Source organism: Streptacidiphilus sp. PAMC 29251, from assembly GCF_054208735.2.
Genome location: NZ_CM135725.2, coordinates 9170081 through 9619370 on the forward strand (window position 1 = coordinate 9170081; position 449290 = coordinate 9619370).

At 71.5% G+C, this 449290-nt stretch carries 403 protein-coding genes, 1 tRNA gene, 36 pseudogenes and 1 riboswitch (2 of these 441 cut by a window edge); of the genes and pseudogenes, 229 read left to right on the forward strand and 211 right to left on the reverse strand.

The window, feature by feature from the left end:
* The 5 genes from eboE to ACXKR8_RS43810 all read right to left on the reverse strand — a co-directional run.
* Nucleotides 1-882 carry the 5' portion of a metabolite traffic protein EboE gene (eboE, locus tag ACXKR8_RS43790; protein WP_458270099.1) on the reverse strand. It extends 303 nt beyond the left edge of the window, so 882 of the gene's 1185 nt are visible here — the first part of the coding sequence; it begins with the start codon at nt 880-882; its stop codon lies beyond the left edge, outside the window.
* 16 nt (nt 883-898) lie between these two features.
* Nucleotides 899-1753 carry a TatD family hydrolase gene (locus ACXKR8_RS43795; RefSeq protein ID WP_458270100.1) on the reverse strand — a complete coding sequence of 285 codons (855 nt, stop codon included), beginning with the start codon at nt 1751-1753 and terminating at the stop codon, nt 899-901.
* 78 nt (nt 1754-1831) lie between these two features.
* A complete protein-coding gene (locus ACXKR8_RS43800) occupies nt 1832-3385 on the reverse strand; it encodes an EboA domain-containing protein (RefSeq protein ID WP_462100098.1) in 1554 nt (517 codons plus the stop codon).
* Nucleotides 3382-4302 (reverse strand): SCO3242 family prenyltransferase, encoded by a 921-nt coding sequence (locus tag ACXKR8_RS43805; protein ID WP_458270101.1) that lies wholly within the window; start codon nt 4300-4302, stop codon nt 3382-3384. The genes ACXKR8_RS43800 and ACXKR8_RS43805 overlap by 4 nt, the downstream gene beginning before the upstream one ends.
* Complete coding sequence (locus tag ACXKR8_RS43810; protein ID WP_458270102.1) at nt 4299-5540, reverse strand: inositol-3-phosphate synthase; 1242 nt, start codon at nt 5538-5540, stop codon at nt 4299-4301. The genes ACXKR8_RS43805 and ACXKR8_RS43810 overlap by 4 nt, the downstream gene beginning before the upstream one ends.
* Before the next feature lie 318 nt (nt 5541-5858).
* Between ACXKR8_RS43810 and ACXKR8_RS43815 the strand changes: the two genes are divergently transcribed.
* The 7 genes and pseudogenes from ACXKR8_RS43815 to ACXKR8_RS43845 all read left to right on the forward strand — a co-directional run bounded on the left by ACXKR8_RS43815 (nt 5859) and on the right by ACXKR8_RS43845 (nt 14885).
* Nucleotides 5859-7115: an ROK family transcriptional regulator gene (locus tag ACXKR8_RS43815; protein ID WP_458275234.1), complete on the forward strand. Its 1257-nt coding sequence runs from the start codon at nt 5859-5861 to the stop codon at nt 7113-7115.
* A gap of 223 nt (nt 7116-7338) precedes the next feature.
* Nucleotides 7339-8562 carry a ThuA domain-containing protein gene (locus tag ACXKR8_RS43820; protein WP_458270103.1) on the forward strand — a complete coding sequence of 408 codons (1224 nt, stop codon included), beginning with the start codon at nt 7339-7341 and terminating at the stop codon, nt 8560-8562.
* Nucleotides 8563-8714: 152 nt separating this feature from the next.
* A pseudogene (locus ACXKR8_RS43825) lies at nt 8715-11554 on the forward strand (PQQ-dependent sugar dehydrogenase).
* Between the two features lie 112 nt (nt 11555-11666).
* Complete coding sequence (locus ACXKR8_RS43830; RefSeq protein WP_458270105.1) at nt 11667-12320, forward strand: hypothetical protein; 654 nt, start codon at nt 11667-11669, stop codon at nt 12318-12320.
* A gap of 31 nt (nt 12321-12351) precedes the next feature.
* Nucleotides 12352-13056 (forward strand): YbhB/YbcL family Raf kinase inhibitor-like protein, encoded by a 705-nt coding sequence (locus ACXKR8_RS43835; RefSeq protein ID WP_458270106.1) that lies wholly within the window; start codon nt 12352-12354, stop codon nt 13054-13056.
* A gap of 157 nt (nt 13057-13213) precedes the next feature.
* The gene (locus ACXKR8_RS43840) at nt 13214-14152 is read left to right on the forward strand and encodes a catalase (protein WP_458270107.1); all 939 of its coding nucleotides are present in this window, start codon (nt 13214-13216) and stop codon (nt 14150-14152) included.
* A gap of 55 nt (nt 14153-14207) precedes the next feature.
* Entirely contained in the window at nt 14208-14885 is a 678-nt protein-coding gene (locus ACXKR8_RS43845) for a DUF4291 domain-containing protein (protein ID WP_458270108.1), read from the forward strand.
* Here the strand turns inward: ACXKR8_RS43845 and ACXKR8_RS43850 are convergent.
* From ACXKR8_RS43850 to ACXKR8_RS43910, 13 genes and pseudogenes are all read right to left on the reverse strand, one after another.
* On the reverse strand, nt 14842-15621 hold the full coding sequence (locus ACXKR8_RS43850) for a class I SAM-dependent methyltransferase (protein WP_458270109.1): 780 nt from the start codon (nt 15619-15621) through the stop codon (nt 14842-14844). The two genes, ACXKR8_RS43845 and ACXKR8_RS43850, sit on opposite strands and share 44 nt — an antisense overlap.
* 31 nt (nt 15622-15652) lie before the next feature.
* Nucleotides 15653-16819, reverse strand: a complete 1167-nt coding sequence (locus ACXKR8_RS43855) for a serine hydrolase domain-containing protein (protein WP_458270110.1) — start codon at nt 16817-16819, stop codon at nt 15653-15655.
* Nucleotides 16820-16979: 160 nt separating this feature from the next.
* Nucleotides 16980-17522 (reverse strand): GNAT family N-acetyltransferase, encoded by a 543-nt coding sequence (locus ACXKR8_RS43860; protein WP_458270111.1) that lies wholly within the window; start codon nt 17520-17522, stop codon nt 16980-16982.
* Nucleotides 17523-17664: 142 nt separating this feature from the next.
* On the reverse strand, nt 17665-18858 hold the full coding sequence (locus ACXKR8_RS43865; protein ID WP_458270112.1) for a serine hydrolase domain-containing protein: 1194 nt from the start codon (nt 18856-18858) through the stop codon (nt 17665-17667).
* Nucleotides 18855-19352 (reverse strand): oligopeptide/dipeptide ABC transporter ATP-binding protein, encoded by a 498-nt coding sequence (locus ACXKR8_RS43870; RefSeq protein ID WP_462100725.1) that lies wholly within the window; start codon nt 19350-19352, stop codon nt 18855-18857. The genes ACXKR8_RS43865 and ACXKR8_RS43870 overlap by 4 nt, the downstream gene beginning before the upstream one ends.
* A 136-nt stretch (nt 19353-19488) precedes the next feature.
* A pseudogene (locus tag ACXKR8_RS43875) lies at nt 19489-19959 on the reverse strand (ATP-binding cassette domain-containing protein); the annotation flags it as partial.
* Nucleotides 19956-21947: a dipeptide/oligopeptide/nickel ABC transporter permease/ATP-binding protein gene (locus tag ACXKR8_RS43880; RefSeq protein ID WP_458270114.1), complete on the reverse strand. Its 1992-nt coding sequence runs from the start codon at nt 21945-21947 to the stop codon at nt 19956-19958. The pseudogene ACXKR8_RS43875 and the gene ACXKR8_RS43880, both read right to left, overlap by 4 nt.
* The gene (locus tag ACXKR8_RS43885) at nt 21944-22888 is read right to left on the reverse strand and encodes an ABC transporter permease (protein ID WP_458270115.1); all 945 of its coding nucleotides are present in this window, start codon (nt 22886-22888) and stop codon (nt 21944-21946) included. The genes ACXKR8_RS43880 and ACXKR8_RS43885 overlap by 4 nt, the downstream gene beginning before the upstream one ends.
* A gap of 45 nt (nt 22889-22933) precedes the next feature.
* Nucleotides 22934-23347: a hypothetical protein gene (locus ACXKR8_RS43890; protein ID WP_462100099.1), complete on the reverse strand. Its 414-nt coding sequence runs from the start codon at nt 23345-23347 to the stop codon at nt 22934-22936.
* A complete protein-coding gene (locus ACXKR8_RS43895) occupies nt 23347-24468 on the reverse strand; it encodes an ABC transporter substrate-binding protein (RefSeq protein ID WP_462100100.1) in 1122 nt (373 codons plus the stop codon). Before ACXKR8_RS43895 ends, ACXKR8_RS43890 begins: the two co-directional genes overlap by 1 nt.
* A gap of 158 nt (nt 24469-24626) precedes the next feature.
* The gene (locus ACXKR8_RS43900; RefSeq protein ID WP_458270117.1) at nt 24627-25331 is read right to left on the reverse strand and encodes a response regulator; all 705 of its coding nucleotides are present in this window, start codon (nt 25329-25331) and stop codon (nt 24627-24629) included.
* Nucleotides 25328-26530 (reverse strand): sensor histidine kinase, encoded by a 1203-nt coding sequence (locus ACXKR8_RS43905; protein WP_458270118.1) that lies wholly within the window; start codon nt 26528-26530, stop codon nt 25328-25330. The genes ACXKR8_RS43900 and ACXKR8_RS43905 overlap by 4 nt, the downstream gene beginning before the upstream one ends.
* Before the next feature lie 127 nt (nt 26531-26657).
* Nucleotides 26658-27176, reverse strand: a complete 519-nt coding sequence (locus tag ACXKR8_RS43910; protein WP_458270119.1) for a hypothetical protein — start codon at nt 27174-27176, stop codon at nt 26658-26660.
* Nucleotides 27177-27466: 290 nt separating this feature from the next.
* Here ACXKR8_RS43910 and ACXKR8_RS43915 point away from each other — a divergent pair, with 290 nt between their 5' ends.
* On the forward strand, nt 27467-28012 hold the full coding sequence (locus ACXKR8_RS43915) for a hypothetical protein (RefSeq protein ID WP_458270120.1): 546 nt from the start codon (nt 27467-27469) through the stop codon (nt 28010-28012).
* A gap of 44 nt (nt 28013-28056) precedes the next feature.
* On the opposite strand, the gene ACXKR8_RS43920 is transcribed toward ACXKR8_RS43915, so the two are convergent.
* On the reverse strand, nt 28057-28842 hold the full coding sequence (locus ACXKR8_RS43920) for an inositol monophosphatase family protein (protein ID WP_458270121.1): 786 nt from the start codon (nt 28840-28842) through the stop codon (nt 28057-28059).
* Between the two features lie 71 nt (nt 28843-28913).
* Here ACXKR8_RS43920 and ACXKR8_RS43925 point away from each other — a divergent pair, with 71 nt between their 5' ends.
* A complete protein-coding gene (locus tag ACXKR8_RS43925) occupies nt 28914-29894 on the forward strand; it encodes an Lrp/AsnC family transcriptional regulator (protein WP_458270122.1) in 981 nt (326 codons plus the stop codon).
* Nucleotides 29895-30031: 137 nt separating this feature from the next.
* Complete coding sequence (locus ACXKR8_RS43930; RefSeq protein WP_458270123.1) at nt 30032-30340, forward strand: hypothetical protein; 309 nt, start codon at nt 30032-30034, stop codon at nt 30338-30340.
* Between the two features lie 87 nt (nt 30341-30427).
* Here the strand turns inward: ACXKR8_RS43930 and ACXKR8_RS43935 are convergent, their stop codons facing one another.
* The 7 genes from ACXKR8_RS43935 to ACXKR8_RS43965 form a co-directional block, all read right to left on the reverse strand.
* A complete protein-coding gene (locus ACXKR8_RS43935; protein ID WP_458270124.1) occupies nt 30428-30835 on the reverse strand; it encodes a cupredoxin domain-containing protein in 408 nt (135 codons plus the stop codon).
* Between the two features lie 20 nt (nt 30836-30855).
* Nucleotides 30856-31533 carry a hypothetical protein gene (locus tag ACXKR8_RS43940; RefSeq protein WP_458270125.1) on the reverse strand — a complete coding sequence of 226 codons (678 nt, stop codon included), beginning with the start codon at nt 31531-31533 and terminating at the stop codon, nt 30856-30858.
* Nucleotides 31534-31587: 54 nt separating this feature from the next.
* Nucleotides 31588-32298 carry a class F sortase gene (locus tag ACXKR8_RS43945; protein WP_458270126.1) on the reverse strand — a complete coding sequence of 237 codons (711 nt, stop codon included), beginning with the start codon at nt 32296-32298 and terminating at the stop codon, nt 31588-31590.
* Between the two features lie 6 nt (nt 32299-32304).
* Nucleotides 32305-33114, reverse strand: a complete 810-nt coding sequence (locus ACXKR8_RS43950) for a hypothetical protein (protein WP_458270127.1) — start codon at nt 33112-33114, stop codon at nt 32305-32307.
* Between the two features lie 205 nt (nt 33115-33319).
* On the reverse strand, nt 33320-34666 hold the full coding sequence (locus ACXKR8_RS43955) for a PP2C family protein-serine/threonine phosphatase (protein ID WP_458270128.1): 1347 nt from the start codon (nt 34664-34666) through the stop codon (nt 33320-33322).
* A 62-nt stretch (nt 34667-34728) separates the two neighbouring features.
* Nucleotides 34729-35418 (reverse strand): CBS domain-containing protein, encoded by a 690-nt coding sequence (locus ACXKR8_RS43960; RefSeq protein WP_458270129.1) that lies wholly within the window; start codon nt 35416-35418, stop codon nt 34729-34731.
* 191 nt (nt 35419-35609) lie between these two features.
* Nucleotides 35610-36353, reverse strand: a complete 744-nt coding sequence (locus tag ACXKR8_RS43965) for a beta-phosphoglucomutase family hydrolase (RefSeq protein ID WP_458270130.1) — start codon at nt 36351-36353, stop codon at nt 35610-35612.
* Between the two features lie 116 nt (nt 36354-36469).
* Here ACXKR8_RS43965 and ACXKR8_RS43970 point away from each other — a divergent pair, with 116 nt between their 5' ends.
* Nucleotides 36470-36904 carry a VOC family protein gene (locus ACXKR8_RS43970; protein ID WP_458270131.1) on the forward strand — a complete coding sequence of 145 codons (435 nt, stop codon included), beginning with the start codon at nt 36470-36472 and terminating at the stop codon, nt 36902-36904.
* 90 nt (nt 36905-36994) lie between these two features.
* Here ACXKR8_RS43970 and ACXKR8_RS43975 read toward each other — a convergent pair whose 3' ends face one another.
* The gene (locus ACXKR8_RS43975; RefSeq protein ID WP_458270132.1) at nt 36995-39343 is read right to left on the reverse strand and encodes a glycoside hydrolase family 65 protein; all 2349 of its coding nucleotides are present in this window, start codon (nt 39341-39343) and stop codon (nt 36995-36997) included.
* 189 nt (nt 39344-39532) lie between these two features.
* On the opposite strand from ACXKR8_RS43975, the gene ACXKR8_RS43980 reads away from it, so the two are divergent.
* Both ACXKR8_RS43980 and ACXKR8_RS43985 read left to right on the forward strand, forming a co-directional pair.
* Nucleotides 39533-39997 (forward strand): DUF5994 family protein, encoded by a 465-nt coding sequence (locus tag ACXKR8_RS43980; protein ID WP_458270133.1) that lies wholly within the window; start codon nt 39533-39535, stop codon nt 39995-39997.
* Between the two features lie 156 nt (nt 39998-40153).
* The gene (locus ACXKR8_RS43985; protein ID WP_458270134.1) at nt 40154-41089 is read left to right on the forward strand and encodes a universal stress protein; all 936 of its coding nucleotides are present in this window, start codon (nt 40154-40156) and stop codon (nt 41087-41089) included.
* Between the two features lie 68 nt (nt 41090-41157).
* On the opposite strand, the gene ACXKR8_RS43990 is transcribed toward ACXKR8_RS43985, so the two are convergent.
* Nucleotides 41158-41502, reverse strand: coding sequence for an STAS domain-containing protein (locus ACXKR8_RS43990; RefSeq protein WP_458270135.1), 345 nt, complete (start codon nt 41500-41502; stop codon nt 41158-41160).
* Between the two features lie 235 nt (nt 41503-41737).
* Here ACXKR8_RS43990 and ACXKR8_RS43995 point away from each other — a divergent pair.
* Nucleotides 41738-43156: pseudogene (locus tag ACXKR8_RS43995) on the forward strand (sugar porter family MFS transporter).
* A gap of 7 nt (nt 43157-43163) precedes the next feature.
* Here ACXKR8_RS43995 and ACXKR8_RS44000 read toward each other — a convergent pair.
* Both ACXKR8_RS44000 and ACXKR8_RS44005 read right to left on the reverse strand, forming a co-directional pair.
* Nucleotides 43164-43880, reverse strand: coding sequence for a GAF and ANTAR domain-containing protein (locus ACXKR8_RS44000; protein ID WP_458270136.1), 717 nt, complete (start codon nt 43878-43880; stop codon nt 43164-43166).
* Nucleotides 43881-43917: 37 nt separating this feature from the next.
* The gene (locus ACXKR8_RS44005; protein WP_458270137.1) at nt 43918-44673 is read right to left on the reverse strand and encodes an ANTAR domain-containing protein; all 756 of its coding nucleotides are present in this window, start codon (nt 44671-44673) and stop codon (nt 43918-43920) included.
* 252 nt (nt 44674-44925) lie between these two features.
* On the opposite strand from ACXKR8_RS44005, the gene ACXKR8_RS44010 reads away from it, so the two are divergent.
* A complete protein-coding gene (locus tag ACXKR8_RS44010) occupies nt 44926-45543 on the forward strand; it encodes a hypothetical protein (RefSeq protein ID WP_458270138.1) in 618 nt (205 codons plus the stop codon).
* 231 nt (nt 45544-45774) lie between these two features.
* On the forward strand, nt 45775-47004 hold the full coding sequence (locus ACXKR8_RS44015) for an SLC13 family permease (RefSeq protein ID WP_458275236.1): 1230 nt from the start codon (nt 45775-45777) through the stop codon (nt 47002-47004).
* Nucleotides 47005-47062: 58 nt separating this feature from the next.
* Here the strand turns inward: ACXKR8_RS44015 and ACXKR8_RS44020 are convergent, their stop codons facing one another.
* Nucleotides 47063-47497 (reverse strand): nuclear transport factor 2 family protein, encoded by a 435-nt coding sequence (locus tag ACXKR8_RS44020; RefSeq protein WP_458270139.1) that lies wholly within the window; start codon nt 47495-47497, stop codon nt 47063-47065.
* A 213-nt stretch (nt 47498-47710) separates the two neighbouring features.
* Here ACXKR8_RS44020 and ACXKR8_RS44025 point away from each other — a divergent pair, with 213 nt between their 5' ends.
* From ACXKR8_RS44025 to ACXKR8_RS44040, 4 genes are all read left to right on the forward strand, one after another.
* Nucleotides 47711-48922, forward strand: coding sequence for a cation:proton antiporter (locus ACXKR8_RS44025; RefSeq protein WP_458270140.1), 1212 nt, complete (start codon nt 47711-47713; stop codon nt 48920-48922).
* 26 nt (nt 48923-48948) lie between these two features.
* Nucleotides 48949-49476, forward strand: coding sequence for a hypothetical protein (locus ACXKR8_RS44030; RefSeq protein WP_458270141.1), 528 nt, complete (start codon nt 48949-48951; stop codon nt 49474-49476).
* Between the two features lie 73 nt (nt 49477-49549).
* Nucleotides 49550-50188: a winged helix-turn-helix domain-containing protein gene (locus ACXKR8_RS44035; RefSeq protein WP_458270142.1), complete on the forward strand. Its 639-nt coding sequence runs from the start codon at nt 49550-49552 to the stop codon at nt 50186-50188.
* Entirely contained in the window at nt 50185-50670 is a 486-nt protein-coding gene (locus ACXKR8_RS44040; protein ID WP_458270143.1) for a hypothetical protein, read from the forward strand. The genes ACXKR8_RS44035 and ACXKR8_RS44040 overlap by 4 nt, the downstream gene beginning before the upstream one ends.
* A gap of 47 nt (nt 50671-50717) precedes the next feature.
* Here the strand turns inward: ACXKR8_RS44040 and ACXKR8_RS44045 are convergent, their stop codons facing one another.
* The 3 genes from ACXKR8_RS44045 to ACXKR8_RS44055 form a co-directional block, all read right to left on the reverse strand.
* On the reverse strand, nt 50718-51149 hold the full coding sequence (locus ACXKR8_RS44045; RefSeq protein ID WP_462100101.1) for a hypothetical protein: 432 nt from the start codon (nt 51147-51149) through the stop codon (nt 50718-50720).
* 193 nt (nt 51150-51342) lie between these two features.
* On the reverse strand, nt 51343-52590 hold the full coding sequence (locus ACXKR8_RS44050) for a ricin-type beta-trefoil lectin domain protein (protein ID WP_458270145.1): 1248 nt from the start codon (nt 52588-52590) through the stop codon (nt 51343-51345).
* Between the two features lie 141 nt (nt 52591-52731).
* Nucleotides 52732-53394, reverse strand: a complete 663-nt coding sequence (locus ACXKR8_RS44055) for a hypothetical protein (RefSeq protein ID WP_458270146.1) — start codon at nt 53392-53394, stop codon at nt 52732-52734.
* Nucleotides 53395-53629: 235 nt separating this feature from the next.
* Between ACXKR8_RS44055 and ACXKR8_RS44060 the strand changes: the two genes are divergently transcribed.
* The 10 genes from ACXKR8_RS44060 to ACXKR8_RS44105 all read left to right on the forward strand — a co-directional run bounded on the left by ACXKR8_RS44060 (nt 53630) and on the right by ACXKR8_RS44105 (nt 62994).
* A complete protein-coding gene (locus tag ACXKR8_RS44060) occupies nt 53630-54505 on the forward strand; it encodes an AAC(3) family N-acetyltransferase (protein ID WP_458270147.1) in 876 nt (291 codons plus the stop codon).
* A gap of 227 nt (nt 54506-54732) precedes the next feature.
* Nucleotides 54733-55668: an alpha/beta hydrolase gene (locus ACXKR8_RS44065; protein WP_458270148.1), complete on the forward strand. Its 936-nt coding sequence runs from the start codon at nt 54733-54735 to the stop codon at nt 55666-55668.
* A gap of 91 nt (nt 55669-55759) precedes the next feature.
* Nucleotides 55760-56611: a hypothetical protein gene (locus ACXKR8_RS44070; RefSeq protein WP_462100102.1), complete on the forward strand. Its 852-nt coding sequence runs from the start codon at nt 55760-55762 to the stop codon at nt 56609-56611.
* Nucleotides 56556-57125 (forward strand): hypothetical protein, encoded by a 570-nt coding sequence (locus ACXKR8_RS44075; protein ID WP_462100103.1) that lies wholly within the window; start codon nt 56556-56558, stop codon nt 57123-57125. Before ACXKR8_RS44070 ends, ACXKR8_RS44075 begins: the two co-directional genes overlap by 56 nt.
* 450 nt (nt 57126-57575) lie before the next feature.
* Nucleotides 57576-58283 (forward strand): 3-oxoacyl-[acyl-carrier-protein] synthase III C-terminal domain-containing protein, encoded by a 708-nt coding sequence (locus ACXKR8_RS44080; RefSeq protein WP_462100104.1) that lies wholly within the window; start codon nt 57576-57578, stop codon nt 58281-58283.
* A gap of 61 nt (nt 58284-58344) precedes the next feature.
* Nucleotides 58345-58650 (forward strand): phosphopantetheine-binding protein, encoded by a 306-nt coding sequence (locus ACXKR8_RS44085; protein WP_458270151.1) that lies wholly within the window; start codon nt 58345-58347, stop codon nt 58648-58650.
* Between the two features lie 4 nt (nt 58651-58654).
* Nucleotides 58655-59461, forward strand: a complete 807-nt coding sequence (locus ACXKR8_RS44090) for a hypothetical protein (RefSeq protein WP_458270152.1) — start codon at nt 58655-58657, stop codon at nt 59459-59461.
* Between the two features lie 11 nt (nt 59462-59472).
* Nucleotides 59473-60198, forward strand: a complete 726-nt coding sequence (locus ACXKR8_RS44095) for a 4'-phosphopantetheinyl transferase family protein (protein ID WP_458270153.1) — start codon at nt 59473-59475, stop codon at nt 60196-60198.
* A 78-nt stretch (nt 60199-60276) separates the two neighbouring features.
* The gene (locus ACXKR8_RS44100; protein WP_458270154.1) at nt 60277-61173 is read left to right on the forward strand and encodes a class-II aminoacyl-tRNA synthetase family protein; all 897 of its coding nucleotides are present in this window, start codon (nt 60277-60279) and stop codon (nt 61171-61173) included.
* Nucleotides 61174-61278: 105 nt separating this feature from the next.
* Nucleotides 61279-62994 carry a condensation domain-containing protein gene (locus tag ACXKR8_RS44105; RefSeq protein ID WP_458270155.1) on the forward strand — a complete coding sequence of 572 codons (1716 nt, stop codon included), beginning with the start codon at nt 61279-61281 and terminating at the stop codon, nt 62992-62994.
* Nucleotides 62995-63034: 40 nt separating this feature from the next.
* Here the strand turns inward: ACXKR8_RS44105 and ACXKR8_RS44110 are convergent, their stop codons facing one another.
* The 5 genes from ACXKR8_RS44110 to ACXKR8_RS44130 all read right to left on the reverse strand — a co-directional run bounded on the left by ACXKR8_RS44110 (nt 63035) and on the right by ACXKR8_RS44130 (nt 67246).
* A complete protein-coding gene (locus tag ACXKR8_RS44110; protein WP_458270156.1) occupies nt 63035-63787 on the reverse strand; it encodes a class I SAM-dependent methyltransferase in 753 nt (250 codons plus the stop codon).
* A gap of 72 nt (nt 63788-63859) precedes the next feature.
* Complete coding sequence (locus ACXKR8_RS44115) at nt 63860-64819, reverse strand: hypothetical protein (RefSeq protein ID WP_458270157.1); 960 nt, start codon at nt 64817-64819, stop codon at nt 63860-63862.
* 79 nt (nt 64820-64898) lie between these two features.
* Nucleotides 64899-65711, reverse strand: a complete 813-nt coding sequence (locus ACXKR8_RS44120; protein ID WP_458270158.1) for a dienelactone hydrolase family protein — start codon at nt 65709-65711, stop codon at nt 64899-64901.
* Between the two features lie 70 nt (nt 65712-65781).
* Entirely contained in the window at nt 65782-66615 is an 834-nt protein-coding gene (locus tag ACXKR8_RS44125) for an SAM-dependent methyltransferase (RefSeq protein ID WP_458270159.1), read from the reverse strand.
* Between the two features lie 64 nt (nt 66616-66679).
* The gene (locus tag ACXKR8_RS44130; RefSeq protein ID WP_458275237.1) at nt 66680-67246 is read right to left on the reverse strand and encodes an O-methyltransferase; all 567 of its coding nucleotides are present in this window, start codon (nt 67244-67246) and stop codon (nt 66680-66682) included.
* Nucleotides 67247-67336: 90 nt separating this feature from the next.
* On the opposite strand from ACXKR8_RS44130, the gene ACXKR8_RS44135 reads away from it, so the two are divergent.
* Nucleotides 67337-67747 (forward strand): hypothetical protein, encoded by a 411-nt coding sequence (locus ACXKR8_RS44135; RefSeq protein WP_458270160.1) that lies wholly within the window; start codon nt 67337-67339, stop codon nt 67745-67747.
* A gap of 3 nt (nt 67748-67750) precedes the next feature.
* Here ACXKR8_RS44135 and ACXKR8_RS44140 read toward each other — a convergent pair whose 3' ends face one another.
* Genes ACXKR8_RS44140 through ACXKR8_RS44150 form a run of 3 tightly spaced genes read right to left on the reverse strand, consistent with a single transcriptional unit; the run spans nt 67751 to nt 71039 of the window.
* On the reverse strand, nt 67751-68791 hold the full coding sequence (locus ACXKR8_RS44140; RefSeq protein WP_458270161.1) for a TolB-like translocation protein: 1041 nt from the start codon (nt 68789-68791) through the stop codon (nt 67751-67753).
* Complete coding sequence (locus ACXKR8_RS44145; protein WP_458270162.1) at nt 68788-70092, reverse strand: MFS transporter; 1305 nt, start codon at nt 70090-70092, stop codon at nt 68788-68790. The genes ACXKR8_RS44140 and ACXKR8_RS44145 overlap by 4 nt, the downstream gene beginning before the upstream one ends.
* A 59-nt stretch (nt 70093-70151) precedes the next feature.
* On the reverse strand, nt 70152-71039 hold the full coding sequence (locus tag ACXKR8_RS44150; RefSeq protein ID WP_458270163.1) for a glycosyltransferase family 2 protein: 888 nt from the start codon (nt 71037-71039) through the stop codon (nt 70152-70154).
* 502 nt (nt 71040-71541) lie between these two features.
* On the opposite strand from ACXKR8_RS44150, the gene ACXKR8_RS44155 reads away from it, so the two are divergent.
* The 8 genes from ACXKR8_RS44155 (at nt 71542) to ACXKR8_RS44190 (ending at nt 83126) form a co-directional block, all read left to right on the forward strand.
* Nucleotides 71542-72981, forward strand: coding sequence for a sugar transferase (locus ACXKR8_RS44155; RefSeq protein ID WP_458270164.1), 1440 nt, complete (start codon nt 71542-71544; stop codon nt 72979-72981).
* 78 nt (nt 72982-73059) lie between these two features.
* Entirely contained in the window at nt 73060-74118 is a 1059-nt protein-coding gene (locus tag ACXKR8_RS44160) for a Gfo/Idh/MocA family protein (protein ID WP_458270165.1), read from the forward strand.
* Between the two features lie 50 nt (nt 74119-74168).
* The gene (locus tag ACXKR8_RS44165; protein ID WP_458270166.1) at nt 74169-75170 is read left to right on the forward strand and encodes an NAD-dependent epimerase/dehydratase family protein; all 1002 of its coding nucleotides are present in this window, start codon (nt 74169-74171) and stop codon (nt 75168-75170) included.
* Entirely contained in the window at nt 75167-76330 is a 1164-nt protein-coding gene (locus tag ACXKR8_RS44170; protein ID WP_458270167.1) for a DegT/DnrJ/EryC1/StrS family aminotransferase, read from the forward strand. The genes ACXKR8_RS44165 and ACXKR8_RS44170 overlap by 4 nt, the downstream gene beginning before the upstream one ends.
* The gene (locus tag ACXKR8_RS44175; protein ID WP_458270168.1) at nt 76327-77058 is read left to right on the forward strand and encodes an acetyltransferase; all 732 of its coding nucleotides are present in this window, start codon (nt 76327-76329) and stop codon (nt 77056-77058) included. The genes ACXKR8_RS44170 and ACXKR8_RS44175 overlap by 4 nt, the downstream gene beginning before the upstream one ends.
* Nucleotides 77055-78170 (forward strand): DegT/DnrJ/EryC1/StrS family aminotransferase, encoded by a 1116-nt coding sequence (locus tag ACXKR8_RS44180; protein ID WP_458270169.1) that lies wholly within the window; start codon nt 77055-77057, stop codon nt 78168-78170. Before ACXKR8_RS44175 ends, ACXKR8_RS44180 begins: the two co-directional genes overlap by 4 nt.
* 114 nt (nt 78171-78284) lie before the next feature.
* Nucleotides 78285-81950 carry a DUF4082 domain-containing protein gene (locus ACXKR8_RS44185; protein WP_458275238.1) on the forward strand — a complete coding sequence of 1222 codons (3666 nt, stop codon included), beginning with the start codon at nt 78285-78287 and terminating at the stop codon, nt 81948-81950.
* 126 nt (nt 81951-82076) lie between these two features.
* On the forward strand, nt 82077-83126 hold the full coding sequence (locus ACXKR8_RS44190) for a glycosyltransferase family 2 protein (RefSeq protein ID WP_458270170.1): 1050 nt from the start codon (nt 82077-82079) through the stop codon (nt 83124-83126).
* Here ACXKR8_RS44190 and ACXKR8_RS44195 read toward each other — a convergent pair.
* Nucleotides 83045-83758 carry a hypothetical protein gene (locus ACXKR8_RS44195; protein WP_458270171.1) on the reverse strand — a complete coding sequence of 238 codons (714 nt, stop codon included), beginning with the start codon at nt 83756-83758 and terminating at the stop codon, nt 83045-83047. The genes ACXKR8_RS44190 and ACXKR8_RS44195 overlap by 82 nt on opposite strands.
* A gap of 101 nt (nt 83759-83859) precedes the next feature.
* On the opposite strand from ACXKR8_RS44195, the gene ACXKR8_RS44200 reads away from it, so the two are divergent.
* The 3 genes and pseudogenes from ACXKR8_RS44200 (at nt 83860) to ACXKR8_RS44210 (ending at nt 86838) form a co-directional block, all read left to right on the forward strand.
* Complete coding sequence (locus ACXKR8_RS44200) at nt 83860-85896, forward strand: O-antigen ligase family protein (protein ID WP_458270172.1); 2037 nt, start codon at nt 83860-83862, stop codon at nt 85894-85896.
* A pseudogene (locus tag ACXKR8_RS44205) lies at nt 85896-86210 on the forward strand (glycosyltransferase); the annotation flags it as partial. The gene ACXKR8_RS44200 and the pseudogene ACXKR8_RS44205, both read left to right, overlap by 1 nt.
* A 262-nt stretch (nt 86211-86472) precedes the next feature.
* Nucleotides 86473-86838 carry a glycosyltransferase family 2 protein gene (locus ACXKR8_RS44210; RefSeq protein WP_462100768.1) on the forward strand — a complete coding sequence of 122 codons (366 nt, stop codon included), beginning with the start codon at nt 86473-86475 and terminating at the stop codon, nt 86836-86838.
* Here ACXKR8_RS44210 and ACXKR8_RS44215 read toward each other — a convergent pair.
* Nucleotides 86801-87676, reverse strand: coding sequence for a helix-turn-helix transcriptional regulator (locus tag ACXKR8_RS44215; RefSeq protein WP_458270174.1), 876 nt, complete (start codon nt 87674-87676; stop codon nt 86801-86803). The two genes, ACXKR8_RS44210 and ACXKR8_RS44215, sit on opposite strands and share 38 nt — an antisense overlap.
* Nucleotides 87677-87796: 120 nt before the next feature.
* Between ACXKR8_RS44215 and ACXKR8_RS44220 the strand changes: the two genes are divergently transcribed.
* The 6 genes and pseudogenes from ACXKR8_RS44220 to ACXKR8_RS44245 all read left to right on the forward strand — a co-directional run bounded on the left by ACXKR8_RS44220 (nt 87797) and on the right by ACXKR8_RS44245 (nt 92091).
* The gene (locus tag ACXKR8_RS44220) at nt 87797-89230 is read left to right on the forward strand and encodes an aldehyde dehydrogenase family protein (protein ID WP_458270175.1); all 1434 of its coding nucleotides are present in this window, start codon (nt 87797-87799) and stop codon (nt 89228-89230) included.
* Nucleotides 89227-90222 (forward strand): annotated as a pseudogene (locus tag ACXKR8_RS44225) (MmgE/PrpD family protein); the annotation flags it as partial. The gene ACXKR8_RS44220 and the pseudogene ACXKR8_RS44225, both read left to right, overlap by 4 nt.
* Nucleotides 90223-90292: 70 nt before the next feature.
* Nucleotides 90293-90637: a hypothetical protein gene (locus ACXKR8_RS44230; protein ID WP_458275239.1), complete on the forward strand. Its 345-nt coding sequence runs from the start codon at nt 90293-90295 to the stop codon at nt 90635-90637.
* Nucleotides 90615-91166, forward strand: coding sequence for a carboxymuconolactone decarboxylase family protein (locus ACXKR8_RS44235; RefSeq protein ID WP_458270176.1), 552 nt, complete (start codon nt 90615-90617; stop codon nt 91164-91166). Before ACXKR8_RS44230 ends, ACXKR8_RS44235 begins: the two co-directional genes overlap by 23 nt.
* Nucleotides 91163-91597 carry an SDR family NAD(P)-dependent oxidoreductase gene (locus ACXKR8_RS44240; protein ID WP_458270177.1) on the forward strand — a complete coding sequence of 145 codons (435 nt, stop codon included), beginning with the start codon at nt 91163-91165 and terminating at the stop codon, nt 91595-91597. The genes ACXKR8_RS44235 and ACXKR8_RS44240 overlap by 4 nt, the downstream gene beginning before the upstream one ends.
* Complete coding sequence (locus tag ACXKR8_RS44245; RefSeq protein ID WP_458270178.1) at nt 91594-92091, forward strand: Rossmann-fold NAD(P)-binding domain-containing protein; 498 nt, start codon at nt 91594-91596, stop codon at nt 92089-92091. Before ACXKR8_RS44240 ends, ACXKR8_RS44245 begins: the two co-directional genes overlap by 4 nt.
* Before the next feature lie 15 nt (nt 92092-92106).
* Here ACXKR8_RS44245 and ACXKR8_RS44250 read toward each other — a convergent pair whose 3' ends face one another.
* From ACXKR8_RS44250 to ACXKR8_RS44305, 12 genes are all read right to left on the reverse strand, one after another.
* Complete coding sequence (locus ACXKR8_RS44250; protein WP_458270179.1) at nt 92107-92916, reverse strand: glycosyltransferase family 2 protein; 810 nt, start codon at nt 92914-92916, stop codon at nt 92107-92109.
* 45 nt (nt 92917-92961) lie between these two features.
* Nucleotides 92962-94038, reverse strand: coding sequence for a hypothetical protein (locus tag ACXKR8_RS44255; protein WP_458270180.1), 1077 nt, complete (start codon nt 94036-94038; stop codon nt 92962-92964).
* Between the two features lie 104 nt (nt 94039-94142).
* Nucleotides 94143-95702: a lipopolysaccharide biosynthesis protein gene (locus ACXKR8_RS44260; RefSeq protein ID WP_458270181.1), complete on the reverse strand. Its 1560-nt coding sequence runs from the start codon at nt 95700-95702 to the stop codon at nt 94143-94145.
* Nucleotides 95699-96571, reverse strand: a complete 873-nt coding sequence (locus tag ACXKR8_RS44265; protein WP_458270182.1) for a Wzz/FepE/Etk N-terminal domain-containing protein — start codon at nt 96569-96571, stop codon at nt 95699-95701. Before ACXKR8_RS44265 ends, ACXKR8_RS44260 begins: the two co-directional genes overlap by 4 nt.
* An 88-nt stretch (nt 96572-96659) precedes the next feature.
* Complete coding sequence (wecB, locus tag ACXKR8_RS44270) at nt 96660-97814, reverse strand: non-hydrolyzing UDP-N-acetylglucosamine 2-epimerase (RefSeq protein ID WP_458270183.1); 1155 nt, start codon at nt 97812-97814, stop codon at nt 96660-96662.
* A gap of 3 nt (nt 97815-97817) precedes the next feature.
* The gene (locus ACXKR8_RS44275) at nt 97818-99074 is read right to left on the reverse strand and encodes a nucleotide sugar dehydrogenase (protein ID WP_458270184.1); all 1257 of its coding nucleotides are present in this window, start codon (nt 99072-99074) and stop codon (nt 97818-97820) included.
* 2 nt (nt 99075-99076) lie between these two features.
* Complete coding sequence (locus ACXKR8_RS44280; RefSeq protein WP_458270185.1) at nt 99077-99862, reverse strand: WecB/TagA/CpsF family glycosyltransferase; 786 nt, start codon at nt 99860-99862, stop codon at nt 99077-99079.
* Nucleotides 99859-101094, reverse strand: coding sequence for a hypothetical protein (locus ACXKR8_RS44285; protein ID WP_458270186.1), 1236 nt, complete (start codon nt 101092-101094; stop codon nt 99859-99861). Before ACXKR8_RS44285 ends, ACXKR8_RS44280 begins: the two co-directional genes overlap by 4 nt.
* 375 nt (nt 101095-101469) lie before the next feature.
* A complete protein-coding gene (locus tag ACXKR8_RS44290) occupies nt 101470-102069 on the reverse strand; it encodes an acyltransferase (protein ID WP_458270187.1) in 600 nt (199 codons plus the stop codon).
* A gap of 96 nt (nt 102070-102165) precedes the next feature.
* Entirely contained in the window at nt 102166-103404 is a 1239-nt protein-coding gene (locus ACXKR8_RS44295; protein ID WP_458270188.1) for a ricin-type beta-trefoil lectin domain protein, read from the reverse strand.
* Between the two features lie 115 nt (nt 103405-103519).
* Entirely contained in the window at nt 103520-106102 is a 2583-nt protein-coding gene (locus tag ACXKR8_RS44300; RefSeq protein ID WP_458270189.1) for a DUF6493 family protein, read from the reverse strand.
* Nucleotides 106103-106166: 64 nt separating this feature from the next.
* Entirely contained in the window at nt 106167-107609 is a 1443-nt protein-coding gene (locus ACXKR8_RS44305; protein WP_458270190.1) for an SWIM zinc finger family protein, read from the reverse strand.
* Between the two features lie 196 nt (nt 107610-107805).
* Between ACXKR8_RS44305 and ACXKR8_RS44310 the strand changes: the two genes are divergently transcribed.
* Nucleotides 107806-109005, forward strand: a complete 1200-nt coding sequence (locus ACXKR8_RS44310; protein WP_458270191.1) for a glycoside hydrolase family 64 protein — start codon at nt 107806-107808, stop codon at nt 109003-109005.
* A gap of 56 nt (nt 109006-109061) precedes the next feature.
* Here ACXKR8_RS44310 and ACXKR8_RS44315 read toward each other — a convergent pair whose 3' ends face one another.
* The gene (locus ACXKR8_RS44315; RefSeq protein WP_458270192.1) at nt 109062-109559 is read right to left on the reverse strand and encodes an ArsR/SmtB family transcription factor; all 498 of its coding nucleotides are present in this window, start codon (nt 109557-109559) and stop codon (nt 109062-109064) included.
* Between the two features lie 80 nt (nt 109560-109639).
* On the opposite strand from ACXKR8_RS44315, the gene ACXKR8_RS44320 reads away from it, so the two are divergent.
* From ACXKR8_RS44320 to ACXKR8_RS44330, 3 genes are all read left to right on the forward strand, one after another.
* Nucleotides 109640-111004 (forward strand): MFS transporter, encoded by a 1365-nt coding sequence (locus tag ACXKR8_RS44320; protein WP_458270193.1) that lies wholly within the window; start codon nt 109640-109642, stop codon nt 111002-111004.
* Between the two features lie 59 nt (nt 111005-111063).
* Complete coding sequence (locus ACXKR8_RS44325) at nt 111064-111687, forward strand: DUF6518 family protein (RefSeq protein ID WP_458270194.1); 624 nt, start codon at nt 111064-111066, stop codon at nt 111685-111687.
* A 97-nt stretch (nt 111688-111784) separates the two neighbouring features.
* Nucleotides 111785-112240, forward strand: a complete 456-nt coding sequence (locus tag ACXKR8_RS44330; RefSeq protein WP_458270195.1) for a DUF5958 family protein — start codon at nt 111785-111787, stop codon at nt 112238-112240.
* Here the strand turns inward: ACXKR8_RS44330 and ACXKR8_RS44335 are convergent.
* Nucleotides 112219-112800: a transglutaminase-like domain-containing protein gene (locus ACXKR8_RS44335; protein ID WP_458270196.1), complete on the reverse strand. Its 582-nt coding sequence runs from the start codon at nt 112798-112800 to the stop codon at nt 112219-112221. The two genes, ACXKR8_RS44330 and ACXKR8_RS44335, sit on opposite strands and share 22 nt — an antisense overlap.
* A gap of 253 nt (nt 112801-113053) precedes the next feature.
* Between ACXKR8_RS44335 and ACXKR8_RS44340 the strand changes: the two genes are divergently transcribed.
* The 7 genes and pseudogenes from ACXKR8_RS44340 (at nt 113054) to ACXKR8_RS44370 (ending at nt 120423) form a co-directional block, all read left to right on the forward strand.
* Nucleotides 113054-113347, forward strand: a complete 294-nt coding sequence (locus ACXKR8_RS44340) for a hypothetical protein (protein WP_458270197.1) — start codon at nt 113054-113056, stop codon at nt 113345-113347.
* 22 nt (nt 113348-113369) lie between these two features.
* Nucleotides 113370-113981, forward strand: coding sequence for a WXG100 family type VII secretion target (locus ACXKR8_RS44345; RefSeq protein WP_458270198.1), 612 nt, complete (start codon nt 113370-113372; stop codon nt 113979-113981).
* Between the two features lie 60 nt (nt 113982-114041).
* Nucleotides 114042-115045: pseudogene (locus ACXKR8_RS44350) on the forward strand (IS5 family transposase).
* A 775-nt stretch (nt 115046-115820) separates the two neighbouring features.
* Nucleotides 115821-116915, forward strand: coding sequence for an ISAs1 family transposase (locus ACXKR8_RS44355; protein ID WP_458266617.1), 1095 nt, complete (start codon nt 115821-115823; stop codon nt 116913-116915).
* A 375-nt stretch (nt 116916-117290) separates the two neighbouring features.
* On the forward strand, nt 117291-118049 hold the full coding sequence (locus ACXKR8_RS44360) for a S8 family serine peptidase (RefSeq protein WP_458270199.1): 759 nt from the start codon (nt 117291-117293) through the stop codon (nt 118047-118049).
* 100 nt (nt 118050-118149) lie between these two features.
* Nucleotides 118150-119550: an IS1380 family transposase gene (locus tag ACXKR8_RS44365; RefSeq protein ID WP_458266600.1), complete on the forward strand. Its 1401-nt coding sequence runs from the start codon at nt 118150-118152 to the stop codon at nt 119548-119550.
* A gap of 177 nt (nt 119551-119727) precedes the next feature.
* Nucleotides 119728-120423, forward strand: coding sequence for a S8 family serine peptidase (locus ACXKR8_RS44370; protein WP_458270200.1), 696 nt, complete (start codon nt 119728-119730; stop codon nt 120421-120423).
* Nucleotides 120424-120452: 29 nt separating this feature from the next.
* On the opposite strand, the gene ACXKR8_RS44375 is transcribed toward ACXKR8_RS44370, so the two are convergent.
* Nucleotides 120453-120827 (reverse strand): MmcQ/YjbR family DNA-binding protein, encoded by a 375-nt coding sequence (locus ACXKR8_RS44375; protein WP_458270201.1) that lies wholly within the window; start codon nt 120825-120827, stop codon nt 120453-120455.
* Between the two features lie 67 nt (nt 120828-120894).
* On the opposite strand from ACXKR8_RS44375, the gene ACXKR8_RS44380 reads away from it, so the two are divergent.
* Nucleotides 120895-121533: a hypothetical protein gene (locus ACXKR8_RS44380; protein ID WP_458270202.1), complete on the forward strand. Its 639-nt coding sequence runs from the start codon at nt 120895-120897 to the stop codon at nt 121531-121533.
* 56 nt (nt 121534-121589) lie between these two features.
* Here the strand turns inward: ACXKR8_RS44380 and ACXKR8_RS44385 are convergent.
* Nucleotides 121590-123678: pseudogene (locus ACXKR8_RS44385) on the reverse strand (phosphocholine-specific phospholipase C).
* A gap of 272 nt (nt 123679-123950) precedes the next feature.
* Here ACXKR8_RS44385 and ACXKR8_RS44390 point away from each other — a divergent pair.
* The gene (locus tag ACXKR8_RS44390; RefSeq protein ID WP_458270204.1) at nt 123951-124403 is read left to right on the forward strand and encodes a nitroreductase/quinone reductase family protein; all 453 of its coding nucleotides are present in this window, start codon (nt 123951-123953) and stop codon (nt 124401-124403) included.
* Nucleotides 124404-124455: 52 nt separating this feature from the next.
* Here ACXKR8_RS44390 and ACXKR8_RS44395 read toward each other — a convergent pair whose 3' ends face one another.
* The 5 genes from ACXKR8_RS44395 to ACXKR8_RS44415 form a co-directional block, all read right to left on the reverse strand.
* A complete protein-coding gene (locus ACXKR8_RS44395) occupies nt 124456-126183 on the reverse strand; it encodes a cholesterol oxidase substrate-binding domain-containing protein (RefSeq protein WP_458270205.1) in 1728 nt (575 codons plus the stop codon).
* 245 nt (nt 126184-126428) lie between these two features.
* The gene (locus ACXKR8_RS44400) at nt 126429-126554 is read right to left on the reverse strand and encodes a hypothetical protein (protein WP_462100105.1); all 126 of its coding nucleotides are present in this window, start codon (nt 126552-126554) and stop codon (nt 126429-126431) included.
* Nucleotides 126542-128218, reverse strand: a complete 1677-nt coding sequence (locus ACXKR8_RS44405; RefSeq protein ID WP_462100106.1) for a serine/threonine-protein kinase — start codon at nt 128216-128218, stop codon at nt 126542-126544. Before ACXKR8_RS44405 ends, ACXKR8_RS44400 begins: the two co-directional genes overlap by 13 nt.
* A 91-nt stretch (nt 128219-128309) precedes the next feature.
* Nucleotides 128310-128876: a fibronectin type III-like domain-contianing protein gene (locus ACXKR8_RS44410; protein ID WP_462100726.1), complete on the reverse strand. Its 567-nt coding sequence runs from the start codon at nt 128874-128876 to the stop codon at nt 128310-128312.
* Nucleotides 128786-131566: a discoidin domain-containing protein gene (locus tag ACXKR8_RS44415; protein ID WP_462100107.1), complete on the reverse strand. Its 2781-nt coding sequence runs from the start codon at nt 131564-131566 to the stop codon at nt 128786-128788. The genes ACXKR8_RS44410 and ACXKR8_RS44415 overlap by 91 nt, the downstream gene beginning before the upstream one ends.
* Nucleotides 131567-131912: 346 nt before the next feature.
* On the opposite strand from ACXKR8_RS44415, the gene ACXKR8_RS44420 reads away from it, so the two are divergent.
* Nucleotides 131913-133433: an ankyrin repeat domain-containing protein gene (locus tag ACXKR8_RS44420; RefSeq protein WP_458270208.1), complete on the forward strand. Its 1521-nt coding sequence runs from the start codon at nt 131913-131915 to the stop codon at nt 133431-133433.
* Here ACXKR8_RS44420 and ACXKR8_RS44425 read toward each other — a convergent pair.
* The 7 genes and pseudogenes from ACXKR8_RS44425 to ACXKR8_RS44455 form a co-directional block, all read right to left on the reverse strand.
* The gene (locus tag ACXKR8_RS44425) at nt 133430-135643 is read right to left on the reverse strand and encodes an MMPL family transporter (RefSeq protein ID WP_458270209.1); all 2214 of its coding nucleotides are present in this window, start codon (nt 135641-135643) and stop codon (nt 133430-133432) included. The genes ACXKR8_RS44420 and ACXKR8_RS44425 overlap by 4 nt on opposite strands.
* A gap of 192 nt (nt 135644-135835) precedes the next feature.
* A pseudogene (locus tag ACXKR8_RS44430) lies at nt 135836-136665 on the reverse strand (TIGR02452 family protein).
* Nucleotides 136662-137681: a S66 peptidase family protein gene (locus ACXKR8_RS44435; RefSeq protein ID WP_458270211.1), complete on the reverse strand. Its 1020-nt coding sequence runs from the start codon at nt 137679-137681 to the stop codon at nt 136662-136664. The pseudogene ACXKR8_RS44430 and the gene ACXKR8_RS44435 overlap by 4 nt, the downstream one beginning before the upstream one ends.
* A gap of 92 nt (nt 137682-137773) precedes the next feature.
* The gene (locus tag ACXKR8_RS44440; protein ID WP_458270212.1) at nt 137774-139471 is read right to left on the reverse strand and encodes a glycoside hydrolase family 13 protein; all 1698 of its coding nucleotides are present in this window, start codon (nt 139469-139471) and stop codon (nt 137774-137776) included.
* Nucleotides 139472-139545: 74 nt separating this feature from the next.
* Nucleotides 139546-140403 carry a carbohydrate ABC transporter permease gene (locus ACXKR8_RS44445; RefSeq protein WP_458275240.1) on the reverse strand — a complete coding sequence of 286 codons (858 nt, stop codon included), beginning with the start codon at nt 140401-140403 and terminating at the stop codon, nt 139546-139548.
* Between the two features lie 163 nt (nt 140404-140566).
* Nucleotides 140567-141490, reverse strand: a complete 924-nt coding sequence (locus ACXKR8_RS44450; RefSeq protein WP_458270213.1) for a carbohydrate ABC transporter permease — start codon at nt 141488-141490, stop codon at nt 140567-140569.
* Between the two features lie 98 nt (nt 141491-141588).
* Nucleotides 141589-142923 carry an ABC transporter substrate-binding protein gene (locus tag ACXKR8_RS44455; RefSeq protein WP_458270214.1) on the reverse strand — a complete coding sequence of 445 codons (1335 nt, stop codon included), beginning with the start codon at nt 142921-142923 and terminating at the stop codon, nt 141589-141591.
* Nucleotides 142924-143551: 628 nt separating this feature from the next.
* On the opposite strand from ACXKR8_RS44455, the gene ACXKR8_RS44460 reads away from it, so the two are divergent.
* Together ACXKR8_RS44460 and ACXKR8_RS44465 are read left to right on the forward strand one after the other, a co-directional pair.
* Entirely contained in the window at nt 143552-146482 is a 2931-nt protein-coding gene (locus ACXKR8_RS44460) for a carbohydrate-binding protein (RefSeq protein ID WP_458270215.1), read from the forward strand.
* A gap of 152 nt (nt 146483-146634) precedes the next feature.
* Nucleotides 146635-147642: a LacI family DNA-binding transcriptional regulator gene (locus ACXKR8_RS44465; RefSeq protein ID WP_458270216.1), complete on the forward strand. Its 1008-nt coding sequence runs from the start codon at nt 146635-146637 to the stop codon at nt 147640-147642.
* Between the two features lie 55 nt (nt 147643-147697).
* Here ACXKR8_RS44465 and ACXKR8_RS44470 read toward each other — a convergent pair whose 3' ends face one another.
* On the reverse strand, nt 147698-148369 hold the full coding sequence (locus ACXKR8_RS44470) for a VanZ family protein (protein WP_458270217.1): 672 nt from the start codon (nt 148367-148369) through the stop codon (nt 147698-147700).
* A 128-nt stretch (nt 148370-148497) separates the two neighbouring features.
* A complete protein-coding gene (locus tag ACXKR8_RS44475; RefSeq protein WP_458270218.1) occupies nt 148498-149070 on the reverse strand; it encodes a PP2C family protein-serine/threonine phosphatase in 573 nt (190 codons plus the stop codon).
* A gap of 134 nt (nt 149071-149204) precedes the next feature.
* Between ACXKR8_RS44475 and ACXKR8_RS44480 the strand changes: the two genes are divergently transcribed.
* Both ACXKR8_RS44480 and ACXKR8_RS44485 read left to right on the forward strand, forming a co-directional pair.
* Complete coding sequence (locus ACXKR8_RS44480; RefSeq protein WP_458270219.1) at nt 149205-149390, forward strand: hypothetical protein; 186 nt, start codon at nt 149205-149207, stop codon at nt 149388-149390.
* Between the two features lie 321 nt (nt 149391-149711).
* Entirely contained in the window at nt 149712-149885 is a 174-nt protein-coding gene (locus ACXKR8_RS44485) for a hypothetical protein (RefSeq protein WP_458270220.1), read from the forward strand.
* On the opposite strand, the pseudogene ACXKR8_RS44490 reads toward ACXKR8_RS44485, so the two are convergent.
* A pseudogene (locus tag ACXKR8_RS44490) lies at nt 149843-150319 on the reverse strand (PAS domain-containing protein); the annotation flags it as partial. The gene ACXKR8_RS44485 and the pseudogene ACXKR8_RS44490 overlap by 43 nt on opposite strands.
* Nucleotides 150320-150373: 54 nt before the next feature.
* Between ACXKR8_RS44490 and ACXKR8_RS44495 the strand changes: the two are divergent.
* The gene (locus tag ACXKR8_RS44495; protein WP_458270221.1) at nt 150374-150703 is read left to right on the forward strand and encodes an STAS domain-containing protein; all 330 of its coding nucleotides are present in this window, start codon (nt 150374-150376) and stop codon (nt 150701-150703) included.
* Nucleotides 150704-150720: 17 nt separating this feature from the next.
* Here ACXKR8_RS44495 and ACXKR8_RS44500 read toward each other — a convergent pair whose 3' ends face one another.
* Complete coding sequence (locus tag ACXKR8_RS44500; protein WP_458270222.1) at nt 150721-151329, reverse strand: TetR/AcrR family transcriptional regulator; 609 nt, start codon at nt 151327-151329, stop codon at nt 150721-150723.
* A 79-nt stretch (nt 151330-151408) separates the two neighbouring features.
* Here ACXKR8_RS44500 and ACXKR8_RS44505 point away from each other — a divergent pair, with 79 nt between their 5' ends.
* On the forward strand, nt 151409-151828 hold the full coding sequence (locus tag ACXKR8_RS44505) for a DUF4345 domain-containing protein (RefSeq protein ID WP_458270223.1): 420 nt from the start codon (nt 151409-151411) through the stop codon (nt 151826-151828).
* Between the two features lie 128 nt (nt 151829-151956).
* Here the strand turns inward: ACXKR8_RS44505 and ACXKR8_RS44510 are convergent.
* Both ACXKR8_RS44510 and ACXKR8_RS44515 read right to left on the reverse strand, forming a co-directional pair.
* Nucleotides 151957-152220, reverse strand: a pseudogene (locus tag ACXKR8_RS44510) (carboxylating nicotinate-nucleotide diphosphorylase); the annotation flags it as partial.
* Nucleotides 152221-152488: 268 nt separating this feature from the next.
* Nucleotides 152489-152797, reverse strand: coding sequence for an EthD family reductase (locus ACXKR8_RS44515; RefSeq protein WP_458270224.1), 309 nt, complete (start codon nt 152795-152797; stop codon nt 152489-152491).
* 191 nt (nt 152798-152988) lie between these two features.
* Between ACXKR8_RS44515 and ACXKR8_RS44520 the strand changes: the two genes are divergently transcribed.
* Nucleotides 152989-153891 carry a LysR family transcriptional regulator gene (locus ACXKR8_RS44520; RefSeq protein WP_458270225.1) on the forward strand — a complete coding sequence of 301 codons (903 nt, stop codon included), beginning with the start codon at nt 152989-152991 and terminating at the stop codon, nt 153889-153891.
* A 136-nt stretch (nt 153892-154027) separates the two neighbouring features.
* Here ACXKR8_RS44520 and ACXKR8_RS44525 read toward each other — a convergent pair whose 3' ends face one another.
* Complete coding sequence (locus tag ACXKR8_RS44525) at nt 154028-155113, reverse strand: LacI family DNA-binding transcriptional regulator (protein ID WP_458270226.1); 1086 nt, start codon at nt 155111-155113, stop codon at nt 154028-154030.
* Between the two features lie 409 nt (nt 155114-155522).
* On the opposite strand from ACXKR8_RS44525, the gene ACXKR8_RS44530 reads away from it, so the two are divergent.
* Entirely contained in the window at nt 155523-156323 is an 801-nt protein-coding gene (locus ACXKR8_RS44530) for an HAD family acid phosphatase (protein WP_458270227.1), read from the forward strand.
* 71 nt (nt 156324-156394) lie between these two features.
* Here ACXKR8_RS44530 and ACXKR8_RS44535 read toward each other — a convergent pair whose 3' ends face one another.
* Nucleotides 156395-157876, reverse strand: coding sequence for an MFS transporter (locus ACXKR8_RS44535; protein WP_458270228.1), 1482 nt, complete (start codon nt 157874-157876; stop codon nt 156395-156397).
* Between the two features lie 145 nt (nt 157877-158021).
* Here ACXKR8_RS44535 and ACXKR8_RS44540 point away from each other — a divergent pair, with 145 nt between their 5' ends.
* On the forward strand, nt 158022-158825 hold the full coding sequence (locus ACXKR8_RS44540) for a TetR/AcrR family transcriptional regulator (protein ID WP_458270229.1): 804 nt from the start codon (nt 158022-158024) through the stop codon (nt 158823-158825).
* Here the strand turns inward: ACXKR8_RS44540 and ACXKR8_RS44545 are convergent.
* The 5 genes from ACXKR8_RS44545 to ACXKR8_RS44565 all read right to left on the reverse strand — a co-directional run bounded on the left by ACXKR8_RS44545 (nt 158792) and on the right by ACXKR8_RS44565 (nt 164157).
* Nucleotides 158792-159733: a cytochrome c oxidase assembly protein gene (locus ACXKR8_RS44545; RefSeq protein ID WP_458275241.1), complete on the reverse strand. Its 942-nt coding sequence runs from the start codon at nt 159731-159733 to the stop codon at nt 158792-158794. The genes ACXKR8_RS44540 and ACXKR8_RS44545 overlap by 34 nt on opposite strands.
* 88 nt (nt 159734-159821) lie before the next feature.
* Complete coding sequence (locus tag ACXKR8_RS44550) at nt 159822-160817, reverse strand: 2-hydroxyacid dehydrogenase (RefSeq protein WP_458270230.1); 996 nt, start codon at nt 160815-160817, stop codon at nt 159822-159824.
* Between the two features lie 67 nt (nt 160818-160884).
* Nucleotides 160885-161910, reverse strand: coding sequence for a 6-phosphofructokinase (locus ACXKR8_RS44555; protein WP_458270231.1), 1026 nt, complete (start codon nt 161908-161910; stop codon nt 160885-160887).
* A 229-nt stretch (nt 161911-162139) separates the two neighbouring features.
* A complete protein-coding gene (locus ACXKR8_RS44560) occupies nt 162140-162871 on the reverse strand; it encodes a type 1 glutamine amidotransferase (protein WP_458270232.1) in 732 nt (243 codons plus the stop codon).
* A gap of 17 nt (nt 162872-162888) precedes the next feature.
* On the reverse strand, nt 162889-164157 hold the full coding sequence (locus tag ACXKR8_RS44565) for a Mur ligase family protein (RefSeq protein WP_458270233.1): 1269 nt from the start codon (nt 164155-164157) through the stop codon (nt 162889-162891).
* A 92-nt stretch (nt 164158-164249) separates the two neighbouring features.
* Between ACXKR8_RS44565 and def the strand changes: the two genes are divergently transcribed.
* Entirely contained in the window at nt 164250-164801 is a 552-nt protein-coding gene (gene def, locus ACXKR8_RS44570) for a peptide deformylase (RefSeq protein WP_458270234.1), read from the forward strand.
* A 23-nt stretch (nt 164802-164824) separates the two neighbouring features.
* On the opposite strand, the gene ACXKR8_RS44575 is transcribed toward def, so the two are convergent.
* Complete coding sequence (locus tag ACXKR8_RS44575) at nt 164825-165457, reverse strand: TetR family transcriptional regulator (RefSeq protein WP_458270235.1); 633 nt, start codon at nt 165455-165457, stop codon at nt 164825-164827.
* 112 nt (nt 165458-165569) lie between these two features.
* On the opposite strand from ACXKR8_RS44575, the gene ACXKR8_RS44580 reads away from it, so the two are divergent.
* The 8 genes from ACXKR8_RS44580 to ACXKR8_RS44615 all read left to right on the forward strand — a co-directional run bounded on the left by ACXKR8_RS44580 (nt 165570) and on the right by ACXKR8_RS44615 (nt 173079).
* Entirely contained in the window at nt 165570-166826 is a 1257-nt protein-coding gene (locus tag ACXKR8_RS44580; RefSeq protein WP_458270236.1) for an acyl-CoA dehydrogenase family protein, read from the forward strand.
* Between the two features lie 229 nt (nt 166827-167055).
* A complete protein-coding gene (locus ACXKR8_RS44585; RefSeq protein WP_458270237.1) occupies nt 167056-168261 on the forward strand; it encodes an alanine--tRNA ligase-related protein in 1206 nt (401 codons plus the stop codon).
* A gap of 47 nt (nt 168262-168308) precedes the next feature.
* Entirely contained in the window at nt 168309-169226 is a 918-nt protein-coding gene (locus ACXKR8_RS44590) for a transglutaminase-like domain-containing protein (RefSeq protein ID WP_458270238.1), read from the forward strand.
* A gap of 4 nt (nt 169227-169230) precedes the next feature.
* Nucleotides 169231-169476 (forward strand): hypothetical protein, encoded by a 246-nt coding sequence (locus ACXKR8_RS44595; RefSeq protein ID WP_458270239.1) that lies wholly within the window; start codon nt 169231-169233, stop codon nt 169474-169476.
* Entirely contained in the window at nt 169476-169847 is a 372-nt protein-coding gene (locus tag ACXKR8_RS44600) for a toxin Doc (protein WP_458270240.1), read from the forward strand. The genes ACXKR8_RS44595 and ACXKR8_RS44600 overlap by 1 nt, the downstream gene beginning before the upstream one ends.
* 2 nt (nt 169848-169849) lie before the next feature.
* Complete coding sequence (locus ACXKR8_RS44605; RefSeq protein WP_458270241.1) at nt 169850-170629, forward strand: class I SAM-dependent methyltransferase; 780 nt, start codon at nt 169850-169852, stop codon at nt 170627-170629.
* 114 nt (nt 170630-170743) lie between these two features.
* A complete protein-coding gene (locus tag ACXKR8_RS44610; RefSeq protein ID WP_458270242.1) occupies nt 170744-172441 on the forward strand; it encodes a sensor histidine kinase in 1698 nt (565 codons plus the stop codon).
* A complete protein-coding gene (locus ACXKR8_RS44615) occupies nt 172432-173079 on the forward strand; it encodes a LuxR C-terminal-related transcriptional regulator (protein ID WP_458270243.1) in 648 nt (215 codons plus the stop codon). The genes ACXKR8_RS44610 and ACXKR8_RS44615 overlap by 10 nt, the downstream gene beginning before the upstream one ends.
* A gap of 32 nt (nt 173080-173111) precedes the next feature.
* Here the strand turns inward: ACXKR8_RS44615 and ACXKR8_RS44620 are convergent, their stop codons facing one another.
* From ACXKR8_RS44620 to ACXKR8_RS44630, 3 genes are all read right to left on the reverse strand, one after another.
* Nucleotides 173112-174314, reverse strand: coding sequence for an MBL fold metallo-hydrolase (locus tag ACXKR8_RS44620; protein ID WP_458270244.1), 1203 nt, complete (start codon nt 174312-174314; stop codon nt 173112-173114).
* 109 nt (nt 174315-174423) lie between these two features.
* Nucleotides 174424-174879, reverse strand: a complete 456-nt coding sequence (locus ACXKR8_RS44625) for a MaoC family dehydratase (RefSeq protein ID WP_458270245.1) — start codon at nt 174877-174879, stop codon at nt 174424-174426.
* Between the two features lie 89 nt (nt 174880-174968).
* Nucleotides 174969-175337 carry a pyridoxamine 5'-phosphate oxidase family protein gene (locus tag ACXKR8_RS44630; protein ID WP_458270246.1) on the reverse strand — a complete coding sequence of 123 codons (369 nt, stop codon included), beginning with the start codon at nt 175335-175337 and terminating at the stop codon, nt 174969-174971.
* Nucleotides 175338-175433: 96 nt separating this feature from the next.
* Between ACXKR8_RS44630 and ACXKR8_RS44635 the strand changes: the two genes are divergently transcribed.
* From ACXKR8_RS44635 to ACXKR8_RS44660, 6 genes are all read left to right on the forward strand, one after another.
* Nucleotides 175434-176231, forward strand: a complete 798-nt coding sequence (locus ACXKR8_RS44635; RefSeq protein WP_458270247.1) for a hypothetical protein — start codon at nt 175434-175436, stop codon at nt 176229-176231.
* Between the two features lie 187 nt (nt 176232-176418).
* A complete protein-coding gene (locus ACXKR8_RS44640) occupies nt 176419-176976 on the forward strand; it encodes a hypothetical protein (RefSeq protein WP_458270248.1) in 558 nt (185 codons plus the stop codon).
* On the forward strand, nt 176970-177944 hold the full coding sequence (locus ACXKR8_RS44645) for a hypothetical protein (RefSeq protein ID WP_458270249.1): 975 nt from the start codon (nt 176970-176972) through the stop codon (nt 177942-177944). Before ACXKR8_RS44640 ends, ACXKR8_RS44645 begins: the two co-directional genes overlap by 7 nt.
* Before the next feature lie 67 nt (nt 177945-178011).
* Entirely contained in the window at nt 178012-178719 is a 708-nt protein-coding gene (locus ACXKR8_RS44650) for an SAF domain-containing protein (protein ID WP_458270250.1), read from the forward strand.
* A complete protein-coding gene (locus tag ACXKR8_RS44655) occupies nt 178719-179804 on the forward strand; it encodes a CpaE-like family protein (RefSeq protein WP_458270251.1) in 1086 nt (361 codons plus the stop codon). Before ACXKR8_RS44650 ends, ACXKR8_RS44655 begins: the two co-directional genes overlap by 1 nt.
* Nucleotides 179794-181503, forward strand: a complete 1710-nt coding sequence (locus ACXKR8_RS44660; RefSeq protein ID WP_458270252.1) for a CpaF family protein — start codon at nt 179794-179796, stop codon at nt 181501-181503. Before ACXKR8_RS44655 ends, ACXKR8_RS44660 begins: the two co-directional genes overlap by 11 nt.
* 73 nt (nt 181504-181576) lie before the next feature.
* On the opposite strand, the gene ACXKR8_RS44665 is transcribed toward ACXKR8_RS44660, so the two are convergent.
* On the reverse strand, nt 181577-181789 hold the full coding sequence (locus tag ACXKR8_RS44665) for a hypothetical protein (protein ID WP_462100108.1): 213 nt from the start codon (nt 181787-181789) through the stop codon (nt 181577-181579).
* A 119-nt stretch (nt 181790-181908) separates the two neighbouring features.
* Between ACXKR8_RS44665 and ACXKR8_RS44670 the strand changes: the two genes are divergently transcribed.
* From ACXKR8_RS44670 to ACXKR8_RS44715, 10 genes and pseudogenes are all read left to right on the forward strand, one after another.
* Entirely contained in the window at nt 181909-182454 is a 546-nt protein-coding gene (locus ACXKR8_RS44670) for a type II secretion system F family protein (RefSeq protein WP_462100109.1), read from the forward strand.
* The gene (locus ACXKR8_RS44675) at nt 182451-183332 is read left to right on the forward strand and encodes a hypothetical protein (RefSeq protein WP_458270254.1); all 882 of its coding nucleotides are present in this window, start codon (nt 182451-182453) and stop codon (nt 183330-183332) included. The genes ACXKR8_RS44670 and ACXKR8_RS44675 overlap by 4 nt, the downstream gene beginning before the upstream one ends.
* A 2-nt stretch (nt 183333-183334) precedes the next feature.
* Entirely contained in the window at nt 183335-183610 is a 276-nt protein-coding gene (locus ACXKR8_RS44680; protein WP_458270255.1) for a hypothetical protein, read from the forward strand.
* On the forward strand, nt 183607-184011 hold the full coding sequence (locus ACXKR8_RS44685) for a TadE/TadG family type IV pilus assembly protein (RefSeq protein WP_458270256.1): 405 nt from the start codon (nt 183607-183609) through the stop codon (nt 184009-184011). Before ACXKR8_RS44680 ends, ACXKR8_RS44685 begins: the two co-directional genes overlap by 4 nt.
* A 56-nt stretch (nt 184012-184067) precedes the next feature.
* On the forward strand, nt 184068-184514 hold the full coding sequence (locus ACXKR8_RS44690) for a TadE/TadG family type IV pilus assembly protein (protein WP_462100110.1): 447 nt from the start codon (nt 184068-184070) through the stop codon (nt 184512-184514).
* A pseudogene (locus ACXKR8_RS44695) lies at nt 184511-184696 on the forward strand (pilus assembly protein TadG-related protein); the annotation flags it as partial. The gene ACXKR8_RS44690 and the pseudogene ACXKR8_RS44695, both read left to right, overlap by 4 nt.
* 142 nt (nt 184697-184838) lie before the next feature.
* Entirely contained in the window at nt 184839-184988 is a 150-nt protein-coding gene (locus tag ACXKR8_RS44700; protein WP_462100769.1) for a hypothetical protein, read from the forward strand.
* A 91-nt stretch (nt 184989-185079) separates the two neighbouring features.
* Nucleotides 185080-186723, forward strand: coding sequence for a LysM peptidoglycan-binding domain-containing protein (locus tag ACXKR8_RS44705; RefSeq protein WP_462100111.1), 1644 nt, complete (start codon nt 185080-185082; stop codon nt 186721-186723).
* Nucleotides 186724-188291: 1568 nt separating this feature from the next.
* The gene (locus tag ACXKR8_RS44710) at nt 188292-189539 is read left to right on the forward strand and encodes a hypothetical protein (protein ID WP_462100112.1); all 1248 of its coding nucleotides are present in this window, start codon (nt 188292-188294) and stop codon (nt 189537-189539) included.
* Nucleotides 189540-189570: 31 nt separating this feature from the next.
* Entirely contained in the window at nt 189571-189915 is a 345-nt protein-coding gene (locus ACXKR8_RS44715) for a hypothetical protein (protein ID WP_462100113.1), read from the forward strand.
* A 168-nt stretch (nt 189916-190083) separates the two neighbouring features.
* Here ACXKR8_RS44715 and ACXKR8_RS44720 read toward each other — a convergent pair whose 3' ends face one another.
* The 3 genes and pseudogenes from ACXKR8_RS44720 to ACXKR8_RS44730 form a co-directional block, all read right to left on the reverse strand.
* The gene (locus tag ACXKR8_RS44720; RefSeq protein ID WP_458270261.1) at nt 190084-190800 is read right to left on the reverse strand and encodes a Uma2 family endonuclease; all 717 of its coding nucleotides are present in this window, start codon (nt 190798-190800) and stop codon (nt 190084-190086) included.
* A 10-nt stretch (nt 190801-190810) separates the two neighbouring features.
* On the reverse strand, nt 190811-191125 hold the full coding sequence (locus tag ACXKR8_RS44725) for a hypothetical protein (protein WP_458270262.1): 315 nt from the start codon (nt 191123-191125) through the stop codon (nt 190811-190813).
* Nucleotides 191119-192661: pseudogene (locus ACXKR8_RS44730) on the reverse strand (SDR family NAD(P)-dependent oxidoreductase). Before ACXKR8_RS44730 ends, ACXKR8_RS44725 begins: the two are co-directional and overlap by 7 nt.
* A 119-nt stretch (nt 192662-192780) precedes the next feature.
* Here ACXKR8_RS44730 and ACXKR8_RS44735 point away from each other — a divergent pair.
* From ACXKR8_RS44735 to ACXKR8_RS44745, 3 genes are all read left to right on the forward strand, one after another.
* A complete protein-coding gene (locus tag ACXKR8_RS44735; protein ID WP_458270264.1) occupies nt 192781-193044 on the forward strand; it encodes a hypothetical protein in 264 nt (87 codons plus the stop codon).
* 114 nt (nt 193045-193158) lie between these two features.
* The gene (locus ACXKR8_RS44740; protein ID WP_458275242.1) at nt 193159-194169 is read left to right on the forward strand and encodes an NAD-dependent epimerase/dehydratase family protein; all 1011 of its coding nucleotides are present in this window, start codon (nt 193159-193161) and stop codon (nt 194167-194169) included.
* Nucleotides 194170-194211: 42 nt separating this feature from the next.
* Nucleotides 194212-194787: a Uma2 family endonuclease gene (locus ACXKR8_RS44745; protein ID WP_462100114.1), complete on the forward strand. Its 576-nt coding sequence runs from the start codon at nt 194212-194214 to the stop codon at nt 194785-194787.
* Between the two features lie 27 nt (nt 194788-194814).
* Here ACXKR8_RS44745 and ACXKR8_RS44750 read toward each other — a convergent pair whose 3' ends face one another.
* From ACXKR8_RS44750 to ACXKR8_RS44770, 5 genes and pseudogenes are all read right to left on the reverse strand, one after another.
* On the reverse strand, nt 194815-195270 hold the full coding sequence (locus ACXKR8_RS44750; protein ID WP_462100727.1) for an AMP-binding enzyme: 456 nt from the start codon (nt 195268-195270) through the stop codon (nt 194815-194817).
* 24 nt (nt 195271-195294) lie between these two features.
* Nucleotides 195295-196414 (reverse strand): annotated as a pseudogene (locus ACXKR8_RS44755) (AMP-binding protein); the annotation flags it as partial.
* A gap of 49 nt (nt 196415-196463) precedes the next feature.
* The gene (gene fabG / locus ACXKR8_RS44760; protein WP_458270267.1) at nt 196464-197222 is read right to left on the reverse strand and encodes a 3-oxoacyl-ACP reductase FabG; all 759 of its coding nucleotides are present in this window, start codon (nt 197220-197222) and stop codon (nt 196464-196466) included.
* A 33-nt stretch (nt 197223-197255) separates the two neighbouring features.
* Nucleotides 197256-198451 (reverse strand): annotated as a pseudogene (locus tag ACXKR8_RS44765) (acetyl-CoA C-acyltransferase).
* 30 nt (nt 198452-198481) lie between these two features.
* Entirely contained in the window at nt 198482-199645 is a 1164-nt protein-coding gene (locus ACXKR8_RS44770; RefSeq protein ID WP_458270268.1) for an acyl-CoA dehydrogenase family protein, read from the reverse strand.
* Nucleotides 199646-199824: 179 nt separating this feature from the next.
* On the opposite strand from ACXKR8_RS44770, the pseudogene ACXKR8_RS44775 reads away from it, so the two are divergent.
* A pseudogene (locus ACXKR8_RS44775) lies at nt 199825-200479 on the forward strand (TetR/AcrR family transcriptional regulator).
* Between the two features lie 92 nt (nt 200480-200571).
* Here the strand turns inward: ACXKR8_RS44775 and ACXKR8_RS44780 are convergent.
* From ACXKR8_RS44780 to ACXKR8_RS44800, 5 genes are all read right to left on the reverse strand, one after another.
* Complete coding sequence (locus tag ACXKR8_RS44780; protein WP_458270270.1) at nt 200572-201156, reverse strand: sugar phosphate isomerase family; 585 nt, start codon at nt 201154-201156, stop codon at nt 200572-200574.
* A gap of 1 nt (nt 201157) precedes the next feature.
* Nucleotides 201158-202072 carry a carbohydrate ABC transporter permease gene (locus ACXKR8_RS44785; RefSeq protein WP_458270271.1) on the reverse strand — a complete coding sequence of 305 codons (915 nt, stop codon included), beginning with the start codon at nt 202070-202072 and terminating at the stop codon, nt 201158-201160.
* Nucleotides 202069-203076: a carbohydrate ABC transporter permease gene (locus ACXKR8_RS44790; protein WP_458270272.1), complete on the reverse strand. Its 1008-nt coding sequence runs from the start codon at nt 203074-203076 to the stop codon at nt 202069-202071. The genes ACXKR8_RS44785 and ACXKR8_RS44790 overlap by 4 nt, the downstream gene beginning before the upstream one ends.
* Entirely contained in the window at nt 203073-204389 is a 1317-nt protein-coding gene (locus ACXKR8_RS44795; protein WP_458275243.1) for an ABC transporter substrate-binding protein, read from the reverse strand. The genes ACXKR8_RS44790 and ACXKR8_RS44795 overlap by 4 nt, the downstream gene beginning before the upstream one ends.
* Nucleotides 204390-204770: 381 nt before the next feature.
* A complete protein-coding gene (locus ACXKR8_RS44800; RefSeq protein ID WP_458275244.1) occupies nt 204771-205850 on the reverse strand; it encodes a nitric oxide synthase oxygenase in 1080 nt (359 codons plus the stop codon).
* Between the two features lie 258 nt (nt 205851-206108).
* Here ACXKR8_RS44800 and ACXKR8_RS44805 point away from each other — a divergent pair, with 258 nt between their 5' ends.
* Nucleotides 206109-206645 (forward strand): hypothetical protein, encoded by a 537-nt coding sequence (locus ACXKR8_RS44805; RefSeq protein WP_458270273.1) that lies wholly within the window; start codon nt 206109-206111, stop codon nt 206643-206645.
* Between the two features lie 17 nt (nt 206646-206662).
* On the opposite strand, the gene ACXKR8_RS44810 is transcribed toward ACXKR8_RS44805, so the two are convergent.
* Nucleotides 206663-207616 carry a hypothetical protein gene (locus ACXKR8_RS44810; protein ID WP_458270274.1) on the reverse strand — a complete coding sequence of 318 codons (954 nt, stop codon included), beginning with the start codon at nt 207614-207616 and terminating at the stop codon, nt 206663-206665.
* Nucleotides 207617-207776: 160 nt separating this feature from the next.
* Between ACXKR8_RS44810 and ACXKR8_RS44815 the strand changes: the two genes are divergently transcribed.
* Entirely contained in the window at nt 207777-208457 is a 681-nt protein-coding gene (locus ACXKR8_RS44815) for a DeoR/GlpR family DNA-binding transcription regulator (protein WP_462100115.1), read from the forward strand.
* An 88-nt stretch (nt 208458-208545) separates the two neighbouring features.
* Here ACXKR8_RS44815 and ACXKR8_RS44820 read toward each other — a convergent pair whose 3' ends face one another.
* The 10 genes and pseudogenes from ACXKR8_RS44820 to ACXKR8_RS44865 form a co-directional block, all read right to left on the reverse strand.
* On the reverse strand, nt 208546-210441 hold the full coding sequence (locus ACXKR8_RS44820) for a putative Ig domain-containing protein (RefSeq protein ID WP_462100728.1): 1896 nt from the start codon (nt 210439-210441) through the stop codon (nt 208546-208548).
* 15 nt (nt 210442-210456) lie between these two features.
* A pseudogene (locus ACXKR8_RS44825) lies at nt 210457-211423 on the reverse strand (discoidin domain-containing protein); the annotation flags it as partial.
* 313 nt (nt 211424-211736) lie between these two features.
* Nucleotides 211737-212589, reverse strand: a pseudogene (locus tag ACXKR8_RS44830) (class II fructose-bisphosphate aldolase).
* Nucleotides 212590-212613: 24 nt separating this feature from the next.
* The gene (locus tag ACXKR8_RS44835) at nt 212614-213510 is read right to left on the reverse strand and encodes a 1-phosphofructokinase family hexose kinase (protein ID WP_462100116.1); all 897 of its coding nucleotides are present in this window, start codon (nt 213508-213510) and stop codon (nt 212614-212616) included.
* Nucleotides 213507-214451 carry an SIS domain-containing protein gene (locus tag ACXKR8_RS44840; RefSeq protein ID WP_458270279.1) on the reverse strand — a complete coding sequence of 315 codons (945 nt, stop codon included), beginning with the start codon at nt 214449-214451 and terminating at the stop codon, nt 213507-213509. Before ACXKR8_RS44840 ends, ACXKR8_RS44835 begins: the two co-directional genes overlap by 4 nt.
* 156 nt (nt 214452-214607) lie before the next feature.
* Nucleotides 214608-215573, reverse strand: a complete 966-nt coding sequence (locus tag ACXKR8_RS44845; protein ID WP_458270280.1) for a serine hydrolase — start codon at nt 215571-215573, stop codon at nt 214608-214610.
* A gap of 144 nt (nt 215574-215717) precedes the next feature.
* The gene (locus tag ACXKR8_RS44850) at nt 215718-216356 is read right to left on the reverse strand and encodes a LysE family translocator (protein WP_458270281.1); all 639 of its coding nucleotides are present in this window, start codon (nt 216354-216356) and stop codon (nt 215718-215720) included.
* Between the two features lie 130 nt (nt 216357-216486).
* Nucleotides 216487-217113 (reverse strand): copper chaperone PCu(A)C, encoded by a 627-nt coding sequence (locus tag ACXKR8_RS44855; RefSeq protein ID WP_458270282.1) that lies wholly within the window; start codon nt 217111-217113, stop codon nt 216487-216489.
* A 6-nt stretch (nt 217114-217119) separates the two neighbouring features.
* Nucleotides 217120-217854, reverse strand: a complete 735-nt coding sequence (locus ACXKR8_RS44860) for a hypothetical protein (RefSeq protein ID WP_458270283.1) — start codon at nt 217852-217854, stop codon at nt 217120-217122.
* 187 nt (nt 217855-218041) lie between these two features.
* The gene (locus ACXKR8_RS44865; RefSeq protein ID WP_458270284.1) at nt 218042-219178 is read right to left on the reverse strand and encodes a cation diffusion facilitator family transporter; all 1137 of its coding nucleotides are present in this window, start codon (nt 219176-219178) and stop codon (nt 218042-218044) included.
* Nucleotides 219179-219332: 154 nt separating this feature from the next.
* Here ACXKR8_RS44865 and ACXKR8_RS44870 point away from each other — a divergent pair, with 154 nt between their 5' ends.
* Nucleotides 219333-220664, forward strand: a complete 1332-nt coding sequence (locus ACXKR8_RS44870) for a DUF6986 family protein (RefSeq protein ID WP_458270285.1) — start codon at nt 219333-219335, stop codon at nt 220662-220664.
* Between the two features lie 212 nt (nt 220665-220876).
* Nucleotides 220877-222282, forward strand: a pseudogene (locus tag ACXKR8_RS44875) (IMP dehydrogenase).
* 19 nt (nt 222283-222301) lie between these two features.
* Here the strand turns inward: ACXKR8_RS44875 and ACXKR8_RS44880 are convergent.
* Together ACXKR8_RS44880 and ACXKR8_RS44885 are read right to left on the reverse strand one after the other, a co-directional pair.
* Nucleotides 222302-223648 (reverse strand): NAD(P)/FAD-dependent oxidoreductase, encoded by a 1347-nt coding sequence (locus tag ACXKR8_RS44880; RefSeq protein WP_458270287.1) that lies wholly within the window; start codon nt 223646-223648, stop codon nt 222302-222304.
* A gap of 87 nt (nt 223649-223735) precedes the next feature.
* The gene (locus ACXKR8_RS44885; protein WP_458270288.1) at nt 223736-224095 is read right to left on the reverse strand and encodes a nuclear transport factor 2 family protein; all 360 of its coding nucleotides are present in this window, start codon (nt 224093-224095) and stop codon (nt 223736-223738) included.
* Between the two features lie 62 nt (nt 224096-224157).
* Here ACXKR8_RS44885 and ACXKR8_RS44890 point away from each other — a divergent pair, with 62 nt between their 5' ends.
* From ACXKR8_RS44890 to ACXKR8_RS44905, 4 genes and pseudogenes are all read left to right on the forward strand, one after another.
* The gene (locus tag ACXKR8_RS44890) at nt 224158-224820 is read left to right on the forward strand and encodes a YigZ family protein (RefSeq protein ID WP_458270289.1); all 663 of its coding nucleotides are present in this window, start codon (nt 224158-224160) and stop codon (nt 224818-224820) included.
* 231 nt (nt 224821-225051) lie between these two features.
* Nucleotides 225052-226074 (forward strand): glutamine synthetase, encoded by a 1023-nt coding sequence (glnII, locus tag ACXKR8_RS44895; protein ID WP_458270290.1) that lies wholly within the window; start codon nt 225052-225054, stop codon nt 226072-226074.
* 179 nt (nt 226075-226253) lie between these two features.
* Nucleotides 226254-227273 (forward strand): annotated as a pseudogene (locus tag ACXKR8_RS44900) (N,N-dimethylformamidase beta subunit family domain-containing protein); the annotation flags it as partial.
* A 98-nt stretch (nt 227274-227371) separates the two neighbouring features.
* Nucleotides 227372-227659 carry a N,N-dimethylformamidase beta subunit family domain-containing protein gene (locus ACXKR8_RS44905; protein WP_462100729.1) on the forward strand — a complete coding sequence of 96 codons (288 nt, stop codon included), beginning with the start codon at nt 227372-227374 and terminating at the stop codon, nt 227657-227659.
* Nucleotides 227660-227856: 197 nt separating this feature from the next.
* On the opposite strand, the gene ACXKR8_RS44910 is transcribed toward ACXKR8_RS44905, so the two are convergent.
* Complete coding sequence (locus ACXKR8_RS44910) at nt 227857-228411, reverse strand: YceI family protein (protein WP_458270292.1); 555 nt, start codon at nt 228409-228411, stop codon at nt 227857-227859.
* 83 nt (nt 228412-228494) lie between these two features.
* On the opposite strand from ACXKR8_RS44910, the gene ACXKR8_RS44915 reads away from it, so the two are divergent.
* Entirely contained in the window at nt 228495-228998 is a 504-nt protein-coding gene (locus tag ACXKR8_RS44915; RefSeq protein ID WP_458270293.1) for a MarR family winged helix-turn-helix transcriptional regulator, read from the forward strand.
* 18 nt (nt 228999-229016) lie between these two features.
* Here ACXKR8_RS44915 and ACXKR8_RS44920 read toward each other — a convergent pair.
* Both ACXKR8_RS44920 and ACXKR8_RS44925 read right to left on the reverse strand, forming a co-directional pair.
* Nucleotides 229017-229885 (reverse strand): annotated as a pseudogene (locus ACXKR8_RS44920) (ABC transporter permease).
* A pseudogene (locus ACXKR8_RS44925) lies at nt 229882-232612 on the reverse strand (alpha/beta fold hydrolase). The pseudogenes ACXKR8_RS44920 and ACXKR8_RS44925 overlap by 4 nt, the downstream one beginning before the upstream one ends.
* Nucleotides 232613-232995: 383 nt before the next feature.
* Here ACXKR8_RS44925 and ACXKR8_RS44930 point away from each other — a divergent pair.
* Complete coding sequence (locus ACXKR8_RS44930; RefSeq protein ID WP_458270296.1) at nt 232996-233769, forward strand: GntR family transcriptional regulator; 774 nt, start codon at nt 232996-232998, stop codon at nt 233767-233769.
* Between the two features lie 40 nt (nt 233770-233809).
* On the opposite strand, the gene ACXKR8_RS44935 is transcribed toward ACXKR8_RS44930, so the two are convergent.
* On the reverse strand, nt 233810-234037 hold the full coding sequence (locus ACXKR8_RS44935; protein WP_458270297.1) for a hypothetical protein: 228 nt from the start codon (nt 234035-234037) through the stop codon (nt 233810-233812).
* A gap of 426 nt (nt 234038-234463) precedes the next feature.
* Between ACXKR8_RS44935 and ACXKR8_RS44940 the strand changes: the two genes are divergently transcribed.
* Nucleotides 234464-235702, forward strand: coding sequence for a S53 family peptidase (locus ACXKR8_RS44940; RefSeq protein WP_458270298.1), 1239 nt, complete (start codon nt 234464-234466; stop codon nt 235700-235702).
* A gap of 81 nt (nt 235703-235783) precedes the next feature.
* Here ACXKR8_RS44940 and ACXKR8_RS44945 read toward each other — a convergent pair whose 3' ends face one another.
* Both ACXKR8_RS44945 and ACXKR8_RS44950 read right to left on the reverse strand, forming a co-directional pair.
* A complete protein-coding gene (locus ACXKR8_RS44945; protein WP_458270299.1) occupies nt 235784-236800 on the reverse strand; it encodes a LacI family DNA-binding transcriptional regulator in 1017 nt (338 codons plus the stop codon).
* 67 nt (nt 236801-236867) lie between these two features.
* Complete coding sequence (locus ACXKR8_RS44950; protein ID WP_458270300.1) at nt 236868-238946, reverse strand: glycoside hydrolase family 31 protein; 2079 nt, start codon at nt 238944-238946, stop codon at nt 236868-236870.
* 235 nt (nt 238947-239181) lie between these two features.
* On the opposite strand from ACXKR8_RS44950, the gene ACXKR8_RS44955 reads away from it, so the two are divergent.
* From ACXKR8_RS44955 to ACXKR8_RS44970, 4 genes are all read left to right on the forward strand, one after another.
* Nucleotides 239182-240438 carry a sugar ABC transporter substrate-binding protein gene (locus ACXKR8_RS44955; protein WP_458270301.1) on the forward strand — a complete coding sequence of 419 codons (1257 nt, stop codon included), beginning with the start codon at nt 239182-239184 and terminating at the stop codon, nt 240436-240438.
* Between the two features lie 28 nt (nt 240439-240466).
* A complete protein-coding gene (locus ACXKR8_RS44960) occupies nt 240467-241468 on the forward strand; it encodes a carbohydrate ABC transporter permease (protein ID WP_458270302.1) in 1002 nt (333 codons plus the stop codon).
* The gene (locus ACXKR8_RS44965) at nt 241465-242283 is read left to right on the forward strand and encodes a carbohydrate ABC transporter permease (protein WP_458270303.1); all 819 of its coding nucleotides are present in this window, start codon (nt 241465-241467) and stop codon (nt 242281-242283) included. The genes ACXKR8_RS44960 and ACXKR8_RS44965 overlap by 4 nt, the downstream gene beginning before the upstream one ends.
* A 64-nt stretch (nt 242284-242347) precedes the next feature.
* Nucleotides 242348-244588, forward strand: a complete 2241-nt coding sequence (locus ACXKR8_RS44970; RefSeq protein ID WP_458270304.1) for a hypothetical protein — start codon at nt 242348-242350, stop codon at nt 244586-244588.
* A 20-nt stretch (nt 244589-244608) separates the two neighbouring features.
* On the opposite strand, the pseudogene ACXKR8_RS44975 reads toward ACXKR8_RS44970, so the two are convergent.
* A pseudogene (locus ACXKR8_RS44975) lies at nt 244609-246490 on the reverse strand (flavin monoamine oxidase family protein).
* Between the two features lie 311 nt (nt 246491-246801).
* On the opposite strand from ACXKR8_RS44975, the gene ACXKR8_RS44980 reads away from it, so the two are divergent.
* On the forward strand, nt 246802-248016 hold the full coding sequence (locus ACXKR8_RS44980) for a phosphodiester glycosidase family protein (protein ID WP_458270306.1): 1215 nt from the start codon (nt 246802-246804) through the stop codon (nt 248014-248016).
* Between the two features lie 16 nt (nt 248017-248032).
* Here ACXKR8_RS44980 and ACXKR8_RS44985 read toward each other — a convergent pair whose 3' ends face one another.
* From ACXKR8_RS44985 to ACXKR8_RS44995, 3 genes are all read right to left on the reverse strand, one after another.
* Nucleotides 248033-248761 carry a class F sortase gene (locus ACXKR8_RS44985; protein ID WP_458270307.1) on the reverse strand — a complete coding sequence of 243 codons (729 nt, stop codon included), beginning with the start codon at nt 248759-248761 and terminating at the stop codon, nt 248033-248035.
* A 124-nt stretch (nt 248762-248885) separates the two neighbouring features.
* Entirely contained in the window at nt 248886-249326 is a 441-nt protein-coding gene (locus tag ACXKR8_RS44990; protein ID WP_458270308.1) for a hypothetical protein, read from the reverse strand.
* Nucleotides 249327-249568: 242 nt separating this feature from the next.
* On the reverse strand, nt 249569-250408 hold the full coding sequence (locus tag ACXKR8_RS44995; protein WP_458270309.1) for an alpha/beta hydrolase: 840 nt from the start codon (nt 250406-250408) through the stop codon (nt 249569-249571).
* A gap of 184 nt (nt 250409-250592) precedes the next feature.
* Between ACXKR8_RS44995 and ACXKR8_RS45000 the strand changes: the two genes are divergently transcribed.
* Nucleotides 250593-251861 (forward strand): PucR family transcriptional regulator, encoded by a 1269-nt coding sequence (locus ACXKR8_RS45000; protein ID WP_458270310.1) that lies wholly within the window; start codon nt 250593-250595, stop codon nt 251859-251861.
* 129 nt (nt 251862-251990) lie between these two features.
* Here the strand turns inward: ACXKR8_RS45000 and ACXKR8_RS45005 are convergent, their stop codons facing one another.
* Entirely contained in the window at nt 251991-252575 is a 585-nt protein-coding gene (locus ACXKR8_RS45005; RefSeq protein ID WP_458270311.1) for a hypothetical protein, read from the reverse strand.
* A gap of 201 nt (nt 252576-252776) precedes the next feature.
* Between ACXKR8_RS45005 and ACXKR8_RS45010 the strand changes: the two genes are divergently transcribed.
* From ACXKR8_RS45010 to ACXKR8_RS45020, 3 genes and pseudogenes are all read left to right on the forward strand, one after another.
* Nucleotides 252777-253508 (forward strand): winged helix-turn-helix domain-containing protein, encoded by a 732-nt coding sequence (locus ACXKR8_RS45010; protein ID WP_462100117.1) that lies wholly within the window; start codon nt 252777-252779, stop codon nt 253506-253508.
* A 106-nt stretch (nt 253509-253614) separates the two neighbouring features.
* A pseudogene (locus tag ACXKR8_RS45015) lies at nt 253615-255644 on the forward strand (MDR family MFS transporter).
* 9 nt (nt 255645-255653) lie between these two features.
* Nucleotides 255654-256426: pseudogene (locus tag ACXKR8_RS45020) on the forward strand (maltokinase N-terminal cap-like domain-containing protein).
* Here ACXKR8_RS45020 and ACXKR8_RS45025 read toward each other — a convergent pair.
* From ACXKR8_RS45025 to ACXKR8_RS45040, 4 genes are all read right to left on the reverse strand, one after another.
* Nucleotides 256356-256589, reverse strand: a complete 234-nt coding sequence (locus ACXKR8_RS45025) for a hypothetical protein (protein WP_458270315.1) — start codon at nt 256587-256589, stop codon at nt 256356-256358. The pseudogene ACXKR8_RS45020 and the gene ACXKR8_RS45025 sit on opposite strands and share 71 nt — an antisense overlap.
* Nucleotides 256590-256653: 64 nt before the next feature.
* Nucleotides 256654-257328, reverse strand: a complete 675-nt coding sequence (locus tag ACXKR8_RS45030; protein ID WP_458270316.1) for a hypothetical protein — start codon at nt 257326-257328, stop codon at nt 256654-256656.
* A 10-nt stretch (nt 257329-257338) separates the two neighbouring features.
* Nucleotides 257339-258007 carry a TMEM175 family protein gene (locus tag ACXKR8_RS45035; RefSeq protein ID WP_458270317.1) on the reverse strand — a complete coding sequence of 223 codons (669 nt, stop codon included), beginning with the start codon at nt 258005-258007 and terminating at the stop codon, nt 257339-257341.
* Nucleotides 258008-258050: 43 nt separating this feature from the next.
* Entirely contained in the window at nt 258051-258680 is a 630-nt protein-coding gene (locus ACXKR8_RS45040) for a TetR/AcrR family transcriptional regulator C-terminal domain-containing protein (protein WP_458270318.1), read from the reverse strand.
* 114 nt (nt 258681-258794) lie between these two features.
* Here ACXKR8_RS45040 and ACXKR8_RS45045 point away from each other — a divergent pair, with 114 nt between their 5' ends.
* Nucleotides 258795-260246, forward strand: a complete 1452-nt coding sequence (locus tag ACXKR8_RS45045) for an MFS transporter (protein WP_458270319.1) — start codon at nt 258795-258797, stop codon at nt 260244-260246.
* 20 nt (nt 260247-260266) lie between these two features.
* On the opposite strand, the gene ACXKR8_RS45050 is transcribed toward ACXKR8_RS45045, so the two are convergent.
* The 3 genes from ACXKR8_RS45050 to ACXKR8_RS45060 form a co-directional block, all read right to left on the reverse strand.
* On the reverse strand, nt 260267-261415 hold the full coding sequence (locus ACXKR8_RS45050) for a serine hydrolase domain-containing protein (RefSeq protein ID WP_458270320.1): 1149 nt from the start codon (nt 261413-261415) through the stop codon (nt 260267-260269).
* Between the two features lie 183 nt (nt 261416-261598).
* Nucleotides 261599-262210, reverse strand: coding sequence for a QsdR family transcriptional regulator (locus ACXKR8_RS45055; RefSeq protein WP_458270321.1), 612 nt, complete (start codon nt 262208-262210; stop codon nt 261599-261601).
* Nucleotides 262211-262220: 10 nt separating this feature from the next.
* Nucleotides 262221-263735 carry an aldehyde dehydrogenase family protein gene (locus ACXKR8_RS45060; protein ID WP_458270322.1) on the reverse strand — a complete coding sequence of 505 codons (1515 nt, stop codon included), beginning with the start codon at nt 263733-263735 and terminating at the stop codon, nt 262221-262223.
* A gap of 172 nt (nt 263736-263907) precedes the next feature.
* On the opposite strand from ACXKR8_RS45060, the gene ACXKR8_RS45065 reads away from it, so the two are divergent.
* The gene (locus ACXKR8_RS45065) at nt 263908-265443 is read left to right on the forward strand and encodes a flavin-containing monooxygenase (RefSeq protein WP_458270323.1); all 1536 of its coding nucleotides are present in this window, start codon (nt 263908-263910) and stop codon (nt 265441-265443) included.
* Between the two features lie 43 nt (nt 265444-265486).
* Here ACXKR8_RS45065 and ACXKR8_RS45070 read toward each other — a convergent pair.
* From ACXKR8_RS45070 to ACXKR8_RS45090, 5 genes and pseudogenes are all read right to left on the reverse strand, one after another.
* Nucleotides 265487-265587: pseudogene (locus ACXKR8_RS45070) on the reverse strand (MBL fold metallo-hydrolase); the annotation flags it as partial.
* 36 nt (nt 265588-265623) lie between these two features.
* Nucleotides 265624-266919: an ABC transporter substrate-binding protein gene (locus ACXKR8_RS45075; protein ID WP_458270324.1), complete on the reverse strand. Its 1296-nt coding sequence runs from the start codon at nt 266917-266919 to the stop codon at nt 265624-265626.
* Nucleotides 266916-268262: a hypothetical protein gene (locus ACXKR8_RS45080; RefSeq protein WP_458270325.1), complete on the reverse strand. Its 1347-nt coding sequence runs from the start codon at nt 268260-268262 to the stop codon at nt 266916-266918. The genes ACXKR8_RS45075 and ACXKR8_RS45080 overlap by 4 nt, the downstream gene beginning before the upstream one ends.
* 91 nt (nt 268263-268353) lie before the next feature.
* A complete protein-coding gene (locus ACXKR8_RS45085) occupies nt 268354-270714 on the reverse strand; it encodes an ATP-binding protein (protein ID WP_458270326.1) in 2361 nt (786 codons plus the stop codon).
* A 40-nt stretch (nt 270715-270754) separates the two neighbouring features.
* The gene (locus ACXKR8_RS45090; protein WP_462100118.1) at nt 270755-272011 is read right to left on the reverse strand and encodes a glycoside hydrolase family 16 protein; all 1257 of its coding nucleotides are present in this window, start codon (nt 272009-272011) and stop codon (nt 270755-270757) included.
* A gap of 14 nt (nt 272012-272025) precedes the next feature.
* Nucleotides 272026-272171: riboswitch (cyclic di-AMP (ydaO/yuaA leader) on the reverse strand.
* Nucleotides 272172-272391: 220 nt separating this feature from the next.
* Here ACXKR8_RS45090 and ACXKR8_RS45095 point away from each other — a divergent pair.
* The 3 genes from ACXKR8_RS45095 (at nt 272392) to ACXKR8_RS45105 (ending at nt 275999) form a co-directional block, all read left to right on the forward strand.
* A complete protein-coding gene (locus tag ACXKR8_RS45095) occupies nt 272392-273045 on the forward strand; it encodes a pyridoxamine 5'-phosphate oxidase family protein (protein WP_458270328.1) in 654 nt (217 codons plus the stop codon).
* A 261-nt stretch (nt 273046-273306) separates the two neighbouring features.
* A complete protein-coding gene (locus ACXKR8_RS45100; protein WP_458270329.1) occupies nt 273307-273894 on the forward strand; it encodes a transglycosylase SLT domain-containing protein in 588 nt (195 codons plus the stop codon).
* A gap of 245 nt (nt 273895-274139) precedes the next feature.
* A complete protein-coding gene (locus ACXKR8_RS45105) occupies nt 274140-275999 on the forward strand; it encodes an arabinofuranosidase catalytic domain-containing protein (protein WP_458270330.1) in 1860 nt (619 codons plus the stop codon).
* Nucleotides 276000-276079: 80 nt separating this feature from the next.
* On the opposite strand, the gene ACXKR8_RS45110 is transcribed toward ACXKR8_RS45105, so the two are convergent.
* On the reverse strand, nt 276080-277387 hold the full coding sequence (locus ACXKR8_RS45110) for a ricin-type beta-trefoil lectin domain protein (protein ID WP_458270331.1): 1308 nt from the start codon (nt 277385-277387) through the stop codon (nt 276080-276082).
* Between the two features lie 437 nt (nt 277388-277824).
* Nucleotides 277825-278133: a hypothetical protein gene (locus ACXKR8_RS45115; protein ID WP_458270332.1), complete on the reverse strand. Its 309-nt coding sequence runs from the start codon at nt 278131-278133 to the stop codon at nt 277825-277827.
* A gap of 129 nt (nt 278134-278262) precedes the next feature.
* Between ACXKR8_RS45115 and ACXKR8_RS45120 the strand changes: the two genes are divergently transcribed.
* The gene (locus tag ACXKR8_RS45120; protein ID WP_462100119.1) at nt 278263-278541 is read left to right on the forward strand and encodes a hypothetical protein; all 279 of its coding nucleotides are present in this window, start codon (nt 278263-278265) and stop codon (nt 278539-278541) included.
* 31 nt (nt 278542-278572) lie between these two features.
* Here ACXKR8_RS45120 and ACXKR8_RS45125 read toward each other — a convergent pair.
* Nucleotides 278573-279456 (reverse strand): annotated as a pseudogene (locus ACXKR8_RS45125) (RNA polymerase sigma factor SigF).
* Nucleotides 279457-279526: 70 nt separating this feature from the next.
* Nucleotides 279527-280423 (reverse strand): YihY/virulence factor BrkB family protein, encoded by an 897-nt coding sequence (locus tag ACXKR8_RS45130; protein WP_458270335.1) that lies wholly within the window; start codon nt 280421-280423, stop codon nt 279527-279529.
* A 122-nt stretch (nt 280424-280545) separates the two neighbouring features.
* Between ACXKR8_RS45130 and ACXKR8_RS45135 the strand changes: the two genes are divergently transcribed.
* From ACXKR8_RS45135 to ACXKR8_RS45155, 5 genes are all read left to right on the forward strand, one after another.
* The gene (locus ACXKR8_RS45135) at nt 280546-281316 is read left to right on the forward strand and encodes an MEDS domain-containing protein (protein ID WP_458270336.1); all 771 of its coding nucleotides are present in this window, start codon (nt 280546-280548) and stop codon (nt 281314-281316) included.
* Nucleotides 281313-282242, forward strand: a complete 930-nt coding sequence (locus ACXKR8_RS45140) for an anti-sigma factor RsbA family regulatory protein (protein WP_458270337.1) — start codon at nt 281313-281315, stop codon at nt 282240-282242. Before ACXKR8_RS45135 ends, ACXKR8_RS45140 begins: the two co-directional genes overlap by 4 nt.
* A gap of 351 nt (nt 282243-282593) precedes the next feature.
* The gene (locus ACXKR8_RS45145) at nt 282594-284222 is read left to right on the forward strand and encodes a PP2C family protein-serine/threonine phosphatase (RefSeq protein WP_458270338.1); all 1629 of its coding nucleotides are present in this window, start codon (nt 282594-282596) and stop codon (nt 284220-284222) included.
* A gap of 118 nt (nt 284223-284340) precedes the next feature.
* Nucleotides 284341-285375, forward strand: a complete 1035-nt coding sequence (locus ACXKR8_RS45150) for a cobalamin B12-binding domain-containing protein (RefSeq protein ID WP_458275245.1) — start codon at nt 284341-284343, stop codon at nt 285373-285375.
* On the forward strand, nt 285372-285746 hold the full coding sequence (locus ACXKR8_RS45155; RefSeq protein WP_458270339.1) for an STAS domain-containing protein: 375 nt from the start codon (nt 285372-285374) through the stop codon (nt 285744-285746). Before ACXKR8_RS45150 ends, ACXKR8_RS45155 begins: the two co-directional genes overlap by 4 nt.
* Nucleotides 285747-285751: 5 nt before the next feature.
* On the opposite strand, the gene ACXKR8_RS45160 is transcribed toward ACXKR8_RS45155, so the two are convergent.
* Nucleotides 285752-286312, reverse strand: coding sequence for an isochorismatase family protein (locus ACXKR8_RS45160; RefSeq protein ID WP_458270340.1), 561 nt, complete (start codon nt 286310-286312; stop codon nt 285752-285754).
* A 134-nt stretch (nt 286313-286446) separates the two neighbouring features.
* Between ACXKR8_RS45160 and ACXKR8_RS45165 the strand changes: the two genes are divergently transcribed.
* Both ACXKR8_RS45165 and ACXKR8_RS45170 read left to right on the forward strand, forming a co-directional pair.
* The gene (locus ACXKR8_RS45165) at nt 286447-287181 is read left to right on the forward strand and encodes a sugar phosphate isomerase/epimerase family protein (RefSeq protein WP_458270341.1); all 735 of its coding nucleotides are present in this window, start codon (nt 286447-286449) and stop codon (nt 287179-287181) included.
* Entirely contained in the window at nt 287178-288278 is a 1101-nt protein-coding gene (locus ACXKR8_RS45170) for a Gfo/Idh/MocA family protein (RefSeq protein WP_458270342.1), read from the forward strand. Before ACXKR8_RS45165 ends, ACXKR8_RS45170 begins: the two co-directional genes overlap by 4 nt.
* Nucleotides 288279-288344: 66 nt before the next feature.
* Here ACXKR8_RS45170 and ACXKR8_RS45175 read toward each other — a convergent pair whose 3' ends face one another.
* Nucleotides 288345-288674 carry a helix-turn-helix transcriptional regulator gene (locus ACXKR8_RS45175; protein WP_462100730.1) on the reverse strand — a complete coding sequence of 110 codons (330 nt, stop codon included), beginning with the start codon at nt 288672-288674 and terminating at the stop codon, nt 288345-288347.
* Nucleotides 288675-288806: 132 nt separating this feature from the next.
* A pseudogene (locus ACXKR8_RS45180) lies at nt 288807-289387 on the reverse strand (cupin domain-containing protein); the annotation flags it as partial.
* Between the two features lie 6 nt (nt 289388-289393).
* Between ACXKR8_RS45180 and ACXKR8_RS45185 the strand changes: the two are divergent.
* The 4 genes from ACXKR8_RS45185 to ACXKR8_RS45200 all read left to right on the forward strand — a co-directional run bounded on the left by ACXKR8_RS45185 (nt 289394) and on the right by ACXKR8_RS45200 (nt 292192).
* Complete coding sequence (locus ACXKR8_RS45185) at nt 289394-290242, forward strand: NmrA family NAD(P)-binding protein (RefSeq protein ID WP_458270344.1); 849 nt, start codon at nt 289394-289396, stop codon at nt 290240-290242.
* Nucleotides 290239-290505: a hypothetical protein gene (locus tag ACXKR8_RS45190; RefSeq protein ID WP_458270345.1), complete on the forward strand. Its 267-nt coding sequence runs from the start codon at nt 290239-290241 to the stop codon at nt 290503-290505. Before ACXKR8_RS45185 ends, ACXKR8_RS45190 begins: the two co-directional genes overlap by 4 nt.
* Nucleotides 290506-290649: 144 nt before the next feature.
* Nucleotides 290650-291972, forward strand: coding sequence for an IS4 family transposase (locus tag ACXKR8_RS45195; protein WP_458270346.1), 1323 nt, complete (start codon nt 290650-290652; stop codon nt 291970-291972).
* A gap of 46 nt (nt 291973-292018) precedes the next feature.
* The gene (locus ACXKR8_RS45200) at nt 292019-292192 is read left to right on the forward strand and encodes a nuclear transport factor 2 family protein (protein WP_458270347.1); all 174 of its coding nucleotides are present in this window, start codon (nt 292019-292021) and stop codon (nt 292190-292192) included.
* A 23-nt stretch (nt 292193-292215) separates the two neighbouring features.
* Here the strand turns inward: ACXKR8_RS45200 and ACXKR8_RS45205 are convergent, their stop codons facing one another.
* Nucleotides 292216-292824 carry a TetR/AcrR family transcriptional regulator gene (locus tag ACXKR8_RS45205; RefSeq protein ID WP_458270348.1) on the reverse strand — a complete coding sequence of 203 codons (609 nt, stop codon included), beginning with the start codon at nt 292822-292824 and terminating at the stop codon, nt 292216-292218.
* 154 nt (nt 292825-292978) lie between these two features.
* Between ACXKR8_RS45205 and ACXKR8_RS45210 the strand changes: the two genes are divergently transcribed.
* From ACXKR8_RS45210 to ACXKR8_RS45225, 4 genes are all read left to right on the forward strand, one after another.
* Nucleotides 292979-293875, forward strand: coding sequence for an alpha/beta fold hydrolase (locus ACXKR8_RS45210; RefSeq protein WP_458270349.1), 897 nt, complete (start codon nt 292979-292981; stop codon nt 293873-293875).
* A 183-nt stretch (nt 293876-294058) separates the two neighbouring features.
* Nucleotides 294059-295399 carry an alpha/beta hydrolase gene (locus ACXKR8_RS45215; protein WP_458270350.1) on the forward strand — a complete coding sequence of 447 codons (1341 nt, stop codon included), beginning with the start codon at nt 294059-294061 and terminating at the stop codon, nt 295397-295399.
* Entirely contained in the window at nt 295396-298020 is a 2625-nt protein-coding gene (locus ACXKR8_RS45220) for a bifunctional lysylphosphatidylglycerol flippase/synthetase MprF (RefSeq protein WP_458270351.1), read from the forward strand. The genes ACXKR8_RS45215 and ACXKR8_RS45220 overlap by 4 nt, the downstream gene beginning before the upstream one ends.
* A 43-nt stretch (nt 298021-298063) precedes the next feature.
* Nucleotides 298064-298405 carry an iron chaperone gene (locus ACXKR8_RS45225; protein ID WP_458270352.1) on the forward strand — a complete coding sequence of 114 codons (342 nt, stop codon included), beginning with the start codon at nt 298064-298066 and terminating at the stop codon, nt 298403-298405.
* A 24-nt stretch (nt 298406-298429) separates the two neighbouring features.
* Here ACXKR8_RS45225 and glgX read toward each other — a convergent pair whose 3' ends face one another.
* From glgX to ACXKR8_RS45250, 5 genes are all read right to left on the reverse strand, one after another.
* Nucleotides 298430-300541, reverse strand: a complete 2112-nt coding sequence (gene glgX, locus ACXKR8_RS45230) for a glycogen debranching protein GlgX (protein ID WP_458275246.1) — start codon at nt 300539-300541, stop codon at nt 298430-298432.
* A gap of 112 nt (nt 300542-300653) precedes the next feature.
* Nucleotides 300654-300767 (reverse strand): 1-acyl-sn-glycerol-3-phosphate acyltransferase, encoded by a 114-nt coding sequence (locus ACXKR8_RS45235; protein WP_458270353.1) that lies wholly within the window; start codon nt 300765-300767, stop codon nt 300654-300656.
* Between the two features lie 98 nt (nt 300768-300865).
* Nucleotides 300866-301060 carry a hypothetical protein gene (locus tag ACXKR8_RS45240; RefSeq protein WP_458270354.1) on the reverse strand — a complete coding sequence of 65 codons (195 nt, stop codon included), beginning with the start codon at nt 301058-301060 and terminating at the stop codon, nt 300866-300868.
* 11 nt (nt 301061-301071) lie between these two features.
* Nucleotides 301072-301377, reverse strand: coding sequence for a hypothetical protein (locus ACXKR8_RS45245; RefSeq protein ID WP_458270355.1), 306 nt, complete (start codon nt 301375-301377; stop codon nt 301072-301074).
* A gap of 73 nt (nt 301378-301450) precedes the next feature.
* Nucleotides 301451-302242: a TioE family transcriptional regulator gene (locus tag ACXKR8_RS45250; protein WP_458270356.1), complete on the reverse strand. Its 792-nt coding sequence runs from the start codon at nt 302240-302242 to the stop codon at nt 301451-301453.
* Nucleotides 302243-302300: 58 nt separating this feature from the next.
* Between ACXKR8_RS45250 and ACXKR8_RS45255 the strand changes: the two genes are divergently transcribed.
* The 4 genes from ACXKR8_RS45255 (at nt 302301) to ACXKR8_RS45270 (ending at nt 305910) form a co-directional block, all read left to right on the forward strand.
* A complete protein-coding gene (locus ACXKR8_RS45255; protein WP_458270357.1) occupies nt 302301-303509 on the forward strand; it encodes an erythromycin esterase family protein in 1209 nt (402 codons plus the stop codon).
* Between the two features lie 87 nt (nt 303510-303596).
* Nucleotides 303597-304718, forward strand: a complete 1122-nt coding sequence (locus tag ACXKR8_RS45260) for an IS630 family transposase (RefSeq protein WP_458270358.1) — start codon at nt 303597-303599, stop codon at nt 304716-304718.
* A gap of 152 nt (nt 304719-304870) precedes the next feature.
* A complete protein-coding gene (locus ACXKR8_RS45265; protein WP_458270359.1) occupies nt 304871-305224 on the forward strand; it encodes a VOC family protein in 354 nt (117 codons plus the stop codon).
* 35 nt (nt 305225-305259) lie between these two features.
* The gene (locus tag ACXKR8_RS45270) at nt 305260-305910 is read left to right on the forward strand and encodes a class I SAM-dependent methyltransferase (protein WP_458270360.1); all 651 of its coding nucleotides are present in this window, start codon (nt 305260-305262) and stop codon (nt 305908-305910) included.
* A 251-nt stretch (nt 305911-306161) separates the two neighbouring features.
* Here ACXKR8_RS45270 and ACXKR8_RS45275 read toward each other — a convergent pair whose 3' ends face one another.
* Nucleotides 306162-308783: a choice-of-anchor D domain-containing protein gene (locus ACXKR8_RS45275; protein WP_458270361.1), complete on the reverse strand. Its 2622-nt coding sequence runs from the start codon at nt 308781-308783 to the stop codon at nt 306162-306164.
* A gap of 475 nt (nt 308784-309258) precedes the next feature.
* Between ACXKR8_RS45275 and ACXKR8_RS45280 the strand changes: the two are divergent.
* A pseudogene (locus ACXKR8_RS45280) lies at nt 309259-309372 on the forward strand (IS5/IS1182 family transposase); the annotation flags it as partial.
* A 7-nt stretch (nt 309373-309379) separates the two neighbouring features.
* Here the strand turns inward: ACXKR8_RS45280 and ACXKR8_RS45285 are convergent.
* Nucleotides 309380-309579, reverse strand: a pseudogene (locus ACXKR8_RS45285) (diadenosine tetraphosphate hydrolase); the annotation flags it as partial.
* Between the two features lie 21 nt (nt 309580-309600).
* Nucleotides 309601-311352 carry an IclR family transcriptional regulator domain-containing protein gene (locus ACXKR8_RS45290; protein ID WP_458270362.1) on the reverse strand — a complete coding sequence of 584 codons (1752 nt, stop codon included), beginning with the start codon at nt 311350-311352 and terminating at the stop codon, nt 309601-309603.
* Between the two features lie 129 nt (nt 311353-311481).
* Between ACXKR8_RS45290 and ACXKR8_RS45295 the strand changes: the two genes are divergently transcribed.
* The 7 genes from ACXKR8_RS45295 to ACXKR8_RS45325 all read left to right on the forward strand — a co-directional run bounded on the left by ACXKR8_RS45295 (nt 311482) and on the right by ACXKR8_RS45325 (nt 318110).
* Nucleotides 311482-312237 (forward strand): CoA transferase subunit A, encoded by a 756-nt coding sequence (locus ACXKR8_RS45295; RefSeq protein ID WP_458270363.1) that lies wholly within the window; start codon nt 311482-311484, stop codon nt 312235-312237.
* Nucleotides 312237-312875: a CoA transferase subunit B gene (locus ACXKR8_RS45300; RefSeq protein ID WP_458270364.1), complete on the forward strand. Its 639-nt coding sequence runs from the start codon at nt 312237-312239 to the stop codon at nt 312873-312875. The genes ACXKR8_RS45295 and ACXKR8_RS45300 overlap by 1 nt, the downstream gene beginning before the upstream one ends.
* A gap of 68 nt (nt 312876-312943) precedes the next feature.
* Nucleotides 312944-313696, forward strand: coding sequence for a protocatechuate 3,4-dioxygenase subunit beta (pcaH, locus tag ACXKR8_RS45305; protein ID WP_458270365.1), 753 nt, complete (start codon nt 312944-312946; stop codon nt 313694-313696).
* Nucleotides 313693-314301, forward strand: coding sequence for a protocatechuate 3,4-dioxygenase subunit alpha (gene pcaG / locus ACXKR8_RS45310; RefSeq protein WP_458270366.1), 609 nt, complete (start codon nt 313693-313695; stop codon nt 314299-314301). Before pcaH ends, pcaG begins: the two co-directional genes overlap by 4 nt.
* Nucleotides 314288-315715 carry a 3-carboxy-cis,cis-muconate cycloisomerase gene (gene pcaB, locus ACXKR8_RS45315; RefSeq protein WP_458270367.1) on the forward strand — a complete coding sequence of 476 codons (1428 nt, stop codon included), beginning with the start codon at nt 314288-314290 and terminating at the stop codon, nt 315713-315715. The genes pcaG and pcaB overlap by 14 nt, the downstream gene beginning before the upstream one ends.
* The gene (pcaDC, locus tag ACXKR8_RS45320; protein WP_458270368.1) at nt 315712-316917 is read left to right on the forward strand and encodes a bifunctional 3-oxoadipate enol-lactonase/4-carboxymuconolactone decarboxylase PcaDC; all 1206 of its coding nucleotides are present in this window, start codon (nt 315712-315714) and stop codon (nt 316915-316917) included. Before pcaB ends, pcaDC begins: the two co-directional genes overlap by 4 nt.
* The gene (locus ACXKR8_RS45325) at nt 316917-318110 is read left to right on the forward strand and encodes a 4-hydroxybenzoate 3-monooxygenase (protein WP_458270369.1); all 1194 of its coding nucleotides are present in this window, start codon (nt 316917-316919) and stop codon (nt 318108-318110) included. Before pcaDC ends, ACXKR8_RS45325 begins: the two co-directional genes overlap by 1 nt.
* Here ACXKR8_RS45325 and ACXKR8_RS45330 read toward each other — a convergent pair.
* From ACXKR8_RS45330 to ACXKR8_RS45340, 3 genes are read right to left on the reverse strand one after another with little or no spacing between them, the layout of a single operon-like run.
* Nucleotides 318074-318622 (reverse strand): DUF4126 family protein, encoded by a 549-nt coding sequence (locus ACXKR8_RS45330; protein ID WP_458270370.1) that lies wholly within the window; start codon nt 318620-318622, stop codon nt 318074-318076. The two genes, ACXKR8_RS45325 and ACXKR8_RS45330, sit on opposite strands and share 37 nt — an antisense overlap.
* Before the next feature lies 1 nt (nt 318623).
* A complete protein-coding gene (locus ACXKR8_RS45335) occupies nt 318624-319088 on the reverse strand; it encodes a hypothetical protein (protein ID WP_458270371.1) in 465 nt (154 codons plus the stop codon).
* 52 nt (nt 319089-319140) lie between these two features.
* Entirely contained in the window at nt 319141-320253 is a 1113-nt protein-coding gene (locus ACXKR8_RS45340; RefSeq protein ID WP_458270372.1) for an ABC transporter substrate-binding protein, read from the reverse strand.
* Nucleotides 320254-320327: 74 nt separating this feature from the next.
* Between ACXKR8_RS45340 and ACXKR8_RS45345 the strand changes: the two genes are divergently transcribed.
* Nucleotides 320328-320927 carry a DinB family protein gene (locus ACXKR8_RS45345; RefSeq protein ID WP_458270373.1) on the forward strand — a complete coding sequence of 200 codons (600 nt, stop codon included), beginning with the start codon at nt 320328-320330 and terminating at the stop codon, nt 320925-320927.
* Nucleotides 320928-320941: 14 nt separating this feature from the next.
* Here ACXKR8_RS45345 and ACXKR8_RS45350 read toward each other — a convergent pair whose 3' ends face one another.
* Nucleotides 320942-321538, reverse strand: a complete 597-nt coding sequence (locus tag ACXKR8_RS45350; protein ID WP_458270374.1) for a DUF2231 domain-containing protein — start codon at nt 321536-321538, stop codon at nt 320942-320944.
* 225 nt (nt 321539-321763) lie between these two features.
* Between ACXKR8_RS45350 and ACXKR8_RS45355 the strand changes: the two are divergent.
* Nucleotides 321764-322314, forward strand: a pseudogene (locus tag ACXKR8_RS45355) (ferritin-like domain-containing protein).
* Here the strand turns inward: ACXKR8_RS45355 and ACXKR8_RS45360 are convergent.
* Complete coding sequence (locus tag ACXKR8_RS45360; RefSeq protein WP_458275247.1) at nt 322311-322553, reverse strand: DUF6328 family protein; 243 nt, start codon at nt 322551-322553, stop codon at nt 322311-322313. The pseudogene ACXKR8_RS45355 and the gene ACXKR8_RS45360 sit on opposite strands and share 4 nt — an antisense overlap.
* A 98-nt stretch (nt 322554-322651) precedes the next feature.
* Between ACXKR8_RS45360 and ACXKR8_RS45365 the strand changes: the two genes are divergently transcribed.
* The 7 genes from ACXKR8_RS45365 to ACXKR8_RS45395 all read left to right on the forward strand — a co-directional run bounded on the left by ACXKR8_RS45365 (nt 322652) and on the right by ACXKR8_RS45395 (nt 328665).
* Entirely contained in the window at nt 322652-323554 is a 903-nt protein-coding gene (locus tag ACXKR8_RS45365) for an ANTAR domain-containing protein (RefSeq protein ID WP_458270376.1), read from the forward strand.
* A 5-nt stretch (nt 323555-323559) separates the two neighbouring features.
* Nucleotides 323560-324309, forward strand: coding sequence for a GAF domain-containing protein (locus tag ACXKR8_RS45370; protein WP_458270377.1), 750 nt, complete (start codon nt 323560-323562; stop codon nt 324307-324309).
* 213 nt (nt 324310-324522) lie between these two features.
* Entirely contained in the window at nt 324523-325584 is a 1062-nt protein-coding gene (locus tag ACXKR8_RS45375; protein WP_458270378.1) for an acyl-CoA dehydrogenase family protein, read from the forward strand.
* On the forward strand, nt 325581-326396 hold the full coding sequence (locus ACXKR8_RS45380; RefSeq protein WP_458270379.1) for a PIG-L deacetylase family protein: 816 nt from the start codon (nt 325581-325583) through the stop codon (nt 326394-326396). Before ACXKR8_RS45375 ends, ACXKR8_RS45380 begins: the two co-directional genes overlap by 4 nt.
* Entirely contained in the window at nt 326393-327019 is a 627-nt protein-coding gene (locus ACXKR8_RS45385; RefSeq protein WP_458270380.1) for a methyltransferase domain-containing protein, read from the forward strand. Before ACXKR8_RS45380 ends, ACXKR8_RS45385 begins: the two co-directional genes overlap by 4 nt.
* Nucleotides 327016-327732, forward strand: a complete 717-nt coding sequence (locus tag ACXKR8_RS45390) for a glycosyltransferase family 2 protein (protein ID WP_458270381.1) — start codon at nt 327016-327018, stop codon at nt 327730-327732. The genes ACXKR8_RS45385 and ACXKR8_RS45390 overlap by 4 nt, the downstream gene beginning before the upstream one ends.
* A 156-nt stretch (nt 327733-327888) precedes the next feature.
* The gene (locus tag ACXKR8_RS45395; RefSeq protein WP_458270382.1) at nt 327889-328665 is read left to right on the forward strand and encodes an alpha/beta hydrolase family protein; all 777 of its coding nucleotides are present in this window, start codon (nt 327889-327891) and stop codon (nt 328663-328665) included.
* A gap of 33 nt (nt 328666-328698) precedes the next feature.
* Here ACXKR8_RS45395 and ACXKR8_RS45400 read toward each other — a convergent pair whose 3' ends face one another.
* Both ACXKR8_RS45400 and ACXKR8_RS45405 read right to left on the reverse strand, forming a co-directional pair.
* Entirely contained in the window at nt 328699-329805 is a 1107-nt protein-coding gene (locus tag ACXKR8_RS45400; RefSeq protein WP_458270383.1) for an AI-2E family transporter, read from the reverse strand.
* A gap of 91 nt (nt 329806-329896) precedes the next feature.
* Nucleotides 329897-330808 (reverse strand): RNA polymerase sigma factor SigF, encoded by a 912-nt coding sequence (locus ACXKR8_RS45405; RefSeq protein ID WP_458270384.1) that lies wholly within the window; start codon nt 330806-330808, stop codon nt 329897-329899.
* 233 nt (nt 330809-331041) lie between these two features.
* Between ACXKR8_RS45405 and ACXKR8_RS45410 the strand changes: the two genes are divergently transcribed.
* On the forward strand, nt 331042-332061 hold the full coding sequence (locus ACXKR8_RS45410) for an SDR family oxidoreductase (protein WP_458270385.1): 1020 nt from the start codon (nt 331042-331044) through the stop codon (nt 332059-332061).
* A 13-nt stretch (nt 332062-332074) separates the two neighbouring features.
* Here the strand turns inward: ACXKR8_RS45410 and ACXKR8_RS45415 are convergent, their stop codons facing one another.
* Nucleotides 332075-333193: an FAD-dependent oxidoreductase gene (locus ACXKR8_RS45415; RefSeq protein WP_458270386.1), complete on the reverse strand. Its 1119-nt coding sequence runs from the start codon at nt 333191-333193 to the stop codon at nt 332075-332077.
* A gap of 82 nt (nt 333194-333275) precedes the next feature.
* On the opposite strand from ACXKR8_RS45415, the gene ACXKR8_RS45420 reads away from it, so the two are divergent.
* The 3 genes from ACXKR8_RS45420 (at nt 333276) to asnB (ending at nt 337227) form a co-directional block, all read left to right on the forward strand.
* Nucleotides 333276-334043 carry a TetR/AcrR family transcriptional regulator gene (locus ACXKR8_RS45420; RefSeq protein WP_458270387.1) on the forward strand — a complete coding sequence of 256 codons (768 nt, stop codon included), beginning with the start codon at nt 333276-333278 and terminating at the stop codon, nt 334041-334043.
* Between the two features lie 49 nt (nt 334044-334092).
* Nucleotides 334093-335187, forward strand: coding sequence for a YihY/virulence factor BrkB family protein (locus ACXKR8_RS45425; protein WP_458270388.1), 1095 nt, complete (start codon nt 334093-334095; stop codon nt 335185-335187).
* A 189-nt stretch (nt 335188-335376) separates the two neighbouring features.
* Nucleotides 335377-337227 (forward strand): asparagine synthase (glutamine-hydrolyzing), encoded by a 1851-nt coding sequence (asnB, locus tag ACXKR8_RS45430; RefSeq protein WP_458270389.1) that lies wholly within the window; start codon nt 335377-335379, stop codon nt 337225-337227.
* Between the two features lie 72 nt (nt 337228-337299).
* Here asnB and ACXKR8_RS45435 read toward each other — a convergent pair whose 3' ends face one another.
* The 3 genes from ACXKR8_RS45435 to ACXKR8_RS45445 all read right to left on the reverse strand — a co-directional run bounded on the left by ACXKR8_RS45435 (nt 337300) and on the right by ACXKR8_RS45445 (nt 344285).
* Nucleotides 337300-337539 (reverse strand): hypothetical protein, encoded by a 240-nt coding sequence (locus tag ACXKR8_RS45435; protein ID WP_458270390.1) that lies wholly within the window; start codon nt 337537-337539, stop codon nt 337300-337302.
* A gap of 30 nt (nt 337540-337569) precedes the next feature.
* Entirely contained in the window at nt 337570-337926 is a 357-nt protein-coding gene (locus tag ACXKR8_RS45440) for an SsgA family sporulation/cell division regulator (RefSeq protein ID WP_458270391.1), read from the reverse strand.
* A 257-nt stretch (nt 337927-338183) separates the two neighbouring features.
* Nucleotides 338184-344285 carry a beta strand repeat-containing protein gene (locus tag ACXKR8_RS45445; RefSeq protein ID WP_458270392.1) on the reverse strand — a complete coding sequence of 2034 codons (6102 nt, stop codon included), beginning with the start codon at nt 344283-344285 and terminating at the stop codon, nt 338184-338186.
* A gap of 265 nt (nt 344286-344550) precedes the next feature.
* On the opposite strand from ACXKR8_RS45445, the gene araB reads away from it, so the two are divergent.
* The 9 genes from araB (at nt 344551) to ACXKR8_RS45490 (ending at nt 356766) form a co-directional block, all read left to right on the forward strand.
* Complete coding sequence (araB, locus tag ACXKR8_RS45450) at nt 344551-346245, forward strand: ribulokinase (RefSeq protein ID WP_458270393.1); 1695 nt, start codon at nt 344551-344553, stop codon at nt 346243-346245.
* Nucleotides 346242-347018 (forward strand): L-ribulose-5-phosphate 4-epimerase, encoded by a 777-nt coding sequence (locus ACXKR8_RS45455; RefSeq protein ID WP_458270394.1) that lies wholly within the window; start codon nt 346242-346244, stop codon nt 347016-347018. The genes araB and ACXKR8_RS45455 overlap by 4 nt, the downstream gene beginning before the upstream one ends.
* Nucleotides 347015-348517: an L-arabinose isomerase gene (gene araA, locus ACXKR8_RS45460; RefSeq protein ID WP_458270395.1), complete on the forward strand. Its 1503-nt coding sequence runs from the start codon at nt 347015-347017 to the stop codon at nt 348515-348517. Before ACXKR8_RS45455 ends, araA begins: the two co-directional genes overlap by 4 nt.
* Nucleotides 348518-348619: 102 nt before the next feature.
* Nucleotides 348620-349663 (forward strand): LacI family DNA-binding transcriptional regulator, encoded by a 1044-nt coding sequence (locus ACXKR8_RS45465; protein WP_458270396.1) that lies wholly within the window; start codon nt 348620-348622, stop codon nt 349661-349663.
* 113 nt (nt 349664-349776) lie between these two features.
* Nucleotides 349777-350916, forward strand: coding sequence for a substrate-binding domain-containing protein (locus ACXKR8_RS45470; RefSeq protein WP_458270397.1), 1140 nt, complete (start codon nt 349777-349779; stop codon nt 350914-350916).
* Between the two features lie 8 nt (nt 350917-350924).
* A complete protein-coding gene (locus tag ACXKR8_RS45475) occupies nt 350925-352526 on the forward strand; it encodes a sugar ABC transporter ATP-binding protein (RefSeq protein WP_458270398.1) in 1602 nt (533 codons plus the stop codon).
* Nucleotides 352523-353545, forward strand: a complete 1023-nt coding sequence (locus tag ACXKR8_RS45480; protein WP_458270399.1) for an ABC transporter permease — start codon at nt 352523-352525, stop codon at nt 353543-353545. The genes ACXKR8_RS45475 and ACXKR8_RS45480 overlap by 4 nt, the downstream gene beginning before the upstream one ends.
* Before the next feature lie 52 nt (nt 353546-353597).
* Nucleotides 353598-355145, forward strand: a complete 1548-nt coding sequence (locus ACXKR8_RS45485) for an alpha-L-arabinofuranosidase B (RefSeq protein ID WP_458270400.1) — start codon at nt 353598-353600, stop codon at nt 355143-355145.
* 247 nt (nt 355146-355392) lie between these two features.
* Nucleotides 355393-356766 carry a glycosyl hydrolase family 18 protein gene (locus ACXKR8_RS45490; RefSeq protein ID WP_458270401.1) on the forward strand — a complete coding sequence of 458 codons (1374 nt, stop codon included), beginning with the start codon at nt 355393-355395 and terminating at the stop codon, nt 356764-356766.
* 82 nt (nt 356767-356848) lie between these two features.
* On the opposite strand, the gene ACXKR8_RS45495 is transcribed toward ACXKR8_RS45490, so the two are convergent.
* Complete coding sequence (locus ACXKR8_RS45495) at nt 356849-358312, reverse strand: glycoside hydrolase family 76 protein (protein WP_458270402.1); 1464 nt, start codon at nt 358310-358312, stop codon at nt 356849-356851.
* A 127-nt stretch (nt 358313-358439) separates the two neighbouring features.
* On the opposite strand from ACXKR8_RS45495, the gene ACXKR8_RS45500 reads away from it, so the two are divergent.
* Both ACXKR8_RS45500 and ACXKR8_RS45505 read left to right on the forward strand, forming a co-directional pair.
* Nucleotides 358440-358967, forward strand: coding sequence for a P-loop NTPase family protein (locus ACXKR8_RS45500; RefSeq protein WP_458270403.1), 528 nt, complete (start codon nt 358440-358442; stop codon nt 358965-358967).
* 49 nt (nt 358968-359016) lie between these two features.
* On the forward strand, nt 359017-359856 hold the full coding sequence (locus ACXKR8_RS45505; protein WP_458270404.1) for an alpha/beta fold hydrolase: 840 nt from the start codon (nt 359017-359019) through the stop codon (nt 359854-359856).
* 19 nt (nt 359857-359875) lie between these two features.
* Here ACXKR8_RS45505 and ACXKR8_RS45510 read toward each other — a convergent pair whose 3' ends face one another.
* A complete protein-coding gene (locus ACXKR8_RS45510; RefSeq protein WP_458270405.1) occupies nt 359876-360058 on the reverse strand; it encodes a hypothetical protein in 183 nt (60 codons plus the stop codon).
* A gap of 57 nt (nt 360059-360115) precedes the next feature.
* Complete coding sequence (locus ACXKR8_RS45515) at nt 360116-361054, reverse strand: RNA polymerase sigma-70 factor (protein WP_458270406.1); 939 nt, start codon at nt 361052-361054, stop codon at nt 360116-360118.
* 176 nt (nt 361055-361230) lie between these two features.
* On the opposite strand from ACXKR8_RS45515, the gene ACXKR8_RS45520 reads away from it, so the two are divergent.
* The 5 genes from ACXKR8_RS45520 to ACXKR8_RS45540 all read left to right on the forward strand — a co-directional run bounded on the left by ACXKR8_RS45520 (nt 361231) and on the right by ACXKR8_RS45540 (nt 364174).
* Nucleotides 361231-361725: a carboxymuconolactone decarboxylase family protein gene (locus tag ACXKR8_RS45520; RefSeq protein WP_458270407.1), complete on the forward strand. Its 495-nt coding sequence runs from the start codon at nt 361231-361233 to the stop codon at nt 361723-361725.
* A 132-nt stretch (nt 361726-361857) separates the two neighbouring features.
* Complete coding sequence (locus ACXKR8_RS45525; RefSeq protein WP_458270408.1) at nt 361858-362331, forward strand: nuclear transport factor 2 family protein; 474 nt, start codon at nt 361858-361860, stop codon at nt 362329-362331.
* 90 nt (nt 362332-362421) lie between these two features.
* Complete coding sequence (locus ACXKR8_RS45530) at nt 362422-362844, forward strand: transposase (RefSeq protein WP_462100120.1); 423 nt, start codon at nt 362422-362424, stop codon at nt 362842-362844.
* A complete protein-coding gene (locus ACXKR8_RS45535; RefSeq protein ID WP_458274906.1) occupies nt 362841-363875 on the forward strand; it encodes an IS3 family transposase in 1035 nt (344 codons plus the stop codon). Before ACXKR8_RS45530 ends, ACXKR8_RS45535 begins: the two co-directional genes overlap by 4 nt.
* 122 nt (nt 363876-363997) lie before the next feature.
* Nucleotides 363998-364174 carry a hypothetical protein gene (locus tag ACXKR8_RS45540; protein ID WP_458270409.1) on the forward strand — a complete coding sequence of 59 codons (177 nt, stop codon included), beginning with the start codon at nt 363998-364000 and terminating at the stop codon, nt 364172-364174.
* Between the two features lie 235 nt (nt 364175-364409).
* Here the strand turns inward: ACXKR8_RS45540 and ACXKR8_RS45545 are convergent, their stop codons facing one another.
* Nucleotides 364410-365156, reverse strand: coding sequence for a hypothetical protein (locus tag ACXKR8_RS45545; RefSeq protein WP_458270410.1), 747 nt, complete (start codon nt 365154-365156; stop codon nt 364410-364412).
* A 495-nt stretch (nt 365157-365651) separates the two neighbouring features.
* On the opposite strand from ACXKR8_RS45545, the gene ACXKR8_RS45550 reads away from it, so the two are divergent.
* Together ACXKR8_RS45550 and ACXKR8_RS45555 are read left to right on the forward strand one after the other, a co-directional pair.
* Nucleotides 365652-366017 carry a hypothetical protein gene (locus tag ACXKR8_RS45550; protein WP_458270411.1) on the forward strand — a complete coding sequence of 122 codons (366 nt, stop codon included), beginning with the start codon at nt 365652-365654 and terminating at the stop codon, nt 366015-366017.
* Between the two features lie 159 nt (nt 366018-366176).
* Nucleotides 366177-366276: pseudogene (locus tag ACXKR8_RS45555) on the forward strand (IS5/IS1182 family transposase); the annotation flags it as partial.
* A 157-nt stretch (nt 366277-366433) separates the two neighbouring features.
* On the opposite strand, the gene ACXKR8_RS45560 reads toward ACXKR8_RS45555, so the two are convergent.
* The gene (locus ACXKR8_RS45560; protein WP_458270412.1) at nt 366434-366994 is read right to left on the reverse strand and encodes a TetR family transcriptional regulator; all 561 of its coding nucleotides are present in this window, start codon (nt 366992-366994) and stop codon (nt 366434-366436) included.
* Nucleotides 366995-367079: 85 nt separating this feature from the next.
* On the opposite strand from ACXKR8_RS45560, the gene ACXKR8_RS45565 reads away from it, so the two are divergent.
* The gene (locus ACXKR8_RS45565) at nt 367080-367928 is read left to right on the forward strand and encodes a patatin-like phospholipase family protein (protein ID WP_458270413.1); all 849 of its coding nucleotides are present in this window, start codon (nt 367080-367082) and stop codon (nt 367926-367928) included.
* A gap of 168 nt (nt 367929-368096) precedes the next feature.
* On the opposite strand, the gene ACXKR8_RS45570 is transcribed toward ACXKR8_RS45565, so the two are convergent.
* The 3 genes from ACXKR8_RS45570 to ACXKR8_RS45580 all read right to left on the reverse strand — a co-directional run bounded on the left by ACXKR8_RS45570 (nt 368097) and on the right by ACXKR8_RS45580 (nt 370118).
* A tRNA-Gln gene (locus tag ACXKR8_RS45570) sits at nt 368097-368169 on the reverse strand.
* Between the two features lie 35 nt (nt 368170-368204).
* A complete protein-coding gene (locus tag ACXKR8_RS45575; protein ID WP_458270414.1) occupies nt 368205-369593 on the reverse strand; it encodes a hypothetical protein in 1389 nt (462 codons plus the stop codon).
* 81 nt (nt 369594-369674) lie between these two features.
* Nucleotides 369675-370118, reverse strand: a complete 444-nt coding sequence (locus ACXKR8_RS45580) for a hypothetical protein (protein ID WP_458270415.1) — start codon at nt 370116-370118, stop codon at nt 369675-369677.
* Between the two features lie 139 nt (nt 370119-370257).
* On the opposite strand from ACXKR8_RS45580, the pseudogene ACXKR8_RS45585 reads away from it, so the two are divergent.
* Both ACXKR8_RS45585 and ACXKR8_RS45590 read left to right on the forward strand, forming a co-directional pair.
* Nucleotides 370258-370344, forward strand: a pseudogene (locus tag ACXKR8_RS45585) (SAM-dependent methyltransferase); the annotation flags it as partial.
* Between the two features lie 89 nt (nt 370345-370433).
* Complete coding sequence (locus ACXKR8_RS45590) at nt 370434-371072, forward strand: GNAT family N-acetyltransferase (RefSeq protein WP_462100121.1); 639 nt, start codon at nt 370434-370436, stop codon at nt 371070-371072.
* 13 nt (nt 371073-371085) lie between these two features.
* On the opposite strand, the gene ACXKR8_RS45595 is transcribed toward ACXKR8_RS45590, so the two are convergent.
* The 5 genes from ACXKR8_RS45595 to ACXKR8_RS45615 form a co-directional block, all read right to left on the reverse strand.
* Nucleotides 371086-371406, reverse strand: coding sequence for a hypothetical protein (locus ACXKR8_RS45595; RefSeq protein ID WP_462100122.1), 321 nt, complete (start codon nt 371404-371406; stop codon nt 371086-371088).
* The gene (locus ACXKR8_RS45600; protein ID WP_462100123.1) at nt 371384-372310 is read right to left on the reverse strand and encodes an MFS transporter; all 927 of its coding nucleotides are present in this window, start codon (nt 372308-372310) and stop codon (nt 371384-371386) included. The genes ACXKR8_RS45595 and ACXKR8_RS45600 overlap by 23 nt, the downstream gene beginning before the upstream one ends.
* Nucleotides 372307-372903: a winged helix-turn-helix domain-containing protein gene (locus ACXKR8_RS45605; RefSeq protein WP_458270418.1), complete on the reverse strand. Its 597-nt coding sequence runs from the start codon at nt 372901-372903 to the stop codon at nt 372307-372309. The genes ACXKR8_RS45600 and ACXKR8_RS45605 overlap by 4 nt, the downstream gene beginning before the upstream one ends.
* Nucleotides 372904-373291: 388 nt before the next feature.
* Nucleotides 373292-374494, reverse strand: coding sequence for a tetratricopeptide repeat protein (locus ACXKR8_RS45610; protein ID WP_458270419.1), 1203 nt, complete (start codon nt 374492-374494; stop codon nt 373292-373294).
* Between the two features lie 138 nt (nt 374495-374632).
* Nucleotides 374633-374836, reverse strand: coding sequence for a hypothetical protein (locus ACXKR8_RS45615; RefSeq protein ID WP_458270420.1), 204 nt, complete (start codon nt 374834-374836; stop codon nt 374633-374635).
* Nucleotides 374837-374855: 19 nt separating this feature from the next.
* Between ACXKR8_RS45615 and ACXKR8_RS45620 the strand changes: the two genes are divergently transcribed.
* Nucleotides 374856-375269: a thioredoxin family protein gene (locus ACXKR8_RS45620; protein WP_458270421.1), complete on the forward strand. Its 414-nt coding sequence runs from the start codon at nt 374856-374858 to the stop codon at nt 375267-375269.
* The gene (locus ACXKR8_RS45625) at nt 375266-375805 is read left to right on the forward strand and encodes a hypothetical protein (RefSeq protein ID WP_458270422.1); all 540 of its coding nucleotides are present in this window, start codon (nt 375266-375268) and stop codon (nt 375803-375805) included. The genes ACXKR8_RS45620 and ACXKR8_RS45625 overlap by 4 nt, the downstream gene beginning before the upstream one ends.
* A gap of 34 nt (nt 375806-375839) precedes the next feature.
* Here ACXKR8_RS45625 and gap read toward each other — a convergent pair whose 3' ends face one another.
* From gap to ACXKR8_RS45640, 3 genes are all read right to left on the reverse strand, one after another.
* On the reverse strand, nt 375840-376838 hold the full coding sequence (gene gap, locus ACXKR8_RS45630; protein ID WP_458270423.1) for a type I glyceraldehyde-3-phosphate dehydrogenase: 999 nt from the start codon (nt 376836-376838) through the stop codon (nt 375840-375842).
* 143 nt (nt 376839-376981) lie between these two features.
* A complete protein-coding gene (locus tag ACXKR8_RS45635) occupies nt 376982-377971 on the reverse strand; it encodes a GlxA family transcriptional regulator (RefSeq protein ID WP_462100124.1) in 990 nt (329 codons plus the stop codon).
* Between the two features lie 20 nt (nt 377972-377991).
* Nucleotides 377992-378891: an arginase family protein gene (locus ACXKR8_RS45640; protein ID WP_458270425.1), complete on the reverse strand. Its 900-nt coding sequence runs from the start codon at nt 378889-378891 to the stop codon at nt 377992-377994.
* A gap of 66 nt (nt 378892-378957) precedes the next feature.
* Between ACXKR8_RS45640 and ACXKR8_RS45645 the strand changes: the two genes are divergently transcribed.
* Nucleotides 378958-379368 carry a GNAT family N-acetyltransferase gene (locus ACXKR8_RS45645; protein WP_458270426.1) on the forward strand — a complete coding sequence of 137 codons (411 nt, stop codon included), beginning with the start codon at nt 378958-378960 and terminating at the stop codon, nt 379366-379368.
* A gap of 43 nt (nt 379369-379411) precedes the next feature.
* Here ACXKR8_RS45645 and ACXKR8_RS45650 read toward each other — a convergent pair whose 3' ends face one another.
* The gene (locus ACXKR8_RS45650; protein WP_458270427.1) at nt 379412-382234 is read right to left on the reverse strand and encodes an ATP-binding protein; all 2823 of its coding nucleotides are present in this window, start codon (nt 382232-382234) and stop codon (nt 379412-379414) included.
* A 186-nt stretch (nt 382235-382420) separates the two neighbouring features.
* Here ACXKR8_RS45650 and ACXKR8_RS45655 point away from each other — a divergent pair, with 186 nt between their 5' ends.
* The 5 genes from ACXKR8_RS45655 to ACXKR8_RS45675 all read left to right on the forward strand — a co-directional run bounded on the left by ACXKR8_RS45655 (nt 382421) and on the right by ACXKR8_RS45675 (nt 387281).
* On the forward strand, nt 382421-382984 hold the full coding sequence (locus ACXKR8_RS45655) for an RICIN domain-containing protein (protein ID WP_462100125.1): 564 nt from the start codon (nt 382421-382423) through the stop codon (nt 382982-382984).
* A 196-nt stretch (nt 382985-383180) separates the two neighbouring features.
* Nucleotides 383181-383699: a DUF3592 domain-containing protein gene (locus ACXKR8_RS45660; RefSeq protein WP_458270429.1), complete on the forward strand. Its 519-nt coding sequence runs from the start codon at nt 383181-383183 to the stop codon at nt 383697-383699.
* A 340-nt stretch (nt 383700-384039) separates the two neighbouring features.
* Nucleotides 384040-385740: a YVTN family beta-propeller repeat protein gene (locus ACXKR8_RS45665; protein WP_458270430.1), complete on the forward strand. Its 1701-nt coding sequence runs from the start codon at nt 384040-384042 to the stop codon at nt 385738-385740.
* 117 nt (nt 385741-385857) lie between these two features.
* Complete coding sequence (locus tag ACXKR8_RS45670) at nt 385858-386382, forward strand: RNA polymerase sigma factor (RefSeq protein WP_458270431.1); 525 nt, start codon at nt 385858-385860, stop codon at nt 386380-386382.
* Nucleotides 386379-387281 carry a hypothetical protein gene (locus ACXKR8_RS45675; RefSeq protein ID WP_458270432.1) on the forward strand — a complete coding sequence of 301 codons (903 nt, stop codon included), beginning with the start codon at nt 386379-386381 and terminating at the stop codon, nt 387279-387281. Before ACXKR8_RS45670 ends, ACXKR8_RS45675 begins: the two co-directional genes overlap by 4 nt.
* A gap of 45 nt (nt 387282-387326) precedes the next feature.
* On the opposite strand, the gene ACXKR8_RS45680 is transcribed toward ACXKR8_RS45675, so the two are convergent.
* Nucleotides 387327-387773, reverse strand: coding sequence for an anthrone oxygenase family protein (locus ACXKR8_RS45680; RefSeq protein WP_458270433.1), 447 nt, complete (start codon nt 387771-387773; stop codon nt 387327-387329).
* Nucleotides 387774-387864: 91 nt separating this feature from the next.
* Between ACXKR8_RS45680 and ACXKR8_RS45685 the strand changes: the two genes are divergently transcribed.
* A complete protein-coding gene (locus ACXKR8_RS45685; RefSeq protein WP_458270434.1) occupies nt 387865-388443 on the forward strand; it encodes a TetR/AcrR family transcriptional regulator in 579 nt (192 codons plus the stop codon).
* A gap of 77 nt (nt 388444-388520) precedes the next feature.
* On the opposite strand, the gene ligD is transcribed toward ACXKR8_RS45685, so the two are convergent.
* Both ligD and ACXKR8_RS45695 read right to left on the reverse strand, forming a co-directional pair.
* Nucleotides 388521-389468, reverse strand: a complete 948-nt coding sequence (gene ligD / locus ACXKR8_RS45690; RefSeq protein WP_458270435.1) for a non-homologous end-joining DNA ligase — start codon at nt 389466-389468, stop codon at nt 388521-388523.
* A 144-nt stretch (nt 389469-389612) separates the two neighbouring features.
* Nucleotides 389613-390152, reverse strand: a complete 540-nt coding sequence (locus ACXKR8_RS45695; RefSeq protein WP_458270436.1) for a hypothetical protein — start codon at nt 390150-390152, stop codon at nt 389613-389615.
* A gap of 606 nt (nt 390153-390758) precedes the next feature.
* Between ACXKR8_RS45695 and ACXKR8_RS45700 the strand changes: the two are divergent.
* Both ACXKR8_RS45700 and ACXKR8_RS45705 read left to right on the forward strand, forming a co-directional pair.
* Nucleotides 390759-392437: pseudogene (locus ACXKR8_RS45700) on the forward strand (hypothetical protein).
* Nucleotides 392438-392548: 111 nt separating this feature from the next.
* On the forward strand, nt 392549-393634 hold the full coding sequence (locus ACXKR8_RS45705; RefSeq protein ID WP_458270438.1) for a PP2C family protein-serine/threonine phosphatase: 1086 nt from the start codon (nt 392549-392551) through the stop codon (nt 393632-393634).
* 17 nt (nt 393635-393651) lie between these two features.
* Here the strand turns inward: ACXKR8_RS45705 and ACXKR8_RS45710 are convergent, their stop codons facing one another.
* Both ACXKR8_RS45710 and ACXKR8_RS45715 read right to left on the reverse strand, forming a co-directional pair.
* Nucleotides 393652-394632 (reverse strand): ABC transporter permease, encoded by a 981-nt coding sequence (locus tag ACXKR8_RS45710; protein ID WP_458270439.1) that lies wholly within the window; start codon nt 394630-394632, stop codon nt 393652-393654.
* The gene (locus tag ACXKR8_RS45715) at nt 394629-395642 is read right to left on the reverse strand and encodes an ABC transporter ATP-binding protein (RefSeq protein WP_458270440.1); all 1014 of its coding nucleotides are present in this window, start codon (nt 395640-395642) and stop codon (nt 394629-394631) included. Before ACXKR8_RS45715 ends, ACXKR8_RS45710 begins: the two co-directional genes overlap by 4 nt.
* 135 nt (nt 395643-395777) lie before the next feature.
* Between ACXKR8_RS45715 and ACXKR8_RS45720 the strand changes: the two genes are divergently transcribed.
* Nucleotides 395778-396959: a sensor histidine kinase gene (locus ACXKR8_RS45720; RefSeq protein ID WP_458270441.1), complete on the forward strand. Its 1182-nt coding sequence runs from the start codon at nt 395778-395780 to the stop codon at nt 396957-396959.
* Between the two features lie 8 nt (nt 396960-396967).
* Nucleotides 396968-397615 (forward strand): response regulator, encoded by a 648-nt coding sequence (locus ACXKR8_RS45725; RefSeq protein ID WP_458270442.1) that lies wholly within the window; start codon nt 396968-396970, stop codon nt 397613-397615.
* A gap of 30 nt (nt 397616-397645) precedes the next feature.
* Here the strand turns inward: ACXKR8_RS45725 and ACXKR8_RS45730 are convergent, their stop codons facing one another.
* Nucleotides 397646-398278: a GTP cyclohydrolase II gene (locus ACXKR8_RS45730; protein ID WP_458270443.1), complete on the reverse strand. Its 633-nt coding sequence runs from the start codon at nt 398276-398278 to the stop codon at nt 397646-397648.
* Nucleotides 398279-398381: 103 nt separating this feature from the next.
* Between ACXKR8_RS45730 and ACXKR8_RS45735 the strand changes: the two genes are divergently transcribed.
* The gene (locus tag ACXKR8_RS45735) at nt 398382-398861 is read left to right on the forward strand and encodes a MarR family winged helix-turn-helix transcriptional regulator (protein ID WP_458270444.1); all 480 of its coding nucleotides are present in this window, start codon (nt 398382-398384) and stop codon (nt 398859-398861) included.
* Nucleotides 398862-398881: 20 nt separating this feature from the next.
* Here ACXKR8_RS45735 and ACXKR8_RS45740 read toward each other — a convergent pair whose 3' ends face one another.
* Together ACXKR8_RS45740 and ACXKR8_RS45745 are read right to left on the reverse strand one after the other, a co-directional pair.
* Nucleotides 398882-400177, reverse strand: coding sequence for an ATP-binding protein (locus tag ACXKR8_RS45740; RefSeq protein WP_458270445.1), 1296 nt, complete (start codon nt 400175-400177; stop codon nt 398882-398884).
* Nucleotides 400178-400264: 87 nt separating this feature from the next.
* A complete protein-coding gene (locus ACXKR8_RS45745) occupies nt 400265-400900 on the reverse strand; it encodes a TetR/AcrR family transcriptional regulator (RefSeq protein WP_458270446.1) in 636 nt (211 codons plus the stop codon).
* Between the two features lie 199 nt (nt 400901-401099).
* On the opposite strand from ACXKR8_RS45745, the gene ACXKR8_RS45750 reads away from it, so the two are divergent.
* Genes ACXKR8_RS45750 through ACXKR8_RS45760 form a run of 3 tightly spaced genes read left to right on the forward strand, consistent with a single transcriptional unit; the run spans nt 401100 to nt 404650 of the window.
* Nucleotides 401100-401903 (forward strand): SDR family NAD(P)-dependent oxidoreductase, encoded by an 804-nt coding sequence (locus ACXKR8_RS45750; RefSeq protein WP_458270447.1) that lies wholly within the window; start codon nt 401100-401102, stop codon nt 401901-401903.
* A 56-nt stretch (nt 401904-401959) separates the two neighbouring features.
* Nucleotides 401960-403081 carry a DUF5938 domain-containing protein gene (locus tag ACXKR8_RS45755; protein ID WP_458270448.1) on the forward strand — a complete coding sequence of 374 codons (1122 nt, stop codon included), beginning with the start codon at nt 401960-401962 and terminating at the stop codon, nt 403079-403081.
* Between the two features lie 12 nt (nt 403082-403093).
* Nucleotides 403094-404650 (forward strand): acyl-CoA synthetase, encoded by a 1557-nt coding sequence (locus ACXKR8_RS45760; RefSeq protein ID WP_458270449.1) that lies wholly within the window; start codon nt 403094-403096, stop codon nt 404648-404650.
* A gap of 51 nt (nt 404651-404701) precedes the next feature.
* Here ACXKR8_RS45760 and ACXKR8_RS45765 read toward each other — a convergent pair whose 3' ends face one another.
* The 3 genes from ACXKR8_RS45765 to ACXKR8_RS45775 all read right to left on the reverse strand — a co-directional run bounded on the left by ACXKR8_RS45765 (nt 404702) and on the right by ACXKR8_RS45775 (nt 406610).
* Entirely contained in the window at nt 404702-405121 is a 420-nt protein-coding gene (locus ACXKR8_RS45765) for a hypothetical protein (RefSeq protein WP_458270450.1), read from the reverse strand.
* A gap of 218 nt (nt 405122-405339) precedes the next feature.
* Complete coding sequence (locus ACXKR8_RS45770) at nt 405340-405714, reverse strand: hypothetical protein (protein WP_458270451.1); 375 nt, start codon at nt 405712-405714, stop codon at nt 405340-405342.
* A gap of 2 nt (nt 405715-405716) precedes the next feature.
* Nucleotides 405717-406610 carry a peptidoglycan-binding domain-containing protein gene (locus tag ACXKR8_RS45775; RefSeq protein ID WP_458270452.1) on the reverse strand — a complete coding sequence of 298 codons (894 nt, stop codon included), beginning with the start codon at nt 406608-406610 and terminating at the stop codon, nt 405717-405719.
* A gap of 336 nt (nt 406611-406946) precedes the next feature.
* On the opposite strand from ACXKR8_RS45775, the gene ACXKR8_RS45780 reads away from it, so the two are divergent.
* From ACXKR8_RS45780 to ACXKR8_RS45790, 3 genes and pseudogenes are all read left to right on the forward strand, one after another.
* Nucleotides 406947-407198, forward strand: a complete 252-nt coding sequence (locus ACXKR8_RS45780) for a UBP-type zinc finger domain-containing protein (protein ID WP_458275248.1) — start codon at nt 406947-406949, stop codon at nt 407196-407198.
* 54 nt (nt 407199-407252) lie between these two features.
* Nucleotides 407253-408991: pseudogene (locus tag ACXKR8_RS45785) on the forward strand (cation:proton antiporter).
* A 70-nt stretch (nt 408992-409061) separates the two neighbouring features.
* Nucleotides 409062-410033: a deaminase domain-containing protein gene (locus ACXKR8_RS45790; protein ID WP_458270454.1), complete on the forward strand. Its 972-nt coding sequence runs from the start codon at nt 409062-409064 to the stop codon at nt 410031-410033.
* 42 nt (nt 410034-410075) lie between these two features.
* Here ACXKR8_RS45790 and ACXKR8_RS45795 read toward each other — a convergent pair whose 3' ends face one another.
* Nucleotides 410076-411257, reverse strand: coding sequence for an aminotransferase class V-fold PLP-dependent enzyme (locus tag ACXKR8_RS45795; RefSeq protein ID WP_458270455.1), 1182 nt, complete (start codon nt 411255-411257; stop codon nt 410076-410078).
* 213 nt (nt 411258-411470) lie between these two features.
* Between ACXKR8_RS45795 and ACXKR8_RS45800 the strand changes: the two genes are divergently transcribed.
* The 9 genes and pseudogenes from ACXKR8_RS45800 (at nt 411471) to ACXKR8_RS45840 (ending at nt 418882) form a co-directional block, all read left to right on the forward strand.
* Nucleotides 411471-411668, forward strand: coding sequence for a ferredoxin (locus ACXKR8_RS45800; RefSeq protein ID WP_458270456.1), 198 nt, complete (start codon nt 411471-411473; stop codon nt 411666-411668).
* A 45-nt stretch (nt 411669-411713) separates the two neighbouring features.
* A pseudogene (locus tag ACXKR8_RS45805) lies at nt 411714-412906 on the forward strand (cytochrome P450).
* Nucleotides 412907-413013: 107 nt separating this feature from the next.
* Nucleotides 413014-413280 carry a hypothetical protein gene (locus ACXKR8_RS45810; RefSeq protein WP_458270458.1) on the forward strand — a complete coding sequence of 89 codons (267 nt, stop codon included), beginning with the start codon at nt 413014-413016 and terminating at the stop codon, nt 413278-413280.
* Between the two features lie 204 nt (nt 413281-413484).
* The gene (locus ACXKR8_RS45815; protein ID WP_458270459.1) at nt 413485-413823 is read left to right on the forward strand and encodes an RNA polymerase-binding protein RbpA; all 339 of its coding nucleotides are present in this window, start codon (nt 413485-413487) and stop codon (nt 413821-413823) included.
* A gap of 135 nt (nt 413824-413958) precedes the next feature.
* On the forward strand, nt 413959-415092 hold the full coding sequence (locus ACXKR8_RS45820; RefSeq protein ID WP_458270460.1) for a hypothetical protein: 1134 nt from the start codon (nt 413959-413961) through the stop codon (nt 415090-415092).
* 146 nt (nt 415093-415238) lie between these two features.
* A complete protein-coding gene (locus ACXKR8_RS45825; protein ID WP_458270461.1) occupies nt 415239-416351 on the forward strand; it encodes an AI-2E family transporter in 1113 nt (370 codons plus the stop codon).
* A gap of 106 nt (nt 416352-416457) precedes the next feature.
* Nucleotides 416458-417045, forward strand: a complete 588-nt coding sequence (locus tag ACXKR8_RS45830) for an ArsR/SmtB family transcription factor (RefSeq protein WP_458270462.1) — start codon at nt 416458-416460, stop codon at nt 417043-417045.
* Nucleotides 417029-418009 carry an MBL fold metallo-hydrolase gene (locus ACXKR8_RS45835; protein WP_458270463.1) on the forward strand — a complete coding sequence of 327 codons (981 nt, stop codon included), beginning with the start codon at nt 417029-417031 and terminating at the stop codon, nt 418007-418009. The genes ACXKR8_RS45830 and ACXKR8_RS45835 overlap by 17 nt, the downstream gene beginning before the upstream one ends.
* 9 nt (nt 418010-418018) lie before the next feature.
* Complete coding sequence (locus ACXKR8_RS45840) at nt 418019-418882, forward strand: hypothetical protein (protein WP_462100126.1); 864 nt, start codon at nt 418019-418021, stop codon at nt 418880-418882.
* A gap of 13 nt (nt 418883-418895) precedes the next feature.
* Here ACXKR8_RS45840 and ACXKR8_RS45845 read toward each other — a convergent pair whose 3' ends face one another.
* A complete protein-coding gene (locus ACXKR8_RS45845; protein WP_458270465.1) occupies nt 418896-420806 on the reverse strand; it encodes a pentapeptide repeat-containing protein in 1911 nt (636 codons plus the stop codon).
* A gap of 177 nt (nt 420807-420983) precedes the next feature.
* Here ACXKR8_RS45845 and ACXKR8_RS45850 point away from each other — a divergent pair, with 177 nt between their 5' ends.
* Nucleotides 420984-422024 (forward strand): nitronate monooxygenase, encoded by a 1041-nt coding sequence (locus ACXKR8_RS45850; RefSeq protein WP_458270466.1) that lies wholly within the window; start codon nt 420984-420986, stop codon nt 422022-422024.
* A gap of 24 nt (nt 422025-422048) precedes the next feature.
* Here the strand turns inward: ACXKR8_RS45850 and ACXKR8_RS45855 are convergent, their stop codons facing one another.
* The 6 genes from ACXKR8_RS45855 to ACXKR8_RS45880 form a co-directional block, all read right to left on the reverse strand.
* The gene (locus tag ACXKR8_RS45855) at nt 422049-422465 is read right to left on the reverse strand and encodes a pyridoxamine 5'-phosphate oxidase family protein (RefSeq protein ID WP_458270467.1); all 417 of its coding nucleotides are present in this window, start codon (nt 422463-422465) and stop codon (nt 422049-422051) included.
* A 154-nt stretch (nt 422466-422619) separates the two neighbouring features.
* Nucleotides 422620-423567 (reverse strand): thaumatin family protein, encoded by a 948-nt coding sequence (locus ACXKR8_RS45860; protein ID WP_458270468.1) that lies wholly within the window; start codon nt 423565-423567, stop codon nt 422620-422622.
* Between the two features lie 210 nt (nt 423568-423777).
* Nucleotides 423778-424383, reverse strand: coding sequence for a DUF1684 domain-containing protein (locus ACXKR8_RS45865; protein ID WP_458270469.1), 606 nt, complete (start codon nt 424381-424383; stop codon nt 423778-423780).
* Nucleotides 424384-424518: 135 nt separating this feature from the next.
* Entirely contained in the window at nt 424519-425064 is a 546-nt protein-coding gene (locus tag ACXKR8_RS45870) for a GNAT family N-acetyltransferase (protein ID WP_458270470.1), read from the reverse strand.
* A gap of 111 nt (nt 425065-425175) precedes the next feature.
* Entirely contained in the window at nt 425176-425307 is a 132-nt protein-coding gene (locus ACXKR8_RS45875; RefSeq protein ID WP_458270471.1) for a hypothetical protein, read from the reverse strand.
* A 282-nt stretch (nt 425308-425589) separates the two neighbouring features.
* Nucleotides 425590-426864 (reverse strand): alpha/beta hydrolase family protein, encoded by a 1275-nt coding sequence (locus tag ACXKR8_RS45880; RefSeq protein ID WP_458270472.1) that lies wholly within the window; start codon nt 426862-426864, stop codon nt 425590-425592.
* A gap of 170 nt (nt 426865-427034) precedes the next feature.
* On the opposite strand from ACXKR8_RS45880, the gene ACXKR8_RS45885 reads away from it, so the two are divergent.
* Nucleotides 427035-427511: a cupin domain-containing protein gene (locus ACXKR8_RS45885; protein ID WP_458270473.1), complete on the forward strand. Its 477-nt coding sequence runs from the start codon at nt 427035-427037 to the stop codon at nt 427509-427511.
* 3 nt (nt 427512-427514) lie between these two features.
* Here the strand turns inward: ACXKR8_RS45885 and ACXKR8_RS45890 are convergent, their stop codons facing one another.
* Nucleotides 427515-427865, reverse strand: a complete 351-nt coding sequence (locus ACXKR8_RS45890; RefSeq protein ID WP_458270474.1) for an STAS domain-containing protein — start codon at nt 427863-427865, stop codon at nt 427515-427517.
* Between the two features lie 199 nt (nt 427866-428064).
* On the reverse strand, nt 428065-428583 hold the full coding sequence (locus ACXKR8_RS45895; protein ID WP_458270475.1) for a hypothetical protein: 519 nt from the start codon (nt 428581-428583) through the stop codon (nt 428065-428067).
* A gap of 485 nt (nt 428584-429068) precedes the next feature.
* Between ACXKR8_RS45895 and ACXKR8_RS45900 the strand changes: the two are divergent.
* The 3 genes and pseudogenes from ACXKR8_RS45900 to ACXKR8_RS45910 all read left to right on the forward strand — a co-directional run.
* Nucleotides 429069-429689: pseudogene (locus ACXKR8_RS45900) on the forward strand (right-handed parallel beta-helix repeat-containing protein); the annotation flags it as partial.
* 300 nt (nt 429690-429989) lie between these two features.
* The gene (locus ACXKR8_RS45905; RefSeq protein ID WP_458275249.1) at nt 429990-430832 is read left to right on the forward strand and encodes a chitosanase; all 843 of its coding nucleotides are present in this window, start codon (nt 429990-429992) and stop codon (nt 430830-430832) included.
* Nucleotides 430833-430935: 103 nt separating this feature from the next.
* The gene (locus tag ACXKR8_RS45910) at nt 430936-431340 is read left to right on the forward strand and encodes a hypothetical protein (RefSeq protein WP_462100127.1); all 405 of its coding nucleotides are present in this window, start codon (nt 430936-430938) and stop codon (nt 431338-431340) included.
* Nucleotides 431341-431356: 16 nt separating this feature from the next.
* Here the strand turns inward: ACXKR8_RS45910 and ACXKR8_RS45915 are convergent, their stop codons facing one another.
* Both ACXKR8_RS45915 and ACXKR8_RS45920 read right to left on the reverse strand, forming a co-directional pair.
* Nucleotides 431357-432982 carry an amidohydrolase gene (locus ACXKR8_RS45915; protein WP_458270477.1) on the reverse strand — a complete coding sequence of 542 codons (1626 nt, stop codon included), beginning with the start codon at nt 432980-432982 and terminating at the stop codon, nt 431357-431359.
* Nucleotides 432969-434414 (reverse strand): APC family permease, encoded by a 1446-nt coding sequence (locus ACXKR8_RS45920; RefSeq protein WP_458270478.1) that lies wholly within the window; start codon nt 434412-434414, stop codon nt 432969-432971. The genes ACXKR8_RS45915 and ACXKR8_RS45920 overlap by 14 nt, the downstream gene beginning before the upstream one ends.
* 159 nt (nt 434415-434573) lie before the next feature.
* Here ACXKR8_RS45920 and ACXKR8_RS45925 point away from each other — a divergent pair, with 159 nt between their 5' ends.
* From ACXKR8_RS45925 to ACXKR8_RS45935, 3 genes are all read left to right on the forward strand, one after another.
* Nucleotides 434574-435191: a TetR/AcrR family transcriptional regulator C-terminal domain-containing protein gene (locus tag ACXKR8_RS45925; RefSeq protein ID WP_458270479.1), complete on the forward strand. Its 618-nt coding sequence runs from the start codon at nt 434574-434576 to the stop codon at nt 435189-435191.
* The gene (locus ACXKR8_RS45930; RefSeq protein WP_458270480.1) at nt 435184-435687 is read left to right on the forward strand and encodes a hypothetical protein; all 504 of its coding nucleotides are present in this window, start codon (nt 435184-435186) and stop codon (nt 435685-435687) included. The genes ACXKR8_RS45925 and ACXKR8_RS45930 overlap by 8 nt, the downstream gene beginning before the upstream one ends.
* A gap of 152 nt (nt 435688-435839) precedes the next feature.
* Nucleotides 435840-437330: a carotenoid oxygenase family protein gene (locus tag ACXKR8_RS45935; protein WP_458270481.1), complete on the forward strand. Its 1491-nt coding sequence runs from the start codon at nt 435840-435842 to the stop codon at nt 437328-437330.
* 13 nt (nt 437331-437343) lie between these two features.
* On the opposite strand, the gene ACXKR8_RS45940 is transcribed toward ACXKR8_RS45935, so the two are convergent.
* Together ACXKR8_RS45940 and ACXKR8_RS45945 are read right to left on the reverse strand one after the other, a co-directional pair.
* On the reverse strand, nt 437344-438516 hold the full coding sequence (locus ACXKR8_RS45940) for an FAD-dependent oxidoreductase (RefSeq protein ID WP_458270482.1): 1173 nt from the start codon (nt 438514-438516) through the stop codon (nt 437344-437346).
* 25 nt (nt 438517-438541) lie between these two features.
* The gene (locus ACXKR8_RS45945; RefSeq protein ID WP_458270483.1) at nt 438542-439288 is read right to left on the reverse strand and encodes a TetR/AcrR family transcriptional regulator; all 747 of its coding nucleotides are present in this window, start codon (nt 439286-439288) and stop codon (nt 438542-438544) included.
* A gap of 122 nt (nt 439289-439410) precedes the next feature.
* Between ACXKR8_RS45945 and ACXKR8_RS45950 the strand changes: the two genes are divergently transcribed.
* Complete coding sequence (locus tag ACXKR8_RS45950) at nt 439411-441051, forward strand: MDR family MFS transporter (protein WP_458270484.1); 1641 nt, start codon at nt 439411-439413, stop codon at nt 441049-441051.
* A 38-nt stretch (nt 441052-441089) separates the two neighbouring features.
* Here ACXKR8_RS45950 and ACXKR8_RS45955 read toward each other — a convergent pair whose 3' ends face one another.
* Together ACXKR8_RS45955 and ACXKR8_RS45960 are read right to left on the reverse strand one after the other, a co-directional pair.
* On the reverse strand, nt 441090-441902 hold the full coding sequence (locus ACXKR8_RS45955) for a nucleotidyltransferase domain-containing protein (RefSeq protein WP_458270485.1): 813 nt from the start codon (nt 441900-441902) through the stop codon (nt 441090-441092).
* Nucleotides 441903-441979: 77 nt separating this feature from the next.
* Nucleotides 441980-444361, reverse strand: coding sequence for an FUSC family protein (locus tag ACXKR8_RS45960; RefSeq protein WP_458270486.1), 2382 nt, complete (start codon nt 444359-444361; stop codon nt 441980-441982).
* Between the two features lie 150 nt (nt 444362-444511).
* Here ACXKR8_RS45960 and ACXKR8_RS45965 point away from each other — a divergent pair, with 150 nt between their 5' ends.
* The 4 genes from ACXKR8_RS45965 to ACXKR8_RS45980 all read left to right on the forward strand — a co-directional run bounded on the left by ACXKR8_RS45965 (nt 444512) and on the right by ACXKR8_RS45980 (nt 448680).
* Nucleotides 444512-444970: a VOC family protein gene (locus tag ACXKR8_RS45965; RefSeq protein WP_458270487.1), complete on the forward strand. Its 459-nt coding sequence runs from the start codon at nt 444512-444514 to the stop codon at nt 444968-444970.
* 14 nt (nt 444971-444984) lie between these two features.
* Complete coding sequence (locus tag ACXKR8_RS45970) at nt 444985-445605, forward strand: hypothetical protein (RefSeq protein ID WP_458270488.1); 621 nt, start codon at nt 444985-444987, stop codon at nt 445603-445605.
* A 350-nt stretch (nt 445606-445955) separates the two neighbouring features.
* A complete protein-coding gene (locus tag ACXKR8_RS45975; RefSeq protein ID WP_462100128.1) occupies nt 445956-448520 on the forward strand; it encodes a discoidin domain-containing protein in 2565 nt (854 codons plus the stop codon).
* Entirely contained in the window at nt 448468-448680 is a 213-nt protein-coding gene (locus tag ACXKR8_RS45980) for a discoidin domain-containing protein (RefSeq protein WP_462100129.1), read from the forward strand. The genes ACXKR8_RS45975 and ACXKR8_RS45980 overlap by 53 nt, the downstream gene beginning before the upstream one ends.
* Before the next feature lie 83 nt (nt 448681-448763).
* Here ACXKR8_RS45980 and ACXKR8_RS45985 read toward each other — a convergent pair whose 3' ends face one another.
* On the reverse strand, nt 448764-449290 hold the 3' portion of the coding sequence (locus ACXKR8_RS45985; protein ID WP_458270490.1) for an SDR family NAD(P)-dependent oxidoreductase. The gene runs 226 nt beyond the window's last position; only the last 527 of its 753 coding nucleotides appear in the window; its start codon lies off the right edge, out of view; it ends in the stop codon at nt 448764-448766.

Below are 449290 nucleotides of genomic sequence, written 5' to 3' on the forward strand. Positions count from 1 at the left end.
CAGAGCCTCAGGAAGGTCGTCGGCGGCTTGCGGTGCGGCTCTGGCGGTGTCTCTCTCGCGGGTCTGGTGCAGGAAGCGGGGTTCGACGAAGCGGGCCAGGGCGGTGCGGACGGCCGGGTCGGCCGGGTGGTCGGCCTGCAGGGCGCAGGAGGCCTGGAGCTTGACCACCGGGAGCCCGGCAGCGTCCAACCGAGCCAGGACCTCGGCCGGGTCCTCGAAGGAGACCGCCAGGTGGCAGGCGTCCAGGCAGAGGCCCAGCAGGCCGCCGTCGCCGAGCCCGGCCAGTTCCCGCTCCACCTGGCCCACGGTCTCCACCACGCAGCCCGGCTCGGGTTCGAAGCCGACCCTGACGGTGCGTCCGTCCCGGGCGGCGAGCGCGGCCAGGCCGGCTTCCAGCGCCCGGATCGCCGTGCCGGCCGCCGCCCGCCGTTCGGCGTCCCAGGGGGCGCGCCAGGCCAGCGGGAGGGTGGAGATGCTGCCGGCGGGCGCGTCGTCGGGGAGCAGGTGGGACAGGATCCGGGCCAGGTCCAGGGTGTAGTCCAGCCGTCGGACGTCGGTCCAGTCGGGCCGGTAGACCGCGTGCTTCACCACCGGGGCGTGGAAGTTGCGGTAGGGGAAGCCGTTGAGGGTGACCACCTCCAGCCCCCGGGCGTCGAGTTCGGTCCGGAGCCGGGCCACGGCCGTTTGGTCGGCGGCGAGTTCGCGGGCGACCGGGTGGGCCAGCCACAGACCGAGCCCCAGCCGCCCGGCGCCGAGCCTTTCGCGTACCGGGCCTGCGTAGCGGTCCAGTTGGTCGATGATGCCGGTCAGATCCTGCGCGGGGTGCACATTGGTGCAGTAGCCGAGGTGGACCGTGGTGCCGTCGGAGTGGCGCAGCCGCATGGGGATCCTCCTGGAGTCAGCGGGAGCCGCGTTGCACGGAGTTGCCCTGGAACAGGGCGGCCGAGTCGACCTCGAGTTCGTCCAGGCGCAGCCGTCCGCTCTGGCCGTAGAAGGCGATCGGGTTGCGCCACAGCACCTGGTCCACGTCCTGCTCGGAGAAGCCGGCCGCGAGCATCGCCTCGCCGGTGGCGCGGGTGCGCAGCGGGTCGCTGTGGCCCCAGTCGGCGGCGGAGTTCACCAGCACCCTCGCGGTGCCGTACTCCTGCAGGATCCGGACCATGCGGTCCGGGTCCATCTTGGTGTCGGGGTAGATGGAGAACCCGGCCCAGCAGCCTGAGTCCATGACTGGACGGACAGTCAATTCATTGAGGTGGTCCACCAGGACGTGCTCGGGAGGGATGCCCGACTCGCGGACCACGTCCAGGGTCCTGGCGGTGCCCCGGCCTTTGTCACGGTGCGGGGTGTGCACCAGGGCGGGCAGACCGTGCTCGACGGCCAGGGCGAGGTGGGCGGTGAAGGCCTTCTCCTCGGCCGCGGTCATCGAGTCGAACCCGGTCTCACCGACCGCGACCACACCGTCCTTGGCGAGGTAGCGGGGGAGCAGGTCGAGCACCTCGGCGCAGCGCGGGTCGTTGGCCTCCTTGGGGTTGAGCGCGAGGGTGCAGTGGTGCCGGATGCCGTACTGCGCCGCGCGGAACGGCTCCCAGCCGAGGAGGGCGTCGAAGTAGTCGACGAAACTGGCCACCGAGGTACGGGGCTGGCCCAGCCAGAACGCGGGCTCCACCAGGGCGCGGACGCCCGCGGCGTACATGGCCCGGTAGTCGTCGGTGGTGCGGGAGGTCATATGGATGTGCGGGTCGAAGATACGCAAGACGGTCCTCCGAGGCTGGTGACGGGGCGTCAGGACGGGCGTCAGGACGGGCGTCAGGACGGGCGTCAGAAATGGGCGTCAGGAGAGGGCGGACAGGGCGCGTCGGGCCGCCGCCGACCGAGACGGAACCGGGGAGTCGAGTTCGGCGTGGATCCCGCTGGCCGCCAGCAGCTCGGGGTACGGCGCCACCAGCGGCCACAGCTCGGCCGGCACGTCCCGGCCGGCTGCGACCCGTTCATGGGCGAAGCCGAGCAGCATCCGGGCGAGTTCGTGGTCGGCCCGCTCGGCGAGCCCTGCCACCCGGTCCAGTGGGATCCCCAGGAACAGGCTCTTGAGCACGCCCTGCCGCCACAGCTCGTCGCCGAGCCGCTCCGCGGCCGGGCCGAGGGCGGCGGCGACCAGGGAGCTGTCGTTGCTGCGCAGCGCGTCCTCCAGCAGCGGCAGCACCGCGTCGCCGAGGTCTAGCAGGGGCAGGGCGCGCAGCACCGCGCGCCGTTCGGCGCGGTCGCCCCGGGCGTAGGCGGCGCCGGTCAGCTCCGCGCCCGCGCCCTGCAGCAGCACGGCTCGGGCCGCCTCGTCCACGCTCCAGTCGGCCCAGGCCGGGTCGGTCAGCGGGCCGCGTCCGCAGCTGCGGCCCACGGCGGGGAAGGCCTCCAGCAGGGTGGCCGGGTCGGCGGCGGCGCGGGTGGCGGCGGCGTGGAGCCAGGCGCGTCCCGGCTCGGTCAGCTCTGCGTCGAGGGCGGTGGCGAGCGGGGTGGTGGCGGTCGTGGCGGCGACCGGTGTGTGGGCGCGCAGGAAGGCCAGCGAGCGGCGTGCGGTCTCCGGGGCGGAGTGGCTGTGGCGGGGCAGTTCGACCGCGACCAGCCCGCCGTAGCCGACCTCGGCAAGGGCGGCCAACACCGGGCCGAAGGCGATTTCGCCCTGCCCGAACTCCAGGTGCTCATGGGTGCCCCGGCGCATGTCGTCGATCTGCACATTCACCAGGTGAGGGCCGGCCCGCCGGACGCAGTCGGGCACCGACTGCTGCTCCAGGCAGCGGCAGTGGCCGAGGTCCAGGGTCAGGCCGAACACCGCCGGGTGGCCGAGCCGCTCCCGCAGCCGCTCATAGCCGTCGAGATCCTGCACCAGCATGCCGGGCTCGGGCTCGAAGCCGAGGACCACACCCTCGCGCTCGGCCTCGGCGCAGACCTGGGTGCAGCCCTCGGCCAGCAGCTCCCAGCCGCGCTCGGGTGACGTTCCGTCAGGGAGAGCACCGCTCCAGAACGAGATCGCCTCCGCGCCCAGCTCCGCGCCGAGCCGCACGGCCCGGTGCAGGAAGTCGATTCGCAGCTCGCGGCCCTGCTCATGGAGCAGGGTGGGGGCGTGCTTCTGCCAGGGGTCGAGCAGATAGCGTGCGCCGGTCTCCACGACCAGCGCCAGCCCCAGCGCGTCCAGCCTGCGGCGCACCGCCCGGGCCCGGCGGGCCAGGCCCGGCCGGAACGGGTCGAGACAGTCATGGTCGAGGGTGAGCGCCACGCCCTGGTAGCCGAGTTCGGCGATGACGCCGAGGGCCTGGTCCAGGCGGTGGTTGGCGAAGCCGTTGGTGCCATAGCCGAAGCGGAGCGGGACGGTGCGGAGCGGGCCTGTGGTCACGTCGGGGACACCTTCCGGGAGAGCCTGCGGGCCAGCGGCAGCGCGGCCAGGAGCGGGAGGGCGACCCGGGCGCCGCCGCCGCGGGCGGCCAACGCGGCCTGCAGCGGGATCAGCCCGAGGATCCCGGCGCCGACGGCCCGTTGCAGCCGCCGGGAGTCGGGCCTGCGGATCGCGTCGAACTGGGCGCCGCCGAAGCCGCGTGCGTACACCGCGAGCAACACTGCGGACCCGGCGCGCTGCCGCGTGCCACGCTGCCGTCCGCCGCTCCCCGCGCCCGTCGTCCCGGTCCCCGCCTCGGCCCCCGGCAGCACCGCTGCCGTCGCGGCCAGCAGCAGGGTGGCTGCCAGGGTCGCCGTGGGCAGGGCGGCCGGGGCGCCGGAGACCTCACGCAGGCTCAGTTCGGTGACCAGGTAGGTGTGGACCGCGATGATCGCGGCGGCCGGCGCGGCGGCCCGTCGACCGGCCGGGCCCGCGGCCGTCAGCACATCGAGGCCGCGGGTGGCCGCCATCGCCGGGGCGCCCAGCGGTGTTCCCTTGAGGGCCAGGTCGTAGGCCCAGACCAGAGCCGCCACCGGGACCGCGCCGGCCAGGGCCGGTCGCCCGCCGGCGGCAGCGGCGGCACCCAGGCCGGCCGCGGTCAGCACCGCCGCGGTGACCAGAGCGGCCCGAGGGCTGACCCGTCCGGAGGGGACCGGCCGCCGGGGCCGCTCGACCGCGTCGACCTCGCGGTCGGCGTGGTCGTTGAGCGCCATTCCGGCCCAGTAGAGCAGCACCGAGGAACCGGCCAGCCCCGCGGTGCCGACTGCCCCGAACGGCCAGTCGCCCGCACCGGCCCCGACCAGGACGTCCCCCGGCACGGTGAGCGCGGCCGGGGCGCGGACGAGTTCGGCGAGGACCCGCGGACCGGGGAGGCTCATCCCCGCCCCCCGACCGTCCCGGTGCGCTCCCGCGCCGCCGCTGCGGCCACGGCGGCCCAGGTGCGCAACTGTTCGTACTGGGCCACCAACCGGTGCTCGGAGGCCCCCAGCGGGTCCTTGAAGAAGAAGCCGAACTGCGGTTGGACCCCGCTGCCGCCCAGTTCGTGGGCCCGCCCGAGCAGCCGGGCCAGGTCGATGACCAGCGGGGCTGCCAGCGCGGAGTCGCAGCCCTGCCAGGTGAACTGCAGGCTCATCCGGATGCCGAGGAAGCCCTCGAAGGAGATGTGGTCCCAGGCGGTCTTCCACTCGCCGAGCTCGGGCACATTGTCGATGTGCACCTGGCCCTCGACCGGGTAGCCGAGCATGCCGGCCAGACCGCGCGATTTGGACGCGGTCTTGCTGGCGGCGGCCTCGGGATCGGCGAGGGTCGCGCCGTCGCCGCCGCCGAGCAGATTGGTTCCCGACCAGGACCGCACCCGCAGCGCCCGGTGCGCGAACATCGGCGCCAGCGCGCTCTTGACCAGTGTCTCCCCGGTCTTCCCGTCGTTGCCCGCGTAGGGGACGCCCATGGTGCCGGCCAGTTCGCCGAGGGCCGGGATCCGCATCGCCCCGGACGGGGTGAAGTCCACGTATCCGCAGCCCGCGGTCAGCGCGGCGCAGGCGTACAGCGCCGAGGCGGGCAGCACCGGTTCGGCGCCCGCCAGCGCCGCGCGCAACAGGCGCAGGCTCCCGAAGGCCGGATGCGGCGCGGGCGGCGGCTCGGTGGAGGCGAGATTGACCACCACCACCCGGTCCAGGCCGAGCCGGGAGCGGAAGTCCTCGAGTTGCGCGGCCAGCGCCCTGACCTGGGCGGCCTGGCTTCCGGCCGACTCGGCCGACGCGGCCGACGCGGTCGCGGCGGTCGAGACGACCGCGCCGGGCCGGATCTCCCGCTCGGCGGCGGCGAGGGCGCTCTGCAGCGAGGCCGGCAGCTCGGCCGGCAGCACCCCGGCCGCGACCAACTGCTCGGCCCGCTTGGCGAGCGGGGTGTCGGTGATGTCGAAACCGCCGAAGACCAGATCGCCGAGGCGGGCGAGACCGGCGTCGCGGAAGTCCGCCTGTTCGGTCACGCACCCGACCGGTTCGGTCAGTCCTGCGGCCACGGCGGCGGCGCCGACGACCACGGTGGTGGCGACGGATCCCCGTGCGCCGATGGTCCAGACCCCCAGCCGGGGGTGGTGACGATAGGACGAGTCCATGCCCGTTCACCTCGATTTCTCGCATGCCGAAGAACGCGCCCGTGGGGCGTCGTCGGGGGAGCCGGCGGCGGAGAGTAGTTTGGGGACCCGCAACCCGCCGGACGGGCCGCGTTCGTCAGTTCAGCGAATAAACTAATCAGCACCCCTGCATACGGCAAGGGTCGGGAACACACTTCCTGCGAGCCAACTGGGAGTTCCACGGGGGATGTTGACCCGGCCCGGCGGTTGCTATTAGTTTGATCAAAAAATAAATTCAGCACCGAGGGAGAGGAGTCGCGCGTGTTGGACGGCGTCGTGCAGCCGGCGAGCAAGCAGAGTATGCGTCGGCACAACCTGGCCCTGGTGCTGCGTCAGGTCGCGGACAGCGAAAGCGCCTCGCGGGCCGCCATCGCCACCCAGGTGGGCCTGACCAAGGCCACGGTGTCCTCGCTGGTCGAGGATCTGCGGCTGGCCGGCCTCGTCGTCGAGCACGTCCCGGAGAACCAGGGCCGGGTGGGCCGTCCCGGCGGTGCGCTCGCGCTCAACCCGCAGGGGGCGGCCGGGGTCGGCGTCGAGGTCAACGTCGACTACACGGCGGTCTGCGTGGCGGATCTGACCGGCACCCCGCGGGTCAGGCTGACCGAGCGCGCCGACAACCGCAGCCGGGACGCCGAGGAGACCCTGCACGCGGCCGGACGGCTGGCGGCCCGGGCCTGCACCGCCGCGCGCCGGGCCGGGCTCTCCCCGGCCCAGGTCACCCTCGGGGTGCCCGGTCTGGTCCACGGCGACAGCGTGCTGCACGCCCCCAACCTCAACTGGCGTGACGTTCCCGCCGGGGCGCTGCTGGGCCAGGCGCTGGGACGGGGCCGACTGGCGGTGACGGTCGACAACGAGGCCAACCTCGCCGCGGTCGGCGAGTTCCAGGCGCGTCCGTCCGGAGCCGGCACGAGTTTCCTCTACGTGTCCGGCGAGATCGGCATCGGAGCCGGCCTCATGGTGGACGGCACCCTCTTCCGCGGCGGCGGTTTCGCGGGCGAACTCGGCCATGTCACGGTGTGGCCGGACGGACCCGTCTGCGGGTGCGGCGCCCGCGGCTGCCTGGAGTGCTACGCGGGCCAGGACGCCATGCTGCGGGCCGCCGCGGTGGACTCGGTCACCGCGACCCGGCTCGGCTCGCTGCCGGTGCCCGTGCGGGCCCGGCGCGGGGGTTCCCGGCAGCGGTCCGAGACCCTGGACGGGAGCAGCGACAGCCCGGTGGAGCAGCTCGCCGCGATGGCCCTGGCCGGCGATCCGACCGCCACCGGGGCGCTCGCCGTGGCGGGGCAGGCGCTGGGGGTCGCGCTGTCCGGCGCGGTGAACCTGCTGGACCCGCCCGAGGTGGTCATCGGCGGGATCCACGCCAGGCTCGCCCCCTGGCTGCTGCCCAGCCTGCAGCGGGAACTGCACGACCGGGTCACCTCCGGGCGCTGGACCTCGGACCGGTTGCAGGTCTCCGGTCTCGGCACCGAGGCCGCCGTGCGCGGTGCGGCCGGGGCCGGCGTCCAGGCGATCCTGCGCGATCCCGCGGCCTACATCGAGCTACTGACCCAGAGTTGACGCAGAGTCAAAAGTCTTCCAGGGCTGCGGTGTGACACCTCTTGACGGCTCAGCCCGGGCCAATTAGTTTTCTGAAACAACGAACTAATCCATGCCCCTGCTCGTGGATCGCGCGGTTCTGCGCGACGCCCCGTGCGAGCGGACGCGCCTCCATGGACCCCGCCGTCTCCAGGGACCCCACCCTCTGCCATGCACTGCGTTTCTGTCAGGAGCCGCTATGCACATGCCCTCCCGCCATCTCAGGCACCTCGCCCTGCTCGCCGCCTGCGGCCTCTCGGCCGCCGCCGTCCTGACCGCCACCGCACCCGCGGTGAGCGCCGCGCCGCGCCCGGCCGCCCGCTCGGCGGCGGCCGCCGCGCCCTTCAAGGTCCTGGTGTTCTCCAAGACCACCGGGTTCCGCCACGACTCCATACCCGCGGGCATCGCCGCGATCCAACTGCTGGGCCAGCAGCACAACTTCACGGTCACCGCGACCGAGGACGACACCCTGTTCACCGACGCCAACCTGGGCCAGTACGCCGCGGTGGTGTTCCTGTCCGCGACCGGGGACCCGGTGGGCACCCAGCCGGAGAAGGACGCCTTCCAGCGCTACATCGAGCACGGCGGCGGATTCGTGGGCATCCACGCCGCCTCGGACAGCGGCTACACCTGGGCCTGGTACGGCAATCTGGTCGGCGCCTACTTCAAGGAGCACCCGGCGATCCAGGCCGCCACCGTCCATGTCGAGGACCCGAACCACCCCTCCACCCAGGGCCTGCCGTCCAGCTTCAGCCGCACCGACGAGTGGTACGACTTCCAGGCCGACCCCCGGCCCCGGGTGCATGTGCTGACCACGGTGGACGACTCCTCGTACACCGGTTCCAGCATGGGCGCGGACCACCCGACCACCTGGTGCCAGAACTACGACGGCGGACGCTCCTGGTACACGGCCATGGGGCACACCGACGAGAGCTACACCGAGCCGAACTTCCTGCACCTGCTGCTCGGCGGCATCCTCACCGCCGCGGGCACCGTGCCCGCCGACTGCTCGGTGCCCACCGCGCCGCCGGTCACCCCGGTGATCAGCCTCAAGGCCCACGCCAACGGCAAGTTCGTCACGGCCGAGAACGCGGGCGCCTCGGCGCTGATCGCCAACCGTACGGCGGTGGGCAGTTGGGAACAGTTCGACGAGATCGACGAGGGCGGCGGCAACATCGCGCTGCGCGCCCACGCCAACAACGAGTATGTGACCGCGGAGAACGCCGGGGCCTCGGCGCTGATCGCCAACCGCACCGCGGTCGGCCCGTGGGAGACCTTCCAGCTGGTCCACAACGCCGACGGCAGTGTCAGCCTGAAGGCCGCGGCCAACGGCAAGTACGTGACGGCGGAGAACGCGGGCGCCGCGGCGCTGATCGCGAACCGTTCCGCTGTCGGGCCCTGGGAAGAGTTCGACCTCAGCACCGGCTGACCGGTCAGATACCCGACACCGTCCACACACGCGGCGCACGGCAATCAGCCATGCCCCGATGCGCCTCTGCAGAGGAGACCCACGTGTCAACCGAACGACCACGCACGCGCACCCGACTCCGCCGCTGGGCCGCACAGCTCGTGGCCGCAGCCATGCTCCTGTCGTCCACCGTGGCACTGGCTGTCGCCCCCGCCAGCGCGGCAACGCATCCGGCCGTCCAGCGTCCGGCGCTGGCCGGGGTCCCGGACAGCAGCTTCCAGAAGGTCCCGCTGGACACCTCCGGCGGAAACCCGCTGCAACTGGACATCGCCCCCGACGGCCGGGTCTTCTTCATCGACCTGCTCGGCGATGTGAAGATCATCAACACCACCGGCGGCACCGTCCTGGCCGGGCACCTCGATGTCTTCACCGCCAATGAGAGCGGCCTGCTCGCGATGGTCCTGGACCCGGGCTTCGCGACCAACCACTGGATCTACCTCTACTACTCGCCCTCCGCCACCAGCGTGGACCGGCTCAGCCGGTTCACCGTCAACGGCTCCACCCTGGACCTGACCAGCGAGAAGATCCTGCTGGACGTCCCGGTCCAGCGGGCCGAGTGCTGCCACCACGGCGCCGGGATGGTCATCGACCACAAGAACGGCAACCTGTGGCTGTCGACCGGGGACAACACCAACCCCTTCGACTCCGACAGCTACGCCCCGATCGACCAGCAGCCGGGCCGCGAGGCCTTCGACGCCGAGCGCACGGCCGGCAACACCAACAGCCTGTCCGGCAAGATCCTGCGGATCCACCCGGAGGCCAACGGCACCTACACCGTTCCGGCCGGCAACCTCTTCCCGCCCGGCACCGCCAAGACCCGCCCCGAGATCTACGTCATGGGCGAGCGCAACCCGTACCGGATGGAGCTGGACCCCAAGACCGGCTTCCCGATGGTCGGCAACTTCGGCCCCGACGCCGGCGCCGCCGACCCCGCCCGCGGCCCGGAGAACACCGTCGAATGGGACATCATCAGCCAACCGGGGAACGCGGGCTGGCCCTTCTGCATCGGCCCCAACACCCCTTACATCGCCTACAACTTCGCCACCAAGGTGTCCGGCGCGCCGTTCGACTGCGCGGGCGGTCCGACCAACAGTTCGCCCAACAACACCGGGCTGACCAAACTGCCGCCCGCGATCCCGGCGAACGTCTGGTACCACTACAACGCCGACCCGAACAACTTCCCCCAGCTCAGCGGCGGCGGCCCGATCGCCGGACCGGTCTACCGGTACGACCCCAACCTGGTCTCCAGCCGCAAGTGGCCCGCCTCCTTCGACGGGCAGGCGATCTTCGGTGAGTGGACCAACAACCAGCTGTTCACCTTCCAGCTCAAGGCCGACAGCAGCGGCATCGGCCAGATCTCGCCGCTGCTGACCTCGATGACCTTCCTCAAGCCGATGGACTTCCAGTTCGGCCCGGACGGCGCCCTCTACATGATCGAGTGGGGCACCGGCTTCGGCGGCAACAACGCCGACGCGGGCGTCTACCGCATTGACTACCTCAACGGCGGGGCGCTCCCGGTCGCCGCGGCCGCGGCCGACCACGCCACCGGTCCGGCGCCACTGGCCGTGCACTTCTCCAGCGCCGGGTCGAGCGACCCGGGCGGCCAAACCCTCAGCTACAGCTGGGCCTTCGGCGACGGCGCCACCTCGACCAGTGCCAACCCCAGCCACACCTACGCCACGGCCGGCAACTACACCGCCGTCCTCACCGTCACCAACGCCGGCGGCAAGAGCAGCACCGCGAGCGTGGCCATCACCTCCGGCAACACCACCCCGACCGTCACCATCACCGCCCCACCGAACGGCGGGCTGTTCGCCTGGGGCGACAGCGTCAAGTTCCAGGTCACCGTCACCGACCCGGAGGACGGCACGATCGACTGCGGGCAGGTCAAACTCCAGGCCATCCTGGGCCACGACACCCACGGCCACCCGCTCGACCAGTACACCGGCTGCAGCGCCACCGTCACCACCACGCTCTCCAACGGGCACAGTGACGGCGACAACGTCTTCTACGTGGTCGAGGCCAGCTACACCGACAAGGGCGGCGCGGGCGGCTCCAACCCGCTGACCGGCCGCTCCCAGATCATCCTGCAGCCCAAGCACAAGCAGGCGGAGTTCTACACCAGCACCGGCCGCACCACCGACGGCAAGGGCACCGACACCCCCGGCGTCACCGCCGAGAACGGCACCGACAGCGCCGGCGGCGGCCAGGACATCGGCTTCATCCAGGACGGCGACTGGTGGGACGTCTCGCCGGTGGCCCTGAACAACATCACCGCGATCACCTTCCGGGCCGCCTCGGCCAACGCGGGCGGCACGGTGGAGGTCCACTGGAACGCCCCAACGGACCCCTGCTCGGCTCGGCGGCCCTCCCCGCGACGGGTGGTTGGCAGACCTACCAGAACATCACCGCCAACCTCAGCAACGTGCCCTCCGGAACCGGGACGGTCTACTTCGTCGCCCGCAACCCCGCGGGCCAGACCGGTGCCGGCTATCTGTTCAACGTCAACTGGACCGACTTCGTCGGACAGGGCGTCACCGCGCCCACCGCGCCGACCAGTCCGGTGATCACCCTCAAGGCGCACGCCAACGGCCAGTACGTGACGGCGGACAACGCCGGCGCCTCGCCGCTGATCGCCAACCGCACCACCGCCGGCCCCTGGGAGCAGTACGACGAGATCGACCTGGGCGGCGGGAACATCGCGCTCCGGGCCCACGCCGACAACGAGTATGTGACGGCGGACAACGCCGGCGCGGCCCCGTTGATCGCCAACCGCACCGCGGTGGGGCAGTGGGAGACCTTCCAGCTGATCCACAACACCGATGGCAGCGTCAGCCTGAAGGCCGCGGCCAACGGCAAGTACGTGACGGCGGAGAACGCGGGCGCCGCGGCACTGATCGCCAACCGCACCGCGATCGGCCCCTGGGAGGAGTTCGACCTCAGCACCGGCTGAGGCTGACCCTGAACGGAAGTGTGTCGCCGCCCCCGTGCCTTCTGGCCCGGGGGCGGTGCCATGCACGCAGTTTATCGCTCCCAGAACTTCTATTTGTTGGACGCATGCCTGAATGGAGCGCACAATTGTTTTCAGTTCACCGCTCGGCTGTTCACCGATTAGTCAGGGAGTTCATATGAGTAATATCCGAGTGCTGTGCCTGCACGGTTACCACGGGAGTGCTCGCACCCTGCGGGAACAGATGAAACCGCTGACCGGTGATCTGGAAACGCCCGTCGAATTCGTTTATGTGGACGCCCCGTCGCTGGCCACCGGCGATTTCGGCTGGTGGCACCACCAGTTCCGGGGCTGGGAGCGGACCAGGGACTGGATCACCGACCTGTTCGACCAGCAACCGCACTTTGACGGGATCTTCGGATTCAGCCAGGGCGCGGCCCTCGCCTCGCTGCTGGTGGGGATGCGCGGGCCGAACGGGCAGGTCCCCGGGCGCCAGCCGCTCGGTTTCGAGTTCGCGATGATGGTCGGCGGTTTCCGCAGCGATTCCGCCAGGCACGCCGACCTGTACGCGTCCCGGAAGAGCTATACGCTCCCGTCCCTCCACATCATGGGCCGTTCCGACTCGATTGTGCCGATCGGGGACTCCCGGGTCCTCGCCGATCAATTCGTCTCCCCTCTCGTCCTGGAGCACTCCGGCGGACATGTCATCCCCGGAACACCGTCCGTGCGCGAGGGAGTGGCGTCCTTTCTCAGCCGTATGGCCGGATGAACATCCGGCCTGTCCAGAAGGAATTCAGATAATGATCCGCAACAGGTTCAGCTATGCCGCGGGCGCCGTCGCCCTCGCCCTCACCGGGCTCGGCGTGGTCGGTTTCACCGGAAGCCGGCCCGCCCAGAGCAGTGAGCACTCGTCCGGCTCCTCGGCGAGTGCCTCCAGCGCGGGCGCGACGGTGTCCCTCTGGTCCGGAAAGAACCGCCCGAACCCCTACGCCTTTCTGCCGAAGGCACCCTCGTTCAAGGTGTCCAGCACGACGGTGCGGAACGGGAGGCCGCTGCCGCTGGCCCAGTTCTCCGGGGTCTTCGGGGTCCCGGGCGGGAAGGACATCTCCCCGCAGCTCTCCTGGTCCGGCTTCCCCAAGGGCACGAAGAGCTTCGTGGTCTCGATGTACGACCCCGAGGCGCCCACCGGGAGCGGCTTCTGGCACTGGGTGGTGGCCGACCTCCCGGCCGGCACCAAGTCCCTGCCGGAGAACGCCGGAGCGCTCAACAGCAAGGACCTCCCGGCCGGGGCCTTCCAGCTCAACGGTGACGCGGGCACGCCCCGCTACATCGGCGCCGCCCCGCCGGCCCACTCCGGCGAGCACGACTACTACGTCACGGTGACGGCTCTCAATGTGGCCAAGACCGGCGTCGGCCCCACCACCAGTGGCGCGCTGCTGGGCTTCACCATCGACCCCCATGTCATCGGCCGAGCCACCCTGGTCTTCCCGACCTTCGCCCGCTGACCCCCGGTACCGGACGCCCCCTGGCCGGCCTTTGGCCCAGGGGGCGTCCTGGTCGTCCTTGCGTTCAGGCGCCCTTGCCTCCTGGCGTCCCGGCGTTCGGGGCCGTTGCCGACTATCGTTTCCAGTGCCCTGTACGGCGGGACGAGAGGCGACGACATTGAGCGACGACCAGGTGCAGCGCGCGGTGGACGCGATGGAGCAGCACACCGGAACCGTCCCCGGATACCGCAGGGCGCACCCGCGCGGCATCCACTTCCACGCGGTGTTCACCCCGACCGCGGAGGCGGGTGAGCTGACCACGGCCGAGCACTTCCAGGGCCCCGACGTCCCCGCGCTGGTGCGTCTTTCCAATGCCTCCGGCAGCCCCTACGCTCCGGACCGCAGGTCCGCGCACCGGGGGGTCACCCTCGGACTCGCCCTTCGGTTCCAGCTCGCCTCCGGCGGGGTCAGCGCCTGGGCGGCGGCGAACCTCCCGAACTTCCCCGCGCGCACGCCGGAGGAGTTCATCCGCATCACCGAACTGCAGAACGCCGCCACCGGCCGGCCGAGCCCGCAGATCCTCGCGCACCTCGCCACCCACCGGCACATCCTGCCCGGCGTCAGGGGGATCGGCTCGCTCACCCCGCCCGCGAGCTTCGCCAACGTCCGCTTCAACGGCTTGCACGCCTACTACCTGGTGGCGCCCGACGGGACCCGACGGGCGTTCAGATACTCCTGGGAGCCGGACGCCGGCACCCAGGACATCTCGGCCGAGGACGCGCGCTACTGGCCGCCGCAGTATCTGATCAGCGAGATCAAGCAGCGGGAGGAAGCGAGTTGGTCCCTGGTGTTCACACTGGCCGCGCCCGGCGATCCGGTCGACGACGTGACCCAGCAGTGGCCCAAGGACCGCGAACGGATCACCGCCGGGACGCTGCGGCTGGGCGAGCTGCACGAGGACCAGGCCTCGGTGGAGAACCTGGTGTTCGACCCCGGCAACGTCCCCCCGGGCATCGAACTCTCCGACGACCCGGTCCTCCACTTCCGCTCCGCCGTCTACAGCGAGTCCTACACCCGCCGCAGCCAGGAGCAGCGGCCCAGGATCCGCCCCGAGTAACGCCGCTGCTCCGGGCGGAGAGAAACCCAGTGGCCGGATCGGGCCCGGTGCAGCCATGATCGGCATCGTGTCCGAACTCCAACACCCATCCGTTTCCTTGCCGCTCCGTCAGATCCGGGCCGCCCACACGGCCGGGACGATCACCGTCTACCAGGCCTACACGCCCGGTACCGCTGTGCCCGCGGCTGAGTCCGGCCGCTTCGGCACCGGGTTCAAGCGCGGGCGGATGACCTGGATCAAGCCGTCGTTCCTGTGGATGATGTACCGCAGCGGCTGGGCCACCGCGCCCGGACAGGAACACGTCCTGGCCATCGAACTCGACCGGGCCGGCTTCGAGGCCGCGCTGGGGCGGGCGGCGGCGTCGAGTTACACCTCGCGGCTGCATCAGTCGCACGACGAGTGGAAGCGTGAGCTGCGCCGCAGCGAGGTCCGCTTCCAGTGGGATCCGGAGCGGGACCTGCGGCTGCAGCCGCTGCCGTGGCGTTCGCTGCAGCTCGGCCTCAGCGGCCGGGCCGTCGACCAGTACGTGGACGAGTGGACCGTCGGCATCACCGACGTCACCCGACAGGCCCACCGGATCCACGCCCTGGTGACCAGCGGCGACACCGCCGGCGCGGCGGCCCTGCTCCCGCCCGAGCAGCCCTACCCGCTGTCGGCGGCCCTCACCGCCCACCTGGACGCCACCACAATCAGCCGCGAGGACCAGGAGCAGCACGCGCCAGATGGACGATGATGTCGGCGGCGATCTCGACCGTCTGCGGCAGCACCCGCAGGATCCGGCTGAATACCTGTTCCTGGTCCGAGGCCGGCAGGACGAGATAGGCCGAGACGGTCGAGAGATAGCCCACGAACTCGCGGGCGGTCATTGTCAGACGCTGTTCCAGCACATGCTGCTCAACGTCGGTGAACCACCCGGAGCGTTGGAGCTCCGTACCCGGCCACTGCATGGCATGGTCCGGCGGGGTGCCGTCCGGCGACGGGATATCGTCGCTGGTCAGGAATGGTGCCCGTGCCGCGCGGACGGCTTCCGTCACGGCTGGGTCGGCCAGCTGGACCGGCCCGCCGCAGGAGGCGAACACGCCGCCCGGCTCCAGCAGCGCGGCCACGCGTGACCAGCGACCCTCCGGGTTGGTCCAGTGCAGCGCCGCCGCCGCGTAGACCAGCCCGTACCTTTCGCTCTCGCCCGGTCGCAGATCCTCGAACGCGGCCTGCACCGTGGTGACGTTGGCCGGCACATGCTTGCGCAGCTCGGCGAGCATGGCCCCGTCGGGTTCGGTCGCGGTGACGGCGACCCCCCGCTGCGCCAACAGGCGGGTGGCCTTGCCGGTCCCGGCCCCGATCTCCAGGGCCGTCCGAACCGGGTGACCGGCGTATGCCATCACCAGGTCGAAAAGCTCCACGGGATACCCCGGCCGGAACCGTTCGTAGGCTTCCGCCATCACTCCGAAACTCAATGCGCGACCAGACATGCCCCGTATCCTGGCACGAGCGGCGGGGCTGCTACTTCCTGGGCTCGGCGGCGCACATCTGCTGGTCCACGAGCGCGACCATGGCGTGCTGGGTGGCCAGGCCGCCAGTGTCACCGTCGCCGGTCGCTTCGACCAGGGCGGCGTGTCGCCCGTCGGGAGTGGTGCCGTCAAGGGTGGTGTAGCCGGGGACGTCACCCCCATGACTGTAGACGCCTCCTCCACAGCTGAGCGGCATCCACATCAATCCCAAGCCGTAGCGCGCACCGGGCCACAGGGAGTCGAATGCGTGGGCCGGCACGGTCGTCTCCATCTCGGCCAGCTCGGCGGCAGGCAGCAACCGGCCGCCGAGCAGAGCCTGGTGAAAGCGGATCAGGTCGGCGGTCGTGCTGATCATGGCTCCCGACGAACCGGCATAGGTCATGTCGGCCGAGGTGACGTCGATCGCCGGTCCGGAGCCGAAGCCGGAATAGCCGTGCAGATGCGCGCCGGGGATGGACGGGTCGGTGCCGGGCGCGATGGTGTGCCGCAGGCCCAGCGGCCGGATGATCCGATCGAGGACCTCCCGCTGCCAGGTGTGTCCGGAGGCCTTTTGGATGATCATGCCGGCCAGGATGTAGTTGGTGTCGGAGTACTCCCAGCTGGTGCCCGGGGCGAAGTCGGGCCTGTGCCGCATCGCTATGGCCACCAGTTGCCCCGGCGTGTACGTGGTGTACCGGTCGGCCTCGAAGGCAGCGCTCGAGGCGATCTCCGGGAAGTCCTCGGCGTAGTTGTACAGCCCGCTGGTGTGCTGGAGCAGGTCCCGGACGGTGATCCTGCCGCCGTCGTTGCCGTTGCCGGACACCACGCCCGGCAGCCAGTGCGCGACGGTGTCGTCCAAGGAGAGCCGGTGCTCGGCGGCCAACTGCAGGACCACCGTGGCGACGAACGTCTTGGTGGCGCTGCCGATGCGGAACTCGTCAGCGGCCCGTACCGGCGCCCCGGTGGCGATGTCGGCCTGTCCGGTGGTGGCGTAAGCGGTTCCACGCGGGCCGGTCACCTCGGCCAGCACACCGACGGTTCCGGTGTGTTGTACCGCGTCCACTTGCTTCTGCAACGCGTTCTGGCCTGCGGAACTGGCTTCGGCCGACGGGATGGCCACCGCGGTGAGGAGTACGGTGGCCAGTATCGCGGTCGCAGCTGAACGCAAGGTCCTGATCATTGGTGGAAGACTCCCCGTGGGTGACCGTCGCACCGCGACCGCGGTACGAGCACCACACTAGGAACGCACCTCGTGGCCCGCGCTGCGGCCCACCCCCCCAATCCGCCAGGGGGCTGACGGGCTTGACACCCCCCCCGCAGGCCGGACCTGTCCGCCGCGTTCAGGCGGCAGGGTCGCGGAGGCCGACGCAGTCGAAGGCCCAGAAGGCCTCCGAGTAGACGAAGGTGCCCGTCATCCACGGCTTGTGGGCGGACAGCCGGGCGACCTGGAAGGCGGGCTCCGGGATCCGCAGCGACGGTGAGCGGAAGCCCGCCGCCGCGGCGGCCTCGAAGCCGCGGGTGCTGTAGTAGCGCGGCGAGCCCTCCAGGAATACCAGCGGCACTCCCTGGCTGTCAGCCGCCGCGAGAGCGCACGCGATGAGCCGGGTGCCGATGGCCCGACGCTGGAACTCCGGGAGCACGCCCAGCGGTGAGAGCGACAGGACGTCCACGATCCGGCGCGGAGCGTCCAACCGGGTCGCGCTCAACAGGACGTGCCCGACCACCCGGTCGTCAAGGGTGGCGACGAAGGACATCGGCGCCAACGCAGCCTCCGCGACCCGAAGCGCCTCCACGAGCCCGGGCACCCGCTCGCCGTCACCAAAGGCGCGGGTATGAACCTCGCGTACCTCTCGGTGATCGTCAGCTGTCTCCTGACGGATCACCAATTCACCACCCCTGATGGCGTTCCGGGAGCCTTCAGGCACATCGTCCGATGTCATGGCCGCGAGGGTAGAGGGTGGGGTAGCCCGTGCGCGAGGCAATTACGCACCAAGTCGTCAGCCGAGGGAGTTGGCGGGGGCGGGGTCAGGCGCCGACGCTCCGGCGCAGGGCCGCGGTGAGGCGGTTGGCTCGTTGGTCGGTGGCGCCGGCCATCTGGTTGTTGAGGTAGCCGAAGCCGAGTTGGTGGACCGCGTCGGCGTAGCCGAGGCTGCCGCTGGCCCCGTCGTGGCCGAAGGAGGCATTGGAGAGCAATGGGCGGTGCGGGATGCCGTTGACCATGAACCCGGTGGAGAACCGCATCCCGGGCGCGGTCAGCGCCCCCGGCCAGGACTCGCCGCGGGAGCGGACGGTCAGGGCGTCGGTGATGCTCGCCTCGTCCAGCAGTTGCGGGTGGCCCGTCTCCGAGACCGCGGCGGCGTAGAGCCTGGCCAGGGAGCGGGCGTTCAGGACACCGTTGGCGGCGGGGATCTCCATGGCGCGCACGGCACGGGAGTTGAAGTCGCCGGGGCTGCTGTCGTCGAGCAGCAGCGGAGGGAAGGCCGCGCCGAGGGTCATCGACCGCACCACGGCGGGCATCTCCATCGCCATCCGCACCCAGGCCAGGGCGCCGGGATCGGTCGACGGGGACGGCGGCTCCATCCGGGCGACGCGGGGCTCCAGTTCCTCGGGCAGCCCGATCCAGGCCTCCAGGCCGAGCGGCTCGGCGAGGAAGTGCTGCACCAGGGGGCCGGGCCGCATCCCGGTGGCGCGGCGCAGCACCTCGCCGGTGAGCCAGCCGTAGGTGAGCGCGTGGTAGGCGAAGGTCGATCCCGGCCGCCACAGCGGTCGCTGCTTCTCGATGGCGTGGATGACCGGGAACCACTGGGCCACGTCGTCCAGGGTGAGGTCGGCGTCCAGGGCCATCAGCCCTGAGCGGTGGCTGAAGAGGTCGCGGATGACGATGTCCTGCTTCTCGTGTGCCGCGAACTCCGGCCAGATCGTGGAGACCTGGGCGTCGAGGTCCAGCAGGCCGCGCTGGTGCGCCAGTTGGGCGCAGAGGGCGATCAGGCCCTTGGTGACCGAGAAGCCGAGGACGAGGGTGTCCTCGGTCCAGTCCCGGCCGGTACGGCGGTCGGCGACGCCCGCGTGCAGGTCGACCACCAGCCGGCCGCGGTGCTGGACCGTGCAGGCCGCACCGAGCTCCTCGCCGAGGCGGAAGTTCTCCGCGAAGGCGTCGGCCACCGCTCCGAAGCCCTCGTCGGCGAAGCCGTGGATGGTGGTGCCGTTGACCGTGGTCATGAGTTCCTCCCGGTTCGGGGATCTGCGGTGGGGGCGGCCTGTTTGCCGCCGGCCCGGGCGCCGGTCACGGCCCCGGCCCCAGTGCCGGCCCCGCCGGCCAGCGTGTGGCCGGAGCCGGGGTCGTACAGGTGGCAGGCGACGGTGGAGTCGCCGACCTCGCGGTCGAGCGGCCGACGGGTGGTGCAGACGGCCTCGGCGTAGGGGCAGCGCGAGGCGAAGCGGCAGGAATCTCCGGTGCCGGATTCCGACAGGCCAAGGGAGGAGCCGATGCCCAGGGCCGGGGTGGAGACGGCCTGCCGGGCCGACCGGCGCCTGCGCTGCTCCTCCACGTCGGCGACCGGGGCCGCCGCCAGCAGGGCGCGGGTGTAGGGGTGCGCGGGGGTGGTGGTGAGGGTGTCCGCGGGGCCGCTCTCCATCACCCGTCCCTGGTAGAGCACCACGATCCGGTCGCAGGCGTTTGCGCACGATGGCGAGGTTGTGCCCGATGAACACATACGCCAGCCCGAACTCGGCGCGCAGATCCGCGAACAGGTTCAGCACCTGGGCCTGGGTCGACACGTCCAGCGCGCTGACCGGCTCGTCGCAGATCACCAGCCTCGGGCCGGTGGACAGCGCCCGGGCGATGGCCACCCGCTGGCGCTGGCCGCCGGAGAAGGCCGCCGGATAGCGGTCCAGCGCGTCCGCGGGCAGCCCGACCTGGCGCAGCAGCCGCTCGACGTGCTCGTCCGCGGCGGCACGGGTCAGCGCCCGGTGGGCGGTGAGCGGCTCGGTGAGGATCTGGCCGATGGTGCGGGCCGGATTCAGCGAGCCGTACGGGTCCTGGAAGACCACCTGGAGGTCCGCGGTGATGCCGCCGCGCCGTTCGGCGGGCACGGTGGTGATGTCGGCGCCGTCGAAGCGGATCCGTCCGGCGGTCGGCGCGACCAGGCCGAGCACCGCGCGGCCGATCGTGCTCTTGCCCGAACCGGACTCGCCGACCAGGCCGACCGCCTCGCCCGGCGCCACGGTGATGCTGACCCCGTCGACCGCGCGGTGTGGCGGCCGCCGGCGCGAGCGGCGGTACTCGACCTGCAGGTCCTCGATCTCCAGCAGCGCGCTCATACGGCGGACTCCAGTGCGATGTCGTCGCTGCGCAGGCAGCGGGTGAGGCGGCGTTCGGCCTCCGGGCCCCGGAACTCCGTTGTGACCGGCAGGAGTTGCAGCGGGGCGGTGCGGCAGGCGTCCTGGACGAAGCGGCAGCGGTCGGCGAATCTGCACCCCTGCGGCCAGGTGCCGGGTGCGGGCACGCTGCCGTCGATGGCGTGCAGCCGGCCGACCGCGCCCATGGTGGGCGCGGAGTCGAGCAGGGCCATGGTGTAGGGGTGGCGCGGAGCCCGCAGCACCTCCGCGGTGGGCCCCTGCTCGACGATCTGCCCGGCGTACATCACCGCCACGGTGTCGCAGATGTCCGCAACCACGCCCAGGTCGTGGGTGACCAGGAGCAGGCTCCGACGGCCGTCGCCGACCAGATCGCGGAACAGGTCGAGGATCCCGGCCTGCACGGTGACGTCCAGCGCGGTGGTCGGCTCGTCGGCCACGATCAGGTCCGGATCGCCGGCCAGCGCCAGCGCGATGGCGACCCGCTGCGCCATGCCGCCGGACATCTGGTGCGGGAAGCTCTGCGCCACCCGGGCCGGATCGCTGATGCCGACGTCAGCCAGCAGTTGACCGGTCCGTTCCTTCGCGGCTGCCCGACCGGTGCCGAAGTGCCGCAGTGCCTCGCCGAGTTGGCTGCCGACCGTGAAGGACGGGTCCAGCGCGGCCATCGGCTCCTGGGCGACATAGGCGATGCCGGTGCCGCGGACGTCTCGCAGCTGGCGCTCGGTGCGCCCGGTCAGCAACTCGCCCTTGAAGCGCACCGATCCGGCCATCACCTGTCCGGCCGGCGGGAGCAGGCCCGGCACCGACAGCGCGGTCACGGTCTTGCCCGAGCCCGACTCGCCGACGACGCCCAGGGTTTGGCCGGGGGCGATCCGCAGGCTGAGCCCGTCGACCACCGGCAGCATCCGGTCGGCGACGCTGAAGCCGATGACCAATCGGTCAATGTCCAGCACAGGAACCGCTGCTGAGGGATCGTCAATTGACGCTTCGTCTGAATGCGGCGGTTCCACCACATACTTCGGGCGGCGCTTCAGTCGGATCAGGGTCCGGGCCGGGCTGCTGCCGGGAAGGGCGTCCCTGGTGGTGCTGGCGATGACGTTGAAGGACATCACGGTCAGCACCAGCACAAGTCCTGGCGGCACCATCAGCCAGGGGTCGACCCCGATGTTCTGGGAGGCCTCGTAGATCATCTGACCCCAGGACGGGGTCTCCGGTGATCCGCCGAGGCCCAGGAAGGACAGCGAGGACAGCAGCAGCACGCCGGTCGCGGTGTTGGACGCGGACAGCATGACCACCGGCGCGAGGACGGTGGGCATGATGTGCCGCCGGATCACGGCCCGCGGCCGTAGTCCTGACACCCGGGCGGCGTCCACGAACAGTTCGTCCCGCACGGCCCGGGTGGAGTTGCGCACCAGCCGGGTGACCGCACCGGCCATCAGCACGCCGAGCACCGCCATCAGCAGCACGGTGTTGTCCGGGTAGATGACCGCCACCGCCACCAGCACCACGAAGGCGGGCACCGCGAAGGCCAGGTCGGTCATCCAGGAGGTGAGGGTGTCCACCAGGCCGCCTCGGTAGCCGCTGATCAGCCCGGCGGGCAGGCCGAGGCCCACCGCCACGGCGGAGGCCTCGGCCGCGCCCCAGAGGATCGTCCCGCCGCCGTGCATCAGCCGGGAGAGGACGTCGCGGCCGAGCGAGTCGGTGCCGAGCAGATGGGTGCCCGAGGGGGTCTGCAGCAGCCGGGTCAGGTCCTGGGTCAGCGGGTCGTCCGGTGCCAAGTGGCCGGCCAGCACGCTGACCACCAGGATCAGCGCCAGCCAGGCCAGCGCGAGCACCGCGACCGGGGAGCGGAGCAGCGAGCGCGCGGCCCGGGCGATCGGCGTCGCGGGCCGGGTCCGGGCGGCCGGTGCGGCCTGCGGCGCGGGGGTGGGGGAGGGGATGGTGATCATGCCTGGCGCACCCGGGGGTTGAGCAGTGCGACGCCCAGGTCGACTGCGAGATTGACCACGATGACGGCGACCGCGAAGAACACCACGGTGCCCTGGACGACGGGGATGTCATGGGCCTGCACCGCGGTCAGCAGGACGCTGCCCAGGCCCGGGAAGTTGAAGACCTGCTCGATCAGCACGGTGCCCGCCAGCAGGCCGATCAGGCTGAAGCCCATGGTGGTCACCACCGGCGCGGCCGCGTTGCGCAGCGCGTGCTTGAGCACGATCCGCCGGGTCGGCAGTCCGAGGGCGCGCAGCGCGCGGATGTAGTCCTTGCCCAGGACGTCGGCCATGGCGCTGCGCGCCTGGAGCACGACCGGGCCGAGCGCCGGGACGGACAGGGCGAGCACCGGCAGCACCAGGGACTGCAGCCACAGCCCCGGCGACTCGCTGAACGGGACGAACCCGGTGGCCGGCAGCACCCTGCCGCTGATGGCCAGCAGGTAGACCAGGCCGACCGCGACCCAGAAGTTGGGGACGGCGCTGGCCGCCCCGGCGAACAGCTGCACCGCGCGGTCGGCGGGGCCGCCCTGCCGCAGCGCGGCCCAGGTGCCCAGCGCGGTGCCGAGGACGAAGGCGACCAGGGTGGCCAGCACGGCCAGTGACAGGGTGGCCGGGAGGGCCGCCGTCACGGTGTGCGCGACCGTGCCGCCGTTCACCCAGGACCTGCCCAGGTCGCCGCGGAACGCGTCGCCGAAGGAGGACAGGTACTGGGTGAGCAGGGGGCGGTGCAGTCCGAAGGACTCGTCGAGCTGGTGCCGCTGGGCGGCGCTGGACGAGTTGCCCAGGACGTATGACGCCGGGTCTCCCGGAATCAGTTGCTGCAGCAGGAACGTCGCCGTCAGCACGATGAGGAGAAGGGGAATCGCCAGCAGGATCCTGCGGGCGGCGACGCTCCACATGACAGCCTCCGAGGGGTGGACGGGGCGGGGCGGGTGACTGGGGACCTAGCCGGCCGGGTGCAGCGAGGGCAGGGTGCAGATCAGCGGCCCGAGGTCGGTGCAGGCGACGTTCTTGGCCGTCGCGTAGGGCAGCCCGAAGGAGCCGATCATCAGGAACCAGGCCTGCTGGTTGACCTGGCCCACCAGCTGGTTCACCGCGGTGGTGGCGGCTGCCCCGGAGGTGCTGAGCGAGGTGGTGAGCAGCGCGTCGAGCTGCGGGTCGGTGGAGTGGTTCGGGTTGCCCACCCCGGTGGGGGACAGCAGCTGCGCCATCGCCTGCGCCACCGGCTGGGTCCCGAACTCGAAGACCATGGCCGGCTGGGTGCCGGAGTAGGCCTGCTGGACGAAGTCGGTGTTGTGGTCCGAGATCTTGACGGTGACGCCCACCGCGCGCAGGTAGCCGGCCACGGCCTGGGCCATCAGGTCGCCGCTCTGGTGCTGAGCAGCGGCAGGGTGAACCCGTTCGGGTAGCCGGCGGCGGCCAGCAGGGCCTTCGCCTTGGCCGGGTCGTAGGGGTAGGAGGCGGCGGAGTTGGCCGCGTAGCCGTCCGCGCCGGGGCCGACCACCAGGGAGGACGGGGTGCCGTCCGCGCCGAAGGCGGCCGCCATGATGGCCTTGCGGTCGACCGCGTAGTTCAGGGCCTGCCGGACCCGGACGTCGCCGAGGGCCTTGACCAGCTTCCCCGACCGGTCGTTGAGCCAGACGCCGACCACCGTGTTCTGCTGCCCGACGACCGTGTTCAGCCCGGCCGCCTTGTCGCCCTTCTGCGTGGTGGTGTCGCCCTGCTCGGCCTGGATCTGGCCCGAGCGCAGCGCGTCGTCCATCGCCTGGGTCGAGGAGTAGATCTTCAGCACGACCTTGTCGTACGGGTAGGCCGACTTGTTTCCAGTAGGTGGCCCGACGCAGGAAGGTGTACTGCTGGTTGGCGGTCGTCCCGCTGGTGGAGAGGGTGTAGGGACCGCTGCCGCTCGGGGTCGTGGACAGCTGGGCGGCCTTGCCCAGCGCGGTGGGGTCGACGATGAACCCGGCGCCGGTGGCCAGGTCGAAGGGCAGGTCGGGTCCGGGATCGGCGAGCTGAAGCGCAGGGTCGTCGGGTTCACCACGGTGGTGGTCAGCCCGGCGACGAAGGCGTTCAGGGCGCCGGCCGGCGAGGCGGTCTTGGCGTAGTCGAAGTTGGCCTTGACCGCCGCGGCGTCCAGCGGCGCGCCGTCGCTGAACTTCACATCCGGACGCAGCGTCATCTGCAGGGTGCTGGGGTTGACGTAGGTCCAGCCGGTGGCCAGGTTCGGCGAGACCTTGTCCGGGCCGGTCAGCCGGGTGAGCGAGTCGTAGACGGCGGTGGTGTAGTTCAGGCTGCCGTTGTTCCCGTTGGGGGACAGCCAGGGGTTGAAGTTGACGTCCGAGTACAGAACGCCGATGGACAGCGTGCTCGGTCTACCGGCCGCGGTGGAGCCGGCGGATCCGGAACTGCCGCACGCGGCGAGCGTGACGGCGATCAGGGCAGAGGCACAAGCACACGCGGCTGAGCGCTTGGTTGACATCGTTGTCTAACTCCTCCGGGTCGAATCCCACGGGGTTGGCGTGGGGTGTTGTGACCGTACTCGCGAAAACTTAGCTTGGCTAGGTTTTGGGACGAGATTGTGGCGGAGTCAGGCTGTTGGCCTGCGCGGCCTCGAGGAATCGGCCTGGTGGAACCGGGTCAGCCGAGCTGGTGCCGGTTGGCGTAGTTGATGGCGGCGACCCGGTCGCGTGAGCCGGTCTTGGCGAAGATCCGGTTGATGTGGGTCTTCACCGTGTGGTTGCTCAGGAACAGCCGCTGGGCGATCTCCGGATTGGTCAGCCCGCGGGCGATCAGGCTGAGGATCTCCAGCTCACGATGGGTCAGGCCGTCGGGCGCCGGGGCCTGCGCCGCGGCCGGTTCGGACGGCTCGGGCGGCGCGGGGGCCGCGGTGGCGGCGAGCAGGGTGGCCTGCACCCGGGGGTCGAGCACGGCCAGGCCGCCGGCCGCCGCGTGCAGGGCGCGGGCGATGTCGGTGCGGTCGGCGTCCTTGGTCAGATAGCTGCGCGCGCCGGCCCGCAGGGCGTCCAGGACCGAGCTGTCGTCGAGATAGGTGGTGAGCACGACCACGGCCACGCCGGGGTGCTCGGCGGCCAGTCGGCGGGTGGCCCCGATGCCGTCGAGGACCGGCATGTGCAGATCCAGCAGGATCGCGTCGGGCCGGTGCTCGGCCACCAGTTCCAGCGCCTGCTGCCCGTCCGCGGCGGCGCCGACCACGTCGATGTCGGGGAGTCCGCCGAGCAGCAGGACCAGGCCCTCGCGGACGCTGGCCTGGTCGTCGGCGACGACGACGCGGAGCGGAGCGGGGGTACGGGCGGCGGGAGTGCCGGCGGGGCTGGCGGTCATCGAACTGCGTCCTCTGGTCGGGGCCCCGGGGGGAGCGGGAGCAGGGCCGTCACGGCCCACTGGTCGTTCTGCGGGCCCGCGGTGAGGGTGCCGTTGAGCAGCCGCAGCCGTTCGTGCATACCGGTCAGCCCGTAGCCGCCGTTGACGCCGCCGGTCGGGCCGGTCCGGGCGCCCTCGACGGCCGGTCCGGCCGCCCGGCCCGGGAGCAGGTCGTTGACCACGGTGAGGCGGACCTCCTGGTCGCCGTAGTCGAGCCGGACCGCGGCCGGGCGGCCCTCCGCGTGCTTGGCGGCGTTGATCAGCGCCTCCTGGGCGATCCGCAGCAGCGCGAGGTTGGCCTCGGGCGGCAGCGGGCGGGGGACGCCGCTGGTCTTGAAGCCTGCCGCCACCCGGTAGCGCTGCCGGTAGGTGTCGACGGTCCGGGTCAGCTCCTCGCTGAGCGGCAGCATGTCGACCCGCAGGGCGTGCACCGCCCGCCGGGTCTCGACCAGGCCCTCGGAGGCCATCCGCTGAGCCGCAGTCAGCATCTCCACCGCGTGGTCGATGTCCTTCTGGTCCTCCAGCACCGCCCGGGCCGCCTGGATCTGGATCCCCAGCGCGCCGAGGGAGTGGGCCAGCACGTCGTGGATCTCGCGGGCGATGCGGGTGCGCTCGTCCAGCACATCGGCCCGGCGCTGCTCCGCCTGCAACCGCTCGTACTGGGCCAGCAGCGCCGCGGACTGCTCGGCCTGGATCCGGTAGGCGCTGCGGTTGCGGCCGGTCAGCAGCCCGAGCAGGAGCAGCAGCGGGAAACCGGCCAGGGTGCCGAAGCCCTCGCCGTAGACCACCGCGCCGACCTCGATCGCCAGGATGCCGGCCGCGGAGACCGCCAGCCCGGCCGGAAGGCTGATCTCGCTGCCCGCGGCGACGGTGGCCACGATGGCGTAGGACACCGCGCTGTCGCTGTTCCCGCCGATGGTGGAGCTGAATCCGGCGGCGACGGCGATCAGGCCGAGGGCCACCGGCAGCCAGCGCTCGCGGTATCTGGCCCCGGCCGGGTGCAGGTCGATCAGCGCCCAGGCCACCAGCCCTAGGGCCAGCAGGGAGAATCCCGCGATCAGCATCGGCCGGGCCAGGGGTCCGCGCGGTGTGCCGAGCAGCGCCAGCAGCCCGACCACGGCGAATCCGGCGACGCGGGCGACCCAGAGGAGTTGGCGCATGGTCACAGTATCGCTTGGCCAGGCAGGCCAGCTGCGCAGCCGGTCCTGGCCCGGGCGGCCGGTGGGTGGGGAGTCGGTGCGCGGGGGGCTGGTGCGCAGGGGCCGGTGCGCGGCTGGTCGGTCGGGCTCACCGGCGGTTGAAGGAGCCGGCCAGGAAGGTCTTGCCGTCCTTCTCCGGGGCGAAGGGGATGCCGGCCGCGATGGCACGGGGCAGGATGACGGCGGCCTGCGCCAGCCGGTTGAGTCCCAGCGTGAACAGCAGGGTCGAGGCCGACGCGGCGACCGGGGCGTGCATCGCGGTGGCCAGTACGAAGATGACACCGCGCCAGGCGAACATCCCGGCCCAGAGCCACAGTCCGGACTTCGGCATCTTCGCCCACAGCACGCCGTCGCGGGACTCCAGGTGCGTGATCGCGCCGAAGGCCAGGCCGATCGCCACCGAGCCGGCGGCACCGATGGCCAGGCAGACGATGTCGGCCGGCTTGAGGTGCGTGCCGCCGCTGCCGTGCAGGTCGGTGAAGCCGATGACGGTGAGGATCACCGGCAGCAGCACCGCCCGCTTCCCCCGGACGAACTGTCCGATCACCTGCTGGTAGATGACGAAGCCGATGACGGCGATGACCGCGAGGATTTCCAGACCGGACACGAGACGCTCCCACTTCCGCGCTTGCGCTTTCGGCGCTTCCGCCGACTCGCTGACCGTGGACCGGCCCCGATGTCGACGGTCCCGACGCTACGGACGGGCCCGGTACCACCACGTCCGCCCGTGGGGCGGGTCCAGGGTTGAGAGCCACGGGCCCGGCCTGGTACCGCCTGGTACCAGAGCCGTGGCCCGCCTCATACCGCGGACCAGCCCCTGCTCCGATCCGGCGGGCGGCGAACGACGCGAAGGTTAGGGCATCAACGAGGGACCGAGTCACTCCTAGGGAGCACGCCATGATGTCCGAAGTCACCCAGGCAATGATCGTCAACGGTGCGGTGCTGGTCGCGGTGCTCCACAGCGACCTCGGTCAGGCCCGCAAGATCGGCCCGATGCGGATCCTGCGCCCGGCGCTGATCGCCGGTGCGATCATTCCTCTGTTCATCGAGCGACCGGTCACCAGCGGTACGGGCCTGTCGATCGAACTCGCCGCGGTGGCCGCCGGCATCCTCGGCGGACTGGCCGCGCTCGGTCTGATGCACGTCTACCGCAACCCGGAGACCGGAAAGCCGGCCAGCCGGGCCGCAGGCCCCTACGCACTGCTGTGGATCCTGGTGATCGGGGCCAGGGCCGCCTTCTCCTACGGCTCCGCGCACTGGTTCTCCAGCCAGCTGACCCACTGGTGCATCGTGCACCAGGTCACCGGCGCGGCCATCACCGACGGACTGATCTTCATGGCCGTCGCCATGCTGCTGATGCGCACCGTGGGCATGGGTATCCGGGCCTCCCGGCTGCCGGCCACCGCCACCAGCGGGCGGAACCTCGTCGCCGCCGGTCGATGACAGCAACTGGGCCGGGCTCGGCGTCGATGACGCCGGGCCCGGTTTCATCTGTCCAGGTGCGTGCCCAGCAGGCGGACCAGCTGGGAGTGCAGGGCGGGCGGGGCGGCCAGGAAACCGGGGGAGTCCGGGTGCCAGGGGCTGCCGTCGGTGTCGGTGACCAGGACGCCCGCCTCGGTCGCCACCAGGGCTCCGGCCAGCAGGTTGTCGGCGTCGCGGCCGTACTCCCAGAAGGCGTCGACCCGGCCCGAGGCCACGTCCGCCACCTGCCAGGAGGTGGGGCCAAGGTTGCGGACCGCGCCCACCGCGGGCAGCAGCAGCGACAGCGCCCGACCGGCGCCGGCCACCGCCTCGGGCTGTCGGCCGACGAAGGGCGGGTGGCTGGTGGCGACCAGGGCCAGCGACAGGTCCGTCTTGACCGACGGGGTGACCGGGACCCCGTCCAGGAACGCCCCGCCGCCCAGCGCCGCGGTGTAGGTGCGGCCGAGGGTCGCACTGTGCAGCACGGACAGCACCGGGCGGCCGTTGCGGACCAGGGCGATGCTGACCGACCACTGCGGCAGCCCCTGCAGATACTGGACGGCGCCGTCGACGGCGTCGACCACCCAGCGCTCGCCGCCCTGGTCCAGGTCGTCGGCGTCTTCGGCCCAGGCGGTGCCGGGGCGGGCGGCCTCCAACCGCTCCCGCAGCAGGGCCGAGGTGGGCAGGTCGATCGCGTCGAAGGCGGCCTTGAAGCCGGGCCAGCTGTCGAACCGGTCCGGACCGGTCCGCTGCGGCAGCAGGGCGGCGGCGTCCTGGGCGGCTTTGCTCATCAGGATCAGTGTGTCGTTCATGAGGTCCACCCTGACAGCGGGGGAGCGGAGAGCACTGCTCTCGCCTGAATAGATGAGCGATACTGTTCACTATGTCCTTTCCCATGGGTGACCATGTCGTCGATGCCACGGATCGGCGGCTGATCGCGGCGCTCCAGTGCGACGGCCGGGTCACCGCCGAGCGGACGGCCGAGGTGCTCGGCCTACCGACCCGCGTGGTCGCCCGGCGCTGGGCCGCGCTGCTCGGCGACGGCGGCGTACGGGTGGTCGCCTCGCCGCCGCTGCCGCCCCCGGACGGGGTGATGCTGCTGCGGATCCGGGTGCTGCGCGGCAAGGTCGACGCCGTCGCCCGGGCCCTGGCCGCCCGCGAGGACATCCCGCTGGTCGACGTGTCGGCCGGCGGCGACCAGCTGATCGCGGTCCTGCTGGCCGACCGGGACCACCGTGACCGGCTGGTCTTCCGGCAGCTCCCCGCCACCACCGCGGTGACCTCGGTCGAGGCCGAGACCGTCATCCATGTCTTCGCCGTCGCCGGCGACTGGCGGCTTGACGTGCTCACCCCGGACGAACGCCGCCGGCTCACCCCCGAGCGGTCGCCCCAGCCTTCACCGGGGCCGGACCGGGGAGGCGTCCGCGAGGCCGACGGGATCGACCGCGCGGTCGCCACCGCCCTGGCAGGTGACGCCAGGATGTCGGCCTCCGCCGTCGCCCGCGCCACCGGGCACCCGGAGTCCACCGTCCGGCGCCGACTGACCGCGCTGTTCGAGCAGGGGCAGGTGCACACCCAGGTCCTGGTCGACCCGCGACGGCTCGGGCTCGGCGTGGACGCCAACCTGCGGATGCGGGTGCCGCCCGCGCGGCTGGACCGGACCGGGCGGCTGCTGGCCGCGCACCCCGCCGTGCACGGGGCGATGGCCACCACCGGCCCTGGCAACCTCAACATCGCCGTCTGGCTGCGGGACCTCGACCACCTCTACCACTTCATCACCCACGACCTGGCCGAACTCGACGTCGACAACGTGGACACGGTGCTGGTCGGCCGGGCCCTGAAACGTCCCGACCCGGCCTGGTGAAAGCGCCCGCGGGCAACAGCTGAAGGCGGTCTTCAGGATCTTCAGCGGCGCTTCAGCGGCTCCCCGACAGGATTCCAGCTGTTCCCCCCGGACCGCGGCGCGGCCCGGGATCTCCGCAGTGTCTGGAAGGACCTGTCATGAAGCTTCGCACCCGTCTCAATACGCCCCTGAAGCGCAGGGGCGCGGTCGTGCTGACCGCCGCCGTGCTGGCGAGCCTGGCGACCGGTGGCGCCGCGATCGCCGCCACCGGCGGCCACGCCACGTCCGTTCCGGCCACGGTGTCGGTCAGGCCGGTGACCGGTGCCGGACCGGCCGGCGCGGCCAACCATGTGCCGGAGGGCGTCCTGCGCGCCGTCCCGGGCGTGGCGATCCCGATCGGCCCGGTGCCGGAGCAGGGCACGCCCGGCGACGCCACCCTCGCCACCGTCGCCACGCCCGTCGGCTGAGCCGGCCGGCTCCATGGCTGATCGCGGCCAGGACGCGCCGGAGGGCGTCGGCCTGGCCGCGATCATGTGGTGCTTTCTAACTGGCCGTCATTTCTCACTGACCGTCAGCGTGCCGCGCATGGAGGCGTGGATGGTGCAGACGTACGGGTAACTGCCGGGCTTGGCCGGGGCGGTGAACGTCGCCGACTTGCCCGGGTTGATGGGACCGGTGTCGAAGCCGCTGCCGGGGCTCGCGGTGAGGGTGTGCGTGGCGGAGTCGTGGTTGACCACGGTGACGGTCTGCCCGGGCTTCACGGTCAGGGTCGCCGGGCTGAAGGCGAAGTTGTCGATCACGATCTGCGCCGCCGCGGCGGCGGGCGCGGAGCCCGGGGTTGTCGCCGTTGCCGTCGCCGGGGGCGGCGTCGGCGTGGAGGTGGCGGCTGTCGAGGAGCAGCCGGCTACGGCCAGCAGGAGCACTGCTGCCGCGAGCGCGACTCGAGTCGGAAGTCTGGACATGTCTTGCTCCTTGTCTCTGGTTATTCGCTCCAGCAGCCGAGGACGTCGCTGCCGACCTCGTAGGCCAGGTCGGCCCGGGAGAGCTGGTTCGGTCCGGACGCGGCCGGCATGCCGGTGGCGTCCACACGAAGTGTCTTGCCGTCCTTGAGGATGACCACCGTGCCGCCCGCGGACTCGAATCCGGGGTTGCCCAGGCCCTGGGCGACGGTCAGCGGTGTGGTGGTGCCCAACTGCTTGCGCTGGGCTTCGAAGTAGGCGGTTCCGGTCGCGGTGTCCGGGGATTCCTTGACCGACAGCACCAGTTGGCCGGTCGGCAGGTGATAGGTGCAGGTGTAGAGGTGGTCGGCCCAGGTGCTGGTGGTGGTCGGCGCCTTCGGCGGCGCCAGGATCGTGGTGACGGCCTCTTTGATCTCTTTCCCGCACACCATCAGCGCGGTCGCCGAAGGCCCGGTCGCCGAAGTTCCGGACGCCGAGGGCCCGGTCGCCGAAGGCGCGGCGGCGGCCTGCGGCATGGCGGACATCTGCATCCCCGGCGACATGGATGCGGCGGGGGTGCCGGCACTGCCCGAGGCGCATGAGGCGCACCCCCCTGCTGCCAGCGCCGCGAGCGCCGCGGCGGCGGCGAGGGTGCGCAGGCGGTTGCTCCGCCGTCCACGGTGCGGTCCGGTTGCGCCGTTGCTCTGTGGCTGGGTGTCCATCGTCTCCTCCTCCTCGTTGCGTTCGTTGCGTTCGTTGCGTGTGCGGGGTCGGGGTCAGGCCCGGTGGGTGCTGGTGAGGGTGGCGTAGGCGACGGTGTTGTCCAGGTAGTGCTGGGTGGCGTGGTCGAACGGGCCGCCGCAGGTGATCAGCCGGAGCTGGGGGTTGGTGGTGTTGCCGTAGACGGTCAGGGTCGGGAAGGCGTCCTTGGGGTACTTGTTGACGCCGTCGATCCGGAACACCGCCACGGTGCCGTCGCTGCGGGTGATGCTGACGGTGTTGCCGGGGCGGAGTGCGCCCAGGGCGTAGAACACGCCCTTCGCTCCGGTGGTGCCGTCGATGTGGCCCAGGATGATGGCCGGGCCCACCTGGCCGGGGGTCGGCGAGTCGCGGTCCCAGCCCGGCGCCGAGACGTCGGACATCGGTGGCACCTGCAGGGTGCCGTCGGGGTTCTGACCCAGTTTCAGCAGCGAGTGGTGCACGCCGATGGCCGGGATGCTGATCGAGACGGGAGTCACCGCCGGGGCGGTCGGGGCCGCCGAGGAGGGCGGCGGGGGCACGGCCGGAGCGATGGAGGGGCGGCCGGCCGGGTTCTGAGTCGGGAGGGCCGTCGCCGGCAGCCCGGCCGAGGCCGGCGGCTGCGGCGCGTGGTGCTGGCTGGACATCCCGAGGGCCAGCGCCCCTCCCGCTGCCACCAGCAGGAGGGCGGCCACCGACGCCAGCAGACGCCGGCGGCCACTACCGAACAGTCGTGTCAACCAGGACATGACCGGCTACTTCTCGACGCTGGTCCGTCGACGCAGGACCAGGACGCCACCGGCGGCCGCCACCAGGCCCGCACCGGTCGCGAACAGCCACGGGTCCTGCAGGCCGGAGGTCCCGCCGCCACCGGTGTTCACGCCACCGCCAGGGACCGTGGTCATCTGCGAGACGGCCAGCGGCCCGCACAGCGCCGGGGAGGTCGCGGCCAGCGGCAGCGACGGCACCAGGTCGCTGGGCTCGCCCTGGGCCTTGGCGCTCAGCGTCGTCGGGTCGATGCCGTGGACCACGATGACGGCCTTGCCGTCCTTGATCGAGGACACGGTCGCCGCGTCCAGGTTGATGGTGCGGGAGTAGTGGAAGGCCGCACCGCCCGGCGCGATCTTGATGTTGGTGCCGGCCGCCGGGCTGGTGTCGCCGGTCAGGCCCAGCGTGGTGCCGATCGCGCCGTAGGCCGGGCCGCCCTCGGTGGTGCTGACAACGCCGTCACCGTTCTTGTCCGCCGAGGTGGTCGGACACATGCCCATCCCGTTGATGTGGATGTGCTGCACGTGCGGGAACGGCGCCTTCATGAACGTCGCGGCCAGCCCCTTCACGTCCTCGGTGACCACGGCCTTGTTCCCGGTCAGCTGGAGCATCAGCATGCCCGAGCCGGTGGCGTGGTTGAGCGGGTTGAGCGTGGCCATGTACGTGGTGCTGCCGCTGGTGCTGCTGGGCGACTGCGCGCTCGCCGACGAGGCGGTGAGCGCCAGCGGCAGCGCGAGCAGCGCCACCGGGGCGGCCATGGCCAGGGCCCTGGTCGTGGTCCTCTTCGTGTTCGTCATCGTGTCTCTCCTCCAACTGCGTGGTGGTGCACAGATGTCGATGGCTCCGGGACCGCAGGTTGGGTGCGGAATGCGCCGCCTGCCGGAATCAGGGACGGGAAGAGGCCGAGCGCCGGGGTCCGGGGCGTATCGAATCGAGCCTCTGAAAGGTGATTCGGGGCAGAGGGCGGAGCGGATTGGTCCGGGATTCGAACGGCCGGCGACGCTAGGCGTCGTCGGCGGTCGCGGTGGCCGGGCCGGTGCCGGCGGGTGGGACGCGGACGGCGATCAGGGCGACGTCGTCGGTGCTGGCGGAGGCCAGGGCGAGGAGTTCGTCGCAGAAGACCTCCAGCGGTTCGCCCGCCAGCGCGGACGCGTGCCGGCGCAGCCGGGCCATGCCGCGGTCCAGGTCTTCGCCGCGGCGTTCGATCAGGCCGTCGGTGTAGAGCAGCACGATGGACCGCGGCGGCAGCGGCTCGGCGGCGTCCGGGCGGAGGCGGTCCGGGTCCACGCCGAGCAGCAGGCTGCGGCCCTCGTTGAGGTAGCGGGTGTCGCCCTCGGCGGTGACCAGCAGCGGCGGCGGGTGGCCGGCCACGGCGTAGTGCAGCTTCCAGGGTTCTTCCGGGGCCAGCTTCTCCACCAGGGCGTAGACGCAGGTCAGGGTCTGGCCGCGGTAGAGGATGTGGTTGGCGGCGTCGAGCCGGGCCAGGATCTTGCCCGGCGGTTCCTTGCGGTCGCAGGCGATGCCGCGCAGCATGTTGCGCATCCGGCTCATGGTGACCGCCGCGCGCAGGTCGTGCCCGGCCACGTCGCCGATGATCAGGGTGGTGGCGCCCTCGGGCAGCACGAAGGCGTCGTACCAGTCCCCGCCGACCTCGGCGGTGTCGCGGGACGGCTGGTAGCGGGCGGCCAGCTCCAGCGCCCCGCTGTTGGGCAGGTCCGGCAGCAGCGAGCGCTGCATCCGCTCGGCGGTGTTCAGGACCTGCGCGTGCAGATGGGCGTTGTCCACCGCGAGGGCCACCCGGTGCGCCAGGTCCTCGATCAGCGGCAGGTCGTCCTCGTCCAGCGGGGCCTCGTCGCCGCTGCGGACCAGGGTCAGCACGCCCAGCGCCTGGCCGCGGGAGCGGAGCGGCGCGAGCACCGCGGTGGACGCGCCGAGCCTGGCGAACAGTTCCAGCTCTATGGCGTGCAGCGGGTCGGCGGCCTGGTCGGCCGGCGGGAAGTCGGTCAGCAGCAGCGGCACCGCCCCGCGCAGCACCCGGGCCAGCGGCGCGGGGGAGGACTCCTCCGGCTCCGGCAGCGCGGCCTCGAAGCGTCCGGTCGGGACCCGGTCGGTGTCACGGTGCTCGACCACGCGCCGGTGCAGCCGCCCGTGCTCGTCCAGCAGGTCGACCGCGCACCAGTCGGCGAGGCCGGGCACGAGGGTGCGGCACAGCCGCCGCAGCCCTATCTCCACGTCCAGGGTGCTGCCGAGGGCGTCGTTGGCGTTGGCCAGCGTGGTCAGCCGGTCCAGGGCGTGCTGGACCGCGCTGTCCACGTCATAGGCGTCCGACACGTCCTCGATCTCCTCCACGGCAGTTCCTCCTCGCTAGGGACAGTAGCCGACTCAGCGGTACGGTCCCGGCCAGGCCGGACCTAGCGGAGCTGGTGGGCGGCCGCCGGTTCGGCGTCGGCGCCGTCGTCGAGGGTGTGCTGGAGCAGGCTGTGCACCGCGACCACGCCGTCGACGGTGCGGCAGAGCCGCAGCACGACGGGGAGGGTGCTGCGCCGGCGCACCTCGCCGTGCAGGGTGACCACCCCGTCCAGCACCTCCACCCGCACCGCGTCGGCGGCGAGGTGCAGCGTCTGCTGCAGCACCTCGTGGGTGATCTCCTCGCGGATCGCGCTGTCGTGGCGCAGGAAGACCCGCAGCAGGTCGCCCCGGCTGACCATGCCGACCAGCACCCCGGTCTCGTCGACCACCGGCAGCCGCTTGACCCGGTGGTCGTCCATGGTCCTGGCCGCCTCGACCACGCTCCACTCCGGGCGGGCGGTGAACAGCAGGGTGCTCATCAGGCCCTCGGCGGTCTCCGCCTCGGCCCTGGCCCGGTCCCGCGGGTGCAGCCACGGGACGGGGGAGCGGCCCTCGGGCTCGGGCTGGACCTGCTCCTTGCGGAGCAGGTCGGAGTCGGAGACGATCCCGATCGGGCGGCGCTCGCCGTCGACCACGGGCACCGCGGTCACCTCGTGGCCGGCGAGCAGCTGGGCGACGGTCTTGAACGGGGTGTCGCGGCGGACGGTGACCACCTCGTGGGTCATCACGTCCTGGACGGTGCGGTGCTGCATGGACGTTCACTCCTTCGGTGCGCGGCGGCGGTCACCGCGGGTCGGGGCGCGCCCGGCGGGACCGGTGCACAGCACCCACTCTCTGCCGGGAGCCGGCCCCGGCACAGGGTCCGACCGGCCCTGGCGACAGACCGACCGGCCCCCAGCGCCGGGCCCCGAACGGCCTGTGCCGCGGTGGGCCGGCCCGGGGCTCAGTGCCCGTCGGCCAGGAGTTCGGCCAGGTCCCGGACCACCACCTGGCCCCCGTGGCTGCGCAGGGCCTCGGCCTGGCCGACCCGGTCCACGCCGACCACCAGGCCGAAGCCGCCGGCCCGTCCCGCCTCCATGCCGGCCAGGGCGTCCTCGAAGACCGCGGCCTCCTCGGGCGCCACGCCGAGCTCCTGGGCCGCCGCGAGGAAGGTGTCAGGGGCGGGCTTGCCCGGCAGGCCGCGTTCGGCCGCCACCACGCCGTCGATCCGGACCTCGAAGAGGTCGGCGATCCCGGCCGCGATCAGCACATCGAGGCAGTTGGCGCTGGAGGACACCACCGCCCGGCGCAGCCCGGCGTTGCGCACGGCCTCGACGAACCGCACCGAGCCGGGGTAGGCCTGGACCCCCTGCTCCTTGATCAGCTTGAGCACCAGGTCGTTCTTCCTGGTGCCGAGCCCGTGCACGGTCTCCCGGTCCGGCGGGTCGTCCGGGGCGCCCTCGGGCAGGGTGATGCCGCGCGAGGCCAGGAAGGAGCGCACCCCGTCCGCCCTGGGCAGCCCGTCGACATAGGTGTCGTAGTCCGCGGCCGGGTCGAAGGGCCGGAAGTCGGCGCCGTCCCGGTCGCGCAGGAACGCGTCGAACATCTGCTTCCACGCCGCCGCGTGGATGACCGCGGTGCGGGTGAGCACGCCGTCCAGGTCGAACAGGCAGGCGCGGACGGTGTCCGGGAGTCCGAGCTTCGTCATGCGGTCGCACATCCTTCGATCGGGATGATCAGGCTACTTCCCGATCCCGCTGATTCCCGTCCCGGCATGCAAGACTCGGACAGGCCCGGTCCGCGACGGAGAAGGGGAAGACCTGCATGGGATCCACCACACCTGCACCGGACGGGATGCGCCTGGCGTCCGTCGTCCTGAACGTGTTCGACCTGGAGCGGTCGACGGACTTCTACACCGGGCTGCTCGGCCTTCGGGTCACCCTCGCCGAACCCACCGCCGCGCTGCTGGTCGGCGCCGACGGCTCGGAACTCTATCTGCGCTCGCTCGGCCCGCGGGCACCGCACCTGCCGTCCGGGGTCGGGGTGCACTGCGCGATCTGGACCGCCGCCAGCGAGGTGGAACTGCGGCGCTGCGAGCAGTTCCTGAAGGACCGTGACGCGCACACCGTCACCGAGCGGGCGGACGGCTTCGTCTGGGTCGAGGGCCGCGACCCCAACGGGGTGCCGGTGGTGATCACCCATCCGGGCCCGGACCAGGCCGCGCGCAAGGACATCATCTCCCGCGTCTACGCCTGGTAGCGGCCAGCCCGGCCCGCAGCCCGGCCCGCAGCCCGGCCCGCAGCCCGGCCCGCAGCTGAGCCCGCTGCCAGGCCGGCCCCGCGCCCCGGCTCAGACGCGGCGGAGCGGGGCCCGGCCGGTGGGCTGGCGGGGTTCCGGCGTGGCGGGGGCGGCCGGCGGCACCGGGGCGTTGCAGGGGGTGCCCTTGGCCACGGTCAGCGGGGTCCCGTGGTGCGTGATCTCCAGCTCGGACCCCTCCAGCAGGGTGTAGACGGCCTCCGCGTGGGAGACCTCGACCCGCAGGCTGCACTGCTGGAACTGGACGCTGAAGGCCAGCCCGGTGAGCTGCTCCGGCAGCCGCGGGGCGAAGGTGATGCGCTCCCCCTGCTGCCGCATCCCGCCGAAGCCGGCCACCAGCGCGATCCAGGTGTTGGCCAGCGAGGCGATGTGCAGCCCGTCCTTGGTGGTGTGCTCCAGGTCGGCGAGGTCCATCATCGCCGCCTCGCCCAGGTAGTCGAAGGCCAGCCGCAGGTGCCCCACCTCGGCGGCCAGCACGGCCTGGGTGCCGGCCGAGAGCGAGGAGTCGCGGACGGTCAGCGGCTCGTAGTAGCTGAAGTTGTCGGACTTCTGCTGCGGGGTGAAGGCCTCGCCGCGCAGCAGCATGGCCAGCACCAGGTCGGCCTGCTTGGCCACCTGCTTCCGGTAGAGGTCGAAGTAGGGGAAGTTCAGGAACAGCGGGTACTCGTCCGGCGCGGTCGCGGCGAAGTCCCAGACCTGGTGGGCGGTGGACCCGGCGGACTGCTCGTGCACCCCCAGTTCGGTGTTGAAGGGCACCGCGATCCGCCGTGCCGCGTCCCGCCAGGTGGCGGTCTCCTCGTCGTCGACGCCGAGCCTGGCGGCGACCTCGCGGTTGCGTTCCGCCGCCTCGGCGGCCCCGCGCAGGTTCTGCTGGGCCATCAGATTGGTGTACGTGTTGTCGTCGGCGACCGCGCTGTACTCGTCCGGCCCGGTCACCCCGTCCAGGTGGTAGACGCCGTGCGGGTCGTGGTGGCCGAGCGAGTGCCACATCCGGGCGGTCTGGATCAGCAGCTCCGCCCCCACCTCCCGGTCGAAGGCCAGGTCGCCGGTGGCCGCGGTGTAGCGCAGCACCGCGTCGGCGATGTCCGCGTTGATGTGGAAGGCCGCGGTGCCGGCCGGCCAGTAGGCCGAGCATTCGCCGCCGTCGATGGTCCGCCAGGGGAACGCGGCCCCGGCCAGGCCCAGCTGCGCCGCCCGCTCCAACGCGGCGGGCAGCGTGCTGTGCCGCCAGCGCAGGGCCTGCCCGACCGCGCGCGGCGCGGTGTAGGTGAGCATCGGCAGCACGAAGGTCTCGGTGTCCCAGAAGCAGTGGCCGTCGTAGCCGGAACCGGTCAGGCCCTTGGCCGGGATCGCCCGCTCCTCGGCCCTGGCGCCCGCCTGCAGCACATGGAACAGCGCGAACCGCACCGCCTGCTGGATCCCGGTGTCGCCCATCACCTCGACATCGGCCCTGGACCAGAAGTCGTCCAGGTAGCCGCGCTGCTCGGCCAGCAGCCCCTCCCAGCCCACGTCCGCCGCACCGGCCAGTGCGGCGTCCACCTGGTCCCGGACGGCGGGCAGCGAGCGGACCGCGGACCAGCCGTGCGCCACCAGCTTCTCGATCCGCAGCCGCTGCCCGGGCCGCAGCATCGAGACCACGGTCAGCCGGCCCAGGTCGGGTCCGGCCTCCGAGGAGACCGTGGTGCCCTCGGGCCCGGTGACCTGGTGCTCGGCGGCGACCGCCACCCGCAGCCCGCTGCGGGTGGTCCGGTGGATCAGCCGCAGCCTGCCCTCGTCGGCGTTGTGGTCCTCGGGCTGCAGCACCGAGTCCAGCACGGCCGAGACCCGCGGATCGCCGCCGGGATGCGGCAACTGCTCATTGGCGACCAGTTCGGACTGGACCACGATCCTGACGTCGCTGTCCACCGCCTCGACCTCGTAGGCGACCGCGGCGATGGCCCGCTGGGTGAGCGAGACCAGCCGGGTCGAGGTCACCCTGACGGTGCGTCCGGCCGGGGAGGTCCACCGGAACGAGCGGCGCAGCACCCCGGCCCGGAAGTCCAGCTCCCGCTCGTGCTGGTGCAGCCGGCCGTAGCGCAGGTCGATCGGCTCGTCGTCCACCAGCAGCCGCATCACCTTGCCGTTGGTGATGTTGATGACGGTCTGCCCGGACTCCGGATTGCCGTAGCCGGCCTCCGCGTACGGCAGCGGGTGGAACTCGAACACGCCGTTGAGGTACGAGCCGGGCAGCCCGTGCGGCTCCCCCTCGTCCAGATTGCCGCGCCAGCCGATATGGCCGTTGGAGAGCGCGAACACCGACTCGCTCTGCGGCAGGTAGTCCAGGTCGAGCGCGCACTCGCGCAGGCTCCAGGGATCGTTCGCATAGGCGGGCTGGATGATCATCTCGGGCCTCCGGTGCCGGGCGGCGGTCCTGCCGTGGATCTCCCACAGTACGGTCCCGGCGACCGGTGACCACGCAACCGGAGTAGCGTGGGCGGCACCGAGGGCATTTCGCACGCTGCCGGTTTGGCGGCGTCGTCTCCGGCGAGCGACGATACCGGGCGCCCGTCGGCCCGGAGGCAGGTCCGCGCCGTGACCACCATCAGTACCCGCCCCAAGGCCCCCGTTGCCGTCAGGCCCGCGCCGGAGGCTGGGCAGGCGCCCGAGCTCCGGCTGTCGCTCAAGCCGGAGACCAGGATCCGGGGCCGGCTGGACGGCGCCTGGTGGCCCCGGTCCCGCGACATGGCGGCCGAACTGCCCGCGCTGGTGACCCGGCTCGACCAGACCTGGGGCCGGATCACCAGGGTCACCGTGCACGAGGGCGCCTGGCCCGAGCTCCCGGCCAAGGTGCCGGTGGGCGTGCATGTGGTGCGGCTGGGCTGGTTCGGCCCCGAGCAGGAGCCCGGCGACCTGTGCCTGCTCTCCTACAAGGTCGGCCGCTGGGATCTGCTGGTGGTCCCGCCCGAGTGCGAGCCGGCCCGGGCCGCCCTGCTGATGGCGGCCGCCGCCGATGTGCACGAGACCCGCGACGCCGCGGCGCTGCTCAGCCAGTACTGAGGCACGGTACTGAGGGGGCGAGCCGGCTGGGCCTCCGGGCGGCGCGGAGAAGGGACCAGTGGTCCCTGGTCCCGGGACCCTCGGGCCCTGCCGGGGGCCTGCTCCGCGCGGACATGCTGAGTCCAGTGACATCCACTCAGATCCTAGGAGCAGGCGATGACAGCATCACCATCACCATCCGCGTCACCGGAGCGCGGCGTGGTCGTGGGATTCGACGGATCGGAGTACGCCGAGCAGGCCCTGGACTGGGCCGCGGCCGAGGCCGACCGGCGCGGCGCGCCGCTGCGGATCGCCCACTCCTGGGTGCTCGCCCCCTACGGGGTTCCGGTGCTGGAGCAGGGGGACATCTCGCAGGGCGTCACCGCGGCGGCAGCCGAGCTGCTGCACACGGCGCAGGCCCGGGTGCTGAAGGAGTATCCCGAGTTGCGGGTCGACGTGGACCTGCTGACCGCGGGGGCGGCGACGGGGCTGATCGGCCTGGCCGAGCACGCCGAGCTGCTGGTGGTGGGCTCCCGGGGGCTGAACCGCTTCTCCTCGATCCTGATCGGCTCGGTCAGCCAGAGCCTGGTCGCGCACGCGCCCTGCCCGGTGGTGGTCCTGCGCGGTGCTCAGGAGCACAGTGGTCCCGAGGACGCCGTCGAGGTGTCGGAGGCGGCCGCGACCACCGGTCCCGCGCCGGTCGTGCTGGGGGCCGCCTACGGGGAGGCACGCGCGCCGGTCGAGTTCGCCTTCGCCGAGGCGGCACGGCGCGGTGCGCCGCTGGTCGTGGTCCGGGCCTGGCAGTACCCGCCGAACGTGGGCGGATACATCCCGCTGCCGCCCGGCGACATGAGTCAGCGCGACCGTGAGGAGGGCGAGGAGCTCGCCCAGGTCGTGGCCGCCGCCCGCAAGGCCTTCCCCGAGGTGCCGGTGACCCAGGAGGTCGGGATGCACGAGCCGGCCTGGGCCCTGGTCGACGCCTCCACCCGGGCCTGCCTGCTGGTGGTCGGCGCCGAGCGTCGCCGGCACCGCTTCGCCCCGCCGATCGGACGGGTGGCCCAGCAGGTGCTGCACCATGCCCACTGCCCGGTCGCGGTCGTGCCGCACCACTGAGGATCAGGTGCGGGGCGGGCTGAGTCTCCTGGGCTCCGGGCTCCGGGTCCCGGGTCCCGGGTCCTGGGTCAGACCTTCAGCGGGGCCGACTTCACGGCCAGCAGGAAGCCCGTCCCGGTCAGCCGCAGCAGTCGGACCAGGGCCGGCCCCGGCTCGTGCAGCAGCAGTGACACCCCCGCGGCGGAGGCGTGGTCCGACGCGCCGAGGAAGCCGCCGAGGCCGCTGACGTCGCAGAAGGAGAGCCCGGCCAGATCCACGTCGATGGTCAGCACCCCGTCGCTCAGCCGGGATTCCAGCGCGTCGCGCAGCAGCGGAAGTGCGTCCAGGTCGATCTCGCCGACCAGGGTGACCAGCGCGGAGGTCGGTGTGTCCTGCCGGCGGACGGTCAGCCGGGGTCGGTTCTGTGCGGTCATGGTGCCCCCCGAGGGCATCTGTGTGTCTAGGACAGCAAGCCGCCGGGGTCTGGGACGTCCACTTCAGCATAGCTTCCGCACGTGTCGGTGTCGTTACCACGAGTCGCCGGATTTCCGGTTCCCCGCAGTTCGGCGCCGAAGTGCCCGGCGGGGCTAGGGTGGTGGCTGCGTCCCGGACCCCGACGTGGCCAAAGCCCGGCTCTGCGTCGGGCGTCACCATATTCGGGAGCACCCCATCACCAGCACCGCCGCACCCCCGTCCCCCGTCGCCGCCGAAGGCAGCCTGCGCCGCGTCGTCTTCATCGCCGCTGCCGCCGCGATGGGCGGATTCCTCTTCGGCTACGACAGTTCGGTCATCAGCGGTGCCGTCACCGGCATCCAGAAAGCATTTCGCCGTCGGCAGCGGCGAGACCGCGCTGGTGGTGTCCTCCGCGCTGCTCGGCTCCGCCGTCGGCGCGATGGGCGCGGGCTGGCTCGGCGACCGGATCGGCCGGATCAAGGTCATGCAGATCGCGGCCGTGCTCTTCGCCATCAGCGGCGTCGGGTCCATGTTCCCGCCCAACATCGTTGTGCTCGGCGTCTGGCGCGTGGTCGGCGGCATCGCCATCGGCATGGCCTCGGTGATCGCCCCCGCCTACATCGCCGAGATCGCCCCGCCGGCCATCAGGGGCCGGTTGGCGTCGTTCCAGCAGGCCGCGATCGTGCTCGGGATCTTCATCTCCCAGCTCGTCAACTACGCGCTGAACGAGGGCGCCGGCGGCAGCCCCAACGACCCGATCGCCGGCATCCAGGCCTGGCAGTGGATGCTCGGCGTGGAGACCGTCCCGGCCCTGGTCTACTTGGTGATGTCCTATGTGATCCCGGAGTCCCCGCGCTTCCTGATCTCGGTCGGGAAGCTCACCGGGGCGCGTCAGGTGCTGCTCGACGTCGAGGGCCCGGAGAGCGATCCTGACGCCCGGATCGCGGAGATCCAGGGGGTCATGGCGGGGGAGCACAAGTCCAGGCTGCGCGACCTGCTCGGGGACGGGCCGGGCTGAAGACCATCATCTGGATCGGCATCGGCGCCTCGGTGTTCCAGCAGTTCGTCGGCATCAACGTGATCTTCTACTACTCCTCGCTGCTGTGGCAGTCGGTGGGTATCAACGCCGGCAACTCGCTGCTGATCAGCGTCTCCACCTCGCTGGTCAACATCATCGGCACGGTCATCGCGATCGCCCTGGTCGACCGGATCGGCCGCCGCCCGCTCGCGCTGGCCGGCTCGGCCGGGATGGCCGTCGCGCTGGCCACCGCCGCCTGGGCCTTCTCCTACCGCCACGGCACCGGGACGTCCGCCACCCTGCCCAACACCCAGGCCGTGATCGCCCTGGTCGCCGCGCATGTCTTCGTCCTCTGCTTCGCCTTCTCCTGGGGCGTGGTGGTCTGGGTGCTGCTCGGCGAGATGTTCCCGAACCGGATCCGCGCACTGGCCCTGTCCGTGGCCGCGTCCGCCCAGTGGCTCGCCAACTGGCTGATCACGGTGAGCTTTCCGAGCCTCTCGGACTGGAACCTGTCGGCCACCTACGTCGTCTACGCCTGCTTCGCCCTGCTCTCGATCCCCTTCGTCTACTTCTTCGTCAAGGAGACCAAGGGCCGAACCCTGGAGTCCATGGGCTGACGTCCCGTCAGAGAGTCAGCTCTGCAAGGGGATCGGTGCCGTTGACGAAGGCCAGTGCGACGTCGGACAGGCGCCGCTGGTGGGAGCGGGCGTAGCCGCGCAGTGCGGTGAACGCCTGCTCCATGTCGATGTTGAGGCGTTCGGCGAGTTTGCGCTTGGCCTGTTCCAGTACCACCCGGCTGTTCAGGGCGGTCTGCAACTGCTCGTTGAGCAGGGTGCTGAGCTGGGTCGAACGCTGTTGCAGCAGGCTGATGGTGGCGACGTCGGCCAGGGCCTGGCCCAGCGGGATCGCGGCCGGGTCGGACACCGCGGGTCCTGCGCTGAACAGGTTCAGGGCGCCGATCACCTCGTCCCGCAGCCGCATCGGCAGTGCCTGGACCGCGGTGAATCCGCTGCGTTGGGCCTGGGCGACGAACCGGGGCCAACGGTCGGCCTCGGTGGCGAGGTCCGGGATCGTCACCGCGACCCCGGTGCGGTAGCACTCCAGGCAGGGGCCCTCGTCGTTCTGCAACTGGAACAACTCCAGCAGCCGGGCCTGCTCGTTGGACGCGGCCATCACCCGCAACTCCCCGTCGCGGTCGGCGAGCAGAACGCCGGCCGCGCTCGCCCCCAGCACCCCCACACAGCGGTCGGTGAGCAGCCGGAGGAAGTCGATCAGGTCGAAGTCGGCGACGAGGTTGTCGGCCAGTTCCACAAAGGTTCGGGCGAGCAGCTGTTCATTCATGGCAGTCATCCTTCATGGCAGTCGTCCTTCACGGCGGTCATCCTGGTTCGGTGGCGGAGTTCGGTGGCGGAGTGGGGTCGCTGTCCGCAGTGAAGCGCAGCCGGCGGCTGACCACATCCGCGGCGACCTCGGACAGGCGGCGGTTGTTCGCGTAGGCATAGGCGCGCAGGCGGATGAACGCCTCCTCGATGCCGACGTCCATCTGTCCGGTGAGCATGCCGGTGGCCTGGTCGATCTCGGCGCGGTAGCCGCCCTTCTCCCGCTCGTGTCCGGCGGCGAGCCCGTCCCGCCCCGCGGCCCTGGTGTTGAGCAGGACCAGGGTCGCGCTGTCGGCGAAGGCCATCGCGTCGGCCAGCTGCTCCGGGCTGAGCAGCAGCGGCAGCGGTGAGTACAGGTCGAGGACGCCGGGGCTGATCGCGCCGATCTGCAGCGGGAACGCGAAGACCGCCCGGGCCCCCGCGTCCATCGCGGCGGGGGCGAACACCGGCCAGCGGCCCAGGGCGTCAGCGGTCCGCAGATCCCTGGTCCACACCGTCGCCGCCTGGGCGAAGGCGTCCACGCACGGCCCCTCACCCAGCGTCAGCTGCAGCTCCTCCAGCCGTTCGCTGACGTCGTCGGTGCTGCACAGCGGATAGGCGGCCACGCTGGGGGACATCGCCGACACTCCGGCGCCCCCGATCGGCAGCGCCGCCACCGCCGCGGTGCAGACGTCCAGGACCCCGACCGGTGCGCCGCGGTGTGCGGCCTGCTCGGCCACCAGCACCGCGATCCGCGCCGAGCGGTTGCCTGGCATGGCCCCTCACTTCACAGAGCTGGCAGGGGCGGAGACGGGTGTCGGCCTGAGCATAGCCCCGGTGCTGGTCGGGGCAGCCGCTGACGGGCCCGGCGGCCCTGGCGTTCCAACGGACCCCGGCGGCTCCAACGGTCCCGGCAGGGAGGGCCGTTCGGCCCAGCGCCGGGGCCGCTCGCCCCCCTGCGGAGGGACCCGCCGCGGCGGGACATTGAACCCGGAAGCAAACAGCGCACCTCCGAAGGGACGGACACCATGGCAGTCCACCAGCACACAGAGCAGAACGCACGGGACCGCGGAGTCACTCGGCCGGCGGCGGCCGGGGCGGCACGGGTGGGCAGCGAGTCCGGGGTCGGGGTCGCCGCGCGCTGCGCCTTCGCCGGGACGCGGGTGCTGCTCGGCTTCGTCTTCCTGTGGGCCTTCTTCGACAAGGCCTTCGGCTGGGGCTACGCGACCCCGTCCGCCAAGAGCTGGGTCAACGGGGGCTCGCCGACCAAGGGCTTCCTCAGCGGCGTGGCCGCCGGACCGATGCAGTCGGTGTTCCACTCCTGGGCCGGCTCCGGACTGGTCGACTGGCTGTTCATGCTGGGCATGCTCGGCCTCGGCGTCGGTCTGGTCAGCGGGGTGGCCCTCCGGCTCACCGCGGTGGGCGGGACGGCGATGATGGCGTTCATGTGGCTGGCCGAGTGGCCGCCCGCCCGGCACCTGGCCAATGGCTCGCCCAGTTCGTCGAGCAACCCGCTGGTCGACTACCACGTGATGTTCGCCGCCATCATGATCGCCCTCGCCGCGACCACCCTGGGCACCGCCTTCAGCCTCGGCGGCCGCTGGGCCCGGCTGCCCGTCGTCAACCGCAACCCCTGGCTGCGCTGACCGCCACGCCGCGCCACCGCTTTGTCACCTCACCTCACCGCCGCACCACCGCATCACCGTTCCACCGCTCATGGCGCGACGCTGGGCATCATCTCCGGATCGCGGGGTAGTCGCCTCCCAGCGCCGCGCCACGGCGCTGGTTCGGTGCTGTTTGCTCTAGGCTGACCTGCGGCTTTCGCCGGTCCGCTGCTATCCGAGGAGTACCCCCTGAATTCCGCTCTCGCCGAGGGCCTGTCCGTGGTCCTGTTGCTGGGGGTGCTCGGATTCGCCGTGGTCCGGCCCCGGGGGTGGCCGGAGGCCGCCGCCGCGGTGCCCGCGGCCGGGCTGGTGGTGGCGCTCGGGGTGGTGACCCCCGGGCAGGCCTGGGAGCAGATCCGGACCCTGCTGCCGGTGGTGGGCTTCCTCGCGGCGGTGCTGGTGCTGGCGCACCTCTGCGCTGACGAGGGCCTGTTCAAGGCGGCCGGGGATCTGGTGGCGCGGGCCTGCCACGGCAGCCCGGTGCGGCTGCTCGGCGGGGTGTTCGCGGTGGCCTCGGTGACCACCGCGGTACTGAGCCTGGACGCCACGGTGGTGCTGCTCACGCCGGTGATCTTCGCCTCCGCCGCCCGGGTCGGCGCCCGCACCCGTCCGCATGTCTATGCCACCGCGCACCTGGCGAACACCGCCTCGCTGCTGCTCCCGGTCTCCAATCTGACCAACCTGCTGGCCTTCACCGCCAGCGGCCTGGCCTTCACCCGCTTCGCGGTGCTGATGGCCCCGGCCTGGCTGCTGGTGATCGGCCTGGAGTACGCGGTCTTCCGGCGCTTCTTCCGCACCGACCTGGCAGTCTCCGGCGGCTCGCCCGAGCAGGCCGAGCCGGTCCCGATGCCCCGCTTCACCCTGGTCGTCCTGGGGCTGACCCTGGCCGGCTTCGTGGTCACCTCCTTCGTCGGGGTCAACCCGGCCTGGGCCGCGCTGGGCGGGGCGCTGGTCCTGGCGGTCCGGGCACTGGCCCGCCGCCGCACCACCGCACGCGTGCTGGTCGGCGCGGCCTCCCCGCTGTTCTGCCTGTTCGTCCTGGCGCTGGGGGTGGTGGTCAAGGCGGTGGTCGAGCACGGCCTCGACAGCGCCGCGGGCGGGCTGCTCCCGGACGGGTCCAGCCTGCCGGCCCTGCTCGCGGTCGCCGCGGTCGCCGCGGTGCTGGCCAACGCCATCAACAACCTGCCCGCGATCCTGGCGCTGCTGCCGATCCTCGCCTCCGGCGGCCCCGGGCCGGTGCTGGCCGCGCTGATCGGGGTGAACCTGGGGCCCAACCTCACCTACGCCGGTTCGCTGGCCACCCTGCTCTGGCGGCGGATCCTGCACGACCACGGCTCCCAGGCCGACCTGCGCACCTTCACCCGGCTCGGCCTCTGCACCGTCCCGCTCACCCTGGCCGCGGCCACCACCGCACTGTGGGCGATGCTGCGGCTGACCCAGTAGACCGCCACTACCGGTCGTTCTGCTCCAATCGGGCGGCGGCCTGCGGCGGCCTTCGGGGTCAGGAGGTGATCACGGCGGGGTTTCCCTCGCTCCAGATGTTGGTGATCCGGCGGTGGGTGAACCGCCATCCGTCCGGGGTCCGGCGCAGCCGGTCGTCGTAGCGGCCCCCGGCGAGGAACCTCTCGCCGCCGGGCAGGCCGAGCCGGACGTGCTGGGCCTGGTAGTAACAGGTGTGCTCGGCCTCGTCGCCGTGCACCGCGGCGACATGGTTGCCGTTGAGGTGGTGGGTGGCGTTGAACCGCCCCACACTGCTGCTGATCCTGGCGACGATCGCGGCGGGCCCGACCACCCGTTCGCCGCCACCGCTGTACTCCCAGCAGGCGTCGTCGGTGAACAGCGTGCCCAGCCGCGCCCAGTCCCCGGCGTCCACGGCTGTCGCGTAGGCGACGGCGGCGTCCACGATCGCGGCACGGTCTGCGAGTTCTTCCAGCACGGGACGGGGGCCGCCTTCCGGCTCGGTGCACGAGGTGATCCTGAGGACATGATCGACGGCCGACTGAGCCGGCGAAAGAAGGCACTTCGATGTTCCAGAGGCACATTGGTGTACCAGCCCTGGCCGGCCGGGGCCGGCCCGGTCGCTGAGGTCCTCCGCGAGCATCGGGCCGGCGCCGGGGGCGCCGCGCTAACGTGAGCTGATCATTCGTCAGTGGCGTTGCCGTTCGAGGAGGTCCTGCCCGTGGGGTTCGCGACGCTGGCCGTGATCTCGTTCGCGGCGCTGCTCGGTCCGCTGCTGGCGCTGCCGCGGCGGTGGGCGCTGCCGGTGGTGCTGGGGGAGCTGGTCGCCGGGGTGCTGCTGGGGCCGACCGCGATCGGCTACCTGGACGCGGGTAACGGCACGTTCACCTTCCTGGCGGACATCGGGTTCGCGCTGATCATGTTCGTGGCCGGGGCGCGGGTCCCGGTGCGGGAGCCCAGTCTGCGGGCCGGGCTGCGGACCGGGGTGCTGCGTGCGCTCGGGGTGGGGGTGCTGGCGGCCGGGGCGGGCATCGCCGTGGCCCGGATCTTCGACACCGGGCACCCGGCGCTGTACGGGGTGCTGATGGCGTCCTCGTCGGCGGCGCTGGTGCTGCCGATCGTGGACTCGCTGTCGCTGGGCGGCGCCGCGGTGCTGCAGCTGCTGCCGCAGGTGGCCGTCGCCGACACCGCCTGCATCGTGGCGCTGCCGCTGGTCATCGATCCGCACCATGCCGCGCGGGCGGCGCTGGGGGCGCTGGCGGTGGTCGGCGGCGCGGTGGTGCTGTTCTTCGTGCTGCGGTGGCTGGAGCAGCGGGGCTACCGGCGGCGGTTGCACCAGCTGTCCGAGGAGCGCCGGTTCGCGCTGGAGCTGCGGATCAGCCTGGTGATCCTGTTCGCCCTGGCCGCCCTCGCGGTGCGGACGCATGTGTCGATCATGCTGGCCGGGTTCTCCTTCGGCCTGGTGGTCGCGGCGATCGGTGAGCCGAGACGGCTGGCCAGGCAGCTCTTCGCGCTGACCGAGGGCTTCCTCGGGCCGCTGTTCTTCCTCTGGCTCGGGGCCTCGCTCGACCTGCGCCAGCTGGCCCACCACCCCTCGTTCATCCTGCTCGGGCTGACCCTCGGCCTCGGCGCGGTCGTGGTGCACGCCGCCGTGCGGGCGACCGGTCAGCCGCTGGCCGTGGGCGTGCTGGCGGCTGCCCAGCTGGGGGTGCCGGTCGCGGCGGCGACGCTGGGTTCGCAGCTGGGGCTGCTCGCGCCGGGGGAGGCCGCGGCGCTGATGCTCGGCGCGCTGGTCACCATCGCCGCCGCGACGGTTGCGGGGTCGGTCGCGGTACGGGCCGGCCTGACCGCCGGTGCAGGGGCGGATGCGAAGGCCGGCAAGGACTCCAAGCCTCTTGCCTAATCTTGTAACTGTGTAATCATAAATACATGACGACAGGACATGCACTCACAGAGAAGTTGCGGGGCTGGTTCACCGGACGGCTGCCCGAGGGGCTGTACGACGGGCCGCCGGAGGTGACCGTCGACCGCGAGGAGATCACCATCGTCGGACGGATCCCGGTCCCCGAGACCGCCGAGGACGCCTCCGGGGCGGAGCGTGCGGCGGCCGTCGCCGGGCGGGTCAAGGAGTTCCGCGAGCGCACCCGGCAGGCGCGGATCGACGTCGCGGCCGAGGCCGAGCACGCGTTCGGACGCAAGGTGTCCTGGGGGGTGCGCTGCGGTGACTCGGTGCAGATGTTCACCACCCTCTCGGTGCCGGTGATGACCAGGCTCCGGCAGAGCGAGCGGCAGCTGCTGGACACCCTGGTCGACGCCGGGGTGGCCCGCAGCCGCAGCGACGCGCTGGGGTGGTGCGTGCGCCAGGTCGGCGAGCGGGCCGAGACCTGGCTCGCGGACCTGCGCGAGGCCATGCGCACGGTGGAGCAGGTCCGGGACGCGGGGCCTGATCTGGGCTGACGCTTCCCGGATCTGGCTCCGGATCTGGCTTCGGGTGCTTGTAAAGACTTCTTTCTAAAGATAGCTTTACATCATGGCCGACCAGAACCACAGCCAGAACCGGAGCCCGCTCCCCGCCGTTCGACTCACCGACCCCAGGGCGCTGCGTGCCTACGCCCATCCGACCCGGATGGCCATCGTCGGCCTGCTGCGCCGGGACGGCCCGATGACGGCCACGCAGGCGGCCCGGGCCACCGGGGAGAGCGTCGCCAGCTGCTCGTTCCACCTGCGCCAGCTGGCCAAGTACGGCCTGGTGGAGCTGGCCGGAGGCGGACAGGGCCGGGAGAAGCCGTGGCAGGCCACCGCGATGTTCACCAGTTGGGACGCCGAGACCGACGACCCGGCCGCCGCCGCTGCCACGGAGGCACTGCAACTGGCGATCGCCCAGCGGTACTTCGAGCTCACCGCGAATTGGCTGCGGGCGCGGGCGGCCGAGCCGTCCGCATGGCGCGAGGCGGCGCACTTCGGCGACAGCATGCTGTATTTGACCGCCGCGGAACTGCAGGAGCTGGGCGACGGGATCCAGGACCTGATGCGGCCCTACCTGGACCGGCTCGGCGACGCCGGCAAGCGGCCGACCGGCTCCAGGCCGGTCTCGCTGCTGCACCTCGCCTTTCCGAGCGACGCGGCCGCGCCTGGTGACGCCGCTGCTCAGAGCGGCGCCGACGCGTGATATCCGGGGCGCGGCTCCGGCTGCCGGAGCTGCTGCGGGACACGGTCTTCCGCCGCTACTGGACCGGGAAGACCGTGTCCGGCCTCGGCGACCAGATCTCCGCCCTGGCCATTCCGCTGGTCGCGGTCCTCGCCGTCCATGCCGACGCCGCGGCGATCGTTCCCGACGCCCTGCGCTCCCGCGTCTTCGGCGCCTACCGGACCGTCAACTTCGGTATGCGGCCGTTGGGTTCGCTCGTCGCAGGCGGGCTGGCCAGCAGCATCGGACTGCGTCCCACGCTGTGGGTGGCCGTCGTCGGCGCCCTCGCCTCGTTCCTGTGGCTGCTGCCCTCACCCCTGCCGGGGCTCCGTGAACTCCCGGGCCCTGCCCGGCAGCACCCGGGAGGGGTCGCCGGGCAGCACCCGGGAGGGGCCGCCCGGCAGGACCCGGGAGGGGCCGCCCGGCAGGACCCGGGAGGGGCGGGCGGTTCAGCCGATGCGTAGGGTGGCGGTCTGCTGGGCGAGGACGGTGCCGCTCTGGTTGGTGACGGTCACGGTGACGGCGAGTTGGGTGGCCGTGCAGCCGGTGGGTAGTTGTAGGTGGTGCTGGTGGTGGTCTTCGCGTGGGGGGCGAGGGTGACCGGCCGCAGGAACGGGTCGAGCACCGGGCAGCCGGCGGGGATCCCGGTGGAGGAGCCGCTGAAGCGTCCCAGCCAGGTCTCGTTCACCTGCTGGGTCGCCGCGGTGCAGTTCTTCAGGGTCAGCTCGGCGGGAGAGGTCTGCCCGGCGGGCACCCGGGGCGGATGAAAGGCGAAGGCGGTGATCTGCACAACGCCCGAACAGGCCGTCGGTGAGACCGCGTTGACGCCGGCGCTTGCGCCCGCACTCGAGCTCGGGGCCGCCGACGCGACACCGGCGGCGCCGACGAGCAGACCGAGACAGGCCGCTGCCGCGGCCGACACCCTGCGAACCCTGCGGGACATCTGATCTCCTCCGAGGCTGACGGCACTTCCCTGACAAGTACACAACTAAAATGGCGTCAGGCCGCCTATGGCGCAAGGGTGTGGACTAAACCAATTCGACGCTCCGGGCCGGACGCGGCGGCGCGGCTGACGGTCCCTGCTCCGGGGGTCGTCAGCCGCGCCGCTGCATGGCCTACTGTGAGATGACGCTGCGTCAGCTGGGGAGGCTCCACTGCTGGTTGGCGCCGTCGCTGCAGGTCCAGATCTGCAGCCGGGTGCCGTTGGCGGAGCTGGGCCCGGTGGCGTCCAGGCACTTGCCGGACTGCGGGTTGAGCAGTTCGCCGTTGCTCTGGTGCTGCCAGACCTGCGAGGCAGTGCCGTTGCAGTCGTAGAGCTGGACCTTGGTGCCGTTGGCGGTGCCGGCCGCGGTGACGTCCATGCACTTGCCCAACGCCTGAAGGGTGTTGTTGGACGCTACTGTCCAACTCTGGGCCCCGGTGCCGTTGCAGGTGTAGAGCTGCACCGCGGTGCCGTTGGCGGTGCCGGCTCCGGCCAGGTCGACGCACTTGCCGCCGTAGCCGGTGATCTGGCCGGTGCCGCCACCGCCGGGCGGCGGGGTGGTGGGCGGCGGGGACGTGGGCGGCGGGGACGTGGGCGGCGTGCCCCCGAAACTTGCGCCGAGGCTGTCCAGGGCCTTCTGGACCAGGGCCTGGGCGTTGTCGTTCAGGTTGGCGTTGGCGCCGTTCACGACCCAGGACGGACCGGAGAACATGACCACGGTCACGCCGTTGTCCACGCCGCCGGTGGTGCCGCTGCTGGGGATGCCCAACAGGCTGGCTGCCTTGACGGACGCCTCGCCCAGTTCGCGCGAGTCGTTGTCCGAGGTGGTCTGGTTGTTCGCGGTCTGGGTGTCGCCGAAGATCGAGCCGATGACCTTGCCGTTGTAGAACATCAGCGCGAACTGACGGCCCGACATGCCGTGTTCCTTGTAGTAGAAGTGCGGGCACGGGGACGTGCGGTCCCAGCAGTCGTCGCCCAGCACGTAGAACGGCACGTGGTGCGCGGCCAGGGACTGGCCGTTGCTGTCCTGCCAGGTCGTGTCGCCCTGGTGGTCGGGATCGGGATCGGGATCGACGCCGTCGTCGTCGATGGCCATGCTGGAGGTGTAGGCGTAGACGCCCGTCGCGACCTGGTACACGTTCACGTTCTGAGCCCGCGTCATGGTGTTGATGTGGGGCTTGGTGTTGACCTGGGTCGCGGCGGTCGAGTTCTGCTGGACGCCGGCCAGCACCTGGGCGGCCGTGTACGAGGTGGAGGCCGGGGCGGCGGCCGGTGCGGCTGCCGCGTTTGCCGTGACGGCGGTGGGGGTCGTCGCGGCGTCGGCGTTCGCGATGGCGAGCGGGGTGGCGAGCGCGAGGGCTGCGGCGATGCCTACAGCCAGGCGCGTACGGGTCGATGACATGGCGGTGGGGAGCCTCCGTCAATCGGTTAGTAATGCTGATTAACGAGATCGAAGCACCTGTGACCCTGTCGTGCAATCGTCTTGAGGGACTTTTTTTTGGTCATTAGGAAAGTCCATCAGCGGTTTCTGACGTCTGGTCAACTACTTCCGCGGGGGCGAGTCCGCGTCGGACCTGGGCGGCTGTGGCTCCCGCGCCCTGGCCGCACTGAAGCCGATGCTGGCGGCGATCAGGGCCTGAAGCGCGGCGATCAGGGCGGACAGTACCCAGAGCCCTTCGGGACTGCCGGGCGGCGAGCCGGCGCTGACGTCGTACCTGCCCCGGGGGTCGACGGTGACGGTGACATGGTTACCGACAGCGAGACTCCCTGCGGCGATGGAGCCGAGCAGCCGATGGTCGGAGGCGTCCGCCAGGGTCGCCACCATTCCTCCGTCGTCCGCGCCGGAGCTGCCCCGCAGGGCGGTCACGACCGCCTGGACGGGGCGGCCGCGGTCGTGCAACGCCTGGTCGCGTACCGCGTTCCAGCACAAGAGCATGGTCAGGGCGACGCAGCCGGCCACCGCGATCTCCCGCACCCCGGCGGTGTCCGCCTCCCGCCATTCGTACAGGACGAACGCCAGTCCGAGCAGACCCCCGATCACCAGGGCGCCGACAAAGGCCAGGACCAGCGCGTTCCGCCACCCGACGGGCGTCAGCGACGCACCGTAGACCAGGCCGAACGCAAACGCCGTCACCGCCGCACTTCCCGGCACCGAGAGCGCCGCCCACAACAGCCGCACGGCCCATCGGCGCCCAGTCGTGCTCATACGCCCCCCAGGCCTGGTCCGGGTCGGTGGGGTGGAGGTCCGTCAGGTGGCCCTCCGCTTCGGGCGGCTCCTGCAGCCGGAACTCTTCCCACGCCCACCGGAGCACGCCGCCACCCCGCACCGTCGTCCTGTGCGGCGATCCTAGTGCGTTGGACGTGTGGCGCAGGTCTGGTGCAGCGGGGGCACGCCGGAGATCCTTGTGGACACCCGCTCCCTGCAAGGAGGTTACGCGTCCATGGACATGATCGCCCGGGGGCGGCTGGTGGACGAACTGGGACGCCTCGGCATCCGTCCGGGCGGGGTGCTCTTCGTGCAGGCGTCGCTCCGCAGCATCGGCCAGGTCCGTGGTGGCCCGCAGACAGTCGTCGAGGCGCTCCGCGAGGTCCTCGGTCCGGAGGGCACGCTCGTGGTCGGCACAGCCACCCCGCAGAACTCACTGGGTTCGCCGGAATACGCGGCGGACACCGCGGCGATGGACCTCACCCGGAAGATCGCCTACCGGAGCGCGATGGAGCCCTTCGACAACCTCCGTTCCCCCAGCTCACCGCAGGCGGGCTACACGGTCTCGGAGGCCGTCAGGACGACCCCCGGCGCGCAGCGCAGCGCGCATCCGCAGACCTCCTTCGCGGCGACAGGGCCCAGGGCGGAGGCGATCGTGCGCGGCCACCTGCTGGAGTGCCACCTCGGTGAGGACTCCCCGATGGGGCGTCTCTACGAGTGTCGCGCGCAGGGCCTGCTCCTCGGACTGGACAGCTGGAAGTTCACTCCGTACCACCTCGCCACGTACTACCCGCCGAACCCGCCGGTGCGGGTGCACGCTGTCCTGGTCTCCACCGAGTACCGCTCGCGCTGCTGGAAGCTCTTCAAAGCCGTGGACCTGGACCACGGGCACTTCCCGGAGATGGGGGAGCTGGTCCGCAGCGAGGTCCCCTTCGCGGAGGGGCGGGTCGGAGCGGCAGTCGGCTACCTGGTCCCTCTTGTGCCCGCCGTCGACGCAGCTCGGCGCTGGGTGATGGAGCGCTACCTCGCCGACCGCGCGACGGGGCCTGTCCCTGGCATCAGGCGCAGACTCCAGGGCTGCTGCCCGCCCGAACTGTGGTCCGACTCGTGACGCGGCCCCGCAGGCGTGCGGTGACGGTGTCCCGTTCTTCCGAGAGGGAATCCGGACGGATGTCGCGGAACTGGAGACCTCCTTCCGCGCCGGTGAGAGCATCTACGTCGAGGCCGACATGGGGAGGACCGCACCGACGTCCGCACCGACGACGGAACCTGACGACCGCACTGACGGCTGAACCCACGACCGTATCTACCGACGACGAACAGGCTGACCGGACGCCCATGCCACTTCACCCGCAGGCCCTGGCTACGCGAGAGCAGCGCTCTCAATCCGGAGCACCGCCCCTCTACGAGCTCACCCTGGCCCAGGCCAGGGCGGCCGACCTCGCCGACATCCAGGCCGCGGCCGGGACGCCGGAGCCCGTCGCCGTGGTCGAGGAGCGCCGGATCCCCGGCCCCGGCGGCCCGTTGTCGCTCCGGCTCTACCGGCCCGAGCTGTACGGGGAGCCGCTCCCGGTGCTGCTCTACCTCTTCGGCGGCGGCTGGACCCTCGGCTCGCCGGACACCTCCGACGCGATCTGCCGTCGGCTCGCCAACAGCGTCGGCTGCGTCACCGCCTCGGTCGGCTACCGGCTGGCCCCGGAGCACCCCTTCCCCGCCGCGCTGGAGGACTGCGCGGCCGCCCTGCGCTGGATCGCCGACCAGGCGGAGATCCTCGGTGTCGACCCGGACCGGATCGCCATCGGCGGCGACAGCGCCGGCGGCAACCTCGCCGCCGCCGTCAGCCTGCTGGCCCGCGAGCGGGGCGGTCCCGAGCTGCGGCACCAGCTGCTGGTCTACCCCAACACCGACCGTCACGCGGACACCGCCTCGCTGCGCGACAACGACGACCCCATGCTCTTCAACCGCCGCTCGGTGGACTGGTACTGGGGCCACTATCTGGAGTCGGCCGCGGACGGGGACAACCCGCTGGCCTCGCCGCTGCGGGCCGACGACCTGTCAGGACTGCCGCCCGCCACGGTGATCACCGCCGAGTACGACCCGCTGCGCGACGAGGGCGAGCAGTACGCCGAGGCGCTGCGCGCGGCCGGCGTCCCGGTCTCCGCCCGCCGCTACGACGGGATGCCGCACGGCTTCTTCGCGATGACCGGACAGCTCGACGCCGCCCTCGACGCCCAGCAGTACGCCGCCGAGCAACTGCGCGACGCCTTCAAGTGACCGGGCTGCCAGCGGCGGGGCCCGTGGTGACAGCATCGGAGGTCATGGACGACACCGCACCACGGGGGACGTATTGCTTGCGTTGCTGCTGATGGCCGTCAGTCTGGTCCTCTACGCGACCGTCGAGCTGATCGTGCGTCGGCAGGACCGCGCATCGGTGTGGCGGACCGCACCGACCTGGGGGAGCCTGCATCCCGCTGTGGTCAACTTGCTGCTCGGCGGCGGCGGGCTGACGACCGAGGCCGTCGAGGCGACGGCGCTGGCCCTGGCCCGAGCAGGGGTGCTGGACGCGCGGGAGGAAGCAGACGGGACGGTGACCGTCCTGCCGACCGACTCGGCGCGGGTCGACGGAAACCCGCGCCACCGGACGTCCATGAGCCTCGACGACCAGCTGCTGATCCGCCTGCGGCAGCGCGCGGCAGCCGGTGCGGCAGGAGGCTCGGCAGCCGGCGCGGGCCGGATACCGGTCGCGGCGCTCGGACCCGGCGACGGCGCCGACTTCTCGGCCTGGTGGGGCCCGTTCGCCCGCAGCGTCCGGACCGAGGCCGATTCGTACGGCCTGGTCGACGGGGAGTACGACTGGGGTGCGCGCGCGGCTCTGACCGTGGCGAGGTGCCTGGTCGCGGCGGCGTTCATCTACCTCTGTCTGGTCCGCCTGCCGGCCCTGGGCGCGCCGCTGCTCGCGATCTTCATCTGCTATGTGTTTCACCGTTGTTCCCACGCGGTGGAGCGAGCGGCCGTACCGGCTCACCGCCGCCGGGCGGCGGGCCGCGCGGTGGTGGCGTGCGGAGACCGGCGCCGGGCACCGCTTCCCGGGGCACCAGTCGGGGCGCCGGCTGTTGCTGCGGTTGCGCCGGGCGGACCGGGCGGACCGGGCCGGACTGGTCATGCCGAAGTCCCGACAGGTCTGGTCGTCCCACGGCGGTACCTGGCACCTCGTTGAGACGAGCCCGCTGCGCTGGTCCTTCTGGGGCCGCCTGCCCAGCCTGGTGGGGCTCGGGGCGGCCCTCGTCCTGGTCCTGGGTCTCGTTCTGGGCCTCACGGCCAGCTATGACACCGGAGTGGTGTTCCGGGTCGAAGCCTGCGCCGGCGCGCTGCTGATCGCCGTGCCCCCGGCCGTGCTGTGGCTGCGTGCGCACCAGAACCTGCGGCGGCTGCCCGCGGAGGCCGAGTTCCGCGGCCCGATCATCTCCGTGTGGGAGAACGAGTCGGGCGGCGGTGACGACGACCCGCCGACCACCACCATCTACTACTGCGCCTCCATCGAGGATCCGGGGTCGGGGCTGGCGTGGTCGTTCCACGTGGGCGTGTCGACGCAGCTTCTGTTCAGGGCGCAGGGCCCTGGGCCGGAGTCGGGCAAGTACCGTGTGGGCGACATCGTCGAGGTGCGATGCAGTCCACGCCGGCTCCGGCTGCGAAGGATCACCTCGGTGAACCGGTGCTGCGCGCCACCCTAGGGTCTCCGGAGGGTCCGAAACAATGGCCTAGACCAATTGTTTTCCGGGAAACGGAGTGCACGCCACCGCCACCCACCGTGCGACCAGGGCGGATCGCAGCAGGTCAGGGGCAGGTTCGGGGGTGTCCGTGGGGCTCCACCGGCCCGTCGGCGCGGTGGCCGGATGCCGCGGTCGGGGCCTGGGGATCTTGTGCGGGCGGCCGGACGGTGGCAATACTGGCCCGCGTGACCGCACTGGAGGCAGTGGCCGTCCATCTGCCCCACCACTCCGAGCCCATCGAGGCCGTGGGCGACCGCACTGGTCTGACCCCACGTCAACTTCGAATCTTCCGCAGCTTCCACGGCCTGGACCAGGTACGCCTGGACCCGGACGGGACGCTGCTCGACCTGCTCTCCGGAGCCCTGGACGCGCTGCCCGAAACTACGGGGTCGCGAGCACCAGGTGCGCTTTGTGCTGCACGCCCGCAGCATGCCGGTGGCCACGCCCTACCCGCTCAACCCGCTGCACCAACTGCTCGACCGGTATGGCCTGACCAGGGCCAATGCCTTCACTGTCACCCACCATGCCTGCGCGGCGGGGCTGCTGGCCATCGACCTGGCCGGGCGGCTGCTTGCCTCCGAGCCGGATCCGGACGCCCTCGCGCTGATCCTGGCCGGCGAGAAGACCTTCACCAAGGACGCCCAACTGGTTCCGCAGACCGCGATCTTCGGCGAGGGTGCGGCAGCCTGCCTGGTCCGGGCCGACGGCGCGCGGGACCGGGTGCTCTCCTACGCGGTGCGGCACCGGCCCGAGTTCGACGGCCGGTTGGCCGTGGATCCGGAGCTGCTCACCCGCTATCAGCGGGAGTATCCGGAGACCATGGTCGAGACCATGGAGGCCGCGCTGGAGCAGGCCGGGGTGGCCCTGGACGACCTCGCGCTGCTGCTTCCGCACAACGTCAACCGGGTCTCCTGGCGGGCACTCTGTCGCCGCCTCGGATATCCACTCGAAAAGGTAGTGCTGGACAACGTGCCATCAGTCGGGCACAGTTTCGCAGCGGATGCTTTCATCAATCTTCACACCGCGACCACACGGGGACTGCTCCACCAGGGTGACCGCTACCTGATCGCCGCGTCCGGCATCGGAGCCACCTTCTCGGCGATGGTCGTCGAACACTGACGCACCATCAGTCACGTTGCACCGCGATTCCACTCCTTGAGCACGACGGGACGGGATACCCATGGAAAAAACCGCAGTCGACACCGCAGTCCGCACTGACATCGACCCCGAGTTCCGCGGAGACGTCCTCCGCAGCATCAGCGATCTGCTGCCCCGCGTCCTGAAGCGCGAGCTGACCGAGGTGCCCGAGAACGCCTGCCTCTTCGACGACCTGGGTCTGACCTCGGCCGGAACCCTGGAACTGATCCTGGAACTCGAGGAGTCGCTGGACATCCAGGTGGACGTCGAGGAGATCAGCGAGGACGACCTGCACTCGGTCGCCAGCCTGGCCGACTTCGTCGCCGGGCACGTCATCTCCGAGGACTGACCCGGTGCGCGAAGCCGGGGGAGGGGCCGGTCTGCGCGTCGTCCGGGCCCTCAGCCGGGATTTCGAGGGCAGGTCGGAGACCTCGCTCGACCCCGACCTGCGGGTCTTCATCTCCGACCTGGTCCGCCCGTATGGCCTGCCGTTGCGCGAGGACCTGCTGGAACGCGGGGTCGGGCACTCCTACGGCGAGATGGGCGAGGTCCTGCTGGGCGAGGCGCTGGCGCCGGACGACCCGGTGGACCTGCTGATCCTGGCGCTCGACGTGCCGGACGTCCGGCCCGGGCGCTCGACCGCGGTCCACCTCAGCGGGTTCTGCCCCGGTTCGCCGCTGGCCTTCGCCATCTGCGACCAGGGGACGTCCGCGGCGTTCACCGCGCTGCGGATCGCCGCCGACTACGCGAGCACCGGCGCCTGTCGCCGGGCGGTGGTCCTGGTGATGGAGCAGACGGCGCTGCACCACCGCCCGTCCGCACCTGTGCTGTTGCCGGACCGCCACCGTGCGGTCGTCCTGATCTGCGAGGAGTCGGAGGGAGAGCCGATGACCGTCCGCCAGAGCTCCGGAACCGACCTCGGGCCCGACCACGGGGCCGAGCTGGTCCGGGGCGAGCGGAAGGCGCTGGGGCCGGATGCCTCGCTGCTGCTCAACTCGGAATTCGACGGCGGGCAGCCACTGACCGGGGTCTGGACGGAGTTCGCCGCGCGGCTGCCCGGCTGGCAGGCCGAGGGCCGTCCGGTGCTGGTCGCCGACTTGGACCGCGGTCTCGGCCGGCTCAGCACCCTCTCCCTCCCGGCACTTCCAGCACCATCATGAACGGCGACTCCATGAACGACGCAGGCGACCGGATCGACCTCTGGGTGATCCGCACCGACCAGCCCGCACCGGTCGTCCGGCGGCTCGAGGACCTGCTCGACCGGTCGGAGCTGGACCGGGCCGAGGCCGCCGTGGACCCGGTGCGCGCGAACCGCTTCACCGCGCTCCACGGCATCGTCCGGCTGCTCACCGCCCAGCGGCTGGACATCCCCGCCGCCGAGCTGGTCTGGAGCCGGGGCCGGCACGGCAAACCCGCCGTGGCCGGCGCCGACCGCCGGCTGCAGCTGAGCTACTCGGCCTCGGGAGCCCTGGCGGTGCTGGCCCTGACCGGAGGCCGGCCGGTCGGCGTGGACGTGGAGGAGCTGCGGGACGGACGTGTCGCGGCCGGGCTGGCCGGGCGCTACTTCCCCGTCGCCGACCAGCGCTACATCGCGGCTGCCCCCGGCACCCCGGGTTCGGTCTCGCACCGCTTCACCCGGCTGTGGTGCCGCCGCGAGGCCCGGGTCAAGGTCCACGGCGGCCGGTCGGCCGACCCCGTCGCGCTGGACGGCGCGCTGGACGGCGGCCCGCTGGACGTCGGGCCGTGCCTGGTCCGGGACGTGCCGGTGCCGGGGGCGTTCCGGGCCGCGGTCGCCGCGGCGGGCGAGCGGCCCTTCCAGGTCCGGCAGCGATTCTGGACCGCCCCCGCGGACCTGGCTGAACTCGACGACCAGTACTCCCTGACCAGCACGTTCTGACCAGCACGTGCTGACCAGCACGTGCAGACCCGACATTCCTGAGCCGACATTCCTGAGCCGAGAACGGACCCACCGGATATGACGATCAGCCAGTTCAGCCTGCCCGCGGGCGACGCGACCCCGCTCCCCACCGAGGCCGCCGGGGTGGTGCTCTACCCCGCCCCGTTCGAGGCGGTGGTGGCCCTGCTCCGGCGCGGCATCGACACCCTGGCCTCGGTCGAGGACTTCCCCAAGCTGGCCATCCCGCCGGTGGTGGCCCGCAGCCTGGTGGAGCGGGCCGGCTACGTCCAGGCCTTCCCGCAACTGCTCGGCACGGTGCACAGCTTCGCCGGAACCCCGGCGGAGTGGAAGGCGCTCAGCCCGGAGGCGGTGGAGGGCGGCGACTGGCACTCGGCGCAGACGCTGAGCGATCTGGTGCTGCTCCCGGCCGCCTGCTACCCGGTCTACGCGACCTTGGCCGGAACGGAGTTGGCCGAGCCGTCCCGGTTCGCCGTGGAGGGGCAGTGCTTCCGGCAGGAGGCCACCAGCGAGACCGGCCGGTTGCGCAGCTTCCGGATGGTGGAGCTGGTCACAGCCGGCACCGAGCAGCACTGCCTGGCCTGGCGCGGCACCTGGTTGGAGCGGGTGGCCGGCTGGCTGGAGGGCATGTCGCTCAAGGTGGAGATCGAGGTCGCCGACGACCCGTTCTTCGGCCCGGCCCGACGGCTCTTCCAGGCGGCCCAGCGCAAGCAGGAGTTGAAGTACGAGCTGCGGGTCGAGGTCGCGGACGGGCTGGTCCAGGCGATCGCCTCGGCCAACTTCCACAAGGACCACTTCGGCGAGGTGTTCGGCTTCACCAGCGGCGGAGCCGTGGGCAACACCGCCTGCACCGCCTTCGGCATCGAGCGGATCGCCCTGGCGCTGCTGCACGCCCACGGCGCGCGTCCGGCCGAGTGGCCGGACTCCGTCATCTCAGCCATTTGTGGCGGAAACTGATGATCCATCGGAATCACCCCTGCTTGGTATAGACCATTGGCGGGGGGCGCTGATAACGTCCCGATCCACACCGGTACCAAGGCCGAGCCGAAGGACGCGTACGACGTGACGACGACCGAGCGGATCACTGTCCGCTACAGCGGTGGGACCAGCGCTTCGGGGCCGCTCACCCTCGGCCAGGACAACATGATCCGCTGCATCCTCAGGGATGATCCGGAGCAGATCAACAAGCAGACCGTGTGGTCGGTCCCGGACGGGGCCGACCTCCCCCAGGTGCTCGCCTCCCTGCGCACCCTGGCGGAGCGGCACGCCTCGCTGCGCACCGTGTTCCCGCCCGGCCCGGAGGGTTTCCCTGGCTGGCAGGAGGTGCGCGCCGAGGGCGAGTTTCAGGTCACCACGGTCGAGTCCGGGCCGCTGGACGACGACGAACTCTACTCTTTCACCGAGGAGTTGGGCCGGGTCGACCTCACCAGGGGGTTCGACCTGGCCGAGGACTTCCCGCTCCGCTTCACCCTGGTCACCCGGGAGGGGAAGCCTGCTCTGATGGCCGTCGTGGTCAGCCACGCCGGGGCGGACGGCGCGTCCACCGCCCTGCTGGTCCAGGAGTGGCAGGCGCTGGCGGCCGGCAAGGAACTGCCCCCGTTCAGCGGGAAGACCCCGATCGACGTCGCCGCCGCCGAGGGGTCCGCGCTGGGCCGGCGCCGCGCCAAGACCTCGCTGCGGCACTGGGAGCGGGTGCTGCGGACCAGCCCGCAGGCGGTGTTCGCCGACTCCAGGATCAGCGGCCCTCCGGACACCCACTCCATCCTGTTCCTGCGCTCCAGGAACGCCGCCGTCGACCTGGAGACCGCCTCCCAGCGGACCGGGGCCACACCGTCCACGGTCCTGCTGGCCGCGTTCGCCGCCCTGGTGGCGCACCGGGCGAACCAGCCCGACCTGGTGATCGCCGCCCTGTCCGCCAACCGGCACCGGCCGGGCATGGCCGACTACATCGGCACCCTCGCCCAGGACGCCTTCCTCGCCGTGGACGCGGGGGTGACCGACCTGGACAAGCTGATCGGCCGGACCAAGGCCGCGTCCCTGGCCGGGTACTGGCACAGCACCTTCGACGCCGACCAGGTCTGGCGGATGATCGACGACATCGCGCATCTGCGCGGGGCCCGCTACGCCCGCCATGTGGTGGTCAACGACCTCAGCCTCACCATCCCCGAGTCGGCGATGGAGGAGCGGCCCCCGGCCCAGTCCGACCCGGAGATCAGCTGGTTCCCGGACGAGCGGGTGCCGACCCGGCTGATGTTCAACATCCTCCGGGTCGGCGGCAGCCTGGAGATCGTGATGATGGCCTGCCCGCAGGTGCTGGACCGGACCGAGGCCGAGCAGTTCGCCCACGGGCTGCTCGCCCTGGTCAAGGCCGCCGCCGACGGACCCCTCCCGCTGGCCGAGATCGGTCGGCTGACCGGCATCGAACCGGGGGTCAGGCAGGGCGACTGGCAGGTGATCGGCGGCTCCTGGATCGACCTGGACGCGGTCCGCACGCTGCTCGGCGCGGCGCTCGGCCCCGACGTCCGGTCCCAGGTGGCGGTGGACGACGGTCGGCTGGTCGCGCACCTGGTCTCCGACGCCGCCCCGCTCGACCCGCTGGAGCTGCACCGCACGGTGGTGGCCGCGCTCCCCGGCCGGGACACCGCGATGGCCCCGCAGCACTATGTGGTCCACCGCGGCGACCCCGACGCGCCGGGCGGCTGGGACGCCCTTCCGGTGGTGACCGAGGGCGACGGCCGCGATGCCGGCGTCACCGACTGGGAGACGCTGCTGGCCTGAGCGCGGTCCGGCGCCGGCGCGCGATGCGGCGCCGGCCCGGTCAGCCCTCGGCCTCCGTCGTGCGGCGCAGCAGGACGGTGACGAAGCCGAAGGTGCCGCGGTAGCTCTTGAGCCACTCGTCACGGTGCTGGGCGGCCACCGCGAGCGCCTCGGCGCTGTCCGGGTCCTCGGGGTGGTCCAGCGCCCAGCGCGACAGGCTGCCGGTCCAGGACCACTCGTAGTCGTCCAGCTCGTGCGGGGTGCTGACGTGCCCGTAGACCGGGGTCCAGCCCTGGGCCACGGCGCTGTCGAGGGTGGTCGCCAGATCGGCGTACGGATAGCCGCCGTCGCCGCAGAAGATCTCGACGGTAGCCGGGTCGGGCTCGCGTTCCCAGAAGCCCTCGCCGACCAGCACCGTCCCGCCCGGAGCGAGGTGCCGGGCCGCGGCCTCCAGGGTGGGCAGCAGCCCGCCGAAGGCATGGGTGGAGCCCGCGCACAGCACCAGGTCGAACGGTTGCGGGGAGCTGAACCCGTTGGCGTCGCCGACGTGCAGCTCGATCCGTTCGCCGAACCGTTCGCCGAACCTCTCGCGGCCGCCGGCGATGCGCTCGGCGTCCAGGTCGATCCCCACCGCCCGGACGCCGGGACGGCCGTCGACGGCTCGGCCCAGCCATTCCCCCTCGGCGCAGCCGAGGTCGAGCAGCCGCTCGTCGCCGCGGCGCAGGGCCCGGTCGAGCAGTCTGCGGACGGACTCGTCGGCGAGCGGTGAGGCGATGGGGTGGTCGCGGTGCGCGAGGGCGCTCAGTCGGTTCATGACCGGCATCCTGCCGTTCGCCGCCCCGGCTGTCGTGCGAATTCCCCCCGGGCAGGCCAGCGGCTCAGCGGCTCAGCCGCTCGGCGGCTCTGCGGCGAGGCGTTCCAGGAGTTCCTGGAAGTCGTGCTCGACCACGACCCGCAGCCCGCCCTGGCCGTCCTTCTCGCTCAGCCGGGTGAGCGGGGCGCCGGGACGCCACCAGTAGACGGACGGGCTGACCGCGCCCGGTGCCTCCTCGAAGCCGGTGGCGGCGAAGCGGGCCATCGAGTTGAGGCTGGGGATCACCGTCATGTCGCGGATGGCGTGGAAGGCCAGCTGGTGCCGGAACGGCATGGCGACCAGGGCGCCGTCAGGTCCGAGCCGGGTGCCGGCGAAGCGCTGGGCGGCCCCGTCCAGGATCAGCACCAGGCTGGCGACGAAGTAGGAGTCGCCCATCAGCACCTCGATCCTGGCCCCGTCCTGCTCCTTGATCACCTCATGCCGCTCCACCGGCATCTCCCGCAGGTTCTGCAGGGCTCGGGCCCGCAGCCCGGCCGGGCTGCCGATGCTCTCGACCACGTGCTCGGGCAGGATCTGCACGGTCTCCGGCAGGTCCAGCGCCAGCACCTCGACCAGGCCCGGGGTCAGCGGCGGTCCGTAGGAGTAGGAGAGCGGGTTGTTCAGCGACTCGCTGGGCACCAGCCTGGGGTAGAGCTGGGCGAGCAACTGCTGCCGGGGCAGGGTCTGGGTCGGGTCGGGGCCGTCGAGCGAGCGCAGCAGTTTGGTGACGTGCTCGCGGGCGAGGCCCGGCCAGGCCCGCAGGCCCCGGTCGTCGTTGTGGCACACCGCGGCGAGGTTGCCGAGACCGAACGCGCGTCCGGCGCTGTCGGTGACATGCCCCGCGAACACCGTCACCTCAAGCCCGCTCTCGGCGAACGCGTCGCGGACCTGGACCCGCAGCAGCGCGGCCTCCGCCTCGGAGAGCATGGTCAGCTCACCGTCGCGCGGCATGTCCGGGCCGTCCCGCCGCAGCCCCCGCCGAAAGATCCCCACGTCGCGCCCTCCCCCTGCCCGACCGGGCCGGCCGGGACCTGCTGATGGTAGCGAAAGCCGCCACCGACCCAGACGGGGCTCAGGCCGTCGGGGTGAGTCGTTCGTGGAGGAACTCCACCACCCGGCGGCGGGCGGCGAGGGCGGGGTGGTCCGGCTGGTCGCGGACCTCGGTGGTGAGCACGGAGTGGGCGCTCTTGCGGAAGCCGGTGCTGTTGCCGGGGGAGGAGTCGAGTTCGATCACCTCGAAGGCGTCGCCCAGACGCTCCCGCAGCACCGCGAAGCGGGCCCTGGGGGCGGAGGCGTCCTCGCTGAAGCGGAGCCCGAGCAGGCACAGGCCCGCGTCGGTGGTCCTGGCCGCGACCAGGCCGAGGTCCGCCTCGGAGAGGCCCGGGTCGCGGCGGCGGGCGGCGTTCAGCGGGACCGGCAGCACCGGCTGGCTGAGCACCGGAGCGGTCACCGCGTCGTCCACGGCGGCGGCCAGCGCGAAGCCGCCGGTGAAGCACATGCCGATGAGTCCGACGCCGCTGCCGGGGGTCCGGGCCGCGAGGTCGCGGGCGAGCGCCCGGAGATACGCCGTGAAGGGGCGTTCGGCGTTGGTCGCGAAGGCCCGGAACTCGGCCGAGACGCAGAGCCGGGCGAACACCCGGGCGGCGTAGCCCACGGTGGCGTCCTTGCCGGGGACGCCGAAGGGGGAGGGGACGACCACGGTGAACCCCTGCTCGACCAGATGGTCGGCCAGGCCCAGCACCTCGGGGGTGAGCCCGGGGACCTCGGGCACCAGGACCACGCCGGGGCCCTCGCCCTTCTCGTAGCAGTCATGGGTCAGCCCGGCCGCGCTGAACGGGGCGCGGACCCAGCCGGTGAGTGCGGACCTGGGCGCGGAACCTGCCATGGAGCTGCCCTTCCTATCGCTGATCAGACACTCGCTGATCAGCCGTCAGATCGAACCTGGACGGACGACGTCAGCCCTTGCGGCCGACGCCGCCGTACACCGTCAGCATGGTCGCCGGAGGTGTGTCCTGGTCCGGGTGCCAGTCCTGGCCCGCGACCAGGCCGGGCGGCACCAGCTCGAAGCCGTCGAAGAAGTCGATGATGCGGGCCTTCGGACGGAGGGTCAGCGCAGCGGTGGAACTGGTCCGGTAGACGTCGACGGCGTGGTCCAGGCCGGCCTGGCGCTGCTGCTCCACGATGCCGTCTCCGGTGCCGTGCGAGATCACCAGATGGCTGCCGGCCGGCAGCGCGTCGCCGAGGGTCTTCAGGATGCCGTCCGGGCCCTCGTCCTCGGTGATGAAGTGCAGCACCGAGACCAGCATCAGCGCGATCGGCCGGTCGAAGTCCAGGGCGGCCCTGACCCGCTGGTTCGCCAGCAGCGCGGCCGGGTCGCGCAGATCCGCCTGGACCACGGTGGTCGCGCCCTTGCCGTGGCCGGCCATCAGCGCCCGGGCGTGGGTCAGCACGATCGGGTCGTTGTCGACGTAGACCACCTTGGCGGCCGGGTTGATGCTCTGGGCGACCTCATGGGTGTTGCCCGCGCTGGGAATGCCGGTGCCGATGTCGAGGAACTGGGTGATCCCCTGCTGCGACAGATAGCGCACCGCCCGGCCGAGGAAGGCCCGGTTGGTCCTGGCCCCCTCCTGGACGGTCGCGCCGGTCGCGATGATCCGTTCGGCAGCCTCGCGGTCCGCCGGGAAGTTGTCCTTGCCACCCAAATAGAAGTCGTACATCCGGGCCGGGTGCGCCACCGAGGTGTCGATGGCGACGGGCTCCCAGGGTTCCGGCTCTACCGCGCTGCTCATCGACAACATCCCATCCGCATAGACGGTTTCCGCAATGATCGTACTCAGCGTAGACGGAATCCTGCTACGCGCCCCGGACCGCGACGACCGCCGAGGTGGTGGGGGTGGTGAGCACCTCGGTGGCCCGCAGCTCCGGGTGGGTCAGATAGAACACCCGGAGCTGGTCCACCTCGCCCTGGAAGCGCGGCGGCCACTCGGACGAGGGGGTGAAGTCGTCGAGGACCAGGACGCCGCCGGGGGCGAGCAGGTCGACCACCAACTGCGGGTCGTCGCGCTTGCCGCCGCCGTCGCAGAAGAAGAGGTCGAAGGGGGCGTACTGGTCGAGCAGCCGCCAGTCCCCGGTCAGGACGCGCACCCGCTGGTCGTCCGCGAAGCCCTCGGCCGCGAGCCGGGCCAGTTTCTCGTCCCGCTCCACGGTGACCAGTTGGGCGCCGGGGCCGAGGCCGCTGTGCAGCCAGGCGGTGCCGACACCGGCCCCTGTGCCGCTCTCGGCGATGACCCCGCCGGGCTTGGCGGCGGCGAACAGGCTGAGCAGCCGTCCCACTTCGGGGCTGCAGCTCAGGCTGAACCCCAGGTCGGCGGCACGCTGCCGCGCCGCCGCGACCCGGGCCGGTACGGCAGGTTCGGTGATCCCCACAACGTCCCCCTCGGCCAAGGAAAGTGGCGCCCACGGCCACAGCAGCGAGGCTAGCGAAGCCCGGGCACGCTCTATGCTCCGGGGATGGGTCGTCAGAAGCAGAACAAGTCGCGCCGCGAGCGGCAGCCGGTACCGGAGCCCAAGCAGCAGCGGCTGCTGGACATCGCCGCGATGCTGGACCTGCCGGCCAGCATCGCGGGCGGGCAGGGCGGGCAGGGCGGATCGGACGGTCAGGGCGGCGGGCTGGTCGTGGAGGTGGCCGCGGTCGGCTTCCCCGGGGACGGGTTCGCGACCGGGGAGCGTCCGGCCTATGTCCGGCTGACCGACGGCTCGGTGAAGCTGCTGCCGGAGGGCCTGCGGGCCTGGGCCCGCGCTGTGATCGAGGAGGAGCTGGAGCTCCGGGCGTCCGGCGCGGGCACGATGTTCCCCCGCCCGATCGAGTTCGGTGTCGGCGACGACGGAGCCGAGTACGCGGCCTACGTCGAGCCGGCCTGAGGCTTACTTCAGCGGTGCGGCGGGGGAGAAGGCCCCGGAGAGCAGCAGGTGGGGCGTGCCGGTGCCGTCGGCCGGGACGGACCAGAGGTCGTTGCTGCCGGTCTCGCCCGGGGTGGGCAGCGAGTAGGCGACGGTGTCGTCGTCCAGCCAGGTGGCCTGGTCGTCGACGCTGTGGTGCTCGGCGAGCGGGGTCTCCTTGAGCGTGCTCAGGTCGAGCACGTACTCGTGCCACAGCGAGGCCCCGGCCAGGGCCCGCTTCTTGAAGGCGATCCTGGTGCCGTCGGGCGAGAGCGAGGGGCATTCCACGTTCTGAATCAGCGTGGTGACGGTGTGTCGGGAGAGGGATCCGCGCACCAGGTAGGTGTGGCCGCCGGTGCCCAGGGTGGCGTAGAAGGTGTCGTCGTCGGCCGCGAAGGTGACGCCCCAGAAGTTGATGTCGACATTGTGGTACGGCTTGCCGTCCAGGGTGATGTCGAAGGTCTCCAGGCTGGGGATGAGCTGCCAGGTGCGGGTGTCCACGATCGAGGTGCGGGTGGAGAAGAAGGCCGCGCCGTAGGACTCCCCGCCGACGAAGACGGTCCAGGCGGCGAAGTGGCCGCTGGGGGAGACCCGGGCCCGGCTGGGGGTGCCCGCCAGCGGGAAGGTGTGCAGGGTGTGCAGCTCGGCGTCCAGGATCACCGCGCGGTTGGTCGGGGTGAGCGCGCCGGGGACGGACTGCAGGCAGACCCCGGTGCCGGCGGCGGTGTAGAAGCGCAGGCACTTCACCCCCGAGGCGGTCCGGGCGGCGCCCGCGGTCGGCACACCGCCGGGGGAGGCCGGGACCGAGACCAGTTCGTCCAGGTGCGGGCCCCTGGCCGCGTTGACGAAGAGCAGCCTTCCCGGCTGGGCCAGCGTCACCGGCCCGGCGGCGATGCTGGGGCCGCCCGCCTGGGGCTGGGTCTTCCCGGCGGCGCGGGAGGCGGCGTGCAGCACCAGACCGGTGCCCAGGCCCGCCAGCAGCAGCACCGCCACCGCGAGGATCAGCAGGCGGCGGAGCGGAGTCATGAGGCGGTCCTTGCTGGTGGGGTCCCGTCGTTGGATCGCGCCGCGGCGTTGGGCCGCAGCACAAAGCCGGCAACCACCGCGCAGCAGAGCAGGCCGACCGCGGAGCCGGCCAGCGCCGGGCCGTCGCCCCACACCGTCCAGGCCGCGCCGAAGGCCAGCGAGCAGAGGAAGCGGGCGAGCGCCTGCCCGGTGCCGACCAGGGCGAGGCCGCTGCCGCGCAGCTGCTCCGGGACGACGTCGGCGACCGCGGCCGGGAGCACCCCGTCGGTGGCGGCGTAGAACACGCCGTGCAGTCCGAGCACCAGGTAGGGGAGCACCGGGGTGTGCGGGGTCCACAGCAGCAGGGCGTAGGCGACCAGCAGCCCGGCGTGCCCGGCCAGGAACACCACCCGCCGGCCGATCTTGTCCGCGAGCACCCCGAGCGGGACCGCGAGCAGCAGGAAGACGCTGGCGGTGCCCAGCGGCAGCAGCGGGAACCACTGCTCGCCGATGCCGATCCGGTGCTGCAGCAGCAGGTAGACGAAGGCGTCGCTGACGGTGGTGAGGCCGAGCAGCGCGGCGCAGCCGGTGAGGGCGCGCAGCCGCGGCAGCCGGAGCAGGGTGAGCGCCTCGCGCAGGTCGACCTTCTTGACGGGGGTGGACGCGGCTTCGGGCTGCTTCCCCGGTACGAACAGCACCAGCACCAGCACGCCGAGCACGGCCACGCAGGCGCTGACGCCGAACACCGCGTCGTAGCCGTCGGTCGCCGCGCGCAGGATCAGAAAGGCGGCGATGGGGCCGAGCACCGCGCCGGTGGTGTCCATGGCCCGGTGCACCCCGAAGGCCCGGCCCCGGTGCTCGGGCGCGGTGGACAGCGAGATCAGCGCGTCGCGCGGGGAGGTGCGCAGACCCTTGCCGGTGCGTTCGAGCGCGAGCACCGCGCCGAGCGGGCCGAGCGAGTGGACCAGCATCAGCAGCGGCTTGCACAGCGCGGACAGGCCGTAGCCGATCCCGGCGATCAGTTTGTGGTTGCGCACCCGGTCGGCGAGGTGTCCGCCGAGCAGTTGCACCAGCGCGCTGACCCCGTTGTAGACGCCGTCCAGCACCCCGAAGCCGAGCGGGCTGAGGCCCAGCCCGACCACCAGGTAGAGCGGCAGGACGGCGGTGACCATCTCCGAGGAGACGTCGGTGATCAGACTGACCGCGCCCAGCGCGAGCACGGTCGAGCCGACCGTGCGGCCGAGGCCGAGGCCCGGCCGTTTTGCTGTGGTCTCTGTCTTTTCTGAGGTTTTCGCCGGAGCGGCGCGGTCCGCGAGGTACATCGTGAGGGGCCCCCCTTCTCACCTTGCTGCGGACACTGTAGATGCTTGTTCGCCCGGACTCAGCCCTGCCGGCTGCTCTCGTCCCGGAGCCAGGTGCCGAAGTCCTGTGTGCTGACCGCCTTTCTGGACTTCCGCCGGGCGACGACCGCCGCGGCGAGAAAGACCAGGACGGCCGGAAAGAGCCTTGGCTCGGCCTTGAGCAGTGTGACCAGGTCGGATTTGCTGGTCCGGGCGCTGGGTACGGGTGTGCCGTCGGTGGCTGGCTGCTGCTGCTGTTCCAGTTGGGTCGTGGACGTAGCGGCCCGGACCCGGCGCCGGATCAGGTCGCTCCAGGTGCGCGGCGGGTGGACCACGACGCGCGCGCTGCGGACCACCCGGCGCTCGTCCGGGGCGAAGGCGAGCGAGGCGGCGAGGTCGTCCGCCATCAGCGGCGGCAGGGCGGCCAGCCGCTTGTGCCCGGCCTCGGACACGGCGATCACCCCGCGCCCGAACAACCCTTCGCGTACGGCCGGAAGTTGCTGCCAGACCTGGTAGTAGGCGCGGACCCGCCAGGAGCAGCCGGCCAGCGGAAGTTCCCGCTCCGGGGCTGTGGCCAGCACGTCTGCGGAACCGTCCGGCGCGGGCCGGGCGGAGGGATCCGTCAGCGCGGCGGTGAGCGCATGAACGTCGGCCGCGGTGATCACCACGTCCGCGTCCACATAGAGCCGGGGGAAGCCGCGGGCGTGCTCGTCACCGAGCCGCAGTGCCGCGTGCTTGGAGGGGACCGGGCTCTCCACCACCCGTACGCCGGCCCCGCGCAGGGCTGCGACCTGCGCGGTTTCGTCGGTGCAGCCGTTGCAGACGACCACGATGTCGATCTCGTCGGGGGATTCCCCGCCCAGAAGGGAGTCGAGGAGCCTGCCGATGACTTGTCCCTCGTTGTGAGCAGGGATCACAATGCTCGTCACCTGGGCAGTATGACGTTAGGGATGGGGATGATGCCGACTGTTTCGCCCAAATGTTCCCGAGCTACCCTTCTGTGCTCTAGATTGAACGCCGGAAGGCTGGTTTGAGCGGCAAATTCACTCGACCATCACAAATTCATCACAACTATGGGGCAGTCCGGACCGGAGTCCTCCCAGGGATGCTGTTTCAGCCGATTCGGAGAGTTAGCCCGAACGTACCGATTGGTCATCGGTACGGTAATGAGCGTTGTCCAGTTGCCAGCACCCTTGGGACAGGTCAGGAACAGCGCGGAGCGAATGAGCAGGCCTCGGACTGCGGGGGGCACATCAAGCAGTCGGTGGTCGGTCCGTTCACTCGAGGTGTAAGAGCCAAGTACTCACGTGGAACGTCCGGTGTCCATCCACACCACCCCTATCGCCGCTGGTCAAAGGGCATACGGGCAGGCGGCTTTGGGTTCGGGGGGTCGTACGGGGGTGCGCCGAGCACCGTTGTGGGGGGGTTCCCATGACCATTGAGCCGGTCACGCATGAGCGTTATGTCGCACGACACCGGACCCTAGGGGTCCGCAGACGAGGTTGGGAGCGGAAGTACCGTGCCGTCCTACTGATCGCGGACGCGCTCGCGGCCGCCGTCGCCGCCTTTGTGATCCACGGCGCCTACGGCCGCTGGTCGGTCGCGCTGGCACTGCCGCCTGCCTGGATCCTCGCCATGTGCGCCTACCGCGCCTACGACCGCAGTGCTCTCGGCCTGGGGACCGAGGAGTACCGGCGGGTGCTGCGGGGCGCGGTCGCGCTGCCGGCCATCGCCGCCTGCGCCTACTGGTGGTTCGCGCACGACCACGAACTCTTCCACGACATGATGATCGCGGTGGCCCCGGCCGCCCTGATCGCGCTCGCCGGCCGCTTCATGCTGCGCCGCCGGCTGCACCGCCGCTGGGCCAGCGACCGGGACCGCAGCACCGCGCTGCTGGTCGGGCCCTCGCACAGCATCATCGAGCTGGTGAAGGCCCTGCGCCGGGGCGCCACCCAGGAGTTGCAGGTCACCGGGGTCTGCCTGACCGACCCGGTGAACTCCGCGGCGGTCAGCATGCTGGGCATCCCGGTCCGCGGCGGCCTGGAGGACGTGCCCGGGGTGATCCACACCACCGGCAGCAACACCGTGCTGGTGCTGCCCGCCCCGGAGATCGACTCCACCGTGCTGCGCCGGCTGTCCTGGATCGCCGCCGCCGAGGGCGCCGACTTCCTGCTCGCCCCGATGATCGCCGACGTGGCCGCCTCGCGGCTGGTGGCCCGGCCCTGCGACGTGCCGATGGTGCACATGCGGGCGCCGGTCCTGTCGAAGACCCGGCGGTTGCCCAAGGAGATCCTGGACCGCACCGTGGCCGGGCTGCTGCTGCTGCTGCTCGCCCCGCTGCTGCTGGTGGTCGCGCTGCGGGTCCGGCTGGACAGCCCGGGTCCGGTGCTGTTCCGGCAGCTGCGGGTGGGGCGCAACGGCAACCAGTTCACGATGCTGAAGTTCCGCACCATGCAGGAGGACGCGGAAGCCTTCAAGGAGGAGCTGGCCCACCTCAACGAGAACAGCGACGGCCTGCTGTTCAAGATGAAGGAGGACCCCCGGATCACCCGGGTCGGGGCTGTCCTGCGCCGCTACTCGCTGGACGAGCTGCCGCAGTTGATCAATGTGCTGAACGGCGACATGTCGCTGGTCGGCCCGCGTCCGCCGCTGCCCGAGGAGGTCAGCGCGTACACCTCCGAGGTACGCCGCAGACTCCTGGTCAAGCCGGGGCTCACCGGCCTCTGGCAGGTCAGCGGCCGCTCCGACCTGCCCTGGGACGAGGCGGTCCGGCTGGACCTCGGCTATGTGGAGAACTGGTCGATGGGGATGGACGTGGCGATCCTGCTGAAAACCGCGCCCGCCGTGGTGCGCGGCACCGGGGCGTACTGAATCCCGTCCTGAATCCGTCGGCCTGACGCGACGTCATCGAGCACACGTGACCTGCACACAGTGAAAGGAACCACCACCGTGACTGAATCCAGCGCGGAACCCCTGGGCGTCGCCGTCGTCGGCGCCGGCTACTGGGGCCCGAACCTGGTCCGCAATTTCCAGTCCAGCCCGGAGTTCCGGCTGCGCTGGCTCTGCGACCTGGACGTCGAGCGCGCGCAGCGGGTGCTCGGCCGCTACTCCACGGTCCAGGCCACCGCCGACTACGCGGCGGTCCTGGCCGACCCCTCGGTGCACGCCGTGGCCGTGGCCACCCCGGCCGGGACGCACCTGGACGTGGCGCTGGCCGCGCTGCGCGCCGGGAAGCACGTCCTGGTGGAGAAGCCGCTGGCGGCGACGTACGCGGACGGGGTCCGGCTGGTCGCCGAGGCCGAGGAGCGCGGGCTCACCCTGATGTGCGACCACACCTACTGCTACACCCCGGCGGTGAGCGCCATCCGCGGGATGATCCGCTCCGGCGAGCTGGGCGAGATCCACTTCGTGGACTCGGTCCGGATCAACCTGGGCCTGGTCCAGAAGGACATCGACGTGATGTGGGACCTGGCCCCGCACGACCTGTCGATCCTGGACTTCATCCTGCCCGAGCACGTGGTCCCGGTCGCCGTGGCCGCCCACGGGGCCGACCCGATCGGCGCCGGACAGGCCTGCGTGGCCTATCTGACGCTGCAGCTCAACACCGGGGCGATCGCCCACGTCCATGTGAACTGGCTGTCGCCGACCAAGGTGCGCACCACCATGGTCGGCGGGGCCAAGCGCACCCTGATCTGGGACGACCTCAACCCGGCCCAGCGGGTCGCGGTCTTCGACCGCGGGGTGGACCTGTCCGCGCCGCAGGAGATAGGCGCCGACGAGCGCCGGGACATGCTGGTCTCCTACCGCACCGGCGACATGGTCGCGCCCGCGATCGGCGAGAAGGAAGCGCTGCGCAGCATGGTCGACGAGTTCGCCGGGGCGATCCGCGAGGGCCGCCCGGCGCTCACCGACGGCCGGGCCGGGCTGCGGGTGCTGGACATCCTGGAGGCGGCGTCGCGCAGCCTGGAGTTCAAGGGCGCGGTGGTCGGCCTGCGGGCCGGTCACTGACCGTCCCCTCCGAACCTGGTAACCATGAACGAGCAAGTAGGGGAACAGAGTTGAGCAGCGTACGAGGAAAGAAGATCCTGGTCACCGGGGGCGCCGGCACCATCGGCTCCAATCTGGTGGACCTGCTGGTCGGAGCCGGGGCGGGCGAGATCACCGTGCTCGACAACTTCGTCCGGGGGCGGATGGCCAACCTGGCCACCGCCCTGCCGAGCGGCCTGGTCGAGGTGGTCGAGGGCGACATCCGCGACGCCGCCACCGTGCGGAAGGTCACCGAGGGCGCGGACCTGGTGTTCCACCTCGCCGCGATCCGGATCACCCAGTGCGCCGAGGAGCCCCGGCTGGCCAACGAGGTCATGGTCGACGGCACCTTCAACGTGGTGGAGGCGGCGGCCCAGGCCGGGGTGGGCAAGGTGATCGCCTCCTCCTCGGCCTCGGTCTACGGCCTGGCCGAGCAGTTCCCCACCACCGAGCGGCACCACCCGTACAACAACGACACCTTCTACGGCGCCGCGAAGGCGTTCAACGAGGGCGTGCTGCGCAGCTTCCACTCCATGTACGGGCTCGACTACGTGGCGCTGCGCTACTTCAACGTCTACGGGCCGCGGATGGACATCCACGGCCTCTACACCGAGGTGCTGATCCGCTGGATGGAGCGGATCGTGGCCGGCGAGCCGCCGCTGATCCTCGGCGACGGCACCCAGACCATGGACTTCGTCGACGTCAGGGACATCGCCCGGGCCAATCTGCTGGCCGCCGAGTCGGACCTGACCGACGAGGTCTTCAACGTCGCCAGCGGCAGTGAGACCAGCCTGCGCGACCTCGCGCTGGGGCTGCTCCGGGCGATGGACTCGGATCTGCTCCCGGTGCACGGCCCGGCCCGCGCGGTGAACGGGGTGACCCGACGGCTCGCCGACACCTCGCAGGCGATCGAGCGGCTCGGTTTCACCGCCGAGATCGACCTGGAGACCGGTCTGCGCGACCTGGTGGCCTGGTGGCGCGGCGAGCGCGAGACCGACGCGGCCCTGGCGGCAGCGGTGGGGGTCCAGGGATGAGCGCCGCACCGAGCGCCGAACAGCTGGACCGGGTCCCGGTGATGATCCCCTGGCTGGGCGAGGAGGAGGCCGCGGCGGCCTCCGACGCGGTGCTGTCCGGCTGGGTCGCCCAGGGCCCGCGGGTCGCCGCGTTCGAACGCGCCTTCGCCGAGCGGGTCGGCGCCGAGCACGGCATCGCGGTCAGCTCCTGCACCACCGCGCTGCACCTGGCCCTGGTCGCGCTGGACCTGGGGCCCGGCGACGAGGTGATCGTGCCCTCGCTGTCCTTCATCGCCACCGCCAACGCGGTCCGCTATGTCGGGGCCGAGCCGGTGTTCGCCGATGTCGAGACCGCCACCGGCAATCTGACCGCCGCCACCGTGGACGCGGTCAGGACCCCGCGCAGCAAGGCCGTCATCGTGGTCCACCAGGGCGGCGTCCCGGCCGACGTGGACGCGCTCCGGGCGGCCTGCGCGGACTGGGACCTGGCCCTGGTCGAGGACGCGGCCTGCGCCATCGGCTCCACCGTGGGCGGCAAGTCGGTCGGCCACGGCGCGCTGCTCGCGGCCTGGTCCTTCCACCCCCGCAAGGTGATCACCACCGGCGAGGGCGGCATGATCACCACCGACGACGCCGCGTGGGCGGTCCGGCTGCGCCGGCTGCGCGAGCACGGGATGAACGCCTCCGCCGCGCAGCGCCACGCGAGCGACAAGCCGATCCTGGAGAGCTACCTCGAGGTCGGCTACAACTACCGGATGACCGACATCCAGGCCGCGATCGGCCTGGTCCAGCTCGGCAAGCTGGACCAGATCGTCGGCCGCCGCCGGGCCCTGGCCGCCCGCTACGACGCGCTGCTGCAGGACGTCCCCGGGCTCACCCCGGTCCGCGACCCGGCGTACGGGCAGGGCAACTTCCAGTCCTACTGGGTGCTCCCCGACCCGGACTTCCCGGTCGGCCGGGACGAGCTGCTGGCGGCGCTCGCCGCCGCCGGGATCTCGGCCCGGCGCGGGATCATGGCCTCGCACCTGGAGCCCGCCTACCAGGGCCACCCGGCGGCGGCGCTGCCGGTCACCGAGCGGATCAGCCGCGACTCGCTGATCCTGCCGCTGTTCCACACCATGACCGACGCCCAGCAGGACCGGGTCGTGGCGGTGCTCCGCGCCCAGGCGGGCCGCACATGAGCACCCCGCTGGTGATCGTCGGCGCGGGCGGCTTCGCCCGGGAGACCGCCCAGGCGGTCCTGGACGCCAACGCCTCGGACGCGGCCCGGGGCCGCCCCGGGCGCTGGGAGCTGCTCGGCCACCTGGACGACGACCCCGAGCTGCACGGCGGCAAGGTGGACGGCGCGGCCGTGCTCGGCGGCTGCGACCTGGTCCACCAACTGCCTTCCGCCACCCAGGCGGTGATCTGCGTCGGCAGTCCCAGGGACTACGCCGGACGGGCCCGGCTGGTGCGCAGGCTCGGCCTGCCGGGGGAGCGCTACGCCACCGTGGTCCATCCGACCGCGGTGGTCTCGGCCAGCTCGACCGTCGGCCCCGGGTCGGTGCTGCTGGCGCAGGCCGTGCTGACCGCCGGGGTCCGGGTGGGGGCGCATGTCGCGGTGATGCCGCAGGTGGTGCTGACCCATGACGACGTGGTGGAGGACTTCGCCACCATCGCCTCGGGGGTCAGGCTCGGCGGGGGAGTGCGGATCCGGCGGGGCGCCTATGTGGGCGCGGGGGCGCTGGTCCGTGAGTACGCGGAGGTCGGCGCCTGGTCGCTGGTCGGCACCGGGAGCCTGGTGCTGGGGGACGTCCCGCAGGGGGAGGTCTGGGTCGGCAGCCCGGCCCGCCCGCTGCGCGCGGCGGGGGCCCCGGCGCTGGCTGAGATCGCACAGATAACCGAAACGTTGGGGGATGTCGTCAGATGAGCCAGATTCCGCTTGTGGACCTCAAGGCGGCCCACGCCGAGGTGGCCGAGGAGGTGCGGGCCGGGTTCGACCGGGTCCTCGCCAACACCGCGTTCATCGGCGGCGAGGAGGTCAGGGAGTTCGAGCGCGAGTACGCCGAGTTCGCCGGCGTCGCGCACTGCGTCGGGGTCGCCAACGGCACCGACGCGCTGGAGCTGGCGCTGCGCGCGAGCGGGGTCGGCGTCGGCGACGAGGTCGTGCTGCCCGCCAACACCTTCATCGCCACGGCCGGCGCGGTGGCCCGGATCGGCGCCCGCCCGGTGCTGGTCGACTGCTTCCCGGACAGCCTGCTGATCGACCCGCGACAGGCGGTGAAGGCGGTCGGCGGCGCCACCCGCGCGGTGGTCCCGGTGCACCTCTACGGCCAGTCGGCCGCGGTGGAGGAGCTGCTGGCCGAGCTCCCGGACCGGGTCGCGGTGGTCGAGGACGGCGCGCAGAGCCAGGGCGCGACCCGGTTCGGCCGGACCGCGGGCAGCGGCGGCATCGCGGCCACCAGCTTCTACCCGGGCAAGAACCTCGGCGCCTACGGCGACGCCGGCGCGGTGCTGACCGACGACGAGGAGCAGGCCGGGCTGCTCCGGGCGCTCGCCAACCACGGCGGCGTGGCCAAGTACCGCCATGACGTGGCCGGGTTCAACAGCCGGCTGGACGGGCTGCAGGCCGTGGTGCTGCGGGCCAAGCTGGCCCGGCTCGCCGAGGGCAACGCCGCCCGCCGTGCCGCCGCCGCCCGCTACGACGCGCTGCTGGCCGATCTGGCCGCCGCCGGACGAGTGCTGCTGCCGGTCACCGCCGAGGGCAATGTCCATGTCTGGCATCTGTACGTGGTCCGGATCGGCGCCGCCGAGCGGGACCAGGTCGTGGCCGCCCTCAACGCGGCCGGTATCGGCGCGGGCGTGCACTACCCGGCGGCCGTCCACCTCACTCCCGCGTTCGCGCACCTCGGCCACCGCCGCGGGGACTTCCCGCACGCCGAGGAAGCCGCGGACCGGATGCTCTCGCTTCCGCTGTTCCCGCAGATCACCGCGGACCAGCAGCAGCAGGTCGTGGAGGCCCTGGCCTCCGCCCTCGGCTGACTGACTGAGCACCACCCGTCCCGCTTCACCGGGACGGCGTCGCACCATGTGAGAGGTATAGAGAAAATGCACAGACGGAACAGACTCCTGCAGGGCGGATTCTTCGCCCTGGTGGTGGCTTTGTTGACAGCGGTACTCCCGATGACCTGGGCCTCCACGGCCTCCGCCGACCCCTGCGGGACCGGCAGCAACCCCATCGTCTGCGAGAACTCCAAGGCCGGCTCGCCGATGTCGGACTGGTTCTCACCCAACGCCTACGGCAATGTCCAGGGCTTCTCGACCCAGGAGAGCGTCCAGGCGGGCGACACCGTCCAGTTCAAGATCCAGTCGCCGACCCCGTACCACGTCGAGATCTACCGGCTCGGCTACTACGGCGGTGACGGCGGGCGGGAGATGTCGACCTCGGCCCAGGCCTCCGCGACCTACCCGGCCAACTTCACCAAGAACGGCACGGCCGGCAGCCCGATCGACACCGTCGTCAACGACGGTGTCCCGGACGGCAAGCCGCTGAACTGCGCCAGCAACACCACCGGACTGGTGGACTGCGGCAGCTGGCCGGTCACCGCGAGCTGGACCGTGCCGAGCGACGCCGTCTCCGGCCTGTACATCGCGAACTTCGACCAGACCGACGGCAACGGCGTGATGCCCTACCCGTTCGTGGTCCGCGACGACGGCAGCCACTCCGACATCGTGGTGCAGACCGACGACGAGACCTGGCAGGCCTACAACATGTGGGGCGGCCAGAGCCTCTACCAGGGCGCCGGACCGGCTCCGGACGGGCGCGCCTACCAGGTCAGCTACAACCGCCCGCTGGACATCGGCGGGGACAACGGCGTCTACGGCTCCGAGTTCGAGATGATCTCCTGGCTGGAACAGAACGGGTACGACGTCAGCTATCTGTCCGGGGTGGATACCTCGACCAGGGGCTCCGACCTGCTCAACCACAAGATGTTCATGTCCTCGGGCCATGACGAGTACTGGACCTCGGACCAGTTCCACAACGCGCTGGTGGCCAGACAGGCCGGGGTGAACGAGTCCTTCTTCAGCGGCAACGAGGTCTCCTGGGAGACCAGGCTGGCGCCGAGCATCGACGGCACCAACACCGCCAACCGGACCATGGCCAGCTACAAGGAGACCAAGCTCGAACTCCCGGCCCCGGACGGCATACCCGACCCGAGCAGCGCCTGGACCGGGGCCTTCCTGGACCCGGGCAGCCAGGCCAAGACCGGGGTGTTCCAACCGCAGAACATCCTCACCGGATCGCTGTTCCAGATCAACGGCTACCGCGCCGACGCGATCACCGTGCCCGGCTCCTTCGGCAAGAACCGGATCTGGCGCAACACCACCATCGCCAACCTGACATCGAGTCAGACCGCGACCTTCCCGACCGGGACGCTCGGCTACGAGTGGGACAGCGACCTCGCCAACAGCACCAGACCCACCGGTGAGATCGACCTGTCGTCCACCACGGTGACCGTCCCCGACGGCCTCTACCGGATGGACTACGGCAACATCTACGGCTCCGGCACCGCGACCCACAGCCTGGTCGAGTTCCGGGACCCGACCTCGCACGCCCTGGTCTTCGGCTCCGGCACGGTGCAGTGGTCCTGGGGCCTGACCAACGTCCCGACCAGTGACCCGGCCGACGCCGTGGTCACCGTGGACAAGCGGATGCAGCAGGCGACCGTCAACATCATCGCCGACATGGGCATCCAGCCGAAGACCCTGCAGTCGGGTCTGGTTGCCGCGACGGCCTCCACCGACACCACCGGGCCGACGGTCACCGTCAGCAGCCCCGCCGCCAACGCCACCCTCGCCGCCGCGCACCAGATCACCATCAGCGGCACCGCGGCCGACACCGGCGGCGGCGTGGTGGCCCGGGTGGAGGTCTCCACCGACGGCGGCACCACCTGGAACGCCGCCACCGGCCTGAACTCCTGGACCTACAACTGGACCCCGACCACCACGGGTCCGGCGTCCATCAAGGTCAGGGCCGTGGACGACAGCGTCAACATCGGCGCGGTCACCTCGATCCCGGTCACCGTCGGCGGCCAGCAGTGCCCCTGCTCGGTCTGGGCGGCCTCGACCGTGCCCGGCACCATCAACGGCGGTGACGGCAGCCAGATCGAACTGGGCGTCAAGATCCGCAGCAGCGTGCCCGGTTCCATCACCGGCGTCCGCTTCTACAAGTCGGCGGCCAACACCGGCACCCACACCGGGAGCCTGTGGAGCAGCACCGGCACCCTGCTCGCGACCGGCACCTTCAGCAATGAGACCGCGTCCGGCTGGCAGCAGCTGAACTTCGACTCGCCGGTGCCGATCAAGGCCAACACCACCTATGTCGCCTCGTACTACGCCCCCAACGGCGGCTACTCCTACGACGGCGGCTACTTCACCAACAGCGCCGCGGGGCTGGCCCCGCTGACGGCGCTGCAGTCCGGGACCGACGGCGGCAACGGCGTCTACCACTACGGTTCGGGCGGCGGCTTCCCGTCCTCGCAGTCCTCGGGCAGCAACTACTGGGTGGACGCGGTCCTGGACACCTCGGCGGCCAGTACCACCCCGCCGTCGGTGACCACCAAGACCCCGGCGGCCGGCGCCACCGGTGTCGCGATCACCGCGCCGGTGTCGGCGACCTTCAACGAGGGCATCGACAGCACCACGCTGACCTTCACCCTCAAGGACGCCAACGGCGTCACGGTGCCCGGCAGCACGGTGGTCAGCATCGGCAAGACGGCCACCTTCACGCCGTCCACCGAACTGGCGCTGAACAGCACCTACACGGCGTCGATCCAGACGTCCGACCTGTGGGGCAACGCGATGGCGGCACCGACCACCTGGTCGTTCACCACCAGCGCGACCCCGCCGGCGGTCACCTGCCCGTGCACCCTGTGGCCCGGCACCACCGTGCCGAGCACGCCCGACGTGACCGCCGACGCCAACTCGCTGGAACTCGGCGTCAGGTTCCAGTCGGCCGTGGACGGCTGGGTCTCCGGAGTCACCTTCTACAAGGGCACCGGCAACACCGGGACGCACTCCGGCAACCTCTGGTCGTCCAGTGGCACGCTGCTCGCCACCGGCACCTTCAGCGGCGAGAGCGCCAGCGGGTGGCAGACGCTCACCTTCAGCACCCCGGTGGCGATCACCGCCGGTACCTCCTATGTGGCCTCGTACCACGCGCCGAACGGCAACTACGCCGTCGACGGCGGCTACTTCGGCGGGGCGCACCAGTCCTACCCGCTGACCGCACCCGCTGACGGGAGCGGCGGATCCAACGGCCTGTACGCGTACGGGTCCACCTCCGCCTTCCCGACCGGCTCGTCCGGTTCGGCGAACTACTGGGTCGCTCCGATCATCACCACGACCGCGCCCTCCCCGCAGTCGCAGCCGCTGACCGAGGGGGCGACCGCCAAGCAGTCGCTCGCCGAGGCCCGCCCGCTGACGGTGACGCTGCCGAGCAACACCAACCCGCTCACGGTCAAGGCGACGGTCACCACCCTGGTGGGCCACGTCAGCAGCGAGTCGGGTGCGGGAGCGCCGGTCCCGGCCGTCATCTCCTACGACAAGCGCACCCACAAGGCGACGTTCCGACTGTCCGCCCCGATGCCCTACGGGGCCAAGTACAAGATCACCATCACGGCCAAGGACACCCGCGGCCACGCGGTCAAGGCCCACACCTGGACCCTGACCAGCAGCTCCAACCTGAAGCCGACCAGCCCCGCGGACCTCGGTCCGCTGGTCAGGCCGACCTCGGTGTGGACCCCGGTCCGCCGGGACTGACACCGCCAGCACCACCCGCACCATCCGGTTTCCACCCGCACCCACCGGTGCGGTCCAGGGGGAGGCGGCCCGGCAGCACCGGGCCGCCTCCCCCGCGGGCCGACCGGGGATTGGCTCCACACACCGATGAGCACCCTCAGCGTCGTGATCCCCTGCTACAAGTACGGCCACTTCCTGGAGGACTGCGTCCGCAGCGTCCTGGACGAACAGCCGGGCCTGGACGTGAGGGTGCTGATCATCGACGACGCCTCACCCGACGACTCGGCCGAGGTGGCCCGTAAACTGGCCGCCGGCGACCCCCGGATCGAGGTCCGGGTGCACGAGACCAACCAGGGGCACATCGCCACCTACAACGAGGGCCTGCTGGAGTGGGCCGACACCGACTATGTCGCGCTGCTCTCGGCCGACGACCGGCTGGTCCCCGGCGCGCTGGTGCGCGCCGCCGCGCTGCTGGACGCGCACCCCGAGGTCGGCTTCGCCTACGGACGGCCGCTGCGGTTCCAGCACGGCGGCCCGCTGCCCGCCGCCCGCACCAGCAGCACCGGCTCCGTGGTCTACCCGGGCCAGTGGTGGCTGGAACGGCGCTTCGGCGAGGCCACCGGCTGCATCACCTCGCCCGAGGTGGTGGTCAGGACCAGCCTGCAGCGCACCGTCGGCGGCTACGACCCCGCGCTGCCGCACGCCGGCGACATCGAGATGTGGATGCGGCTGGCCGCGCACGCCGACGTCGGCTACATCCAGGGCGCCGACCAGGCGTTCTACCGGGTGCACGGCAACAACATGTCCACCACCGACTTCGGCGGCCAGCTGGACGACCTGCGGCAGCGCCGGATCGCCTTCGAGTCGGTGCTCGCCAAGTGCGGCGACCGGCTGCCCCGGGCCGAGCAGCTGTCGACCGCGGTGCACACCAAGCTGGCCCGCTTCGCGCTGCGCCGCGCCTACCGGGCCTACGACCGGGGCCGCACCGGGCTGGTCCCGGTGGAGGAACTGCTGGCCTTCGCCGAGGACTGCCTCCCTGAGGGCTTCCGGGCGCTGCCGGAGTACCGGGCGCTGCGGCTGCGGCAGCGGATCGGCGCCAGGACCATGCCCTACCTTCAGCCGCTGGTGCTCTCCGCGGTGGTGGAGCGGGCCAGGGAGTGGTTCTGGTGGAAGTCCTGGGACCGGCGCGGCATCTGATGTTCCGTCAACTCGCGCTTCCGCTGCCGGCCGAGCAGCAGCCGGTCGGTCCACAGCGCCGCCAGCACCCCGCCCGCCCCGCCCAGCAGCAGGGTGCCGGCCAGCCCGCGGCTCTTGGTGCCGTGCACGGCGAGGGCGCTGGGCGGCACCAGCACGTCCACGCTCATCATCGACGCGTTGGCGATCCGGTGGTCCGTCTGCAGCGCCTGCACATGCGCGGTGTAGAGGGTGATGATCCGCTGCACGGTGCTGTTCGCCGCGTCCGGGTCGGTCAGCTCCGACTGCACCTGGACGGTGGGGATCAGATAGTGCGGGGTGGCGCTGGTGCCGCTGTTGCGCGGCACCAGGTGGTACGTCCCGTGCACCCCCGCGGCCGCCAACTCCTGCTCCCCGGCCGGGGATTCCAGCTGCTGGAGCACCGCGTAGGAGACCGCGGCCAGGGTCGGCTGCAGATTGGCGAACTGGTTCGGCTGGTTGCCGGTGACCGGCGGCTTCAGCACCACCACCGCCGAGCTGAGATAGAGCTGGGTGGGCCGCAGCACGTGGTAGCAGCCGGCCATGGTCAGCAGCAGTGCGACCGCCAGCACGTACCAGCGTCGGAGCAGTGCGCGGACCAGTTCGGCAGGCGACACTGGGCTTCCTTCCCTCGGTACCGGTACGGCCTGGTCGCAGCCTATGCTGGCCCGGGGTTCCAGGGGGAGCGGTCAGGTACATCGAAACCGGGGGAGTACGCGTGAGCCTGAGTGAGATCATCGCCGTCCTGCGCAGGCGCTGGTACTTCATGCTGCCGATCACCGTGCTCAGCCTGGTCGCGGGCGCCTACCTGTTCCGCACCGTGCCGCTGTCCTACCAGTCGGAGAGCTCGGTCGCGCTGCTGGACTCCACCGCCGTCGCCAAGCTCGCCCCCACCTACGGCAACCCGATCTCCAACGCCGGCGGCTCGCTGGTGGTGACCGCGGACGTGCTGATCAGGACCCTGGAGTCGAGCGACGCGGCGAAGAACCTGCAGGGCCTCGGCGTCACCGACGTCTACACGGTGGACTTCGCCGCGAACACCTCCGGGCCGCTGCTGACGCTGACCGTCACCGGGCACGACCGGGCCAAGGTGCTCAAGGAGACCAACACCTTCACCACCTTCGCCGGGGACCAGCTCAAGGCACTGCAGACGGCGGCCGACATCGCACCGGCCTACCTGGTGCAGACGACGCCCGTGGTGCTGCCGCAGACCCCGGTGTCGCAGTCCAAGACCAAGATCCAGGACGTCGTCGGCGTGGTCGTGGTCGGGATCACCGGCGGATTCATGCTCTGCTTCGTGTTCGAGAGCCTGATGCTGGCCCGCCGCCGCCGGCCCTTCTTCGGGGCCAGGATCAACCCCTGGCCGCTCAAGCGGGCCCAGCGCGGCTTCTTCGGCAAGCCGCGGGACGCCACCGCGATCCTCACCGTCTACATGGCGCTGGCCTTCTTCATCCCCTCCGACCTGGCCCTGCCCGCGCTCGGCGGGGTGGGCACCCCGGCCAATGTGTTCGCCCTGCTGGCGCTGCTCTGGTACGTCGCCAACTGGCTCTGCGACCGGATCGTCGCCCCGCCCGGGACCAGGACCGCGCGGCTGGCGATGTGCCTGCTGGGCGCGGCGGTCCTGCTCTCCTACATCGCCGACGCCACCCGCAACAGCTCGCACACCGAGGTGCTCGCGGCGGACCGGGGTCTGATCGGCTTCATGGTCTGGGTGTCGCTGGTGGTGCTGGTCACCGCCGGGATCCAGACCCGGGAGCGGCTGGACGTGCTGATGCGCCGGATGGTGGTGATGGGCACCGTGGTCGCCCTGCTGGGCTACTACGACTTCTTCTCGGCCAGCAACATCGCCGACTCCATCAGCATCCCCGGGCTGCACTCCAGCGTCTCCGGGATCTCGGCGATGGCCCGCGGCTCGTTCACCCGCCCCCGCTCCACCACCGCGCAGCCGCTGGAGTTCGGCGGCATGCTCGCCATCCTGGTGCCCTTCGCGATCCACCAGGCGCTGGACCCGGTCCGCAGGCACGCCAGCCTGATCCGGCGCTGGGGCCCGGTCGCGGCGATGGCCGGGGCGCTGCCGCTGACCGTCTCCAGGACCAGCATCATCGGCGCGGCGATCGTCGCCCTGGTGATGCTGCCGCGCTGGAAGCCGACCCGGCGCTGGGCCGCGATCGGGCTGCTGCTGGGCTCGCTGGCCGGCTTCAAGGTGCTCATCCCCGGCCTGATCGGCACCATCACCACGCTGTTCTCCAGCTTCCTGTCCAACACCGACAGCAGCACCCAGGCCCGCACCGTGAAGTACGCCGAGATCGTCCCCTACATCGTCGACCGCCCGCTGTTCGGACGCGGCTTCGGCACCTTCATGCCGGACCTGTACTTCTTCACCGACAACCAGTACATGCTGACCATGGCCGAGATGGGCAGCCTGGGAGTGCTCGCGCTGCTGGTCCTGTTCGGCACCGGGATCCACCACGGCGGCGCGATCCGCCGGCTGGCCCGCACCGAGTCCGACCGGGAGCTCGGCCAGGCGTTCTTCGCCTCCGCGATGGTGGCCCTGGTCATCAGCGCCACCTTCGACGCCCTCGGCTTCGCGATGTTCGCCGGGATGTTCTTCCTGGTGCTCGGAGCCGGGGGCAGCTACCTCGGCTTCATCCGCCGCGAGGCCGCTGAGGCCGCCGAGGCGGCCGCGCCACCCTCGTCCGCTCCGCGTGCCGCGGAGCTCTCCGTCGCACGCGAACCCCAACTGGTGGAGTCCTGATGAACCTGCAGAGCGCGCCCGTCGCCGTCCTGGTCGTCACCTGGAACAGCGCCGCGGTGATCCCCGACTTCATCGCCTCGCTGCCGGCGGCCATGGGCGCCCTGCCCTGGCGGCTGGTGATCGCCGACAACGACTCCGCCGACGACACCGTCGCGGTGACCCGCGGACTGGCCCCGGAGACCGTCATCGTCCAGACCGGCCGCAACGCCGGTTACGCGGCCGCGATCAACGCCGCGCTCGGCGCGGCGGCGGAGTGGGACGGCGGCTATTCGGCCGCACTGGTCTGCAACCCTGACATCCGGATGCGCCCCGGCTGCGCCGAGGTGCTGGTCCAGGCCCTGGACACACCGCTGGCGGACGGCTCCACGGTCGGGATCAGCGTCCCGCTGCTCTTCGAGGACGGAAAACCCGGCCCCGCTGCCCTCACTGCGCCGCGAATCCAGCGTCAGCCGGGCGCTGGGGGAGGCGGTCATCGGCAACCGCCGGGCCGGCCGCTTCCCGCGGCTGAGCGAACTGGTCACCGACCCCGCCGCCTACGCCCAGCAGACCAGGGCGGACTGGGCCACCGGGGCGCTGATGGCGCTGTCCGCCACCTGCCTGGACGCCTGCGGCCCCTGGGACGAGTCCTTCTTCCTCTACTCCGAGGAGACCGAGTACTGCCTGCGCGCGGGCGACCAGGGCTACGCCACCCAGCTCCAGCCCACCGCCGAGGCGTTCCACCTCGGCGGCGACTCCCGGGTCTCGCCCCGGCTGTGGACCCTGCTGGTGCTCAACCGGGTGCGGCTGTTCCGGCTCCGCAACGGGCGCGCCGCCTCCGCCGCCTTCCGCGCCGCGGTCCTGCTCCGCGAGTCCTCCCGGGCCCTGCTCGGCCGCGCCCCCAACCGGGCCGCGGCCGCCGCGCTGCTCAACTCGGCCGCGCTGCGGGCGACTCCGGGGCCGTGAGGTCCGGGTCGAGCTGGTCGCCGAGGACCGAGAGGAACTCGAGCTTCTCCTGGCTCTCGCTGCCGGGGCTCGCGGTGAAGACCGTCAGTATCTGCGACTGGTCAGGGTCGACCAGGCTCTGCCCGTGCAGCTCCAGCGGCCCTATCCGGGGGTGCTCGATCCGCTTGGGCGCGCAGTAGGGGCCCACGACCGGGTGCTCGCCCCAGATCGCCACGAACTCGTCGCCGCTGCTGAGCAGCGCCTTGACCAGCGCTTTCGTACGCGGTTCGGTGCTGTCGCGGGTGTGCGTGGCGAGCAGGTGCGCGCTGATGGTGCGGCCGTGCTGCGGATGGTCCTCGGCGGGGAAGAGCGTCCGTTCGGCGGGGTCGGTGAACCAGCGGTAGGCCAGTGAGCGGGCCAGCCCGGTGTAGCGGGTCTGATCGCCGACCAGGAGCACCGAGAGCCGGTTCTGCGCGATGGTCTCCCCGAGCTGGTTGATGATCTGCGCGGGGGAGTCGTCCATCCGCTGGAAGATCCGCAGCATGCCCGGGTTGATGTGGTCGGTGCGGGAGACCCGCCGGGGAGTGGCGTAGCCCGCCAGCCGGAACAGGTGGTCGCGCTCGTCGAGGGACAGCCGCAGCCCCTGGGCGATGGCGGCGAGCATCTGCTCGGAGGGCCGCGGGCCGCGCTGCTGCTCGATCCGGCTGTAGTAGTCGGTGGACATGCTGCTCAGCACGGCGACCTCCTCGCGCCGCAGCCCGCCGGTACGCCGGCGCCGGGTGCGGGGCAGGCCCACGTCCTCGGGCTGCAGCAGCTCGCGCCGGGTGCGGAGGAAGTCGGCAAGCTCGCCGCGGTCCATGCGCCGGCTCCTCTCGTTCGTCAGGGCTCCTTCTACGGTAAGTCTCACCGGACCGGCGCGGCTCAGCCAGGGACACTCCGTCCCTGGTTGCGGCTTTTGCCTGCGGCGACGCTGGATCGCATGACTACCAAGAGCGCACTCAGCTTCCCTGCCCCCGCCCACTGGATCGACGGCGCGGCCGTTGCCTTCGACGGCCCGGTGATCGAGGTGGTCGACCCGGCCACCGGAGCCCTGCTCGCCACCGTCCCCGACGGCAGCGCCGAGGACGTGGACCGCGCGGTCGCCGCCGCCACCCGGGCCTTCCCGGCCTGGTCGGCCACCGCCCCGGCCGAGCGGATCGCCCTGGTCCGGGGCATCGCCGCCGGGCTCCAGGCCCGCGCCGAGGAGATCGCCACCACCGTCAGCGCCGAGATGGGCGCGCCGATCAGCTTTGCCCGGATGGGCCAGGCCGGTCTGCCGCTGATGTCCATCGAGGCCAGCGCCGCGGCCGCGGCCGAGTTCCACTGGAGCGAGGAGATCGCCAACTCCCTGGTCCTGCGCGAGCCGGTCGGCGTGGTCGGCGCGATCACCCCGTGGAACTTCCCGCTGCAGCAGGTCGTCACCAAGGTCATTCCGGCGCTGCTGGCCGGGAACACCGTGGTCCTCAAGCCCTCCGAGGTGGCGCCGCTCACCGCGCGGATCCTGGCCGAGGCCACCGCGGCGGCCGGGCTGCCCGCGGGCGTCTTCAACGTGGTCCACGGCACCGGTCCGGTGGTGGGCGCGGCGATCAGCGCGCACCCGGGCGTCGACATGGTCTCCTTCACCGGCTCCACCCGGGCCGGCAAGCAGGTCGCGGCCACGGCGGCCGGGACCGTCAAGCGGGTCGCCCTGGAGCTGGGCGGCAAGTCCGCGAACATCGTCCTGCCCGACGCCGACCTCAAGGAGGCGGTCAGCCGCGGCCTGGCCAGTGCCTGGACCAACAGCGGCCAGGTCTGCGGCGCCTACAGCCGGATGCTGGTCCCCGCCGAGCTGCACGACCAGGTCGTCGACCTGCTCCGCGAGGAGGCCGCCGAGTACACCGTCGGTGACCCTGCGAACGAGAGCATCCGGCTCGGCCCGCTGGCCTCCGAGGCGCAGCGCGAGCGGGTGGCCGGGTACATCGAGCGCGGGATCGACGACGGCGCCACCCTGGTGGTCGGCGGCCCCGGCCGGCCCGAGGGGCTGACCACCGGCGCCTTCGTCCGGCCCACGATCTTCGCCGACGTCGACCCTGGCTCGGTCATCGCCCGTGAGGAGATCTTCGGCCCGGTCCTGGTCGTCATCCCCTACACCGACGAGGACCAGGCCGTGGAGATCGCCAACAGCACGGACTACGGCCTCAACGGCGCCGTCTTCGGCGAGCCCGGACACGCCCTGGCCGTCGCCAAGCGGCTGCGCACCGGCCAGGTCGACATCAACAGCCCGCAGATGAACCTGCTCGCCCCCTTCGGCGGCTACAAGCAGTCCGGCAATGGTCGCGAGATGGGCCGCTTCGGGATCGAGGAGTTCCTGGAGACCAAGGCGATCCAGCGATGAGCGGGAGCACCCTGGCGTCCCGGTTGGCGCACTGGGCGGTGGACCTGGACCACGACCGGCTCCCCCCGCGCGCGGTCGAGGTGGCGAAACTCCTGGTCCTGGACCAGCTGGGGCTGCAGATCCGCGGCACCACCCTGCCCCACGTCCAGCCCGAGCGGCGCCTGGTGGCGGCGATGAAGGCCGCGCCGGAGAGCACCCTGCTGCTCTCCGGCGCCCGGACGGTCGCCCCGTACGCCGCATTCGTCCAGGGAACCCTGGCCGCCGGCATCGAGTTCGACGATGTGCACATGTTCGCGGCGCACATCGGCTCCGCCGTGGTCCCCACCGCGCTCGCCTTCGGTGAGGCGACCGGCGCCTCCGGCCGGGAGGTGCTCGCGGCCGTGGTCGCCGGGGCGCAGGTGATGTCGCTGCTGGGCGCCACCACCGTGACCGACCTGGTCGGCGCCGGCTGGCACGCCTCCAAGATCCTGGGGACCTTCGGCGCCGCCGCCGCGGCAGGCCGGCTGCTCGGCCTCACCGCCGAGCAGCTCACCCACGCGCTCGGGATCGCGGGCAGCGACGCCTCCGGGACCATGGAGTACGAACTGAGCGGCGGCGAGGTCAAGCGGATGCACTCCGGAGCCGCCGCCCGCAGCGGCTCCCAGGCCGCCCTGCTCGCCAAGGACGGCCTGACCGGGCCCGGCGCGGTCATGGAAGGGGAACGCGGGGTGTTCCGGCTGCTCCCCGGCACCCTGGACCTCGCCGCCATCGACCGGGCCTGGGAGCACCTGCACATCGTCGACACGGTCTTCCGGCTCTACCCCACCATCGGGTCCGCCGCACCGGCCATCGAAGCCGTCCGCCACCTGCAGGAGCACCATGACCCGCGGTGGCGCGAGATCACCGGGATCAAGCTCGGGCTCCCGGAGATCGCCATCGGTCACGGGGCGGCGATCACCCGCCCCACCGACACCGTGTCCGCGCAGTTCAGCACGGCCTTCAGCATCGCGCTGAGGCTGGTCAGGGGGCAGGAACCGGCCCGAGGAGTACCTGGACCCGGCGCTGTGGACCGATCCCGACCTGCTGTCGGTGGTCGACCTGGTGGAGCCCTACCCGAGGGTGTTCGCCCCCGACCTGCCCGCGCTGCTGAGCTGCCGGATCGACATCACCCTCCGGGACGGCCGCGTGCTGTCCCGCACCCAGGGCGGCGCGCGCGGACACCCGGACCACCCGGACAGCCGCGACAGCGACATCCGGACCAAGTTCCTCGACAACTGCGAGGGCGTCATCAGCCCGGCGCGAGCCCGGGAGGTCGCCGAGCAGGTCGACACACTCGACCAACTCGGCGACCTCACTGCCCTGATGGGCCTTCTGTCCGCCCCACCCGACCCGCTGGGAGACAGCGATGGCGCGCCTGCAAGCCCCTGACCCCGAGACCGTCCCCGAGGACGTCGCCGCCTTTGTGGCCGCGTTCCCGCCCGACACCCTGTTCACCATGCTGACCCACTCACCGACCACGGTTCAGCCCTTCCTCTCCCTGGCCCAGGCCCTCTACACCTCGCTGCAACTCCCGGTCCGCACACGCGAACTGGCCATCCTGGCGCTGGCCGAGGCGGTCGAGTGCGAGTTCGTCCTCGCCCAACACCTGCCGCTGTCCGAGCGGGCCGGGGTGGACGAGGAACTCCGCCGGATCATCCATGACCGTGACTACGCGAACCCGGCCCTGTCGGCGCACGACCGTGCCGTCGTCCAGTTCGCCGCCGAAGTCGCCGGGCAGCCCCGGGTGTCCGACCCGGTCTTCGCCGCGGCGCGGGAGTTCCTCTCCGCGCGCGAGATCGTCGAACTCCTGCACCTGTGCGGTTACTACTGGACCCTGAGCCGCCTCTGCACCGTCCTCGACGTCGACCTCAGTCGTATGTACGCCCAAGAATCCGTGGAAGGATTTGAATCACCTTGAAGGACGTCTCCGTACCCGATCTGGCCGGAAAGCTCGCCGTCGTGACCGGCGCGAGCGGTGGCATAGGCCTGGGCCTGGCCGAGCGCTTGGCCAAGGCGGGCGCCGACCTCGTCCTGCCGGTCCGCAACCCCGCCAGGGGCGAGGCCGCGCTCGCCCGCATTCGCCTCGCCGCGCCCGACGCCATGGTCACCCTCCGCGAACTCGACCTGGCGTCCCTGGACTCCGTGGAGGCGCTCGCGGACAAGCTCACCGCCGAGGGCCGGCCGATCAACATCCTGGTCAACAACGCGGGCCTGATGTGGCCGCCCACCCGGCACCTCACGGCCGACGGTCTCGAGCTGCAGTTCGGCACCAACCACATAGGCCATCTGGCGCTGACCGCACGGATCCTGCCGCTGCTGCAGGCCGGCCGGGCCAGGTCACCACCATGACCAGCAGTGTCGCCCGCTCCGCCCGAATCGACTGGGCGGACCTGCAGGGCGAGCGGAACTACTCGGCGTCACGCTCGTACGGGCTCTCCAAGCTGGCCAACCTGATGTTCGGCCTGGAACTCGACCGGCGCAGTCGAGCCGGCTCCTGGGGGATCGTCAGCAATGTCGCCCACCCCGGCGCGACGATGACCAACCTGCTCGGCTCCGGTCCCAATATGGGACGCAAGCGCCCCGCCCCCTGGGAGCCGCTCTTCAAGCGGCTCTCCCGTTGGGGAGTCTTCGTGCAGACCGTCGACGCCGGTCTGCTCCCCGCCCTGTACGCGGTCAGCAGCCCGCAGGCGCAGGGCGGCCGCCTCTACGGACCGGACGGCTTCGGTCAGTTGTCCGGCGCGCCGACCGAGCTGGCCATGTACAAGTCGGCGCTGAACCAGGCTGACTCGGTCCGGCTCTGGGACATGTCCGAAGCGCTGGCCGGAGTCAGCTTCGGTCCCTGAGGGAGGCGGAGCCGCTCACGGCCGGGCCTGGTCCCAGGCGGTGTAGTAGCTGGTCGGGTTCATCAGATAGCGAACCGTCGGTGACGGCAGGTGCTCGACCCGGTGGGTGCGGCTGTAGCGGCGGATCAGCTCCCAGTCCTCGCGCGGCAGCACCTCCGGGGGCCGCCGCAGTCGGCTGAAGTGCAGCGACCGGGTGCGGCGGGCGACAAAGGCGTTGGTGTCCAGGAAGGACTCGCGGGCCGAGCGGCGCCGGCTGAAGGGGACGGAGAGGAGGTCCTGCTGGGTCCCGTCGGCCCGGATCCGGCGCAGCGCGGTGTAGACGCCGTCCGGGCCGCCGGGCGCGGTCAGCACCGCCAGCGCCTGCTCCAGATGGTCCGGCTCCCAGAGGTTGTCGTCGTCGAGGAAGGCGACATAGCGGGATCGGGTCAGCCGGATCCCGGTGTTGCGGACGATGCCGGCCATGCCGATGTTGCGGGACAGCGAGACCGTGAACAGCCGTGGATCGTCCGGGAGTTCGGCCGCCGACGGGAGCCCGGCACCGTCGTCCACCACGATCACCACCTGGTCGGTCACGGTCTGCGCCAGCGCCGAGCGGACGGCGGCCAGCAGGGCCTCCGGGCGGCGGTAGGTGGCGATGACGGTGGCGACCAGCGCCGTGGGGGCCTGCGCGGTGACCGCGGCGGCCCGGCGCACCTCGGCGTCCTCGAAGCGGCGCAGCCGGACCGCGGAGGGCGCGAGCAGCACCTTGTTCCTGGCCTCGAAGAGGACCAGCCAGCCGAAGACCAGCTTCAGCAGCTCCCAGGGGGCCCGGGCGATCCGACGCATGACTGCCTTTCAGGAGGGTTCAGGACTGTTCAGGAGGGTTCAGGACTAGCTCGGGGTGACCACGCGGCCGTCGGACATCTTGTTGTTGCTCCAGACATTGCCGGCGCCGCCCGCGTTCCAGGCCGCGACCGCGCCGTACTCCCCGCAGTTGGGGTGGAACTGGGTCGAGAAGATGTTGTTGGTGACCTTGATCCCGGTCGCGCCCGCGCCGCCCCCGTACAGGGCGTAGGAGCCGCCGGCGATCCAGTTGCCGTCCACCACGGCGTTGGCGACGTTCCCGGTGTCGGCGAACAGGCCGACGCTGCCGCTGGCCCCGTGGTCCACGCCGACCTGGTTCAGCAGGGTGTTGTGACGGATGATCAGACTGCCGGAGTTGCCGCCGTCGCTGATGATCGCGTCGGCGTGCTGCCAGCCGCCGCTCTGGTTGATGAACTCGGAGACGTCGTGCAGGTAGTTGTCGTGCAGATTGCCCTGGCCCATCGACAGCATGTTGCCGAACTCGGAGATGTTGGTCCAGCCGACCTCGACCGAACTGCCGCCCATGTTGGACACCGCGTAGTCCTCGCCGCCGTTGTCGGGGCCCTTGCCGGGCAGCCCGGTGATGGTGGTGTGCAGGATCCGCAGACCGCTGAACCCGGGGCGCAGGTTGATGCCCCACCAGTTGTTGGAGGTGACCCGGCTGTCGATGATGGTGACGTTGTTGGCGTAGATGTCCAGCGAACCGGTGATGTCCCAGCCGCTGATCACCGTCCCGTTGGTGTTGATGCTCAGCGCCCCGGTGTTGTGCGGCTTGAGGGTGATCCGGGGACCGGTGTTGCCGGCGTTGGGGAAGCCGCCGGTCTTGATCGCCCCGGTGGCGTCACCGGAGCCGGAGCCGCCCGAGCCGCCAGCCGCGGCACGGTGGCTGGTCGGCGCGGCGGGCGAGCGGATCGACGTCGGCTGGCCGATCGCGGGGGAGGCGGTGCTGCCGCCCGGCGACGGCGCGGCACCGGCCGACGGCACCGCGGGGGAGCCGGACGCGTCGGTCCGCCCCGCGACGGTGTGCCCGGCTCCACTGTCGCCCCCGCGGTGGGAGAGGGAGATGGCCACGGCCGCAAGTACGATCGCCAGCAGGGTCCCCACGACCAGGACCCTTCCTCGTGCTCTTAACATCGGCCAACCCTTGCGCTCTGGTAGGGGCTTACGGGGCTATCGGGGCTATCGGGGCTATGGGGCTGTCGGGGCTGTCAGGACTTGCGGTGCCTTCCGCCGTGCTTGGCGGTGTGCCTGGCGCGGGTGGGCGCTCGGGCGGGCGCTCGGGTGCCGCGCAGAAAGCCCAGGCTGGGCCACACGCACAGGGTGTAGACCAGCATGCCCGCCGTGCCGAGGGCCATCAGCGCCGGCAGCCCGTGGCCGATGATCCGTTCCAGCAGCAGGATGGTCAGCGCCATCAGCGCCCCGCCCAGGAACGGCCAGGAGCAGGCCCGGACTATCGAGCCCATCCCGATTCCGCTGCGCCGCAGCGCCAGCACGAACACCGGCACCACCAGACCGCAGGCGACCAGCACGTGGCCCTCGGAGACACCGACGATACCGTGCACCCGGGCGGCGACGACGAGAACCGGGATCAGCGCGACCAGCCACAGCCCCTGCACCATGATCAGCAGTCTTCGGCGGCCGATCGCCACCAGGCAGTCGTAGGCCAGCTCACAGCCGATCCGGGCCAGGCCGAGCACCATCAGCCAGGGCAGCGCCGCCGCGGCCGGCGACCACTTGTCCCCGTAGACCAGCTCGACCACAGGACCGGCCAGCACGGCCAGCAGCACGCACAGCGGCACCGTGCCGGTGACCAGTACGCCCAGGGCCCGGCTGAACCCCCTGGCCAGCGCCTCGGGGGACTCGGCCAGCCGGGAGAAGCCGGCGAAGGAGACCCGGCGGGCCGCCTCGGAGATGATCCGCACCGGCCAGCCGGACATGTTGAAGGCCAGTACGTAGAAGCCCAGCGACACATTGCCCAGCGTCGAGCCGACCACCAGGGTGTCCACATTGAGCACGCCCAGCGCCAGCAGGCTGGCGCCGGCCAGCGGCAGCCCGAACCGCAGCAGCGCGCGGGCCTGGGCCGGATCCCAGCCGAACTTCAGCATGGCGGGCGCCGCCACCCCGAAGCCGATCAGAGCGGCCACGTTCCCGGCCACCGCGCCCCAGGCGAAGGCCATCGCGCCCATCCCGGCGAAGGCCAGCACCAGCGTCACCCCGGTGCTCAGCACGAAGTTGAGCGCGTCGATGACCATGCGTTGGCGCTGGGCGAACTCACGGGTGAGGAAGCCGGCGGGCACCTGGGAGATCCCGTCCAGGATCAGGCAGAAGCACATCACCCGGAGCACCCCGGAGGCCTGCGGCGAGCCGAGCATCCCGCCCAGGGTCGGCGCCGCCACGAACAGCACCAGGTAGAGCAGGCTGCTGGAGATGGTGCTGAGGGTCAGCACGGTCGGCGCGAACCGCCGGACGTCGCCGTCCCAGCGGATGATGGCCAGGCCGACCCCGAGCTCGTTCGCCGACAGCAGGACCAGCAGCACGGTCTGGGCGATCCCGTACACACCCCAGGTGGCCGGGTCGAGCACATATCGGGCCAGGATGATCCCGGTGACGAAGTTGCCCAGCCGCATCACCATGGTGTTGATCAGGCTCCACCGGGCGGCGGAGCGGACCTGCGTCCCCAGCGAGGCCGGGGCGGGCCCGGGCCTTTCAGGACCAGGAGGCGGCGGCTCCTGGTCCTGGCCGATCGGCGGGTCCGCGGCGAGGGTCACGGAGCGAACCAGGGCTCTTGGGTGTCGGCCGAGCTCTTCTGCTTATGGCGGTCCTGGAGCTGCAGCAGCGACAGCTGGACCGTCGGCTGCTCGACCTCCTCGTCCTGGCGCTGCCGGGGCGCGGGGCCGTGGAACTCGTCCCGGCCGTGCTCACCCCGATGCTCACCCCGGTCGCCGTCGTTCTCGTCCTCGTCGGAGTCGTCCCCGTCGTCCTCGTCGCCCCGGGGGTCCACCGGGGCCAGTTCCTCGTCGACCTCACGCGGGGCCGCCTGCGGACGCCGCTTGGCCTCCACGTAGAAGGCGCCCACCAGGCTGGCCACGATGCCGAGCAGGCCGGCCATGATCAGGTACTCGATCTTGGTCTTGACCTGGGCCACCGGGTTCTGCGGCGGCACGATGGTGGTCATCTGGATCATCGCGTTGGGGGAGACCGACTGCTGCGCCTGGAACTGCTGCAGCCGCTGCGCCGCGTACGCCGTGAGCAGGGTGTCCGAGTGCAGCACGCCGGCCTGGTCGGTGCCGGTGGCGGTGAGCCACAGCAGCGGCCCCTGGGCGTTGTCGGCGATCATGGCCACATAGGTGCCGGTGAAGCCCTGCGCCTTGAGGTCGGCGATCGCGGCGTCGGAGTTGAGGTTGCGGGCCAGGTTGTCGGCCATGCCGGTGAGCGAGGTCTGGGTGCTGAGGAAGGGGTTGCCGTTGAAGGCCTCCGTCGCCTTCTGCGAGTTCAGCAGCTCGACCGTGCTCTGCGACTGGTACTTGGTCGGGACGACCACCAGCACCGCGACCACCAGCGCCGCGGTGACCAGCAGGCCGGGAAGCAGCACGTACCAGCGCCTGCGCATGACCCGAAAGATCTCGGCGAGATCCATGGTGTGCCCCCTCACTGCCCAGAACCCTGACTGACCCTGGATCAGACTCAAACAAAAGTGCGACGATCAAGCATATGGCGCATGGTGATCAGCTGAATACCGTTTCTCCTCCCTGGATCGGCAGCTGGCTGTGCAGATCGGTCGGACGCAGCCGCGACCCCGCGCCGCCGCCGTTGAGCAGCACCTCGGCGATCCGGTCGCTCGCGTGACCGTCCCACAGTTCGGGGCGGCGCGGCGCGGGCGGGTCGTCCAGCACCCGGTGCACGGTGGCCACGATCCGCTCCGGATCCCGTCCCGCCAGCACATTGGTGCCCTGCTCGACGGTGATCGGGCGCTCGGTGTTGTCCCGAAGTGTCACACACGGCACGCCCAGCGCCGTGGTCTCCTCCTGGATCCCGCCGGAGTCGGTGAGCACCACCCGGGCCGAGTCCTGCAGCGCGATGAAGTCCAGGTACCCGGCCGGGGGCACCAGCCGGACGCCGCCGGGGACGCCCAGCTCGGCCAGCCGGCCGGCCGCGCGCGGGTGCACCGGCAGCAGCAGCGGGCAGCGGTCGGCGATCTCGCCCAGGGCCTTGAGCAGCCCGGTCAGGATCGCCGGATCGTCCACATTGGCCGGCCGGTGCAGCGTCACCAGGCCGTAGCCGCCCCGGCTGAGCCCGTAGCGCTCCAGCACGTCCGACTGCCGGGCCCGCTCCAGATTGCTGAACAGGGTGTCGATCATGACATTGCCGACCAGGTGGATCTGGTCCTCGCGGTAGCCCTCCGCGCGCAGGTTGTCGGCCGCGTCCGGGGAGCTGGCCAGCAGGTAGTCGCTGACCCGGTCGGTGGCGACCCGGTTGACCTCCTCCGGCATGCCCCAGTCCCGGCTGCGCAGCCCGGCCTCGACATGGGCCAGCAGCGGCCCGGCCTTCGCGGTGACCAGGGCGCAGGCCAGGGTGGAGTTGATGTCCCCGACCACCACCACCGCGTCCGGGGCGACCTCGTCCAGCAGCGGCTCGAAGGCCGCCATCACCCGGCCGGTCTGCTGGGCGTGGCTGCCGGAGCCGACCCCGAGGAAGCGGTCCGGGGGCCGGATGCCGAGGTCGCGGAAGAACACCTCGTTCATGGACTCGTCGTAGTGCTGCCCGGTGTGGACCAGCACCACCTCGGCGCCCCCGCGCTCCAGGGCGTCCATCACCGGCTTGATCTTCATGTAGTTGGGTCGCGCGCCCGCGACGCAGATGATCCTCATCGCTGTTCCCACGGCTCAGAGCACCTCCACATTCGGCCCGGAGAGCCGGTGCCGGCAGTCCAGCACGAAGGAGGCGTGCTCGGTCACCAGGTCGTAGTCGTAGGAGTCGTGGTCGGTGAGCAGCACCACCACGTCGGCGGCGGCCACCTCCTCCTCGGTCAGCTCGACCCGGACCAGCCGGGCGTCCACCTGGTGGCTCTCCACCACATGCGGGTCGGCCGCCCTGACCTCGGCGCCCATGTCCAGCAGCAGTTGCGAGACCCGCAGCGCCGGCGACTCCCGGGCGTCGCCGGTGTTCTTCTTGTAGGCCAGGCCGAGCAGCAGCACCCGGGAGCCGTTCACCGAGCGGCGGCGGGTGTTGAAGGCGTCGATCAGCCGCCGGGTCACGTACTCCGGCATGTGGTTGTTGATGTCGTTGGCCAGCTCGACGAAGCGGAAGTTCTGCCCCAGCTCGCGCTGCACCCGCCAGGACAGGTACGAGGGGTCGATCGGCAGGCAGTGGCCGCCGACGCCGGGCCCCGGCGTGAACTTCATGAAGCCGAAGGGCTTGCTGGAGGCCGCGTCGATGGCCTGCCAGACGTCGATGTCGAGGTGCCGGGCGAACATCGCTATCTCGTTGACCAGGGCGATGTTGACATGCCGGAAGGTGTTCTCGAGCAGCTTGGCCAGCTCGGCCTCCTTGGGCGAGTCGACCGGGACGGTGGTGTCCACCAGCTGGTCGTAGAAGCCCCGCACCGCCGCCAGCGAGGCCGCGTCGATGCCGGAGACCACCTTCGGGGTCTGCTGGAAGCCCCAGACCGGGTTGCCCGGGTCGATCCGCTCCGGGCTGTAGCCGAGGTGGAAGTCCTGCCCCGCGGCCAAGCCCGAACCGCTCTCCAGCAGCGGCCCGAACAGCTCCTGGGTGGTGCCCGGGTAGGTGGTCGACTCCAGCACCACGGTCGCGCCCGGCCGCAGGAACCGGGCCAGGGTACGGGCCGACTCCTCGATGTAGGTGAGGTCGGGAACGCCCTCGCGCAGCGGGGTCGGCACGGTCACCACGGCCACGTCGAAGCCGCCGCAGTCCCTGGCCAGCTCGCTGGCCCGGTAGCTGCCGTCGGCCAGCACGGCCTGCAGCCGCTCGGCCGAGACGTCCTCGACATAGGACTCCCCGGCGGCGAGGCTCTTCACCCGCGGGGCGTCCACGTCGTAGCCGATCACCTCGTGCCCGACCTCCGCGGCGCGAACGGCCAGCGGCAGCCCCACATATCCCTGTCCGACGACGACGACGCGCATCTCTACCTCCTGGTAGTGGAACGGGTATCGGCAGGCGGCGTACGGTGCACCAGCTCGCGGGCGGTCATCAGCAGGAACAGCACATTGGTGGTCAGATAGCGGCGGCCCAGCCGCCGCGGCTCCTGCAGCGCCCGGTACAGCCACTCCAGGCCGACGCGCTGCCAGAACACCGGCGCCCGCTTGGTCACGCCCGCCAGGATGTCGAAGGAACCGCCGACCCCGTGCACCACCTTGACCCCGGTACGGGCGCCGTACCCCGCGGTGAAGATCTCCTTCTTGGGCGAGGTCATCCCGAGGAACAGCAGCTGCGCCCCGCTGTCGGCGATGGCGTCGGCGACGTCGCCCTGCCGTGCGTCCTCGAAGTAGCCGTTCCTGCTCCCAGCCACCTTGAGTTTCGGGAACCGGTCGCCGAGGTGCAGCAGCATCAGTTCCAGCACCGGCTGCTTGGCGCCGAGGAAGTAGACGGTGAGGCCGGTCGCCTCGGCCTCGGCCAGCAGCCGGGTGAACAGGTCGATGCCGGCCACCCGCTCCGGCAGCGGGCGCCGCAGCACCCGGGCGGCCCAGACCACGGCCTGGCCGTCCGCGAGCACCAGGTCGCAGCCGGTCACCGCGCGGGCCAGCTCGGGGTCGCGGCGCATATTGACCAGCTTGGCGGCGTTCACCACGCCGATCTCCAGCTGCTCGCCGTCCCGCACCGCGTCCAGGCAGCGCCGCACGGTCTGGTCCATGGTCAGCGCGTCCAGCTCGACGCCGTACAGGGTCTGCCTGGGTGTCGTCGGCACGGTCATGTCGGCTCCCCGCCGAGCCAGGCGTGCAGCATCCAGCCGAACTCGTACGGACGGCACTCCCGGTCCACCGCGGCCGGGCGGAACACCCGGTCCAGCGGCGAGAGCCGCAGCGCCGGCGCCACCCGGGTGGTCACCCCGCGGGCGGCCCTGACCGCCTTCTTCGGATCGCCGCGGTAGACCTTGCGCCAGGTCACCCCCAGCTGGTCCAGCACCATCGGCTCCGGCGCGCCGGGCGTACCGGGCGCGGCGGACTCGGCGGGCAGGGCGGGCTTGGCGGTTGCGGCGGCTGCGGCGGCGAGTTCCGGCACCTCGGTCATCCAGCGCAGCCCGCGCCGGATCGCCGGGCCGAAGTCGCTGCCGCCGGCGTCGGTGACGTCGAACAGGGCGGTCGGCGCCATCGCGTGCTGGTGCACGCTGTAGACCGGGTAACCCTCCACGACCGTGCCCTTGCGCGCGTCGTAGTGCCACCACCACTGCCCGCCGTCGCCCTGCAGCGCGCAGATCCGCTGCGCGCAGGCCTCGGCTGCGGCCAGTGCCTCCGGATCGCCGGAACCGGCGGCCGCGCCGGCCCGGTCGCCGCTGGCATGCGCACGGGCCAGCGCCTGCAGGGGGTAGGTCTGGTCGGCGAAGCAGCCGATGTGCGAGCGGTACCAGGGCACCAGCCCGGGCCCGGTGGCGTGCGGGAACAGCGGGCTGCCGTCGATCCGGGCCGCCAGCAGCCGGTCCCGGGCTGCGGCGAAGCGGTCCTCGACGTCCAGGCTGCCACGGGCCGCGGCCAGGGCCGAGAGCACCCAGGCCGCCTCCACCGTGTAACGGGGTTTGCCGTCCGCGTCCAGCGCGGCGACCCGGTCCAGGGCGTCCGAGAGCTTGGGGTGGCCGGTCTCGGCGGCGGCCCAGGCGATCAGCGCCGCGTCCCCGAGGTTCACCACCTCGGGCAGCCGCTGCACCAGCAGGCCGGTGAACTCCTCGGCGGTGTGCCCACCGAGCACGGCCCGCTGCCGGTCCGGCGGCAGCAGCCTGGCGCCCAGCACGGTGATGGCCGCGTAGCGGGTGCTGGTCCCGCGCTGCTCCAGCACGCCGTCGGCGTTCCGGGCGCGGGTGAAGACGAAGGTGTCGTCCTCGGGCAGGTACATCGCGGGCAGCCCGGCCTCGGCCAGGCCGAGCAGCCGCTCGGCCAGGGCGTGCAGCGCCGGGTCCGCCTCGGCCAGGGCACGCAGACGACTGCTGGTCATCGGACCCCCCTCACGGGCGCTGCCACGGTCGCCGCCGTGACGGCGGTTGCGGTCGCCGCCGCGATCGTCGGCACGGGCGCCTCGGCCCTCGTGTTCTGCAAGCTGTGCACGTCAAAGCAACGTGGCTTCGGCACACCCACCCCCCTCGGGTCGGTTCTCTGAACTGTCGCGCGGACCGGGCGTACCCGAACAGGCGTCATCCGTCGAAGCGGATCCTCGCTTCGACCTCTCGCCTGCCGGTGCCCCCACCGCATCCCCCTGCATACGGCCCCGAAGCCGTCCCCGGCACGAAGCGTACACACATACCGTAAGGCCACGGATGTCCGCTGACTGACGTTTTGCGGAATTGCCGCCTATTGATCGTTTGACTGATCGTCAGTCCCGCTCGACCAGCTCGCCGTCCTTCTCGTCGTGCAGCGCGCCGGTGCTGGGACACTCCCACACACCCGGCTCGCCGGACCGTTCCACCAGCTTGGCCCCGGCCCGGCCCACCCAACCGATCCTTCGTGCCGGAACCCCTGCCACCAGCGCGAAGTCCGGTACGTCCCGGGTCACCACGGCGCCCGCCGCGACCAGCGCCCAGCGCCCCACGCGTACCGGCGCGACACACACCGAACGCGCTCCCACAGACGCCCCTTCGGCCACCACCACCCCGACCGCCTCCCAGTCGTGCCCGGTCTTGAGCCTGCCTTCGGGAGTGACCGCGCGAGGGAAGTAGTCATTGGTGAACACCACCGCCGGTCCGATGAACACACCGTCACCCAGCACCGCCGGTTCGTACACCAGTGCATAGTTCTGCAGTTTGCAGTTGTCGCCGATCCGCACCCCGGGCCCGACGTAGGCCCCGCGGCCGACGACGCAGTTGCTGCCGAGCCTGGCCTGCTCCCGGATCTGGGCCAGATCCCAGATGGCGGTCCCCTCGCCCAGTTCGGCTGTCTCGTCGACCTGGGCGGAGGGTTGAATCCTGACACTCACTGAGCTGGCGCCTTTCCGCAGGGCAAGCGATAGGGAGCCCGAGCATAGAGCCCCCGACCGGTCCACAGACACCCCCCGGACCAAAGCCGGGGGTGGTCAGCCGGGCAGGGTGAACTGCTGGTTGGTGCCGCCCGCGCAGGTCCAGATCTGCAGCTGGGCGCCATTGGCCGTGGACTTGTCCACCACGTCGAGGCACTTGCCCGACGCAGGGTTCACCAGGGTGCTGCCGTTGCCCTTCTGCCACTTCTGCGCGCCGGTGCCATTGCAGTCGTACAGCTGCGCCCTGGTCCCATTGGTCGTACCGGCTGAGGTGAGGTCCAGGCACTTGCCGAGTGCCCTGATCGAACCGTCCGCAGCCACCGTCCACCGCTGGGCGGTGGAGCCGTTGCAGCTGTAGAGCTGGACCTTGGTGCCGTTGGCGCTGTTCGCCCCGGCCACGTCGACGCACTTGCCGCCGAGGCCGGTGATCTGGCCGGTGCCGGCGGGTGGTGTGGGCGTGGGCGTGGGCGTCGGTGTGGGCGTAGGTGTAGGTGTAGGCGTCGGGTTGCCGGGTGGGGGCGTGCCCGTGAACGGGTCGGCGATGATGGTGACGGTCCGTTCCTGCACACCCCAGTTGTCCGCCTGGGGCCCCGGCGGCAGCCAGACGTCCACGGTGTCGTTCTGGATCCAGGTCCCGATGTCGGCGGAGTAGCAGATCCCGTACCCGGGAACGCTGAAGTACGTCCCCCAGGGCACCACCCGGGGATCGACCGCGCACACGCCGAGTTGCGCCTGGTACCCCGACGCCGTCGTCCCGGTGTCGTTGTACGCGGTGACCTTCATGTCGATGGTGCTGCCGACCGGGGTCACCCAGGGTACGACCACACCGTTGGCGTTGAGCTGGTACGGCGCCGAGAGCTGGCCGGTCGACGCGTCGGTGGCGCTCTGGTCGGCCAGTGCGATCACCGAGTAGTAGGCGTTCTGGCAGGGAGCGGTGTCCGTGATGGTGATCGTCGGCTGGTCGTAGCCCAACAGCCAGGCGATGGGCTGGCCGTTGCGCCACAACCGGTAGGACTGGGCGCCGGGAACCCGGTTGAAGGTGACCGCGACCTGACCGCCGACCAGCGACCCGGTGACCCCGCCCGGGGCCGGCAGCCGCTGGGTGAGGTTCACCGCGGGTGCGGTCTGCAGCGGGGGAATCCATGGGGAGATCGGCCGGTCCGGCGGGATGACCCCACTCCAGAACGGGCAGGTCGGCAGGGCGGCAGCCGCGGTGGACGCGGCGCCGGCCTGCTGGGTGAGTCCCGGGACCACGAGGCCGAACAGCGCCAGCACTAACGCCACAGCGGCGATCACACGGGATCGGTTCCGACCGATTCGTTCCATTGTTATGGACATGATAATGACTATGGTTCAGACCAATACGGTCGTCAATGGCGCCTGCAGCCCCCAGCAGCCAGACGCCGGGCCGCTACCCGGCCAGCACCTCCCTCAGCGCTCGCGCCTCCTTCGCCAACCGCCCGGCGCCCGGCGCCTCCGCGGCCTTGGTGACGGCGGGGATCTCGCCCCGGCTCTCGCTGCGCCGCGCGCAGTCCGCGGCGAGCGCGAGCAGTTCGGCGGTGCCGCGGGCGGGTGCGTCGGCGAGCAGCCCCGGCAGCGCCCCGGCCAGGACCGACCACACCGTCCGGTAGGCCCCGGTCTCGGCGGCGGCGCGGACCGACTGGGTCAGCCGGTTCGGCTTGACCGCGCCGAGCCGCACCAGCTCGGCCAGCTCCCGGCCGAGCCGCCCGCCGTCGAGATCGCCGCGCGCGGCCAGCACCAGCAGCGCGTCCACCGCCGCGGCCCGGTCCTCCGGGAAGCGGGCGCCAAGACCGTAGCCGACGGCGAGGTGGGCCGCGGGGCCGGCCGGCCCCTCCGCCTCGGCGAGGTGGGGGAGCAGCAGCGGCCCGCCCCGGCCCTCGGCGTCGGCCGCGGTGGCGAACCGGTCCAGCAGCAGGGCCGCCAGCTCCTCCCGGTGCCGGGGCAGCACGGCGATCCAGTGCCGGGACGCGGGGGCGGCAGCCCAGGAGACCAGCGGCCGCCCGGACGGTGAGGCCGCGTAGTGCTGCAGCAGCCGCGTCGCGTCCGGGCCCAGCGGCTCGTCCAGGTGCACGCCGGGCAGCTCCACCACTATGCGCTGAACCGCCTGTTGGCCGGATCGGCCGGCTGGTGCTCCCTGCTTCGGCCCAGCCGCCATCCGCAGCGACGCCTGGTGCGGCAGGCCCCCGGACTTCAGCCAACGTGCGGTCCGCTTACCGGCCTTGGAACCGAGCCGCTCGGCGGCGGCCAGCAGGTCGGGATCCTCGGTCGGGACGACCCGGAGCAGTGCCTGGCTCAGGTCCGCGACCCCGGCTGCCACCCCCAGCGACTCGTACTCGGCCAGCCGTTGCACCAGCGCCTCGGCCGTCAGCGTGCCGCCGGACGAGGTCGGGGTCGCCAGCAGAAAGGGGAGCGGCTTGGTCATGCAGCGCCAGGCCGCCTCCTCCATCCGTCCGGCCAGCACCCGGCCGAAGGGCGAGTCGTCGCGTCGGCTGAGCGGACCGTACTGCTGCAGCGCGGTCAGCACCCGCCGCACCGGGATCTGCCCGGACACCGCCGCCGCGACATAGCGGATCTCCTGCTCGGTGCAGTCCCACCAGGACACGCGGCTGCGCCAGGGGTGGACCCGGCAGAACGGCTCCAGCGCCTCGGTGAGCGCCGCCCGGTCCCGGTAGCAGTGTCGGACCAGCCCGTCGAGGGCCCGCTCGAAGGCGACCACGTCCCCGTCGCCCGCCAGGATCGCGCCGAGCTCCTCGGCCACCTCGGCCGGGCTGCCCAGCGGTTCCGGCACCGGACGGTGCTGCGGCACCGGCGGCAGCAGCTCGACGCAGGCCTCGGCCGCGGCCTGCGGCAGCTCGCCGCCCAGGATCCGCACGGCCAGGGCGGCGTGGGCCGGGTTCAACGCCTCAGCGGCGGACCGCAGTTCGGGCAGGATGGCCTCACCGGCCGCACCAAGATGACGGTCGATCAACTTAAGCGCCCGCTCCTGCAGTTCGGCGTCCGGATGGCCGAAGGCGTCCGAGGCTGCCAGCACCAGCGGGTCGGCCCGCTCCGGAGCCTGCCGCACCGCCCGGTCCAACCAGGTGAGTTGGGCCCGGACCAGCTTCTTCTCGGACCGGAACAGCACCGTCGCCGATGCCTCGACCAGCAGGTCGTCCGCCAGCAGCCCGGCCTGGTCCAGCGCGGTCAGCACCTGCTGGGCATGGCCCGCGATGCTGGACTCGGCGTCGAGCAGCGCCAGATAGGACCTGACCTGCGCGGCGTTCTCCGCCACGGTTGGCGCGAAGGCCAGCAGCAGCTTGAGGAAGGCCCGCTGGTTGCCCTGCCGACCGCCCCGCACCAGCCGGGCCAGGCAGGCATCGATCAGTTCGGAGCGGTCGAGGACGCCCTGCTCGGCGAGTCGGTTCAGACAGGCCGGCCAGCCGTGGTCGGCTTCCCCCGCCTCCCGGGTGTGGAGCAGCCGGTCCCCGATGTCGGGGAGTTCGAACAGCCGGGGCGCGAGCAACGGCGCAAACGAATCCTGCGCCAGCCGCAGCCACAGGGTGTCGCCCGGCGCGGTGTCCCCTACCGGTAGAGGTCTGCGCTCCGGCCAGGACCTGGCCCGCTGCCACTCGGTGACAAAGCCGTCCGAGGTGGGCACCGGGCATCCGAGCGTACGCACCAGGTACTCCAGCAACTCGAACTCCCCGGGCCACCAGGCCGACGGCGAACGCTCGGCCAACCGCGCCACCACCGCGGCCTGCCATTCCACCGGTCGGCTCTGGACCACTGTCAGCAACGCAGGATGCCTCCAGGCGTCAGAACCACCGAGGCTGCGACTGCTCAGCCAGGCCGCGGCGGCGGAGGGAGCGCTGCTGCAGGCCACCCCGGCGAGGGTCAACGCGGTGAGTTCGTTGGTGGGACGGCTCCACGCCTCGCTCCGTATCTCCTTCCGGTACCCCTTCAACCGCAGCAGCTCCGCTTTGCACTGAGCCACCGCAATTCCCTTGATGTGCACGCCACCCCGTCAACATCCCCGACCTGCACCAGAGTCAGCAGACTCATCGCGCACCACCCTGCGTCACAGCGGGCTCCACAGCGGAGTCCGTGCCGCCGCGCAGCACCAGCCCCACCGCCAGCGCGTGCTTGCACGGCCCGCGCCCGCCCCGGTACTTGGCCCACCACAGGCAGCTGCAACTCATCGCCCCGTCCGGGGCACACCGCACCCGCTGCACATGGTCGTCCACGGTGACCAGGGCCCCCGTCACCACTGCCCCCGCGCCGCCCGGTTCCAGCCGCACCGCACCGGCGCCGACCAGCGCCCGGGCCGCCCGCAGCCGCGGGTTCCGGGCCTCGGCCCGACCGGAGTCATAGGGCAGTTGGCGGTGGAAGAACGCGTTCTCCGCGGTGTCGTAGCCGATCTGACCCGCCGTCCCCAACCTGGTCAGCGCGGCCCGGACGCGGGCGGTGGAAAGGCCTGCCTGCTCGGCCAGTTCGGCCGGGTCGATCCTCGGCTCCCAGGCCAGCAGCACCGACACCAACTCGGCGTCCGCCGCGCTGCTCTCGTCCGCCAGTGCGTCCAACACCCCGCCCTCGCCGGAGAATCCACGCGAGGCGTCGGGCGAAAGGGTGAGCGTCAGCCGCATCCCCGGCAGTACCACCTCCCACGCCGCGGCAGCCGGCCCGGCCGAGGGTCCGCCGGCCGGTGCCACCGGCGGCCCGTACACCCGCAGCGCGAGCGCGTGGCGCAGCACCCGTTGCAGCGCGGCCAGCCGCTCCGGGCCCGGCAGGCAGACCGCGCCAGGGACCGGACGGCTGGTCGGCCGCAACGTGCGCCCGGCCGGCACCACCCACTGCGCGGTCCGCGCGCCGGAGCGTCCGCCGCCGCGCGGCAGCGAGCGCAGGAACCGGACCGCCTCCGCCGCGGGCACCTCCGCCCGCAGGTCGAAGCGGGCCGCCAGCACCTGGGTCTCGGCGAAACCGCGCAGCCAGCGTTCCGGCAACGGGACCTTCTTCTCCACTACCGAGCCCTCGAAGGCGGTGACTTCCAACGCGTCCGGGCCCACCGCCAGGTGCAGCGGCTCCGCCGCGCCGATCCGCGAAAGTGATTCCCGCAGCGGGTTGTTGACGTCGATGTTGGTGGTGCCGTAGCCGATCTCGCCACCGTCCAGCCCCTCTGCCAGCACGTCCAGCCGGGCGTAGACGCCGCAGCAGCCGGAGAAGGACTCAAAGCGCAGCCGGTCGCCGTTGGCGGTCACCACCGGGTCCAGCGAGGCCCGCAACCCCGGCTGGTAGTACCGCGCGGCGGCCACGTCGGCGACCGCCAGCAGCGCGGCGGCGGCCGGCCCGGGCGCGGTCAGGAACCCGCTGAAGAACCGCGGGTTGGCCACCGCCCCGGCGGGTGTGGCGCCCCCCGAGGTCTCCAGCGCGAGGCTGCGGCCGGCGGGGGAGTCGTGGACGGACGAGGAGCGGAGGTAGGCGTACGCCTGCACGGCTTGCGTCATGTCCGGAACGCTAGACCAGCCCACTTACACTCCCTGGTGAGTGCGGCCCCGGGCCTCATGGCGCTGGAAAAGTGTGCTCATTCCATTGACAGGTTCCCATCATCGGTCAATTCTGAGAGCGCTCTCAAAAATGCCCGCAAGGGTTCCATTCCGTCATATTCCACCCAGGCAAGTCCACCTGACGAGGAGGAAGCACATGCACGCCAGAAGAAGAAAGCTGCTGGCCGCGGCGATCGCCGCGGCCCTGGTCGGAGCCGGCCTCGCGGCCGTCGGCATCGGATCCGGCGCGGAGGCCGCGGTCCCCGCGACCATCCCGCTGACCTTCACCAACAACTCGGGCCGCAGCGACCAGGTCTACATCTACGACATCGGGACGCTGCTCTCGACCGGCCAGCAGGGCTGGGCCGACGCCAACGGCACCTTCCACGCCTGGCCGGCCGGGGCACAGCCGCCGATCGCCGCACCGGACGCGTCCATCGCAGGCCCCGCCAACGGGCACGCGCTGACCCTGCGGATGCCGCAGTTCTCCGGCCGGGTCTACTTCTCCTACGGGCAGAAGCTGGTCTTCAAGCTCACCACGGGCGGTCTGGTGCAGCCGGCGGTGCAGAACCCGTCCGACCCCAATGAGAACATCCTGTTCAACTGGACCGAGTACACGCTGAACAGCTCCGGGCTGTGGATCAACAGCACCCAGGTCGACATGTTCTCCGCCCCGTACGCGGTCGGCGTCAAGCTCGCCGACGGGACCACCAAGAGCACCGGCCACCTCAAGCCGGGCGGCTACGCCGGCTTCTTCAACGCGCTCAAGGGCCAGCCCGGCGGCTGGGGCAACCTGATCCAGACCCGGGCCGACGGAACGATCCTGCGCGCCCTCGCGCCGGGCCACGGCATCGAGAACGGCGCCCTCCCGGCCACCGTCATGGCCGACTACGTCAACCGGGTCTGGACGAAGTACAGCAGCTCCACGCTCACCGTGACCCCGTTCGCCGACCAGCCGAACACCAAGTACTACGGCCGGGTCTCGGGCAACACCATGAACTTCACCAACAGCGCGGGCGCGGTCGTCACCTCGTTCCAGAAGCCCGACTCGGACAGCATCTTCGGCTGCTACAAGCTGCTGGACGCGCCGAACGACCTGGTCCGCGGCCCGATCTCGCGCACCCTGTGCGCCGGCTACAACCGGGCCACGCTACTGACCGACGCCAACCAGCCGGACACCAACGCGGCGGACTTCTACCAGGACACGGTCAGCAACCAGTACGCCCGGAAGATCCACGCCCAGATGGTCGACGGCAAGGCCTACGCCTTCGCCTTCGACGACGTCGGCAACTTCGAGTCGCTGGTCAACGACAGCAACCCGCAGCAGGCGTACATCACGCTCGACCCGTTCAACTGAGCTTCGAGCCTAGTTGTCTGCGGGTACGGGCCGGTTCGGGTACGGGCCGGTTCTGGTCAGGGCCGGTTCGGGTCGGGGTGCAGCACCACGAAGAGCGACCAGGCGGGCGCGGCCGGATCGTCCGGTCGGGTGGCGAACTCCTCCAGTAGGCCGCGGAGCCGGGTCTGGAACTCGTCCATCTCGGCCGGCGGCAGCCGCAGTCCGAGCCGGGTGCTGTCCACCTCGGCCGCGGGGGCCAGAGCCAGTTCCTCCAGGAACGCGTCGAGCATCGACCGGTCCTGCGCGGCCGCGTCCAGCCGCCAGGACTTGCGTGTCGCCAGATAGGGGATCTCCCGCGCGCCGCGCGTGCCGCGCCGCTCCTCCTGGGCCGCCAGGAAGCCGGTGCGCACCAGGGTCCTGGTGTGGTGCAGCACGCTGGCGGGATCGCGGTCCAGGATCGCCGCGATCTCCTTGTTGGTGCGCGCCTCACCGAGGCAGATGCGCAGGATGCGCAGTCGGAGGGCGGAGGCGAGCGCCTTCGCCTCCTCGTCGGTCGCCGGTCGGCGTTCGGTCATGGTCAGCATCGTACTGACAGCCACCGTGTGCCGTGACGGAGTGATTGACAAAACCCAATCACTCCGTCACGGTGGCTCCCATGACCGCTGTCCCTACCCCTGCCCCTGCCGAGACCACGCCCGCCCGTCAGGCCGACCGCGGCGGACTGTGGCGGCACTCCGACTTCCGCCGGCTGTGGGCCGGAGAGACGGTCAGTCAGTTCGGGACGATGATCAGCCAGTTGGCCCTGCCGCTGGTCGCCATCCTGGTGCTGCACGCCGACACCTGGCAGGTCGGCGTGCTGGCGGCGTGCGAGACGGCCGCGTTCGTGGTGGTGGGCCTGCCGGCCGGCGCGTGGGTGGAGCGGATGCGGCTCCGCCTGGTGCTCATCGTCAACGACCTGGTCCGGGCCGCCCTGCTGGCCTGGATCCCGGTGGCCCAGCTGCTCGGTGTGCTGACGATCTGGCAGCTCTACGTGGTCGCGCTCGCCACCGGGGTGAGCACGGTCTTCTTCGACGTGGCCTATCAGTCCTACCTGCCGCAGCTGATCGACCGCAGGCTGCTGGTCGAGGGCAACGCCAAGCTGCAGGCCAGCGAGTCGGTCAGCCAGATCGCCGGGCCGAGCCTCGGCGGCGCGCTGATCCAGGCGCTCACCGCGCCCTATGCGGTGCTCGTCGACGCGGTGAGCTTCCTGTGGTCGGCCGCGTGGGTGGCCAGGATCGACGTCCGGCCGCCGCGCCCCGAGCGCAGCCCCGACTCCCACCTGCTCAGGGAGATCCGGGACGGCCTGGGGTTCGTGTTCGGCGACAGGATGCTCCGCGCCATCGCCATGTGCACCAGCTCGGCCAACTTCTTCGGTTCGATCATCTCCACCGTGTTCTATGTGCTGCTCGCCCGCCAACTGCGGCTCCCGCCGGGCATCATCGGCCTGCTCACCTCCACCGCGGCGGTGGGCGGCCTGATCGGCGCGCTGGTGGCCGGGCGCTTCGCCGCGAGGGTCGGCCAGGGCCCGGCCATCTGGATCGCGAGCACGGTCGCCGGGCCCTGCGCCCTGGTCACCCCGTTCGTGCAGCGCGACTGGACGGTGGGGCTGCTGGCGGTCGCGCAGGTCGCGATGTGGATGGGGATCGTGGTCTACAACATCAACCAGGTCAGCTTCCGGCAGGCGCTGGCCCCGCCCGGGCTGCTCGGCCGGATGAACGCGACCATGCGGTTCCTGGTCTGGGGCACGATGCCCTTCGGGGCGCTGCTCGGCGGCCTGCTCGGCTCGACGATCGGCGTCCGCGGCACGCTGCTGGCCGGGGCGATCGGCCAGTCGCTCACCTTCCTGCCCGTCCTGCTGTCCCCGCTGCGGAGGATGCGCGAACTGCCGTCCTATGCGGGGCCCGCGGTGGGGCCTGCTGTCGCGGGGCCCGCGGCGGAGGGGGCCTCTGTCGCGCCCGCCTCGGTGCCCAGCGAGCCCTGAGCAGCGGAGTCCTGAGCAGCGGAGTCCTGGATACATACCGAGTATGCAATCATATCCGCATGCCCGAAGACCCACAGCCGTCTGCCCGTACGAGCCTGGTGCTGGCCGCGGCCCTGCTGGCAGGCCTGGTCCTCGGCGCGGTCACCAACATCCTGCAGGGCGTCCTCCCCGACAGCCTGCGGATGTTCGCCAACTCGGGTGCGGTCTGGGTGGTCGCCGCCTACGTCGCGGGCGTCCTGGTCCGGCGCGGCCCGGACTGGCGGACGTTCGCGGCCGGCGCGGCCACCCAGGTCGGCGCCGTGGCCGGCTACTACGGCTACGCCCAGTTCGCCCGCGACGGCATGGGCGCCCTGCACGCCCCTGCCGTCTGGCTGGCCTTCGCGCTGGTGGCAGGCCCCCTGTTCGGCACGGCCGGAGCCTGGTGGCAGGACGAACAATGGTGGCGCCGAACAGCCTCACTGGGCGTGATCGGCGGCGTCTTCGCCATGGAGGGCCTCTGGCACCTGCTGCTGCTCCACTACACCGCCGACGGCTGCGTCTACCTCGCCATCGCCGCCCTGCTCCCCCTCCTCCTTGCCCGCACCACCCGCGACCGCCTCCTCGGCCTCCTCACCGTCTGGCCCCTGGCCGCAGCCGCCGGCAGCCTCGTCTACGGCGCGATGATTGCCACCGGCCTGAACTGACCGTCTCGATGGAGCGCTGCTGCTCCAGTCATACGGTGCGATCTGCTTCGATAGCCCGCAGCGGTGGTTGGTCCGAGCCGAGTCATGGGGTGGGTGGATGGACGAGCGCGCGGTCGTCGGACTGAACAGGCTCGCGCAGGGGCTGCGTCCGCTCGGGTCGGGCGTCGAGTGGTTCGAGGACCTCGGCGCCGACGAGCAGCTTGAGGTCCTGCGGTACCTGCGCGAGTTCTGCATCCAGGCCCGCGCGACGGCGGAGGACGGCCCCGAGAGTGTGCGTCTGGCCGGCATCCGGCCGACGCATACTCCGGCTGTGCTGCTGGAGCGTGGGCAGCTGCACGTGCAGCTGACGAAGATCGTCAATCTGCCCCAGAACGAGCGGGTGAAGGCATTCCGGCTGCTGGTAGCCCTACTGGGGGTGGCCGACAAGCGTCGTCGGGAGCGGTTCTGTGCTGACGGATGCACCCACGCCTGGCACCAGCTCACGGCCGGGGCCGATACGGAACTGGAGTGCCAGGGGGCGTCGGGGCTCGATCAGAGCTCACCGGGAAGGTAGTCGAAGCCGGCTTCCCCGGGCACGGCCCGCCGTAGTCCGGCGAGGAGACGGGGCGGAACCGCCGGGTGCACGGTCAGGTAGTCGATCTCGCCGCGAGCCGGGTCGAGGGCGAACGCCAGGCGCTCGTCGGCCGGGTCGGCCGAGAACCGCGCGTCCACGCCGGGCCGGTTGCCCCGGGCGTCCAGTCGGACCCAGCGTCCCTGGAGGTAAACGGCGTTGAGGCCGTGCACCAGTCCGGCCCGCTGGTAGCAGAGCCCGGCCGGGATGCCGCTGGCGCGCAGCAGCGCGGCCAGCAGGTGCGACTTGCCGTGGCAGATGGCATTCCCCTGCGCGAGCACGTCGGAGGCGACATACGCGGCGCTCCAGACGTCGATGTCGTGGGAGTGCGGGATCTCGTCCCGCACGAACGTGAACACCGCATCCGCGGTGGCGACCTCGTCCTGCGCGCGGAGCAGGGAGGCCGCGGCGGCGCGGATGGCCGGATGGGTGTGGTCGATTATCGGGTCGGCGGCGAGGTAGTCGCCAGGCAGGACGGTGAGGGCCGGTGCGGTGGTGGTCATGGGCCGATCGTAGATGCACCCCTTTCGGGGTAATTGAGGGAGCGGCTGCGGGCCGCGCGGACGTGTCACATTCGCAGCAGGGGGATGATGACGGTGAAAGTGCCGATGTGTGAGTCGAATCGCAACGCCCCAACCGAGTTGCGGGTGGTGCGGGCACGTTCTCTATGATGGTGGCTCGAAGATGTCAGTGGCTCGGGTGGCGCAGGCGCGGTAACAGGGGGTGGGCGCAGTGGGAGCTGGATACAAGGTCGACGTGAGCTCCTTGGAGCAGACAGTCGCGAAGCTGCATGCGATCGCGGACGAGCTGTCAAGCACCAAGGGCAGCGCCAAGTACGACACGACCATCGGCGAAGGCGTGCTCGGCCAGAACTTCGCCGGCGCGACCGGCCTGCTGTCGACGCACGACTCGATGCAGACCTGGATCGCCTCGATGATCAGCAAGCTGCAGACCTTCATCGACGAGTACGGCGGCCAGACCAAGCAGGTCGCGGCGAACTACGCGCAGCAGGAGACCCAGACCAAGCAGGACCTCTACACCAACAGCTGACCGAGGCAGGACGGGGGCGGGCATGTCGGCAGCAGCAGCTTCAGGCGGTGGCGGAGACGGCCCCGCCCAGTTCAAGACGGACTTCGCCGGCAGCGAGGGCGGCGGCCTGCTCGGCCTGCGCGCGATGATCGAACACGCCGACCCGGGGACCCTGGACGGCATCTCGGCCCGCTGGACGGCCATCAACAAGGCGCTGCTCGCTGCGCAGACCGATCTGCAGTCGCACACCACCGCTGCGCTCGGCCACTGGGAGGGCGACGCCGCGGACGGCTTCGCCACCCGCGCCGAACAGCTCTACCAGGCCCTGGGCAACGGCGCCGAGTACGCGTCCAACGCCGGCACGGGCGTCTCCACGGCGGCGGCGGCGCTGCGGGCGGCGAAGCAGGCGATGCCGTCCGTGCCGAGCAAGTGGGATCGCTTCACCCGCAAGGTCACCAGCGAGACCAGCGACCACGACTTCAAGCAGGACCTCAGCAGCGGCATGACTCGAAGCCAGGCGATCCACCAGGACGGCGGCGAGCTGTCACTGATGGAGGAGCGTCACCAGCAGGCGATTGCGGTGATGGAAACCCTGGAGACTTCGTACAACGGCGCGGCGCAGATGATCGGCGAGGCGCCTAGGGCGCGTATCTGATCGTGATCATTCTGTGGGATTCGCCCTCCCGGCGGGGCTTGGGCTGGTAGATCTACTTGGGTGACGAGAGTGCAACTGACCGACACTGAGTGGGAGTTCATCGAGCCGTACTTGCCGATCGGCGAGTACGGCCCGTATCCCGCGCAACTGCGGCAGCAGTTCGAGGGCGTGATCTGGCGGTTCAGAACCGGCGGGCAGTGGCGGGAGATGCCGCAGGAGTTCGGAGCCTGGTCGACAGTCTCCAATCGCTTCCGGCAGTGGCGGGACGCAGGCGTGTTCGAGACCCTGCTGGAAAGCCTGATCGCGGAGGCCGCGAAGCGAGGCGAGGTGGACCTGTCCCTGGTCAGCATCGACTCCACCACCGCGCGCGCTCACCACGACGCCGCAGGGATGCACATGGGCGAGGACGTGCTCACCGCACTGGAGAAGGCTGCCACGGAAGAAGAGAAGGCCAGGTCAAAGGGGGCGCCACTGAAGAACAAAACGGTCAGGATGTAGAAGTCGACCCCGAACGGGAGGAGCGACGGCGCATCCGGCGCCGGCGCAAGCTCCGCCTGAAGGCCGCTCTGCTCGGGCGGTCCCGAGGCGGGCAGACCACCAAAATCCACGTCGCCGCCGACCGGAAATGCCGACCGCTGGCGTTCATCCTGACTGTCGGGCAGGCCGCAGACAGTCCGCAGTTCATCCCCGTGCTGAAGAAGGTCCGGGTCCGCGTGCCTGTCGGCCGCCCACGCACCCGGCCCGACGCGGTCGCCGGGGACAAGGCCTACTCGTCCCGCGGCAACCGCGCCCACCTGCGCAAACGCGGTATCAAGGCCGTCATCCCGGAGAAGACCGACCAGGCCGCCAACCGCAAGAGGAAGGGCTCCGGCGGTGGTCGGCCCGTGAACCACGACGCCGAGCTCTACAAGGAACGGAACACCGTCGAACGCCTGATCAACAAGCTCAAGGCCTGGCGAGGCATCGCAACACGGTACGACAAGACCCCCGAAAGCTACCTCGCCGGCGTCAACCTACGCGCCTCAATGATCTGGATCAAAGACCTCACCCGACCCACCAATTGATCACAACCACATACGCGCCCTAGCGGCTTTTCCGGAGATCCGGTGGTTTGGCCTCCGCCACCTGTCACGACCAAGCGCAGCCCGGTGACTGGCAAGGATGGAGCTGGCATTGCCGGTCCCGGGACCGGCGGTGGCGTTCGTCTGGTCAAGGACGATGAAGCTGGCTCCGTCGGCTCTACCCAGGCCATCGACCCGTCACGGCCCAGTTCTGGGAATACGGTTGGTGACGGTGCGCCTAACGATGGAGTGTCAGGCGGCGATCACATCCCCCCACCGCCAGAACAGACCACCACTATTCAGGACGTCACCCCCGGCGTAGGCGGTACTGGGGAAGCCGCTGGTCCAGGTGACGGGGTGACTAGTACAGGAACTGTGCACGGCCTTGGCGACGGAAGAGGCTCTGGGGGGCTTGGCGAGGGTGGTATCGGAGGCGTCTCTGGTGGGATGCCCATCGGTACTGGCGCCGGGCGCGGGGGAGCCGGAGCTGAGGCCGAAGGCAGATTCGGAAAGTCGGACGCGATCTCCGCAGAGGGACTCGCGCGGCCAGGAGGGGAAGACGAGAGCGGCGGCTTCGGGGAGTCAGGCCAGGGCTGTTGCAAGGTCGGGTAATCTTGTGAACTCGCTGGTCAGCGTGCCGTGTCCGGGATAGACGAAGCTCCGTTGTGGTCGATGACCTCACAAGTCCTCGACAAACAACGGAGCTTCGGTGATTCCTGAGTCTGCCATGTCCAGTCGGCTTCCATGGGGCGCGGGGAGCGTGTCGCCTGGTGCCACGGTGTTCGCGCTGGTCAACGGCTTGCGTGACCCGCGTGATCCGCGTGGGCGGCAGTATCCGCTCGGTGCGGTGCTGCTGGTCGCGCTGTGCGCGCTGTCGTGCCGGTTCGAGTCGTTCCGGGCGATGGGGCAGTGGGCGGCCGCGGCGCCGGCGTCCACGCTGGAGCGGCTCGGATTGCGCCGCTGCGGGGTCTTCGGGCTGGTCAGGGCGCCGAGTGCGTCCACAATCCGCCGGGTAGTCGGTGCTGTGATGCCCGGCGGGCTGGAGGGGCTGCTGCGAGCCTTTGCGGTCCAGGCGCGGGAGGTGGCGGTGGACGGCAAATGTCTGCGGGGCTCGCGGGACCAGGCCGGGCAGGCGGTGACGGTACTCGGGGCGATAGTGCAGGACGGCACACTGGTCGCGCAGCAGCGGGTTCCCGACAAGACGAACGAGATCACCGGGTTCGCGGCGCTGCTGTCGGTGCTGGACCTGGCGGGGGCGGTGGTGACGGCGGATGCTCTGCATACGCAGCGTGACCATGCCCGGGTGCTGGTCGAGGAGTTCGGTGCACACTACGTTTTCACGGTCAAGCGCAACCAGCCCGAGCTGTGGACGGCGTGCCGGGCGGTGCCCTGGGAACGGGTCAGCACGTCCTCCCGGTCCACGGTCCGAGCGCACGGCCGGGTGGAGACCCGCATCATCCAGGCCGTGACCTGGAACGATCTCGACTTTCCGCACCTGCGACAGGTGGCCCGGCTGACTCGGCACCGCACCGACAGCAAGACCGGGAAGCGTTCGCGGGAGACGGTGTACGTGATCACGGACCTGTCGTCGGCGCAGGCCGACCCGCAGATGATCGGGGCTTACGTCCGCGGCCACTGGGGAGTGGAGAACAAGATCCATTACGTTCGTGATGTTGCCTTCGGCGAGGACGCCTCCCGCATCCGCACCCGCCACGGAGCCCAGAACATGGCCACCTTGAGGTCAGTCGCCATGAACTTCCTCCGCAGGAGCGGGAGTTCCATCGCCGATGCACGTCGAGCCATGGCCCTCGCGCCCCACACAGCCCCGCTCGAACTCTTCGGCATCCCTACTGACCTGCACGTTCACCCATGAAATCCGACCTTGCAACAGCCCTGGGAGTCAGGCGGGCTGTCCGAGGGCGGAATCCTGGGCGCGGATGAATCCAATAGGGCTGGCACCAGTGAGGGATTCATCGAGGCTCGTTCCGAGACACGGAGTGCTGGCGCGACGGGTGAGGGCGCTGAGCAGGGTGGTCCCGGAATGATGGGCGGAGCTGGGGGCGCGAGCAAGCAGGGCAAGAAGCGCAAGCGCCGTGCTCGTGCCCACTACCTCGTTGAGGACGAGGAGTCATGGGCTTCCGGCGTGCAGGCGAATCCGGCGGTCATCAGCTGACCGCGGGTCAGTGTGTAAGGTCCATAGCGTCAGGCCTGCCGAGATGGACCATGTGCTGGGAACGAGGATTTGAGCATGGATTTGAAGGGTGCACTGCACTCCCTGGCGGCTGCCGTAGCAGCAGGAGCGTTGCTTCTGACAACTGCTCCAGCGGCGCATGCGGACGCGGCTCGCGACAAGCAGTGGGCGCTTCAAGCGTTTAAGGCTCAGCAGCGCGTTTGGCCACTTTCTACGGGTAAAGATGTCATCGTTGCTGTGATTGACAGCGGCGTCAGATCCACACACAAGGACCTTGTCGGTCAAGTTCTTACTGGAAAGGACTTCTCGGGTGGTTCGGTTCCAGCGGATTCAACTGCCGGGCACGGAACACTCATCGCGAGCCTGATTGCAGGGCACGGGCATGGCACAAACGACTCTGACGGTATTATGGGATTGGCCCCAGGAGCAAAGATCCTCCCATTGACCGTGAGCGTTACCGCGTCGAATAGCTACGTGCAGGTTGGTGAAGCAATTCGGTATGCCGTCGATCACGGGGCGGCGGTAGTCAATATCTCGTTGGGAAGCGTTGGCAAGGATTCTGGCGAGGAGTCGGCCGTTGCTTATGCTGAAGCCCACAACGTTGTTGTAGTCGCAGCGGCTGGGAATGACGGTGCAGAGGCGATCGAGTATCCCGCGGCCTACCCGGGAGTAGTGGCTGTTGGCGGTGCAACGCAAGATGGTAGTCCCTGGAGTGGCTCTAACTTCGGCTCAGGGTTGGTACTCGTTGCGCCAGCCGCAGGAATTCTCGGCGATGACAATGGAACCGACACTCAGCCCGAATCCACCGATGAATGACCTGTCCGAGGCCTGGACATAACGACGCGGATGCCCTCTGACCTGGGACGATGGGACTTCCTACAGAACCAAGTCGCCAGAACGAGAGAACATCCGCGAGATGCAATCCTGCCATGCCGCCACAGCGGTTTCCGCCGTCTTCGACGAGCCGAACCTGATCGCCGATGCCGGGCTGCTGTCGCTGGTCCGGCTGGCCGAGCGGGCCGGCCTGCGGCAACTGGCCGCGTCCGCGCTCCGCATCGAGGGCGCCGACAACAGCGGCGGAGCCAACCCGGCCGCCAAAGTGATGTCGCTGATCAGCGCGATGTGCGCGGGCGCGGACAGCATCGACGACGCGGCGCGGCTGCGGCACGGCGCGATGGACCGCGCCTTCACCTCGGTCCGCGCGCCCTCCACCCTGGGCACCTTCCTGCGCTCCTTCACCCACGGCCACAACCGCCAGCTCCACCGCGTTCACCGCGACTTCCTGGCCCGACTGGCCCGCAGCACCCCACTGCTGCCCGGCGCCGACACACTGATGTTCATCGACATCGACCCCACCCACCGCCGCGTGTACGGCCACGCCAAGCAGGGCGCGCAGGTCGGCCGCCTCAAGGGCCAGCGCACCCTGCACCCGATCCTGGCCACCCTGTCCACCCCGATCGCCCGGCCCGTGATCGGCGCGGTCCGCCTGCGCCGCGGCAAGGCCGCCGACGTCCGCGGAGCCGAGAGCTTCGTGAGCGAGGCCCTGGCCATAGCGAAGGAGACCGGCGGCACCGGGATCCGCCTGGTCCGCGCGGACAGCAAGTTCTACACCGCCGACGTGGTCGCCGCCTGCCGCCGGGCCGGCGCCCGATTCTCCCTGACCACCGGCATGAACCCCTCCATCGCGGGCGCGATCTCCCGCATCCCGCAGGAGTCCTGGACGGCGATCCGCTACCCGGACGCCTTCGTCGACCCCGACACCGGCGAGATGGTCTCCGACGCCGAGGTCGCCGAGATCCCCTACACCGCCTTCACCGGCCGAAGGAAGTCCGAGCACGTCACCGCCCGGCTGATCGTGCGCCGGGTCCGCCGATTGAACGCCGAAGTGGCCCAGGGTCAGGGCGAGTTGTTCACCGCCTGGCGTTACCACCCCGTCTTCACCGACAGCTCCTTCGCGGTGCTGCAGGCGGAACTGCACCACCGGCAGCACGCCGTGGTGGAGCAGGTGATCGCGGACGGGAAGTCCGGGCCTCTGGCCCACCTGCCGTCCGGGAACTTCCAGGCCAACGCCGCGTGGCTGACCCTGTGGGCGATGTCGCACAACCTGCTGCGGGCCGCCGGTGCGCTGACCTCGGTCTTCCACGCCAAGGCCACCACAGCGACCCTGCGCGCCCACCTGGTCCACGTCCCGGCCCGGCTCGCGCGCACCGCGCGCACCAAATTGACGGTGCATCTGCCCGAGCACTGGCCCTGGCGCGACGCCTTCACCGCCCTGTTCGAGGCCGTCCACTCCCCACCGCCGCGCCCGGCGGCCTGACCGCCACAAGATCCCGCACCGCGACGGCCCGACGGCCACCGGCGACAGCGCCACCAACCGCTCCCGACCCCGCACAACCCCTCGGACAGGCCGCGACCCGCGCACGGCGGCTACCGCACACCCTCAACCTGTTGCCCCCAGCGGCCGACCGTCCACGGGCAGGAGAGCAACCCCGAAATGATCAGCCGGTGGATTCGGGCTCAGTATGCCCTTGGCGATGGCACTAGCTTCGCCACTGCCTACGTGTCTGCTGCCGCTGCGCTTGTTCGGTCTAAGTTTCCGCAGCTCACTGCTGGTCAGGTCATTAATCGTCTGATCAAGACCGCTACCGATCCCAACGCCAAAGCTGGTCAGACGACCCCGGATCCGCACTATGGCTACGGCATCCTGCGGCCTGACGCGGCGTTGAACACCACGCTTGCCGCCGGGCCGGCTGCTGGGCCGTTGCAGCAGGCTATGGATCCTCTGGCCAGCGGCAGTGGTGGAGACAAGAACACGAGCAGTGCTGCCGCCGGGCCTGCCGCCAAGCCGTCAGGTACCGCCAGTAGCAGCAGTACAGGTCTCGTGGTGGGGATCGCCGTTGCCGTGCTGGTGCTCCTGCTCGCCTTTGTGGTGACGCTGGTTGTCCTCTCCAGGCGTCGCCGCAGGCGGTCCGCTGCCGCTGGCCCGGTGCCGGGGATGCAGCCACCGCCTCCGGCGGGCCAGTCCGTCTACCCGGGGGGATGGAACAACCCCGGTCAGCAGCCGCAGTACCAGCAGCCGCAGTACCCACCGCAGTACCCCCAGCAGGCGCCGCCCCAGTACCCCCCGCAGGCCCCGCCGCCCCCCGCGGACGGTGGTGGGAATCCGCCCGACCCCCGTTCCTACCGCTGACTGACGGACCGCCCGACCCCGACCCGTCGTCAGCGCGGGGCGTTGGCGCCCGGCCAGTCCAGCAGCAACTGCTGCCTGCGGGGGAGCTTGGCGACCACCAGGTCGTACGAGTCCTCGACCATCTCCCGCAGCAGCGTGTCCGGGATCGAGCCGTCGATCGTCACCGTGTTCCAGTGGCGTTTGTTGAGGTGCCAGCCGCCGGTGATCGCCGGATAGGTCTCGCGCAGGCTCAGGGCGACCTCGGGGTCGCACTTGAGGCTGACCTTGAGCGGTTCACTGTCCAGCGCGGTCAGTGCGAAGACCTTCCCGCCGACCTTGAAGACCGAGGTCTCCGGGTTGAACGGAAAGGTCTCCTCCGCGCCGTTGAACTTCAGGCAGGCGATTTTGAGTGTGTGCGGCTTCATCCGCACATTCTGCCGGTGCAGACTGGGTGATCGAAACCAGGACACGAATGCCAGAGGTGGGTTGAGCATGGCCATTCCGGCCGATAAGGACCCTGACTGGAACTCCTACCGCCGTGCGGTCTTCGGTGACCCCTATCTGGTCTGGCACGACGGCGCCGACTTCGCCGCCCTGCGCGCGACCCGCGGCGCCGAACGTGAGCGAGCCGAACGGATGCTGCTGGTCGGTCTCGCCGAGGGCGACGCCTTGGCCGCGCAGGGGATCCGGGAGCTGGGCCTGCTGTCCGCCGTCGGCCCGCTGACCGCCGCCGCCGAGACGACGGGCCAGCCACAGCTGAGGGTGCGCGCCGCGCAGGCACTACTGGTGCTGACCGGTCATCAGCAGTGGTCGGCCACCGTCGCTGCGGTGCTCGACGCCTCGGAGGTGTTCTGGGGCGTGCGGATCGACGCCGCCATCGCCCTGCGGGAGTTCGCCCCGACTCCGCAACTGACAGCCTGCCTGGCCCGGGCGGTCCGGGACGACGAGTACCTGGTCCGCTACCACGCGGCCTCGACCATGCTCGCCCACCGTGGACGCAAGCCGGACGTGGCAGCGTACAAGCGCTGGTTCCCCCGCCTCTCCGCGCCAGGCAGCCAGATCGCGCCCAAGGAGCACGACCGGGCCGGCTGGCGCGGAGTCGCAGCGGAACTGACGGAACCGACGAACTGACGGAACCGACGAGCTGACGGAGCCTCTCGACTGGCCGTTCCCGGCCGACGTCCCCGTCAGCCGGCGGCGATCGCCGGGTCGGTGGTGCTCTCCTTGCCGGTTTCGACGTGTCCGGCCGCGCGTAGCGCGAAGTGGGGGTCGTGGTCGGAGCTGACCGTCAGGTCGTACCAGCCATGGGTGTCGTTCGGGCGCGCGGTGTGGGTGGCCCGTGCGCCGGGGCGCAGCTGGTGGCTGGTGGTCCGGCCGCCGTAGCCGTCCTTGACGCTGACGTGGACGGTGCTGTGACCGTGGTTGACGAGGTCCAGCAGCACCGCCCCGTTGCCGCCACTGCCTCCGTCGTGACGGACCGTCACGGCGACCCCCGGCGTCCCGACCCGCCCCTGGAAACCGGCGGAGGAAGCCGTTGGGCCCGTGCACGGTGAAGTCGTACGCCCCCGCCACGTCCGCGTCGACCGTCCACGTCCCCGCCAGCTTCGCGCCCGCGCCGACGGTGTAGGTCCACGGGCCGCCGGCGTGGGTGGTGGAGGTGACCAGGAAGTTGGCTCCGATCCGGCCGTGGGCGGCGAAGTCCACCGTCAGCCGTCCGTCAACGGCGTTGACACGGGCGTTGGCCGCGAGGTCGTACGGCAGCGCGCGGGCCGGGCGTCGGCCCGGCTCCTGCCGGGGCAGCTCCGGGTGCGCGGGCAGGGTCGGCACATAGTCGGCGTGGCGGTCCCGGTCCGGCGGGAAGTAGCCGCTGGTCACCGGCAGGGCCGGGACCTTGGTGTCCTTGCGCGCGAAGTCGAACGCCGAGGTCAGGTCGCCGCTGATGGCGCGGCGCCAGGGCGAGATATTGGGCTCGTGCACGCCGAAGCGCTGCTCGATGAACTGGATGATCGAGGTGTGGTCGAACACCTGCGAGCAGGCGTAGCCGCCCTTGCTCCAGGGCGACACCACCAGCATCGGCACCCGCTGCCCCAGCCCGTACGGGCCGCTGGCGAAGCCGGTCGCGGCCGGGGGGTCGAGCAGCTCGCCGGTGGTGTCCACGGTGGACCCGCCCTGGGCGGGCGAGGCCGCGGGGAACGCCGGGACCACGTGGTCGAAGAAGCCGTCGTTCTCGTCGTAGGTGATGAAGAGGGCGGTCCTTGCCCACACCTCGGGGTCGGCGGTGAGCGCGTCCAGCACCTGGGCGATGTACCAGGCGCCGTAGTTGACCGGCCAGTTGGGGTGCTCGGTGAAGGCCTCGGGTGCGACGATCCAGGACACCTGCGGCAGCTTGCCGGCCTTGACATCGGCTTTCAGGATGTCGAAGTAGCCGTCGCCGTTCTTGTTGTCCGTGCCGGTGCGGGCCTTCTCGTAGAGCGGGTCGCCGGGCTGGGCGTTGCGGTAGTTGTCGAAGTAGAGCAGCGAGTTGTCGCCGTAGTTGCCGATGTAGGCGTCGTTGGTCCAGCCCCAGTAGCCGTCGCCGTCCAGGCCGTCGCCGACGTCCTGGTAGATCTTCCAGCTGACCTTCGCCTGCTCCAGCCGCTCCGGGTAGGTGGTCCAGTTGTAGCCGGCCTCGGCGTTGGTGATGACCGGGCCGCCGCCCTTGCCGTCGTTGCCGGTCCAGCCGGTCCACATGTAGTAGCGGTTGGGGTCGGTCGGGCCGATCAGCGAGCAGTGGTACGCGTCGCAGACGGTGAAGGCGTCGGCGAGCGCGTAGTGGAACGGAATGTCGTCACGGGTCAGGTACGCCATGGTGCTCGCGGTCTTGGCGGGCACCCAGCGGTCGTACTTCCCCCCGTTCCAGGCGTCGTGGCCGCCGTTCCAGTCGTGGTTCAGGTCCTCCAGGAACTGCAGCCCGAGGTTCTTGGCGTCCGGGTGGAACGGCAGCACGTCCTTGGCGCCGACACCCTTCCCGTCCGACTGGTACCAGACCGGCTTTCCGCTGGGGAGGGTGACCGGGTGCGGGTCGCCGAAGCCCCGGACGCCGCGCAGGCTCCCGAAGTAGTGGTCGAAGGAGCGGTTCTCCTGCATCAGGACGACGATGTGGTCGACGTCGGCGAGGGTGCCGGTCCGCCGACTCGCCGGAATGGACGCGGCGCGGGCGATGCTGCTGGACAGGGCGGTCGCGGCGGCGGTGCCGCCCGCGAGCTGGATGAACCTGCGGCGGTTGATGTCGCTCATGGGTGGTGTGGCTCCTGGGGTTCGCGTCCGCGACTGAGGGGTTAACGACTGCGCCGACGCTGACGGCGATGCTGACGGAGGCGCTGTCAGAGGTGTTGACAGGTGTGCTGACGGCGAACGGCGGACGGCACAGTCTCGCCGGGCGAGAGGTAACCGCCCGCGACCTGCGGGCGGCGCGGAGGGGAACGCTCCGCGAACCTTGCGGTGCGGGGGACGCCCAGCGGGCATGCTGGCAGAGACCCAGCCGAGGGACCGAGGAGCGATCTCCACCCATGCCCCGTACACCCCGTGCACTGCGCCGCGCCCTGCTGAGCGCCTGCAATGTCGTCTACCGTGCCACCGGCGGCCTGCTCGGGGCGAGTTGGTTCGGGCAGCCGATCCTGCTGCTCACCACCCTCGGCCGGAGCAGCGGCCGGCTGCGGGTCAGCGGACTGGTCTTCCTCCGCGACGGCGACCGCTATGTCGTCGTCGCCTCCGACAACGGCGCCCGGCGCAACCCGGGCTGGTACCACAACCTCCTCGCCTCGGGCGGCGGCACGGTCCGCTACCGCCGGGACGTCTTCCGGGTCACCGCCGCCGAGGCGCAAGCCGCGGAACGGGACCGGCTCTGGCCGCTGCTGCTGGCGGTGTACGGCGGCTACGACCGGCACGAGGCCCTGGCGGGCCGCCGACTCCCGGTCATGATCCTGACGCCGGTCATGGTCCTGGCACCGGACCGGGCCTGATGCCGAACGTCAGCAGCAGGCCCGATCCGGTCCGGGGTCCGGCGTCAGCGGGTCAGGGCAGCAGGCCGTCCAGGAAGGTGTTGCTGTAGACCCGGTTGGGGTCGTAGCGGTCCAGGATGGACAGCGCCGTGTCCCAGTTGCTGCCGGAGGGCTGCCCGGCCCGGTAGGCGGCCGGAATGGTGCTGCCGATGATGGTCGGGTCGGTCCAGGCGGCGGTGCCGTTGTAGGCCCAGCCCTTGGACCACTCGGGACGGACCGCCGCGTAGTTGCCGGTGTAGTTGCCGAGCACCCACTGCTCGGTCTCCCGGTAGAACTGCTGGGACTGCGGCGTTCCCGGGATGGTGAGCAGGTCCATCCACACGGCGGTGTCCCAGGTGGGGTGGTCCGGACGCGGCCGCAGCGCGCTCAGCAGCGGCTGCACCGCGCCGGTCACCCCGCTGTCAGCGGGGTTGTCAAGGCCGGTGACCCGGACCTCCCAGGGGCCGTTCATCGGGTACTGGCCGCGCGCCTTGTAGGTGTTCAGCGCGCCGTTGAGGTAGGTGTAGAACTCGCTGACGACCCGCTGCACGTCGGAGCGGGCGCAGAGGATGGCGTAGCCGTTGGCGGTCACCCGCAGCGTCGTGGGCTTGACGTAGAGCTGGGTGTTCTTGGCCCAGCCCCAGATGTCCCAGGTCCCGGTGACGATGAGTCCGGAGCCGACGATGCTCATCTCGAGGTTCTCGAAGGTCGGGGTGACCGAGACGTCCCCGGCGACGATCTGCGAGATCAGCGAGGACTCGTCCGGGGTGACCGAGTCGGCGAAGCTGAACGGGAAGGGGCTGTCCACTTCCTTGGAGAAGAAGGGCTTGTTCGGGCTGACCGTCCAGACCTTCAGCCAGGGCACGGTGGTGAACGGGAACCAGATCGTCTCCACCCGCCCGCTCTGGTTGACCAGGGAGGCGAAGGAGTTGGAGCCGGCCGAGGCGGGCGGGGCGAACAGGGTGCCGACGTTGGTGGTGTAGGTGCTCTGGCAGCGGAGCCGGGAGTTGGCGCCGACCCGCAGCGTGGCCTCGGTGATGAACGCGCGGCCGACGTGGACCAGGAACGCGCCGATGTCGGGGTCGTTTCGCTGGAAGGTCTTGAGCACATAGGCGCCCGCGCCCGAGTCCCAGACCACGGCGGTGAGCGAGATGACCAGGTTGCTGACCGAGCCGAAGGTGTGTCCCGCGGTGCGGGTCTCGCCGCTGGCCGGGACGGAGCTGCCGTGGCCGTCGATGGCGAGGACCCCGCCGAGGCTTAGGTCGCCGGGGGCGGGGGTGTTGGTCAGCCCGTATCCGGCGCCTTCCAGGGTGGTCATCAGGTTCAGCATGGTGATGCCGGCCTGGGCGGTGACACTGGGGCTGCTGCCGCCGTTCACGGTGACGGCGGTGAGGTGCTGGGTGGTGTCGACCAGCAGGATGTTGCCGGTGGCGCCGTTGGGTTCGAGCAGCGGCGACCAGCCGTGGCCCATGCCGCGCGGGCGCAGCTTCCAGCCCTGGGCGTTGGCCCAGTTGGCGAGGGTGACCACGTCGGCGGGCGAGGAGGGGGCGCAGGTCCAGGTCGGGCTGACGGAGATCTCGCCGGACCAGTTGGACCAGGCCTGCTGATAGACGCTGATGCTGCTGGGAAAGCTCGGCGGGGCGGGGGTGGCCGCCTCGGCGGGGGTGACCTTGAACGCGGGCGTCCAGGTCAGGGTGGAGAGAGCGGCTGTGGCCCCGGCCGCGCCGAGGAACGTGCGCCGGGAGAGGTTGGATGATCCCATGACTGACCTCCGCAGAGGGGTGGGCATGCGCGACCGGGTGGGGGCGGGCATGGCGGTGCCCCCGGCGCTGGCCGTGGGGGCGGGCAGGCCGGGTGAAGGTGACGGTGGAGTCGCACAGGGGCGCGGGCCTGTGCTGGACCGTGGTGGAACCAGAGAATCCAACCGGCACCGCGAGAAGTCAATGACGGTGCGTCAGATACTGAATGACGATCTGTCAGTTATTGCTCAAAAAACGTGAGTTGGCTTCACCGGCCAGTGTGGAAGGTCGACGAGACGATCTGGTAGTAGCGGTTGGCGGCGATGTCGCCGGTCGGCGCGGAGATCCAGAAGTCGTAGGTCCGGTCGCCCTCGGTCCAGCTCAGGTCCTGCACCGTGCGCTGACCCCAGGGGTCGGTGGTGTAGCCGTTCCAGGTCCACTGCATGACGGCGGCGTCATTGGTGTTGTGGAACGAGGTCTGCTGGACCAGGTCCTTCTGGAAGCCGGGATAGTCCTTGGGGCCGGTGGCGTCCTGGCCCTGCAGGGTCGCCAGCACGCCGTTCGGCGACACGCCCTCGGGCGGGTGGATGCCGATCCGGTACTTCTTGTCGGGGGAGATGTAGAAGATCCGCCCCCGGCGCCGATGCTGCGCCCCCAGCCGTCTGGCACCGCGAGCGAGAACCCCTTCGGATCGTGCCGGAAGGTGTAGCCCGCCGGGACGGCGACGGTGATCGGGGAGGCCGAGGAGGTCGGGGTGGCCGTCGTCGGGCTCGCTGTGACCGATGCGGAGGCCGATGCCGATGCGGAGTCGGAGGCGGGTGTCGACGGCGGAGCCGAGGCGGTACTGCTCGTCGGCCCGCCCGCCGCGTGGACCTCGGCGCCCGTGTTGTGCCTGACCAGCAGCACGCCGCCGGCCGCCAGTACCCCGGCGACGACGACCACCGCCACCCCCAGCAGCAGGGGCCTCCAACGGCCCCCGCCGTGTTCCGGCTCCCGGACCGGCGACGATTCCGGCGACGACTCCGGGACCTGCGGCGGGGCCTGGACGGTGGCCCGCGAAGGAGCCTGGACCGGCACCCCCGCCGGTACTCCCGCCCCCGCCGGACCGTCCCCGGCCCCCGCCGGACCGCCCCCCACCTGCGCCGGAGCGCCCTCCGCCGCCGTCAGCAGCGTCCGCGGCGCCGCCCGCAACGTGTCCGCCGTCGGCGAGACGCCGAGGGATCCCCGCTCCAGATGGTCCGTGAGCAGCCAGGACGCCTGCACCGCCGTCATCCGCCGGGCCGGGTCGCGCTGCAGCAGCCCGCGCACCACGTCCGCCAGCGGTTCCGCGCTCGCCGGGAGGACGATGTCCTCGTACAGCACCGCGTACAGCACTCCTGACATGGAGTCACGGCGGAACGGTGAGCGCCCCTCCAGCGCCGCGCACAGCAGGACCCCCACCGACCACAGGTCGGACTCGGGCCCCGCCTCGCCGCCCGCGGTCCGCTCGGGGGCGGTGAACTCCGGCGAGCCGAGGAAGGCGCCGGCCTCGGTCAGGGTGACGCTGCCGTCCAGCCGGGCGATGCCGAAGTCGGTCAGTACGACCCGGCCGGTCTCCCGCTCCAGCAGGACGTTGTCGGGCTTGACGTCGCGGTGCAGCACCCCGCGGCTGTGCGCCGCCTCCAGCGCGGACAGCACGGCCAGGCCGATGGACGCCGCCTCCTCCGGCTGCAGCGGGCCCTCGGCCGCGAGCCGGGCGCCGAGGGTGGTGCCGTCGATCAGCTCCATCACGATCCACGGCTCGCCGTCCTGCTCCACCACGTCGTGGATGCCGACCACCGAGGGGTGCCGGACCTGGGCGACGGCGCGGGCCTCGCGCAGGGTGCGGTTGCGCTGCTGCTCGCCCTCCTCGGCCGAACGGTCCCCGCGCAGGTGCACCTCCTTCACGGCGACCTGGCGGTTCAGCAGTTCGTCCTCGGCGCGCCACACCGTTCCCATGCCGCCACGTCCCAGCCGCGACAGCAGGCGGTAGCGACCGGCGACAAGCCGGCCGCTACCGTCCCCGTTCCCGTTGCTCATGTCGAGCATCATCCCGTATACGGGATCCGGCTCAGTCCATAGGCGAGTCCGTCCTGTTCTTCAGGCCTGTTCTCCAGGCTGGCGGCTGCGGTCAGTTGACGACGGTCCAGACGAAGGAGGCCGTGGCGCTGACGCCGGTGCTGTCAGTGGCAGTGACAGCGACCGTGCTGGTGCCGGGGGTGGTGGCGGTTCCGGTGATCACACCGGCCTTGCTGATGGACAGTCCGGCCGGCAGCCCGGCGGCGGTGAAGGTGACCCCGCTGCCGGTGGCGCCGACGGCCAGCCGGGCCGCGGTGTGCGCCCTGCTGCTCATCCCGTGCGGGTTGCTGACGGTGACTCCGGCCGACGCCGACGCCGACGCCGCTGCCGCGGAAGCGCCCCCGACCGTCGCCGCGGAGGCGCCCCCGACCGCTGCCGGGCTGATCGTGCTGCCCAGGGTGAACGAGCCGGTCAGCGGCAGGCTGCGGGAGGAGTCGCCGACCGAGACCTGGTACGCGCCGCTCGCCGCGGTCCAGTTGCTACTGGTGGTGTTCCAGTACGCCAGGTCGTGCGCGGTGAGCGCGAAGCTCACCTGCTGGCTGGCGCCCGGCTGCAGGTCCACCCGCTGGAAGCCCTTGAGCTGCTTCGCGGGCTCGCCGGTCGAGGCCGGATCGCCCAGGTAGAGCTGGGCGACCTCGGCGCCCTCACGGGTGCCGGTGTTGGTGACAGTGGCGTTGACCGTGACGTTCCCGGCCGCGTCGGGGGTGCCCACCTGGAGCCCGGAGAACCCGAAGCTGGTGTAGGAGAGGCCGAAGCCGAACGGGAACAGCGGGTCTTGTTCTTGGCGTCGTACCAGCGGTAGCCGACGTCCAGCCCTTCGGAGTACTGGACCGTGCCGCCGGTGCCCGGGAACTGGGCGGCGGAGGCGGCCGGGACGTCGGCCAGGCTCTGCGGGAAGGTGATCGGCAGCTTGCCGGAGAAGTCGGCGTCGCCGAAGATCAGGCCGGCCAGCGCGGTGCCGACGCCCTGTCCGGCGTACCAGTTCTCCATTACCGCCGAGACCTGGTTGACCCAGGGCATGGTGACCGCGGAGCCGGTGTTCAGCACCACGATCGTCTTCGGGTTGGCCGCCGCGACCTGGGTGATCAGGGTGTTGAGATTGCCCGGCAGGTCGATGCTGCCGATGTCGCTGCCCTCGCTCTCGCCGTAGCTGGCGAAGACGATGGCCACGTCCGAGGACTTGGCCAGGGTGGCCGCCGTGGTCGGGTTGCTGCCGTCGTTGTACTGGACGCTGACCCCGGAGCCGGCCCGGTTCTGAATGCCCGTCAGCGGGGTGACCGTACCCGAGCTGGTGACGCCGGCGCTGCCGCCGCCCACGCTGAGCACGCCTGAGCTGCCGTCACTGCCGATGACAGCGATGGACTTGGTGGTGCTGGTCGACAGCGGCAGCACGCCGGAGTTCTTCAGCAGCACCGTGCCCTGCTGGGCGACCTGGGTGCCGGTCGCCTGGTGCGCGGCGGTGGTGACGTTCGCGCCGGAGGAGCCGCTGGGAGCCTTGTCGAACAGCCCGAACGCGAACATCTGCGTCAGCACCCGGCCGACCATGGTGTTCAGGGTGGCCTGGGTGACCGTGCCGGCCGACAGGGCGCTGGTGAGCGCCGCGCCGAAGTAGTCGCTGCCCGGCATCTCCATCGTCATCCCCGCGTTGGCGGAGGCGGCGGTGGCATGGGTGGCGCCCCAGTCGGAGGTGACGAAGCCGCCGAAGCCGGCCTGCTGGTAGAGGGCGGTGTTCAGCAGATAGGGGTTCTGGCAGGCGTAAACGCCGTTGACACTGCTGTAGGCGCACATCACCGACGCCGCGGCGCCCTTGCTGACGGCGGCCTGGAAGGCGGGCAGGTAGATCTCCTGCAGGGTGCGGGTGTCGATCACGGCGTTGTCGGCCGGCGTGTTGCGGTTGGTCTCCTGGTTGTAGACGGCGACATGCTTGGCCTGCGCCATCACACCCTGGCTCTGGATGCCCTGGATGTCGGCGGTGGCCATCTGCGCGGTCAGGTAGGGGTCCTCGCTGAAGGTCTCGAAGGCCCGGCCCCAGCGCGGGTCGCGGTCGATGTTGAGCGTCGGGCCGAGGCCCACGGACACGCCCTTCCCGGCGAACTCATTGCCGGCGACCGAGCCGTACTGCTTCTCCAGCGAGGTGTCCCAGGTCGCCGCCGCGGCCACCGGGGCCGGCAGCTGGGTGACACCGGTGAAGCCGTCGCCGACCCCCTCCGGCCCGTCGTGCAGGGTCAGTTGGGGGATGCAGAGCGAGGGGATGGCGCTGACGTTGCCGACATAGGGCGAGCTGCCGCCCCCGTGCAGCATGGAGACCTTCTGGGCCTGCGTCATCTGCCCGAGCAGCTGGGACACCCGGTCGGCGACCGGAGCGGTGGAGCCCACCCAGGGGCAGCCGGGCGGGGTGCTGTTGTTGCCGGGGGTGAACACGGCCAGCGTCCACAGCGAGTAGCCGTAGGCGGTGCCGCGGACGGTCCCGTACACGCGGAGGTAGCGGCCGGTGCCGCTGACGGTGAGGTTCTCGGTGCCGCCGGCCCCGTTGGTGGTGGAGTAGATCGAGGTCCAGTTGGTTCCGTCGGCCGAGATCTGGACCTGGTAGGCCTTGGCGTAGGCGGCCTCCCAGGCGAGTTGGACGCCGCAGACGGTCTGGCTGGAGCCGAGGTCCACCTGGAGCCACTGCGGGTCGCTGAAGGCCGAGGACCACCGGGTGCCGCCGTCGCCGTCGACGGCCGCGGAGGCGGGGGTGGTGTCCTTCTCGGTGGAGGAGGCAGTCGCTGGGTGCCCCTGCGCGACGTCGGCGTTTCCGCAGGTGGTGGGAACGGTGCCGCCGCCGTAGACCTGGAACTCCCAGAGCGAGTAGCCGTAGGCGGTGGTCCTGGCGGTCCCGTACATCCGGACGTAGCGGCCGGTGCCGGTGACGTTCAGGGTCTGGGTGCCGCCGGGTCCCGCGGTGGTGGAGTAGATGGAGGTCCAGGTGGTGCCGTCGGTGGAGGTCTGGATCTGGAACGCCTTGGCGGCGGCGGTCTCCCAGGTCAGCACCACCTGGCTGATGCTCTGGCTGGAGCCGAGGTCGACCTGGAGCCACTGCGGGTCGCTGAAGGCCGAGGACCAGCGGGTGCCGGTGGTGTTGCCGTCGACGGCCGCGGAGGCCGGGTAGGTGGCGTTCTCGGTGGAGGAGGCGGTGGCCGGCTTGCCCTGGGAGAGCAGCACCGGCGCGGCGGCCGAGGCCCCGCGCGGGGCCACCAGCAGGGCGGCGAGCAGCAGCACCCCGAGGAGCGCTGCCAGCGCGCGCCAGGGTCGACTGGTTCCGGGGTGCACGGGGACTGGGTGGCGTAGGTGCGTCATCGAAACTGCCTCTCCCTGACGGGGGCTCATTTCACGGGTGGCACGCAGCTGTTACTGGGTCACCCGGGCTCCTGAGAGCGCTCTCTCAGATCCTTCTGAGGTTGCTTGCTTGTTACCACCATGTCAAGCGTCCTTACCGTTTCCGGAACCCGGTCCGTTGTCCGCCGGTGGCGCGGGGGATATCGTCGAAGGCGGCGTCTCGGAGCGCCCCCGGTCCGCGGGAAGGGCGCAGCCCATCCGGCGATCACCTGTGCGTACGGCTCCCGCACTCCTTTCGGCCTGACCACGCGGACAGCAGGCATGACGAGAGGAGGCCGCTGTGCCGACCGATCCCGCTTCCGCCCGCCCCCGCCTGCCGCAGAACCCCGACCTGGAGCACCTCCGCGGCCAGGCCCGTACGCTGCAGCGCGCCGTCCGCGGCGGCGACCCCGAGGCGGGCCGCCGGGTCCGGGCCCAGGGCCTGTCCGCCGACGCCGGGTTCGCGCTCAGCTCGGCCCAGCTGGTCGTCGCCCGCGAGCACGGCTTCGCCGGCTGGCCCCGGCTCAAGCACCACCTGGACACCGTCGCCCGGCACCGCTGGGATCCGGCCGAGGACGCGGACGGGCGGCCCGCCGACCGCTTCGCCCGGCTCGCCTGCCTCAGTTACACCGACACCGACGGCCCGGAGCGCTGGGCCGAGGCAGCCCGGCTGCTCGCGGAGGACCCGTCCCTGGTCGACGCCGACCCCTGGGCCGCGGCGGCCGCGGCGGACGTGCCCGCGCTGCGCCGCCACCTCGCCGCGGACCCGGCCACGGCGGTACGGCACGGCGGCCCGCACGGCTGGACGCCGCTGTTCCAGCTGGTCTACTCCCGATTGGGGACACCCGCCGGAGCCGCGGTGCAGGCCGCCCGGCTGCTGCTCGCCGCTGGGGCCGACCCGCACGAGGGCTACCTCTGGCACGGCCTGCCCACCCCGTTCACCCTGCTCACCGGCGCTTTCGGCGAGGGCGAGCAGGGGTCGGAACGCCAACCCCGGCACCCCGACTCGCTCGCGCTGGCCCGGCTGCTGCTGGACGCGGGAGCGGATCCGGCCGACGGCCAGGCCCTCTACAACCGGATGTTCGGCCCGGACGACGACCATCTGCGGCTGCTGTTCGGGTACGGGCTCGGCCAGGGCGACGGAGGCATCTGGAAGGCCCGGCTCGGCGCCGCCCTGGACACCCCGCAGCAGCAGCTGCGCACTCAGCTCGGCTGGGCCGTGGACCACAAGCTGGGGGAGCGGGTGCGGCTGCTCGCCGAGCACGGCGTCGACGTCCGGGCACCCCTCGCGGACGGCCGCACCCCCGCCGAGCGGGCCCGCCGCAACGGCGATCCGGAACTGCTCGCCCAGCTGCTGGCCCTCGGCGCCGAGGCCCCCGCCGCGGACCCGGTGGACGCGCTGCTCGGGGCGGCGCTGGCCGGGGACGCGACGGAGGTCGCCGCGTTGTGCGCGAGCCACCCCGCCGTGGCCGCGGAGGCGCGGGCCGCCCGACCGTCCGCGATGGTCTGGGCGGCGGCCCACGGCGCCCCCGGCGCGCTCCGACTGCTCGCCGGGCTCGGCTTCGACGTCAATGCCCGGGGCCGCAGCGACATCCCGTCCGACCAGCCCTGGGAGACGGCGCTGCACACCGCCGTCGCGGGCGGTGACGTGGCGGCGGTCCGGCTGCTGCTGGCCCTCGGCGCCGACCCCTCGCTCCGGGACCGGCGCTTCGACGACACCGCCCTGGGCTGGGCCCGGCACCTCGGCCGCCCGGAAGCCGCCGCGGTGCTGGAGCGGGCCCGCGAGGTGGAGCAGGCCCGCGAGGATCCAGGACCCGGCTAGCTGACCGGGGCCTTCTCTCCGCTGGAGGGCGGCGGCGGTGTCGTGGACAGCCGCTGTTCCAGCTTGGCGCCTTCGATGTCGGGGTCGGGGACGTACTTGGCGAACCACTGCGGGTGGTACCAGAGCTTGGACTGGACGATCGCCATGACGGCGGGCACCAGGGTCAGCCGGACCACGAAGGCGTCCAGGAACACGCCGGCCGCGAAGCTGAAGCCGATGGCCTTGATGGTGGGGTCGGGTGCGGTCATGAAGGCGACGAAGATGGCGAACATGATCAGCGCGGCCGCGGTGACCACGCGTGCCGCCTGGCCGGTGCCGCGTTCGACCGCGCCGCGGGCGTCGCCGGTGTGGGTGTAGTCCTCCTTGATCCGGGAGACCACAAAGACCTCGTAGTCGCTGGAGAGGCCGAAGATGATGGCGAGCATCAGGATCGGCAGGAAGCTGATGGTCTCGCTCGGAGTGATCCCGAACAGGTGCTTGCCCCAGCCCCACTGGAAGATGGCGACCTGGGCGCCGAAGGCCGCGGCGACCGAGAGCAGGAAGCCGATCACCGACTTGATCGGCACCAGCACGGTGCGGAAGGCGAAGGTCAGCAGCAGGATCGCCAGGCCGACCACGACCACCAGGAACACCGGCAGCGCGCTGGAGAGCTTGGAGGAGACGTCGATGTTGGAGGCGGTGGTGCCGCCGACCAGGATGCGCGCGCCGGAGCCGCCCTCGATCCTGGTCCGGTCGTTGCGCAGGCTGTGCACCAGGTGGGCGGTGTCCTGGTCGTTGGGGCCGGTCTTGGGGATGACCCGGATCACCGCGATGCCGTTGGCGGTCGCGGCCGTGGTCGCGGCGGCGACGTTGGGCTCCTTGGCCAGCACGTCGGCCATGGTCTGCACCGCGGCCTTGTCGTTGATGTTGTCGGCGACCACCAGCAGCGGCCCGTTGAAGCCGGCGCCGAAGCCGTTGGTGGTGAGGTCGTAGGCGATGCGCTGGGTGTCGGACTTGGGCTTGGACGAGCCGCTGGGCAGGCCGAGCTGCAGGCTTGCCAGCGGAATCGCCAGGACCAGCAGGATGCCGACGCCGATCACCAGCACCGGGATCCGGAAGCGCACCACGAAGCGGCCCCAGGCGGCGCCGAAGGTCTGCTCGGGCTCGTTGGCGGCGGTCTGGGCCACCTTCTCGTGGTGGCCCGGCCGCAGCGGGGAGCTGATGAAGCGGGCCACCTTGGTCCCGGCGAAGCCGAGCATGGCCGGCAGCAGGGTCAGCGCGATCAGCAGGGCGACCAGCACGGCAGCCGCCGCGGCGAAGCCCATCACGCTGAGGAAGGGGATGCCGACGACGGACAGTCCGCACAGCGCGATGATCACGGTCAGGGCGGCGAAGACCACCGAGCTGCCGGCCGTGCCCGCGGCCCGGGTCGCCGCCTCCTCGACCGTCATCCCGATCAGCAGGTTGTTGCGGTGCCGGGAGAGGATGAACAGACCGTAGTCGATGCCGCAGGACAGTCCGAGCATCAGTGCGACGGTGGTGGAGGCCGAGGCGATGTTCATCACCGAGGCGAGTGCGGTCACCCCCATCAGAGTGATGATCACACCGATGATGGCGGTGAGGATTGGCAGCCCGGCGGCCACGAAGGCGCCGAAGGTGATCAGCAGGATGAAGAACGCGATGATCAGGCCGACCAGCTCGGGAGCCTCCGAGGGCGTGGTGCGCCATCCGGGGTAGGCGCTGCCGGAGTAGGCCACCTGCACTCCGGCGTCCTGGGCCGGCACCACGGCCGCCTTCACCGCGTCCAGGGTGGCGTCCTTGACGTCCGTGGCCGGCGCCGTGTACTGGACCGAACTGAGCGCCACATGACCGTCCGTGGAGACGGTCTTGGCCACGAAGGGGTCCGAGACCGAGGCGAGCTGCGGCACGGTGCGCAGCTTGGCGATCGAGGCCTCGATCCCGGCCTTGTAGGCCGGATCGGTGACCTTGGTGCTGCCCCTGGTGGCGAAGACGATCTGGGACTGTCCACCGCTGAGTGCCGGGAGCTTCTTGGTGAGCAGGTCGGCGGCCTGCTGCGACTCCGTTCCGGGGATGCTGAAGGTGTCGTTGGTCTTGCCTCCGCTCGCGGTCGCGAGGACGACGGCGACGATCGCGGCGAGCAGCCAGAGGCTCAGGACCAGGCGGCGCCGGCGGAACGCCCACTGGGCCAAGCGGAAGAGATAGGTGGACAAGGTCTCTCCGAACTCTGGGGCGACTGGCCGTCGCCCCAGGCGCAGTGACGTTTCGCCAGAGCAGGAGGGTCAGGTTCGCCGGACATAAAGGCCGATTTCTCCCACTATCGCCTCAGTCGCCATCCGGCGCCCGCGATGTTGCCCCGATCGGTGCTCACGTTGTGGAGCGGTGCTCAGGTCCCGGAGCAGTGCTCACTCCGCGAACTGCTGGTGGAACGCCTCCCTGTTGACGGAGGGCGTCGTGCGGTCCCAGACGGCGAAGGCCACCTCGTCGAAGACCCCGGCGAAGTCGGCGCCGTGGAGCTGCCGGTGGAAGGCCCGCGCCACCGCCGCCGGGTCGTTGGCGAACACTCCGCAGCCCCACGCCCCCAGCACCAGCCGCCGCACGCCGTGGTGCGCGGCGACCGCGAGCACCCGTCCGGCTCGGCGCCGCAACGCGGTCTCCACGCGCGGGGCGGCGGCCGGGTCGCGGCGCAGCACCTGGCCCGCGTTGGGGGCCGGGCTGGTCAGGAAGGAGACCAGGAACGGTTTCGCCAGCAGCGCCCCGTGGTCGCCCCGGTGCACCGGTACCCGCGGGACCAGATCACCCGGTCGCTGTAGAGCAGGTCGTCCGAGGCGCGGTGCGCGGCGTAGTACTCGGGTGCGCGGACCAGGCAGCTGTAGAGCAGGGCCTGACGGCAGAGATCCTCCTCCTGCGCCTTCGCTCCGCGCAGGTAGCCGCCGCCGGCGTTGCGGGCCGAGGCGAAGTTGAGCACCGCGACCTCGCCTGGACCGGCGGCGCAGAGCCGCCGGGCGGCCTGCAGACTGCCTTCGGCGGTGACCTCGATCCGGATGCGGCCGGCCGCCGCTTTTCCCGCCTGACTCGGTGGGAGCGGTTCCTCCGGCTGGTGGCACAGGGTCCCGTCGGCCGCGGCCGCCAGCGCCGCACCGACCGCGACCGACGTACCGTCAGCGGCGGTGTAGCCGCCCTCGGCGGCGATACGTTCGTTCTCCGCCGCGACGGCGTGCAGTCTGCTGCTCATAGGGGGACGGTAGAGCAGTCCGCTCGGCTCGAGCGAGCGGATTGCTCGGCCAGCGCCGGCACGTCCAGGGTGAGGGTGCCCGCGTCCGCGTCCAGGACGGCCGGGAGGCCGAGCGGGACGGTGAGGCTGCTCGGGCCGTGGCCGAAACCGAGCTCTCCGAGCATGGGGACACCGAGCGGAGCCAGCCGTTCGCGCATCAGCGTGTGGATGGCGGTGAGCGAGGGGCGGCAGTCCTGCCAGGAGCCGAGGACGATGCCGGCCACCCCGTCCAACGCGCCGGACCGCAGCAGTTGGGTGAGCATCCGGTCGAGTGCGTAGAGGTCCTCGTCGATGTCCTCGAGCAGCAGGATCGCGCCCGCGAAGCCGGCCCGCGCGTACGGGGTGCCCCGGTCGGCGGCGAGGAGGGTGAGGCAGCCGCCTGCGGTGACCCCCGCCGCCCGGCCGGGGAGCAGGCATTCGGCGGTGGGCGAGGTGAGCCGGCGCACCCGTTCCGGTTCGAAGAGGGTGAGCCGCAGGTGCTCGGCCGTCGCCGGGTCGGAGCTGAAGACCTCAGCCGCGGCCATCGGCCCGTGCAGTGAGGCCAGCCCGAGCCGGACCGCCAGCGCCTCGTGCAGCGCCGTGACGTCGCTGTAGCCGACCAGCGGTTTTGGCGCGGCGGCGGCCATCGCGGTCCAGTCGAGCAGGTCGACCACCCGTTGCGCGCCGTAGCCGCCGCGGGCGCAGACCACTGCGGCGACGTCGGGATCCAGCCAGGCCCGCTGCAGGTCGGCGGCCCGCTGCTGGTCGGTCGCGGCCAGGTACGACAGCTCCGGGTGCCCGGCCAGGACGTGCGGCAGCACCTCGACCCGCAGCCCCCAGGAGCGGAGCAGCTCCACCCCGCGCTCCAGCCGGTCCGGCCGCACCGGCCCACTGGGCGCGACCACGGCCACCCGGTCCCCGGCCCGGAGCCGCGGCGGACGGATCAACGCGGACACCGCGGCGGACGGGGCGGCAGGTACGGCGGCGGCGGCGGACACAGCGTCAACTCCTCGCGATCATGACGACGCCCCACCGTACCGGCCGGAGGCCCACCCATCGGGCCAGACCTCCGCCCCGCCACCCCCCGTTTTCAGCCGGTGGTGCGCAGCCACACCGCGGTGTTCGCCGCCAGTTCGCCGCCCCAGTCTGCGCCGTCGAGCCCGTCACCACCGCTGGACAGCAGCAGCTCGCCAGGCACGGCGAGGCCGACCGGCTGTCCGGTGAGGTTGACGGCGCAGACCAGGTCCTCGCCCCGGCGGAACACCAGCGTTCCGGCCGGGGAGTCCAGCCACTCCAGCGATCCGTCGCCCAGCGCATGCTGCTCGCGGCGGATCCGCAGGGCGGTGCGGTAGAGCTCCAGCATCGAGCCGGCCACCCCCTGCTCCGCGGCCGCGGTCAGCGCGGCCCACTCGGCCGGCTGCGGCAGCCACGGCGCGGCGCTCGCCCCGGCCGGGCTGAAGCCGAACGGCGCCCGGTCGCCCGACCACGGCAGCGGGACCCGGCAGCCGTCGCGGCCGAGCACCTCTCCGTTGGTGCGGTGGAAGTAGGGATCGTCCCGCAGCGCGTCGGGGATGTCGTCGACCTCCCAGAGGCCCAGCTCCTCGCCCTGGTAGAGGTAGGCGGAGCCGGGCAGCGCCAGGCTGAGCAGGGTGGCCGCCCGGGCCCGCCGGGTGCCCAGCTCCAGATCGGTGGCGACGTGGTACTGCCGGTCGCTGTTCCCGAACGAGGTGTCCGCGCGCCCGTAGCGGGAGACATGGCGGGTGACGTCGTGGTTGGACAGCACCCAGGTGGCCGGGGCGTCGACCGGGGCGTGCGCGGCCAGCGTCTCGGTGATCACCCGGCGCAGCTCGTCGGCGTCCCAGGCGCAGTTGAGGTAGTCGAAGTTGAAGGCGGTGTGCATCTCGTCCGGACGCAGGTACGCGGCCAGCCGCTCGGGCTGGTCCAGCCAGACCTCGCCGATCAGGGCCCGCGGCTCGGTGTAGCCGTCGGCCAGGGCGCGCCAGGCCCGGTAGATGTCGTGGACCTCGTCCCGGTCCACGAAGGGGTGCGGGAACGGCGGGTCGGCCTCGTCGAAGTCGGGCAGCTCGGCGTCCTTGGCGGGCATGGTCGCGGAGTCGATCCTGATCCCGTCCACGCCCCGGTCGAACCAGAACCGCAGTACGTCCTCGAAGTCCTCGCGGACCTTGGGGTTCTCCCAGTTGAGGTCCGGCTGCTCGGAGGCGAAGAGGTGCAGGTACCACTCGCCGGGGCTGCCGTCCGGGTTGACGGTCCTGGTCCAGGCGTCGCCGCCGAACACCGACTTCCAGTTGTTGGGCGGCAGTTGGCCGTGCTCGCCGCGTCCGGGCCGGAACCAGAACAGCTCCCTGGCCTCGGCGCCCGGACCGGCCGCCAGTGCTTCGAGGAACCACTCGTGCTGGTCCGAGCTGTGGTTGGGGACGATGTCCAGGATCACCCGCAGGCCCAACTGATGTGCTTCGCCGATCAGTTGCTCGGCCTCGGCCAGGGTGCCGAAGCGGGGGTCGATGGCCCGGTAGTCGGCGACGTCATAGCCGGCGTCGGCCAGCGGGGAGGCGTACCAGGGGTTGAACCACAGCGCGTCCACGCCGAGTTCGGCCAGGTAGGGGAGCTTGGAGCGGACGCCGGCGAGGTCGCCGGTGCCGTCCCCGTTGCCGTCCGCGAAGGAGCGGACGTAGACCTGGTAGATGACGGCGTTGCGCCACCATGCCGTCGCGGCGTCGGTGTGCACGCGGTCGGCGTGCTCGTCGTCGGAGCGGGGAGCGTCGGACATGGCGGGGGATCTCCTTGCGGGGAACGTGGCGTGAGCGGAGGTCGTGCGGTTCGGAGCGAGCTGACGGCGGGGGGTCAGCCCTTGACGGCCCCGGCGGAGAGGCCGGCCAGGATGTGCCGTTGGAAGACCAGGAACACGATCACCATCGGCACCGAGGCGATGGCCAGCCCGGCGACCATCTCGGTCGGCGGGACCTGGGTGGTGGCGGAGAGCCGCTGCAGGGCGACGGACAGGGTCTGCGCCTCGGGGTCCTGCAGCACGAGCATCGGCCAGAGGAAGTCCTTCCACATCCCGATCACCGAGAGGATCGAGATCACCGCCAGGACCGGACGGGACAGCGGAAGGATGATCCGGCGCAGGATCTGCAGCCGGGAGGCGCCGTCGATGGCGGCGGCGTCCAGCAGTTCGTCCGGGATCTGGTCGAAGAAGCGCTTCAGCACATAGACGTTGAAGGCGTTGGCGGCGCCCGGAAGCCAGAGCGCCCAGGGCGAGTTGAGCAGATTGAAGTGGATGAACGGCAGGCTGGTGATGTTGAGGTAGGCCGGCACCAGCAGGGCCGTGGCCGGCAGCATCAGGCTGGCCAGCATCATCCCGAAGATCGCCTTGCCGAACACCGGCCGCAGTTTGGACAGTGCGTAGGCGGCGGTGACGTCCACGACCATCTGCACGAACCAGCCCCCGGCCGCGTAGTAGACGGTGTTGAGGAAGAAGTGCGCGATGTGCATCTGGTTCCAGGCGTCCGCGTAGTTGGACAGGTGGAACGAGGTCGGCAGCAGGCTTCCGACGGTGTTGTCGGCCATCTGTGCCGGGGTCTTCAGCGCCGCCGTGATCATCCAGTAGAGCGGGAAGAGGAACGCCGCGGCGAACACCACGATGGTGCCGCTCAGGGTGAGGAAGTAGAGGAACCGGGCCCGCGGGCGGGCCAGCTCCATGTCGGAGATCAGGCTGCGGGTCGCCGAATTGCGCTCGCCGGCGCGGCGGTTGCGGCGGTCTCGGCGGTTGCGCCGACGGGTGGTGAGGGCGGTCTCGCCGCTGGTGGCGGCGGGTTCGGAGCCGGGCTGCGCGCGCTCGGTCAGCAGGGTCATGGCGTGCCCCTCAGGCGGTTTCGCGGGTGAGCCGCAGATAGAAGGCGGAGAACACGGCGAGCACCGCGAACAGGATCACGCTCATCGACGCGGCCAGCCCGAAGTCGTTGTTGACGGCGAAGGCATAGCGGTAGATCAGCGTCATCACGGTGATGGTGGACGGGTCGGTGAACCCGGTCAGTTGGAACGGCTCGATGAAGACCTGCATGGTGGAGACGATCTGCAGGAGCAGCAGCACCAGCATGATGAACCGCATCTGAGGCAGCGTCACATGGCGCAGCCGCTTCCAGACCCCGGCCCCGTCCAGCTCGGCGGCCTCGTACAGCTCGCCGGGGATGGTCTGCAGCGCGGCCAGGTACATGATGGTCGCGCCGCCCATGTTGGACCAGGTGGAGACCAGCACCAGCGAGATCATCGCCATGTGCGGGGACTGCACCCACTGCGAGGTGGGCAGGTGCGCGCCCCGCAGCAGGGTGTTGAACAGCCCGTTGCCCGGGTCGTAGAAGAACTGCCAGACCATCACGCTGACGATCGGCGGCAGCATCACCGGCAGGTAGACCACCACCCGGAAGTAGCCCTTGAAGTGCCGCAGTTCGTTCAGCAGCACGGCGATGCCGAAGGGCACCAGGTAGCCGAAGACCAGCGCCAGGCCGGTGAACTCAAAGGTGTTCTTCCAGGCGGTCAGGAACAGCGGGTCGGCGAACAGGTGCCGGAAGTTCTCCAGGCCGACCCAGGTCGGCGGGGTGACCAGGTTGTCCTGCTGGAAGCTCAGCATCAGCCCGCGGACCAGCGGATACCAGGAGAACACCGCGAAGCAGAGGATGGCCGCGGCCATGAAGCCGTAGCCGAGGGCGTTGTCGGCGAGCCGGCGCCGCAGTCGGTCCCGGCGCTGTGCGCGCAGGTCGCGGGACGGACCCGCGGTGGTGGTCGCCATGGGCGTAGGTGCGCCTCTCTTGGGGATACGGGGCTCAGAAGGGGTCGGCGGGCGGGCCGCAGCGTTGCGCGCAGCCCGCCCGGGCAGTCCTGCGGGGGCTACTGGACGGTGGCGAGGATCGCGTTGATCTGCTTCTCCGCGTCCGACAGCAGCTTGTCGATGTCCGCGTTCTTGTTGGTCAGCACCTGGGCCATCGCGGTGTCCAGGACGGCGTAGAGCTGCTGCGCGTTCGGCGGCTCGACGTCCAGCGGGACGTTGGCGTTGCCGGTGACGAAGGGCTGGTAGTTCTGCACCGGCACGGTTGCGTTGGCCGCCACCAGGCTGGTCCGGGTCGCCTCGGCGGCGCCGGTCCACAGGTCCGGCTCGGGCAGGCCGACCGGCTGCTTGGCGGCGGCCGCGCGAGCGTAGTCGTACTCACCCTGACCCGGTGTCAGGTACTTGTAGCTGAGCCAGGCGATACCGGCCTTGACCTGGGCGGGGGTGTCCTTGGGGTTGAACATGAAGCCGCCGCCGCCGGCCAGGGTGCCGGCCCCGCCGGGGATCGGGCCGAGCCCGTAGTCCGCCGCGTTGCCCTTGTACTGGTTGGAGATGGTGGGGATGTTGTCGGAGGTGGCGACGTACATCCCGAGCTTGCCCGCGCCCATCATCTGCAGCAGGTCGGCCCACTCCAGCAGTTGCTTCTGGCCCATCGAGTCGTCGACCCAGCGCATGTCGTGCAACTGCTGCAGGACCTGCTTGCCCTTGTCGTTGTTGAAGTCGGCGGTCCACTTGCCGTCGCTGCCCTGCTTGGCTACGTCGCCGCCGAGCGAGTACATCTCCGCGGTGAAGTGCCAGCCGCCGGTGTTGGACTTGCTGTAGTCGCCGTAGCCGGCGATGCCGTTGCCGAGGGCCGCGATCTTCTTGGCGTCGGCACGGACGTCGGCCCAGGTGGTGGGCGGGGAGTCGGGGTTCAGGCCGGCCTTGGTGAACAGGGTGCGGTTGTAGACCAGGCCCATCGAGTAGTTGCCCTGGGGGATGCCGTAGACCTTGCCGGACGCGTCCGAGTAGACCTTCATCAGCTGCGGCTTGATGGTCTTCACCTGCGGGAAGGCGGACAGGTAGCTGGTGATGTCGAGCGCCTGGTGCTTGGCGATCAGTCCGGCCGGGTCGGTGAAGTAGGTGTAGAAGACGTTCTCCAGCTGGCCGCCCGCGATCTTGGCGGAGAAGGTCTTGGGGTCCATCTGACCCTCGTGCGGAATGACCTTGATCTTGGGGTTCTTCGCCTCGAACGCGGCGATGTCGGCGAGGAAGTTCTTGCGGTTGACGGCGTCGGTGCTCGCGGGCTCGTCGTTCACCGTGATGGTGGTGATGCCGTCGGCGGAGGTGGCCGCCGTGCCCGACTTGGAGCTGCCGCACGCCGCGGCGGTGAGACAGCAGCCTGCTGCGAGGGCCATCGCGAGTGCCTTGCGGACTCTGACGCCCGTCCCGTTGGTCATCATCGTGGGTTCCCGAGTGTGTGAGGGAGGCGGAGGGAGGGTGGTGACGCACCGTCGGAAACGATCAGGACATCCGGGGGAGACCCCGCTGTCATCCGGCGTGGGCTCAACGTACAGATGCGTCACGCTGCTCGCAAGATGGTGCGTGGGATTTGCAAGAAGACGATTGCTTGCAGAATTGTCGCCGGAGTGGGCTGTCACGGGTTCTGGAAGCCGATACACCGGTCTCTGCCCGGCTCGATGACCGCCCAAAGCGCTCATCTGCAAGTGCTTGGACTGTCGTATCTGCAAAAAATGAACTCGGCAGGGAAATAATGTCATCACTCAAGCTCAATGGGACCGAACTCGACCTCCCGGATCACGCAAGTGCGTCATGAGCTTCGCAAAGTAATGCCGAACTCTGCCGGAGAGCTTGCGCTGCCCCGGTCTCGTTATTACCGTCCTGACGACTCACCGAGCCGTCCCACCCCCCTGCCCCGCTCACACAGAGAGCCGAGTCATGCGTCTGCGATCCCCCCGTCGCACGTCCTCCCGTCGTACGTCCCCGCGTCGTACGTCCCCCAGGCTGAGTGCGCTGCTCGCCCTGATGGCCCTTCTGGTCGGCCTCGCCGCCTGGACTGCCCTGCCGGCCACGGCGGCGTCCACCACCTACGAGGCCGAGTCGGCCGCCCTGTCCGGCGGCGCCGTGATCGGCACCGACCACACCGGCTACACCGGATCAGGTTTCGTCGGCGGCTACACCGACGCCGACAAGGGCCTGGCCGCGACCACTTTCACGGTGAACGCCGCCACCGCCGGAACCACCACGACCACCCTCCGCTACGCCAACGGCACCGGCGCCGCCATGTCGCTGTCCCTCTACGTCAACGGTGTGAAGCTGCGGCAGATCGCACTGCCGGCCACGGCGGACTGGAACAGCTGGGGCACCGAGGCCGAGAGCGTCACCCTCAAGGCCGGCAGCAACACCGTCGCCTACCGCTTCGACAGCGCCGACTCCGGCAACGTCAACCTGGACAACCTCACCGTCGCCACCCCGACCGCGCCCCCCAGCGGCCAGTACGAGGCCGAGTCGGCCGTTCTGTCGGGCGGCACCGCGATCGCGACCGACCACTCCGGCTTCACCGGGACGGGCTTCGTCGGCGGCTACACCGACGGCAACAAGGGCGCGGCGGCGACCACCTTCACCGTCAGCGCCGCGTCTGCTGGAAGCGCGACGGTGACCGTTCGCTACGCCAACGGCAACGGCTCCGCCAAGACCCTGTCGCTGTATGTCAACGGCACCAAGCTCCGGCAGATCGCGCTGCCGGCCACGGCGGACTGGAACACCTGGGGCACCGAGGCCGAGAGCGTCACCCTCAACGCGGGCAGCAACACCGTCGCCTACCGCTTCGACAGCGCCGACTCCGGCAACGTCAACCTCGACAACCTCACCGTCGGCGCCGTCTCCACGCCCACGCCCACCCCGACGCCCACGCCTACGCCCACCCCGACGCCCACGCCCACCGCGACCGCGACCCCGCCGTCCGGTTCGGGCCAGGTCTACGAGGCCGAGACTGCCTTCGTCTCCGGCGGACCCGCCACCGCCAGCACAACCAGCGGCTACACCGGCAGCGGCTACCTCACCGGGTTCACCGCCCAGGGCTCGCAGGCTGTCATCGACGTTGACACCCCTTCGGCCGGCAGCTACCCGGTGCTGCTGCGCTACACCAACAGCACCGGCACCGCGCAGACCATCTCGCTCTACCTCAACGGCATCCGCGACAGCCAGCGCAGCCTGCCGGCCGGCAGCGGCTGGCTGACCGCCACCTTCACGGTGACGCTGCGCTCCGGCCTCAACCTGGTCGGTCTGCAGACCGCCTCGGGCGACAGCGGCAACATCGCCGTTGACAACGTCACTGTCACCGGCGGTCTCGTGCTGGCGGCCCAGGGCGCGACCGTGCCCTACACCGAGTACACCGCCACCACCGTGCAGACCAATGGCACCGTGCTGCCGGCCAGCACCACCTACCCGAGCCTGCAGGCCGAGGCCACCGCCCGCCAGGCCGTGCAACTGACCGCCACCGGGCAGTACGAGCAGCTCACGCTCACCAAGCCGGCCAACTCGATCGTGCTGCGCTACTCGATCCCGGCCAACAGCGACGGCTCCACCGCCAACGCCAAGCTCTCCCTCTACGCCAACAGCAGCAAGGTCCAGGACCTCAACCTGACCACCCAGTACTCCTGGCTGTACGGGGGCGGCTACTACGACACCCGCAGCCCCAGCAGCGGTGCGGCGCACCACTTCTACGACGAGACCCGGGCGCTGATCGGCAACTGGCCGGCCGGTACGGTGCTCAAGTTCCAGCGGGACGCCGCCGACACCGCCGCGAGCTACACCCTGGACGCGGTCGACACCGAGCAGGTCGACCCGGCGCTGACGATGCCGGCCAACTACGTCTCCGTCACCAGCTACGGGGTCACCCCCAACAGCGGGGCCGACGACACCGCCGCCATCAACAGCGCCATGTCCGCGCTGTCCGGCACCGGCAAGGGGCTGTGGTTCCCGGCCGGAACCTATGACATCTCCGACCGGATCAGCCTCAACAGCCTTGCCGTGCGCGGCGCGGGGGAGTGGTACACCACCATCCAGTCCACCGCGGTCAACGGCGCGGGCGGCTTCTACGCCACCGGCGGCACCAACCAGATCGCCGACCTGTCCATCCTCGGCGACCAGACCAGCCGCAACAACGACAGCGGTGCGGCCGGCATCGAGGGCACCTTCAACAACGGTTCGCTGATCTCCGACGTGTGGATCGAGCACACCAAGGTCGGCATCTGGGCCGTGCCCGGCACCGGCCTGGACATCGCGGGGGCACGCATCCGTGACGTCTTCGCCGACGGCATCCACGTCCACGGCGGCAGCGACAACACCAGGGTCGAGCAGTCGGTGGTGCGCAACACCGGTGACGACGGCGTGGCCCTGGACACCGAGGGCGGCAATGTCACCAACGCGGTGGTCGGCTGGAACACCGTCGCCGACCCGATCCAGGCCAACGGCATCGGGGTCTACGGCGGTGGCGGCAACACGGTCCAGAACAACAAGGTCTCCGACATCGTCGCCTTCGGCGGCGGCATCAAGATCGGCTCCGACTTCGGCGGCGGCTTCACCGGCCCGACCTCGGTGCTGAACAACAGCCTGGTCCGGGCCGGCTCCTACAACTCCAACTGGGGCTCCTCGCTGGGCGCGCTGTGGATCTACGCAGCCAACTCGGACATCACCCAGCCGGTGACGGTCACCGGCAACACCCTGCTGAACAGCACCTATGAGGGCCTGCTGCTGAGCTACGGCAAGCAGATCAGCAACCTGGCGCTGACCAACGACGCCATCAACGGCGCCGGGACCTACGGCATCAACATCAACAACGTCACCGGCAGCATGACCGCCACCGGTGTCACCGTCACCGGAGCGAAGTCGGGAGGTCTGAACAACCCCGGCAACTACACCATCGTCCGCGGCGCCGGCGACAGCGGATTCTGAGCCCACCAACCCACTGCTGAAAGCCAGCTGACTGACCGTCAGCACCCGCTCCGGCCGACCGCGCCGGAGCGGGTTTCGGCATGGCCTGATAAATGTCCATAACTTGCAAGAAGTCCTCCAAATCTTGCGCGATATCGGGTAACTTAGAACACATGACGAGACTCTCCGAAGTTGCCAAGTTCGCCGGCGTGAGCGAGGCATCCGTCCGCCGTGTGCTCAACGAGAGACCGGGAACCACGGAGGCGACCCGGAACTCGGTGCTGACGGCCATCGACGTGCTCGGCTACACCAGGCCCACGCCGATGCGCTCGCAGAAGTCCCGACTGGTCGGCCTGGTCGTCCCCGACCTGCAGAACCCGATCTTCCCCGCGTTCATCGAGGTGCTCTGCGCCGCGCTCAACAAGCGCGAGCTGCTGCCGGTGCTCTGCACCCGGACCGGGGACGGAGTCTCGGAGAGCACCTATATCGACATGTTGCTCAAGCAGGACACCGCCGGGATCGTCTTCGTCGGCGGCAGCTACGCCGACGCCGGCCCGGAGCAGTGCGCCCGGCTCCGCGAGATCGGACTGCCCACCGTGCTGATCAACGCGGCCGACGAGAACACCGACGTCTGCCAGGTCTGGGTGGACGACGCCATCGCCGTGGACCAGTCGCTGGACCACCTCACCGCGCTGGGCCACGAGCGGATCGGCCTGATCCTCGGCCCGGCCGGCCATATGCCGTCGATGCGCAAGCTCGCCGCCTACGTCGGCTACTGGCAGCGCAACAACGTCGAGGTGGACTGGCGGCGGCTGGTGGCCCACACCGTGTTCTCGATGGAGGGCGGCAGCACGGCGGTCACCCGGCTGCTCGCCGAGGGCGTCACCGCCGTGGTGTGTGCCAGCGACGCGCTGGGACTCGGGGCGATCCGGGCCGCCCGCAGGCGCGGCCTGGAGATCCCCGAGGACCTCTCGGTGGTCGGCTTCGACGACTCCCCGCACATGGTGGTCACCGAGCCCCCGCTCACCACCGCCCGGCAGCCGGTCCGGGCGATGGCGGCGGCGGTGATGGCCTCGCTGATGTCGCAGATCAACGGCCGTCCGGTGCCGACCGAACCACTGCTGTTCGAGCCGGAGCTGATCGTCCGCAACTCCACCGGGATCCCCCGCCGACGGGTGTGAGCCGCGGTCGGACCGCAAGCCGCCGGCGGGAGTGGGCCGAGGAGCCAGACCGCGGTCAGACCGCAGTCCGCCGCCGGGTGCCGAGCAGGCGCTGCCACCAGTGCCGGTGCCCGGGGTGCACCCGCAGCGAGAGGTAGCGGCCGATCGGCACGTATCCGATCACGGCGCCGATCGCGGCCAGGATCAGGTCGTCCACGTCGAAGGAGCGGCCCTCGATGAAGAAGTGCTGCGCCAGCTCCAGCAGCAGCACCACGAAGGTGGTGATCAGCAGCACCCGCAGCAGGCCGCGGGCGCGCGGGGTGATCATCGGCAGCAGCAGGCCGAAGGGCACCCCGATCAGGATGTTCCCGCCGATCTGCAGCGCGGCCTCACGGACCGAGGGCTGGTTCAGGTAGAGCCGGATCGACTTCCCCGGATGCAGATTGGTGTGCGCGATCCCCACCGAGGCGGGGGAGGAGGTCAGCGTCAGCTTGACCACGACCGCCGCGCACACGGCGAACGCGAGCAGCGCGACCGTGCCGACCAGCGCCCGCAGGATCCGCGAGCCGATACTGCGGCGCCGCAGCGGCGGATCTTCCACCACCCGGGCCGGCCGGGTCGACGCCCGGCCCCAGCGACCGCTCCAGCGGCCGCCCCGGCGCAGCGGCGTCCCCTCCGGCTTGGGCTTCGGCTTGGGTTTGACGAGTGTGTCCTGGTCCTGCGCAGACGCGCTGCTGCGTCTCAACATCCGTGTGCCTTCCCGGCTCGACCTTGCGTGGCAGCGTACTGGCACCCCGCCCCGGCAGCCCGTCTACCCCGTGGTCAGCCGTTCATCCGCGACCACCCGGCGATTGCCGGGACGTATCCGACGCCGGGTCAGTCGGCGACGATCCGGGCCGCGAGGACCGCCACGTCGTCCTCCGCGTCGGCCACGTCCAGCCGGGTCAGCAGGTGCTCCAGGATCTGCTCCAGCGACGCCCCGATGGGGAGGCGCAGCGCGGCCAGGCGGGCCAGCGACTCGTCGATGTCCTCGTTGCGCCGCTCCACCAGGCCGTCGGTGTAGAGCAGCAGGGTCCGGCCGGGCCTGACCGGGGTGGTGACGGCGTGGTAGCCGCCGAAGCCGCTGCCCAGCGGCGGTCCCACCGGCACCGGGACCAGGGTGATCCGGTTGTCCGGGCCCACCATCGCCGGCGGCAGGTGACCGGCGCTGGAGAAGGTGCACACCCCGCGCCGGGGGTCGATCAGCGCCAGCAGGCAGGTGGCCGGGCGGGCGGAGGCGACCTTCGCCATCATCTGGTCCATCCGCTCCAGGATCAGCTGCGGCGGCAGCTCCAGTTCCGCGACCACCCGCAGCATCGAGCTGTAGTGGCTCATGTCCACCGCGGCCGCGACCCCGTGGCCCATCACGTCCCCGATCACCAGCAGCGTCCGCCCGCGCGACAGCCGCACGCTGTCGAACCAGTCGCCGCCGACCAGCGCGCTGCTGCCGGAGGCGAGGTAGCGGGTGGCGATGGCCAGGCCCCGGTGCGGCCGGTTCGGCCCGGACAGCAGGGCGCGCTGCAGTTCCAGGCGATGTGGTGCTCATGGGTGTAGCGGCGGGCGTTGTCGAGGCTGATCGCGGCGCGCCCGGCGAGGTCCAGGGCGACCACCAGATCCTCCTCGACGAAGGAGGGGAGGCGCCGGCCCGGACCATGGTGACCGTGCCGACCGGTTCCCCGCGCGCCGACAGCGGAACCACCAGCGCCGAGTGGATCCCGGCCGCCCGGTAGGCGGCGACCCGCTCCGGGGTGGGCGCGGACCGGCTCACCGCGTCGTCGGTGAACAGGTTCTCCATGATCGGCTGCCCGCTGGCCAGGCAGCGCGGGATGGCCGCACTCGGCTGGTAGTCCACGTACTCGCCGGGACGGCCGAACACCCGCACCTGCTCCCGCAGTTCCGGCACCGCCTCCATCGCCGCCCGGCGCAGCCGGAGCACCCCGGGCGGCGCCGGGCGGGTCTCGGTGGTGTGGTCGTGCGGGAAGACCTCCACCGTGGCGGTGTCGCAGAGCTCGGGGACCAGGAAGCGGGCGAGCTCGCCGCAGGTGGCGTCCATGTCCAGGGTGGTGCCGATCATCGTGGCGGCCCGGTCCAGCAGCGCCAGCCTGGCCTGGGTGCGCTCCAGGGTGCGCTGCTGCTCGCGGGAGTCGGTGATCTCCAGCACGATGCCGACGATCCCGATCACCCGTCCGTCCTGCTCCAACCGGTGGTACGCGCCGTGCCAGTAGCGGCGCTCCCGGTCCGAGCTGGCCCGGGTGTGCCCGCTGGAGGTGACCTCGCGGGCGATCCCGTCCGCGAGCACCTGGCGCAGGACGTCCTCGCGGGCGTCGATGTCGGGCAGCATCTCGGCGATGGTGCGGCCCAGGTGCGCGGCGGCGGGGATGCCGTTCATCAGGGCGAGGGTGGGGTTGACGTAGGTGTAGCGCAGGTCCTGGTCGAGCACGGCTACCCCGGCGGTGGTGCCGTCCAGCACCTGGTGCAGGATCCGGCTGGTACGCGGGTCGGAGGCGTCACTGAACACCGGCGCCTCCTGCCCTCCTCGTCCCGGTCCTGGACCCATGCTGCGACACAAGATCACCGCCCGCATCCCGAGCCGCGTCGGGCTCCCGTCCGGAGCGGGACGGCAAAGGGTTCGTCCAGGAAATGACCTGGGCATATTCATCCGCCACGCTCGCCTCTACATTGAGAACTCGCTCCACTCGGAGAGGCGGACAGGATGACTGACAGCGCCCGCCTCGCGGTCCTCGTCCTGGACGAGCGACGGAAGGCGCAGATCCTGCTCGCCGGCGACCTCGACCTCGAAGCGGCCCCGCTGCTGGAGCAGAGCGTCGCGACCATTCTGGAGAGCCCCCGGGTCCGGCAGATCGAGGTGGACGTCGCGCTGGTGCTGTTCTGCGACGCAGGCGGCCTCAGCGCCCTGCTCGGCGCCCGGCACCGGGCCGAGCAGCGGCAGGTGCCGCTCTACCTGGTGCAGGTGCGGGCCGTGCTGCAGAAGATGCTGGACGCCTCCGGCCTGAACGGCATGTTCCGCCGCCCGGCGGAGTAGCGCCTGCGGCCTTGGGCTCAGCGCGGCCAGCCGGGGGCGGGGTCGGTCGGGAGGAGCGGGCGGAGGGCTCCCAGCAGGGCGCCGACGCAGGCGTCGCGCAGCTCGTCGCGGGTGCAGGTCTCCTTGGTGAGCCAGTCGACGCACAGCACCTGGACGAACACCAGCCAGCTCTTCAGGACGGCGTTCACCGCTGCCCGGATGCCGTCGTCGGCGAGCGGGAGGACGCCGAGGAGCCGGGTCCGGAGGACGTCGAGCTCGTCGGTCATGATGGTCTGGATCACCGGGTCGCCGACCAGCACCCGGTTCGCCGCGAGGACGGCGTGACGGTTGGCGATGAAGTAGTCGAGGTGTACGTCGAGGCCGGCGACGAGCTGTTCCAGCAGGTCACCGCCCGGGTCGAGCGGGACCTGCGCCAACAGCCGGTCGGCCGCCTGCTGGTAGACGGCGGCGAAGAGGTCGTGCTTGCCGGGGAAGTGACGGTACAGCAGCGCGCGCGAGACGCCGGCGCGCTCGGCGACATCCTCCATCAGCACGTCGTCGTAAGGGGCGGCGGCGAAGAGCCGCGCGCCGACGGCGAGGAGCTGGGCGCGGCGGTCGGCGGGGCTGAGTCTTTTGCGGGGAGGCACGGGGCGAAGACTACTTGACACGCGTCTACTGGGGGAGTCTAGTAGACGTGTGTCTACTAGTAGGGGTGAGAGGCGGATCATGGCCAGGGTTCTCAGGTGGCTCGTACTGGCGATGGGGATCGCGTGCGTGGCGATCGGGCTGTTCCACATGGCGCTCGGCAACGACTCGGTGCCGGGCGCGAGTTCGGCCGGTGCGACGGTCGACAGCCTGCAGCGGTTCTTCGGCGCGATCTTCGCGGGCTACGGACTCGCCTGGCTCTGGGCCGCCCGGCAGTCGCCGATCCCGGCCACGGCGGTCCGATGGCTGGCCGGGGTGTTCCTGCTGGGCGCGGCCGGGCGACTGATCTCGCTGGCGGTGCACGGGTGGCCGCAGTGGTTCCAGGTGGTGCTGACCGTCATCGAACTGGTGATGCCCCCGCTGTACTTCTGGCTGGCAGACGCAGAGGAGAAGGCCCTCCGGGTGCCGGCCCGGCAGCCCGCCGACGAACTCGCCCGCTGACGGAGCCGGGTGGCTCCAGCGACGCCACCCACCTCCTGGGGCCGTCGTATCCGAGGGTGGTGCGCCTGTGCGTGGCACGGTGCCGCTCTTGGTGGGTACCGAGGTGGACGCCGTACGCCGCCGACCGAGATGAGGTCGACTCCTGTCTCGGCGATGGCGCGGACGCTGTCCAGACGGACGGTGCCCGAGGCCTCCAGCAGGATCCGGGAGGCGTCGGCACGCTCGGCCCGGATTTTCACGACCACTTCGATGTCGGCCACCGGCATGTTGTCGAGCATGATCCAGCGGGCCCCGGCATCGAGGGCCTCAACGGCCTGCGCCACGGTCTGCACCTCGACATCGGTCTCCACCTTCTGCCCGGTGCGCGCCATCCCGCGCCGGACCGCGTCGATCGCGGGGGACGAGGGCTTCCACGGTGACCTCGGGGTCGACCTGGGCGAAGACCTCGGCGACCACGGGGAGACCGCCGGCGATGCCGCATTGCCAGGCGCGGATCTCGGCCACGGCCGCCAGGCCTTCTGTCATGGTCCGTGGTCTCCAGTCCTGTGGTTGCGGGCCGCAAATCTGAGGTGTCCCGCGCGCGGACCGCTGTCAGAGCCGGTTGCGCCGGCCGTCGCCGCAACGGCCGACCGAACGCGTTCCGGAGCGTACCGTCCTGCCTCAGCCGGTGCCGCCCTGCACCGGATAGTGGATGATGACCGCGCCGCCGGTGGCGTAGTTGACGACATCGGCGGTCACCCGCTGGCCTTGCGGCGACGCCCGCGCCGCGGCCATGGCGGCGGCGTCAGCGAAGTCGCCTTCGAAGACCGCGAAATACGGCGCTTCTCCCTTGGTCGTCACGTCGAAGCTGTAGCGCCACGCAAGCAGGCCGGGATAGTCCATGACCAGTGGAAGGTGGTTGGTCACGTAGTAGTCGCGGAAGTGGTCCGGGTCGACGGGCTGGGGATAGAGGACTACCAACTTATGCACGACTGCCTCCTGCGTTGCTCCGGAATCCGTGGCCGAGCACACCGGGCTCGGCGGTGTGCGTGAGCGCGATGCCCGGCACCGCGGTCAGTTGAATCGTCATATGCGCAGGCTAGGGCTTGATGTGCGGTCGAGGGAAAGACCGGTACGGGATAGACTCAGAACGGATCGTTATCAATCGACAGGGAGGGCCTGTGGCGCCGGATACGGTGAGCCTGCGGTACTTCCTGGTGCTGGCGCAGGAGTTGAACTTCACCCGCGCGGCTGCACGGATCGGCATCGCCCAGCCCGCACTCAGCGCCCGGATGCGCCGATTGGAGGCGGAACTCGGTACGAGCCTGCTGGTTCGTAACACGCGCAGCGTCGTATTGACCACGGCCGGTGCGGCGTTGGCGGAGTCCGCGCCGCCCGCGCTGGCGGCGCTGGACCGGGCATGGGACACCGCCCGGAAGGCGGGGGCCGGTGAACTGGGCACGCTGCGCATCGGATACAGCCTCAGCACGGGGGCCGAGACGGCACCGGCCCTGGTGGACAGGCTCATTCGCAGCAGCCCGGGACTCGAGGTCGGCGCGGTCCCGATGGCGACACCCGAGATCTCCCCCGCGGTCGCCGACGGCCGCATCGATGCGGGGATCACTCGCGGCGAACAGCCGGGTCGTGGCGTGCACCGGTTCCTGCTGCGGCGTAATCGCGTCGGGGTCCACATGGCACAGCATCATCCGCTGGCCGCACAACCGGAGATCGGGATCGCCGATGCGGCCGCGTATCCGCTGCGACTCCCCGACCGTACGGCCAACCCCGTGATCCACGATCAGCTGTCCGCACTGTTCCGCGACATCCGGCCGAACCCCCGATTCCACACGCCCGCAGTCTCTTTCGACATGTCCCAGCACGACCTGCGCGACGGGCTCACCCTCGCCCCGGCCGGTGAAGCCGCGGTCACGGTACTACCGGCCGGTCTCACGTGGCGACCGCTGCAGGGCGCACCCACCTTGACGATCCACCTGGTCCTCCCGCGCGTGCAGTCACCACTGCACTGCCGCGTCCGTGCCGTCGCCAAAACTCTGGCACACGAGCTGCACTGGCTGCCGGACTGACGCGCGGCAGCGTGGGCGGCGCCGCCCGGAACCGCTTGAGCGACGGCCGTTCCTCTGGAGCCAAATCTCAGGCTCTGCCACGAGTTCTGTGGAGCGGTCACGTTGAGTAATGCCCTGGGGTGCCACGCACCGCCGCTCAGGTCGAGCGGCGGACGATGAGTTCGGCCGGGGTGACGATCGAGGCCAGGGCCGCGGCCTCCTCGTGGCGGCCGTCGAGGTCGAGTTGGAGGCGGTTCAGCAGCAGGCGGGCCATCAGTCGGCCCATCTCCTCGATGTCCTGACGGACCGTGGTCAGCGGTGGGCTGGCCCACTGGGCGGTGGTGTCGCTGTCGTCGTAGCCGACGACGGCGACGTCCTCCGGGACCCGGAGCCCGCGTTCGGCCAGTATCGCCAGCGCGCCCGCGGCCATCAGGTCCGAGCAGGCGAAGACGGCGTCCAGGTCGGGGCAGTCGTCCAGCAGTTGCTCCATGGCCCGGCGGCCGCCCGGTGCGGTGAAGTCGCCCTCGGCGAGCAGCGCGGGGTCGGGGGTGGGGAAGACGTCGCGGAAGCCGTCCAGCCGGTCCACGGACGAGGTCTGGTCCAGCGGGCCGGTGATCACCGCGATCCGGCGTCGGCCGCGCTGCACCAGGTGCTCGACGGCGGCGCGGGCGCCGCCCCGGTTGTCGGTGTCGACATAGAGCGGAATCGACCCGGGCTCGCCCCACTCCGGCCGCCCGCCGTAGACGACGGGCAGCTTCAGCCGGTCGACCACGGCCGGCAGCGGGTTGTCCCGGTGCAGCGAGAAGATCAGCGCGCCGTCCACATGGCCCGCCGACAGATAGCGTCCGACCTGGGCGTAGTCCCCGGCGTCGGTCACCAGCAGCAGCACCAGCTGCACCGAGGCCGCCGACAGCTCGCGGCCGATGCCGCGCAGCTGCCGGGCGAAGAACGGGTCGGAGAAGACCCGGCTGTCCGGCTCGGCCACCACCACGGCCACCGCGTCGTGGCGGCGGGTCATCAGCGTCCTGGCGGCCGGGTTGGGGACGTACCCCAGCTCCTCCACCGCCTTCCGCACCTTCGCCTGGACGTGCAGCCGCACTCCCGCCCCGCCGTTGACCACTCGGGAGGCCGTCGCCCGGGACACCCCTGCGAGCGCGGCCACCTGCTGCAGGGTCGGCCGCCCAAGGGCGTAGGGGCCGGGGCCTGGCTCACCGGAGGGGCTCTCATCTGACTGCGTCGTCATCGCACCATCATCGTTTGCGCGGGTGCGGACAAGACCACCGGGTCAAAATCGTTGGCTAAGCGTGTCGTCGGCCGTCCGCGCGCGGGCGCGCGAGGGGGCGCGGGGACGGCGCCGTTCCGTTGCCATGCGTTCGCCGCCCAGTTCAGTGGGCGTCCGCTCGTGGCCATCCGACTCGATCAAAGCGGCCCACGCCGAGTCGGCACAATTCCACCGCATCGTCAGAAACCGCCCACGCACCTCGCTCCGCGCGTAGACAACGCGCATAGATGCCTCTTGACCGGCCCGCGCCTGCGCCTCTACGGTCTGTCAGATCTCAACCCTCACCGCCTAGCACCCTCACCAGCTCGTCGTGTCCGGCCGGGGCTGTCCCTCGCCTCCCGGGTTCGCGGCAGAAGGAGCCAGCACCCCCATGAGCATGAGCACACGCACCCTCGGCAGGCACTCGCAGAAGTTCGGCATCCTTGCGATCGGCGTCGTCGCCGGCGCGGTGGTCGCGGGTGGCAGCTTCGCCATGGCCGACACCTCGGCGCCCCGGTCCGACAAGCAGATCACCAACATGACCGACGAGGTCTCGCAGATCAAGGCGTACTACGGCGACACCGTGGACGCCGGCGGCGAGCACTTCGCCTCCCTGGACAGCAACTACGGGATCCAGGTCACCGGGATCGAGGCCGGGGCCGAGAAGTACCTGGCAAGCAAGATCAAGCACGACAAGACCGGCAAGAAGGCGATCGTCCTCGACGTCGACGACACCTCGCTGTCGACCTACAACTACGAGATCGAGACGACCTTCGTCTACAACCCGACCAGCAATGCCAACTACATCGCCACCAAGACCATGCCGGCCGTGTTCGGGATGAACACCCTGGCGAGCTGGGCCAAGAAGCAGGGCTACACCGTCTTCTACATCACCGGCCGCCCGGAGGCGCAGCGCGGCTCCACCGCCGCCAACCTGGCCGCGGTGGGCTTCCCGACGGCGGACGTGTCGCACCTGTTCCTGAAGAACAGCGCGGCCCCGCCGGCCTACCTGACCTGCGGCACGCCGACGTACACCTGCACCACGATCCAGTACAAGTCGGAGACCCGCGCGTACATCGAGAGCCAGGGCTACGACATCGTCGGCAACTTCGGCGACCAGTACAGCGACCTGAGCGGCGGTTTCGCCGACAAGACCTACAAGATTCCGAACCCGATGTACTTCCTGCCGTAGCTGCCGCCGCAGCTCACGACCACAGCCCCCGCCGGATCCCGGCGGGGGCTGTGGTCATCAGCAAGAACAAACTACTCCGGGGCCGCCTCGGGACGGGCCATCCGCGGCAGCCCCAACCCCACCGCTGCGGCGACCAGCAGCGCGGCCGCGGTGCAGCCCAGGGTCCACCCGGTGGCCTGGACGTAGCCGTGGCTCGTGGCCCAGCTGAAGAAGCCGGTGCCGAGCGCCGCGACCCCGATCGAGCCGCCGAGCTGCTGGACGGCGTTGAGCACGCCGGCCGCCGAGCCGGTCTCCTGGTCGGTGACCCCGGCCAGGGCGATGTCGAAGAACGGGGCCATCAGCAGGCCCATCCCGAAGCCGGTCACGGCCAGGCCTGCGATCAGGTCCCAGCTGCTGGTGTGCAGGCCCCCGTGGGAGTACGTGGCCCAGAGGCCGAGCACGCCGACGATCATCACCAGCATGCCGGTGTGCAGCACCCGCCGTCCGTACTTCGGGCCGAGCACCGCTCCGGAGAGGACGGCGCCGCCGGCGATGCCGAGCGAGAGCGGGATCATGGTGGCGCCGGCGTGCATCGCGGTCCAGCCGGCACCGAGCTGCATCATCAGGGTCAGGCCGAACATCAGGCCGGACATGGCGGCGAAGAAGAAGATGCCCACGCCGAGCGCCGAGGTGAAGGCGCGGTTGCGGAACAGGCTGGGCTCGACCAGCGGCGAGCCGCCGGTGGTGTGCAGTCGGCGCTGGTACCAGCCGAAGACGCCGAGCAGCGGCACCGAACCGGCCATGGACAGGTACGTCCACAGCGGCCAGCCCAGCTCGCGGCCCTGCACCAGCGGGTAGATCAGCAGCAGCACGGCGGCGCTGAGCAGCACCATGCCGACCAGGTCCAGCTTGGTTGCGCCGGGGGTGCGGGTGTTCTTGGGGAACAGCTTCCAGGCCAGCAGCACGCCGGCGATGCCGAGCGGGATGTTGATCAGGAAGACCATGCGCCAGCCGGTGCCGAGGATGTTCGCGGTGACCAGGAAGCCGCCGAGGACCGGGCCGAGCACCGAGGACAGGCCCATCACCGGGCCGAAGGCGGCGAACGCCCCGCCGACCTCCTTGGGCGGGAAGACCTCGCGCATGATGCCCAGCCCCTGCGGGATCATCAGCGCGGCGAAGGCGCCCTGGACGGCGCGGGAGCCGATCAGCATCCCGGAGTCCGCCGAGACCGCGCAGAGCGCGGAGCAGACGGTGAAGCCGAAGGTGCCGATCAGGAACATCCGCCTGCGGCCGACCAGGTCGCCGAGCCGGGCGCCGGTGATCAGCAGCACGGCGAAGGTGAGGGTGTAGGCGGCGCCGATCCACTGCAGCTGCGAGGTGCCGCCGCCGAAGTCCGCGCGGATGGCGGGGGAGGCGATGCTGACGATGGTGGTGTCGAGCAGGTCCATCACCTCGGCGACCAGGACGGTGCCGAGGATCCACCATCGCCAGCGGTAGCTCGCGCTCGGTGGATCGGGATCGAGGGCGGAGCCGGTCGTCAATGCGACGTTCGTTGCGGCCTGGTCGGTGGACATGGGATACCCCCGGTAAGCGGACAGTGAGATAGCGAACACCGTTCGGAGATACGAACAGTGTTCCCTTTGCGAACACCGTTCTACTGGCGAACACCGTTCGTGTCAACTAGAGTGGGCAGCGCACCGACCATCGCGAGGAGCCCAGGTGACCGCAACAGCCAGGCCCGGCTGGCCCATCCCGTGGGCCGCGCCCGAGCCCCGGAACCCCAAGCGCCGCACCCTCAGCCGTGAGCTGATCGTCGAGACCGCGCTGGCCGTCGTCGACGCCGAGGGGCTGGACGCGCTGAGCATGCGCCGGGTCTCGCAGGAGCTGAACACCGGCCCCGCCTCGCTCTACGCGCACGTCGGCAGCAAGGACCAGCTGGTCGAGCTGGTGCTGGACCTGGCCCATGCCGACCTGGTGCACCCCGTGCCCGACCCCGCGCGCTGGCGGGAGCAGGTGAAGGACTTCCTGACCCAGGCCCGGGACAATCTGATCTCCCACAACGACCTGGCCCGGGCGGCCCTGGTCTCCAACATCCCGACCCTGCCGCACCAGCTGGACGCCGCCGAGACCCTGATCGTCCTGCTCAGGAACGGCGGGCTGCCGGACCAGGTGGTGGCCTACGGGGTCGACCTGCTCGCCCTCTACCTGGTCGCCTCGGCCCATGAGGTGAGCCAGCGGCAGGGGCACGGCGATGCCCCGCCGGAGCAGGCCGAGGCCTATATGGACGGCATCCGCGCCTACTTCGGCTCACTCCCGCCGGAGCGCTACCCCGCGCTGCTGTCGATCATCGCCCCGATGACCCGCAGCGTGGGCGACGAGCGCTGGGGGTTCGGCGTCGACGTCATCCTCGCCGGACTCGAGCAGGCCGCCCAGGCCTCAGACACGGCCCAGGCGCAGGCCGCCCAGGCCTCAGACACGGCCCGGCCGGCTCAGGCCGAGCGCCGCTCCAGCGAGGCCAGGTAGGCGTTGTAGGCGTTCAGCTCGCTGTCGCCGTCGCGGTCCGCGGTGCGGTCCTTGCGCCGGGACACCCGCTCCTCCGACTTGGCCCACTGGAAGGTCAGCGAGATCAGCACGATGAAGGTCGGGATCTCGCTGAACGCCCAGGCCAGGCCGCCGGCCAGGTGCTGGTCGGTGATCGGGTCGACCCCCAGCGAGGCCATCGGGTGCGCGAACGAGGTCACCATCAGGCCCGAGGCCATCATCACCGCGATGCCGAAGAAGGCGTGGAACGGCATCCCGATGAACAGCTCCAGCATCCGCATCAGGTGCCCGGGGCGGTGCGGCCCCGGGTCCACGCCCATGATCGGCCAGAAGAACAGCAGCCCCACGCCGAGGAAGTGAACCATCATCAGGGTGTGCCCGGCGGTCGAGCGCATCAGGAAGTCGAACAGCGGGGTGAAGTACAGCCCGTAGAGGCTGGCGATGAACAGCGGGATGGTGAAGGCCGGGTGCGAGACCACCATCAGATAGCGCGAGTGCAGCAGCTTCACCAGCAGGTCGCGCGGGCTGAACCGGCCCTGCGCGGCCGGCAGCGCCCGCAGCGCCAGCGTGATCGGCGCCCCCATCAGCAGGATGATCGGCGACAGCATCGACAGCACCATGTGCTGCATCATGTGCGCGCTGAGCAGCTGCATCCCGTACTCGTCCAGCCGGGTGCAGGTGACCAGGGCGACGGTGACGGTGCCGAGCACCCAGGCGACGGTGCGTCCGGCCGGCCAGGAGTCGCCGCGGCGGCGCAACCGCGCCACCCCGCCCAGGTAGAGCACCAGCATCAGCACGCAGCCGATCAGGAACGGCCAGTCCGCGGACGGGTCGAAGGCCAGCGCCCGGCCGAGGGTCAGCGGGGGGAGGTCGTGTCCCATGCCCGGCATGTCGCCCATCAGCTGTCCCTGCTTCCCTGGTCGTGCAACTGTCCTGAACCAGGGTAGGACTGTCCGCCTTGCTCCCTGTACGCACCCCCTAGCTGCGGGGGATCAGGGTGTTCTCGCTGGTCCGCCCGGCCAGGAAGTCGTCCACGTTGGCCAGCGTGGCGTCGATGATCTGGCCCACCGCGGTGCTGGTGAAGTAGGCCTGGTGCGAGGTCACCAGCACCTGGTGGAAGGTCATCAGCCGGGCCAGGGTGTCGTCGGTGACCACCTCCAGCGAGCGGTCGAAGAAGAACATCCCGGTCTCCTCCTCGTAGACGTCCAGGCCGACCCCGCCCAGGTGGCCCGAGCGCAGCGACTCGACCAGGGCGACGGTGTCCACCAGGCCGCCGCGGCTGGAGTTGATCAGGATCGCGTCGCGCTTCATCCGCCCCAGCGCGGTGCCGTCGATCAGGTGGTGGGTGTCGGCCAGCAGCGGCACGTGCAGGCTGATCAGGTCGGACTCGGTGAGCAGCTGCTCCAGCGGGGCGTACTCCATGCCCAGCTCCACGCAGGCCGGGTTCTGGGCGACGTCCCAGCCGAGCAGCCGGGTGCCGAAGCCGTGGGCGATCCGGGTGAAGCACTCGCCGATCTTGCCGGTGCCGATCACCCCCACCGTCATTCCGTGGATGTCCCGGCCCATCAGCCCGTCCAGGCGGAAGTCGAACTCCCGGGTGCGCAGGGCCGCCCGGGTGATCCGCCGGTTCACCGCCAGCGCCAGGGTCCAGGCGAACTCGGCTACGGCGTACGGGGAGTAGTAGGAGACCCGGGCGACGGTCAGCCCCAGCTCCTCGGCGACCGCGAGGTCGATGTTGTTGAAGCCGGTGGAGCGCTGGGCGATCATCCTGGTGCCGCCGGCGGCCAGGATCCGCAGCGCGGACGCGTCCAGGCTGGCGTTGACGCTGGTGCTGATCACCTCGTGCCCGGCCGCCAGCGGCGCGGTGTCCGCGTTGAGGAACACCTCCAGGCAGTGGATGTCGTGCCGCCCCGCGAAGGCCTTCTCGATCAGGGGTTTCTCATCGGCCTGCACGCCGTAGGCGAGGATCTCCATGGGGCCACCGTAGACGGAGGGCCCCGGTCCGGCATTCCGGACGGGGCCCTCCGAGTACGGCGCGGCGTCAGATGACGGTCTCGGCCTCGGCGTAGCGCTCGGCCGGGACGGTCTTCAGGTCGGCCACCGCCTCGGCCAACGGCACCAGGTTGATCTGGGTCCCCTGCAGCGCGGTGATGTGCCCGAAGGCGCCCTTGTGCACGGCCTCCACGGCGTGCCAGCCGAAGCGGGTGGCCAGCACCCTGTCGTACGCGGTGGGCGTGCCGCCGCGCTGGACGTGGCCGAGGATGACCGGCTTGGCCTCCTTGCCGAGCCGGTGCTCCAGCTCCATCGACAGCTGGGTGGCGACACCGGTGAAGCGCTCGTGGCCGTAGATGTCCACGGTGCCCTCCTCCCAGTGCATGGTGCCGGGCTCGGGCTTGGCGCCCTCGGCGCAGACCACGATGGCGAACTTCTTGCCGCGCTCGAACCGCTCCCGGACCACCTCGGTGACCCGGTCGATGTTGAAGGGCCGCTCCGGCACGATGATGGCGTGCGCGCCCGCGGCCATGCCGGCGTGCAGCGCGATCCAGCCGGTGTGCCGGCCCATCAGCTCGACCACCATCACCCGCTGGTGCGACTCGGCCGTGGTCTTCAGCCGGTCCAGCGCCTCGGTGGCCACCGAGACGGCGGTGTCGAAGCCGAAGGTGACGTCGGTGCAGGCGATGTCGTTGTCGATGGTCTTGGGCACGCCCACGATGGGCAGCCCGCCGTCCGAGAGCAGCCGGGCGGCCTTCAGGGTGCCCTCGCCGCCGATCGGGATGATCCCGTCCAGGCCGAGCTCGTCGCAGTACTCCTTGGCCCGGGCCACGCCGTTGCGCAGATGGCTCGGCTGGACCCGGGTGGAGCCCAGGATCGTTCCGCCCTGGGCCAGGATGCCGCTCACCGAGTCGAGGGTGAGCTCGCGGTACTGGCCCTCGAGCAGGCCCTTCCACCCGTCCTCGAAGCCGATGATCTCGTCGCCGTGGTCGACCACCCCGCGGTGGACCACGGAACGGATCACGGCGTTCAGACCCGGGCAGTCCCCACCGCTGGTCAGCACACCAATACGCATCGCTTTACAACTCCAGAGCAGAACCGGACAACCGGACATTTGCCCCATCGTGATGATAACGCCACGGCCTCCGGACGGGCTCAGGCGCACGTGGAGCGGCTCCTTCGCCACCCACGCGGGGGTTCTTCCCTGCTCTGCGCGTCCGCACGCCCCTGACGGGAGCGGCCCTGCTCCCTGACGGGCGGTGCGCAGTCGTTGTGCCGGACTACTGGATAAAGGGTGCCCCGCCCTACTGGGCGGGTTGCTGTACGGCGGCGATACGCTCCGCGCGCAGGGCGTCGTACCAGGTGTTGTCGGCCGGCGGCAGCGCGCTGACGTCCAGCGCGAGCTTGATCAGCAGGTCCGCCACGGCCGGGTTGCGGGCGAGGATCGGGCCGTGCAGATAGGTGCCGAAGACGGTGTCCCGCCAGGCCCCCTCGGTGCCGTCCCCGGTACCGTTGCCGCCGCCGACGGTGACCCGTGCGAGCGGGGACACCCCCTGGCCCAGGTGGGTGATGCCCTGGTGGTTCTCGAACCCGGTGAGGGTGGGCAGGCCGAGCCGGGGGTCGGGCTCGGCGAGGATGTCGCCGACGTTGCGGACGCTCTCGCCGCGGGTGCTCCACACGTCCAGCAGGCCGAGGCCCGGTGTGCGCTGGCCCCGGTCGTCGATGAACTCATGGCCCATGATCTGGTAGCCGGCGCAGACGCCCAGCACGATGGCGCCGTTCTCGACCGCGCGGAGCAGGCCCGGGTCGGCCCGCAGCCGCTCCCCGGCCAGCCGCTGCGGCCGGTCCTCACCGCCGCCGATCAGGTAGATGTCGCCGCTGGTCGGCACCGGCTGGTCGGACCGCACGTCGATCCTGGCCACGTCCAGCCCGCGCTGGCGGGCACGTCGCTCCACGACCAGGACGTTGCCCCGGTCGCCGTAGGTGCTCAGCAGGTCCGGGTACACCCAGACCAGTCGCAGTGCGCTCTCGCTCATGTCAGTGGTCCTCTTCGTCAGCCGCGCACGTCGCGGCGCAGCTGCTGGAACGCGGTGTAGTTGGCGATGGCCTCGATCCGCCCGGGCGGGGCCGAGGCCACCGCCTGCGCGAGCGAGTCCACCACCTGGAAGTGCACCCCGGCGACCTCGAGGCGGACCGCGAGGTCCAGCTTGCGCTGGCCCATCACGAAGACCGGGTGGCCGACCAGGCGCTCGTAGTCGACGTCCCAGAGCCAGGAGGTGTCGGTGCCGTCGGCGGACAGCGCGTTCACGGACAGGATGACCGGGGCCGGGGCCTGGTCGATCAGGGTGAAGGTCTCCAGCCAGCCGGCCGGGTTCTTCGCCAGCAGCAGCCGCACCTCGCGGCCCGCCACGGTCACCGACTCATAGCGTCCGGCGACCGCCTGCACCGACTCCATCCGCTGCAGCGCCACCTGCGGGTGCACCCCGAAGACGGCGGCCACGGCGGCGGAGCTGGTGGCGTTGGAGAGGTTGGCCCGGCCGGGGAGCTGCAGCCGGATCGGCCAGGAGGACCCCTGCGGGTCCACCACCTGGTCGTTCTGCAGCGCCCAGTGCGGCTGCGGGCGGCGGAAGCCGCAGGAGGCGCAGAACCAGTCCTCGCCGGGACGCTGCATCACCCCGCCGCAGCTGGGGCAGGACCAGGCGTCCTCGCGGTAGGCCTGCCCGGCCGCCACCCAGACCACCTTGCGGCAGGACGAGGCCGCCCAGGTGACCAGCGGGTCGTCGGCGTTGGCGATGATCACGGCCTCGCTGCCCTGCAGGCCCTCGCGCCAGTGCTCGGCCAGCATCCGGGTCTCCGAGGAGCGGTCCAGCTGGTCCCGGGAGAGGTTGAGCAGGGCGATCGCCTTGGGGGCGGTGTCCTTGGCCACGCCGACCAGGTACTTCTCGTCCACCTCGATCACGCCGAAGCGGGCGTCCGAGCCGTCGGCCAGGGCGGAGGTGATCCCGGCGGGCATGTTGGCGCCCAGCGCGTTCGACACCACCGGGCCCGCCGCCTTCAGCGCCTCGGCGATCAACCGGGTGGTGGTGGTCTTGCCGTTGGTCGCGGAGACCAGCACCACGTCCAGGTTCTCGGCCAGGCTGCGCAGCAGGTCGGGGTCGAGCCGCAGGGCGACCTTGCCGCCGATCACCGAACCACTGCCGCGGCCGGCGGTCCGGGAGACCGCGGCGGCGACCTTCCCCGCCGTCACGGCGAGCTTGGCGCGCGGGGGCAGCGTGGCCGAAGGGCCGGCTGTGCGGGTGCCCGGCTCGGGGTTCGCTGGCATCGTGGTGGCTCTCCTCCTCGGTTCAGACGGTGCTCAGCCTACCGGCACCAGCGATTCCACCAAGCGGCAGCACCGTCGATAGGGTCGGCGCCATGGCACGCAATCGTCCCCGTATCCCCGGCAGCACCGGCACCGTCCACCCCGTCACACCCTGGGCGGAGCCGGTACTCCGTACGGCTTGCGCGACCGTCGACACCTTCGACGACCAGCTCGAACGGCTGGTCGAGGACCTCTACGCGACCATGTACGCGCAGGACGGGGTCGGGCTGGCGGCCAATCAGATCGGGGTCGGACTGCGGGTGTTCGTCTACGACTGCCCCGACGACGAGGATGTCCGCCATCTGGGACACCTGGTCAACCCGGTCCTGGTCGAGGCGGACGGAGTGCGGGTGCGCGGCGAGGAGGGCTGCCTCTCGCTGCCGGGGCTGCGGGCGCAGACCCCGCGCTGGGACCGGGCCCTGGTGCGGGGTCAGGATCTGGCCGGCGCGGCGGTCGAGGTGGAGGGGACCGGCTTCTTCGCCCGCTGCCTGCAGCACGAGACCGGGCACCTGGACGGCGGGGTGTTCGTGGAGCAGCTGTCCGGGCTGCGCCGGTTCCGGGCCGAGCGGGAGATCGGCAAGGCTGACTGGTACCGGCGGCCTTGACCCGGGATCTCTCAAGCTGAGGTCTAGGGTGAGACTTCAGCGGGTGCGGGCTCCGTGGGGGTGGCGGTCCGCGGCCGTTCGCGGGCCGCGGCCAGGCGGCCCCAGAGCAGGTCGGCCAGGGTCTGCACCATCCGCTCGCGCGGGAAGGGCCGCTGCTCCAGCCACCAGTCGCCGGCCGCCAGCACCATTCCGGTGATCGCCTGGCCCCAGGCCTCGGCCACCACCGCGCCCTCGGGCCCCAGATCCACCTGGGCCCGCATCGCGGCGCTCAGCTCGTCCGCGATCAGCTGCAGGGCCGGCGCCAGCGGTCCGGCCGGGGAGAGGCCGTCCGCGGCCGGGTCGGGGTGCGCCAGGAAGCGGTAGACCTGCGGTCTGGCCTCGATCGCCGCGAGGTAGGTGTCCAGCACCGCCTCCACCCGGTCCCGGCGCTCCCGCGGCAGTGCCAGCGCGGCGCGGACCGCGTCCAGCAGCCCGGTGGTGTGGCGTTCGGCCAGGGCCCGGTAGAGGCCGTGCTTGTCGCCGAAGTGCCGGTAGAGGATCGGCTTGGTGATGCCGGCCTCGGCAGCGATGGTGTTCATGCTGGCCCGGGGTCCGTCGCGGCGCACCACGCGGTCGGCGGCGTCCAGCAGCTCGCTGCGGCGGTCGGGCATTGACATTCCTTACTGCTGGGTAACAGGATTGGTCCTCAGTTACCCAAGGTAACACCAAGCCCGCCCCCCACCATGTGCGACCAGCCCATGTGCGACCAGCCCGGGAGACGTACCGACCATGACTGCCTTCAGCCTCGACCTCAGCGACGACCAGATCGCCGTCCGCGACTGGCTGCACGGCTTCGCGGCCGACGTCATCCGCCCCGCCGCCGCGGAGTGGGACGAACGCGAGGAGACCCCCTGGCCGGTGATCCAGGAGGCCGCCAAGGTCGGCATCTACTCGCTGGACTTCTTCGCCACGCAGTCCTTCGACCCCACCGGCCTCGGCATCCCGATCGCCATGGAGGAGCTGTTCTGGGGCGACGCCGGGATAGGCCTGTCCCTGGTCGGCAGCGGCCTGGCCGCGATCGGCGTGGTCGCCAACGGCACGCCGGAGCAGGTCGGACTGTGGGCCCCGCAGATGTTCGGCACCCCGGACGACGTCAAGGTGGCCGCCTTCTGCTCCTCCGAGCCCGACGCGGGCTCCGACGTCGCCGCGATGCGCACCCGCGCGGTCTACGACGAGGCCAAGGACGAGTGGGTCCTCAACGGCACCAAGACCTGGGCCACCAACGGCGGCATCGCCCACGTCCATGTGGTCGTCGCCTCGGTCGACCCGACCCTCGGTTCGCGCGGCCAGGCCTCGTTCGTCATCCCGCCGAACACCACCGGCCTGAGCCAGGGCCAGAAGTTCAAGAAGCACGGCATCCGCGCCTCGCACACCGCCGAGGTCGTGCTCGACAACGTCCGGATCCCGGGCAGCTGCCTGCTCGGCGGCAAGGACAAGCTGGACGAGCGGCTGGCCCGCTCCCGCGAGCGGGCAGCGGCCGCGGCCCGCGGCGAGCGCACCGAGAAGGCCAAGGCCGGGCACGTTCAGAACGCCGCCATGGCCACTTTCGAGGCCTCCCGCCCTGCCGTCGGCGCCCAGGCCGTCGGCGTGGCCCGCGCCGCCTACGAGGTGGCCCTCGAGTACGCGAAGACCCGCGAGCAGTTCGGCCGCCCCATCATCGACAACCAGGGCATCGCCTTCACCCTCGCCGACATGCGCACCCGGATCGACGCCTCCCGGCTGCTGGTCTGGCGCGCCTCCTGGATGGCCAGCAACCAGAAGCCCTTCACCTCCGCCGAGGGTTCCATGTCCAAGCTCTACGCGGGCGAGACTGCCAAGTGGGTCACCGCCCAGGCCATCCAGATCCTCGGCGGCAACGGCTTCACCCGCGAGTACCCGGTCGAGCGGATGCACCGCGACAGCGCCATCTTCACCATCTTCGAGGGCACCAGCGAGATCCAGCGCCTGGTCATCGCCCGCACCCTGTCCGGCCTGCCGATCCGGTAGCGGGGGGCGGGAAATCCAGAGGAGTCGGGCGCGGGTGCCTGCTACCGTCGACGGCATGGACGTCAGCACCCGCACCCGCAGTTTCGCCGCAGCCGCACGAGCTATCCGCTCGTCGGTTGCCGCCGCCTGACTCCACCCCCCAGCCCCCGGCGACCGGAAACGGTCTGCCGGCGCGCCATGTGACTGCGGTTCCTTTTCCGGTCCCCGTGACCCGTGAGGAACCGCCGTCATGGACACCGAACAGACCGTCAGCACCTTCGTCGACTTCTACCGCGAACGCGGGCACCGACTGATCACCGGCAGCACCCTGCTGCCGCCGCCCGGGGATCCGGTGCTGTTCACCACCTCCGGGATGCACCCGCTCACCCCCTACCTCACCGGGCGTCCGCACCCGCTCGGGCAGCGGCTGGTCAACGTCCAGCGCTGCCTGCGCACCACCGACCTGGACGAGGTCGGCGACCGGACCCACCTCACCGTGTTCGAGATGCTGGGATCGTGGTCGCTCGGCGACGACTACAGCGGCCCGCAGAGCCTGCGCTGGGGCTATGAGCTGCTCCGGGACGGCTTCGGCATCCCGCACGACCGGCTGCATGTCACCGTCTTCGGCGGCGACGGGCAGGTCGGCCCGGACCAGGAGTCGGAGCGGGTCTGGGAAGAACTCGGGGTGCCGGTGGAGCGGACCACCGAGGACAACTGGTGGTCCAACGGCCCGACCGGCCCCTGCGGCCCCGACTCCGAGATCTTCGTCTGGACCGGCGGGACCGGCGGGACCGGGGAGACCGGCGTCGAGCCGCAGGGCACCCCGGGCAGCGACCCGCGCTGGGTCGAGGTCTGGAACCACGTGATGATGCGCCACCACCGCCACCAGGACGGCAGCCTGGAACCGCTGGGCCGGTCCCATGTCGACACCGGCATGGGCCTGGAACGGCTGGTGACGGTCCTTCAGGGGCAGCGCTCGGTGTTCGACACCGACCTGTTCGAGCCGTGGACCCGGAGCGTCCCCACGCTGTGGGACGGGCTGGACGAGCCCTCGCTGCGCCTGGTCTGCGACCATCTCCGCTCCGGCGTGGTCGTCCTCGGCGACGGCGTGCGGCCGTCCAGCACCGGCCGCGGCTACGTCCCGCGCCGGCTGCTCCGGCGGGTGCTGACCACGCTCTGGCGCGGGGACCCGTCCCGTACGCTCTCGGACCTGCCGGTGGAGCTGCTGCAACACACCTTTGACCGGTTCAGGCTGCCGTCGGAGCAGCTCGGCCCGGTCCGGGAACTGCTGCTGGACGAGGAACGCCGCTTCTCGCGGCAGCTGGACCGGGGCCGGCTGGTGCTCTCCCGGCTCGGTCCGGACTCCGGCCGGACGCTGGGCGAGCAGGACTACAGCTTCCTGCACGACACTCACGGACTGCCCCGCGAGCTGGTCGACGAACTGCTGCGGCAGTGATCGTCGTGTGTTGACTCTCACCCTGGGGCAGGCCTGAGGGTGGCGGTATGACGACAGTTCAGGAATGGGCGCAGCAGTCCCGCTACAGCGACCCCGGTGCGTGCGCCGCCATGCTGGACGCATGGCCGCGCGGCGCCGACGCGACCGCCGCGGTGCTGCGGGAACTGCTGGTGCACTACCGGGCCGGCAGGGTTGAACTGTCCGCCGAGCGGGTGGCGCAGATCGACCTGCGCTGGGCGGACCGGATCCTCGCCGCGATCCGGGCCAGCCCGGCGGGGGAGCGGGTGGCGGGGTGCTGCCGGGACTTCACCCTGCTCACCGTCGCGGCGCTGCGCAGCCGCGGTGTTCCGGCCCGGAGCAGGGTGGGCTTCGTCGGCTACTTCCACCCCGGCTTCCACACCGACCACGCGGTCGTCGAGTACTGGGACGGCAGCCGCTGGGTGCTGATGGACCCGATCCTCGACCCGGCCACGGACTGGGGCTTCGACCCCGACGACCTGCCGCGCGGGGAGGGCGCCGGATTCTGGTCGGCGGCGCGGGCCTGGACGGCCGTGCGCCGGGGCGAGGCCGACCCCGAGCAGTTCGGGGTCGACCCGGAGCTGCCGATCCGCGGCGCCTGGCTGATCCACCGCTACGTCCTGCTGGAGCTGGCCCACCGGCGCCGGGAGGAGCTGCTGCTCTGGGACGGGTGGGGAACGATGCCGACCGGCTCGGGCGGCGGCAGTGAGGAGGAGCTCGCCCTGGTGGACGGCATCGCCGCGCTGCTGCTCGCCGCCGACGACGGGGACGCAGACGCCGAGCGTGAGCTCGCCACCCGCTACCGCGAGGACCGCGAGCCCCGACTGGGCCCGGACGGGACGGTGTTCTGCTTCTCCCCGACCGGGGCCCCGCACTGGGTCGACCTGGACGCCCGGCGGGTACTGGATCCGGTGTCCGGACACGCCGGTACCGGACTGGTACCGTAGAGTCATGCCAGCGCTCAACATCGAATTCACCGCCGAGGAGCTCGCCGCCGTCCGCGAGGAGGCCGCCGCTGCCGGCAAGTCCGTGAAGTCCTACGTCCATGACCTCTCGGTGCGCGAGCAGCAGCGCCGGGCCTTCGTCGCCGGCGCGGGGGAGTGGTACGAGCGGCTGCTGCCCGAGTTCCAGGACCTCGACCCCGAGGACCTGCCCCCCGAGCTGCGCAAGCCGGTGGGCGAGCAGGCCGCCGCCTGATGCTGCTGCACATCGACCTGCCCTGGCTGCTCGACGTCCAGGACCGTCACCTCCCCGACCACATCACCGTCAGCGACTTCTCCGCTCTGGGCGCTGCGGTCGAACGCCACCGTTTCGCACCGGTCACCATCGGCCACGAGCCCGACGCCGCCTGGCGTGCGGCTGCGCTGATGCACACGATCATCCGGCTCGGACCGCTCCCGCGGGCGAACCGCCTGTTCGCCTGCATGGTCGTCGGCCAGTACATGCACCAGTCCGGTGAGGGCGTCAACCCGCCCTACGGCGCGATCGTCGAACTCGCGAAGGAGATCGACGGCAAACTCGCCGACGTCTTCCAGGTCGCCGAGCGCATCCGGTCCTGGAAGATCTGACCATGGCGGAAACCCGGTACGACCAGCAGCTCGCCGCGGACTACCGGCTGGCCCGGGAGATCCCGCTCAGCGGGCTCACCGCTTGGCGGGCGGCGATCGCCGCGGCGGTGCCGCTGGGGCCTGGCACGACGGTGCTGGACGTCGGGGCCGGCACCGGGGCGTTCGCGGCGGCACTGCACGAGTGGTTCGGGACGGGCGTGGTCGCGGTGGAGCCGGCCGAGGCGATGCGGGCGCTGATACCCCGGACCGCCGGGATCGAGGTGCTGCCCGGACGCGCCGAGGCGCTGCCGGTGCCGGACGGGTCGGCGGACGCGGCGTGGCTGGGCTCGGTGATCCACTACCTGCCCGATCTGCCGTCCGTCGCACGGGAGTTGCGCCGGGTGCTGCGGCCCGCCCGGCCCGTGCTGATCCGCAATGCGTTCCCCGGGCGCTGCGAGCGCGATCTGCGGGTGCGGTTCTTCCCCGAGACCGAGCGCGCCGTCAGCGACTACCCCACCGTGGAACAGGTCTGCGCCGCGTTCGCCGGGGCCGGGTTCCGGCGCGTCTCGCTGGAGTCGCTGCCGCAGCGGAACGCCCCGACCCTGGCTGAGTTCGCCGACCGGATCCGCCGCGACACCGACTCCAAACTGTGCGGGCTCAGCGACGCCGAGTTCGACCGGGGGATGGCCCGGTTGCGGAAGGCCGCGGCTGACGACCCGTCCGAACCCGCCACCAGTTGGATGGACCTGCTCGTCCTTTCCGGCGGCGGCGGCGGCGATGACGGTGACGGCGGGCCGGGGTAGGTGTTTGCCTACCTGAGGCGTAGGTTCCGGTCCATGGCGCCTGTGCGGCCCCACGCAGCAGCATGATCTCCAGGCCGCGGCATCGCGGCCCGGAGGACGAGATGGGGCGGGGATATGTGGCCGTTTCCGGTGCACGCAGGGGCCTGGCTGCCGGGGGTGATCATGGCGTTGACCGCGGTCTGCGCCGTGTCGGCCCTCAGGACGGAGCGGGCGCAGGACCGCCCGGCACGCGCGGCCGGGCAGCTCGGCCGGTCGGCCGTGGCGGGGTTGGTGGGCCTGGCAGTCCTGGTGGGGCTGGCGGTGTACGGCAGTGTGTCGGTGCTGCTGGTCGACCTGCACAACCCGGGGGCAGGACCGCACAACCCCGGAACGAGCGGCTACTGGTCCACCATGAGCGTGCCGGACCTGTCCCTCGGGGGGCCGCTCCCGGCGGCGCTGCTGCTGGCCGGCCTGGTGGCCGCCGCGGTGCTCCCGCCGGTGCGCGCGCCCAGGCGGTGGGTGCTGCCGGCGGTCGCGGTGCTGACCGGTGAGCTGCTGGTCTGGATGAACTCGTTCCGGCCTGGGCCGACCCTGCCGGGCCTTGACCTGGTGTCGGGTGGCTTGGGCGTCCTGGTGCTCGCCGGCTGCGCCGGGCTCGCCCTGGTCGGGGCGGCGTCCGGGGGGCCTGCGTTCGGCAGGCCTGCGTCCGGCCGGGCCGGGCGGCCGGGTGGAGCCGAGGCGGCGAGGTCCGCGCGCTGGGCTCCGCTGCTGCCCGCCGTCGTGGTGATGGCCGGTGGCCTCTTCGGCCTCGATCCATGGACGCCCGCGCCGCCGACCGCCGGGGTCGGGTCGGCGGTGGCGGGCTACCTGCTCGGGCTGGCGCTGCTGCTGGGCGTCGTGGTCGCGCTGGTGCGCCGGCCGCGGGCGGCGGCCGACCTGGCCGTGCTGGGGCTGGTGGGGATCGGGGCCTACGACGTCCTGCAGGGCGTGTTCGGGCGGTCCCTGGTCGTGGTGGTGGTGCAGAAGTTCGGCTCCCCGAGCGAGCCGGCGCCGTCGCTGCCCGTCGAGTTGGGCCACCACATGGCGGTGGTCGGCGGGATCCAGGGGGCGCTGCTGCTGGCCCTGGGGCTGCGGCTGCTGCCGCTGACCGTGCTGCCGGACGCCAGGGGCCTGCTGGGACGCGGGCCGGATCCGGCGCTGGCCCGGCGGGTGCGGCAGTTGACCGAGACCCGGGCCGAGGCGGTCAGCTCCGCCGCCGCGGAGCTGCGCAGGATCGAGCGGGATCTGCACGACGGCGCGCAGGGGCGGCTGGTCGCCATCGGGATGAACCTCAGGGCCGCCGAGGAGCTGATCCTCAGCAGCCCGCAGGAGGCCGCCGCGCTGGTGCTGGAGGCCCGGGTGGCCTCGGCCTCGGCGCTGGAGGAACTGCGCGGCCTGGTCCGGGGGATCTACCCGCCGATGCTGGCCGACCGGGGGCTGGGGGAGGCGATCCGGGCGCTGGCGCTGGACCTGCCGCTGCCCTGCGCGACCGAGATCGAGCTGCCCGAGCGGCTGGACGCCCCGCTGGAGTCCGCCTGCTACTTCGCCGTCGCCGAGGTGGTGACCAACGCCGTCCGGCACGCCTCGGCCTACAGCCTCCGGATCCGGGCGGCCCGGACGGACCGGCTGCTGCGGATCGAGGTGGTCGACGACGGGGTGGGCGGCGCGGACCCCGCCGCGGGCAGCGGGCTGGCCGGGGTGGAGCGCCGACTGGCGGCCTTCGATGGCATCCTGGCGCTCAGCAGCCCGCCCGGAGGGCCGACGATCGTGGTCATGGAGGTGCCGTGCGGGTAGTCGTCGCGGAGGATCTCTTCCTGCTCCGGGAGGGGCTGGTCCGGCTCCTCAAAGCGCGCGGGTTCGAGATCGCGGCGGCCGTCGACAGCGCGCCGGCCCTGCTCGGCGCGCTGCTGGAGTTCCGTCCCGACCTGGCGATCGTGGACATCAGGCTGCCGCCCACCCAGACCGACGACGGGCTCCGGGCGGCGCTCACCGCCCGGGAGCGGATCCCCGGCCTGCCGATCCTGCTGCTCTCGCAGTACGTCGAGCAGATCTACGCCGAGGAACTGCTCGCCGACCGGGCCGGCGGGGTCGGCTACCTGCTCAAGGACCGGGTGTTCAGCGACGACCAGTTCGTCGACGTGATCCGCACCGTGGCCGCGGGCGGCACGGTGATGGACCCGGAGGTGGTCACCAAGCTGCTCGGCCGCCGCCACCGCAGCGAACCACTCGCCCGGCTCACGGAACGGGAGCGCCAAGTGCTGGAACTGATGGCCGAGGGACGCTCCAACAGCGCCATCGCGCACCGGCTGTTCGTCAGCGAGAAGGCCGTGTCCAAGCACAGCACCAGCATCTTCAGCAAGCTGGAGCTGGCTCCCTCCGACGACGACAACCGCCGGGTGCTGGCCGTCCTCGCCTACCTCCTGCGTGGTTGAGGCGTGGTTGAGGCGCGGTCGAGTCCGTCCGGTCAGACGATGGCGCCCTCGGGCTCCGCGGTGGGGGCGTCCGGGGTGGTCGGGGTGCGGGTCTCGGTCGGGGCCTCGGCGCCGGGGGCCGGCGCGGCGATGGCGCGCCACCAGGGGCGGAGCCCGTCCAGGGCGGTCGGCTCGAAGGGCTGGCCGGGGCGCGGGGTGGCGACCTGGATGCCGTCCGGGCGGGCGGCGGCCAGGGTGCGCTCGATCGGCTCGTCCCAGGCGTGCGGGGCCAGGTCGAAGGTGGCCCAGTGGATCGGCAGCAGCACCGCGCCGCCGCCCAGGTCGCCATGGGCGCGGACGCCCTCCTCGGGCGTCATGTGCACCTCGGGCCAGAACTCGCTGTAGGCGCCGATCTGCATCATCGTGGCGTCGAAGGGGCCGTGCTGCGCGCCGATCTCGGCGAAGCCGGGGAAGTAGCCGGTGTCGCCGCTGTGGAAGAGCCGGTGCTCGGACCCGGCGACCACCCAGGAGGCCCACAGCTGGTGGGTGCCGGTGCGCAGGCCGCGGGCGCAGTAGTGCCGGGCCGGGGTCGCGGTCAGGGTGAGCCCGGCGACCCGCGCGGACTCGTTCCAGTCCAGCTCGGTGATCCGGTCCGCGGGGACGCCCCAGTGCTCCAGGTGGGCGCCGACGCCCAGCGGCACGGCGAAGTCCGCGCCCGAGGTGATCAGCTCGCGGATGGCGTCCATGTCGAGGTGGTCGTAGTGGTCGTGCGAGACCACCACCAGGTCCACCGGGCCCAGCTCGGCCAGCGGCAGCGGGCTGGGGTGCAGCCGGCGCGGTCCGAAGGAGGGGAACGGCGAGCAGCGCTCGCCCCAGACCGGGTCGAACAGCACCCGGCGGCCCTGGATCTCGGCCAGTACGGTGGCGTGGCCCATCCAGGTCAGCCGCAGGCCGCCGGCCGGGGGCACGGCCAGCTCCGCGGCGGTGAGCCGGTGCACCGGCACGGCCGCGACCGGACGGGTCCGCTTCTTGGTGAGCCCGGCCTTGATCCCCCCGGCCAGCGCCCCGGGGAGCAGGCGGCGGGTGGGCACGGGATTGCGGAAGGCGCCGTCGACGAAGTGCGGGGAGCGCTCGATCCGGGCCAGCCGCTCACCGGTGGGCTCGGCGCCGAAGGTGGTCGGCCGCAGCCCGGAGGCTTTGAGGTCGGAGGGTCGCAGGTCGGTGATGCGGGAGTACCACGGGCGGGAGCCGGGCACGGCGCCTCCTCTGACGGGAATCCTCGGGTTCCTGGGCAGCGTACCCGCGGCCGGTGACGACGGCGCGTCAGTTTCCTCCGCGCCAGGTCACGCCCGGCCTGGTGGTCCGTCAGCTGTAGAAGCGGGTGATCGTCTCGGCGACGCAGTGCGGCTTGCCGCCGTCCCGGCCGCTGATGGTGAAGCGGACCACGGCCTGGACGCCGCCGGGTACCTCGCTCACCGACACCAGTTCGGCGGTCGCCCGGACGGCGGAGCCGACCGGCACCGGGGAGGGGAAGCGGACCTTGTCGGAGCCGTAGTTGACGGCCATCCGGATGTCGCCCTCGATGCCGTAGCACTCCTTGGCGAGCACCGGGATCAGCGACAGCGTCAGATAGCCGTGGGCGATGGTGGTGCCGAACGGGCCCTGCTTGGCGCGCTCCGGGTCCACGTGGATCCACTGGTGGTCGCCGGTGGCCTCGGCGAACAGGTTCACCTGCTCCTGGTCGATGGTGTGCCAGTCGCTGCTGCCCAGCTCGGTGCCGACGGCTGCGGTGAAGTCGGCGAGGGATGCGAAGGTCGCCATGCTGAGGGGGCTCCTGTCCAGGTGCGGTGCTGTGCTCAGGAGGCTACCCCCACCGGCCGGACCGGCCGACCTCCGGCTCAGTGCCCGGCTCAGTGCCCGGTCAGGACCGTGCCGGAGACCATCTGCGGGACCACCCGCAGCGTCCCGCCCTCGTCCAGGGCCTCGGCCCGGCCGTGCACCATGACCGAGCTGCCGCGCAGGGTCGCCGGATCCAGCTCCTCGGCCTGGAAGGCGACGATGCTTCCGTGCACCCGCTCGGCCAGCTGCGTCCCGGCCGGGGGCGACAGCACCACCGCGCCGGCGAAGTCCACCCGGAAGCGGACCGGCAGGACCACCGGCAGCGCGTGGCGGGTGTAGACGACCCGGCCGACGGTGGTGCGCCCCAGCAGTTGCAGGCAGTCGTCGGAACTCAGGGTGTCGGGGCCCAGGGCGTCGGGGGTGAGGTTGTTCGAATCCATGTGTTCGAGTCTGTCCGCTGATAGTTCTTGGAACTAGAGCACATAGTCCCGCCTCAAGTGGGGAAAGGGGCACGAGTCGAGGAGGGGGAGACGGGCATGGTGGTGGAGCTGGTGCTACTGGGGGCCGAGTGCCCGCAGGAGCGGGCCTTCACGGGATCGATCGGGGCGGCGGAGGGCGGGGAACTGTTCGCCCGGGTGGTGAGCGGCGCGCTGTTCGACGCCGGGGCCGGACGGTGCCGGGTGACCTCGGTCCCGCCGGACGCGGACGCGAACACCCTGCTCACCGTGGTCAAGGAGGCGGTGGAGCGGGACAGCCGGCTGCTGGTGGTGTACCTGGCCGGACAGTTCACCTGGGACGTCCGCCGGCGCCGTCCGGTGCTGGTCACCGCGGGCAGCGGACGGGACAACGCGCACGGCCGCGGCCTGGCCTGGGACTGGGTGGTCAGCGCGCTGGCCCACGGCGCCGGTGCGGCCCGGGGGGAGTCGCTGCTGGTGGTGGACGCGGTGGTGGGCGCGGAGGCCTGGGCCAGTGCCACCTTCGACGCGGTCGGGGTGCGGCTCTGGGGCCGGCTCCAGCCGTACGCCCCGTCCCGCTGGGGCCGCGGCGGATCGGGCGGCTCGGGGGGCGGGCCTGGCTCGGTGGTGGGGGTCGGCGCGGTCACGGCGACCGCCGGGGGATTCGCGGCCCTGCTGGCGCAGGCCCTGACCGAGGGACTGCCCGGGCTTCCGGCGGTGCTGGACCCGGCCGCGCTGCACAGCACCCTGGAGGCGCGGGACACCCCGGGCTCGCGTTGGCTCGGTCCGCCGGCCGCGTCCAGGCTGCTGCTGCGCAATCGGGCGGTGCTGCGCGGGGCGCTGGGAGGGGCGTCAGGGGGTGTTTCTGGTGAACGGTGACGGCGCAGAGGTTGTTGTGAACATTTAGTAACCAGAAAATCGGCCACATCCGGGACAGTGCGCCATCCGAGGAATAGTGTGCTTATTTACCGCCAGTTGGGGAGAACGCGGCGAGGAGGCATCAATGCGACGCATGAGTACAGCGCGGAGGTGCAGCAGCGCCGTTGTCGTGTCCGCGCTTAGTGGAATGGCTCTCCTGGTGCTTGCCGGATGCTCGCACGGGGGCGGAGTCGAGACCCTGGACGGCGCACCCGCCGCCACCGCACCCGCCGCACCCTCGGCCGGGATCTCCACCGGGGCCGCCGCGGCCGACCTGCCCGCCGGGACCACCAAGGTGCTGGTGCTGCGGGCCTACCAGAACTACTGGGCGGCCCAGGTCAAGGCGCTGGACAGCGGAAAGCTGGCCGGCAGCGGACTGCAGACCTATGCCACCGGGGCGGCGCTGAGCGCGGTCAACGCCAACTCCTTCCGGCTCACTCAGGCCGGGCTGCTGATGTCGGGTCAGCCCGCCCGCAACCCGACGGTCTCCGCCATCAGCGCGGCGGCGACGGGATCGGGCGTGCAGACCGCCACCATCCAGGACTGCCTGGATGTCACCGGGTGGCACCAGATCGACGCGAAGACGCACCAGCTCCGAGACCCCGCGCAGCGGTTGACCCGCTACCGCGCGGTCGTGACGGCACGAACGGTGGGAGGGATCTGGATGATCTCGGCGGTGCAGAACCGGACGGGCCAGTCGTGCTGAGCGCCGGCCGGAGGCTCCCGGTCCTGGTGGTGCTGGCGCTCTTGGTGGCGTTCGGCGCGGCCTTCGGGCTGCACGGCGCCTCGGCCAGGGCGGACGGCCCGGTGGGTCCGTGCGAGAACACCAGCGTCTGCGTGGGGGCGAGCACCCCGCCGTCCGGCGGGGGCGGCAGCAGCGGTGGCAGTGGTGGGGGAGGAGGAGGCGGCGGGGTGCAGGTGTGCGAGTACCAGGGCGTCACCTACCCCTGCACCACCGACTTCGGCAGCTTCGACCCGGACGACGGCTGCTACTACGAGGAGGTCCAGCCGCAGCCCGCGGCCGGCGACCCGGACTGGCACGGCCACGCGCCGGGCGACGGGGCGGTCTACCTGAAGACCTGCCCCTACACCCCCGGCGGCGGCTCGGCCAACGTCTGGATGGCGGCGGCCCCCACCGCCCCGCCGGTGGTCACCCCGGCCGAACTGGCCCAGCGGGCCCTCGCCATGATCCACCGTACGGCGGCCACGGTCGGCACCGCGCCGGCCGCGGGCGACCAGCGGACGGCGCTGGTGGGATCCCCGATCTGGCTCTGGATCAACAAGGACCCGGCCAACGCGGACAAGACCGACGGCGACTACGCCACCAAGGACGATCCGCTGACCGCGACCGCGGCCGTCCCCGGGCTGTCGGTGACCGCCAACGTCTATGTCACCAGCGTTGACTGGGACATGGGCGACGGTGGCGCCGCGCCCAGGTGCGGGGCCGGCACGCCCTACCAGGACGCGGACGCGGGCAAGGCGTCGCCGGACTGCGGCTACTCCTACCCCAAGCCGTCGATCGGGCAGCCGGGGGAGCAGTTCGCCATCACCGCCACCGTCGACTGGACGGTGAGCTGGGTGGCCACCAACGGGGTGGGCGACACCTTCGCGCTCGACCCCATCGCCACCACCGCCACCGCCCTCAGAGTCTCCGAACTGCAAGTCCTGAACTGACCTGAAACAGCGTCACATCGCTTGTCCGGAAAGACTATTGACCACTCGACTGAGAGGCGACCGAACGGTGGACACCCCCAACGGGCCGCTGACGGACACACGCCGGCCGATCGCCCCGCCCAGCACCCCGTACCGGATCGGCAACGCCAGGAGACGGCGGCCGGCCGTGCTCGCCCTGGCCGTCGCCCTCGTCGCCGCGGGCGGCCTCGGCGGCGCCGCCCTCTACACCGCGACCGGCAAGCGGGTCGCGGTCATCGCCCTCGCCCGCAACGTCCCGGCCGGCCGCACCATCACCAGCGCCGACCTCTCCGAGGCGCAGATCTCGCTCGACCCGGCGCTCCACCCGCTCTCGGTGCACAGCAAGGTGGTGGGGATGCGGGCCACCACCGACCTCAAGGCGGGCAGCCTGCTCACCGGCTCCGACCTCACCAACGACCCGCTGGTGCTGGCCGGGCAGCAGGTGGTCGGCGTCCCCGCCAAGCACACCCAGCTGCCCGCCGTGAAGCTCCAGCCGGGCACCAGGGTGGTGCTGGTCGCCACCCCCTCCGGGCCCGGCACCGGCGGGGCGAGCAGCACCACCGGCAGCGGCACCGGCTCGGCCGGGTCCGCCGCGCTGACCGCGATCACCGTGCGGGTCGTCGACGTCGGCGCGCCCGACAGCGACGGCGTCGTGGTGGTCGACCTGGCCGTCCCCTCGGCCCAGGGCGCCTCGGTCGCGGACCTGGTGGCGAGCGGCAAGTTCGCCCTGCTCATCGCCGCGCAGGGGAGTGGCTGATGTCGGTCGTCACCATCAGCGGAGGACCCGGCGCGCCGGGCGCCACCACCACCGCCCTGGGGCTGCTGCTCGCCTGGCCGCTCGCCGAGGGACGGCGGGTGGTCCTGCTCGAATGCGACCCGGACGGCGGCGCGGTGCTCTCCGGGGCGCTCGAAGGACGGGTCGAGGCCGGGTACGGGCTGCGCCACCTGGCCGTCGCCGACCGCCGCGGCCGGCTCGCGGAGACGCTCTGGGAGCAGCTCGTGGACATCTCCCCGGACGGCGGCGGCTCCCGGCTGCTGCTGCCTGGACTCACCGACCCGGCCCAGGCGGCCGGCCTCGCCTACACCTGGGAGCCGATGGTGACGGCCTGCCAGGATCTGGACCGGGGCGGTTGCGACGTGCTGATCGACCTCGGCCGCTCCGGCGCCCACGGCCCCTCGGGGGTGCTCGCCCGCCGCGCCGACGCGGTGCTGGTCACCGTCCGCTCGACGCTGCGCGGCCTCAGCTCCGCCAAGCCGCGGATCGCCGCGCTGGCGGCCGACCTGGACGCCGAGGGCACCGGCGCCGACGCGCTCGCGGTGATCCTGGTCCAGGAGGGCCCCTACGCCCCGGCCGAGGTGGCACGGGCGCTGGGCGCCCCGGTGCTCGGCCTGCTGCCGTACGAGCCGCGCAGCGCCCGGGTGCTCTCCGACGGCGGGGACAGCGCGGACCGGCGGTTCGTCCGCTCCGGGCTGATGCGCTCGGTGCGGTCGACGGCCGACGAGATCCGGATGCTGACGGGGCGTCGGCGGCTGCGGCTCAGCCCGGTGCCGCAGGCCCCGAGGCAGCCCCAGCCGGCCATGCCGGGCAGGCAGCAGGCCGTGCAGGACCCGTACCCGCAGGCGCAGCAGCCGGAGCAGCCGCAGCCCGGGCCGCACCAGCAGCCGCAGTTCGTGCCGCCGGCACCGCAGGCCCCCCGGCCCGCACCCCCGGCGACACCCCAACCCGCCCCGCTGGCCGGCTTCGCGCCGCGTCCACCGGTGCCGCAGGCATTCGCCCCACCGTCGCCGAACGGGCCGACCGGCCCGAACGGCCCGGGGCAGGAGGTAGCCCGTGTCTTCTAGGCATGCCGCCCCCAACGCCACCGGCGAGCCGGTGAACGGCGACGCCAGGGTGGTGGTGGGAGGCGCCGCCGCGCGCCCGGAGTGGTCCCCGACCGCCGTGCGCCACCCGCTGCTGCAACCGACCCCGGCACCGGTCCCGCCCAACGGCGGCGTCCCGGCCAACGGCAACCCGCCACCCAACGGCAACGGCAACGGCTACGTCGCCAACGGCTACAGCGCGAACGGCGCCGGCTTCTCGAACGGCGCGGTGAACGGCTCCGGCTTCTCGAACGGCGCCGGCTTCTCGAACGACTCCGGCTCCGTGAACGGCGTGACCCCCGTCGCCGATCCCGAGGTCGCCCGCACCCTCAAGCGCCAGGTCGCCAACGAACTGCACGAGCAACTGGCGCTGCTGGACGACCAGCGCGGCACCGCCGCCGACCCCGCCACCCGGCGCCAGCGCGGCCGGGCGCTGATCGAGGACGCCGTCGCCCGCTGGTCCGACGCCTATGCGCTGACCCACGGCATGGCGCCGACCCGGGCCCAGGACCGGGCGCTCTCCGAGGCCGTCTACAACCTGCTGTTCCGGGCCGGCCGGCTGCAGCCCTACCTGGACGACCCCGACATCGAGAACATCCTGATCAACGGCTGCGACGACGTCTGGATCTCCCGGGTGCACCAGCCGATGCGCCAGGTGCCCCCGGTGGCCGACAGCGACGAGGAACTGATCGAGCTGCTGCAGGACCTGGCCCGGCGGCACGGCGGCGGCGAGCGCAGCCTGTCCACGTCCAGCCCCACCCTCGCGCTGCGGCTCGAGGACGGGATGCGGCTGCAGGCGATGACCGGGGTCACCCCCCGCCCGTACGTGGCGATCCGGCGGCACCGGGTGGCCAGCGCCACCCTCGGCGACATGGTCGCCCTGGGCACCATCGACAGCACCCTCGCCGCCTTCCTGGCCGCCGCGATCCGGGCCCGCAAGAATGTGATGATCACCGGCACCCAGGGGGTCGGCAAGACCAGCCTGCTGCGCGCCATGGCCGGCGAGATCCCCAGGGACGAGCGGGTCGGCACCCTGGAGTCCGAGTACGAGCTGTGGCTGCACACCCTGGGCCACCTGCGCCAGGTGGTCCCGATGGAGGCCCGCGAGGGCAACGGCGAACGGGTGGACGGCCGCGCCGCCGGGGAGCTGACGATCGGTGAGCTGATCCCGGCCGCGCTGCGGATGACGCTCACCCGGATCATCGTCGGCGAGGTCCGCTCGGCCGAGGTGGTGCCGATGCTGCGGGTGATGACCAACGGCGAGGGCGGCTCCATGTGCACCCTGCACGCCCGCACCCCGCACATGGTGGTCGACCGGATCGCCGAACTCTGCCTGGAGTACGGCTCGCAGATGACCGACACCCTCGCCTACCGGCTCACCGCCAACGCCCTGGACTTCGTGGTCCACGTCACCATGCTGGACGAGACCCCGATCGGCGGCCGGCGGCACCGCTTCGTCTCGCACGTGCTGGAGGTGGTCGGCATGGGCGAGAGCGGGCGCCCGGCGCTGAACACCGTCTTCGGCCCGGCCGGATCCGAGCTGCGGGGCGTCCCGCAGACCCCGCCGGCCTGCCTGGACGACCTGCGCCGGGTCGGCTTCGACGCCCGGGCGCTGGGCTCGCCGACGGGCTCCTGGAGCAAGCCGCTGGATCTGCGGATCCAGGCGGGGGGTGCCTGGTGACGCTGCTCTTCATGCTGACCGGGGCCGTGTTCGTCGGCGGCTTCGTCGCGGTGGTGCTGTTCCTGCGCGGCAGCTACGCGGTGCCGGACCCGGAGTTGACGTTCCAACAGCCGGGGCGGGTCGAGCAGTTCATCCTCGACCTGGCCAAACGCCGGCTGCAGATCGCCATCGCGGTCGTCGGCGGCGCCGCGTCCTGGCTGTTCACCGGCATCCTGCTGACCCCGGTACTGGTGGTGGCGGTGGTGTTTCTGGTGCCCTGGCTGTTCGAGTCCACCAGCTCGCACACCGGGCGGATCGAGCGGATGGAGGCGCTGGCCGAGTGGACCCAGCGGCTCGCCGACGTGCTGCTGCTCGGGGTCGGCCTGGAGGCAGGCGATCATCAGCAGCCGGCGCACCGCGCCGGTCGTGCTGGAGCGCCACATCGACGACCTGGTCGGCCGGCTGCAGGCCCGCTGGGTGCCCGCCGACGCCCTGCGCGCCTTCGCCGACCAGCTCAACGACTCCACCGCCGACAAGGTGCTCGCGGCGCTGCTGCTGCGGGCCGCCGACCGGGGCCCCGGGCTGGCCGGCGCGCTCGCCGACCTGGCCGACGCGGTCCGCGAGGAGGTGCGGCAGCGCCGCGCCATCGAGGCGGACCGGGCCAAGCACCGGGCCACGGTGCGCTGGCTGGTCGTGATCATCCTCTGCGTGGTGGTGATCGGATCCTTCGACACCTCCTATGTCGCCCCCTACAACAGCCTGCTGGGGCTGGCCGTGCTGGTGGCCGTGGGCATGGCGTTCGTCGCCGTGGTGGCCTGGATGCGCAGCCTCGCCAGCCACACCCCCACCCCGCGCTTCCTGGAGCGGGACCGCCGCAGCCGCACCGGCAGCGCCCCCGACCCGGTGCACGAGCCCGACCTGCTGGACCCGGCCCCGGAGTTCGACACCATGAAGGGCGGGCCGCGCCGATGACCTGGCTGATCGTCGCAGGAGTGGTGGTGGGCCTCGGCATCGGGCTGCTCGCCGCCGAGCTGAGGCCGGCCCCGCCGGATCTCGACACGGCGCTGGAGCGGCTGCACCGGGAGCCGGTACGGCCGAGCATGGGCCGCGCGATCCAGCCGCTCGGTCCGCTGGACCGGATCGGGGCCCGTCTGGTGGGGGTGCAGGGCAAGTGGATCCCGCTGCCCGAACTGGCCCTGATCGGACGCACCCCGACTCGGTTCATGGCCCACAAGCTGATGTTCGCCCTGGTGGGCCTGCTGATCCCGCCGGCCCTGCTGGCGGCGACCTCGCTGATGGGCCTGTCGCTGCCGCTGGAGCTGCCGGTGGTCGGCTCGCTGCTGCTGGCCGGGATGCTGTGGTTCGTCCCCGACGGCATCGTCCGCGGCGAGGCCAAGGAGGCACGGGTCGAGTACCTGCACGGCATCGCCGCCTACCTGGAGCTGGTGGCGCTGGAGCGGGCCGCCGACTGCGGCCCCGCCGAGGCGCTGAGCCGGGCCGCGACGGTGGGCCGGGGCACCGTGTTCCGTCGGATCGCCGACGCCCTGGACCGCGCCACGCTGGACCGTCGGCCGCCCTGGGACGGGCTCGACTCGCTGGCCAACGAACTCGCCCTGACGCCGCTTCAGGACGTCGCCGACATCATGCGGATCTCCGGGACGGACGGCGCCGCCGTCTACCGGACCCTTCGGGCCCGTGCCCGCAACCTGCGTTCCGAGCTCCTCGCCGAGGAGCTCGCCAAAGCCAACGTCGACAGTGAGCGCATGGTCGCCCCGGGCACCGCCCTGGTGACCCTGATGACCGTACTCATCGGATTTCCCGCCGTGTACCAGATCTTCAAAGGAGGCTGACAATGAAGCACATCCCCGTCAAGTTCGACAGCCGGCAGGTCGGCGCGCTCGTCCCCGACTTCGCGATGCCGTTCGTGATGACCTGCCACCACATCCGCTACCGCGCCACCCGGGTCAGTGCCGCCCGCACCGACCGCGACAAGGGCGCGCTCAGCATCGAGATGGCGATGCTGGTGATCGCCCTGATCGCCGCGGCCGTGCTGGTCGTGGCGGCCATCGGCAAGCTGGTCCTGGCCAAGTCCGGCAAGATCGGCACCACGGACACCAGCGGACAGTGAGCCCCAAGCCTCCCCGGGCGGGGGACGGCGGGGTGATGTCGATCAGCCTGGCCATGGTGTTCCCGCTCGTCCTGACCCTGATCCTGCTCACCGTGCAGGGTGCGCTCTGGTGGTACGACCGCCAGGTCGCGCTCAGTGCTGCCCGGCAGGGCAGCGAGGCGGCGCGCAGTTTCCAGGCCGATCCGGGCGCCGGGGCGGCGGCGGCGAACCGCTTCCTCGATCAGGTCGGCGGCGGCCTGACCGAGCGCAGCGTCCAGGTGTCGCCGGTGACGGCGAACAGCCTGACGGTCACCTCCACGGTGACCGTCAGGACGCAGTCGCTGCTGCCGTTCCTGCCCGGGATCCTGATCACCCAGACGATCGTCGCCCCGGTCGAGCGCTTCGTCCCGGCGACACCGTGACCAGGCCGGCGGCGGGGGCCGCGGAGCGGGGCTTGGTTCGGGCTGCGGACCAGGGCTTGACGCGAGTCGCGGACCAGGGCGGTCGCGCCGCCGAGCAGGGCAGTTTCGCGATCGAGGCGGCCATCCTGGTCCCCTCGCTGCTGCTGTTCCTGCTGATGGTGATCGCGGCCGGACGGGTCGAGACCGCCGGGGGAGTCGTGGACGCCGCCGCCCGCGACGGGGCCCGCAGCGCCTCGCTGGCCCGTACCACCACCGACGCCGCCGTGCAGGCCGCGCAGGACTCGGCGGCGACCACACTGCACCAGGAGGGGGTCTCGTGCCGCAACGAGCAGGCGGAGGTCGACACCAGCGACTTCGCGCCGCCACTCGGGCAGACCGGACAGGTCACCGTGACGGTGCACTGCACCGTCTCGCTGGCCGACCTGTCGGTGCCGGGGCTGCCCGGCAGCATCACCATGACCAGCACCTTCACCTCGGTCACCGACGCCTACCGGGCCCGATGAGCGGCGGGGCGGCGGGTCGTGCAGGCCTTCGCGGGGACGACCGCGATGCGGGCACCCTGTCGATCTTTGTCGCCATCTGCGCCACCATGCTGCTGATGCTCACCGGCCTGGTCCTGGACGGGGGCGGCCGGCTGCGCGCCGTGGAGCGGGCCGACTCGCTGGCCCAGGAGGCGGCCCGGGCCGGCGGCCAGCAGATCGACCGGGCCGCGCTGCTCCGGGGCCAGGGCCTCAAGTACGACCGGCAGGCGGCGGTCGACGCGGTGGTGCACTACCTCGGCGCCAACGGCATCGACAGCCAGGATGTCAACGCCAGTGACAATGCCAATGACAACCGTCCTGACGGTCACCATCACCACGAAATACCACACCTCACTGCTCGGCCTCGTCGGCGTCGACGAGATCAGCGTGGAAGGCGTGGGCCAGGCCCGGCTCGTCCCCGGCGTCTCCACCGCCGACCCCGCACCGACCTCCTGACAACGCCGCTGACAACGCTTCTTTCGACTTCTGCTCCTCTCCCGACCTCCGCCCCCTTCCGACCTCCGACCCCTGTACTGGAGTAGTCCTGATGCTCCGTAACCTCCTCCGCGGCCTCGCGGCGCTGGTCGCCCTCGCGCTGCTGCTGGTCGGCCTGCCCGCCGTGCTGGCCGTGGGCACCCTCGCGGTCACCAGGCAGGCCAATCCGCAGCAGTCCGGGCTGGTCGACCTGCTGACCCGGCCCGACAACGGCAACCTCTTCCTCTGGGCGCTGGTCGTGGTCGGCTGGATCGGCTGGCTCTGCTTCGCCGCGTCCGTGCTGGTCGAGATCCCGGCCCAGTTGCGTGGCCGCAGTGCCCGCAGGGTGTTCGCGCTCGGCTGGAGCCAGCGGATGGCGGGCAGCCTGGTCGGCGCGGTGCTCGCGCTGCTGCCGACCGCGGGGGCCGCGCTGGCCGCGACACCCGCTGCCGCGACCACGACGGTCGGGGTGCACGCCCCGGTGGCCGCCGAGGCTCCGGCCCAGCCCGCGGGCGCGCCGACGGTCGGGACGCAGAGCGGAGTGGCGAACCCGGCCCAGCCGACCTACCGGGTACGGGGGGAGCGCCCGGCGGAGAGCCTGTGGAGCATCGCCGAGAAGGAGCTCGGCTCGGGGGAGCGCTGGAAGGAGATCGCCCGGCTGAACCGGGGCCGGACCATGGACGCGAGCGGCCGCCGCTTCGACGCGGACCGTCCGATCCACCCGGGCTGGGTGCTGCTGGTGCCTGCCGACGCGGTGTCAGCGACCGGCGCCGGGGCGGGTGCGGGGGCCGGGGCGGGCGCTGGGGTCGCTCCGCAGGCCCAGGCGGCGCCGGGAACGGATCATCGGACCGAGGTGGTGGTCAGGGCCGGTGACAGCCTCTCCAAGCTGGCCCAGGAGGAGCTGGGGAACGCCTCGAAGTGGCCGGAGCTCTTCGCCGCGAACAAGGGGGTGCGGGCCCCGGACGGGGTACGGCTGGAGAACCCCGACCTGATCGAACCAGGGATGGTGCTGACGGTTCCTCAGGCCGGCGGCGGCACGGTTCCGCCGGTGGGCACGCCCCCGGTCACCACCCCGCCGAAGCCGACCCCGCCGGTCGGCAGCCCGCCGGTCACGACCCCGCCGACGCACGCCCCGCCGGCTCAGACCCCGCCCGCGACCCAGCCGGCGGCCCCGACCCACCCCGCGCCGACGCACGCCGTCCCGACCCACCCCGCGCCGACCCATGTCGCACCCACCCACCCGGCCCCGGTCGTCCCCTCGGCGTCCGCCCCGTCGCCCGCGTCGCCCCCGGCGAGCGTGGCCGCCGCGCCGTCCCACTCCGGCTCCTCCTCCAACCTCGCCGAGGACGGCCTGATCGGCGGCACCGCGCTGCTCGCCGCCGTCGTCCTCGGTGCGATCGCGGTCCGCCGTGCCAGCAGTCCGCGTGGGCCGCGCCGCGCCAGCACACCCGGCCGAAGCCGCCCCGTCCCGATCCGGCCGCCGCCGCGGTGGCCGCGCTGCCGGCCTCGTTGCTGGAACCGACGCCGCCGCCCTTCCTTCCGATACCCGCCCCCATGCCCGCGCCGACCAGCGCCTTCCGGAGCAGCGAGACCGGCCTCGCCTTCCTCGCCGCGATGTCCGCCCGGCAGGACGCCGTCGGCCTCGACCTGCTCGACCGGGCCCTGCGCAGCCTGGCCCGCACCGCGACCGCCGAGGGCCGCCGACTGCCCGCGCTGACCGTGGTCCGGATCACCCCGGCCCACACCGTGGAACTGCACCTCTCCACCCCGGCCCCGCCGATCCTGCCGTTCCGTGCCGCGCACGCCTCCACCGTCTGGTGGTGCACCCCGGACGCGGACCACCTGCTCTCCGCCGAGGAGGCCGCGACCGTCCCGGCCCCCTATCCCGCACTGGTCAGCCTGGGCACGGCGGCCGAGGGCAGCATCGTCCTGGTCGACCTTGAGGCGGTGCGGCTGGTGCACCTTTCCGGCGCGCCCCGGGCGGTGACCGAGGTGCTGCGCACCCTCGCCCTGGAACTCGCCTTCACTCCGCTCGCCGACGAGGTGACCATCCACACCGTGGGCGTCGCGGAGGAGTTGGAGCCGGCCGCCGAGGGGCGGCTGCGGGTCCACGACAGCCTGGAGGACGCGGTCGCCGCAGTCTCGGCGCGCGACCACGAGGTGCGCCGGGCGCTGGCCGAGGCCGGTGCGTCCACCCCGCGCGAGGCCAGGAGCAGGGGTGCGGCGGGTGCGGCCTGGGCCCCGGAGATCGTGCTCTGCGCGACCGTCCCGGACGGGATGATGCCCGAGGAGCTCGGCAGGATGCTGGACGCCAGCCCGCGCGGCAGCGTCGCCGTGGTCGCCTCGGCGCCGCCGCCCGGCGCGGGTCCGATGGCCCGGTGGACCCTGCCGGTGAGCGGCTCGGCCTCGCTGCCCGGGCTCGGCATGAGCGTGGAGCTGCAGCATCTGAGCGACCATCAGTACCTGCAGTGGCTCGGCCTGCTCGGCACCACGCTGGCCGTGCCCGACCTGGTGGACGAACCCGAGGACCCGGCCACCGCGCCGCGCCCGTTCGCCGACGACCGCTCGTCTGCCGACGACCCGTACCACCCGGCGGACCCGTCCACCGGGCTGCCCTTCGCGCCGCGCCCGGAGCCCCGTTTCGACGCCCGTTTCGAGCCCCGCCCCGACCCCCGTCCTGAACCCCGTTTCGAGCCCGGTTTCGAACCCCGCCCGGAACCGCTGCTGGAACCGCCCGCGGAACCGCTGCCCGAGCCGCTGCCCGAGTCCCGTCCCGAGCCAGTGCCGACGTCCCGTCCCGACCCCCGGCAGGACCTCGCCCCCGCGCTCGACCCCTGGGCGGTCCGCAGCCCCTGGCCCGACCCGGCGTCCTCCGCCGTCGAGGAGCAGGACGTCGCCGAGTCGGTCGAGGCCGCCCATGAGCTGACCCTGCGCCGGCTCCGGGCCGGCGACCACCAGGGCGCCGAGGCGGCGGCGTTCGCCGGGCTCACTCCGGCCCCCGAGACCGAACTGCTGCACCGCGACCTGCTCTGCGTCTACGCCGACGCCGGGGCCACCGACCAGCTCCACAAGGCGGTCAACCGCCTGGAGCGGATCTCGGTCCGTTCCGGCCGCCCGCTGGAACCGGAGACCGACGCCCTGATTGCCGAACTCCGGGGGACCGGTTGATCGCCGAACTCCGGGGGACCGGTGGCGCCGCCTGACGGCGGCGGTAGGGTTGACAGCTTGCCGCACGCTCGGCTCAGGCGGCGGGCCGACAGGTTCTGACGAGGTGACACGGTAGTGGTGACGAGCGAGATGGCGCTCCTGGGAGCGAGTCCGCGTGGGCGGATACTCGTGGTCGAGGGCGGCGCCGGGCGCGGCCCCCGACGTTTTCCGCCACGCAGCGGACGCCCCGCGCCCGCCCTCTCGGCGATCCTGGCCGCCATCTCGCCGCAGGTGCTGCTGGTCGCGGACGCGGTGGACACGGTCCACCTCCCCGTGGCCACCGACGCCACCGCGGTCCTCGCCCATCTGCGCGCCGCGGTGCGGCATCCAGGTCCGCTGCTGGTGCACATCGGCGGACACCTGGTCCGGAACCGCCGCACCGGCGCCGCCGAACTCGACCTCGGCAGCACCCGGCTGCCCTGGCAGACGGTGGTCGACGAACTGCGGCTGCGCCCGGTCGAGACCACCTCGCTGGTGATCGCGGACCTCAGCGCCGACGAGGACGTACTCCCGCCGCTGCGGGTGGTTCCCTCCCCGCTGGGCGCCGGGCTGCCGCTGTGGGCGGCGGTGAACCCCGACCCGCAGCAGGTCGGCACCTTCACCCGGGCCCTGGTGGAGACGCTGCACGGCGGCCGCCCCGGCGCGGACGGCGCGCTGACCCCGGAGCAGCTGCACCAGCAGGTGCACTCGGTGCTCCGGCCCGAGGTGCTGCTGGTCGCCTCGCACAGCGCGGGGCAGCAGATCTTCCGCAACACCGCCCGCCGCCTCGAACCGGCCCCGGCTGCCGACCCGGCGCCCGTCCCCGAGGTGCCGCCGGTCGACGAGGTGCCGCCGTTCGACACCCCGCCGCTGCCCGAGCAGCCGCCCACGGTCCATCTGACGGTCGCCGCCGAGGACTACCAGCAGGCCATCGGCGTGATCGTGGCCGCCGCGGACGCCGGGGAGCACGCCCGCGCCGCCTCCTTCGCCCGCGAGCTGGAGCGCGAGGCCTTCGCCGCCCACGGTCCGGACGCGGAGCCCTCGCTGAGGGTTCGTCAGGTCCGAGCTCATGTCTCCCGGCTGGCCGGCGAGCAGTCGGAGGCCGCCGAGCTCTACCGCGAGGTCGCGCTCAGCCTGCTCCGCACCCGCGGCGCCGACGACCAGGAGACCCGGCAGGCGACCGCCAACGCCGAGGCCTGCTGGCGCGCCGTCGAGGACGACGCCGAAGCCCACCGCCTCGGCCCCGACCTCCTCGCCCTACGCCGCGACGTCCCCGACGACCGCCGTCTCCGCGCCGTCGAGAAGCACCTGGCCCGCCTGGACGAAGCAGTCGCCCCGGTCCGCTGAGTCCGCGACTACCCGTGGTTACCATGGGCGGATGCTGACCAAGGCAGAGCTCCGCCGGATGCGCTGGTCGTCGTACTGGACCGAGGCCCTGGCCCGGAGGCTGATCGACCGCCTGCTCAACGGCCGTGCGCTGCAGCCTCGCTGGCTGCCCCGCCGGGTGGTGACCGTGCTGTCGGCGGACGTTGACCGCGCGGCGGGCGTCGGCGCGCTCTGGCTGGTGTCACGCCCCTGGACGGGGCGGGCGGAGGACTACAACCTGCAGTTCGAGCGCTGCGGCGAGGAGTGGCAGACCTCGGGCGGTGGAAGCAGCACCGGCGCGGACAACGTCCCCCGGCGGAGGCGCGAACCGGTGGGCGTCCCGGGCAGCTCGGGATAGTTGAACTCGTCGGCCAGACATGCGGGTTGAGCTACGCCCATCGCCTGGAGCACGGGCGCGACAGCGGCTCGGCCCCCTGGGTCGGCGCCACCAAACTGCGCGTGGCCGCCGAGGTCGACCACCTCCTCCTCGGCGCCCGCCGCATCGAGGTCCCAGCGAACGGCGAACTCATCGTCGTCTGGACCTCCCCGTCCACGGGACGTGGCGGTGTCCGTCCCCGCATCGTCGCCGTGGGCCACGACGGCACCGAACTCTCCACGCTCGGCCCCCGCCACCACATGGACAGCTACACCTGGGCGCTGGTCCAGCAGTAGCGCCCGCCGGGCCCCCGGCTAGGGCCGGGTAGGGGTGGAAGGCCACCGTGGGCACGGGGAACCCGAGCGGGCTGGGCAGAGGGATCGGCTGGCCGAAGGCGCCCTTCGCGTGCTCCTCGTAGACACCGTCGGTGAGCAGCAGGACCAGCCAGGTGGCGTCGCGGGGGTCGACGATCACATAGACGGGGATGCCCGCGCGTTGGTACGCGTCGCGCTTGGTCTCGTAGTCGCGGCGGGCGGCGCCCCGTCCCGCGCTGACCGTCTCGACCACGGCCAGGACGACGGAGGCCGGCCAGTCCCGTACGTCCTCGGGGATGTCGGTGGCCAGGGCGATGGCCACGTCCGGCCGGGGCTGGTCGCTGGGGCCGATCCCGACGCCGCGTTCGGAGAACGCCTCGAACGGCTCCGGCACCGTGCGTACGAAGACCCGGCCCGGCACGTCGTGCAGGTGCGTCGGATGGGGCTGCAGGACGATCTGCGAGTCCAGCAGCTCCGCCCAGGCGCCGGAGGGCAGCTCCAGTTCGTTCCAGAGCCGCAGGATCTCGCGATCCTCGTCGTCCGCGTACGTCATGGGAGCGACGCTACCGGGGCGGCCCGGGTGGCGGGGAAACGTCCGGGCCGAGGGTGCGGCGGTGGGTGAAGGGCCACTGGTGGGGCGGGCGGGAGAGCAGGTAGGATGGAGGGTCGGGCAGGGCGGGCGGGGTGCGGCCGGGGGTGTGCAGGATCAGCACCACGCGGTCGTCCTCGGCGGTGTAGAGCTCGGCGCTGCCGCCGGACGGGGCGGGGAGCCGCTCGGCCCAGGCGAACAGCTCGGCCAGGCGGCCCGGGGCGGCCCTGACCTCCCACATCAGGGTGTCCGGCACCGCGTGGCCGCCCGGCGCGCCGGGCGTCACCACGGGGACGGGGCGAAGTCCTTGAGGAACACCCCGAGCAGGTCCTCGCCCTGTTCGCCGCGGATGATCGGGTCGTAGACCCGGGCCGCGCCGTCGACCAGGTCCAGTGGGGCGTGGAAGCCCTCGTCGGCGAGGCGCATCTTGTCCGGGTGCGGGCGCTCGTCGGTGATCCAGCCGGTGTCCACGGCGGTCATCAGGATGCCGTCGTTGTCCAGCATCTCCTGCGCGCTGGTGCGGGTCAGCATGTTCAGCGCGGCCTTGGCCATATTGGTGTGGGGGTGGCCCGGGCCCTTGTAGCCGCGGCTGAACTGCCCCTCCATCGCCGACACGTTCACCACGTACTTGCGGCGGGCCGCCGAGGCCGCCATCGCCGGGCGCAGCCTGCTGACCAGGATGAACGGGGCGGTGACATTGCACAGCTGCACTTCGAGCAGCTCGATCGGGTCGACCTCGTCGACCTTCTGGCTCCAGCTGTTGACCGGGTCCAGGTCCGGGACCAGGCCGCCCGCGTCGATCGCGGTGCCGGCCGCCACCAGTGCGGCCGTGGCCGAGCCGCTGGTCAGCGCGAGCGCCGTCAGCGCCTGGGCGCTGAGCGCGCCCCGCTCGCCACGCGACTGGCTCGGCAGCGCGGGCTGGCGGCTGAGGTCGAAGCGGCCCAGCACGGTCGCCTCCGGCAGCTCCCCGGCCGGCAGCGGGGCGTCCTCGGCGGTGATCAGCTCGGCGTAGGCCTGGGCCGAGCGGCGGACGGTCTGCGCGGCGTTGTTGATCAGGATGTCCAGCGGCCCCGCCTCGGCGACCGAGTCCGCCAGCGCGATGACCTGCGAGGGGTCGCGCAGGTCGATTGCCGACGATACGCAGCCGGTGCAGCCACTCGGCGCTGTCCGGCATCGCGGTGAAGCGGCGGATCGCGTCGTTGGGGAAGCGGGTGGTGATGGTGGTGTGGGCGCCGTCGCGCAGCAGCCGCAGCGCGATGTACATCCCGATCTTGGCCCGGCCCCCGGTCAGCAGCGCCCGGCGCCCGCTCAGGTCGGTACGGGCGTCGCGGCGGGCCCGGTTCTCGTGCGCGCAGGGCTGGCACAGCTGGTGGTAGAAGGCGTCGACCTCGGTGTAGCGGGTCTTGCAGATGTAGCAGGACCGGGCCCGCTCCAGCACGCCCGCGATCGGCCCGCTGGTGACGGCGGTGAGCTGCAGGCCCTGGGTCTCGTCGTCGATCCGGTCGGCGGCCCCGGTCGCGGTGGCCTCGGTGACGGCCTTGTCGTTGGCGGTCTTCGCGGCCCGGCGCTCCTGCCGGCGGCGCTGCTTCACGGTCCGGTAGAGGCCGGCCGTGGCCAGCCGGACGGTGATCGCGTCGGGGTGGTCGATCGGAATGGTGTCCAGCTCGGCGAGGACCGAGAGCGCCAGCTTCAGCCGCTCCGGGTCGATGCCGGGGACGTCCTGGTAGTCGCTGTCCCGGGAGGAGCCGTCCTGGTAGGACTCGGTGGAGACGTCCTCGGCCGGGACCTCGGTGAGGATCGTGCCGCCGTCGGGTCCTGCGCTCATGCCGCTGCCGTTCCGTCGATCAGGGGGGTGCCAACTGAGACACCCTACGCAACCGCGCGGGGCAATCCAAATGGCCCACCCGCCGGGCGGCCCCGGCCCGTACCACCGAGAGTGGGTGTATGGCGACTAACAACACGACGACGTTCCAGGTCAACAAGCGGCTGCTGGCCGCCGGAGCCGTGCTCACCGGCTCGGGCGCGCTGCTGGCGCTGGTCGGCACCGCGATCGCGGGCACCGCGCTGGCGACGGCGGGCCGGGGCTGGGTGCAGAACCTGGACACCCCGCCCTCCGAGCTGGCGACCCGTGCCCTGCGCCAGGCGAGGACGGCCTCCCAGGCCGCCTCGCACGCGGGCGTGGACGCCTGGCGGGCCCAGGCCCGGTAGCCGTCCGGCGCTTACCGGGGCACCCCGTTTCGCCGTTGGCAGAGTTCTTCCGCCGATGGCGGAACGGGGCTGTGCGGCGTTCCGCCGACGCTGACACTCGATCACATAAAACTTCTGGTTCTTGGCGGTTCGGTGTTCCTCGGACAGGCGTTCGTACGTGAGGCCCTCGGCCGCGGCTGGCAGGTGACCACCTTCAACCGCGGGCTGTCGGACCGGGACGAACCCGGCGCCGAGGCCGTCCACGGCGACCGCGAGCAGCCCGACGACCTGGCCCGGCTGGTCGCGGCCGGCCCCTGGGACGCGGTGGTCGACACCGGCTACGTCCCGCGCGTGATCGGTGCCTCGGTCGCGGCCCTGGCCGAGTCCGCCGCGACCTACCTCTATGTGTCCAGCATCAACGCCTACCCGGGCTTCCCCGAGGTCCCCGTGGACGAGGACTCCCCGCAGCACCAGTGCGCCCCGGACGCCGGGCCCGAGGACGGCGACTACGGCACCCTCAAGGTCGGCTGCCAGCGCGCGGTCGAGGAGGGGTTCCCGGGCCGGGCACTGATCATCCAGCCCGGGCTGATCCTGGGCCCCGGCGACCGGGCCCGACGTACCGCCTGGTGGCTGCGCCGCGCCGCCGCGGGCGGCCGGATGGTCGCCCCCGGGGCGCCGGACCGCGAGATGCAGATGATCGACGCCCGCGACATCGCGATCTTCGGCCTGGACCGGGTCAACGCCGGTGACAACGGTCGTTACCTGACCAGCGGCACCCCGGCCAACACCAGCTGGGGCGCGTACCTGGGCGCGTGCGTCGAGGCGACCGGGAACAAGGCGGAGCTGGTCTGGGTCGACGACCAGCTGCTGTTCGAGCACGGTGTCGAGCCCTGGACCGAGCTGCCGCTCTGGGCCCCCGACCAGGAGGACTTCGCGGCGGTCTGGAAGCCCTCCTCGGCCAGGGCGATCGCAGCCGGGCTGCGCTGCCGCCCGATCACCGAGTCCGTCCACGACACCGCTGCCTGGCTGTTCGCCCCCGGCGGCCTGGACATCGCCTTCGGCGACCACCGCGGCACCGGCACCCGCGGCCTCACCCCGGAGAAGGAAGCCGCCATCCTCGCCACCTGGGACGCCCGCCACCGCTGACCCCCTCGGGCCAAGCCGGTTCGGTGACTCCGCGCCAGTAGGATGCACCCATGGGTGACATGGCGAGGATCTGGGAGCAGTTCGAGCCCCCGAGCGGGGTACGGGCCGAGTTTCATCGGTGGCGAGATCGTCATGCAGGCCAACCCGACCACGTTGCACAACCTGATCATCCGCAACATCGTCCGGCAGGTGGACGGTCGCAGTCTTGAAGCCTGGGGCGAGCAGGGGATCGAACTCCACGAGGAGTCCAAGCCGCGGCCCGATGCCATGGTCGTGCGCGGTGAGGACATCCCGATCGAGTCGCGGGACTGGCCCCATCAGATCGTCCAGGTCGTCATCGAGGTCGTCTCTCCCGGCCGGGACGCCTGGAAGGACGACTGGCACAAGAAGCGTGACGCCTACCAGGAAGCGCGGATCCATCGCTATCTGATCATCGACCCGCGGGACAGCAGCTGGCATCTGCTCACGATGGATTTCACCGCCTCGCCGCCACGCTACGAGGAGGCCGAAAAGGGCGTCTTCGGCCAGCCGGTACCGCTGGGTGTTCAGGACGAGGCAGGAGAACTCGTCCTGGACACCCATGCCTGGCACCCCTACCCGGCCAAGGACGCCCCCTGACCCCCCCCAGGACGCCGCCGCGGGGCCTCAGGCGCTGTAGCGGGCGCGGAGTTCGCGCTTCAGGACCTTGTGGCTCGGGCCCAGCGGGTAGGCGTCGACGAACTCCACCCGGCGCGGGTACTTGTACTTGGCCAGGTGCTCCCTGGACCAGTCGATGATCTCCTGGGCGGTCGGCTGCTCCGCGACGTCCTTGGCCAGGACGATCACGGCGCACACCTCCTCGCCGTGCAGCGGGTCGGGCAGGCCGATGACCGCGACCTCGGCCACGGCCGGGTGCCGCAGCAGCGTCTCCTCGACCTCGCGCGGGTAGACGTTGTAGCCGCCGCGGAGCACGATGTCCTTCTTGCGGTCCACCAGGGTGATGAACCCGGCGGCGTCCTTGGTGCCCAGGTCGCCGGTGCGGAACCAGTTGTCGACCAGGGCCTCGGCGGTCGCCTCCGGGCGGCCCAGGTAGCCGAGGAAGAGGTTGTGGCCGCGCACCACGATCTCGCCCAGCTCACCGGCCGGCAGCAGCTCGATCCGGCCCTCCAGCTCGGGGCGGGCGATCTCCACGTCCACGCCCCAGACCGGATGGCCGACCGTGCCGGCCCTGGTGCCGAAGTCCGGCTGGTTCACCGAGGCGGTCGGCGAGGTCTCGGACAGGCCGTAACCCTCCCAGATGTCGGCGCCGAACACGGCGTTGAACTTCTCCAGCACCGGGACCGGCAGCGAGGCGCCGCCGGAGATGCACAGCCGCAAGCCGGGGCAGCTCGGCCGCCGTCTTCGCCGCCTCCAGCAGCGCGATGTACATCGTCGGCACCCCGTGGAAGGTGTTGACGCCCTCACGGACCATCAGCTCCAGGGCCGCCGCCGCGTTGAAGCGCGGCAGCAGCACCAGGGCCGCGCCGCCGCGCCAGGTGGAGTTCATGCTGACGGTCTGTCCGAAGGTGTGGAACAGCGGCAGCGCGCCCAGTGCGACGTCCGTGGACTCCACGTGGTTCGCGTCAAAGGCGTTGACAGTGGCGTTCATCACCAGGCTGAGGTGGCTCAGGATCGCGCCCTTGGGCTCGCCGGTGGTGCCGCTGGTGTAGAAGACCACGGCCGGGTCCTCCGGCTGCCGGGCGGCGAAGTGGGTCAGCGGCGCGACCCGCTCGGCCAGCTCCTCCAGGCGTCCCGCCGAACCGGCGCCCGGCCCCGCGGCGCCCGGCCCCGCGGCGACCGGCCCCGCGGCGACCGATACCCCGGCAACCGGCACCGCGGGGCCCACCGTCACCAGCGGCACCCCCGCCGCCTCCGCCGCGCCCGCCGCGACGGCCGCCGTCGAGACGTGGCCGATCAGCAACGAGGCGCCGCTGTCGCGCAGGACGTAGGACACCTCCTCCGCCGTGAGCAGCAGGTGCACCGGCACCACCACCCCGCCCGCCGCGAGTATCGCGTAGTACGCGCGGGGGAACTCGGCGACGTTGGGCGCCATCAGCGCGACCCGGTCACCCGGCCGTACGCCCAGCTCGACCAGCGCGGCGGCCTGGGCCAGCGACTGCTGCCAGAGCTCGGCGAAGGTGTACCGCTGGTCGCCCTCGACCAGCGCGAGGCTGTTCGGCCGGCGGCGGGCGTTCTCGGCCAGGATGGAGGCAAGGGAAAGCGTCATTGCTGTGGATGCTCCGATTCGGCGGGGTGGTCGTGCGAACGGGACGGGGTCAGCGGGCTCCGCCGTTGACGTACAGGGTCTGGCCGCTGACGTAGGACGCGTCCTCGGAGACCAGGAACGCCACCACCGAGGCCACCTCCTCCGGCCGGCCGACGCGCCGCAGCGGCGTGCGCTCGGCGACCTGCTCCTGGTGCGCCTCGGCGGTCGCACCGACCCGCTCGGCGGTGGCGGCGGTCATGCCGGTGGCGATGTAGCCGGGCGCAACGGCGTTGACATTGACGTTGAACGGCCCGAGCTCGATGGCCAGGGTCGCGGTCAGGCCCTGGATCCCGGCCTTGGCGGCGGCGTAGTTGGCCTGGCCCCGGTTGCCCAGCGCGGAGCGCGAGCTCAGCGAGACGATCTTGCCGTACTTCTGCTTGCACATGTACGTCTGGGCGACGTGCGAGCAGTTGTAGGCGCTGGTCAGATTGACCGTGATGACCGCGTCCCAGTCCGCCTTGGGCATCTTGAAGAAGAGGTTGTCGCGGGTGATCCCGGCGTTGTTGACCAGGATGTGGATCCCGCCCAGATCCGCGGCGGCCTGCGCGAACACGGCCTCCACCGCGTCGTAGTCGGCGACGTCGCAGCCGTAGGCCCGTGCGGTCCCGCCCTTGGCGGTGATGGCGTCCACAGTGCCCTGGGCCCGCTCCGCCGTCAGATCCACGACAGCCACAGCGGCCCCCTCCGCAGCCAACAGCAGAGCGGTGGCCGCCCCGATCCCCTGCGCCGCCCCGGTAACAACGGCAACCTTGCCAGTAAAACGAGTCATGAGATTCCTCCAGGTTCGGACGGGACAGAACACCTACCCACGGTCGACCAGCACGGCAGTGCCCTGCCCCACCCCCACGCACATCGTCGCCAACCCCCGCTGCGCCGCCCCCGTCCCCGTCCGGGACATCCGGTGCAGCAGCGTCGTGAGGATCCGCGCCCCCGACCCGCCCAGCGGATGCCCCAGCGCGATCGCCCCGCCCTGCGGGTTCACCCGCTCCGGGTCCACGCCCAACTCCCGCACGCAGGCCAGCGCCTGCGCCGCGAACGCCTCGTTGAACTCCGCGGTGTCGATGTCCTCGACACCGCGCCCGCTCCGCGCCAGCACCCGCCGTACCGCCGGCACCGGGCCGATCCCCATCACATCCGGGTTCACCCCGGCACTGGCGCCCGCGACATAGCGTCCCAGCGGCTCAAGCCCCAGCTCGCCCAGCGCCTCCTCGCTGACCAGCAGCAGCCCGGCCGCGCCGTCGTTCATCGGCGAGGCGTTCCCGGCCGTGACCGTCCCGCCTTCGCGGAACACCGGCTTCAGCGCGGCCAGCTTCTCCAGCGTGGTGTCAGGACGGATCGACTCGTCCTCGCTGACGACCCGTCCGTCCGCCAGCACCACCGGGACGATCTCCGCGTCGAACAGCCCGTCCTTGCGGGCCGCCGCGGCCCGCTGGTGGCTGCGCAGGGCGAAGGCGTCCTGCTGCTCCCGGCTGACGCCGTAGCGCGCGGCGACCTCCTCGGCGGTCTCGCCCATGGAGAGCACGCCGTGCAGCTCGCGCATCTTCGGGTTGGTCATCCGCCAGCCCATTTTGGTGTCGAAGATCTCGGCGCTGTGCGGCAGCGCCACCTCGGCGCGGGGCAGGACGAACGGGGCCCGGCTCATCGACTCGGAGCCGCCCGCCAGCACGATGTCGGCCTCGCCGGAGCCGATGGCGCGGGCGGCGGTGGTGACCGCCTCCAGGCCTGAGGCGCAGAGCCGGTTCAGGGTCGCGCCCGGCACCGAGTCCGGGATCCCGGCCAGCAGCAGCGCCATCCGGGCCACATTGCGGTTGTCCTCGCCGGACGGTTGGCGGCGCCCCAGTAGACGTCGTCGATCCTGGCCGGATCCAGGTTCGGCACGCTGTCCAGCACCGCCCGCACAGCGACCGCGGCGAGGTCGTCCGGCCGGACGGGTGACAGCGCGCCGCGGAGCCGGCCGATCGGGGTGCGGCGGGCTGCGGCGAAGTACACGGGGCGCATCGTTGGGCTCCTTGTGAGGATTTATGCGGGTCAGAACGCGTTGATGCCGGTCAGCGCCCGGCCGATGAGCAGTTTCTGGATCTGGCTGGTGCCCTCGTAGAGCGACATCACCCGGGCGTCGCGGACGTACTTGCCGACCGGGTACTCGTCGATGAAGCCGTAGCCGCCGAAGACCTGGAGCGCGGTGTTGGAGGCCTTCACCGCCGCCTCCGAGGCGTAGAGCTTGGCGACCGAGGACTCGGTGGCGAACGGCAGCCCGCGGTCGATCAGGTCGGCGACCCGCCAGACCAGCAGCCGGGCGGCGTCCAGTTCGACCTTGATGTCGGCGAGCATCTCCTGCACCAGTTGGTGTGCGGCGATCGGCTTGCCGAACTGCTCGCGCTGGGTGGCGTAGCCGACGGCCGCGTCCAGGGAGGCCTGGATGATGCCGACGCAGCCCGCGCCGACCGACATCCGGCCCTTGGACAGGGCGGCCATGGCGATGCCGAAGCCCTTGCCCTCGACGCCGAGCATGGCGCTGTGCGGGACCCGGACGTCCTCGAAGGCCAGCTCGGCGGTGGGCTGGCCGCGCAGGCCCAGCTTGCCGTGGATGGTGGTGCGGGTCAGTCCGGGGGTGTCGGTGGGCACCAGGAAGGCGCTGACGCCCTTGTGACCGGCCTTTTCCGGGTCGTCGCCGCCGGTGCGGGCGAAGACCAGGGCGACCTCGGCCCAGGTGCCGTTGGTGATGAACATCTTGGCGCCGTTCAGCACCCAGCTGTCGCCGTCCCGCACCGCCTTGGTGCTGAGGTTGCCGGCATCCGACCCGGTGCCCGGCTCGGTAAGCGCGAAGCAGCCCAGCGCCTCGCCGGCGCACAGCCGGGGCAGCCACTGCTGCTTCTGCGCCTCGGTGCCGTAGTGGTTGATCTGCTTGGCGACCAGGCCGAGCGAGACCGAGACCAGACCGCGCACGGAGGAGTCGCCGCGGCCCAGCTCCTCGGTGACCAGTACGTAGGACAGGTGGTCGCCGCCGGAGCCGCCGTACTCCTCGGGGATGGTCAGGCCGAGGAAGCCGAGCGCGCCCAGCTTCTTCACGATCCCGCGATCCACCTGCTCGGCGCGGTCCCATGCGGTGGAATGGGGGATGATCTCGCGGTCGGTGAAATCGGCCGCGAGCGCGCGGACGGCTTCCTGCTCTTCGTTGAGCTCCAGGTTCACGGGGTCCTCGGTCCTCGGGCGGCGAGCTGTGCGGTGCTGGCGCGGGTGGGGGCGGCTGGTGCGACAGCCGTACGACCAATAAACTAGCGCTGCAAGTTTTTGGACTCTAACCCGGTTCCCTGGGTGATGTGAAGTGCACCGCGTCACGCTGTGGGCCAGATCTCGAACGGAGGTGTCCCGTGGCCCGGCCGCGCAACCCACTGCTGAGCCGCGAGCGCATCGTCGCCGCCGCCCTGGACATGGTCGACACCGAGGGCCTGGCCGCCCTGTCCACCCGCCGGCTGGCCGCCGTGCTGGGGGTGAGCGGACCCTCGCTCTACAACCACTTCGCGACCAAGGACCAGCTGCTGGACGCGGTGGTGGACGAGGTGGTCGGCGAAGTCGACCTGTCGATGTGGGAATCTGTCGACCCCGGCGGCTGGGCCGCTCCGGTCACCGCCTGGGCACGCTCCTACCGGGCCGCCCTGGTCGCGCACCCCAACTTGGTGCCGGTGCTGGCCCAGGGCCCCGGCCGCAGGGCGAACTCACTGCGGCTGGCGGACGCGGTCTTCGGCGGCCTGGTGGACGCGGGCTGGCCCCGGGGCGACGCCACCCGGATCGGCGCGCTGATGCGCTACTTCGTCTACGGCTCCGCGCTGGGCTCCTTCGCCGGCGGCTTCGTCGACGACCAGGAGATCTACGCCGCCGAGTACCCGCACCTCGGCCAGGCCCACCTGCTCGCCGAAACACCGCCGCAGCGTCGACGAGGGCGCCTTCGAGACCGGCCTCACCGCCCTGGTCGAGGGGCTGGCGCTGCAGTACCAGCGGGCCCTCCCGACCAGGACGGCGACCTGACCCGGGTCCGCACGCCCCTCAACGCGCGGCCAGGTCAGCCTGTGGCGAGGCCGGCTCGCGGCCGGCTCAATCCGCGGTCGGCCGCGGCCAGGTCAGCCCGCGGTCAGGTCCACGCAGACCGACTCGCGGGCCCAGCGCATCACCGTCCGCTGCTCCGCGGAGGGCGCGCCGACCGCGGCGGTGACCACGCAGTCGATCTCGTCCGGCGTGGCGAACGAGCTGAGCGAGGTCCGGCCGCACTGCGCGGCGGTGGCCAGCACGCAGGTGCGGGCGGCCGACTGCACCAGGGCGCGCCGGGTCTCGCAGTCGGCGAGGTTGTCGGTCGACGCCCCGTGCGGCCCCTCGAGTCCGGAGCAGTCGAAGAACGCCAGTTCCAGGTTCATGCTCCGGATCACCATGGCGCTGACCGGACCGTGCAGCATGTCCTCCCTGACGTCGTGGTAGCCGCCGGTGAGTATCACCGTCGGCCGCTCCCTGGACCGGCTGGACCGCCCCAGGACCGAGGCGGTGAGCAGCGAGTTGGTGACCACGGTCAGCCCAGGAAGCTCCCGCAGGTGCACGGCGAGCTTGTGGATCGTCGGACCGCCGGAGAGGCCGATGATCCGCTGCCCCTGGACGGTCCTGGCCGCGGCCGCCGCGATGGCCTCCGGCTCGGGCGGGATGTCCGCTGCGCCCACGTCAGCCCTTGCTCGAACCGAGTGACAGGCCGGCGATGAACTGCTTCTGCAGCAGCACATAGACGACCAGGGTGGGCACCGCCGCGATCAGCGCGCCCGCCGCGATCAGGTTCTGGTTGCTGACGAACTGCCCCTGCAGGTTGGCCAGGGCCGAGGTCACCGGTCGTTTGTCGCCCGAGGACATCAGCGTGATCGCCCAGAAGAAGTCGTTGTAGATCCAGGTCGTCAGCAGGGTGGCCAGCGCCGCCAGTGCGGGGCGGCAGAGCGGCAGGGTGAGCCGCCAGTACCGGGTCCACAGGCCGGCCCCGTCCACCAGCGCCGCCTCGTACATGTCGTCCGGGATGGACTTCATGTAGTTGCTCAGCACGAAGACGCAGAAGCCCAGCTGGAACGCCACATTGATGGTGATCAGGCCGAACGCCGAGTTGTACATCAGACCGCTGCCGCCGCTGAGCCAGTCGGGCAGCGGGATCAGCAGGAAGATCCGGTACAGCGGGGTGATGATGACCTGCTGCGGCAGCAGGTTGCCGGCCGTGAACACGATCAGCAGGGTGATGTTCAGCTTGACGTCGACCCGGGTCAGCACGAACGCCACGCCGGAGGCCAGCGTCAGCACGATGATCACCGCGGGGACGGTGATCAGGACCGAGTTCCAGAGGAAGTGCAGCATGCCGGACTGGGTCCAGGCGTCGCTGAAGTTCTTCAGCGTCAGGCTGTGCGGCAGCGAGACATAGCCGTACTTGCTGGTCTCCGAGTACGGCCGCAGTGCGATGTAGAGGGCGAACAGGATCGGCAGCAGCCACAGCACCGAGGCGCTGACCAGGAACAGCTGCGAGGCGATCTGGCCCCAGGGCCGCTGCCTGGGCGGCGCGGCCCGGCGGGGCGCGGTCTCGGTGGTCGTCGCGGTCACGGTCATTTGGCGGCCTCACGGCGGAACGTCTGGAACAGGAAGATGCTGATCGGCACGAGGGAGATCACCAGCAGCACCACGCCGAGCGCGGAGCCGAAGCCGACCCGCTGGGTCTCGCCGACGATGTTGGAGGTCACCAGCACCGACAGCAGCTCCAGGCCGTTGACCCCCTTGTTGGTGATGTAGACCAGGTCGAAGGCGCGCAGCGACTCGATCACGGTGACCACCATGACGACGATGTTGATCGGCTTCATCACCGGGAAGATCACCCGCCAGAAGGTCTGCCAGGCGTTGGCCCCGTCCACCGTGGCGGCCTCGCGCAGGGTGGGGTCGACCGCCTTCAGCCCGGCCAGGTAGAGCACCATGACGTAGCCGGCCTGCCGCCAGGTGGCCTCGACCAGCACCGCCCAGAGGTTGAGGTGCGGATTGCCGAGCCAGTCGATGGCGTTGCCGTTGCCGTTGCGTCCGATCACGGTGTTGATCAGGCCGAGGTTCTGCGAGTACATGAACTCCCAGATGATCCCGACCAGCGCGAGCGACAGCATCACCGGCAGGAACAGGATGCTCTGGTACATCCGGCTGCCCTTGATGCCGCGGTCGATGACCACCGCGAACAGCATCCCGAGCGGGGTGGCGATGAAGATGAAGACGGCCAGCCAGATGATGTTGTGCCGGACGGCGGGCCAGAACTCCGGGTAGATCGTGGCGGCCTGGTGGTAGTTCTGCACCCCGTACAGGCAGCCGTTGTTGACGATGGAGGGGACGTTGGGCAGGCACGCCTTGCCGTGCAGGCTGCCGACGCCGTTCCACTTGGTGAACGACAGCAGCACCGTGGCCAGCGCCGGGACCCAGACGAAGGCCAGGTCCAGCAGCAGCGGGATGCCCAGCAGCAGGCCGACGACGACCCGGTCCCGTCCGGAGAGCCTGCGCAGGCCCCGGCGACGGCGGCGGACCGGGGTCTCGCCCGCCGCCGTCGCCGGGGTGCCTGCTTCGGTGGTGGTGGAGCTCATGAAGTGTAGATCGCCTTCGCCTGGTCCTCGGCGCTCTTCTGGAGCGCTGCGATGTTGCCCGTGGAGGGGTTGTCGATGAACTTCTGGATGATGGCGATCATCGCGGTGGCCATCGCCGGGTCGGCGTCGCGGTCCATGAACTGGGCCACCGCCTTGCACTTGCCGATCTCGGTGACCGACTTGGTCTGGATCGCGTCGTAGCTGGGCACGGTCAGGCCGTTGGCCAGGCCGACGTCCCACTGGTCGGTCTTGAGGTAGGCGGCCTCGGCGGCGCCGGTGCCGATGTACTCCAGGATGGCCTTGGCGGCGTCGACGTTCTTGGCCTTCTTGCTCAGCATGAAGCCGTCGGTGGGGGCGTCCATGTAGTCCTGGCCGTAGGCCGGGTTGATCGCGGGGAAGGGGAAGAAGTCCAGGTCGTCCAGGTCGGCCTTGTCGGTGACGTACTGGGCGGCGACCTGGTTGGTGCCCTGGAACATCATGCCGGCCTTCTTGGACTCCAGGTCCTTCGCGGCGTCCTGCCAGATCCGGCCGTTGGCGCCGGTCTGCATGTAGGGCATGATCTCGGCCCAGTGCTGGAAGACCTGGGTCACGCCCTGGTCGGTCCACGGGATCTGGTGCTTCATCAGCTTGATGTGGTAGTCGTACCCGTTGATCCGCATGTTGAGGATGTCGAAGGTGCCCAGGGCGGGCCAGCCGTCCTTGTCGGCGAAGGCGATCGGGATCAGTCCGTCGGCCTTCATCTTCTTGGCCAGCGCCACGTAGGCGTCCCAGTCGGTGGGGACGGTGTAGCCCTTGGCCTTGAAGACGCTCTTGTTGTAGAAGACCACCCAGGGGTAGTTGTAGAGCGGCACCAGGTACTGGTGGCCGTCCAGGCCGGTCGACAGCTGCTTGGCGGCGGGGCCGAAGTTGCCGCCGATCTTCTCCCACACGTCGTCGATCGGCAGGGCCAGGCCCTGGGCGGCGAAGTACTGCATCCGGTAGCCGGCGAACCAGGTGAACAGGTCGTCCGGGGTGCCCTGGAGGTAGCTGGTGATGTTGGTCTGGAAGGTGTTGTGGTCGACCGTGTTGATCTTGATCTGGGACTTGGTCGCCGCGGTCGCGCCGGCGGTGAGGGCCGCGAAGGCGGCCTTCACGCCGGGGTCGGAGTAGTTCGATCCAAAAGTCACCGTGCCGCCCCCGGCGGCGCCCGAGGAGCCCCCGGTACTCGGCTTGCTGCTGCCCGAGCTGCCGCAGGCGGTCAGCAGGCCCCCGGCCGCGACCAGCCCGGCGCCACCGGCGATACCTCTGAGCAGAGTCCGGCGGCTCGGTGACATTCCGGCGTCCGACATGTTGGTTCCTCCGTGCGAAGGTGGGTGGGGAGTTGCCTGGCAGGCTCGAATGCATCCATCTGTTTCCAACAGAACTCACCAGGATGAAACGTTTACTCGATCGCACGGGTAGTTCTACGCCGGAAGAAACGGGTCGTCAACGCCCAGATCCGGATGCGTTGTGAGACCGTGATGTGTCCGCCTTGCCGGACTGTGGTCGACCATGTCCGATTCACCAAATCTCAAACAAGATCGAACGTGTTACCTCAAGAAGCACCAAGGGCGGGTGCACGACGCCCCATCAGCGCCCCACCAGGGCCGCATCAGCGCCGCACCACCCGCCCGTCTGCCCGCTGCACCGCCGGACAAGCACTGTTCAGCCGCCGGTCAGTCGCCGGTCGTCCAGGGGTCCTCGGGCGGTCGCCGCAGGAAGGCCGGACGCAGGTTCTCGTCCGGCGGATCGTAGGAGCGGTGGAACACCGCGGTCGCCGAGCCCGACAGCGGCGGCACGATCCAGCTCCAGTCGGCGGGGACCGGGCGCCCGCTGCGCCGCTCGCGCTCGATGTGCGAGAGGAAGCGGGTCGACTCGGTGTGGTGGTCGGCCATGGTCACCCCGGCCTCCTGGAAGGAGTGCAGCACCGCGAGGTTCAGTTCCACCAGGGCCCGGTCCCGCCAGAGGCTGCGGTCGCTGGCGGTGTCCAGGTCGAACAGGGCGGCGACCGAGGGCAGCAGGTCGTAGCGGTCGGCGTCGCCGAGATTGCGCGAGCCGATCTCCGTCCCCATGTACCAGCCGTTGAACGGCGCCGCCGGGTAGCTGACGCCGCCGATCTCCAGGGTCATGTCCGACACGGCGGGGACGGCGTACCAGCGCAGCCCGAGACCGGCGAAGCCGGCGTGCTCCGGATGCCGCAGCGGCACCTCGAGAACCGCGTCCCCGGGCAGCTCGTACCAGGTCGGGGTGCGGTCCGGCGCGGACTGCAGCAGCAGCGGCAGCACGTCGAACTCCTCCTTGCCGCCCTTCCAGCCCAGTTCCCGGGCCAGCGCCAGCCGCCGGGCGCTCAGCGGGTCGTCCGCGTACCGCACCAGCTGCTCGCCCAGCAGCCGCGCGGCGGGCCTACCCGGGCGGTCCGGTGCGAACACGCTGACCACCGGGCGGATCTTCCCCCCGTTGGTGGCCGTCCGCAGATGCTCGACGCACTGCTCGGCGATGTCGTCCGGATGCCGCAGATGCCGCAGGTCCCGGACCGCCATGCTGCGCCAGTAGAGCCGTCCGATGCACCGTGCCGCGTTCCGCCAGGCGACCCGGGCGCCGAAGGTCAGCTCCTCGGCGGTGTGCTCGTACGTCCCGTACGACTCCACCGCCCGGCGCACCTGCCGCCAGCGCCGCTCCGGATCGCCGACCGTCTCCGGGTTCTCCGCGGCGAACTGGCGGATGAACGATTCTGCCGCTGACAGCTTGTCGGCCAGCGCGGGCGGCCTGCGGCGGGCGAAAGCGGTCCGTTGAAATAGCAAGTGAGTTCCCTCCCGCCTCATGAGTACCCCAGGTCACCGGGCAGGCGCGGAGAGTATCCGGATCCTCACCCGCAGAACGTCACCACCGGCTACCCTGCGCGATCCCCGGCACGGCCGGACACCCGCCGTCGGCCGGGCAGCGTGGGCCGAATCCGTTCCTCCCGCTAGGATCGCCCGCATTCTCGATGCAGTGATCACAGGGGGAGCACAGTTGTGAAGAACATCCGCCTTGCCGCCTCGGCTCTGGCCGCCGCCGCGGCCTTCGGCCTGGTGCCCGCGACCGCACACGCCGCCGGCCTCCCGAAGTGCCCCGTCGGGGGGCTGTACTCCAAGCTGGTCCAGCCCATCGCCGTACGCCACCCGAACAAGAAGGTGGACCTCTACCAGCCGGTCCTCAACACCCGAAGCACGACCATCAGGAGCGCCTCGTTCTACCTGATGATCGACGCCAAGGGCCTGACACCCCACTACCCGCCCACCATCTGGTGGCGCATGGACAAGGGCCACTGGCACCTGATGTCGTTCACCTGGCACTCCGGCAGCAAGTACGGCGATCCGACCTGGGTCACCGGTCAGCTCGCCCTGGGCATGTTCAAGGCGCACCAGACCCATACGATGGAGCTCTCCTACAGCTTCTCGCCGAAAGCTCACGTCGGGCTGTACACGGGGTGGGCTGAGATGACACCTTCCAGCAACTGCCAGGGCCTCGGCCTCGCCGTGGTCACCGCCGCCTACTTCTCGAACAAGTAGCCCGAGCGTCAGGAGTGCTACTCCGTCGGCTCCGTCGGCTCCGGGGCGGCCGGGGGTCGCAGGATGGGGCCGAGCCAGGTGGAGAGCGGGGGTTCGGTGGCGAGGACCTGGCCGAGGGCGATGCTGCCGATGACGGCGACGCAGATGACGATCAGCCAGGAGAGCAGGGTGAAGATCGGGCCGAGGCCGCCGAACTTCTGCTGGCTGTTGTTGATCGCGATCGGCATGTAGATCAGGGCGGTCATGCTCAGCGCCGTCATCGACGCGGCGGTGAGCACCGCGCCGGGGACCAGCGGCAGCCAGCGCGTCCGGGGGCCGAGCAGCAGGTGCTGGGTCCACCACCAGACCAGTGAGCTGGACAGGAACGACAGCGGGATGCCGAGCCACAGTCCCGCGCCGAACCCGGTCCGCAGCGGCTGCTGGGCGATCAGGATCACCACCCAGGAGCAGATCCAGGCGAACCAGCGCCAGACCGCGATCCGCGCCCCGGACTTGGGCAGCTCCCAGGACCGCTCGCAGAGCCGCTGCACCACCCGGGAGCAGGCGGTCGCCGACAGCAGCGCCATCAGCGCCCCGATCACCCCCGAGGTGTTGACGAAGGCGTCGTCGCTGTTCCGGTAGAGGTCCTTGAGCTGGTCCAGCGGCTCGCCGGACAGGCCGAAGACGGTGCGGATCGACTCCAGCAGCTGGTCCCGGACGAACTGCGGGGCGAACGCGGCGACCACGAACAGCAGCGGCACGGCGGTCAGGAACACCTGGGCGGCGAGCCTGGTCGCCACGTCCAGCAGGTTGATCCGGATCAGCTGGGCGGTGAGCCGGGTGAGCACCGGGAGCCGGTGCTCGGCGGCGGCGCGCAGCTGCTGGAGGGTGGCCGGGAGCTCCCTGAGGGTCTGCCGGGCGTGCTGCCGGCGGTTTCCATGCGGCTGGCGAGTTCCGTGCTGCTTGCGGGTTCCGTGCGGGGGCTGCGTCACCCGTAACAGCCTGCGGCAGGCAGGGGCTCGCCTGCGGGATTCAGGGCGGGGTGTCGCCGTACACTCCTGCCATGCTCAAAGCCGACCGCATCGCCCGCATCCTCGACCATGTGGCCTCGGCCGGCAGCGCGGACGTGCACCAGCTCAGCGCCCTGCTCGGGTGTCCGGGGCGACCGTGCGCCGCGATCTGCAGCTGCTGGACGAGCAGGGGCTGCTGCAGCGTACCCACGGCGGCGCGGTCACCGGCTCGGTCAACCTGGAACTGCCGCTGCGGCACCGCACCGGCCGGCAGCAGGCCGAGAAGCGCCGGATCGCGCTGGCCGCGGCGGCCCTGGTCCCGGACGGCGCGGTGGTCGGGCTGACCGGCGGCACCACCGTCACCGAGCTGGCCCGGGTGCTCGGCGAGGGACGCGCGTCCGAGCGCGGGCTGACCGTGGTCACCAACGCGGTCAACATCGCCGCCGACCTGATCGTCCGTCCGGAGATCCGGCTGCTGGTGGTCGGCGGCACCGCGCGCAGCGCCAGCTACGCCCTGGTCGGCCCGTCCGCCGAGCGGACCCTGACGCAGTATCACCTGGACGTGGCCTTCATCGGGGTGGACGGCCTGACCGCGGCCGAGGGCTGCACCACCTACGACGAGATGGAGGCCGCCACCGACCTGGCCTTCCTCCGCGCCGCCAGCCGCACGGTGGTCGTCGCGGACAGCACCAAGGTCGGCCGGGTCACCTTCGCCGGCATCTGCCCGCTGGACGCGATCGACGACGTGGTGACGGACCAGGCGCTGACCGCCGACCAGGAGAAGTCACTGACCGACGCCGGGGTCCGGGTGCTGCGGGCCTGAACGGGAGGAGGCCCCCCGTTGCCGGAGGGCCTCCCGAGTGCTGCTGGTATCCGTGCGGATCACACGGTCACGGACAACTCATGGACGGTCACGGGTAGCTGGTGACGGTCGACGGCGTGGTGTTGGACGGGGTCGCACCTCCCGTCTGGTTGATCACATGCGTGATCACGCCGACCCCGCCCAGCGACACGGTCAGCAGGTCGTGGAAGTTGACCCCCGCCACGTTCGGGGTCTCGAAGGCGTGGTCCGACACCACCGCCGGATTGACGTTGAAGTAGCAGTAGCTGCCGAGACCGTACGCCTGGTGCGAGGTGACGCCGGGCGACACCACATAGGCGGCGTAGCCGTTGGACGAACCGTTCATCCAGGCCGCCTGGTTCGGCGGGTCGTAGGGCATCTCGTTCTGGAGGAAGATGGTCTCGCCGCCCTGGCCGTTCCAGACCACCTCGTTCTTCTGGTAGTGCTCGATGAACAGTCCGGTCGCCAGCACGTTGTTGCCGTTGACGATCAGTCCGGTGTCGGCGGTGTTCACGGTCCAGCCGACCGTGCCGGCGTTGCCGTGGTCCGCGCGCCAACCCCAGATGTCGTTCACCAGCGTGTTGTTGGCGTTGACCACCAGGCTGTCGGTCGCCTTGCCGGCGATGTCGCCGCCGATCCGGAAGAACACGTCCTGGACCGAGATCGGGTTGGCGGCGTGGCTGGTGGTCGAGCCCTGGGTGCCCACGGTGAGCAGCGCCGCGGAGTTGGTGGTGCCGGCGTCGAACAGCACGCCGTCGATCCGGACCCCGTCCACATTGCCGACCTGCATGGTGTTGACGCCGCCGGTCGGGATCAGGGTCGGGAACCCGGTGCCCAGGACGACGGTGTTGGGGTTGGTCACATTGAGCGTCTGGTCGATGCTGTAGACGCCGGGGGTGAGGAACAGGCTGCAGCCCTGCGCCAGCGCCGCGTTCATCTGCGCCGCGGTGTTGGACGGGGTCGCCACGAAGAACTGGCTGATCGGCTGGGAGGTCCCGGGGGTCGGCCCGTTCGCCCAGCTGGGGCCCGAGGCGTTGGTGCGCAGCGACGGCGAGAACACCCGGTAGGCACCGGACGAGTCGACGTACAGGTACGGCACGTCACGCGAGGTCGGCGTGGTGGCCAGGGTGGTCATCGGGGGAGTGGGGAAGCTCTGCGCGGGTGCGCCGGTCACGCCGGAGAACACCATGTTCCACACCGAGCCGCTCCAGCTGCCGAAGCTGCTGTCCTGCGAGTACCACTGCTGCTGCGACACGCTCGACGCCTGCCCGGAGACCTTGGAGTCGGCGATGTAGCCGCCGCTCGCGTAGCCGTAGCTGGCCGGGTAGACCTGGAGCCCGCCGTGGATGTCCATCCGGCGGAACGGACCGGCCTGGGCGACGGCCCAACGGGTGTTGCCCGCCGAGGGGTTGACGGCCAGGTTCTCCGCCGAGCGCCAGAAGTTCTGGGTCGCGTTCCCGGTGCCGTCGAAGGCGTCGACGGTCACGTCACCGTTGATGGTGACGTCGTCGGGGTTCTGCCCCAGGCCCTGGATCGAGGTGTAGTAGCCGATGTTGGCGGTGTTGCTGTAGGTGCCCGGCTTGAACAGCAGGGAGTACCGGTCGGTGCCGAACTGGTTGAGCTTCTGGGTGTTGAAGACCGAGTCCAGCGTGGCCTGGATGGTCGCGCTCGACATGCTCGGGTCGAAGATCTTCATGTTGGGGCCGAAGTTCGGCGTGCTCGGCTGGGTGCAGCCGGTCGCGACGGTGGTGACGGTCCAGGTGAAGGCGGCGGAGCCGGTCGCACTGGTGCTGTCAGTGGCGTTGACAGTGGCGTTGTAGCTGCCGGCCGTGCTGGGGGTGCCGGAGATCAGGCCGGTCGAGGCGTTGATCGACAGCCCGGTCGGCAGGCCGGTGGCGCTGTAGCTCAGCGTCTGCCCGGCCGCGGAGTCGGTGGCGTGGATCTGCACGCTGGTGGCGGTGCCCACGGTGGTGGTCTGAGCGCCGGGGTTGGTGACGGTGACGGTGTTGCCGCCGACCGGGCTGCCGGTGAAGACCTGGAACTCCCACAGCGAGTAGCCGTATCCGGTCCCGCGTGCGGTGCCGTACACCCGGATGTACCGGCCGCTGCCGGTGACGTTCAGGGTCTGCACCCCGCCGGTGCCGGTGGTCGTGGTGTAGATCGGGGTCCAGGTGGCGTTGTCGTTGGAGGTCTGCACCTGGAACGCCTTTGCCGTAGGCGGACTCCCAGTTGAGGACCACCTGGCAGACCGACTGGGTGGCGCCGAGGTCCACCTCCAGCCACTGCGGGTCGGAGAAGGCGCTGGACCAGCGGGTGCCGGCGTTGCCGTCGGTGGCGTCGGCGGCCGGGGTCCCGGCGTTCTCGGTGGAGGACGCGGTGGTGGGCTTGCCGAGCGCGGTATTGGTCGTCCCACAGCCGCCGCCGGTGTTGATCGTCCCGTAGACCTGGAACTCCCACAGCGAGTAGCCGTAGCCGGTGTTGCGTGCGGTGCCGTAGATCCGGACGTAGCGGCCGGTCCCGGAGACGGTCAGCGTCTCGACGCCGCCGGCGCCGGTGGCCGTGGTGTAGATCGGGGTCCAGGTCGCGTTGTCGTTGGAGGTCTGGATCTGGTACGCCTTGCCCGAGGCGGCCTCCCAGTTCAGCACCACCTTGTCGATGGAGGCGCTCGAGCCGAGGTCCACCTCCAGCCACTGCGGGTCGGAGAAGGCGCTGGACCAGCGCGTCCCGGTGTTGCCGTCGGTGGCGTTCGAGGCCGGGGTCCCGGCGTTCTCGGTGGAGGACGCGGTGGTGGTCTTGCCCTGCGAGAGCAGGGTGTCCGCGGCGTGGGCGGCGGGTGCGGCGATGGTGCAGATCGCCAGGCTGAGGGCGACGAGGAAGAGTAATGCGGCGTGTACCGGGCGGATCAGAGCACCCCGGTGGACCGTGCCACCGGAGGAGTGGGCCTGCATGGCAACTCCAGCTTGGTCAGGGTGAGGAGCGGCGAAACAGCGGTGCGCGCGGGATCCCGCCGCGCTCGTCCGGCGCGGGAATCGGCGCGGGTATCGGCCTGGGGATCGGCATGGCACCGCGACCACGATCATCAGTGGTCCGCTGGGCCCGCTACGGAGGGCTGCGCGCGGAAAAAGGGCATGACTGAGCCATGGCATCTCCTTCTCGACGAGCGGAGGGCTGAATTCTCATCTCAGAGAGCGCTCTCCCTCATGAGGTATAAGTGGCGCGCAGCACCGGTGTCAACGAGTCTGCGCACCGGAACCGCCCGGCTTAGGCCCCCGGTGCGGTGGGTGCGCCCAGGACGGCCAGCAGGCGGGCGACCTCGGTCGCCACCGCCTCGCGGGCCGGGGCGAGCCAGCGGCGGGGGTCGACCAGGGCGGGGTACGCGGCCAGCGCCTCCCGGACCGCCTCGGTGTAGAGCCGGTTCAGATGGGTGGAGATATTGACCTTCCGCATGCCCGCGCCCACCGCCGCCGCCAGCGTCGCGTCCGGGACGCCGGAGGAGCCGTGCAGCACCAGCGGCACCGGGACGGCCAGCCGCAGCGCGGCGATCAGCGGCAGGTCCAGCGCGGCCTCACGGACCGTCATGGCGTGCGCGGAGCCCACCGCGACGGCCAGCGCGTCCACCCCGGTGGCGGCGACGAACTCGGCCGCCTGCTCCGGGTCGGTCCGCACGCCGGGGGTGTGCGCGCCGTCCTTGCCGCCGATCTCGCCCAGCTCGGCCTCCACCAGCAGGCCCCGGTCGTGGCACCAGTCGGTGATCTCGCGGGTGCTGCGGACGTTTCTCGGCCCAGGGCAGCTTGGAGCCGTCGTACATCACCGAGCCGAAGCCGCAGTCGGCCGCCTCCCGGATCAGGTCGAAGCCGGTGGCGTGGTCCAGGTGCAGCGCGGCCGGGAACTCGGCGGCCCGGGCGGCGGCCCGGGCCGCGGCGGCGATCGGCGCCAGCGCGCCGTGGTAGGCCGCGGCGTTCTCGCTGATCTGGAGGATCACCGGGGACTTGGCCCGGTGCGCCCCGGCCAGGATCGCCTGGGCGTGCTCGATCTGGATCACGTTGAAGGCGCCGGCGGCGAAGCCGTCCCGTTCGGCGGTCCTGAGTATCCGTGCGGTCGGGGTCAGCGGCATGTCAGTACGTCTCCTGCTGCTTCGTCAGTTGGTGGTAGAGGGCCGCGTCGTAGTCGCCCGCGAGCGGTGCGGCGACGGCGGCCGCCGACAGCGCGGCGGCGTCGGCGGTGGCCTCGGGCCAGGGCCGGCCCTCGGCCAGGGCGCCAGGGCCAGCGCGGCAGCGGCGGCGTCGCCCGCGCCGGTGGGGTTGCCGCGCAGCCGCCGCGGCGCCGGGGTGTGCCAGCGCAGGCCGTCGGCGCTGCCGTACATCCCCTCGGGACCGGCGGTCACCACGGCCGTCTCGGCGCCCAGCACCCGCAGCCGCTCGGCCAGTTCCCCCGGGTCGGCCGCGGCGTCGCTGCCGGTGGCCCGGGCGGCCTCCTCGGCGTTGGGCTTCACCAGCGCGGGCCGACCGGCCAGACCGGCCCGCAGCGCCTCCCCGTCGGCGTCCAGCACCCCACGGACGCCGAGACGGCCAGCGGCCCGCAGCAGCACCGCGTAGGCGTCCGCAGGCACCCCTGGCGGCAGGCTCCCGGACAGCACCACGACGGTGGCGCCGGCCAGCGCCGCCGGGAAGTCCTGCTCGGCGAAGCGCAGCCACTCCGCGGTGGTGACGGCGGGGCCCGGCTCCCACAGGCCGGTCACCTCACCGCCGGCGGTGACCACCGCGACCGTCCGCCGGAGCGGCCCCTGGATCGCGGTCAGCCGGTGCGGCAGCCCGGCCCGGTCCAGGTCCGCGCGCAGCGCGTCCGCGCCCGGGCCCCCGGCCAGGCCGGTGACCAGCACCGGGCAGCCGCGCGCGGCCAGTACCCGGGCCACATTGACGCCCTTGCCGCCGGCCCGTTCGGCGGCGTCGGCGACCCGGTTGGTGCCGCCGGCCCGCAGCTGGTCCACCCGGTAGGTGAGGTCCAGGGCCGGGTTGAGGGTGACCGTGACTATCACGGAGCGCCGGTCACGGCGGCCGGCTCCAGCACCACCGGCGCGAGCACGGCAGGCTCCAGCACCACCGAGCGGGACAGGTGCTGCGGGCTGTCGACGTCCCGGCCCAGCCGGCCGGCCAGCGCCGCGCCGAGCCGCTGCACCCGGACCAGCTCCGCCATCGGGTCCAGCGTCCGCCGCTCCAGGTAGGCGCCGGTGCTGCCGATCTGCTCGGCCAGGCCGTCCGGCAGGTCGCCCAGGCTCCACACCGCGCGTCCGGCCCTGGCCACGCTGATCGGGCCGTGCCGGTACTCCATCGCCGGGTGCGCCTCGGTCCACCAGGCCGCCGTCTCGCGCACCTTGAGCGCGGCCTCGCGGGCCAGGCCGTAGCTCCAGCCCCGGCCGAGGAAGCTGATCTGCTCGGCGGCCAGCAGCTCCGACGGCAGCTCGCCGGCCAGGGCCGCGGCGCCGTCGGCGAGCACGCCGTCCACCTGCTCGCCGAGCTGGGCCCGGAGCAGCAGCAGCTGGGTGGTGGGGAAGCGGGTCTGCACCACCGAGCGCTCGTCGGCGAAGTCCAGCATCACCAGGTCCTCGGCCAGGTCGGCGATCGGGGTGGCCGGGTCGGCGGTGATCGCAGTGGTGGCGACCTGGCCCTTCAGCTGGGTGAGCAGGTCGAGCACCTCGCTGGTGGTCCCGGACCTGGTCAGCGCGAGCACCCGGTCGTAGCGGCGGGCGAAGCCGGTGCCCAGCGGGGCCTCGGAGGCGGCGAAGGCGTCGGTCTCGCCGAGACCCGCGGCCTCCCGCAGCGCGGCGTAGGACTGGGCCATGAACCAGGAGGTGCCGCAGCCGATGACGGCGACCCGCTCGCCGTGCCGGGGGAGCAGCGGCGCGAACTCGGGGAGCCGGTCCAGCGCCTGCTGCCAGCAGTCGGGCTGGGAGGCGATCTCTTCCGCGGTCCAGGACATCGGGCTCTCCATGGTGGTGATCGAAGTTGCGCATAATGATTGCTCAGTGAGCAGAAATGAGCATACATGCGCAGCCCGAGAACGGGAACACCCCGCCCGGTGGCCCCGGACGGGGTGTGTGTTGACCTGCTGCTGAGGCGCTTCGGCGGATGCGCCCTACTTGACGGCCCCGAACGGAGCCGAGCCGTCGGAGATCCCCGACACCTGCGCGCCGAGGTTGTCCCGCGGGGTGAGCGGCGTCGCCGCGGCCGCGCGGCTGGCTGCCGCGGAGCCCAGATCCCGGTTGATCACCAGGGTGATCCGCTGGATGGTGTCGACCCCGTACTGCATGGTCTTGTCGTTGTCGGTCAGCACGGCCATCACATAGCTCCGGCCGCCGCCGGTGACCGCGCCGATGCTGTGCACCCGCCAGCCACGGGTCGCCCGCGGCAGCCAGCCGTTCTTGTTGGAGACGAGCGAGCCCTTCGGCGCCCCGTACGGCACGCCCCATCGCTGGGAGGGCGTGACCTGCGACATCAGCTTCAGCGCATACGCCCGCCAGGTGGCGGAGAGGACTGTGTGGTTACTGGTGAAGGTGGCCAGCAGCTTCACCTCGTCGTGCGCGTCGATCTGGGTCAGCCCCCAGTAGCCGCCCGGGCCCGGCGCGGTACTCGGCATTCCGGCCAGCTTCAGATAGGCCTTGAAACGGGCGCGCCCGATGCTGTTCCACAGGTTGGTCGCCGCGTTGTTGTCCGAGTGGGTGATCATCAGCCGCAGGTTGGAGGTCTCCCAGCTGGTGAGCCCCCGGTGCTGCTCCTGGGCGCGGCGGAGCACGGCGGCCATGATGGTCGCCTTCACCGCGCTGGCCGAGTCGAAGTGGCGGTATATGTTCGAGGAGCAGTAGACCGAGTTCTTCTGGTCCCAGAGGTAGACGCCGATGGTGGACGAACGTCCGGCCAGGGCGGGCTTCAGGTCACGGGCCAGTTTCGCGGCCAGCGCCGGATGGGTCTTCGAGGCGCAGAGCTGCGCCGTCGCGGCGTTCGCCGGCCCGGCGACGATCGCCGGCAGCAGCGCTGCCAGGGCGGCGCTGCCGAGCAGCCCGGCGAGCAGCCGCCGTGAGCGGGGCTCGGAGGATGGTGCCATCTGTGGTCCTTTCGCTGGGAACTGACGATCAGTCTGGAGCCGGCAGGGCCTCCGACAGCGCAGACTTCCCGGGAGCGGCGCTGGTTGCGCGAACGACATAACAACTTGGGTGCCCGAACGACCCGGGCCGGGGCCGGGGAGAGGTCAGTCCTGACGGCCCGTCACCGCGACCGTCAGCCCGAGGCCGATCAGCGCCAGGCCGCCGGCCCCGCCGACCAGGGACAGCCGCTTCGGCGACCGTCCGAACCAGGACCTCGCCTGCGCGGCGGCCAGGCCCCAGACGCTGTCGGAGACCAGTGCGATCAGGTTGAACACCACGCCCAGCAGCAGGAGTTGCCCGGTCGCGTCCCCGTCCGCGCGGTCCACGAACTGCGGCAGCACCGCCGCGAAGAACACCATGGTCTTGGGGTTGGCGACGCCCACCGCGAAGCCCTCCCAGAGCGTCCGCGCGGCCCCGCGCCGGGGCGACTCCGCGGCGAAGGCCTGCTGCAGCGCCTGCCGCTCCCGCAGCGCCCTGAACCCGAGGAACACCAGATAGGCGGCTCCGGCCAGCTTCAGCGCGGTGAACACCAGCACCGAGCGCTGCACCACCGGGCCGATCCCGAAGGACACCGCGAGCACCAGCAGATACCCGCCCACCGTGTTGCCGAGCACCGAGAGCAGCGCGGTCCTGCGGCCGTGCGCCAGCGCCCGGCCGACCACGAACAGCACACTGGGCCCGGGGATCACGATCAGCAGCAGCGACAGCCCCGCGAACGCGGCCAGGCGGTCGGCGGACACCATGGAAAACCCCCGGAACGATCGGCGAAGCGGCAGCGGAGCGGACGACTCGCCGCATCGTAGCCGCGCCCCCGCCGCGAGCGCCCCTGCATTTCAGCCCGGCGTCAGCCCGGCGCCGACCCCGGCGCGTGGACTACTCCGGCGGCAGCTGGTCCATGTGCTTCATCGCGTTCACCACGTCCAGGACGGTCAGGCTGCCGACCGGGCCGACCGGGGCGAACACGTAGACCGTGCCCGAGGTGGCGAAGTTCAGGTCCAGCTGGATCGTGTCGCCGACCTTGGGCACCCGCTTCAGATCCGAGAGCGCCAGTCGCTGGGTGTCGGCCTTCAGCGTCACCGAACCGTGCGCGGGGACGGTGATCCAGGGCACCGAGCCGGCCGAGGCGCCGCTCACCACGCTGATCTTCCCGGCCCAGGGGCTGGACGCGCCGACCAGCCGGTCGGCCGTCCCGCCGTTGTTGCGCACCGTCACATAGGCGTAGACCGTGCCGCCGCCGGCCGCGGGCGGGTCCAGGTGGGCGTCGGTCATCCCGATCAGCGGCGGTGACGGGGTCGCCGCCGTCGCCTGCTGCGGGGCGGTACGGCCCCACAGCAGCATCACCACGGCCAGCGCCACCAGCACCGGCGCCTGCACCATCAGCGCCCGCCGCAGCCGCGGGAGCCCGCCCCGGCGCTGGGCGCGGGCCTCCAGCAGGTCGGCCTCCTGCTCCAGCTCGGCCAGCTCCTGCTCTTCCCCGGCGTCCGCTTGGGCGTCGTCCATGGCGGCCTAGTACCCCGACGGCCAGGTGAAGTCCTTGTAGGCGGTGTCCGCGCCCACGTCGATCTGGATCTTCTTGAACTCGGTCAGCTCGATCGACCGGGGGTCGCCGGTGAACTTCTTGCCGTCCACGTAGACCGTGAGCGTGCCCTTGTTGGGACCGATCTGGTCGGTGGTCAGCGGCTGCTTCCAGACGTCGAAGAAGTTGCCCAGGGTGTACTGCAGCTTGCTGGGCGACTCGACGTGGATCACGCCGGTCTCGTCATGGGTGTGCAGGTAGTAGAACTTGGAGCCACCGCTCACGAACGGGCTGCCGCCGGAGGTGTCCAGGCTGTACGGCGGGACGATGCCGATGCCGTAGGGGATGTTCTTCTGCTTGCCGTCGACGAAGATCTGCAGGTGGGCGTGGATGTGGTAGACCGTCTTCTCCATCGAGTCGCTCTTGACCACACCGTCCACCGCCCCGCCGGTCGACTGCTTGGCGGTGGTGGCCAGCAGGCTGGCGCTCTTGTCGATGGAGGGGTCCGAGGCCTGCTTGGCGACCTTGGCCTTGTCATTGGACTTGTTCATGCTGTTGATGCCGAAGGCGGCGGCCGTCCCCGCGCCGCCGATGACGACCACACCCGCCACAACCCAGGCGATCATCACATTGCGCTGTCGTCGGGCCTCGACCTTCCGCTGCTCGGCTATGCGCTGCTGGGCTATGCGGCGCCGGTCGGCGTTCGACGGCTTGTTCTGTGTCATCGGTCCTCAGTTGCTTCCGGCCGGGCCTGGTCCGACCACTGGAACGGGTGTGCGTCCCCGCGGCGGTCACGTTAGTAGCTGCGCTGCTAAGCGTCTCGCAAGTGTGCAGGGAGAAGGTGTGAAGCTGATCTTATTTTGTGATGATATGACCGATATAAAGAGGTAACAGGTTGATAACGCCGTCTGTTTACGAGCTTCCTGTGTCTTCGGGGCTGTTCTGCAGGGTGGGAGCGCCCCGGTGCGAGCTGCCGTGCGGATCGACGCAGTGCGGGCCACCGGAGCCGGTGCCGCTGCTGCCGCCCAGTTGGTAGAGCTCGGGCACGGCGTGGTCCACCTGCAGGGTGGTGTGCTCGATGCCGTGCCGGGAGCGGAGCGAGGTCTCCAGCCGTCCGCGTACCGCGTGGCAGTCCATCTCGTCGCGGACCAGGATGTGCGCGGACAGCGCCGGGTAGCCCGAGGTGATGGTCCAGACATGCAGGTCGTGCACCTCGACCACGCCGCCCTCGGCGGCCAGCTCGGCGCCGATGGTGTCCGGGTCCAGGCCGGCCGGGGCCGCCTCCAGGAAGATCCGCCCCGACTCCCGGACCAGGCCGTAGCCGGCGTGGAACATCAGCACGGCCACCACCAGCGTCGCGATCGCGTCCGCGCGGTCGAAGCCGGTGAGCATGACCACCAGGCCGGACAGCGCGGTCGCGATGAACGCCCAGGCGTCGTTGAGGATGTGCTGGTAGGCGCCCTCGACATTGAGACTGCTGCGGTTCGCCCGGGAGATCAGCCAGGCGGCCGCGACATTGACCACGATGCCGACCAGCGCCGTCGCCAGGACCGTCCCACCGGCGACGTCGGGGGGTGAGATCAGCCGCCGGATCGCCTCGTAGGTGAAGATCCCGCCCAGTCCGAGCAGGGTGATCCCGTTCGCCTGGGCGGAGAGGATCTCGGCCCGCTTCAGTCCGAAGGTCAACGCGCCCTTGGCCGGCCGGGCCGCCAGCCGGATCGCCAGCAGGGCCAGCGCGAGCGAGGCGGCGTCGGTCAGCATGTGCCCGGCGTCGGAGATCAGCGCCAGTGAGCGGGCGGCGATGCCGACGGTCACCTCGCCGACCATGAACAGGGCGATCAGCGCCAGCGCGGCCCGCAGGTAGCGCTGGTCGGCGTTCGCCGAGACGCCATGGCTGTGCCCGCCGTGCCCGCCGCCGCTGTGGCCACCGTCGCCGTGCCCGTCGCTGTGGCCGGTGTGGTCGTGTTCGCCGTGGTCGTGCCCCTGGGTCGGGCCCACCGGATCCTCCTCGCTCGGCACATCGTCGGTCGCCACCTTACCCGAATACATGAAGAATCCTTCATGTGTTCCCCATGGCGCGGCTCGCGGCGCCGCCGGGGCGGGTTTCGGCGGACGAGCCCGGCGGACGAGCCCCCATTGACGCCCCCGGTCGGCCCGGATACCGTCGCGTCAACAAACTGTTGAAATCTTGGAGGGGTACGCGATGGCGCGTCACGACGACCCGGTGGGCGACTCGCTGGAGGGCGCGGGCTACGGCACCACCCTGTCCAGCACGGTACGGGCCGGAGTCGACACCGCCCTCGCCGCCGTGGACGCGGATCTCGCCGCCCGCTACCCCGGCGAGCCCGGCACCCGGCAGCCGGTGCACACCGTCTACGTCCCGGCCGACGCCCTCGCCTCGGTCTCGGTGACCGAGCTGGTCCGCGACTGGGGCGACCGGGCCACCGCCCTGCTCGACCAGCACGCCCCGGACGCCGCCGCCCTGGCCGGCATCGTCGGCCGCCCCGCGGACCGGCTGGCGACCGAGGTGTACGACCGGGTCCGGGCCAAGCTCCGCCGCGAACCGGTCGAGGACCTTCGGATCGACTTCGAGGACGGCTACGGCGTCCGCCCCGACGCCGAGGAGGACGCCGCCGCCGTCCGCGCCGCCCGGCTGGTGGCCGCGGCGGTGGCCGAGGGCACCGCGCCGCCGTACCTCGGGATCCGGATGAAGTGCATGGAGGCCGCCGTCCGCGACCGCGGCATCCGCACCCTGGACCTGTTCCTCACCGAACTGCTGGCGGCGGGCGGCGGCGCGGGCGGCGGCCGGCTTCCGGACGGGCTGGTGCTGACCCTGCCCAAGGTCACCTACACCGAGCAGGTCGCCGCGATGGTGCGGCTGGTCGAGGACTTCGAGCGGGCGGCGGGCCTGCCCGAGGGGCGGATCGGCTTCGAGATCCAGATCGAGACCACCCAGTCCATCCTCGGCGCGGACGGCCGGGCCACCGTCGCCCGCATGATCGGTGCCGCCGAGGGCCGGGCCACCGCGCTGCACTACGGCACCTTCGACTACAGCGCCTCCTGCGGGGTCGGCGCGGCGTACCAGAGCATGGAGCACCCGGCCGCGGACCACGCCAAGGCGGTGATGCAGGTCGCCGCCGCCGGGACCGGGGTCCGGCTCTCCGACGGCTCCACCAATGTGATCCCCACCGGCGACGCCGCCCAGGTGCGCGGGGCGTGGCAACTGCACCACCGGCTGGTCCGCCGCTCGCTGGAACGCGCCTACTACCAGGGCTGGGACATGCACCCGGGCCACCTGCCGACCCGCTACGCCGCCGTCTACTCCTTCTACCGGGAGGGCCTGGACCAGGCCGCGGCCCGGCTCAGCGCCTATGTCGCCCGCTCCACCGGCGACGTGATGGACGAGCCGGCCACCGCCAAGGCGCTCAGCGGCTACCTGCTGCGCGGCCTGGACTGCGGCGCGGTCGACCCGGCCGAGGTCGAGAAGGCCACCGGCCTGGACCGGCGGCAGCTGGACGCCCTGGCCGGCCGCTGACGGACCGTCATCACCGGGCCGCCACTGACGAGTGATCAGGATTAGGGAGCGGGCCGGGGAGTCGATAGGGTGCCAGGTCACGGCCGGACAGTCGGGCTCCGGCCGACGGGTCTGGAGGAACAGTGGCACAGGTCATCGCCGAGGTCTCGCGCACGTTCAACGAGTTCCTGCTGCTGCCCAACCGGACCCGCACCGACTGCTCACCCGCCACGGTGGATCTCCGCACCCCGCTGGTGCGGCACCCGGTGGGTGAGCCGTCCGCGATCGAGCTGCAGGCGCCGTTCACCTCCGCGATCATGCAGGCGGTCAGCACGCCCGAGCTCGCGATCGCCCTGGCCCGCAACGGCGGCCTGAGCTTTCTGCACCACAACCAGTCGATCGAGGGCCAGGTCGCGGCGGTGCGCGAGGTGAAGGACTTCAAGGCCGGCTTTGTCACCAGCGACACCAACATCCGCCCGGACGACACCCTGGGCGAGCTGGTCGAGGTGATGCGCCGGACCGGCCACAGCACCGCCGCCGTCACCGACGACGGCACCGGCACCGGTCGGCTGCTCGGGCTGGTCACCTCACGGGACTTCCACCCCCAGCGGCACGACCTGGACGGGCCGGTCAGCGGTCGGATGACCCCGGTCGCCGAGCTGCCCACCGCCGGGGCCGACACCACGCTCTCCGCGGCCAACGCGCAGCTGTGGGAGAAGCGAGCCGACTGCCTGCCGGTGCTGGACGCCGAGGGGCGGCTGCAGCACCTGGTGTTCCGCTCCGACTACGCGGACAACAAGCGGTTCCCGAACCAGCTGGTGGACGCCGCCAAGCGGCTCCGGGTGGGCGCCGGCGTCAACACCCACGACTACCGCGAGCGGGTCCCGCGCTGCTGGCGGCGGGCGCGGACGTGCTGTGCTTCGACTCCTCCGACGGCTACAGCGACTGGCAGGCCCAGGCGTTGAGCTGGGTGAAGAAGCACTACCCGGAGATCCCGATCGGCGGCGGCAACGTGGTCGACGGCGAGGCCTTCACCTTCCTCGCCGAGGCGGGCGCCGACTTCGTCAAGGTCGGCGTGGGCGGCGGATCCATCTGCATCACCCGGGACCAGAAGGGCATCGGCCGCGGCCAGGCCAGCGCGGTGCTGGACGTGGCCGCGGCCCGTGACGCCTTCGCCGAGCGCACCGGCGCCTATGTGCCGGTCTGCTCCGACGGCGGGCTGGTGCACGACTACCACGTGGCGCTGGCGCTGGCGATGGGCGCCGACTTCGTGATGATGGGCCGTTACTTCGCCCGCTTCGACCAGGCGGCCGGCGCGAAGCTGCCCACCCGCGACGGCTTCGTCAAGGAGTACTGGGGCGAGGGCTCCAACCGGGCCCGCAACTGGCAGCGCTACGGCCAGGGCGGCCAGGGGCTGATCTTCGAGGAGGGCGTGGACGGCTACGTCCCCTACGCCGGCGACCTGGACGAGGGCCTCGCCGTCACCGTCGCCAAGCTGAAGACCACGATGGTCTCCTGCGGCTCCGCCACCCTGCCCGAGTTCCAGTCCACGGCCCGGCTCACCCTGGTCTCGGACCAGAGCTTCCAGGAGAGCCACGCCAGCGTGGTCCTGCGGGAGGGCCCCACCACCGTTGCCTGAGCGGAGTCTCGGCGGCGGCTCAGCGGTGGTCGCGCAGCACCGGCCAGGCGACGTCGGGGCGGAACAGCGCGGCCGGGGGCGCCACCAGCGTCATCACCTCGCTGAACCGGGTGCACACCGCCTGGTCGCGGCTGGAGCGGGCGATCACCCGGTCCAGGTAGCGGTGCTGCAGCCGCAGCACCGCCCCTGACGGGCCGCCGGTGGTGGTGGGGAAGCGGACGTCCTCGGCCGAGGACATGGTCCAGGCGTCCTTGGCCGCCGCCGCGATCCCGGTCTGCACCAGCCGGCTGGTGCCGGGTCCGAGGCCGTGTGCCCGCACGCCGTCGCGGAGCGCCAGCGCCCCGAACGCGGCGACCGAGATGCCCTGGCCGTGGACCGGGTTGACGGTGCAGGCGGCGTCCCCGAGCACGACCAGGCCGTCCGGCGCGGCGCGCTGGTAGTGGCGGCGGACGCTCGCACCGGGGCGGAAGCCATGGGTCTCGCCCGCGGGGGAGGCGGTGGAGAGCACCTCGCGCAGGGCCGGGTCGCGGAGCAGCCCGAGGAAGGCGTCGAAGCCGGCCGCCCCCGGTTCGGGCTCGCTGCCGCGCATCCCGGCGAGGCTGACCACCCAGCGGTTGCCCTCCACCGGCAGCAGCACCCCGAGCCGTGGATGGTCCGGCGCCCGGGCCTGGAGGTAGAGGGCGGACAGCGAGGCGTCGATCCCCGGCGCGTGGTGGAACAGCCGGGAGGCGTAGCGGACGCCCGGGTCCACCCGGTCCTCCGGGGTCCTGGCGCAGCCTAGTGCCCGCAGCCACTGCGGGGTCCGGGAGGAGCGGCCCGAGGCGTCCACGACCAGGTCGGCCGCCAGCTCCTCGACCACGGCGGTGGCGCCGGTCCCGTCCGGGGCCGCGCCGCGGACCCGGGCCAGCACACCGGTCACGGTGGTGCTGTCGCCGAGCAGCCCGACCGCCTCGGTGCCCTCCAGGAAGGCCACCGAGGGCTCCGCGCGGACCCGCCGCAGCACCGCGTCGTCCAGGACCGGGCGGGTGCAGGAGACAAAGGTCAGGTCGGTGGCGAAGCGCGGCATCCAGCCGCCGGAGCTGAGCCAGCGCAGCCCCCCGGGCACCGGGACCGGGACCGCGCCGCGGGCCCGCAGGTCGTCGTCCAGGCCGGGCAGCAGTTCCCGCAGGGCCCGGCGGCCGCCCTCCAGCAGCAGGTGCGCGTGTCGGTTCTGCGGGGTGCCGGGACGGTAGGCGGCCTGCCCCGGGTAGCGGTCGCGCTCCAGCACCAGGATCCGCTCGGCCCGGCCGACCAGCGCCCACGCGGCGAGGCAGCCGGCCAGCCCCCCGCCGACGACCACCGCAGTGCCCCGCCCACCTGTCGTCATGCCCGGTGAGCGTAGTAGCGGCGGCAGCCCCGGGGCGAGGGGTTCACCCGGACACCGGCGTCCGGTGCGGCCGGGTGTGACGGTGTGTCACCATGCGGCCCCGTACGCGCCGAAGCCCTCGCACACCAGCCCGTCACGGAACGTCAGCACCTCGGTGACGCCACGGCCGCGCTCGTTGCGGTAGGCGATGACCACGGCGTCGACGCCGGCCCGTACCTCCTCGACCGTGAAGTGCAGGTCGGGCAGCAGCTTCAGGCCGGTCGACCAGTAGGCCCGCAGCGCCTCCTTGCCGCGGGCCTCGCCGGAGGGGTCGCCCAGCAGCTCGACGATCTTCGGCGAGCGGAACACCACGTCATCGGTGTAGTGCGCGAGAATACGTTCGAGGTCGTGGGAGTTCCACGCCTCGGCCCACTCGGCGGCGAACCGCTCGGCCTGTTCCAGGTTCATGGCCCGGACGCTAGCCCAACCCGTCCCGCCCCTCAACGCGATACCCGGACGGAGCCAGCGGTATGACGGCGCAGCAGGTGCCCTGCCTCACGGTGTCCACCCCCGACGGGCAGCCGCTGGTGCACGAGACCGAGGTCAAGCGGTCCCGCTTCCTCTGCTCGCTGCTGCGGGTCGAGGACGAGGCCCAGGCGCAGGCGTTCGTGGCCGCCGTCCGCAAGGAGTACTGGGACGCCCGGCACCATTGCACCGCCTACGTCATCGGCGACCAGCCGCGCCGTGAGCGCTCCAACGACGACGGCGAACCGGCCGGGACGGCGGGCGCGCCGATGCTGGAGCTGCTGCGCCGGCGCGGGCTGACCGACACGGTGGCCGTGGTGACCCGCTACTTCGGCGGGGTGCTGCTGGGCGCGGGCGGCCTGGTCCGCGCCTACGGCGGGGCGGTGTCGGCGGCGCTGGACCGGGCCGAGCTGGTGGAGCGGCGACTGGTCGCGCTGCTGGCGATCAGCACCGACCACGTCCGCGCCGGACGTCTGGAGAACGATCTGCGGCTGGCCGGGCATGTGGTCAGGGCGGTCGCCTACACCGCCACGGGGGTCCGCTTCGAGGTGGGCGTCCCCGAGCCGCAGGCGGCCGAGTTCACCGACTGGCTGGCCGCCGCCAGCGCCGGCGCGGCCGAGGTCGAGCACCTCGGCACCGACCGGGTGGACGTCCCCTGGCACCGGTGATGACCTGCCATGACAGCGTCAAAGGGAGGGTTTCGGGCGGGTTCGTACGATCTGGTCATGTGAGCTGTCGCACTAAGCAGGGCGGTTAACCTGCTGTTCACACATGGGCAACAGTTGGGAAATTGCGAACTGTGATTCTCCTGGGCAGCAGGACAGCGGACCTCCCCAGCGACGCGGAGCACCGCACCGCGCGACCGCATCGTTCCCACCCCACCGCGAGGAATGCCGCCCGTGACTTTCAAGGCTGAGTACATCTGGATCGACGGCACCGAGCCGACCGCCAAGCTTCGTTCGAAGACGCGGATCCTGGCCGACGGTGCCGAGCTTCCCACCTGGGGATTCGACGGCTCCAGCACCAACCAGGCCGAAGGCCACGCCTCGGACCGCGTGCTCAAGCCAGTCTTCTCCTGTCCTGACCCGATCCGCGGCGGTGACCACGTCCTGGTCCTGTGCGAGGTCTTCAACATCGACGGCAGCGCCCACGAGACCAACACCCGTGCGCTGCTGCGTCCGATCGCCGAGCAGTTCGCCTCGCAGGAGGCCATCTTCGGCATCGAGCAGGAGTACAACTTCTTCAAGGACGGCCGCCCCTTCGGCTTCCCGGTCAACGGCTACCCCGCCGCCCAGGGCGGCTACTACTGCGGTGTCGGTTCGGACGAGGTCTTCGGCCGTGACATCGTCGAGCTGCACATGGAGCGCTGCCTGGTGGCCGGCCTGGCCTTCTGCGGCATCAACGCCGAGGTCATGCCCGGCCAGTGGGAGTTCCAGATCGGCCCGGTCGACGCGCTGACCGCCTCGGACCACCTGTGGGTCGCCCGCTGGCTGCTCTACCGCACCGCCGAGGAGTTCGACGTCGCGGTGACGATCGACGCCAAGCCGGTGAAGGGCGACTGGAACGGCGCCGGCGCCCACACCAACTTCTCCACCAAGGCGATGCGCGAGGGCTACCCGGCCATCATCACCGCCTGCGAGTCCCTCGGCGCCGACCAGGAGAAGGTGCTGGAGCACGTCAGCCAGTACGGCCACGGCATCCAGGAGCGCCTCACCGGTCTGCACGAGACCGCCCCGTGGGACGTCTACAGCTACGGCGTCTCCGACCGCGGCGCCTCGGTGCGCATCCCGTGGCAGGTCGAGGTCGAGCAGAAGGGCTACATCGAGGACCGTCGCCCCAACGCGAACGTCGACCCGTACGTGGTGACCCGGCTGCTCGTGAACACCTGCTGCACCGCGCTGGAGAAGGCCGACCAGGCCTGATCCCGCCCCCTTTCGCGACCAGCGGCGCCCGTCGGAGACCTTCGGCGGGCGCCGCTGTTTGTGCACCCCTTCCTTACCGTTCTCCTGTCAGCGGGCTTTCAGGATTCATACAGGTGAACGGTAGGGTCGAAGATCAGCCGGGCCGTCGCACGAGGTCTGGACGACGGGGATGGGGATGTATGGAACGGCGCCGGTTCCTGGGGACGGCCGCGGCCGTCGCCGCGGCTGGAGCGGCCGGGGTCGGCGCCCTGGTCCTCAACGAGGGCGGTGGTTCGACGGCGGACCACCCCGGGGGCGGCCCCTCGGCCGGCGCCGCGGACCCGATCGCGGCCGGCGCGACCGCGGAGCCGCCCGACGATCCCGACCGGGCCGAGCAGCGGCGCCCCGGCAACGCCGACTGGCGGATCAGGTCGCAGGGCCCGCCGGAGGCGGTCGAGGGCTACACCGACCGGATCAGCGTGCTCCCCGGCGAGCCCTTCGCCCTGCATGTCTCCACCACCGCTCCCCACTTCACCGTCTCCGCCTACCGGGTCGGCTGGTACGGCGGCGCGCAGGCCCGGCTGGTGTGGCGTTCCGCGCCGCAGCCGGGACGCCGGCAGGCCGCGGCCCTCTGGACCGGCGCCACCCGCACCGCGCACGCCGGCTGGGCCCCCTCGCTGGCCGTGGACACCAAGGGCTGGCCGCCCGGCGCCTACCTGCTGCGGCTGGACGGCTCGCACGGGCACCAGCGCTATGTGCCGATGGTGCTGCGCACCGCGAGCGCCCAGGGCCGGACCGTGCTGATGCACGGCGTCGCCACCTGGCAGGCGTACAACCTGTGGGGCGGCGCCAACCTCTACCAGGGCCGGGGCGGCGGTTACGACAGCCGCTCGCTGGTGGTCTCCTTCGACCGCCCGTACGACAACAGCGGCGCCGAGAAGTTCATGGTCTACGAGCGCGCCCTGGTGGTGCTGGCCGAGCGCCTGGGCCTACCGCTCGCCTACACCACCGGTCTTGAGGTGCACCGGCAGCCCGGCGCCCTGACCGGTGCCCGCGCCGTGCTGTCGCTGGGCCACGACGAGTACTGGACCCCGCGGCAGCGGGCCGCGGTGACCCGGGCCAGGGACGCGGGCACCAATCTCGCCTTCCTCGGCGCCAACGCCTGCTTCCGGCGGATCCGCTGGCAGGCGGGGGACCGGCAGATCGCCTGCTACAAGTCGGACTACCGGGACGACCCGGCCTACTTCACCCGTCGCGCCGAGGTCACCACCGACTTCAGGGTGGCCCGGGTGCCGATCCGGAGTCCTCGCTCACCGGCGTGTTCTACGAGAACAACCCGGTCGACGCCCCCTACACCGTCCACATGGCGGACCACTGGCTGTTCGCCGGGACCGGGGTGCGCACCGGCGACACCTTCGCGCACCTGGTCGGCGTCGAGTACGACCGGGTCACCCCGTCCGCGCCGACCCCGCGGCCGATCGAGATCCTGGCCCACTCGCCGCTGGTCTGCAACGGCGTCCACAGCCACTCGGACTCGGCCTACTACACCGTCCCCGGCGGGGCCGGGGTCTTCGCCTCGGGGACGATGCGCTGGGTCGAGGGCTGATGGCCGGGACCCACGACGACTGGGGCGCGCACGGGATGAACGCCAGGACCGGGGCGATGGTCACCCGGACCACGTCCAACCTGCTCACGGCGTTCGCCGAGGGGCCGGCCGCACGGAGCAGGCCGACCCCTCGGGACAATGTCGCGGCGGTCTACGGCTGAGCAGTCGGACCGGGTGGCGGCATCAGCTGGACCAGGTCAGGCGTTCTTCACCAGCGAGACCTCGAACTCCAGCGTGATCTTGTCGCTGACCAGCACGCCGCCGGTCTCCAGCGGAGCGTTCCAGACGATGCCGTAGTCCTTGCGGCTGATGGCGTGGGTGCCCTCGAAGCCGAGCCGGTGGTTGCCGAAGGGGTCGGTGGCGGCGCCCTCGTAGTCGAAGTCGATGGTGATCGCCTGGGTGACGCCCCTGACGGTCAGGTTGCCGGTGACCTTGAGGCTGGTGTCGTCGGTCAGCTCGACCCCGGTGGAGGCGAAGACGATCTCCGGATACGTGGCCAGGTCGAGGAAGTCGTTGCTGCGCAGGTGCCCGTCGCGGTCGGCGTTGCGGGTGTCGATGCTGTCGACCTTGATGACCAGGTTGACCGAGGACTGCTCCGGCTTCTCGGCGTCGACCACGACCGCGCCGGTGAACTCGTTGAAGGAGCCGCGGACCTTGGTGACCATCGCGTGGCGGGCGACGAAGCCGATGCGACTGTGCGCGGGGTCGATGGTGTAGGTGCCGGAGAGGTCGGGAGAGAGGGTGGCGGCCATGGTGGACTCCTCAGTGGTTGACGTGTCACCTTGAGCCTAGCAAAGATGGATGATGTGTCAACCAAGACATGTAAGGTGTTTCCATGAACGACATCGAGACCCAGGACGAAGCCCGGGCCACCCGCTGGCTCAATGAGACCGAACAGCACGCCTGGCGCACCTTCCTCAGGATGCAGGCCCTGCTGACGGCCCGGCTCGGCCGCGACCTGCAGGCCGACTCCGACCTCTCGCTGGCGGACTACGACGTGCTGGTGCACCTCACCGACCTGGACGGGGGCCGCCGCCGGATCCTGGAGCTGGCCCGCGAGCTGAACTGGGAGAAGAGCCGGATGTCGCACCATCTGGCCCGGATGGCCAAGCGCGGCCTGATAGCCCGCGAGGAGTGCTCCGTCGACGGGCGCGGCGCGTTCATCGTGATCACCCCGGAGGGGCAGGCCGCGATCGAGGCCGCCGCGCCCCGCCATGTGGAGTCCGTGCGCAATCTGGTCTTCGACGTGCTCAGCCCGGAGCAGGTGGCCGCGCTGGCCGCGGTGTCCGAGAGCATCCTCGGACGGCTGGAACCGGCCGCCGACCCCTGCGACTCCTGAGCTGTTGGAACTGCTCGCTCAGGAGACGACGTCCTTGCCCCGGAAGTGCCGGAAGGCCAGGGCGAACAGCACCAGGGCGTAGCTCACCGCCACCGAGGCCCCCTTGATCATGCCGTCCCACTGCGGCTGGGTCTGCAGCACGTCCACCCAGGAGTACGACCAGTAGGTGGGCAGGAAGTCGCGGATGCCGCCCAGGGCGGAGATCTGCCCCAGGATGCTGCTCAGGATGGTCAGCCCGAGTGCCCGCCGACCGCGCCCAGTGGGGCGTCGGTCACCGTCGACAGCCAGAACGCCAGTGCGGCCGTCACCAGTTGACCGACCATCACATAGGCCACCGCGATCGCCAGCCGGGCCACCGAGGAGCCGACCGGCAGCGCGCCGCCGGCCGGCAGCTCCAACGGGCCCCAGCCGTAGGCGGCGGTCCCGGCCGCCAGCGCCACCAGCGGTACCAGCAGCGTGGCCACCACGCTGAACGCCATCGCCACCAGCAGCTTGCTGACCAGCAGCCGGGTCCGCGGCACCGGGGCCGCGAGCAGATAGCGCAGCGAGGACCAGCCGGCCTCCGAGGCCACCGTGTCGCCGAAGAACAGCGCCACCGGCACCACCAGGAAGAAGCCGGAGGAGAGGAACAGGCAGCTCGCCGCGAAGTTCGGCCCGGAGGCGGTGGCCACGGTCAGGAAGCCGGACTGGTTGTCCTGCCCGCCCGGCTTCCCGCCCACCTCGAAGGCGATCAGAATGATCAGCGGCAGCAGCACCACCAGGGCGCCCATCGCCATGGTCCGCCGTCGGCGCAGCTGCCGCACGGCCTCCACCCGCAGCGGCAGGGTGCGCCGGGCGGTGTAGCCGTGGGCGGTGCCGGTGGGTTCGGTCAGCGTGCTGCTGCTCATCGGGCAGCCCCTCCGATCAGGGTGAGGAACGCGTCCTCGAGGCGGCGGTGCGGTCCCAGGCTGTGCACCGGGACTTCCAGGCGGACCAGCTCGACCATCAGCGCGGCCGCGGTCGCGCCGTCCAGGCGGACCAGCAGCCCGCCTTCGGCCGGTTCGGCGGCGGCGATGCCGGGCAGTGCCGCGATCTTGTCCAGGACGCCGTTCGGCAGCGGCAGCGGCGTGCCGACCAGCAGGCTGTTCCCGGAACCGATGATCTCGGCCACCGGACCGGCCTGGGCCAGCTGCCCGTGGTCCATCACCACCAGGTGGGTGCAGGTCTGCTCGACCTCGGCCAGCAGGTGGCTGGACACGATGACGGTCCGTCCGGCCGCCGCGTAGCGGACGATGACGTCGCGCATCTCCCGGATCTGCGGCGGGTCCAGGCCGTTCAGCGGCTCGTCCAGGATCAGCAGGTCCGGCAGGCCCAGCATGGCCTGGGCGATGGCCAGCCGCTGCCGCATGCCCTGCGAGTAGGTGCGCACCGCGCGTTCGACCGCGTCGCCGAGCCCGGCGATGGCCAGCGCCTCCGCCAGGTGCGCGTCCTCCTCGGGACGGCCGGTGGCGCGCCAGTAGAGGTCGAGGTTGGCCCGGCCGGAGAGGTGCGGCAGGAAGCCGGGGCCCTCGACGAAGGAGCCGACCCGGGACAGCACCGGCGCACCGGCGCCGACCACCTGCCCGAACACCCGGATCTCGCCGCCGTCCGGGCGGATCAGGCCCATCAGCATCCGCAGCGTGGTGGTCTTGCCGGCCCCGTTCGGCCCGAGCAGCCCCAGCACCTGGCCGCGCTCGACCGTGAACGACAGGTCGCGCACCGCGTAGCGGTCCGCCGAGCGGGCGTAGCGCTTGGTCAGCCCGGTGATCTGGAGCGGGACCCCGGCATCGCCCGGGGTTTGGCCGGACGGGCGGGCGCCGCGGCGCCGACGACCGGTCAGCAGCAGTACGACCGCGGCCAGCAGGCCCAGCAGCGGCAGGCCCCAGACCCACCACGGCAGCGGCGCCACGGCGGTGCGCAGGGCCGGGTCGGTCGGGACGCTCAGCCCGGTGCCGACCAGCCCGACCGTGTAGGAGGCGGGCTGCACCGGCGAGGCGTAGGCCAGGTCGGTGGAGGAAAGCACCAGCCGCAGCCGGTGCCCGGCCGGGACCTGGTGGTCGACGGCCGGCAGCTGCACCAGCACGTCCGCCCCGGCCTTGGCTCCGGTCACCCGCAGCGGGGTCACCAGCTGCGAGGGCAGCACCTGCCGCCGCCGCCCGCGTCGCTGCCAGGGGCGACGTCGTAGAGCTTGGCGAACAGCACCGCGTCGTCGGTGTCGGCCTGGACGTGGATCCGCACCGTCGGCGAACCGGTGATCCGCAGCGCGGTCTTCAGCGGCTGGGAGACGAACTGGGCGGACTGCCCCGGGAAGTCCAGGGAGACGCCGAGGCCGAGGCTTGACAGGGCGCCGAGCGACCCCAGGCCCGGCACTGCCGACACCGCGGGCGGCGCGGCCCCGGCCGGGTTGCGGAAGGTCTGCGGCGGTCCGGCCAGCTGGACCGTGCGCGGGGTGCCCGCCAGGCCGGGGTAGCTGCCGGCACTGGCGCCGTTCAGGGCCACCGTCGCGGTGGTGCTGTTCACCCCGCCGCTGCGGCTGACCCGGAACGCCGGGCCGGTGTCCACGCCCTTGTCGTTCTTGAGGTAGCGGGCGAACCAGTCCTCGGTGCGCTGCTGGACCCGGGCCGACTCCTGGTTGCCGCCGTCGTGGCCGCCGGCGATCCAGTCCACCGAGACCGGCGCGCCATTGGCCTTGATCGCCGCGGCCGCCTGGTCGGCCTGGTCCAGCGGGAACAGCGAGTCGGTCTGGCCCTGCAGCAGCAGCGTCGGCACCTTGATGCTGCTCGCCACCGCCGAGGGGCTGCGTGCCGCCAGCAGCTGCTCCGCCGCGGCGTCCGGCTTTCCGGCGACGGCGACCCGCTGGTACATCGCGCACAGCTCGGGGGAGAAGCGTCCGCAGGCCTGCGCGCCGGACTTGGCTGCGGTCTGGCCGGTGGCGGCGCCGGTGGTGGACGGCGTGCCGCTGCCGACGCTGCCGGCCGAGCCGGTGGTGAAGAAGATCCCGGCCCACAGCTTCTTGAACACACCGTCGGGGAACAGTGCGTCGGAGAGGTTCCAGTAGCTGATCTCGGGGGCGATCGCGTCCACCCGCTTGTCGTATCCGGCGGCCAGCAGCGAGATCGCGCCGCCGTAGGAGGCCCCGGCCACGCCCACCCGGGGGTCGCCCGGCGCGTCCAGCTGCACGTCCGGCTGCTTGGCCAGCCAGTCGATCAGCCCGCTGACGTCGGCGACCTCACGGGTGGGGTCGTTCAACCCGATGTCGCCGCCGGAGGCGCCGAAGCCCCGCGCGGACCAGGTCATCACCGCGTAGCCGTCCTGGACAGGGTCTCCGCCTCGGCCTTCATCCCGGCCTTGCTGCCGCCGAAGCCGTGCGCCAGCAGCACGGCGGGCCGCCGGACGCCGGGGCTGCCGGAGGTGAAGTAGGAGGTGTCGATGCCCACGGTGGCCTTGCTGCCGGGGGATTCCGGGAACTGCAGCACCTGGTCCTGCTCCTGCACGGCGGCCGAACCGTGCGCGGCGGCCGCGGTCCAGCTGCCGGCCCCCACCAGCAGGGCTGCGGCGGCTGCGCCCGCGAGAAGTGCTCGCCGCGGGCGCGGCAGTCGAAAAACCCATGCGGGATCCTTAGGGGGTAAAGGGGGAGCCAATGCAGAGTGAACGATCTCGCGGGGGCATCGGTGCCCGTGCGCTGCCGGAGATCGTTTGAATCAGATCACACCTGCGCCGCGCCGGGCCAACTCCGGCCCCTGCCGCGCCTGGTAACGGCCTACCTGGGCCGACGTGCGGCCCCCGCGCGCCAGGAAGCGCGGGGGCCGCACGTGAAGGCTGCCTCCGCCGGAGCGTGAGGCCCGGTTCCTGATGGTCGGTCAGCTGATCATCCCGGGAGGCAGCACTCCAAGGTGACCCGGCGGCTCGACGGGTGTCAAGACCCACCCTTCCCGGCAAGCGGTGCGCGGATCCCCCCGATCGTTGCGACGATAGGGGCGTGACCAGTACCGATCGGGACGCCGGCGGCGGCCGTGTGCCGTCCGCCCGCAAGCCGCCCACCGTCAAGCGGGACCAGGTGCGCCGGCATCTGCTGGATGTCATCGAGCGCTCCGGGCCGGGGACGAGCCTCGCGCCGGAGCGCGATCTGGCGGCGCAGCTCGGGGTGTCCCGTCCCACCGTCCGGGCCGCGGTGGAGGAGCTGGCCCGCAGCGGGCTGCTGGTCCGCCGGCACGGCAAGGGCACCTTCACCAGCCCGCCCAAGGTCACCCAGGAGCTGTCCGGCGGCCCGGCCGGCGGCCTGGCGGTGCCGCCCGCCGAGGGCGACTGGACCAGCCGCGTGGTCCGCTTCAGCACCGCCCCGGCCGGGCCCGGCCGCGCGGCCCGGCTGGGCCTCGGCCCGGAGGAGCCGGTGCTGCGGATCACCCGGGTCCGCGACGTCGACGGCGCGCCGATGTCCATCGAGCAGTTGGAGCTCCCGGCCGACCTGGTGCCCGGGCTGCGCCCCGAGGACATGGAGCAGGGCAACTTCTACCGGCTGCTGCGCGAGCGCTTCCAGGTGGTGGTGTCGGACGCGGTGCAGACCCTGGAGCCCGCCGTCACCAATCCCGAGCAGGCGGAACTGCTGGACGTCCCGGTGTACGCGCCGATCCTCCAGGTCGAGCGGACCACCCGGGACACCCGGGGCCGGATCGTGGAGTTCGCCCACGCCGTCTACCGGGGCGACCGCTATCGGATCACGTCCCGGCTGCGATTCGACGACACCTCGGGCTGACCGATTCGGGCTGACCGCCCCGGGCCGGACGGAGTAGCCTTCAGGCGCCGGGATACCAGGCCAGGGCATGGGCCTCGGCCAGGGTGTCGCGCACCTGTCTGCGATAGCGGATCGCCTGGGCCGGATCGTTCTCGGTCAGCGCCGCTGCGGCGAGCGCCGCGGCCGAGGTGGCCCAGGCGAGCAGCCGGATGGCGTCCTGGCGCGAGCTGTCGCTCAGCGTGGCGTCCGGCAGGTCGGCGGCGTGACGGGCGAGGAGATTCGACAGCACACGCAGGTGAGTGCGGGTGGTGGTCGGACTGGGCAACGGGTCTGGTGCGTGACGGCCCATGACATTCTCCCCGGCAATTGGCGTCTACCACGGGCAACCTTACGCATATGCGATTGGCATGTGCACGGTTTGCTCAGAAACTGTGCAAAGGATCATTTCAAGGTCTTCACCAAAGCGGCAGAAGTCAGTCCGTTTTGCTTTGTTCGCACCGGGCGCATCGCGTCGCGGGCGGTCCCGCCGACCGTGCCGCTGGATTTTACATTCAAGGTTTTGTCGGGACACTGACAGCTCACTAGCCTACTCGTCAGCTGCCACCCCGGACCGGGGAGGCAGCAGCACACCCCCCAGCAGGGTCCCCCACCCAACCCTGAACGGGCGTACGGACAGTCAGGCCCCCGGCTCACCCCCATTTCTGGAGGCAGTACGTTGCGTACCACCACGAACCACCGCGGCCCGCGCCGCCTCGCCCTTCCCCTGCTCGGCGCCGCGGCCCTGGCCGCCTCCGGGCTGATGGCGGCGGCCCCCGCCGACGCCGCCGCCACGCACGGCGGCGCCACCTGGGTCCGCTCCTGCGCGGTGGTCCACGGCGCCGGCCAGATGGCCTGCAACGCCCTGCGGGTCACCAGTACCACCGAGCACATCCGCGCCCTCGGCGTGACCCCCGACGCCACCCCCTCGGGCTTCGGGCCGTCCAGCCTGCTCAGCGCCTACAAGCTCCCGGCGAACGGCGGGGCCGGCCAGACCGTCGCCATCGTCGACGCCTACAACGACCCGGCCGCCGCCGCCGACATGGCGGTCTACCGCTCCCAGTTCGGCCTGCCCGCCTGCACCGTGGCCAGCGGCTGCTTCAAGCAGGTCAGCCAGACCGGCAGCACCACCTCGCTGCCCGCCAACAACACCGGCTGGGCCGGGGAGATATCCCTGGACCTGGACATGGTCTCGGCGATCGCCCCCAACGCCCACATCATCCTGGTCGAGGCCAAGAGCGCCACCACGGCGAACCTCGGCACCGCGGTCAACGAGGCGGTCGCCCTCGGCGCCAAGTTCGTCTCCAACAGCTACGGCGGCTCCGAGTCCAGCTCCGACACCTCCTACGACAGCAGCTACTTCAACCACCCCGGGGTGGCCATCACCGCCAGCTCCGGTGACTCCGGCTACGGCGTGGAATACCCGGCGGCGTCCAAGTACGTCACCGCGGTCGGCGGCACCTCGCTGAAGACGGCGTCCAACTCCCGCGGCTGGACCGAGAGCGTGTGGTCCACCAGCAGCACCGAGGGGGCCGGCTCCGGCTGCTCCAAGTACGACGCCAAGCCCACCTGGCAGAAGGACACCGGCTGCGCCAAGCGGACCGTCGCCGACGTCTCCGCGGTCGCCGACCCGGCCACCGGTGTCGCGGTCTACGAGACCTACGGCGCCTCCGGCTGGGTGGTGTACGGCGGGACCAGCGTCGCCTCGCCGCTGATCGCCGCGGTCTTCGCCGACGCGGGCGCCCCGTCCGCCAGCTACCCGGCGGCCGACCTCTACGCCCACACCGGCTCGCTGTTCGACGTGACGACCGGTCAGACCACCACCTGCTCCCCGGCCTACCTGTGCAAGGCGCAGGCCGGCTACGACGGTCCGACCGGCCTGGGCACCCCGAACGGGCTTGCCGCCTTCACCGGCTGACACACCGTCACACCAGCAGGCAGGGCCCCGACCGCTCCCCACAGCGGTCGGGGCCCTGCCCGTGTCCCCTGGCCGGCGGCGCTATCGCCGCGGCGGGGGCGGTCCGCCGCTGCCGCGCCGGTTCAGCTGGGGTTCCAGCAGGGTGGTGCTGGGCGGGGTCTCGCCCGCGATCAGCCCGGCCAGCCGCTCGAAGGCGAGCCGGCCGAGCTCGGCGGCCGGCAGCGCCACGTCGGAGACCGCGGGGACCAGGCGTTCGGCCTGGTCGTCCGGGCAGATCGCGACCAGGGACATGTCCCCCGGCACCCGGCGGTCCAGCTGGGCCAGCCGGTCCAGGACCAGCGGCAGCGCCTGCTCGTTGTAGACCACCAGCGCCGACAGTTCCGGATCCTGCCCGAAGAGGTCCTCGACCGCCTCGGCCACCCCGGCGGGACTGGCCTCGGCCGGGCTCCAGACCGGCGGCAGCCCCAGCTCCGCCATGGTGTCCAGCGCGCCGGCCCGGGCCCGCAGGGCGTAGCCGGCCTCGCGGGCGTAGGTGTCCGCGGACTGGCCGAGGAAGCCGATGTGCCGGTGCCCCAGATCGTGCAGGTGCTGCACGCACATCGCCCCCGCCGCGGCGAAGTCGAAGTCCACGTGCACCAGGTCGCCCGGGTCCTCCGGGGTGCCGATCAGCACGGCCGGACGGCCGATCGAGGCGAGCAGCGGCACCCTCGGGTCGTGCAGCTGCACCTCCATCACGATGACTCCGTCGACCATGGCGCTGCCGACCACGTTGTTGATCTCGGCGACCCCGTCCTCGGCGGTGAGCAGCAGCAGGTTCATCCCCTTGGCCCGGGCCGCGTGCACCACCGCGAACACGAACTGCATCTGCACCCTGCTCTGCCCGTCCGAGAGCATCGGCAGCACCATGGCGATCACATTGGTCGCCTGCCTGCGGATCGAGCGCGCCCCGGCGTGGGGGCGGAAGCCCAGCTCCGCGATGCTCTCCTCGACCCGGCGCCGGGTCTCCTCCGAGATGGGCCGATTGCCGCTCAGAACATAGGAGACCGTACTGGGCGAGACTCCGGCCAGCCGCGCCACATCGACCAACCTGGCTACCACCGCACCTCCATCACTTGCTGCTGGGGCTCTGTTGTTCGGGAGCCTGGCCTCGGGAAAGCTGGCCCTGTCAAATTACACGAGCGGGCAGGACCGGCAGTTCGGCGTCGTCGCGCAGGAACAGCGGGATGCGTTCCAGCGGGGCCTGCACCAGATGGGTGGCGCCGCCCGCGAGCCGCTCCCCGGTCCAGGCGTCGGTCCAGCGGGCGCCGGCCGGCAGGTGGACGGTGCGGCTGGTGGCCCCGGCCTCGACGACGGGCGCCACCAGCAGATCGGGCCCCAGCAGATAGCAGTCGGCGGCCGTCCAGGCGGCGGGGTCCTCGGGGAACTCCAGGAACAGCGCCCGCATCGGCGGCACCCCGGTCCTGGCCGCGGTCTCCATCTGCTGCTGCAGATAGGGGCGCAGCCGCTCGCGCAGCTGGAGGTAGTCGGCCATGATCGCGCCGGCCTGCTCGCCGTAGGACCAGACCTCGTTGGGGCCGCCGCTGATGCCGGCCCCCAGCGGGGTGCGCGGCTCGCGGTGGCCGTGCATCCGGAACAGCGGGCTGAGCGCGCCGAACTGGAACCAGCGGACCATCACCTCCCGGTAGGCCGGGTCGTCCGGGTCGCCGCCGTGGAAGCCGCCGATGTCGGCGCACCACCAGGGCAGTCCGGACAGCGAGGTGTTCAGGCCGGCGGTGATCTGCCGGCGCAGCGCGTCGAAGTCCACGCCGATGTCGCCGGACCACAGCGCCGCGCCGTAGCGCTGGCTGCCGGCCCAGGCCGAACGGCAGAAGGTCAGCCCGTCGTGCTGCCCGTCCGCCGCGCCGTCCTGTTCGGCGTCGGCGGTCATCCCCTCCCAGAAGGCGCGGGCGTGCTCGCGGGGGTAGAGGTTGAGCACCTCGGCGCCGTTGCCGGCCCAGAGCCGCAGATTGGCGTGGTGGGTCGGCACGATCTCCGGTTCGCAGGCGTCCAGCCAGAACACGTTGATGCCCAGGTCGGCGTAGTTGTGCCGGACCGTGTCCCAGACGAAGGCCCGGGCCTGCGGGTTGGTCGGGTCGTAGAAGGCCACCTCGACCGGGGCGGGGGACTGCTTGTCGATCCACCGGGTGTGGGTGGCCGTCCCCGACTCGTTGCCCATCAGCAGCCCGCGCTCGCTCAGCTCGGCCCAGTTCTCCGAGGCCGGGTTGACCGAGGGCCAGACCGAGACCATCAGCTTGACGCCCATCGCGTCGAGTTCGGCGACCATCTGCTTGGGATCGGGCCAGTCGGTCTCGTCGAACCGCCAGTCGCCCATGGCGGGCCAGTGGAAGAAGTCGGCGACGATGACGGAGAGCGGCAGGCCGCGCCGCCGGTGCTCGCGGGCCACTTCCAGCAGCTCCCGCTGGGTGCGGTAGCGCAGCTTGGACTGCCAGAACCCGGTGGCCCAGGCGGGCAGCACCGGGCTGTGCCCGGTGGCGTCGGCGTAGCGGCCGAGGATCCGGGCCGGGCCGCCGCCGGCGGTGAACCAGTAGTCGATCTGCCGGGCCTCGTCGGCCACCCAGCGGGTGCCGGTGACGGCGAGCTCGACGGCGCCGACGGCGGGATTGTTCCAGAGCAGGCCGTAGCCGCGGTCGGAGAGCAGGAACGGGATGCTGACCTCGGTGTTCCGCTGGACCAGGTCGATCACCGCGCCCTTCTGGTCGAGCAGCCCGTGCTGGTGCTGGCCCAGGCCGTAGAGCCGCTCGCCCGGGTAGGCCTTGAACAGCTGCTCGATCCGGTGCCGGCCGTGGCCGCGCGGGGTGAAATGGCGGGCGCCGGGCCACCAGTCGTGGGCCGGGCGCTCGGCGAGCAGCTCGGCGCCGTCGGCGTCCAGGAAGCGGAGCAGGCCGGCCGGGGAGATCTCGACCCGGAGCCCGCCGTGCCGCAGCACCGCGCTGGGCCCGTGCACCGCGCCGCGGGCGCCGATGGCGGCCTCGGCCGAGCGGGTTATCGCGTCCGGATCCGGGAGTTCGATCCGGGGCGCCGGGGTCGGCGCCGGTGCGTCGAGCAGGGCGCCGGGCAGGCCCTCCAGCAGCCGTCCGGTTCCTGACCGGACCCGGACGGCGTCCGGGCCCCAGGTCTCGACCCGGACGAACTGCTCGGCGTTGCGCCATTCCAGGCCCGTCGCGTCCTGCCGAAACACCGTCATGCCCTGACCTTCCGATCGTCGAAATAGTTCGATGAATCCAGGGCGTGCCTGGCCCATGCAGCGAAACCATCCCCCCGGCGGGCGGCTCCCGTCAAGCCTCGTCTCGCCATCGGCCTCGCCCTGTGCTGCGGAGATACAGGCCGGTAACGGTTCTGGAACAGGTGATTGACACCTTGCTGGGCGCGCGCTTTGATTCGTCGAAACGTTTCTACGAATGACAGGAAATGAGCCGGCGATGGACAGAGTGAGCAGAAACCGGGCGCAGCACGGCAGTTGGACGCTCGCGGCGACCGCCGTCGCGGTGGCGCTGACCATGACCGGCTGCGGCTCGAGTGGCGGCACCAAGCCCGCGGCTGACGGGAAGATCACGCTCACCGCGATGGACTACTTCACCTCGGAGCCGCAGCACAGCGCGGTCGGCACGATCCTCAAGAGCTGCGCGGCCGCGGCCGGGGTCGGCATCACCCAGCAGAGCGTCGCCAATCCGCAGCTGATGCCCAAGGTGCTGCAGCAGCTGTCCTCGCACACGCTGCCTGACCTGCTGATGCTGGACAACCCCAACCTGCAGCAGATCGCCCAGACCGGCGCGCTCACCCCGCTGGACTCGGCCGGCGTCGACCTGACCGGCTACTACCCCTCGATCCTGGCCGCGGGGACCTACCAGGGGAAGGTCTACGGGCTCGCCCCCGCGGTGAACTCGATCGCGCTGATCTACAACAAGGACCTGCTCAGCGCGGCCGGCCTGCAGCCCCCCACCACCTGGGCCGAACTGACCGCCGACGCCGCCAAACTGACCACGCCGAAGCGTTACGGCTTCGCCTTCTCCGCCGACAACGACGGCGAGGGGGCCTGGCAGTTCCTGCCGTTCTTCTGGTCCAGCGGCGGCGACCTCAGCCACCTGGACGGGGCCGGGTCGGTCCAGGCGCTGCAGCAGCTGACCGGCATGGTCAAGAGCGGCTCGGTGTCCAAGTCGGTGGTGACCTGGGCCCAGAGCGACGTCAACGACCAGTTCATCGCGGGCAAGGCGGCCATGATGATCAACGGTCCCTGGCAGTTCCCCACCCTGGACGCGGCCGCCTCGCTGCACTACGGGGTGGCGCCGATCCCGGTGCCGCAGGCCGGCGGGCAGGTCAAGGTGCCGCTGGGCGGCGAGGTGTGGACCGTCCCGGTCACCACCACCGCCAAGGAGAAGGCCGCGGCCAAGGTGCTGGCCTGCATGAACAACAGCGCGAACCAGCTCTCCTACGCCAAGCAGGTCGGCGAGGTGCCCTCGCTGCAGTCGGCCGCCGCGCAGCTGAGCCAGAGCAGCCCGGCGATGGCCCCGTTCGTCACCGAGGTCAGCACCGCGCTGTCCCGCACCGCCGAGGTCGGTACGAAGTTTCCGGCCATCCAGACCGCGCTGGAGACCGCGCTGCAGTCGGCGCTGACCGGCACCGCGACACCCCAGCAGGCCATGACCAAGGCCCAGGCCTCGGCCGCCGCCGCCAAGTAGCGCCGGGCCGGAACGGAGGAAGCAGCCGATGACCCACGTTCAACTCAGCCGCGACGCGCGGCCGGGAGCCCGGACCGCCACCGCGGACCGCGGCCGGAGCGCCCTCGGCGCCGGTCCGGGCCGGCGGTGGCGCGCCCGCCGGAGCCGCCTGGCCCAGTGGGCCTTCGTCGCGCCCGCGGTGGCGTACCTGGTGGCGTTCTTCGGCTACCCGATCGCCAGGAACCTGGTGATGAGCTTCCAGGACTACAGCACCGCCAGCCTCTACACCGGAAAGGCGCCCTTCGCCGGGCTGGCCAACTACCGCGCCCTGCTGCACTCCGGACTGTTCGGCGAACTGGTCTGGCACACCGTGGTGTTCACCGTGGTCTCGCTGCTCGGGCAGTTCGTACTGGGGCTGGCGCTGGCCCTGTTCTTCACCCGGAGCTTTCCGCTGGGCGGGGTGATCCGGGCCCTGCTGCTGCTGCCCTGGCTGCTGCCGATGGTCGCCTCCGCGACGGTCTGGCGCTGGATGCTGGACCAGGACAACGGGGTGGTGAACTCCCTGCTCAAGACCGCCCATCTGGCCCCGGCCGGCGGGGTGCCCTGGCTCTCCGGCGCCCACACCGCGCTGTTCGCGGTGATCATCGTCAATATCTGGGTCGGCGTCCCCTTCAACCTGGTGATCCTCTACGGCGGGCTCAAGGAGATCCCGACCGAGCTCTACGAGGCCGCCGCCATCGACGGCGCAGGCCGGGTGGCCACCTTCCGGCACCTCACCTGGCCGCTGCTGCGTCCGGTGGTCACCGTCGCCGTGGTGCTGGGCTTCATCTACACCGTCAAGGTCATCGACATCATCCTGGTGGTCACCGGCGGCGGACCCGCCTACGGCAGCCAGACCCTGGCCGTGGAGTCCTACCAGCTGTCCTTCAAGACCTTCCTCTTCGGCCAGGGAGCCGCCATGGGAAACATCCTGATCCTGGTGTCGCTGGTCTTCGCCCTGGTCTACCTGCGCTTCAACCGGCAGGCGATCCACGCGGAGGGCGAGCAGTGAGCGCGCGTGCGGTACGACGCGGCAGGCTGTCGACCGTGGTCGCGCTGCTGATCCTCTGCGTGCTGCTGTTCCCGGTGTACTGGATGCTGAACACCTCGCTGCAGAGCGGGGTGACCTCGTTCAACACTGACTGGTTCCCGTTCCACCCGAGCCTGTCCGGCTACCGCCAGGCCATCGCCGACCAGGGCGACCATCTGCTGATCAGCCTGGTGGTGGCGCTCGGGGCGACCGCGATCAGCCTGCTCCTGGCCACCCCGGCGGCCTACGGTCTGGCCAGGTTCCCGCTACCGGGGCGCGGCGGGATCATCGTAGTCATCCTGGTCACCCAGATGATCCCGGGCATCGTGGTCGCCAATGCCCTCTACGGCACCTACAGCTCGCTGCACCTGCTGAACTCGCTGCCGGGCCTGGTGCTGGCGGACGCCTCGCTGGGGATCCCGTTCTCGATCCTGCTGATGCGGTCGTTCATGGCCACCATCCCCAAGGAGATCATCGAGGCGGCCCGGGTGGACGGGGCCGGCCGGCTGCGGACCTTCCTCTCGATCGTGGTGCCGGTCAGCCGCAACGGCATCATCACCGCCGGCTTCTTCAGCTTCCTGTTCGCCTGGAGCGACTTCCTGTTCGCGCTCACGCTGACCTCCACCGACAAGGTCACCCCGATCACCCTCGGGATCTACCAGTACCTCGGCGCGCAGACCGAGCAGTGGAGCCCGGTGATGGCCAGCGTGGTGCTGGCCTGCGCCCCCTCGGCGGTGCTGCTCGTCGTCGCCCAGCGGTTCATCGCCTCGGGCATCACCGGCGGCTCGGTCAAGTAACCACTGCTCACCTGTTCGGCACCACGCACCTGTTCGGACCCACCCGTCCAGCCCAGGAGTCCTCATGAATGTGCCACTGCATGTACCGAGCGGGCTCCGGCCCGACCGGCTCCGCGCGGGGCTGGTGGCCGTGACCACCGCCGCCGCCCTGGCCTGCGCGTTCCTGGCGGCGCCCAGCCACGCCGTCGCCGCCGACAGTACGGTCTCGGTCGACCTGTCCAAGCCGGGGGCCGCGGCCACCCACGTCGGCTCCGGCTTCCTCTACGGCCTGACCCAGGACGGTTCAGGCCCGGCCGACCCGCTGCTGCAGCCGCTGCAGCCGACCCTGTTCCGCGGCGGCGGCGCCAGGATCGACGGCGGCGGCTGGATCGGCGACGGCTACGCCGCCGGGTCCGGCTACCGGGTCAGGATCAACTCGGCGCTGTCCCAGGCGAGGCGGGTGACGGCCGCGCCCTACGGCGCGAGCTACCACCTGCTGGTGTCCGACCTCTACGGGGCCGACACCACCCAGCCGTCCAGCACCGTCTACCCGTGCGACAACGGCGACTGCGCCAACTGGACCGCCTTCATCGACCAGGTGGTCGGCGACGTGCAGGCCTCCGGGGTGAAGGTCAGCTACGACATCTGGAACGAGCCGGACGGCACCGGCTTCTGGCAACGGGGCGTCAACAGCGCGCAGTACTACCAGATGTGGGACACCGCGGTCCGCGAGATCCGCCGGCTGGTGCCGTCCGCCTCGATCGTCGGCCCCTCCTACAGCGGCTACAACCACAGCTGGCTGGACTCCTGGCTGGGGCAGACCAAGGCCGACGGCACCCTGCCCACCGTGCTCAACTGGCACTTCGGCACCGATCCGGCCGCCGACGCCGCGGACGCCGACAGCCTGCTGGCGGCCCACGGGCTGCCCGCCCTGCCGCTCACCATCAACGAGTACCTCTTCTCCCAGCAGCAGAACGCCGCCTACTCGGCCTGGTTCCTGGACCGGCTGGCCGTCTCCGGGGTCTCCGCCGCCGCCCACGCGATCTGGACCGACTGCTGCGGCGCCGGCACCCTGGACTCGCTGCTGACCGGCAGCGGCAGCAGTCAGCAGCCCTCCGGGCAGTGGTGGGTCTACCAGGCCTACGCCCAGCTCACCGGCAACCAGGTGGCCACCACCAACAGCGGTGCCATGGCCATCGCCGCCACCGAGGACCAGAGCCGGGGCCGTGCCACCGCGCTGCTCGGCAACAACGGCGGCCAGACCGGCACCACCACGGTCACCCTGAACGGGCTGAACGCGACCCCCTGGCTGCTGTCCGGCGGCGCCGTCCATGTGACGGTCCAGCGGATCCCGGACCAGAGCCAGCTGGTCACCCCGATCACGGTGACCGACACCACACTGACCCCGAGCAACGGCAGCATCAGCGTTCCGGTGAACATCGTCTCCGGCACCGACGCCTACACCGTCACCCTGTCCCCGCACGGCGTGGCGTCCACCCCGCCGCCGGTGCCCACCACCACCGTGGACGCCAACAGCACCGGCGCCGGCATCGACCAGTTCTCCTACAGCGCGGGCTGGGGCGTCGCCACCGGCATCTCCGACATGTACGCCGGCACGGCGAACTGGACCCACACGGCGGGCTCCACCGCGCAGTTCCAGTTCCAGGGCAGCCAGGTCGCCCTGCACGCCGTCCGCGACACCGACCAGGGCACCATGACCGTCTCGGTGGACGGCTCCGCGCCGGTCACCCTCGACGACTACGCCGCCACCCGCAACGCCGCCGGCATCGTCTGGACCAGCCCGGTCCTGGCCAACGGCGCCCACACCCTGACGATCACCGCCACCGGCAACCACAACCCGGCCGCCAGCGGCACCACCGTCGCCCTCGACAGCGCGGACGTGCTGCAGACCCAGACGGCGCCGAGCACCGTGACCGTGGACGGCAACACCACCGGCAGCGGCAACGACCAGTTCTCCTACAGCGCGGGCTGGGGCCTGGCCAACGGCATCGCCGACATGTACGCGGGCACGGCGAACTGGAGCCAGACCACCGGAGCCACCGCGACGGTCGGCTTCACCGGCACCAGGATCGCCCTGCACGCCGTCCGCGACGTGGACCAGGAGATGATCGCGGTCTCGGTGGACGGCGGGGCCGAGACCGTGGTCGACGACTACAGCCCGACCCGCAACGCCGCCGGCATCGTCTGGACCAGCCCGGTCCTGGCCGCCGGCGCCCACACCCTGCACATCAGGGTCACCGGCAGCCACAACCCGAGCAGCAGCGGCTACAACGTCGCGCTGGACAGCGTGGACATCACCGCCTAGGTGTACTGACCACAGAGGCGCTAACGGGGGTGCACCTCCAGGAAGGTGCGGACACCGGACTCCAGGGCGCCTTCGATCCAGGCGGGTTTGAGGCTGGTGTGCTCGCCGGCGAAGTGGACCCGGCCCTCGACGGTGCGGCTGGCCGGGTGGAGTTCGTGCAGCTGCCCGGGGGTGAAGATGACCGCTTCGCCGAGGGCATAGCGGGCCCGGGTCCAGGACTGGGTGGCGCCGGTGCCGGTGAACTGCTTCCGGACCACCGGGCCGAACATGCGCTCGAGGTCATTGAGGGCGAAGGCGTAGCGCTCGCCGTCGGTCAGCGAGTCCCAGCGGATCGCGTCGTCCGACCAGGTGTAGGCGGCGAGCACCACCCCGCCCTTGGAGCCGTCGGGGGCGTGCGAGGGGAAGTAGGTGAAGCGGCTGGGGCTGTCGGACACGCAGCCGCCGCCGGTGAAGCCGGTGGCGCCCTGCTCCCAGAAGCGGGTCTTGAACTCCAGCAGCACCTTGGTGGCCGAGTCGTAGTGGAGCTCGGTCACCGCACGGCGCTTGGGGTAGGACAGGGCCGGCTCGGACCGTGCAGAAGCGCAGCGCGGAGAAGGGGATGGCGATGATGGCGTAGTCGCCGGTGAAGCTTTCGACCGGGCCGGTGGGCGCGCCGTCGCAGGAGGTCTCGCTGCCGGTCTCGGCGGTGGTGTCGACGCGGACCCCGGTACGGGTCTGCACCAGCCGGGTCATCCGGCGGCCCATCCTGATGTTGTTGCGGAGCGGGGCGGCGAGCGCGGTGGTCAGGGTGTCGGTGCCGCCCTCCAGCTCCCAGTAGCGGCCGGTGGGGGTGATCGCGGCGCGGTCCATCAGGGTGGGGATCAGCGAGTAGTGCAGCCGCGAGGTGAGGTTCTCGATGGTGCCCGCCGCCTCGACCTGGGCCGGGCTCCAGCCGGCCTCCTCGACCAGGAAGCGGTGGGTGGAGTAGCCGTCGTACTGCTCCAGGATCTTCGTCCAGGCGCTGAGCTTGTCGTTGATGCTGCCGGACGCGGCCACGGTGACCTTCGCCAGGGCCTTGTCCACGGCCGCGGCCATGGTGGTGCTGTCGGTGGTGTCGCCGAAGGAGGCGTTGACCTTCGCCGGGGCGGCGGCGTAGGCGGCGCGGCTGGTCTGGCTGCCGTTGACCAGGATCCGGGTGCGGTTGGTGGCGGCGGGGGCCTTGAAGTCGCCGTGGTCGGTGCCGTTGGTCCACAGCTCGCCGGTGAACGCCTGGTAGCTGACCGGTGGGACGCTGCCGGTGGGGTTGGCGCCGGGGGCGACGTCGGCGTTGTAGAACAGTCTGCGCTTGAGTTTCAGCTTGTCGGCCAGGGCCAGCACCAGCGGGTGGAAGTCGGGCAGCCGCATCGCGCCCGCCTCGGCGTGCAGGGCCTTGTCGGTGAAGACGCCGCGGAAGGTCTTGACCCGGCCGCCGATCCGGTTGCCATTGGCCTCGATGATCACGACCTCGTGCCCGGCGGCCTTCAGCAGGGTCGCCGCGGTGAGGCCGGCCACCCCGGCCCCGACGATCAGCACCTTCTTCGCCGGGCCGCGCGGCGGCAGCTTTCCGTCGATCAGGATGCGCAGGTACTCCAGCTTGAGGTCCTCGCCCTGGTCGCCGACGAGCAGCAGTTTGCGGGCGAGGTCCGCGCTGGTGGCGGGGTCGGCGCCGCCGGGCGCGGAGGCCGGCGCCAGGCCGGGCGCGGCGTCGGGGGAGGAGCCGGGCGCGCTGCGGGGTGGGGTGAAGGCGGTGGTCGCGGCCACCGCGGTGGCAGTGGTGACGGCGGTGGCCGAGCCGATGAAGGCCCGTCGACGCATACCTGACCGGCCGTCGGCGGCCGGGGTCGCCTCGGGAACGGATCGCGGGGGGTGGTTGGAGTCGGTCATGTTCGGCTGTCCTCTCCACGTGCGCGCCCAGGCCGTGCCGCCGCAACGGACCGAAGCCCCTGGCGGACGGATGCCTGGCAGGGACTCAGATGTGCCCCCGAACAGGAAAGTAGAGGCGCTGATCGATCGTCAGCAGACGAACGAGATTCGCGTCACCCGAATGGCGGGGCGTCACCCCGAGCCGCGCGCCGCCCCAGGACACCACCGCGCCCTTGACGCTCCACCCTGAGCCATGTGGGCGAACCCCGGTTACCGTCCGCCGTCCCGCCGGGTATGGCTGTGGGCGCATCCGGCGGGACGAGAGGGAACTGATGGCATTCAACCGGCAGGACGCCGACGACCTGCCCGATCTGGTGGAGCACAGCGGGCATGACGAACAGTCAGCAGGAGGCCCCCGGCGACGGCGTCCGGCCGCGCTGCTCTGGTCGACGCTGACTGTGGCCCTGGTCGTGCTGGGACTGGTGGGCTACAGCATCCACGGCGCCATGGCGCTGCCGGGACGGGACGGGATGAGCAGCAAGATGGCCCGCTGGGGCCGCTGCCACTACCTGGGCTCGGTCGCGGACATCATCGGCGGCCGTCCCCGCGGCGGCTCGCCGGCCAGCTGCTCGGCGAGCAGCGAGGCGGCCCAGGCCGGTCCGGTCGCCCTGGCCGCCCGTCCGAAGCCCAAGCCCAAGCCGGTGGTCCCGGTGGTGCCGATCCATCCGCCGGTCCGTCCGCTGGTCGCCCCGGCCCGCGCGGGGGAGGGGGTCTTCACCGCCCTGTCCCTGGTCAAGGGCCAGCCGGTGGTGCAGAGCGCGACCATGCGCCCGGACGCCGACGACACCGGCTACCCGGTCGGCGTGGTTTGGATGCGGCACACCGCGCTCAGGTTCGACCTGCACCCCGGCGCCGAGGAGCCCGGCGGCTCCTGGCGGGTGCCGGACACCATCGCGGCCGGACACCGGACCGGTCTGCTCGCCGCCTACAACGGGGGCTTCAAGCTCTCCAACGGCGACTCCCACGGCGGCTTCTACCTCAACGGCCGGGTCGGCGTGCCGCTGCGCAGCGGCGCCGCCTCGGAGGTGTTCCACCGCGACGGCTCGCTCACCGTCGGCGTCTGGAACCAGGGCGTGGCCATGGCCCCGGACGTGGTCGGGGTGCGCCAGTGCCTGGTGCCGCTGGTCGCGCACGGCGCGGTGACCGAGGCGGTCCACGACGGCGGCACCGAGGTGTGGGGCCTGACCGACGGCGGGAACACCTACGTTCCGCGCTCCGGGGTGGGCGTGGACCGGAACGGCGACATCATCTACGTCGGCGGCCGGCTGCTGTCGGTGCAGTCGCTGGCGACGGTGCTGCAGCGGGCCGGGGCGGTGACCGCGATGATGCTCGACATCAACCTGAGCTGGCCCTCGTTCATCTCCTACGACGGCAGCAAGCACCCGCAGGACCCGGTCCCGCACAACCTGGTCAACTTCGTCCGCGACCCGACCCGCTACTACGACGAGTCCAGCCGCGACTTCGTCGCCGTGTACGCCCGCCCCTGATCAGCTCTTCTGCTGATCAGCTCTTCTTCGGCTTCGCGGCCGGGGCGGCGTGACTGCCGGTCAGATGGGCGTAGACGACGACATTGCCCAGGTACTCCTGGCGGGCCTTGTCGAAGCCGGCCCCGCAGGTGATCAGGCGCAGCTCGGGCCGCGACGCCCGGCCGTAGACCTTCTGGCTGGGGAAATCCTTGGCGGCGTAGACCTCGATGGCGTCGATGGTGAAGACCCCGGTCCGGTGGTCCGCGCGGTCGACCTCGACCGTGTCGCCCTTCTTCAGCGCCCCGAGGTTGTAGAAGACCGCGGCGCCCTGGTGGGTGTCCACATGCCCGGCGATGACGGCGGTGCCGAGGGCGCCGGGGGCGGTGCCGTTGCGGTACCAGCCGGCCAGGTCGCGGTTGTCGTCCGGCGGGGCGATCAGCTTGCCGGTGCTGTCCAGCGTCAGGCCGGTGAGCGGGGCGTCCACGTGGATGGCCGGGATGCGCACCTCGGTGGGGGCCGAGGGGGCCAGCGGGGGCACCGCCGCCACGGCCGCCATCGCCCCGGTCGGGGTGGGGCTCGGCGCGGCCGACTGGGTGGCGTTGTCATAGGCCGGAAAGGCCTGGGCCAGGCTGGGCTGGGGCGGCGGCGTGGGCGCCTGCGCACCGTGGCCGATCAGCCAGATTCCAACGCATACCGCGATGCTCGCCGGAGCGCCCAGCACGGTGCGGCGCAGGGTGCTGCTGCGGACGGGGGCGGATCGTTCCACGGGGGCCTTCCTGGGTTCTGCCGGGTCCGGGTCCGGTACTGGTTCTGTGCGGGGGCGGCCCTGTGCCCCGCGACCGGGTCGCGGGGCACAGGGTGCAGCGTGGGGTGACCGGGGAGGTGTCCGGTCAGGCCTGGTCGCCGGCCTGGCGGCGGCGCAGCACGAACGCGCCGGCGCCGACGGCGGCGAGCAGCGCCGCGCCGAGGGCGATGTCACTGGTGTTGGCGCCCTCGCTGGTGCTGCCGACGCCGGTGTGGACCGGGCCGACCGGGACCTTGGCGTCCGGGCAGACCCGGGCCGCGTAGGAGGCGGTGGCGTTGACGTCGTTCAGGTCGGCGGTGATCGCGTCCTGCTCCGCCTTGCCGGGGTGGCCGCCGCGGGCGACGACCGCCTTGTAGTCGGCCACGGCCGCGTCGTAGGTCGACTGGGCCTTCTCAGCAGCGGCGACCGCCTTGGAGCAGGCTGCCGTGGTCTGCGGCAGGGCGGTGGCGGCGTGGGCAGCCGGGGCGATCAGCGCGATGCTCGCGCCGAGGACAGCGGTTCCGAGAAGGGTGTTGATCGAACGCACGGTGTTACCTCCGGTGAGCGGGGACTCGGCACTGCTGTGCCGGAAGGGGAACCCTGCTCGCCTTCACAGACAAACCCGGCAGCACCCGGGTCGCCTGCTGATGGGCTGTCAGAATCTGCACCCGGATCCGGCGCGTCGTGCCGGAGATCCCGGAATTCCGCAGCTCAGCGTGGTAACGAGGGGTCAGACGACGGCTCGTCAGACCACGATCCGAATGGGTGACCGGGCCGCGGACGGCCCGCTCAGCCGTGCTGCTTGACGAAGGCCAGGGCCGCCTCGGCGACGTCCGGCCAGCCGCTGTCGAAGACCAGGGAGTGGCCGCGGCCGGAGATCTGCCGCAGTTCGGTGACCCCGGCGTTGCGCCGGTGCTTCTTGAAGGAGGCGTCCGCGATCGCCCGCGGCGCGATGTGGTCCTTCTCCCCGGTGATCAGCAGCATCGGGCCGCGCCGGGGGTTGCGGGTGTCGACCTTGGCCTCGGTGCCGGGGTTGATGTTCGCGGTGGCGGCCTGGAACAGCGGGATGCCGGAACCCGCGACCGGATAGGTCTCGAAGAGGCGCTCGGCCTCGCCCTCGCTGACCGCGTTGGCGAAGGAGTAGCGGAACTGCGGGTAGGTCAGGCTGACCGCACGCCGGTAGTTGGCCGGGTTGCCGATCACCGGCAGGGCGGACCGCAGGGCCGACACGGGCAGCGGCAGCACCCCGCGGAACGGCGCGGAGTCGATCGGCACGGACACCGCGGCCAGCCCCCGTCCGGCCAGCTGCTGGGTGATCAGGCCGCCGAAGGAGTGGCCGATGACCACCGGCTGCTGGGTCAGGCCGGTGATGGCCTCGGCCATGTGGTCGGTGACCTGCTTGACGCTCTTGCCGGCGAAGACCTCCGGGTGCGCCCTGGCCTCGGCGACGGTCTCCGGGTCGTCCGGCCAGGCGGGGGCGACGGTGGCATAGCCGTTCTGCTCGAAGAAGGCCCGCCACGGCTGCCAGCTCGACGCCAGCATCCACAGCCCGTGCACGAACACCACCGGTTTCAGACCGGAGGCGTTCGCCGTGTCGATCTCCTGCTGCTCGCGAGCACTGAGGCTCATCGCTGCACCGCCGTTCGGGGGGAGAGGGTGAGAGGGGCAGCGGATTGCCCCTTTTCTCCCTCTATTCTCGCGGAGCGGCCGCCCCCGGGTCGATGTCCCGGCGGACACGGCGAAGCCGCTGGGATTGTTCCCAGCAACAATGCAGCCGCCCGCGCAGGCCATGGAGCTTCGTTAGTATTGGCCTGTGAAACAGTCATCGCAGGACGAGGTCGGCCGGCAGGTGGCCGACCTGGGTGCGCGGATGCTGCTGGCGGCGGACCCGCTCGCCGACGCGCTGGTGGCCCGGATCCGGGAGGCGGTGCCGGTCTACCGGACGGACGCGGTGGTCAGCGCCGAGGAGCTGCGCCTCACCTGCCTGGACAACATCCACTTCGTCTTCGGACCGATCGGCCGGGTCCCCGCGCTGACCTCGCCCGAGTCGCGTGAGAACGGCAGGCAGCGGGCCAGGGCGGGCGTGCCGCTGACGGCGGTGATGGAGGCGTACCGGGTCGCCGCCCGCTACCTCTGGGAGTGCCTGGCCGAGACGGCCGCGCAGAGCGGGGTGCCGGCCGAGGTCACCGTCCGGGCCGCCTCCGAGATGTGGCTGGTGCTGGACACCTACACCCAGTACATGGCCGAGGGCTACCGCGAGGAGCTCACCGCCCAGGTGCTCAGCCGGGAGCAGGAGCGGTCGGCCCTGGTCCAGGCGCTGCTGGAGGGCCGGCTGGCGGACACCAACATCTGGGACGCGGCCGGCATCCTGGGGATCCCGCCGCGGGGGCCCTATGTGGTGATCGCCGCACAGGTCCCGGACATCGGGCGGCATGCGCTGCCGCAGGCCGAGGCGGCGCTCAGAGCCATCGGCACGGCCTCGGCCTGGCGGCTGCTGCACGACGTCGAGGTCGGCATCGCCCGGCTGCCCGGGCCCGCGTCCGGCTCCGGCTCGGCGTCCGTCGGCGGCCTCGGCTCCGGCTCGGCGTCCGGTGCCGGCCTCGGCTCGGCGCTGGACCGGCTGGCCGGGGTGCTCGGCGCAGGCAGCAGCGGCTGTGTCGGGATCAGCCCGCCCTACGACGACCTCAGGGACACCGCCGCCTCGCTGCGACTGGCCAGGATCGCCCTGCGCGGCGCGTTCGAGGGCCAGCGGGTCACCCTCTTCGACCGCGACCCGCTGGCGGTGGCCGCCGCCGGGGCGCCGGAGCTGATGCAGCGGGTCGCCCACGGCATCCTCGCCGCCCTGGACCCGATCCCGCCGGGCCGTCGCGCCCAGCTGCTGGAGACCTTCGGCGCCTGGCTCGACAGCGGCGGCTCGGCCGAGCAGGCAGCCGGCGCGCTGTTCTGCCACCCCAACACGGTCCGGCACCGGCTGCGCCGACTGGAGGAGCACACCGGACGCTCCCTCACCGACCCCCGGGGCATCGCCGAACTGAGCCTCGCCTTCGAGATCGACCGCCGGCTCCCGGGGCCGCCGGCCTGACCGTCCGGCAGCTGGGTGCGCGTCCGGCGTCTGCGGCCCCGTCCAGCATCTGAGTGCGCTGGCAGGACCTTATCGATTCGCTGGGAGTCGGCGGCCGGGGAGCCAGCCGGGGGGAGCCGGCCGGGACGGTCAGGGGGACGGGGTCGCGCTCGGCGCGGCGCCGGGACCGCCGGTGGGCATCAGCGGCTTGCAGACCTTGAGCGCGGCCACCGTCTTGGTGTCGGTGCTCGACGCCAGCGACGCCACCTGCTGGGCGGTCACGGTCACGCCGTTGTCCTTCATGCAGCCGATGAAGGCGGTCAGCGCGGAACTGCCGGAGGCCCCGCCGCCGGGACCGCCCTGGCCCGCGGGCCGCAGCGAGGCACAGGCCTGCATCGCCGCCGCCTGGCTGGGGTCCGCCGACCCGCCCCCGAAGCCGCCCCCGCCGTAGCCGCCGCTGGGACGGACGCCGGTGGCGCCGCTGGGCCGTCCGCCCGGCTGTCCACTGGGCCTGCCGCCGCCGGGGCCGCCGCTGGGCACGGTCACCCCGTGGGACTTCAGGCAGTCGGTGTACTGGGTGAAACCGGCCGGGGCGCTGGACGCGGCTCCGGCCGGGCTGCCGGCGGTGGTACTGCCCGAACTCGAGGAGCACCCGGCGAGAAGCAGCGCTGCGGCGAGGAGCCCGGTGGTGGCCGCGCCGCGGGCGGCGGTCCTTCGGCTGATGCGTGTGGTCATGACCGGACTCAACCGCACAGGTGTAGGGATGCCCTGGACGCAACCTGCCCGGACCCTGTGACCCGGTGCCGCGGCCTGCCACCGGCTCCGGGAATCAGCGGGTTTGCCCTGACCGGAGCGTTCCGGCCGACCGATCCGGTTCCCGGCGAACTCCCAGGTTCGTCCCAGGCATCGATAGCAAGCCGGGCCACGCTGTGGCCCATGAAGGCCCTTCCGCAGCGGCGGGTAACCGCCGCGCCGCTTCCCCAGGCCACCCTGCTGGTCGTCGACGAGGAACCCACCCTCCGCGAACTCCTGTCCGCCGCGCTGCGGTTCGCCGGTTTCCGGGTCTGCTCGGCGGCGACCGGGGCCGAGGCGGCGCAGGCCGTCGTCCGCGAGCACCCGGACCTGGTGCTGCTCGACCTGGTGCTGTCCGACATGGACGGCTTCACCTTCCTGCGCCGGCTGCGGCTGCGTCCCGACCCGGTCCTGTGGTCTTCCTCACCGCGCGGGGCGGGGGCCGAGGACAGGCTCAGCGCGCTCAGGGCGGGCTGCGACGACTACCTCACCAAGCCCTTCAACCTGGAGGAGCTGGTCGCCAGGATCCGGGCGATCCTGCGCCGCACCGCCGCGCTGGCGCCGGACCGGCTCACGGTGGCCGACCTGGAACTCGACCCGGTCGGCCACCAGGCCCTGCGGGCCGGCCGCCCGGTCGACCTGTCGCCCACCGAGTTCAAGCTCCTGGACTACCTGATGAGCAACAGCGGCCGGGTGGTGACCAAGAAGCAGATCCTGGACCACGTCTGGTCCTACGACTTCGACGGCGACCTCACCATCGTCGAGTCCTACATCTCCTACCTGCGCCGCAAGGTCGACTCCGGGGCGGACGGCAGCCCCCGGCTGATCCACACCCTGCGCGGCATCGGCTATGTGCTGCGGCCGCCGACGCTCTGAACGCTTTGCGCGTGCGGGTCGGAACCTGCGTGTTGTACCGGCGCGGTTCGGGCGGAAGGTCCCTAATGTAGGCACAGTCGTGTTCTCGCTGAGGAACAGGTGCCGGATGAGTACCGTCGTAGCTGCCGCGCCGGCCTCCGGGCGCGCGGTGTTGAGCCGTCGTCAGATGAACGTGGTCTTCGTCACGATCCTGCTGGGGATGCTGCTGGCCGCGCTGGACCAGACGATCGTCTCCACCGCGCTGCCCACCATCGTCGGCGACCTGGGCGGCAGCGGGCACATGTCCTGGGTGGTGACGGCCTATCTGCTGGCCGAGACGGTCTCCACGGTGCTGGTCGGCAAGTTCGGCGACCTGTTCGGACGCCGGATCGTGTTCCAGATCAGCGCCATCGTCTTCGTCGGCGGCTCCGTGGTGGCCGGCCTGTCGAACTCGATGCTGATGCTGATCGCCGCCCGCGCGGTGCAGGGCATCGGCGGCGGCGGTCTGATGGTCACCGCGCAGGCGCTGATCGCGGACGTGATCCCGCTCCGGGAGCGCGGCAAGTACCAGGGCGCCCTGGGCGCGGTCTTCGGGGTGACCACGGTGCTCGGCCCGACCCTGGGCGGGCTGTTCACCGACCACCTGTCCTGGCGCTGGTGCTTCTACGTCAACGTCCCGGTCGCCATCGTGATGCTGGCGATGACGGCCCGCAACATCCCCTCGGTCAGGTCGGCGGCGAAGCCGGTGATCGACTACGCCGGGATCGCCCTGGTCGCGGTGGGCGCCTCGGCCCTGGTGCTGGGGCTGTCCTGGGGCGGCAACGAGTACGCCTGGGGCTCGGCCACCATCATCGGACTGTTCGTCGGCGCGGTGGTGCTGCTGACCGCGTTCGTCTTCGTCGAGCTCCGGGCGCCCGAGCCGACCCTGCCGATGCACCTGTTCCGCAACCCGGTGTTCACGGTCTGCTCCGTGCTCAGCTTCATCGTCGGCTTCGCCATGCTCGGCGCGATGACCTACCTGCCGACCTACCTCCAATACGTGGACGGGGTCTCGGCCACCATGTCCGGGGTGCGCACCCTGCCGATGGTGGTCGGGCTGCTGGGCACCTCACTGGTCTCCGGCGTGGTGGTCGGGCGCACCGGCCGCTACAAGATCTTCCCGATCGTCGGGACCGCGGTCATGGCGCTGGGGCTGTTCCTGATGTCGACCATGGGACGCGGTACCGGCATCTGGCTCGAGTCGCTCTACATGCTGATCCTCGGCCTGGGCATCGGCTCGGCGATGCAGGTGCTGACCATCGCCGTGCAGAACACCGTGGCCTACCACGAGATGGGCACCGCCACCTCGGGCGTCACCTTCTTCCGCACCCTGGGCAGCTCGGTGGGCACCGCGGTCTTCGGCACCCTCTACGCCAACCAGTTCGGGCCCAACCTGGCCAAGGCCCTGGCCGCCCACCCCGGCATCCCACCGGCCGCCGCGCTCAGCCCAAGGCCCTGCACGCGCTGCCCCCGGCGCAGGCGGCGCCCATCATCGACGCCTATGCCGACACCATCAACTTCGTCTTCCAGTGGGTGGTCCCGATCGCCCTGCTCGGCCTGGTGGTCGCCTTCTTCCTGAAGGAGGTCCCGCTGCGGGACAGCTCCAGGGCCGGCGCCTCCGACATGGGCGACGGCTTCTCGGCCCCGGACGGCGCGGACGCCGACGCGCAGCTGGAGCGCGCGGTCGGCCGGGCCCTGCGCAAGGCGGGGCCGCAGACCGCGCAGCGGGTGATGGCCGCCTCCGGCACGGCCCTGACGCCGGGTCAGGCCTGGGCCCTGGGCCAGATCCACTGGCGCACCCGGGGCGAGGGCCAGGTGTCCCTGGACGACGTCGCCCGGGCCCACCGGATGCCGCCGGAGGTGCTGGAACCCGCCTTCGAGGGGGTGGCCCGGGCCGGCTACGCCCAACTGGACCAGGGGCAGCTCTCGCTGAGCCCCGGTGGCCGGGCCGAGGTGGACCGGGTCTTCGAGGCCTGGCGCAGCTGGCTCGGCAGCCAGCTGGACGGCTGGGACGGCACCGACCCCAGCCACCGCCGCCAGCTCGACCAGGCCGTGGACCGGATCGCCACCCGGCTCCTCGACGAGGAGCAGACCTGGCGCGAACCGGCGTCGGTCTAAAATTTGCGCATGGCCGTCATCCACCGCATCGCCGTCACGCCGTCCAAGCTGGAGCTGCTCACCTCCTGGCTGCCCTCCCGGGCGTGGTACGTCGGCGGTGCGGGGGAGCCGGAGCTGGCCAAGGCCGGCGGCTTCCGGCTGGACGACCCGGAGGGTGAGGTGGGGATCGAGTTCATGGCGGTCACCGATACCTCGGGCAGCCGGCCGACCACCTACCTGGTGCCGCTCACCTATCGCGGCGCCCCGCTCGCCGGGGCCGAACACGCCCTCGTCGGCACCATGGAGCACGGGCTGCTGGGCCGCCGCTGGGCCTACGACGGCTGCCACGACCCGGTGCTGGTCGCCCAGTTGCTGGCGCTGATCGAGGGCCGGGTGCAGGCCCAGGACCGCGACATCAGCCACACCCCGGACCACGAGGTCACCCGCTCCTACGCCGGTGACGGCCCCGCCACCGGCCCCGCCGGCACCGCGGCCTCCGCCTCCGCCTCCGCCGACTTCACCGCCACCGTCGCCGTCGACCATTCGGAGGGCACGGAACTGAGGCTGCCGCAGGGTGCGGTCCTCCGTCTGCCCCGGGTGTTGCGTCCGGCCCCGGACACCGGGCCGGCCCTTCCCCGGAGGCCACCGGCCATGTCGCCGGCCCCTGGCAGCTGCCGGACGGCAGCCGGGTGCGCGGGCTGTTCGCCGTCCTGCACACCGGCGGACACGCGGTCACATCGCCAGTGACGCCGGCAGGCCGAAGCGGGTCGGCAGTTCCTGGTCGAGGTCGAGGAAGAGGGTGAGGGCGCTGAGGCGGTCGCCGGCGAGGGTGAGCACCAGCAGCCCGGCCGGGTGGCCGTGCGAGTCGCCGGGGGCGGCGAGGTAGCGGGTGAACGCAGGCTGGGTGTTGGCCCGCGTGAGCGCCCCCGGCGCCGAGAGCGTGACCGTCCGCGACGGCAGGATCACCCACCTCCGCATCGTCTTCGACCGCCTGCCCTTCCGCCCTGACCCGAGGCCCTGATCTCCGCGATCAGCCCTGCTCTGAGCGTTGGAGCAGCCAGCGGTAGTGGTGGGGGGCGGCCAGGATGATGTGCTTGGCCCGCTGATGGTCGGCCTGGAGGTCGGCGGGGTAGAAGGACGGATCGAGAGAGATCCGCATGGAGAGGTCCTGACGTGTCTCCGGGTCTTCACAGGCCAGGAACGCGGCCAGGACGGCATTGCGGAAGCGGCTGCGGAGATCCGACAGGGCGTCCGCTGCCGCCTTGCTGTCCGGGGTGGGCACGCAGTTCCTCATATCGTCCACGGACGCGTACCTGAGCGATGGGTGGGCCCAGTACCAGGCCATGGTTGCGCCGACCTGCTGCGCGTCGGAGCCACTGCCCACGCTGTGGATCAGCTGTTCCTGGACCCAGCGGTGTCCGAGGGCGGTGGCCAGCGGTCGGATCAGCTGATTGATGCCACTGCGGCACTGATCGTGCACGACGGCGCGGATGAGGAGGTCCGCATGTCGGCGCGTCAGCTCAGGGTCTGCCTCCGCCGCTTGGCCGAGCTGCCAGCGCTTGACCTCGCAGCGGTGGTGCGGGTGCTCACCGACCATGTTGTCCGGCAGCACCCAGTCCGGAGCGAAGAGCGCCATCAACGTGTCCAGGAGCGGCTCGAACGCGACTTCCCGGCCAGGTCGGTCCGGGATCATCTCGAGTGCCATGTCACCTCGGCTAGGAGTCGGCCGCGGGCTGCTCCGCGGGGTGCTGCTCCGCGGGCCGGCGGCCGAAGCGGAGGGGTTTGTCCTCGTCGCGGTCCAGCCGCCAGCGCAGCGGGACGGCGAGCAGCCACCAGTACTTCGCCCCGTCGGGGGAGAGCAGCGAGACCGGGATCGAGGTGCCGAAGACCACCGTGATGGCGCCCGCCCGCTGCATCGCCACCACCACGCGGCCGCGGGTGATCTCCTTGGCCCGCAGGGTCGGGTCCCTCATCAGCCGGAACGCCATCGCCGAGGTCAGCGCGGAGGCCAGGGCGATGGCTGCCGCGTAGACGGAGGTCCCCAGTGGGGTCGAGCCGTACTCGCTGAGCAGCCGGGCCGGGAAGGGGAGCGCGGCGATCACCGCCAGAAACGCCAGGTCGAGCCGGACCAGCCAGCCGTCGAGGCTGCCGACCAGGCGGAACAGGCCGTGGTGGGCCAGCCACAGCGCGCCGATGACGGCGAAGGTCAGCACGTAGATGCCGATGCTGGGCAGCGCGGTCCGCATCGCCTTGTTGAAATCGCTCGTGGACAGGCCGTCAGGAACGGTCAGGTCGAGGGTCAGCAGGGTGATGGCGATGGCGAAGACCGCGTCGCCGAAGGCGAGCAGCCGGTCGACCCCCACCACCTGTTCTGAACGAGCCATGCCTGCCTCTCGGAGTCGCACTGCGGTGTGCCCAACATAGGTCCTACGAGTCGCTGCGGGCTGCCAACTGGTGGCGGATGCCGTCGAGGAAAAGGCCCAGGCCGTGCTGGAACCGCTGGTCGCCGGTGCTGCTGTCCATCGAGGTGAGCTCCCGGGCGATGTCGGGGAAGCCGACCCCGTCCAGTTCGTCGAGCTGCTGCTGCCAGCCGCCGGTGGCGACGAGTTCGTCCCTGGCCTGCTCCTCGATGGTGTGGCCGAGGATGTAGTACAGCAGGGCGAAGGAGGTCATCCCGGTCTCGCCGTCCGGGACGCCGGCCGCGCGCAGCGCGCGCAGGAAGGCCTCACCGGTGCGCATGGTGTTCGGCTGGGCGACAAAGGTCCCGGCCAGCAGTCGGGCCCCGTCGCGGTGGGACAGCAGCGCGGCCCGCACCTGCTGGGCCAGCGTCGCGACCTGCTGGTCCCAGCTCCCCGGCGGGTCCACCTGGCCGACGTCGGCCAGCAGTCGCTCGGCCATGGCGTCGAGCAGGGCCTGCTTGTCCGCGAAGTGCCAGTAGAGCGCGCCCGGCTGCACCTTCAGCGAGGTGGCCAGCCGGCGCATGGTCAGGCGTTCCAGGCCCTCGGCGTCGAGCAGGGTCATGGCTGCTTCGAGCACGTCGGTGCGGTTCAGTCGCACAGGTTTGTCTCCTCCGTATCGCCTTGACCGTATCGCCTTGACAGGTTGAGTTAGGCATACCTAACCTGAACTAAGTTCAACATGAACTAAGTTCAAGTCCGTAGGGAGTCTAGCGTGACCACAGCCCGATCCACCCTCTCCGCACCGCCGGTGCCGGCCGTTTTCCGTCCCCATCTGCCGCTGGGCATCGTGGTGGCCATCGCCTGCGTGGCCCAGTTCATGGTGGTCCTGGACACCGCGATCGTGAATGTCGCGCTCCCGGCCATGCGGGCCGACCTGGGGCTGTCGACCAGCCAGCAGCAGTGGGTGGTCGACGCCTACCTGCTCACCTTCGGCGGCCTGCTGCTGCTCGCCGCCAGGGCCGGGGACCTGTTCGGCCGCAGGACCGTGCTCCAGGCCGGCCTGGTGGTGTTCACCGTCGCCAGCCTGGTCGGCGGACTGGCCGAGAACGGGACGATGCTGCTCGCGGCCCGGGCCGCGCAGGGCATCGGCGCCGCCGCGCTCGCCCCGGCCAGCCTGAGCCTGATCACGGTCACCCACCCCGAGGGCCACCAGCGCTCCCGCGCGCTCGGCATCTGGGGCGCCGCCGCCTCGGCCGCGGCCGCGGTCGGCGTGGTGCTGGGCGGGGTCCTCACCGACCTGCTGAACTGGCGCTGGGTGCTGTTTGTGAACGTGCCGGTCGGAATCGCCCTGATCGTCGCCGTCGCGGTGTCCCTGCTGCCCTCGGCCCGTCCGGAAGGCCGCCGGGTGCCGCTGGACCTGCCCGGGGCGTTCACCGTGACCGCCGGGATCGGCGCCCTGGTCTACGGCATCTCCCAGGCGACCGAACAGGGCTGGTCCTCGGCCGCCGTGATCACCGCTCTGGTCGCGGCGGTGGCGCTGCTGGCCGGCTTCCTGCTGATCGAGGCCAGGACCGCCGACCCGCTGGTGCGGCTGAGCATCTTCCGGCTGCGCAAGCTGAGCACGGCCAACCTGGTCATGCTCTGCCTGGGCGCCACCATGACCGCGACGCTGTTCTTCCTCTCGCTCTACCTGCAGCAGCTGCTCGGCTACAGCGCCCTGCGGGCCGGTCTCGCCATGCTGCCGATGAGCGCGGTCCTGGGCGGCGGGGCCCTGCTCAGCCGCCGCCTGGTGGTGGCCGGCATCCGGCACCTGCCGGTGTACGGCATGGTGGTCGCCACCGCCGGGCTGCTCTGGCTCACCCGGCTCCCTGCGGATCCGGCCTACCTCGCCCATGTGCTGCTGCCGACCCTGGTCGTCGGCGCCGGATTCAGCATCTCCATCCTGCCGGTCACCCTCGCCGCCACGGCGGGGGTGCCGCACCAGGACGCGGGGCTGGCCTCCGGGCTGCTGAGCGTGTCCCGGCAGATCGGCGGCGCGCTGGGGCTGGCGGTCCTGGTGACGGTCTCCGCCTCGGCGACCACCACCCAGCTGCAGGCCCACCACAGCCAGGCCGACGCCACGCTGCACGGCTACCACCTGGCGCTGCTGATCGCCGCCGGGATCAGCCTGCTGGCCGCGCTCTTCGCGTGGACCAGCTCGGCTCCGCGCCGGGCCGCGGCCTGAGGGCGGGCTCCGTGCCCGGGTCAGGCCTGGGCCGCGTACCGCCAGAAGTCGCGCATCACCAGCGGCGGGGTCGGTCCGGACAGCTCCAGCTGGGTGAGCAGGATGGCGACCGCGCCGGTGGACGCGGTGACATGCGCCGCCGTGCCGGTGCCGCCGACCCAGCCGTAGCGTCCCGGGACGTTCCAGGGGTCGACGGCCGCCACGTCGACCGAGCCGCCGAACCCCCAGCCCTGGCCCTCCAGGAACAGCGCGCCGGCCTCGCGCTGGGCCGGGGTCAGCTGGTCGGTGGTCATCTGCCGGACCGAGGCGGCCGACAGCAGGGAGCGGCCGTCGACGGAACCCTCGGCGAGCAGCATCCGGCCGAAGGCATGCAGATCGCCCGCGGTCGAGACCAGGCCGCCACCGGCCGAGGGGAAGGGCGGCAGGCTGGTCCACTGCCCGTCGGGGGCGTCCGCGAGCCGGATCCCGCCCGTGGGCTCGGGGCGGTAGTAGCTGGTGAACCGGTCGAGCTCGGCCGCCGGAACCGCGAACCCGGTGTCGGCCATGCCCAGCGGTTCGAACAGCCGCTCGGCCAGGAACGCGGGCAGTGGGCTGCCGGAGACCCTGGCGATCAGCACGCCCAGGATGTCGGAGCAGGTGTTGTACAGCCAGGCCTCGCCGGGCTGGTGCAGCAGCGGGATGCGCGCCAGCGCCGCCATCCACGCGTCCGGGGCCGCGATCTGCTGCGGCTCCGGCGGCCCCTGCTTCAGCTCGCTGAACAGCAGCCCGACCGCGGGCAGCGAGAAGTCGGCAGGGAAGCCGTAGCCGGCCCGGAAGGTCAGCAGGTCGAACACGGTGATCGGCCGGGCGGCCGGGACCACGTCCTCCACGGGGGAGCCTGGGGTGCGCACCACGCTCGGCGACGCCAGTTCCGGCAGCCACTTCCCGACCGGGTCGTCCAGGGCGATCCGGCCGTCCTCGACCAGCATCAGCACCGCCGCCGCGGTGATCGGCTTGGTGAGCGAGGCGACCCGGAAGATCGAGTCCTCGGCCATCGGGGCGGTGCCGTCGACGTCGACCGATCCGACCGCCTGCACCTCCACCCGGTCGCCCCGGGCCACCAGGCCCACCGCCCCCGGCGCCGCGCCGTCGCCGACGTGCTGCTCCAGGATGTCGCGCAGTTCTGTCATCGGTCCGCCTGTCTCCGTCTGTGCCGTCAGAGCCGTACAGAAAGGAGACTCCCTGCGCCGCGCGCAGTCATCGCCCGAAACGGATGTGAAAGAGCGGAAGTCCCCGCCTCGGGGGGGAGGACGCGGGGACTTCCGCACGGCCGCGGCGGTGAGGCCCGGCGCGCTGCGTGCAGCAGCGCTCCTTCAGCCTGGGTGACCGGATCCGATCCGGCCAGTCGGACTGGGCCTAACGGGGTTCGGCGCGGTTCCCTCGACCAGGGCCTGCTGCAGCCGGTCGGCGGTGGCGACGTCGGGCTGCCGCGCCGCCAGCACGTCCGCGTAGAGGAAGGATTCCCCCAGTCTGACCAGTGCGTAGGCCAGGGCCCCGGGTTCGATCAGCGGGACCAGGCCGTAGTCCGCCATGTCGCGGCGCAGCAGTGCCTCGAAGAAGTCCACGATTCCCGGCTGCACCTGGCCGCGCGGGTCGGTGAGCACCCGCAGGGTCGGCACCGGCTCCTCGTCCAGCAGTTTGCGCAGGCCGGGGGACCGGGAGACCAGCGCGTTGAAGCGGCGGCCGGTGCCGGAGGTGTGCAGCGCCCCGGGCGGCCGCCGGACCTCCCACCACTGCGTGGCGGTGTCCAGGGTCTGCCGGGTGAGGACCCACAGGGCCTGGCCCAGCAGCGCCTCGCGGCCGCCGACGTGCCGGAACAGGGTCGCCCGGGAGAGGCCCAGCTCGTCCGCGAGGCCCTGCATGTCCAGGCGCCGGCCGTCCTGCACCCACTGCGCGGCGAGGCGCACCGAGCGGTCGTTGTGCACCGGGCCCCCGTCAGTCGCTGCCCGGCGCGGCGGCCTGCTCCGGTGCCGCAGTCTGCTCCGCCGCAGCCGGCTCCGCGCCGCCGAGGACGCTGTCCACGATGCCCTGCAGCAGCGGTCCGTACGGCGGCAGGAAGGCGTCGGCCAGGTCGCCGGTGCCGCGCACCACCACGCCCCGGGGGTTGGAGAACTCCCGGAACCCCTCGATCCCGTGGTGCCGTCCGCTGCCGCTCTGCCCGATGCCGCCGAAGCCCAGCGACGGCAGCGCGCCCTGGACGGCGCAGACATTCACGCAGGCGCCGCCCGAGGTGGTCTGCCGCAGTACGTGCTCGGCGACCCGCGGGTCCTTGCTGAAGACATACAGTCCCAGCGGGCGCTCCCCGGCGTTGATCCAGGCCAGCGCCTGGTCCAGGTCGTCGTAGGGGATGACCGGCAGGATCGGGCCGAAGATCTCCTCCTGCATGATCCGCAGCTCCGGCGGCGGGTCGACCACCAGTACCAGCGGCAGCCGCCGGGTCGCCGGGTCGCCCTCGCCGCCCAGCCGGACCACCCGGGCCCCGGCCGCGCGGGCCTCCTCGACCATCGCCAGGATCCGCTCCAGGTGCCGCTGGGTGATGATGCCGGTGCAGTCCGGCGAGGACGCGTAGTCCGGCAGCTCCTGCGTCAGATACTGCTCGGCGTGCGCGACGAAGTCGTCCAGCTGCGCCCTCGGGACCAGGGCGTAGTCCACCGAGATGCACATCTGGCCGTTCTTGATGAGCTTGGTGCCGACCACCCCGCGCACACTCGCGGCGTCGACGCTGTCGGCCGTCAGCACGGCCGGGCACTTGCCGCCGAGCTCCAGCGTCACCGGCACCAGGTTCTCCGCGGCGGCCAGGGCGACCTCGCGTCCGATCGCCGGGCTGCCGGTGTAGAGCAGGTGGTCCCAGCGCAGCGTGGGGAACTCCCTGGCCAGCGTCAGACCGCCGACCGCCACCGCGACCCGGTCCTCGGGGAAGGTCTCGGCGAGCATCCGCCGCAGCAGCTCGGCGCAGGCGGGGGTGTAGTCCGAGGGCTTGACGACAGCCCGGTTGCCCGCGGCCAGGATCTCGACCAGCGGGCCGAGCGACAGGTCGAACGGGAAGTTCCACGGGACGATGACGCCGATCACGCCCTTGGGCTGGAAGCGGATCCCGGCCCGGGCCGTGCCGAACAGCGCCGGGTCGACGGCCCGCTCGTCCTCGGCCATCCACTGGTCCAGCTGCTCGATCGCGGCGACCGCGCGGCCGGCGATGCCGAGCACCTCGACCAGGTCGGAGAACAGCTCCGGATGCGCCCCGAAGTCGGCGCTGAGCGCTGCCCGGATCTCCTCGCGGTGGCCCAGCACCATGCCCGCCAGCGCCGTCAGCTGCTCCTTGCGCTCCGCCGCGCCGGGGTAGGGGGCGGCCAGGAAGGCCTTGCGCTGCAGTGCGTGCAGCCGGTGCAGCTCCGCGATCGCGGGACCGTCGTCGACGTCGGAGGCGTTGCCGGGGGTGACGAGCGTGGTCATCGGGGACCTTCCCTTGGCAGGGCGCGGACGCCACTGCTCCGGCGTGCCGCCACCGCGGCCGTGGGCCGCTGGTGCGACGGATGCTACATCTGGCGGAACTGTTGCACAGCCCCTCCGGCGGTGCCATCCTCACCATGCGCCCGACCGAACCGACAGCACTCGGGGGACCACCGTGACCACGCCATCCGCACGTACCCCGGACGCCCCCGCGCCGGAGCCGGACCCGCGGCTCCCGATGGACTCGGACGTGCTCATCGTGGGCGCGGGCCTGTCCGGGATCGGCGCCGCCGTCCACCTGCAGCGGCAGGCCCCTGGCACCAGCTACGCCATCGTCGAGGCGCGCGGGGCCAGCGGCGGGACCTGGGACCAGTTCCGCTACCCCGGCGTCCGCTCGGACTCCGACATGTTCACCCTCGGCTATGTGTTCCGCCCCTGGCCGGGGGCCCAGTCGATCGCCGACGGCGACGACATCCTGCGCTACGTCCGGGAGACCGCCGCCGAGTACGGGGTGGAGCAGCGGATCAGCTACCACGCCCGGGTGGTCCGGGCCGACTGGTCCGGCCAGGACGCCCGCTGGACCGTGACGGTCGAGGACACCGAAACCGGCGCCAGGACCACCCGCGGCTGCCGCTTCCTCTACCTCTGCTCGGGCTACTACCGCTACGACCAGGGCTACACCCCGGACTGGCCGGGACGCGAGGACTTCACCGGGACGGTGGTGCACCCGCAGCACTGGCCGCCGGACCTGGACGTCACCGGCCGTCGGGTCGTCGTCATCGGCAGCGGGGCCACCGCGGTCACCCTGGTCCCGGCCCTCGCCGAGACCGCCGCGCAGGTCACCATGCTGCAGCGGTCGCCCTCGTTCGTGCTGACGCTGCCGGCCCGCGACCCGGTCGCGAACCTGCTGCGCCGGGTGCTGCCCGCGCGCCGGGCGTACCGGGCCGTGCGCCGGAAGAACGTGCTGGCGGCGACCGCGCTCTACCGGCTGTGCCGCAGGTACCCGGCCCGGATGCGGGCGCTGCTCCGCAGCGGCGCGATCCGGCGGCTGCCGGCCGGCTACGACGTGGACACCCACTTCAACCCGGCCTACCAGCCCTGGGACCAGCGGATGTGCCTGGTCCCCGACGGCGACCTGTTCGCGGCGATCAGCTCCGGCCGGGCCGAGGTGGTGACGGACCGGATCGAGGCCTTCACCGCCACCGGCCTGCGGCTGCGCTCCGGCCGGACGCTGGAGGCGGACGTGGTGGTCACCGCGACCGGTCTGAACCTGCTCCCGCTCGGCGGCATCGAGCTGACCGTCGACGGCGAGCCGGTCGCCGTCCCCGAGCACGTGGCCTACAAGGGGATGATGCTCGACGGGATCCCCAACCTGGCCTTCGCCATCGGCTACACCAACGCCTCCTGGACCCTCAAGGTCGACCTGGTCTCCTCCTACGTCGCCCGGCTGCTGCACGCGATGCGGCAGCGGGGACACGCGGTGGTCACCCCGAGGCTGCCGAGCGAGCCGATGGCCACCTCGCCGCTGATCGAGATGACCTCCGGCTACTTCGAGCGCTCCCGCGCCGCCCTGCCGCTGCAGGGCGACCGGGCCCCCTGGCGGCTGCTGCAGCACTACCGCAAGGACGTGACCCTGTTCCGCGAGCCGATGGACGACCGGGAGCTGGAGTTCCGCCCGGCCCCGGCGCCCGTCACCAGCGCACCGCACTGAAGTCGACGGCCCGGGGCCGCAGTTCCCGTGCCGTCCGGGATCAGTGGAAGCTGTCGCCGGTGAAGCAGGAGCGCTGGTCCACCAGGTAGAGCACGCTGCCCCCGGTGTGCCCGGGGAGGGCACAGCGACCACCCCGTCGGCGATCCCGGCGGGTGAGCAGCACCTCGGCTCTCCAGCACGTCAGTAGACGGTGGTGCGGACCCGGTCCAGGTCGGCGAGCAGGGTGTCGAGCTGCGAGGGGTCATTGGCGTAGGAGAGGACCGCCTGGTAGAAGGCGTTCTGCAGGGTGTCCGGCATCAGGTCGGAGGCGTCGAACCGCACCGTTTTGGCGTTCACCAGGAGCTGTCCGAGCCGCCGGGAGTCGGCGTCGGGATAGGCGGCGGCCGGGACCTCGCGGTTGGGGCTCAGCGCCCCGCCGCGGGCCACCCAGATCCGCTGCGCCTGCGGTGTGGTGAGGTAGGCCAGCAGCCGCTGGGCGGCCGGGGTGGAGTGGAACATCCCCAGCAGGTCCGCGGCCACTTCCTCGTCGCCCTTGAAGGCCGGGTCGATGCTGGGGAAGGGGGTGAAGTCGTAGTCCTGGTCGGCCTTGAGGTGCGGGTCGTCCTGCTGGTAGTAGTCGGTGATGAAGGATCCCGCGTGCTCCAGGTAGCACCCGGCGGGACGGGCGAACAGCGGGGCGCCCGCGGTGCCGAAGTCGGTGAGCAGCATGCTGCCGGTGCCGCCGTGGACCGCGCTCCCGGCGCCGATCAGGGCTCCCCAGGTCTGCCACGCCAGTTTGATCCGGGGTGAGCTCCAGGCCAGCTTTCCGGTGGCCCACTGGTCGTAGACGGCAGGCCCGGACTGGGCCAGCACGATGTCCTCCAGCCAGTCGGTGCCGGGCCAGCCGGAGGTGGAGCTGGATTCCAGGCCGATGCACCAGGGCGTGCCGTGGGCCCGGGTGATCTGCTGGTCCAGCGCCTGCAGTTGGCTCCAGTCGCCGGGCGGACGCAGGCCCTTCGCGGCAAGGGACGCGGGGGAGTACCAGAGCAGGCTCTTGAGCGAGGCCTTGACGATGACGGCGTACTGCTTGCCGTCCACAGCGCCCAACTGCACCCAGTTGGGGCCGTACTGACGATTCATCGCCGCTAGGTCCAAGGTGCCGTCCAGCGGCGCAAGTTGACCGGCCCGGGCGTACTGCACGAGTTTGCCGGGGCTGGACAGGACGGCGAGGTCGGGCGGGGTGCCGTTGCCGACCTGGTCGGCCAGGATGGTGTCGGAGTCGCGGGAGCCCTGGTAGTCGACCTTGATCCCGGTCTGCTGCTCGAACGGCGCGACCATGGCCAGGAAGGAGTCCTGCTCGCTGCCGGTCCAGGTGCCGAGGACATGGACGACCTGCTGCGGGCTGCCGCTGCCGCAGGCGGTGAGGCCGGGCAGGGCGAGCAGTGCGAAGGCCAGGCAGGCCCGGGCCCAGGGCCTGCTGGTCCAGGGCCGGCTCATCGCGCGGCCCGGTACTCGTCGATCCTGGGCCACAGTCCGCCCAGGCAGAGCGCCGCGATCGCCGCGCACAGCAGCGGCAGCGCGGTGCCGAGCCCCAGGTCGGAGCGGGCCGAGACCTCGGCGGCGGTCAGCCGCTGCTGGTGCAGACCGGTGACCGGGGCCAGGTCGGCGTCGAGCGCGGTGGCCGCGCCGACCAGTTGGGTCGGGCCGGGGCCGACCGCGGTGGCGACGGTGCCGGGGCTGTGTGCGGCGGCCTGCTGTCGCAGCTCGGCGTCGGCCGCGGTGAACCGCTGGAGGTGTGCGCGCACGGTGGCGTCCGGTTGCTCGGGGTGGGCGGCGGCGGTGCCCGGATCTCTGTCCAGCAGGGCGGCCAGCGGGGAGCTGAATCCGGCGAAGCCGGAGCTGAAGGCCTGCCCCTGGGTGGTGCGGACCAACGCCAGCGCGTCGCTGCCGGAGGCCTCCCAGACCAGGGTGCGGGCCTGCCAGGAGTCGGTCAGCCGGGGGAGTTCGGTCCCGGTGGCGGCGCTGAAGGCATGGTCGCTGTGCAGGGTCTCCCCGACCGTCCAGCCGACCAGCGCGGTCAGCAGCAGCGAGGCGGCCAGCAGGCACGGGTTGAGCCGGCGCTGGAAGTGCCGGCTCAGGAACCGCTGGGTGCCGATCAGCAGGACCAGCGCCACCGGGGCGGGGACGAGCACCCCGATCAGCGCCGCTGCCGACAGCCAGCCGCTGTGCCGCTGCCGGAGCAGTTGCTGCTGGTCGGCGGCCTGCAACTGCGTCACCTCGGCCAGGATCCCGGTGGCCGGGTCGTGCATCAGGCTGGAGGCGTAGCTCAGGTAGGCGGAGCCCAGGGCGCCCTGGCCCTGGGCCGCGTGAGCCTGTTCGATCCGGCTGGTGTATTCGACCAACAGGCCCTCAATGGACTGGAGTTGGGCGCTGCCGGCCGACCCGGTGGCATCGTCCTGGGCGGCCCGCTCCAGCGCCTGGTTCGCCGACTTGAGGTCGTCCTGGTAGCGCTGGCCGGGGCCGCTGAGCCGGACCGTCCCCGAGGCGAAGCTCCCGGCCGCGACCCGGTCCGCGTCGGCGAGGTAGTAGGCGACCTGCGAGGTGTCGACGATCGCCGGAACGGCGCGGGACTCGGCGGCCGAGACGGCGGAGTGGGCGCCGCCGAGCGCGAATTCCAGCGTGCCCCACAACGCCGCCGTGCACAGCACCAGGGCGACCAGGACCCGCCGCAGCCGCCTCGGGGCGGGGGTCCGCGGTGCGGTGGCGCCCGGGCCGGGGGCGTGCGCCGGGGCGGGCGCGGGCGGGGCCGCGCCGGCCGTGGTCGCGGCGGTGACCGTCATCAATTCCGCCCTGGGTTCGGCCTGTTGGGGTTCAGTGGATGGGGAACTACTGATCAATGCCCACCCTGGTGGGAGATCAACCGCGGTACGGTCAGCGCGCTCCGCGCTCCCGGCGCCCGGCGATCAGGGAGTGGATCTCCACCCGAGAGGCGGCGCCGAGTTTCGCCAGGATGTGCTCGACATGGGCGTCCGCGGTCCGCTTGGAGATCACCAGCCGCTCGGCGATCTGACGGTTCGACATGCCGTCCGAGACCAGCGAGGCGACCTCGCGCTCACGGGGGGTCAGCTCCCCTGCCCCGACCCCGGCGCCATGGCGCGGCCCCTGGGCGGCCGTCCGTACCCGCGGTCCGGGCAGGGCGCCGGTGTCCTCCTGCACCATCCGGACGATGTCCGCGACCCGTCCGACCGCGCCGAGCTGCCGCCGCCGCGCGTAGGACTCGGCGCCCAGGACCCGGCGGACCTGCTGCTCGGTCCGCTGGTGCTCCTGCTGGAGGCTGAGCACACCGCCGAGGGTGGTGCCGGTGGGCTCCCAGAGCTGGGCCACCGCGCCCAGCAGCAGGGCCGCCCGGGGGTGGCGTCCGCGCACCGCCGCGATCCAGGCCAGCAGGTCCAGCGCGTAGGCGGTGCCGATGCTGTCCCCGAGGCTCCAGGCACAGGCCAGCGCGGCCCGACCGTCGGCCTCGGCGCCGTCCACATCGCCCAGGACCCAGCCGGCCAGCCCGCGGAGCACCCGCAGATAGCCGGTGACCCAGCGCTCCTCCGGCTCTGCCTCCATGGCCCGCAGGCCGCGGCTGCACAGCTCGATCGCGGTGGCGGGCTCGCCCGACAACGCGCAGATGAAGGCGGTCTGGGCGTCCAGGACGGTCAGCGTGAAGTCGTCGCCGAGCGCCGACAGCCGGCCGCGGGCCTCGTCACAGCGGGTTCGGGCGTGCTCGGCGTCGCCGAGGAACATCAGCGCGAGCCCCTGGTACATCACCGAGTGGGCGGTCAGCCGGGCGTCGCCGAGCTGTCGGCCGATCGCCTCCGCCTCGGCCAGATAAGGGAGTTCCACCGCGGAGGAGCCGTGGAACACCCCGAGGTAGCCGTGCCGGGCCAGACCCCAGCCGCGTTCCAGGACCGGTTCCGGCACCCGGGTCAGCGCCCGGTCCATCCAGACGGCGCCCTCGCCGAGCAGTCCGGCGGCCATCCAGTACGGCCAGCTGGAGACCGTCATCGCCAGCGCCTGCCGCTCGCCGCCGGGCCGGGTCACCGCGAACTCCAGGGCGGCCCGAAGATTGCCGTGGTCCCGGCGCAGGGCACGGAACACCGGGAGCTGCCGGGAGGTCGGGAAGGCCTCCTCCAACTCCAGTAAGCGGGATCGGAACCAGGCGCGGTGCCGGTCCCGGGTCGGCTCCTCCTCGCCGATCCGGGCCAGCCACTCCACCCCGTACTCGCGGATGGAGTCCAGCAGCCGGTAGCGGGTGCCGCCCTCGTCGTCCAGGCGCAGCACCACCGACTTGTCGACCAGGCCGATCAGCTGCTCGACCACCTCGCCCCGGGCCAACCCGCCGCCCGCGCAGACGTGTTCGGCGGCCGGCAGGTCGAAAGTACCGGCGAAGACCGACAGCCGGGCCCAGACCAGCCGTTCGACCGGGCTGCAGAGGTCATGGCTCCAGCCGATGGTGGTCCGCAGCGTCTGGTGCCGCGGCACCGCGGTCCTGCGGCCCCCGGTGAGCAGCCGGAACCGGTCCTCCAGCCGGACCGCGAGCTCGTCCAGCGGCAGTGCCCGCAGCCTGACCGTGGCGAGCTCGATCGCCAGCGGGATGCCGTCCAGCCGGCGGCAGAGGGCCAGCACGTCCGGCTGGTTGGCCTCGGTCAGCACGAAGGAGGGCATCACCGCGGTAGCCCGCTGGGCGAACAGCGCGACCGCGCCGGTCCCGTCGATGCCTTCCGGCTCCACCGGCAGCGGCGGGACGACCAGCAGGTGCTCGCCGGGCACGTCCAGCGGCTGTCGGCTCGTGGCCAGCACGCTGACCTGCGGGCAGTTGCGCAGCAGCAGTCCGGCCAGCGCGGCGCAGGCGTCGACCAGGTGCTCGCAGGTGTCCAGCACCAGCAGCACGGTACGTCCGGCCAGGTGGTCGGTGAGCTGCTCCAGGGCGGTCCTGGCGGCCTGTTCGGGGAGGCCCAGCACGGCGCAGACCGTCCGGGCCAGCAGGTCGGGGTCCTTGAGGGCGGACAGCTCGGCCAGGAAGACGCCGTCGGGATAGGCCCCGCGCAGGTCGGGCAGGGCGCGCAGGGCGATCCTGGTCTTGCCGACCCCACCCGGACCGGTCAGCGTGACCAGCCGAGAAACCGCCAGCAGCCGCTGCAGCGAGGCAAGTTGATCCGCCCGGCCGACAAAGCCCGTGACCTCGGCGGGCAGATCACCGGCACGCCTCCAGGGAGCGTTCCCGCCCGGAACAGCCGTGCTCATGCTCCCAACGTACAGGCGCGGGCCGGGCGGTGACAGGGAATCAGAGTGGCATATGCCAAAAATTGGCCTCCCGGCTCAGCGGTAGACCCGGACGTAGTCGGCGGCGAAGCTGATCGGTGCCGTGCCGGAGGGGGGGGTGGTACTGCCCGGCGCTGACCGAGAGGCTGAGGTTCAGGTAGGCCGACCAGCCGGTGCCGACGCCGGTGTGGTCCGAGTAGACCTTGGTGCCGTTGACGTACCAGTCGACCGAGTCGGCGCCGTAGTAGGTGCCGATGGTCACCCAGCTGTCCGGGCTGACGGCACTGGCGTCGGTGTAGTAGTCGTGGGCGGCGTTGACGTGGTTGGACAGCTCCAGCAGGTGCGGGTTGTCCGGGTGGTACTCGAAGGAGTCGATCTCGCCGTTGCCGTCCTTCCAGGTCCACAGCGCCGGCCAGGCGCCGGTGCCGGACGGGAGCTTGACCCGGGCCTCGGCGTAGTCACCGGTCTTGACCTGGAAGCCCTGGGTCGAGCCCTCGGTGGTGAGCTGGCCGGTGGTCCAGGCCTGCTTGCCGTTCTCCAGGGTGGTCGAGGACGGGGTAGCGGTGAAGGTGGCGACACCGTCGGCCACGGTCACGGCGTTGGGGCTGAGCCAGTCGAGCTTGTTGTCGTTCGGGTTGTGGCTCCCGTACTGGAACGCGGTGCTGGTGCTGCCGACCCAGCGGCTGCCCCAGGCGATGGGTCCGCTGAACTCGTCGGACCAGGCCAGCGACTTCCCCGGCACGGGCGCGGCCCCGGTCACGGGCGCGGTGGGGGTGGGTGTCGGGGTCGGCGTGGGGGTCGGCGTCGGGGTCGGCGCGGGTGTGGCCGGCGTGGTGGTCGGGGCGGCGGCGGACACGGCGGCGGACACCGTCAGCGTCCGGGAGGGGAGGTTGTGCCAGGCGCCCGAGGCGTCCTGCCAGAAACCGAACTCGGTGTAGCTGCCGGCCGACAGCGTGCGGCTGCCGGTGGTGATCGAGACGCCGCCGGGGCAGATCCGGACGTTGGACGCGGAGCCGGGGAAGTCCAGGTTGGCACCGGCCGCGTCCCGGACGCCCACGCCCAGGGTCCTGGCCGTGAAGCAGGAGCCGGAGTGGACGGTGAGGGCCGCGCGGGCGGGGGCGCCGGCGGTCATGGTGGCGGGGGTGAGCCGGTCCTGGGTGACGCCGGAGGCCGCGGGGGCCGCGGCGGCCGTGTTGGCCGTTCCCGCGAGCGGGATGGCGGCCAGGGCGGCCGCGCCGGCTATCGCGCCGAAGCGCGCAGGGGTGATCGACAGGGGCATGGCAGGGCCTCGTGACGCCTACGAGGTGAGCTGTCGGGTTCGGGCCTGAGGAAGCCCGGCCGCCTGGGGAGCGGCTTCACCCCGAGCCGGTACCCACCTGCCCGTGCGGGCGTGGGTACGGCAACTGACCTGGTTCCCCCGCTCCTGTCCGAGTTCGGTGCTCGGGTTCCCGCCGGCGAGCGGACAGGACTCGGCGTCCCGGCGACGGGGTCCGCCCACGGCGGAACCTGCAGGCTAGGCAGGCGAACGTGGATTCGACAATGCAATGTGCGTCTACTCACACCCGCCTCCAAAAGGGCTTGAGCGAGCCTCGAAACGGTGGTCATAATGTTCTAACGCAAAGATATTTATGCACTAGTTCAATAGAGAGCAGGGAATCTGTGGCCACCGCCGCCTACCAGCCGACCGAACGCACCGTCCCCACCCGCAGTCGGGAGCGTGCCTCCTACGACCGTGAGCTGGTTCACTCGATCCTGGACGAGGGCTATGTCTGCCACCTCGGCTTCGTCCGGGACGGCGCCCCGGTCGTGCTCCCCACGCTCTACGGCCGGATCGGCGAACGGCTGTACCTCCACGGCTCCACCGGATCCCGTCCGCTGCGCGGAGCCGCCGACCCCGGCCTCGCGGTCTGCCTGACCGTGACCCATGTGGACGGCCTGGTCCTGGCCCGCTCCGCCTTCCACCACTCGCTCAACTACCGCTCGGTCGTCGTCCACGGCACCGCGCACCAGGTGGTGGACCCGGCCGAGCGCGCCGAGGCCCTGGACGCCCTGGTGGAGCAGGTGGTCGCGGGACGGTCGCAGGACTCCCGCCGCGCCGACGCCAAGGAACTGGCCGCGACCGCGGTGATCCGGCTGGACCTGGACGAGGTCTCCGCCAAGGTCCGCACCGGCGGCCCCGTGGACGACGCCGAGGACCTCGCCCTTCCGTACTGGAGCGGTGTGGTCCCGGTCACTCGCGGCCACGGCACACCGGTCCCGGCCGAGGACCTCGCACCGGGCACCCCGCTGCCGCCGTACCTCGGCGCGGGCTGAGTCGGGGGTGCGGCGCTGGGCCCGGGGCGTGGCGCGGAGGGCAGGAGGCCCCGGTTCGGTGGGCGCGGGGATGGGGGCACAAGGTCCCTAGGGCGGCGACGTTGATCGTGTGAGGGTGGATGTACGGGCGAAAAGTTCACGCCCGTGGCGACCGGCCTGAGTCCACGGCCGGTGAGCCCCTCGACTGTTGCCTGCGGGAGATACCCGGCGAGCGGTCGTGGCCGTTGACGACGTGTTCGTCGTAGATCCCTCAGGAGAGTCATGCAGCAGCTCAAGTCCCGCACGCCCGCAGGTCTGACCGCCTACCTGGTGATCGCCTCGACCGTGGTGCTGGGCACGGCGGTGGGCGCCCCCAGCGCCCAGGCCCACGCGGCACCGGCGCGAATAACCGGCTCGGCGGCGGCCAAGGCGGCTGAGGCCAAGGCAGCTGGGTCGACCAAGGCGGCTGGGGTCAAGGCGGCCAAGGCCGCAGCGCCCGCCAAGACCGCTGCCGGCCGCGCACCGGCGCAGAAGAGCTATCCGAACAACCTGGAGGGCTGGATCTCCGAGGCCCGCGCCGTCCTGGCCGCGCACGGGGACCATGTCCCCAACGCCCATGCCATCAAGGCCCGTGCGATGACCGAGTCCAGCGGCAACCCCCGCGCCGAGAACCACTGGGACGGCAACCAGGCCCTGTACGGGGGTACTTACGGTCTGATCCAGACCATCAAGCCGACCTTCGCCGAGTGGTCGCTGCCCGGGCACAAGGACATCCTGGACCCGGTCGACTCGATCATCGCCGGCGTCCGCTACGCCAATGACCGCTACGGCTCCTTCGACAGCGTCGCCTACGGCAAGCAGGGCTACTGACCTGTTACAACGATGGACTTCCACGGCCGTAGCGTCGGCTGTCGGAAACCCCTGGCTCCGGCCCATCTGAGCTGATCCATCATCAGATGCGCAGTCCTCTTCATCATCCCAGGTGGGATGGCTGGTGCGAAAACTTCCGCCGCAGCGCGCCGACGGGATCGCGCGGAGAGTCTTGACGCACCCGGTGCCGAGTGCCTCAATGTCCGTTACAACGTTGGACTCCCTCCCCACCCAGGAGCACCCCCATGCGTAGAAGCGGATCCACAGGCGACCGGTTACGACGTGGCCCATGGCGAAGGGCTCTCCTCGCGGCCGGTGCGGCGCTGGCGCTCGTCCTCGGCGTACTGGTCGCCCTCCCCGGGGTGTCGCAGGCCGCGGGTACGCTGCCGTGCGACATCTACGGCGCCGCCGGCACCCCCTGCGTCGCCGCGCACAGCACGGTGCGTGCGCTCTACTCCGGCTACAACGGCAGCCTCTACCAGGTCACCCGGGCCTCGGACAACACCACCCGCGACATCGGGCTCCTCGCCGCGGGCGGCTATGCCAACGCCGCGGCCCAGGACACCTTCTGTTCCGGCACCAGCTGCACCATCACCAAGATCTACGACCAGTCGGCCCAGCACAACGACCTGCTGATCGAGCCGGCCGGCACCGCCGGCGCGGCCGACCGGGGCGCGTCGGCGACCGCGCTGCCGATGACCGTCGGCGGGCACTCCGTCTACGGGGTCTACATCACCGCCGGCACCGGCTACCGGGACTCCAGCACCACCGGCATCGCCACCAACGGCCAGCCGGAGTCCATGTACATGGTGGCCAGCGGCACCCACGTCAACGCGGGCTGCTGCTTCGACTACGGCAATGTCGAGCACGCCGTCACCGACACCGGCAACGGACATATGGACGCGGTCAATCTGGGCACCAACTGCTACTTCCCGCCGTGCACCGGCATCGGCCCCTGGGTGGCCGGCGACCTGGAGAACGGGCTCTACCAGGGCAGTGGCTCCAACACCGCGAACCAGGGCAATGCCAGCACCTTCGTCACGGCGCTGCTCAAGAACAACGGCCAGACCACCTTCGCGCTCAAGGGCGGGAACGCGCAGTCGGGCGCCCTGAACACCTGGTACAGCGGGGCGCTTCCGCCGAACGGCTACACCCCGATGCACCAGGAGGGGTCCATCGTGCTGGGCACCGGCGGGGACAACAGCAACGCGTCCATCGGATCCTTCTTCGAGGGCGTGATGACGGCCGGCTACTCCACGGACGCGGCCGACAGCGCGGTGCAGGCCAATATCGTCGCGGCCGGGTACTCCGGCAGCAGCGGCGGCAGCACGGCGACCGGGGCCACCATCACCGGTCCCGGCGGGCAGTGCGTGGATGTCAGCGGCGATGACACCGGCGGTGACGGAACGGCGGTGCAGCTGTGGGGCTGCCAGTCCTACGCGGTCGACCAGCACTGGACCCACAACGCCGACAAGTCGCTCAGCACCCTCGGCCGCTGCCTGGACATCGTCGGGAACGGCACGGCGCAGGGGGCCCAGGTGGAGCTGTGGGACTGCAACGGTGTCGGCGGGCAGAAGTGGGTGCAGCAGGCCGACGGTTCGCTGCTGAACCCGCAGTCCGGCCGCTGCCTGGACGCACCCGGCGGCGCCACCGCCAATGGCACCCGGTTGCAGATCTACGACTGCAACGGCAGTGCGGCCCAGAAGTTCTCGGTCAACGGCGGCGGCCCGATCATCGGCCCCGGCGCCACGTGCGTGGATGTCGCAGCCGATGACACCGGCGGTGACAGCGCGGCGGTGCAGCTGTGGGACTGCCAGTCCTACGCGGTCGACCAGCACTGGTACCACAACGCCAACAGCTCACTGGAAACCCTGGGCCGCTGCCTGGACATCATCGGCAACGGCACGGCGCAGGGCACCCAGGTCGAGCTGTGGGACTGCAACGGTGTCGGCGGGCAGAAGTGGGTGCAGCAGGCCGACGGTTCGCTGCTGAACCCGCAGTCGGGCCGCTGCCTGGACTCGCCGAACGGCGCCACGGCCAATGGCACCCGGCTGCGGATCTGGGACTGCAACGGCAGCGCCGCCCAGAAGTTCGCGCTGAGCTGAGCAGGTCGGGACAGCCCTGACGCGGGAAACCCCGGACCGCCGGTGAGGGCGGCCCGGGGTTTCCCGGTCGATCGGACGGATCAACTCGGCAGGCTCCACTGCTGGTTGGCGCCGCCCGCACAGGTCCAGATCTGCAGTCGGGTGCCGTCCGCGGAGCTGGGGCCGGTGGCGTCGAGGCACTTGCCCGAGCCGGTGTTGATGTACTCGCCGTTCGACTGGTGGGTCCACTGCTGCGCAGCGGTCCCGTTGCAGTCGTAGAGCTGCACCTTGGTGCCGTTCGCCGTTCCGGCGGCCGTCACGTCCATGCACTTGCCCAGGGCCTGCAGCGTTCCGCTGGTCGCGCTCCAGGTCTGCGCTGCGGTGCCGTTGCAGGTGTAGAGCTGCACGGCGGTGCCGTTGGCGCTGCTCGCGGCCGCCACGTCGACGCACTTGCCGCCGTAGCCCGTGATCTTTCCGCTGCCGGTGGGCGGCGGAGTCGTCGGCGGCGGGCTGGTCGGCGGGGTGGTGGTTCCGCCGGTGATCTGGTTGAAGATCCGCGAGTAGGCGTAGCCGGTGCCCTTGTCGTAGCCGTCGACCTCCCAGAAGGACAGCTCCTGGACGCCGTTGGTGGCGGCGAAGCTCTCCAGCGAGGTGGCGTTGGCCTGGGTGAAGTTCTCGTTGTCGTCGTTCTGGCCGGCGATCGGGGTGAGCCCGATCTTGGCGTAGGCCGCCGAGGTCGAGATCCCGTACAGGCTGGCCAGCTGCGACGCCGTGGCCTTGGCGGCCGAGATGGCGTCGTTGTAGGCGTTCTGCCCGTCACCGAAGTCCATGGTCATGACGTTGACCACGCTGACATTGACGCCCGCGCTCTTGGCGCTCTGCAGCACGCCGAGCTCCTCGGACGGCAGACCGGACGGGTCCACCGCGAGGGTGTAGTCGACCTGCACCGAGGGGTTCTGCGCCTGGAGCGCGGCCAGGGCCTGGTTGCGCCGGGTGTTGGACGCCGAGTCGTCGAGGGTGCCGCCCTCGATGTCGAAGTCCAGCCGGGTGATGCCGTAGGTGTTGACGATGTTGGCGTACGCGGCGGTCAGGCTGCTCACCGAGGTGCAGGTCTGGGCGAGTTCGCCGCCCTCGGCGCCGCCGGCCGAGATGATGACGTTGCCGCCCGCCGACTTCAGCGCGTTGATCTGCGAGGTGAAGGCGCCGACGGAGTCGCCGCCGTCCTCCCACTGCGCGGTACAGCCGGACTTGGGGATGAGGAAGGCCAGCGTGTAGTACTTCAGCCCGGTGGCGTTCATGTCGGCCGCCATGTCACCTGCGGTGCTACTGGAGATCTGCAGGTAGGGGGCTGCGTAGTGGGCCGGAAAGCTGCCCGCCGCCTGGGAGGCCGGGTTGGTTGAGAGCGCCATCGCCATCGCTGCCACGGGCAGTACGGAGGTGACAAGGATCCTTTTTCGACGTGACCATGTCACGGGATTCCTCCTGAAGGGGTCGGAAGTGGGGGTGCTCCCGTAGTGCTCGGCCCGCCGCATGTGACGTTTCGTCAGCGGGCAGCCCGAATTCACAAGTTGAACAGGGGCGCGATACTTTCTTCAAGTCGAGATTGAACTCTCAGAGCTGCCCCGGGTCAAGGTCTGGACCAATTTTTCGGAACCAGTGCTGCCAGAACCTGTGCCCCTGCTTGTCGCGCCAGAGTCAACTAGCGTCCATGACACCCCGTCAAGAGCCGTCGTCAGGAAAGTTTCCTAATAATGATGATCAGGCTTCCATGCGAGTGGGCCCTTCACCACGGCCTCTGTGTTCACAAGGTGGAAAGAAGGGCCGCCCCGCGTGAGGTGACGCCCGATCAGGCCCCGTCTTCCCAGATCCTGGCCTCGAGTACGTCGACCTTGTCGAAGGACGGGGCCGAGGCGAAGATGTGGGCGTACTTCTTGGCGACCTGAGGGCCACCCGAGGACAGCAGGGCATCCCTGTCCCCCTCGTTGGCGAAGGCCGCGAAGGCGCCGTAGCTGGTGTCGTCGCGCCGGAAGGCGAACCAGACGGTGGTCCGGGGCTGCGCCTCGACGAGCGGAAGGCCCTCCTTGAAGAAGGCGGCCACCTCCTCCTCCGTGCCGGGCTTGACCTCGAACGTGGCGAGAACGCCGACAGTGACCATGACCGTGTCTCCTTGTCGTATGCCCGTCAGTGGTTCCGCGGGACGGATGGGGCCGCCGAGACAGGGCAGAAGCGGTGTATGAGCGAAGCACTGGTAGAACAAGACCCCGAGCGCATCGAACCACAGGACATGACGGCCATTCTGGCCGTTCTGGACGGGATCGCCGTCGCTGCCGAACCGACCCGACCGTCCGGGAGCGAGGGCCGGCAGGCCTGGACCCTGTGTGTGCACTGGCTGCAGAAGGGGCCGGTGTCCGCGGACACCGAAGCCGCGCTGCCGGCCGCCCTGGCCCGTATCCGCGACCACTTCGTCACCGAGGGGCGGATCCCGCCGTCCGTGCTGGAACTCCGGGGCCCGGACCACGAGATCCTGCTGACCGTCCCCGCCAGCGGAGCGGCCGGCGCCTGACCCGGCACCCGGCCCAGGTCACCCGAAGGCTCTAAGCCCCCTGGAGCAGGGGCTCGCGGAGCTTGGCCACGGCTCGGGAGAGCAGCCGGGAGACCTGCATCTGCGAGATGCCCAGCTGGACGCCGATCTCGGACTGGGTCAGCTCCTCGACGAAGCGCAGCGACAGCAGCAGCTTTTCGCGGTCGCTCAGTCGGGCGATCAGCGGCTTGAGGGATTCCAGGTTCTCCACTCCCTCCAGCCGCGGGTCGACCTCGCCCAGGCGGTCCAGGAAGGAGGCGCCGCCGTCGTCGGGGTCGCCGCCGGTGGCGCCCGCGTCGAGGGAGCCGACCGAGTAGCTGTTGGCGGCCAGCAGGCCCTCGCGGACCTCGGCTTCGGTGAGTTCGAGGTGGGCGGCCAACTCGGCCGTGGTGGGGGAGCGGTCCATCTGCTGACTCAGCTCGTCGGTGGCGCGGGCCAGCGTGAGCCGCAGTTCCTGGAGTCGTCGTGGGACGTGGACGGCCCAGCTGGTGTCGCGGAAGAAGCGCTTGATCTCGCCGATGATGGTGGGCATGGCGAAGGTGGGGAATTCCACCTCCTGGTCGAGGTCGAACCGGTCGATGGCCTTGATCAGGCCGATCGTGCCGACCTGGACGATGTCCTCCATCGGCTCGCTGCGGGTGCGGAAGCGCGCGGCGGCGAAGCGGACCAGGGCGAGGTTCGGCTCGATCAGGGTGTGTTGCGCACGTACTGGTACTCGTGCGTCCCCTGCTCCAGCACGGCCAGCCGTCCGAGCAGGACCTTCGACATCGCCCGCGCGTCGGTGGGGCCGACCGAGGCCGGATCCGACAGGTCCAGCTGTGGGAAGTACCGGGCGGTGTCCCTGGCGACGTCCGCGGCAACGCGGGTGCTGACGGTCACGCGGGTGCTGACGGTCATGGGCCCTCCCCGGCACGGATGCACTGTGCTACCAACGTACACGTCCGCCCGGCCCGTGGTCACGCTCCGGTTACGCGTGCCTGTCCGCGGCGGCCGCAGGCGGAAAGCCCTCGCGGCCGAGTTCGACGGTGAACTGGGCTCCGGCCAGCAGCGCCAGGTTGGAGACCCAGAGCCAGACCAGGAACACCACTATCCCCGCCAGCGAGCCGTAGAGCTGCCCGTAGGAGCCGAAGTGCTCCGCGTACCCCGCGAAGGCCGCCGAGGCCGTGAGCCACAGCAGCGCGGCCAGCGCCCCGCCCGGCAGGGAGCGGCGCAGCCCCCGTGACGCGGGCGGTCCCGACCGGAACAGCACCAGGACCAGCAGCGCGACCAGGAGCAGCAGGGTGGGCCACTTGACCAGGTCCCAGGCGGCGGCGCCGGCCCCGCCGAGCCCGACCTCGTGCCCCAGGGACTGCGCCAGCGGGCCGGTCAGTACCAGCACCAGCGCGCTGGCCAGGAGCAGGACCAGCAGCGCGGCGGCCGTCAGCACGATCCGATGGGCCTTGCGCCAGGCCGGCCGGGTGTCGCCGGCGCCGTGCAGCACGTGCAGGGCGCGGCGGAAGACGGAGAGGTAGCTGGACGCGGACCACAGCGCGCTGGCGCCCCCGGTGGCGACCAGGGTCCAGGCCGCGGAGCGGTCCGTGGCCCCGCCCAGGGCCTGCCGCAGTGCGCTGCCCGACTGGGCCGGGGCCCAGGCGCTGACGTGCGCCACCAGGGTGTCCGTGGTCGACTCGCTGACCAGGCCGACTACCGAGACGGTGACCAGCAAAGCGGGCAGCAGGGCCAGGATCGCGTAGTAGGTGAGCGCGGCGGCCCAGTCGGAGACGTCGTCGTTCCACATCGACACCGGTGTCCCGCGCAGCGCCGCCCAGGCCCGGCCGAGGGCGGGGCGGGGCGGCAGGACGGCGCCCTGCTGACTCGTGGTCATCCGGTCCTCCTCCAGCGGCAGCGGTGCCTGCCAGCGCCGTATGCCCGCGCCACCACCTGCTACTCCCCGGCCGAATGGGGGAAACCGGGTAGGGTGCCAGCGGGAGCGACCGAGGAGGCAGGGTGAGGGGCACGCGTGCGCTGCCGACCCTGGACCTGGTCGACGTCGGAGACCATGTGTGCTGGCTGGTCGAGCAGGGTGACGACTTCACGTCCATCGCACGGGCGTTTCTGGCCGACGGCGCCCTGTTCGGCGACAAGGTCCTCGTGGTCGGCGCGGCCGAGGACCGCCGGCTGCACGGCGGCGCCGCCCAGGGCCTGTTCCTCGACGCGGACGCCCTGCGCCGCGAGGCCGACACGGCCTGCCGGGAGGGCTTCCGCGCGCTGCGGGTGCTCGCGCAGGCGGACAGGCTGCTGCCGGCCGGGGCCAGCGCGCAGACGGTGGCCCGGCACGAACTGGACCTGGACGCCCTGGTCGCCGACACCGGGACGCTGCTGGTCTGCGCCTACCACCGGGCCAGCTTCGGCGAGGCATCCTTGGAGCTGGCTGTGGGCGCCCATCCGCAGCAGCTGGGCACCTGGTCGATGCGGCCCGATTTTCGGATGTTCAGTGCCGGAACGGACTGCTGGAGTGTGAGCGGCGTGGTCGACGCGGAAGGAGCCGCCGTCTTCCGCACCGCCGTGAGCGAGCTGCTGGCCCGGTCCGCGACGGTGCGGCTGCGCTGCCAGGAGCTGCAGTTGATGGATGCCGCCGGGATGGAGGTCCTGGCGGACTGCGCCCGGGCCCGGCCCGGTCGCAAGGTCGTCATCGAGGGCGCCAACCAGACGGTGCGCCGCTGCTGGACCCTGCTCGGCTACGACACCCCGCAGGTCCCGGTGGAGCTGGTGCCATGACCGAGCCAGGATTCCGGCACGAGCTCTACGCCTACGAGGGCGAGAGCCAGTTCCTGCGGGGAGCGCTGTCCTTCATCGACGACGCCAGGGCCGGCCGCGAGCTGGTGCTGGTGGCGGTCGCCGAGCCCAAGGAGCGGCTGCTGCGCGCCGAGCTGGAGGGCAGCGGGGCGGCCACCGGGGTCACCTTCGTGGACGTCGCCGCGCTCGGCCGCAACCCGGGGCGGCTGATCCCGGCCTGGCAGGAGTGGATCACCAAGCGGGCCGGCGACGGGCACGCGGTCCGCGGCATCAGCGAGTCCAGCTGGGACCTGCGCACTCCCCCCGAGACGGAGGAGCTGCACTACCACGAGCGGCTGCTGAACCTCGCCTTCGCGCAGTCCCCGGCCTGGTGGCTGCTGTGCCCGTACGACAGCACGCTGCTGGACCCGGCCGTGCTGGAGGCGGCCGGCCGCTGTCATCCGCGGGCGCTGTCCGACGGGGTCCACGGCCCCAACCCGGCCTTCGTCGACGAGCCCTACGCCTTCGCCGACCTGTCCGCGCCCTGCGACCCCTCCGAGGAGCTGGTCTTCCGCACCGGCGAGCTGGCGGCGGTGCGGGCCAAGGTGACCGGCTGCGCCACCGAGCACGGGATGGACCCCGCCCGGCTGCGGGAGCTGCTGATCGCCGCCACCGAGGTCGCCTCCAACAGCACCAAGTACGGAGGGGGCCGGGGCACGCTGCGCACCTGGGTCCAGGACGGCACCTTCGTCTGCGAGTTCCATGACGCCGGCTACATCGAGAACCCCCTGGTCGGCCGGGTGCGCCCGACCGTCGACCAGCACGGCGGCCGGGGCCTGTGGCTGGTGCAGCAGCTCTGCGACCTGGTCCAGATCCGCTCCACCCCCGAGGGCGGCACGACGGTGCGGCTCCACCTCGCGACCCACTGACCAGAGACCCCCTGGGGCAGGGCAGGGCGGGGTGCGGAGTGACCGTGAACGCCCTGACCAGCCAAAGGTGTTGAATGTAGGTCGACGGGAATGCGCTGCGGCTTCCGGGGTAGGGGGTCAGCTCGCATGAGAGTCTGTGTCCTTCCGGCGACTCGGGCACGGGCTTGCCTTATCCGTCGCACCGCGAGACGGTTTCCCCACGACAACACTTGTTGTCCGCCGTCGAGACAGAGAAAAGAGTCGGCCCGGCGCCCTCCGTGGCTGGGCCCGTGGTCCTTTATGACGTCCTCCCCACCCGCACCGAACCCGTCCGTTCCACCGCCCGCCGCCTCCCGGACGAGCCCGGGCCCGGTGATCGGGGCGCCGCTGCTGCGCGCCCTGGTCGACGCCGCGGCGCCGGTGCTCGTGCTGGCCGGCGACCCCGCCCGGGTGCGGCTGCACAACAAGGCCGCCGAAGCGCTCTTCCCGCGTCTGGGAAGCACGGACGCCTTCACCGCGGACGTGGTGGCGCCCTGGCTGGTGCGGGCGGCGGAGCAGGGCCTGGACGCGCTGGACGGCACGGTGGGCGGCCGGATGTTCCGGGCCACCGCGCAGCCGCTGCCGGGGGAGTGCACCGGCTGGCTGCTGACGGACGTCACCGAGGAGCGCGCGGCGCTCCAGCGGCTGAGCGACGAGCGGGTGCGCACCCAGTTCCTGGTACGGGCCTCGGCGCGGCTGCTGGCCTCGCTGAACCAGCGCCGCTGCCTGCGGGTGACCGCGGAACTCGCCGCCGAACAACTCGCGGACGCCGCCGTGCTGGTGACCCCCACCCGGGGCCGCCGGGTCGCGGTGACCCGGCTGGTGCGCGGGCAGCAGATCGAGGAGCTGACCCTGAGTGTGGACGTCGACCAGGTCCCGGGGCTGAGCGACGCGCTGGCCGGGTTCCCGCCAGTGCCCTCGCGCTGGGTCGACCCCGCGCTCGCCCCGGCCTGGCTGCTGCCCGAGGGATTCGGCGAGCCCGGCTCGCTGGTGGTCACCCCGCTCCCGGGCAACGGCGTGTCCGCCGGGGCGCTGATCCTGCTCCGCCGCGCCGGACAGGCCGGCTTCGACGAGGAGGAGGAGCTCTTCGCCCGGATCTTCGCCGCCAGGGCCGGCGCCGCCATCTCCGCCGCGGTGCTCTACGCCGAGCGCACCGAGACCACCGGCATCCTGCAGCGCGCGCTGATCCCCCCGCCGATGGAACGCCTGGACGGCATCGACCTGGCCAGCTCCTACCGGCCCGCCCGGGCCGCGGACCTGATCGGCGGCGACTTCTACGACGTCCACCTGCCGCTGTCCGGCGCGGGCCAGGACGAGGGCCCGGGCGAGACCCTGCTGATGCTCGGGGACGTCTGCGGCAAGGGCCCGGCGGCGGCGATCCTGACCGGCAAGATCCGCAACACCGTGGCCGCACTGCGGCGCCTGGAACCGCGCCACGGCCAGCTGCTGGAACTCCTCAACGCCACGCTCCTGGACGACCGCGACGCCCGTTTCGTCACCCTGGTCCTGGCCGGGGTGACCCCGGTCGGCAACGGCCGCCTGGAGCTGCGGCTGACCTCCGCGGGCCACCCGGCCCCGCTGCTGATCCGCGCGGACGGCACGGTCGAACAGGCCGCCACCCGCGGCACCCTGATCGGCGCGGTGCCCGAGATCAGCTCCACCACCCACACCACCGTGCTGGAGCCGGGGGAGATGTGCCTGCTGTTCTCCGACGGCGTCACCGAGGCCCGCGGCGGCCCCGGCGGCCGGGAGATGTTCGAGGACGAGCGGCTGCGCGAGGCCCTGGCCGAGTGCGCCGGGATGCCGGTGGAGGCCGTGGTGGAGCGGATAGAGCTGGTCACCTCGCAGTGGCTGGGCGGCGGCGAGCACGACGACATCGCCCTGCTCGCGCTGGGCGCGCCGCGCCGCGGATCGCATCTGACCATGGTGAACGGCAGCGGACGGGGCAGGTACACCGGATGAGCCACCGCACCGGGCGGTGCCCCGACGAACGGGAGGTCAGGTGACCGGTCACGCCTACGCGATCGACACCCGGACCCTGGGCGACTGGCGCGAGGAGTTCTTCGCCGCACTCGCCGACATGGACGAATACCTGGCCACTGACGTGGTCCACCGTGCCCTGGAAGCGGGGGTGACGCCGCAACAGGTCCTGCTGCGGGTGATCGCCCCGGCCCAGGCCAGGGTCGGTGCGGAATGGGCCGCCGGGCGCTTCACGGTGGCCCGCGAGCACGCCGCCACCGCCATCAGCGACCGTGCCGTCGCCGTGGTGTCGCGGCACCGCGCGGCCCGGGTGCCCGGCAGCCGCGGCCGGGTCACCGTGGCCTGCGTGGACGGCGAGTGGCACGCGCTGCCGGCCCGGCTGGTCGCCGAGACGCTGAAACTGCGTGGCTGGCAGGTGGACTTCCTCGGCGCCCATGTGCCCACCCCGCACCTGATCGCCCATCTGCACGCCACCGGCCCCGACGCGGTCGCGCTGTCCTGCTCCCTGGCCACCCGGCTGCCCGCCGCCCACGCCACCATCAGCGCCTGCCAGGCGGCCGGCGTCCCGGTGCTGGTCGGCGGCGCGGCCTTCGGCGCCGACGGCCGCTACGCGCGGCTGCTGGGTGCCGACGCCTGGGCGCCGGACGCCGAGAGCGCCGTGGCGCGGCTGGAGCAGCAGCCGGGGGTGGCGCTGAGCTACCCCGAGCTGGGCGACCCCTTCCGCACCCTGCCGCACCTGGTCGACCAGGAGTACACCCTGCTGAGCCGCAGCCGGCGGCGACTCGTCGAGCAGGCCATGGCCGGGCTGCAGGAACGGCTGCCGGCCATGAGCGGCTACACCGAGCGGCAGCGCGAGCACACCCGCGAGGACCTCGGCCACCTGGTCGACTTCCTGATCGCCGCGCTGTATGTCGACCGGGCGCAGGTCCTGGCCGACTTCCTCGCCTGGACCTCGGACATCCTGGAGGCCCGCAACGTCCCCGCCCGCTCGCTGCTGACCGCGCTGGACGCCGTCGCCGCCCAGCTGCACGACTTCCCCCGCACCCTGGCCATCATCGACACCGGCCGATCCGCGGTGACCACCGCCACCGCCACCAGGACTCCGCACAGCCGTACGACCGAGGACAACGGATGAACACCATTGAACCGCTGACGATCACCCTCCAGCAGAGCGCCCCCGGACGCCTCGTCCTGGCCCTCAGCGGTCCGTGCGACTTCGAGACCGTCGAGGACCTGCGCCAGGCCGCCGACGAGGCCCTGGCCGCGGTGCCCACGCCGGACTGCCTGACGCTGGACTTCAGCGGGGTGGAGGCCTGCGACTCCTCGGGGCTGTCCGCGCTGATCTGGATCAGGCGCTGCACCGTGACCGACGGGGTGCGGCTGCACCTGGTCGGCTTCGACGAGCATCTGCACCGGATCCTGCGGATCACCGGGTTGGACGTCTACCTCGCCGACGCCCTCGACGCCCCTTGCCAGGACCACGCCGAGGACGCCGTCCCGTCATAGCCGTCTCAGCGGGTGGGGCTGAAGTCGACGTCCCGGGTGGTGACCGTCCCCGCCGTCCGGCCCGGGGCGGCCTGGCCGCTCCAGTACAGGTTGGTGTGGGCGATCACCAGATCCGGCGTCGGCGCGCCCCAGGCGCTCTGGTCCTCCGTGGTGTGGGCGTCGCTGACCAGGGTCGCGTCGTACCCCCGGGCGAACGCGCCGTGCAGGGTCGAGCGGACGCACTGGTCGGTCTGGGCGCCGACGACGATGAGCCGTCCGACGCCGAGGCCCGACAGCACGGTCTCCAGGGTGGTGTCCTCGAAGGAGTCGCCGTAGTTCTTCTCGACCAGCGGCTCGGCGTTCCCCGGAGTCAGCTCGGGGACGATTTGCCAGGCGTCGCTCTTCCTGGCGAGACCGTCGTCGGAGTGCTGGACCCAGACCACGGGCACCTGCTCCCGCCGCGCCTTCTCGACCAGGCCGGCGATGTTCGCGACCACGGCGTCGCGCTGGTGGGCCCCCGCGACGACGTCGTTCTGCACGTCGATGACGAGGAGCGCGGTGCCTGGTCGGTTCTGAAGAGTAGTCATGCGGACCACCGTAGACCTGCCCGCTGACAAGGGCTCACAAGGAAAGAGAGCGCTCTCTGGTTAAGATTCTGACCGAGTGGTAGAAATGTTGCGGGCGGGTCACCGCTTCCCGCCAACCCCCTTGGAGGCAACGGATGAGCCAGATTTCTGTGCAGCTGTACTCGGTCCGGGAGGCGTTCGCGGCGGACCCCGCCGACACCCTCGCCCGGCTGGCCGGCATCGGCTTCACCCAGGTCGAGCCGTACGGGGTGGTGGAGAACCTGGCGGCGCTGCGCACCGGTCTTGTGGCCAACGGCCTGAGCGCGCCCACCGCGCACGCGAGCCTCCTCGGCGCCGACCAGGCCGCGGTGTTCGCCGCGGCGGCCGAGCTCGGCATCGGCGTGGTCATCGAACCCCTGGTCGACGCCACGCACTGGCAGGTCGCGGCGGACATCACCGCCACCGCGACCGCGCTCAACGACGCCGCGAAGGTTGCGGCCGAGTACGGCGTGACGGTCGGCTACCACAACCACTGGTGGGAGCTGGAGTCGCGGATCGGCGACCGCAGCGCCCTGGAGGTGTTCGCCGAGCAGCTCGACCCCGCGCTGGTGCTGGAGGTCGACAGTTACTGGGCGACCGCCGGTGGCGCGGACGCGCCCGCACTGCTGCGCGGGCTCGGCGACCGGGTCCGGGCGATCCACGTCAAGGACGGCGGCCTGGCCACCGACGCGTCCGCCCAGGTCCCGGCCGGCCAGGGCCGGGTTCCGGTGGCCGAGGTGCTCGCCGCGGCGCCGAACGCGCTCCGGGTGGTCGAGTTCGACCGCTACGACGGCGACATCTTCGCCGGACTGGCCGCCAGCCGGGCCTTCCTGATCGGCGCGGAGCAGTGACCGCCGGGCCGATCCGGGTCGGCGTGATCGGTGCCGGAGTCATCAGCGAGACCTATCTGCAGAACCTCTCCAGCTTCCCCGACGTCCGGGTGGAGATGGTCGCCGACCTCGACACCGAGCGGGCCGCCACCCAGGCAGCCGCGCACGGCGTGGCGCGCTCCGGCACGGTGGCCGAACTGCTGGACGACTCCGGCATCGAACTGGTCGTCAACCTCACCATCCCGGCGGCGCATGTCGAGGTCGATCTCGCCGCGCTGGAGGCGGGCAAGCACGTCTGGACCGAGAAGCCGCTCGCGCTGGACCGCTCCGCCGCTCGCAAACTGCTGGACCGGGCCGGGGAGTTGGGCCTGCGGGTGGCCAGCGCCCCGGACACCGTGCTCGGCGCCGGCCTGCAGACCGCGCGGCGGGCCGTGGACGCGGGCCGGATCGGCGAGCCGCGGACCGCGCTGGCGCTGTTCCAGTCGCCGGGGCCGGAGAGCTGGCATCCGGCGCCCGAGTTCCTGTTCCAGGAGGGCGGCGGCCCGCTGCTGGACATGGGCCCGTACTACCTGACCCAGCTGGTCAACTCGCTGGGGCCGATCCGCCAGGTCACCGCGACCGGCGGCCGGGCCCGCGACACCCGGGTGATCGGTTCCGGGCCGCGGGCGGGCACCGAGTTCGCGGTCACGGTGGACACCACGGTCACCGCGCTGCTGGAGTTCGCCGGGGGCGGTTCCGCGCAGTTGGTGCTGACCTTCGACTCGGCGCTGCCGCGCACCAGTTTCGAGCTGGCCGGCACCCTCGGCACGGCTGTGCTCCCGGACCCCAACCGGTTCGACGGGTCGACGCTGCTGCATCTGCTCGGTCAGCCGGAGCCCACCGAGCTGGTGCCGGAGGGGCATGCGGCCTCGCGCGGGACGGGCTTGCTGGAGCTGGGCCGGGCGATCCGGTCGGGCGTGCCGGAGCGGGCCTCGGGCGAGCTGGCGTACCACGTGCTGGACGCGATGCAGTCGATCGAGGAGTCGATCGCCGGCGGCGCACCGGTGCAGGTCCAGAGCACGGTGGACGTGCCGCCCGCGCTACCGGTCGACTGGGATCCCTACGCGCGGACGCTGTAGGGCGGGTCCGACCATTTGCGTCGGACAGCCGGTGGCGGCCCTGGCTCGTTGCCCCGTTGTCCGCGGTCACGAGCCAGGGTGCGTGGTGAGCTGTCCCGTTTCTGCGGCTGCTCGTTCCCGCTTGCGCCAGGTTCCGGGCGGATCTCCGTGGTGGCGGCGGAAGGCCGCGGCGAAGGCGAAGGGCGAACCGTAGCCGACGGTATCGGCGATCTGGGCCAGGGTGAGGCCGTCCGCGCGCAGGTGCTCCCGGGCGAGGGTCATCCGCCATTCGGTCAGGTACTGCATGGGAGCCTGCCCGAGCGCGTCTCGGAAGGCCCGCGCGAAGGCGGCCCGGGACAGACTGCTGACCGCGGCGAGTTCGGGGACCGTCCACGGGTGGGCCGCGTTCTCGTGCATGGCCTGCAGCGCGGTGCCCAGCCGCGGGTCCGCCGACGCCCGGTACCAGCGTGGTGCGGTCGCGCTGCGGCGGAACTCGCTGCGGATCGCCAGTACCAGAAGCAGGTCAAGGAGACGGTCCAGCACAATCTGCTGCGCGGGTTCGGTGCGGAGCAGCTCACGTGAAAGCAGGGTGATCACGTCCCGCAGGGGATCGTCGATCGACGCCGCGAGGGTCATGACCGGGGCAGTGCGTCCAGCAGTCCGCTGCCGACCTCGCCGGAGAACTGGTAGGCCCCGCACAGGAACACCGTGGCCTGCGGGTTGTCATCCGGGCCGGCCTGGGCGTGCCGGATCCGGAACTCCTCCGGCTCCAGGCAGTCGGCGCCCGGCTCGTGCCCGATGTAGTGGTTCGGCCCGCCGCGTACCAGCGTGACCGTTCCCGGTGAGAGCTCCACAGCGTTGCCGGGGGTGTCCAGCCACAGGTAACCCCGCCCGCGGACGACCGTGTGGACCGCGAGCTGGATCGAGCCGCCCAGCCGCAGCCCCCACGGCGGCTCGGCGACCGTCCGCGCGAACACCGCGCCGGTGGCGCGTGCCCGCACCAGGTGGTCAGCCAGAAGGTCCATGGCACCAGACTGTTTGGAACGAACGCCGGGGTCAAGGCAGCGAGAGCTTCGGATAGGAAATCGAGCGGAATACGCATGGATTGGCTTGCCCGGCGATCCGATCATCGAGGTATGAGCAACGAAGCATCCACCGCACTCATCCTCGGCGGCACCGGGAGGACCGGCTCACTGTTGGCCGGGAAGCTCGCCGCACGAGGAATGACCACCCGCACCGCGGCGCGCCGCGGAGCCGACGTCCGATTCGACTGGGACGACCCGGCCACCCACGAGGTCGCCCTGGCCGGCGTTGACCGCCTGTACCTGGTGACCCCCGTCCTGCGCGTCAGGTACAGCGACGACGTCGCTCGTTTCCTGGGCCTCGCCGAGGCCGCCGGGGTGCGCCACGTCACCTTCCTGAGCACGCACAACGCCGACCAGGCGCCGGCGGGCATCGACATCGCCGCCGTCGAGGCCGACCTCGCCTCCCGGCGCGCCGTCACGCACTCCGTCCTGCGTCCGGCCTGGGTGATGCAGAACTTCACCGACGACCACCTCCCGGTCATCGACGGGGTCATCACGGCCCCGAGCGGCGGCGGCAAGGAGGCCTTCGTCGACGCGGCGGACATCGCGGCGGTGGCGGCCGAGACGCTGCTGGCCCCGGAAGCCCACGCCGGTGCCACCTACTCGCTGACCGGCCCGCAGGCCCTCACCTTCCGCGAGGCCGCGGACACCATCGCCTCGGTGAGCGGTCGACCCGTCTTCTACAACGACATCGACCAGGAGGCCTGGCTGAGCGGCGCGGTCGCCGCAGGCGTCCCCGCCGAGTACGCGGTGATGCTGCGCTGGCTCACCGGCGCCATCGTCGCCGGCAACGGCTCCACGCCCACCGACGACATCGCGAGGGTCACCGGCCGGCCGGCCACCACCTTCCGCGAGTTCGCCGAACGCAACGCCCGTGCCTGGACCGCGGAGGCGAAATGAGCAGGACCGTCGGCGATGACGCACCCTTCGGGGCCAACAGTCCGTTCTTCCGCATCATCAAGGAGGGGCTGGACGGCCTGGCCGACGGGGAGGACTACTTCGACCTCCTCGCCGAGGACGTGGTCTTCGAGTACGTGATCTCGGTGCCGGGGTATCCCCGGCAGGTCGAGGGGCGGCAAGGGATCATCGACCTCTACAGCGACTACGGCGACTACATGAAGCTGCGCGGCGCGGACAATCTGCGCGTCCACCGGGACCACTAGACCCAACGCCGTGTAGTTAGGCATGAGGCTGGTGTGTCAAGTCGCCTGATGCATGAACGGAGCTCCTGTTAGAACCGTGTCTGCCAAGATCACTGTTCTGCAGGAGCTCCGTTGCGTGCTGATTCTGTCATCCCTTGTGAAGTCGTGGCTGCGGTAGGGCCGTTCGCGCCGGGCCATCTGGGCGAGTTGACTCGGATCGTGCCGTTCGAAATGGTCGATGAGGTACTGGCGGGGACGAGGGCGGTCCAGCGGCGGGTCCGGCTGCTGCCGGCGCGAGTGACCGTGTATCTCCTGCTGGCCGGGGCGTTGTTCGCCGGGCTGGGCTATCAGCAGGTCTTCGACCGGCTGTGCGCGGGCCTGGCGGGCCCGGCGCCGGTCAGGCCGAGCGCCGGCGCATTGCGTCAGGCCCGCCAGCGCCTGGGGGCGGCGCCATTGAAGGCGCTGTTCGATCTGGTACGTGGGCCGGTGGCGACGACAGCGGTCCAGGCCCGCTGGCGCGGGCTGCTGGTGGTGGCGGTCGACGGCACGCTGTTGCCCGTGCCGGACACTCCGGCGAACCTCACGCTGTTCACCAAGCAGCGGTGCAACAACGGCTCCGGAGGCTATCCGCAGGTCCGGCTGGCGGCATTGGTGGCCTGTGGAACCAGGGCGGTGATCGGGGCGGCGTTCGGCCCGGCCACCACCGGCGAGCTGGAGTACGCGGGCCGGCTGGCAGGCGACCTGCATGCCGGGATGCTACTGCTGGGCGACCGGAACTTCGCCGCCACCGATCTGCTGAACCGCTTGGCCGCCAGCGGTGCGCACCTCTTGGTGCGGTGCAAGTCCGCTCGCAGGCTGCCGCCGGTGGCCCGCTGCAGCGACGGCTCGTTCCTGGCCCGGCTCGGCGCGCTGACCGTGCGGGTCATCGACGCCGAGATCAGCATCGTCACCTCCAAAGGCGTCCGCACTGGCCACTACCGGCTGCTGACCACCCTCACCGACCCCTCGACGCACCCGGCCGCCGAACTCATACGGCTCTATCACGAACGCTGGGAGGTCGAGACGACCTACGCGGAGCTGAAATCCACAATCCTCGGCGGACGCGTCCTGCGCGCCCGCACACCGGCCGGGGTCGAGCAGGAGATCTGGGCGCTGCTGGTCGCCTATCAGGTCCTGCGGACCGCCATGACGGACGCGACCGACAGCGTCCCTGGCACCGACCCGGACCGGGCCGGCTTCACCGTCGCCCTGTCTGCCGCCCGCGACCAGCTCGTCCTGGCCGCGGGCACCACAACCGAGACCGTGATCGACCTGGTCGGAGCCATCGGCCGCCATGTGCTGGCTCATCTACTGCCCGCACGGCGGGTCCGCACCAAAGACCGGATCGTCAAACGAGCGATCTCCAAGTACAACGCACGCGGACCCGTCATCGACCGAGCCACCTACAAAGCCACGATCAGCGTCACCATGCTCACAAGCGACCCTTGACACGGCCCCGGCCGCCCTAACTACACGGCGTTGCCACTAGACCTCGGTGGTCGTCCTGGAATACGAGGTGCACGGCACGTCGGTCCAGACCGGCCGACCGTACGACAACCGCTTCGTCTCCGTGGTGACCGTCAAGGACCGCAAGGTGACGCACTGGCGCGACTACCTGGATCCCATCGCCGTGTTCGACGCAGCGGGATGGCCGCAGGGCCACCGCTGACAGCCTGCGCAGCAGGTCCTTCGTCAGCCCTCCGGCAGGCCCTGGTCCAGCGGGACGGTGAGCAGGTTCTGCAGGTAGAACCGCAGGGAGCCGACCAGGTCCACCGCCTCGCGGTCGGACAGCCACTGGACCTGCAGCCCGTCCATCAGCGCGACCAGGGTCAGGCCGGCCCACCCCGGATCGACGCCCTCGCGCAGCTCGCCGCGGGCGGCCAGCTCGGTGAAGGAGTCGACCGCGTAGCGGCGGACGATCCGGTAGTGCTGCTCGAAGTAGTCGTGGGCGGGATGGTCCGCGGCGACGGCCTCGGCGGCCAGCCTGGAGTACAGGTCGACGATGCCGGGATGGCGCATGTTGTGGGCGGCGAGCGCCACCAGGTGGCGCAGGGCTTCGAGCCCGGGCGGCTCGGAGAGGCGCTCGCGCTCGGTGTCCTCCGCGTCGCGCCGTTCCAGCACCGCGGCGAGCAGCGCCTCCTTGGTGGGGAAGTAGTAGAGCAGGCCGGCGTGGGTGATGCCGACCCGCCGGGCGATCTCCCGCAGGGACGAACCGTGGTATCCCGCCTCGGCGTACACCGCGACGGTGGCCGTGATGATGTCCTCCCGGCGGATCCGCCCCTTCGGATAGCTCCCGGTCACCAATTCCCTGAACCCTCAGCAGCAGCCACGCCCCCAGTATGCCGCTCGGACCCGTCCGGCCCTCCCCGCGGACGCCCGCGCCGGGGGTCCGGTATCTGCCGGGCTCCCTTGGATAGAGTCAGGCCTCCTGCCCGATCGAGGAGTTGGTGTGACGGTGGCTGAGGAAAAGGTGTGGAACATCGGTCCGGCCGGCATCGAGGTGGCCTATCAGCGCTTCGGTGACCGCCAGGCGCCGCCGGTGCTGCTGATCATGGGGATCGGCACCCAGCTGCTCGGCTGGCCGGAGGGGTTCTGCGCGGAGCTGACGGCGCGCGGCCTGCAGGTGATCCGGTTCGACAACCGCGACAGCGGGCTGTCGTCGCACTTCCCTGACGCCCCGGTGCCCGATCTGCCGGCGGCGCTCGCCGGCGACCTGTCCTCGGCCTCCTACACCCTGTCCGATATGGCGGCCGACGCGGTCGGCCTGCTGGACGCGCTGGGGTTGGACAGCGCCCACCTGGTCGGCGCCTCGATGGGGGGTGCGATCGCGCAGACCGTGGCGATCGAACACCCGGCCCGGGTCCGGTCGCTGACGTCGATGATGTCCACCACCGGTGACCTCGCCGTGGGCCAGTCCAAGCCCGGGGCGCTGGCGGCGCTGGTGGGGACGCCGCCGACGAACCGTCAGGAGGTGATCGAGCAGATGCTCAGGGTGGTCCGGGCCCTCGGTTCGCCGGGCTTCCCGATCGACGAGGACGCGGTCGCCGACCGGGCCGGACGCTCCTACGACCGGGCCTACGACCCGCTCGGCATCGCCCGGCAGGCGGTGGCGTCGCTGGCCTCGGGGGACCGGACCGAGCTGCTCGGCGCGCTGCGGGTGCCCACCCTGGTGGTCCACGGGGCCGCGGATCTGATGTGCGACCCCAGCGGCGGCCGGGCGACCGCCGCAGCCGTTCCCGGTGCCGGGCTCACCGTGTTCGAGGGCATGGGCCACGACCTGCCCCGCGCGCTGTGGCCCGAGATCGCCGCCCTGATCGCGGACCTGGCCGGGCGGGCACCCGCTCGGCGCTGAGCCCCCGCGCCCCCCGTTCGGTCCCTTCGGCCGTCCCGCTTCCCGGACCCCTCGCAGCCGCGTTGAGCTGCGGCTTCGGGGCGCCGACCGGTCGAGAGCGGTGCTCTCCCCGCGGGTGCCGACGGCCTCCTTGGGGTCGGATGGACGGAGGAGGACGGGCCGGACGCGGCGCAAGGAGGGTGCATGAGTCGATGGGTGGAGGCCGCCGGTCCGCTCGACTGGTCGCTGCTGAGCGGGGCGGTGCCGACCCTGGTCGCCGTGCTCGGCTTCGCCTCGCTGGCGTTCCTGCTGGTGTCCCGGCGCCGCGCCTGGTGGCTCCGCTGGGCCCCGCTGGCGCTGCTGCTCGCGGCTCTGCTCACCTGGCTGCTCGGGGTGGTGGTGGACGACTGGTGGCAGCCGTTCCCGGACGGGCTGCCCCGGAACACCCTGGTCTGGATCGGGGTCGGCATCCTGGCCCTGGTCCTGGCGCTGGTCAGGATGCCCTGGCTGCGTGCCCGGGGACGGGTCGGCGCCGCGGTCGCGGTGCTGCTGGTGGTCGCCCTGGCCGGTTCGAAGATCAACCAGCAGTACCAGGAGTACCCGACCCTGCGGGCCGCCCCCGGCCCCTGGCAGGTCAAACCGGGCGCGCTCACCGCCGACGACAGGAGTAAGAAGCCGACCGTGCCCGTTCCGGCCGGGAAGACCATCGCCGACGTCTGGGTCCCGCCCGCGGGCATGCCCGCGAAGGGCACGGTCTCCTCCGTCGCGATCCCCGGCGTGGTGTCGCACTTCGCCGCCCGCGACGGCTACGTCTACCTGCCGCCCGCGTACCTGACCAGCCCGCGTCCGCTGCTGCCGGTGCTGGTGCTGCTGCCCGGGCAGCCGGGGGACACCGACGCCTGGATCAACTCGGGCCAGCTGGCCCCCACCATGGACGCCTACGCCGCCGCCCACAAGGGCCTGGCGCCGGTGATCGTGATGGCTGATCCGCTCGGGTCCACCTTCGCCAACACCCTCTGCATGGACTCGCGGATCGCCCAGGTGCAGACCTATCTCGCCCGCGACGTCCCCGACTGGATCAGCGCGCACCTGCAGGTCGCGACCGGGCGTACCGCCCGTACCATCGGCGGCCTCTCCTTCGGCGGCACCTGCTCGCTGCAACTGGCCGTGAACGCGCCGCAGGTCTACGGCTCCTTCCTGGACCTCTCCGGCCAGGACGAGCCCACGCTGGGCAGCCGCAGCAAGACCGTCGACGCCGCGTTCGGCGGTGACGCCGCCGCCTTCGCCAAGGTGAACCCGCTCGACGTACTGGCCCGCAAGTCCTTCCCCGACACCGCCGCCGCCCTGGTCGCCGGGAGCACCGACCACACCTTCACCCCGCAGCAGCGGCGGGTGCAGGCCGCCTGCGTCAAGGCCGGTATGCCGACCAACTTCCTGCTGCTGCCCGGCGGGCACGGCTTCGCGGTGTGGCGGGCCGGCCTCGTCGCCCAACTGCCCTGGCTGGCCCAGCACACCGGCCTCAGCTCAGGAACGGGGAAACCATGAGCACAGCACCCGACAGCGGGACCACCGCCACCACCACCGCCCACGCCTCCGGCGAGCAGCCGCCCAGCTCCTCCGCCCCCGAGACCAGGCTGCAACGCTGGCAGGCGGTGGCGGTCGCGCAACTCGGCCGGCTGCGGCAGGCGCCGCTGACGCTGGGCCTGGTCGCGGTGCTGTGGATCACCGCCCTGGCCTCGGGCAGCCTGCTGCACGGGCCGAGCGACAGCCTGCTCAAGGCGATCGGCGCGGGCACCCCGAGCTTCACCCGCGGCCGGGTGTGGACCCTGCTCAGCTACGGGCTGTGGTGCTCCAGTCTCTGGGCCTACCTGGGCAGCACGCTGCTGGCCGTGCTGCTGCTGGTGCTCGCCGAGCGCAGGCTCGGCACCCCGCGCACCGCCCTGCTGCTGATCCTGGGTCAGGTCGGCGGCGCGGCGCTGGGCATCGCCGGGATCGAGCTGGGCGCCGCCGCGGGCGACATCTGGCTGCAGGACACCGTCGGCATGCTCGCGGTCGGCCCCAGTGCCGGCATCGTCGCGGTCGGCCTGGCCCTGAGCGCTGACCTCGGCACCCTGTGGCGGCGCAGGCTGCGGCTGGTGCTGATCGGGGGAGTGCTGCTGTTCGGCTTCTACGCCGGGGACACCGAGGACATCCTGCGGATGGGCGCCGCGCTGCTCGGCCTGGTGGCCGGGGTGCTGCTGATCCGCCGGGTGCCGGGACGACTGCGGCTGGCCAGTTCGCACGCCGAGACCAGGGTGCTGGTGGCCCTGTTCGCGGCCACCGCCGCGCTGGGTCCCGCGGTCACCTGGATCACCGACTCCCAGTCGGGTCCGCTGGCCATCTACCGCGACCTGTTCATCGGCAATCCCCCCGAGCCCGACGAGATCGCCCGGGCCTGCGCCGGGGCCGCGGCCAACGCCGACCAGTGCCGCGAACTGCACGCCAACCATCTGCTGGCCGACAGCCCCTCGGTGCTGATCCTGCTGGTCCCGGCCCTGATCCTGGTGGCGGTGGCGATCGGGCTCTGGCGCGGACGACGGATGGCCTGGTGGGCGGCGCTGGTCTTCGAGGCAGCCCTGGCCGTGGTGACCTTCCGCTACACCCAGATCGCGCTCCAGGGCTTCCACGACGACCCCACCACGGACTCCTCGGTCACCACCGCGCTCTATGTCTACTCAGGACTGCTGCTGCTGATCCCGGTCGCGGTGATCGTGGTGCTGGTGCTGACCCGGCGCCACTTCGACCTGCGGGCCCCGCGCTGGACCGGCTGGAAGCTGCTCGGCATCACCGCGCTGACCTTCGTCGTGGTCGGCGCGGCCTACATCAAGTTCGGCTACGACGTCCGTGCGGACTTCGTGCTGCCGCCCAGCTTCTCCGACCTGGTGGCGGACTACCCCAAGCGGCTGGTCCCGCCGACCTACCTGGCCCTGCTGGGCGGCGGCAGTTCGGCCAACTTCTACCCGGTCGGCGGCGTCGCCAAGGCCCTGTTCGAGCTCGCCGGGCCGGTGTTCTGGCTGGTCACCCTGGGCGGCCTGCTGCTCACCTTCCGCCGGGCCGAGACCCGGCGGCCGGACGAGGGCGCGGCCGCCGCCGAGGCGCTGCTGCTGCGCGAGGGCGGCTCGCCGCTGTCCTACATGACCACCTGGTCCGGGAACCGCTACTGGATCAGCGCGGACGGCCGGGCCGCCGTCGCCTACCGGGTGGTCGGCTCCATCGCGCTCACCCTCGGCGACCCCTACGGCGTGGAGGAGGCGCGGGGTCCGGCGGTGGCCGAGTTCAGCGCCTTCTGCGACCGCCAGGGCTGGAGCCCCTGCTTCTACAGCATCACCGCCGACGCCAAGGAGGCCACCGACGCGCTCGGCTGGAGCGCGGTCCAGGTCGCCGAGGACACCATGCTGTCGCTGCCGGAGCTCGCCTTCACCGGCAAGAAGTGGCAGGACGTGCGGACCGCGCTGAACAAGGCGGGCAAGGCCGGGATCACCGCGCAGTGGTTCACCTTCCCCACCGCGCCGCTGTACGTCCAGGAGCAGATCCGGGCGCTGTCCGAGGAATGGGTCGCCGACAAGGGCCTGCCGGAGATGGGCTTCACCCTGGGCGGCCTGGACGAACTCGACGACCCCCGGGTGCGCTGCCTGGTCGCGCTGGACGGCGAGGGCCGGCTGCACGGCGTCACCAGCTGGCTGCCCAGCTACCGCGACGGCGAGCCGATCGGCTGGACCCTGGACTTCATGCGCCGCAGCGCCGAGGGCTTCCGCGGGGTGATGGAGTTCCTGATCGCCTCGGCCGCGCTCGGCTTCAAGGACGAGGGCGCGGAGTTCCTCAGCCTGTCCGGCGCCCCGCTGGCCCGGATCGAACGCGGGGAGCAGGCCGTCCCGCTGCAACGGGTGCTGGACGTGGCGGGCCGGGTGCTGGAGCCGGTGTACGGGTTCCGCTCGCTGCTGGCCTTCAAGGCCAAGTTCCAGCCCGCGTACCACCCGCTCTACATGGCCTACCCCGACCCGGCGGCGCTCGGCTCGATCGGCAGCGCCATCGGCCGGGCCTATCTGCCGCACACCTCCCCGGCCCAGATGCTGCGGTTCAGCCGAGGACTCAGCGGCAGCCACCGCCAGTCGGCCGGGCCCGGCTGACGAGGCCGGCCCGCGCTGACCGCTCCGGGCTGACAATGGAGGCATGGACCAGGACGTGCAGGACTACATCGACGGCATCGCCGCCGGGCACCGACCGCTGTTCGACCGGCTGCACCGGTTGATCCTGGAGGCCCACCCCGAGGCGACCGTGGCCCTCTCCTACCGGATCCCCACCTACCGGGTGGGCCGCCGCCGGCTCCATGTCGGCGTCTGGCAGCACGGAGTCTCCCTCTACGGCTGGCAGCAGGGGGGTGACGCAGGATTCACCCTGCGCCACCCCGAGTTGCTCTCCGGCAGGTCGACCATCCGCCTGCGTGTTTCTACTGCCGCCGCCATCCCCGACGAGGAGTTGCGCGACCTGGTGCGGGCCGCCCTGAGCGCCTGACCGGGGCTCAGCGGCGGATCGCGGTCAGCGGCGGATCAGGACCAGGGTGCTCCGGGCCTCGATCCGTACCGTGCTCTCGGCGTCCAGTTCCGCGGCCCCGTCCGGTCCGAGCGGTCCGAGCGGGTTGTCGGTGTCGACGGCGACGGCCCAGGTCCGGCCGTACTCCTTGCCGGGGAGGCGGAAGTCGATCGCCTCGTGGTGGCCGTTGAACATGATCAGGAAGGAGTCGTCGGTGACCCGGTCCCCCCGCTGGTCGGGTTCGGTGATGGCGTCGCCGTTGAGGAAGACCGCGACCGCTCGGGCCTCCTCCCAGTGCCAGTGGCTGTCCTGCATCTGATCGCCGTCGGGCAGGAACCAGGCCAGGTCCGCTATTTCCTGGCCGTCGATGTCGCCTTGGAAGAAGCGGCGGCGGCGCAGCACCGGGTGGGCCTGGCGCAGTTGGACCAGGCCGCGGGTGAAGTCCAGCAGCTCCCGCTGCGACTGGTCGAGGTCCCAGTCCACCCAGGCCAGTTCGTTGTCCTGGCAGTAGACGTTGTTGTTGCCCTGCTGGGTCCGGCCGAGTTCGTCGCCGTGGGCGATCATCGGAACGCCCTGGGAGAGCAGCAGCGTGGTGAGCAGGTTGCGCTGCTGACGGGCGCGCAGCGCGAGGACCTCCTGGTCGTCGGTGTCTCCTTCGGCACCGCAGTTCCAGGAGCTGTTGTTGCTCTCGCCGTCGTTGCCGTCCTCGCCGTTGGCGTCGTTGTGCTTGTCGTTGTAGGAGACCAGGTCGCGCAGGGTGAAGCCGTCGTGGGCGGTGACGAAGTTGATGCTGGCCAGCGGGCGCCGGCGGTCGTGCTTGTAGAGGTCGGCGGAGCCGGTGATCCTGGAGGCGAACTCGGGCAGGGTGGCCTCGGCGCCGCGCCAGAAGTCGCGGACGGTGTCCCGGTAGCGGCCGTTCCACTCGGTCCACAGCGGCGGGAACATACCGACCTGGTAGCCGCCGTCGCCGATGTCCCAGGGTTCGGCGATCAGTTTGACCTGGCTGATCACCGGGTCCTGCTGGACCAGGTCGAAGAACGCGGAGAGCTTGTCGACCTCGTGGAACTGCCGGGCCAGCGTGGCCGCGAGGTCGAACCGGAAGCCGTCCACGTGCATCTCGGTGACCCAGTAGCGCAGCGAGTCCATGATCAGCTGGAGTACGTGCGGATGCCGCATCAGCAGGCTGTTGCCGGTGCCGGTGGTGTCGAAGTAGTGGGCCGGATCGTCGTTCACCAGGCGGTAGTAGGCGTCGTTGTCGATGCCGCGGAAGGAGAGGGTGGGGCCCTGCTCATTGCCCTCGGCGGTGTGGTTGTAGACCACGTCGAGGATGACCTCGATCCCGGCCGCGTGCAGGTTCTTGACCATCTGCTTGAACTCGGTCACCTGCCCGCCGCGGGAACCGGAGGAGGAGTAGCCGTTGTGCGGGGCGAAGAACCCGATGGTGTTGTAGCCCCAGTAGTTCGACAGCCCCCGCTCCGTCAGATGGCCGTCCTGGACGAACTGGTGCACCGGCATCAGCTCGATGGCGGTGACTCCCAGCGCGGTGAGGTGCTCGATGATCGCGGGGTGGCCGATGCCGGCGTAGCTGCCGCGGATCTCCTCGGGCAGTCCGGGGTGGGTCCGGGTCAGGCCGCGGACGTGCGCCTCGTAGATCACCGAGTGGTGGTAGGCGAGGTCGGGCGCGCGGTCGTCGCCCCAGTCGAAGGTGTTGTCGGTGACCACGGACAGCATGGTGTGGCCCAGGCTGTCCGCGAGGTTCGGCTCCTCGGGCTGGTCGAAGAGGTAGCCGAAGAGGGACGGGTCGTCGTCCGGCTGTCCGTCGATCGCTTTGGCGTAGGGGTCGAGCAGCAGTTTGGAGGGGTTGCAGCGGTGGCCCTGGTCGGGCTGGTAGGGCCCGTGCACCCGGAAGCCGTAGCGCTGGCCCGGGTGCACCCCCTCCAGATAGGCGTGCCAGACGTAGCCGTCGACCTCGGTGAGGGTGACGCACTCCTGGGAGCCGTCGTCGGCGATCAGTGCCAGCTCCACGCGATCGGCGACCTCGGAGAACAGGGAGAAGTTGGTGCCGGAGCCGTCGTAGGTGGCGCCCAGCGGGTAGGAGCGACCAGGCCGCATCGTCATCATGCGGTGCGGCTGCCCCCGCCCGCCGCCTCCACACTCGCGCGCAGCAGCGCCGTCGTCCGCCGCCGGATTTCGGCGGTGACGGCGTCGCGCGAATCCGTGCGGTCGACGCTCAGCGCGGGCCCGCGCCGCAGAAGAGGAAGTCCAGAAAGCTGACATGGTTCGAGGCCAGGATCCCGGGGCCGTTCCGTGGCACGTGCTCGCTGCCGACGATGTCCCAGCGCACGCCGGACAGCTTGAACAGCGCCTGCGCCGCTGCCAGGACGGGCGGACTCTTGTTCGGAGCCTGCCGCCTGCCGGTTTGGTCCCGGGGGATGTCTGGGCTCAGCCGGCGATGGCGGCTATGGCGCTGGTCACGAGGGCGAGGCCGAACAGGACGCCGAGCAGAATGAGCAGGTGTGCGGCAGGTTTGCTGACGGCGTCGAGGAAGCCTTCGGAGCGGGTGGGCAGCGCGCCCCGCAGACCCACCGTCAGGGAGCAGGTCGCCAGGAACACCCCTCCGCCGAGGGAGGCGAACACCAGGGCGAGTGCTACTGCCGCCTCGACAGGGCTGGTCGAGTCGAGCGAGTGTTGTCGTCCGGGCCGGTCATCTCGACGTGGCAGGTCCTGGCGGTGAACTGCCCTGGTGTCCCGGCCTGGCCCAGACTGGTCCGGAAACCCTGGACACCGACATAGCAGAACGCGAACAAGAAGACGGCTGCCGCCAGCAGGGCCAGCGCTTTCAGCAGGGCCGCTGTGACGCGCAGCAGCGCGCGGGCCCTGCGGCGGCCGGCTCCCCGTCCTGTCGTCCCGTTCCGCCGGGCCGCCCTGTCGCGTAACGCCTGTCGATCCTGCATCCGCCAGCCCCCTCGACCACGTCGCCTGCCCCCCAGCATGACGGTGTCGACCCCGGGGGGAAGTGCGTTCGCCTCAGGGAGTCCATGTGAGAGCGTGGTCACAGTCTTCGCTCCCGGCGGCAGTCCTTTCGCGGAGGTACGCGTCCAGCTCGGCGGCGCCGGTCAGCATCGCCCGCCCGCGGGCGGACAGCCGGCCGTGCCAGTCGCCCAGCGCGGCCGCCAGCGGCTCCAGCCCGCCTGCCGCCCGCACCTGGGCGATCAACGGGGCGATCTGCTCCAGCAGGTAGCCGCCCCGCCTGAGCTGGTGGGCCAGCCGGGCGTCCCGTACGTCGGCCTCGTCATAGACGCGATACCCGGTCCGCGGGTCGCGGCGGGGCCGCACCAGCCCGGCACGCTCCCAGGCACGCAGCGTCGCGGGGCGGATCCCGAGCCTGCCTGCCAGCGGGCCGACGAACATGCCGCCGGGCCCGGGACCCGCATCGGGCTCGGGTGTTGCGGGCTCGGGCGTTGCCGTGGGCCCCAGGTCGCGGAGGGCGTTCTCCACGGCCTGGAGGGTCCGCCGGTCGTCGAGGAGCTGGGCGTGGCTCTCGTCGATGAGGCGGAACGCCTCCTCGGCCACGCCCCGGTTCACGGCCTGCATGATCGCCGTCGCCGCCCGGTGGCCGTGGCCGGGCAGCAGGGCGAGAAACGCGCGCAGGGCCCGCGCGTGCAGCGAGGTGTAGACGCGGTAGCCGTGGGGTGTGCGACCGGCGGCCGGAAGGACGCCGGCCTCCTCGTAGTTCCGGACCGCCTGTGTGGACAGCCCGTGCCCGCGCGCCAGATCAACCGGCCTGAGCCGATCACCACTTTGAAGGTTTTGCCCCATGCGGCCGCCAATATCGTGCAAAAGTTTCAACCGAAGGTTCAACGATACCGTTGAGGCCATGGCTACTGACATCAAGGACGCCGCCCATGCCGTCGACGCTGCCGCCGTGATGGGGCTGCTCACCGGCAGGCCGCGGCTGCTCGCCCTGGGCGAGCCCACCCATGGCGAGGACGCGCTGCTGGAGCTGCGCAACGAGCTCTTCCGACAACTCGTCGAGCAGGAGGGCTACTTGACCATCGCGATCGAGAGCGACTGCCTGCGGGGCCTGGTCGTGGACGACTACGTCACCTCGGGCACGGACACGGTCACTCTCGACCAGGCAATGGAGCAGGGATTCAGCCACGGCTGGGGTGCCTCCGCGGCCAACCGCGCGCTCGTGCGCTGGATGCGCGCCCACAACGACGGCCGGCCCGCGGCCGAGCGGCTGCGCTTCGCCGGTTTCGACGGCCCGCTGGAGACCACCGGCGCCGCGAGCCCCCGGCAGGCCCTCACCGAACTCCACGGCCACCTCGTGCCCTGGGTGGACGCCGGTCTGCTGCCCTGCACCTCGGAAACGCTGGACCGCCTGCTCGGCGCCGACGACCGGTGGACCGATCCCGCCGCGATGACGGACCCGTCCCGGTCCGTGGGGCAGTCGGCCGAAGCGGGGGAGTTGCGACTGCTCGCCGACGATATGGTGGCGCTGCTGGACGCGCAGACCCCGCACCTGGTCGCGGCGACCTCGCCGGACCACCTGGGCCGGGCCCGCCTGTACGGACGCACCGCGACCGGCCTGCTGCGCTACCACCACTGGATGGCCGACAGCTCGCCGGCCCGGCTGACCCGGCTGGTGGGCCTGCGGGACCAGATGATGGCCCACAACCTGCTCGCCGTCGCCGCAAGGGGCCCGGCACTCGTCCACGCCCACAACGCCCATCTCCAGCGGGAGCGGAGCTCGATGCGGATGGGCGGGGAGCGGTTGGAGTGGTGGAGCGCCGGTGCGCTGGTGAGCGCCCAACTGGGCGCGGACTACGCCTTCGTGGCCACGGCCCTCGGCACGATCCGGCACCGGGGAGTGCACACGCCGCCGCCGGACACCCTCGAAGGGCTCCTCTACGCCCTCCCGGAGGACCGCTGCGTCCTCGACGCCCGCCGCCTGGCCACCGCCCTCGGCGGTGCGCTGCCCGCACCCCGGGTGTCCCCCTGGTTCGGCTACGCCCCACTCGACCCGGCCCACCTGGCCGACAGCGACGGCCTGGTGTTCGTCAGCGACGTCCCGCAGAGCTAGTGCGTTGACCGGGTGACTTCGCCGGGTCGGTGGGGTGTGGGACGGTGGACTGTTCAGTCTGATCCGTTCCGGCTTCGCGGAGGCGTGGTGGCAGAGCCAGTCAGGGTCCGTCGGTTATCCGACCAGGAGGGTCAGAAGCTGCAGCAGATCGTGCGACGCGGCACCATGAACACGGTGCGCTACCGCCGGGCGATGATGCTGCTGGCCTCGGCCGGAGGGAACCGGGTCCCGGTGATCGCCCAGCTCGTGGCGGCCGACGAGGACACCGTGCGCGACGTCATCCACCGGTTCAACGAGATCGGCCTGGCCGCACTGGACCCTCAGTGGGCGGGAGGCCGTCCCCGCCAGCTCAGCCCTGACGACGAGGACTTCGTCGTCCAGACGGCCACCACCCGACCGGCCCGACTGGGTCAGCCCTTCACCCGCTGGTCCCTGCGCAAATTAGCCGCCTACCTCCCCACCGTCCCGGGCCGGACCATCGGCCTGGGACGCGAGGGCCTGCGAGGCCTGCTGGCCAGACGCGGCGTCACCTTCCAGCGCACCAGCACCTGGAAGGAATCCACCGACCCCCACTACGACACCAAGCTCGACCGCATCGAGCACCTCCTGGAGCACGCACCGCAGCGCGTCTTCGCGTTCGACGAGTTCGGACCCCTCGGCATCCGCCCCACCGCCGGAGCCAGCTGGTCACCGGCCGGCCACCCCGACCGACTGCCGGCCACCTACCACCGCACCCACGGGGTGACCTACTTCCACGGCTGCTACTCGGTGGGCCACGACACCCTGTGGGGCGTCAACCGCCGCCGCAAGAGCGCCGCGAACTCCCTGGCCGCACTCAAGTCGATCCGCGCCGCGCAGCCCGACGGCGCACCGATCTACGTGATCATGGACAATCTGTCCGCCCACAAGGGCGCCAAGATCCGGGCCTGGGCGAAGAAGCAGCAGGTCGAGCTGTGCTTCACCCCGACCAACGCGTCCTGGGCCGACCCGATCGAGGCCCACTTCGGGCCACTGCGGCAGTTCACCCTGGCCAACTCCCACCACCCGAACCACATCGCCCAGACCCGGGCCCTGCACGCCTACCTGCGCTGGCGCAACACCCACGCCCGCCACCCCGACGTCCTCGCCGCCCAACGCCGCGAACGCGCCCGCATCCGCAGCGAGAAAGGCATCCGCTGGGGCGGACGCCCCCTCCTCACCACCGCATAACCCACAACCCGGCGAAGTCACCCGGTCAACGCACTAGCGGCCCCAGCGCGCAACCGCCCGGCTCGCGTCGTCCGCCGGGCGGTTGCGCGATGGGGCCGACCGCGATGGCGTGGTGCCCACGCGCCCGGGCGCCGTGCTGGCAGGATGGCGGCATGGAACGTGTGCTTGGAATCGGTGGACACTTCATGCGGGCCGCGGATCCGGCGGCCCTGGGCGCCTGGTATCGCGACTGCCTGGGCCTGGACGCGGACGAGCACGGCCTGTGGGGTCAGCAGGCCGGGCCGACGGTGTTCGCGGCGTTCGAGTCCGACACCGACTACTTCGGGTCCGCCGCCCAGCAGACCATGCTCAACTTCCGGGTCCGCGACCTTGACGCGATGCTCGCGCAACTCCGCGCCAAGGGAGCGGACGTGGCTGAGGAGACCCAGGACATGGAGGGCGTCGGTCGCTTCGGCTGGGTCACCGACCCCGAGGGCAACCGGATCGAGCTCTGGCAGCCCGCCTGACCGGGTGGGTGCGAGGCCCCCGGTAGCCTTCGGCCATGACTGATCACTTGGCACTCGCCGGGGACGGCATCGTTCCGGTCAGGGGAACCGCAGGGTATGCCTTGGCGGCGGAAGCGCTGGCCATCCAGTACGAGGACGTCACCTTCGGTGAAGTTCACTGCGACGTGCTGCAGTTGGTTCCTTCCGAGCCTGGCCGCATCCTCGATGTGGGCGCAGGGACCGGGCGCGATGCTGCCGCGTTGGCGGCCCGCGGACACCGCGTCGTGGCTGTCGAGCCCACTGCGGAGCTGCGGGCGCTTGGACAGCGAATCCATGCGGACAGCGCTATCGACTGGGTGGACGCCTCCCTTCCGAACCTGGTGCTGGGCCGACACACGAGCCGGTTCGACGCGGTCTTTGCCACTGCGGTGTGGATGCACCTGGATGCCGGGGAACGTGGAAGCGCGATGGCCAGGATCGCCGCCCTGCTGGTGCCCGGCGGTCGGTTCTTCGTCAATCTGCGCCACGGTCCGGTGCCCGATGGTCGCCATATGTTCGATGTCTCCGCTGCTGAGACGGTCGAACTGGGCGGTGTGCACGGCCTGCAGGCGCTTCACCGGAGCGAACGTCCCGACCTGCACGGCCGCGACAGCGTCCGGTGGAGCTCTCTCGTGCTTCAGGCGGGGGACGCCGGCAGCTCGCTCTAGCCGAGTGGGGAGGTTGCCCCGTCGCGTGTCAGGGCGAACAGGCCCGGTTCGGTACCTTAAACGAGGTGATCTCACGCAGTCACCTCCCCACGGCGCCAGCCCCGCGACCTGCTGGAGGCGGCGAGGCCACACGTTCAGGCGATGACAGAACGGATCCAACCTCTCATTCCGCCCTCTGGCAGCAGGTCAGGCATCAAGTCCTGACCTGCTGCACAAGGTTTCACCGTGGCGCGAAGTCGAGGTGCTTCGCTTCAGCTCGTCCCGGTGGCCGTGAACGTCAACGTCTGCGGGCTGCCCCCAGCCAGATACGTGACGGTGAACGTCGACCGGTACGTCCCCGGTGCACCCCCGTTGAACGCCACCGAGACCGTGCAGCTCGCCCCGACCGCAACCGTGGCGTTCAGGCAGCTGCCACCGGTGATCGGGAGGTCCGAGGGGTCCGTACCGGTGACGGTGAGGTTCGCCAGCGGCGCCGACCCGTCGTTGGTCACCACGAAGTCGACGGGCGCCGACGTGGTGCCTTGGGGCTGTTGGGGGAAAGTGTAGGCAGCCGGGGTGACGGCGACGTCGACCCCGGTACCGTGCAGCGCCAGTCTCCGGCCGCCGCCGGGATCGGCGGAGACGTTCAGCGTCGCGGTGCGGTCGCCGGTCGCGCCCGGCATGAAGTGGACCTTGACCTGACACGTCTGGCCCGGGGCCAACTGCGTACAGCCGCTGGAGTCGACCGTGAAGTCGGACGCGTTCGGGCCGGTCACCGAGGCGCTGATCGGTCCGGAGGCGATCCGGACGCCGGCGTTGCGCACCGTGACGGTCTGGTCAGCGCCGCTGGAACCGGTCAGGACCTGACCGAAGTCGGTCGGCGCGGCCACCGCCAGGGACGCGGTGAACACACCCGGGGTTCCCTGCAGGGCCACGTCCGGGCAGACCCCGGCGACGTCCGTTGGGCAGGCCGCCAGGATTGCGCTGTGGCCGGATCCGTCACCGGGGGCGTCGTACTCGACGGTCACGGTGCAGGAGGCCCCTCGCGGGATCGATGCCGGGCAGGTGTTGGTGACGACCCGGAAAACGGAGGAGATGTTGGTGCCGTCCGTGGACTCCAGCAACAGGTCGTACGAGACCGTCGCCTTCACACCGGTGTTGGTGAGAGTGAAGTCGTGGAAGTCGGCGACGCCTCCCGCCGGGTCGCTGTAGACGTAGGACGACTGCGTCCACGTCAGCTCCGGCGGCAGGATGGTCAGGGCCTGCAGCGTTCCGGTGGCAGGTCCGCCCGGCGTCGCGCTCGCCGTCAGGGTGGCGGTCGCCGTGCCCCCGGTCTCGCCGGCGTTGAAGTGGACGACGACGCTGCACCGCGCGCCCGGGGCCAGCGCCGCGCCGCAGTCGGTCGAGTCGATGGCGAATTGCGCGGCGGCGGTGCCGGTCACCGCGACCGAGACCGGCCCGGATGTGAGATGCCCGTTGTTGACCACTGTCAACGTCTTCGCGGCCGTGGACTGGTCGGCCGGCACCGATCCCAGGTCGGTCGTGGCAGGGCTGATCGCCAGCTGGGCCCGGTCGAAGGCGCTGCCGGCCAGGGACGCCTGGAGGGTGGAACCGGCGGTGGCGACCACCAGGGTCGCAAATTTACGGCCGGCGACGCCCGGCGCGAAGCGTACGGTGATGGTGCAGCTCCCCTGGCCGGGCAGGGACGGGCACGTGCTGGCGTCGACCAGGAAGTCACCCGGGTTCGGTCCGGACAGCGAGACGGTCACCGGCCCGGCCGCGCTCTGGCCTTTGTTGATGACGGTGAACGTCACCGGCGCCGAGGGCGCGTCGGTCGGCACCGACCCGAAATCGGCACTGCCCGGGCTGAGCGCCGGGAGCGCCGGCGTCGGACCGGCGCCGGACAGCGCGACGCTCACCGCGCCGACGGGGTTCCCGGACACTGTCATCGTGGCGCGGAAGGAGCCCACTGCCGTCGGCTGGAATTTCACGAACACGACACACTCGGAGTTGGCCGGCAACGGGCTGGAGCAATGCGAGGTGACGGTGAAGAACCGCTGGTCGGGGCCGCTGATCGTCACGGTGATCGGCCCGTTGACGGCGAACTGGTCCCTGTTCTGGACGTCGAAGGGAACCGAAGCCGCCGTGCCCACCGGTACGAAGCCGAAGTCGTAGCTCGCCGGCACGACCGCCACATCCGGCGCCCAGCCGTCGCCGGTCAAGGCCACGGTCACCGAGCCGCCCGGGTTGGCACTCGCGGTCAGGGTCGCCGAACGCGTGCCGAGCGCCTTCGGCGCGAACACCACACTCACGGTGCACTGCCCGCCGACCGGAATCGACGGTCCACAGGTGGTGCCCGCCTGGACGAAGTCCGCGACGTTCGCGCCACCGAAGCCCAGCGACACCGGACCCGTGGCCGCGACACCGTTGTTGACGAAGGTGACGCTCTGCGCGTCCGAGGTCGCCCCCACCCGGGTTCCCCTGAACGACGGTGCCGCACCCGGCACGAGCTTCGCAGTCCCGCCGGTACCCGTCAGCGGCAGCTGCGCCGTCCCGCCGGGCTTGCCCGAGACCGTCAGCACGGCCGAGCGCGCGCCGAGAGCAGCCGGCCGGAAGTTCACCGTGATCGTACATTCCTCGTTGCTGCTGCCGTGGAACTCGTGCAACACCACCCCGTGACAGGTGTCAGCGAAGGCGAAGTCGGGGGCGTTCGCTCCCTGGACCGACACCGACAGCGGACCCGAGTCGGCGCCGCCCACGTTGGCGACCTGGAACGTCTGACCCGCCGATGACCCACCGACCCTGACGGTGCCGAAGTCGAAGGACGGCGAGTACAGAATCTGCAGCTGGGCCGGCGCCGGGCCGGCGGCCGACGCCGGCGACGCACCGACCATGAACCAGGCAACCAGACAGAACACTGACACCAGAGCCGCGACACCGCGCCGCGCCCAACTCCCACCACGCCTGAACGCAGGCACGCGTAACTGCCCGTCCACCATCGGCCCCCCTTGGCCTTGTGTCCCCCATGGCCGCATCAGGCACCGAAGAGGAACCGAACTCAACGCTAACAAGAGTCGCGTTCAGCCACCCTGATACACACGCCCACAAGACCTTTCGCGGCGAGCGGAGAAGGATGAGCAGCACGCGGGATATCGACCCCACAAGAATGCCAGCTACGGAGCGCGCCCGCGCGCGTATTCCGATTCCGCAGCTGCCACCGTAGGCGCCCGTACTCTCGACCTGCATGGACGTGACGGCGATGTCCCTCGAGGGCGAGACGCGACCTTCTGTCCGCTTTCTGACCGCTCGATCGTGTGGGATTGCCGGAATGCCGCCGTACGGCGCGTCGGTTGGTGCTGGGCTGACAGGGTGAGTGAGCGAAGGGGCTACCCGAGCGATTTGACGGACGAGCGGTGGGCGCTGATCGAGCCGATGATCACGGCATGGAAGGCGACGCACACCTCGGTGAGCGGCCATCGGGGCCGCTGTCGAGGATCTCGAGATTCACCCGCCTGAACGCCGGGTCCGGCGCGCGGCAGACACGTTCCACGGCCTCGCCCAGGCGGTCCGTGCCGGCAGGAACTGGATATCGCCGATCACCGCGAACCCGGCGTCCAGTCTCCTCATCACTGTCGGGTTCGCGCCCCGCAGAGCGCTGCCGATCCGGTCGCCCCGCCAGTCGTCAACCATGACCGAGCACGCTACACGTCACTACTGGAGCGGGATGCGGGCGAAGTGTCCGGCGGTGCTCAGGTCGGACTCGATGCGGGCGGCTGCTTCGCGCAGGGCGGGGAGGAGTCGGGTGCGGAGTTCGTCGGTGCTGCGGCGGCCGACGTGGGTGGCGATGTTGACGGCGGCCACCGTCCGCCCGGTGCGGTCGCGGACGGGGACCGCGATCGAGCGCAGGCCCTCCTCGAGTTCCTGGTCGACCAGGGCGTAGCCGTCGCGCGCGGCCTGGCGGACCAGAGCGGCCAACTCGGTGGCGGAGGTGACGGTGTGTGCGGTGAGCGGCTGGGGCGTGCTGCCCGCGAGCACGGCGGCCTGCCGGTCGGCGGGCAGCCCGGCCAGCAGGACCCGGCCCATGGAGGTCGGGTGGGCGGGGAACCTGGTGCCCACGGTGATGTTGACGCTCATGATCCGGGTGGTGGCCACCCTGGCCGTGTACTGGACCTCGTCCCCGGCCAGGACGGCGAGCGAGGCGGAGTCCTGCACCCGGGTGACCAGGGCGGCGAGGTGGGGCTGGGCGATCTGAGGGAGGGTCAGTTGGGTGAGTGGCGCGAAGCCCAGGGCCAGCACCTGCGCGGTGGGGCGGAAGGCCCTGCCGTGCACACTCACATAGCCCAGGTGCTCCAGGGTGATCAGCGCCCGGCGCGCGGTGGCCCGGGCCAGTCCGGTGGCCTCGGCGACGGCGGTGAGCGACAGTTCGCTCCGGTCGGCGCCGAACGCGGTGAGGACGGTGAGGCCTCGGGCGAGGGACTCGACGAACTCGGGCCCGAGGTCCTGCTTGGACGCCGCGGTCCAGCCCGCGAGCGGCTCCGCCGGAGCCGACCCGACCGGAGCCGACCCACTGGCCGCGGGGCCGGCCGGCGGGTGGCCGGGGGGCTGCTGGCGCAGCTCCTGCTCCATGGCCGCGACGCTGGCCCGCAGCGGAGCCAGTGCCACCTCGCGCAGCCCGGTGGCGCTGTGCCGCCGGGTGTGGCTGACCACGCTCACCGCGCCGACGATCCGGCCCTCGGGGTCGTGCACGGGCAGCGCGATGGCCACCAGGCCGGGCTCGATCAGCTGGTCGTCGAGCGCCCAGCCCTGCTCCCGGGCCTGGGACGTGCGTTCCGGGAAGGTCTCGCGGGCGCCCGCAGCCGCGCCCGCAGCCGCGCCCGCAGCCGCGCCCGCGGCCGGTGGCGGGACCGGTGGTGGCACCGCCGGGAAGCGGCGGTCCTCGGGGTCCGCCGCGCGCAGCCCGCGCCAGCGAGTCCAGTCGGCCGGCGTCCAAGTGGTGGCGAAGAGCGGTCCGGGGGCGGTGCGCTCGGCCGGGAGCAGGTCGCCGATCCGGAAGCTGAGCGACAGGGCACGTCTGCGGGTGGCCTGGTGGACGAAGCGCAGCCCGTCCTGGTCGGGCACGGCGAGGGACACCGACTCGTCGAGGAGGTCGGCCAGCCGGTCCGCGTGCGGGCCCAGCAGGGCCGGGAGTCGCAGAGCGGCGAGGTAGGCGTTGCCCAGCTCCATCAGGTGCGGGGTGAGCACCGCGTCGCGGCCCTCCAGTCGGAGGTAGCCCATGCGCGCCAGGGTGGAGACCACCCTGTCCGCGGTGGAACGGGCCAGGCCGGTGGAGCGGGCCAGCTCGCTCTGGCTCTCGCGTCCGCCCGCCTCGGTGAGCCGGCGCAGCACGCCGAGACCGCGGATCAGCGGGGCCACCGCCTCGGCGGGCGGGTCGCCGGCGGTGGCGGGTGCGGGTGCGGGGGTCATCGGCTCTCCGTGGTTCTGATCTTGCGCCCATGACCGTTGACACGTGCGGCTGCCGGGCGCAGACTCTCGGGCGAAGCTTAATTGAAATATAGTTCACCAGACGAACAGCCGCATGACAAGGATGTCCCCATGGACAAGGTCAGACCGACCGCCGCCGAGGCGGTCGCCGACATCGGCGACGGGTCGTCGCTCGCGGTCGGGGGCTTCGGGCTCAGCGGGGTGCCGAACACCCTGATCCAGGCGCTGTTCGCGCAGGGCGCCGACAGGCTTGCCGTGGTGTCGAACAACTGCGGGGTGGACGGCGCCGGCCTCGGCCTGCTGCTCGCCGCAGGCCGGATCGTGCGGGTGACCGGCAGCTATGTCGGCGAGAACAAGGAGTTCGCCCGCCAGTACCTGGGGGGCGAGCTGGAAGTGGAACTGGTGCCGCAGGGCACCCTCGCCGAGCGGTTGCGCGCCGGGGGCTGCGGCATCCCCGCCTTCTTCACCCCGGCGGGGGTCGGCACCCAGGTCGCCGACGGCGGCCTGCCCTGGCGCTACGGCGCCGACGGCAGCGTGGCCCTGGCCTCACCCGCGAAGGAGATCCGCGAGTTCGACGGACAGCAGTACGTCCTGGAACACGGCATCACCACCGACTTCGCCCTGGTCCGCGCCGCCCGCGGTGACCGGCACGGCAACCTGGTGTTCCGCAAGGCGTCGCGCAACTTCAACCCGCTGGCCGCGATGGCCGGCCGGATCACCGTCGCCGAGGTCGAGGAACTGGTGGAGCCGGGCGAGTTGGACCCGGACGAGATCCACCTGCCTGGCGTGTTCGTCCAGCGGGTGGTGCCGCTCAGCGTCGACCAGGCCGCCGACAAGGGAATCGAGAAAAGGACGGTGCGGGGCTGATGGCGTGGAGCAGGGACGAGATGGCGGCCCGCGCCGCGGGTGAGCTGCGGGACGGCAGCTATGTCAACCTCGGGATCGGGCTGCCCACGCTGGTCCCCAACTTCCTGCCGCAGGGCGTGGACGTGGTGCTGCACTCCGAGAACGGCATCCTGGGCGTCGGCCCCTACCCCACCGAGGACCAGGTGGACCCGGATCTGGTCAACGCGGGCAAGGAGACGGTGACGGTCCTTCCCGGCGCCTCCTTCTTCGACTCCGCGCTGTCCTTCGGCATGATCCGCGGCGGCCACATCGACACCGCGATCCTCGGCGCGATGCAGGTCTCCGCACGCGGCGACCTCGCCAACTGGATGATCCCCGGCCGGATGGTCAAGGGCATGGGCGGGGCGATGGACCTGGTCCACGGCGCGCGCCGGGTCATCGTGCTGACCGAGCACACCGCCAAGGACGGCTCCCCGAAGATCGTTCAGACCTGCAGCCTGCCGCTGACCGGCCAGGCCTGTGTGCACCGCATCATCACCGACCTCGGCGTCCTGGACGTCACCCCCGACGGCCTGCTGCTGGTGGAGACCGCCCCGGGGGTCACCACGCAGCAGATCACCGACCGGACCGACACGCCCCTCAGGAGGGCCCGACCGTGAACCAACCAGTGAACCAACCATTGATCCGCCCAGTCATCCAACCATTGGCCCACTCGGTCACCCCGCCCATGACCCTCACTCAGGACGACATCACCCGCGAGATCGCCGACGCGAGCGCGGCCTACGCCGCGTCCGGGACGGTCCGGCACCACCCCGCCCGGGACTACGCCCCCTACCGCAGCAGCCTGCTGCGCCACCCCCGGCAGCCCCTGGTCCCGGTGCACGACCCGGACGCGGTGGAGCTCAGCGGCCCGGTCTTCGGCAGCACCGATGTCACCGAACTGGACGCGGACCTGACCCGGCAGCACCAGGGGGAGCCGCTCGGCGAGCGGATCACCGTCACCGGCCGGGTGCTGGACCGCGCCGGGCGGCCGATCGCCGGTCAGCTGGTGGAGCTGTGGCAGGCGAACGCGTCCGGCCGCTACGCGCACCAGCGGGACCAGCACCCGGCCCCGCTCGACCCCAACTTCACCGGCGCCGGACGCTGCCTGACGGATCATCAGGGTGGCTACTCGTTCACCACGATCAAGCCCGGCGCCTATCCCTGGCGCAACCACGAGAACGCCTGGCGGCCCGCGCACATCCACTTCTCGCTGTTCGGCGACGCCTTCACCCAGCGCCTGGTCACCCAGATGTACTTCCCCGGCGACCCGCTGTTCCGCTACGACCCGATCCTGCAGTCCGTCACCGACCCCGCCGCGCGCGAGCGGCTGGTGGCGGCCTACGACCACAGCCTGTCCACCCCTGAGTGGTCGCTGGGCTACCGCTGGGACATCGTCCTGGACGGACCGTCCGCGACCTGGATCGAGGAGGGCCGATGACCACCAGCCCCACCCCCTCGCAGACCGTCGGCCCGTTCTACGGCTACGCCCTGCCCTTCCCCGGCGGCGGCGAGATCGCGCCGGCCGGCCACCCCGACACCGTCACCGTGCACGGCCAGGTCTACGACGGCGCGGGCCAACCGGTCCCCGACGCGCTGCTGGAGTTCTGGCAGCCGGCCCCGGACCGCTCGCGCACCGGACGTCCCGGCTCGCTGCGCCGGAACCAGGTCACCGGCGGCTTCCTGGGCCGCAACGGCGTCGACTTCACCGGCTTCGGGCGGGTGGCCACCGACCCGGACGGCCACTACACCCTGCACACCCTGCCGCCGGGCGGGGCCCCCTACCTGTCGGTCTGCGTCTTCGCCCGCGGGCTGCTGCACCACCTCTTCACCCGCGCCTACCTGCCGGACCACCCGCTGCTGCCCGCCGACCCGCAGGCCGCAGACCCGCGGCCCGCCGACCCGCGGCCCGCGGACCCGCTGCTCGCCGCGCTCACGCCGGACCGGCGCGCGTCCCTGCTGGCGCTGCGCGAGGACGAGAAGCTGTACCGCTTCGACATCCACCTGCAAGGGGAGAAGGAGACGACGTTCCTTGTCTTCGACTGAGATCCACCCACGTGAGATCCACCCACGGCCCGACGAGGTCGGCCTGCTCGCCCCCGGCTCGGTCGGCTCGGCCGTGGCCGGTGCGACCGGGGACGCCGCCGTGCTGCGGGCCCTGCTGGAAGCCGAGGCCGCGCTGGTCCGGGCCCTGGCGGAACTGGGTCTCGCCCCCGCGTCGGCCGCTGCCGCGGTCACCGAGGTGATCGCCACCGAGTACGCCGACGAGCTGCTCGCGGACCGGCTGCGCGGCCTGGCCCTGCGGGCGCGCTCCGGCGGCAACCCGGTCATCCCGCTGGCGGTCGAACTCACCGCGGCCGTCGCCGCCCGCGACCAGCAGGCGGCCGAGTTCGTCCACCGGGGCACGACCAGCCAGGACATCATCGACACCGCGCTGATGCTGGTCGCCGCCCGCGCCCTGGACCTGACCCTGGCCGACCTGACCAGCACCGCACAGGCCCTGGCCAGGATCGCCGCCGAGCACCGCGACACCCTGCTGCCGGGACGCACCCTGACCCAGCACGCGGTGCCGACCACCTTCGGCCTCAAGGCGGCCGGCTGGCGCAGCCTGGTCCTGGACGCCCACACCCGGCTCGCCGCCGCCCGCGTCGCCCTGCCGGCCCAACTCGGCGGCGCGGCCGGCACCCTGGCGGCCTTCCACGCCTTCGCCGAGGCCGACGGCGCCGCGCCGGACCCCGCGCTCGGGCTGCGGCTGCTCGCCGCCTACGCCCGGCAGACCGGGCTCGCCGAGCCCGCCCTGCCCTGGCACACCCTGCGCACCCCGGTCGCCGACCTCGCCGCCGCACTGGCCTTCACCGCCGGGGCGCTCGGCAAGCTGGCCGCGGATGTGCTGACCCTGTCCCGCACCGAGATCGGCGAACTGGGCGAGGGCAGCGGCGGCGGCTCCTCCGCCATGCCGCACAAGGCCAACCCGGTCCGCGCCACCATGATCGCGGCAACGGCCCGTCAGGTCCCGGCGCTGGCCGCCGTCCTGTTCGGCTCCCTGGTCGCCGAGGACGAGCGGCCCGCCGGAGCCTGGCACGCCGAGTGGCAGCCGCTGCGCGAGGCCCTGCGCCTGGTCGGCGGAGCAGCCAGGGACGCCGCCGAACTGACCCAGGGGCTGCGGGTGCACCCGCATGTGATGCGGGCCAACCTCGACCGCAGCGACGGCCTGATCGTCACCGAGCACCTGCTCGCCGCCTACGGCGCCCTGATCGGACGCGACCAGGCCGCCAAGGCGCTGTCCAGGGCTGCCCGCCGCGCCGCCGAGGAGGACCTGGGCCTCGACGAGGCCCTGGCCGGCGAACCGGACCTGCGCGGACTGCTGTCCAAGGGTCGACTGCGCCAACTGACCGACCCCGCCCACTACCTGGGCTCCTGCGGGGCCCTGGTGGACCGCGCCCTCAGCGAGGAACCATGACCAACGCATCGCTGCACCATCTGATCGACGGCGCGAGCACCGCGCCTCCGCTGCTGCTCGGCCCCTCGCTGGGCACCACCACCGCGGTCTGGGACCCCCAGATCCCGGCCCTGGCCAGGCACTATCGCACCGTGCGCTGGGATCTGCCCGGTCACGGCGGATCGCCCGCCGACCTGCTGCCCGGCACCGGCGCCACCATCGCGGACCTGGGAACCCTGGTGCTCGCCCTGGCGGACCGGCTGGGCATCGAACGCTTCGCCTACGCGGGCGTCTCGCTCGGCGGCGCGGTCGGCCTGTGGCTCGCGGTGCACCACCCCGAACGGGTGAGTTCGCTGGCCCTGGTCTGCTCCTCGGCGCACTTCGGCGGCCCGGAGGCCTGGCACGAACGCGCCGCGCTGGTCCGCAAGGAGGGCATCGAGCCGCTCACCACCACCTCCCCGGCCCGCTGGTTCACCCCCGGCTTCGGCGGCGACACCTTGCTGGCGGATCTGCGGGCGGTGGACCCGGACGGCTACGCCGCCTGCTGCGACGCCCTGGCCGACTACGATGCCCGCCCCGAGTTGCACCGGGTCACCGCCCCGACCCTGGTGGTGGCCGGCCGCGAGGACCCGGCCGCGCCGCCCGCCCACTCCCGCGAGCTGGTCGACGGCATCCCCGGCGCGAGCCTGACCGAGATCGCGGCCGCCGCCCACCTGGCCGGGGTGGAGCAGCCGCAGGCGGTGCTGGCCGCCCTGCTGGCCCACCTCCAGGCGAACGACCACCAGGAGGGCACCAGCCACCACCAGGAGAGCGCCAACGACCACCAGGAGAGCACCGGCGACGCCGCCCGCCATGCCGCCGGCATGACCGTGCGCCGGGCCGTCCTGGGCGGTGACCATGTGGACCGGGCCGTCGCCAGGACCACCGACTTCACCGCCCCGTTCCAGGACTTCATCACCCGCTACGCCTGGGGCGAGATCTGGACCCGGCCCGGCCTGGACCGCCGGGCCCGCAGCTGCGTCACGCTGACCGCGCTGGTGGCCGGCGGCCACCACGAGGAACTGGCCATGCATGTGCGCGCCGGGCTCCGCAACGGCCTCAGCCGCGAGGAGATCCAGGAGGTCCTGCTGCAGACCGCGATCTACTGCGGCGTCCCGGCCGCCAACGCCGCCTTCGCGATCGCCGATCGCGTCCTCAGCGAGCAAGAGAAGGAGGAGAACTGATGCAGCATCACACCATGGTGGGCATCATCGGCGGCGGCCCGTCCGGCCTGCTGCTGGCCCGGCTGCTGCACAACGCGGGCATCGACAGCGTCGTCCTGGAGAGCCAGGACCGCGCGTATGTGGAACGGCGCCAGCGGGCCGGGATCCTGGAGCAGACCACTGTCGACGTGCTGCGGGCCTGCGGCGCGGGGGAGCGGATGGACCGTGAGGGCCTGGTCCACGACGGCATCGAGCTGCGCTTCGACCGCCGCAGCCACCGCATCGACTTCCCCTCGCTGACCGGCGGGCGCAGCGTGACGGTCTACGCCCAGACCGAGGTGGTCAAGGATCTGATCGCGCTTCAACTCGCTGAGGGCAAACCGCTGTTGTTCGAGGCGAAGGTGCACGGGGTCGAGGGCGCGGGGGCCGGACGTCCGCTGATCCACTACACCCACCAGGGCCGGGAGCAGAGCCTCAGCTGCGACTGGGTGGTGGGCTGCGACGGCTTCCACGGCGTCGCCAAGGAGGCGTTCCCCGCCGAACTGCGGCGCAGCTTCGAACGCACCTATCCGTACTCCTGGCTGGGCATCCTGGCCGAAGTGCCGCCCTCCTACCAGGAACTGATCTACGCCCACTCGCCGCGCGGCTTCGCCCTGGGTAGTATGCGCTCGCCCACCGTCAGCCGGCTCTACCTGCAGGTCCCCAACGGCACCGACCCCGCCGACTGGCCGGACGAACGGATCTGGGACGAACTCGACGCCCGCTTCGCCCTGGACACCGACTGGAAGCTGCAGCGCGGACCGATCACCGCCAAGTCGGTGCTGCCGATGCGCAGTCAGGTCACCGAGCCCATGCGCCACGGCCGGGTGTTCCTGGCCGGCGACGCCGCCCACATCGTGCCGCCGACCGGGGCCAAGGGCCTCAATCTGGCCGTCGCCGACGTGGTGGTGCTGGCGCGGGCGCTCGCCCACCTCCTGGAGACCGGGTCGGAGCAACTCCTGGACGACTACTCCGACACCTGTCTGCGCCGGGTCTGGCGCGCCGAACACTTCTCCTGGTTCATGACCAGCACCCTGCACACCGCGCCCGAACAGGATCCCTTCGAATCCCGGCTGCAGCAGGCCCAGTTGGAGCGGATCGCGGCCTCCCCGGCCGCCGCGGCCGAACTCGCCGCGAACTACGTCGGCGCGCCGATCGTCCCCAGCGCCGGGTGAGGGGTTCGCGGCTCCTGGGCCACGGCGTCCTTCGGCGGCCGACAGGCGACGGCGGCCAGGGCGAGGACGACGGCGTCCTCGACTACGGCGCCGATCCAGTCGGGGACGGGGCTGTGGTGCACGGCCGCCCGCCAGCGCGCCCCGGCCAGCGCCGCCACCACGGCCGTCCCGGCGGCCACGGCGGTGGGAAGCGCCCAGACGGCCGGCTCCTCGCTCTGGGCCCGCTGGGCAGCCAGTGCGGCCGCCGCCCAACCGCTGAGGAGCACCCGGGGGATCAGCCCTGCCCCAGAAATCCGGCTGGGCGTCACCGGGAGTTTGTCCAGGCCCAGCTCCGTCACGGCTGCCAGGACCGCGAACCCCGTGGCGCGTTCCGAGGAGAGCCAGGAGGCGGGACGGTGGCGCTCACCGGCCGGGACGGTCAGGGCGACGGCCGCGAGCGGACTCTGGCTGCGGCCCCCGCCGGCCGCACCCAGCAGCGCCGACCGCAGCAGCGTGTCCCGCCGCAGGCCCATGTCAGTTCTCCTCCAGGGCGAGCAGGGTGGCATAGGTGGCGAGGCCGTAGGCCAGGTGGGGGAGTGCGTCGCTGATCCAGTCCGTACGCGACCAGCTGCGCGGGTCGCTCACGCCCAGGGCGCCCATGGGCAGGTCGGTCGCGGCCATGGCCAGTGCGCCGGTGACCACACCGCCCAGCCACAGCGGCATCCGCACCCCGATCCGCCGGACGCCGCCCATCACCGTGCCCACGCCCGACCCCACCGCGATCCCCGACAGCGCGCCGAGGGCGGTCAGCCGGTTGTCGTGCTCCGCGCCCTTGCCGGGCACCGGACGGCCGACGCGGGCGGCCAGGCCGTCCACCACCTGCTCCGGGGTGTCACTGCTGCCGCGCCCGCGCCAGGCCATGTCGCCGTAGGTCGCCGTGTTGAGCATGGTGGTTCCTACGGCGCCGGCTGCCGCGCCTCGTATCAGTGATTTGATCATGTTCAAGCGTCTTCCCGAAGGCAGACCGGACAAACGAGGCAGAACGACCAGCTCAGCCTGAGTGCAGGATCCGGAAGCGATCGGGTGCCGCCGGATCGCGATCCACCACCTGGATGGGCGTGCCGGCCCATTGCCACACGCTGATGCCCGGTGTGCGGGAGAACCGGATCCGGCCGCGGGTGCCGTCGACCGCGATGCGCGGCCAGGATGCGGCGATGCGCGCCCGGTCAGTGCCGTGGGAACGCAGCACCTCGGCGAGGACGGTGACCGTGTCATAGCCCTCGAAGGCGACGAAGGAGGGCGAGTGGGCCAACTGCTCGCGCAGGGCCGTGTCGACGCGGGCACCGAGTGGAGTGAGGTGCTCGGGCAGGTAGCGCAGGAACGGGACCGCGGCGCCGTCGTCGCCCAGCAGCGCCGCCCATGCGGCGAACTCCGGCTGCCCGGCCGGAGCACCGATCAGGATCTCGGCGAGGCGCTGGTCGCGGCGGACCGCCTGGACGATCGACACGGCCGGCTCCGGGTGGCCGACCAGCAGGAGCAGCGCTGTCGCGCCCTGGTCGACGAGTTCGTCGCACACGGCCGCGGGGGTGAGCGAGCCCAGGTCGAGTTCGACGACGGCGCCGCCGCGTGCGGCGAGGTAGTCCCGGAGAATGCCGGTGCCGGCGGCCCAGTAGACACTCGGCTGGACGGCCACGGCGATGCGCCGGTGGCCCGCGCCGAGCAGGAAGTCGGCGTAGAGCTGCCAACCGCGGGACTGCGGCGGGGAGAGGCGCGCGACCCATTCCGTCGGCTGTTCGGTGAGCGCGTCCAGAACCGCCGACGAGCAGAGGTACGGCAGGCCGAGGGCGTCGGCCCTGGTGGCAGCGGTGCGGGCGACGACGCTGTGATACTCGCCGGCTAGGGCGGCCACGCCCAGGCCGGCCAATTCGTCCACGGCCGCCGCGGCCTTCTGCGGGTCGGCCGCGGTGTCGCGGACCACCAGTTCGAGGGGTCGTCCGACGATCCCACCGGCGTCATTGACGTCGCGGACGGCCAGCTCGAGTCCGGCGAGCAGCTGCCGGCCCGCCTCGGCCCAGCCGGGCCGGCTCAGCGGAACGAGAGCACCGATCCGGACGGATGACCCGTCAGTCCGCTCCGCCCCGGGCTGCGATGGTGGCGTCTTCATGTGCCGATTATGACGTCACGGGCTCTCCGACCCGGACGCTACTGCTGTCGGTGGGTGATGAAAGACTCGGCTGCATGAAGCCCAATGACCCCAAGGACGACCTGCACCGCTACCTCAAAGCGGCTCGGGAAGCCGTCGTCTGGAAACTGGACGGATTGTCCGAGTACGACAGCCGCCGCCCGCTGACGCCGACCGGCACCAACCTCCTCGGCCTGGTCAAGCACCTCGCCAGTGTCGAACTCGGCTACTTCGGCTCGACCTTCGGCCGCCCGCACGACGAGATCCTCCCTTGGCACGAGGAGGGCGCCGAGCCCAACGCGGACATGTGGGCGTCCGCCGACGAGTCACGCGAGGACATCATCGGCCTCTACCGTCGCGCCTGGGCGCACGCCGATGCGACGATCGAGGCGCTGCCGCTCGACGCGATGGGCCACGTCGCGTGGTGGGGCGACAACGGCGAGGTGACGCTGCAGCGGATCATGCTGCACATGACGGCCGAGACCAACCGCCACGCCGGCCACGCCGACATCGTCCGCGAGCTGATCGACGGCAGGACCGGCATGCGGGAGACCAACAGCAACATGGACGGCGGCGACGCGGCCTGGTATCAGGAGTACTGGAACAAGCTGGAGGCGTCCGCGAAGGAGGCCCAGGCCGAGGCCGAGCTGAACTGAGCCGAGTTGCCTGTTCAGGCCTCTGCGGGCGGGCGGACGGTCACCTGGTCGGACGACGGCACGTCCTTGGCGTCCGCGTCGTCGAGGAAGGCCAGGTGGCCGCCGATGACGCCGCCCAGGGACACCACGGTCAGCCCGGCGAAGCCCAGCGCCCGACCCCGGGCCGAGCGTCCGCGCAGCCGCGCCGCCAGCGAGGCGGCGTAGAGGGCCACGCCGGTGGCGTTGGCGCCCGCGTGGACCAGTCCCACCCGCAGGCCGCGCTCATGCTGCTCGGACCAGTCCACCCACCCGGCCAGCGCCGCCGGAGTCACGCCGACCAGGCCCACCGCCACCAGGACGCCGGCCGCGCGCCGCTGCCCCGGGAGCAGATCCAGCACCGCCGCGCTGGTCCAGCAGCCCATCGGGATCTGCACCAGCGCCGGATGCAGCGGATGGCCCAGCCAGGTGCCCCGCAGCACGTCCCGCGCCCCGCCCAGCGGCAGGCCGCGCACCGCCCGCTGCACCGGGCCGACCAGCCCGTCCAGCCAGCGCTGCTCCTCGATCCGCTCCAGCGCCGCGCTGACCGGGGGAGTGGACGGCGGGGAAACCGGGAGAATCCGCGTGAGCTTCATGCGAAGCGGCTTTCCGCAATCGTCCGGGGCAAACCGGACACTCCGCCCCCGTCGCCGGCCTTCACCCGATCGGACCCGCGGGTGCGCTGACACACGGTGTGCACGCAGTGTGCACCCGGTGTGCAGGCGGGCACGACCGGGTAGGCGCGGTTACGGTCGGTGGTGAGACACCCCGATATGCCTGAGATGACCGTGTGTGGACGACAAGAGAAGGCGGCCTCCCCGATGGCGGAGTTTCTGACGGACATCAAGACGCTCAGGGAGCGTGCCCGCAAGGAGATCGGCAAGGGGCCGGTGACCGACGCCTACGGCGCCGACCTGCCGCGGGTGCTGCAGGTCCTCAATGAGGCGCTGGCCACCGAGCTGGTGTGCGTGCTGCGCTACAAGCGGCACTACTACACCGCGACCGGCCTGTACTCCGCCTCGGTCGCGGCCGAGTTCCTGGAGCACGCGGGGAGGAGCAGGAGCACGCGGACAAGCTGGCCACCCGGATCGTGCAACTGGGCGGGGAGCCGGACTTCGACCCGGACACCCTGAGCAAGCGGTCGCACACGCCGTACGACGCGAGCGCGGGCCTGATCGAGATGATCAAGGAGGACCTGATCGCCGAACGGGTGGCCGTCGCCTCCTACACCGAGATCTCGCAGTGGCTGGGGGACAAGGACCCGACCACCCGGCGCGTCTTCGAGGAATTGCTGGCCCAGGAGGAGGAGCACGCCGACGACCTGCGCGGGCTGCTGGAACGCATCCCCGACGGCGGCGGCAGCGCGAGCTAGCTCCAGCGCGGCGTACGGGGCTCCCCGGCGCGGTCCTGGGCGGCTTCCGCCCGGCGCAGCACCAGGTAGGGGAGCAGCAGCCAGCACAGCACGAACCAGGCGGTCACCGCGCCGGCGACGATCCAGGACAGCAGATCGTCGCCGGTGGCCGTGCGCAGGAGCAGCAGCAGCGCGGTGCCGATGGTGAGCCCGAGCAGGGCCAGACCCACCATGATCAGGCGGGCGGCGACCCGGGTCAGTTCGGGCTTGCAGCAGCATCACCCCGGGACACGGGGCACCCGGCCACGGACTGACCATCGCCGAGGACCGCGCCGACCGCTACCGGACCGAATAGCAGGTGAAGCGGCTGGCGAGCGGCACCACCCGGGCCCGGCCCAGTCCGCCCACCCCGGACGGCGCGCGCGAGTACAGTGATCGTCTTGGCCGGGACCTGGACGCCTGGGCCTGGACTCCGGACCTGGACCTGGACTCGACGCAGCCGCCGTGCGACGTCCCTACGCTTGGATGCCGGATGACCAATGATCGGATGGCCGAGGTCCTGCGGCTGCTCGAGCTCGGCACCGGGTTCGGCGCGGCTGCCGACGTCACCCCGGTCGGCGCGCGGGCGCTGGGCCTGGACGGGCTGACGGTGTCCCTGCGGACCGGCGCCGACACGACCGAGCTGGTGTGGTGCTCGGACGCGGCCTCGCGCGGCTTCGAGGACCTGCAGTTCACCCTCGGCCAGGGCCCGGGACCCGAGGCCGCGCACACCGGCGCGATGGTGCTGGTCCCGGATCTGGCACGGCTGCGGCACGACCGCTGGCCGGCTCTGGGCATGGAGGCCGCCCAGCTGGCGGCCCGCGCGGTGTTCTGCTTCCCGATGGGCCTCGGCGCGATCCGCACGGGCGTGCTGACCGCGGTGCGGCTGACCCCGGGACCGCTCTCCGACCAGCAGATCTCCGACGCCCAGATCCTGGCGTTCGCGTTGACCGCCCGCGCCCTGGACGGCCGGCAGCAGCGCCCCGGCGCCGCCGACACCCCGCACACCCTGCAGCGCGCGGTGGTGCACCAGGCCACCGGCATGCTCAGCGTCCAACTCGATCTTCCCCTGCCCCAGGCTTTGCTGCGGCTGCGCGCGCATGCTTACAGCAGTGGGCGTTCCATCACCGACATCGCCCAGGACGTGGTCGCTCGGCGGCTGCGGCTGGACAGCAACGGCAACGGTGATGGCACACCGGTGCCCGTCTCAGACAAGGACTGATCGCCATGACCCGCGAACAGCAGCTCACCAAGGTCTTCGTGGAAGTCGCCGACTCCCTGATCGACGACTTCGACCTGATCGACTTCCTCCAGCAGCTGTCCGTGCGCTGCGTGGAACTGCTGGACGTCACCGCGTGCGGAGTGCTGCTGGCCGACGAGCACGACGTGCTGCAGGTCCTGGCCGCCTCCGACGAGCACACCAGGCTGCTGGAGCTGTTCGCCCTGCAGCACGACCAGGGCCCCTGTGTGGAGTGCTACCAGAGCGGCCAGCCGCGGACCAATATCGCCCTCGGCGACCCGGACGTGGCCCTGCGGTGGCCGCAGTTCACCCCGGTCGCCCGCGGATCCGGCTTCGTCTCCACCAATGCGATCCCGCTGCGGCTGCGCGGCCGGGTGATCGGCGCCCTGGGCCTGTTCCAGACCGATGACACCCCGCTCAGTGAGGAGGACAGCACCCTGGCCCAGGCCCTGGCGGACATGGCCACCATCGCCATCCTGCAGCAGCGCACCCTGGCCCACAGCGAGGTCGAGCGCGGACAGCTGCAGTACGCGCTCACCAGCCGGATCGTGCTGGAGCAGGTCAAGGGCATCCTGGCCGAGCGCTGGCAGGTCAGCACCGACGAGGCCTTCGCCGCGTTCCGCGGCTACGCCCGTTCGCACCACCACCAGCTCTCCCGGCTGGCCCGGCAGATCGCCGACGGCGAGTTCGACACCGCCCAGATCCCCCACGCGGGCAAGCCCCGGCCGCGCGGCTGAACCGTCGCGGCGGCGGCTGTGTCCGTCGCTGCCGATCCTCGGCTGTCCGGCCGAGTGGCTGCCGGTTCACCGGGTACGCGAGGTGGGGACGAGACGACCGACGAGCCGGGCCGGCCTGCCGTGCCGGCGGCCCGTCGTCCGTCCTCCGATTGGCCGTACCCCCGGTGTCGCGGATCTCGGGCCGGGGCACCTGTGATCCATGAGGTCGACATCGTGACACCTGCACCGAACCAGCCGACCACGGACACCCCGGACCCCGACCCGCTGCGCGGCGGACACCCCGCCGGGGCGGACCTGGACGGGCACCGGCTCGCCGTCGCCCGCGAGTTCCGGCGGATGGTCGAGGCCGGTGAACTGGAGTTGCCGCTGCCGGGCTCGGGCGACACCCGCACCCGCTGGCACGCGCTGACGGCGCTCGCCGAACGCGATCTGGCCCTGGCCCGACTCGCCGAGGGCCACACCGACGCCCTGGCGATCCTGGCCGAGCTGGACTTCCTCGGCGTGCCGGGGGTGCCGACCCCGGAGCCGGGGTCGCGGTGGGGGGTGTGGGCGGCGGAGCCGCCCGGCACCACGCTCAAGGCCGGCCAGGACCCGGACGGGACCTGGCGGCTGACCGGGGCCAAGGCCTACTGCTCCGGCGCCCGGGTGTGCACCGACGCCCTGGTCACCGTCCGTGACGGTGAGCGGAGGCTGCTGTTCGCGGTCCCGGTGGGGCCCGGCGTGATCCCCGTGCCCGACAGCTGGCCGGTCGCCGGAATGAACGCCAGCGACACCCTCGACCTGGAATTCGACGGGGCTCCGGCCACCCTGATCGGTGATTCCGGCGCCTATCTGGACCGGCCGGGCTTCCAGCACGGCGGCATCGGCGTGGCCGCCTGCTGGTACGGCGGGGCCAAAGCGGTCGCGGCGACCCTGCTCGCCGCCGCCGCTGGACACGGCCCCGAGCCGCACACCCTGGCCCACCTGGGCGCGGTCGACGCCCGGCTGCAGGGGATCTCCGCGCTGCTGGACCGTGCGGCGCGGGAGCTGGACGCCGACCCCGCCGACAAGCGGGGCGGCGCCGCGCTGCGGTCCATGCGGCTGCGCGCGGCCACCGAGGACGCGGCGATGGCCGTGCTGCACCACGTCGGCCGCGCCCTGGGCGCCGCACCGCTGGGGCACGACCGCGACCACGCCCGGCGGGTCACCGACCTCACGGTCTACCTCCGCCAGCACCACGGCGAACGCGACCTGGCCGGCCTGGGCGCGGCCCTGGTCGCCGAGGGCAGCCAGTGACCGCCGGCAGCGGGCAGGCCCGGACGGCCCCCGGCAACGCGAGCCAGGCCCCTGGCAACGTCATTCAGGCACCCGACAATGCCATTCAGGCACCCGGCACGCCGGAGGAGGCGTGGGCGGCCTGGGCCGCCCCGGCGGGCTTCCCCGTCCTGGACCTCTCCGGCCTGCGGCGCGTGCTGCTGGTGGCCGCGCACCCGGACGACGAGGTGCTCGGCCTGGGCGGCACCATCGCCCGGCTGGCCGCGGCGGGCGCCCGGCTGCGGCTGGTGTCGGTGACCGACGGCGAGGCCTCCCACCCGCACAGCACCGCCCCGATCGCCCGGGACCTGGTGCGGGTGCGGACCGCCGAGACCAGAGCGGCGCTCGCGGCCCTGGGAGCCGCTGACGCCGAGATCGTGCGGCTGCGCCTGCCCGACACCGGGGTGGCCGACCAGGAACGGGCGCTGGCCAAGCAACTGGCCGACCTGGCCGACGGCTTCGACGTCATCGCCGCCCCCTGGAGCCAGGACGTCCACGGCGACCACGAGGCCGCCGGGCGCGCTGCCCTGGCCGCCGGGGCCGCCACCGGCGTCCCGGTGCTGCAGTACCCGGTCTGGGCCTGGCACTGGGCCGGGCCGGGGGACCCCCGCGTCCCCTGGCACCGGGCCGCCCGGATCCCGCTGGGGGCGGAGGACCGGCGCCGCAAACGGGCCGCGCTGGACTGCTTCGTCAGCCAGCTCACCCCGCTGGGCCCGGAGCCGGCCGACGCCGCGGTGCTGCCCCCGGCGGAGATCGCCCACTTCCTTCGCGACTACGAAACGGTCCTGCGATGAGCACCCCGGCCGACTACTTCGAGGCGATGTACCAGGACACCGACGACCCCTGGCACCTGGGTGAACGCTGGTACGAGCAGCGCAAGTACGCGCTCACCGCCGCCGCGCTGCCCCGGGCGCGCTACCGCAGCGGCTTTGAACCCGCCTGCTCGGTGGGCGCGTTGAGCGTACTGCTGGCCGCCCGCTGCGACCGGCTGCTCAGTTGCGACCGCTCGCCGCGTGCGGTCGCCGCCGCCACCGCCCGGCTGGCCGGTCAGCCGCAGGCCAGGGTGGAGCACCGGCTGCTGCCGCAGCAGTGGCCTGCCGGCAGTTTCGATCTGATCGTGCTGTCCGAGTTCCTCTACTATCTGGACCCGGCCGGCGTCGAGCGGGTGCTCGACCTGGCGGTGCGCGCCCTGGAACCGGGCGGCACCCTGGCCGCCGTGCACTGGCGCCACCCGGTCCCGGACCACAGCCAGACCGGGGACGCGGTGCACCGCCAACTACTGGGCGCGCCAGGCCTGGTGCGGATCGCCGAGCACAGCGAAACCGACTTCCTGCTGGACGTGCTGGTGCGCCCGCCCACGGCGGACATGACCGACCCGGCCCGGTTGTCGGTGGCCGCCGCGGAAGGCCTGGCGTGATCGCGGCGATCGCCGTCGTCATCCCCGCCCGGGACGAGCAGCGCCTGATCGGCGCCTGTTTGGCCTCGATCCGCCGAGCCGCGGACCACCCCGCGGTGCTGGGTCTGCCGGTCACCGTGCTGGTGGCGGCCGACAGTTGCCGCGACCGGACGGTCCCGATCGCCCGTCGCCACCACGCCGACATTCTGGAGGTCGACTGCCGCAGTGCCGGCGCGAGCCGGGCGCTGGGCGCGGCCCACGCCCTGGAACTGGTCCGCGCCGGCAATCCGGAATTGACGGACCGTCAACTGTGGCTGGCGCACACCGACGCGGACACCGTGGTCCCCGAGAACTGGCTGGCCGACCAGCTGACGCACGCCGCGGCAGGCGCGCACGCGGTGGCCGGACTGGTCCGGGTCCGGGACTGGAGCGGCCACACCGCCACCACGGCGGTCCACTTCCTGAACCACTACGACCGGCCGCAGGCCCATGTGCACGGGGCGAACCTGGGCGTGCGCGCCGACGCCTATCTGGCCGTCGGCGGGTTCCCGCCGCTGGCCGTGGGCGAGGACCGGGCCCTGATCGCGGCGCTGGAGCGGGCGAAGTACCGGGTGCATGCCTCGGCCGACGCCCGGGTGATCACCTCCGCCCGGCGCGACCCCCGTGCGCCGGGCGGCTTCGGACACTTTCTGCTGGACCTGGAAAAGGAGTTGGGCGGGATGGCGTCCGGCTGATAGTTTCTCGGCCGTACCGTGATTCCGCGCGAGGAGGTGAGACCCATGAACGCTGTAGCTGGATGGGTGCTCCCCCTTGCCGTCACGGTCGGGCGACAGACATAGGTGTCGCCGGGAGCGCCGCAACACCAAGGCACTCCCGAAAGGCTGAATCCTATGAACTCTCTGAAGAACTCCCTGAATTTCACCGCCGACACCGCGTCGAACGGCGTCCGCGAGCGTGACTTCACCGTGGGTGAGGTCACCGGCGTGCTCTGGTCGCCGGTCTCCGGCTCCGAGCGTGCGCCCCTGGTCCTGATGGGCCACGGCGGCGGCAACCACCGCAAGGCCCCGGCCATGACCGGCCGGGCCCAACTCCTGGTCCACGGCGCCGGATTCCATGTCGCCTGCATCGACGCACCGGGTCACGGCGACCGGCCGCGCACGGCGCACGACGAGCAGGAGATCGCCGAACTGTTCCGGGCCAGGGCAGCGGGCGAGCCGGAAGGCCCGATCGTGGTCCGCTACAACGCGCACCTGGCGGAACTCGCCCTGCCCGAGTGGCTGGCGACCCTGGACGCGCTCCAGGAACTGCCGGAGATCGGCGCCGACGGGCCGGTCGGCTACTTCGGCATCAACATGGGAACCGCGATCGGACTGCCGTTCGTGGCGATCGAACCCAGGATCACGGCAGCGGTCTTCGGCCAGCACTGGCCCGACCTCCTGGCCGAGAAGGCGCGGCAGATCACCATCCCGATCGAGTACGACCTGCAGTGGGACGACGAGCACATCCCGCGTGAGGCCGGTCTGGCGCTGTTCGACGCCTTCGCCTCCAAGGAGAAGACGCTGCACGCCAACGCGGGCCGGCACAAGGAACTGCCCAGGTTCGAGGCGGACAGCGCGGTCCGGTTCTTCGCCCGGCACCTGGGCGCGGCCGTGACCGCAACGGCCTGATCCGACCGGTATCGGTCGGCGCTGAGGGGGCTCTCAGCGTCGGTCGATGCCGGGCAGGACGGCGTCGTCCAGGATCAGGCCGATGGCCACCGCGATCGGGATCGCGATCAGGGCGCCGATGATCCCCAGCAGCGTGCCGCCGACCAGGACGCCGAGGATGGTCACCAGCGGATGGACCTCGACCGCGAACTTCATCGCCTTGGGCATGATCAGATAGTCCTCGGCGACCCGGAAGACGATGTAGAACGCGGCCGTGGCGATGGCCACCGGCAGTGAGACCACCAGCGCCACCAGGGACACCACGATGCCGCCGATGGTCGAGCCGATGATCGGGATCAGGTCCATCACCGCGACGAACACCCCCAGCGCCGCGGGGTACGGGACGCCGAAGATCTGCAGCCAGATGAAGGTGGCCAGCCCGGCGATGACCGAGGTCGCCAGGTTCCCCAGCATGTAGCGGCCGGTGCGCAGCAGGATCTCGTCGGTGATTTCGGCGGCGTGCTCGCGCTTGCTGCCCGCGACGAAGCGCAGCCCGAAGCGCTTCAGCGAGGGCAGCCCGGCCAGGAAGTACATGGTCAGCGTGATCACCAGGAACAGGCCGGTCAGGGTGGTGACCACCAGTTGGCCCGCGCCCATCAGACTGCCGACCACATTGCCGCCGTCGGAGCCGACGGCCTGCTTGGCCTTGGCGGTCAGGTGGTACTTGTCCTCCAGCTTGCCGAGGAAGGAGTGGTGGTCGTGCAACTGCTGCAGCCAGACCGGGACGTTGTGGATCAGCGCGTTGATCTCATTGGTGACCGGGCTGACGAACAGCAGCGACAGCGCGCCCAGCAGCAGGAACAGGCCGATGATGACGAGCGCCACCGCCCGGGGCCGGGTCAGGCCGTAGCGGGTGAGCAGCCGCACCACCGGATCGGCGCTGACCGCGATCACCAGGGAGAGCAGGACGAGCATCAGGATGCTCTCCAGGTGCTGGACGGCCTGGATGAGCCAGTACGCCAGCAGGGCCCCCAGGCTCAGCCGGAACCCGATCGAGAACCAGGACCTGGTCCCGGCACCGTCCGAGGTGCCGGGACCAGGCCTCGGTCCGGGGAGAGCGGCGCCGCCGGCGCTGTCCGGTGCGGCTTCCTGCGTGCTCACGGAGTGCTCCTGCGAATGAGTGGGCCCGCAGCGCGAGCACCGGCGGTGGAGTCCGGTCGCACCGACCGGCCCGATGGGAGCAGGGTAGCGGTCAGTCCTGGGTCAGCAGTTGGTCGCGCAGCTGACCGAGGGCGCGGGAGAGCAGCCGGGAGACATGCATCTGCGAGATGCCCAGGACGGCGCCGATCTCGGACTGGGTCATCTCGGCGCCGAAGCGCATCGAGATGATGGCCTTGTCCCGCTCGCCCAGTTGCGCCATCAGCGGCTTGAGGGATTCCAGGTTCTCGACCATCTCCACGCCGGGGTCCACCTCACCCAGGCGGGCGGTGAAGGAGGTCCCGTCCTCGCCCTCGTCGCTGCCGGGGGAGCCGGCGTCGATGGAGCTGACGGAGTATCCGTTGGCCGCCACCAGTCCCTCGCGGACCTCGTCCTCGCTGATGCCCAGATGGGCGGCGAGTTCGGCGTCGGTCGCGGGACGGCCGATGGCGAAGGCGAGTTCGTCGCCCGCCTTGGCCAGCGCCAGCCGGAGTTCCTGCAACCGTCGTGGGACGTGGACGGCCCAGCTGGTGTCGCGGAAGAAGCGCTTGATCTCGCCGATGATGGTGGGCATGGCGAAGGTGGGGAATTCCACCTCCTGGTCGAGGTCGAACCGGTCGATGGCCTTGATCAGGCCGATGGTGCCGACCTGGACGATGTCCTCCATCGGCTCGCTGCGGGTGCGGAAGCGGCGGGCGGCGAACTTCACCAGGGTCAGGTTGAGTTCGATCAGGGTGTTGCGCACGTACTGGTACTCGTGCGTGCCCTCCTCCAGCACGGCCAGCCGTCCGAACAGGACCTTGGACATCGCCCGGGCGTCCTGGGCGGTGCTGTTGCGCGGATCCGAAAGGTCCAGCTCGGGGAACAGCTCTGCTCCCCGGCGTGCGGGCGCCACGGGCGCGGTGACCGCGCTGGTGGCGGGGGCTGTGCGGGTCGCCAGGGCGATCGGCTGGGGGCTGGACGGCATCGGGGAGTCCCCTTTCGGATGAGGCAAGCGCGACGGACCGGGATGGCCTCGCGCATGCGTCTGTGCGATGCCGCTTACCCGGCAACGGGAAGTTAAGCGTCCCCAATCCTAGGAAAATATTGCCGCCGCCACCTCGGGCCGGGTTTGGTGATCCGACGTCACGGGGGTAGCCGCTCCTCAGGGCCGGTCACGCCCACCTCCGTCGTGGAGATGCCATGAGTCTGGGAGCTGCCATGAGTACACCCCCGTTCGACCAGGTCGTTGTCATCACCGGAGCGAGCGGCGGCATCGGACGCGCCACCGCGCAGGCCTTCGCCGCCCGGGGCGCGAAGGTCGCCCTGCTCGCCCGGGGCGAGAAGGGGCTGGCCGGCGCCGCCGCCGACGTCGAGCGCCTCGGCGGCCAGGCCCTGGCCATTCCCACGGACATGGCCGACCCCGACCAGGTCGAGGCCGCCGCCACGCAGGTCGAGGAGGAGTTCGGCCCGATCGACGTCTGGGTCAATGTGGCCTTCACCTCGGTGTTCTCACCGTTCACCGAGATCACCGCCGCCGAGTACAAGCGGGTGACCGAGGTCAACTACCTCGGCTACGTCTACGGCACCATGGCCGCGCTGACCCGGATGAAGCCGCGCGACACCGGCACGATCGTGCAGGTCGGCTCGGCGCTGGCGTACCGCGGCATCCCGCTGCAGACCGCCTACTGCGGCTCCAAGCACGCGATCCAGGGATTCCACGAGGCGCTGCGCTGCGAGCTGCTGCATGACCGGAGCGGTATCCGGACCACCATGGTGCAGATGCCCGCGGTCAACACCCCGCAGTTCGACTGGGTGCTCTCCCGGCTGTCCAAGCCCGCCCAGCCGGTCCCGCCGATCTACGAGCCCGAGGTCGCCGCCCGCGCCGTCGTGTACGCGGCCGACCACCCGGGACGGCGCGAGTACTGGGTCGGCGGCAGCACCATGGGCACCCTGATCGCCAACGCCGTCGCCCCCGGCCTGCTGGACCGCTACCTCGCCAAGACCGGCTTCTCCTCCCAGCAGGACGACCGCCCCCAGGACAAGGACCACCGCACCAACCTCTGGGAGCCCGCCGACGGCAAGGACGGCCACGACTACACTGCCCACGGCAGCTTCGACGACCGCGCCACCAGCCGCAGCCCCCAGCTCTGGGCCTCCCAGCACCACGGCGCCCTGGCCGCACTCGCGGCAGCGGGGCTGCTCGCGGCAGCCACCGCCGGGCTGCGGTCACGGCGCTGAGTGCTTGTCGGGGCTATTCGGCTCCGGTGAACATGCTGATCAGGCTGTGGGGTGTGCTGTCGCCGAAGAGGAGCTGGTGGAGTTCCGCGCCATCGGCGGCGGCCGCGGCGCTGCGGGGGAACATGGCCTGCTCGTATCCGCCGAGCGCGGCCTCGAGGTCGTCGGGGTGCGCGGCGATGGCTTGGCCGAGTTCGGCGCCGTCGTACATGGCCAGGTTGGCGCCCTCGCCGTTCGGGATCGAGAGGTGGGCGGCGTCGCCGAGCAGGGTCACCCCGGGCACCCGGTCCCACCGGTGCTCCACGGGCAGGGCGCTGAGGGTGCGCAGGACCGGGGCGGTCTCCCCGTCGGTGATCAGCGCGGTGAGCTCCGGCGCCCAGCCGTCGAACTCCTGGGCGATCCGCGCGGCGGACGCGGCGGAGTCGGTGAAGTCGATTGCGGCGAACCAGTCCTGCGGCTTGGTGAGCGCCACATAGGTGTGCAGGGTCCCGCCGCTCTCGCGGTGGGCCTGGATCCCCTTGCCGGGCGCGAGCGCGAACAGCGCCCCGCCGCCGACCGCCTTCGCGGTGGCCGGGTGCCGGGTGTCGCTGTCGTACAGGTAGGTCTCGACGAACGACGTGCCGGTGTACTCGGGCGCGGCGTCGGAGAGCAGCGGCCGGACCCGTGACCAGGCGCCGTCCGCGCCGACCAGCAGGCTGGTGGTGACGCTGCTGCCGTCGGCGAAGGCCACCTCGTGCCGACCCGCGCCGAGCGCGCGGACGCCGCTGACCTTGTGCCCCCACCGGACGGTGCCGGGCGGGAGCGACTCGAGCAGGATCCGTCGCAGCTCGCCGCGCAGCACTTCGGGGCGTCCCCGGGTGCTGTCGTCGTCGAACAGGACGGCTCCGTCCGAGGCGAGCACCCGGGTGGCCTCGCGGCCCTCCAGGATGAGGCCGCGGAACTCGTCCATCAGCTCCGCCGCCTGGAGCGCCGGCTGGCCGTTGTCCTCGTGGATGTCGAGCATCCCGCCCTGGGCGCGCGCCGTCGCCGAGGCCTCCGCCTCGTAGACGGTGGACGGGATGCCGTGGACGTGCAGGACGCGGGCGAGGGTGAGGCCGCCGAGGCCGGCTCCGATGATCGTGACGTGGGTGTTCATGGGTGGCTCCCTTCCGGGGGTTCTGGAATGCCGTTCCACAACCATGTTGGAACAGCGTTCCAGATATGTCAAAATGTGCAGCATGGCACCACGGACACGTAGGACGACGTCGGAGCGGCGGACCGAGGCGCTCAGCCGCGAGCGCATCATCGAGGCCGCCGTCGAGCTGCTGGACGCGACGGGGGAGGGCGGGCTGACCTTTCGGGCGCTGACCGAGCGGCTCGCCACCGGGCCTGGGGCGATCTATTGGCATGTAGCGAACAAGAGCGAGCTGCTCGACGCCGCCACCGACGCCGTCGTTGCGGCCGCGCTGGCCGTCGAGCCCGGCGGGGCGCGGGGGTCCGCCGGGGCCGACGAGCCCGTCGCCGCGCCCGCCGGGGCCGGGGGCTCGGCGCCGGAGGAGGCCATCCGCGCCGTCGCGCTCGGTCTGTTCGACGCGACCGAGGCCCACCCCTGGCTCGCCGCCCAGCTGGCCACGCAGCTCGCCCGCGGCCCGTGGCAGTCGGTGACACCGCGGATCTTCGAAAGCATCGGTCGTCAGGTCCGCGCGCTGGGCGTCCCCGAGGGCAACTGGTTCACCGCGACCTCCGCGCTGGTGCACTACATCCTCGGCGCGGCCGGCCAGAACGCGGCGAACACCGCGAACGCCCGCACCCTCGGGCCCGACCTGGACCGCAGCGAGTTCCTCGACACCGTGTCGACGGCATGGGAGCAGCTGGACCCCGACGACTACCCGTTCGCCAGGGCCGTCGCGGACCAGATGCGCGACCACGACGACCGCGAGCAGTTCCTCGCCGGGATCCATCTCATCCTCGCCGGCATCAACGCGGTCCACCCGCCCACCATCTAGGAGGGTACGGGGGAGGATTCGCGAACGGGATCGCGGATACGCGCACGGTATGGCAGCCGCAGGCAGTGAACCCAGCAGTGAGCAGGCCGTCCCGGCCCAGACAGTCCCGGCCCAGACAGTCCCGGAACAGCCCAAGGCTGGCCCGGCCCAGGCCGTGGAGCAGGCCGCGCCTGACGAGCTCAAGCAGGTGCCGCCGCGCTCCTGGTGGCTGGTGCTGCGCCGGACGATCAGTCAGTTCACGGCGGACGAGCTGACGGACCGGGCCGCCGCGCTGACGTACTACGCGGTGCTGGCGATCTTCCCGGCGCTGCTGGTCCTGGTCTCCCTGCTGGGGCTGACCGGGACGTCGACGACCAACCGGCTCCTGGACAACCTGCAGCAGCTGACCCCCGGTTCGGCCCGCACCATCCTGCACAACGCCGTCACCCAGCTCCAGGCCAGCCGCGGCACCGGCGGCGTCCTGGCGATCGTCGGCCTGCTCGGCGCCCTGTGGTCCTCCTCGGGCTACATCGGCGCCTTCATCCGCGCGGCGAACAACGTCTACGACATCCGCGAGGGCCGCCCGCTGTGGAAGACCCTGCCGCTGCGGCTCGGCCTGACCGCGCTGATGATGATCCTGCTGGCGGCCAGCGCCGCGATCGTGGTGTTCACCGGCCCGCTGGCCGATCAGGCCGGGCACCTGCTCGGCGTCGGCAGCAGCGGCCTGACGGTCTGGTCGATCGCCAAATGGCCGGTGCTGGTGCTGCTGGTGGCCCTGATGGTGGCCATCCTGTACTGGGCCGCCCCCAATGTGCACGTCCCGCGCTTCCGCTGGCTGTCCCCCGGCAGCATGATCGCGGTGCTGATCTGGCTGCTGGCCTCCGGCGGGTTCGCGCTGTACGTGGCCAACTTCAGCAACTACAACCGCACCTACGGCACCCTGGCCGGGGTGATCGTCTTCCTGGTGTGGCTGTGGATCTCCAACCTGGCCATCCTGCTCGGCCTGGAGTTCGACGCCGAACTCGCCCGCGAACGCGCCGTCGAGGGCGGCCTGCCGCTGGACGAGGAGCCCTACGTCGAACCCCGCGACACCCGCACCTGGCCGAAGTCCCTGCTCCAGGCGACTCAGCGGCGCCGTCGCGCGGGGGGTCGCGCGGAGCGTTGAGCTGGAGCAGGTATGCCCCATTTCGGTCGTTTGTGTTGCCCGTGGCCGGAACCCTGCGCCTTTGAGTACATGACACTTGTACTATGCAACGAAATATGGTTAGCGTACTCACCATGGGGTCGTACGGGACACGGCCCCGCTCAGCCCCGCCCTGCGCGGAGCGATGACCGGAGAGGACACCGCAGCCATATGTGCGGAATCACCGGATGGATCTCCTACGACCACGACCTGAACCGTGAACGCGGCACCCTGGCCGCGATGACCGAGACCATGGCCTGCCGCGGCCCGGACGCCGACGGCGTATGGGTGGACGCCCACGCCGCGCTCGGTCACCGCCGCCTGGCAGTGATCGACATCGCCGGGGGCACCCAGCCGATGTCCGTCGAGAGCGACGGCCGGACCCTGCTGGTCACCACCTACAGCGGCGAGATCTACAACTACCGCGAGCTCCGCGCCGAACTGGCCGCCCTCGGGCACACCTTCCGGACCGACAGCGACACCGAGGTCGCCCTGCACGCCTACCTGCAGTGGGGCGAGGACTTCACCCAGCGCCTGAACGGCATGTACGCCTTCGCGCTGTGGGACCCGCGGGAACAGGAACTGCTGCTGGTGCGCGACCGCATGGGGATCAAGCCGCTCTACTACTACCCCACCGGCGACGGAGTCATCTTCGGCTCCGAGCCCAAGGCGATCCTGGCCCACCCCCAGGTCTCCGCCGTCGTCGATGCCGAGGGCATGGCCGAACTCCTGGCCTTCACCAAGACACCCGGCCACGCCGTCTACCGCGGCATGCACGAAGTACGCCCGGGCCACACCCTGCGGGTGCGGCGCGGCAGCTGCACCGAACGACGCTACTGGGCCCTGGAGTCGTACGAGCACACCGACGACCTCGGCACCACGGTCTCCCACGTCCGGGCCCTCCTGGACGACATCGTCGACCGGCAGCTGATCGCCGACGTCCCGCTGTGCAGCCTGCTCTCCGGCGGCCTGGACTCCTCGGTGATCACCGCGCTCGCCGCCAAGGCCCTGGCTGCGGACGGCCGCGGACCGGTGCGCTCCTTCGCGGTCGACTTCGTCGGCCAGACCGAGAACTTCCAGGCCGACTCGCTGCGCGCCACCCCCGACGGCCCGTACGCCCGGGAACTGGCCGCCTTCGTGCACGCCGACCACCGCGACATCATGCTGAACACCGAGCAGTTGATGGACCGGGGCAACCGCGAACGGGTGCTGTTCGCCCGCGATCTGCCCTCCGGCATGGGCGACGGCGACACCTCCCTGTACCTGCTGTTCAAGGCCGTCCGCGAGCAGTCGACCGTGGCGCTCTCCGGAGAGTCCGCCGACGAGGTCTTCGGCGGCTACAGCTGGTTCCACGAGGAGAAGGTCGTCAACGCCGAGGCCTTCCCCTGGCTGCACGCCATCAGCGCCGGCTTCGCCGGCGACGCCACCGGCGAGCGCGACGCCATGCTCGATCCCGCCCTCCTCCACCGGATCGACGTACCCGGATACCGCGAGGCCCGCTACCGCGAAGCCCTGGCCGAGGTGCCGAGGCTGGCCGGCGAGACCGGCCTGGAGCGCCGGATGCGCGAGATCAGCCACCTGCACCTGACCCGCTTCGTGCAGATCCTGCTGGACCGCAAGGACCGGGCAAGTATGGCCACCGGGCTCGAGGTCCGGGTGCCGTTCTGCGACCACCGGCTGGTCCAGTACGTCTTCAACACGCCCTGGGCGATGAAGACCTTCGACGGCCGCGAGAAGTCCCTGCTGCGCGCCGCCGCCCGCGACGTCCTCCCGGACTCGATCGCCAACCGGGTCAAGAGCCCCTACCCCAGCACCCAGGACCCCCGCTACGCCGAGTCGATACGCCGTGAGATGCAGCAGTTGCTCGCCGACCCGCAGGCGCCGGTCCGCCCGCTGCTCGACGTCGCCGCCGCCACGCAGGCGACCGGCTCCGCCCCTGGGGCGGAACTGCGCAACAGCGGCGAAATCGTCCTGGCCCTGAACAGTTGGCTCGGCCACTATCAGGTGTCGCTGGAGATCTGAACACCGGCGGCCCCGGGCTCGTGCCATCCGGGCACGAGCCCGGGGCCGCCGGCAAGCCTGTTCCCGGCGTGCTCAGTCGTCGGAGAGGTCGCGTAGTTCGCGGAGGATCACGGCGGTGCCGGTGGCCAGGGCCAGCGCTGCGACGGCGGCGTTGACCAGTCGCAGGGTGTCGCCCTCCTGGCGGGCGTCGCGGATCTCCTTGACGATGCCGAAGCCGCCGAAGGCGCTGCCGCCGAGGCTGAGCAGGAGTCCGGGCTTGGAATCTCTGAAGCCCTGGAGCTGCTTGGCCTTCTTCTTGGCTGTGGACGTCATCGCGCTTCCCTCCGTCGCAACGGGGATCGATCAGGGTCGTTGGAGCAGCCCGGTCAGGGCGCGCCAGTTGATGGCGGGCGATTCGCTGCCCAGCGGCACCAGGGCGCAGGTGGCGTCCAGGAACTGGGTCAGGTCGTCAGTGGCCACGGTGACCAGGGCGTAGTCGGGGCCGGCGTGCAGCTCGAAGGCGGTGCTCTCACCGTCGGGGTGGATCCGGATGTCGCCGAGGCCGGCAGGGGCGAGGAGACCGTCCGCGATCAGATCCCGGCCGATGATCCACTGGGCGGGTCGCCCGTCCACGGCCATGGCGGCCTCGAAGGCGGCAGTGATCTGCAGCGGGTGGCGGCTGTTGTAGGTGAGGGTCATCCGGGATTCGAGCGTGCTCACCGGGCCGTGCAGTTGGAAGCGTACGACCTGACGAACCTGTCCCGTTGACCGCATACGCCACCATTTCTCCTGTTGAGCGGCAGCACTGCGGTGTGCTGCCGATGTTCGCCCCCTACCCGACGTCCACGAACCCATGCGGAACCCATGCGCGGGGCCGGGACGTCCGGGACGCCCCGAACACCACGGGACGGCGACGGCCCCTCCCCGGCCGGGTGGGTTCCCGGGCGGAGAGGGGCCGTCGCTTTCCAGCTGTCCCGCTACTGCTGCCTACGGCGGCGGTAGGCCAGCAGCAGGCCGGCGCCGAGGAGCGTGGTGGCCAGTGCACCCCAGGTCAGGTACGTCAGTTGGGCGGACGCACCGGTGGGGGCCATATGGCCGGGCTTCACCGGGGGAGCCGGGGGAACCGGAACCGGCTTGGGCTTGATCGGGATCCGGACACTGGACGGCGGCGAGTCGATCGGCGGACCGAACGGCGGGTTGCCGCCGACCACAGCGGTGTTGCTGAGGCTGCTGCCCTTGAGGTCGGCCTGGGTCACCGTGTAGACGGCCGTGCAGAGCAGGGACGCGCCCGGTGCCAGCGAGGTGGTGCCCTTGGGGCAGGTCACGGCTACCAGCCCGCTGCCGGTGAACGCGGTCTCCTTCGCGAGCAGGCGGGTGAGGGTGACGTTGCCGGTGTTGGTGACCCGGAAGGAGAACGGGACCTTCTGGCCCACGCTGGTGATCACCTTGGTGGTGCTGGTCTTCAGCAGGCTGACCGCCGGGTGCCGCTCGGCCGTCACCGTCGCCCGGGACGGCGGCGAGGTCACCGGCGGGCCCGTCGGGGGAGTGCCGGTGGCGACAGCGGTGTTGGTGACCTGGCCGGCGTCGATGTCCGCCTGGGTGGTGGCATAGCTCGCGGTGCAGGTCACCGAGGCCCCTGCGGCCAAGGAAGCGGCGGCAGCCGGGCAGGTGACGGTCGGCTTCGGCCCGGCACCGGTGAACACGGTGTCCCTGACGGTCACTCCGGTGAGGGTGACATTGCCGGTGTTGGTCACCAGGAACGAGTAGCTGACCTTCCGTCCGATCGTGTCGACCGTCTTCGGCGACGCCGACTTCAGGAGGGTGAGCGACATGTGCTTGGTCGCGGTGACGGTGGCCTGGGACGGCGGCGAGGTCACCGGCGCCCCGGCCGGGGGAGTCCCGGTGGCGACGGCGGCATTGGTGATCCGACCGGCGTTGATGTCGGCGGGTGTCACCGTGTAACTGGCGGTGCAGGTCACCGACGCGCCCGGAGCCATCGCGGCGGCGCCCGCCGGGCAACTGGCCACCGGGGCGGTGCCGGTGCCGGAGAACGCGGTCTCGCTGACCGTCACATGAGTGAGCGTCACATTGCCGGTGTTGGTCACCACGAAGGAATAGTGCACGGTCTGTCCAGCCGCGGTGACCGTGGTCGGCAGAGCGGACTTCACGAGGGTGAGGGCCGGCGCGGGGACGTTGGGAACGTTCACGGACGACGGGGGCGAGCTGACCGGCGGCCCTGACGGCGGATTGCCGTTCGTGTGGGCGGTGTTGGAGACCTTGCCGGTGTCGATGTCGGCCTGGGTGACGGTGTAGCTGGCGGTGCAGGTGACCGACGCCGCCGGTGCGAGCGAGGCTGCGCCCGCCGGGCAGGTGATCACCGGGGCGGTGCCGGTGCCGGTGAACGCGGTCTCGGTGACCGTCACATCGGTGAGCGTGTCATTGCCGGTGTTGGTGACCAGGAATGAGTAGTGCAGCACCTGGCCGGCCACCGTCAGCTCGGTCGCGTCGACCGACTTCACCAGGGTGAGCGCGGGCGCGGGGGTGGCCGTCACGGTGGCGTTGGACGGCGGGGAATCGACGGGGGATCCGGTGGGCGGGGTCCCGGTGGCCTTGGCGTTGTTGGTGATCTGGCCGGCGTTGATGTCGGCCTGGGTGACGGTGTAACTGCCGGTGCAGGTGACCGAGGCTGTCGGCGCGAGCGAGGCTGCGCCCGCCGGGCAGGTGACCATCGGAGCAGGGCCGGTGCCGGAGAACGCGGTCTCGGTGACCGTCACATCGGTGAGGGTGACATTGCCGGTGTTGGTGACCAGGAAGGAGTAGCTGACGCTCTGTCCGGCCGCGGTGACGGTGGTCGGCGTGGCCGACTTGACCAGGGTGAGCGCGGGGCTGGCGGTGGCAGTCACCGTGGCATTGGACGGCGGGGAGTCCACGGGTGAGCCGGTGGGTGGGGTGCCGGTGGCGGTGGCGTTGTTGGTGATCTGGCCGGCGTTGATGTCGGCCTGGGTGACGGCATAACTGCCGGTGCAGGTGACCGACGCGCCCGGTGCGAGCGAGGCTGCGCCTGCCGGGCAGGTGATCACCGGTTTGGTGCCGGTGCCGGAGAACGCGGTCTCGGTGACTGTTGCCGCGGTGAGGGTGACGTTGCCGGTGTTGGTGATCAGGAACGAGTAGTCGACGGTCTGTCCGGCTGCGGTGACGGTGGTCGGTGCGGCGGACTTGACCAGCGTGAGCGCCGGGTTGGCAGTGGCGGTCACGGTGGCGTTGGACGGAGGCGAGTCAACAGCTGGCCCGGTGGGCGGGGTGCCGGTGGCCTTGGCGTTGTTGGTGATCTGGCCGGCGTTGATGTCGGCCTGGGTGACGGTGTAACTGCCGGTGCAGGTGACCGTGGCCGCCGGCGCCAGCGAGGCGGCGCCTGCCGGGCAGGTGACCACCGGAGCAGGGCCGGTGCCGGAGAACGCCGTCTCGGTGACCGTCACATCGGTGAGGGTGACATTGCCGGTGTTGGTGACCAGGAAGGAGTAGCTGACGCTCTGTCCGGCCGCGGTGACGGTGGTCGGCGTGGCCGACTTGACCAGGGTGAGCGCGGGGCTGGCGGTGGCAGTCACCGTGGCATTGGACGGCGGGGAGTCCACGGGTGAGCCGGTGGGTGGGGTGCCGGTGGCGGTGGCGTTGTTGGTGATCTGGCCGGCGTTGATGTCGGCCTGGGTGACGGCATAACTGCCGGTGCAGGTGACCGACGCGCCCGGTGCGAGCGAGGCTGCGCCTGCCGGGCAGGTGATCACCGGTTTGGTGCCGGTGCCGGAGAACGCGGTCTCGGTGACTGTTGCCGCGGTGAGGGTGACGTTGCCGGTGTTGGTGATCAGGAACGAGTAGTCGACGGTCTGTCCGGCCGCGGTGACGGTCGTCGGTGCGGCGGACTTGACCAGCGTGAGCGCCGGGTTGGCAGTGGCGGTCACGGTGGCGTTGGACGGAGGCGAGTCAACAGCTGGCCCGGTCGGCGGGGTGCCGGTGGCCTTGGCGTTGTTGGTGATCTGACCGGCGTTGATGTCGGCCTGGGTGACGGCGTAGCTGCCGGTGCAGGTGACCGAGGTGCCCGGTGCCAGCGAGGCGGCGCCTGCCGGGCAGGTGACCACCGGAGCAGGGCCGGTGCCGGAGAACGCGGTCTCGGTGACCGTCACATCGGTGAGGGTGACATTGCCGGTGTTGGTGACCAGGAACGAGTAGTCGACGGTCTGTCCGGCCGCGGTGACGGTCGTCGGCGCGGCCGACTTGACCAGCGTGAGCGCAGGCGCAGCGGTGGCGGTCACCGTCGCGTTGGACGGCGGTGAGTCCACGGCCGGGCCGGTCGGCGGGGTGCCGGTGGCGTGGGCGGTGTTGGTGACCCTGCCGGCGTCGACGTCCGCCTGGGTGACGGTGTAGCTCGCGGTGCAGCTGACCGACACCCCGGGTGCCAGCGACGCGGCGCCCGCAGGGCAACTGATGACGGGTTTGGTGCCGGTGCCGGAGAAGGCGGTCTCGGCCACCGTCACCCCGCTCAGCGTGACATTGCCGGTGTTGGTGACCAGGAAGGAGTAGTCCACCGTCTGTCCGGCCGCGGTGACCGTGGTCGGCACGGCCGACTTGACGACGGTGAGCGCAGGCGCGGCCGTGGCGGTCACCGTCGCGCTGGACGGTGCGGAGTGGACCGCCGGGCCGGTCGGCGGGGTGCCGGTGGCCACAGCGGTGTTGGTCACCTTGCCGGCGTTGATGTCGGGCTGCGTCACCGGGTAGCTCGCGGTGCAGGTCACCGATACGCCCGGGGCCATCGCGGCGGCGCCCGCCGGGCAGGTGATCACCGGCGCGGGTCCGGTGCCGGAGAACGCGGTGTCGGCGACGGTCACCCCGTGCAGGGTGACATTGCCGGTGTTGGTGACCAGGAACGAGTACGCCACGCTCTGTCCGGCCGCGGTGACCGTGGTCGGCGCGGCCGACTTCACCACGCTGATCGACGGCGCGGGGACGTTGGGGACGGTGACCGACGAGGGCGGCGCGGTGACCGGCGGGCCGGACGGCGGAGTACCGGTGGAGATCGCGGTGTTGCTGACCCTCCCGGTGTCGATGTCCGTCTGGGTCACGGTGTAGCTCGCGGTGCAGGTCACCGACACCCCCGGCGCGAGCGACGCCGCGCCCGCCGGGCAGCTGATCACCGGAGCGGTCCCCGAGCCGGAGAACGCGGTCTCGGTCACCGTCACCCCGTGCAGCGTGACATTGCCGCTGTTGGTCACCACGAAGGAGTAGTGCAGCACCTGGCCGGCCACGGACAGCTGGGTCGCGTCGACCGACTTGACGACCAGCAGGGCCGGGTTGGCGGTCGCGGTCACCGTGGCGCTGGACGGCGGTGAGGTGACCGCCGACCCGGACGGCGGGGTGCCACTGGCCACCGCGGTGTTGGTGATCCTGCCGGTGTCCATGTCCGTCTGGCTGGCGGCGTAGGTCGCGGTGCAGGTCACCGACGCGCCCGGCGCCAGCGATGCGGCGCCCGCCGGGCAGGTGGCGACCGGAGTCGTGGCTGAGCCCGAGAACGCGGTCTCCGCCACCGAGACGCCGCTCAGGGCGACGTTGCCGGTGTTGGTGACCAGGAACGAGTACGCCACGCTCTGTCCGGCCGCGGTGATCGCCGTCGGCGCGGCCGACTTCACGATGGTGATCGACGGCGCCGGGGCACGGGGTGTGTTGGTGAAGGTGCAGACCACGTTCGGTGTGCTGGCGTCGGTCCGGGTCGCGGGAAAGACCAGGGAGAACGACGTACCTGTCCCCGAGGAGACCGGGGCGTTGCCGTTGGCCGCGTCGACGCAGGTGTAGGCCGTGGTGTAGTTGGCGAGGCTGGCGCCGGCGGCCGCGGTCTCGGCCAGGTCGTAGCTGAGGCCCGAGGCCGGGATCACCGGGCCGGCCACCTGCGACTGGACGCCGGTCGCGGTGCCGGTGGTGGTGGCGGTGTTGCCCCCGCTGATGCCGTTGCCGCTGATCTCCAGGCCGAACTGGTCGTTGGAGCTGGGCGAGGTGACGAACCGTCCGACGATGTTCTTCTGCAGGCTCAGCGTCGGGTTCGTGGAGCAGGCGCCGAGGTCCACCGAGAGGAAGGCGTTGTTGGAGTAGCCCTTCGGGCCGGAGAGGACGGCGCCGGTGTTGGGGTTGAGCCCTTCGATGGAGGTGAGGTTGCTGCCGGTGCTGAACTCCACGTACATCTGGCCGGCGTTGTTGAACGCCATGCCGTTGTAGCTGTTGCTGTTCGGGTTGGGGAGGGTGCTGAGGACCGTGCTGGTAAGCGCCGCCCCGTTGGTGGACCCGGTGGTGGGGATGGGTCCGGACACCCGGCTGATGCCGGAGGCGGTGCCGGCCGAGGCGAGCACGTACATGTTCCCGAGGGCGTCGAAGGCGAGGTCGCCGTTGACGGCGCTGCTGCTGGCGATCGGCAGCGGGAAGGTGCCGATGATGCCGGGGATCGCGGTGTTGGTGGTGGTGTTGAACCCGTAGAGGGTGCCGGTGCCGGGCTTGGTGCTGGTGCCCGTGCCGAAGTTGGCGTAGTAGTAGACGCCGTTGGCCCGGTTCACCGCGCCCGCGACGAAGTTGCTCCCGGTCCCGGCCGGTCCGGTGTACGTGGTCCAGGTCTGGGTGAGCGCGTCGTAGCCGTAGACGTTGACCGAGCCGGCGACGGCCGGGCTCTGGTCGACCGCGTAGGCGGCCAGGCCGCCCCGGGTCACGCCCAGGGCGTTGGCCTGGCCGGAGCCGGCCGGCAGGGTGCTGACCACGGTGGCGCTGACCGTGCTGGGCGTGCCCGCGGCGAGGGTGCTGACGTCGAGGGAGAGCAGCGTTCCCCGGGCCGCGGTGTTGCTGCCGCGCTGGTAGGCGTAGATCGTCCCGCCCGAGCAGTCCAGCGGGGCACCGGCCGCCCTGGCCTTGCCGAAGGGAGCCCGACCGAACGGAACTGCCGCGCTCGCCGCCGACAGCAGGGGCCCGAACAGGGTCGCCATCACCAGCAGCACCGCGAGGACCGCGCGCAGGGCCTGAACGGAACTCGGACGGTATCGGGCTGGGGACATCGGGCCGGCTCCCAAGGGTGCTCACACGCATGGTCAAATCGTCATAAAAAGTACAAGTTATGTATACGGGCGCCTGGTGACGGCGGGTCGGATCCACCGCAGGCGCGCCGAAACACCAACCCTTCGGCCTATCGACGGCCTGTAGGCACTGGTTCGAACCCTTGACGCGGGCGCTGTGTGAGCGCTAACAATATGAGTCCACCGCCGCTTCCGGCGGATCCTCTGGACCTCCCGTGCTGCTGGCACACCCCTTGCGGAGCTGATTGTGAGCGTTAACATTCCCGTGGTCGTCGGTGTCGACTTCGGCACCCTGTCCGGTCGCGCGGTCGTGGTCTCCACGGCGGACGGTGCCCAGCTCGCCGAAGCGGTGCACGAGTACCGCCACGGCGTGGTGGACCGTCTGCTTCCCGACGGCAGCACCGTGCTGGGCCCTGACTGGGCCCTGCAGGTGCCGGAGGACTGGCGCGAGGTGCTGCGCCTGGCCGTGCCGAAAGCCCTCGTGGCGGCAGGGGTGCGGGCGGAGCAGGTGGTGGGCATCGGCACGGACTTCACCGCCTGCACCGTGCTGCCGACCGACGCGGCAGGCACCCCGCTGTGCGAACTGCCCGGCCTGGCGGCCCGCCCGCACGCCTATCCGAAGCTGTGGCGGCACCATGCCGCCCAGCCGCAGGCGGACCGGATCAACGCGCTGGCCGCGGAACGGGGCGAGCCATGGCCGGCCCGCTACGGCGGGAAGGTCTCCAGTGAGTGGCAGTACGCCAAGGCGCTGCAGCTGCTGGAGGAGGATCCGGAACTCTACGGCGCCACCGAGCGCTGGATCGAGGCGTCCGACTGGATCGTCTGGGAGCTGACCGGCGCCGAGAGCCGCAATCTGTGCGCGGCCGGCTACAAGGGCATGTACCAGCCCGACCTGCTGACGCCCGAACAGGCGGGCCGTCCTGGTGCGGACTTCCTGGCCGCCCTGGATCCCGGCTTCGCCGGCTTCACCGCGAAGCTCGACCACCCGCTGTCGCCGCCGGGCGCGGCCGCGGGCACCCTGACCGCCCGGGCCGCGGCCCTGACCGGACTGAAGGAGGGCACTCCGGTCAGCGTGGGCCATGTCGACGCCCATGTCACCAACGCCGCGGCCCGGGCCCTCGAACCCGGGCACATGCTCGCGATCATGGGCACCAGTACCTGCCACATCATGAACTCGGACATCCTCGCCGAGGTCCCCGGCATGTGCGGGGTGGTCAGGGACGGCATCGTGCCGGGGCTCTGGGGCTACGAGGCCGGACAGAGCGGGGTGGGCGACATCTTCGCCTGGGCCGTGCGCACCGTCCTCCCCGAGCGGTACGCGATCGAGGCCCGCGAGCGCGGTCTCTCCCCGCACGAACTGCTGACCGAGAAGGCCGCCGCCCAACCCGTCGGAGGCCATGGCCTGGTCGCCCTGGACTGGCACAGCGGCAACCGCTCCACCCTGGTGGACCACCGCCTGTCCGGGATGGTGCTGGGACTGACCCTGGACACCTCGCCCGAGGACCTCTACCGGGCCCTGTTGGAGGCCACCGCCTTCGGCACCCGCATGATCGTCGAGGCATTCGAGGAGGCGGGCGTCCCGGTCACGGAGTTCACCGTCGCCGGCGGACTGCCGAAGAACCTGCTGCTGATGCGGATCTACAGCGACGTGCTGCGCCGGCCGATCCATGTCATCGGCTCGGAGCAGGGCCCGGCGCTGGGCGCGGCGATCCATGCGGCGGTCGCCGCCGGGGCCCACCCGGACATCACCGCGGCCTCCGCCGCCATGGGGCGGGTCGACCGCGCGGTGCACCTCCCCGACCAGGCCCGGGCGGACGTCTACGACCAGCTCTTCGCCGAGTACCGCGAGCTGCACGACCACTTCGGCCGGAACGCGAGCCGTGCCATGCACCGCCTGCGGGCCCTGCGCGACCGCAGCAACCGAGAGGACGCCACCCGATGAGCAGCACCCCGCCAGGACCCGTGCGGACCCACCGCCCCCACCCCCCGACCCGGCCGGACCGCCGGGCGCTCGACCAGGCCAGGGCCGAGGTGTGCGCGCTGCACGCCGAACTGCTGCGCTGGGGCCTGGTCGCCTGGACCAGCGGGAACGTCAGTGCCCGGGTGCCCGGCGCCGACCTGATGGTGATCAAGCCGAGCGGCCTGTCCTACGACGAACTGACGCCGGACCGGATGATCGTCTGCGACCTGGACGGCAGGCGGCTGGAGGGCGAGCTCGCCCCGTCCTCCGACACCGCCGCCCACGCCTATGTCTACCGGCACCGCCCGGACGTGGGCGGAGTGGTGCACACCCACTCCCCGTACGCCACCGCCTGGGCGGCCGCGGGCCGACCGATCCCGTGCGCGATCACCGCCATGGGCGACGAGTTCGGCGACGACATCCCGGTCGGCCCGTTCGCACTGATCGGCGACGACTCCATCGGCCGGGGCATCGTGGCCACCCTCGACGGCCACCGCTCGCCCGCCGTGCTGATGCGCGGGCACGGCGTCTTCACCGTCGGCAAGGACGCCAGGGCCGCCGTCAAGGCAGCGGTGATGTGCGAGGACGTCGCCCGCACCGTCCTGCTGGCCACCCAGCTCGGCCAGGTCGAGCGGCTCCAGCAGCAGGACGTCGACCGGCTCTACGACCGCTACCAGAACGTCTACGGCCAGGACCCGGCGCCCGACCGGTGCGCCGGGCCGGCCGCCACCTCCGAAGGAGACCACTCCGTATGACCATCGTCGCCCCCGCAGAGGTCTGGTTCCTGACCGGCAGTCAGGGAATGTACGGAGAGGAGACGCTGCGCCAGGTCGCCGAACAGTCCGCGACCATCGCCGACACCCTGGGCGCCGGACTGGCGAACGTGCACCTGGTCTGGAAACCGGTGCTCACCGACGCCGCGGCCATCCGCCGGGTGATGCTGGACGCCAACGCCGATGACGCCTGCGTCGGCGTCATCACCTGGATGCACACGTTCTCACCGGCCAAGATGTGGATCGCCGGGCTGGACGCGCTGCGCAAGCCGCTGCTGCACCTGCACACCCAGGCCAATGTCGCGCTGCCCTGGGCGAGCATCGACATGGACTTCATGAACCTGAACCAGGCCGCCCACGGCGACCGCGAGTTCGGGTACCTCCAGTCCCGGCTGGGCCTCGCTCGCAAGACCGTGGCAGGGCACGTGAGCGACCCGACGGTGGTCGCCGGGGTCGGCAGCTGGGCCCGCGCCGCCGTCGGCCGCAATGAACTGGCCACCCTGCGGCTGGCCCGCTTCGGCGACAACATGCGCGACGTCGCCGTCACCGAGGGCGACAAGGTCGAGGCCCAGCTGCGCTTCGGCGTCTCGGTCAACACCTACGGTGTCAATGACCTGGTCAACGCCGTTGACAGCAGCGATTCCGCCGCCGTGACCGACCTGGTCAAGGAGTACCAGGACCAGTACCGGGTGTCCCCCGAGCTGCGGACCGGCGGAGAGCGCCATGGGTCGCTGCGCTATGCCGCACGCATCGAGTTGGGACTGCGCAGTTTCCTCAGCGCGGGCGGCTTCCGTGCCTTCACCACCAATTTCGAGGACCTCGGCGGCCTGCGCCAACTCCCCGGGCTCGCCGTCCAGCGGTTGATGGGAGAGGGCTACGGCTTCGGTGGCGAGGGCGACTGGAAGACCTCCGCGCTGCTGCGCGCGGTCAAGGCGATGGGCGCGGGACTGCCCGGCGGCACCTCGTTCATGGAGGACTACACCTACCATCTGGAAGCCGGCCGGGAGCTGATCCTGGGCGCCCATATGCTCGAGGTCTGCCCCAGCATCGCCGTAGGAACTCCGGCCGTGGAGATCCACCCGCTGGGTATCGGCGGCCGGGAGGACCCGGTCCGGATGGTGTTCGACGCGGCTCCCGGGCCCGCGGTCGTGGTCGGTATGGCCGACCTCGGCGACCGCTTCCGGCTGGTCGCCAACGCGATCGACACCGTGGCGCCTCCCGAACCGCTGCCGCGGCTGCCGGTCGCCCGCGCGGTGTGGAGTCCGCGTCCCACCCTGCGTACCTCCACCGAGTGCTGGCTCACCGCCGGAGGGCCGCACCACACGGTCTACTCCAGCGCCCTCGGGGTCGAGGAGCTCGCCGACTTCGCCGAGATGACCAACACCGAACTCGCCCTGATCGGGGCGGACACCACCACCCGCCGTTTCACCCAGGAACTGCGCTGGAACCGGGCCTACCACCGGCTGGCGCAGGGTCTGTGAGACAACGGTCGAAACACGGCCGGCACAAGCTGTTGACGCTCCTGCTTGTGAACGCTAACAATGAACCACCCGCCACCGAACCGCATGCGAAAGGGAAAGGCCATGGCTGACGCACCCACGACCGGCGCCGCGCGCCAGCCGGTGATGGCCGATGTGGCGCGGCTGGCCGGCGTCTCGCACCAGACGGTGTCCCGGGTGCTCAACGAGAGCCCGAACGTCAAGGAGGCGACCAAGGAGCGGGTGCTCTCCGCGATCCGGGAGCTGGACTACCGGCCGAACTCGGCCGCCCGGACCCTGGTCACCCGCCGCTCGCAGACGCTCGGCGTGGTCAGCTTCGACACCACCCTCTACGGCCCTGCCTCGATGCTCTTCGGCATCGAGCAGGCGGCCCGCAGCGCCGGGTACTTCGTCAGCATCGCCAGCCTGCAGTCGCTGGACGCGCGCTCGGTGCAGGAGGCCGTGGACCGGCTGCGGGACCAGGCGGTGGAGGGTGTGCTGGTGATAGCGCCGCAGACCTCCGCGGCGGGGGCGCTGGCGCAGATCCGCAGTGCGGTGCCGGTGGTGGCAGTGGGATCGGGGGCGCAGGCGCGGGTGCCCGGTGCCGCCGTCGACAACGAGGCCGGGGCGCGGGCCGCGACCCAGTACCTGCTGGACCTGGGGCACCTGACGGTGCATCATGTGGCAGGCCCCGCCAACTGGCTCGACGCCCGGGCCCGCCTGGCCGGCTGGCGCGGGGCGCTGGAGGCGGCCGGGGCGCCGGTGCCGCAGGTGCTGGCGGGGGACTGGAGCGCGCGGTCCGGCTACGACGCCGGACGCCGCTTCCTGGAGAATCCCGAGGACCCCGAGGTCACCGCGGTCTTCTGCGCGAACGACCATATGGCGCTCGGGGTGCTGCGGGCCCTCAACGAGGCCGACCGTGCCATTCCCGGCGACATCAGCGTGGTGGGGTTCGACGACATCCCCGAAGCCTCCTACTTCACCCCGCCGCTCACCACCGTGCGCCAGGACTTCGCCGAACTCGGACGCCGCGGCCTGGGTCTCCTCCTCAGGGAGATGACCGAGGACCGGCTGCCCGCCGAACGCATCCTGATCGCACCCGAACTCGTCCTGCGGGCGAGCACCGCCCCGCACCGCAGGCCCGTCTAGTTCCCGTTCCATCTGCTCCATCCCGCTCCATCCGCTCCATCCGCTCCATCCCGTTTCAGCTGTTTTGAGCCGCAAAATGTTAACGCTCACATCACCCCTCGGAGAGGCCACCCATGTCCCGTTCCGCTGCCCCCAGAGGCAAGAAGCTCACCGTCGTCGCCACCGCCCTGCTGATCACGCTCGGAGCCGCTGCCTGCAGCAGGACCGGTGCCGCGGGGTCCACCACCCCGGCCGCCGGCGGATCCTCCGCCGCGCCGGTGCTGCAGGGCAACCTGAACTTCAACGACGACAACCTCACCAAGCTCGACGCCGCGATCAAGACCGCCCTGGCCGGCCAGGACCTGTCCAAGCTGGACGAGGCCATGGTCGTGAACGTCTCGGTCGACTACTGGAACGCCGGCAAGGTCGGCTTCAACAAGGGCCTGGCCGACCTGGGCATCAAGGGCACCTTCCAGGCTCCCGCGAACGGCCGGCTCGACCAGCAGCTGTCCATCATCCAGACTCTGCGCGGCCAGGGCATCACCGGATTCACCGTCTCCGCGATCGACCCCACTGCGATCAAGGCGCCGATCACCTCCGCCGACCAGGCCGGCATCCCGGTGGTGGCGATCGACTCGCCGCTGCCCGCCCAGGACGGCTCCGCGCTCTACCTCGGCAGCCTCAACGAGGAGTTGGGGGAGAAGGCGGGCGCGGCGATGAAGACCGAGCTGGGCGGCAAGGGCGAGGTGGTCATCCTCACCGGTTCGCTGACCGCCTCCAACTCCCTGGAGCGGATAGCCGGCTTCAAGAAGGCCCTGGCCGGATCCAACATCAAGATCACGCAGACCCTGAACGACGGATCGGACGCCTCCAAGGCCCTCTCCAACGCCTCCACCTCCTTCCAGACCGACCCGAACGTGACCGGCCTCTACGGGGTCTACTCCTACGACGGGCCCGCCGCCGGGCAGGCGGTCCAGTCCGCGGGCAAGACCGGCACCATCAAGGTGATCGCCTCCGACAGCGACCCGCAGACGCTGGCCTTCGTCAAGAGCGGCGTCATCCAGGCCACCGTGCTCCAGCAGCCCTACCAGCAGGGCTACACCGGTGCCTACCTGCTCGCGGCGTTCAAGGTGCTCGGCAAGGACGCCACCGAGGCGCTGGTCAAGCCCTACCTGGAGAGCGACGGCACGACCCTGAGCACCGGCGCCGGGGTGGTCACCCAGGGCAACATCGCCGACTACCAGGCCATGCTCACCAAGCTCGGCATCGGCTGACCGCCGCCATGAACACCACCGAGACAACGACGTCCCGGCGCGAGGACACGGCAGCGGCCCCCGCCGCCGTGTCCCTGCGGGGAGTCAGCAAGAACTACGGACCGGTCAAGGTCCTGGACATTCCCGCACTCGAACTGACGAGAGGTCAGATCGTGGGCGTGGTCGGCGAGAACGGCGCGGGCAAGTCGACCCTGATGGGCGTGCTGTCGGGCACCGTCACCGCCACCACCGGCAGCATCCTGATCGACGGTCAGGAACTGCACGGCGGACGTCCCGACCATGCCCAGGCCCTGGGAGTCAGCCTGGTCGCCCAGGAGTTCCCGCTGGTCGGACAGCTGAGCGTGGCGGAGAACCTGCTGCTCGGACGCCGCCCGGCGTCGGCCGGGGGCCGCTTCGGCGGCCGTTGGCGCTACGACCGGGCCGGCACCAGGGCCGAGGCCAGGGCCCTGCTGGCCGACGTGGGCGTGCAGGGGGTGGACGTCGACCGGCCGGTCGAGCGGCTGCCGGTCCCGGTCCGGCAGATGATCGAGATCGCCAAGGCCTGGGGCCACCGCCCCCTGGTGCTGATCCTGGATGAGCCCACCTCCTCGCTGGGACCGGTCGAGGCCGGCAAGGTCCTGGCACTGGCCCGGCGGCACGCCGAGGCCGGGGGAGCGGTGCTGTTCATCGGCCACCGGCTGGACGAGGTCCGGGCGCTCGCCGACCGGGTGATCGTGCTCCGCGGCGGACGCCTGGTCGCCGACCTGACACCGGACCAGGCCACCGAGGAACGCATCATCAGGGAGATGGTCGGCAGCGAACTCGCCCGTGCCGACATCTCCCCGCCGCCCTCGGTGGAGAACGAGGTGGTGCTGTCCGCGCACGGACTGACCGCCGACGGCCTGGGACCGCTCGACCTGGAGGTCAGGGCGGGCGAGATCCTCGGCGTGGCGGGCCTGATGGGCTCGGGCCGCAGCCGGCTGCTGCACACCCTGATGGGCGCGCAACCGCGCACCGGCGGCACCGTCGCCCTCGGCGGCGAGCCGTTCCACCCCCGGCACCCCGCCGACGCGGTCGAGGCCGGCCTCGGCCTGGTCCCCGAGGACCGCAAGGAGCAGTCCCTGGTCCTGGGCGCGTCCGTGCGCTGGAACATCACCCTGGCCACGCTGCGCCGGATCAGCCGGCGCGGCGTGCTCACCCCGCGCGCGGACCGTGCCCACGCCGGGCGGCTGGTGCGCGAACTGGGCGTGCGGTTGCACACCCCCGAGCAGCCGGTGGGGGACCTGTCCGGCGGCAACCAGCAGAAGGTCGTCTTCGGCCGCTGGCTGGCGACCGAGCCGCGGCTGCTGCTGCTGGACGAGCCGACCCGCGGCGTGGACGTGGGCGCCAAGGCGGAGATCTACGGGCTGATCGACGCGGCGGCCAAGGACGGCCTGGCCGTCGTGGCGGCCTCCTCCGAACTGGAGGAACTGCTCTGGATCTGCCACCGGATCGTGGTGATGGCCCACGGACGGGTCGTCGCCGACATCCCGCGCGAGCGGTTCAGCAAGGAACTCATCATGACCGCGGCGGCCGGAACCCAGGTCGACGCGGCGACCGGCACGGACCAGAACGAGGAGGCGGACGCATGAGCACGGACGTGGCGGTCACCCAGGCGAGCGGAGTGGACGGGGGCGGCATCGGGAAGGGCCCCGGCCGGGCCCGTCGGCTGGTCGAGACGCCCGAGGTGGGCGTGGTGCTGGCCTGTGTGGCGGTCTTTGTCGCCCTCGCCCTGGACAAGCCCACCTTCGCCGGCGCGGTCAACCTCCAGGGCATGGGATTCGACCTGGCCCAGTACGGGCTGATCGCGATCGGCGAGTCCCTGGTCATCCTGACCGGCGGCATCGACCTGTCGGTGGGCGCGCTGCTGGGCACCAGCGTGATCCTGGCGTCCTGGCTCAACGTCCGGGCCGGGCTTCCGGCCGGGGTGGCGATCCTGGCCACCCTGGCCGTCTGCGGCACCGTCGGCCTGATCCACGGCCTGGCCGTGACCCGGCTGAAGATGCCCCCGTTCGTGACCACCCTGGTCACCTACACCGTCGCCCAGGGGGTGACCCTGGCGATCACCTCGGGCACGTCCATCCCCGGCATCTCCGGGGTGTTCGGCGACCTCGGACAGAGCTACCTGGCGCAGATCCCGGTCCCGCTGGTGCTGTTCGCGATCGTCGCGGTGGCGGCCTGGTTCTTCCTGGAACGCACCTACCAGGGGCGTCAGGTCTACGCGGTCGGCGGCAATCCCGAGGCCGCCCGGCTGGCCGGGATCCGGGGCGACCGGCGGGTGGTGTCGATGTACGTCACCAGCTCGCTGCTGTCCGGGCTCGGCGGAATCCTGGTGCTCGGGCGGATGGGCGTCGGCTCGGCCAGCGGGGTCGGCGTGGGCTGGGAACTGTCCGCGATCGCCGCCGCGGTGATCGGCGGCGTCAGCCTGATGGGCGGTCAGGGCCGCATCCTCGGGATCGTCGCCGGCGCGGTGCTGCTGGAGCTCATCAACAACGGTCTGACCACCCTTCAGATCAATTCCAACTACACCCAGATCGTCCTGGGCGCGGTCCTCGGCATCGCCATCACCGCCGACCGGCTGCGTGCCCGCCGCCTCGCCCGGCGCGGATAGCCGGGACTGTCCGCACCGCCACCATGCTCGGGAGTTTCGGAGGAAGAGCCGCATGTCCGTTCCTTCTGCACCACGTCGCTCGACAAGCCTGCTCCTGCTGCTGGGAGCCCTGCTCCTGGTGCTCGCCGGAGGCCTGACCCCGTTGGACGGGACCGCTCGCGCGGCCTCGGCACAACTTCCGTGCGACCTCTACGCCGCTGCGGGCGCCCCCTGTGTGGCGGCCCACAGCACCGTCCGGTCCCTGTACGCGGCCTACCAGGGGCCGCTCTACCAGGTGCAGCGCTCGTCCGACCGCGCGTACGCGGCCATCAGCCCGCTCACCCCCGGCGGGGTGGCCGACGCGGCCGCCCAGGACGCGTTCTGTGCCGCCACCACGTGCGTCATCACGCGCATCTACGACCAGTCCCCCCGGCACAACGACCTGACCGTCGAGGGACCGGGCGGGAACGGCGGCCAGGACCGTGGCGCCTATGCCAACGCGCTGCCGGTCACCGTCGGCGGGCACAAGGCCTACGGGGTCTCCATCGCTCCCGGCATGGGATACCGCGACAACAGCACCACCGGCGTGGCCACCGGCGGCACCGCCCAGGACGAGTACATGGTCGCCTCCGGCACCCATGTCAACAGCGCTTGCTGCTTCGACTACGGCAATGCCGAGACCAGCGGTGACGACACCGGCAACGGACACATGAGCGCGATCAACTTCAGTACCGAGTGCTGGTTCCCGCCCTGCGCCGGCTCGGGGCCGTGGGTCCAGGCGGATCTGGAGAACGGCCTGTTCGCCGGCGGCAACGGCTCCGACACCGCCAACCTCGGCAACAGCAGTCCCTTTGTCACCGCCCTGGTCAGGACCGATGGCACCAGCAGCTATGCCATCAAGGGCGGCAACGCCCAGTCCGGCGCCCTCACCACCTGGTACAACGGCTCACTGCCCAGCACCGGCGGCTACCTCCCGATGCACCAGGAGGGTGCCATCGTCCTCGGCACGGGCGGGGACGACAGCGACGGCTCGGTCGGCTCGTTCTTCGAGGGCGTCATGACCGCGAGCCTGCCCTCCGACGCGACCGACGCGGCGGTCCAGGCGAATGTCGTCGCGGCCGGATACGCCCTCCCGTCCGTGCCCGCGTTGGCACCGGGCACACGGATCTCGCTCCAGGCCACGACCGCCTGCTGCACCGGTGACTACATCCGCCACGACGACAGCGACACCAAGGTCGTCATCTCAGCCGTCAGTTCCGGCAGTTCAGCCACCGACAAGGCGGACGCCGGCTGGATCGTCCACGCGGGGCTTGCGAACAGCTCGTGCGTCTCCCTGGAGTCCGCCAACCGGTCCGGCCAGTACCTCAGGCACTCCGGCTTCCAGCTCTGGCTGCAGCCCGACGACGGCACCGGCCTGTTCGCCCAGGACGCCACGTTCTGCCCGCAGCCCGGGATCAACGGCCGGGGGTACTCGTTCCAGTCCCTGAATTACCAGGACAACTACATCCGCCACTTCAACTACACCGTGTACAACGCCAGTGAGGGGGGATCCAGCGTCTGGGACAACGTCAATGCCTGGACCGACGACGTGAGTTGGATCGTAGCCGCACCGTGGGTGTGACCGTGTCGCGCGGCCGAGGTTGGTTAGGAAACTTTCCTTACTAGAACCCTTGACGGGGGTTGCGGGCGCGAGTTAACTCTGGCGCGACAGGCACTGCATGTGTTCCCGAGACGACGACTGCAGCAACCCCCACCTCGGCATGCCGCTTCGCTTCGGGAGCCCCCACTCCCGACCTCACCGGGAGAAACTTGTGACATGGTCACGTCGTTATAAGATCCTTGCCGCCTCCACGCTGCCGGTCGCAGCGATGGCGATGGCCCTCAACGCCAGTGCCAGCGCCAGCTCACAGGCGACAAGCACCTTCCCGGCCCACTACGCCGCGCCGTACCTGGAGCTCTCCAGCGGCACCGCCGGCGACATGGCGGCCGACCTGAACGCCACCGGGCTGAAGTACTACACGCTGGCCTTCCTGATCCCCAAGTCCGGCTGCACCCCGCAGTGGGAGGACGGCAACAGCTCCCTCGGCTCCTTCACCTCGCAGGTCAACACGCTGAAGTCGGCGGGCGGCAACGTCATCATCTCCTCCGGTGGCGCCGAGGGCGGTGAGCTGGCCGAGACCTGCACCTCGGTCACGTCACTGACCGCCGCCTACGCCAATATCGTCAACACCTACGGCATCACCCGGCTGGACTTCGACATCGAAGGCGACACCCTCAGCAACACCGCGGCCAACACCCGCCGCAACCAGGCGCTGGCCGCGCTCCAGGCGCAGAACCCCTCGGTGCAGGTCGACTACACCCTGGCGGTGGACCCGTCCGGCCTGGAGTCGGACACGCTGAATGTGCTCAAGGACGCCAAGAGCAAGGGCGTCAACGTCAGCGTGGTCAACATCATGACCATGGACTTCGGTGACGGGCAGAACGCCTACAACGACGCCATCTCGGCCGCCAAGGCCACGGCCGCGCAGCTGGCGAGCCTGTACGGCATCTCGACGTCGGCGGCCTACGGCCGGCTCGGGTTGACCCCGATCGCCGGCCAGAACGACGACAACGAGAACTTCACCCAGGCCAACGCCACCTCGCTGGAGAGCTTCGCCGCCACCAACGGCGTCCAGGAGCTGTCCTTCTGGGAGGTCGACGGCTACGACAAGGGCACCGGCTACGCCTACTCCCGGACCTTCAACAAGATCACCGGCGGAACCACCACCCCGCCGACGACCGCGCCACCCACGACCGCACCGCCCACCACGGCGCCGCCCACCACGGCTCCGCCGACGACCGCTCCGCCGACGACCGCTCCGCCCGCCGGCGGCAACAAGTCCTATGAGGCTGAGGCGGCGACCCTGGCCGGCGGCACCACCATCACCAGCTGTGCGCACTGCTCCGGCGGCAAGAAGCTCAGCTATCTCGGCAACGGCGGCACCGCGACCTTCACCGGAGTCTCCGAACCGGCCGCGGGCAGCTACACCCTGACGATCTACTTCATGAGCGTCGGCCAGGCCCGCACCGCCGTCGTCACCGTCAACGGGGTCAACCAGACGGTGAGCTTTCCCGAGACGCCCGACTACAACACCGTCGTCACCAAGACCGTCACCGTGACGCTCAAGGCCGGCAGCGGCAACACCATCGAGTTCTCCAACCCCTCGGCCGGCGCCCCCAACCTGGACCGGATCGTCGTCTGAGAGTCGCGCGTCGCGCGAGTCGCGAGCTGAACCCAGGTGCCGAGGTCTGAGCCTCGGCACCTGGGTTCATTGGTTGGGCGGCTCAGGGCGCTGCGTTCATCAAGTCCAGCGCGCTCTGCTGGCGTGCGGCGTCCGTGCTGTCCAGCGGGCCGTACCAGTGCACTCCGTACTGGTCCAGGGCGTTGCGGTCCGAGCTGTAGGCCTGGGCGGCCTGCTTGTCCAGGTAGCCGCTGTACGGGTGGTCGGCGAGCGCGGCGTTCAGCTTGGCCAGCCCGCGCACGTCCGCGCCCTTGAAGGAAGTGCCGTCGGCGCCGCAGTCTCCGCTCTCGCACGGGTCCTTGAGGATGCCGGCGGAGGTGTTGAGTGTGGCGGAGGCGGTGTTGGCGTTGCCGATCCGGCGGGCCGCGGCCAGGACCGAGGAGTCGCCGGTGGCTCGGTACAACTCGGTGAGACCGCCCTCGAGTTGGCCCTGGTTGTAGGACCAGACCGTGCTGTTGGCGTTCTTGCAGGTGGTCAGGCTGATGCCGTCGCCCACGGTGTTGTCGGCATTGACCATGCCGGTGCCCTGGAACCAGGCCCAGTCGGCTTTCGCCCGCCCGAGGTAGGTGCTGTCCCCGGCGATCCGGTTGTGGAGTGCGGAATTGAGCTCGATGTAGAGGGAGTTGGGGATGGCGTTCTTGACGGTCCGCGCGGTGCTCCACCACACGCCGCCGCCGCAGGTGGTGTCCCAGTACGAGGCCATGTAGTCCGCGTCGGCGCGGGCCGTGGTGAGGTAGCGGGAGTCGCCGGTCAGGTCGTAGGCCGCCACCCAGGTCAGCCCCCACCACCCGGTGTCGTCGAGGTAGTCGTTGCGGAACTGCCCGTCCGCCGAGTTGAGTTGATCGTTGTAGGTCTGGGCGATGGCGTAGCGGTAGCTGCCCATGCCGGTGACCCGGATGTTGTCGATGACGGCATGCAACGCGTTGGCCGAGTTCCACCAGCCGGTGGTGTCGAACAGGCCGGTGCTGGTGTTGTAGAACTCCATCTCGGCGGTGGCGGCGGCGGTGCGCCGGTCGCCGGCGTTCCAGGTGGAACGGGCCCAGGGGGTGCACACGATGTCGGCCCGGTCGCTGGCCTTTCCGCAGGCCCGCAGGGCGCCGACGCCGTTCGCGGCCCAGTTGTCGTTGTTGTACATCAGCGTGCGCCAGCCGGTCTGACCGGTGGGGACGGTGGTGTCACCGAGTTTGCTGCCGGAGGCCCAGGTCCGGCCGCCGTCGAAGGAGCGGTCCAGCCACACCTCGTCGCCGGGGCTCGCGCTGCCCACGGACGCCCAGGCCATGGCATCCGTGTCGTCGAAGTGCAGGGTGAAGGTGCGGGAGAAGAGCGTCGCGGTCAGGGCCTGGCGGTCCTGGGTACTGAGCGCGGGGTCCCTGGCGTCGCAGTACTTGTTGCAGACGGTCGGTTGCGCGGCGGATGCCGACGTGCTGTCCGCCAGAGCCTGCAGCGGGAGTATCGTCAGAAGCAGGCCCGTGAACGCTGCGAACAACAATGACCTCGACATGTGCATGGGGGCTCCCGAAGGCTCGCCGAACATTCGACGGTATCCACGTGGCCTGAACGCGTCAATGGTCTGGACAACTGGCCTGAACAACGAGTCGGGAAGGCCCGAGCCGCTCCTCAGGTACGCTGCGCGGATGAAGCGGATCCTTGTCGCCGGTATCACTGGAGCCGGTAAGTCCACGATGGCCCGCTCCCTCGGCGCACAGCTGGGCCTGCCCTACCACGAGATGGACTCCCTGTACTTCACCGGCCCCGACTGGGCGGTGAACGGTGAGTTCGTCGCCCAGGTCACCGAGATCGCCGCGGCGCCCACCTGGATCTTCGACTCGTTCGGCTACCCCGACGTCCGCGACCTGCTGTGGGAGCGTGCCGACACCGTGGTCTGGCTGGACTACCCCCGGCGCGTGGTCATGCCCCGGGTCCTGCGCCGTTCGCTGCGCCGAACCGTCCTGCGCGAGCGGGTCTTCGGCGGCAACCGTGAGACCTGGCGGGGCTGGTTCGACCGGGAGCACCCGGCCTGGTGGTCCTGGTCCCAGCACGGGGCCCGTCGGGCGGACATCCAGCAACGCGCCGACGACCCGCGCTTCGCCCCGCTGCAGGTGATCCGCTTGGACTCCCCGGCCGAGGCAGCCCGCTGGCTCCGAGCCGTCGCAGCGGCCTAGACCGCGAACCCGCTTGCCCTGTCCGGACCCTGCTGACAGGGTCGTGGCCATGCCTACCTTCTCCGCGTACGACGGAACCGAACTCGCCTACCACGTGTCCGGAGACGGCCCGCCGCTGGTCTGCCTGCCTGGGGGGCCGATGCACGACTCCGCCTACCTCGACGACCTCGGCGGCCTCTCCGCGCACCGGCAGCTGATCAGGCTGGACCTGCGGGGCACCGGCCGGTCGGCGATCCCGCAGGACACCGCCTCCTACCGCTGCGACCGGCTCGTGGACGACGTGGAGGCCCTGCGCGAGCACCTCGGCCTGGAGCGGATGGACCTGCTCGGGCACTCCGCCGGAGCGAATCTGGCGGCGCTGTACCTGGGACGGCACCCGGAACGCGTCAGCAGGCTCGCGCTGATCACACCGGGCATTCTGGCCATCGGCATCACGATCACCGCGGATGAGCGGCTCGAGATCGCCCGACTGCGCCAGGACGAGCCGTGGTTCCCGGCATCGTTCGCCGCCCTGGAGGACATCGTGGCGGGCAAGGCCACCGACGACAGTTGGCAGGCCATCGCGCGGTTCTACTACGGGCGCTGGGACGAGGTCGCCGAGGCCCACCAGGCGGTGGAGGGCGCGCAGCGGGACAGCGAGGCCACCACGGTCTTCAGCGCCGAGGGCGCGTTCGATCCGGCCGCCACCCGCGCGGCGCTGGCACAGTTCGCCCCGCCGGTGCTGCTGCTCGCCGGGGAGGTCGATCTGGCAGCCCCTCCGCGGACGGTGGCGGAATTCGCCGGGCTGTTCCCGAACGCCGAGCTGGTCATTCAGCCCGGCGCCGGACACTATCCCTGGCTCGACGACGCCGACCGGTTCCTGGCGACCACGGCGGCGTTCCTGAAATGACCGCCGGCGACCATTTCGCCTATTCGCCTTCCCCCGCCGCCCGCCGCCCGCCACCGGTGTCGCCTTGGCCCCGGATGAGGGCGAGCAGACGTGCGCCCGAGTAGCGGAACCAGTGGTAGCTGAACCAGACGACGACCACGGGCACCCCGACGGCGACCGGGGTGCGGGCCTTGGACGACCAGTTCGTCTGGAACCACCACATGTTCTGCTGGTCGAGGGCGTGCTTGTGACACCCTCCCGCGTCACCTGGGGTGCGGGGTCAGCGGCGCAGCGTGGTCTCCTGCTCCAAGCGCGACAGCTTCTCGGGGTTGCGCACGAAATACAGCCCCGTGATCAAGCTTCCCTCGGTCCGTAGCGCCAGGACGCCCTCGACCTGCCCGCCGATCCGCATGATCAGTGCCGGGTGGCCGTTGATCTGCGCCGACTCCACCGACGCGGACCCTGCGATCCTGCCCAGGCCCGCCGTCAACAGAGCGGCGACCGGGTCGGCGCCCACGATCGGCTCCAGCGCTGCCTGGACGATCCCGCCGCCATCGCTCAGGAACACCACGTCCGGGGCCAGTTGGTCGAGCAGACTCTGCAGGTCCCCGGTTTCGACCGCTCGCTGGAAGGCCAGCAGCGCCGCGCGGTTCTGGGCCCGGGACACGACAGCACGTGGCCGCCGCGCGGCGACATGGTTGCGTGCCCGGTGCGCGATCTGCCGGACTGTGACTGTCTTCTTGTCGACGGCCTCGGCGATCTCGTCGTAGTCCCAGCCGAACACCTCCCGCAGCACGAACACCGCGCGCTCGGTCGGTGTCAGCGTCTCCATCACCAGCAGCATCGCCATCGAGACGCCCTCGGCCAGCTCGACATCCTCGGCGACGTCCGGCGCGGTCAGCAGCGGCTCGGGCAGCCAGGGGCCGACGTAGGACTCCTTGCGCCGACGCAGCGAACGCAGCCGCATCAGCGCCTGACGGGTGGTGACCCGGACCAGATACGCGCGCGGGTCCTGCACGACGTCGGAGTCGACCTTCACCCATCGCAGCCAGGTCTCCTGCAGCACGTCCTCGGCGTCGGCGGCCGAGCCGAGCATCTCGTAGGCGACGGTGAACAGCAGGTTCCGGTGGGCGATGAAGGACTCGGTGGCCTGGTGGGCACGCACGCGCTCCCCCCGCGGCTCGTCGGTGTCCGCGGTTCGGTCGCTGTGCTCGTTCATCGCCGGCCCCATCCCTACTGGATCGTCCTATTGCCGCACACGAGATGCCGGTCCCACAGATTGCGTGACACCTGTCGGCAGTGACATGGGTCATATGGCCGCGCTGTCACGCCGATCGGGCCGCCGGCATCTCCTGGTCGATGTGCAGCAACGACAACATGCTAGGAGCACGCACAATGACCGCTCGTTTGAGCCTGTTCGGCAACGCGGACGCGACCGCTGCCAAAGCCGCTGCCCAGTTCGGTGCGGCCAGCAAGACGATCCTCATCGAATCGGCCCTGCCCGCCGCGACCCAGAAGTTGGTGCTGCTGCGGGCCAGCCAGATCAACGGCGACGCCTACGCCACCGACGTGTGGACCAAGAACGCCGCGGCCGCCGGCGAGAGCGCCACCCGCCTCCACCTGGTCGCAGTCTGGCGGGAGGCCACGGTGTTCACCGACGCCGAACGCGCCGCCTTGGAACTCACCGAGCAGGGCACCCACCTCGCCTACGCCGCGGGCGGTGTCGGCGACGGAGCCTGGACGGACGCCGCTAAGCACTACGACGAAGACCAGTTGCGCGATCTGGTGGTGCTCATCGCCCTGATCAACGCGACCAACCGCATGAGCGTCATCGTCCGGCAGCCCGGCGGCGCCTACCAGCTCGGCCAGTTCGCCGACACAGCAAACTGACTTCCACGCCGACCACGACCACGACCGCGCCCGGGGTCACCCACCCCGGGCGCGGTGGGGCGCTTCCAGCCGACGGCCAACTGGGGAGTTCCCCGCTTGTCTCGCCGGGTCCGCACACCACAAGGAGTCATCATGGCGGGGAAAGAAGCAACGCAGTGCACGCCTGTCGAGTCGGCCGACGTCCACCGGCGGATCGCAACCGAGGACCGCGTCGCCATCGGCGAGCTGATCTCGCTGCACGGGCACCTGACCGACGACGGCGACCTCGACCGGTTCGACGAGGTGTTCTCCGCAGACGTCACCTACGACCTCGCCGACTTCGGCCTCGGCGCTTTGGCGGGCATCTCCGCGATCCGTGACGCAGCGCTGGCCATGGGGGACGCGAATCCAGTCGGTCATCACATCACGAACGTCGTCCTCACCGCAGTGAATGCCGACGAAGTGCACAGCCGGTCCAAGGGAATCGGCATCACCGCGGACGGCACGAGCGGGAGCGTGGTCTACGAAGACACCCTCAGGCGTGAGGACCGGGGGTGGCGGATCAGCCATCGCAAGGTCCTGGCTCGGCGCAAGCCTCTGGGAGCCGGGGGACTCGACCGCCAGTGAACGAGACCGCGCTCCACTCGCTGATCCCCCGGACCAGCCCCCTCTCTGACAGTCTCGACTGAGACGTCCGGTTCGTCCGGGTTAGTCTGGATGGGCGAGACAGGAGATTCCCGGCATGGCTTCCAATACCACCACCTCACGCACAGCCCCCGAGCCCGACCCGGCCCGCGGCCGAAGCGGCGCACGTTCACGGCGGAATACAAGCTGCGGATCGTCGCTGAGTACGATGCCGCCCCCAGCGGGGAGAAGGGCGCGGTCCTGCGCCGCGAGCGGTTGTACCACTCGCACATCATCGAGTGGCGGGCCGCGCGAGACGCCGGAGCGATGGCCACGCTCGCCGACCGGCGGACCTCGCCCGCACGCCCCAAGAGGCCCGCCGAAGCAGCCGAGGCCGAGCGGCTGCGCAAGAGGCTGGCCGTCGTGGAACGGGAGCTGGCGCAGAAGGACGCCGCCCTGGAGCTGCTGGGAAAAGCTTCCGCACTCTTGGAACTGCTCTCCAAGAGTGCGGGCTGAAAGCCGAGGCCGAGCAGGTCGCCGACGAGCTCTTCCAGTCGCTGGAGCGGGAGTTGAACACCACTGCGGCCTGCCGGCTGACCGGTCGCTCACGGGCCACGCACTACCGTCGGCTCAACCCGCCCCCGCCGCGCGAGCGCGCTCCGCGCCCCTCGCCGCCCTCAGCTCTGGCTCCGGCGGAGCGCGCGCGGATCCTGGCACTGATGAACAGCCCGGCCTATGCCGAACTGGCACCTGCCCAGATCTGGGCGCGCGAACTGGACGAGGGCCGCTACTACTGCTCAGTGCGCACGATGTACCGGATCCTGGAGGCCCAGGGCCAGACCGGCGAGCGCCGCCGCCAGGCCACCCACGCCGCCAAGTCCATCCCCGAACTCGTGGCCACCGCCCCCTCGCAGGTCTTCAGTTGGGACATCACCAAACTGGCCGGACCAGACAAGGGCATCTGGTACCACGCCTACGTCATCATCGACATCTTCAGCCGCTACGTCGTCGGCTACACCGTGGAGATGGCCGAATCGGCCGAGCGCGCCGAGGAGTTGATCAGCGAGACCGTCGAACGCAACGGCATCGCCCCCGAGCACCTGCACGCGGACCGCGGCACCTCGATGACCAGCAAGAAAGTCTCGCAGTTGCTCATCGATCTGGGCGTGACGCGCTCGCACTCGCGCCCCAAGGTCTCGAATGACAACCCGTACAGCGAAAGCCAGTTCAAAACCACGAAGTACATGGCCGACTACCCGGCGCGGTTCGACTCCCTGAACCACGCACGCGAGTGGTTCGACTCATTCATTGCCTATTACAACCATGAGCATCGCCATTCGGGCATCGGGCTGCACACGCCTGCGTCCGTGCACTTCGGCACCGCCGGCCAAGTCCAGGACCAGCGCGCCGTCACGCTCAACGAGGCATACGCCCGCCACCCCGAACGCTTCGCCCGCCGCCCCCGCCCGCCCAAGATCCCCGATCAGGCGTGGATCAACGACCCCGCCAAACGCAGAGAACCCGAATCAGCACAACAGAGCGCATAACCGTACGAACGTCTCATTTGACTTGACACGTTCCGGCCGGGCAAGGAGGAACCGTTGCGGCCCAAGCCGCTCACGGGCCTGACACCGGGACAGACAGCCGAGCTCACACTCCCGGTGTCCCGGTGGCCGCGCTGCTCGGTCGGCCGTCTACCAGGCCCGGCGGCCGCCCGAACGCCCCGGGCCTGGCCGACTCGATCGCCCTGGTCGCCGCCGAGGGCCGGTTCGTCGAGGTCGCACACCCGATGGTCCGCCGCGGCGACAGCACCGTCGTCGACTTCGCCTTCGATGTCACGGAGTAGGAGCGCCGGTGGGGCGGACACGGCCGCGAGCCAGGCGGCATGTCGATCTGTGCGCGCGGGGCATGGGGTTGGCGGCGGCGGGTGATGAGCAGCCGGACGCGGTTGGCGACGGTCGCCGCGATCGGGATCCCGACGAACACCCCCGGCGGCGTCGGATCAGAGGTGGCCGCTCCAGGCACTATCCGCCCGGCCTGCCACCTCTCCGCGGCAAGGAGGGCGAACAACGGCTCCTCCGTTACCGGCGGACGACGATGTCATCAGCTCTGGCCGCAAGCACGGCTGCTGCGCTGACTTGCCGGTGGCCCTCCTCGCCCCGGAACCAGATCCACGCCTGACGTTCGCGCGGGAACTCCCTGCTCACGTAGGCGAACTCCATGACGGCGACGGCATCGGACATCCGCCAGCTCAGCATGGGGCCTGACGCTTCGGCGACCTCGCTGAGGTTGTCCAGGTGCCGGGCGATAGCGAGGCCGCCGCCGTCGATCGGCCACGGATCCCAGGCCGAGACCTCGTCCATGACGGCGTGGGACTCGATCCGGTGGATCATGGATGCCTCCATCTCCTGGAAGACACCCTCGCCGGCGGTGTTCTCGACTCCAACGCGCCCGTCGGTGTGGACGAGATAACGGACCGGGTGGGCAGCGGACGGTCCGTCCCAGTCGAAGAACCAGCCCCGCACGGGATCGGGCCACGCATATGACCCCAGCTCGTGGCTCCACTCAAGGCTGTGCTCCGAACGCCCGCCATTCGCGTTCGCGAGACTGCGTTGCACGGTGTAGCGCAGTCCGCCGTACCTCTGCGCGAAGCCCTCGCGTCGGATCACCAGTTCCCTCGGGGCGGGGATCAGCCGACCCTTGCGGTCGCGGACCCGCAGCAGTTCCGTAGGGAGCCTGGGTTCCGTCGGCTCCTGCCGACATCCGGTGCGGTCGAGCAGGGCGAGGGCACGCGGAGACAGACCGGAGCGGTCTTCCAGGATGTGCATATTCTTCTTTTCCAACTTGAAGACTGCATCAGCGAACGCACAGTACCCGGCTAGCCCCAGCAGTGTGAAGCCCGCTCCGGGCAATAACCCCTTCGAGACTAGGTGTGGTCAACAGCCGGATCTCATCGATGCCCTACTGGCGGAGCCTCTAGGAGGTCTCGCAGATGGCGCCGCCGACCACGTTGAGGTTGAACGATCCATCGCACGGGCGGGCGACTGTCGCGTACCCTCCTGATCTTCGCGACCTTTCTGCAGAGTGCTGTGGTCTGCTTCCGCGCCCTGACACCCGTAGCCGCATGCGTTCTTGCCCTGCTGACAGCCTGTTCCCCGGCATCCGCGGGCGATGGCGGGGCAACGGCGACAACCCCTACCATGTCTGTCGCTCCGAGGGCCTCGTCGGACTTGCTGACGGCAACTGACCTGTCCACGGCTGACAGACAGTTGAAGCAACTGCTCTCGGACGCCATGTCGCAGGGGACGCCGCCCAGTTCTGGAATGGATGCGCAACTGGATCCTGACGGGATGCCCGGCTTCGCTGCGCCTGCCTGCACCAAGCCCGGCACGGTACGTCACACCCTTATCGTGATGCCGAACGATTCTGCGGGTTCGTCCGACCGTGGTCCCATCGCCAAAATGTTTCTCGAAGCCCGCGGCTGGCGATTCGGCCCCTGGGTAACGCTCCCCAACGCCGGCCAGGTGCCGTATACCTACGCCTTCGGGACGCACGGTGACTACCGGTTGAAGATCCTCTACCTCAATGGCCAGCACACCGCCGTGGTGACCGGAATATCGGCCTGCTTCCCGGGGAAGCCGGTCACCGCCCCCTCCGAGTTCCCCGGTTCCGTGGCCAGGACACCCTGATGCACCGCCTGCCTGGCCCATCGCGGCAGTTCCTGCCCGACAGGCCAGCAGCCGGAAAGTCCGGGCGGGGCGGAGGAGGGAGCCGTGGCGGAGCCCTGGCCCGCGACGCCAGCCACCATCTGCCGGTAGCTCCAAGGCCCCCGGCGGCGGCCAGGCCGCGCCTTCTTTGACCTCGCCGACACGATCATTACCGTTCGCAGCCTGATCCGCCGAGCCTGGACCCCCCCGCTGGGACCACCGCCCGAATCGCCCCCCATGAGCGCGCGCCCACTCCTGGGCGAAGCCGGGCACCAGCCTGTTCGGAGCGGTCACGGCGTCGCTCACCGACTCGGAGGTGTCCCGACCCCGCCATCGGACCAACCTCCGTCCTTGCCCGTGTGGTGCCGCCCGGACGGTGGCTTCAGCTTCTCGTGCGTTCACTGCCCCAGGAGTCCGGCGAAGCGGTCCAGCGCACGATCGGTGCGGTGGCGGTCGCCGGTGGTTGTGAGATCGAACAACAGACCCCGGACAACGGCCATGACCAACGTGGGCGTGACGGTGTCGTCAGGACCGGCGGAAACGTCGCGGAAGGTGGCACCGAGAGTGTCGAACCAGTCCGTGATCGCCTCGCCCTGGTCGGGGTAGTTCTCGGGGTGGACCAGGCCGTCGGCGTGCACCTCGAAGAACAGCCGGACGAACGGCGCACGTTCATCCGCGCTGATCCACGCCCAGATGCCGCGCAGTCGCTCCTGCACGGAGTCGGTGTCCGCCGGAAGGTGGCCGCCCAGGCGCACCGCACCTCGGCGACGGGCCTCGGCGAGGACCGCAGCGACCAACTCCTGTTTGCTGCCGAAGTCGTAGAGCAGCATCCGCGGACTGGTGTCCAGAGCCGCGGCCAGTGGTCGCAGGCTCAGCCCGGCCAGGCCGTGCGCCAGCACGTAGTCGGTCGCCCGCGTCAGCGTGCGCTCGCGCCGGGCGGGGTCTGCGGGTCGCCCCACGGTGGATCCTCTCGCAGCAATGTGGAACCGGGACAGCATTGGCGAGTATATGGTACGACTGTTTCAATAACGAGGGGAGATCACCATGCACACCATCGACCGGGCACTCGTCCTCGGTCCGGGGAGTCACGTCGGCACGGCCTGGATGGCCGGACTGGCCTACGGGTTGCGCCGCGACGGCGTGGATCTGGGCGAGGCCGACCTGATCGTCGGCACGTCGGCCGGCTCGATCGTCGGAGCGCTGCTTGCCACGGGACAGGACCCGGGGCGGCTCGCGAGCGCGGCTCGTCCGGCCGCCTACCGGCTCAAGGCGGACCCCGTGCGGATGGGCGAGGTGTTCGCCGTGCTCGGCGACGGCAGCCTGGAACCCGGCGAGGCCAGGCGTCGCGTCGGTCGGCTCGCGCTCGAAAATACCGACCCTCAGGCCGAGGAAGCGCTGATCGCGGGGCGCGCCGCCCTGATCGGTGCGGACAGGTGGCCGGAGCGACGACTGCTGGTCACCGCCGTGAACGCAATCACCGGTGAGCCCGTGGTGTGGGACCGCGACAGCGGCGTGCCATTGGTTTCCGCAGTGGCGGCGAGCAGCGCCTTCCCCGGGGCCGCGCCGCCCGTTGCCATCGAGGGCCGGCGGTACATGGACGGGGCGCTGCGGTCGGGCACCAACGCCGATCTCGCAACCGGCGCACGCACGCTGGTCGTGGTCGAGCCGATGGCGCACCTGTTTCCCCGCGAGCCGCTCAACCAACAGTTGGCTGCCCTGGGTGCGGACGCGGTGGTGACCATCGGCCCCGATCCCGCCTCGGTGCGCGCGTTCGGCTCAGACCCGGGCGACCTGGCAGCCTGGGAACCGGCCTACCAAGCGGGCCTTCGCCAGGCCGGCGACCTCGACGCTCGACTCCGCCTCGTGTGGAGGCCAACGCCCGATGCGGGCTGACCGTCGATCAGGTCGGGCCGACCGCTCGCGCAGCCCGTGGCGAATCGACCCCGGAGTGGTTCGGTGAACCAGGATGGAACTGCAGGCACAGGTCTTCACGGTGATCACAGAGCGTCACAGCTCCATCATCTGCGCGACCTCTTATTTCGAAGTGGTGGATGTGGGTGCTTGCGGGGACAGGGCTCGAACCTGCGTCCACCCGGGTCAGAGCCGGGCGCTCTACCACTGAGCTACTCCCGCAAGCACCTTGATCCTCGCCTCCGGCCCACGGCCCGGTCAACCGGATTCCGAGGGGAACAGCTCGGAGGCCGCCGGGCGCAGTGCCTTGCCGGAGAACACCCCCGCACTGCGCAGGAGTTGCGCCAGCAGCGGGTCGGCCACGGTGACGCCGTGCACCAGTTCCGGGGTGGGCCGGAACGCCGCGGCTGTGCGCGGTCGGCGGCCGGTGGTCCAACCGGTGCCGGCCGGGTCGCGGCCGTGACGGGCGCAGGCGGCCTCCACCATGGCCCGGTCGCCGTGTTCGCGGCCGTCCAGCACCCGCCAGGGCAGGGGGAGTTCTGCCCAGACCGGGGTGTCCGGGTGCAGCGCGCCGCCGGTGGCCAGGTGCCAGGCCACCACGTCGGCGGCCATCAGCTTGAGGACCTTTCCCGGGCAGACCGCGTCCAGGATCCTGGTGGCGTTCATCGCCTCCAGTACCGAGATCCAGTGGGCGCGGGCGGTGTTCCACGCCGACGCGGCGGCGTTCCAGGCCGAGGAGTCGTCCCCGCGTTGGACGACCATCCGCTCCCGGTCCATCCGGCAGCGCCGGTAGGCGCGTTCCAGCAGTGCGGCGGCCTTGCGAAGTTCGGCGTACCAGTCACCCAGGAGCCGACCGCGCTGCTCGTCGGTGAGCTGGGCGAGCACCTCGGGAACGGGGTGCAGGTGCGCCACCGCCCACCAGTCGGTCTCGGCGCGCGCCCGCAGCCGGCGCAGCAGCAGGTCGGCGATCTGGTCGAAGGGCTGCTGCTGGCTGGTGACGGTGAACTCGCTGCGCAGGTTGCTGCGCGCGGTCAGATAGGCGACGAAGCAGGCGGTGTCCGGATCGGCGGCGAGCCGGACCGGGTCCAGGCGTGAGGCGAGCCCGGACTTGCCGAGCATGACCGCGTCCCGTTCCAGGGTGGCCCGCACCATTGTCGTCAGCTTGGCCTCCAACCGCTGCAGCAGCCGGAATCGCTTGTTGTACTGACGCTTGGACAGCTCGCCCAACCCGGCTGCGGCGCGCTGCTCGCGGTTGAGGCGGTCGGTCAGGAAGTCATTGCCGCCGAAGGTCTTGCCGATCTGCTCGCAGGCGGTGCGGATCACCTGCTCGACGGCGTCCGGGTCGTTGGCCGCAGGGCCCTCCAGCCGGTCGATGGCGTCGAAGAGCACAGCGACGGTGGTGGCCTGCCGCTGGGCGCCGATGACCGGCGCGAACGCCTCCAGCATGGAGGTGTACCCGTGCCAGGCCCGGCGCAGCGAGCCTCCGGCGGCCACCGTCAGCAGGTTGCGTTCGGCCCGGGAGAGGCGGGCGCCCAGGACGGTCAGGACCAGATCGGCGACGTCCTCAGGGCGCCGTCGCAGCCGCACCGAGGCGCAGAGTTCGGCCAGGGCGCCGGCGGGGATCGGGACATCGCGTGCATCGGACATGCCTGCCAGCGTGCCTGTTCAGGACCTTGCTGTCAGCTCGATTTCCGCCGACTGCTCCCGAGAGGGGTGGTCGCGAGTGGATCAGAGGCGGCGCTTGATCTCGCGGAGGGTTTCCCGTGCCTGCTCCTCGGTGTAACCGACGAATTGCAGCATTCTCAGCATCTCGTCGTGCGTCTCCGCAGGCATCTCCCGGCTCTCCAGCACATCAAGAAACTCGAAGGCGAGGAACAGCAGGGTCACCGCCTTGGGAGAGAACGTCCGCTGGACCTGCTCCATGAAGGCGGCGAAGCGGTCCGCGTCCTCGACCGTGTCGGTGTTGTCCACGGAGTGGAAGAGCACGGCGAGGCGGATGAACTCCTCGACCAGTTCCGGAGGCAGCAATGAACTGTGCACGCGAGCCATCAGACCCAAGGCGATCTGCCGGAAGCGGCTGACGTCGCCGGCGTCCAGGGCCTCTCGCATCTCACGGGATGCCGCTTCGTCCACCAGGCTGTCGGGAGTTGCGCGCGGTTGCGGTTCATCCATCCTCGAAGTGTGACCAACGACGGTGGCAGGCAACAGGGTTCTGCGGCAGAGTCCGCAAAGCTGATGGGAGCAAGGACCGCGCTGGAGGTCGGCAGTTTCATCGGATACTCAGCCCTGGTGATCACTCGCGGTCCGGCAACTCAACGAACGCATCCGCACCGACGACCGCGTCGCGGTCACCATGATCGCCATCGCCGACGGGCTCACCCTCGCCCGCAAGAGGTAGCCCACAGCACGGCCACCCACGGGGGAGTAAGGTTCCAAGCTGGGTTGCGATCATTACCTGCGGCTGACGCGCCGCCGGCTGGGGAGGACATGATGCTTGCGGACACGGTCAGGAGCTGGGCGGCGGGTTGGGCCGTATCCCGGCGCACGCCCCCGCCGGTCGAGCAGCCCTGGGGGCTCTACATCGAGGTGGCCGACAACCCGGCCGAAGCGGGACGGCATGTCCTGCCCGTGACCGACGAGTCACTGGTCCGCAGCGCGGCCCTCTCGGTGACGGCGCCGCGGACCTGGATGAAGATGCCCGCAGAGCCGGCGGACGTGGAACCGTGGCTTTCGCCGGGATGGGCGGTGGCCTGGGAGGACACCGGCCACCTGATGGCCGTCGACCTGGCCGCCATCGACCTGACCGCCCCCGAGGGCTACACCGTCACCGTTCAGCCCGTCGACGGCGTCGTGTACGTCCGGGTACTGGACGCGGTGGGCGAGACCGCCGCCCGCGGGCAGTTGGCGGTGGTCGGCGAGACCGCGATGGTGGACCGGGTGGTCACCGCCGAGAGCCATCGACGCAAGGGCCTGGGCGGCCTCGTGATGCGCTCACTCGCCAACCAGGCGGTGGAACAGGGTGCGGCGACGGGCGTTCTCGCCGCGACGGACGCCGGACGCGCACTGTACGAGACGCTGGGCTGGAAGAAGCACGCAACGATCGCGGCGTGCACCTACCGGAGGTAGCGCGGACGCGTCCTCAACCGCTCGTCAATTTCATCAGCCCAGGCGCGGGAACCAGTTCGGGCGCGGGCGCCGGACGCAGCAGCAGGACGGCCGCGCACGCCGCCATCACCGCGGTGACCGCCAGCAGCAGCAGCCGGTAGTCCACCACCGCGATCAGCGCGGTGCCCGCCGCGATGGAGGCCGTCTGGGGCGTCAGCACCAGCATCATCCAGGCGGAATTGACCCGCCCCTGCAGCGGGGCAGGGGTGTGCACCTGGGCCGTCGTGCCGAGGGCGACGACGAGCCAGACCAGGCCGAAGCCGTTGCCCACCTCACCGGCCAGAACGAGCGGCACCGAATGCGAGGTGTAGGCCGCCCGCGCCCGCGCCGAAGGCCGCCAAGGCGAGCCCGGCCAACCTGGCGGTGCCGAGACGGCGCATCAGCGCGGCCGTGGCGAGCCCGCCGACCGCGGAGGCCGCACCCTGGACGCTGTTGAGGACGCCGAGGAACGAGGGGGCGCGGTGCAGCCCCTGGTCCACCACCGCGAACGCCGCCGTCTCGTTCAGGCCGATCACCCCGAAGGCGCAGGCGGTGACGACGGTGATCTGGAACAGCAGCGGCACCGACCGAATGTGACGGAAACCGGCGGTCAGGTCCGCCCCGAAGGAGCCGCGCGGACGCCGCTCCGGTCGCTGCTCCTCGACGCGGATGGAGAGCAGCGCGAGAATCGCCGCCACAAAGGTCGCGGCGTCGAGGACGGCGACCGCGCCGCCGCCGAAGGCGACGAAGAGGCCGGTGCCGACCAGCGGTGCGATGATGCGCAGCGCCTGGGTGACGCTCTGCAGCAGCGCGTTGGCGGCTGCCGCCTGCTCGTCGCCGAGCAGCGACTTGCGCAGTCCGGCGCCCGCGCTGCTGAGCACGGACGAGGCGAGGCCGTAACCGAAGGCGACCGCGTAGAGCAGCCACAGCTGCCGTCGGTCGTGGACGGCGAGCAGGCCCAGCACCATGGTCGCGGCGAGCGCGTTCGTCACGATCATCAGCGGGCGGCGGCGCAGCCGGTCGGCCAGCTGGCCCGCGAACGGCGACAGGACGGCGGGCAGGCCGAGCGCGAGGAAGACACCGCCGGCGGCCGCGTTGCTGTCCGTCAGTTCCTTGGCCCAGACACCGAGCGCGAGGTAGAGCGCGGTGTCGCCGAAGCTGGAGAGCGACTGCCCGGCCAACAGCCGGCGGAACCGCGGATCGCGGAGCGGGCCGGTCATGACGTCCCGTCCGCTGTGGGCTCATCCGCTGCGGGCTCGCCCGGCTCGGGAGGGGCCACCGTCGTCGCGGCGAAGAGCCGGATCTGGCGCGCTCCCTCGGGTCGCCGCGAGGGATCGTCGTCCCGGTCCGCGTGGCGGGTGGCGAGGTCGAGCAGCTGCTGCCTGATCTCATCCAGCTCCGGTGCCGTCACCCACATCGTCGAGCCGATTACCCCCGCGGCCGCGCGCCACTCCTTCGGCTCCCGGTCCCGCTGCCGCACCCGGCGTCGGATGCGGCCGAACTCGTGCTCCAGGAACGCGTCGACCGCCGCCTCGGCGGCGAGCTGCCCCTCGAGATCCAGGTCGTCCCCGCCGAGCCGCTGCTGCCGGTCCGTGATCCGCCACGGCTTCTCCCGGCCGGAGCGGGCCGGATCGGCCTCGATGTAGCCGTACTTGGCCAGGATGCCCAGATGGTAGGCACAGCTGGCGACGCTCTCGCCGAGCAGCTCGGCGCAGCGGGTGGCGGTGGCCGAGCTCTCGCGCTCCAGCACGTCCATCAGCTTCCAGCGCAGGGGGTGCGCGAGGGCACGCAACGCTTGGGGGTCCGTCGTCATACGAGCCACGGTAGGGGCTCAAGACTCCTTAATCAAGAGTTCTTGATTAAGGAGTCTTGATTAGCTGCTGACGAAGCCTCAGGAGCGGCGCAGTCTGAGACTGCTGCAGGCGAACAGCACGGAAGCGGCGACGGCCATGGCGATGGCGACTCCGGTATGGCGGACATATCGCACGTCCGGACAGACCCGGACGGGCGGGCCCGTGCGGGGCTGCCTCATGGCAAGGCAGTGCATGCCTGGGACCGGCTCGGCGACGTGGACGAGCGCGGTCACCGTCGCGCCGAGGAGGAGAACGAGCCCCAGGCAGATGAGGAACACACGGAAGGCAGGCATGCTGCTTGGACGGCCGACACGGGGCTACCGTTCCCGGCCCGCATATGACGAATGGTCAGGGCTGGGGCAGGGCGGCCAGCTCGGCTTCGGCGGCGATGGTGCGGGGGTGGTCGGGGCCGTAGTGGTCGCGCCAGGTGGTGGCGCAGCGGGTGAGGTGTTCCCGCGCCTCGGTGTGCCGACCTTGGGCGGCGAGGATGCTGCCCAGGGTGGTGGCGGCTTCCAGGGTGCTGTGGTGGGTGGTGGTGAGATGGGTCTGGGCGAGGTCGACCGCCCGTCGCGACTCGGTCTCGGCCTCGTCCAGTCGGCCGAGGCCGAGCAGGGCCTGGGCGGTCCTGGTGGCGACCGGTGGGGCGAGGGCGGCGCGGCCACCCGGCGGGCGCAGAAGGTCTCCTTTGGCCTGCGCGGCGGCGTCCAGGGCCTCCTGGTGGCGGCCGTTGCCGTGGAGGCTGCGCGAGAGCCCGAGGGTCAGTGAGACGCGCATGTCGCCACTGGGCTGCCTGACCTGCGCCTGCCGCCTGAGCGCCCTCCGTGCGGCGGCCTCGGCCTGGTCGTGGTGGCCGCGCCCGTTGAGCGCCATGACCAGGGCGTTCATGACGGCCAGCCAGAGCAGGTCGGCCCCGCCGTGACGCTCGATGAGCGCGCGGCACTCGCGCTCGGCCAACTCGTACTCGCCCAGGAAGACCAGGTTCTGGACTCGGTCCGAGCCGACCTTCAGGGTGCGGACATGGTTCTCGCCGAACACCAGGGCGGACTGCGCCTGCAATGCCTGGGCCTCGTCGGCCGCCTCGCGGTGGCGGCCCTGCGCAAGGCGCACCCTGAGCTTGATGTCCCAGGCCATCAGACCGAGCTTGTCCGAGGCCGGGAGGCGTCGCAGCACGGCCATGGCGAGTTCCTCGGCCTCATCGGGAAGGCCTTGGGTGAGCAGCAGCCCAGCGAGAGCGATCTGCACCTCGCTGGTGATCGCGTGGTCCTCACCCAGCACGGTGGGGCAGTGCAGCAGCAGATCCCGCAGCTCGGCCGACGCCTCATCGTGCCGATGCAGCCTGACCAGCACGACCGCCAGCTTGCTGCGGGTCTCCAGGGTCGGTGCGGCCTCGGGGCCGAGTTGGGCGGCGCGCAGCTCTGCCGCCTGCCGCAACGCCTGCTCGGCCTCTGCCCAGCGCGTCTGTGTGACCAGCCTGGCGCCCTTGACCTGCAGGTCGGTGGCAAGTCGTAGGTCCTTCTTCTGTGCTGCTCGATCCCGCAGTGCCGCGAACATGCCCGCCCCCTCGTCCAGCCCCCTGATAGGGCGATGATCATACCGAGGCGAGCCGGGGGCATTCGCCATGCGATCGGCAGCGGTGTGTGCGCGGCAGCAGGCCAGTACGCTTGGCGCTATCCTCCTGCGACTGATCATTCAACGGGAGGGGAACCCCATGCGCCGAATACGACTGAGTTTTGCGGCTGCGATATCGGCTGTCGCGCTGACGGCAGGATGTGCTTCGAGCAGTACCACCGCCGCGCAGGCACCGGTTGCCACGGCGGCGGCGTCTTCCAGCGGCAGCCCCGCTCCGGCATCGGCATTGGCAACGCCATCGGCGACGCTGTCTGTGTCGGCCAAGACGTCGGCGCCGACACCTGTGCACGCTCTGCCCGACGGATACGACGCCAAGCGCAACGCGAAAGCTGACATCAAGGCCGCCCTCGCGACGGCGGCGAAGGAGCACCGCGAGGTGCTGCTCGACTTCGGCGCCAACTGGTGCCCGGACTGCAGGTCGCTGGACGTGATGTTCCGCTCGGCCCAGGTCGAGCCACTGCTGCAGAAGGACTACCTGGTGGTCGCCGTGGACGTGGGCCAGTTCGACCACAATCTGGCCCTCGCCGGCACGTACGTCAATCTGCAGACCAGTGGGATTCCGGCCCTCGTCGTCCTGAAGTCCAACGGCGCCCTGCGGACCGCCACCAACAACGGTTCGTTCTCCAACGCCCGCACCATGACCCCGAGCCAGGTCGGCGCGTTCCTGAGCCGCTGGGCGCCCAGCGGAAGCAAGTGAACCTCCCGCGTCGGTGGGGTGCCGCGCTGGGCTCGACCACCGTGGCGGTGCTCACCCCCACGCTAGCCCTCGCCCTCGCCCTCAGTGGATGCGGCGCCCACCGGGCTCCTGAACCCACCGGGCACGCCACAGCCAGCGGGGTCACGGTCACCGTCACCCTGCTGGCCGCGTCCCATGGGCAGCGCGAGCTGCGGGCGACCTTCAGCCCGCAACAGCCCGGCTTCCACCTCTACAGCATCGACCTGCCCGCGCAGGGCATCGACGGACTGGGCATCCCCACCAGGCTGTCCGTTCGCGGTGGTCTCACTGCGGTCGGCAAGCCGACGGCCAATCAGGTCACCCACCTGCTGCGACCGGCGGGCCTGCCGACCGAGATCCCGGTCTATCCGGACGGCTCGGTGACCTTCACCCTGCCCGTCAAGCAGACCGGCGCGGGGGCCCAGCAGGCCGAGGTGGTCGTCAGTTATGGAGCCTGCAGCGAAAGCACCTGCCTCATGCCGGTCAGCAATGAGGTGATCCACCTCAGCCTGTCCTGAACCGGCCCGCTGGCGTTGCGTCGGCCCCTCGCGGTCAGCCGGCGCTGAGGAGTTCGAGGGTGTCGATCACGCGGTTCGAGAAGCCCCACTCGTTGTCGTACCAGGCGACCACCTTGACGTGGCGGCCGTCGACGCGGGTGAGCGCCGAGTCGAAGATGGCCGAGGCCGGGTTGCCGGTGATGTCGGACGACACCAGCGGGTCCTCCGAGTACTCGAGCACGCCGGCCAGCGGCCCCTGCGCCGCGGTGCGGTACGCCGCCAGCACCTCCTCACGGGTCACCTCGCGGGCGACGGTCGTGTTGAGCTCGACGATCGATCCCACCGGAACCGGCACCCGGATCGAGTCGCCCGACAGCTTGCCCTCGAGCCTCGGCAGCACCAGGCCGATCGCCTTGGCCGCGCCGGTCGTGGTGGGCACGATGTTGACCGCGGCCGCACGGGCGCGGCGGGGGTCGCGGTGCGGACCGTCCTGCAGGTTCTGCTCCTGCGTGTAGGCGTGCACCGTGGTCATGAAGCCGTGCTCGATGCCGGCCAGGTCGTCGAGCACCGCGGCCAGCGGCGCGAGCGCGTTGGTGGTGCACGAGGCGCTGGAGACGATGGTGTGCGCGGCCGGGTCGTAGGCGTCGGTGTTGACCCCGAACGCGAGGGTGACGTCGGCGCCGTCGGCCGGCGCGCTGACCAGCACCTTCTTCGCGCCTGCGTCGAGGTGGGCGCGGGCGGCCTTGGCCGAGGTGAAGCGGCCGGTCGCCTCGAGCACGATGTCGATTCCGAGTTCGCCCCACGGCAGCTGCGCGGGTTCGCGCTCGGCGAGCACGGTGATGCGACGGCCGTCGACGACCAGGGCGTCCCCGTCGACCGTCACCGGGCGGCCGAGCCGGCCCGACGTGGTGTCGTAGGCGAGCAGCCGGGCGAGGGCGGTGGGCTCGGTGAGGTCGTTGACGGCGACGACCTCCAGGTCGCTGCCGCGTTCGAGCAGGGCGCGCAGCACATTGCGTCCGATGCGGCCGAATCCGTTGATGGCGATGCGAGTCATGAGTGGTGTCCTCTTGTCCCTTTGTCTCTTTGTCCCTTGTCCGGTTCCCCTCCAGGTTCTCTCGCGGCATCCGCCGGTGACAGCGGCGGGATCGCCATGGTCCGAAAGGATCGCGCCACACAGTGCTGATAGCGGGTAAGGGGCTACTCGCCCTGGGCGAAGGTGCGCCGGTACTCGCTCGGCGTGGTGTCGAGGATGCGCTGGAAGTGCAGCCGCAGATTCGCGCCGGTGCCGAGACCGACGTCGGCGGCGATCTGCTCGATGCCCCGCTCCGAACGCTCCAGCAGCTCACGGGCCACGTCGATGCGGGCGCGCATGACCCACTGCATCGGGGTGTACCCGGTGTCCTCGACGAAGCGCCGGGAGAAGGTGCGCGGCGACACCGCCGCGTGCCGGGCGAGCACATCGAGGGTGAGCGGCTCACTGAGCTGGTGCAGCGCCCACTCCCGGGTGGCGGCGAACCGCTCGCCCAGCGGCTCGGGCACACTGCGCGGCACATACTGCGCCTGACCGCCGCTGCGGTACGGGGCCGCCACCAGCCGCCGCGCCGCGTGGTTGGACGCGGACACCCCCAGATCGCCGCGCAGGGTGTGCAGGCACAGGTCGATGCCGGAGGCGGCGCCGGCCGACGTCAGCATGCTGCCCTCGTCCACGAACAGGACGTTCTCGTCCACCTTGACCAGCGGATGCTGCGCCGCCAGCGCCCGGGTGTAGTGCCAGTGCGTCGTGGCGCGCTTGCCGTCGAGCAGGCCGGTGGCCGCGAGCGCGAAGGCGCCGGTGGAGATGGCGGCGAGGCGCGCGCCCCGGTCGTGGGCGGCGATCAGCGCCTCGGCCACGGCCTGCGGCGGGTCCTCACGGTCTGGGTGCCGGTAGCCGGGGACGAAGACGATGTCGGCCCACGCGAGTGCGTCCAGGCCGTGGGCGACGGAATACGAGAGACCGTCACCACCGGTCACCAGGCCGGGCGCCGCGCCGCAGACCCGCACCTCGTACGGCATGCTCGCGCGGGTCGTGAACACCTGTGCGGGGATACCGACATCGAGCGGCTTCGCGCCTTCGAGCACGAGAACGGCGACATGGTGGCGGGGTGAGACTGGCACAGGGACGAGCGTACGCGGGGGGTGGGGGTACATCGGCCAGGACAGGCGGCTGGTCAGCGCCCTCGGCCGAGTTCGCCCAGACCCCCGGCGAGGATCTCCACCAGCAGGCGCGCATGGCGCCCGTCCGGGTCGAGGTCGGGGTCGAACACGGCGACCTGAGCCCCGACGGCGCGTGGGGCGAGTGCGGCGAGCAGGTCGGTGAGGTGTGCGGCGTCGATTCCGCCCGGATCGGGGCTGTCGACCGCGGGCATCACCGCCGGGTCGAGGATGTCCACGTCCAGGTGCAGCCAGTAGCCGTCGAGCTCGGCGCGGTCGAGCTGCTCGCGGATGCGCTTCCCGGTGCTGACGGCGCCGTCGCGGATGATCTCGGAGGCGCGGACCGTCAGGCCCAGCGTGCGGGTCACCTCGGCCAGTTCCTCGTCCTCGTCGCGGCAGCCGGCGTGCGTCACGTCCGCGGCGCGGAAGTACGGGCCCAGGCCGTCGATGTCGGCGATCGCGGGCCAGTGCCGACCGATGGCGGCGGCCAGGTCCTCGCCGGCCAGCGAGGCGCAGGCGGGGGAGTTGCCCGGGTGGCGGAAATCGGTGTGGCCGTCGAGGTGCGCCAAGCCGAACCGGCCCTCGGTCCGCAGGGCCAGGCCTGCTCCGATCAGCAGACTGCAGTCTCCGCCGATGACCAGGGGGACGTCGCCCGCTGCCCGAATCTCGGTGATGCGCGCGGCCAACCGCTGTGCGTGCTCGACGATCAGGCCCTGGTTTCGCAGTCGGCCGGGCGAGGGGTCATCGGCGTACCGGCCCGGCAGCACCACCCCGGCGTCGCGCGCGCCGAGCTCGGCGAAACGAGCGAAAAGCCCGGCCTCACGCAGCGCCTCCGGCGCCTTGGCACAGCCGGGGACGGTCGTCGGCAGCGGCGGACGCAGGCCGAGGTTGCTGGGCGCGGACACCAAGGCGATCATCGTCCAACCCTACCGAATCGACGGGGTCGGCCATGGTCGCGGACGGCCGCCTGGCATCATCGCCGGATGTTCGTCTACAGCACCGACCTCACCGGACTCTCCGAGAGCGACCTGGACGGGTTCTTCGTGGGCTGGCCCTCGCCGCCGACGCGGACCCAGCACCTCGCGGCCCTGCGCGGCAGTTACCGTGCCGTCGTCGCGCGCGAATCCGCAAGCGGCCGGGTGGTGGGCTTCGTCAACATGATCAGCGACGGGGTGCTCACCGCGTTCATCCCCTGGCTGGAGGTACTGCCCGAACACCACGGCCAGGGCATCGGCTCCGAGCTGATGCGGCAGGTGCTCTCGGACACCGAACATCTCTATTCCATCGACCTGACCTGCGACGAACCGCTGCGCCCCTACTACGAGCGGCTTGGTATGCGCGCGGTCACCGGCATGGCCGTCCGACACTGGGACGCGCTCACGAGGGAGGGCTGAGCGCGTCAGTGGCCGGGCCTCGGGGATCGGCGGAACGCTGCCCTCAGCCGATTGTGCCACCAAAATCTGCCACCTCGAGTTTGGCACTCAGCAGTTGCCGGGAGTTGATTTCCAGCTTCCGGTAGACGTTGGTGAGGTGTAGTTCCACAGTGCGTCGGGTGACGAACAGGGCTTGGGCGACTTCGCGGTTGGTTCGGCCGTCGGCGGCGAGGCGGGCTACCCGCAGCTCGCTCGCGGTCAGGGATTCGACCCCGGTGAGTGAGGTTCGGCGCGGGCGGGCTCCGGTGGCCAGGAGTTCCTCGCTTGCCCGTTCGGCCAGGGCTGCTGCGCCGCAGCGGGTGGCGAGGTCCAGTCCCCGGCGCAGGGGTTCCTGGGCGTCGGTCCTTCGGCCGGTCCGTCTGAGCAACGCTCCGTAGTCGGTCAGGGCTCGGGCTCGTTCGAGCTCGGCGGGCGATTCGCCCAGGACCGTCACGGCCTCGTGCAGCAGCGCCACCCCTGCGGGTCCTCCCTCGATCAGGCCGGCGGCCCGCAGCGCGACGCCGATGGCGCGCGGTGCCCGGAACCGGCGGGTCAGGTCGAGTTCCTCGGCGGCCAGTGCACGGGCCGTGGCTGTCTCGTTGATCGCGTGGTGTGCCAGGGCGGCCTCGGCGCGCCAGTGCGCGAAGGCGGGATTGTCGTATCCGGCCGCAACCAGGTCGTTCCCACAGGAGTACAGGTCGGTCAATGCCTCGCGGGGCCGGTTCTGGCCCAGCCGCAGCCGGGCTCGGGCCATGTGGACGAAGTGACTGATCAGCCCGCTCAATGGTTGGGAGATCTCGAGTCCGTGGTCGGTCAGGACTTCCTGTGCGGCCGAAAGGTCGCCTCGTTCCACCAGGGCATCGATGAGCACCGCCGCAGCCAGCGCAGTGTCCTCTGGACGCCCTTGGTAGACCTCGAGCGCTGCGCGTCCGTCCGCTTCGGCCTCGAGCACGCGGCCCGCGTAGAGGGCGGTGTGGGAGCGCAGGACCGACTGGTAGGCGAACGCCGAGACGTCCCCGCGGCGCCGTGCGGCGTCGATGCCGCGGTCGATCAGGTCCAGAGCCTGCGGTGTCAGGTCGGCGACGGCCAGGGCCGAACTGCCGAAGCTGACCATCAGCCACGGATCTGCGGGCAGTGGCCCGGCAGCCGCGCGTTCGGCCAACCGGGCCACCACGGGGGCGGCCCGGTCACCGGTCGAGGCGGCGCCAAAAGCCAGCGCGGCCAGGATCAGCCGCTCCGAGCTCCCATCGCTCTCGAACTCCGGCGCCACCCGGTCCAACTCCTTCATCCAGGCCTGTGGCGGCGCCATGACCGACAGGGCGCCGCAGGAGGTGCCCGCAAGGACTCGCCGGGACAGTTCGGGATTGCTGCTGCCGATTGCCTCGCGGATCCGGGCGAACGCCTCGACGGCTTCCCGTCCGCGGCCCAGCAGGGCCATCATCACGCCGAGTTCGAGCGCGATCTCGACCTGGGTGTCCGGCTCCTCCGCCAGGTCCAGGGCCGCCCGCAGGGCGTCCGCAGCCTCGGTCGTGCGGCTGAGCATGCCCAGGGCCCGCCCCAGCACGGCCAGGATCGGACCGCGAACGGCCGGATCCGGGGGTTCGGACAAGGCCCGCTGCAGACAGGCGGCGGCCGGCTCGGGCGCACCCTGGGCCAGCGCGCCGGTGGCCGCGGCCCGGAGCGCCTGGACCACCCACGGATCGGCGGCCGGCTCGGCGGCCAGCAGGTGCGGTGCGAGCCCTTCGGGCGGCGCGCCCTCCGCATGGAGCATCAGCGCGACCTGCTTATGGGCCACCCTGCGCAGGGTTTCGCTGGTATCGGCGTAGACAGCAGTGCGCACCAGCGGATGGACGAACTCGATCGGCCGGCCGGGGCTGATGACCGTCTCTTGGGCCAGGGCGTCCACCAGTTCGGCGGCCCGTAGCAGGTCGAGCCCGGCCAGCGCTGCCGCCCGGCGAAGTTCGGCTGCCGGGCCGAGCACAGCGACCGCCCGGGCCAGCCGGACCGCCTCCGGGCCCAGCCGGGCCAGCCGGGTCAGCACCGACCTGGAGATCGTCTCGGGGCGCAGCGCCTCGACCCGGGCCACCTCGGCGGCCACCGGGCGGACCCCGTCGGCGCGCAGGCCGGCCAGCGCCTCGGCAAGAAGGAAAGGGTTGCCGCCGCTCACCCGGACGCAGGCACGACAGAATGCGTCCTCTGCCTCGTCCGAGAGCGACTCGTGGACCAGGACCTGCACGGCGTCCGCGCTGAGCGGGCCCAGACGCAGGAGGTGCGGGGTGATACCGCTCAGGGCACGGGCCGCCGCGCCCGTCTCGCCCTGGACCGGAGGCCGCCCGGCCAGAAGCAGGAGCACCGGCAGGTCCGCCAGCCTTCTGGCGAGGTGGGACAGGAATCGCAACGACGCCTCGTCGGCCCAGTGCACGTCGTCCACGGTGAGCAGTAACGGCGTCCGATCGGCCAGGTTCGAGCACAGCCAGAACAGGCCGTGCACCACGGTTCCCAGAGTCGTCAGATCCTCGTTGGCACGGTCGGCGAGGAACACCGGAGCGGCCAGCCCGGCCGCACCCGCGAGCAGGTCCGCGCGGACGGCCGGGGCGGCGGCGCGCAGCGGCGGATCGAACAACTGGCGGACAATCGAAAAGGCCAGATCCCGTTCAAGCTCGCCGCCCCTGGCTGTGAGCGAGGTGATCTGCAGCGGCGCGGTGCGTGCCTGCACCTCGGCCAGGAGCGCCGTCTTGCCGATCCCAGGTACGCCCTCCACCAGGACCGTCGCGCCCCGGCCGGACCTGGCCTCGGCCATCAGTTCCTCGACCCGGGACAGTTCCCGATCCCGCTCGACCAACGCCACCGGTGAGCCCCCTCGACACATGTCGCAGCTGCGGAAGAACGCCGGGTCACAGAAACCTTCGGTAGGTACCACAGTGCCAGACCCCTGGGTGCCGGGCCACGCTTCAACCAAGGCGGTTGCCAAGGATACTTCGAATGAAGGGAAGAGGGGATGAATCAACGTCCCAGGAGGGTCGCAGCTTTCACCATGGCTGCGGCTGCGGTGCTCACCGTGTTCACGGTGATCGCACCCACGTCTGCGTACGCGGACACCAACGACCAGGAACTCGTCAACGTCGAAAGCGGGCTGCGCGCCGACGTGATGTGGGCGTCCACCGCCCCCTACACGGGCGTTTTCCTGTGGCCCGAGGACGGCAGCGCCTCGCAGCAGTTCGATCTGCTGGACAGCGGGGGCGGCTACTTCCGGATCAGGGCGCGGCACTCGGGCCAGTGCCTGATGCTCGACTGGCGCGCGGGCTACTACGCCAACGGCACGCGGATCATCCAGTACCCGTATTGCAATGCCGGTTATGCGCCGGCGGAGTGGTACACCCGATGGGTCGAGATCCCCCCGCAAGGAGTCTGGGCTGCCGAGTGGCACCAAGTCATCGTCAACCGCCAGACCGGGAAGTGCCTGGACACCCAGGCGCCGTCCGGCAATCCAAGCCAGCAAGCGCCGCTGCAGCAGTGGGACTGCATCACGTCCGGCACCGACTGGAACCGCTGGAACCAGATGTGGGAATTCGAATCCCCTCCGGGCCCGCTCCGGTGAGCCCGAGCCCGTACAGCGTCAGCGGTCCGCACGCGCCCGGCGGTGCTTGAACAGACCGGCGGTCGACGGCGAGGCGTGGCCCGACCACCCGCGCTGACCAGGTGATCTGGTGCTCTGGTGGTTCCGGAACGCCAGTACGATCAGCGGGCGAGTGCCCGGGGCTCAACCTGTGGCTACCGGTTGAAGGGGGGCAGCGGTGGGACCGGATGACGTCAAGGTGGCCGAGGGTTGGACCGAGGCAAGCCGTCCACGTTCGACCGGTTCCTCCCGGGACGAGTACCGACAGGTTCTCGCGCTGCTGATCGGCCCGGTCTTCGTGGCGTTCGGCATCTGGTTCGCCTGGGGCGACGCAGCGGCCCGAATCCATTTTGATGGCGTGTCTCGGGCCGCCGCTGTGGTGGTCAGCGCCGAGTACGTGAAGCCGACGCTCAAGGAGGACGCCTCGGCGATCGTCGTGGACGTTCGGACGGCGTCCGGCCTGGCGTCCGTTTCGATCGACCATCCGCTCAGCGCCCCGGACGGGCTCTCCGCCGGCGACCGGGTGACCGTCCTGTTCGACCCCGCTCACCCCGGGGATGCGATCTTCCCCAGCCAGCTGGGGTGGGGCAAGGTGTTGCCCGGTCTGGGATTCACCGTTGTGGGCTTGACCGCCACGGTTGCGGGCGCGCTGGCAACGGTTCGCACGGTCCGTGGGCGACGGACTGCCATGCGCTGATCGGCCGGATCCAACCTGCGTCGACGAGCGAATCGGACCAGATCAGTGGGGGATGGGATGGATCCGGTCAAAGATGGAGGTTTCGTGTACGCGTGGTTGGCGGGGCTGGCAGGCTCGGAGAGGCCTGGTCGGTCGCTGCTGGATGGGTGATGAGGCGAGGTTGGCTGTTACGGCGCGGAGTCCGTAGTCCGCCGTGGCAGTGCGCGATGTACGGTGCCCTGCCGGGTGGCAGCGAGTCCGCTGCTGGTGGGGGTGGAGCCGGCGCGACCGTACCGCTGCCGGTTCCTGGGGCCTTCCGGTTCCCGCCGCCACGGTGCGGACCCAGAGGGAGGGACCTCCGATGTCCTCAACGCCGCACGGCCAACCGCCGCTCGCCCGTCCGCACCTCGCCCGGCCCCCGCGTGGCGGAGTGCGCCGCCGCGGCTCCGCCCTGGTGGTGAGCCTGCTGCTGGCCGCCACCGGCGCAGCCGGTCTGGCCACCCCCGAGGTCGCCGCCGCTGCTCCGACCAGCCCCGTGGTCTACGTCGTCAACAGTGGCGACAACAACGTCTCGGTGGTCGACAGCAGCAACACCACCACCACGTCCACCATCCCGGTCGGTGGCACGCCCCTGGGCCTGGCCGTCAACCCGGCCGGCACCACGGCGTACGTCACCAACACGGCCGGCGACACGGTCTCGGTGATCAGCACTGCCACCGGGGCTGTGGCCGCCACCGTCCCGGTCGGTTCCTTCCCCTACGCCGTGGCCGTCACCCCGGACGGCACCGAGGTGTACGTCGCCAACGCCAGCAGCGGCACCGTCTCGGTGATCAACGCGGCCACCCACACCCTCACCGGCACCATCGCGGTGGGCCCTGCCCCGGTCGGCCTGGCCGTCAACCCGGCCGGAACGCAGGTCTACGTCACCCACGACAACGACGTCAACGCCGTCTCGGTGATCAGCACCGCGACCAACACCGTCACCTCCTCCGTACCCATCGGCACCCATGCGTACGGGGTGGACTTCAATCCGGCTGGCACGCTCGCCTACGTCGCCCGCGTCAACGGCTACTCGGTTGCGGTGATCAACACCGCCACCGGCACGGTGGCCTCGACCATCCCCGTCGGCACCGCCCCTGACGGGGTGACCCTCTCCCCGGACGGCACGCTGGTCTACGTCGCCAACCACGGCAGCAACACGGTCTCGGTGATCAGCGCGGCCACCGGCACCGTCACCGCGACCGTCCCGGTCGGTTCCGGACCGGAGGCCGTGGCCTTCAACGCGGCCGGCAGCCTGGCGTACGTCACCAACAACGGCACCGACACGGTGACGGTGATCAACACCGCCACCAGTACCGTCGCCTCCACCTTCGCCGTCGGCGACAACCCGGGCGGGATCGCCCTCGCTCCCGCCCCCGTGGCCGTCCCGACGGTGACCTCGGTCAGCCCGTCCTCGGGCCCGCCGGCCGGCGGCAGCACCGTCACCCTCACCGGAACCAACCTGACCGGCGCCGCGATCACCTTCGGCCCCGGCCACCCGGCCGGCGGCGTGTCCTGCACCGCCACCTCGTGCACCGCCACCGCCCCGGCCGAAACCGCGGGCACCGTCGACGTGCAGGCCACCACCGCTGGCGGCACCAGCACCACCAGCGCGGCCGACCACTACACCTACGCCGCCGCAGACCTGGGCGTGGCCTTGGCCGCCACCGGCGTCCCCGGTCTGCTCAACGGCCACATCACCTACACCATCACCATCACCGACAACGGCCCCTCCGCCCTGACTTCCGGCACCGTCACCGCCACCCTCCCCAACCCGATGACCGCCACCAGCAGCGACTGCACCGTCACCAGCGGCCAGGTCACCTGCACCCTCGGAGCCCTGGCGTCCGGCGCCAGCACCACCCGCACCTTCACCGCCCCCATCGGCCTGCTCACCCTCGGCTGGCCCTACACCGTCACCGCTGCCCGCACCGCCAGCGCCCCCGTGGACACCGACACCGCCAATGACACCGCCACCCGCGCCTGCACCGTGGTCACCTCACTGATCATCAACTGCAGCTGACACAACGAGAACAACATACCGAGAGCACTGCTCTCGCGGCTCCCGCCCCGAAGTGGACCCCAACCGATTCCCGCTGCCGTTCGTATGAGGTGATGAAGGCACAAGAGGGGGACACGAGTGGCCGAATGGTCCGAACAACTCGCGGAGCTGGTGCAAGCCCGCGGCACGGAGCTGAACCGATACGGGTTCCTGCTCTGCGGCGACCGCACCGAGGGCGCCGATCTCTTCCAGGACGCCCTGGTGCGCGTCTTCACCCATCCGAAGGCCGGATGGACGGTCCGGGACGTGGAGCGCTACGTCCGCCGGACCATGCTCAACCGCTACCTCGACCAGTACCGTCGGCGCGGGCGGCTGCGCCTGCTGCTGCCGCGGCTGGGCGGCGGGTCGCACGCCGAGGTGGTCCCGGACCACAGCGAGGGCACCGACCAGCGGCTGGACCTGCTGGCCGCGGTGGCCTCGCTGACGCCACGTCAACGCGCCTGCATGGTGCTGCGGTTCTATGAGGACCTACCGGTGGCCGAGGTGGCGCACCGGATGCAGCTGAGCGAGGGCACCGTCAAACGGCACCTCAGCGACGCGGCCACCCGCATGGCCGCCGCCCTGGAGCGCACCGCACACAGCAGCACGGGAGGGAACCGGTGAACCAGCAGTCCATCGAGCACGGACTCCGGGAGCTCGCCGAGCTCGCCGGACCGCACCAGGTCGACCTGAACGCCATCGGCGGCCGCATCCGGCGCCGCCGCCGCACCCGCCTCGCGGTCTCCGCCACCGCCGTCGTGGCGCTGGTCGCCGGCTGCGGCTGGCTGCTGCCGGGCCTGGTCTCCGACGGCACCGCCGCCGCACCCGCCGCACCCGCCGCGCCCGTCGCGCCTGCTGCACCCGCCAGCCCGGCCGGCCCCGCGACTGCGAGCACGCAGGACAGCTTCCCTCTGCCGACTCCGAGCGTGCAGGCCAGCTTTCCGATGCCGACTCCGGCCAAGCTCGACGCGGAGACGCGGCCGGTGGCAGACCTCCTCAAGCGGGTTCTGCCGCCGGGCAAGGTCACCGTCATGGGCGGTCAGGGCCTGCACGACAAGGGGCTGCCGACCCCGCTCGGCAGCGGCCTGTTCGAACCTGTCGCGTGGGCGGAGTACGACGACGGCCACGGCGTGGCCATGGTCGACGTCGACCTCACCCGCTGGCGCAGCCCCGACGCCACGCAATGGCCCTTCACCTGCACGGTCGGCCCGGACGTGGCGAAGCCCGACCACTGCGAGACGGGGCGGCTGCCCGGCGGGGGCGTCTTCAACCTGAGCAGGATCGACGCGTTGCCGGGCGCCTGGAACGCGGAGTGGACCGCGACCTACGCCGCCCCGGACGGCACCAGGGTGGTGATCCAGGAGGACAACGCGCCGGGCGGCAAGCCCTATGCGCCCACCCGCATCGACCCGCCGTTCGACGCCGCACGGCTCCAGCAGATGGTGACCAGCCCCCTGTGGGACCAGCAGCTCGCCGCGATCCCCGCCGCAGGCAGCCAGAGCAACAAGATCGGCACCCCGTAGTCGGGCTTCGGGTGTGGCATGGGCCGGCCGGCTGGTTCCTTGGTCTCAGGCGAGGGCGGTGGCCAGCAGGGCGAAGGCGGCGATGAGGACGGCGACGCGGACGTAGTGGAAGCGGTCCCAGCGGTTCGACTGCTCCTTCCAGTCCGCGGGCCGGTTCTCGGGGGTCCACGTCTTGCTCTGGTTGTTGATCGGGACGAGCAGCAGAAGCGACATGATCACGCTGACGATCAGCAGCGCGCCGGCGGTGACGACGAGGCCGGCGCCGTGGTGGTGCCATCCGGCGACGGCCCAGACCACGATGAGGACGAGCGAGCCGATGTACCAGAACGGCATCACGGCGCCGAGCATCCGCCCCCCGTGGGCGCGGCCGAGTTGGCCACCGTCCTCGGGGAGGGCGTTGAAGATCGGGTTGATGACGAAGGCGACGGAGAACTCCACCCCCACCATCACGCCGAAGACCACGATGGTGAACGCCTGGAGTGCATTGAGCATGATGACCCCTCTTGGAATATAGCAACGCTAGATGTTGGGGCAACGCTAGTACTGCTGCCGCTTGATTGTCTAGCGGTGCTAGGATCGAGTCATGTCGGTACAGGAACGCAAGGAGCGCGAACGGGCGGGCCGCGAGCGCCTCATCGTGGCGACGGCCCGCGAACTCGCCGAGCAGCAGGGCTGGGACGCGGTCACCACCCGCCGGCTCGCCGAGCGCATCGAATACAGCCAGCCCGTCCTCTACAGCCACTTCCGCGGCAAGCGCGAGATCATCGGCGCCGTCGCCCTGGAGGGCGCCACCGAGATGGCCGCGGCGCTGCGGGCCGCGACCTCCGCCGCGGACGACCCCCGCGCCCGGGTCACCGCCCTCGCCCGCACCTACCTCGACTTCGCCGCACGCAACCCGGCGGTCTACGACGCCCTGTTCCAGCTCGACGGCGGTCTGGCCTTCGCGGAGCAGGACACCCCCGAGCCGCTGAAGGACGCCTTCGCCGCCCTGCTGGAAAGCCTGGGCGAGGTCGCCGGGGACGGCGTCCACCCGGGGCTGTTCACCGAGGTGTTCTGGGCAGCCCTGCACGGGCTGGCCACCCTGACCCGGGCGGGACGGCTGCCGCCGGCGGAAGCCGAGCGGAGGGTGGAGCTGCTGGTGGACCGCCTCGCCGTGGTCTGACGCACCGTGGTCTGACACGCCGTCCGGGTGGAAGGGCAGCCGGGGTCTTCCGGCACGGAGCCTTCCGGCAGTCGGACCTACTCGCCGGAGGCGAGGCCGCGGAGGGCTTTCCAGGTGGGTTGGCGGAGGTGGCCGCCTCGGGTGAGTTCGGCGTACTGGACCTCGCCCTGGAGCAGGGGGTGCACCCAGTGGATGTCGGCGGGGTCCTGGGGCGGGGTCTGGGCGAAGGGGGACGCGGCGGCCGCGGCTGCGGTGAGCAGGGGGAGCAGCAACTGCTGCTGGGTGCCGGAGAGGCCGGAGCCCACCGCGCCGAGGTAGCGCAGGCCGTCCGCCTCCAGGGTGCCGACCAGCAGCGAGCGGGGACGGCCGGTGAGGTCGGCCAGCCAGCCGCCGATCACCACCTCGATGGTGGGCCGGAACTTGTGCTTGAGCCAGTGCGGGGAGCGTTCGCCGGGCCGGTAGGGGGAGTCGAGGCGTTTGAGGATCACCCCCTCCAACCGCTGTTCGCGGGTCCAGTCGAGGCCGGCCTGGACGTTGCCGATCCAGGCGGGCGGGACGGCGATGCGGTCCCTGGCGGCCAGGGGCAGCTGGTCCAGGACCTCTCGCCGCTCTTGGTAGCTGCGCGCGGTCAGGTCCTGGCCGCGGTGCACCAGGACGTCGAACACCATCAGCGTCACCGGCACCCGGGCCAGGGCGGCCCGGCCGCGGGCGCCCTGGCGCAGGGTCATCCGCTGCTGCAGCAGCCCGAACGAGGGCAGCCCGGTGGCCGGGTCGAGGGCGACCACCTCCCCGTCCAGCACCAGGGGTCCGGCCCCGGCGTGTGCGGCGAGCACGGCGAGTTCGGGGTAGCGGGCGGTGGCGTCGGCGCCGGAGCGGGCGAACGTCCGCACCGTGCCGTCCGAGCCGACGACGGTGACCAGTCGCATCCCGTCCCACTTCACCTCGGTCGCCCAGGCCTCGACATCGGTGGGCAGCGGGCCTTCGGCGGCCAGCATCGGCGCGACCCAGCCGGGGTGATCGGACATGCCCCGGACCCTAGGACGCTTGGGCGGCGGGGACGGCGCGGACGGCCGGGCCTCGCCGCCGGGTCACCCGCGCCGGGGACAGGGTGCGTCCGATCAGCGGCGCGGGTCCGTCGGCGGCGCGGTTCCGTCAGCGGGGTGGTCCGGTCACCGGGGCGGCGGGTTCGCCTGGGGGCCGACCAGGCAGGTGAAGCGATGGCCGCCGCTGGTCAGGTAGGCGCTGAGGGTGTGGTCACGGGAGAGCGGGGCGGGGAACGGGACGGTCTTGACCGCCTGAGGCACCGTCAGGCTGTGTCGCTGGACGGGCCCGGCGGAGTGGGACTCGGCGGTGAGTTGGCCGCCCAGCAGGGTGAGTGCGGTCCAGGTGGTGCTGCCGTCCGCGGTGACGCGGTACTCCAGGCTGCAGGTGGGCGGCACCGGGGCGCCCGGGGGCGGGGGCCAGGGTGCGCCGGGCGGCGGCAGCGGCGGTAAGCGCTGGGGCGGTGGCGGCGGACCGAGATTGCCCGCCCCCTGAATCGGGCCCTGGGCCGGACCCTGGGCCTGGGCCGGCGGAGCCGCTGCCGGGGTCGACGACGCCGACCCCTGAGCGGACGCCGACCCCTGGGCCGCCGCCGACGACGCCGGTCCATGCCCCTGGTCCACCGCGATGATCACCACCAGTGGGACGAACAGGATGAGCAGGGCCACCACTCCGATCGCCAACAGGCCCCGGGACCGTGGTGCGGGAGGCTCCTGAAAGGGCTCCGATGATCGGATGAACGCCATGCGTGGTTCTCCCTGTGCCGTGTGTGTGCGCAACACTTGCAGCATGGCCACGGCGACTTGCGGCTTGTTGCCGGAATGTGACGCCTGAGTTTTTTGCGGTGGAGAGGAAGAGAATTTCGGGAGGCTTCCACTCCGTTTCTTTGTTCAGGACTTGATTGAACTGGCGGTCGTATGGCCAGGTCAAGTACCCCCGCCGGGCGGAACCCCAGCTCACCGGCGGGATGTTGCTCGCCATTCCTCCACAAGTCGCCCCTTGCAACGGCTGGCGGGGCGGTCCTAGTGTGACTGGCGCCTGGAGTGAACGTGTCAACTTCGCGGGGCGTTTGTGACTCCCACGCATGTCCGTGCCTCCGGCCGCACCCTGTCGCGCCGACGGCAACACCGCACCGGGGCGACAGAAGCGGCACCGCACCGGCGGCAGCACGGTGCTGCCCGGCTGCGGACCTCAGGCCGCACCCCCAACCGTCAGATCAGCGCCCCCGTCCCCGGCCTCCCCCCTCCGGTGACATCAGATCAGTAGGAGTCCCTGTGGCAGTCTCTCGACGGACCTTCATGGCGTCCGCACTCGCCAGCACAGCCGTTGTGGCAGCCGGAGCCCAGTGGCTGCGCACCGCGGACGCGGCGGTCACCCCGGCCGCCAGCGCGGCCGGTGACGTGGTCGGCAAGATAACCGTCGGCTACCAGGGCTGGTTCGCCTGTGCCGGTGACGGCGCGCCCATCAACGGTTGGTGGCACTGGAGCCAGGACTGGGGCAAGACGCCCTCGACCAGCAACAACGCCATCAAGGCCTGGCCGGACGTGCGCGAGTACACCAAGACCTACCCGACGGCCTACAGCAACTTCGGCAACGGGCAGCCGGCGACGCTGTTCTCCTCGTACGACCAGCAGACCGTGGACACGCACTTCCTGTGGATGCAGCAGAACGGCTGCGACACCGCGGCGCTGCAGCGGTTCAACCCCAACAGCAGCGAGGGCCCGACCCGCGACGCGATGGCCGTCAAGGTCAGGAGCGCGGCCGAGTCGCACGCCCGCAAGTTCTATGTGATGTACGACGTCAGCGGCTGGACCACGATGCAGTCCGAGATCAAGGCGGACTGGACGAACAAGATGAAGGCGCACACCGCCTCGCCCGCCTACGCGGTGCAGAACGGCAAGCCGGTGGTGTGCATCTGGGGCTTCGGCTTCAATGACCCCAACCACCCCTGGGACGCGGCGACCTGCCTGGACGTCGTCAACTGGTTCAAGGGCCAAGGGTGTTATGTGATCGGCGGGGTGCCGCGCGAGTGGCGCACCGGCACCGGCGGCTCCCGGGCAGGGTTCTCCGGGGTCTACCACGCGTTCAATATGCTCTCGCCGTGGATGGTGGGCGCGATCGGCAACGCGGCCGATTCGGACTCGGTGTACCAGAACATCAATGTGCCGGATCAGGCGGACTGCAACGCCAACGGGGTGGACTACCAGCCGTGCGTGCTGCCGGGTGATGTGTCGGGGCGTCAGCGCGCGCACGGGACTTCATGTGGCGCCAGTTCTACAACATGGTCCGGGTCGGGGCGCAGGGGATCTACATCTCGATGTTCGACGAGTACGGGGAGGGCAACCAGATCGCCAAGACCGCCGAGTCCCAGGCCTGGACCCCGACCGGCTCCGGACTGCTGGCCCTGGACGAGGACGGCACCGCCTGCTCCTCGGACTACTACCTGCGGCTGACCGCCGACGGCGGCAAGATGCTCAAGGGCCAGCTCGCCCTCACCGCCACCCGCCCCACCCAGCCGGTCGTCTCCAGCTCGGGCGGCGGGACCGGCGGAGCCACCCTCGCCGTGGTCAGCCTCCGCTCGCAGGCCGACGGCCAGTACGTCACCGCGGAGAGCGCGGGTACGCAGCCGCTGATAGCGAACCGCACCGCGATCGGCCTCTGGGAGCAGTTCGACGAGGTGGACGCGGGCAGCGGCAACATCGCCCTGCGCGCCCACGTCAACAACCTCTACGTCAGCACCGGCAGCGGCGGCACCCAGCAGCTGATCGCCAGCAGCAGCACGATCGGCGCCTCGGAGACCTTCCAGCTCATCCACAACCCGGACGGCACGGTCAGCCTGCTGGCCAAGGCCGACGGCCAGTACGTCACCGCGGAGAACGCCGGGGCGCAGCCGCTGATCGCCAACCGCACTGCGATCGGCACCTGGGAGAAGTTCACCCTGGTCACCGACTGACGGACGCAACGCCGCGCGGCGAGCGGCGAGCGGTGATCAGGTGGGTTGTCCGGGATACTCAGTACTCCGACCACTCCCACCGTCCCCGCGTCCCCCGGAGTCTGGAGCACGATGCGTACCACCCAGCGGGACGCCACCCGCTGGGCGCTGTTTGCGCTGATGCTGCTGGCGGCGCTGGTGGATCTGGTCACTCCCGGTGACCAGCGCTTCGACCTGTTCCTGTCGGCGGCCCCGGCGCTGGCGGCGTCCATCTGGGGGGTGCTCGGCACCGCGGGGATCGGCCTGCTGGCCCTGGTGATCGAGGGCTCCCTCGCCTTCACCAGGGCCGCCTCGCAGCGTTCGACCTCCTGGTCCGGGATCGTGGCGATCGCGGTGGTGACCGTCGCCGCCTGCTACACCAGCCGGGTGCGGGACCGGAACGCGCGGGCCCTCACCGAGGTGCGCGAGGTGGCCGAGACCGCCCAGCGGATGATCCTGCGCCCGCTGCCGCCCAGCCTGGGCGGCATGGAGCTGCACCTGCTGTACGCGGCGGCCGCGGCCCAGGCCAGGATCGGCGGCGACTTCTACGAGGTGCTGCGCACCCCGCACAGCCTGCGGCTGATCCTGGGCGACGTGCAGGGCAAGGGACTGCCGGCGGTGGAGGTGGCCTCGGTGCTGCTCACCGCCTTCCGCACGGCCGGCGCCGAGGCCCCGGACCTGCCCACCCTGGCCGAACGCCTGGAGCAGGGGCTGACCCGCTACAGCGAGCAGGTGCCCGACTCCGACGCCGCCGAGCGCTTCGCCACCGTGGTGCTGGTGGAGATCCCCGACGACCTGCCCGTGGTCCGGGTCCTGAACTGCGGCCACCCGGCCCCGCTGCTGCTGCACCGGGAAGGGGTCCGCTCGCTGGACCCGGCCCACTACGCCCTGCCGGTCAACCTCGCCGTGCTCGGCCCGCAGGAGCAGCGGGAGGTCGACGTCAGCCCGTTCGGGGTGGACGACCGGCTGCTGCTGTTCACCGACGGGGTCAGCGAGACCCGCGACCGCACCGGGGCGTTCTACCCGCTGGCCGAGCGGCTGCGGCAGTGGACCGGCCGGCCCTGCGCGGAGCTGCTCGACCTGCTCCGCGCCGATCTCCGGCTGTTCGGCGCCGCCCCGCGCGACGACGACATGGCAGCCCTGATCGTCCACCGCCGGGCGCCGACCCCACCTCGATGAGCAGCCGACGGTCGGTCTCAGGTCATTCGGCGCCGCACCCAGTACACGCACACCCCGGCCAGCGCCGCCGCGAGGGCCAGGCACAGCCCGGTCTCGGTCCACTGCAGCGGCCACAGCTGCGAGGCCGGGTGGATCTCGGCCCAGGTGCCGGTCCTGCCGTGGGCGAACATGCAGTTCTGGTAGTCGTCGGCGGCGTAGCAGCTCCCGACGTCGGAGACCCTGACCCCGGTGGGGGAGAGGAGGCCGTTCGCCAGGGACCAGGCGTCACTCGGGCCGGGGACGGCGGTGGTGTGCTGCGCGGTCACCGTGACCGTCGACCAGAGCTGTCCGCGCACCTGCTCCAGCAGATAGAGCACTCCGGCGCCCACGGCCAGCGTGGCGGCCATGGCTGTCACGGTCCGCCGCAGGACCAGGCCCGCGGTCACGCCGACCAGCACCAGCAGCACGGACTGGCCGACCAGGACCGGCCCGATGCCGTCGAAGGGGTACCAGTGCTGCCAAGGGAACAGCCCGCCCATGACCTGGGCGGCCGGATGCCACCACCAGGTCATCGCGGCCGCCAGGATTCCGCTGATCACCGCGGTCATCAGCACCGGGACGGCGAGTTTGGCGGCGAACCAGCGCAGCCGGGTCACCGACTGGGTGCAGGCGGTCCGGTAGGTGCCGGACTCCAGTTCCTGCGCCAGCAGCGGACCGCCGAGGAACAGCCCCAGGATCAGCGGGACCACCGGCATCAGTTGCAGCGGATGGCGCATCGGCATCACATACTCGTCACCGAAGGTGTTGAGCTTCGTCTGGCACGCCTGGGTGGCCACGTTGCCGCCACGGCAGGCGTCGAGGTGCTGCTGGGCGATGGCGGCGGTGAGGTGCTGGTGCTGGATCGCGGCATACACCGCGACGGCCAGGGTGACGGCCAGTCCGATCCAGAACGCGGTGCGGTTCTGCCGCCACACCAGCCAGCCGACACCGCGCAGGCGGGGGCTCAGACGGGGGCTCATGCGGCCGCCTCCTGCCGGGCGCCGGGACGGGCGCTCGGGGTGATCAGCGGGGGAGCGTCGGCGGTGCGGAGATAGCCGAGCAGGAGTTCCTCCAGGCTGGGGGCGCGGCTGTCCAGGCTCTCCGGCAGCGGCCCCTGGGGCCGGACCAGGGTCGTCGCCCGGCCCCGGCCGGTCCCGCTGCCGCTGCCGGAATCACTGCCGGGGCTGGTCTCGATGGTGAGGTGGCCGTCCAGTCGCGGCGGGCCTCCCGGATCGTCGGCCCCGGCGGACACCAGTCGGTGGCTGTCGAGCAGGATGTCCACCTCCCCGGCCAGCTGGACCGCGCCGTTGTTGATCAGGACCAGGTAGTCGCAGGCGCCCTCCAGTTCGGACACCAGGTGCGAGGACATGACCACGGTGGAGCCGTGCTCGCGGGCCTCGGCCAGCAGGGTGTCCGACATCTGCCGCCGGACCAGGGGGTCCAGGTCCGCCATCGGCTCGTCCAACAGCATCAGCTGCGGGCGCTTGCCCAGCGCCAGGGCGAAGGCGACCCGGGTGCGCTGGCCGCCGGACAGCGTGCCGACCCTGGCCCGCAGCGGCACGTTCCCGGCGGCGACGATGCGCTCGGCGGTCTCCTGGTGCCAGCCGGGGTTCAGCTCACGGCCCATCCGCAGGATCTCGTCGACCCGGAAGCGCGGGTAGAGCGCCTTCTCCTGGCTGAGGAAGGCGGTGCTCCGCCGTGCGGCGGCGCTGCGCGGATCGTGGCCGAAGAGTCGGACCGTACCCGCGCTCGGGTCCAGCAGGTTCGCGGCCAGCGACAGCAGGGTGGTCTTGCCGGCGCCGTTCGGGCCGACCAGGGCACAGATCCGCCCGGCCGGCAGCCGCAGCGAGCAGTCCCGCAGGGCCCAGCCGCGCCGGTAGCGCCGGCCGAGTCCCACCGCCTCCAGCGCCGCCGGGGGCTCAGTGGAATTCGGGGCGGCCGGCCGGCCTCGTGGGTGTGTGTCGTCGATGGAGCCGATGGAACTGTTCATGTCGGCAACGCTAGGAGCGCCGGTCCCGCAGGGCCTCGGCGAAAAGGATGCCGCCGCACATACCAAGGTATCGATCTCGGCCCGGGCTCCCGCGACGGTCCGGTGCACGGGCAACGGTCACGTAGATTTGCCACTATGCGCCGTACCCACCGCGAGCTGGTCATCGACCTCGGCATCGTGCTCCTCGCCGTGTCCCTGAGCTTCGGGGCGATCCATCTCTGGGCGAACGGCGTGGAGATCTATCCCCAACTGTCGCAGGGCGCGGGGCCGATGGGCCTGATCAACAGCGTGCAGCCGTGGAAGCTCAATGCCCGGCTTGAGGCCTACCCGGTGGCGCTGCTGCCCTGCCTGCTGCTCTGGTGGCGCCGCCGGTGGCCGGTCGCGGTCGCCGTGCCGACCCTGCTGCTGGCGACGATCACCCCGTCCGTCGTCCCGGCGATCGTGGCCCTGGTCACCGTGGCGTCCCGGTGCTCCGCGCGCACGGTGGTGTGGCTCGCCGTGCTGGCCCTGATTCCGCTGCCGCTGTTCCTGCTGCGCGACCCCTCGCTCGGCAACCCCGGCCTGACCTCGGCGCTGATCGGGGTTCCGCTGCTGGCCGCGGCCGTCGGCTGGGGCCTGTTCGCCCGCTCGCTCAGCGACCGCACCGACCGGGCCGAGGCGGAGGCGGTGCTGCGGGCCGGGCGGGCGCAGCAGCAGGCGCGGGAGGACGTCGCCCGGGAGATGCACGACGTCCTGGCCCACCGGCTGTCGCTGCTGAGCGTGCACGCGGGGGCCCTGGAGTTCAATCCCGGCGCCCCGCGCGAGGAGATCGGACGGGCCGCCGGGGTGATCCGCGACAGCGCGCACCAGGCGCTGGAGGAACTGCAGGGGGTGCTCCGGGTGCTTCGCGACCCGGCCGGCGACGGCAGCACCGAGCCGCCGCAGCCGACCCTGGCCGACGTGGGCGCGCTGGTGGCCGAGGCCCAGCACGCGGGGATGAGCGTGGCCCTGGACCAGCGGATCGCCGGTCCGGCCGCCGGCCAGGGCGGGATCGCCGGCCGGACGGCCTACCGGATCGTCCAGGAGGGGCTGACCAACGCCCGGAAGCACGCCCATCTGGCCCCCGTCCGGATCACCCTGCACGGCGGCCCGCGCGAGGGCCTCTCGCTGGAACTGCGCAACAGCATCCCGCGCGGCGCCCCGCACTCGGGCATCCCGGGGACCGGACAGGGCCTGATCGGCCTGGCCGAACGTGCCGCGCTGGCCGGCGGGACCGTCAGCTACGGCCGGTCCGCCGACGACTTCCGGCTGCACGCCTGGCTGCCGTGGCCGGCATGATCCGGGTCATGCTCGCCGACGACGATCCGCTGGTCCGCTCCGGGCTGCGGCTGATGCTCAGCGGCGCCGAGGACATCGAGGTGGTCGCGGAGGCGGCGGACGGCAGCGAGGTGCTGGCGCTGATCGACGGCTGCGCCCCCGACCTGGTGCTGATGGACATCCGGATGCCGACCATGGACGGGCTGGAGGCGACCCGGATCCTGCGGGCCCGCCCGTCCCCTCCCGCCATCGTCATGCTGACGACCTTCCGGGCGGACGAGTACGTGCTGCGCGCGCTGCGGGCCGGGGCGGCCGGGTTCCTGCTGAAGCACACCCCGCCGGGGGAGATCGTCGCCGCCGTGCGCAAGGTCGCGGCCGGGGAGCCGGTGCTCTCACCCGCGGTGACCCAGCAGCTGATCACCAGACTGACCACGGCCCACGACGACGGGCGGCAGGCCCAGCGCGCCCTGGCCCGCACCAGCCTCGCCCTGCTCGGCGACCGGGAGCGGGAGGTGGCGGTGGCGGTCGGCCAGGGGAAGACCAACGCGGAGATCGCGGCCGAGCTGTACATGGGCCTGCCCACGGTCAAGGCGCATGTCTCCCACATCCTCACCAAGCTGGGGCTCACCAACCGGGTGCAGATCGCGCTGACCGTGCACAACGCGGGCGACAGCTGAGAGTCCGTCAGCCGGCCGAGAGAGAGCCGGTCAGCCGGCCAGTTCGGTGAGCTGGATGGTGTGCTGGGTGTGCTCGACCTTGGCCCGCAGATAGCGCAGGTTGCTGGCGGTGACATGGGCGTCGGTGGGGACGCGCTCGGCGATGTCGATGCCGAGGGCGGTGAGCTGGTCCGCCTTGTCGGGGTTGTTGGAGAGCAGCCGGACCCGCTCGGCGCCGAGGGCGCTGAGGATCTGGGCGGCGGCGCTGTAGTCGCGGGCGTCCTCGGGCAGGCCCAGGGCGGCGTTGGCGGCGTAGGTGTCCAGGCCGTCGTCCTGCAGGGCGTAGGCGTCCAGCTTGTTGTAGAGGCCGATGCCCCGTCCCTCCTGGCGGAGGTAGAGCAGGTAGCCGCCGGTCGCGGCGATCCGCTCGACCGCCTCGCGCAGCTGCGGGCCGCAGTCGCAGCGGGCCGAGCCGAACACGTCGCCGGTCAGGCACTCGGAGTGCAGCCGCACCAGCGGGGTGGCGGCCGGGTCGGGGTCGCCCAGGACGATCGCGAGGTGCTCCGCGCCGTCGACCAGGCCGTGGAAGGTGACCATGTCGGCGTCCACGGTGTAGCCGTCGCCGAAGCGCAGCGGCACCCGGACCCGGGTACGCACGGTGGCGGCAGGAAGGTTCTGGGACATGGGCGTGCTCCGCTCGCTCCTGGTTGGTTCACATGTGAACAACCGAACAGGGCCCGACAGTACCCGCAGTTTCAAATTTGAACAACAGAGATAGGATGGCGGCATGACTGCAGAACCCCGTTGGCTCGACGACCAGGAACGCGCCGCCTGGACCGCCTTCCTCGCCGCGAGCAACCTGGTCTCCCGGAAGCTGGAGCAGCAGCTCAAGGACGAGGCGGGGCTCTCGCACACCCAGTACGAGGTGCTGGTGCAGCTCTCCGCCGCCGAGGGCCGGTCGCTGCGGATGACCGAGCTGGCCGACCTGCTGGTCACCTCCAAGAGCGGGCTGACCTACCAGGTGACCCAGCTGGAGCGGGCCGGGCTGGTCGCCCGGCGCTCCTGTCCCAGCGATGTGCGCGGGGTCATCGCCCAGCTCACCGACCGGGGGATGGAGGTGCTGGTGCGGGCCGCACCGGGCCATGTGGCGGCGGTGCGCGAGACGCTGATCGACGTGCTCACCCCCGAGCAGCGCGAGCACCTGGCCCAGGGTCTGGGCGAGGTCAGCCGCCGGCTCCGCGGGCCGGTCCGGCCCGAAGCGGGGTAGGGCGTCGCGGTCGGCTCGGTTCACAGCCGGGCGTGGATGGTGATGTCGGCGGTGAAGGCGTCGACCAGCTCCGGGGTCACCGTCGGCCGGCACTGGGCGATGGCCTCCAGGTAGTCCTCGGTGGTCGCACCCACGTCCACGGCGCTGCCCGCCCCGAAGCCCGCCCCGCCGCCCACCCCGAGGTCGCGTTCGAAGGCGGCCTGGGCCGCGGTCCTGGCGGCGTGCTCGATGTCCGCCGGGGTGAACAGCTCGCTCGCGGCCACCAGCGCGGCGATGTCCACGTCCGAGCGGGTGACGGCGTAGCGGGACCAGATGGCCGCGCGGGCGGCGGCGTCCGGCGTCCCGATCGGGATCAGGTAGTCGAAGCGGCCGGGGCGCAGGAAGGCCGGGTCGAGCGAGCGGATCGAGTTGGTGGCGCAGACCAGCAGCCGCTCCTCGCCCTCGCGGAAGCCGGGTATCAACTTCAGCAGCTCGTTGGTGACCCCGTGGGTGGCGCCCGAGCCGCCCTCCTGCCGGACCGGTGCGATCTCCTCGACCTCGTCGATGAAGACCAGCACCCGCTCCAGCTCGGCGATGCCCGCGAAGGCGGTGCGCAGCGCGGTGGCCAGATTGCCCTCGTCGGCGAGCCGGGACGGCAGCAGTTCCACGAACGGCCAGCCGAGCCGGGAGGCGACGGCGCGGGCGAAGGTGGTCTTGCCGGTGCCGGGCGGCCCGAACAGCCCGATCGCGCGCGGCGGGCGGACGCCGTGCCGGGCGGCCCGCTCGGGGTGGGCCAGCGGCAGCACGATCCGACGCTCGATCAGGTTCTTCTCGACCTCCATCCCGGCCACCTGGTCCCACAGGTCGCCCGGCAGCAGCCGTCCGCCCAGCTCCGCCAGCATCCCCGCGCCGGGCCCGGTCGGCGGCTCCGCCTTCTCGAAGTACGCGACGGCGGGCCGCCGGGTGTAGCCGGCGTTACTGAGGCCCTCGCCCAGCAGTTCCTCCTCCGGCAGCACATAGGCGATGCGGCGGACCCGCCGTTCCAGCAGCCGCCGCTCCAACTCCCGCAGCAGCGCGCTGGCCAGGCCCTGCCCCCGGCGTCCCGGGGCGATGGCGATCCGCATCACCCAGGCCCGGTCCCCGGCCAGGTGCGCCAGCGCCGCGCCGATCGGGACGCCATGGCTGACCGCCACCACCGCGGGCTGGCGCGAGGTCAGCGCGACGATGCACTCGGCGAGGGAGAAGACGGACTCCTGCCCGAGTTCGGCGGTGGTGTCGATCAGGTGGACGACGGCGGCGAGGTCGTCCTCGCGGTAGTCGTGAATGAGCCAGTTCATGGCCGAACGCTAAGCGGAGCCCGCGCCCCGGGCCCCGTGCCGCAACGTCCAAACCGGGGCGGCCACCCTGACAGATCGTGGCTTGCCTCAGCCGTGGACCACCAGCTGGCCGAGCATCTGCTCGACCTGGGCCTGCAGCTCCGCCGCAGCGCTCTCACGGCCGGTCAGATGGCCCAGCAGGGCCTGCTGGAACAGCCCGTCGAAGATCGCGTAGGCGACCTCGGGGGAGACCGAGGGGGGTGTTCCGGTGAGCTCGGAGTACCGGCTGACGATGCGCCAGATCATGCGCTCCAGGCTGTGGTTGATGTCGACCACGTCCGCGTGGAAGGAGGCCTCGAACAGGCTCTGGTTCCGCAGGTCGTACCAGAGCCGGTGCAGTGTGGCGTCCTCGCGCAGGGTGGCGGCCATCGCCACGCCGAAGCCCAGCCGGAGCTCCTCGGCGGTTTCGGCGTCGACCACGATCCGGTCGTAGCGGGTGACGCACTCCGCCTTGTACTGCCGCACGCAGTGGGTGATCAGCTCCACCTTGTCGCGGAAGTAGTAGTGCAGCACGCCGTGGGAGAACTCGGAGTTCTGGGCGATCTCGCGCAGGCTGGTACGGGCGTAGCCGAGTTCGGACAGGGTCTGCAGCGCCGACGCGGCCAGCTGGGACCGCCGTTCGGTGAACTTGTCGACCTGCCGCCGGGAGATCCTCTCCTGGCTCCTGCCCGCTACCTGAGTCACCGCGCGCTCCCCGCCGATCCTTCCCCCCGCCCGCAAGGTCGCGGGTTCCACCACCAGGCTATCGCGGCCGGTGGCAGGCTCCCAGTAAAATTCTGGACAGTCGTCAAAGAAAGTCTTGACGACTGTCCAGAAAAGTCTACGCTGTCGATACACCGCAGTTGGCGAGCCGACTCAATCCATCTCGACGAGGAGATGTCCCATGAGCGTGTACGACCTGACCGGGCGCAAGGCACTGGTGACGGGCGGGGCCCGCGGACTGGGAGCGGGCATGGCCGAGGCGCTGGCCAGGGCCGGCGCGGCGGTGGTCATCGGCGACATCCAGGAGGAGGCCGGCAAGGCCACGGCCGAGGCGCTGCGGGCCTCCGGCGCCACCGCCGGTTTCGTCTCCCTCGATGTGACCGAGGACGCCAGCTGGGAGGCCGCGGTCGCGCAGGCGGTCGCCGAGCTGGGCGGTCTGGACATCGTGGTCAACAACGCCGGGGTGGAGATCTCCGGTCTGGTGGTCGACTTCAATCCGTCCGAGGTGCGCCGGATGCTCGAGGTGAACGTCCTCGGCACCGCCCTCGGCATCAAGCACGCGTTCCGGGCCATGCGGCCCGGTGGCGCGGCGGGGACGGGTGGCGCGGTGGTGAACATCTCCTCGGTCGCCGCGACCATCCCGTTCCCAGGCATCGCCGGCTACTCGGCGACCAAGTCGGCGGTGGACCGGTTGACCCGGGTGGCCGCGCTGGAGTCCGGAAAGCTCGGCTACGGGGTGCGGGTGAACTGCGTCTACCCGGGCCTGGTGCCGACCGAGATGGGCGCGCGGCTCGCCGCCGACATGGTGACCCTCGGGCTCTGGCCGAGCGCCGAGGCGGCGGTCGGCGACGTGATCGGGCTGACCCCGCTGGGCCGGCTCGGCGAGGTGGCCGACATGGCCGACGCCGTGGTCTTCCTCGCCTCCGACGGCGCCCGCTTCATTACCGGGGCCGGCCTGCCGGTCGACGGCGGCATGGGTATGTGACGGGCTCTCCCGTCCCCTTTCCCATCCTGAAAGGCTGAACCCCGAAAGGCCGAACCATGAGCAACGCCAAGCCCGTCGTCGTCTACGGCGCCTCCGGCTACACCGGCCGGCTGGTCTGCGAGTACCTGCGGGAGTACAACGTCCCCTTCATCGCTGCGGGCCGCGACAAGGCCCGGATCCAGGACGTCCTGGACCGGGTCCCCGGCATCGACACCGTGGACCACGAGGTGGTCGAGGTCGAGCACGCGGTCGGACCGCTGACCGAGCTCTTCCGCGGCGCCAAGGTGGTGAGCAACATGGTCGGCCCGTTCATCCAGTTCGGGCCCGAGGTGGTCGAGGCCAGCCTCGCGGCCGGCTGCCACTACCTGGACACCACCGGGGAGCAGGACTGGCTGCTGGACGCCCAGAAGCGCTGGGGCGACCAGTACGCGGAGCAGGGCCTGCTGCTCTCGCCGGGCCTCGCGCAGATGTACACCACCGGGGAGATCGCCGCCAACATCTGCCTGGAGACGCCGGGCCTGGACACCCTCGACATCCTGGTGCTGTGGAAGGGCTTCCCGACGTACGCGTCGACCCAGACCATCTTCACCATCCTCAAGGCCGCCTGGTACTACCTGGAGCAGAACGAGTACCGGACCTGGGATCCGCTGACCACCTTCGAGGTCGCCGTCCCCGGTCAGCACGAGACCGGTCTGGCGCTGCCCTGGGGCGGCACCAGCCACCCGGTCTGGTTCAAGAACGACCCCCGGGTGGCGAACTGCAAGGTGGCCGGCGGGGTCTTCGACCGCGCGGTGATGCAGGGCGTGGTGGAGGCCGTGAAGATGGTCGAGTCGCAGATCAAGACCCTGCCGGCGGAGCAGCAGGACGCCGCCCTGGCCGAGGTGGCCGCCTCGGTGCAGGCCGGCATGCCGCCCCGGGAGAACCCCAGGATCAACACCTCGCTCGACTCGGTCCACGCCTCCGGCCCGCTGGGGCGGGCGCACTGCGTGATCCACGGCCACAGCAACTACAAGCAGACCGGACTGCTGCAGGCCTACGCCGCGTACTCGCTGCTGCAGCAGGCGCCCGGGCGGGTCGGCCTGGCCTCCGGCTGCCAGGCCTTCGGCCACCGGGAGCTGCTCGGGGTGCTCAGGAGCTTCGGCCTGGTGCTCGACCCGGTGCTCACCGTTCACCGCTGAGGAGGCAGGACCGTGCGTCTGCTCGACTATCTGGACAAGGGCGCCTCGCTGGGGCCGGGCGCGCCCTGCCTGACGATGGGGGACCGGACCCTCGACTACCGCGAGGTCCAGGAGCTCTCCTGGCGGGTGGCGGGCGCACTGTCCTGGTCGGGGGTGCGGCCGGGTGACAAGGTGGCGATCCTGTCCGCGAACGATCTAACCGCGTTCTCCTGCGTGTTCGGCATCTCCCGGGCGGGCGCGGTCTGGTGCCCGGTCAACCCCCGCAACGAGGCCGCCGAGAACCGCGACCTGCTGGACCTCTTCGACTGCACCTGCCTGATCTTCCAGGAGGCCTTCGCGCCGCTGGTGGCCAAGATCCTGCCGGACCTGCCGAAGCTGACCACCCTGGTCTGCCTCGACGGCTCCCCGGACCTGGCCGTGCCCTTCCCGGAGTGGCTGGACGGCGTGCCCGCCTCGCCCTGGCAGGCCAAGCCCGTCGACGACACGGCGATGCTGGTCGGCACCGGCGGCACCACCGGCCGGCCCAAGGGGGTGGTGCTGACCGACCGCAACATCGAGACCATGTCCGCGCTGACCCTGATGTGCTACCCGTTCGACCCCCGGCCGGTCTATCTGGCGCTGGCTCCGCTGACCCACGCGGCCGGGGTGCTGTGCTTCCCGGTGCTGGCGCAGGGCGGGGAGGTCGTGATCATGCCGGCGCCGGACCTCGGTGAGTTCCTCGCCCTGGTCGAACGCCATCGGGTCACCCACACCTTCCTGCCGCCGACCCTGATCTACATGCTGCTCGGCCACGCCGACCTGGCCGCCGCCGACCTGAGCTCGCTGCGCTGCTTCTGGTACGGCGCGGCCCCCATGTCGGCGTCCCGGCTGGAGGAGGCGATCGAGCGGATCGGCCCGGTGTTCGGGCAGCTGTTCGGCCAGTCCGAGGCCCCGATGATGATCTCGACCATGGCGCCGGCCGACCACTTCCACGCCGACGGCAGCCTCGCCAGGGAACGCCTGACCTCAGCCGGACGTCCCGCCCCGCTGGTGACCGTGGCCGTGATGGACGGCGACGGACGGCTGCTGCCGACCGGGGAACGCGGCGAGATCGTGGTCCGCGGCTCGCTGGTGATGGCCGGCTACTACCAGGATCCGGAGGCCACCGCGGCGGCGTCCCGGCACGGCTGGCACCACACCGGGGACATCGGCTACCTCGACGCCGACAACTACCTGTACATCGTCGACCGGGCCAAGGACATGATCATCAGCGGCGGCTTCAACGTCTACCCCGCGGAGGTGGAGCAGGCGGTGCTGCAGCACCCGGCGGTGCAGGACTGCGCGGTGGTCGGACTGCCGGACGACAAGTGGGGCGAGCGGGTCACCGTCGTCCTGCAGCTGCACCCGGGGCAGGGGGTGACCGAGGCTCAGCTGCGGGCCTTCGTGAAGGAGCGGATCGGCGGCGTCAAGGCGCCCAAGCAGGTCGAGGTCTGGCCGGACCTGCCCCGGTCCAGGGTCGGCAAGGTCCTCAAGAACGAGATCAAGACGCAGCTGCTGCGCGGAGCCGAGGAGGCCCCGCGCAGCCCGTAGCCGGGGGCGCTGCGCCGGTAGCCGGTGCTGCTGTGCCCGTAGCCGGTGCGGTTAGCGGTGCAGCTTCCAGCGGACCTGCTGCTCCGCCTGCTCCGCGGTGAACTCCGCTGCCGCCTCCGGCGGGCCGTGCAGATGGCCGACCAGCTGGGCCAGTTCCTCGACCGGACGCTGGGCGGCCGCGGCACGCAGCGCGGTGGTGGCCTGGGAGCCGCCGAGCAGGGGCAGCAGCGCGGCGACGTCCTCGACCGAGCGGAGCGTCGCGGCGGTGTCCAGGAGCTGCTGGGCGTGGGCGGGCTGGTCGCCCTCGTTCAGCAGGGTGACGAGCTGGACCAGCTCGCTGACCGGCCGCTGCAGCGCCACGGCGCGGAGCAGCGGCTCCGCGCCGCCGCCCGGGGGGCCCTCGGCGGGCTCCGGCGGGGACTGATCATTCGTCAGCAGCGGTATGTCGCTTGTGGAAATGGCGCGAGCCATCGGGTGCCTCCTGGTGCTGGCAACTCTTGAGGCCGCGTTCTGTGTCGGCCTCCACTTACCAGCCTGCGACCCCGGTGCGGGGCCGCCACCCGTACGGCGCATTCGGGCGACGGCACCGCACCACCATTCCCTTGGGTCTCAGGGGTGCTCGCGTACCCCAATAATCCCACCAGTCACACCAGCCCCAGGTATGCTCCCGAGTTCGCCTTCGGCTCGGCTCAGTGAGCGGGCTTGGCGGCCAGCACTGGTGCGGCTGCCTGCGCGGCCGAGACCGGGGCGGTGACCTGGGTCCGGGTGAACATCGCCAGGACCGCGGTGGCCAGCGACATCACCAGCGCCTGCTGGTCCGGCGCCCAGTGCAGGCCGAAGCCGACACCCAGGGCGACCAGGGCCTGGACGAAGCCGAGGATCGCGGCGTTCACGCCGTCGTGCGTACTCAGTGCCACCAGCAGGCCCACCGCCGCCGCCGCCGCGGCGTTGATGACAGCCTGCTGGTCGGCGGAGGTGTGCAGCCAGAACGCTGAGACGAACTTGACGATCACAGCGATCAGTGCGAGCCAGAGAACGGGCTCTCTGCCGAAGATCTTGCCCATGGTCACTCCTTGACGGTGAAGCCGTGCTTGCTGCCGAGTGCCTTGAGTGACACCTGGCCCGGAATGCCGTTCACGTCCGCGCCGGTCCAGCCGAGGCCGTGAAGCGTGCTGTACGCCTTCTGCCACGCCGCGTACGCGTCAACCGTCTCGGTCCCATAACTTCCGTCCACCCACTGGGCGGGGAGCAGCCCCTCGGCGGAGAGGGCCTGTTCCACCGGCAGCACGTCCGGGCGGTGCAGCGCGGAGCCCTGCGGGGCGGGGCCGTCCTGGCGGGCGGCGGCGATGACATGGGCCAGCGACACCGCCACGGACTCGCCGGTCGACGGGGCCGGCGGAGCCGAGGGGCCGGCCGGGGCGGACCGGGACCAGCGCCAGGAGGCGACCGCGGGCCCGCCGCGCGGGTCGGCCGGGTCCGCGGTGGGCGGGCAGACCCGGTCGGCGAACCGGGGCGCGAAGTAGCCGACCACATAGGCGTCGCGGCGGGCGTGGGAGTGCGACCAGATCCCGTTCCCCTGCCCGTTGTCGGTGGCACCCGCCTTCGCCGAGTTGCCGCCCTTGGTGTAGACGTTCTGCGCGTCGAAGCCGGTGACCAGCTCGCAGTGCCCGTTGCCGAAGTTGGTCCAGGCCCCGACCGACGGGTACTGAGACCACTGGCCGTGCGCCCTGGCCCAGTTGGAGAACACCATGACGTTGTCGACCTTGGGCACGATGGCGCCGAAACCGGCGTCGTGGTACTGGTCCCAGGCCCACTCCACGCACCAGGGGACCAGGTTCTCACCGAACTCGCGGCCCCACTGGGTGTCGTTGTCCCAGCCGCCGTGGGGGTCCCACTTCTCGTAGATGCGCTCGGGGATGGAGGCGACATGGTCGATCAGAATGCGCCACTGTGCCGTCATGATGAAGGTCTCCCAGCTCGGACGAGGGCTGGACGGCGTCGCCGCCCTGCTTCACGAGCGTTGCGAAGTCATGCCGCGGCAGCCAGCAGTGACCGTTTTCGCCCCCGAAGACCCTCAACTGTTTCGGATCCGCCGACACCCGTGGCCGAAATCGTTCGAAACTACGCAGAACTGATGGCTGCCGCCGAGTCCGAAGGAGTAGGCAAACCCTCACGTAGGGTGGGCGGGGTGAACCAGCAACCCGAGTGGCGAGTGGCCGAGGCGGTGGGCCGGTCTACCGAGCCCCAGTGCGCCCACCTGGACCAAGCCCGACCGAGCGGGGGCGCGGCCGGGGCAGTGGCCGGGGCGGCGCCTGGGGCCGCGGCCGAGGCGGCCGGCTGCGAGGAGTGCGTCCGCACCGGGGGCCGCTGGGTGCATCTGCGCGAGTGCCTGGGCTGCGGCCATGTCGGCTGCTGCGACAGCTCACCGGGCCAGCACGCCTACGCCCACGCCCAGCTGCCGGGCGGACACGACCTGGCCCGCTCGATCGAGCCCGGTGAGGACTGGGCCTGGTGCTATGCCGACGAGCTCTTCCTGCGGCGGGCCTGACCGGCGTTTCCCGGCGCGCATTCCCGGCCCGAGTGGCTAACGTCATCGGTGCCCATGGAACCCACACTCATCGCTGTCCTCGGCGTCATCAGCATCGTGGCCGTCGCCGCGTTCTCCGAGAAGCTCGGCCTGGCCGCGCCGCTGAGCCTGGTCGTCGTCGGCATCGCGCTCAGCTTCGTCCCCGGCGTTCCGCATCCGTCGGTCGAGCCGGAGTGGATCCTGGCCGGCGTGCTGCCGCCGCTGCTCTACTCGGCGGCGGTGAGCATGCCCGCGCACGACTTCCGACGCAACGTCAAAGCGATCAGCGGGCTCGCGGTGCTGCTGGTCGTGATCACCACCCTCGGCGCGGGGTGGCTGCTGCACCTGCTGCTGCCGGACCTCGGCTGGCCGACGGCCTTCGCCGTGGGCGCGGTGATCAGCCCACCGACGCGGTGGCGGCGACCTCGGTGGGCAAGCGGCTCGGCCTGCCGTCCCGGCTGCTGACCGTGCTGGAGGGCGAGGGCCTGGTCAACGACGCCTCCGCGCTGGTCCTGCTGCGCTCGGCGATCGCGGCGATCGCGGGTTCGGTGTCGCTGTGGCGGGTCGCCGGGGACTTCCTCTACGCGGCGGCCGTGGCCTGCGTCATCGGGCTGCTCGTGGGCTGGGTCAATGTCCGCGTGCGGGCGCTGCTCAAGGACACGGTGCTCAACACCGCGATCTCCTTCGTGGTGCCGTTCGTCGCCTTCGTGCCGGCCGAGGCCTTGGACGCCTCCGGGGTGCTCGCGGTGGTCGTGGCAGGACTGGTCACCGGCCACCAGAGCCCGCGCTTCCTGCGCGCCCAGGACCGGCTCGCCGAGCAGACCAACTGGCGCACCCTGGCCTTCCTGCTGGAAAGCTCGGTCTTCCTGCTGATGGGCCTGAGCCTGAAGACGCTGCTGGACGAGGTGAACGAGCGGGGTCTCAGCCCCTGGCAGGCGCTGACGATCGGCCTGCTGCTCTCCGCCCTGGTCGTGGTCGCGCGGATGGTGTTCACCGTCCCGCTGGTCGGCGCCCTGCACAATGACGCGCGGCGGGCGGCGGAGGCCAAACCCCGGCTGGAGCAGTTCCAGGCCCGGCTGGACGCCCCGGACCAGGACGGGCGCTTCATCGGCCGGAACAAGGACCGGATGATGCGGCGGGTGGGCCGGATCTCCGCCGATGTCGACTTCCTGCTCAACGAGACCCTGGGGTGGCGCAGCGGAGTGGTGCTGGCCTGGTCCGGGATGCGTGGCGCGATCACCGTCGCGGCGGCCCAGACCCTGCCCCAGGACACCTCGCACCGGCCCCAGTTGGTCATCATCGCCTATGTGGTCGCCGGCACCACGCTGCTGGTGCAGGGGCTGACCCTGCCGGCCGTCATCCGCGCGGTCGGCGTGCCCGGCGACGACCCCGACCGGCAGCGCGAGGACTACGTCCGGCTGCTCGCCGACCTCTCCGCCGCGGCGTCGGCCGCGCTGGACGACCCCGGCCTGACCGCACCGTCCGGCGAGCCGCTGGCACCGGAGGTGCTGGCCTGGGCCCGCGCCGACAGCCACGTCGGGGTCGGTTCCGACGCGGGGCGCGGATCGGGAAGCGGGCCTGGCAGCGCCTCCCCCGACCCGCAGCGCGAGCAGTACCTGCGGCTGCGGATCGCGGTCCTCGACGCGGAGCAGGACGCGCTGCTGGCCGCCCGCTCGCGGGGCAGCTACGGCTCCCGCGCGCTGGGCCACGCCCAGCACATGATCGACCTGGAGCAGGCCCGGCTGCAGCAGCTGGGCGACGACTTCGGCGACTGATTTTTTCCAGTACTGCCCTTTTCCAACAGGGTGGTTGACGGACCGTCACCCACCCTGGACGCTCAGTTCCATGAGTACACCCACGGCAGTGAACGAGGTCCGGCTGGATTACAGCATCTCCTTCGTCGAGGGCGCCGACCTCGTGGGCGCGATCGCGTTCAAATCCCACGCGGCTCTGGTCAACAGCTACTACCTCGGCAGCCCGGAGCCCAAGGGCACCACCCTGGGCGGCTACCAGCACGACCTGGACGCCGAGAAACAGGCGATCAACACCCTGGCCAACCGGATCTTCACGCGACTGGGGTGCAAGGACGACGACGAGTACCGCGCCGCCCTGTCGCAGGTCCGCAAGGGCCGGCTGACGCTGTTCTCCTCGATGGGGCCGTGCCATTCCTGCCGGGGCGTCTTCAAGCAGTTCCTGGGCGACTTCCCCGCCCTCACCCTGGAGGTCACCTACCGCAACCAGACCCGGAACGGGAAGGTGCGCCTGCTCCCGGCCGGCGGCGGACTCCACGGTGACTACGGCTACGCGGACGCCGAGCAGATCCCGGGCCAGGACTGGCGCAAGACCTTCGTCGGCGTCCCGATGCCGATGGCGACCGCGGTCTTCCTGATCAAGTTCGCCAGCGGACCCGAGTGCGCCGCCACGGTGACCGCGGTGGCGGGACGGCCGTACACCAGTTTCCTCTACCGGCCCCAGGGCGGCTCGCCCATCGCCGCGGAGACGGCGGCCCTGGACCGGGTGGCGAAGTCGGTCCGGGACACCATCACCGGGCAGCGCGACAGCACGCTGTCGGGTGTGGGCTTCCGGAAGCTGCTCGGCAATGTCAGCTCGGGCCACGTCTGGCTCACCGGCGAGCAGGGGCCGACGGCGGACGGACGCACCGCGATCGCGGCCTTCGTCAAGGACTTCCCCAAGGTGACGCTGCGGGTCGCCTACGACGGCGCCACCGCGGCCGGCGGCGGCCTCGGCTACGCCGACGCGGCCAAGGGCGACGCGGACGAGCCCGCCTGGGTCAAGGTCTTCAAGCCCACGGCGTAGCAGGCCGGCCGATGTTCGCCGACCCGGCCCTGCCCGCATCGCTCAGGCGGCGCCGCGGGCCAGCTCGGCGAGCGCCGCGACCGTGCGGTCGAGCTCCTCCTCGGTGTTGTAGTAGTGCGGGGACAGCCGCACCAGTGGGTGGACGTCGTGCCGCTCGGTGTCGAACTGGGTGTGCTCGGCCACGGTGGTGGTGGAGTTGATCCGCTGCCGGGCCAGCGCGGCGGCGACGTCCTCGGCGGCCAGGCCCTCGACCGCGCAGGTGACGATGGCGCAGCGGTCGCGGCCGAGGTCGTGGGTGGTCACGTGGGGGAGTGCGTCGAGTTGGTCCCGCAGCCGGCCGCCGAGGGCGAGGGCGCGCCGGCCGATCCGGTCGAGACCCAGCTCCAGGGCCTGTTCGACGGCGGCGTTCAGGCCGAGCACATTGGCGTAGCTCTTCTCCCAGGTTTCGAAGCGCTGCGCGCCGGGCTGCCAGCTGAAGCCGCGACCGCCGTCCCACTCGGCGGCCCGTATCTCGGTGACATGGGGTTCCAGCAGGTCGAGCGCCTCGGTGCGCACCCACAGGAAGCCGGTGCCGCGCGGGCCGCGGAGGAACTTGCGGCCGGTGGCGGTGAGCAGGTCGCAGCCGATCTCGTCGACGTCGACCGGGAACTGGCCGACCGACTGGGTGGCGTCCAGGAGGAACGGGACGCCGGCCGCGCGGGTGATCCGGCCGATCTCGGCGGCCGGGTTGATCAGGCCCCCGCTGGTCGGGATGTGGCTGACCCCGACCAGTCTGGTGCGTTCGTCGATCAGGTCGGCGAGGGCGGCGGTGTCGAGTCGGCCGTGGACGTCGTCGGGGACCACCACGATCTCGGCCCCGGTGCGCTGGGCGACCTGGAAGTACGCCAGCACATTGCTGCCGTACTCGGCCCGGCCGGTCAGGATCCGGTCGCCCGGCCGGAAGGACAGCGCGTAGAAGGCGGCGTTCCAGGCGCGGGTGGCGTTGTCGAACAGCGCCACCTCCTCGGGCCGGCCGCCGACCAGTCGGGCCAGGTTGGCGTAGGTGGCCGCGATCTGCTCCGCGGTCTGCCAGGCGGCCTCGTAGCCGCCGATCGCGGCCTCCAGCTCCAGATGGCCGGTCATCGCCGCCAGGGTCCGCCGGGACAGCAGGCCCGCCCCGGCGTTGTTGAGGTGCACCCGGTTGGCGCATCCGGGGGTGTCCAGCCGCAACGCGTTGATGTCCATGCTTGTCCGTTCCCCGCAGGGCCGGGTTCATAGCCGATCAGGGGCGTCGGCTCACCCGCCCGGGGCGTTTGATCGAGCACGGAGTAATTTCAGCCATTATCAGCATTTCATGTCCTGTGCGCTTCAACTTTTGACGACCCGTGAGTTACGTTGGCGGGGAGGTTGGTTGCTTTCACCATCCATCTATCTGCGTGGCCACAGGAGGCGATTTCTGTGCGCATCAGTGTCGACAGAGACCGTTGTTGCAGCTCAGGGCAGTGCGTGGGAGCGGTGCCCACCGTGTTCGACCAGGACGAGGAGGACGGCGCGGTGCTGCTGCTCGATCCGGAGCCGGCGCCGGAGCTGCACGCCGCGGTCCGACTGGCGGCCGGCATCTGCCCCGGCCGGGCCATCTCCGTCCACGACGCATGAGCGGTCCCGACGTAGGAGTCCACGACGCATGAGGGAGAACCAGCTGTGACGACGACCCCCACCACTTTCGCGTTTCCCGCGGCCCGCGGCCAGTGCCCCTTCGCCCCGGCGCCCAGCTACCGGCAGGCCATGGAGCAGGACCCCACCTGCGAGGTCTCGCTGTGGGACGGCTCCCGCAGCTGGCTGGTCACCCGGCACGAGGACGTCCGCACGGTCCTCGGCGACCGGCGCTTCAGCGCCGACGCCACCAGGCCGGGGTTCCCGTTCACCAGCGCGGGGCGCCGCGAGCTGGCGAGCAACAACCAGACCTTCATCCGGATGGACGACCCGGAGCACGCCCATCTGCGCCGGATGCTCACCGGCGACTTCATCATCAAGAAGATCGAGGCGCTGCGCCCGCAGATCCAGCAGGTGGTCGACGACTTCCTGGACCGGATGACGGCCGGGCGGACCTCGGCCGACCTGGTGAGCGAGTTCGCCCTGCCGGTTCCGTCCTGGTGATCTGCCTGCTGCTCGGCGTCCCCTACACGGACCACGGGTTCTTCCAGCGGCGGAGCTCCGTGCTGCTCGACAGCCGTTCCGACGCCGAGCAGACCCGGCAGGCCAGTGACGAACTGATGGACTATCTGCGGCGGCTCGCGGTGGAGAAGGAGCAGCGCCCCGACGACGGCATCATCAGCCGGCTGATGGCGCGCGGCGAGCTCGACGCCGAGCAGGTGGCCCGGATGAGCCTGCTGCTGCTGGTGGCCGGCCATGAGACCACCGCCAATATGACGGCGCTCTCCACCGTGCTGCTGCTGCGCAACCCGGCGCAGCTGGCCAGGCTGCGCGAGCAGCCGGAGCTGGTCAAGGGTGCGGTCGAGGAACTGCTGCGCTACCTCAGCGTGGTCCAGGCCGGGGTGACCCGGGTCGCCACCGAGCCGGTGGAGCTGGGCGGGGTCACCATCGGGGCCGGGGAGGGGGTGGTCTGCATGCTCTCCACGGCGAACCGCGACGAGGCGGTGTTCGCCGAGGCCGAGGAGCTCGACGTGGCCCGCGACGCCAGGCGCCACATGGCCTTCGGCTTCGGGGTGCACCAGTGCCTGGGCCAGCCGCTGGCCCGGCTGGAGCTGCAGATCGCGCTGGACACGCTGCTGCGGCGGCTGCCCGGGCTGCGCCTCGCCGTGCCGTTCGAGGAGATCCGGTTCCGGCCGGACATGGTCGTCTACGGGGTGGAGGCCCTCCCGGTCGCCTGGTGACCGTCGCCTGGTGACCGTCGCCGGGTGGCTGGCGCCGGGTCACCGCTGGGGTGCGGGCCGCCGGCCGCCGGCGCGTCTCGGGCGGTGTGATCTGCAAAGCTGGGCCCATGACAACTCTCAACTGGCGCAACGCGACCGAGGTCCGTCTCAGTGAGGCGCTGATCCCCGACCCGGCGAGCCCGAGCGGGGTGCTCGACATCCTGACCGGCGGCCGGGTGGCCGTGGACGACGGCGTGCTCTACATCGATCCGCGCCAGGATCCCGGCCCCGACCCGGAGGCCGCCGCCTACACGGTGACCGCGGTGCCGCTGGCCGGCGTCATCAGCTTCAGCTTCCAGGCCGAGGTCAGCAGCCCGAGGTTCAGGCCGGTCTGAGCCTTCGGGAGCTGAGAGAAAGGGTCCCGGGCGGTTCCGCACTCCTCGGTCAGCATACGGACCGGAGGGAGTGGGAAGCATCGATTTGGGCTCGGACGTCATCCTTCCGAGGCCGTGGGCCCTGAGCATGCCGTGCGGGGACGTACTCTGGTGCATGCCCGGACAACTCGGGGCGCACATTTTCTCGGTTGAGGGGGAACAGGCGTGGCACAGGGACGCGGTGGCATCAGGGGCAGCCAGGTCGGCGCGGGGCCGATGGGCGAGAACGAGCGTGGTGAGCTGGCCGCTCGCACGGTGGTCTCGTTCTGGTGCGGCAACGGCCACCAGGTGAAGCTCAGCTTCGCCATCGAGGCAGTGGTCCCGGAGATGTGGGACTGCCCCAAGTGCGGTCTGACCGCGGGCCCGGACCGGGACAACGCCCCGGCCCAGGTCGGCAGCGTCCCGTTCAAGACGCATCTGGCCTATGTCCGCGAGCGCCGCTCCCAGGAGGAGGGCGAGATCCTGCTGGACGAGGCCCTCGCCAAGCTGCGCGGAACCATCTGAGCCTGCGCGATCCTGGTGGGAAGCTGAGACAGCCCCGCGTCCGCGTTGTGACGTCCGCTCGCCAGACTTGCCGCCATGGCGGTGGGGGGACGGGGAACGCCGGGCGCTCGGGTCCGGGCGCCGGCGGTGGCGTCGGTGCTGGCATTCGTGTCGGCGTTCGTGCTTGTGCTGACGCTGTGCGCCAGCACGGCGTCAGCGGCGGTGTACTGGCGCCGGTTCGACGACTCGGTGGTCGGCACCAAGGACGGGCGGCTGCTCGTGCTGGAGTTCGGCGGTGCGTCAACTTTCTACTCGGGCAGGGCCTACACCTCGTCTGACGCGGGTGCGAGCTGGCAGGACAGTCCGACCGTGGCGGTGGGAGTACTGAGCCCCACCGAGGTCCCCGGGCTGGTGGTGCGCACCGAGGCCTGTGTCCCGGCCGAGCCGGAGCGCTGCTACCGGGTGGTCCCCGGCCGACTGCCCCGGGTGGAGCAGAGCGACGACGGGGGCCGGAACTGGTCCACGGCCTGGCAGCTGTCCGCCGGACGCGTCCTCTTCCTCCGCCGCAACGGCGAGCCCGGCTCGGACGAGCCGGGCTCGTCCCTGCGGTACGGCTCGACCTCGCTGGCGGTCATGCCGGTTCCGGGCGGCCACGGCTATACGGTCGTCGTCGCGGATCAGAACGACGGCCTGGTGCTGCGGGACCCGGCCGGACACTGGGCCCGCAGGGGAATGGCCTCGGCGGGGCCCTACGAAACCGCGCTGCCGGACACCGGGCTCGGGGACGCGATGTCCAAGGAGTACCTGCTCGCCCTCGGCGCGGCCTGGCTGACCCTGCTCGTCGGCACGGGCGCGGCCCAGCTGCGCCGGGACCGGCGGGGCGCCGTGCTGCTCGCGCACGGGCTGCGGGTCGCGCTCGGTTTCGGCTGGCTGGCTGTGATCGCCGCTCAGGGCGGCATCGACGGCGAGCCCTCCACCTATCGCATGGTGCTGCTGACCCTGGCCGGCCCGGTGGTCCTGTTCGGCCTGTGGCTCAACCGCGGGCCCCGGGTGTTCCGCCCGGCGCTGCGGCGCACGCTGGCCGCGGCCTTCCTGGTCACCTGGCCGCTGACCCTGCTGCCCTTCCTGGGCTGGTCCGTCGCCCGCCCGGACGGCTATCCGCTCGCCGTCCTGCTGTTCCTGCTGCTCCTGCTCGGCAGCCTGCTGGCCACCGGGGCCCTGGCCTGGTGGCTGTCGGACCCGAGGAGCCGGGGCGCGGACGATGTACCGTGCCGCGTCCCGGGGCCATAGTGTCTGTCTGACAGACCCTGGTGCGAGCAGAGGTCGGCGCCGTGGCGGGGCGGGCTCCGTGTTCCGGCCTCGTCCGGCTGCCGAGCCGACCGTATGAACCCGCACGAACCAGCACGAACCCGCATGAACCCGGATGGAGCAACCCCGTGACGACCGAACCGAGCGAGCCGAGCGACGCCGAGGGCGTCCCCGCTCCGCGGCCGTCCGGGGTGCCCGCGGCGAGGGGCGGGGCGGGGGCCGGGGTGAGGTCGTGGTTCTCGATCGGGTTCCAGATCAGCCTGGGGGCGCTGCTGGCGTATCTGCTGGTGCAGGCGGTCCAGCACATCGAGAGCATCCTGATGCTGGTGCTGCTGTCCCTGGTCATCGCGGTGAGCGCTGATCCGATCGTGGTGCTGCTGACCCGGTCAGGACTGCGGCGCACCTGGTCGGTGCTGGCGGTGATCGTCGGACTGTTCCTGATCCTGGGTGCCCTGACCACGCTGTTCATTGCACCGATCACAAACGAGATCACTGCTCTCACCCGGAATGTGCCGATCTGGCTGCAGCAGCTGCACGACCACCACTCCTTCCTGGGCAAGCTGGAGGACAAGTACCACCTCACCGCCAAGGCCAAGCAGGCCCTCGGCACCGGCAGCAGCAGCGTGGTCGGCGGGCTGCTGGGCGCGGGCCAGCTGTTGGCCACCACCGTCACCGGGCTGTTCCTGGTGGTCACGCTGACCATGTACTTCCTGGCCGGGCTCCCCACCCTCAAGGCCTTCGGCCTGCGCTTCGTCGCCGGCAGCAAGCGCGAGCACGCGGCCGTGCTGACCGACGAGATCCTGCTGCGCACCGGCCGCTACATGCTGGGCAATGTGGCGACCTCGGTCATCGCCGGGCTGGCCACCTTCATCTGGCTGGAGATCTTCGGCGTCCCCTATCCGGCGGCGCTGGGGGTGTTCGTGGCGGTGATGGACCTGATCCCGCTGGTCGGCTCCACCATCGGCGGGATCGTGGTCTCACTGGTGGCGCTGGTGGTCTCCTGGCCGGTGGCCATCGCCACCGCGGCCTTCTACATCGTGTTCCGGGTCGCCGAGGACTACCTGATCATGCCCAGGGCGATGAAGTTCGCCGTCGACGTGCATCCACTGGTGACCATCCTGGCGGTGCTGGTCGGCGGCGCGCTGCTGGGCATCATCGGCGCGCTGCTGGCGATCCCGATAGCGGTGGCGATCGGCCTGATCCTGGACGACGCCGTCTTCCCCCGCATCGCCCGTCGCTGACCGCCGCCGGGTTGCGGCCTCCGCCGCCAGGACGCGGCCTCCGCCGAATCGAGCAGAAGTCAAAGAAAGCGTTGACATCTCCAAAAGCCAAAGTATTCTTTGGGGTATGGAGATCGGCGACCCGAAGGCCATCAGGGCCCTGGCCCACCCGCTGCGGCTGGACCTGATCGAACTGCTCGGCAGCATCGGCCCGGCGACCGCCGCCCACTGCGGGCGGATCCTCGGGGCGTCCCAGGCCAGCTGCTCGTTCCATCTGCGCCAGCTCGCCAGGTACGGGTTCGTCGAGGACGCCGGCCAGGGCGAGGACCGCCGCGAGCGGCTGTGGCGACTGGCGGAGCGGCGGCTGCGGCTGGATCCTGGCCAGACCCTGGACCCGGCGGTGACCCAGCAGCTCAGCGAGGTGCTGGCCAAGCGCGAGATGGAGCGGGTGCTGGCCTACCTCGGGCACCGGGCCGCCGAACCAACGGAATGGCGGCGGGCCGACCTGCTCACCACGGCGACGCTGCCGCTGTCCGCGGCCGACCTGGCCGACATCAAGGCGCGCTGGAACGAGCTCCTCGCGCCCTACGTCGCCAAAGCGGAGGCGGCGGAGGGCCGACCCCAACCCGGACAGCGCCGCGTCCGGTTCTTCCTGGCGGCTTCGCCGCTGGCCGACCTCGAACCTGGAGACAGTGACAGTGCCCTCGATATCTGAGAACGACAGCCTGATCGACTTCCTGGCCGACGCCCCGGTGGCCGGCTCGCTGGACGTCCGCTGGAACAGCGGCTCGCCCTCGGTGCGGCACAGCGACGAGCCGCTGATCCAGGTCCACCACTACGACGCGCACACCGTGATCCTGCGCCAGAGCAAGGCGGTGAGCTTCGAGGCGCCGTTCCTCTACCTGCTCTTCGGCAATGAGCGGGCGCTGCTGCTGGACACCGGGGCGACCGCGGACCCGGAGCTGTTCCCGCTGCGGGCGACCGTCGACGGGCTGGTGGCCCAGTGGCTGGCCGAGCACCCCCGTCCGCGTCCGGACTACGAGCTGGTCGTGGCGCACACCCACGGGCACGGCGACCATGTCGCCGGGGACGTCCAGTTCGCCGACCGCCCGGCCACCCGGGTGGTGGCCAAGGACGCGGAGACCGTCCGGGCCTTCTTCGGCCTCGGCGACGCGCCGCAGGACGCGGTCCGGTTCGACCTGGGCGGCCGGGTCCTGGAGCTGATCGGCTCGCCGGGCCACCACGAGGCGGCGGTCACTTTCTACGACCCGTGGACCGGGCTGCTGCTCACCGGCGACACGGTCTACCCGGGCCGGCTCTACGTCCGCGACATGGCCGCGTTCACCGACACCCTGGACGCGCTGGTCGCCTTCGCCGCGACCCGGCCGGTGACCCATGTGCTGGGGTGCCACATCGAGATGACCCGCCGTCCACGCCGCGACTTCCCGTTCGGCACCACCTACCAGCCGGACGAACCGCCGCTGGAGATGACGGTGGCTCAGCTGACCGCGGTCCGCGACGCCGCCCGTGCGGTCGCCGAGCGGCCGGGCGTGCACAAGTTCGACGACTTCATCGTCTTCAACGGCTCCTGCACCAGCGCCATGCCCGGGCTGCTCGCCCGTTCGCTGGCGGACAAGCTCGCGCGGCGCTTGAGCCGCTCACGGGGACAACGCGGCTAATGTCCGTATATGAGGATGTCTGACGTCGACCCGGATTCCGTCGCCCCAGCTTCCGGCGTCAGTGTCGACCTGGTGCACGACAGCGGCCGAACCGCGCTGCTGTTCATGCTGCTGGCCTTTGTGGTGACGTTCCTGCTCACCCGGATCGTGGTCCGGCTGATCCACTCCGGACGCGGGCCCTTCGCCAATGTCAGCGTCGACGGCCTGCACATCCACCACCTGGTGCCGGGCATCTTCGTGATGCTGATCGCCTCCTGCGCGGAGTTCGTGCTGGCGCCGCACGGGCTGGTCCGCGACGTGCTGGCGGCGGTGTTCGGGGTGGGGGCGGCGCTGACCCTGGACGAGTTCGCGCTCTGGCTCCATCTCGACGACGTCTACTGGGCCCAGGAGGGCCGCAAGTCGGTGGACGCCGTGGTGTTCGTGGCCGGGCTCGGGGTGCTCGGCCTGGTGGCCTCCAACCCGCTGGCCCGCGAACCGGGGGAGGGGACCGGCTTCTTCGTCGGCTTCCTGGTGCTGAACCTGGCGCTGGCCCTGGTCGCGGTCCTCAAGGGACGGCTGCTGCTGGGCGTCGGCGGGGTGCTGGTCCCGTTCCTGGCCCTGGTGGCCCTGGTCCGGCTGGCCCGGCCGGGGTCCCTGTGGTTCCGCAGGTTCTACCCGGAGGGATCGTCCAAACAGGTCAGGGCGCTGCGCCGGGCCCAGCGCCGGGGCGGTCTGGAAGCCTTCAAACGCGCCCTCAGCGGCGCCCCGGCGGCGGCCGGCAGCGCTACCGCCGCCGGACCGGCCCCCGCCCCCCGGGCGCTGGACCAGCAGCGCGAGCGGGACGGGCGGGACGACCAGGAAAGGCGGGACGACCAGGACCAGGACGGGGCCTGAGCCAGGGTCAGGGTCAGCGTTTCACGCGTCCGCGTACGGCGAGTGCGGCCAGGCCGAGCAGGACGGGTTCGCCGATGCGGGAGAGCATCTCCACCACGGTGCCCCAGCCGGTCAGGTTCTGGCCGCTGGAGCGGAAGACCACGGAGTTGACCACGACCAGGGTGGCCTTCTCGGTGCGGGCGCTGGTGAAGCGTCGGCCGAGGGGAAGGGTGAGCACCGGGTCGGGGGTATTCGTGGTGAGCTGGACCTGGCCGGAGTGGTCGGTGCCGCTGATCTGCGGGGATGGGTCGGCGTTGGGCAGGCCGACGAGCAGCAGGACGAGCACGGTGGTGGCCATCGCGGCGAGCAGCCAGCTCAGGGCGCGCGAGGCGCGCAGACCGTAGCCGGAGAGCAGCCAGTACCACCACAGCAGCCAGCGCTCGGCCCGGGGCCGCAGCGGGTCGTTGCGGCGCATCTCCATTTCGCCGTAGTAGAAGTCCGCGGCGCCGGGTTCGTCGCCGGCGTCCTCGAACGCCTTGCGCAGCCGCTGGTAGATCCCGGCCAGGTCGTCCGGGCCCGGGGTGAGCTCCGCCCGTGGGTGCACCGGCCCGGTCGTCCAGCCCTGGGCCAGCGTGCTGGTGCCCAGGGCGCGCCAGTGGTGCTCCTCGGCGATGACCTTGCGGCGCGACCAGCGCAGCGGCACCGGCCCCCAGCGGCGGCGCCACCCCGGAGGCGCCTCGGCGAAGCGGCAGCCGAAGCCCACCTGGATCTGGTCCAGATGGAAGGCGCCGTCGAACCGGCACTCGCGCAGGGCCACGTCGGTCAGCACCAGATGGGCGGCGTCCACCCCCTCCAGGTCGAGCAGGCGCACCTCCGCGGTGCCGCCGGTACTCGCGAGCTGGCTCTCGTCGAGCGGCCCGCCCGGAGTGGCGAAAGGAGCCGGCCATGACTGCAGTGCCACGGGCGCGCTCAGGATTGCCCCGCTGAACGACACGGAGGAGTACCGCAGTCGGAAGGACGCGGATCCGGCGAACTCGATCCTCCGTAGGGAGACTGAGGCGGCCGCGGCCTCCAACGTCACCGGTCCGGTGAACCGTGCCTCGTCGAAGCCTAAAAGGCGGTAGCAGCGCATCGGCCCCAAGTGCTTCAGTCCTCCGAACGTGGCCGAATCGAACCAGGCGTTCTTTTCGAAGGTGGTCGAGGTGAAGCGGGCGTTCCCGGCGAAGGCGGCCGCGTCGAACCGGGCGTCCCTTTTGAAGGTGGTCGAGGTGAACCTGACGTTCCCGTCGAAGGTGGTCGAAGTGAACCAGGTTTCCTTGGTGAAGGTAGCCCTGCTGAACAAGGCGTCCCCGGTGAAGGTGGCCGAGGTGAACAAGGCGGTCCCGTCGAAGCCGGCTGAGCCGAAGAAGGCGCCCCCGTCGAAGGCGGCCGAGTCGAACCAGGCACCCATGGTGAAGGCGGCCGAGTCGAACAGGGCGTCCCCGGTGAAGGTCGCTGAGGTGAACAAGGCGTCCCCGGTGAATTTGGCAGAGTCGAATCGGGCGTCCCCGGTGAAGGTGGTTGAGGTGAACCAGGCGTCCCCGGTGAATGTGGCCGAGATGAACAAGGCGTCCTTGGCGAAGGTGGCCGAGGTGAACACGGCGCCCTGGGGGAAGGTGGCCGAGGTGAACCAGGCATTTCCGAAGCGGGCATGGCCCGAGGCAGGGTCTCGGAGGGCGGTGCATATCGCGTCCAGCAGCGTGGGGGTGATGCGGGTGCCGCGCAGGTCGAGGTCGGAGCCGGGGGCGAGGCTGGCGATGTATCTCGCCTGCTCCACCGCGGGGAGGTGGGCCAGGCAGCGGGTGTGCCCGAGGACGCGGACTCCCCGACAGCCGACTGGATCGCTGGCCGAGGCGCCGTCGGTGCAGTGCTGCCAGGGTGGTGGTGCCGCGCTCGGGGTTGGCATAGGAATGTTGTAACCGCGGTGGTGGCCCTGCCGTCGCGGCATTGCCAAGCCGTGACCACCAGGATCGTCTCCGGCGCTTTCGCCACCAAGCCGATGATGCGGGCATCATGCCTTCTGGGTGTGCTGCGCCTGCGCCCAGCACACCCAGGACGAAGCGTCAGAACTGAAGGCAGGGACATGCGACAGCAGAAGCAGCACCTCACCGCGTTGGGCCTGGCGCTCCCGGTCCTCGCCGCGCCGATGGCCGGGGGATCCGGCACCCCGGCCCTGGTCGTCTCGGCGGCCGGCGCGGGCAGCCTGGGGTTCCTGGCCGCCGGATACCTCGGCGTGCCCGCACTGGCGGAGCAGATCGCGACCGTGCGCGCCGCTGACGTGCCGTTCGGCGTCAATGTGTTCGCCCCCAACCCGGTCCCGATCGAGCCGGCCGTCTTTCGCGAGTACGCCCGCACTCTCAAGGCCGAGGCCGAGAGCTATGGTCTCGACCTGGCCGGCGACACCCCGATCAGCGACGACGACGGCTGGGCGGAGAAGATCGACCTGCTGCTGGCCGAGCCCGTCCCGGTCGTCAGCTTCACCTTCGGACTGCCGGACCCCGCCGTGGTCACCGCACTGCGGCGGGCCGGAACCCTGGTGCTGCAGACCGTCACCTCCGTCGCCGAGGCCGAGGCCGCCGCGGACGGCGGCGTCGACGCGCTGGTGGTGCAGGCGGCTGAGGCAGGGGGCCACTCGGGCACGCTGACCCCGCAGCGTCCACCGGTGCCACTGCCCCTCGCGGACCTCCTCGCCGGGATCGGCCAGGCGGTCACGCTGCCCCTGGTCGCCGCCGGCGGACTGGCCACCGCCGCCGGGGTCGCCGAGGCGATCGGGGCCGGCGCCGCCGCCGTGATGGTGGGAACCGTACTGCTGCGCACGCACCAGAGCGGAGCCAGCGCCGTCCACCGGGCCGCGCTCGCCGACGGGGCCGGGCGGGGCACGGTCGTCACCCGTGCCTTCACCGGCCGACCGGCCCGGGCCCTGCGCAACGAGTTCACCGACGCCCACAGCGCCGACGCGCCACTCGGCTACCCGGCCCTGCACCACCTCACCAGCCCGCTGCGCCGAGCGGCAGTAGCCGCGGGCGACCGCGAACGGGTCCACCTCTGGGCCGGCACGGGTTACGCCGAGGCCCGGGCCGAGGACGCGGTGGAGACCCTCGTCCGGCTCGCCGCAGAGCTTTGAGGCGCATGCCCGGCACTCGAAGGGTCAGGGTTGGACGGTGCCCATGATGCGGGTGACCTGGATCTCGATGACGACCCGCTCCGGGTTGGGCCGCGGCTGCCGGTAGCGGCGGGCGTAGCGCTCGACGGCGTCGGCGACCGCGGCGGGGTCGTCGTTCACCCTGGCGATGCCCTCCAGGGTGGTCCAGCGGCGGCCGTCGACCTGGCTGACGGCCACCTGCGCGTCCGGACCGGCCTTGATGACGTTGCGGACCTTGGCGCTGCCCCGGCTGGTGATGACCCGTGCGGTCCGGGTCCGCGGGTCGTAGCTGGCGCCCACCGGGACGACATGCGGGCTGCCGTCGGGACGCCGGGTGGTGAGGAAGCACAGATGCCGTTCCTCCCAGAAGCCATCCGGCTCCGGCTGGTCCTGGCCGGTGTCCGCGGTCGGGTCTGACGCCATGAGGGATGATCCTACGGTCGCGGGGTGGGTGGTCGGGCTTGCGACGGACGCTACCAGCGGGGGCCGCCGAACCCCGGCAACGGTGTCGGCACCGGCCGTGGCACCGGCACCACCGGCCATGGCACTGGCACCACCGGCCCCGGCCCCGGCGGGGCTATCCGCTGGTTCCGAAGGTCACCCGGTAGTAGCACTGCGCCTTGCAGGCCATGGTCGCGGAGTCGTCGAAGGCATAGGAGTAGGCGTAGGGCTCGGCCTTCTTGAAGACCTGCGTGTAGTCCACCGGCCACTTCGACGGCACGCAGTTGTCCCGGCCCGCCCAGGCGCCGCGGCAGCAGTAGGTGTCCCCGCCGAACGCGGCGCAGGGCGGCTTGCAGCCGATCACCTGGCCGCCGGACACGGCCTGCATGGCGCTGGGGCAGACGATCGGCTTTGTGCAGGCGCCCTTGTAGCAGCCCGCCGCGCTCACCGGGTCCGTGGTGACGGTGTGTGACACATTGATGTACATCGGCAGGTTGCTGCCGTCCACCATGCTGACGTCGTAGAAGTCCAGGTTGTCGAAGGCGTCGAAGGTGAACTCGCCCAGCGTGGTGGGGGTGGTCGGACCCGAGCACTGCACGGTGCAGTCCCCGGTCAGGCACGTGCCCCGGCCGGTGGTGGCGCAGCCGGTGCGGCCCCAGATCCGGCCACCCCAGTTGTTGGCCACGGTAAGCGAGGTGCTCTGCCCGGGCTGGAGCTTCCGTCCGTCCGGATAGGCGGAGGTGTTGGTGACGATGGCCCAGATCGTCTGCTGGGTGCGGTTGACCAGGGTGATGCTGCGCTGACTGCCGGTCGGCGCGGCCTGCTTGGGGCCGGTGGTCCCCGCGCCTCCCGCTGTCGCCTTGGGCTTCGCCCTGCTCTGCGAGGCGGTGGAGGTAGAGGTGGGTGGCACATGGGTCGAGGGGCTCGGCTGGACCGAGGGGGACGGGCCGGTGGGCGAGCCGGCGCTGGCCGGTGCGGACGAGGACCCGGTGGAGCCGGCCGCCACCACGGTCCGCCCGGTGGTCTGCGGGCCGACGGAGTCGGCGGGGGAGGTCGCCCAGTAGATGATCACCACGGCGGCCACGGCTGCCAGTACCGCGGCCAGCCACCCCCGTCCCGATCTCGCCCGCGACCCCGGTCGCTCCGACGTCGCCCGATGCTGCCTCCGTGCCATGGCGTGCCTTCCTGGTACCCCGCGTTGCCGTCGTTCCTGTATCGGAGACGGCACGGGCATCAGGGCGACAACACAAATCCGGAAACCGACGTGCGGAAGCAGTCCCTCAGGAGGCGCAGCTCAGAGACGTTCGCCGGCGCGTACCTCCGCGCTGACGGTGTTGGCCTGGGGCGCGAGCGGGCACTGCCAGCGCGGGTTGTAGCGACAGGAGGGGTGGTAGAGGAAGTTTAGGTCGACGACCAGGGTCTCGGCGGTGCCGGCCAGGTCGGCGCCCTTGGCGGTGTCCAGCAGGTAGCGGCCGCCGCCGTAGCTCTCCCGGCCCGAGGTGCCGTCCCGCAGCGGGACGAAGAGGCCGCCGGCGTACTGCTGCAGCGACCAGACCTCCAGCGTCGCGTTCAGCGGATCCGGCAGGGATATCCGGCCCAGGGACCGCATCCGGGTGGCGCCGTCGCCGTCGGTGGGTATGGACAGCTCGGCCGGATCGGCGGTGGTTCGCAGGGGCAGGCCGAAGCGCAGCGCCGGATCGTAGGGCCAGTACGGCAGGCCGGTCTCCCGGAGCGGGTCGTCGACGGGGAGCGGGGACTGCGGATGGCTGCGGAACAGGGCGTCGCGCCCGGCCCGCCACAGCGCGTGCCCCTGCTCCGGCTTGGGTTCGGCCCGGACCGCCGCGTAGAGCGCGCCGACCTGTCGACGCCAGTCGGTGAGCTCGAACTCTGTGACACTCATGCAGTCCTCCGCCAGATAGGCCAGATAGCCGGTGCCGGAGGGGTCCGCCGCCGGTCGCCAGGCCATCCTGCCCCGGCCGGCCCGCCGCACACCGGGTGCCCGGCCGACCGTCACACCCCCGTAAGGGGTGCGAGGTCAGCGAGCGGGGCGCCACATGGTGGTCACCACATGTCCGGTGGCGGTGGTGATCCGGTCCCGGGCGGTGAAGCCGGCCCGCTGGTAGCGGGCGTTGTTGGCGGGGTTGGACGACTCCAGGTAGGCGCAGGCCCCGAGGGCGTCGATCCGGGCCAGGCTCTCGGTCACCAGGCCCATCCCCAGCCCCTTGCCGCGGTGGTCGTCGTGGGTCCCCAGCAGGGTCAGGTAGTAGTGCGGCTCGCTCGGGCGGGCCGCCTCCAGCTGGCGGGAGATCTCTTCGATCGCTGCTGCTGCCACCGGACCGGCGCCGCTCACGAGGAGCTGCTCCAGGGCGTGCTCCTCCTCGGGAGTCAGCTCGATGCCGCCCGGCGGGATCCACACGGCGACGGCCTCGGCCCGGGGCGTCACCAGGGTCCACGGGTAGCGCAGCGCCGAGGTCACATAGAGCCGCCACATGGCCGCCGCCTGCGTGGCGCGCCGCTCGGCATCGGGGAAAGCCGGCCCCCACAGCGGATCCTCGAAGAACGCGCTGGTCAGGGTGGCCACAACAGCATCGATATCAGCAGCGACAGCCACCCGCGCGGGGGCCACCGCTGGGGGTGTGGGGCGAGGTCCAGTGGTCATCGCTCCACCCTAGCCGGGCGACGTCCAGCCGGTTCAGTTGCGCAGGGCGGCGCGGATCAGGGTGGCGTTGTCCTGTACGGGTTGCCCCGTGCGGTCGGTTTGCACGTCCTCGAGGCCGATGCGTCGAGCCAGCCCGAGGTCTGTCGCCAGGTCGAACACGGGCACAGCAGCATTCCATGTCGGGAGCGGGCGGGCGGTCGGGTGGGCGGGTGGGCTCGCTCGGGAACCGGGGCGGGGACCGGGACGGGCCTCCTGCCGTGTGTGTCGGTCCACGGGGGGAAGGTGTTGATCGAGGGATCGAACAACAGGAGGCATCGTGCTGCTCGCCGAGGGTGGAGCTGGGGTCTTCGGCTGGATCTGGTTCGTGGCGCTCGCCGCCGCCTCGGTGGCCGGCCTGTGGTTCTACACGAACAGGCGTCGCTGACCACGCCATCGGTGCCTGGCCGCTCAGCGGTGGGCGGCGGTGAGCTGCTGGAACCACTGCAGGATCCTCGGGTAGGAGACGTGGGCGGAACCGAAGTGGTCGACGTCGCCGGCGTTGACGATCGGTGCCTGGACGCCGTTGGCGGCCAGGCTGCGCTGGCAGGAGAGCGTGTTGGCGACGGCCACGTCCCGGTCCAGGTTGCCGTCGTAGAGACGGACCGGGGCCTTCGGGGCCCAGTCGCTGCAGACCGCGTCGTCGGTTCGCACGATCCGGGCGAGGGCGCCGGTGGGGTGCTTCAGGCGCTCGATGAACTGCGGGGTGAGCAGTTCCTCCGGGGTGCCGGGGAGCCCGGCCACGATCTGCTCGTCGGTGTGGCTGCCGTCGAAGAGGGTCTCGACGGTACTGGCGTAGGGGGCTCGGAAGGCTTCGGCGGGGGAGTGGTAGAGCGGGTGCAGCCGGTTCCAGGCGGTGATGGCGTAGGCCAGGTAGAAGGCCGCGGTCGGTGGTGCGAGCCGTCCGTCGAACGCGGCGGGCAGCTCGGCGCCGGCGAGGTCGTAGGGACCGCTGACGGGCGCGAGCGCGCCCAGCCGCAGCCCGGGCACGGCGCCGCGCTGCAGTGCCCGGCCGAGGCCCAGCGCGGCGGTCGCGCCCTGGGAGAAGCCGGTGGCCAGCACCTTTCCGTCCATGGTCACCCCCTTGCCCGCCTCGAAGGTCCGCGCGGCCTTCAGCATGTCCACCGAGGCCGTTGTCTCGGAGTCGATGTCCATGTACGGGTGCGGCCCGGTGCCGAGGCCGAGACCCAGGTAGTCCGGGGCGACGGCGGCGAAGCCCGCACCGGCGAACATCACGCTCACCGCGCGGTCGGCGCCGTCGTCGACCGAGGCCGCGTCGCCCCGGTAGGGGAGGGTGCCGTGGGTGTACTCGACGGTGCTGAGCTGCTGCGGGCTGCGCCGGGAGGCGCTGTGCGGCAGGGTGACCAGGCCGCTGGCGATGGTCGCCCGACCGGTGGGGGTGACCGTCCGGTAGGTGAGGCGGTAGAGGTCGACACTGTCCTGCGCGGCCGGGGCGGGGAAGCCCTGGTCGCGGACGTAGGCGGTGGCCTGGGCGGCGGTCAGGCTCTCCAGCGGGGTGGCGGAGACCAGCGCGCCGCGCTGCAGGCCGGCCGGGCCGGGCTTGGCGGCGGCCAGCGTCGGCGCCGCGGAACCCAGCGCCGCGCACAGGCACAGGGCGCCGATCACGGCCGCGCGGGGCTGGATCCGGCGGGCGGAGGCGGTTCGCTTGCTGAGGGGACTCGACATCGGGATTCGCTTTCTCCGGAGAGCTGCTGACAGGGCATCACTCTTCCGTTCCGGACGCGCCGATCCCATGGCGCTGCGACCCGTGTCGGGGTGGGGCCAACGGGGTGGGGAAAACCCCACCCCCGGCCGTGACTGACCATGCGTCACCCGGACGCGCCTAGGATTGCCGGATGACAGAGATCTCGCCGTTGGTGGCGCTGCTGGGCCTGGAACCCCATGTCGAGGGCGGCTGGTTCCGGGAGACCTGGAAGACCGCTGACGTGGCGGTGCCGGCGGGCTATCCGGGTCCTCGCGCCTTCGCCACCGGCATCTACTTCCTGCTGCACCCCGGCGAGGTCTCCCGCTGGCACCGGGTCCGCTCGGATGAGCTCTGGCTCTGGCACCGCGGCGGCCCGCTCCGGCTGCGGCTGGGCGGCACCGGCGACGCCCCGGAGGCAGACGCCCCGGAGGCCCCAGCCTCGGAGGCCCCGAAGGACGGCGCGGCCTCCGTGCTGGGCCCCGGTGTGGAGCACGGGGAGCGGCCGCAGCTGCTGGTGCCCGCCGGGACCTGGCAGACCGCCGAGCCCGCCGGAGACCAGCCGGTCCTGGTCAGCTGCGTGGTGGCACCGGGCTTCGACTACGCCGACTTCACCCTGGCCGACCTATGACCCCTAGGATCCCGACGACCCCTGCCAGGGCACGGCTGCCGCGAGCGGCTCCCAGAGGCCGGTGAGGTCCAGGACGCGGCGCAGTGGCGCCGAGGCCCGGACCAGCTGCAGGGCGACCCCGTGCCGCGCGGCCTGCTGATGGGCCTGGAGCAGCGCGGACAGTCCGCTGGCGTCGCAGAAGTCGACGAGGACGGCGTCGACCTCGATGCGCCGGACTCGCGGCTCGGCCAGCACGTCGTCGACGGCTGCGGTGAACTTCGGCGCGGTGTGGAGGTCGAGGTCTCCGGAGACAAGGATCTGCGCACTGCTGCACTCCTCGAGCACGGCGAGGACAAGGGGAGAGGTGTGGCCCATGGTGAGCGCCCAAGGTTGTTGTTCGTCAGTCGAGTTGGAGTTCGCGCACAGCTAATCATGTCCATGGCATATGCGCGACAGGGCGAGGGCGGCCGAGGCCCGGCCGGACGGCTCCAAGGCGGCGTTCAGCGGCGTTCAGGGGCGCTCGGCTTCCGCTCGGCTTCCGCTCGGCCTCCGCGTGGCTGCCGAGGGAGAAACCTCAGCTGACCTGGGACGGGAGGCGCAGGTCGGTGGTGTCTGCGAGCGCGGACAGGGCGGGCAGCAGCGCGGCGATGTCGACGAACGCCTGCCGTCCGATGCCCCCGGGGCGGAGGCGGTGACAGGTGAGCGCGGCGGTGTGCGTGCCCTTCAGCGGCAGCGGCATGGCGAAGAGAGCCCGGGCCCGGTCCTGGAGCGCGGCCGGGGCGAAGGTCGGCCAGCGCCGCCGGGCCGCGGCCAGATCGGGCTCCAGGCAGGCCTCGTGGTGGTGGATGGCCTCGACGCCGGGACCCTCGCGCAGCTGGTACTGCAGGTCCTCCAGTCGGGCCGCGAGCGCGTTGCTCGCCAGCAGCGGGAAGGGGGAGAGCGGCGTGGTCCGGCCCGGTCCACCGAGGAGGGTGACCGCTACCCCGTCCACCTGCAGCGCCTCGGCGCACTGGACGGCCCACTGCGTCAGCAGGCCCTCGCGCTGACTGGTGGACAGGAACTCGATCAGTTCCCTGATGCTGGAAGTCGCCATTGCCATCCCCTGGTTCACCCGGTGCGACCCGTGGCCCTGAGGGGTGTGCGCAGCGGGGGAGCCAGTGTGCACCCATGACGGGGGTCTGCATAGGCGTTTGGCATATTTTCGAGGAGCTGGTCAGCATTAAGCTCGTCTAAAAACCACCGTATGTTCCGATATGGAATCCCGCCGTCCTGATGGACGGAACCGCAGGTGGGGCACCTGGGGAGGGTGATGGCCGCGGGGCGCGGGTGGCTTGACGGAGCCTCAGGGCCGGGCCAGGATCGCCGAGCAAGTTAGGAAGCTTTCCTAGATGCCCTATCTCGGCGACCCTCACGCGCTCGATAACCCTCAAGCTCTCGGCGACCCTCACAGGAGACAACCCCCTCATGGCCCCTCGTGCAGCACACGGCCTGCGGCGTCGCAAGGTCAAGCATCCCGCGGTGATGGCCGGAGCCGCGACCGTCGCGGCCGGCGCCCTGGTCTTCACCGGCATCCAGGCGATGGCCTCGACCACGTCCAACCGGGCGACGACGACCAACGTCGCCACCTCGGCGCAGCTGACGGCGGCGTTGGCCGCGGTCAAGCCGGGCGGGACGATCAAGCTGGCGAACGGGACCTACTCCGGCCAGTTCAAGATCACCACTCCGGGCACGTCCTCGGCGCCGATCACGCTGACCGGTGCGGCGGGCGCGGTGCTGACCTCCTCGGGCGGCAACGGCTACGGGCTGTGGCTCAAGGGCGCGCCGTACTGGCACCTGACCGGCTTCACCGTCGACCACTCCACCAAGGGCGTGGTGCTGGACGCCTCCAGCCATGTCACCATCGACACCCTGTCGGTGCACGACATCGGCTACGAGGGCGTGCACTTCCGCTCCGGCAGCGCCTACGGGATCATCCGGAACTCCAGCGTCCACGACACCGGCACCAGCGCTCCCGACTACGGCGAGGGCGTCTACGTCGGCTCCGCCAACAGCAACTGGAGCCAGTACGCCGGACCCACCGGCGTGGACGCCTCGGACTACGTCCAGGTCCTGAACAACAGGATCGGCCCCAATGTCGCGGCCGAGGGGCTGGACATCAAGGAGGGCACCAAGGGCGGCACTGTCAGCGGCAACACCTTCGACGGCACCGGTGAGAAGAACCAGAACTCCGGGGACTCCACCATCGACGTCAAGGGCGACGGCTACACCGTCAGCGGAAACACCGTCAGCCACCCCTACACCGACGGCTTCCAGGTCCACAACGTCTACGCGGCGTACGGCTGCGGCAACACCTTCGCCGGCAACACCTTCACCCTGGGCAGCGCCCCCGGCTACGGCATCAACGTCACCGACAACAGCAAGTGCGGCGTCAAGAACATCGTGGCCGGCTCCAACACCTCCACCGGCGGCAAGGGCCTGACCAATATCGCCACCACCAAGGTGTCGGGCGGCCCGGCCACGGCGGCTCCCTCCTCGGCCTCGGCCTCGGCCCCTGCCTCCGCGAAGCCGACGGCCACAGCGAGTGCCAAGCCCAAGCCCACGACGTCCGGCGCTGCCCCGGGCGGCAGCGCGGCAGGCCTGACCGACCCGCGCAAGAAGGAGATCGCGATGGAGCTTGTCTCCAGTGCGGAGAACTCCTCGTTGGACTGGAAGGCGCAGTACAAGTACATCGAGGACATCGGTGACGGGCGCGGGTACACCGCGGGGATCATCGGGTTCTGTTCGGGGACCGGTGACATGCTGGAGCTGGTGCAGGCGTACACCGCGACCGAGCCGGGCAATGTCCTGGCGAAGTACCTGCCGGCGCTGAAGAAGGTCAACAACACGGACTCGCACGCCGGACTCGGCAACGCCTTTGTGGCGGACTGGAAGACCGCGGCCAAGGACACGGTGTTCCAGACCGCGCAGAACAACGAGCGCGACCGGGTGTACTTCAACCCGGCCGTCCAGCAGGCCAAGGCGGACGGGTTGCGGGCGCTGGGGCAGTTCATCTACTACGACGCGATCGTGATGCACGGTCCGGGCGATGACCCGACCAGCTTCGGCGGGATCCGCAAGACTGCGATGAAGAAGGCCAAGACCCCCGCTCAGGGCGGCAATGAGACCACGTACCTCAACGCCTACCTGGACGCCCGCAAGGCGGCGATGCTCACCGAGGCCGCCCACGACGACACCAGCCGGGTCGACACCGAGCAGCGGGTCTTCCTCAAGGCCGGCAACCTCGACCTCAACCCCCCGCTCACCTGGAAGACCTACGGCGACAGCTACACGATCACCAGCTGAAGCCGGTCCGGTCCGTTCCGTCTCGCCCCCGCCCTCGCCCCCGCCCCCGCCGCGGCGTCTGCCCGAGGTGCGGGGGCGGGCGTGGGGAGGCCCAATGGTGACTATGAGTGGTATCGGCGACGTCGGCGCAGCGGGAGACGAGGGTTCCGGTTCCGCGCCCTGGGACCGGGGGTTCCGGCTGGCCTACCAGCTGGCGCTGGATCTGGCGCACCGAGCCGATCCGACCGCGGAGATCCTGCGCGGGGACTGGTGGAACTATGTGGTGATCGCTCCTCGTGAGTGCCCGTTCAACCAGTGGGCCTACCGGCAGGGGCTGCTGCTGCCGGCGGGTGGGGATCTGGCGCTGCCTTTCCACGGCTCCTACACCCAGGTCCGGGCGCTGATGCGCGGCCTGGTCACCTTTATGCCGCCGGGCGGCGCCGAGAGCTACTTGGACCAGGTCGGCCACGAGCCGCCGGCCGAGTGGTTCCGGCGGACTCGTGAGCTGAACGGGCCTCAGCCAGGGTGAGGCCGCAGGGTCTGCCTCAGGCTCGGTGGGTGACCGTGCCGTCGACCATCGTCAGGCGGATCGGGGCCTCGGCCAGTTCGTCCGGGGGCGCGGTGAGCGGGTCGACCGCGAAGGCGGTCAGGTCGGCCCGGTAGCCGGGGGCGATCCGTCCGGCCAGGTGGCCCTGCCCGGTGGCGTGGGCGGCGTGGCTGGTCATGCCCTCCAGCGCCATCAGCGCGGTGAGCGCCTGGCCCGGCAGCACCGGTTCGGCGTCGGTGCCCGGCAGCCGCCGCAGCTGGGCGGTGGCGAGCACCTGGCGCGGGTCGAAGTGGGCGATCGGCCAGTCGGAGCCGAGGACCAGGGTGGCCCCGGAGTCCCGCAGATCCCGGCAGCACCAGGCCCGGTCGGCGCGTTCGGCGCCGACCCGGCTCGACCACTCGTCGCTGTGGTCCGCCCTGGTGTAGGCGGTGTGGGTGGGCTGCATGGACGCCGCCACGTCCAGCTCGGCGAACCGCCGGATCTGGTCGTACGGGAGGGTCTCGATGTGCTCGATCCGGTGCCGCACCGTCCCGCTGGTACCGACCAGGGCATCCAGGGCGTGGCGGACGCCCGCGTCGCCGATGGCGTGGGTGGCGGCCTGCATCCCGGCGGCGTCCAGGCGTCGCACCGCCCGGGTGTAGTCGGCGGGGTCGTGCCAGAACGAGTCGGTGCTCTCGCCGTGGCAGTCGGCCCGGTCCAGCCAGGCCGTGCCGCCCTCGACGGTGCCGTCGACGAAGAACTTCACGGCGTCCACGCTCCAGCGCCGGCCGCCGGTGCCGCGCAGGGTGAGCAGGTGGTCGATCTGTGCGTCGATGTTGCCGGGCATGGCCCAGGGGGCGATCCGCAGCCGCAGCGGCAGGTCCTCGATGCCGGCGATCAGCTCCAGTGCGTCGCCCTCGGCGTCCATCACATGACCGCCGGTCAGGCCGGTGGCCGCCATGGAGTGCAGCAGCGCGAGCACCTGGGCCCGGCGCTCGGCCAGGTCCGCGACCGGCATCACCTGCCGGACCAGGCTGATCGCGCCGTCCTCCAGCAGATGGCCGGTGGGACGTCCGGCGCTGTCGCAGACGATGCGGGAGCGGGAGGCGAAGTCGCGCGGGCCCTCGATCTTGGCGGCGTGCAGCGCGCCGGTGCTGGCCAGGGCCGAGTGTCCGTCGTAGAGGACCAGCAGGGCCGGGATGCCGTCGAGCAGGTCGTCGATCAGGGTGTTGCTGATCGGCTGCCCCTGGAAGGCGTTGTGGTCCAGCCCGAAGCCGGAGATCCAGCTGCCGGGCCCGGCCTCCCGCACCGCGCCGGCCAGCGCGGCGCGCAGGTCGGCCACGCTGCGACAGCCGGACAGGTCCAGGCCGTTGAAGCTGGTCGCGCCCATCACCGGGTGCATATGACCGTCCGTCAGGCCGGTTGTGAGGGTGGCGCCGTGGAGGTCGAGGACGGTGGTGGACGGGCCGCGCCAGTCGGCGGTGTCGCCTACCGCGACGATCGTCCCGTCCTTGATCGCCACACTGCCCGCGCTGTCCGCGCCGCCCGCGACCGGATTAACCGGGTCGAGGGTGTGGATCCTGGCTCCGACGATGATGGTGTCGGCGATGCCGGTGTCGGCGATGCCGGTGTCAGCTGTGGACATGGACGTTCTCCTCCTGGACGAGCTGCGGCTCCGTGCCGAGCCGGGCGTAGACCTGCGGACGCTTGACCCGTAGCCACAGGGCCAGCACCAGACCGATCGCGATCATGACCGGGACCAGTCCGACCAGGACCGCGTTCACGGAGTCCGAGGCACCGCTGAGCAGCGCAATCTTGGTGATCATGAGATAGAGGGCGGTGGCCATGCCCAACGCGGCCAGCAGCGGGGCGACCACCGTACGCAGCCGCCCCTCGCTGTGGTCGATGCGGCGGAAGTAGAGCGGGACCGCGACCGCGACCATCGCCTGCAGCAGCACCAGGCCGATCACGCCGGGGGTGTTCACCCAGATCAGCAGGTTCAGGTACGGGTCCAGGCCGGCGATCGCGAAGACGGCCACCACGACCACCGACAGCAGGGTCTGGATCCCGCCGGCCACATAGGGCGAGCCGGTCCGCGGATGCAGCGAGCCGAGCCTGGCCGGCAGCATGCCCTCGCCCGCGATCGCCTTGGTGTAGCGGTTGATGGCGTTGTGGAAGGCCAGCAGCGAGGCGAGGGTGCTGCTCAGGATCAGCAGGTGCATCAGGTCGGTGGCCCAGCGGCCGACATAGGTGTCCATCTCGGTGAAGACCAGCCCGGCCGGGTCCTTCGCGGCGGCGGCCTGGACCTGGGCCGAGCCGAAGCCCTGGATGATCGCCCAGGCGATGAAGCTGTAGAACAGGCCGAGGAAGGCGACCGCGATGTAGGTGGCGCGGGGGATGGTGCGCTTGGGGTCGCGGGCCTCGGAGCGGTAGATCGCGGTGGACTCGAAGCCCATGAACGCGGCGAAGGCGAACACCAGCAGCGAGCTGGTGGAGCCGTTGAACACCTGCTTGGGCGCGTAGGACTGCAGGTCCAGGCCGTGCGCGCCGCCCTTGGCCAGGATCGCGGCGGCCAGCAGCACCAGGATGCCGGACTCGGCGATCATCAGCACTGCCAGCAGCTTGGCGCCGAACTCGATGCTGCGGTAGCCGGCGAACCAGACCAGGGCGACCCCGACCAGGGCGTAGAACGGCCAGGGCAGGTTCACCCCGAGCAGGGTCTTGACCGTGCTCTGGGCGGAGACGCCCAGCAGCCCGTACATGCCGATCTGCACCGCGTTGTAGGACATCAGCGCCAACACGGCGGCGGCGATGCCGGCCGGACGGCCGAGCCCCTGGGTGACGTAGGCGTAGAAGGCCCCGGCGTTGGAGACATAGCGGGACATGGTGGTGAACCCGACCGCGAACACGGTCAGCACGATTCCGGCGATCAGATAGGCGGAAGGGGCGCCGATGCCGCCGACCAGGATCGCGTAGGGGGCGACTCCGGCCAGGATCATCAGGGGGGCGGCCGCGGAGATGACAAAGAACGCGATGTCACCGGTCCCGAGGGTCCCGCGGCGCAGCTGTGGCTCCATGGGTGGCCTTCCAAGGTCGTGGGGGTTGAACCAGGCAGGGGGGGTTAATCTAAACCGATTAGGTTTAGGTTTCGGGCAATATAGCCTCAGCGGCGGCGTACGCCAAGTGGCGCAGGTCACAGGTCGGATCACAGCGCAGGTCAACAGGAGGAGACAGGGATGGCACGGCCCCGGAAGACACTGCTTGATCTGGAGCGCATCGCGGACACCGCACTGGAGTTGGTCGACGAGACCGGAGACTTCACCGTGCCGGAGATGGCCCGGCGCCTGGGCGTGCAGACGGCCTCCATCTACCACCACGTGGACGGCCGTTCGGGCATCGTGGAACTGCTGCGGGTCCGGGTCGGCGCGGAGGTCGACTTCACGCTGCTCCAAGGCCGCGCCTGGGAGCCCGCGCTGCGCGCCTACGCCCACTCCTACCGGGCCGCGTTCGCCGCGCACCCGCATGTCGTGCCGCTGCTGACCGGCGCAACGGTGCGCGCGCCGGAGGTGCTGGCGTCCTACGAGCAGTTCGTCACGCTGATGGAGCAGGCCGGGTTCCCGGCGGAGGTCATCATGACCGCGCTCACCGCGTTCGAGAACTTCATCCTCGGCGCGGCGCTCGACCTGGCCGCACCCGAGGTGATGTGGGCGATCCCGCCCGGCACCGAGGCCCCCCGCCTGGCCGCCGCCCTCGCCGCCCAGCCGACCGGCACCAGCCGCGCCGACCGCGCCTTCGACTTCGGCATGACTGTGTTGATCAACGGCTTCGCCGACCTGCTGAAGCCTCATGAGTGAGCGGACCGCAGCAGCCGACGCCCTGCAGGACCGCGCCGCGCTCTGGAGTATCGGCGCGGCGCAGGCACACGAGGTCGTCAGCGCCGCGTGCGACGCCCTCGTCGCCGGGCTCGACAGCCCCACCTTGGGGATCCTGGCGTCACGTACCCGCGCCGAGGCTGACTACGACGTCCCCGAGATCCTGCCGGCGGCCCTCGAGGAACTCGGTCTCAGCTACTACCCGCCCGGGAGTCGCGCCGGCGAAGAGGCCGTCGTGCGAGCGCTGGCCGGCCGACTGCTGGCGGGCGAGCTGACGCCACGGGAGCTGGCCGCCCGGGCTCATCAGCACTTCGGCCATCGGCTTCCTCTGGCTGAACGGCTCGCCGAACTCGACGACGAGTACGACACCCTCGAGTACGGCGACAGAACACCCGCCCAGGTCGACGGCGACGTCACCGCCGAGGCGCGCCGTCTGGCGCAGCGAGCGAGGCCGGGACGGGTTCGATGGCCGAGGTAGGGCGCGTGCCGAGGGCGATCCCGAGATCCTCGCTGACGCTGCGCTGATGATGGACCGCTACCTCTTCGCTCCGGCTGACGGGCCGTCATCGGAGTAGCGGTTGTAGGCTCGTGGAGGGGGCAGTACGTCCGCGGGGTGACTGGAGGCGCGCGGTGGATCTGGAGATCGTGGGGCGGGCGTTGTCGACGTTGCCCGGGGATGACGACCATCCGTACCGCACCGGGCCCTGGCGGCCGCAGGTCACCGAGTGGCGGGCGGACGATCTGGAGGTGGTCGGGGAGATCCCGGCTGACCTGGACGGCGTCTATCTGCGCAACACCGAGAATCCGGTGCACCCGGCGGTTCGGCTCTACCACCCCTTCGACGGGGACGGCATGGTGCATGTGGTCGGCTTCAGGGACGGCAGGGCGTTCTACCGCAACCGCTTTGTGCGTACCGACGGCTTCGCCGCCGAGCAGCAGGCGGGGCGGGCGCTCTGGGCCGGGATCGCCGATCCGCCGGCGCTGTCCCGCCGCCAGGACGGGTGGGGCGCGCGGACCAGGATGAAGGACGCGTCCAGCACCGACATCGCCGTGCACAACGGCGTCGCCCTGAGCAGCTTCTGGCAGTGCGGCGACCTCTACCGGCTCGGACCGCTCAGCCTGGAGCCGCTCGGCAAGGCGAGCTGGCACGGACGCTTCCCGTCCGACTGGGGTGTCTCCGCGCACACCAAGGTCGACGAGCACACCGGTGAGCTGATGTTCTTCAGCTACAGCACCGAGGCCCCCTACCTCCGCTACGGGGTGGTCGACGCGCAGGACCGGCTGGTCCACACCACGGACGTGCCGCTGCCCGGGCCGCGGCTGCCGCACGACATGGCCTGGACCGAGAACTACGCGATCTTCAACGACTTCCCGCTGTTCTGGGATCCGGAGCTGATCGCCCGGGGCCGCTACGCCTCCCGGTTCCACCCGGAGCTGCCCAGCCGGTTCGGGGTGATGCCCCGGCGCGGGGGCCCGAGCGAGATCCGCTGGTTCGAGGCCGACCCGACCTTTGTCCTGCACTTCACCAACGCCTACGAGGACGGCGAGGAGATCGTGCTCGACGGCTTCTTCCAGGGCTGCCCCGAGCCGCCCGATCCGCTGGGCGCGGGAATCCACCAGCGGATGTTCCGGTTCCTGGCGCTGGAGCGGCTGCAGGCCCGACTGCACCGGTGGCGGCTGAACCTGACCACCGGTCAGGTCAAGGAGGAGGACCTGAGCGACCGCTGCACCGAGTTCGGGATGATCAACCCCGGCCACGGCGGACGCCCCTACCGCTACGCCTACGCGGCCACCCAGAAGCCCGGCTGGTTCCTGTTCGACGGCATCGTCAAGCACGACCTGCTCACCGGGAACGAGGAGCGGTACGCGCTGGGGGAGGGCGTCTACGGGAGCGAGACGGCGATGGCGCCGCGAACCGGTGGGACCGCGGGGGAGGACGACGGCTATCTGGTGACGCTGACCACCGACATGAACACCGACCGCTCGGAGTGCCTGGTGTTCGACGCGGCCAGGCTCACCGACGGGCCGGTCGCCCGGGTGCGGCTGCCGGAGCGGATCTCCAGCGGCAGCCATTGCACCTGGGCGCCCGGGGCGTCGCTGCCCGGCTGGCGCGACGCATGACGTAGCAGTGGGCTCAGCCGGTCGGGCCGTGGTTGCTGTCGCTGTCCCTCAGTTCGGCGAAGGCGGCGAACTGGTCGAGCAGGCCCTGCGGGGCGTCGTCGGCGAAGCAGAGCACCAGGTTCTCGGCGGACTCGGCCGCCGACGCCTCGCTGCGCGGGAACAGGGCGTCCTCGTAGGCGGCGAGGGCGGCCTCGGCGTCGCCGGGGTGGGCGGCCAGGGCGAGACCGAGTTCGGCGCCGTCCAGCATGGCCAGGTTGGCGCCCTCGCCGGCGAACGGGGACATCACGTGCGCGGCGTCGCCGAGCAGGGTGACGCCGGGCACGCGCTCCCAGCGGTGCCCGACCGGCAGGGCGTGGATCATCCGCGGGATCAGCGGGCTGTCGGCCTCGGTGACCAGGTCGCGCAGGCTCTGGTGCCAGTCGGTGAAGTGCTCCAGTACGGCCGCCTTGGCCGCGCTGTCGTCGTTGAAGTCCACGCCGGTGATCCAGCTCTCGGGGGTCTTGAGCGCGGCGTAGATGTGCAGGCTTCCGTCGATCTCGCGGTGGGCCAGGAAGCCCTTGCCATGGCCCAGGGCGAAGAGCATCCCGCCGCCGACGACGGCCGCGGCCGCGGGGTGGCGGGTGTCGGCGTCCAGCAGGTCGAAGTCGACGAAGGACAGGCCGGTGTAGACGGGGGTGGCGCTGGACACCAGCGGCCGGATCCGGGACCAGGCCCCGTCCGCGCCGATCAGCAGGTCGGTGCTGAACGTCGTGCCGTCGGCGAGGGTGACCTCGTGCCGGCCGCCGTCCAGCGGGCGGGCGGCGGTGACCTTGGCGCCCCAGCGCACGCTGCCCTCGGGCAGCGAGCCGAGCAGCAGGTCGCGCAGCTGGCCGCGCTCCACCTCGGGACGGGTGCCGTCGCCCTCGTCCTCCTCCGCCATCCGCACCGTGGCGTGCTGGTCGAGGACGCGCATGGCCTCGCCGCCGGGGAGCACCAGCTTGCGGAACTCGTCGTAGAGCTCGGCGGCGCGCAGGGCGACCTGGCCGGAGTCCTCGTGGATGTCCAGCATCCCGCCCTGGGCCCGGGCGGTGGGGGAGGCGTCGAGGTCGTAGAGGACGGACTCGATGCCGTGGACGTGCAGGACGCGGGCGAGGGTGAGGCCGCCGAGGCCGGCGCCGACGATGGTCACGGGGTGGTGCGTGGTCATGGGGTGCTCCTGAAAGAGTGGTGGGTCAGCTCCGCTGAGGGGTTCCAGGCGGGCCGGTGTCGGGCTCGGGGGCGGCCAGGATGCCGCTGATCAGGGCCTGGAAGCCCCAGGCCAGGCGGGCCTGGCCGGTGCCGCTGAGCAGTTCGCCGCTGAGGGCGGCGATGTGGGGGTGGCGGGTCTCGGAGGTGTTCCGCAGGGTCGCGGTGAGGGCGTCCCACTCGTCCTGGGCGTCGATGGACTGGCTCCGGGTGGACTGCTCGGCCGCGGTCGAGGTGGCGAACAGCAGCAGCAGGTCCACCGCCCAGGCGGCCCGGGCGGGCGGTAGGCCGCCCTCGCTCAGCAGCGCCAGCAGCGCCTCCACCAGGTCGAGGTAGTGCGCGCCGACGGGCCGGGCCACCAGCGCCGACCCGGCCAGCGCGGGGTGCTCGAACAGCACCTTGATGTAGGAGGTCAGGATGCGTGTGAGCCGCTCGCGCCAGTCGCCCTCGGCGGCCTCAGCGGTTCCGGACCCGGCGGCCCGCGCGGGGGTCAGGTCGACCGATCCGAGCAGCTCGTCGAGGATCGCCGCGTGCAGTTCGGCGGTGTTGCGGACGTAGACGTAGAGCGAGGCCGGGCCGGTGTCGAGCTCCTGCGCCAGGCGGCGCATGGTGACCCGTTCGAGCCCCTCGGCGGCCATCAGGTCGACCGCGGTGGCGACTATCCCGCCGCGGGTCAGCGCCGGTTTCGCGGGCCGCTCGCGGCGGCTCCGGGGTTCCTTGGCGTGTGCTGTCATGCCTCCACAGTAACGAACCCGATCGTCGCGAACAAGTTCGCCGCGAACTTGTTCGTGACGAACATGTTCGTTAGCTTGGAAGGGAGAAATCCGGAGCGCCATTCACCAAGGAGCTGATCACCATGACCACCACCGCACCCGGGGCCGCACCCGGCAAGCCCGACACCCAAGCACCTCCAAGCCCCGCCGCCGCGCCCCATGTGCGCTGGATTCTGTTGGGCGTTATGCTCGCGATGCTGCTGGGCATGCTCGACAACATGATCGTCGGCACCGCGATGCCGACCATCGTCGGCGAGCTCGGCGGCCTGAACCACCTCTCCTGGGTGGTCACCGCCTACACCCTGGCCACCGCCGCCTCCACCCCCATCTGGGGCAAGCTCGGCGACATCTACGGACGCAAGAGCGTCTTCCTGACCTCGATAGTGATCTTCCTGCTCGGCTCCGGGCTCTCCGGCGCCGCGCAGGGCATGGACCAGCTGATCGCCTTCCGCGCCCTGCAGGGCATCGGCGCCGGCGGTCTCGCGGTCGGCGCCTTCGCGATCATCGGTGAGCTGGTGCCGCCGCGCGAGCGCGGCCGGTACCAGGGAATGATGGCCACGGTGATGGCCCTGGCCACCATCGGCGGCCCGCTGCTCGGCGGGTTCATCACCGACCACGCCGGCTGGCGCTGGGCCTTCTACATCAACCTGCCGCTGGGCCTGGTCGCCCTGGTCTGGTGCCAGCTGACGCTGCACCTGTCGAAGAAGCGCCCCGACGCGAGCATCGACTACCTCGGCGCGGTGCTGCTCACGCTGACCATCATCTCCGCCGTCCTGGTCACCACCTGGGGCGGCACCACCTACGGCTGGGGATCCGCACAGGTGCTGACCGCGATCGCGGTCGCCGTGCTGGGCCTGGCGGCGTTCCTGTGGTCGCAGACCCGTGCGGCCGAACCGATTCTGCCGCTGAGCCTGTTCCGCAGCCGCAACATGAACCTCGCCTCCTTCCTCGCCCTGGTGGTCGGGGTGGCGATGTTCGGCGCGGTCAGCTTCCTGCCGCTGTTCCAGCAGACCGTCCAGGGCGCCTCGGCGTCCAACTCCGGGCTGTTGCTGCTGCCGATGATGATTCCGATCGTGATCGTCTCGCAGATCGTGGGCCGGGTGATGTCCAAGACCGGCCGCTACAAGGTGTTCCCGATCCTGGGCGCGGCGTTCCTCACCGCGGGCTGCGTGCTGCTGTCGACCATGGACACCTCCACCGGCCGGCTGACCGCGGGCCTCTACATGGCCCTGCTGGGAGCAGGCATGGGCTTCCTGATGCAGATGGTCGTCCTGATCGCGCAGAACAGCGTCGAGCTGAAGGACATGGGCGCCGCCTCCGGTGCCTCCACTCTGTTCCGTACGCTCGGCGGCTCCTTCGGGGTGGCCCTGTTCGGCGCCCTGTTCAACCGTCAGATCGCGGCCGGTGCGGCCGGCCACGCCCAGGGGGCAGGGGCCGGAGCCCAGTTGGACCCGGCGGCGCTCGGCAGGCTGCCGGCCGCGGTCAAGGACGCCTACCTGCACTCCGTCGCGGCCGGCATCCACAGCATCTTCCTGTGGGCGGCGGCGCTGTGTGCGGTGGCGTTCGTGGCGGCGTGGTTCATCAAGGAGATTCCGCTGCGCGGGAAGCCGGGCGGTGCTGCGGCCCCGACGCAGGCCTCGACGCAGGCCCAGGCGCAGGCGCCGACGGAGGCCCCGGCTGCCGCCCCCGCCACCGCCTCCGTTGCCCCGGGCGGCGACCGTTAGGCCGGGGATCCCCGGCCCGGCGCGGGCGGCCTGTACGGCTATTCGGCGTGGCCCTTCAGTGCGGCGCGGGTCTCCTCGACCAGCGCCCGCGCCTCGGCCACCGTCGCCGTCAGCAGGTCGACTGTCCCGCCGGACGCCCCCAGCAGGCGGCGGACGCGTGGGCCGAAGCCGGTCGGCGCGGCCGGCAGGGTCTCGGCGACGGCCAGCGCGCCCTTCTCATTGAGGCACCAGCGCCGGTCCTGGGCGAACAGCGCCTGCACCAGCACGCCGACGGCGCGGGACAGGCAGAGCGAGACATGGAGCGTGTCCGCCCGGGCCGCGCCCTTGGCAGCGGCGTTGACCAGGAACTCCGCCTCCCATGCTCCCGCTGTCAGCGCCTCGCGCAACTGCGCGGGGTAGGCCGACGCCTGCTGCTGAAGGTCCGTCAGTTCACCCCCGGGGTCGGCCAGTACCTGACCGAGCGCCACCTCGCCCGGGTAGCAGGGCGACCAGAAGCCGAGCGGGTGCCCGGGCTGCATGCCCACCTCGTACCGGCCCTCGCGGCAGTCCGCCCACACCCGCTCGACCCGGTCCAGATCCCGCAGGATCCAGTCCACCGCCACGCCGTCGACTTTCAGCCACGCGCCACCGTTGACCCAGGGGCCCCAGCCGCCCGGGCCGGCCACCTCCACCTCGGGGCCGGCCAGCGTACGCAACGCGGCGAGATCGAGCCCGCCGCGGTAGTAGACGCCGAGATCCCAGTCCGATTCCGGCCGGTGCTCACCGCGCGCCCGGCTGCCGCCGAGCAGCACTCCGACCACGCCCGGCACCTCGACCAGGCGGTTGGCCATGCCCTCGATGATCATCTGCATGGAGCGAGTCTGGCAGCCGACCGTGCGTCGGGCCAGTGCCCCCGCGGTGTTGTCAGCTGCTTCGAGGTGACGTCGCGTCAGGTGCTGGTGGTGTGGGGCGGATGCCGGTGCAGGACGGCGCGGCCGGTCAGCGTGTTCATCCGGTTCTGCAGCGCGGCGGCGGCCCGGGCCGGGCCCACCATCGACGCCTGCAGCCGCTGGGCCACGTCGAGGTGGTCCGCGGTCCAGATTATCCTGATCGCGGTGCCGGTGCCCTGCCCGTCGTCGCCGGTCAGATCCCGGTGCACCGCGTCGATCAGCCGGCCGTCGGCCGTGCTGTCGTGCGGCAGCGGATCGGGGACCTCGCCGTAGCCGCCCAGGGCCCGCGCCGCCTGCTGGTACCAGCCGCACAACTGGCTGCCTGCGGCGAGGATCTCCTCCCGGGCGGCGGTGCGGTCACCGGCCGGCGGGTGGTCGTCCCGCTCCCACAGGTCGAGGATGGCGTCGGCGGTCAGCCGCAGCACGGCGACCGTGGTCATCAGCACCGTCACGTCCGCCAACGGCAGTTGCTTGGTGCCGCGTTCGGCGAGGAAACCGCGGAAGGCGTCGTCCAGCCGGCGGGCCGCCGCCGCGGCGTTCCGGCGCTCGTCCTCCGGGGTCGGGGCGGTCGGCACCAGCGCGTCGCAGCGGGTCACCCCGTACTCGATGGCACGACGCAGATAGCGGGCGCTCTCCGCGATCGCCTCGGCCGTCGCCTGCCCCAGCGCGGCCCCGGCACCACGGGGCCAGAACAGTGCGCCCACCCCGACGCTCACGCCCACGCCGATCGCGATGTCCTCGATCCGCACCAGGCCGATCGTCCAACCGGCCGGATCGATGATGGTGAACAGGATGAGCAGGGTGGCGGTGAAGCCCGCCTGGCCCGCGGCGAAGGAGATGGCGGCCGGGGCGAGTCCGGCGAACACGATGGAGAGCGGCAGCAGGAACCAGAACACGGTGGTGTCCGAGCCCAGCGCGAAGATCAGCGCACCGCCGACGACGATGCCGACCACTGTGCCCAGCAGCGCCCGTAGCGCGTTCTGGCCGGTCAGCAGGGCGTTGGAGCGGAGCACCGCCATGGTGCCGAAGACCACCCAGAACGAGTGCTGGACGTCGGCCAGTTCGGCGACGAGGACGGCCAGGCCGAGGGCGACCGCGCCGCGGAGGCTGTTGTGCAGCCAGACCGAGTGCGGTTCGACATGGGCCCCGGCCCGCTCCTGGGCCGAGGCCAGCGGGGAGGCCACACCGGCGGGCTGCCGGCCGAGCGCACGCTGCCACCACGGGCGCCGGGCGGCGGCGGCGCCGCGTTCGATGTTCAGCGCGATCGCGGAGATGGCGAAGCTCATCTCCTGGGCGCGGAAGCCGGGTTCGAGGGAGCTGATCAGCTCGGCGACGCCCGGTTGCTGTTGTTGCGGTTGCGGTTGCGGTTGCGGTTGCGGTGAACTGTCGTTTTTCGCAAGGGGGTTGGGAGCTACCGAGGTCACCGTGCGCTCCATGGCCGTGCGGGCGTCCTGGAGCCGCTTGAGGTCCAGTCGGAGCCCGTCGAGCCCGGGGCCGTCGAGTTCGCCGGTGGCCGGATCCAGTTGGTCGGCGCTGTGCTCCAGCAGGTCCGCCGCGGCGAGCTTGACCCCGCAGACGACGGCGTCGGACGGCGTGGCGGGACCGCTGATCGGCATCCGCTCCAGGATCTCCTGCAGCCACACCACCTCGTCGACCAGCCGGACCAGGGTGCGGGCCGCGGTGCTCAGGCCGGTCGGCCGGTAGGGGGTGCTGAAGAAGGAGGTACGCAGCGCGGTCACGGCGGCGGTCGCCTCGGCCGTCAGCCCGTCCTGGGCCGACCGCCGGTCCGGCGCGAAGTCCGCCCGTACGCAGTCGACCTCGGCGCGCAGCCGCCGCGCGAGCAGGGCGCAGCACCGCGCGGTTGCCGCCCGCAGCGGCTCCCGGGCCGGGGCCGGCCACAGCACGGTGATCGCGATCATGGACGTCGCCCCGGCCAGCAGGTAGCCGCCGAGCCGGTCCGGGATCGAACCGACCGGCCCCGGCAGTGTCACCGCCAGCGTGAAGCTCGCCAGCAGGGCGGTCGAGGAGCCGGCGAGCACCGAGCTGACGATGCCGGAGAACAGCACGCCGAAGGCGACCAGGGACGTCACCACGGCGGCCGACCAGATCGAACGCGAAGCCAACGTCCCCAGGGAGACCAGCACTGCCCCGGTGGCCACCAGCGCGCCCTGGGCGACCAGGCGTTCGCGCAGCGGGCCGCCGAAGTCGACGAAGAGCAGCAGCGAGATCGAACCGAAGGCCGCGAAGACCGCTATCGTCGGGTTGCCGATGACCTCCTCGGCGAGGGCGAAGAGCCCGGGCGCGACGATCGCGGCGCGGCAGGACCGTCGCAGAGCCGTCAGCCCCGGATCGCGCGTGCGCAGCAGCTGCAGGACGTTCACGGGCGGTCCCCCTGGTCGGTGGTGTGGCAGGTCGGGGCGTTCGATGCGCCCAGTATCGGGCACGGTCGGGGCGGTGCCCTGGGACGACACCTGGTCCTGGGGCTTTCCGCAGCCCATGGACTGTCCGAGCTGCGCGGTAGGGTCCCTGGCATGGCAGCTGGAATCGATCTGACCCTTGACTGCACAGATGCGCAGCTCCTCGCTGCTTTTTGGAAGACGGCGCTGGGCTATGTCGATGAGCCTCCCCCCGCTCCCTTCAAAACCCGCGCGGAATGGCTGGGGCAGTTCGATCTGCCGGAGGACGAATCCGAGGACGACGGGGCTTGGCTGTGCGATCCCGACGGAATCGGCCCTCGGCTCTGCATTCTCAAGGTCCCCGAGCCGAAGTCGGCGAAGAACCGGCTGCATATCGATATCCGGGTATCGGGGCACGGTGGTCCCGATGAGCGCTGGGCGCGCATCAAGGCGGAGTGCGAGCGGCTGGTGGCAGCAGGCGGAACCGTGCTGGAGGAGTCCGACCGGCACCACGTGGTGATGGCCGACCCGGAGGGCAATGAATTCTGCGTCGGCACGGCTGCGGTCCCGGCTGCGGTCGCGGACGGAAGTTGACGGAGGGTGAGGCCATGAGTTCGAGCCCGGCTCGCAATCGGGTGACGCCGATGGGCGACATCGTCGCCATTCCGCTCAGGGGCGCCTACACCGGCAATCGGGGAATCCTGCACTCGGGCGGGCGGATCGTGCGCAACCATGCGAGCGATCTCTGGATCACCTGTGTGCTGAGCTTCCAGGGCCGATGGCGCGAGCAGTGGCAGCCGGGGCACTACACCCATCTGTACTTCCACGACGAGGCCGTCTCCCTGGCCGCCGGGCACCGCCCGTGCGCGGAGTGCCGACGCGGCGACTACAACGCTTTCCGGACAGCCTGGGCCACGGGCCTCTCCGTGGAGCCGCCGTCGGCCCGGACCATGAACCGTGAGCTGCACGGGGAGCGGATGCTTCGCGGCACCAGCCGTCGCCGACTGCACTCCGTGCCGTGGGCGGAGCTTCCTGACGGTGCGTTCGTACGGCTCGACGGTGCGTCAGCGCTGGTCCTCGGCGGGGCATTGGTCGAGTGGACCGAGCAGGGGTACGGCGCCCGCCGGGGCCGGCCCGCGCGGGGGGTGGTCGACGCGATCACGCCGCCCTCGACGCTTGCCGTGCTGCGGGCCGGCTACTCCGTTCAGATCGACGACTCCGCCCGCTGACCGCCGCCTGCCGTTCCGGGCTGCTCCGGGCCGCAGGCGGGGCTCAGGCAGGCCGCAGGCGGGGCTCAGACGGGCCGCAGGCGAGGCTCAGTCGTGTGCAAAACCTTGACATGTATCCGGGGCCGCCGTAGAAATCAGCTGGCTAGAGAGCGCTCTCTTTCGCACGAAGACGCCAACCGGCCCTCTGGGCACCCATGTTGCGGCACCACCTTGCTGCGGCGGCGGCATGCCCGCGGGCGGAACCGAGAACGCGCGCTCTGCGCTGAGGGGAAGGCAACGTGTTCGTCACACCAGGTAGCGGCTGGGGAGCCGACCGCCGAGGGGAACCTCGCCACCGGGTCGGGAAAGTCGTGCATGTCCTCGCGTCCGGGCTGATCAGGGCACGTGGCGCGGTCAGCGTGCGATCGGCGTCGCTGAGGGGCCGCTCGCTCCTGGCCACGCTGGCGCTGCTGGCCGGCTGCCTCACCGGCACCATGGCGGCGACCCTGGTCGCCGCCCCCGCGGCACTGGCCGACACCGTGCCGCCCGCACCGGCGGGTTGGACCACCGTGTTCGGCGACGACTTCGCCGGGGCGGCCGGCTCGGCACCGTCCGCGGCGAACTGGTTCTACGACCTGGGCACCGGTTACGGAACCGGTGAGAGCGAGCAGACCACCAACTCGACCAACAACGTCTACCTGGACGGCAGCGGCCACCTGGTGCTGAAGGCGATCAACAACGGTGGCACCTGGACCTCCGGGCGGATCGAGAGCACCCGGGACGACTTCCAGGCCCCGGCCGGCGGCAAGCTGGAGATGACCGCCTCGATCCAGCAGCCGAACCCCGCCAACGGTCTCGGGTACTGGCCGGCCTTCTGGGCCCTCGGCGCCCCGATGCGGACCGGCGGCGGCTGGCCCACCTCCGGCGAGATCGACATGATGGAGGACGTCAACGGCCTCAATGAGTCCTCGCAGACCCTGCACGACGCGGCGAACAGCCCGGGCCACGCGCTGATCCCCTGCCCGGGTGCCGGTTCCGGCTGCCAGACCGGCTACCACACCTACTCGGTGATCGTGGACCGGACCAACACCAGTGCGGAGACCCTGCAGTTCCTGATGGACGGCACGGTGGAGAGCACCATCACCGAGGCCTCGGTCGGCACCACGGCCTGGCAGCAGGCCATCGACCACGGCTTCTTCATCATCTGGGACCTGGCGATGGGCGGCAACTACCCGGACGGCGTCTACGGCTCGCCGACCCCGACCGCCGCCACCACCTCGGGCGGGTCCATGAGCGTGGGCTATGTGGCCGTGTATGAGCAGGGCGGCAACTCCACCCCGACCGGGACCGCCACCGCGACCGGGGCGGTCAAGGGCATCGGCGGACTGTGCCTCGCCAACCAGAACGCGCTGAACACGGAGGGCAACCCGATCGGGGTCAGCGCCTGCAACGGCGGCGCGGGCCAGCAGTTCTCGCCGTACTCCGACGGCACCTTCCGGGTCCAGGGCGGCTGCCTGGACGTGGTGAGCGCCGGGACGACCAGCGGCACCAATGTCGACTGGTACCCCTGCAACGCCACCGCCGCCCAGGGCTGGAGCCACCTGGCCAACGGTGAGCTGGTCAACCCCAGCTCCGGCCTGTGCCTCACCGACCCCGGCGGCAACACCGCCTCCCGGCTCGACATCGAGACCTGCACCGATTCCGCCCAGCAGCAGTGGACCCTGCCCAGCGGCAACGGCGGCGGCAATACCGTCACGGTGACCGGTCCTGGTGCGCAGAGTTCGACGGTGGGTGCGGCGGCGAGTCTGCAGCTGCATGCGAGTGATTCGGCGTCAGGTCAGACTCTGACGTATGCGGCGTCGGGTCTGCCGGCCGGGTTGTCGATCAATTCCTCGTCGGGGTTGATCTCGGGTACGCCGACGGCGGCGGGGACGTCGAATGTGACGGTGACGGCCACCGATGGGACGGGGGCGGTCGGTTCGGTCACCTTCAGCTGGGTGGTGAGTGCCGGGGGCGGCGGCGGTTGCGGGACGACCAATGTCGCGCTGAACAAGACGGCGACGGCCTCGTCGCAGGAGAACGTCGGTACTCCGGCGGCGGATGCGGTGGATGGCAATGCGGGGACGCGTTGGTCGAGTGCGTTCTCGGATCCGCAGTGGTTGCAGGTGGATCTGGGGTCGGTGCAGTCGATCTGCAAGGTGGTGTTGAACTGGGAGACGGCGTATGCGACGGCGTTTCAGATCCAGACGTCAAATGATGGGACGAACTGGACGTCGATCTATTCCACCACTACCGGCACCGGCGGCACCCAGACGCTCAATGTCTCGGGCAGTGGGCGCTATCTGCGGATGAACGGCACCGCGCGCGCCACCCAGTACGGCTACTCGCTCTGGGAACTCCAGGCCTTCGCGGGCACTGCCCCCAGTGGCAATACCGTCACGGTCACTGCGCCTGGTGCGCAGAGTTCGACGGTGGGTGCGGCGGCGAGTCTGCAGCTGCATGCGAGTGATTCGGCGTCAGGTCAGACGTTGACGTATGCGGCGTCGGGTCTGCCGGCCGGGTTGTCGATCAGCTCTTCGTCGGGGTTGATCTCGGGTACGCCGACTGCGGCGGGGACGTCGAATGTGACGGTCACGGCCACCGATGGGACGGGAGCGGTCGGCTCTGCCACCTTCAGCTGGGTGGTGAGCGCGGGCAGTGGCTGTGGCACGACCAACCTGGCGCTGAACAAGACGGCGACCGCGTCCTCGCAGGAGAACGTGGGTACTCCGGCGGCGGATGCGGTGGATGGCAATGCGGGGACGCGTTGGTCGAGTGCCTTTTCGGATCCGCAGTGGTTGCAGGTGGATCTGGGGTCGGTGCAGTCGATCTGCAAGGTGGTGTTTGAACTGGGAGACGGCATACGCCACGGCGTTCCAGATTCAGACATCGAATGATGGGACGAACTGGACGTCGATCTATTCCACCACTACCGGGACCGGGGGCGTGCAGACGCTGAATGTCTCCGGCAGTGGGCGCTATCTGCGGATGAACGGCACCGCGCGCGCCACCCAGTACGGCTACTCGCTCTGGGAGCTCCAGGCCTTCGGCAGCTGAGTTGAGTTGAGCAGTGAAAGCAGGGGCGGGGACCGTGCATCCGATGCCGCGGTCCCCGTCCCTACGGCGTCCCCATGGCGTCGCTACGGCAGCAGTCCGCCGTCCACGGCCAGGATGTGCCCGGTGATGAATGACGCGCCGTCACCGACCAGGAAGAGGATCGCCGAGGCCACGTCCTCGGGGGTGCCCAACCGTCCCAGCGGGGTACGTGCGATCGTGGCGTCCAGGGCCTCGCGGGGATAGGGCGCAAGCATCTCGGTCTCGATCGTGCCCGGGGCGACGGCATTGACCCGGATGCCCTGCGGGCTCAGCTCCTCGGCCGCGCTCAGAGTGATCGCCGCGATGGCGCCCTTGGCCGCGGCGTAGGCGGCCATGCCGGGGACACCGTGGGTCGCGACCAGCGAGGTCAGCAGCACGATCGACCCGGTACGGCGCGGGGTCATCAGCCGCGCCGCCCCTTGCAGGACCGCGAAGGTCCCCAGCACGTTCACCTCGACCACCTGGCGCACGTCCGCGGGTGGGATCGAGCCGATGAAGCCGGTCCCGATGATGCCGGCGTTAGCCACCAGGATGTCGAGGTCGGGGTGCTCCTCGGCGATCCGGGTCATCA

Bases quoted from the DNA above. Each gene is read 5' to 3' on its own strand.
- ACXKR8_RS43965 (WP_458270130.1), bottom strand. From the start codon at position 36,353: ATGACGAAGCTCGGACTCCCGGACACCGTCCGCGCCTGCCTGTTCGAC.
- ACXKR8_RS45685 (WP_458270434.1), top strand. From the start codon at position 387,865: ATGTCGGTACAGGAACGCAAGGAGCGCGAACGGGCGGGCCGCGAGCGC.
- ACXKR8_RS44320 (WP_458270193.1), top strand. From the start codon at position 109,640: ATGACCGCTGTCCCTACCCCTGCCCCTGCCGAGACCACGCCCGCCCGT.
- ACXKR8_RS44545 (WP_458275241.1), bottom strand. From the start codon at position 159,733: ATGCCGGGCATGGGACACGACCTCCCCCCGCTGACCCTCGGCCGGGCG.
- ACXKR8_RS44790 (WP_458270272.1), bottom strand. From the start codon at position 203,076: ATGAGCTCCACCACCACCGAAGCAGGCACCCCGGCGACGGCGGCGGGC.
- ACXKR8_RS45255 (WP_458270357.1), top strand. From the start codon at position 302,301: ATGGCTACTGACATCAAGGACGCCGCCCATGCCGTCGACGCTGCCGCC.
- gap (WP_458270423.1), bottom strand. From the start codon at position 376,838: ATGACTCGCATCGCCATCAACGGATTCGGCCGCATCGGACGCAATGTG.
- ACXKR8_RS44605 (WP_458270241.1), top strand. From the start codon at position 169,850: ATGGCGGAAACCCGGTACGACCAGCAGCTCGCCGCGGACTACCGGCTG.
- ACXKR8_RS43890 (WP_462100099.1), bottom strand. From the start codon at position 23,347: ATGGCCCAGGCCGTGGCCGGCTACCTGCGCGCGGTGGGCGTCACCGTC.
- ACXKR8_RS44675 (WP_458270254.1), top strand. From the start codon at position 182,451: ATGACCTGGCTGATCGTCGCAGGAGTGGTGGTGGGCCTCGGCATCGGG.
- ACXKR8_RS44560 (WP_458270232.1), bottom strand. From the start codon at position 162,871: ATGAGCGAGAGCGCACTGCGACTGGTCTGGGTGTACCCGGACCTGCTG.
- ACXKR8_RS44335 (WP_458270196.1), bottom strand. From the start codon at position 112,800: ATGACCACCACCGCACCGGCCCTCACCGTCCTGCCTGGCGACTACCTC.
- ACXKR8_RS43835 (WP_458270106.1), top strand. From the start codon at position 12,352: ATGATCCGCAACAGGTTCAGCTATGCCGCGGGCGCCGTCGCCCTCGCC.
- ACXKR8_RS45345 (WP_458270373.1), top strand. From the start codon at position 320,328: ATGAAGCCCAATGACCCCAAGGACGACCTGCACCGCTACCTCAAAGCG.
- ACXKR8_RS45725 (WP_458270442.1), top strand. From the start codon at position 396,968: ATGCTCGCCGACGACGATCCGCTGGTCCGCTCCGGGCTGCGGCTGATG.
- ACXKR8_RS45270 (WP_458270360.1), top strand. From the start codon at position 305,260: ATGACTGATCACTTGGCACTCGCCGGGGACGGCATCGTTCCGGTCAGG.
- ACXKR8_RS45890 (WP_458270474.1), bottom strand. From the start codon at position 427,865: ATGGGCCACACCTCTCCCCTTGTCCTCGCCGTGCTCGAGGAGTGCAGC.
- glgX (WP_458275246.1), bottom strand. From the start codon at position 300,541: ATGACGATGCGGCCTGGTCGCTCCTACCCGCTGGGCGCCACCTACGAC.
- ACXKR8_RS45370 (WP_458270377.1), top strand. From the start codon at position 323,560: ATGACCCGCGAACAGCAGCTCACCAAGGTCTTCGTGGAAGTCGCCGAC.
- ACXKR8_RS44980 (WP_458270306.1), top strand. From the start codon at position 246,802: ATGGCATTCAACCGGCAGGACGCCGACGACCTGCCCGATCTGGTGGAG.
- ACXKR8_RS45480 (WP_458270399.1), top strand. From the start codon at position 352,523: ATGAGCACGGACGTGGCGGTCACCCAGGCGAGCGGAGTGGACGGGGGC.
- ACXKR8_RS45140 (WP_458270337.1), top strand. From the start codon at position 281,313: ATGACCGAGCCAGGATTCCGGCACGAGCTCTACGCCTACGAGGGCGAG.
- ACXKR8_RS44315 (WP_458270192.1), bottom strand. From the start codon at position 109,559: ATGACCGAACGCCGACCGGCGACCGACGAGGAGGCGAAGGCGCTCGCC.
- ACXKR8_RS45750 (WP_458270447.1), top strand. From the start codon at position 401,100: ATGAGCGTGTACGACCTGACCGGGCGCAAGGCACTGGTGACGGGCGGG.
- ACXKR8_RS43930 (WP_458270123.1), top strand. From the start codon at position 30,032: ATGAAGCTTCGCACCCGTCTCAATACGCCCCTGAAGCGCAGGGGCGCG.
- ACXKR8_RS45705 (WP_458270438.1), top strand. From the start codon at position 392,549: ATGCGTACCACCCAGCGGGACGCCACCCGCTGGGCGCTGTTTGCGCTG.
- ACXKR8_RS45850 (WP_458270466.1), top strand. From the start codon at position 420,984: ATGCGACAGCAGAAGCAGCACCTCACCGCGTTGGGCCTGGCGCTCCCG.
- ACXKR8_RS44055 (WP_458270146.1), bottom strand. From the start codon at position 53,394: ATGAGCACGACTGGGCGCCGATGGGCCGTGCGGCTGTTGTGGGCGGCG.
- ACXKR8_RS43820 (WP_458270103.1), top strand. From the start codon at position 7,339: ATGCCCTCCCGCCATCTCAGGCACCTCGCCCTGCTCGCCGCCTGCGGC.
- ACXKR8_RS45105 (WP_458270330.1), top strand. From the start codon at position 274,140: ATGCGTAGAAGCGGATCCACAGGCGACCGGTTACGACGTGGCCCATGG.
- def (WP_458270234.1), top strand. From the start codon at position 164,250: ATGGCACGCAATCGTCCCCGTATCCCCGGCAGCACCGGCACCGTCCAC.
- ACXKR8_RS45160 (WP_458270340.1), bottom strand. From the start codon at position 286,312: ATGACTACTCTTCAGAACCGACCAGGCACCGCGCTCCTCGTCATCGAC.
- ACXKR8_RS45085 (WP_458270326.1), bottom strand. From the start codon at position 270,714: ATGAGCACGGCTGTTCCGGGCGGGAACGCTCCCTGGAGGCGTGCCGGT.
- ACXKR8_RS45500 (WP_458270403.1), top strand. From the start codon at position 358,440: ATGAAGCGGATCCTTGTCGCCGGTATCACTGGAGCCGGTAAGTCCACG.
- ACXKR8_RS45715 (WP_458270440.1), bottom strand. From the start codon at position 395,642: ATGAACAGTTCCATCGGCTCCATCGACGACACACACCCACGAGGCCGG.
- ACXKR8_RS44000 (WP_458270136.1), bottom strand. From the start codon at position 43,880: ATGAATGAACAGCTGCTCGCCCGAACCTTTGTGGAACTGGCCGACAAC.
- pcaDC (WP_458270368.1), top strand. From the start codon at position 315,712: ATGACCAACGCATCGCTGCACCATCTGATCGACGGCGCGAGCACCGCG.
- ACXKR8_RS44050 (WP_458270145.1), bottom strand. From the start codon at position 52,590: ATGTCATCGACCCGTACGCGCCTGGCTGTAGGCATCGCCGCAGCCCTC.
- ACXKR8_RS44445 (WP_458275240.1), bottom strand. From the start codon at position 140,403: ATGGAGCTGGCCCGCCCGCGGGCCCGGTTCCTCTACTTCCTCACCCTG.
- ACXKR8_RS45910 (WP_462100127.1), top strand. From the start codon at position 430,936: ATGAGTGGTATCGGCGACGTCGGCGCAGCGGGAGACGAGGGTTCCGGT.
- ACXKR8_RS45810 (WP_458270458.1), top strand. From the start codon at position 413,014: ATGACAACTCTCAACTGGCGCAACGCGACCGAGGTCCGTCTCAGTGAG.
- ACXKR8_RS44370 (WP_458270200.1), top strand. From the start codon at position 119,728: ATGATCAGCCGGTGGATTCGGGCTCAGTATGCCCTTGGCGATGGCACT.
- ACXKR8_RS45485 (WP_458270400.1), top strand. From the start codon at position 353,598: ATGTCCGTTCCTTCTGCACCACGTCGCTCGACAAGCCTGCTCCTGCTG.
- ACXKR8_RS43940 (WP_458270125.1), bottom strand. From the start codon at position 31,533: ATGGACACCCAGCCACAGAGCAACGGCGCAACCGGACCGCACCGTGGA.
- ACXKR8_RS43970 (WP_458270131.1), top strand. From the start codon at position 36,470: ATGGGATCCACCACACCTGCACCGGACGGGATGCGCCTGGCGTCCGTC.
- ACXKR8_RS44140 (WP_458270161.1), bottom strand. From the start codon at position 68,791: ATGACTCCGCTCCGCCGCCTGCTGATCCTCGCGGTGGCGGTGCTGCTG.
- ACXKR8_RS45220 (WP_458270351.1), top strand. From the start codon at position 295,396: ATGAGCACAGCACCCGACAGCGGGACCACCGCCACCACCACCGCCCAC.
- ACXKR8_RS44630 (WP_458270246.1), bottom strand. From the start codon at position 175,337: ATGGATTCGAACAACCTCACCCCCGACGCCCTGGGCCCCGACACCCTG.
- ACXKR8_RS45915 (WP_458270477.1), bottom strand. From the start codon at position 432,982: ATGTCCACAGCTGACACCGGCATCGCCGACACCGGCATCGCCGACACC.
- ACXKR8_RS45470 (WP_458270397.1), top strand. From the start codon at position 349,777: ATGTCCCGTTCCGCTGCCCCCAGAGGCAAGAAGCTCACCGTCGTCGCC.
- ACXKR8_RS43850 (WP_458270109.1), bottom strand. From the start codon at position 15,621: ATGTCTGGTCGCGCATTGAGTTTCGGAGTGATGGCGGAAGCCTACGAA.
- ACXKR8_RS44135 (WP_458270160.1), top strand. From the start codon at position 67,337: ATGGGTCGTCAGAAGCAGAACAAGTCGCGCCGCGAGCGGCAGCCGGTA.
- ACXKR8_RS45075 (WP_458270324.1), bottom strand. From the start codon at position 266,919: ATGAGCCGGCCCTGGACCAGCAGGCCCTGGGCCCGGGCCTGCCTGGCC.
- ACXKR8_RS45755 (WP_458270448.1), top strand. From the start codon at position 401,960: ATGAGCAACGCCAAGCCCGTCGTCGTCTACGGCGCCTCCGGCTACACC.
- ACXKR8_RS45885 (WP_458270473.1), top strand. From the start codon at position 427,035: ATGACAGAGATCTCGCCGTTGGTGGCGCTGCTGGGCCTGGAACCCCAT.
- ACXKR8_RS45035 (WP_458270317.1), bottom strand. From the start codon at position 258,007: ATGGCTCGTTCAGAACAGGTGGTGGGGGTCGACCGGCTGCTCGCCTTC.
- ACXKR8_RS45225 (WP_458270352.1), top strand. From the start codon at position 298,064: ATGGACCAGGACGTGCAGGACTACATCGACGGCATCGCCGCCGGGCAC.
- ACXKR8_RS43895 (WP_462100100.1), bottom strand. From the start codon at position 24,468: ATGTCAACCAAGCGCTCAGCCGCGTGTGCTTGTGCCTCTGCCCTGATC.
- ACXKR8_RS44495 (WP_458270221.1), top strand. From the start codon at position 150,374: ATGACTGACAGCGCCCGCCTCGCGGTCCTCGTCCTGGACGAGCGACGG.
- ACXKR8_RS45775 (WP_458270452.1), bottom strand. From the start codon at position 406,610: ATGACGGCACAGTGGCGCATTCTGATCGACCATGTCGCCTCCATCCCC.
- ACXKR8_RS45060 (WP_458270322.1), bottom strand. From the start codon at position 263,735: ATGACCACGCTCGTCACCCCCGGCAACGCCTCCGACGTCGACGACGGT.
- ACXKR8_RS44110 (WP_458270156.1), bottom strand. From the start codon at position 63,787: ATGAACCGACTGAGCGCCCTCGCGCACCGCGACCACCCCATCGCCTCA.
- ACXKR8_RS45550 (WP_458270411.1), top strand. From the start codon at position 365,652: ATGGATGCGCAACTGGATCCTGACGGGATGCCCGGCTTCGCTGCGCCT.
- ACXKR8_RS43870 (WP_462100725.1), bottom strand. From the start codon at position 19,352: ATGTGTTCATCGGGCACAACCTCGCCATCGTGCGCAAACGCCTGCGAC.
- ACXKR8_RS45395 (WP_458270382.1), top strand. From the start codon at position 327,889: ATGAACTCTCTGAAGAACTCCCTGAATTTCACCGCCGACACCGCGTCG.
- ACXKR8_RS43950 (WP_458270127.1), bottom strand. From the start codon at position 33,114: ATGACGAACACGAAGAGGACCACGACCAGGGCCCTGGCCATGGCCGCC.
- ACXKR8_RS45265 (WP_458270359.1), top strand. From the start codon at position 304,871: ATGGAACGTGTGCTTGGAATCGGTGGACACTTCATGCGGGCCGCGGAT.
- ACXKR8_RS45455 (WP_458270394.1), top strand. From the start codon at position 346,242: ATGAGCAGCACCCCGCCAGGACCCGTGCGGACCCACCGCCCCCACCCC.
- ACXKR8_RS45950 (WP_458270484.1), top strand. From the start codon at position 439,411: ATGACCACCACCGCACCCGGGGCCGCACCCGGCAAGCCCGACACCCAA.
- ACXKR8_RS44525 (WP_458270226.1), bottom strand. From the start codon at position 155,113: ATGACGACGCAGTCAGATGAGAGCCCCTCCGGTGAGCCAGGCCCCGGC.
- ACXKR8_RS45710 (WP_458270439.1), bottom strand. From the start codon at position 394,632: ATGAGCCCCCGTCTGAGCCCCCGCCTGCGCGGTGTCGGCTGGCTGGTG.
- ACXKR8_RS45610 (WP_458270419.1), bottom strand. From the start codon at position 374,494: ATGTTCGCGGCACTGCGGGATCGAGCAGCACAGAAGAAGGACCTACGA.
- ACXKR8_RS44480 (WP_458270219.1), top strand. From the start codon at position 149,205: ATGGGTGTAGCGGCGGGCGTTGTCGAGGCTGATCGCGGCGCGCCCGGC.
- ACXKR8_RS44120 (WP_458270158.1), bottom strand. From the start codon at position 65,711: ATGGCAGGTTCCGCGCCCAGGTCCGCACTCACCGGCTGGGTCCGCGCC.
- ACXKR8_RS44700 (WP_462100769.1), top strand. From the start codon at position 184,839: ATGACAACCGTCCTGACGGTCACCATCACCACGAAATACCACACCTCA.
- ACXKR8_RS44405 (WP_462100106.1), bottom strand. From the start codon at position 128,218: ATGAGCAACGGGAACGGGGACGGTAGCGGCCGGCTTGTCGCCGGTCGC.
- ACXKR8_RS45830 (WP_458270462.1), top strand. From the start codon at position 416,458: ATGGAGATCGGCGACCCGAAGGCCATCAGGGCCCTGGCCCACCCGCTG.
- ACXKR8_RS45565 (WP_458270413.1), top strand. From the start codon at position 367,080: ATGCACACCATCGACCGGGCACTCGTCCTCGGTCCGGGGAGTCACGTC.
- ACXKR8_RS44005 (WP_458270137.1), bottom strand. From the start codon at position 44,673: ATGCCAGGCAACCGCTCGGCGCGGATCGCGGTGCTGGTGGCCGAGCAG.
- ACXKR8_RS44045 (WP_462100101.1), bottom strand. From the start codon at position 51,149: ATGTCCCGCAGGGTTCGCAGGGTGTCGGCCGCGGCAGCGGCCTGTCTC.
- ACXKR8_RS44575 (WP_458270235.1), bottom strand. From the start codon at position 165,457: ATGTCAATGCCCGACCGCCGCAGCGAGCTGCTGGACGCCGCCGACCGC.
- ACXKR8_RS44305 (WP_458270190.1), bottom strand. From the start codon at position 107,609: ATGACGCAAGCCGTGCAGGCGTACGCCTACCTCCGCTCCTCGTCCGTC.
- ACXKR8_RS44280 (WP_458270185.1), bottom strand. From the start codon at position 99,862: ATGACCGTGCCGACGACACCCAGGCAGACCCTGTACGGCGTCGAGCTG.
- ACXKR8_RS44210 (WP_462100768.1), top strand. From the start codon at position 86,473: ATGGCGCTGTCCGCCACCTGCCTGGACGCCTGCGGCCCCTGGGACGAG.
- ACXKR8_RS44955 (WP_458270301.1), top strand. From the start codon at position 239,182: ATGGACAGAGTGAGCAGAAACCGGGCGCAGCACGGCAGTTGGACGCTC.
- ACXKR8_RS44565 (WP_458270233.1), bottom strand. From the start codon at position 164,157: ATGCCAGCGAACCCCGAGCCGGGCACCCGCACAGCCGGCCCTTCGGCC.
- ACXKR8_RS45110 (WP_458270331.1), bottom strand. From the start codon at position 277,387: ATGGCGCTCTCAACCAACCCGGCCTCCCAGGCGGCGGGCAGCTTTCCG.
- ACXKR8_RS45770 (WP_458270451.1), bottom strand. From the start codon at position 405,714: ATGGGCAAGATCTTCGGCAGAGAGCCCGTTCTCTGGCTCGCACTGATC.
- ACXKR8_RS44220 (WP_458270175.1), top strand. From the start codon at position 87,797: ATGACTACCAAGAGCGCACTCAGCTTCCCTGCCCCCGCCCACTGGATC.
- ACXKR8_RS44060 (WP_458270147.1), top strand. From the start codon at position 53,630: ATGGACATGATCGCCCGGGGGCGGCTGGTGGACGAACTGGGACGCCTC.
- ACXKR8_RS45505 (WP_458270404.1), top strand. From the start codon at position 359,017: ATGCCTACCTTCTCCGCGTACGACGGAACCGAACTCGCCTACCACGTG.
- ACXKR8_RS45945 (WP_458270483.1), bottom strand. From the start codon at position 439,288: ATGACAGCACACGCCAAGGAACCCCGGAGCCGCCGCGAGCGGCCCGCG.
- ACXKR8_RS44995 (WP_458270309.1), bottom strand. From the start codon at position 250,408: ATGAGCCTCAGTGCTCGCGAGCAGCAGGAGATCGACACGGCGAACGCC.
- ACXKR8_RS44610 (WP_458270242.1), top strand. From the start codon at position 170,744: ATGTGGCCGTTTCCGGTGCACGCAGGGGCCTGGCTGCCGGGGGTGATC.
- ACXKR8_RS44330 (WP_458270195.1), top strand. From the start codon at position 111,785: ATGGACGAGCGCGCGGTCGTCGGACTGAACAGGCTCGCGCAGGGGCTG.
- ACXKR8_RS45635 (WP_462100124.1), bottom strand. From the start codon at position 377,971: ATGTACCCCCACCCCCCGCGTACGCTCGTCCCTGTGCCAGTCTCACCC.
- ACXKR8_RS44395 (WP_458270205.1), bottom strand. From the start codon at position 126,183: ATGGGATCATCCAACCTCTCCCGGCGCACGTTCCTCGGCGCGGCCGGG.
- ACXKR8_RS45735 (WP_458270444.1), top strand. From the start codon at position 398,382: ATGACTGCAGAACCCCGTTGGCTCGACGACCAGGAACGCGCCGCCTGG.
- ACXKR8_RS44265 (WP_458270182.1), bottom strand. From the start codon at position 96,571: ATGGATCTCGCCGAGATCTTTCGGGTCATGCGCAGGCGCTGGTACGTG.
- ACXKR8_RS44580 (WP_458270236.1), top strand. From the start codon at position 165,570: ATGACTGCCTTCAGCCTCGACCTCAGCGACGACCAGATCGCCGTCCGC.
- ACXKR8_RS44595 (WP_458270239.1), top strand. From the start codon at position 169,231: ATGCCAGCGCTCAACATCGAATTCACCGCCGAGGAGCTCGCCGCCGTC.
- ACXKR8_RS44245 (WP_458270178.1), top strand. From the start codon at position 91,594: ATGACCAGCAGTGTCGCCCGCTCCGCCCGAATCGACTGGGCGGACCTG.
- ACXKR8_RS44180 (WP_458270169.1), top strand. From the start codon at position 77,055: ATGAGCCAGATTCCGCTTGTGGACCTCAAGGCGGCCCACGCCGAGGTG.
- ACXKR8_RS45515 (WP_458270406.1), bottom strand. From the start codon at position 361,054: ATGAACGAGCACAGCGACCGAACCGCGGACACCGACGAGCCGCGGGGG.
- ACXKR8_RS43810 (WP_458270102.1), bottom strand. From the start codon at position 5,540: ATGGACTCGTCCTATCGTCACCACCCCCGGCTGGGGGTCTGGACCATC.
- ACXKR8_RS44885 (WP_458270288.1), bottom strand. From the start codon at position 224,095: ATGAACCTGGAACAGGCCGAGCGGTTCGCCGCCGAGTGGGCCGAGGCG.
- ACXKR8_RS45425 (WP_458270388.1), top strand. From the start codon at position 334,093: ATGGCAGCCGCAGGCAGTGAACCCAGCAGTGAGCAGGCCGTCCCGGCC.
- ACXKR8_RS45665 (WP_458270430.1), top strand. From the start codon at position 384,040: ATGTCCTCAACGCCGCACGGCCAACCGCCGCTCGCCCGTCCGCACCTC.
- ACXKR8_RS44095 (WP_458270153.1), top strand. From the start codon at position 59,473: ATGAACGACGCAGGCGACCGGATCGACCTCTGGGTGATCCGCACCGAC.
- ACXKR8_RS44585 (WP_458270237.1), top strand. From the start codon at position 167,056: ATGGACACCGAACAGACCGTCAGCACCTTCGTCGACTTCTACCGCGAA.
- ACXKR8_RS45720 (WP_458270441.1), top strand. From the start codon at position 395,778: ATGCGCCGTACCCACCGCGAGCTGGTCATCGACCTCGGCATCGTGCTC.
- ACXKR8_RS44100 (WP_458270154.1), top strand. From the start codon at position 60,277: ATGACGATCAGCCAGTTCAGCCTGCCCGCGGGCGACGCGACCCCGCTC.
- ACXKR8_RS45155 (WP_458270339.1), top strand. From the start codon at position 285,372: ATGAACACCATTGAACCGCTGACGATCACCCTCCAGCAGAGCGCCCCC.
- ACXKR8_RS43960 (WP_458270129.1), bottom strand. From the start codon at position 35,418: ATGCAGCACCGCACCGTCCAGGACGTGATGACCCACGAGGTGGTCACC.
- ACXKR8_RS43900 (WP_458270117.1), bottom strand. From the start codon at position 25,331: ATGACCGCCAGCCCCGCCGGCACTCCCGCCGCCCGTACCCCCGCTCCG.
- ACXKR8_RS44680 (WP_458270255.1), top strand. From the start codon at position 183,335: ATGAAGCACATCCCCGTCAAGTTCGACAGCCGGCAGGTCGGCGCGCTC.
- ACXKR8_RS45130 (WP_458270335.1), bottom strand. From the start codon at position 280,423: ATGACCACGAGTCAGCAGGGCGCCGTCCTGCCGCCCCGCCCCGCCCTC.
- ACXKR8_RS44215 (WP_458270174.1), bottom strand. From the start codon at position 87,676: ATGGACCGCGGCGAGCTTGCCGACTTCCTCCGCACCCGGCGCGAGCTG.
- ACXKR8_RS44010 (WP_458270138.1), top strand. From the start codon at position 44,926: ATGGCAGTCCACCAGCACACAGAGCAGAACGCACGGGACCGCGGAGTC.
- ACXKR8_RS43805 (WP_458270101.1), bottom strand. From the start codon at position 4,302: ATGAGCCTCCCCGGTCCGCGGGTCCTCGCCGAACTCGTCCGCGCCCCG.
- ACXKR8_RS45795 (WP_458270455.1), bottom strand. From the start codon at position 411,257: ATGGACATCAACGCGTTGCGGCTGGACACCCCCGGATGCGCCAACCGG.
- ACXKR8_RS44085 (WP_458270151.1), top strand. From the start codon at position 58,345: ATGGAAAAAACCGCAGTCGACACCGCAGTCCGCACTGACATCGACCCC.
- ACXKR8_RS44845 (WP_458270280.1), bottom strand. From the start codon at position 215,573: ATGGCACCATCCTCCGAGCCCCGCTCACGGCGGCTGCTCGCCGGGCTG.
- ACXKR8_RS43935 (WP_458270124.1), bottom strand. From the start codon at position 30,835: ATGTCCAGACTTCCGACTCGAGTCGCGCTCGCGGCAGCAGTGCTCCTG.
- ACXKR8_RS45335 (WP_458270371.1), bottom strand. From the start codon at position 319,088: ATGATCAAATCACTGATACGAGGCGCGGCAGCCGGCGCCGTAGGAACC.
- ligD (WP_458270435.1), bottom strand. From the start codon at position 389,468: ATGTCCGATCACCCCGGCTGGGTCGCGCCGATGCTGGCCGCCGAAGGC.
- ACXKR8_RS45645 (WP_458270426.1), top strand. From the start codon at position 378,958: ATGTTCGTCTACAGCACCGACCTCACCGGACTCTCCGAGAGCGACCTG.
- fabG (WP_458270267.1), bottom strand. From the start codon at position 197,222: ATGACTCGTTTTACTGGCAAGGTTGCCGTTGTTACCGGGGCGGCGCAG.
- ACXKR8_RS44970 (WP_458270304.1), top strand. From the start codon at position 242,348: ATGAATGTGCCACTGCATGTACCGAGCGGGCTCCGGCCCGACCGGCTC.
- ACXKR8_RS44555 (WP_458270231.1), bottom strand. From the start codon at position 161,910: ATGCGTATTGGTGTGCTGACCAGCGGTGGGGACTGCCCGGGTCTGAAC.
- ACXKR8_RS45530 (WP_462100120.1), top strand. From the start codon at position 362,422: ATGGGCGAGACAGGAGATTCCCGGCATGGCTTCCAATACCACCACCTC.
- ACXKR8_RS45740 (WP_458270445.1), bottom strand. From the start codon at position 400,177: ATGAACTGGCTCATTCACGACTACCGCGAGGACGACCTCGCCGCCGTC.
- ACXKR8_RS45120 (WP_462100119.1), top strand. From the start codon at position 278,263: ATGACGGCCATTCTGGCCGTTCTGGACGGGATCGCCGTCGCTGCCGAA.
- ACXKR8_RS44285 (WP_458270186.1), bottom strand. From the start codon at position 101,094: ATGACCAGCAGTCGTCTGCGTGCCCTGGCCGAGGCGGACCCGGCGCTG.
- ACXKR8_RS45600 (WP_462100123.1), bottom strand. From the start codon at position 372,310: ATGACCGGCCCGCTCCGCGATCCGCGGTTCCGCCGGCTGTTGGCCGGG.
- ACXKR8_RS43885 (WP_458270115.1), bottom strand. From the start codon at position 22,888: ATGTGGAGCGTCGCCGCCCGCAGGATCCTGCTGGCGATTCCCCTTCTC.
- ACXKR8_RS45765 (WP_458270450.1), bottom strand. From the start codon at position 405,121: ATGGCTCGCGCCATTTCCACAAGCGACATACCGCTGCTGACGAATGAT.
- ACXKR8_RS43845 (WP_458270108.1), top strand. From the start codon at position 14,208: ATGATCGGCATCGTGTCCGAACTCCAACACCCATCCGTTTCCTTGCCG.
- ACXKR8_RS44870 (WP_458270285.1), top strand. From the start codon at position 219,333: ATGGCGCGTCACGACGACCCGGTGGGCGACTCGCTGGAGGGCGCGGGC.
- ACXKR8_RS45115 (WP_458270332.1), bottom strand. From the start codon at position 278,133: ATGGTCACTGTCGGCGTTCTCGCCACGTTCGAGGTCAAGCCCGGCACG.
- ACXKR8_RS45965 (WP_458270487.1), top strand. From the start codon at position 444,512: ATGGCAGCTGGAATCGATCTGACCCTTGACTGCACAGATGCGCAGCTC.
- ACXKR8_RS44035 (WP_458270142.1), top strand. From the start codon at position 49,550: ATGGCCGACCAGAACCACAGCCAGAACCGGAGCCCGCTCCCCGCCGTT.
- pcaG (WP_458270366.1), top strand. From the start codon at position 313,693: ATGACCACCAGCCCCACCCCCTCGCAGACCGTCGGCCCGTTCTACGGC.
- ACXKR8_RS45435 (WP_458270390.1), bottom strand. From the start codon at position 337,539: ATGACGTCCACAGCCAAGAAGAAGGCCAAGCAGCTCCAGGGCTTCAGA.
- ACXKR8_RS45150 (WP_458275245.1), top strand. From the start codon at position 284,341: ATGGACGAATACCTGGCCACTGACGTGGTCCACCGTGCCCTGGAAGCG.
- ACXKR8_RS44485 (WP_458270220.1), top strand. From the start codon at position 149,712: ATGTCCAGGGTGGTGCCGATCATCGTGGCGGCCCGGTCCAGCAGCGCC.
- ACXKR8_RS45495 (WP_458270402.1), bottom strand. From the start codon at position 358,312: ATGCACATGTCGAGGTCATTGTTGTTCGCAGCGTTCACGGGCCTGCTT.
- ACXKR8_RS44275 (WP_458270184.1), bottom strand. From the start codon at position 99,074: ATGCGCGTCGTCGTCGTCGGACAGGGATATGTGGGGCTGCCGCTGGCC.
- ACXKR8_RS44705 (WP_462100111.1), top strand. From the start codon at position 185,080: ATGCTCCGTAACCTCCTCCGCGGCCTCGCGGCGCTGGTCGCCCTCGCG.
- ACXKR8_RS44030 (WP_458270141.1), top strand. From the start codon at position 48,949: ATGACGACAGGACATGCACTCACAGAGAAGTTGCGGGGCTGGTTCACC.
- ACXKR8_RS45030 (WP_458270316.1), bottom strand. From the start codon at position 257,328: ATGGCACTCGAGATGATCCCGGACCGACCTGGCCGGGAAGTCGCGTTC.
- ACXKR8_RS44465 (WP_458270216.1), top strand. From the start codon at position 146,635: ATGACGAGACTCTCCGAAGTTGCCAAGTTCGCCGGCGTGAGCGAGGCA.
- ACXKR8_RS45420 (WP_458270387.1), top strand. From the start codon at position 333,276: ATGGCACCACGGACACGTAGGACGACGTCGGAGCGGCGGACCGAGGCG.
- ACXKR8_RS43975 (WP_458270132.1), bottom strand. From the start codon at position 39,343: ATGATCATCCAGCCCGCCTATGCGAACGATCCCTGGAGCCTGCGCGAG.
- ACXKR8_RS45845 (WP_458270465.1), bottom strand. From the start codon at position 420,806: ATGCCAACCCCGAGCGCGGCACCACCACCCTGGCAGCACTGCACCGAC.
- ACXKR8_RS45300 (WP_458270364.1), top strand. From the start codon at position 312,237: ATGGCGTGGAGCAGGGACGAGATGGCGGCCCGCGCCGCGGGTGAGCTG.
- ACXKR8_RS44915 (WP_458270293.1), top strand. From the start codon at position 228,495: ATGAACGACATCGAGACCCAGGACGAAGCCCGGGCCACCCGCTGGCTC.
- ACXKR8_RS45325 (WP_458270369.1), top strand. From the start codon at position 316,917: ATGCAGCATCACACCATGGTGGGCATCATCGGCGGCGGCCCGTCCGGC.
- ACXKR8_RS44860 (WP_458270283.1), bottom strand. From the start codon at position 217,854: ATGACACAGAACAAGCCGTCGAACGCCGACCGGCGCCGCATAGCCCAG.
- ACXKR8_RS44360 (WP_458270199.1), top strand. From the start codon at position 117,291: ATGGATTTGAAGGGTGCACTGCACTCCCTGGCGGCTGCCGTAGCAGCA.
- ACXKR8_RS45730 (WP_458270443.1), bottom strand. From the start codon at position 398,278: ATGTCCCAGAACCTTCCTGCCGCCACCGTGCGTACCCGGGTCCGGGTG.
- ACXKR8_RS45520 (WP_458270407.1), top strand. From the start codon at position 361,231: ATGACCGCTCGTTTGAGCCTGTTCGGCAACGCGGACGCGACCGCTGCC.
- ACXKR8_RS45190 (WP_458270345.1), top strand. From the start codon at position 290,239: ATGAGCAGGACCGTCGGCGATGACGCACCCTTCGGGGCCAACAGTCCG.
- ACXKR8_RS44070 (WP_462100102.1), top strand. From the start codon at position 55,760: ATGGCCGTCAGTCTGGTCCTCTACGCGACCGTCGAGCTGATCGTGCGT.
- ACXKR8_RS43920 (WP_458270121.1), bottom strand. From the start codon at position 28,842: ATGAACGACACACTGATCCTGATGAGCAAAGCCGCCCAGGACGCCGCC.
- ACXKR8_RS45100 (WP_458270329.1), top strand. From the start codon at position 273,307: ATGCAGCAGCTCAAGTCCCGCACGCCCGCAGGTCTGACCGCCTACCTG.
- ACXKR8_RS44190 (WP_458270170.1), top strand. From the start codon at position 82,077: ATGAGCACCCTCAGCGTCGTGATCCCCTGCTACAAGTACGGCCACTTC.
- ACXKR8_RS44535 (WP_458270228.1), bottom strand. From the start codon at position 157,876: ATGTCCACCGACCAGGCCGCAACGAACGTCGCATTGACGACCGGCTCC.
- ACXKR8_RS45790 (WP_458270454.1), top strand. From the start codon at position 409,062: ATGAGTACACCCACGGCAGTGAACGAGGTCCGGCTGGATTACAGCATC.
- ACXKR8_RS45250 (WP_458270356.1), bottom strand. From the start codon at position 302,242: ATGGGGCAAAACCTTCAAAGTGGTGATCGGCTCAGGCCGGTTGATCTG.
- ACXKR8_RS43925 (WP_458270122.1), top strand. From the start codon at position 28,914: ATGTCCTTTCCCATGGGTGACCATGTCGTCGATGCCACGGATCGGCGG.
- ACXKR8_RS45330 (WP_458270370.1), bottom strand. From the start codon at position 318,622: ATGGGCCTGCGGCGGGACACGCTGCTGCGGTCGGCGCTGCTGGGTGCG.
- ACXKR8_RS45865 (WP_458270469.1), bottom strand. From the start codon at position 424,383: ATGAGTGTCACAGAGTTCGAGCTCACCGACTGGCGTCGACAGGTCGGC.
- ACXKR8_RS43985 (WP_458270134.1), top strand. From the start codon at position 40,154: ATGACAGCATCACCATCACCATCCGCGTCACCGGAGCGCGGCGTGGTC.
- ACXKR8_RS45640 (WP_458270425.1), bottom strand. From the start codon at position 378,891: ATGATCGCCTTGGTGTCCGCGCCCAGCAACCTCGGCCTGCGTCCGCCG.
- ACXKR8_RS44855 (WP_458270282.1), bottom strand. From the start codon at position 217,113: ATGGACGACGCCCAAGCGGACGCCGGGGAAGAGCAGGAGCTGGCCGAG.
- ACXKR8_RS45525 (WP_458270408.1), top strand. From the start codon at position 361,858: ATGGCGGGGAAAGAAGCAACGCAGTGCACGCCTGTCGAGTCGGCCGAC.
- ACXKR8_RS45930 (WP_458270480.1), top strand. From the start codon at position 435,184: ATGAGTGAGCGGACCGCAGCAGCCGACGCCCTGCAGGACCGCGCCGCG.
- ACXKR8_RS45880 (WP_458270472.1), bottom strand. From the start codon at position 426,864: ATGTCGAGTCCCCTCAGCAAGCGAACCGCCTCCGCCCGCCGGATCCAG.
- ACXKR8_RS45245 (WP_458270355.1), bottom strand. From the start codon at position 301,377: ATGCAGGATCGACAGGCGTTACGCGACAGGGCGGCCCGGCGGAACGGG.
- ACXKR8_RS44850 (WP_458270281.1), bottom strand. From the start codon at position 216,356: ATGGTGTCCGCCGACCGCCTGGCCGCGTTCGCGGGGCTGTCGCTGCTG.
- ACXKR8_RS43905 (WP_458270118.1), bottom strand. From the start codon at position 26,530: ATGCGCCAACTCCTCTGGGTCGCCCGCGTCGCCGGATTCGCCGTGGTC.
- ACXKR8_RS44795 (WP_458275243.1), bottom strand. From the start codon at position 204,389: ATGTCACCGAGCCGCCGGACTCTGCTCAGAGGTATCGCCGGTGGCGCC.
- ACXKR8_RS45575 (WP_458270414.1), bottom strand. From the start codon at position 369,593: ATGTCCGATGCACGCGATGTCCCGATCCCCGCCGGCGCCCTGGCCGAA.
- ACXKR8_RS44550 (WP_458270230.1), bottom strand. From the start codon at position 160,817: ATGGAGATCCTCGCCTACGGCGTGCAGGCCGATGAGAAACCCCTGATC.
- ACXKR8_RS45920 (WP_458270478.1), bottom strand. From the start codon at position 434,414: ATGGAGCCACAGCTGCGCCGCGGGACCCTCGGGACCGGTGACATCGCG.
- ACXKR8_RS44600 (WP_458270240.1), top strand. From the start codon at position 169,476: ATGCTGCTGCACATCGACCTGCCCTGGCTGCTCGACGTCCAGGACCGT.
- ACXKR8_RS44310 (WP_458270191.1), top strand. From the start codon at position 107,806: ATGCACGCCAGAAGAAGAAAGCTGCTGGCCGCGGCGATCGCCGCGGCC.
- ACXKR8_RS43990 (WP_458270135.1), bottom strand. From the start codon at position 41,502: ATGACCGCACAGAACCGACCCCGGCTGACCGTCCGCCGGCAGGACACA.
- ACXKR8_RS45410 (WP_458270385.1), top strand. From the start codon at position 331,042: ATGAGTACACCCCCGTTCGACCAGGTCGTTGTCATCACCGGAGCGAGC.
- ACXKR8_RS45415 (WP_458270386.1), bottom strand. From the start codon at position 333,193: ATGAACACCCACGTCACGATCATCGGAGCCGGCCTCGGCGGCCTCACC.
- ACXKR8_RS45605 (WP_458270418.1), bottom strand. From the start codon at position 372,903: ATGACGACGGACCCCCAAGCGTTGCGTGCCCTCGCGCACCCCCTGCGC.
- ACXKR8_RS44505 (WP_458270223.1), top strand. From the start codon at position 151,409: ATGGCCAGGGTTCTCAGGTGGCTCGTACTGGCGATGGGGATCGCGTGC.
- ACXKR8_RS43945 (WP_458270126.1), bottom strand. From the start codon at position 32,298: ATGTCCTGGTTGACACGACTGTTCGGTAGTGGCCGCCGGCGTCTGCTG.
- ACXKR8_RS44365 (WP_458266600.1), top strand. From the start codon at position 118,150: ATGCAATCCTGCCATGCCGCCACAGCGGTTTCCGCCGTCTTCGACGAG.
- ACXKR8_RS45970 (WP_458270488.1), top strand. From the start codon at position 444,985: ATGAGTTCGAGCCCGGCTCGCAATCGGGTGACGCCGATGGGCGACATC.
- ACXKR8_RS45090 (WP_462100118.1), bottom strand. From the start codon at position 272,011: ATGCCCCTGTCGATCACCCCTGCGCGCTTCGGCGCGATAGCCGGCGCG.
- ACXKR8_RS44155 (WP_458270164.1), top strand. From the start codon at position 71,542: ATGACCATTGAGCCGGTCACGCATGAGCGTTATGTCGCACGACACCGG.
- ACXKR8_RS44375 (WP_458270201.1), bottom strand. From the start codon at position 120,827: ATGAAGCCGCACACACTCAAAATCGCCTGCCTGAAGTTCAACGGCGCG.
- ACXKR8_RS45295 (WP_458270363.1), top strand. From the start codon at position 311,482: ATGGACAAGGTCAGACCGACCGCCGCCGAGGCGGTCGCCGACATCGGC.
- ACXKR8_RS45955 (WP_458270485.1), bottom strand. From the start codon at position 441,902: ATGCAGATGATCATCGAGGGCATGGCCAACCGCCTGGTCGAGGTGCCG.
- ACXKR8_RS45840 (WP_462100126.1), top strand. From the start codon at position 418,019: ATGAGGATGTCTGACGTCGACCCGGATTCCGTCGCCCCAGCTTCCGGC.
- ACXKR8_RS44625 (WP_458270245.1), bottom strand. From the start codon at position 174,879: ATGGCGACCTTCGCATCCCTCGCCGACTTCACCGCAGCCGTCGGCACC.
- ACXKR8_RS45940 (WP_458270482.1), bottom strand. From the start codon at position 438,516: ATGACCACGCACCACCCCGTGACCATCGTCGGCGCCGGCCTCGGCGGC.
- ACXKR8_RS43855 (WP_458270110.1), bottom strand. From the start codon at position 16,819: ATGATCAGGACCTTGCGTTCAGCTGCGACCGCGATACTGGCCACCGTA.
- ACXKR8_RS45510 (WP_458270405.1), bottom strand. From the start codon at position 360,058: ATGTGGTGGTTCCAGACGAACTGGTCGTCCAAGGCCCGCACCCCGGTC.
- ACXKR8_RS44910 (WP_458270292.1), bottom strand. From the start codon at position 228,411: ATGGCCGCCACCCTCTCTCCCGACCTCTCCGGCACCTACACCATCGAC.
- ACXKR8_RS45340 (WP_458270372.1), bottom strand. From the start codon at position 320,253: ATGAAGACGCCACCATCGCAGCCCGGGGCGGAGCGGACTGACGGGTCA.
- ACXKR8_RS45405 (WP_458270384.1), bottom strand. From the start codon at position 330,808: ATGCCGTCCAGCCCCCAGCCGATCGCCCTGGCGACCCGCACAGCCCCC.
- ACXKR8_RS44735 (WP_458270264.1), top strand. From the start codon at position 192,781: ATGGCGACTAACAACACGACGACGTTCCAGGTCAACAAGCGGCTGCTG.
- ACXKR8_RS45680 (WP_458270433.1), bottom strand. From the start codon at position 387,773: ATGCTCAATGCACTCCAGGCGTTCACCATCGTGGTCTTCGGCGTGATG.
- ACXKR8_RS45590 (WP_462100121.1), top strand. From the start codon at position 370,434: ATGATGCTTGCGGACACGGTCAGGAGCTGGGCGGCGGGTTGGGCCGTA.
- ACXKR8_RS45580 (WP_458270415.1), bottom strand. From the start codon at position 370,118: ATGGATGAACCGCAACCGCGCGCAACTCCCGACAGCCTGGTGGACGAA.
- ACXKR8_RS43880 (WP_458270114.1), bottom strand. From the start codon at position 21,947: ATGATCACCATCCCCTCCCCCACCCCCGCGCCGCAGGCCGCACCGGCC.
- ACXKR8_RS45895 (WP_458270475.1), bottom strand. From the start codon at position 428,583: ATGGCGACTTCCAGCATCAGGGAACTGATCGAGTTCCTGTCCACCAGT.
- ACXKR8_RS44390 (WP_458270204.1), top strand. From the start codon at position 123,951: ATGCCCCGTACACCCCGTGCACTGCGCCGCGCCCTGCTGAGCGCCTGC.
- ACXKR8_RS43915 (WP_458270120.1), top strand. From the start codon at position 27,467: ATGATGTCCGAAGTCACCCAGGCAATGATCGTCAACGGTGCGGTGCTG.
- ACXKR8_RS44145 (WP_458270162.1), bottom strand. From the start codon at position 70,092: ATGTACCTCGCGGACCGCGCCGCTCCGGCGAAAACCTCAGAAAAGACA.
- ACXKR8_RS44635 (WP_458270247.1), top strand. From the start codon at position 175,434: ATGGTGGTGGAGCTGGTGCTACTGGGGGCCGAGTGCCCGCAGGAGCGG.
- ACXKR8_RS44380 (WP_458270202.1), top strand. From the start codon at position 120,895: ATGGCCATTCCGGCCGATAAGGACCCTGACTGGAACTCCTACCGCCGT.
- ACXKR8_RS44590 (WP_458270238.1), top strand. From the start codon at position 168,309: ATGACGACAGTTCAGGAATGGGCGCAGCAGTCCCGCTACAGCGACCCC.
- ACXKR8_RS45290 (WP_458270362.1), bottom strand. From the start codon at position 311,352: ATGACCCCCGCACCCGCACCCGCCACCGCCGGCGACCCGCCCGCCGAG.
- ACXKR8_RS44530 (WP_458270227.1), top strand. From the start codon at position 155,523: ATGAGCATGAGCACACGCACCCTCGGCAGGCACTCGCAGAAGTTCGGC.
- ACXKR8_RS44785 (WP_458270271.1), bottom strand. From the start codon at position 202,072: ATGACCGTGACCGCGACGACCACCGAGACCGCGCCCCGCCGGGCCGCG.
- ACXKR8_RS44175 (WP_458270168.1), top strand. From the start codon at position 76,327: ATGAGCACCCCGCTGGTGATCGTCGGCGCGGGCGGCTTCGCCCGGGAG.
- ACXKR8_RS44745 (WP_462100114.1), top strand. From the start codon at position 194,212: ATGCACCCATGGGTGACATGGCGAGGATCTGGGAGCAGTTCGAGCCCC.
- ACXKR8_RS45655 (WP_462100125.1), top strand. From the start codon at position 382,421: ATGGCTGCGGCTGCGGTGCTCACCGTGTTCACGGTGATCGCACCCACG.
- ACXKR8_RS44460 (WP_458270215.1), top strand. From the start codon at position 143,552: ATGGCCCTTCTGGTCGGCCTCGCCGCCTGGACTGCCCTGCCGGCCACG.
- ACXKR8_RS45445 (WP_458270392.1), bottom strand. From the start codon at position 344,285: ATGTCCCCAGCCCGATACCGTCCGAGTTCCGTTCAGGCCCTGCGCGCG.
- ACXKR8_RS45080 (WP_458270325.1), bottom strand. From the start codon at position 268,262: ATGACGGTCACCGCCGCGACCACGGCCGGCGCGGCCCCGCCCGCGCCC.
- ACXKR8_RS45490 (WP_458270401.1), top strand. From the start codon at position 355,393: ATGGCGATGGCCCTCAACGCCAGTGCCAGCGCCAGCTCACAGGCGACA.
- ACXKR8_RS45465 (WP_458270396.1), top strand. From the start codon at position 348,620: ATGGCTGACGCACCCACGACCGGCGCCGCGCGCCAGCCGGTGATGGCC.
- ACXKR8_RS45855 (WP_458270467.1), bottom strand. From the start codon at position 422,465: ATGGCGTCAGACCCGACCGCGGACACCGGCCAGGACCAGCCGGAGCCG.
- ACXKR8_RS45545 (WP_458270410.1), bottom strand. From the start codon at position 365,156: ATGCACATCCTGGAAGACCGCTCCGGTCTGTCTCCGCGTGCCCTCGCC.
- ACXKR8_RS44455 (WP_458270214.1), bottom strand. From the start codon at position 142,923: ATGGCCCTCGCAGCAGGCTGCTGTCTCACCGCCGCGGCGTGCGGCAGC.
- ACXKR8_RS44655 (WP_458270251.1), top strand. From the start codon at position 178,719: ATGTCGGTCGTCACCATCAGCGGAGGACCCGGCGCGCCGGGCGCCACC.
- ACXKR8_RS45475 (WP_458270398.1), top strand. From the start codon at position 350,925: ATGAACACCACCGAGACAACGACGTCCCGGCGCGAGGACACGGCAGCG.
- ACXKR8_RS44440 (WP_458270212.1), bottom strand. From the start codon at position 139,471: ATGTCCGACGCTCCCCGCTCCGACGACGAGCACGCCGACCGCGTGCAC.
- ACXKR8_RS44840 (WP_458270279.1), bottom strand. From the start codon at position 214,451: ATGTCCTGGACCGCGGAAGAGATCGCCTCCCAGCCCGACTGCTGGCAG.
- ACXKR8_RS44470 (WP_458270217.1), bottom strand. From the start codon at position 148,369: ATGTTGAGACGCAGCAGCGCGTCTGCGCAGGACCAGGACACACTCGTC.
- ACXKR8_RS44720 (WP_458270261.1), bottom strand. From the start codon at position 190,800: ATGACGTACGCGGACGACGAGGATCGCGAGATCCTGCGGCTCTGGAAC.
- ACXKR8_RS45010 (WP_462100117.1), top strand. From the start codon at position 252,777: ATGAAGGCCCTTCCGCAGCGGCGGGTAACCGCCGCGCCGCTTCCCCAG.
- ACXKR8_RS44250 (WP_458270179.1), bottom strand. From the start codon at position 92,916: ATGCGTCGGATCGCCCGGGCCCCCTGGGAGCTGCTGAAGCTGGTCTTC.
- pcaH (WP_458270365.1), top strand. From the start codon at position 312,944: ATGACCCTCACTCAGGACGACATCACCCGCGAGATCGCCGACGCGAGC.
- ACXKR8_RS45925 (WP_458270479.1), top strand. From the start codon at position 434,574: ATGGCACGGCCCCGGAAGACACTGCTTGATCTGGAGCGCATCGCGGAC.
- ACXKR8_RS44075 (WP_462100103.1), top strand. From the start codon at position 56,556: ATGCCGAAGTCCCGACAGGTCTGGTCGTCCCACGGCGGTACCTGGCAC.
- ACXKR8_RS44125 (WP_458270159.1), bottom strand. From the start codon at position 66,615: ATGAGCAGCGCGGTAGAGCCGGAACCCTGGGAGCCCGTCGCCATCGAC.
- ACXKR8_RS45185 (WP_458270344.1), top strand. From the start codon at position 289,394: ATGAGCAACGAAGCATCCACCGCACTCATCCTCGGCGGCACCGGGAGG.
- ACXKR8_RS44865 (WP_458270284.1), bottom strand. From the start codon at position 219,178: ATGTATTCGGGTAAGGTGGCGACCGACGATGTGCCGAGCGAGGAGGAT.
- ACXKR8_RS43865 (WP_458270112.1), bottom strand. From the start codon at position 18,858: ATGACCACGGTCAACGGCACCACCATCCACGGCTTCGCCGACGAGGGC.
- ACXKR8_RS45215 (WP_458270350.1), top strand. From the start codon at position 294,059: ATGAGTCGATGGGTGGAGGCCGCCGGTCCGCTCGACTGGTCGCTGCTG.
- ACXKR8_RS44235 (WP_458270176.1), top strand. From the start codon at position 90,615: ATGGCGCGCCTGCAAGCCCCTGACCCCGAGACCGTCCCCGAGGACGTC.
- ACXKR8_RS45275 (WP_458270361.1), bottom strand. From the start codon at position 308,783: ATGGTCGGTGCGTCGCCGGCGTCGGCCGCCGGCCCGGCGCCGGCCCAG.
- ACXKR8_RS43815 (WP_458275234.1), top strand. From the start codon at position 5,859: ATGCGTCGGCACAACCTGGCCCTGGTGCTGCGTCAGGTCGCGGACAGC.
- ACXKR8_RS45050 (WP_458270320.1), bottom strand. From the start codon at position 261,415: ATGACAGAACTGCGCGACATCCTGGAGCAGCACGTCGGCGACGGCGCG.
- ACXKR8_RS45165 (WP_458270341.1), top strand. From the start codon at position 286,447: ATGAGCCAGATTTCTGTGCAGCTGTACTCGGTCCGGGAGGCGTTCGCG.
- ACXKR8_RS44715 (WP_462100113.1), top strand. From the start codon at position 189,571: ATGCTGACCAAGGCAGAGCTCCGCCGGATGCGCTGGTCGTCGTACTGG.
- ACXKR8_RS44890 (WP_458270289.1), top strand. From the start codon at position 224,158: ATGACGGCGCAGCAGGTGCCCTGCCTCACGGTGTCCACCCCCGACGGG.
- ACXKR8_RS45350 (WP_458270374.1), bottom strand. From the start codon at position 321,538: ATGAAGCTCACGCGGATTCTCCCGGTTTCCCCGCCGTCCACTCCCCCG.
- ACXKR8_RS44950 (WP_458270300.1), bottom strand. From the start codon at position 238,946: ATGACGGTGTTTCGGCAGGACGCGACGGGCCTGGAATGGCGCAACGCC.
- ACXKR8_RS45385 (WP_458270380.1), top strand. From the start codon at position 326,393: ATGAGCACCCCGGCCGACTACTTCGAGGCGATGTACCAGGACACCGAC.
- ACXKR8_RS44640 (WP_458270248.1), top strand. From the start codon at position 176,419: ATGGCTCTCCTGGTGCTTGCCGGATGCTCGCACGGGGGCGGAGTCGAG.
- ACXKR8_RS44170 (WP_458270167.1), top strand. From the start codon at position 75,167: ATGAGCGCCGCACCGAGCGCCGAACAGCTGGACCGGGTCCCGGTGATG.
- ACXKR8_RS44345 (WP_458270198.1), top strand. From the start codon at position 113,370: ATGTCGGCAGCAGCAGCTTCAGGCGGTGGCGGAGACGGCCCCGCCCAG.
- ACXKR8_RS44325 (WP_458270194.1), top strand. From the start codon at position 111,064: ATGCCCGAAGACCCACAGCCGTCTGCCCGTACGAGCCTGGTGCTGGCC.
- araA (WP_458270395.1), top strand. From the start codon at position 347,015: ATGACCATCGTCGCCCCCGCAGAGGTCTGGTTCCTGACCGGCAGTCAG.
- ACXKR8_RS43830 (WP_458270105.1), top strand. From the start codon at position 11,667: ATGGAGCGCACAATTGTTTTCAGTTCACCGCTCGGCTGTTCACCGATT.
- ACXKR8_RS44065 (WP_458270148.1), top strand. From the start codon at position 54,733: ATGCCACTTCACCCGCAGGCCCTGGCTACGCGAGAGCAGCGCTCTCAA.
- ACXKR8_RS44960 (WP_458270302.1), top strand. From the start codon at position 240,467: ATGACCCACGTTCAACTCAGCCGCGACGCGCGGCCGGGAGCCCGGACC.
- ACXKR8_RS44450 (WP_458270213.1), bottom strand. From the start codon at position 141,490: ATGGCGACCACCACCGCGGGTCCGTCCCGCGACCTGCGCGCACAGCGC.
- ACXKR8_RS45005 (WP_458270311.1), bottom strand. From the start codon at position 252,575: ATGACCACACGCATCAGCCGAAGGACCGCCGCCCGCGGCGCGGCCACC.
- asnB (WP_458270389.1), top strand. From the start codon at position 335,377: ATGTGCGGAATCACCGGATGGATCTCCTACGACCACGACCTGAACCGT.
- ACXKR8_RS45175 (WP_462100730.1), bottom strand. From the start codon at position 288,674: ATGCACGAGAACGCGGCCCACCCGTGGACGGTCCCCGAACTCGCCGCG.
- ACXKR8_RS44880 (WP_458270287.1), bottom strand. From the start codon at position 223,648: ATGACGACAGGTGGGCGGGGCACTGCGGTGGTCGTCGGCGGGGGGCTG.